The organism is Streptomyces sp. Edi2, assembly GCF_040253635.1.
Taxonomy (GTDB): Bacteria; Actinomycetota; Actinomycetes; order Streptomycetales; family Streptomycetaceae; genus Streptomyces.
In genome coordinates, this window is sequence record NZ_JBEJGX010000003.1 from 4,747,481 (window position 1) to 5,208,853 (window position 461,373).

At 70.9% G+C, this 461,373-nt stretch carries 372 protein-coding genes, 7 tRNA genes, 1 other RNA gene and 7 pseudogenes (2 of these 387 only partly in view); 194 read left to right on the top strand and 193 right to left on the bottom strand.

The genetic code is table 11. The features are described 5' to 3' along the window. Together ABR737_RS24350 and ABR737_RS24355 are read right to left on the bottom strand one after the other, a co-directional pair. Positions 1-1,554, bottom strand: the 5' portion of a protein-coding gene (locus ABR737_RS24350) for a response regulator (protein WP_350252262.1). The gene continues 3,060 nt to the left of window position 1, outside the view; 1,554 of the gene's 4,614 nt are visible here — the first part of the coding sequence; it begins with the start codon at positions 1,552-1,554; its stop codon lies beyond the left edge, outside the window. 192 nt (positions 1,555-1,746) lie between these two features. Beyond that, complete coding sequence (locus ABR737_RS24355; protein WP_350252264.1) at positions 1,747-2,823, bottom strand: SSI family serine proteinase inhibitor; 1,077 nt, start codon at positions 2,821-2,823, stop codon at positions 1,747-1,749. Between the two features lie 164 nt (positions 2,824-2,987). Here ABR737_RS24355 and ABR737_RS24360 point away from each other — a divergent pair. The 4 genes and pseudogenes from ABR737_RS24360 to ABR737_RS24375 form a co-directional block, all read left to right on the top strand. Next, positions 2,988-3,078 (top strand) — tRNA-Ser (locus ABR737_RS24360). A gap of 418 nt (positions 3,079-3,496) precedes the next feature. After that, on the top strand, positions 3,497-4,168 hold the full coding sequence (locus ABR737_RS24365) for an HD domain-containing protein (protein WP_350252265.1): 672 nt from the start codon (positions 3,497-3,499) through the stop codon (positions 4,166-4,168). 133 nt (positions 4,169-4,301) lie between these two features. After that, positions 4,302-4,374, top strand: a tRNA-Arg gene (locus tag ABR737_RS24370). 120 nt (positions 4,375-4,494) lie between these two features. Beyond that, a pseudogene (locus tag ABR737_RS24375) lies at positions 4,495-4,764 on the top strand (NUDIX hydrolase); the annotation flags it as partial. 255 nt (positions 4,765-5,019) lie between these two features. On the opposite strand, the gene ABR737_RS24380 reads toward ABR737_RS24375, so the two are convergent. The 5 genes from ABR737_RS24380 to ABR737_RS24400 form a co-directional block, all read right to left on the bottom strand. Next, positions 5,020-6,603, bottom strand: coding sequence for an nSTAND1 domain-containing NTPase (locus tag ABR737_RS24380; RefSeq protein ID WP_350252266.1), 1,584 nt, complete (start codon positions 6,601-6,603; stop codon positions 5,020-5,022). Between the two features lie 44 nt (positions 6,604-6,647). Next, complete coding sequence (locus ABR737_RS24385; RefSeq protein ID WP_350252268.1) at positions 6,648-7,433, bottom strand: serine protease; 786 nt, start codon at positions 7,431-7,433, stop codon at positions 6,648-6,650. 825 nt (positions 7,434-8,258) lie between these two features. Further along, entirely contained in the window at positions 8,259-8,465 is a 207-nt protein-coding gene (locus tag ABR737_RS24390; RefSeq protein ID WP_350252269.1) for a helix-turn-helix domain-containing protein, read from the bottom strand. Between the two features lie 147 nt (positions 8,466-8,612). Then, positions 8,613-9,494, bottom strand: a complete 882-nt coding sequence (locus ABR737_RS24395; protein ID WP_350252271.1) for a hypothetical protein — start codon at positions 9,492-9,494, stop codon at positions 8,613-8,615. Positions 9,495-10,403: 909 nt separating this feature from the next. Beyond that, the gene (locus ABR737_RS24400; RefSeq protein ID WP_350252273.1) at positions 10,404-11,141 is read right to left on the bottom strand and encodes a nucleoside/nucleotide kinase family protein; all 738 of its coding nucleotides are present in this window, start codon (positions 11,139-11,141) and stop codon (positions 10,404-10,406) included. A 159-nt stretch (positions 11,142-11,300) separates the two neighbouring features. On the opposite strand from ABR737_RS24400, the gene ABR737_RS24405 reads away from it, so the two are divergent. Further along, positions 11,301-11,374: transfer RNA gene (locus tag ABR737_RS24405), tRNA-Met, on the top strand. Between the two features lie 107 nt (positions 11,375-11,481). Here the strand turns inward: ABR737_RS24405 and ABR737_RS24410 are convergent. Continuing rightward, entirely contained in the window at positions 11,482-12,273 is a 792-nt protein-coding gene (locus ABR737_RS24410) for an NAD(P)H-dependent oxidoreductase (RefSeq protein WP_350252275.1), read from the bottom strand. A 268-nt stretch (positions 12,274-12,541) separates the two neighbouring features. Between ABR737_RS24410 and ABR737_RS24415 the strand changes: the two genes are divergently transcribed. From ABR737_RS24415 to ABR737_RS24425, 3 genes are all read left to right on the top strand, one after another. Then, a complete protein-coding gene (locus ABR737_RS24415) occupies positions 12,542-13,612 on the top strand; it encodes a GlxA family transcriptional regulator (RefSeq protein ID WP_502964500.1) in 1,071 nt (356 codons plus the stop codon). A gap of 266 nt (positions 13,613-13,878) precedes the next feature. After that, positions 13,879-14,775 carry a DUF2797 domain-containing protein gene (locus tag ABR737_RS24420; protein ID WP_502964364.1) on the top strand — a complete coding sequence of 299 codons (897 nt, stop codon included), beginning with the start codon at positions 13,879-13,881 and terminating at the stop codon, positions 14,773-14,775. 533 nt (positions 14,776-15,308) lie between these two features. Further along, a complete protein-coding gene (locus ABR737_RS24425) occupies positions 15,309-16,184 on the top strand; it encodes an amidohydrolase family protein (protein ID WP_350252278.1) in 876 nt (291 codons plus the stop codon). A 42-nt stretch (positions 16,185-16,226) separates the two neighbouring features. On the opposite strand, the gene ABR737_RS24430 is transcribed toward ABR737_RS24425, so the two are convergent. Beyond that, positions 16,227-16,814: an NADPH-dependent FMN reductase gene (locus tag ABR737_RS24430; RefSeq protein WP_350252280.1), complete on the bottom strand. Its 588-nt coding sequence runs from the start codon at positions 16,812-16,814 to the stop codon at positions 16,227-16,229. Positions 16,815-17,273: 459 nt separating this feature from the next. Between ABR737_RS24430 and ABR737_RS24435 the strand changes: the two genes are divergently transcribed. From ABR737_RS24435 to ABR737_RS24445, 3 genes are all read left to right on the top strand, one after another. Then, the gene (locus ABR737_RS24435) at positions 17,274-17,975 is read left to right on the top strand and encodes a response regulator transcription factor (protein ID WP_129298580.1); all 702 of its coding nucleotides are present in this window, start codon (positions 17,274-17,276) and stop codon (positions 17,973-17,975) included. A 283-nt stretch (positions 17,976-18,258) separates the two neighbouring features. Next, on the top strand, positions 18,259-19,962 hold the full coding sequence (locus ABR737_RS24440; protein ID WP_502964365.1) for a sensor histidine kinase: 1,704 nt from the start codon (positions 18,259-18,261) through the stop codon (positions 19,960-19,962). A gap of 26 nt (positions 19,963-19,988) precedes the next feature. Further along, positions 19,989-21,329, top strand: coding sequence for a bifunctional glycosyltransferase family 2/GtrA family protein (locus ABR737_RS24445; RefSeq protein WP_350252283.1), 1,341 nt, complete (start codon positions 19,989-19,991; stop codon positions 21,327-21,329). Between the two features lie 66 nt (positions 21,330-21,395). Here ABR737_RS24445 and ABR737_RS24450 read toward each other — a convergent pair whose 3' ends face one another. Next, on the bottom strand, positions 21,396-21,575 hold the full coding sequence (locus ABR737_RS24450; RefSeq protein ID WP_350252284.1) for a hypothetical protein: 180 nt from the start codon (positions 21,573-21,575) through the stop codon (positions 21,396-21,398). Between ABR737_RS24450 and ABR737_RS24455 the strand changes: the two genes are divergently transcribed. The 3 genes from ABR737_RS24455 (at position 21,565) to ABR737_RS24465 (ending at position 26,672) form a co-directional block, all read left to right on the top strand. Continuing rightward, positions 21,565-23,826 (top strand): ArnT family glycosyltransferase, encoded by a 2,262-nt coding sequence (locus ABR737_RS24455; protein ID WP_350252286.1) that lies wholly within the window; start codon positions 21,565-21,567, stop codon positions 23,824-23,826. The two genes, ABR737_RS24450 and ABR737_RS24455, sit on opposite strands and share 11 nt — an antisense overlap. 235 nt (positions 23,827-24,061) lie before the next feature. Beyond that, complete coding sequence (locus ABR737_RS24460; RefSeq protein ID WP_350252288.1) at positions 24,062-25,675, top strand: MFS transporter; 1,614 nt, start codon at positions 24,062-24,064, stop codon at positions 25,673-25,675. A 232-nt stretch (positions 25,676-25,907) separates the two neighbouring features. Then, positions 25,908-26,672 carry a TetR/AcrR family transcriptional regulator gene (locus tag ABR737_RS24465; RefSeq protein WP_350252290.1) on the top strand — a complete coding sequence of 255 codons (765 nt, stop codon included), beginning with the start codon at positions 25,908-25,910 and terminating at the stop codon, positions 26,670-26,672. A gap of 132 nt (positions 26,673-26,804) precedes the next feature. Here ABR737_RS24465 and ABR737_RS24470 read toward each other — a convergent pair whose 3' ends face one another. The 4 genes from ABR737_RS24470 to ABR737_RS24485 all read right to left on the bottom strand — a co-directional run bounded on the left by ABR737_RS24470 (position 26,805) and on the right by ABR737_RS24485 (position 31,600). After that, positions 26,805-27,248 carry a hypothetical protein gene (locus tag ABR737_RS24470; RefSeq protein ID WP_350252292.1) on the bottom strand — a complete coding sequence of 148 codons (444 nt, stop codon included), beginning with the start codon at positions 27,246-27,248 and terminating at the stop codon, positions 26,805-26,807. A 124-nt stretch (positions 27,249-27,372) separates the two neighbouring features. Further along, positions 27,373-28,215 carry a YceI family protein gene (locus ABR737_RS24475; protein WP_350252294.1) on the bottom strand — a complete coding sequence of 281 codons (843 nt, stop codon included), beginning with the start codon at positions 28,213-28,215 and terminating at the stop codon, positions 27,373-27,375. A gap of 248 nt (positions 28,216-28,463) precedes the next feature. Continuing rightward, the gene (locus ABR737_RS24480; RefSeq protein ID WP_502964366.1) at positions 28,464-31,034 is read right to left on the bottom strand and encodes an MFS transporter; all 2,571 of its coding nucleotides are present in this window, start codon (positions 31,032-31,034) and stop codon (positions 28,464-28,466) included. Positions 31,035-31,126: 92 nt separating this feature from the next. Beyond that, the gene (locus ABR737_RS24485) at positions 31,127-31,600 is read right to left on the bottom strand and encodes a MarR family winged helix-turn-helix transcriptional regulator (RefSeq protein ID WP_088802206.1); all 474 of its coding nucleotides are present in this window, start codon (positions 31,598-31,600) and stop codon (positions 31,127-31,129) included. 361 nt (positions 31,601-31,961) lie between these two features. On the opposite strand from ABR737_RS24485, the gene ABR737_RS24490 reads away from it, so the two are divergent. After that, a complete protein-coding gene (locus ABR737_RS24490) occupies positions 31,962-32,180 on the top strand; it encodes a hypothetical protein (RefSeq protein WP_350252298.1) in 219 nt (72 codons plus the stop codon). Positions 32,181-32,349: 169 nt separating this feature from the next. On the opposite strand, the gene ABR737_RS24495 is transcribed toward ABR737_RS24490, so the two are convergent. The 5 genes from ABR737_RS24495 to ABR737_RS24515 form a co-directional block, all read right to left on the bottom strand. After that, positions 32,350-32,640, bottom strand: coding sequence for a hypothetical protein (locus ABR737_RS24495; protein ID WP_350252299.1), 291 nt, complete (start codon positions 32,638-32,640; stop codon positions 32,350-32,352). A 421-nt stretch (positions 32,641-33,061) separates the two neighbouring features. Continuing rightward, positions 33,062-33,547 carry a hypothetical protein gene (locus tag ABR737_RS24500; RefSeq protein ID WP_350252301.1) on the bottom strand — a complete coding sequence of 162 codons (486 nt, stop codon included), beginning with the start codon at positions 33,545-33,547 and terminating at the stop codon, positions 33,062-33,064. A gap of 188 nt (positions 33,548-33,735) precedes the next feature. Next, positions 33,736-34,125: a hypothetical protein gene (locus ABR737_RS24505; protein ID WP_350252303.1), complete on the bottom strand. Its 390-nt coding sequence runs from the start codon at positions 34,123-34,125 to the stop codon at positions 33,736-33,738. A 123-nt stretch (positions 34,126-34,248) separates the two neighbouring features. After that, a complete protein-coding gene (locus ABR737_RS24510; RefSeq protein ID WP_350252304.1) occupies positions 34,249-34,683 on the bottom strand; it encodes a hypothetical protein in 435 nt (144 codons plus the stop codon). 5 nt (positions 34,684-34,688) lie between these two features. After that, a complete protein-coding gene (locus ABR737_RS24515) occupies positions 34,689-35,012 on the bottom strand; it encodes a hypothetical protein (RefSeq protein WP_502964367.1) in 324 nt (107 codons plus the stop codon). 106 nt (positions 35,013-35,118) lie between these two features. Here ABR737_RS24515 and ABR737_RS24520 point away from each other — a divergent pair, with 106 nt between their 5' ends. Continuing rightward, on the top strand, positions 35,119-36,012 hold the full coding sequence (locus ABR737_RS24520; RefSeq protein ID WP_350252308.1) for an SMI1/KNR4 family protein: 894 nt from the start codon (positions 35,119-35,121) through the stop codon (positions 36,010-36,012). 79 nt (positions 36,013-36,091) lie between these two features. Here the strand turns inward: ABR737_RS24520 and ABR737_RS24525 are convergent, their stop codons facing one another. Next, positions 36,092-36,742, bottom strand: a complete 651-nt coding sequence (locus tag ABR737_RS24525) for a class I SAM-dependent methyltransferase (protein WP_350252310.1) — start codon at positions 36,740-36,742, stop codon at positions 36,092-36,094. 140 nt (positions 36,743-36,882) lie between these two features. Beyond that, positions 36,883-38,226 (bottom strand): amidohydrolase family protein, encoded by a 1,344-nt coding sequence (locus tag ABR737_RS24530; protein ID WP_350252311.1) that lies wholly within the window; start codon positions 38,224-38,226, stop codon positions 36,883-36,885. Positions 38,227-38,278: 52 nt separating this feature from the next. Here ABR737_RS24530 and ABR737_RS24535 point away from each other — a divergent pair, with 52 nt between their 5' ends. Further along, positions 38,279-38,857 carry a MarR family winged helix-turn-helix transcriptional regulator gene (locus tag ABR737_RS24535; RefSeq protein ID WP_350252313.1) on the top strand — a complete coding sequence of 193 codons (579 nt, stop codon included), beginning with the start codon at positions 38,279-38,281 and terminating at the stop codon, positions 38,855-38,857. A gap of 142 nt (positions 38,858-38,999) precedes the next feature. On the opposite strand, the gene ABR737_RS24540 is transcribed toward ABR737_RS24535, so the two are convergent. From ABR737_RS24540 to ABR737_RS24565, 6 genes are all read right to left on the bottom strand, one after another. Continuing rightward, a complete protein-coding gene (locus ABR737_RS24540) occupies positions 39,000-39,473 on the bottom strand; it encodes a VOC family protein (RefSeq protein WP_350252315.1) in 474 nt (157 codons plus the stop codon). Positions 39,474-39,731: 258 nt separating this feature from the next. Continuing rightward, positions 39,732-40,622, bottom strand: a complete 891-nt coding sequence (locus ABR737_RS24545) for a hypothetical protein (protein ID WP_350252316.1) — start codon at positions 40,620-40,622, stop codon at positions 39,732-39,734. A 188-nt stretch (positions 40,623-40,810) separates the two neighbouring features. After that, entirely contained in the window at positions 40,811-41,647 is an 837-nt protein-coding gene (locus ABR737_RS24550; RefSeq protein ID WP_030415863.1) for an RNA polymerase sigma factor SigF, read from the bottom strand. A gap of 190 nt (positions 41,648-41,837) precedes the next feature. After that, positions 41,838-42,647, bottom strand: coding sequence for an RNA polymerase sigma factor SigF (locus ABR737_RS24555; RefSeq protein ID WP_026169670.1), 810 nt, complete (start codon positions 42,645-42,647; stop codon positions 41,838-41,840). Positions 42,648-42,870: 223 nt separating this feature from the next. Beyond that, positions 42,871-43,164: a Dabb family protein gene (locus tag ABR737_RS24560; RefSeq protein ID WP_350252318.1), complete on the bottom strand. Its 294-nt coding sequence runs from the start codon at positions 43,162-43,164 to the stop codon at positions 42,871-42,873. A 134-nt stretch (positions 43,165-43,298) separates the two neighbouring features. Continuing rightward, on the bottom strand, positions 43,299-43,463 hold the full coding sequence (locus ABR737_RS24565; RefSeq protein WP_164993001.1) for a hypothetical protein: 165 nt from the start codon (positions 43,461-43,463) through the stop codon (positions 43,299-43,301). 723 nt (positions 43,464-44,186) lie between these two features. Here ABR737_RS24565 and ABR737_RS24570 point away from each other — a divergent pair. Both ABR737_RS24570 and ABR737_RS24575 read left to right on the top strand, forming a co-directional pair. After that, complete coding sequence (locus tag ABR737_RS24570; protein WP_350252320.1) at positions 44,187-44,966, top strand: DUF2127 domain-containing protein; 780 nt, start codon at positions 44,187-44,189, stop codon at positions 44,964-44,966. A gap of 33 nt (positions 44,967-44,999) precedes the next feature. Next, on the top strand, positions 45,000-45,491 hold the full coding sequence (locus tag ABR737_RS24575) for a hypothetical protein (RefSeq protein WP_350252322.1): 492 nt from the start codon (positions 45,000-45,002) through the stop codon (positions 45,489-45,491). A gap of 158 nt (positions 45,492-45,649) precedes the next feature. Here ABR737_RS24575 and ABR737_RS24580 read toward each other — a convergent pair whose 3' ends face one another. Beyond that, positions 45,650-45,865, bottom strand: coding sequence for a hypothetical protein (locus ABR737_RS24580; RefSeq protein WP_143034551.1), 216 nt, complete (start codon positions 45,863-45,865; stop codon positions 45,650-45,652). A 296-nt stretch (positions 45,866-46,161) separates the two neighbouring features. On the opposite strand from ABR737_RS24580, the gene ABR737_RS24585 reads away from it, so the two are divergent. Then, positions 46,162-46,947: a hypothetical protein gene (locus ABR737_RS24585; protein WP_350252323.1), complete on the top strand. Its 786-nt coding sequence runs from the start codon at positions 46,162-46,164 to the stop codon at positions 46,945-46,947. Positions 46,948-46,966: 19 nt separating this feature from the next. Here ABR737_RS24585 and ABR737_RS24590 read toward each other — a convergent pair whose 3' ends face one another. Continuing rightward, complete coding sequence (locus ABR737_RS24590; protein ID WP_350252325.1) at positions 46,967-47,557, bottom strand: TetR family transcriptional regulator; 591 nt, start codon at positions 47,555-47,557, stop codon at positions 46,967-46,969. A gap of 120 nt (positions 47,558-47,677) precedes the next feature. Between ABR737_RS24590 and ABR737_RS24595 the strand changes: the two genes are divergently transcribed. Then, the gene (locus ABR737_RS24595) at positions 47,678-48,589 is read left to right on the top strand and encodes an SDR family oxidoreductase (protein WP_350252327.1); all 912 of its coding nucleotides are present in this window, start codon (positions 47,678-47,680) and stop codon (positions 48,587-48,589) included. A gap of 244 nt (positions 48,590-48,833) precedes the next feature. Here ABR737_RS24595 and ABR737_RS24600 read toward each other — a convergent pair. From ABR737_RS24600 to ABR737_RS24615, 4 genes are all read right to left on the bottom strand, one after another. Next, positions 48,834-48,920: transfer RNA gene (locus ABR737_RS24600), tRNA-Ser, on the bottom strand. 77 nt (positions 48,921-48,997) lie between these two features. Then, positions 48,998-49,579 carry a nucleoside deaminase gene (locus tag ABR737_RS24605; RefSeq protein WP_350252328.1) on the bottom strand — a complete coding sequence of 194 codons (582 nt, stop codon included), beginning with the start codon at positions 49,577-49,579 and terminating at the stop codon, positions 48,998-49,000. Positions 49,580-49,650: 71 nt separating this feature from the next. Then, complete coding sequence (locus tag ABR737_RS24610; RefSeq protein WP_350256910.1) at positions 49,651-50,199, bottom strand: tRNA adenosine deaminase-associated protein; 549 nt, start codon at positions 50,197-50,199, stop codon at positions 49,651-49,653. Between the two features lie 211 nt (positions 50,200-50,410). Beyond that, the gene (locus ABR737_RS24615) at positions 50,411-50,635 is read right to left on the bottom strand and encodes a hypothetical protein (RefSeq protein WP_502964501.1); all 225 of its coding nucleotides are present in this window, start codon (positions 50,633-50,635) and stop codon (positions 50,411-50,413) included. A 169-nt stretch (positions 50,636-50,804) separates the two neighbouring features. On the opposite strand from ABR737_RS24615, the gene upp reads away from it, so the two are divergent. After that, complete coding sequence (gene upp / locus ABR737_RS24620) at positions 50,805-51,440, top strand: uracil phosphoribosyltransferase (RefSeq protein ID WP_350252330.1); 636 nt, start codon at positions 50,805-50,807, stop codon at positions 51,438-51,440. A 76-nt stretch (positions 51,441-51,516) separates the two neighbouring features. On the opposite strand, the gene ABR737_RS24625 is transcribed toward upp, so the two are convergent. The 8 genes from ABR737_RS24625 to ABR737_RS24660 form a co-directional block, all read right to left on the bottom strand. After that, entirely contained in the window at positions 51,517-52,164 is a 648-nt protein-coding gene (locus ABR737_RS24625) for a LytR C-terminal domain-containing protein (protein WP_502964368.1), read from the bottom strand. Positions 52,165-52,326: 162 nt separating this feature from the next. Next, a complete protein-coding gene (locus ABR737_RS24630) occupies positions 52,327-52,623 on the bottom strand; it encodes a type II toxin-antitoxin system VapB family antitoxin (protein ID WP_030084955.1) in 297 nt (98 codons plus the stop codon). A 199-nt stretch (positions 52,624-52,822) separates the two neighbouring features. Further along, positions 52,823-53,455, bottom strand: coding sequence for a DUF4232 domain-containing protein (locus ABR737_RS24635; RefSeq protein ID WP_350252331.1), 633 nt, complete (start codon positions 53,453-53,455; stop codon positions 52,823-52,825). 437 nt (positions 53,456-53,892) lie between these two features. Continuing rightward, positions 53,893-54,504 (bottom strand): chromosomal replication initiator protein DnaA, encoded by a 612-nt coding sequence (locus ABR737_RS24640; protein WP_350252333.1) that lies wholly within the window; start codon positions 54,502-54,504, stop codon positions 53,893-53,895. Then, a complete protein-coding gene (locus ABR737_RS24645) occupies positions 54,501-55,205 on the bottom strand; it encodes an RNA polymerase sigma factor (RefSeq protein ID WP_350252335.1) in 705 nt (234 codons plus the stop codon). The genes ABR737_RS24640 and ABR737_RS24645 overlap by 4 nt, the downstream gene beginning before the upstream one ends. Before the next feature lie 40 nt (positions 55,206-55,245). Further along, positions 55,246-55,818: an LPXTG cell wall anchor domain-containing protein gene (locus tag ABR737_RS24650; protein ID WP_350252337.1), complete on the bottom strand. Its 573-nt coding sequence runs from the start codon at positions 55,816-55,818 to the stop codon at positions 55,246-55,248. Positions 55,819-55,976: 158 nt separating this feature from the next. Next, positions 55,977-56,213, bottom strand: a complete 237-nt coding sequence (locus tag ABR737_RS24655) for a hypothetical protein (RefSeq protein ID WP_350252338.1) — start codon at positions 56,211-56,213, stop codon at positions 55,977-55,979. Further along, positions 56,210-56,599, bottom strand: coding sequence for an ArsR/SmtB family transcription factor (locus ABR737_RS24660; protein ID WP_350252339.1), 390 nt, complete (start codon positions 56,597-56,599; stop codon positions 56,210-56,212). Before ABR737_RS24660 ends, ABR737_RS24655 begins: the two co-directional genes overlap by 4 nt. Before the next feature lie 186 nt (positions 56,600-56,785). Between ABR737_RS24660 and ABR737_RS24665 the strand changes: the two genes are divergently transcribed. Continuing rightward, positions 56,786-59,116: an MMPL family transporter gene (locus ABR737_RS24665; protein WP_350252341.1), complete on the top strand. Its 2,331-nt coding sequence runs from the start codon at positions 56,786-56,788 to the stop codon at positions 59,114-59,116. Between the two features lie 153 nt (positions 59,117-59,269). Here the strand turns inward: ABR737_RS24665 and ABR737_RS24670 are convergent, their stop codons facing one another. After that, positions 59,270-60,325 (bottom strand): NAD(P)-dependent alcohol dehydrogenase, encoded by a 1,056-nt coding sequence (locus ABR737_RS24670; RefSeq protein WP_350252343.1) that lies wholly within the window; start codon positions 60,323-60,325, stop codon positions 59,270-59,272. Between the two features lie 118 nt (positions 60,326-60,443). Here ABR737_RS24670 and ABR737_RS24675 point away from each other — a divergent pair, with 118 nt between their 5' ends. Beyond that, complete coding sequence (locus ABR737_RS24675) at positions 60,444-61,313, top strand: helix-turn-helix domain-containing protein (RefSeq protein WP_350252344.1); 870 nt, start codon at positions 60,444-60,446, stop codon at positions 61,311-61,313. Here the strand turns inward: ABR737_RS24675 and ABR737_RS24680 are convergent. Together ABR737_RS24680 and ABR737_RS24685 are read right to left on the bottom strand one after the other, a co-directional pair. Beyond that, positions 61,280-61,627 carry a hypothetical protein gene (locus ABR737_RS24680; protein WP_350252346.1) on the bottom strand — a complete coding sequence of 116 codons (348 nt, stop codon included), beginning with the start codon at positions 61,625-61,627 and terminating at the stop codon, positions 61,280-61,282. The two genes, ABR737_RS24675 and ABR737_RS24680, sit on opposite strands and share 34 nt — an antisense overlap. Positions 61,628-61,810: 183 nt before the next feature. Then, positions 61,811-62,380 carry a PadR family transcriptional regulator gene (locus tag ABR737_RS24685; RefSeq protein WP_350252348.1) on the bottom strand — a complete coding sequence of 190 codons (570 nt, stop codon included), beginning with the start codon at positions 62,378-62,380 and terminating at the stop codon, positions 61,811-61,813. Positions 62,381-62,510: 130 nt separating this feature from the next. Here ABR737_RS24685 and ABR737_RS24690 point away from each other — a divergent pair, with 130 nt between their 5' ends. Beyond that, the gene (locus ABR737_RS24690; protein WP_350252349.1) at positions 62,511-62,942 is read left to right on the top strand and encodes a nuclear transport factor 2 family protein; all 432 of its coding nucleotides are present in this window, start codon (positions 62,511-62,513) and stop codon (positions 62,940-62,942) included. 22 nt (positions 62,943-62,964) lie between these two features. Here the strand turns inward: ABR737_RS24690 and ABR737_RS24695 are convergent, their stop codons facing one another. From ABR737_RS24695 to ABR737_RS24710, 4 genes are all read right to left on the bottom strand, one after another. Then, positions 62,965-63,696, bottom strand: coding sequence for a TetR/AcrR family transcriptional regulator (locus tag ABR737_RS24695; RefSeq protein WP_350252350.1), 732 nt, complete (start codon positions 63,694-63,696; stop codon positions 62,965-62,967). Continuing rightward, positions 63,693-65,192: an MFS transporter gene (locus tag ABR737_RS24700; protein WP_350252352.1), complete on the bottom strand. Its 1,500-nt coding sequence runs from the start codon at positions 65,190-65,192 to the stop codon at positions 63,693-63,695. Before ABR737_RS24700 ends, ABR737_RS24695 begins: the two co-directional genes overlap by 4 nt. Before the next feature lie 220 nt (positions 65,193-65,412). Continuing rightward, the gene (locus ABR737_RS24705; RefSeq protein WP_088798993.1) at positions 65,413-65,628 is read right to left on the bottom strand and encodes a ferredoxin; all 216 of its coding nucleotides are present in this window, start codon (positions 65,626-65,628) and stop codon (positions 65,413-65,415) included. Positions 65,629-65,765: 137 nt separating this feature from the next. Beyond that, positions 65,766-67,004, bottom strand: a complete 1,239-nt coding sequence (locus tag ABR737_RS24710; protein WP_350252353.1) for a cytochrome P450 — start codon at positions 67,002-67,004, stop codon at positions 65,766-65,768. A gap of 349 nt (positions 67,005-67,353) precedes the next feature. Here ABR737_RS24710 and ABR737_RS24715 point away from each other — a divergent pair, with 349 nt between their 5' ends. Then, positions 67,354-67,884, top strand: a complete 531-nt coding sequence (locus tag ABR737_RS24715; protein WP_350252355.1) for a MarR family winged helix-turn-helix transcriptional regulator — start codon at positions 67,354-67,356, stop codon at positions 67,882-67,884. 172 nt (positions 67,885-68,056) lie between these two features. On the opposite strand, the gene ABR737_RS24720 is transcribed toward ABR737_RS24715, so the two are convergent. From ABR737_RS24720 to ABR737_RS24730, 3 genes are all read right to left on the bottom strand, one after another. Then, positions 68,057-69,217, bottom strand: coding sequence for a flotillin family protein (locus ABR737_RS24720; RefSeq protein ID WP_350252356.1), 1,161 nt, complete (start codon positions 69,215-69,217; stop codon positions 68,057-68,059). Positions 69,218-69,229: 12 nt separating this feature from the next. Further along, a complete protein-coding gene (locus tag ABR737_RS24725) occupies positions 69,230-69,481 on the bottom strand; it encodes an NfeD C-terminal domain-containing protein (RefSeq protein ID WP_350252357.1) in 252 nt (83 codons plus the stop codon). A 281-nt stretch (positions 69,482-69,762) separates the two neighbouring features. Further along, positions 69,763-70,584 carry a methyltransferase domain-containing protein gene (locus ABR737_RS24730; RefSeq protein WP_350252359.1) on the bottom strand — a complete coding sequence of 274 codons (822 nt, stop codon included), beginning with the start codon at positions 70,582-70,584 and terminating at the stop codon, positions 69,763-69,765. A 169-nt stretch (positions 70,585-70,753) separates the two neighbouring features. On the opposite strand from ABR737_RS24730, the gene pdxR reads away from it, so the two are divergent. Then, positions 70,754-72,211: a MocR-like pyridoxine biosynthesis transcription factor PdxR gene (pdxR, locus tag ABR737_RS24735; protein ID WP_502964502.1), complete on the top strand. Its 1,458-nt coding sequence runs from the start codon at positions 70,754-70,756 to the stop codon at positions 72,209-72,211. A 149-nt stretch (positions 72,212-72,360) separates the two neighbouring features. On the opposite strand, the gene ABR737_RS24740 is transcribed toward pdxR, so the two are convergent. After that, the gene (locus tag ABR737_RS24740; protein ID WP_350252363.1) at positions 72,361-72,822 is read right to left on the bottom strand and encodes a nuclear transport factor 2 family protein; all 462 of its coding nucleotides are present in this window, start codon (positions 72,820-72,822) and stop codon (positions 72,361-72,363) included. An 89-nt stretch (positions 72,823-72,911) separates the two neighbouring features. Further along, positions 72,912-73,808 carry a pyridoxamine 5'-phosphate oxidase family protein gene (locus ABR737_RS24745; protein WP_502964503.1) on the bottom strand — a complete coding sequence of 299 codons (897 nt, stop codon included), beginning with the start codon at positions 73,806-73,808 and terminating at the stop codon, positions 72,912-72,914. Positions 73,809-73,978: 170 nt separating this feature from the next. Here ABR737_RS24745 and ABR737_RS24750 point away from each other — a divergent pair, with 170 nt between their 5' ends. Both ABR737_RS24750 and ABR737_RS24755 read left to right on the top strand, forming a co-directional pair. Next, positions 73,979-74,524 (top strand): CGNR zinc finger domain-containing protein, encoded by a 546-nt coding sequence (locus tag ABR737_RS24750; protein WP_350252366.1) that lies wholly within the window; start codon positions 73,979-73,981, stop codon positions 74,522-74,524. Positions 74,525-74,704: 180 nt separating this feature from the next. Next, the gene (locus tag ABR737_RS24755; protein WP_350252367.1) at positions 74,705-75,106 is read left to right on the top strand and encodes a hypothetical protein; all 402 of its coding nucleotides are present in this window, start codon (positions 74,705-74,707) and stop codon (positions 75,104-75,106) included. A gap of 69 nt (positions 75,107-75,175) precedes the next feature. Here ABR737_RS24755 and rocD read toward each other — a convergent pair whose 3' ends face one another. From rocD to ABR737_RS24770, 3 genes are all read right to left on the bottom strand, one after another. Next, positions 75,176-76,411 carry an ornithine--oxo-acid transaminase gene (rocD, locus tag ABR737_RS24760; protein WP_350252369.1) on the bottom strand — a complete coding sequence of 412 codons (1,236 nt, stop codon included), beginning with the start codon at positions 76,409-76,411 and terminating at the stop codon, positions 75,176-75,178. Then, complete coding sequence (ddaH, locus tag ABR737_RS24765; protein WP_350252370.1) at positions 76,411-77,238, bottom strand: dimethylargininase; 828 nt, start codon at positions 77,236-77,238, stop codon at positions 76,411-76,413. Before ddaH ends, rocD begins: the two co-directional genes overlap by 1 nt. 217 nt (positions 77,239-77,455) lie before the next feature. Beyond that, a complete protein-coding gene (locus ABR737_RS24770) occupies positions 77,456-77,950 on the bottom strand; it encodes an Lrp/AsnC family transcriptional regulator (RefSeq protein ID WP_350252371.1) in 495 nt (164 codons plus the stop codon). A gap of 342 nt (positions 77,951-78,292) precedes the next feature. On the opposite strand from ABR737_RS24770, the gene ABR737_RS24775 reads away from it, so the two are divergent. From ABR737_RS24775 to ABR737_RS24790, 4 genes are all read left to right on the top strand, one after another. Further along, complete coding sequence (locus ABR737_RS24775; RefSeq protein WP_350252373.1) at positions 78,293-79,342, top strand: ATP-grasp domain-containing protein; 1,050 nt, start codon at positions 78,293-78,295, stop codon at positions 79,340-79,342. Then, positions 79,339-80,313, top strand: a complete 975-nt coding sequence (locus ABR737_RS24780; RefSeq protein ID WP_350252374.1) for an ATP-grasp domain-containing protein — start codon at positions 79,339-79,341, stop codon at positions 80,311-80,313. Before ABR737_RS24775 ends, ABR737_RS24780 begins: the two co-directional genes overlap by 4 nt. A gap of 154 nt (positions 80,314-80,467) precedes the next feature. Next, complete coding sequence (locus tag ABR737_RS24785; RefSeq protein ID WP_350252376.1) at positions 80,468-82,765, top strand: terpene synthase family protein; 2,298 nt, start codon at positions 80,468-80,470, stop codon at positions 82,763-82,765. Positions 82,766-83,075: 310 nt separating this feature from the next. Then, positions 83,076-84,212: a hypothetical protein gene (locus ABR737_RS24790; protein WP_350252378.1), complete on the top strand. Its 1,137-nt coding sequence runs from the start codon at positions 83,076-83,078 to the stop codon at positions 84,210-84,212. A 33-nt stretch (positions 84,213-84,245) separates the two neighbouring features. On the opposite strand, the gene ABR737_RS24795 is transcribed toward ABR737_RS24790, so the two are convergent. Beyond that, the gene (locus ABR737_RS24795) at positions 84,246-85,940 is read right to left on the bottom strand and encodes an FAD-dependent monooxygenase (protein ID WP_350252379.1); all 1,695 of its coding nucleotides are present in this window, start codon (positions 85,938-85,940) and stop codon (positions 84,246-84,248) included. A 76-nt stretch (positions 85,941-86,016) separates the two neighbouring features. Between ABR737_RS24795 and ABR737_RS24800 the strand changes: the two genes are divergently transcribed. From ABR737_RS24800 to ABR737_RS24810, 3 genes are all read left to right on the top strand, one after another. Then, on the top strand, positions 86,017-86,817 hold the full coding sequence (locus tag ABR737_RS24800) for a TetR/AcrR family transcriptional regulator (RefSeq protein WP_350252381.1): 801 nt from the start codon (positions 86,017-86,019) through the stop codon (positions 86,815-86,817). Between the two features lie 108 nt (positions 86,818-86,925). Then, positions 86,926-87,762: an ABC transporter ATP-binding protein gene (locus ABR737_RS24805; protein WP_502964504.1), complete on the top strand. Its 837-nt coding sequence runs from the start codon at positions 86,926-86,928 to the stop codon at positions 87,760-87,762. Continuing rightward, on the top strand, positions 87,759-90,329 hold the full coding sequence (locus tag ABR737_RS24810; protein ID WP_350252384.1) for an FtsX-like permease family protein: 2,571 nt from the start codon (positions 87,759-87,761) through the stop codon (positions 90,327-90,329). The genes ABR737_RS24805 and ABR737_RS24810 overlap by 4 nt, the downstream gene beginning before the upstream one ends. Positions 90,330-90,435: 106 nt before the next feature. On the opposite strand, the gene ABR737_RS24815 is transcribed toward ABR737_RS24810, so the two are convergent. Then, entirely contained in the window at positions 90,436-91,080 is a 645-nt protein-coding gene (locus ABR737_RS24815) for a LuxR C-terminal-related transcriptional regulator (RefSeq protein WP_350252385.1), read from the bottom strand. After that, positions 91,068-92,330 carry a sensor histidine kinase gene (locus tag ABR737_RS24820; protein WP_350252387.1) on the bottom strand — a complete coding sequence of 421 codons (1,263 nt, stop codon included), beginning with the start codon at positions 92,328-92,330 and terminating at the stop codon, positions 91,068-91,070. Before ABR737_RS24820 ends, ABR737_RS24815 begins: the two co-directional genes overlap by 13 nt. Before the next feature lie 187 nt (positions 92,331-92,517). Here ABR737_RS24820 and ABR737_RS24825 point away from each other — a divergent pair, with 187 nt between their 5' ends. Beyond that, a complete protein-coding gene (locus tag ABR737_RS24825; RefSeq protein ID WP_350252388.1) occupies positions 92,518-92,682 on the top strand; it encodes a hypothetical protein in 165 nt (54 codons plus the stop codon). Between the two features lie 146 nt (positions 92,683-92,828). Here ABR737_RS24825 and ABR737_RS24830 read toward each other — a convergent pair whose 3' ends face one another. Together ABR737_RS24830 and ABR737_RS24835 are read right to left on the bottom strand one after the other, a co-directional pair. Then, a complete protein-coding gene (locus ABR737_RS24830; RefSeq protein WP_502964369.1) occupies positions 92,829-93,251 on the bottom strand; it encodes an SLC13 family permease in 423 nt (140 codons plus the stop codon). Positions 93,252-93,332: 81 nt separating this feature from the next. Continuing rightward, complete coding sequence (locus ABR737_RS24835; protein ID WP_350252390.1) at positions 93,333-93,905, bottom strand: TetR/AcrR family transcriptional regulator; 573 nt, start codon at positions 93,903-93,905, stop codon at positions 93,333-93,335. A gap of 168 nt (positions 93,906-94,073) precedes the next feature. On the opposite strand from ABR737_RS24835, the gene ABR737_RS24840 reads away from it, so the two are divergent. The 4 genes from ABR737_RS24840 to ABR737_RS24855 all read left to right on the top strand — a co-directional run bounded on the left by ABR737_RS24840 (position 94,074) and on the right by ABR737_RS24855 (position 99,424). Next, positions 94,074-94,976 carry an MBL fold metallo-hydrolase gene (locus tag ABR737_RS24840; protein WP_350252392.1) on the top strand — a complete coding sequence of 301 codons (903 nt, stop codon included), beginning with the start codon at positions 94,074-94,076 and terminating at the stop codon, positions 94,974-94,976. Between the two features lie 267 nt (positions 94,977-95,243). Then, complete coding sequence (locus tag ABR737_RS24845; protein ID WP_350252393.1) at positions 95,244-95,381, top strand: hypothetical protein; 138 nt, start codon at positions 95,244-95,246, stop codon at positions 95,379-95,381. A gap of 187 nt (positions 95,382-95,568) precedes the next feature. Continuing rightward, positions 95,569-97,566 carry an ABC transporter ATP-binding protein gene (locus tag ABR737_RS24850; RefSeq protein WP_350252394.1) on the top strand — a complete coding sequence of 666 codons (1,998 nt, stop codon included), beginning with the start codon at positions 95,569-95,571 and terminating at the stop codon, positions 97,564-97,566. 202 nt (positions 97,567-97,768) lie between these two features. Beyond that, positions 97,769-99,424, top strand: coding sequence for an APC family permease (locus tag ABR737_RS24855; RefSeq protein ID WP_350252395.1), 1,656 nt, complete (start codon positions 97,769-97,771; stop codon positions 99,422-99,424). Between the two features lie 450 nt (positions 99,425-99,874). On the opposite strand, the gene ABR737_RS24860 is transcribed toward ABR737_RS24855, so the two are convergent. From ABR737_RS24860 to ABR737_RS24870, 3 genes are all read right to left on the bottom strand, one after another. Then, positions 99,875-100,402 (bottom strand): hypothetical protein, encoded by a 528-nt coding sequence (locus tag ABR737_RS24860; RefSeq protein WP_350252396.1) that lies wholly within the window; start codon positions 100,400-100,402, stop codon positions 99,875-99,877. A gap of 180 nt (positions 100,403-100,582) precedes the next feature. After that, positions 100,583-101,560, bottom strand: coding sequence for an AraC-like ligand-binding domain-containing protein (locus ABR737_RS24865; RefSeq protein ID WP_502964370.1), 978 nt, complete (start codon positions 101,558-101,560; stop codon positions 100,583-100,585). Positions 101,561-101,902: 342 nt separating this feature from the next. Beyond that, a tRNA-Ser gene (locus tag ABR737_RS24870) sits at positions 101,903-101,990 on the bottom strand. Between the two features lie 162 nt (positions 101,991-102,152). Here ABR737_RS24870 and ffs point away from each other — a divergent pair. From ffs to ABR737_RS24920, 10 genes are all read left to right on the top strand, one after another. Then, positions 102,153-102,251: signal recognition particle sRNA small type (gene ffs / locus ABR737_RS24875), an RNA gene on the top strand. Between the two features lie 45 nt (positions 102,252-102,296). Continuing rightward, positions 102,297-104,954: a DNA polymerase III subunit gamma and tau gene (locus ABR737_RS24880; RefSeq protein ID WP_350252398.1), complete on the top strand. Its 2,658-nt coding sequence runs from the start codon at positions 102,297-102,299 to the stop codon at positions 104,952-104,954. A gap of 338 nt (positions 104,955-105,292) precedes the next feature. Next, positions 105,293-105,643 carry a YbaB/EbfC family nucleoid-associated protein gene (locus ABR737_RS24885; RefSeq protein ID WP_093484352.1) on the top strand — a complete coding sequence of 117 codons (351 nt, stop codon included), beginning with the start codon at positions 105,293-105,295 and terminating at the stop codon, positions 105,641-105,643. A 51-nt stretch (positions 105,644-105,694) separates the two neighbouring features. After that, positions 105,695-106,294: a recombination mediator RecR gene (gene recR, locus ABR737_RS24890; protein WP_018089931.1), complete on the top strand. Its 600-nt coding sequence runs from the start codon at positions 105,695-105,697 to the stop codon at positions 106,292-106,294. Continuing rightward, positions 106,287-106,949: a DUF5063 domain-containing protein gene (locus ABR737_RS24895; RefSeq protein ID WP_350252399.1), complete on the top strand. Its 663-nt coding sequence runs from the start codon at positions 106,287-106,289 to the stop codon at positions 106,947-106,949. Before recR ends, ABR737_RS24895 begins: the two co-directional genes overlap by 8 nt. A 359-nt stretch (positions 106,950-107,308) precedes the next feature. Then, positions 107,309-108,580, top strand: coding sequence for an aspartate kinase (locus ABR737_RS24900; RefSeq protein ID WP_350252401.1), 1,272 nt, complete (start codon positions 107,309-107,311; stop codon positions 108,578-108,580). Continuing rightward, positions 108,577-109,692 (top strand): aspartate-semialdehyde dehydrogenase, encoded by a 1,116-nt coding sequence (locus ABR737_RS24905; RefSeq protein ID WP_350252403.1) that lies wholly within the window; start codon positions 108,577-108,579, stop codon positions 109,690-109,692. The genes ABR737_RS24900 and ABR737_RS24905 overlap by 4 nt, the downstream gene beginning before the upstream one ends. Positions 109,693-110,141: 449 nt before the next feature. Then, a complete protein-coding gene (locus ABR737_RS24910; RefSeq protein ID WP_350252404.1) occupies positions 110,142-110,804 on the top strand; it encodes a SigE family RNA polymerase sigma factor in 663 nt (220 codons plus the stop codon). Further along, positions 110,801-112,558: a hypothetical protein gene (locus ABR737_RS24915; RefSeq protein WP_350252406.1), complete on the top strand. Its 1,758-nt coding sequence runs from the start codon at positions 110,801-110,803 to the stop codon at positions 112,556-112,558. The genes ABR737_RS24910 and ABR737_RS24915 overlap by 4 nt, the downstream gene beginning before the upstream one ends. An 80-nt stretch (positions 112,559-112,638) precedes the next feature. Next, the gene (locus tag ABR737_RS24920; protein ID WP_350252407.1) at positions 112,639-113,595 is read left to right on the top strand and encodes an SURF1 family protein; all 957 of its coding nucleotides are present in this window, start codon (positions 112,639-112,641) and stop codon (positions 113,593-113,595) included. Positions 113,596-113,651: 56 nt separating this feature from the next. Here ABR737_RS24920 and ABR737_RS43960 read toward each other — a convergent pair whose 3' ends face one another. Continuing rightward, complete coding sequence (locus tag ABR737_RS43960; RefSeq protein ID WP_502964543.1) at positions 113,652-113,906, bottom strand: hypothetical protein; 255 nt, start codon at positions 113,904-113,906, stop codon at positions 113,652-113,654. Between the two features lie 60 nt (positions 113,907-113,966). On the opposite strand from ABR737_RS43960, the gene ABR737_RS24925 reads away from it, so the two are divergent. Continuing rightward, on the top strand, positions 113,967-114,929 hold the full coding sequence (locus ABR737_RS24925; protein WP_502964505.1) for a cation diffusion facilitator family transporter: 963 nt from the start codon (positions 113,967-113,969) through the stop codon (positions 114,927-114,929). Between the two features lie 321 nt (positions 114,930-115,250). Here the strand turns inward: ABR737_RS24925 and ABR737_RS24930 are convergent, their stop codons facing one another. Then, complete coding sequence (locus ABR737_RS24930; protein WP_350256914.1) at positions 115,251-117,080, bottom strand: S9 family peptidase; 1,830 nt, start codon at positions 117,078-117,080, stop codon at positions 115,251-115,253. A 288-nt stretch (positions 117,081-117,368) separates the two neighbouring features. Between ABR737_RS24930 and ABR737_RS24935 the strand changes: the two genes are divergently transcribed. Then, on the top strand, positions 117,369-118,202 hold the full coding sequence (locus tag ABR737_RS24935) for a methyltransferase domain-containing protein (RefSeq protein WP_350252410.1): 834 nt from the start codon (positions 117,369-117,371) through the stop codon (positions 118,200-118,202). Positions 118,203-118,260: 58 nt separating this feature from the next. Here ABR737_RS24935 and ABR737_RS24940 read toward each other — a convergent pair whose 3' ends face one another. Then, complete coding sequence (locus ABR737_RS24940; protein ID WP_350252412.1) at positions 118,261-119,553, bottom strand: cytochrome P450 family protein; 1,293 nt, start codon at positions 119,551-119,553, stop codon at positions 118,261-118,263. Positions 119,554-119,721: 168 nt separating this feature from the next. Beyond that, positions 119,722-120,408 (bottom strand): TetR/AcrR family transcriptional regulator, encoded by a 687-nt coding sequence (locus ABR737_RS24945; RefSeq protein ID WP_350252414.1) that lies wholly within the window; start codon positions 120,406-120,408, stop codon positions 119,722-119,724. Positions 120,409-121,220: 812 nt separating this feature from the next. Between ABR737_RS24945 and ABR737_RS24950 the strand changes: the two genes are divergently transcribed. Together ABR737_RS24950 and ABR737_RS24955 are read left to right on the top strand one after the other, a co-directional pair. Beyond that, complete coding sequence (locus ABR737_RS24950; RefSeq protein WP_350252415.1) at positions 121,221-123,317, top strand: bifunctional polysaccharide deacetylase/glycosyltransferase family 2 protein; 2,097 nt, start codon at positions 121,221-121,223, stop codon at positions 123,315-123,317. A 162-nt stretch (positions 123,318-123,479) separates the two neighbouring features. Continuing rightward, the gene (locus ABR737_RS24955) at positions 123,480-124,949 is read left to right on the top strand and encodes an LCP family protein (protein WP_350252417.1); all 1,470 of its coding nucleotides are present in this window, start codon (positions 123,480-123,482) and stop codon (positions 124,947-124,949) included. Between the two features lie 85 nt (positions 124,950-125,034). Here the strand turns inward: ABR737_RS24955 and ABR737_RS24960 are convergent, their stop codons facing one another. After that, complete coding sequence (locus ABR737_RS24960) at positions 125,035-125,484, bottom strand: DoxX family membrane protein (protein ID WP_350252418.1); 450 nt, start codon at positions 125,482-125,484, stop codon at positions 125,035-125,037. A gap of 188 nt (positions 125,485-125,672) precedes the next feature. Here ABR737_RS24960 and ABR737_RS24965 point away from each other — a divergent pair, with 188 nt between their 5' ends. After that, positions 125,673-126,899: an amidohydrolase family protein gene (locus ABR737_RS24965; protein ID WP_350256915.1), complete on the top strand. Its 1,227-nt coding sequence runs from the start codon at positions 125,673-125,675 to the stop codon at positions 126,897-126,899. Between the two features lie 19 nt (positions 126,900-126,918). Here ABR737_RS24965 and ABR737_RS24970 read toward each other — a convergent pair whose 3' ends face one another. From ABR737_RS24970 to ABR737_RS25000, 7 genes are all read right to left on the bottom strand, one after another. Further along, positions 126,919-127,707 (bottom strand): GntR family transcriptional regulator, encoded by a 789-nt coding sequence (locus ABR737_RS24970; RefSeq protein ID WP_350252419.1) that lies wholly within the window; start codon positions 127,705-127,707, stop codon positions 126,919-126,921. Between the two features lie 469 nt (positions 127,708-128,176). Continuing rightward, a complete protein-coding gene (locus ABR737_RS24975) occupies positions 128,177-132,208 on the bottom strand; it encodes an nSTAND1 domain-containing NTPase (protein WP_350252420.1) in 4,032 nt (1,343 codons plus the stop codon). 544 nt (positions 132,209-132,752) lie between these two features. Continuing rightward, positions 132,753-133,193, bottom strand: coding sequence for an AAA family ATPase (locus ABR737_RS24980; protein WP_350252422.1), 441 nt, complete (start codon positions 133,191-133,193; stop codon positions 132,753-132,755). Beyond that, a complete protein-coding gene (locus ABR737_RS24985) occupies positions 133,190-133,636 on the bottom strand; it encodes an ATP-binding cassette domain-containing protein (RefSeq protein WP_350252424.1) in 447 nt (148 codons plus the stop codon). Before ABR737_RS24985 ends, ABR737_RS24980 begins: the two co-directional genes overlap by 4 nt. Positions 133,637-134,095: 459 nt before the next feature. Next, positions 134,096-134,169 (bottom strand) — tRNA-Pro (locus tag ABR737_RS24990). A gap of 12 nt (positions 134,170-134,181) precedes the next feature. Further along, positions 134,182-134,910: an integral membrane regulator gene (locus ABR737_RS24995; RefSeq protein ID WP_350252426.1), complete on the bottom strand. Its 729-nt coding sequence runs from the start codon at positions 134,908-134,910 to the stop codon at positions 134,182-134,184. 306 nt (positions 134,911-135,216) lie between these two features. Beyond that, a complete protein-coding gene (locus ABR737_RS25000; RefSeq protein WP_350252427.1) occupies positions 135,217-136,143 on the bottom strand; it encodes a metallophosphoesterase in 927 nt (308 codons plus the stop codon). 128 nt (positions 136,144-136,271) lie between these two features. Here ABR737_RS25000 and ABR737_RS25005 point away from each other — a divergent pair, with 128 nt between their 5' ends. Then, complete coding sequence (locus ABR737_RS25005; protein ID WP_350252428.1) at positions 136,272-136,736, top strand: GatB/YqeY domain-containing protein; 465 nt, start codon at positions 136,272-136,274, stop codon at positions 136,734-136,736. Positions 136,737-136,914: 178 nt separating this feature from the next. Here ABR737_RS25005 and ABR737_RS25010 read toward each other — a convergent pair whose 3' ends face one another. After that, on the bottom strand, positions 136,915-139,119 hold the full coding sequence (locus ABR737_RS25010; protein WP_350252430.1) for a transglycosylase domain-containing protein: 2,205 nt from the start codon (positions 139,117-139,119) through the stop codon (positions 136,915-136,917). A gap of 382 nt (positions 139,120-139,501) precedes the next feature. Between ABR737_RS25010 and ABR737_RS25015 the strand changes: the two genes are divergently transcribed. Further along, on the top strand, positions 139,502-139,843 hold the full coding sequence (locus tag ABR737_RS25015; RefSeq protein ID WP_088799104.1) for a WhiB family transcriptional regulator: 342 nt from the start codon (positions 139,502-139,504) through the stop codon (positions 139,841-139,843). A 396-nt stretch (positions 139,844-140,239) separates the two neighbouring features. Here the strand turns inward: ABR737_RS25015 and bagB are convergent, their stop codons facing one another. Continuing rightward, on the bottom strand, positions 140,240-141,679 hold the full coding sequence (gene bagB / locus ABR737_RS25020; RefSeq protein ID WP_350252432.1) for an ATPase BagB: 1,440 nt from the start codon (positions 141,677-141,679) through the stop codon (positions 140,240-140,242). Further along, positions 141,676-142,734, bottom strand: a complete 1,059-nt coding sequence (gene bagA / locus ABR737_RS25025; protein ID WP_350252434.1) for an ATPase BagA — start codon at positions 142,732-142,734, stop codon at positions 141,676-141,678. Before bagA ends, bagB begins: the two co-directional genes overlap by 4 nt. A 210-nt stretch (positions 142,735-142,944) precedes the next feature. Between bagA and sp36 the strand changes: the two genes are divergently transcribed. From sp36 to ABR737_RS25045, 4 genes are all read left to right on the top strand, one after another. Next, a complete protein-coding gene (gene sp36, locus ABR737_RS25030) occupies positions 142,945-143,103 on the top strand; it encodes a Sp36 family protein (protein WP_003967454.1) in 159 nt (52 codons plus the stop codon). Beyond that, positions 143,100-143,564 carry a RidA family protein gene (locus ABR737_RS25035; RefSeq protein ID WP_350252436.1) on the top strand — a complete coding sequence of 155 codons (465 nt, stop codon included), beginning with the start codon at positions 143,100-143,102 and terminating at the stop codon, positions 143,562-143,564. Before sp36 ends, ABR737_RS25035 begins: the two co-directional genes overlap by 4 nt. A 190-nt stretch (positions 143,565-143,754) precedes the next feature. Further along, the gene (locus ABR737_RS25040) at positions 143,755-144,774 is read left to right on the top strand and encodes an NUDIX hydrolase (protein WP_350252437.1); all 1,020 of its coding nucleotides are present in this window, start codon (positions 143,755-143,757) and stop codon (positions 144,772-144,774) included. Beyond that, a complete protein-coding gene (locus ABR737_RS25045) occupies positions 144,771-145,607 on the top strand; it encodes an MBL fold metallo-hydrolase (protein WP_350252438.1) in 837 nt (278 codons plus the stop codon). Before ABR737_RS25040 ends, ABR737_RS25045 begins: the two co-directional genes overlap by 4 nt. 147 nt (positions 145,608-145,754) lie before the next feature. Here ABR737_RS25045 and ABR737_RS25050 read toward each other — a convergent pair whose 3' ends face one another. Both ABR737_RS25050 and ABR737_RS25055 read right to left on the bottom strand, forming a co-directional pair. Then, positions 145,755-146,573 carry a nucleotidyltransferase domain-containing protein gene (locus tag ABR737_RS25050; protein WP_350252439.1) on the bottom strand — a complete coding sequence of 273 codons (819 nt, stop codon included), beginning with the start codon at positions 146,571-146,573 and terminating at the stop codon, positions 145,755-145,757. 259 nt (positions 146,574-146,832) lie between these two features. Next, a complete protein-coding gene (locus ABR737_RS25055; protein WP_006604164.1) occupies positions 146,833-147,507 on the bottom strand; it encodes a Crp/Fnr family transcriptional regulator in 675 nt (224 codons plus the stop codon). A gap of 442 nt (positions 147,508-147,949) precedes the next feature. On the opposite strand from ABR737_RS25055, the gene nth reads away from it, so the two are divergent. From nth to ABR737_RS25070, 3 genes are read left to right on the top strand one after another with little or no spacing between them, the layout of a single operon-like run. Continuing rightward, complete coding sequence (gene nth / locus ABR737_RS25060) at positions 147,950-149,029, top strand: endonuclease III (protein WP_350252441.1); 1,080 nt, start codon at positions 147,950-147,952, stop codon at positions 149,027-149,029. A 51-nt stretch (positions 149,030-149,080) separates the two neighbouring features. Further along, positions 149,081-149,857, top strand: coding sequence for an NUDIX hydrolase (locus ABR737_RS25065; RefSeq protein ID WP_350252443.1), 777 nt, complete (start codon positions 149,081-149,083; stop codon positions 149,855-149,857). A gap of 13 nt (positions 149,858-149,870) precedes the next feature. Then, positions 149,871-151,070, top strand: coding sequence for a MarP family serine protease (locus ABR737_RS25070; protein ID WP_350252445.1), 1,200 nt, complete (start codon positions 149,871-149,873; stop codon positions 151,068-151,070). A gap of 148 nt (positions 151,071-151,218) precedes the next feature. Here ABR737_RS25070 and ABR737_RS25075 read toward each other — a convergent pair whose 3' ends face one another. From ABR737_RS25075 to ABR737_RS25105, 7 genes are all read right to left on the bottom strand, one after another. After that, on the bottom strand, positions 151,219-151,416 hold the full coding sequence (locus ABR737_RS25075; protein ID WP_350252447.1) for a hypothetical protein: 198 nt from the start codon (positions 151,414-151,416) through the stop codon (positions 151,219-151,221). A gap of 247 nt (positions 151,417-151,663) precedes the next feature. Further along, on the bottom strand, positions 151,664-152,602 hold the full coding sequence (locus ABR737_RS25080) for an alpha/beta fold hydrolase (protein WP_350252449.1): 939 nt from the start codon (positions 152,600-152,602) through the stop codon (positions 151,664-151,666). Then, on the bottom strand, positions 152,599-153,057 hold the full coding sequence (locus ABR737_RS25085) for a phage holin family protein (RefSeq protein ID WP_350252450.1): 459 nt from the start codon (positions 153,055-153,057) through the stop codon (positions 152,599-152,601). Before ABR737_RS25085 ends, ABR737_RS25080 begins: the two co-directional genes overlap by 4 nt. 44 nt (positions 153,058-153,101) lie before the next feature. After that, positions 153,102-154,454 carry a Na+/H+ antiporter NhaA gene (gene nhaA / locus ABR737_RS25090; protein WP_350256916.1) on the bottom strand — a complete coding sequence of 451 codons (1,353 nt, stop codon included), beginning with the start codon at positions 154,452-154,454 and terminating at the stop codon, positions 153,102-153,104. A 496-nt stretch (positions 154,455-154,950) separates the two neighbouring features. After that, a complete protein-coding gene (gene acs / locus ABR737_RS25095; RefSeq protein ID WP_350252452.1) occupies positions 154,951-156,921 on the bottom strand; it encodes an acetate--CoA ligase in 1,971 nt (656 codons plus the stop codon). 332 nt (positions 156,922-157,253) lie between these two features. After that, on the bottom strand, positions 157,254-157,424 hold the full coding sequence (locus ABR737_RS25100) for a hypothetical protein (protein WP_350252453.1): 171 nt from the start codon (positions 157,422-157,424) through the stop codon (positions 157,254-157,256). After that, positions 157,421-157,852 (bottom strand): hypothetical protein, encoded by a 432-nt coding sequence (locus ABR737_RS25105; protein WP_350252455.1) that lies wholly within the window; start codon positions 157,850-157,852, stop codon positions 157,421-157,423. The genes ABR737_RS25100 and ABR737_RS25105 overlap by 4 nt, the downstream gene beginning before the upstream one ends. Before the next feature lie 160 nt (positions 157,853-158,012). Between ABR737_RS25105 and ABR737_RS25110 the strand changes: the two genes are divergently transcribed. Further along, positions 158,013-158,291 carry a GntR family transcriptional regulator gene (locus tag ABR737_RS25110; RefSeq protein WP_350252457.1) on the top strand — a complete coding sequence of 93 codons (279 nt, stop codon included), beginning with the start codon at positions 158,013-158,015 and terminating at the stop codon, positions 158,289-158,291. Between the two features lie 224 nt (positions 158,292-158,515). On the opposite strand, the gene ABR737_RS25115 is transcribed toward ABR737_RS25110, so the two are convergent. From ABR737_RS25115 to tgmA, 4 genes are all read right to left on the bottom strand, one after another. Then, the gene (locus ABR737_RS25115; RefSeq protein WP_350252459.1) at positions 158,516-158,662 is read right to left on the bottom strand and encodes a hypothetical protein; all 147 of its coding nucleotides are present in this window, start codon (positions 158,660-158,662) and stop codon (positions 158,516-158,518) included. A 204-nt stretch (positions 158,663-158,866) separates the two neighbouring features. Continuing rightward, on the bottom strand, positions 158,867-160,051 hold the full coding sequence (locus ABR737_RS25120) for a methyltransferase domain-containing protein (RefSeq protein ID WP_350252460.1): 1,185 nt from the start codon (positions 160,049-160,051) through the stop codon (positions 158,867-158,869). Continuing rightward, on the bottom strand, positions 160,048-161,013 hold the full coding sequence (tgmB, locus tag ABR737_RS25125) for an ATP-grasp ribosomal peptide maturase (RefSeq protein WP_350252461.1): 966 nt from the start codon (positions 161,011-161,013) through the stop codon (positions 160,048-160,050). Before tgmB ends, ABR737_RS25120 begins: the two co-directional genes overlap by 4 nt. Positions 161,014-161,018: 5 nt before the next feature. Next, positions 161,019-161,324, bottom strand: a complete 306-nt coding sequence (gene tgmA / locus ABR737_RS25130) for a putative ATP-grasp-modified RiPP (protein WP_350252463.1) — start codon at positions 161,322-161,324, stop codon at positions 161,019-161,021. A gap of 237 nt (positions 161,325-161,561) precedes the next feature. Between tgmA and ABR737_RS25135 the strand changes: the two genes are divergently transcribed. Then, positions 161,562-161,771: a hypothetical protein gene (locus tag ABR737_RS25135; RefSeq protein ID WP_350252464.1), complete on the top strand. Its 210-nt coding sequence runs from the start codon at positions 161,562-161,564 to the stop codon at positions 161,769-161,771. A 657-nt stretch (positions 161,772-162,428) separates the two neighbouring features. Here ABR737_RS25135 and ABR737_RS25140 read toward each other — a convergent pair. Next, on the bottom strand, positions 162,429-162,836 hold the full coding sequence (locus ABR737_RS25140; protein WP_350252465.1) for a hypothetical protein: 408 nt from the start codon (positions 162,834-162,836) through the stop codon (positions 162,429-162,431). Between the two features lie 114 nt (positions 162,837-162,950). Between ABR737_RS25140 and ABR737_RS25145 the strand changes: the two are divergent. Together ABR737_RS25145 and ABR737_RS25150 are read left to right on the top strand one after the other, a co-directional pair. Further along, positions 162,951-163,694, top strand: a pseudogene (locus ABR737_RS25145) (helix-turn-helix domain-containing protein); the annotation flags it as partial. Positions 163,695-163,773: 79 nt separating this feature from the next. Further along, positions 163,774-163,992, top strand: a complete 219-nt coding sequence (locus ABR737_RS25150; protein WP_350252466.1) for a DUF397 domain-containing protein — start codon at positions 163,774-163,776, stop codon at positions 163,990-163,992. A 174-nt stretch (positions 163,993-164,166) separates the two neighbouring features. On the opposite strand, the gene ABR737_RS25155 is transcribed toward ABR737_RS25150, so the two are convergent. The 18 genes from ABR737_RS25155 to ABR737_RS25240 form a co-directional block, all read right to left on the bottom strand. Beyond that, positions 164,167-164,430 carry a hypothetical protein gene (locus ABR737_RS25155; protein WP_350252467.1) on the bottom strand — a complete coding sequence of 88 codons (264 nt, stop codon included), beginning with the start codon at positions 164,428-164,430 and terminating at the stop codon, positions 164,167-164,169. Continuing rightward, on the bottom strand, positions 164,427-164,711 hold the full coding sequence (locus tag ABR737_RS25160; protein ID WP_350252468.1) for a hypothetical protein: 285 nt from the start codon (positions 164,709-164,711) through the stop codon (positions 164,427-164,429). Before ABR737_RS25160 ends, ABR737_RS25155 begins: the two co-directional genes overlap by 4 nt. A gap of 24 nt (positions 164,712-164,735) precedes the next feature. Then, positions 164,736-165,566 (bottom strand): hypothetical protein, encoded by an 831-nt coding sequence (locus ABR737_RS25165; protein ID WP_350252470.1) that lies wholly within the window; start codon positions 165,564-165,566, stop codon positions 164,736-164,738. Beyond that, positions 165,566-166,669: a hypothetical protein gene (locus tag ABR737_RS25170; protein WP_350252471.1), complete on the bottom strand. Its 1,104-nt coding sequence runs from the start codon at positions 166,667-166,669 to the stop codon at positions 165,566-165,568. Before ABR737_RS25170 ends, ABR737_RS25165 begins: the two co-directional genes overlap by 1 nt. Positions 166,670-166,686: 17 nt before the next feature. Beyond that, positions 166,687-167,592: a phage distal tail protein gene (locus ABR737_RS25175; RefSeq protein WP_350252472.1), complete on the bottom strand. Its 906-nt coding sequence runs from the start codon at positions 167,590-167,592 to the stop codon at positions 166,687-166,689. A gap of 5 nt (positions 167,593-167,597) precedes the next feature. Beyond that, on the bottom strand, positions 167,598-169,952 hold the full coding sequence (locus ABR737_RS25180; protein ID WP_350252474.1) for a phage tail protein: 2,355 nt from the start codon (positions 169,950-169,952) through the stop codon (positions 167,598-167,600). Between the two features lie 291 nt (positions 169,953-170,243). Then, positions 170,244-170,681: a hypothetical protein gene (locus ABR737_RS25185; protein WP_350252476.1), complete on the bottom strand. Its 438-nt coding sequence runs from the start codon at positions 170,679-170,681 to the stop codon at positions 170,244-170,246. Then, complete coding sequence (locus tag ABR737_RS25190) at positions 170,678-171,163, bottom strand: phage tail tube protein (RefSeq protein WP_262039791.1); 486 nt, start codon at positions 171,161-171,163, stop codon at positions 170,678-170,680. The genes ABR737_RS25185 and ABR737_RS25190 overlap by 4 nt, the downstream gene beginning before the upstream one ends. A 24-nt stretch (positions 171,164-171,187) precedes the next feature. Then, positions 171,188-171,616, bottom strand: coding sequence for a minor capsid protein (locus ABR737_RS25195; RefSeq protein ID WP_350252478.1), 429 nt, complete (start codon positions 171,614-171,616; stop codon positions 171,188-171,190). Further along, positions 171,609-171,962 (bottom strand): hypothetical protein, encoded by a 354-nt coding sequence (locus tag ABR737_RS25200; protein WP_350252479.1) that lies wholly within the window; start codon positions 171,960-171,962, stop codon positions 171,609-171,611. The genes ABR737_RS25195 and ABR737_RS25200 overlap by 8 nt, the downstream gene beginning before the upstream one ends. Beyond that, complete coding sequence (locus tag ABR737_RS25205) at positions 171,959-172,276, bottom strand: hypothetical protein (protein WP_350252481.1); 318 nt, start codon at positions 172,274-172,276, stop codon at positions 171,959-171,961. Before ABR737_RS25205 ends, ABR737_RS25200 begins: the two co-directional genes overlap by 4 nt. Beyond that, positions 172,273-172,662 carry a head-tail connector protein gene (locus tag ABR737_RS25210; RefSeq protein ID WP_350252483.1) on the bottom strand — a complete coding sequence of 130 codons (390 nt, stop codon included), beginning with the start codon at positions 172,660-172,662 and terminating at the stop codon, positions 172,273-172,275. The genes ABR737_RS25205 and ABR737_RS25210 overlap by 4 nt, the downstream gene beginning before the upstream one ends. A 5-nt stretch (positions 172,663-172,667) precedes the next feature. Then, the gene (locus tag ABR737_RS25215) at positions 172,668-172,919 is read right to left on the bottom strand and encodes a hypothetical protein (protein ID WP_350252484.1); all 252 of its coding nucleotides are present in this window, start codon (positions 172,917-172,919) and stop codon (positions 172,668-172,670) included. A gap of 5 nt (positions 172,920-172,924) precedes the next feature. Beyond that, the gene (locus ABR737_RS25220) at positions 172,925-173,941 is read right to left on the bottom strand and encodes a major capsid protein (protein WP_350252486.1); all 1,017 of its coding nucleotides are present in this window, start codon (positions 173,939-173,941) and stop codon (positions 172,925-172,927) included. 20 nt (positions 173,942-173,961) lie between these two features. Then, the gene (locus tag ABR737_RS25225) at positions 173,962-174,612 is read right to left on the bottom strand and encodes a hypothetical protein (RefSeq protein WP_350252488.1); all 651 of its coding nucleotides are present in this window, start codon (positions 174,610-174,612) and stop codon (positions 173,962-173,964) included. Between the two features lie 462 nt (positions 174,613-175,074). Then, the gene (locus tag ABR737_RS25230) at positions 175,075-175,272 is read right to left on the bottom strand and encodes an Rmf/CrpP fold protein (RefSeq protein WP_350252490.1); all 198 of its coding nucleotides are present in this window, start codon (positions 175,270-175,272) and stop codon (positions 175,075-175,077) included. A gap of 11 nt (positions 175,273-175,283) precedes the next feature. Continuing rightward, a complete protein-coding gene (locus ABR737_RS25235; RefSeq protein WP_350252491.1) occupies positions 175,284-177,545 on the bottom strand; it encodes a phage minor capsid protein in 2,262 nt (753 codons plus the stop codon). Positions 177,546-178,000: 455 nt separating this feature from the next. After that, positions 178,001-179,419 (bottom strand): phage portal protein, encoded by a 1,419-nt coding sequence (locus ABR737_RS25240; RefSeq protein ID WP_350252492.1) that lies wholly within the window; start codon positions 179,417-179,419, stop codon positions 178,001-178,003. 111 nt (positions 179,420-179,530) lie between these two features. Here ABR737_RS25240 and ABR737_RS25245 point away from each other — a divergent pair, with 111 nt between their 5' ends. Next, on the top strand, positions 179,531-179,980 hold the full coding sequence (locus ABR737_RS25245) for a hypothetical protein (protein WP_350252493.1): 450 nt from the start codon (positions 179,531-179,533) through the stop codon (positions 179,978-179,980). 20 nt (positions 179,981-180,000) lie between these two features. Here ABR737_RS25245 and ABR737_RS25250 read toward each other — a convergent pair whose 3' ends face one another. Continuing rightward, positions 180,001-181,275 carry a PBSX family phage terminase large subunit gene (locus ABR737_RS25250; RefSeq protein WP_350252494.1) on the bottom strand — a complete coding sequence of 425 codons (1,275 nt, stop codon included), beginning with the start codon at positions 181,273-181,275 and terminating at the stop codon, positions 180,001-180,003. A 3-nt stretch (positions 181,276-181,278) separates the two neighbouring features. After that, a complete protein-coding gene (locus ABR737_RS25255; protein ID WP_350252496.1) occupies positions 181,279-181,797 on the bottom strand; it encodes a helix-turn-helix domain-containing protein in 519 nt (172 codons plus the stop codon). 66 nt (positions 181,798-181,863) lie between these two features. Here ABR737_RS25255 and ABR737_RS25260 point away from each other — a divergent pair, with 66 nt between their 5' ends. Further along, positions 181,864-182,454, top strand: coding sequence for a DUF4145 domain-containing protein (locus tag ABR737_RS25260; protein ID WP_350252497.1), 591 nt, complete (start codon positions 181,864-181,866; stop codon positions 182,452-182,454). A 128-nt stretch (positions 182,455-182,582) separates the two neighbouring features. Here ABR737_RS25260 and ABR737_RS25265 read toward each other — a convergent pair whose 3' ends face one another. From ABR737_RS25265 to ABR737_RS25315, 11 genes are all read right to left on the bottom strand, one after another. Beyond that, complete coding sequence (locus ABR737_RS25265) at positions 182,583-182,876, bottom strand: DUF6207 family protein (RefSeq protein WP_350252498.1); 294 nt, start codon at positions 182,874-182,876, stop codon at positions 182,583-182,585. Positions 182,877-182,989: 113 nt separating this feature from the next. Continuing rightward, a complete protein-coding gene (locus ABR737_RS25270; RefSeq protein ID WP_350252500.1) occupies positions 182,990-183,283 on the bottom strand; it encodes a hypothetical protein in 294 nt (97 codons plus the stop codon). Between the two features lie 80 nt (positions 183,284-183,363). Then, on the bottom strand, positions 183,364-183,861 hold the full coding sequence (locus ABR737_RS25275) for a hypothetical protein (RefSeq protein WP_350252501.1): 498 nt from the start codon (positions 183,859-183,861) through the stop codon (positions 183,364-183,366). 64 nt (positions 183,862-183,925) lie between these two features. Further along, entirely contained in the window at positions 183,926-185,062 is a 1,137-nt protein-coding gene (locus ABR737_RS25280) for a hypothetical protein (RefSeq protein ID WP_350252503.1), read from the bottom strand. A gap of 81 nt (positions 185,063-185,143) precedes the next feature. Further along, positions 185,144-185,296, bottom strand: a complete 153-nt coding sequence (locus tag ABR737_RS25285; RefSeq protein WP_350252504.1) for a hypothetical protein — start codon at positions 185,294-185,296, stop codon at positions 185,144-185,146. A gap of 154 nt (positions 185,297-185,450) precedes the next feature. After that, a complete protein-coding gene (locus ABR737_RS25290; RefSeq protein WP_350252505.1) occupies positions 185,451-186,278 on the bottom strand; it encodes a hypothetical protein in 828 nt (275 codons plus the stop codon). A 38-nt stretch (positions 186,279-186,316) separates the two neighbouring features. After that, the gene (locus ABR737_RS25295) at positions 186,317-186,610 is read right to left on the bottom strand and encodes a hypothetical protein (protein ID WP_350252507.1); all 294 of its coding nucleotides are present in this window, start codon (positions 186,608-186,610) and stop codon (positions 186,317-186,319) included. Further along, positions 186,607-186,822 (bottom strand): hypothetical protein, encoded by a 216-nt coding sequence (locus ABR737_RS25300; RefSeq protein WP_350252509.1) that lies wholly within the window; start codon positions 186,820-186,822, stop codon positions 186,607-186,609. The genes ABR737_RS25295 and ABR737_RS25300 overlap by 4 nt, the downstream gene beginning before the upstream one ends. Further along, the gene (locus ABR737_RS25305) at positions 186,819-187,211 is read right to left on the bottom strand and encodes a hypothetical protein (protein ID WP_350252510.1); all 393 of its coding nucleotides are present in this window, start codon (positions 187,209-187,211) and stop codon (positions 186,819-186,821) included. The genes ABR737_RS25300 and ABR737_RS25305 overlap by 4 nt, the downstream gene beginning before the upstream one ends. A 96-nt stretch (positions 187,212-187,307) precedes the next feature. After that, a complete protein-coding gene (locus ABR737_RS25310) occupies positions 187,308-187,784 on the bottom strand; it encodes a single-stranded DNA-binding protein (RefSeq protein WP_262039813.1) in 477 nt (158 codons plus the stop codon). Positions 187,785-187,787: 3 nt separating this feature from the next. Then, on the bottom strand, positions 187,788-188,366 hold the full coding sequence (locus ABR737_RS25315; RefSeq protein ID WP_350252512.1) for an HNH endonuclease signature motif containing protein: 579 nt from the start codon (positions 188,364-188,366) through the stop codon (positions 187,788-187,790). A gap of 80 nt (positions 188,367-188,446) precedes the next feature. On the opposite strand from ABR737_RS25315, the gene ABR737_RS25320 reads away from it, so the two are divergent. Next, positions 188,447-188,611 carry a hypothetical protein gene (locus ABR737_RS25320; RefSeq protein WP_350252514.1) on the top strand — a complete coding sequence of 55 codons (165 nt, stop codon included), beginning with the start codon at positions 188,447-188,449 and terminating at the stop codon, positions 188,609-188,611. Here the strand turns inward: ABR737_RS25320 and ABR737_RS25325 are convergent. The 7 genes from ABR737_RS25325 to ABR737_RS25355 form a co-directional block, all read right to left on the bottom strand. Beyond that, positions 188,584-189,282 (bottom strand): zinc finger domain-containing protein, encoded by a 699-nt coding sequence (locus tag ABR737_RS25325; protein ID WP_350252516.1) that lies wholly within the window; start codon positions 189,280-189,282, stop codon positions 188,584-188,586. The genes ABR737_RS25320 and ABR737_RS25325 overlap by 28 nt on opposite strands. After that, positions 189,279-189,596 (bottom strand): hypothetical protein, encoded by a 318-nt coding sequence (locus tag ABR737_RS25330; RefSeq protein WP_350252517.1) that lies wholly within the window; start codon positions 189,594-189,596, stop codon positions 189,279-189,281. The genes ABR737_RS25325 and ABR737_RS25330 overlap by 4 nt, the downstream gene beginning before the upstream one ends. Before the next feature lie 688 nt (positions 189,597-190,284). After that, on the bottom strand, positions 190,285-190,887 hold the full coding sequence (locus ABR737_RS25335) for a hypothetical protein (RefSeq protein WP_350252518.1): 603 nt from the start codon (positions 190,885-190,887) through the stop codon (positions 190,285-190,287). After that, positions 190,884-191,480 (bottom strand): hypothetical protein, encoded by a 597-nt coding sequence (locus ABR737_RS25340; protein WP_350252520.1) that lies wholly within the window; start codon positions 191,478-191,480, stop codon positions 190,884-190,886. Before ABR737_RS25340 ends, ABR737_RS25335 begins: the two co-directional genes overlap by 4 nt. Further along, on the bottom strand, positions 191,477-192,565 hold the full coding sequence (locus tag ABR737_RS25345; RefSeq protein WP_350252522.1) for an ERF family protein: 1,089 nt from the start codon (positions 192,563-192,565) through the stop codon (positions 191,477-191,479). Before ABR737_RS25345 ends, ABR737_RS25340 begins: the two co-directional genes overlap by 4 nt. Then, entirely contained in the window at positions 192,562-192,942 is a 381-nt protein-coding gene (locus ABR737_RS25350; RefSeq protein ID WP_350252524.1) for a hypothetical protein, read from the bottom strand. Before ABR737_RS25350 ends, ABR737_RS25345 begins: the two co-directional genes overlap by 4 nt. Before the next feature lie 56 nt (positions 192,943-192,998). Further along, complete coding sequence (locus ABR737_RS25355) at positions 192,999-193,205, bottom strand: hypothetical protein (protein ID WP_350252525.1); 207 nt, start codon at positions 193,203-193,205, stop codon at positions 192,999-193,001. Positions 193,206-193,687: 482 nt separating this feature from the next. Between ABR737_RS25355 and ABR737_RS25360 the strand changes: the two genes are divergently transcribed. The 3 genes from ABR737_RS25360 to ABR737_RS25370 are packed head-to-tail and all read left to right on the top strand — an operon-like array spanning position 193,688 to position 196,176. Beyond that, on the top strand, positions 193,688-194,116 hold the full coding sequence (locus tag ABR737_RS25360) for an XRE family transcriptional regulator (RefSeq protein ID WP_262039825.1): 429 nt from the start codon (positions 193,688-193,690) through the stop codon (positions 194,114-194,116). A 21-nt stretch (positions 194,117-194,137) separates the two neighbouring features. Continuing rightward, a complete protein-coding gene (locus ABR737_RS25365) occupies positions 194,138-194,506 on the top strand; it encodes a hypothetical protein (RefSeq protein WP_350252526.1) in 369 nt (122 codons plus the stop codon). Then, positions 194,503-196,176 (top strand): recombinase family protein, encoded by a 1,674-nt coding sequence (locus ABR737_RS25370; protein WP_350252527.1) that lies wholly within the window; start codon positions 194,503-194,505, stop codon positions 196,174-196,176. Before ABR737_RS25365 ends, ABR737_RS25370 begins: the two co-directional genes overlap by 4 nt. A gap of 218 nt (positions 196,177-196,394) precedes the next feature. Here ABR737_RS25370 and ABR737_RS25375 read toward each other — a convergent pair whose 3' ends face one another. Continuing rightward, positions 196,395-198,743 (bottom strand): SulP family inorganic anion transporter, encoded by a 2,349-nt coding sequence (locus tag ABR737_RS25375; protein WP_350252529.1) that lies wholly within the window; start codon positions 198,741-198,743, stop codon positions 196,395-196,397. Positions 198,744-199,186: 443 nt separating this feature from the next. Continuing rightward, positions 199,187-200,173 (bottom strand): ATP-binding protein, encoded by a 987-nt coding sequence (locus tag ABR737_RS25380; RefSeq protein ID WP_350252530.1) that lies wholly within the window; start codon positions 200,171-200,173, stop codon positions 199,187-199,189. Between the two features lie 101 nt (positions 200,174-200,274). Here ABR737_RS25380 and ABR737_RS25385 point away from each other — a divergent pair, with 101 nt between their 5' ends. Beyond that, on the top strand, positions 200,275-201,177 hold the full coding sequence (locus ABR737_RS25385) for a Fic family protein (RefSeq protein ID WP_350252532.1): 903 nt from the start codon (positions 200,275-200,277) through the stop codon (positions 201,175-201,177). Between the two features lie 354 nt (positions 201,178-201,531). On the opposite strand, the gene ABR737_RS25390 is transcribed toward ABR737_RS25385, so the two are convergent. Further along, positions 201,532-202,452, bottom strand: coding sequence for an HAD family hydrolase (locus ABR737_RS25390; protein ID WP_350256917.1), 921 nt, complete (start codon positions 202,450-202,452; stop codon positions 201,532-201,534). A 456-nt stretch (positions 202,453-202,908) separates the two neighbouring features. Here ABR737_RS25390 and ssd point away from each other — a divergent pair, with 456 nt between their 5' ends. Both ssd and ABR737_RS25400 read left to right on the top strand, forming a co-directional pair. Continuing rightward, positions 202,909-204,207 (top strand): septum site-determining protein Ssd, encoded by a 1,299-nt coding sequence (ssd, locus tag ABR737_RS25395; protein ID WP_350252534.1) that lies wholly within the window; start codon positions 202,909-202,911, stop codon positions 204,205-204,207. After that, positions 204,204-205,064: pseudogene (locus ABR737_RS25400) on the top strand (TadA family conjugal transfer-associated ATPase); the annotation flags it as partial. The gene ssd and the pseudogene ABR737_RS25400, both read left to right, overlap by 4 nt. Positions 205,065-205,147: 83 nt before the next feature. Here the strand turns inward: ABR737_RS25400 and ABR737_RS25405 are convergent. The 3 genes from ABR737_RS25405 to ABR737_RS25415 form a co-directional block, all read right to left on the bottom strand. Then, complete coding sequence (locus ABR737_RS25405; RefSeq protein ID WP_415740008.1) at positions 205,148-206,323, bottom strand: methyltransferase domain-containing protein; 1,176 nt, start codon at positions 206,321-206,323, stop codon at positions 205,148-205,150. A gap of 269 nt (positions 206,324-206,592) precedes the next feature. Next, on the bottom strand, positions 206,593-206,805 hold the full coding sequence (locus tag ABR737_RS25410; protein ID WP_350231133.1) for a hypothetical protein: 213 nt from the start codon (positions 206,803-206,805) through the stop codon (positions 206,593-206,595). A 474-nt stretch (positions 206,806-207,279) separates the two neighbouring features. Continuing rightward, on the bottom strand, positions 207,280-207,462 hold the full coding sequence (locus tag ABR737_RS25415) for a hypothetical protein (RefSeq protein WP_350252536.1): 183 nt from the start codon (positions 207,460-207,462) through the stop codon (positions 207,280-207,282). A gap of 127 nt (positions 207,463-207,589) precedes the next feature. On the opposite strand from ABR737_RS25415, the gene ABR737_RS25420 reads away from it, so the two are divergent. Beyond that, positions 207,590-208,420 carry a helix-turn-helix domain-containing protein gene (locus ABR737_RS25420; RefSeq protein ID WP_350231132.1) on the top strand — a complete coding sequence of 277 codons (831 nt, stop codon included), beginning with the start codon at positions 207,590-207,592 and terminating at the stop codon, positions 208,418-208,420. Next, entirely contained in the window at positions 208,417-208,629 is a 213-nt protein-coding gene (locus ABR737_RS25425) for a DUF397 domain-containing protein (protein ID WP_350231131.1), read from the top strand. Before ABR737_RS25420 ends, ABR737_RS25425 begins: the two co-directional genes overlap by 4 nt. Positions 208,630-209,045: 416 nt before the next feature. Here ABR737_RS25425 and ABR737_RS25430 read toward each other — a convergent pair whose 3' ends face one another. The 3 genes from ABR737_RS25430 to ABR737_RS25440 form a co-directional block, all read right to left on the bottom strand. Continuing rightward, a complete protein-coding gene (locus tag ABR737_RS25430; RefSeq protein ID WP_350231129.1) occupies positions 209,046-209,477 on the bottom strand; it encodes a hypothetical protein in 432 nt (143 codons plus the stop codon). A gap of 810 nt (positions 209,478-210,287) precedes the next feature. After that, positions 210,288-211,685, bottom strand: coding sequence for an HK97 family phage prohead protease (locus ABR737_RS25435; protein ID WP_350231128.1), 1,398 nt, complete (start codon positions 211,683-211,685; stop codon positions 210,288-210,290). A gap of 571 nt (positions 211,686-212,256) precedes the next feature. After that, positions 212,257-213,849 (bottom strand): recombinase family protein, encoded by a 1,593-nt coding sequence (locus tag ABR737_RS25440; protein ID WP_350252537.1) that lies wholly within the window; start codon positions 213,847-213,849, stop codon positions 212,257-212,259. Positions 213,850-213,898: 49 nt separating this feature from the next. Between ABR737_RS25440 and ABR737_RS25445 the strand changes: the two are divergent. The 6 genes and pseudogenes from ABR737_RS25445 to ABR737_RS43965 form a co-directional block, all read left to right on the top strand. Beyond that, positions 213,899-214,222 (top strand): annotated as a pseudogene (locus tag ABR737_RS25445) (ATPase, T2SS/T4P/T4SS family); the annotation flags it as partial. Beyond that, positions 214,219-215,139: a type II secretion system F family protein gene (locus tag ABR737_RS25450; RefSeq protein ID WP_350252539.1), complete on the top strand. Its 921-nt coding sequence runs from the start codon at positions 214,219-214,221 to the stop codon at positions 215,137-215,139. The pseudogene ABR737_RS25445 and the gene ABR737_RS25450, both read left to right, overlap by 4 nt. Before the next feature lie 319 nt (positions 215,140-215,458). After that, the gene (locus ABR737_RS25455; RefSeq protein WP_350252541.1) at positions 215,459-216,019 is read left to right on the top strand and encodes a type II secretion system F family protein; all 561 of its coding nucleotides are present in this window, start codon (positions 215,459-215,461) and stop codon (positions 216,017-216,019) included. Positions 216,020-216,354: 335 nt separating this feature from the next. Continuing rightward, positions 216,355-216,492 carry a DUF4244 domain-containing protein gene (locus tag ABR737_RS25460; RefSeq protein WP_381854467.1) on the top strand — a complete coding sequence of 46 codons (138 nt, stop codon included), beginning with the start codon at positions 216,355-216,357 and terminating at the stop codon, positions 216,490-216,492. Then, the gene (locus ABR737_RS25465) at positions 216,479-216,877 is read left to right on the top strand and encodes a TadE family type IV pilus minor pilin (protein WP_350252544.1); all 399 of its coding nucleotides are present in this window, start codon (positions 216,479-216,481) and stop codon (positions 216,875-216,877) included. Before ABR737_RS25460 ends, ABR737_RS25465 begins: the two co-directional genes overlap by 14 nt. Positions 216,878-216,932: 55 nt before the next feature. Continuing rightward, a pseudogene (locus ABR737_RS43965) lies at positions 216,933-217,124 on the top strand (Rv3654c family TadE-like protein); the annotation flags it as partial. Between the two features lie 117 nt (positions 217,125-217,241). Here the strand turns inward: ABR737_RS43965 and ABR737_RS25475 are convergent. Continuing rightward, positions 217,242-219,605: a DEAD/DEAH box helicase gene (locus ABR737_RS25475; RefSeq protein WP_350252546.1), complete on the bottom strand. Its 2,364-nt coding sequence runs from the start codon at positions 219,603-219,605 to the stop codon at positions 217,242-217,244. A 162-nt stretch (positions 219,606-219,767) separates the two neighbouring features. Here ABR737_RS25475 and bldG point away from each other — a divergent pair, with 162 nt between their 5' ends. The 7 genes from bldG (at position 219,768) to ABR737_RS25510 (ending at position 227,482) form a co-directional block, all read left to right on the top strand. Beyond that, positions 219,768-220,109 (top strand): anti-sigma factor antagonist BldG, encoded by a 342-nt coding sequence (bldG, locus tag ABR737_RS25480; RefSeq protein WP_004571875.1) that lies wholly within the window; start codon positions 219,768-219,770, stop codon positions 220,107-220,109. Between the two features lie 111 nt (positions 220,110-220,220). After that, positions 220,221-220,664, top strand: a complete 444-nt coding sequence (locus ABR737_RS25485; RefSeq protein WP_350252547.1) for an ATP-binding protein — start codon at positions 220,221-220,223, stop codon at positions 220,662-220,664. Between the two features lie 902 nt (positions 220,665-221,566). Further along, complete coding sequence (locus ABR737_RS25490) at positions 221,567-223,972, top strand: sodium-translocating pyrophosphatase (protein WP_350252548.1); 2,406 nt, start codon at positions 221,567-221,569, stop codon at positions 223,970-223,972. Between the two features lie 218 nt (positions 223,973-224,190). Further along, positions 224,191-224,775 carry a small secreted protein gene (locus ABR737_RS25495; protein WP_350252550.1) on the top strand — a complete coding sequence of 195 codons (585 nt, stop codon included), beginning with the start codon at positions 224,191-224,193 and terminating at the stop codon, positions 224,773-224,775. 149 nt (positions 224,776-224,924) lie between these two features. After that, the gene (locus ABR737_RS25500; RefSeq protein WP_502964371.1) at positions 224,925-226,472 is read left to right on the top strand and encodes a DUF7059 domain-containing protein; all 1,548 of its coding nucleotides are present in this window, start codon (positions 224,925-224,927) and stop codon (positions 226,470-226,472) included. Between the two features lie 127 nt (positions 226,473-226,599). Further along, a complete protein-coding gene (locus ABR737_RS25505) occupies positions 226,600-226,797 on the top strand; it encodes a hypothetical protein (RefSeq protein WP_350252553.1) in 198 nt (65 codons plus the stop codon). 280 nt (positions 226,798-227,077) lie between these two features. Continuing rightward, positions 227,078-227,482: a hypothetical protein gene (locus tag ABR737_RS25510; RefSeq protein ID WP_350252555.1), complete on the top strand. Its 405-nt coding sequence runs from the start codon at positions 227,078-227,080 to the stop codon at positions 227,480-227,482. A 147-nt stretch (positions 227,483-227,629) separates the two neighbouring features. Here ABR737_RS25510 and ABR737_RS25515 read toward each other — a convergent pair whose 3' ends face one another. Together ABR737_RS25515 and ABR737_RS25520 are read right to left on the bottom strand one after the other, a co-directional pair. Beyond that, positions 227,630-228,073 carry a DUF2752 domain-containing protein gene (locus tag ABR737_RS25515; protein WP_350252556.1) on the bottom strand — a complete coding sequence of 148 codons (444 nt, stop codon included), beginning with the start codon at positions 228,071-228,073 and terminating at the stop codon, positions 227,630-227,632. Next, a complete protein-coding gene (locus ABR737_RS25520; protein WP_350252558.1) occupies positions 228,070-228,774 on the bottom strand; it encodes a hypothetical protein in 705 nt (234 codons plus the stop codon). The genes ABR737_RS25515 and ABR737_RS25520 overlap by 4 nt, the downstream gene beginning before the upstream one ends. Positions 228,775-229,279: 505 nt before the next feature. On the opposite strand from ABR737_RS25520, the gene topA reads away from it, so the two are divergent. The 5 genes and pseudogenes from topA to ABR737_RS25545 all read left to right on the top strand — a co-directional run bounded on the left by topA (position 229,280) and on the right by ABR737_RS25545 (position 239,346). After that, positions 229,280-232,138, top strand: coding sequence for a type I DNA topoisomerase (gene topA, locus ABR737_RS25525; RefSeq protein ID WP_350252559.1), 2,859 nt, complete (start codon positions 229,280-229,282; stop codon positions 232,136-232,138). Positions 232,139-232,318: 180 nt separating this feature from the next. Then, positions 232,319-235,815, top strand: a pseudogene (gene tmk, locus ABR737_RS25530) (dTMP kinase). 257 nt (positions 235,816-236,072) lie between these two features. Beyond that, positions 236,073-237,368, top strand: coding sequence for a DNA polymerase III subunit delta' (locus ABR737_RS25535; protein WP_350252560.1), 1,296 nt, complete (start codon positions 236,073-236,075; stop codon positions 237,366-237,368). A 205-nt stretch (positions 237,369-237,573) separates the two neighbouring features. Beyond that, positions 237,574-239,169, top strand: coding sequence for an alpha/beta hydrolase (locus ABR737_RS25540; RefSeq protein ID WP_350252561.1), 1,596 nt, complete (start codon positions 237,574-237,576; stop codon positions 239,167-239,169). Positions 239,170-239,272: 103 nt separating this feature from the next. Then, positions 239,273-239,346 (top strand) — tRNA-Thr (locus ABR737_RS25545). Between the two features lie 129 nt (positions 239,347-239,475). Here the strand turns inward: ABR737_RS25545 and ABR737_RS25550 are convergent. Both ABR737_RS25550 and ABR737_RS25555 read right to left on the bottom strand, forming a co-directional pair. Further along, complete coding sequence (locus tag ABR737_RS25550; protein ID WP_350252563.1) at positions 239,476-241,134, bottom strand: tyrosine-type recombinase/integrase; 1,659 nt, start codon at positions 241,132-241,134, stop codon at positions 239,476-239,478. After that, a complete protein-coding gene (locus tag ABR737_RS25555) occupies positions 241,131-241,832 on the bottom strand; it encodes a helix-turn-helix domain-containing protein (RefSeq protein WP_350252565.1) in 702 nt (233 codons plus the stop codon). The genes ABR737_RS25550 and ABR737_RS25555 overlap by 4 nt, the downstream gene beginning before the upstream one ends. A 94-nt stretch (positions 241,833-241,926) precedes the next feature. Here ABR737_RS25555 and ABR737_RS25560 point away from each other — a divergent pair, with 94 nt between their 5' ends. The 8 genes from ABR737_RS25560 to ABR737_RS25595 all read left to right on the top strand — a co-directional run bounded on the left by ABR737_RS25560 (position 241,927) and on the right by ABR737_RS25595 (position 249,999). Beyond that, entirely contained in the window at positions 241,927-242,157 is a 231-nt protein-coding gene (locus ABR737_RS25560) for a hypothetical protein (protein ID WP_168480677.1), read from the top strand. A gap of 233 nt (positions 242,158-242,390) precedes the next feature. Then, entirely contained in the window at positions 242,391-243,701 is a 1,311-nt protein-coding gene (locus ABR737_RS25565) for a DUF3631 domain-containing protein (RefSeq protein WP_350252566.1), read from the top strand. A 389-nt stretch (positions 243,702-244,090) separates the two neighbouring features. After that, the gene (locus tag ABR737_RS25570; protein WP_502964372.1) at positions 244,091-244,945 is read left to right on the top strand and encodes a DUF2637 domain-containing protein; all 855 of its coding nucleotides are present in this window, start codon (positions 244,091-244,093) and stop codon (positions 244,943-244,945) included. 344 nt (positions 244,946-245,289) lie between these two features. After that, positions 245,290-245,850 (top strand): MobC family plasmid mobilization relaxosome protein, encoded by a 561-nt coding sequence (locus ABR737_RS25575; protein ID WP_350252569.1) that lies wholly within the window; start codon positions 245,290-245,292, stop codon positions 245,848-245,850. After that, complete coding sequence (locus tag ABR737_RS25580) at positions 245,847-247,562, top strand: relaxase/mobilization nuclease domain-containing protein (RefSeq protein ID WP_350252571.1); 1,716 nt, start codon at positions 245,847-245,849, stop codon at positions 247,560-247,562. The genes ABR737_RS25575 and ABR737_RS25580 overlap by 4 nt, the downstream gene beginning before the upstream one ends. Positions 247,563-247,915: 353 nt before the next feature. Beyond that, a complete protein-coding gene (locus tag ABR737_RS25585) occupies positions 247,916-248,155 on the top strand; it encodes a hypothetical protein (protein ID WP_350252572.1) in 240 nt (79 codons plus the stop codon). Continuing rightward, positions 248,155-249,462, top strand: a complete 1,308-nt coding sequence (locus ABR737_RS25590; protein WP_350252574.1) for a WXG100-like domain-containing protein — start codon at positions 248,155-248,157, stop codon at positions 249,460-249,462. Before ABR737_RS25585 ends, ABR737_RS25590 begins: the two co-directional genes overlap by 1 nt. A gap of 6 nt (positions 249,463-249,468) precedes the next feature. Further along, complete coding sequence (locus ABR737_RS25595) at positions 249,469-249,999, top strand: SMI1/KNR4 family protein (protein WP_350252576.1); 531 nt, start codon at positions 249,469-249,471, stop codon at positions 249,997-249,999. A gap of 552 nt (positions 250,000-250,551) precedes the next feature. Here the strand turns inward: ABR737_RS25595 and ABR737_RS25600 are convergent. Both ABR737_RS25600 and ABR737_RS25605 read right to left on the bottom strand, forming a co-directional pair. Continuing rightward, positions 250,552-251,124 (bottom strand): GNAT family N-acetyltransferase, encoded by a 573-nt coding sequence (locus tag ABR737_RS25600; protein ID WP_350252578.1) that lies wholly within the window; start codon positions 251,122-251,124, stop codon positions 250,552-250,554. A 26-nt stretch (positions 251,125-251,150) separates the two neighbouring features. After that, a complete protein-coding gene (locus tag ABR737_RS25605) occupies positions 251,151-252,560 on the bottom strand; it encodes an NsdA family TPR-like regulatory protein (RefSeq protein ID WP_350252579.1) in 1,410 nt (469 codons plus the stop codon). A 275-nt stretch (positions 252,561-252,835) separates the two neighbouring features. Here ABR737_RS25605 and ABR737_RS25610 point away from each other — a divergent pair, with 275 nt between their 5' ends. The 9 genes from ABR737_RS25610 to ABR737_RS25650 all read left to right on the top strand — a co-directional run bounded on the left by ABR737_RS25610 (position 252,836) and on the right by ABR737_RS25650 (position 262,048). Continuing rightward, positions 252,836-253,345, top strand: coding sequence for an ATP-binding protein (locus ABR737_RS25610; protein WP_350252580.1), 510 nt, complete (start codon positions 252,836-252,838; stop codon positions 253,343-253,345). A 58-nt stretch (positions 253,346-253,403) separates the two neighbouring features. Further along, positions 253,404-254,822, top strand: a complete 1,419-nt coding sequence (locus ABR737_RS25615; RefSeq protein WP_350252582.1) for a protoporphyrinogen/coproporphyrinogen oxidase — start codon at positions 253,404-253,406, stop codon at positions 254,820-254,822. Continuing rightward, complete coding sequence (locus tag ABR737_RS25620; protein WP_350252583.1) at positions 254,819-255,904, top strand: hypothetical protein; 1,086 nt, start codon at positions 254,819-254,821, stop codon at positions 255,902-255,904. The genes ABR737_RS25615 and ABR737_RS25620 overlap by 4 nt, the downstream gene beginning before the upstream one ends. 29 nt (positions 255,905-255,933) lie before the next feature. Then, positions 255,934-256,476 (top strand): P-loop NTPase family protein, encoded by a 543-nt coding sequence (locus ABR737_RS25625; RefSeq protein ID WP_350252585.1) that lies wholly within the window; start codon positions 255,934-255,936, stop codon positions 256,474-256,476. Then, on the top strand, positions 256,461-257,495 hold the full coding sequence (locus tag ABR737_RS25630; RefSeq protein WP_350252586.1) for a glycosyltransferase family 4 protein: 1,035 nt from the start codon (positions 256,461-256,463) through the stop codon (positions 257,493-257,495). The genes ABR737_RS25625 and ABR737_RS25630 overlap by 16 nt, the downstream gene beginning before the upstream one ends. Next, complete coding sequence (locus tag ABR737_RS25635; RefSeq protein ID WP_350252588.1) at positions 257,492-259,084, top strand: glycosyltransferase family protein; 1,593 nt, start codon at positions 257,492-257,494, stop codon at positions 259,082-259,084. The genes ABR737_RS25630 and ABR737_RS25635 overlap by 4 nt, the downstream gene beginning before the upstream one ends. A gap of 38 nt (positions 259,085-259,122) precedes the next feature. Continuing rightward, positions 259,123-259,605 (top strand): NUDIX domain-containing protein, encoded by a 483-nt coding sequence (locus ABR737_RS25640; protein ID WP_350252590.1) that lies wholly within the window; start codon positions 259,123-259,125, stop codon positions 259,603-259,605. Further along, on the top strand, positions 259,595-260,398 hold the full coding sequence (locus tag ABR737_RS25645) for a phosphotransferase family protein (RefSeq protein ID WP_350252592.1): 804 nt from the start codon (positions 259,595-259,597) through the stop codon (positions 260,396-260,398). Before ABR737_RS25640 ends, ABR737_RS25645 begins: the two co-directional genes overlap by 11 nt. A gap of 564 nt (positions 260,399-260,962) precedes the next feature. Further along, the gene (locus ABR737_RS25650; protein ID WP_350252593.1) at positions 260,963-262,048 is read left to right on the top strand and encodes a hypothetical protein; all 1,086 of its coding nucleotides are present in this window, start codon (positions 260,963-260,965) and stop codon (positions 262,046-262,048) included. Between the two features lie 132 nt (positions 262,049-262,180). On the opposite strand, the gene ABR737_RS25655 is transcribed toward ABR737_RS25650, so the two are convergent. From ABR737_RS25655 to ABR737_RS25665, 3 genes are all read right to left on the bottom strand, one after another. Then, on the bottom strand, positions 262,181-264,226 hold the full coding sequence (locus ABR737_RS25655) for a hypothetical protein (protein WP_350252595.1): 2,046 nt from the start codon (positions 264,224-264,226) through the stop codon (positions 262,181-262,183). A 1,030-nt stretch (positions 264,227-265,256) separates the two neighbouring features. Next, positions 265,257-266,708 (bottom strand): FtsX-like permease family protein, encoded by a 1,452-nt coding sequence (locus ABR737_RS25660; RefSeq protein WP_350252596.1) that lies wholly within the window; start codon positions 266,706-266,708, stop codon positions 265,257-265,259. Between the two features lie 2 nt (positions 266,709-266,710). After that, positions 266,711-267,490, bottom strand: coding sequence for an ABC transporter ATP-binding protein (locus ABR737_RS25665; RefSeq protein ID WP_350252598.1), 780 nt, complete (start codon positions 267,488-267,490; stop codon positions 266,711-266,713). Between the two features lie 136 nt (positions 267,491-267,626). Between ABR737_RS25665 and ABR737_RS25670 the strand changes: the two genes are divergently transcribed. The 5 genes from ABR737_RS25670 (at position 267,627) to ABR737_RS25690 (ending at position 271,996) form a co-directional block, all read left to right on the top strand. After that, positions 267,627-268,910, top strand: coding sequence for a sensor histidine kinase (locus ABR737_RS25670; protein ID WP_350252599.1), 1,284 nt, complete (start codon positions 267,627-267,629; stop codon positions 268,908-268,910). Beyond that, on the top strand, positions 268,898-269,542 hold the full coding sequence (locus ABR737_RS25675; RefSeq protein WP_350252601.1) for a response regulator transcription factor: 645 nt from the start codon (positions 268,898-268,900) through the stop codon (positions 269,540-269,542). The genes ABR737_RS25670 and ABR737_RS25675 overlap by 13 nt, the downstream gene beginning before the upstream one ends. Before the next feature lie 343 nt (positions 269,543-269,885). Then, positions 269,886-270,104, top strand: a complete 219-nt coding sequence (locus tag ABR737_RS25680) for a hypothetical protein (protein WP_350252602.1) — start codon at positions 269,886-269,888, stop codon at positions 270,102-270,104. Positions 270,105-270,261: 157 nt separating this feature from the next. Continuing rightward, positions 270,262-271,437, top strand: a complete 1,176-nt coding sequence (locus ABR737_RS25685) for a pyridoxal phosphate-dependent aminotransferase (protein ID WP_350252603.1) — start codon at positions 270,262-270,264, stop codon at positions 271,435-271,437. Next, positions 271,427-271,996 (top strand): response regulator transcription factor, encoded by a 570-nt coding sequence (locus tag ABR737_RS25690; RefSeq protein ID WP_350252604.1) that lies wholly within the window; start codon positions 271,427-271,429, stop codon positions 271,994-271,996. Before ABR737_RS25685 ends, ABR737_RS25690 begins: the two co-directional genes overlap by 11 nt. A 79-nt stretch (positions 271,997-272,075) precedes the next feature. Here the strand turns inward: ABR737_RS25690 and ABR737_RS25695 are convergent, their stop codons facing one another. The 10 genes from ABR737_RS25695 to ABR737_RS25740 all read right to left on the bottom strand — a co-directional run bounded on the left by ABR737_RS25695 (position 272,076) and on the right by ABR737_RS25740 (position 282,011). Beyond that, positions 272,076-272,558 (bottom strand): SAM-dependent methyltransferase, encoded by a 483-nt coding sequence (locus tag ABR737_RS25695; protein WP_350252605.1) that lies wholly within the window; start codon positions 272,556-272,558, stop codon positions 272,076-272,078. 46 nt (positions 272,559-272,604) lie between these two features. Continuing rightward, positions 272,605-273,945: an ATP-grasp domain-containing protein gene (locus ABR737_RS25700; RefSeq protein WP_350252606.1), complete on the bottom strand. Its 1,341-nt coding sequence runs from the start codon at positions 273,943-273,945 to the stop codon at positions 272,605-272,607. A gap of 11 nt (positions 273,946-273,956) precedes the next feature. Further along, positions 273,957-274,718 carry a class I SAM-dependent methyltransferase gene (locus ABR737_RS25705; RefSeq protein ID WP_350252608.1) on the bottom strand — a complete coding sequence of 254 codons (762 nt, stop codon included), beginning with the start codon at positions 274,716-274,718 and terminating at the stop codon, positions 273,957-273,959. Then, positions 274,708-275,763: a hypothetical protein gene (locus tag ABR737_RS25710; RefSeq protein WP_350252609.1), complete on the bottom strand. Its 1,056-nt coding sequence runs from the start codon at positions 275,761-275,763 to the stop codon at positions 274,708-274,710. Before ABR737_RS25710 ends, ABR737_RS25705 begins: the two co-directional genes overlap by 11 nt. Next, complete coding sequence (locus tag ABR737_RS25715; protein ID WP_350252611.1) at positions 275,763-276,812, bottom strand: PLP-dependent transferase; 1,050 nt, start codon at positions 276,810-276,812, stop codon at positions 275,763-275,765. The genes ABR737_RS25710 and ABR737_RS25715 overlap by 1 nt, the downstream gene beginning before the upstream one ends. After that, a complete protein-coding gene (locus tag ABR737_RS25720; RefSeq protein WP_350252613.1) occupies positions 276,809-278,278 on the bottom strand; it encodes a radical SAM protein in 1,470 nt (489 codons plus the stop codon). Before ABR737_RS25720 ends, ABR737_RS25715 begins: the two co-directional genes overlap by 4 nt. 81 nt (positions 278,279-278,359) lie before the next feature. Next, positions 278,360-278,854 carry an SAM-dependent methyltransferase gene (locus ABR737_RS25725; protein WP_350252615.1) on the bottom strand — a complete coding sequence of 165 codons (495 nt, stop codon included), beginning with the start codon at positions 278,852-278,854 and terminating at the stop codon, positions 278,360-278,362. A gap of 43 nt (positions 278,855-278,897) precedes the next feature. Then, positions 278,898-279,974, bottom strand: coding sequence for a thioesterase domain-containing protein (locus tag ABR737_RS25730; protein WP_350252617.1), 1,077 nt, complete (start codon positions 279,972-279,974; stop codon positions 278,898-278,900). A gap of 46 nt (positions 279,975-280,020) precedes the next feature. Further along, positions 280,021-281,250 carry an MFS transporter gene (locus tag ABR737_RS25735; protein WP_350252619.1) on the bottom strand — a complete coding sequence of 410 codons (1,230 nt, stop codon included), beginning with the start codon at positions 281,248-281,250 and terminating at the stop codon, positions 280,021-280,023. Beyond that, the gene (locus ABR737_RS25740) at positions 281,247-282,011 is read right to left on the bottom strand and encodes an alpha/beta fold hydrolase (RefSeq protein WP_350252621.1); all 765 of its coding nucleotides are present in this window, start codon (positions 282,009-282,011) and stop codon (positions 281,247-281,249) included. The genes ABR737_RS25735 and ABR737_RS25740 overlap by 4 nt, the downstream gene beginning before the upstream one ends. Before the next feature lie 204 nt (positions 282,012-282,215). On the opposite strand from ABR737_RS25740, the gene ABR737_RS25745 reads away from it, so the two are divergent. Together ABR737_RS25745 and ABR737_RS25750 are read left to right on the top strand one after the other, a co-directional pair. Then, complete coding sequence (locus ABR737_RS25745; protein WP_350252623.1) at positions 282,216-283,706, top strand: amino acid adenylation domain-containing protein; 1,491 nt, start codon at positions 282,216-282,218, stop codon at positions 283,704-283,706. 51 nt (positions 283,707-283,757) lie between these two features. Then, the gene (locus ABR737_RS25750) at positions 283,758-284,189 is read left to right on the top strand and encodes a hypothetical protein (protein WP_350252624.1); all 432 of its coding nucleotides are present in this window, start codon (positions 283,758-283,760) and stop codon (positions 284,187-284,189) included. A gap of 44 nt (positions 284,190-284,233) precedes the next feature. Here the strand turns inward: ABR737_RS25750 and ABR737_RS25755 are convergent, their stop codons facing one another. Next, on the bottom strand, positions 284,234-287,263 hold the full coding sequence (locus ABR737_RS25755; protein WP_350252625.1) for an AfsR/SARP family transcriptional regulator: 3,030 nt from the start codon (positions 287,261-287,263) through the stop codon (positions 284,234-284,236). A gap of 1,320 nt (positions 287,264-288,583) precedes the next feature. Here ABR737_RS25755 and ABR737_RS43970 point away from each other — a divergent pair. The 3 genes from ABR737_RS43970 to ABR737_RS25770 are packed head-to-tail and all read left to right on the top strand — an operon-like array spanning position 288,584 to position 291,276. Then, positions 288,584-289,087: a LuxR C-terminal-related transcriptional regulator gene (locus ABR737_RS43970; RefSeq protein ID WP_502964373.1), complete on the top strand. Its 504-nt coding sequence runs from the start codon at positions 288,584-288,586 to the stop codon at positions 289,085-289,087. Next, complete coding sequence (locus ABR737_RS25765) at positions 289,084-289,224, top strand: hypothetical protein (protein ID WP_350252626.1); 141 nt, start codon at positions 289,084-289,086, stop codon at positions 289,222-289,224. Before ABR737_RS43970 ends, ABR737_RS25765 begins: the two co-directional genes overlap by 4 nt. Before the next feature lie 3 nt (positions 289,225-289,227). After that, positions 289,228-291,276: an AAA family ATPase gene (locus tag ABR737_RS25770; RefSeq protein ID WP_350252627.1), complete on the top strand. Its 2,049-nt coding sequence runs from the start codon at positions 289,228-289,230 to the stop codon at positions 291,274-291,276. Between the two features lie 276 nt (positions 291,277-291,552). Here the strand turns inward: ABR737_RS25770 and ABR737_RS25775 are convergent, their stop codons facing one another. Further along, positions 291,553-294,867: a right-handed parallel beta-helix repeat-containing protein gene (locus tag ABR737_RS25775; RefSeq protein ID WP_350252629.1), complete on the bottom strand. Its 3,315-nt coding sequence runs from the start codon at positions 294,865-294,867 to the stop codon at positions 291,553-291,555. Positions 294,868-295,064: 197 nt separating this feature from the next. Here ABR737_RS25775 and ABR737_RS25780 point away from each other — a divergent pair, with 197 nt between their 5' ends. Continuing rightward, the gene (locus ABR737_RS25780) at positions 295,065-296,297 is read left to right on the top strand and encodes a S8 family serine peptidase (RefSeq protein ID WP_350252630.1); all 1,233 of its coding nucleotides are present in this window, start codon (positions 295,065-295,067) and stop codon (positions 296,295-296,297) included. Between the two features lie 304 nt (positions 296,298-296,601). Beyond that, positions 296,602-296,829 carry a hypothetical protein gene (locus tag ABR737_RS25785; RefSeq protein WP_328385418.1) on the top strand — a complete coding sequence of 76 codons (228 nt, stop codon included), beginning with the start codon at positions 296,602-296,604 and terminating at the stop codon, positions 296,827-296,829. 142 nt (positions 296,830-296,971) lie between these two features. Here ABR737_RS25785 and ABR737_RS25790 read toward each other — a convergent pair whose 3' ends face one another. Continuing rightward, on the bottom strand, positions 296,972-297,730 hold the full coding sequence (locus tag ABR737_RS25790; RefSeq protein ID WP_350252632.1) for a DUF3152 domain-containing protein: 759 nt from the start codon (positions 297,728-297,730) through the stop codon (positions 296,972-296,974). Between the two features lie 256 nt (positions 297,731-297,986). Further along, positions 297,987-301,949: a type VII secretion protein EccCa gene (gene eccCa / locus ABR737_RS25795; RefSeq protein ID WP_350256919.1), complete on the bottom strand. Its 3,963-nt coding sequence runs from the start codon at positions 301,947-301,949 to the stop codon at positions 297,987-297,989. A 325-nt stretch (positions 301,950-302,274) separates the two neighbouring features. Here eccCa and eccD point away from each other — a divergent pair, with 325 nt between their 5' ends. From eccD to ABR737_RS25865, 14 genes and pseudogenes are all read left to right on the top strand, one after another. Then, entirely contained in the window at positions 302,275-303,675 is a 1,401-nt protein-coding gene (gene eccD, locus ABR737_RS25800) for a type VII secretion integral membrane protein EccD (protein WP_350252634.1), read from the top strand. A gap of 17 nt (positions 303,676-303,692) precedes the next feature. Continuing rightward, complete coding sequence (eccB, locus tag ABR737_RS25805; RefSeq protein ID WP_350252636.1) at positions 303,693-305,153, top strand: type VII secretion protein EccB; 1,461 nt, start codon at positions 303,693-303,695, stop codon at positions 305,151-305,153. 241 nt (positions 305,154-305,394) lie between these two features. Beyond that, positions 305,395-305,724: a hypothetical protein gene (locus ABR737_RS25810; protein WP_129294973.1), complete on the top strand. Its 330-nt coding sequence runs from the start codon at positions 305,395-305,397 to the stop codon at positions 305,722-305,724. Positions 305,725-305,807: 83 nt separating this feature from the next. Continuing rightward, positions 305,808-306,140, top strand: a complete 333-nt coding sequence (locus tag ABR737_RS25815) for a WXG100 family type VII secretion target (RefSeq protein WP_129294972.1) — start codon at positions 305,808-305,810, stop codon at positions 306,138-306,140. Between the two features lie 127 nt (positions 306,141-306,267). Then, positions 306,268-306,795, top strand: coding sequence for a type VII secretion system-associated protein (locus ABR737_RS25820; protein WP_350252637.1), 528 nt, complete (start codon positions 306,268-306,270; stop codon positions 306,793-306,795). Positions 306,796-306,873: 78 nt separating this feature from the next. After that, the gene (locus tag ABR737_RS25825; RefSeq protein ID WP_350252639.1) at positions 306,874-310,179 is read left to right on the top strand and encodes an AAWKG family protein; all 3,306 of its coding nucleotides are present in this window, start codon (positions 306,874-306,876) and stop codon (positions 310,177-310,179) included. Between the two features lie 28 nt (positions 310,180-310,207). Next, positions 310,208-310,675 (top strand): YbaB/EbfC family nucleoid-associated protein, encoded by a 468-nt coding sequence (locus ABR737_RS25830; protein WP_350252641.1) that lies wholly within the window; start codon positions 310,208-310,210, stop codon positions 310,673-310,675. After that, positions 310,672-311,097: a hypothetical protein gene (locus tag ABR737_RS25835; protein ID WP_350252642.1), complete on the top strand. Its 426-nt coding sequence runs from the start codon at positions 310,672-310,674 to the stop codon at positions 311,095-311,097. Before ABR737_RS25830 ends, ABR737_RS25835 begins: the two co-directional genes overlap by 4 nt. Next, positions 311,098-363,330, top strand: coding sequence for a lonely Cys domain-containing protein (locus ABR737_RS25840; RefSeq protein ID WP_350252643.1), 52,233 nt, complete (start codon positions 311,098-311,100; stop codon positions 363,328-363,330). A 71-nt stretch (positions 363,331-363,401) separates the two neighbouring features. Next, positions 363,402-364,058 (top strand): annotated as a pseudogene (locus ABR737_RS25845) (type VII secretion system-associated protein); the annotation flags it as partial. Between the two features lie 637 nt (positions 364,059-364,695). Next, the gene (locus ABR737_RS25850) at positions 364,696-368,166 is read left to right on the top strand and encodes a hypothetical protein (protein WP_350252644.1); all 3,471 of its coding nucleotides are present in this window, start codon (positions 364,696-364,698) and stop codon (positions 368,164-368,166) included. Between the two features lie 28 nt (positions 368,167-368,194). Then, entirely contained in the window at positions 368,195-369,736 is a 1,542-nt protein-coding gene (locus tag ABR737_RS25855) for an RICIN domain-containing protein (RefSeq protein ID WP_350252646.1), read from the top strand. Positions 369,737-370,192: 456 nt separating this feature from the next. Beyond that, positions 370,193-371,077, top strand: coding sequence for a glycerophosphodiester phosphodiesterase (locus ABR737_RS25860; RefSeq protein ID WP_350252648.1), 885 nt, complete (start codon positions 370,193-370,195; stop codon positions 371,075-371,077). A gap of 314 nt (positions 371,078-371,391) precedes the next feature. After that, positions 371,392-372,720 (top strand): acyltransferase family protein, encoded by a 1,329-nt coding sequence (locus tag ABR737_RS25865; protein ID WP_502964374.1) that lies wholly within the window; start codon positions 371,392-371,394, stop codon positions 372,718-372,720. A gap of 220 nt (positions 372,721-372,940) precedes the next feature. Here ABR737_RS25865 and ABR737_RS25870 read toward each other — a convergent pair whose 3' ends face one another. Continuing rightward, complete coding sequence (locus ABR737_RS25870) at positions 372,941-373,417, bottom strand: RidA family protein (RefSeq protein WP_350256920.1); 477 nt, start codon at positions 373,415-373,417, stop codon at positions 372,941-372,943. 206 nt (positions 373,418-373,623) lie between these two features. Further along, positions 373,624-374,364, bottom strand: coding sequence for a spheroidene monooxygenase (locus ABR737_RS25875; protein WP_350252651.1), 741 nt, complete (start codon positions 374,362-374,364; stop codon positions 373,624-373,626). 166 nt (positions 374,365-374,530) lie between these two features. Between ABR737_RS25875 and ABR737_RS25880 the strand changes: the two genes are divergently transcribed. Continuing rightward, on the top strand, positions 374,531-375,232 hold the full coding sequence (locus ABR737_RS25880; protein ID WP_350252653.1) for a TetR/AcrR family transcriptional regulator: 702 nt from the start codon (positions 374,531-374,533) through the stop codon (positions 375,230-375,232). A 6-nt stretch (positions 375,233-375,238) separates the two neighbouring features. Here ABR737_RS25880 and ABR737_RS25885 read toward each other — a convergent pair whose 3' ends face one another. After that, positions 375,239-376,471 carry an alpha/beta hydrolase gene (locus ABR737_RS25885; RefSeq protein ID WP_350252655.1) on the bottom strand — a complete coding sequence of 411 codons (1,233 nt, stop codon included), beginning with the start codon at positions 376,469-376,471 and terminating at the stop codon, positions 375,239-375,241. A gap of 213 nt (positions 376,472-376,684) precedes the next feature. Continuing rightward, complete coding sequence (locus ABR737_RS25890; protein ID WP_350252656.1) at positions 376,685-378,367, bottom strand: bifunctional 3'-5' exonuclease/DNA polymerase; 1,683 nt, start codon at positions 378,365-378,367, stop codon at positions 376,685-376,687. A gap of 591 nt (positions 378,368-378,958) precedes the next feature. On the opposite strand from ABR737_RS25890, the gene ABR737_RS25895 reads away from it, so the two are divergent. The 7 genes from ABR737_RS25895 (at position 378,959) to ABR737_RS25925 (ending at position 384,337) form a co-directional block, all read left to right on the top strand. Then, a complete protein-coding gene (locus ABR737_RS25895; RefSeq protein WP_350252657.1) occupies positions 378,959-379,360 on the top strand; it encodes a rodlin in 402 nt (133 codons plus the stop codon). Positions 379,361-379,725: 365 nt separating this feature from the next. Beyond that, positions 379,726-379,959 (top strand): chaplin, encoded by a 234-nt coding sequence (locus ABR737_RS25900; RefSeq protein ID WP_350252658.1) that lies wholly within the window; start codon positions 379,726-379,728, stop codon positions 379,957-379,959. 290 nt (positions 379,960-380,249) lie between these two features. Continuing rightward, entirely contained in the window at positions 380,250-380,537 is a 288-nt protein-coding gene (locus ABR737_RS25905; RefSeq protein WP_350252660.1) for a hypothetical protein, read from the top strand. Between the two features lie 376 nt (positions 380,538-380,913). Next, complete coding sequence (locus tag ABR737_RS25910; RefSeq protein WP_350252661.1) at positions 380,914-381,312, top strand: rodlin; 399 nt, start codon at positions 380,914-380,916, stop codon at positions 381,310-381,312. Positions 381,313-381,842: 530 nt separating this feature from the next. After that, entirely contained in the window at positions 381,843-382,238 is a 396-nt protein-coding gene (locus ABR737_RS25915; RefSeq protein WP_350252663.1) for a rodlin, read from the top strand. Positions 382,239-382,434: 196 nt separating this feature from the next. Then, on the top strand, positions 382,435-383,052 hold the full coding sequence (locus ABR737_RS25920; protein WP_350252665.1) for a chaplin: 618 nt from the start codon (positions 382,435-382,437) through the stop codon (positions 383,050-383,052). Between the two features lie 439 nt (positions 383,053-383,491). Then, a complete protein-coding gene (locus ABR737_RS25925; protein WP_350252667.1) occupies positions 383,492-384,337 on the top strand; it encodes a nitrilase-related carbon-nitrogen hydrolase in 846 nt (281 codons plus the stop codon). A gap of 54 nt (positions 384,338-384,391) precedes the next feature. Here ABR737_RS25925 and tatA read toward each other — a convergent pair whose 3' ends face one another. After that, complete coding sequence (tatA, locus tag ABR737_RS25930; protein WP_350252669.1) at positions 384,392-384,625, bottom strand: Sec-independent protein translocase subunit TatA; 234 nt, start codon at positions 384,623-384,625, stop codon at positions 384,392-384,394. Positions 384,626-384,735: 110 nt separating this feature from the next. Next, complete coding sequence (locus ABR737_RS25935; protein ID WP_350256921.1) at positions 384,736-384,960, bottom strand: uS14 family ribosomal protein; 225 nt, start codon at positions 384,958-384,960, stop codon at positions 384,736-384,738. 430 nt (positions 384,961-385,390) lie between these two features. On the opposite strand from ABR737_RS25935, the gene ABR737_RS25940 reads away from it, so the two are divergent. Further along, positions 385,391-385,630 (top strand): DUF397 domain-containing protein, encoded by a 240-nt coding sequence (locus ABR737_RS25940; protein ID WP_086718280.1) that lies wholly within the window; start codon positions 385,391-385,393, stop codon positions 385,628-385,630. A 257-nt stretch (positions 385,631-385,887) separates the two neighbouring features. Here the strand turns inward: ABR737_RS25940 and ABR737_RS25945 are convergent, their stop codons facing one another. Beyond that, entirely contained in the window at positions 385,888-386,370 is a 483-nt protein-coding gene (locus ABR737_RS25945; protein WP_350252671.1) for an ATP-binding protein, read from the bottom strand. 313 nt (positions 386,371-386,683) lie between these two features. On the opposite strand from ABR737_RS25945, the gene ABR737_RS25950 reads away from it, so the two are divergent. The 6 genes from ABR737_RS25950 (at position 386,684) to ABR737_RS25975 (ending at position 392,583) form a co-directional block, all read left to right on the top strand. Then, positions 386,684-387,547 carry a Sco1979 family transcriptional regulator gene (locus ABR737_RS25950; protein WP_350252673.1) on the top strand — a complete coding sequence of 288 codons (864 nt, stop codon included), beginning with the start codon at positions 386,684-386,686 and terminating at the stop codon, positions 387,545-387,547. Positions 387,548-387,631: 84 nt separating this feature from the next. Then, entirely contained in the window at positions 387,632-389,089 is a 1,458-nt protein-coding gene (locus ABR737_RS25955) for an aldehyde dehydrogenase family protein (RefSeq protein ID WP_350252674.1), read from the top strand. Positions 389,090-389,242: 153 nt separating this feature from the next. Continuing rightward, a complete protein-coding gene (locus ABR737_RS25960) occupies positions 389,243-389,791 on the top strand; it encodes a DinB family protein (protein WP_350252676.1) in 549 nt (182 codons plus the stop codon). A 64-nt stretch (positions 389,792-389,855) separates the two neighbouring features. Then, positions 389,856-390,599 carry a PadR family transcriptional regulator gene (locus ABR737_RS25965; RefSeq protein WP_350252677.1) on the top strand — a complete coding sequence of 248 codons (744 nt, stop codon included), beginning with the start codon at positions 389,856-389,858 and terminating at the stop codon, positions 390,597-390,599. Positions 390,600-390,679: 80 nt separating this feature from the next. Next, positions 390,680-391,795, top strand: a complete 1,116-nt coding sequence (locus tag ABR737_RS25970; RefSeq protein ID WP_350252679.1) for an ATP-binding cassette domain-containing protein — start codon at positions 390,680-390,682, stop codon at positions 391,793-391,795. Next, positions 391,792-392,583: an ABC transporter permease gene (locus ABR737_RS25975; protein ID WP_350252681.1), complete on the top strand. Its 792-nt coding sequence runs from the start codon at positions 391,792-391,794 to the stop codon at positions 392,581-392,583. Before ABR737_RS25970 ends, ABR737_RS25975 begins: the two co-directional genes overlap by 4 nt. Positions 392,584-392,665: 82 nt before the next feature. On the opposite strand, the gene gad is transcribed toward ABR737_RS25975, so the two are convergent. The 3 genes from gad to leuE all read right to left on the bottom strand — a co-directional run bounded on the left by gad (position 392,666) and on the right by leuE (position 395,547). Further along, entirely contained in the window at positions 392,666-394,081 is a 1,416-nt protein-coding gene (gene gad, locus ABR737_RS25980; protein ID WP_350252683.1) for a glutamate decarboxylase, read from the bottom strand. A gap of 16 nt (positions 394,082-394,097) precedes the next feature. Further along, positions 394,098-394,721 (bottom strand): NAD(P)H:quinone oxidoreductase, encoded by a 624-nt coding sequence (wrbA, locus tag ABR737_RS25985; protein ID WP_350252684.1) that lies wholly within the window; start codon positions 394,719-394,721, stop codon positions 394,098-394,100. A gap of 160 nt (positions 394,722-394,881) precedes the next feature. Then, complete coding sequence (leuE, locus tag ABR737_RS25990; RefSeq protein WP_350252686.1) at positions 394,882-395,547, bottom strand: leucine efflux protein LeuE; 666 nt, start codon at positions 395,545-395,547, stop codon at positions 394,882-394,884. 115 nt (positions 395,548-395,662) lie between these two features. Between leuE and ABR737_RS25995 the strand changes: the two genes are divergently transcribed. Then, the gene (locus ABR737_RS25995; RefSeq protein WP_350252688.1) at positions 395,663-396,421 is read left to right on the top strand and encodes a MerR family transcriptional regulator; all 759 of its coding nucleotides are present in this window, start codon (positions 395,663-395,665) and stop codon (positions 396,419-396,421) included. Positions 396,422-396,461: 40 nt separating this feature from the next. Here the strand turns inward: ABR737_RS25995 and ABR737_RS26000 are convergent, their stop codons facing one another. Next, complete coding sequence (locus ABR737_RS26000) at positions 396,462-396,830, bottom strand: YbjQ family protein (protein WP_350252690.1); 369 nt, start codon at positions 396,828-396,830, stop codon at positions 396,462-396,464. Between the two features lie 208 nt (positions 396,831-397,038). On the opposite strand from ABR737_RS26000, the gene ABR737_RS26005 reads away from it, so the two are divergent. Both ABR737_RS26005 and ABR737_RS26010 read left to right on the top strand, forming a co-directional pair. Next, positions 397,039-397,734, top strand: a complete 696-nt coding sequence (locus ABR737_RS26005) for a DedA family protein (protein WP_350252692.1) — start codon at positions 397,039-397,041, stop codon at positions 397,732-397,734. A 297-nt stretch (positions 397,735-398,031) separates the two neighbouring features. Beyond that, the gene (locus tag ABR737_RS26010; RefSeq protein WP_350252694.1) at positions 398,032-399,780 is read left to right on the top strand and encodes a threonine/serine exporter family protein; all 1,749 of its coding nucleotides are present in this window, start codon (positions 398,032-398,034) and stop codon (positions 399,778-399,780) included. Between the two features lie 154 nt (positions 399,781-399,934). Here the strand turns inward: ABR737_RS26010 and ABR737_RS26015 are convergent, their stop codons facing one another. After that, entirely contained in the window at positions 399,935-400,429 is a 495-nt protein-coding gene (locus ABR737_RS26015; protein ID WP_018514302.1) for an inorganic diphosphatase, read from the bottom strand. 86 nt (positions 400,430-400,515) lie between these two features. Here ABR737_RS26015 and dacB point away from each other — a divergent pair, with 86 nt between their 5' ends. The 6 genes from dacB (at position 400,516) to folE (ending at position 408,403) form a co-directional block, all read left to right on the top strand. Next, the gene (dacB, locus tag ABR737_RS26020; protein ID WP_350252696.1) at positions 400,516-402,090 is read left to right on the top strand and encodes a D-alanyl-D-alanine carboxypeptidase/D-alanyl-D-alanine endopeptidase; all 1,575 of its coding nucleotides are present in this window, start codon (positions 400,516-400,518) and stop codon (positions 402,088-402,090) included. Positions 402,091-402,364: 274 nt separating this feature from the next. After that, a complete protein-coding gene (locus tag ABR737_RS26025; RefSeq protein ID WP_350252697.1) occupies positions 402,365-403,513 on the top strand; it encodes an Rv3626c family coenzyme F420 biosynthesis-associated protein in 1,149 nt (382 codons plus the stop codon). A gap of 188 nt (positions 403,514-403,701) precedes the next feature. Next, entirely contained in the window at positions 403,702-404,760 is a 1,059-nt protein-coding gene (gene tilS, locus ABR737_RS26030) for a tRNA lysidine(34) synthetase TilS (RefSeq protein ID WP_350252699.1), read from the top strand. A gap of 86 nt (positions 404,761-404,846) precedes the next feature. Further along, positions 404,847-405,386 (top strand): hypoxanthine phosphoribosyltransferase, encoded by a 540-nt coding sequence (gene hpt / locus ABR737_RS26035; protein WP_350256922.1) that lies wholly within the window; start codon positions 404,847-404,849, stop codon positions 405,384-405,386. A gap of 282 nt (positions 405,387-405,668) precedes the next feature. Continuing rightward, the gene (gene ftsH / locus ABR737_RS26040) at positions 405,669-407,681 is read left to right on the top strand and encodes an ATP-dependent zinc metalloprotease FtsH (protein WP_350252701.1); all 2,013 of its coding nucleotides are present in this window, start codon (positions 405,669-405,671) and stop codon (positions 407,679-407,681) included. Positions 407,682-407,797: 116 nt separating this feature from the next. Continuing rightward, positions 407,798-408,403 carry a GTP cyclohydrolase I FolE gene (folE, locus tag ABR737_RS26045; RefSeq protein ID WP_350252703.1) on the top strand — a complete coding sequence of 202 codons (606 nt, stop codon included), beginning with the start codon at positions 407,798-407,800 and terminating at the stop codon, positions 408,401-408,403. A gap of 486 nt (positions 408,404-408,889) precedes the next feature. On the opposite strand, the gene ABR737_RS26050 is transcribed toward folE, so the two are convergent. Next, entirely contained in the window at positions 408,890-410,005 is a 1,116-nt protein-coding gene (locus tag ABR737_RS26050; RefSeq protein WP_350252704.1) for an alpha/beta hydrolase, read from the bottom strand. A 141-nt stretch (positions 410,006-410,146) separates the two neighbouring features. On the opposite strand from ABR737_RS26050, the gene ABR737_RS26055 reads away from it, so the two are divergent. From ABR737_RS26055 to ABR737_RS26085, 7 genes are all read left to right on the top strand, one after another. Further along, positions 410,147-411,994, top strand: coding sequence for a phosphatidylglycerol lysyltransferase domain-containing protein (locus ABR737_RS26055; RefSeq protein WP_350252706.1), 1,848 nt, complete (start codon positions 410,147-410,149; stop codon positions 411,992-411,994). Between the two features lie 124 nt (positions 411,995-412,118). Then, positions 412,119-413,057, top strand: coding sequence for a dihydropteroate synthase (gene folP, locus ABR737_RS26060; protein WP_350252708.1), 939 nt, complete (start codon positions 412,119-412,121; stop codon positions 413,055-413,057). Between the two features lie 5 nt (positions 413,058-413,062). Continuing rightward, positions 413,063-413,542 carry a nuclear transport factor 2 family protein gene (locus tag ABR737_RS26065; protein WP_129294924.1) on the top strand — a complete coding sequence of 160 codons (480 nt, stop codon included), beginning with the start codon at positions 413,063-413,065 and terminating at the stop codon, positions 413,540-413,542. Between the two features lie 482 nt (positions 413,543-414,024). Beyond that, the gene (gene folB, locus ABR737_RS26070; RefSeq protein WP_350252710.1) at positions 414,025-414,384 is read left to right on the top strand and encodes a dihydroneopterin aldolase; all 360 of its coding nucleotides are present in this window, start codon (positions 414,025-414,027) and stop codon (positions 414,382-414,384) included. Next, a complete protein-coding gene (folK, locus tag ABR737_RS26075) occupies positions 414,381-415,028 on the top strand; it encodes a 2-amino-4-hydroxy-6-hydroxymethyldihydropteridine diphosphokinase (protein WP_350252712.1) in 648 nt (215 codons plus the stop codon). The genes folB and folK overlap by 4 nt, the downstream gene beginning before the upstream one ends. A gap of 123 nt (positions 415,029-415,151) precedes the next feature. Then, positions 415,152-415,643, top strand: a complete 492-nt coding sequence (locus ABR737_RS26080; RefSeq protein WP_350252714.1) for a DUF3180 domain-containing protein — start codon at positions 415,152-415,154, stop codon at positions 415,641-415,643. A 140-nt stretch (positions 415,644-415,783) separates the two neighbouring features. Continuing rightward, positions 415,784-417,136, top strand: coding sequence for a hypothetical protein (locus ABR737_RS26085; RefSeq protein WP_350252716.1), 1,353 nt, complete (start codon positions 415,784-415,786; stop codon positions 417,134-417,136). 112 nt (positions 417,137-417,248) lie between these two features. Here ABR737_RS26085 and ABR737_RS26090 read toward each other — a convergent pair whose 3' ends face one another. Further along, positions 417,249-418,391, bottom strand: coding sequence for an NADH-quinone oxidoreductase subunit D (locus ABR737_RS26090; protein ID WP_350252718.1), 1,143 nt, complete (start codon positions 418,389-418,391; stop codon positions 417,249-417,251). 53 nt (positions 418,392-418,444) lie between these two features. Then, positions 418,445-419,485, bottom strand: coding sequence for an SAM-dependent methyltransferase (locus ABR737_RS26095; RefSeq protein WP_350252720.1), 1,041 nt, complete (start codon positions 419,483-419,485; stop codon positions 418,445-418,447). A gap of 173 nt (positions 419,486-419,658) precedes the next feature. Between ABR737_RS26095 and ABR737_RS26100 the strand changes: the two genes are divergently transcribed. After that, complete coding sequence (locus tag ABR737_RS26100) at positions 419,659-420,864, top strand: sensor histidine kinase (protein ID WP_350252721.1); 1,206 nt, start codon at positions 419,659-419,661, stop codon at positions 420,862-420,864. A gap of 150 nt (positions 420,865-421,014) precedes the next feature. Then, the gene (locus ABR737_RS26105; RefSeq protein WP_350252722.1) at positions 421,015-421,698 is read left to right on the top strand and encodes a response regulator; all 684 of its coding nucleotides are present in this window, start codon (positions 421,015-421,017) and stop codon (positions 421,696-421,698) included. A gap of 82 nt (positions 421,699-421,780) precedes the next feature. On the opposite strand, the gene ABR737_RS26110 is transcribed toward ABR737_RS26105, so the two are convergent. Continuing rightward, positions 421,781-422,890 (bottom strand): DUF5937 family protein, encoded by a 1,110-nt coding sequence (locus ABR737_RS26110; protein ID WP_350252723.1) that lies wholly within the window; start codon positions 422,888-422,890, stop codon positions 421,781-421,783. Positions 422,891-423,204: 314 nt separating this feature from the next. Then, entirely contained in the window at positions 423,205-424,470 is a 1,266-nt protein-coding gene (locus ABR737_RS26115; protein WP_502964375.1) for a threonine aldolase family protein, read from the bottom strand. A 285-nt stretch (positions 424,471-424,755) separates the two neighbouring features. On the opposite strand from ABR737_RS26115, the gene ABR737_RS26120 reads away from it, so the two are divergent. The 10 genes from ABR737_RS26120 to ABR737_RS26165 all read left to right on the top strand — a co-directional run bounded on the left by ABR737_RS26120 (position 424,756) and on the right by ABR737_RS26165 (position 433,563). Continuing rightward, a complete protein-coding gene (locus tag ABR737_RS26120; protein WP_502964376.1) occupies positions 424,756-425,847 on the top strand; it encodes a Rossmann-like and DUF2520 domain-containing protein in 1,092 nt (363 codons plus the stop codon). Further along, complete coding sequence (panC, locus tag ABR737_RS26125) at positions 425,844-427,088, top strand: pantoate--beta-alanine ligase (RefSeq protein WP_350252724.1); 1,245 nt, start codon at positions 425,844-425,846, stop codon at positions 427,086-427,088. The genes ABR737_RS26120 and panC overlap by 4 nt, the downstream gene beginning before the upstream one ends. Continuing rightward, positions 427,085-428,887, top strand: coding sequence for an L-aspartate oxidase (locus tag ABR737_RS26130; RefSeq protein ID WP_350252726.1), 1,803 nt, complete (start codon positions 427,085-427,087; stop codon positions 428,885-428,887). The genes panC and ABR737_RS26130 overlap by 4 nt, the downstream gene beginning before the upstream one ends. Before the next feature lie 69 nt (positions 428,888-428,956). Next, positions 428,957-430,051 (top strand): carboxylating nicotinate-nucleotide diphosphorylase, encoded by a 1,095-nt coding sequence (gene nadC, locus ABR737_RS26135; protein WP_502964377.1) that lies wholly within the window; start codon positions 428,957-428,959, stop codon positions 430,049-430,051. Positions 430,052-430,056: 5 nt separating this feature from the next. Then, positions 430,057-430,854: a type III pantothenate kinase gene (locus ABR737_RS26140; protein WP_350252728.1), complete on the top strand. Its 798-nt coding sequence runs from the start codon at positions 430,057-430,059 to the stop codon at positions 430,852-430,854. 171 nt (positions 430,855-431,025) lie between these two features. Next, entirely contained in the window at positions 431,026-431,643 is a 618-nt protein-coding gene (locus ABR737_RS26145) for a hypothetical protein (RefSeq protein ID WP_350256925.1), read from the top strand. A gap of 45 nt (positions 431,644-431,688) precedes the next feature. After that, on the top strand, positions 431,689-431,868 hold the full coding sequence (locus tag ABR737_RS26150; protein ID WP_350252729.1) for a hypothetical protein: 180 nt from the start codon (positions 431,689-431,691) through the stop codon (positions 431,866-431,868). A 135-nt stretch (positions 431,869-432,003) separates the two neighbouring features. Then, positions 432,004-432,540, top strand: coding sequence for a BlaI/MecI/CopY family transcriptional regulator (locus ABR737_RS26155; RefSeq protein WP_350252731.1), 537 nt, complete (start codon positions 432,004-432,006; stop codon positions 432,538-432,540). Positions 432,541-432,549: 9 nt separating this feature from the next. Beyond that, positions 432,550-433,068, top strand: a complete 519-nt coding sequence (locus ABR737_RS26160) for an amino-acid N-acetyltransferase (protein ID WP_159471520.1) — start codon at positions 432,550-432,552, stop codon at positions 433,066-433,068. Positions 433,069-433,224: 156 nt separating this feature from the next. Continuing rightward, positions 433,225-433,563: a histone-like nucleoid-structuring protein Lsr2 gene (locus ABR737_RS26165; protein WP_328391183.1), complete on the top strand. Its 339-nt coding sequence runs from the start codon at positions 433,225-433,227 to the stop codon at positions 433,561-433,563. On the opposite strand, the gene ABR737_RS26170 is transcribed toward ABR737_RS26165, so the two are convergent. After that, positions 433,494-434,183 (bottom strand): SCO3374 family protein, encoded by a 690-nt coding sequence (locus ABR737_RS26170; protein WP_350252733.1) that lies wholly within the window; start codon positions 434,181-434,183, stop codon positions 433,494-433,496. The two genes, ABR737_RS26165 and ABR737_RS26170, sit on opposite strands and share 70 nt — an antisense overlap. 498 nt (positions 434,184-434,681) lie before the next feature. Between ABR737_RS26170 and ABR737_RS26175 the strand changes: the two genes are divergently transcribed. Then, entirely contained in the window at positions 434,682-437,207 is a 2,526-nt protein-coding gene (locus ABR737_RS26175) for an ATP-dependent Clp protease ATP-binding subunit (protein WP_350252734.1), read from the top strand. Positions 437,208-437,367: 160 nt separating this feature from the next. Here the strand turns inward: ABR737_RS26175 and ABR737_RS26180 are convergent, their stop codons facing one another. Both ABR737_RS26180 and ABR737_RS26185 read right to left on the bottom strand, forming a co-directional pair. Further along, a complete protein-coding gene (locus ABR737_RS26180) occupies positions 437,368-440,061 on the bottom strand; it encodes an NACHT domain-containing protein (RefSeq protein ID WP_350252736.1) in 2,694 nt (897 codons plus the stop codon). Between the two features lie 56 nt (positions 440,062-440,117). Continuing rightward, complete coding sequence (locus tag ABR737_RS26185; protein WP_350252737.1) at positions 440,118-440,510, bottom strand: hypothetical protein; 393 nt, start codon at positions 440,508-440,510, stop codon at positions 440,118-440,120. Between the two features lie 721 nt (positions 440,511-441,231). On the opposite strand from ABR737_RS26185, the gene ABR737_RS26190 reads away from it, so the two are divergent. Beyond that, positions 441,232-441,903: a M23 family metallopeptidase gene (locus ABR737_RS26190; RefSeq protein ID WP_350252738.1), complete on the top strand. Its 672-nt coding sequence runs from the start codon at positions 441,232-441,234 to the stop codon at positions 441,901-441,903. Here the strand turns inward: ABR737_RS26190 and ABR737_RS26195 are convergent. Further along, positions 441,885-442,496, bottom strand: coding sequence for a TetR/AcrR family transcriptional regulator (locus tag ABR737_RS26195; RefSeq protein WP_350252740.1), 612 nt, complete (start codon positions 442,494-442,496; stop codon positions 441,885-441,887). The genes ABR737_RS26190 and ABR737_RS26195 overlap by 19 nt on opposite strands. A gap of 141 nt (positions 442,497-442,637) precedes the next feature. On the opposite strand from ABR737_RS26195, the gene ABR737_RS26200 reads away from it, so the two are divergent. Beyond that, the gene (locus ABR737_RS26200; protein WP_502964378.1) at positions 442,638-444,272 is read left to right on the top strand and encodes an MDR family MFS transporter; all 1,635 of its coding nucleotides are present in this window, start codon (positions 442,638-442,640) and stop codon (positions 444,270-444,272) included. A 742-nt stretch (positions 444,273-445,014) separates the two neighbouring features. Here the strand turns inward: ABR737_RS26200 and cseC are convergent. From cseC to ABR737_RS26225, 5 genes are all read right to left on the bottom strand, one after another. Further along, positions 445,015-446,319 carry a two-component system sensor histidine kinase CseC gene (gene cseC / locus ABR737_RS26205; RefSeq protein WP_350252742.1) on the bottom strand — a complete coding sequence of 435 codons (1,305 nt, stop codon included), beginning with the start codon at positions 446,317-446,319 and terminating at the stop codon, positions 445,015-445,017. Between the two features lie 8 nt (positions 446,320-446,327). Next, entirely contained in the window at positions 446,328-447,038 is a 711-nt protein-coding gene (gene cseB, locus ABR737_RS26210; protein ID WP_350252744.1) for a two-component system response regulator CseB, read from the bottom strand. A gap of 9 nt (positions 447,039-447,047) precedes the next feature. Then, a complete protein-coding gene (locus tag ABR737_RS26215) occupies positions 447,048-447,608 on the bottom strand; it encodes a hypothetical protein (RefSeq protein WP_502964379.1) in 561 nt (186 codons plus the stop codon). A 309-nt stretch (positions 447,609-447,917) separates the two neighbouring features. Further along, complete coding sequence (locus tag ABR737_RS26220) at positions 447,918-448,523, bottom strand: SigE family RNA polymerase sigma factor (RefSeq protein ID WP_502964506.1); 606 nt, start codon at positions 448,521-448,523, stop codon at positions 447,918-447,920. A 371-nt stretch (positions 448,524-448,894) separates the two neighbouring features. Continuing rightward, the gene (locus tag ABR737_RS26225; protein WP_350252747.1) at positions 448,895-449,854 is read right to left on the bottom strand and encodes an iron-sulfur binding domain-containing protein; all 960 of its coding nucleotides are present in this window, start codon (positions 449,852-449,854) and stop codon (positions 448,895-448,897) included. 209 nt (positions 449,855-450,063) lie between these two features. On the opposite strand from ABR737_RS26225, the gene ABR737_RS26230 reads away from it, so the two are divergent. From ABR737_RS26230 to ABR737_RS26240, 3 genes are all read left to right on the top strand, one after another. After that, complete coding sequence (locus ABR737_RS26230; protein WP_350252749.1) at positions 450,064-450,585, top strand: pyridoxamine 5'-phosphate oxidase; 522 nt, start codon at positions 450,064-450,066, stop codon at positions 450,583-450,585. Between the two features lie 311 nt (positions 450,586-450,896). Next, positions 450,897-451,724 carry a hypothetical protein gene (locus ABR737_RS26235; RefSeq protein WP_350252750.1) on the top strand — a complete coding sequence of 276 codons (828 nt, stop codon included), beginning with the start codon at positions 450,897-450,899 and terminating at the stop codon, positions 451,722-451,724. 150 nt (positions 451,725-451,874) lie between these two features. Then, entirely contained in the window at positions 451,875-452,867 is a 993-nt protein-coding gene (locus ABR737_RS26240) for an NAD-dependent epimerase/dehydratase family protein (RefSeq protein ID WP_350252752.1), read from the top strand. Positions 452,868-452,988: 121 nt separating this feature from the next. Here the strand turns inward: ABR737_RS26240 and disA are convergent, their stop codons facing one another. Both disA and radA read right to left on the bottom strand, forming a co-directional pair. Next, positions 452,989-454,113 carry a DNA integrity scanning diadenylate cyclase DisA gene (gene disA, locus ABR737_RS26245; RefSeq protein ID WP_350252753.1) on the bottom strand — a complete coding sequence of 375 codons (1,125 nt, stop codon included), beginning with the start codon at positions 454,111-454,113 and terminating at the stop codon, positions 452,989-452,991. Between the two features lie 124 nt (positions 454,114-454,237). Then, entirely contained in the window at positions 454,238-455,650 is a 1,413-nt protein-coding gene (radA, locus tag ABR737_RS26250) for a DNA repair protein RadA (RefSeq protein WP_350252754.1), read from the bottom strand. A gap of 281 nt (positions 455,651-455,931) precedes the next feature. Here radA and ABR737_RS26255 point away from each other — a divergent pair, with 281 nt between their 5' ends. Next, positions 455,932-457,800, top strand: coding sequence for a sigma-70 family RNA polymerase sigma factor (locus tag ABR737_RS26255; protein WP_350252755.1), 1,869 nt, complete (start codon positions 455,932-455,934; stop codon positions 457,798-457,800). An 83-nt stretch (positions 457,801-457,883) separates the two neighbouring features. Here the strand turns inward: ABR737_RS26255 and ABR737_RS26260 are convergent, their stop codons facing one another. Further along, on the bottom strand, positions 457,884-458,795 hold the full coding sequence (locus tag ABR737_RS26260) for a DUF3109 family protein (RefSeq protein WP_350252757.1): 912 nt from the start codon (positions 458,793-458,795) through the stop codon (positions 457,884-457,886). A gap of 75 nt (positions 458,796-458,870) precedes the next feature. Between ABR737_RS26260 and ABR737_RS26265 the strand changes: the two genes are divergently transcribed. From ABR737_RS26265 to ABR737_RS26275, 3 genes are all read left to right on the top strand, one after another. Then, the gene (locus tag ABR737_RS26265) at positions 458,871-459,797 is read left to right on the top strand and encodes a Ppx/GppA family phosphatase (RefSeq protein WP_350252759.1); all 927 of its coding nucleotides are present in this window, start codon (positions 458,871-458,873) and stop codon (positions 459,795-459,797) included. Positions 459,798-460,027: 230 nt separating this feature from the next. After that, complete coding sequence (locus tag ABR737_RS26270) at positions 460,028-460,852, top strand: sugar phosphate isomerase/epimerase family protein (protein ID WP_350252761.1); 825 nt, start codon at positions 460,028-460,030, stop codon at positions 460,850-460,852. After that, positions 460,849-461,373: the 5' portion of a TetR/AcrR family transcriptional regulator gene (locus ABR737_RS26275; protein WP_350252763.1), read on the top strand. 132 nt of this gene lie beyond the right edge of the window; only the first 525 of its 657 coding nucleotides appear in the window; its start codon is at positions 460,849-460,851; its stop codon lies beyond the right edge, outside the window. The genes ABR737_RS26270 and ABR737_RS26275 overlap by 4 nt, the downstream gene beginning before the upstream one ends.

The following is a 461,373-nucleotide window of genomic DNA, read 5'->3' on the forward strand; positions in this document are numbered from 1 at the left end:
GTCCGCGCCGCCCGTCGCGCCGTCCACCGTCGTACCGTCCGCCACCACCGGCAGCTCCAGCACATAGGCACTGCCGCCCGCGCCGGGCCCGCCGCCGGGCACCTCGTGCGTCTGCACCAGCCCGCCGTGCTTCCGCACGATCCCGCGCACGATCGGCTCATGGACCGGGTCGCCGCCGTCAAACGGGCCGCGCACCTCGATCCGTACGACATCGCCGCGCTTGGCCGCCGCCACCACGATCGTCGAATCGCCGGGGATCGGCCCCGAACGCCCGCCGACGGCAGCCTCACCGGCCGGCATCCGGCCCGTCGAGTCCACCCCCGCGACATCCGCGATCAGGTGGGAGAGCGCCTGGGCGATCCGCTCCGCGTCGACCGTCGCCTCTATCGGCGGCGCATGCACCGCGAACTGCGCCCGGCCGGGACCGATCAGCTCGATCGCGCCCTCCACGCCGGCCGCGACCACACCGTCCAGCGAAACCTTCGTGCGGTTGAGCTTTTCCTTGCCGGAGTCCAGCCGCTGATAGCTCAGGACGTTGTCCACCAGCGTCGTCATCCGGGCGTGGCCGGCCGCGAGGTGGTGCAGGATCTGGTTCGCCTCGGGCCAGAGCTGGCCGGCCGGGTCGGAGGCGAGCGTGCCCAGCTCGCCCTTCAGCTCCTCCAGCGGCCCGCGCAGCGCCTGGTCGAGCACCGCCAGCAGCTGGGTGTGCCGGGCCGCCAGCGAGTCGAACGCACGGCGGTCGGTGAAGGTCATCACCGCGCCGACGAGCTGATCGCCGTCCCGCACCGGCGCCGTCGTCAGATCGACGGGCACCGCCCGCCCGTCCTTCGACCACAGCGCCTGCCCGCGCACCCGGTGCTTGCGCCCGGACTTGAGGGTGTCGGCCAGCGGGGTGTCCTCCCACGGCAGCGCCGAGCCGTCCGCCCGCGAGTGGTGGATCAGCGGGTGCAGCTCCTTGCCGCCCAGCTCGCTCGCCCGGAACCCCAGGATCTGCGCGGCGGACGGATTGACCAGGACGACCTTGCCCTCGGCGTCCACACCGACCACGCCCTCGGCCGCGGCCCGCAAGATCATCTCGGTCTGCCGCTGCTGGCGGGCCAGCTCGGTCTCGGTGTCCAGCGTCCCGGTCAGATCACGGACGACGAGCATCAGCAGCTCATTGCCCGTGTAGCCATTGCGGTGATCGGCGTACGCGGCCTCGAAGGCGGACTCGTACGGGGTGCGCCCGTCCTCCAGGTTGGCGCTGGTCACCTCGACCAGCAGCTCGGTCCCGTCCGTCCGCCGCGCGACCATGCGGGTCGGCTTCGTCCGGCCGCCCTCGGTGTCCTCGTCCCGGCGCCGCATGGAGCCGGGGATGCGCTTGGAGTCGAAGGACGGCAGCAGATCGAGCAGCCCGCGCCCCACCAGGGCCGTGCCCGGCGCCTCGAAGGTCTCCAGCGCGATGGAGTTGGCGTTGACGACCGTGCCGTTGCAGTTGACGAGCAACAGCGCGTCGGGGAGGGCATCGAGTATGGCTGCGAGGCGAGCAGCGCCTCGGGATGGCCTGCTGCTCACGACGACGCTTCCTCCCTGTTACCGCACCTTGCCGACCCACCGTGGCGGATCGCTGGAATGGAGTCTACGGGCACTTGCCCCAGGCGCGGAGGCGGATGACGAGGAGGTAATGCCACGGCCTTGTGCGACTCACCGCACGCCCGACATGTACCCCTCGTCCTGACCTGGCGCGCTACTAGGGCACGAACCGGGTCAGGAACTGGTCGAAGGGAGCAGGGGTTCGAACCGGCCCCAGCGGCTGATCTCACACCCATTGGTGCGCCGGAAATCCGCGTTGACGGGGCGCCCCGCCCAGGTCCCGGTGACATGCGCGGTGGCCGGGCCGCCGTACATCATCGTGCAGTTCACGCCCTGCGGTACGGGGGCGAACGGGTCTTTGCCCCACTTCGTCATCCCGTCCAGCTTGGCGCAGGCGCCCTTGATGTGACGGTGGTTGCCCCTGCCCGGATGGCAGTACAGCTCGAAGGTGCCATCGGTGGCCGCCGAACCGGAGCCGTGGACGGTGACGGTGAGGTGGTCGGCGGGGGTGCGGGGAGAGACCGGTGTGCCGGGGGAATCCGGTGTGCGGCGGGAAACCGGCGTGCCGTGGCCGACGGGCGTGCCATGGGTGACGGGCGTGTTGTGGCCGCCGGACGTGTCGCGGCCGAGGGGCGGGCGGTGGCCGAGGGGCGCGTCGTGACCGGCGGGGGTGCCGTGTCCGAGGGAGGCTCCGTGACCGGTGGTGGTGCTGTGGCCGAGGGGTACGTCGTGACGAGCGGGTGTGGGGATGCGGTGATCGACGGGTGCCTCGTGACCGACGGGGGTGCGGTGCTCGCGAGTCGCGCCGCCTGCAACGGGTCTGCCGTGATCAACGTGTCTGGCATGCCCGGTGCGACCGGTGCGGTCGGTGCGACCGGTGCGGCCGGGGTGAGCGGTGCGGCCGGGGTGAGCGGCGGTTGGGAGGTGGCCCGCGCCCGTGATGTCACTGATGCCGCTGATGCCGCCCCCGGACCAGTGGTGCCGCAGCGGGATCGGGGCGGCCGACGCGGCGGGCGCCGCCAGGACCAGCGCCGCGCTGACGGAGACGACGGACACGGCGGCGGTGGCGGAGACGCGGCCCGCGGCGGCCGTGGTGGCGGTCAGGCGGGTCGCGGCCGTGGTGGCGGCGCTGGCGGCCGCGGCGAAGAGGGACGACATCCGGCGGTGCGGCATCACAGGCTCCAGGGAGGCGAGTGCGGGGCGGTACGCGGCACGTACACGCCGGGGGCGCACGACGACGCGAGTCGCCACGGCCCCGACACTTCTAACGCGCTGCCGCCCCCGACGTTGCGCTGCAGGAACGTCTTTGCTCGCCGGCCCGCACGCCTAGTACCGTAGGGGGCGATTGGTGACAGCCCTGGGGGCTGTGCCATCATCTGGACACACCACAGCGTGCCTGCACGCGTGGGGTGTGTGGAGGCGTCGCCTAGTCCGGTCTATGGCGCCGCACTGCTAATGCGGTTTGGGGCTTACCCCCCATCGAGGGTTCAAATCCCTCCGCCTCCGCTCTTCTTCGTTCAGGCCCCGGTCCTCACAGACCGGGGCCTGAACGCTTTTCTGCCCTTCCAAAGCGATCTTCCGGGCCCTGCGGCAAGGCCACCTGCCCCCGCACAGGCAATCTGCTCCCTGCTCCCCCTGCTCCCCCTGCTCCCCCTGCTCCCCCTGCTCCCCCTGCTCCCGGAGCCCCGCCGGCGGCCCGCACCCGCGGAGTGATCTTGCCTTCCCCGCGGCCTCACGTCGCTCCCTCAGGCGGCTCCTTCAGGTGGCTCCCTCGCACGGCACCGGATTCACCCGCCCGGAGCGCCCCACGCCCCGCCATGCCATCCAGGCGACCCGCGCCCCGCCATGCCATCCACGGGCAACATCCAGGCCAACCGGATCCGCGTACGGGGCGAGGGTCACCCATCCACGCGACCCTGGACCCATGACACCTCAAGACCGCTCACCCTCGTCGGCCGCCGACTCCGCCATCGGGGGCATCCCGCTCCCCGACAGCCGGCTGGCCCGGGAAGCCACCGAGCTGATCCGCGATGTCACCGACGACCTCATCTACCACCACTCCCGCCGCGTCTACCTCTTCGGCGCCCATCACGGCCGCCGGCACGGCCTGGCCTTCGACCCGGAGCTGCTGTACGTAGGGGCGCTCTTCCATGACCTCGGCCTCACCGAGAAGTTCCGCACCTCCCAGCAGCGCTTCGAGCTCGACGGCGCCGACGAGGCCCGCGCCTTCCTGACCGCCCGCGGTATCCCCGCGGACCGCGCCCGCCTGGTCTGGGAGGGCATCGCCCTGCACACCACCCCGGAAATCCCGCACCACATGGCCCCGGAAGTGGCGCTCGTCACAGCCGGCGTCGAACTCGACGTCCTCGGCATCGGCTACGACACCCTTCCCCCGGAAACCCGCGAGGCCGTCGTCGCCGCGCACCCACGCCCCGACTTCAAGCGCCGCATCCTCCACGCCTTCCACGCCGGCCTGGCCCACCGCCCCCAGACCACCTTCGGCAACGTGAAGGCCGACGTCCTGGACCGCTTCGAAGAGGACTACACCCGCCCGAACTTCGTCCAGATCATCGAGGACTCCCCCTGGCCCGAATAGCCCCCCGAACCTCCCCAGAGGTGCGTTTCCGCAGGTCAGAGGTGCTGCGAGCAATGGATTTCGCCTCACGGCGCAGGTCATGTAATGTTGTTCCCGCAACGCCGACCGGCAAGAAAAACCGCCGGAAAGCCAAGCGCTCGTAGCTTAACGGATAGAGCATCTGACTACGGATCAGAAGGTTGCAGGTTCGAATCCTGCCGAGCGCACAGCAGATCAAAGCCCCCGCCGGGTAATCCGGACGGGGGCTTTGTCGTGCCGTACAGCAGCGAAGTACAGCAACCGGGTCAGCCGGCGCCACCCATCGCTTCGGAAAGCTTGCCCGCCGGCAAGAGACGGGCATCCACGTCGACGTCGACGAGCTCACCGGGGTCTACAAGAACACGACGCGAGGCATCGTCGCCCTGGTCTTCCGCTGCAAGCCGGTCGGCGGTGAGGAGCGCACCTCCAGCGAGTCGACGGCCGTTACCTGGCTCACGCCCGACGAGGTGGTCGAGTCCATGTCCGAGGTCTACGCGGTCCGGTTCCTGGATGCCCTGGATGGGGCAGGCCCTCACGTACGAAGCCACGACGGCAAGCGACTGACGCCCGTGCGATAGAACTTTCCCTACTTCATCAAGCCCCGGCTGCCCTCCGCTCCGCCGGGCGCGCTCCCGGCTCCGCGCCGGGGCGCCGCTCCTGCCTTCGGCCCGCTCCGCCCACGCTGCGCCGACGCGCGCCCTGGTAAGGATTGGCTGGCGGCGTGAGGTCAGAACTGTCGCTCTTTGCGAGATCGTCTACGAGATCCCCATCAGTCGTTAGTTGTGGTGGCGCATGACATTGGTGCCCTGCCACGGTCACCAGGGCGGACACGTTCAGGGTGCATCAGGTGCCCCACCAGACGGTGGAGGCTGACTAGGGTCAGGTTCGGCAGGCGACGTGGAGGCTGGTGAATCGCCGTTGGTGGAGGGGGCCGGCGGGAGCCCTGCGCGGGCTCTGGTGACATCGGCTTCCGCACGCATCATCTCGGCCCTTGCTCGGATGAGATCCGCCTCGGCTTGTCCCCGGGCCTGCACGTACTTGGCGTAAGCGGTCAGAGTGACGCCAATCAAAGTGCCGGTGGCAGTGCCCAGGGCGACGATCGCCGTCACCACCGCGGGGGTATCGGAGGGCCCCAGCCGTGCGTGCAGTCGGAAGGTTTCGAGCACTTCACGCACGCTGATCGACGCGGCAGCCAGCAAGACGGCGATCCACAATCCGACAACTGCCAATGCCTTCCAGTCCTGCCTGCCTTCCGAGCCCCTGCCCTGCCTCATCGACGTGGCTACCCTTCCGATCGCTCTGGATGCCCCCTGCACTGCCCTACCGGCGCGCCACCGGGAGCGGCGGCTGAGAAGGATGTAGCCGCGTTCGTCGGCTGAGACGTCCTCGGGGTGTTCGGCAAGTCTGTGCAAGGCCTCTTCCAGGTCGGATCCGCCCAACAAGTGAGCGGGCTCCCGGTGTCGTGCCTGCCAGCGACGGAGGTCGGCCCGCAGCTGCTCCTGCCAGACGCGGAAGCCCCGGTAGTCGACGAGCCATTGCCTTAGGCGCGGCCATAGCTGGATCAGCGACTCGTGCGGCAGGTCGACTATCTCCTCTCCGCCGGCACCACTCGGGGCGTGGGAGAGAACGACGAGCTTGCGGGTGGCCAGCTTCCGTGCCAGGTCGAGGAGGTCGGGGGCGAGGTCGGCGACGCGCATGGGCCTCCGGAAAAAGGTGTCACCGTCGCCGGGCCGGGCCAGCTGTACGAACAGCCGCCGGGCAGCATGCTGTTCGGCCTGTGTCAGCGTGACCAGGGTGAGGTCCGCGTACACCGCGATCGTGCCCGCGACGCCGCCCATGGCGTCGTAGGCGGCATGGGTGAGCGTCGAGCGGGTGCGGTGCTTCCAAAGCTCAGTCAGGGTGAGCTGGACCAGCGGCATCCGCCCGGGCTCATTGCCCGCATCCGTGACGATCCGCTCTGGCAGGCCCGGCTCGAACCACAGTCGTGGCACCGCTTCGACGGGCCCAGTCACCGTCAGCGCCAGTTCATCTCGGGTCAACGGCGCGAGGAAATGCACGGCCTCGCTGACGAGGTCGGAAGTGCTGGCGGTGACCAGCGCATCGAGGGATTCGGGCCGTACGGTGGTGACAACCCGCAGCGCGGCGGCGACGTCCTTGCCGGCCAATGAGGCGAGCAGCCCGAACAGGTCACGTGCGGCCCCCGGTTCGGCGCCCGCGTACTCCTCCAGTTGGTCGACGAAGAGGACGTGTCCGGCGCTGGCGCCACGAGCAAGGACCCTGGCCCGCAGTTCTTCTGTCACATAGTCGGTCTTCAGGAGCTCAGCCAGCCCGTCGGCCCTACTGTGGCGTTCTGCCTCGCCGAGCGCCGGCTCCAGGAAGTCCGTCAGCGCCCGGGCAAGTATGGCGGCCGCAGGCACCCCGGGCATGGCCCGCAGCTCGGAAATGCTCATGCCCTCAGCCCTCAGCCCTCAGCCCGCAGCCGGGGCAGCACCCCTGCCCGTACGAGGGACGACTTTCCGCAGCCCGCGGGCCCGACCACCACTGTCACCGGCTGCGTGCGCACGGCCGTGTGTAGGCGCGTGGTGTTGTTGTCGCGGCCGTAGAAGAACTCCGCGTCCTCCTCCGTGAACGCCGAGAGCCCCTGGAACGGGCAGCGCGGCTGGAGGATCGGTTCATTGACCAGCGCGTCCGACGGCAACAGATGTGCGGTGCTCTCGCCCAGGTTCGCGGCGACCATCATTCCGACGACGCCGTACAGCCTGCTGTCCCAGACCGGCGCTCCGCTGAACTCCTCCAGGCTGCGCGGCCCCGGCCCCTGTGTCTCCATCTGCACCCAGCCCAAGGCCTGCCCGGCGCCCAGTGTGCCCCAGACCCAGACGCCGTGGTCGGCCCCGGCCGGGTAGCCGAACGCCCTGAAATCGTTGCGCGGTGTGTCGGTCCTCTCGACGAACGGCACCGGTCGTCCGCCCTCGACGGCCGTGTCCAGGCGCAGCAGCGCGACATCCGCCCCGCCGAACCGCCAGGACACCACCGTCGTCCGTACCCGAGGGCGGCCGTCCAGCAGCGGAAAGTCGAGGTCCACCGGCTGGCTTGGTGCCTGCTCGGCGGTAGCCGACACCCCGAGCGCCCTGGCGACGACATGGGCGCAGGTGCACACCACATCGGTCCTTACGAGGAACCCGGCGCCGACCGCCTCACCCGTGGCCGAGCGGACCCGCACCTGCGACGCCTCCACGATGTCGCTCACCCATCCAGAGACCACGAGCCCCCCATTGCTCACACGTTGATCAGCACATGGCACATCAGCATCTTTTTGTGCAGCGGCATCGCACAACTAACCGTGCGCAGAACCTGATTGAGGCTGCGCACACTGCATGGTCCGTACACAGCACCCGCTCGGCCCCAGCTCAGACACAAGCAGCAGAGTAGCGGTCAGGACTTCGCGGCCACGGTCGTTCGATCAAGCTCTTTAACCGCTCGCCGCCGTCCCGAAGCAGCTCACGTTCGGGGATCTCGTCGAACCAACGTCATGAGGCGTCACGCAGGGCAGCGCGCAGGATCACCAACAGGAAGCGCACGGTCCGGTCAGACGGGAGCTGCTTGCAGCACTTCCCGAGGCACAGCAGCGCTGCTTGTGCTCCGGACGGCTCTTGTCCTTGCCCTGCACGCAGCACTGGCAGGTGGCAGCCGTCTTGGTGAGGAACGCGCGGATGACGCGGGCGGTGAGCCGCGCCAGCTTCTTCCTGCCGAAGTCCGCGGTGACGAGTTGCGGACCAGCGACTCGTAGTTGACGTAAGTCGTCCTGCGGACCTTGCCCTTCGCGACGTTCGACAGGCAGTACGTCAGGTACACGCTCAGCGTCATCTTGCTGGTCGCGACCGGGAGGCCGTTCAGGGAGCCGGCCTTGAGCCTGGTCGGCTTCTCGTGTGCGTCGTCCCAGGTCCTGCCGTAGACGCTGCGCCGCTTGTACGTGCCGTCGCTGGTGAGGACGTACGCGCTGCCCTCCCAGCGGCCGTCCTTGCGCTGGTAGATGGTCCCTCGTTGTTGGCATTCTTCTTCGGCTTGGCGGCCATCAGGCAGCTTCCTGTTCTGTGCGGAGGGATATGTAGGCGTCCAGGGCGGCATCGCTGATGCGACGGCAGCGGCCGATCGTGAAGAAGGCGAGCTCACGGGACCGGATCAGGTCGTGGACCTTCCAGCGGCTGATGCCGAGACGCCTGGCGACCTGGTCCGCAGGAGCTGTGCGAGCTGTTCCGGTGGTGCCGGAGACGGTGGTCATACGTCCGCAGGGCGGCAGGGGTAGCAGAGCCGGAGACGGTCAGTGCCTGGCAGACGGCTCTTCCCGTCTCCACTGCCTCAAGGTGTCAGAGGTGACGGCGGCCGGTGTCCGGCCGCCGTCGAGCTCTCGCGAGGGTGCGGTTGGGGGTCAGCCCAAGCAGCCAGGGACCGCGGTGGGGCTGCCGGCGCAGTTGGTGGGGTGGTTGTTGTGGACGGAGCTGAGGAGGAGTGCGACGCTTCCGGTGTCGTTGTAGATACCGCCGGGAGCGTTGGTGGCGGTGTTGTCGGACACGCTGCTCGCGATGAGAGTCGTCGTGGCTCCGGCACCGCCGAAGTTGGCGACTCCGCCCCCGACACCCGTCGGCCCGGATGCCGTGTTGTGGTTGATGTTGCTTTGAAGGATTTTCAGTGTCGCGTCGTTGGCCACTCCGCCGCCCTTTTCCTGCGCCGTGTTCTGGGTGATGGAACTCTGGGCGATGGTCATATCGCCGTCGTTGGCCAGACCGCCGCCGTTATGGATCACGGTGTTGCCTGAGATGATGCTCTGCGCGACGCGGGTGGTGGAACCGGTGTTGCCGCCGATTCCGCCGGAGAAGTCGGCGCGGTTGTTACGAATGACGGATTGCACGACGTTGAGGGTTCCGTCGTTGCGGATGCCGCCGCCGAAGTCTCCTGTCGCGTCACCGTTGCTGATGGTGGTGTGGGCCAAGCTCAGTTTTCCGGAGGCGTCCACCTTGAGGATGCGGAAGGCGGGGGCCGATCCTGCGCGGGTGATGGTGGCGCCGTTGCCCAGGATGTTGATCGTGTTCTGGACGGACGGCAGGGGGCTGGGCAGGGCGTAGACGCAGCCCGGTGCCAGGATGAGCGTGCCACCTGAGGTGTTTGCCGTGGTGATGGCGCTCGCCAGTGCGGCAGGGGAGCACGGGACCAACGTTTGTGCGGCTGCCGGTGTGATGGCGAGGCCGGTGGCCACGAGGGTTGCGCCGGCCACGGTGGCGAGTGCGCGGATTGCCGTTCGGCTGTGCTTCATTGCTGCTCCTAGGATGTGTGGAGACGGAGAGTTCACGGGCCTTTTCCGGTGAGCCTGGGAACGAATTGCGGTTTCGATTCGGCGCCTTGTATCGCTTGTCGAATTGCGGTCATGGCGCGTGGTCGGCGTCCGGCCAGATTTCGCCGGAGCGGAAGAGGGGCTATGAGGACCGCTAACGCCAGTCGAGCGAATTGACCGTCAGGTCGGCCGGATGGGCGTCACATTTCAGGTTCTCTTGCGCCTCTTGACCGGAGCGCCGTCCGACTGTTGAGAGGCGCGGCCCGGCAGTGCCAGGAGCCATGCTCGTCGGCGCGGGCTCGGAACTGCCGTTGGGCCTGTCAGACAGTGATGACGGCGCCGTGGGCGCCGACATCTCTCGTCCCGCGGGGCTCATCGGCGTCGCTTTCACCCCGGCCATGTGCACCGGGAGCGACTGCGCGGTGGTCCACATGCATGTCGTATCCATGACAGCCTCCTTGGAGTCAGGGGCCGTCAACCACCCTTCTGGGGCCGCCTCGTTCGCCACGGCTCAGCGGGTGGTGAAGTCTCCTCAGCGGGGGTGCCCACTCCGCAGCCATACCGAGGTCTCATGTTCTTCCTCGGCACGGCCGTCCACCCCCGGTGAGGGATGGGCGGCCCGCCGGATTTCCACTTCCAGCAGTAAGGCACCGCCGGCAAACCGCGTCTACGCAGCCGACTGAATTTGACCCGTATGGCGGAGCGTGCGGAGTCATCGCTGGGATGGTGTCCTGCATGGTCAGGAGAGCCCCCCGGCCGTCGTCGATGTCCTTGGATCCGGTCCCATACCAGGGCCCTGCTCCGCTGGACATCGGCGGTAGAACGTGGGCCAGGGCCGGGCAGGAACGGCTTGTCCCTGGGGCGTCGGCAGCGTCCGAGGACTGCGACCACTCAACGGAGGGCGAGTAGACGGCGGTGTGTTCTTGATCTTGCTGAGCCTGTCGTGTGATTGACGGCAGCCCTGACTGCAGCCCTGCCGGCAACCGCGGCACACATGGGCCAGGTGCCGACACCAATAGCGTCGAGGTTGGCGACGTCCACGGTGAGGACGGTCCATGGGGTGGTGGCCAGGAGGCGCTGGGTCAGGGTGGTCTCGTGGCGTAGGTGGGCGGCGGCCGAGGCGAGGTCGTGGACGGAGCGGGTGCCGGGGGAGGCGGCGAGTTTGGTGAGGTACCAGTGTTCCCAGTCGGGGCCCTCGCGGGTGATTGCGCGGTGGAGGGCGGTCGAGGGGTCGTCGTGTAGGTAGACCACGGTCACCTGGGTCGGTTCGACGGCGGTGGTCAACTCGTGCAGGACGCCGGCGATGGCGGGTTCGTCGTGGCCCCAGGCCACCAGGGAAGGGATGAAGGGGAGCAGCGCGTCGGTGACCAGGACGTCGATGCCCGCGGTGCGGGATTCCGCTAAGCAGGTGCGGGTGGATTCGATCAAGGTCTCGGGGTGGACGCTGTTGTTGCCGTCGGCGAACTCTTCGGCCACGCGGCGGAAGGCGGGGCGGGTGAGGATGTCGGCCTCTTGGAAGTGGTCGACCGTTGCTCCGGCGTCCCTCAGCCAGGCGGCCAGGGAGTGGCAGAGGGTCGACTTTCCGACGCCCGGGCTGTTGCCGATGACTGCTATCAGGTGTCTTGTCATGGCGGCAGCCTTGCAGAGGGGGGAGGGGAAGGGCGCCGTTTCTTGACTCAACTCGTGTGTTGTGGCGATGAGTTGAGCGGGGGCGGTGTGGGCCCGGGATGGCGGTGAGGGAAGCGATTAGGCATTGGCGGGGGAGTGGCGTAATGTTCAGTTCACCGACGCGGGGTGGAGCAGCTCGGTAGCTCGCTGGGCTCATAACCCAGAGGTCGCAGGTTCAAATCCTGTCCCCGCTACTGATAGCCGCAGGCCCAGTGGATTCGATTCCACTGGGCCTGCGGCTTTTGTGCGTCTGTGTTTGTTTCTGTGTCCGGGGGTGGGTGTCCGGGGGCGTGGCTGCGGTTCAGTCGTGGGTCGGTGGGGGCGGGGCTGTGTAGTGGGCGGCGGGGCCGGTGAGGGGGCGGGCCAGGTCGGGGTGGAGGAGCAGGTCGTCGTCGTAGTCGCCGTTGTTCTGGTGGCGGAAGGGCAGCGGCTCGGTGGTGGGGAGGGTGTGCAGGCGCCGGCGCAGGCGGGTGGCGGCGGTGGCGTAGGCGGTGGGGGTGGTGCGGTCCGCGCCGGGGATCAGGAGAGGCGGGACGACGGAGATCCCGGTGTACCAGAGGGTGCCGTGCTGGAGGGGGAAGAGGAGGTCGTTGAGGTCTCCGTTGACGCCGCGCGGGCCGAGGGTGGCGGCGCGGGCGCCGGCGGTGGTGATGACCATGGCGCGCTTGCCGGTGAGTCTGCCGTCGCCGTAGCGCAGGGGGCGGCCGGTGGCGGGGTCGGTGAGGCCGAAGGCGAAGCCCTTGACGAAGACGCGGTCGAACCAGCCCTTGAGGATGGCCGGCATGCCGTACCACCAGAGGGGGAACTGGATGATCAGTGTGTCCGCCCAGGTGAGTTTCTGCTGCTCGGCTTCGATGTCGGGGCTCAAGTGGCCGTTTGCGTAGGCGCGTTCCGAGGCCGTGCCGATGAGCAGGCGGTCGGTCGGGTCGTGGTCGTAGTCGGCGGCGTCGACCACCGGGTTCCACTTCATGGCGTAGAGGTCGGAGACGCGGTACTGGTGGCCGTGGGCGTCCAGGGTGCGCAGCCCCTCGGCCAGGAGGGCGCCGCTCAGGGAGCGCTGGTCGGGATGGGCGAACAGCCAGAGGACCTTCATGTCCTCCACTGTCCTGGGGGCGGTGGGTGGCATACGAGTGGCCCGATGGCCATTGTGTGCAAGGATCGGGCCATGGGGGCAGGTCATGGAGGGTCCGGTCATGGGTGTGGTGGAGAGCGGGAGCGGTAGCAGCGGGTACGGCCGTAGGGGTAGCGGCGGCGGTAGTGGCGGTGGCCCTCGTGAAGGTGGCCGTAGTGGGGGTGGGGAGGTGCGGGCCGTTCCGGGGGGTGGGCGGACGCACCGGGTGGTGGTGCTGGTGCGGGACGGGATGCTGCCGATCGAGGTGGGGATCGTGCACCGGATCTTCGGGGAGGCCCGTTCGGCGGGTGGGGAGCGGCTGTACGAGCTGGTGACCTGCGCCTTGGAGCCGGGGGAAGTGCGTACGGACACCGATTTCACGGTGAACGTCGCACACGGTCCGGAGGCGCTGGCTGCGGCCGACACCGTGGTCGTGCCGGCGTCCGGGGCGGATTACGGGTGGGGGGAGGGCGGAAACTCGGGGCGGCTGAGTCCGGCGATGGCCGCGGCGCTGGGCCGGATCCGGCCCGGGACCCGGATCGCGTCGATCTGTACGGGGGCGTTCGTGCTGGCCGCGGCCGGGTTGCTGGACGGGCGGCGGGCGACGACGCACTGGCGGTCGGTGGAGGACTTCCGGCAGTTGTTCCCGGCGGTCGAGCTGGATGCGGATGTGCTGTACACGGACGAGGGGGAGGTGCTGACCGCGGCGGGGGTCGCCTCGGGGATCGATCTGTGTCTGCACATGGTCCGGTGCGATCACGGAGCGGCGGTGGCCAACGATGTGGCGCGTCGGACGGTCGTGCCGCCGCACCGGGAGGGCGGGCAGGCGCAGTACATCCGGCGGCCGGTGCCGGAGCCTCAGGCGTCCTCCACGGGGGCGGCGAGGGCGTGGGCACTGGAGCATCTGGACCGGCCGTTGAGCCTGCGGGAGCTGGCGGCGCGGGAGTCGATGAGCGTACGGACCTTCACCCGGCGGTTCCGGGAGGAGGTCGGGATCTCGCCGCTCCAGTGGCTGACGCAGCAACGGATCGAGCGTGCACGGCAGTTGCTGGAGGAGACGGAGCTGACGGTGGACCGGATCGCGGCGGAGGCGGGCTTCGGGACGGCGGCCTCGCTGCGGATGCATCTGCAGGCGGTGCTGGGGGTGTCGCCGCGGGCCTATCGGAGCACGTTCCGGGGGGCGGGAGGCGGGGGTGGGGGCGATGAGGATGGAGATGGAGATGGGCATGGGCATGGGCATGGGCATGGGCATGGGAATGGGCATGGGAATGGGAATGGGAATGGGGATCGCGACGGGGGTGGGGGTGGGTTGGTGGCGTGAGGGCCGGCGGTGACGGTGTGCGGGGGGGGGGCCGGTGGTGTGAGGGCCGGTGGGGTGTGGGGCCGGTCCCGTGTGGGGCTCGGTGGGGTGTGGGCTGAAGCCCGTCGGTGACTGCGTGCGCGGGCGTTGTCAGTGGGTGGTCGTACGCTGGCGGTGTGTGGCGATGTACGGGACCGCGCTGGTCAGGTGGCGGGCCGGGGTCGGGGCCTGAGGGGCGGTTCGGGCAGCGGCTCGGCTGGTACTGCGCCGAGCGGAGTGAGGAGCGGGTGAGCATGCTCCCCGCGGGCAAGGTGCTGGCGTTTGCCGCGCAGGGGGAGCGGCGCTGTCTGGGGGTGTGGCGGGCCGCCCGCCGGATCGTGTGCCCGTACGGTGCGGGGATCGACGGTGCGAGCGCCAAGGACCAGTGCGCCCGGTGCGCCCAGTTGGACCGGTCGCGTTCGGTGGCCGCGGACACCATGGCCGATGATCCGCGCCCCTATGGCGTCTACCTCGCGTACTTCGGCCCCGGCCTGCTCAAAGTGGGGATCACGGCCGTCGAGCGCGGCCCGTCCCGGCTGGTGGAGCAGGGGGCGGTGGCGTACGCATGGCTGGGGCGCGGGCCCTTGATGGCGGCGCGGCGGGCGGAGGCGCTGCTGGGGAGCGCCCTGGCGGTGCCCGACCGGTTCGGGAAGGCGCCGAAGCGGGCAGCCCGTGGGGCGCTGCCCCCGGTGCCGGAACGGGCCGCCGAGCTGGCCCAACTGCACGGGGCGGCACGGAGGTTGCCGGGCTGGCCGGAGACGCTCCAGCCGGTGGAGTTCGCCTGTACGGACCATACGGAGCTGTTCGGGCTCGACCGCATTCCGGGGGAGGTGGCGGAGCTGGGCGGGATGACGTCCGGGACGGAGATCGTGGGGGAGGTGCTGACCGGGGTGGGGCCCGATGTGTATCTGCGGCTGGCGGGGGCTGGTAGCGCTGATGAGGCGAGTAAGGCCGGGGTGGCGAGTAGTGCCGGTGGGGCGAGTGACGCCGGCGGGGTGGTTGCGGTGATGGATGCGCGGTTGTTGTCGGGGTGGGTGCTGGGGGCGGCTGTGGGGCGCGTGACGACGGCGCCGGTGCGGGCCGGGGTATCAGGGGCGGGAGAGCGGGAGGGGGAGGAGAAGGGGCGCCAGGAGGGGTTGTTCTGACCTGAGGAGGCTGGGGGCCGGGGCTGGGGCCGGGGCCGGGGTGCGGCCGGCCGGGCCGGACCGTTGAGAGCGAGGCGAGGGCGAGGTGGAGGCTTCGGGGCTGGTGGCGGGCTGGGAGTGCGCGTCCTCCGGGCTTGCGGGGGCTCGTGGGGCTTGCGGAAAAGCGGCTGGTGGGGGTTGTTCCGGGCCGGGTGGGGGCGTTTAGATGCTGTGTGCAGGTAGGTCGGGGCGCGGCTAGCTGGGTGTGCCGGCTGGGTGCGTTGGGCCGGTTTGGCGGGTGCCGTCACATGGGCGGGGTGCCGTGGGCCGGGTGCGTTGGCGTGGGGTCGGCGCGGTTGACGTCGGCTGGGCGCGATTCGTGTTCGTGTGCGCAGTGATGTCGGCTGCGGCCGGCGTGTGGTGCCGGCTTGTGGAGGAGGGGACGGCTCGCGGACGGGGCGGGTGTCCTGGTTGTGGGCGTAGCGGCCGGAACCGCAGGCGGCCGTAGCAGGCGTAATGGGTAGTGGACGGAAGCGTATGGAGAGGGGCCCGGCGTGGTGGAGGGTGATGAGCGGGTCGGGGCGTTCTGGCGGGAGTTGGGGCTGCCGGGGCTGATCGATGTCCATACGCACTTCATGCCCGAGCGGATGATGGCGAAGGTCTGGGCGTACTTCGACGCGGCCGGGCCGCTGGTGGGGCGGGCGTGGCCGATCGCGTACCGGTTCGAGGAGGACGAGCGGCTGGCGGTGCTCCGTGGCTTCGGGGTCCGGGCGTTCACGTCGATGGTCTATCCGCACAAGCCGGGGATGGCGCAGTGGCTGAACGGCTGGGCGGCCGATTTCGCCTCCCGTACGCCGGACTGTCTGCGGACCGCGACCTTCTTCCCGGAGGACGGCGCGGCGGCGTACGTCCGAGACGAACTGGCCGGCGGGGCGCGGGTCTTCAAGGCGCATGTGCAAGTGGGCGGGTACGACCCGGCCGATGCGCTGCTCGACTCCGTATGGGGTGCTCTCGCGGAGGCGGGGGCGCCGGTGGTCGTCCACTGCGGGTCGAGTCCGGCGCCGGGCAAGCACACCGGGCCCGAGCCGATCGCGCGGCTGCTGGCCCGCCACCCCCGGCTGCGACTGATCATCGCGCACATGGGGATGCCGGAGTACGCCGACTTCCTCGACCTTGCGCAGCGCTATGCGGGCGTGCACCTCGATACGACGATGGTCTTCACGGACTTCTCCGAGCAGCGCGCGCCGTTCCCGCGGGCCGAACGCCGCCGGCTCGCGGACCTCGGCGACCGGGTGCTGTTCGGGAGCGACTTTCCCAACATCCCCTATGGCTACGCGCATGCGCTGGAGGCGCTTGACCGGCTGGAGCTGGGCGAGGAGTGGCTGCGGGGCGTCTGTTACGGGAATGCGGCCCGGTTGTTCGGGGTGTGAGGCCTGGCGGCGCGGCGGGTGTGTTGCGTGCTCTCGGCGCGTTCAGGGGCCTTCGGACTCGTGTGGGGTGGCGGCTGCTGCGGCGGCTGTGGCTGCGGGTGCTCGGGTGGCGGCCGCCAGGTGGGAGAGGGCCGCGTGTAGTTCGGAGAGGGTGGTCTCGTCCGTCACGCGTTCCGTAGTGGGGTCGATCTTCGGGCCGATGGCGGGGAGTTCGCGGCAGGCGGCCTCGATGACCTCGCCGGTCATCATGCGCAGGATCTCGCGGAGCTGGGCGTTGGCGTGGTCGCCGCCGGTGGGGAACGGCGAGGCGGTGATCACTGCGACCGGCTTCGAGACGCATTCACCGCTGCTGACCAGCCAGTCGAGGGCGTTCTTGAGGACGCCCGGGACGCCGTGCGCGTACTCGGGGCTGACGATGAGCAGGGCGTCGGCCGCCGCGACATGGGCGCGCAGGGCGGCGACGGGCGCGGAGGGGGTGGCGTCCTCGCCGTCCAGATCGGGGTTGAAGTGCGGGAGGGCGCCGATGTCCGCGGTGGCGGTCGGGCCGTTCCAGAAGGCGAGCGCGGAGCGCAGCACCGCGCCGTTGGAGGAGCGTGCACGCAGGCTGCCGGAGAGGGCGAGGAGTCTCATGGGGTGACGGTACAGAAGTTTTCGTCGGGGGCGTAGGGCGGTGAATGTGCTGGTCAGAGCGATTGTCAGTGGTGGGTGCGATGCTGAGGAAGTGGTGATCGACCTGGACCGCGCGGGGGGCGGCCCAGGTCGGTCAAGGTGTCTCGATCAGGTGTCTCGGCCAAGGTGCCCCGGTCAACGTGCTTGGGTCACGGGCGTCGGACGCGGGCTTCGATCATGGGCTTCGGCCAGAGTCTTTGATCACGGGCTTCCGTCAACGGCCGGGGACTCGGGGGAAGATGCCTCGGAGGGAGGAAGCACGGGGAATTCTCAGGAGATTCACAGAAAGGCGATAGGGAGCTCTCACGGGGGCGGGCCAGGCTCACGGGCATGACCGTGACTTCGTCGTCCTCAGCGTCGTTTCGTATCCCGGCTACGGCCTCGTCCGCCAGGGACGCGCCCGCGAAGCAGCCGGTGTTGTTGCGGCCCGACGGCAGTCCGCTGCGGGTGCTGGTCGTGGACGATGAGTCCTCGCTCGCCGACCTGCTGTCCCTCGCCCTGCGCTACGAGGGTTGGGACATCCGCTCGGAAGGGGACGGGGCGGGAGCGCTGCGCTGTGCCCGTAGTTGGCGGCCGGATGCGGTGCTGCTCGATGTGATGCTGCCGGACATGGACGGGCTGACGGTGCTCGGACGGTTGCGGCGGGAGCTGCCGGATGTGCCGGTGCTGTTCCTGACCGCCAAGGACGCGGTCGAGGACCGGATCGCCGGGCTGACAGCGGGCGGCGACGACTATGTCACCAAGCCGTTCAGCCTGGAAGAGGTGGTGGCCAGGCTGCGGGGGCTGCTCCGCCGGGCCGGGGCGGCCGCGGCCCGGAGTGAGTCGCGGCTGACGGTGGGCGATCTGGTGCTCGACGAGGACAGCCATGAGGTGTGGCGGGACGGCCAGGAGATCCATCTGACCGCCACCGAGTTCGAGTTGCTGCGCTACCTGATGCGCAATCCGCGGCGGGTGCTGAGCAAGACCCAGATCCTCGACCGGGTCTGGAGCTATGACTTCGGCGGCCAGGCCAACGTCGTGGAGCTGTATATCTCCTATCTGCGGCGGAAGATCGACGCGGGGCGGACGCCGATGATCCACACCCGGCGCGGCGCGGGCTATCTCATCAAGCCGGGCGGGTAGGGCGGTGCCGAGAAGACGAAACCTGGCGGGTACGGGGCAGGCTGGTCTGGGTGCTCCGGCCGGTCCGGGTGCGCCGACTGGCGCGGGTGCCCAGGCTGGTCCGGGTGGCCTGGCCGGTCCGGACTCCCCGGCCGGTCCCGAGGCCCCGGCACGACCGGCCCCTCCGGCCGCCCCGGCAAGGCCGGCCTCTCCGGAAGCCGCGGCCATCCCGCCCCTCCCGGCACGGCCGGCCACCCCTGCCCCCACCCCCCGCCGCCGCTGGTCGCTCCGGACCCGTCTCGTCGTGTCGGCGGTGGCGCTGATCGCTGTCGTCGGGGCCGTCATCGGCACGGTGACGACCATTGCGCTGCACGACTATCTGCAGCGGCAGCTGGACCGGCAGCTGCTGGATTCCGTCGCCCATGCCCAGGGGCCGCGCCCGCATGATCCGCGGCGTACGAAGGGCATGGACTTTGTGGCGATGGGCGGTCAGCCGCTGAAAGCGGTGGGGGTGCGGTTCGGGCCCGACGGCATGGCCGACAAGGGCGCCATGCTGAGCAATTCGACCAACCGGCTGCCCGAGGACCGGTTGTCGCCGCTGCCCCAGGCGCAGGTGGCGGCGCTGAACGCGGTGCCGCGGGACGGCAGGCCGCACACCGTCGAGCTGCCCGGCCTCGGTGATTACCGGGTGGCGACCACCGGGGACGGCTCGCTGGCGCTCGGTCTGCCGCTCGGCAAGGTGCAGGACACGGTCAGCCAACTGGTGGTCATCGAGGAATGTGTGACAGTCGCCGGGCTCATCGCGGCCGGTATCGCCGGTTCCACCATGGTCGGCATCGCCCTGCGGCCGTTGCGCCGGGTCGCCGCCACCGCCACCCATGTGTCCGAACTGCCGCTCCACCAGGGCGAGGTGGCGCTGCACGTCCGGGTGCCGGCCTCCGAATCGGACGGCCGGACGGAGGTGGGGCAGGTCGGTGCGGCGCTCAACCGGATGCTGGGGCACGTCGGCGCGGCGCTCTCGGCCCGCCAGGAGAGCGAGACGAGGGTGCGGCAGTTCGTCGCCGACGCCAGCCATGAGCTGCGTACGCCGCTCGCGTCGATCCGCGGCTATGCCGAGCTGACCCGGCGCGGGCGGGAGCAGCCGGGGCCGGAGACCCGGCACGCCCTGGGACGGATCGAGTCGGAGGCGGAGCGGATGACGGGGCTGGTGGAGGACCTGTTGCTGCTCGCCCGGCTCGATTCCGGGCGCCCGCTGTCGTACGGGACCACGGATCTGTCGCCGTTGGTGGTGGATGCCGTCAGTGATGCGCGGGTGGCGGGGCCCGGTCACCGGTGGCGGCTGGAGCTGCCCGATGAGCCCGCGTGGGTCTGCGGCGACGGCGGGCGGCTGCACCAGGTCTTGGTGAACCTGCTGGCCAACGCCCGTACGCATACGCCCGAGGGCACGACGGTGACGGCGAGGGTGCGCGCTGCCGGTCGTACGGCCGGTCTTCCCGCTGCCGGCCCCACGGCCGGTCTTTCCGCTGCAGGTCTCACCGCTGCCGGCTCCACGGCCGGTCCCTCCGCCGCTGGTCGTGCGGCCGCCCCCTTCACCGTCGGTGGTCCTGCCGGGCGCCGCGACGCCGTCGAGCTGGAGGTGCAGGACGACGGACCCGGTATTCCGGCCGCGCTCCTCCCGCATGTCTTCGAGCGGTTCGCGCGGGGCGATGCCTCGCGTTCGCGTGCCGCCGGGAGCACGGGGCTCGGTCTCGCCATCGTGCAGGCGGTGGTGGCCGCGCACGGAGGCACGGTCGGGGTGACCAGCGTGCCGGGACGGACGGTCTTCACCGTGACGCTGCCGACGGCGGCGGCTGCCCCGGAAGCGTCTCTCCCGGAGGCGCCTCTCCAGACACCGGCTGTCCCGAAAACGCCTCGCCCGACACCGGCTGCCCCGAACGCGGCGCCTGGTGCCCCGAAGACACCGCCTCCCCCCTCACAGCCAGGACACAGGCTCAGCACACCGCCGTGACAGTGCGGGCGGCGAATGTCGTAGGCATGACGACGACACAGCCGCCCCGCACACCGCTGGGCTCCCTGCCACCGCGCGAGCATCTGCGGCTCGGTCAGATCGCGACCGTCCTCGATGTGGTGATCCCGGTCCACAACGAGGAACGCGACCTGGAGCCCTGTGTACGGCGGCTGCACGAGCACTTGGCCCGCACCTTCCCGTACGGCTTCCGCATCACCATCGCCGACAACGCGAGCACGGACCGTACGCCGGAGGTCGCCGCCGTGCTCGACGACGCGATCGACGAGGTCACGGCGGTACGGCTGGAGCAGAAGGGGCGCGGGCGGGCGCTGCGCACCGTGTGGTCCCTCTCCGAGGCCCCGGTGCTGGCCTATATGGACGTCGATCTGTCCACCGATCTCAACGCGCTGCTGCCGCTGGTCGCACCGCTGATCTCCGGGCACTCGGATCTGGCGATCGGCTCCCGGCTCAGCCGCAGCGCGCGGGTGGTGCGCGGCCCGAAGCGGGAGTTCATCTCGCGGATGTACAACCTCATCCTGCGCGGCTCGCTCTCCGCACGCTTCTCCGATGCGCAGTGCGGTTTCAAGGCCATCCGCGGCGATGTCGCCGCGCGGCTGCTGCCGATGGTCGAGGACACCGGATGGTTCTTCGACACCGAGATGCTGGTGCTCGCGGAGCGGGCCGGGCTGCGGATCCACGAGGTGCCGGTGGACTGGGTCGACGACCCCGACAGCACCGTGCAGCTGGTGCGGACGGCCGCCGACGACCTCAAGGGCGTATGGCGGGTGGCGCGGGCGCTGGCGACCGGGGTGCTGCCGCTGGACCGGCTCGCCCGGCCGTTCGGGGACGACCCGCGGGACCGTGAGCTGTCCGGGGTGCCCGGCGGGCTGGCCCGTCAGCTCGTCGGGTTCTGTGTCGTCGGCGGGATCAGCACCCTGCTCTACCTCGGCCTGTACTCGGTCTTCCGGCTCGGTGTGGGGCCCCAGGCCGCCAATGCCGTGGCGCTGTTGCTGTCGGCGCTGGCCAATACGGCGGCCAACCGGCGGCTGACCTTCGGGGTGCGGGGCCGGGACCGGGCCGTGCGGCACCAGGCTCAGGGACTGGTGGTCTTCGCCATCGGGCTGGCGCTGACCAGCGGCTCCCTGGCTGCCCTGGCCGCCGCCGGCGGCGACGCCTCGCACGGCACCGAACTCACGGTGCTGGTGGCCGCCAACCTCGCGGCGACGGTGCTGCGGTTCCTGCTCTTCCGCGCCTGGGTGTTCCCGGACCGCGAGCGGCGCGACGTGGCCGGCGCACCGCAGCCACACCCCGCGCACGGCCATCACGACCACCACGGCCATCACGACTCCACCGGGAGCGCTCGTTGATCCCGCCGCCCCCGCACGATCACCACGCTTTTCCCTTCGCCTTGACCTTCACCTTGACCTTCATCTTCACCAGGAGCGCTCGATGACCCCGTCCTCGCCCGATACGCCGGCCCCACCGTCGTATCCGCCCCCCTTCACGTCACGGGAGAGCGCGAAGGCATCGGCCACGGCTCCCGGGGCGGCGTCGGGGCCCGCTGCCGGTCCGCGCTGGGCGCGACCCGCGCTGCTGGCGTTGTTGCTGGTCACGGCCGTGCTCTACCTCTGGAGCCTGTCGGCCTCCGGTTATGCCAACCAGTTCTACTCGGCCGCCGTCCAGGCCGGCAGCGAGAGCTGGAAGGCGTTCTTCTTCGGCTCCTCCGACGCGGCGAACTCCATCACCGTCGACAAGCCGCCGGCCGCGCTGTGGCCGATGGCGCTGTCCGTACGGCTCTTCGGGCTCAGTTCGTGGGCGATCCTGGTGCCCGAGGCGCTGATGGGTGTGGCGACGGTCGGGGTGCTCCACGGGGCCGTACGGCGTCGCTTCGGTGCCGGGGCGGGACTGCTCGCCGGCGGGGCGCTGGCCGTGACGCCGGTCGCGGCGCTGATGTTCCGGTTCAACAACCCCGATGCGCTGCTGTGCCTGCTGATGGTCTGTGCGATCGCCGCAGTGCTGCGGGCGCTCGCGGACGGCCGTACGAAGTGGCTGGTACTGGCCGGTGTCTGCTTCGGCATGGGGTTTCTCACCAAGACGCTGCAGGCGTGGCTGATCCTGCCGGCCCTCGCCGTCGTCTACGCCTGCTGTGCGCCGGTCGCGCTGCGCCGGCGGCTGGGGCAGTTGCTGCTCGCCGGGCTGGCGATCGTGGTGTCAGGCGGCTGGTGGGTGGCGATCGTCGAGCTGTGGCCGGCGTCCTCGCGCCCGTACATCGGCGGCTCGCAGCACAACAGCTTCCTGGAGCTGACCTTCGGCTACAACGGCCTCGGCCGGATCAGCGGCAATGAGACCGGCAGCGTCGGCGGGGGCGGTGGGCGTCCTGGCGGCGGGGGTGGCGGATGGGGAGAGACCGGGATCACCCGGCTGTTCTCGTCCGACATGGGCGGGCAGATCTCGTGGCTGCTGCCCGCGGCGCTGATCCTGCTGGTCGCGAGCGTGTGGGTGCTGTGGCGGGCCCGGCGTGCGACCGATGCCGAACAGGCCGGTCAGCGGGCGGAGTTCCTGGTGTGGGGCGGCGCGCTGCTGATGACCTTCGCGATCTTCAGCTTCATGTCCGGGATTTTCCATCAGTACTACAACATCGCGCTGGCCCCGTACATCGCGGCGCTGGTCGGGATGGGGGCGACGCTGTGGTGGCGGCGCGGCGGGCGGCGCGGTGCGCTCGTACTGGCCGGGACGGTCGCGGTGACCGCTGGATGGTCGTATGTGCTGCTGGACCGGTCGCCGGGCTGGCTGCCGTGGCTGCGCTGGACGGTGGTGGCCCTCGGAGTGCTGTCGGTGCTGGGGCTGTTGGTGCCGGTTGGGGCGGGAGCGTCGGCGCGGGACGGAGCGTCGGTGCGGGACGGTGAGCCGGTGGGGGACGGTGAGCCGGTGGGGGACGGTGAGCCGGCGAGGGGTGGAGAGTCGGCGGGGGATGGAGAGTCGGCGAGGCGCGGAGGGCAGGAACGCGCCCCGCGGCGGACCGGCCGGCGTCTCGCGGTGCTGGCGGCCGGGCTCGGAGTGGCGACGGCGCTGGCCGGTCCGGTCGCGTACACGCTCCAAACGGTCAACACCCCCAAGGGTGGGTCGATCATCACCGCAGGCCCCGCGGTGCGCGGCGGCATGGGCGGGCCCGGCGGCCGCTTCCACGGCGGCGGGCGGCCCGGAAAGTGGCGCGGCAACAACGGAGCCATGCCGGGTGGCCGGGGCATGGGTCAGGGCCAGGGGCAGGGGCAGGGTCTGGGTGGCCCCCGAGGCAACCAGCAGGGCAATCACCAAGGCGCCCGGCAGGGCACCCGTCCGGGCCGGTTGCCGGGGCAGGGCGCCGGTGGCCGTCTGCAAGGCGGTTGGCAGGGCTTCCCCGGCGGGCCGGGCGGAGCGGGCGGCTTCGGTGAGCGGGGCGCCGGGCGGATGCGCGGTATGGGCGGCATGGGTGGTCTGCTCAACGGCAGCAAGGTGAGCGCCCGGGCCAAGACGCTGCTGGAGAAGGGCGCCGGGGACTACACCTGGGTCGCCGCGGCGATCGGCTCGCAGAACGCCGCGAGCTATCAACTCGCCACCGAGAAGCCGGTGATGGCGATCGGCGGCTTCAACGGGAGCGACCCCTCGCCGACCCTCGACCAGTTCAAGAAGCAGGTAGCGGCGGGGAAGATCCACTACTTCATCGCGGGCGGGCAGGGCGGCCCCGGTGGTGGCCGTGGTGGCGGCAAGGGCGGCCCCGGTGGCGGCCGGGGCGGCTCGTCGAAGATCACTTCCTGGGTGGAGAAGACCTTCAAGAAGGTCACGGTCGGCAGTGCCACCTTCTACGACCTGACCCGGAAGGCGTGACCCGTAGGGGGGACCTGCAGGGGTGACCCGTAGGGGTGGCCCGCGACCCGTAGGGGTGCCGGGCGGGGCGCCCGGTGGGGCCCGGGGGTCAGGGGGCGTAGCCCGCGAGACCGGCCCGCTCCCCTCCCTCCCCCCAGCGGCCGACCCCTCCCCCCCGCAGTCGAAAACGAAATGTACGGCGTATAAGGCTCCCTGTACGGTGTAAGTCACCGCTCACTCCGTCCAGGGAGCCCGTATGCCCTCCGTGGCCTCCGACGCCACCACCGCCACTCTTGAGCCACCAGGCCGCCCGGCCGCCCGCTGGCTGATCCTCGCCGTCATCTGCCTCGCCCAGCTGACGGTCGTCCTCGACAACACCGTCCTGAACGTCGCGATCCCCTCCCTCACCGAGGAACTGGGCGCGACCACCGCCGACGTCCAGTGGATGATCAACGCCTATTCGCTGGTCCAGTCCGGCCTGCTGCTCACCGCGGGCAACTCCGCCGACCGTTACGGCCGCAAGAAGATGCTCATCGTCGGCCTGGCGCTGTTCGGGGCCGCCTCGCTCGGCGCCGCCCTCGCCCAGTCGCCCGGTCAGCTCATCGCCGCACGCGCCGGTATGGGCGTCGGCGGGGCCCTGCTGGTGACCACCACCCTCGCCGTCGTGATGCAGATCTTCGACGACGAGGAGCGCCCCCGGGCCATCGGCATCTGGAGCTCGGTCAACTCCCTCGGCTTCGCCGCAGGACCGCTGATCGGCGGTTCGCTGCTCGACCACTTCTGGTGGGGCTCGCTGTTCCTGGTCAATCTGCCCGTCGCGGTGATCGCGCTGGCGGCCGTCGTCGCCCTCGTCCCCGAATCGAGCAGCCGCAGCGGAGCCCTCTCCGCGGCCGGTACGCCCGCCGCCGGTACGCCTGCGTCCGCGCGACCCCCCCTCGACCTCCTGGGTGCCCTGCTGTCCATGATCGGCATGGTCGGGGTGGTCTTCGCGATCATCTCCGGGCCGATGTACGGCTGGCTGTCCGGCCGGGTGCTGATCTCCGCGGCCATCGGAGTCGCCGGGCTCGCCGTCTTCGCGCTGTGGGAGCTGCGCATCCCGCACCCGATGCTGGACATGCACTTCTTCCGCAACCGCCGGTTCATCGGCGCCGTCTCGGGCGGCATCCTCGTCGCCTTCGGGATGGGCGGCTCGATGTTCCTGCTCACCCAGCACCTGCAACTGGTCCTGGGTTACGGACCGTTGGATGCCGGACTGCGGATGGCGCCGCTCGCCGTCACCGTCATCCTGGTCAACTTCACCGGCCTGAGCGCCCGTCTGCTCCCCCGGCTCGGCACCCCCGGATTGATCGTTTCGGGGATGTCGCTGCTCGCGGCCGGCCTCGCCGCCATCTCGCTGTTCGGCGGCGCCGGCTACGGCGGCATGCTGTGCGGCCTGGTCGTGATGGGTGTCGGCGTCGCGTTCGCCATGCCGACGATGGCCAACGCCATCATGTCCGCGATCCCGCCGGCCAAGGCGGGCGTGGGGGCCGGTGTCAACGGCACCCTGATGGAATTCGGCCAGGGCCTCGGCGTCGCCGTCCTCGGCGCGGTCCTCAACTCCCGTTTCGCGGCGCTGCTTCCGCTGGCCGCCGCGGGCGCCGGGTCGCTGACCGCGGCGCTCGCCCGGACCCGTACGGCCGCCGAACGGACCGCCGTCCACGACGCCTTCGCGGCCGGCATCGGCACCAGCCAGCTGGTCGGCGCGGCCGCGGTGTTCCTCGGCGGGCTGCTCGCCGCCGTCCTGCTGCGCCGGGCGGAGCGTACCGGAGGGGACGCGGAGCAGGCGGCCACGGCTCCCGGTGCGCAACCGGCCACCGCCGCGGCGGAATAGCATCGGCTCGGCAGGTGCGCGTGAACAGCGCGTACCGGCGGCACGTATGCATCCATACGTGCCGTCACCGCCGACGACACCGACGACGACGTCACCGCATGACGTCACCGAGCGGTGTCAACGAATGACGACACCGACGACCACATCGACGACCACACCGACGACAACACCGAAGCCGACCGTGACGACGGCACCCACGACGTCGAAGGCGCTCGGGACAGGGAGGGGCGCCATGGCAGCGACGGACGACCGCACCGGAAAGCGGCCGAACAGCGTCTGGCTGACCGAACGGCCCCCGCTCAAACGGAAGGCGGAGCAGCCGGCCGGACTCGACCTCGACAAGATCGTCGCGGCGACGGTCCGGCTGCTGGACGCCGAGGGCCTGTCGAAGTTCTCGATGCGCCGGCTCGCCGCCGAACTCGGCGTCACCGCGATGTCCGTGTACTGGTACGTCGACACCAAGGACGACCTGCTGGAACTGGCCGTCGACGCGGTGGTCGGCGAGACGACCCTGCCCGACGCGTCGGACGCCGGTGCCGACTGGCGCGACCAGCTGCGCACGCTCGCCGTCGGCTACCGCGACATGCTGCTGGGCCACCCCTGGGCGGCCCGGCTGCTGGGCGAGTTCCTCAACATCGGCCCGCATGCGACGGCCTTCGCCCACGCCACCCAGCGGGTGATGCACCGCAGCGGCCTGGCCCCGGACCGCATGTCCGGCGCGCTGGCGTCCCTCTTCCACTTCGTCTACGGCTTCTCGACGATCCGGGCCACGCACGAGGCCCGCTGCCGTGCCGTGGGCATGAGCCTCGACGACTACTTCGAACAGGTCGTCGCCGCGCTCACCGACCGCCCGGAGTTCGCCGAGCTGCTGGAACCCTCCACCCGGGCCGACCACGTCCGCCGGGGCCGCAGCGCCGTGGACATGCTGGACCGGGACTTCGCCTTCGCCCTCGATCTCCAGATCGCGGGAATCGAGGCGATGCGGGACCGGCCTTAGGGGGAGACACCACCCTTAGGGGGAAACGCCACCCTTAAGGGGGCCTTCGCCCGGCGCTTGAGGGGGGCTCGTGCAAGAAGGGCCGCGGCGGACCTCGTGTCCCTTGAGGGGGATGGCCACGACGGAATTGCTTCACCGCAGGCCGCGGTGTCGGCGCACGCCCGCGAGGATTCCCATCACGAAGCCGAACACGAACAGCGCGAGCCCCAGGAAGATCACGGGATTCACCCAGCCCGGTACCAGCTCCGTCCCCACGCCGTCCGACGTGACGCACTGCGCGCTGACCGGCAGCGTCTCCCGCGTCACGATGCGGTCGCCCTGTACTCCCAGCGCCGCACACATCTGATCCGGGTCGAGGACGTAGAACCCCGACATCACGCCCCATGCGTACGCGCCGAGCGCCGCCGCACCGGCCATGACCGCGACCAGCGCGCACGTCGCGACGCTCGGCAGGTGCCACCCGCCGCCCGGTAAGCGTCGGTAGGCCCGTAAGGCGAGTGCCACAGAGGCGATCACGAACACGCAGGGCGCCCAGAACGGTGCAAAGGCCAGGATCAGGAACAGAAGCTTTGCCATGCCTGCCAGGACATCGCAGGGGGAAGGCCGGTTCCCGCCCCCGCCCCCGCCCCCCGCGAACGCCTGAGCGCTCTACTCGGCGATCCCCGCCAAGTAGAGCGCTCGGTCAGCCCGCCGGCGGGCCTCACCCCATCGGCAGGCTCTCGCCCTGCACCGCCTGGATGTCCAGTTCGACCTTCAGGGTCGTGCCGATCGCCGCGATGCCGGCCGCGACGACCTGGTTGTAGTTCATCTTGAAGTCCTCGCGGCGCAGCTCCGCGGTGGCGCGGAAGGCGGCGCGCACGCCGCCCCAGGGGTCGGGGCCGGTGCCGAGGTAGCTCAGGTCGAGGTCCACCGGGCGTACGACACCGTGCAGCGACAGCTCGCCGTGCACCGTCCAGCGGTCCGGCCCTGCCGGTGCCAGGCCCGTGCTGCGGTAGGTGATCTCCGGGAACTCCTCGACGTTCAGGAAGTCTTCGGAGCGCAGATGCCCGTCGCGCATCCCGTTGCCGGTGTCGATGGACGTGGCCTTGATGGCCGCCTCGACCCGCGAGGCGGCCAGGTCCTCGGCGATCTCGATCCGGCCGCTGAACTCGGTGAACCGGCCGTGCACGCTGGAGATCCCCAGGTGCTGGGCGACCGCGGCCACCGTCGAGTGCATCGGGTCGATGGTCCAGGCGCCGGGCGGCGGCAGCTCGGCCCCGCCCTGCCGCGCCAGGACGACGCTGCCGACGTCCATCCGGCCGCTCGCGGTCACGATCGCGCTGGAGGCGACCGGTGCATAGCCGACGGCCGTCACGATGACCGTGTACGGGCCGGCGGGCAGCGGCTGTGCGCTGCGGATGGCGCCCTCGTCGTCCGCCGCCGCGCGCAGCACCTGTGCGCCCGTCATATCGGTGACGGTCAGTACGGCGTGCTGGACCGCCCAGCCGTCGCGTGTGCGGACCTGAGCCCTCAGTCCCGCAGCTCCCGCGCCCGTCGAAGTCATTGCCTCTCCTGTTTCCTGCCTGGTCGGGGTCCCCCCGCTCCGGCGATGCCGGGAGCGCGGGGGAGTGTCGGGCTCCGGACGGCGGCGTGCAGGCCGTCCCCTGCCTGTGCGCAGCGCCGCCGCCGGAGCCCCGGGGCCGGGCCGGGACGCGCCTCCGCTCAACGCGCGCCCCGGCCCGGGGTATCGCTCCCGGGGAGAATCCCCGGGCCCGGGGTGTTTCAGCCCCAGGTGTTCGTTCCCCGGGTGCTTCAGCCCTCGGGGTGGGCGAGCTCGACGTCGTAGCTGTCGACTCCACGGGCACCGACCGCAAGGCCGGTGGCGACCGGCGGGTAGCCGCTCGCGATGACCGTGTAGTCGCCGGCGTCCAGGTCGGTGAAGGCGTAGGCGCCGTCCTCCCCGGTCGTCGAGGTGGCCACGACATTGCCCGCCGCGTCCACCAGCGTGACCCGGGCGTCGGGCAGCGGCCGGGATCCGTCCGGACCGCCGGCCCGCACGATGCCCTGCACCCGCGCGCCGGACAGCAGCTCGATCTCGATCCGGGTCGTGCCCTGGCCGCCGATCTCGACCGGCAGCGCGGCCGGGCGGTGGTTCGGGGCGTTCACGGCGACGGTGAAGGTCCCGGGTGCCAGCTCGTCGAAGGCGAAGGAGCCCTCGGCGCCGGTCATTCCGGTGGCCAGCACCTCTCCGCGGACATCGGTGACGACGACCATCGCGCCCTCGACCGGCCGGCCGGTGGCCGCGCTGCGGACCTGGCCGCCGAGGCCGCTGGTGCCGCTGAGCAGGATGTCGTAGCCGTGGGGCTGGTCGCCGACGACGACCGTGGACGCCTGCGGCTGGTGGCCGTCGGCCGCGGCGATCAGCACGTACGAGCCGGCGCCGGGGGCGTCGAGGACGTACGAGCCGTTGGCCTGGGCGACCGCGCGGCCCAGCTGACGCCCGCTGAGCGAGATCAGCGTCACCGCGGAGCGCGGTACGGGGTGGCCCTCCGCATTGCGGACGAAGCCATGGACCGCGGAACCGGTCGGGAGGGCGTCACCGCCGCCGGCCGAGGCGTACGCCGCCAGCGGCTGGGTGGCGGTGGCCGTGGTCGCGGCCGGCTGCGCCCAGGAGGGCGTGTGCACGTCGTCGGGGGCCACCGACGGGGCACCCACCAGAGCGGGCTCCCGCTCCTCGCCCGCCGCCGCGGCGGCGAGGTCGGGGACGACGGCATCCGCCGCCGGAACGGTCACCGGAACGGTCGCCGGCGTGGTCGCCGGGGCGGCCGCCGGGGTGCCCGCGGCCTGGGCGCTCTCCGCGCTCTGGGACAGTCCGCCACGCGTCTTCAACGCGACCTCCTTGATGAACAGGGTGAAGAGGAAGGCGAGCAGCGCGCAGGGCGCCGCGTAGAGGAACACATCGCCGACACCGTGACCGTAGGCGCTCTCCATGACGGTTCGCAGCGGCGCCGGGAGGGAATCCAGGTCCGGGATGCCGCCGCCGCTGTTGCCGGCGCCGTGGGCGGCGGCCTTGGCGGCCTTGGGGCCGAGGTCGGCCAGGCCGTCCTTGACGTAGTGGGTGACGCGGTTGGCGAGCACCGCACCGAGGGCCGAGACGCCCACCGCACCGCCGAGCGAGCGGAAGAAGGTCACGACGGACGAGGCGGAGCCGAGGTCTTCGGGGGCCACCTGGTTCTGCGTGGCGAGCACCAGGTTCTGCATCATCATGCCGATGCCCAGGCCCATCAGGGCCATGAAGATCGCGATGTGCCAGTACTCGGTGTCGTAGCGGATGGTGCCCAGCAGCCCGAGCCCCGCGGTCACCAGCACGCCACCGGCGACCAGCCAGGCCTTCCAGCGGCCTGTCTTGGTGATGACCTGGCCCGAGACGGTCGACGAGATGAACAGTCCGCCGATCATCGGGATCGTCATGACGCCGGACATCGTCGGCGACTTGTCGCGCGCCAGCTGGAAGTACTGGCTGAAGAAGACGGTGCCGGAGAACATCGCGACACCGACGAACAGCGAGGCCACCGACGCCAGGGTGATCGTCTTGTTGCGGAACAGCCGCAACGGGATGATCGGCTCCTTGGCCTTGGTCTCGACGAAGACGAAGACCGCGCCGAGCACGATCGCGCCCCCGACCATCGCGGCGGTCTGCCACGACATCCAGTCGTACTTGTCACCGGCCAGCGTCACCCACACCAGCAGCAGCGAGACCGCCGCGCTGATGAAGAAGGCGCCCGCCCAGTCGACCTTGACGCCTTCGCGCCGGACGACGGGCAGCTTCAGGGTCTTCTGCAGCACGATCAGCGCGATGATCGCGAACGGCACGCCGACGTAGAAGCACCAGCGCCAGCCGAGCCAGTCGGTGTCGGTGATGACGCCGCCGAGCAGCGGGCCGCCGACAGTGGCGACGGCGAAGGTGGCGCCGAGGTAGCCGCTGTAACGACCCCGCTCACGCGGCGAGATCATCGCGGCCATCACGATCTGGGCCAGGGCGGACAGGCCGCCCACGCCTATGCCCTGCACCACGCGGCAGGCGATCAGCATCCCGGTGTTCTGCGACAGGCCCGCGACGACCGACCCCGCGACGTAGATGATCAGCGCGAACTGCACCAGCAGCTTCTTGCTGAACAGGTCGGAGAGCTTGCCCCACAGCGGGGTGGTCGCGGTCATCGCGAGCAGCGAGGCGGTGACGACCCAGGTGTAGGCGCTCTGTCCGCCATCGAGGTCGTGAATGATCTCGGGCAGCGCGTTGGAGACGATCGTCGACGACAGAATGGCGACGAACATGCCGAGCAGTAGCCCGGACAGCGCCTCCATGATCTGACGGTGCGTCATAGGGGCTCCGTCGGAGGCATGGTGTCCGCCTCCGTGCCTGGCGTGGCCGCCCCGCACACCGGCTGGTGTGGTCGTAGCCATGTAGTTCCTTTTCATCCTGCGGGTGTACGGGTGGTGGAGTCGTGATGCGCCCGGGGGCGGCAGTCGCCGAAGCTCGTGCGGAGCCTGGCGAGCAGTTCGGTGAGGTGTCCGACGTCGGTGTCGGTCCAGTCGTCCAGGTACCGGGCGAGCGTTGCGGTGTAGCGCTCGGCGAGCTCTTCCAGGAGCTCCGTGCCGCTCGGGGTCAGGCGCAGCAGCCGCGACCGCTTGTCCGCCGGATCGGGCTTCCGCTCGATCCAGCCGCGCTCGGCGGCATGGGCGACATGCCTGCTGGTCACCGACATGTCGATGGCAAGCAGCTCGGCGAGCTGGCTCATCCGCATCTCACCGTGCCGGTCGAGAAGGGTGAGCACCCCGGCCGAAGCGGGCGGGCACTCCTGGGGCAGCATGCGCCCCATTTCGCGCTTGACGGCACCGATGGCGCTGAGTTGCCTGGCCAGTTCCTCGTACTGACTGTGGGCGGCCACGGGCTTCTCCACCATCCCTCGCACATCGCATGCATCCACATCTTTTGTTGCTTCGGGCAACCATAAGCAAAGTTGGTTGCTGAAGGCAAACGAAATCGTCCAGGGTTGAAGTAAAGGGGCTCAAAAGTCTGCGTAGGGAATTGGTCAAACAGAGTGATGTCACGCGCAAAAGTGCAGGTGGGGCGGTAGGTGTCGGCCCCTGGCCGATACCGGTCGGTAGCGGGACACCCCCAGACGACCCGCCCGCGCCCCCGTCCACACCCCGTACCCGGCCCGACCCCGCTCCGTAGGCAGCCTCCCGAGCGCCCCATACGCGCCCCAGGGGTGCCCCTCCGCCCCCGGTTCGCTAGGGTCCTTCCCCATGGCGACCAACCCGCAGAACCAGGCCGGCGGCAACTACGACCCGGCGGGCAGCACGCAGATGTTCCGGGCCTTCGTGGACGAGGGCGGCACCCCGCAGCCCGGCAGCCGCCGCGCCCCCGCCCCGCAGCAGTCCGCCGGCCCCCGCGTGGGCGTCATCGTCGGCGTGATCATCGCCCTCCTGGTCGTCGCGGGCGCGGCCTGGCTGGCGCTGGCGTAACGAGTCTCTTCGCGGTTGCCCTCGGGCGTACGGCTGTTGTTACGCGCCCGGCTGCTTTTGCGTGCACGCCTGTCCGCACACGCACGGCTGTCCCTGCGCGCCCGGCTGTCCTTACCTGCAAGGGCCCGGCATCACGATGATGCCGGGCCCTTGATCATTCCTCCGCCGGTTACGTCACGCGCCGGTGCCCGCCCCTGCTTTCGGCGACTCGCAGCGCATCCCGCAGCGCTTCACACAGCCTGTGGACACAAAAGCGGAGTTCCCTGGCGGTCGCCTCCGCCGGCCCGTTCAGCAGCTCGGCCGTGTGCCGCAGCAGCTCCTCGCCGGTCCGGAGTTGAGCCTCTTCCATCTCGTCGGCGAGCTGGGACAGGAACCCGCCGCCCTCGCTCTCATCGGCGGAGAGGTAGCAACGCTGCCCGTCCGGCCCACTCCAGGGCGGCCGCCGCATCCCGCCACTCATGAAGCGACCGCCATCGCCCACAGGAACGCCCCCTCGCGCCGCGCCATGCCGTACGCGCACGCCTCAGCGCCGACTCTCCGCTTGTCAGCACTAACCATCCGGGACCTGCGGCAGCACCTGCAGGTCGCCGAGTACGGTACGGGCTCCGGCTTCCATCGAGCTCATCGCCCGGCTGGTGGCCCTACCGGCGAGGTGACCAGCCTCGGCATCGACGCCTACCTGACGCTCTGGCCAACCTCATCCACCACCAGCGGGCCTGGAGAGCGTCCGGTTCGACACCGCCGACGGCACGGCCGGCTTCCGCGAGCGAGCACCGTAGGACCGGCGGGTGGCGTGGTGCACTCCGCCGCTTCGGGCGGAGGCATGGACAGCTCAGGTCGCCGACGACGGGCAGCTGACGGTGCGAACTCCTGCAAGCCGACTAAATGATGGTCCTGCTCCACTCGCAACCGTCGGGGTTCCATCGGATCAGCACCTTCCCGCCATCGGGAGAAGGCGCGGCAAGAGCCTCCAGATTGACCCGGGTCAGGGCTTCCAAAGCTTCGTCAGGAAGCCCGGGAGGAACCTCGAATGTCAGTCGTCCGTCGCCTTCGTCGATGACCCTGAGGATCTCCCCCTCGTCCATAACCGGCGGAGTACTCGATCCGGGATCGCGGACCCACCCCCTCACCAGGCGACGGGCAGCCTCGAACGCGCTGTTTCCGGCTTGGGTTGCAAGCGCCTGCATGAAGGGGAGTACGGCTGCCGTGCCCACAGCAGTGATGACGACCTCGGCAAACGCAGGACCAGGGGATCCGTAGCCAAGGGTCCCGACGTCTCCGTCTCCGGGTAAGTGTCTCTGTTCCTTCTTCGTCTCGGCTTCCGCTGAGTCGAGGAATGCGGTTGGCTCGACCGGCTCTACAGTCATCTTTCCCCCCATCAGCGGGTCCTGCTTCTATCGCAGCTTAACCAGCCCGCACGATGGCGTGACCTCTCCGTTCGGTGTGCCGTCCGTCAGAGGGCCCGTCTCCTCAGTGGTCGACAGGACGGAGGAGTTCGGCATCGCCACAACCACGAGCCAAAAGGTGCACCCGGGCTGCGTTCCGAGGGACTGAGCTAGACGCAGCTGATGGGTTCACCGGACGACGGCTGGTACAAGAACCAGACCACGAAGAACTCCAGCACCACCAGTGGGACGTCGACGACGACGGCGGCAATCGCGAACTTGCCCGGCCAGCCATCGCCTACCCATGCGTCGCGCCGCCGGGCGCGCCTGGCGAGCCACCAGAACAGCACGAGCGTGAGGAGCCCGCAGGCCGGCGCACCGTAGGCGCTGAGGTGCATCTGCCAGGTCAGCGGGAGGTCCCCGCAGTGTGCCCACTCCGCGGCGAGGTGCGCGTCGTCGGCCTTGCTGTACGCGGTGAGACCGCCCACGCCGAACAGCGCGAACAGCGGGATCAGGAGGGGGGTGCGCCGGGTGCTGCTGCTGGTTGAGGTGTCCGTCATCAGTACCAATCCGGGTGGGGGTGGACGATGCGCACCCGCTGCTGTCCCTCGCCCTTCTCCACCGCCGTGAGACGGCCTTGGTCTTGCAAGCTTGCGTTCTCATCCCAGGGCCGCGTCAGGCTTTCAGCCCTCACACAGAGGCTTTCCGATATTCGCGGCTGCCTCGGTTGCTTCTTTGTGGGTCAGGGCGACGGTCAGCGCGGTCAGGGGAATCATGAAACCGGCGATGACGACGAAGAGCGTGGGGACCCAGCTCTGCCAGCCGGAAGTGGGCTGGATTCCGCGTCGGCGCCTGGCGCGCGACATCAGCAGGTAGACGAGCGTCGCCGCTATGGCCGCGAGCAGGCCGCCGTAGGAAGATGCGAAGTGTGTCCACGGCACGACCATGTAGCGGCAGGCATCCGACTGGTGGTGGATGTGGGCGCTGGACAATGCCAGCGTGGTGGCGAAGCAGGCGACAGCGGCCGCCGAGAGCAACGGCACCAGAAGGGCCACCGCCCACGAGCGCCGGGACGGGCGATGGGGCAGCGCATCGTGCTGAGTAACTGCCTCGGCCATGCGTATCAGTACCAATCCGGGTGCGGGCGGACGATGCGGATCTTTTGCTGCCGTTCGGCCTTTTCCGTTGCCGGCAGCCGGCCTTGCAGGCTCACGTGCTGGTAAGGGCCCTGGTGCTCGGTGTACTTGATTTCACCATCCGGCGTTACGGACGTGACCACGGCGGCATGATGGGTATGGCCCTGCTCGTTTTCGGCGCCGGGCCCCTGCTGCTCGTAGTAGATGATGTCGCCGGGCCTGGCCTGCGACTGCGGGACTTCTTGTCCGCCGTGCTTGAGCATGAAGTTCTGCTGGTTCTCTGCCCCGGCCCAGGACTTGGAGTAGTACATGCTGGAGTCCCACCAATCATGCTGCGAGCATGTCCATCTCGACATGTGAGGACCACAGCGATCACGGCGAACGGCCCGCCCCGGACACCGGCCCTACGGTGTGTTCATGATCGATGCGCACAGCCCCCTCGCCCGCATCATCGAACGGGTGCCGCCGCCCGCCGAAGCGGTCAACGGGCGCGGCGACTGGGCCGATGCGGAGCGGGCGTTGGGCACCCGGCTTCCGGACGACTACAAGAGGTTGGTCGAGACGTACGGCCGCGGTGACTTCTGGGGTGCGCTGTGCCTGTGCACCCCGTTCGGCGACGACAATCCGGTCCGGCTCGAAGCACATCTGGTGGAGGACTTCGGCCCGCTGCGCGAGGACTGGCCGGAGCAGTACCCCTACCCCTTCTTCCCGGAACCGGGCGGACTGCTCACCTGGGCGATGACCGATGACGGGGCGCAAGTGTGCTGGCTGACCGAGGGGCCGCCCGAGTCCTGGCCGGTGGTGATCTGGTCACGCGACAGCGACTACGAACGATTCGACTGCGGGGCTGCCGCCTTTCTCGCCGGGTGGATCAGAGGCCGCCTCAGCTCCGAACTCCTGCACCACGAGAGGGAAACCGCCCCCTGGTTCGATGCGGCGATCGAACGCGATCACGTCTACGTCCGGCTGGAGGGACCGGCGGAACCGGCGAAAGGGGAAGGAGGCCTCCTCCCCTACCCCGAGCGCCTGCGGATCCTGCGCGACGCGCTCGCCCCCACCGCGGACCGTGGTGGCTACGAATACAACGGCAAACGGCAAGACCACTTCGTCGTCACCGACACCGGCTGGCAGCTGACCTACGAGACGGCCTACGGGCATCAACTCCGGGTCGCGTTCCCGCCTGCCGAAAGCGACGCGGCCCGCCGCGCCGTCCTCGCCGCCATCGACCGCATGGGGTGCGCCGTACAGTCCGTCGGCACCGTCCACGGCACGTCATCCTGGGACCCTTCTCCTGACCCGTCAGCCGCGTGACCCACGCGGCGAGCCGCTTCCGCCGGTGACCCACGCGCCACGCCGGAAACGGCCCCCGCCTACTGAACTTACGAAAAGATCAGTAGGCCTTGCGGGCGAGGAGGTGAACCTCCTGGAACTGCCGACGGTCGGTGGGCTGAGGCTCGCGCACCATCCGGGCCACCTCGGCCAGCCCGGACGTGCGGAGCAACGCGGCAAGGTGATCGGGCGACCACCGATAGGCGGGCGCGACGGTGTGATCGAAGACCTGCGTCGGGTGCGACGGATCCTCGCTTGCCGAAAAGCCGAGCAGAAGGTGGCCGCCGGGTGCCAGCACGCGGTGGAACTCCGCCAGGATGGCGGGGAGTTCTTGCGGTGGGGTGTGGATGATGGACCAACGGGAGAGGACGCCGCCCAGCGCGCCGTCGGCGATGTTCAACGCGGCCATCGAGCCCACGTCGAACCGCAGTCCCGGATAGGCCTGCCGAGCCAACGTGATCATCGCGGGCGAGGTGTCCACGCCGAACGCCGTCGGCCCCAACTCGTCAAGGTAGGCGGTGATGTGGCCTGGCCCGCACCCCAGGTCCGCGACCTGACCGTCCCCGCTCGCCCGTACGGCCTCGGCGAAGGCGCCCAGGATCGCACGGTCCAGGGGGCTGTCCCGTAGTGAGTCGCGGAACAACTGCGCATAGGTGGAGGCAGCGGCGTCGTAGGCCTCGCGGGTGGCGTGGAGGGCATCGTGTTCGACCATGCGCGCGACAGTAGTTCCTGGCACCGAGGCGGGCCGGGGGGAATCACGATCGCCGGGGTAATCACGATCGCCGGGGGGATCACGATTTCCGAGGGGATCACGATCTGCCCCGGCCGGTGCGCTCGCAGGGCCTTGAGCCGCTACGAGTTCGACGCCCCGAGGCGTTCGGCTGCGCGGTGGGCCTCGGTCAGGACGCCGCCGAGGTCGTCGTACAGCAGCCGCCCGTTGCGCTTGACCGGGCGCCCGCCCACCAGGACCGTGTCGACGTTCCCGGGGTGCGCGGAGGTCACCACTGCGCCGATCGGATCGTGCGCCACCGGGGCGAGGTTGAGCGCATCGGCGCGCAGCAGGACGAGGTCGGCGCGCTTGCCGATTCCCAGCGATCCCACCTCGTCGCCCAGGCCGAGGGCCGCGGCCCCCTCCGCGGTGGCCATGCGCAGCACATCGGCCGCCTTGATCGTGGACGTTCCGGAAGCCGCCTCGTCCTCGTCGAAGTGACTGCTCATCAAGGCGGCGCGCATCTGCGAGAACATATCGCCCGGCGCCGAGGTGACCGCGTCCGCGCCCAGCCCCGTGGTGATGCCCGCCCGGCGCAGCCGCCCCGCCATCGGCGCGCCGAACCGCATCGAGGCCTCGATCGCCGGCGTGATGGCCACCGCCCCGCCGGATTCGGCGATCAGCCGCAGCTCGGAGTCGGGCAGCGAGTTGCCGTGTACGTACAGGGTGCCGGCGGTGAGCAGCCCCTGTTCCTGAAGGGCGGCGATCGGCCGCTGCGCCACCGGTCCGGCCTGCACATGGACGGCGACGGGCAGGTCCAGCTCGCGGGCGAGCAGCCAGTCCTCGCGCACGGCCTCCGGGGGAGTGAAGGAGGGGCCGACTGGGGCCAGGGCCATGGTGACCCGCGCGTCGCGCGACGGGAAGTGGTCGGTGCGGGCCTTGCGCACCCAGTCGGCCTGGCGGGCGGCCTCGTCGAAGACGGGGTAGCCGTAGCCGAAGACGGCACGGATCCCCGCTTCCGCCAGCGCCTCGACGGCAGCCGCGGTGTGCTCCGGGGTGTGCTGGACGTGGGAGAAGTCCTGGACGGTGGTGACCCCGGAGTCCAGGCACTCCAGCGCGCCGAGGAGGTTGCCGGTGTACACCTCGGCGGGGGTGAAGCGGGCGCCGAGGTCACCGAGAATCCGGTGGAGGTAATGGTCAAGGCTCTCGTCGACCGCGGCGGACCGCAGCACCCCCTGCCACAGATGCCGGTGGGTGTCGACGAAGCCGGGCAGCACGACCATCGTGCGGGCGTCGATCACCTCCAGGCCGGCATCGGTGTCGTCCACCGGCAGACCGGGGCCCACGGCGGCGATCCGGCCGTCCTCGACCAGGACATCGGTGTGCGGGCGGGCGATGGGGTGGGGGGCGGTGTCGATGACCAGGCCACCGCGCAACAGCAGGCGCGGGGTGTGGCGGCGCTCGTTTCCCTGACGCTCGATTCCCATGGCACGTCTCCCTCTACACGTTCGGAGGAAAGCTTTATAGAAAGCTATCACGATGTCGATCTACTATCCTGCCGAGGTGACCGCAGGATCCGGGCCGCGCCCCGACCCCGTCGATGCGCTGCTGAGCGCCTGGCGCACCGAGCTGCCGGATGTGCTGCGCCCGACGACGGAGCTGTCGAAGCGGATAACTCAGCTCGCGGGCGCGCTGGACGCGGCCACCCGCGGTGTACTGCCCGAACTCGGTCTGACGATCGCTGAGTTCGACGTCCTGGTGGCCCTGCGCAGGGCCGGTGAGCCGTACCGTTTGAAGCCGAACGAGCTGGTCCGCGCCCTGCTGCTGTCCTCCGGCGGCATCAGCAACGTCGTCAACCACCTGGCCGGCCGCGGACTCGTCCTCCGCGAACCCTCACCGGACGACGGCCGGAGCACCATGATCCGGCTGACCCGGGACGGGGTGCGCACCGCCGAGCGCGCCGTCCGCGCCCATGCCGACGCCCATGAGGCGGTCTTCGCCGAGGCGTCCCCTACGGCAGTGGATGCGGCCGCCCGGGCGCTGCGCGAGGTGGGCGTGGGCCGCAGCCCCGCACCGCCGCGGCCGCTACGGACGGGGCGCCATCGCAGCCGGTCGTGAGACGGCCGTGGCCGGGGCAGGGGTGGTCCGCCGGGACTGGTGGTGGTCCTCCAGGCCTGATCGCTTGTGCCTGGCGCCCCGCTTACGTGCGGCGCCCCGTTTACGCCCTTACGCCCGTACGTCCTTACGCCCGGCGCCCGGCCTACGCCTGATCCGCCGCTGCCTGGAGGGCGGCGATATCGATCTTCTTCATGCCGAGCATGGCCTTCATGGCGCGGGTCGCGCGCTCCTGGTCCGGGTCGTTCAGCAGCTCCGCCATGCCGTCGGGCGCGACCTGCCAGGACAGGCCGTACTTGTCCTTCAGCCAGCCACAGGGGCCCTCCTCGCCGCCTTCGGAGAGCTTGGTCCAGTAGTAGTCGATCTCGTCCTGGTCGGCGCAGACGATCATCAGGGAGATCGCCTCGTTGAAGGTGAACACGGGGCCGCCGTTGATCGCGATGTACTGCTGGCCGTCGAGCTCGAACTCGACCGTCAGTACGGTCCCCGCAGGGCCCGGACCTGCCTCGTTGTAATAGGTGACGTTGTTGATCTTCGAGTTCGGGAACACCGAGCAGTAGAACTCCGCGGCTTCCTTGCCCTGGGTGTCGAACCAGAGGTTGGGGGTGATCTGGGGCATGGTCTTCTCCCTGGGACGGGGTCGCTGCCGGTGGCTGCGTCTGTGCCTCTTTAGACGGTCCCACCGGTCGGAACTCATCGCCCTTCGGGAAGGTCTTCCGCGTCGCCCGTCAGGGGCGCTTTTCGGCCAGGTCCGAGAGTCGGCCCTGGCTTCCCCCTGAACCGGCCCTCATTTCTCCCTGAGCCGGCCCTCACGTCCACTCCGGGGCGGCCCTCACGTCCACCCCGGACCGGCCCTGACTTCCACCCGGACCGGCCCTCACTTCCACCTGAAGGTGACGTCCTTGGTGTCGAGGTGCATCCCCAGCGGCACCCGCCAGCTGTCCACGCACACCCGCCAGGTGCCGGTCTGCCTCCTGCCCACGGCGAGCGGCAGCGGGAGGGGACGGCTGGAGGTGAGGGTGGCCCAGTCGATGCCGAGGCCGCCGATGATGTGGGTGCCGAAGATGACGCTGCCGGCGATGACGGGGCGGTCGCCGTTGTTGAGGAAGTCCACGCTGACCTTCTGGCACCAGCGGACATCGGTGCCGGCGAGGGCGGGCTTGCCTACCAGGAGGCCGGCGGGAGCGCCCGGACCGGCCGGGATGGTGGGAGAAGGGGGCTCGGGGGCCGGGGTGCCGTGCGGCGGGGTGGAACCTCCGGGGGAGTTGGGTGCGCCCGGCGAGGTGGGGGACGTCGCGCCCCCGCTGTGGCTGCCGTGGCCGCTGTGTGCGCCGGAAGGCGATGCGGAGGAGCCGGAAGGGGCGCCGTATGCGCCTGCGCCGCCTTGAGCCCCTGAGCTGCCGTGCGCTCCTGCGCCGTCGGCCTCGTCACCCTTGCCTGATCCGGCGGTGAACTCCGGCACGGGACGCCCGGTACGCGCCCGACCGCTGCCACTGCCGTTGCCGCTGTCACTGCCGCCGTTCCCGCCACCGCGGTCTCCGCCGCCACCGCGGCCGTCACCGTCCGCGCGGCTTCCGTCGCCGTCCAGCGGAGTCAGCTCGACACCGCCCTCGGGCGGTACGGCCCGGCTCGGCGCGCGATCATCGGCGGGGCCTGCCGCACCCACCGCGACATAGCCCTGATCGGCCGCGCTTCCGCAACCGGTGAGCAGGGAACCCAGACACAGCACGGCCGCCGAGGTGGCGGCCACAGTCGTCGTCCGTCGCATCGGCACAGTGTTGCTGACGGAGTGTCAGGTGTACAGGGGTCGGTCGCACGGCCGTCGTCCGGCCGGACCATGGCTCTCGCGGTCGGGCGGGCGCACCTCGCGCCACGCCCCCGCCATGCCTGACTGCGTCCTTGCAACTGTCCGCCGAGCGGCGCCAAGCGTCGTGCGGCCCCTCGGCGGACCGTTCCTCAGTCGGAGATCAGGCCCTCGCGCAGCTGCGCCAGGGTGCGGGTGAGCAGCCGGGAGACGTGCATCTGGGAGATGCCGACCTCCTCGCCGATCTGGGACTGCGTCATGTTGGCGAAGAAGCGCAGCATGATGATCTGGCGCTCGCGGGCCGGGAGTTTGGCCAGCAGGGGCTTGAGCGATTCGCGGTACTCCACGCCTTCCAGGGCGGAGTCCTCGTAGCCGAGGCGGTCCGCGAGGGAGCCCTCGCCGCCGTCGTCCTCGGGAGAGGGGGAGTCGAGCGAGGAGGCGGTGTACGCATTGCCGACGGCCAGGCCGTCGACGACGTCCTCCTCCGACACCCCCAGGCACAGGGCCAGTTCGGGGACGGTCGGGGAGCGGTCCAGCTTCTGGGAGAGCTCGTCGCTGGCCTTGGTGAGGGCGAGCCGGAGCTCCTGGAGCCGGCGCGGGACGCGTACCGACCACGACGTGTCACGGAAGAAGCGCTTGATCTCGCCAACGACGGTCGGCATCGCGAACGTCGGGAATTCCACGCCGCGTTCGCAATCGAAACGGTCGATCGCCTTGATCAGGCCGATGGTGCCGACCTGGACGATGTCCTCCATCGGCTCGTTGCGACTGCGGAAGCGAGCGGCCGCATAGCGGACGAGCGGGAGGTTCAGCTCGATGAGCGTGTCACGGACGTAGGTGCGTTCCGCGCAGTCCTTGTCGAGCGAGGCCAGCCGCAGGAACAGGGAGCGGGAGAGCGTGCGGGTGTTGATGGCGTCGTCGTCATGCACGTGTGGTGCGGGCGCGGGAATCGCGGCAAGCACCTTCGAGCTGCCCAGTTCTACGGACATGCCACCCCCTTGAGGTCGCGGTCGGGTCGCTGTGGCGTCCTCGGGCCGGGGCGGACCGAGGAGTGATACCTCCACCTGAATACCGGAGGCAGCGCTACGGCAAACGCGGTTCCTGCAGAATGTCACATGTCGGCAACACGCTGTAGCGCCTTGTCGACATATCTGTGCAGGATCGGGTCGCTCGTCCCGGCTACGCGTCGATCCTGTTTGCGGATCGCAGTCGGGCGAAGCTCCGCGACAGTAGCCGCGAGACATGCATCTGCGACACCCCTAGCTCCGCACTGATCTGTGACTGCGTCAGATTGCTGTAGTAACGCAGCAGAAGGATCCGCTGCTCGCGTTCGGGCAGCTGGACGAGAAGGTGCCGTACGAGGTCGCGGTGCTCGACGCCGGCCAGCTCCGGGTCCTCGTACCCGAGGCGGTCCAGCAGGCCGGGCAGGCCGTCGCCCTCCTGGGCGGCCTCCAGCGAGGTGGCGTGATACGAGCGGCCCGCCTCCAGGCAGGCCAGCACCTCGTCCTCGCCGATCTTGAGCCGTTCGGCGATCTCGGCGGTGGTGGGCGAGCGGCCGTGCAGCACCGTCAGATCCTCGGTCGCGCCGTTGACCTGCACCCAGAGCTCATGGAGGCGGCGCGGTACATGGACCGTACGGACATTGTCTCGAAAGTAGCGTTTGATCTCGCCGACAACGGTGGGCATGGCGAAGGTGGGGAACTGGACGCCCCGGTCCGGATCGAACCGGTCGATGGCGTTGATCAGGCCGATGGTGCCGACCTGGATGACGTCCTCCATCGGCTCATTACGGCTGCGGAAGCGCGCCGCGGCATAGCGGACCAGCGGCAGGTTGGCCTCGATCAGTGCGGCCCGGACCCGGGTGTGCTCGGGGGTGCCGGGCTCGAGGTCCGTCAACTCCGCGAACAGCACCTGCGTGAGCGCCCGCGTGTCCGCGCTTCGGCTCTCGCGGGATGGAGCCTTGGGCGCAGTACGGGCCGTCACGGTCACGCCACCCTTCACAGTGCATGTATCCGGCAAAAGCGGTCATAGCATCACAAGACATGTGCACTGTGTGCAAGCACCCCATAACGCCGTGTTGAACAGAGAGTTGGGGCGGGCGTGGGGCGGTCGGGAGGCCGGTGGGCGGTGGTGGGCGCCCGGGGGTACGGCGAAGCCCCCCGCCCGGAGGGTGCGGGGGGCTCGGCGAGATGAGGTGCGGGGGTGCCGGGGCTCAGAATTCGTAGTCGGCGATCACCCAGGTGGCGAATTCGCGCCACTGCGCGGCGGCCGCCTGGTGGGCCGGGTGCTCGATATAGCGCTTGAGGGCGTCCGTGTCGGCCACGGCGGAGTTGATCGCGAAGTCGTAGGCGATCGGGCGGTCGGTGATGTTCCAGGCGCACTCCCAGAACGTCAGTTCCGGAATCTCGCCCTCCAGCGCCTCGAAGGCGCGGACGCCGGCCTGCACCCGCTCCTCGTCGCGGGAGACACCTTCATTGAGCTTGAACAGGACCAGGTGGCGGATCACTGGGGGCCTCCGTACGGCGGGCGGGGCGCAGCCGGTCCGATGGGCCGGCTGGCCGGGGCGGGGGCGCCGGCCGATCGCGGGCCGGTCCGGTGCCTCGGGCGGCTCCAGGGTCTGCCGGCCGGACCGGGCGGCCCCTATTTGATCAGCTGCGTCATGAACTCGCCGACGCCCTGAGCGGCGGACGAGATGCCCTCGAAGCCTATCTGCACCATTTCGGCGGCCCGCTGAGGGGAGGTGATGATCGTGTACAGCACGAAGACGATGACCATGTACAACGCGATCTTCTTCGCCTGCGCCATCAGTCCCGTCTCCCCTACGCAGTCCCCTACGGCAGTACCTGCACTTCCCGGCAGTCGGGCGAGTGTAACCACACGTGTTCGATCGCGGGAGTCGAGCCCACGGGTCCTCTGCAAGGGGCCGCCGGCCGCACCCCCGCACTGCGGCACTGATCCGGACTTTATGGACCAAAGGCCTACCAAAGGAGGGCTTTTGTCTGCCTGTTGGGACAGGTCCCCCGCGGCACCATGAGGGAGGTGGCCCGGGGGATCTGGCAGGAATCCACGGGCCCGGGACCAGGGCCTCGCTGCGGGGTCCGCGCCCTCACCGCCCCCTTGGCGACGGCGCGGACTCGAGGTCCGGTCCGCACCGGGGGAGCGGTCATCCCTTACGCCGCTCCCGCCCGGACAGGAGCCCCGCCTCCGAGCCACCCCTGGATGCCACGGGGGGTCCCAGGACACGGCCCGGCGGCGGGGCTCCGTCGCGCGTCTGCAACCGCACGCACAGCCCCCGCGTCTCCCACCCCGTACGAGTCGTACGAGCCGTACAGGTGGGAGACGTAGGAGCCGTACGAGGCGTACGAGGTGTACGACCCGGATGCCCGCGGACGTCATACGGCCCGGAGCGCCTGGCCGGCACGCCGCATACGGCATGCATCATGTACGCGACACAACGGAGCGCGGCAGCGCGCCGCGAGCCGCGGCGTGCCGCCGTGTGGGACGACGAAAGGAACACAGGCTCCAACGATGAAGATCGACTGGGACCGGCGTACCTGCGCGCGCCGCGGGCACATCACCTACCTCCCGCACGAGGAATACCTCCGGAACAAACTGCGCGCACAGACCGCTCTCGGCGAGGCCTGGCGCTGTCTGCGCTGCGGCGACTTCGCCCTCGGCGACCCGCACGGCTCCGGGCCTGCCGCCGATGCCCCGCTGGTCCCGCGGGGCAAGGTGCTGCGGGATCTGTTCATCCTGCGGTTCCTGGCCGTCGAGCGTGCGGTGCGCGGCGTGTTCATCGTGCTGGCCGCGGTCGGCGTATGGCAGTTCAGCAACCGCAAGGATGCCGTCCGCCGGTTCTTCGACGAGTACATCGCCGTGCTCCGCCCGGTGGCCCGGCACTTCCACTACGACCTGGACCACTCACCGGTCGTCGGCACCATCCAGAAGACCTTCGGCTACCGCCACTCCACCTTGATGCTGGTGGCCGCGCTGCTGCTGCTGTACGCCCTGGTGGAGATCGTCGAGGGCGTCGGCCTGTGGCGCGCCAAGCGGTGGGCGGAGTACCTGACGGTGGTGGCGACGGCGGCCTTCCTGCCGCTGGAGATCTACGAGCTGACCGAGAAGGTCAGCTGGCTCAAGATCGCCACGCTGGTGATCAACATCCTGGCGGTGCTCTACATCCTGCTCACCAAGCGGCTCTTCGGGCTGCGCGGCGGCCGTGCGGCCTTCGACGAGGAGCGGCACAGCGCCTCTCTTCTGGAGGTCGAGACTTCCGCCGGGGTGTCCGTCACCGCCCATAATGGCTGAACGCTCGACCCAAGGGGGAAACGAAGAATGCCCATGAACTCCGTACCGCGCGAACCCGATTCGTCCTCCGCGGCCGCCCGTCCTGCTCCGGGGAACTCCCGGTCGCCCCTGACGCGGCGGCGGCCGGCCGTCGTGCTGGCGCTGCTGGTCGGCCTGCTGGCCGCGGCCGTCGCACCGGCCACGGCGGCGGGTCGCGGCGCGGTGGACGACACCCGAGCGGCGGCCACCGCGAGCGCCCCGGCCCGCAGCGCCGATGCCTCCCGGCTCGCCGCCGCGCCCGCGCGGTCCGCTGTCTACCGCCACCACAGCGCGCACCACGCGGCTCCGCTCAAGACCGTCTTCAAGGCCAAGAAGTCCAAGACGTCGAAGTGGAAGTCGAAGGCGAAGAAGAAGGGCGGCTTCTTCAAGAAGCTCGGCATCTTCCTGATCGTGCTGTTCGTTGTCTTCCTCGTCGTCGTGATCCTGGTGATCTGGCTGATCGTGCGCTTCTTCCGCCGTGCGGCGCGCAACCGGCGCAACGACTAGGCATTTCCCACGGGCCGACGAGGCCTCGCGGCGCGTCCGTTCCGACGGGCGCGCCGCTTTTTGCTGTGCGCCGGCTTGCCTCGGGCCGTCGGAGTTCCGGCGATGCCGGGTTCCGCCCTGGCCGACCGCAGCGCCGGCCGCCTACAGCCCCGGCTGTGTCACTTGCCGCGCAGAAGACCCAGGAATGTTTTCAGCGTCAGCCGAAGGGACTGGTTCTTCTGTTTGAGGATGCGGGCCTGTTCCTGCGCCAGGTCACCTGAACGCCATGCTCCGGCGCGCTGCTCCATATACGCAGCGGGATCTGCTTGAAACTCGCCGATACGCGGGTCTGTTTCTAAGGCCACGCCGTTCCAGACACCTGCAGTCGTACTCATGACGGAATCCCCCCAGGATTCTGCATCGCGTGTGCGTTTGTCGCGGCGGTCGGGCATAAGCTCCGTCCCTAACCCCCGAGGTGAACACCCGCCGTGAGCTGCCGATCTGTTTCACAGCGAGATCACTACCACAACTGGCCACTCGTCTTGCGATCATGAGCGGCCCCCATCCCGACGTGCACCCACCGTAACGTCGAGCACATCGCCCTTATCCGGCATCACACACTAGCCCAGGGGTACCCGAACCAACCCTGAGATAAACGAATTTCGCCCGATGAGACTACTCTGTGTGTATCGTGCGTGACAGCGCAAGCAGCCTGGGGTTGGGGACAGGGGAGGGGTTGCACATGGGGTGGGGTGCGTTTTCCGCCGGTGCGCTGGCGGTCCTGGCGTATGTGGCTCAAATGGTCATCGGGCTGGACATGGCCACGTGGTTGTTCTGGGTGATCACAGGGGTCGGGAGCGTGGCCACGGTGGCCACGGTCTGGCTGGCCAGCCGTCGGGTCACCACGGCAAACGAGGCCGCAAAGGCGGCGACGAAGAACCAGCGGCGGGCATTCGAAGATGTGCTCGTTCCACTTGCGTCCAACCTCGGTCAGATTGTTTCGAGTCCGACAAAGGCTGAACGAAATGCCCTGCAGCAGCAGACCAAGCAGGCGATCGTCTCGCTCACTGCTTCACTGATCGGCCCGCAGGACGTGCGGGCCTGTTTTCTGGAGCAGGTTCCTGGTACGCCGGCCGGGCAGCGCGAGGTGAAATGCCGTAACAGTCTCTGGTCGGGCCGGAATGTGGCACCCGTGACGACATTCCGGGAGACGGACCTCCGCGGCAAGGAGCTTTTGAAGCTGCTCGACGACGGCACCAGCACGTTCGTGGAAAATGTGGACCTCTTACCCGATGTGTTAAAGCCCGACAGCGACAGCTATAAGACCTATATCGCCTGTGCCGTGACGGCGGGAGATGAATCCTTCGGAGTTCTGGCCGTCGACGGTCTCCGGCCGGGGGACCTGCACCAGGACGATGTGACGATGGTCGGAGTATTCGCCCGCATGCTGGGCGTCGCCCTGGCAGTGAAGAAGTAACCGGCCTCGCGGCGCGGCATCAGCTTTCGGGGTGTGCCTTCGCCGGCAGGGTGGTCGCGAAGAGGGTGCGCAGATCGTCGAAGGCCCGGGAGAGGTGAGCGTCCAAGCTCTGTGAGGGGTCGTCGATCCAGGCTTGGGCTGCTTGATGAAAGGCGGCCCACCCGGTCTGAGCAGCCAGGCCGGCCAGCCGGTCGGCGACGTCCCGCTGCCGCAGCGCCTCCGCCACGGCTTCGGTCAGCGACGCGGCCTTGGTCAAATCGCGTTCGCGGAGCGCTGGTGTCCTGGCGATGACTTCTCGTCGTGGTGCGGAGAACGGGAGGTTCTCCTCAAGGGTCCGCCCGGCCTTCCGGAAGGCGCCAAGCAGGATGTCGAGCGGCTGCAAGCCATCGGGCGCCTCGGCCACCGCCTGTATCAGCGCGGCGCGCAGGGCGCCTTCGCCATCGAACAGCACCTCGCGCTTGTCCGGGAAGTGCCGGAAGAACGTGCGCTCGTTGACGCCGGCCCGGGCAGCGATCTCGGCCGTGGTGGTCTGATCGAACCCGCGCTCCCGGTATAGCTCCAGGGCCGCCTGCTGAAGGCGGCGGCGCGCTTCTGCTCCGCTCCGTGGCACCCCCCGAGGTTACCGCACATGTCAGTGACCGACACCACTTGACGCCAGTTACTGGCGCTACGTAGCGTCAGTCACTGGCGTCAAGTAACGCCAGTGACTGACAAAACGAGAGGGTGTTCCATGCATGTCTTCGTTACCGGTGGTTCCGGTCTGACCGGCCCCGCCGTTGTCGCTGAGCTCGTCGCGGCCGGCCACACCGTCACCGGCCTGGCGCGTTCGGATGCGGCCGCCGCTCGGCTGGAGTCCCTGGGTGCCACACCACACCGCGGCTCCCTGGACGACCTCGGCAGTCTGCGGAGCGGCGCTGAAGCCGCCGAGGGTGTCCTGCACATGGCCTTCGGCGGTGACTTCTCCGACCTCGACGACATGATGAGGCGCGACCGGACCGCGATCGAGACGCTCGGCCAGACGCTGGAAGGCTCGGGTAAGCCGTTCGTCAGCACCTCCGGCACGCTGGTCATGCCCGCCGGCCGGGAGAGCACCGAGGGGGACGAGCCCGACACAGCTGGTATCGCCGCCTTTCGCATCGCGGGCGAGCGGGCTTGTCTGGCATCGGCTGCCCGGGGAGTGCGCGCGAGCGTGGTCCGGCTCGCCCCTACGGTCCACGGCCCCGGGGACTACGGCTTCATCGGCATGCTCGTCGCCACCGCACGAAGGACCGGCAAGTCGGCCTACGTCGGCGACGGCACCAACCGGTGGCCCGCCGTACACCGGCTCGACGCGGCCGGACTGTTCCGCCTGGCATTGGAGAAGGCTCCTTCGGGCAGCGTGCTGCACGGAGTGGCCGAGAGCGGCGTCACCCTGAAGAGCATCGCGGAGACCATCGCGCGACGCCTCGATCTGCCCGCGGTCTCGTTGACCCCGGACGAGGCTGCCACGCACTTCCCGAGTCCGTTCATGGCCACTGCCTACGGCCTCGACGCGCCCGTCTCCAGCGTCTCCACGCAGGAGCTGCTGGGCTGGTCGCCAGTTCACCCGACACTGCTCGACGACCTGGAGCACGGCGATTACTTCGCCACGCCAGGCTCCTGACCACCTCGCACGGGTCATCAGCAGGATCGTCGTTCCGTTGTTCCGCGAGGCTGAGGGGCCGTGGCCCCACGGTGGGTTCTGCCATCGAGGGCTGTGTCAGCAGGCCAGTTGGGGCCGTGCGGGGCTCATGAGCCCGGGCGTATCCCTACGACGGGTGCGGACACGCCCCACGACGGGCGTGGACACGCCCCCACACAAAACACCCCTCTGCCCTGTGTTTCCACAGTTCAGAGGGGTGTGTGAGCGGTAGCGGTGGGATTTGAACCCACGGAGGAGTTGCCCCCTCACGCGCTTTCGAGGCGCGCTCCTTCGGCCGCTCGGACACGCTACCGAGAGAGAGCTTAGCTCAAGGGGGCCGTGCGCCGAAATCGGATTCCGGAGCGGGGCCGGCGCGGGGCGGGACGCCGGTCAGCGGGCGCGGAAGAAGTCGGTCAGCAGGGCCGCGCAATCGGCTTCGAGGACGCCGGTGATGACCTCGGGGCGGTGGTTGAGACGCCGGTCACGGATGACGTCCCAGAGGGAGCCGGCCGCGCCGGCCTTGGCGTCGCGTGCGCCGTAGACGACGCGGTCGACCCGGGAGAGCACGATCGCGCCGGCGCACATCGTGCACGGTTCCAGGGTGACGACGAGCGTGCAGTCCGTCAGCCGCCACTCGCCCGCCTGTCGCCCGCCGGGCTCCGCGGCGGCGCCATGTGCGAGGTCCGTCCGGCGGGCTCCCGGGCGCGATGCCTGCTCCCGCAGGGTCCGGGCCGCTGCCCGCAGCGCCAGGATCTCGGCGTGGGCGGTCGGATCGCCGGTGGCCTCCCGCTCGTTGCGGCCGGTGCCGAGGACCGTGCCGTCCGCGGACAGCACGACGGCGCCCACCGGGACATCACCGGTCCCGGTGGCGCGGGCGGCCTCGCCCAGCGCCTGCCGCATCGGTGCGTTCCACGGATCGCGCAGCGGGTCGGGTGCGGGGGAGGGGTGAGAAGCGGATGGGGGGACGGTCATGTCCCTAGTGTCGGGGACGTGACCGGGGCGGGGCCGCCGGGCCCCGGGGCGGGAGTCAGGCCGGGGCCGGCTCAGCGCACGGCTTCCAGGACTTCCGTGCAGCCCAGCGCGTCGGCGATGGTGCTGAGTGCGTCAGCGTCGAGGGCCAGCAGCTCCTTCTCGCCGATGCCCAGGTCGGCCAGCAGCCCGGCATCGCCGAGCGGGCCGTGCGGCGGGCCGTCCGTGCCGATCACCGCCTCCAGGGGGTCGTCGTCGTCCTCCGCGTCGTTGTCCGATTCGGGTTCGCCGTCCTCCGTGCCGTCCAGGTCGAGGCTGTCGAGGTCGTCGGCCGCGTCGTCCTCCTCGCGGCCCAGCAGCTCGTCGGTCAGCATCGCGCCGTACGAGCTTCGGGCGGCAGCGGCGGCGTTGGAGAGGAAGACCCGTGGGTCGTCCTCGCCGTCCACCCGGACGACGCCGAACCAGGCGTCCTCCTGCTCGATGAAGGCCACCACCGTGTCGTCGTCGACCGCCGCCTCTCGGGCCAGATCGGCCAGATCGTTCAGCGTCTCCACATCGTCGAGCTCCGTATCGCTCGCTTCCCACCCGTCTTCGGTGCGCGCGAGCAGTGCGGCGAAGTACACCGTGACTCTCCCACTGGTCATAGGCGTGCCGGGTCGGGCGGGGCGGCGCTGCACGCCGTTGGTCCCGCCCCTTTCGGAATCGTGGCAGAAACAACGCGTTCGCGCGGGGTCTTCGACGCTGCGTCGTGCGGAGGTTGTGAGAGATGTCGCTCACGTGCCGCAGTGCGGGCGGGGGCGAGGAGGTGGTTCGCTACCAGCGGAATGGGCTCCGCTACCAGCGGAATGTGCGCATCCGCAGGGCCTGGCGCATCCGTTCGGCCCGTACGCGGCGCGGCTGGACGCGGTTCCGCAGCTCCTTGGCCTCGTGCAGATCGCGCAGAAATTGTGCGCGGCGCCGTCGGCGCGCCGCCTGGGCCCCGGCGTCCGGGGCCGGGCCCTCGGCGCTGAGGACGGCGTCGTTCGGGTCATCGGTCCGCTTGTGGTCGGGCACGCGCACACCACCTCGGGCGAGGACTTCGCCCGACGGCAGGACGGCCGATCGGGCGTACGTGCCCACTTTCCCTCCTTTCGGTGGTTTGACGCCGATCACACTCCGATGCCGTGTGCGGCGGTCGGGTGCTGCACGGCGGGCGCCGCGGTCTTCCGGCTCGGTTAGTGTCGATGTCATGCGGATCCACGTCGTCGACCACCCGCTGGTGGCGCACAAACTCACCACTCTGCGCGACAAGCGCACCGACTCCCCCACCTTCCGGCGGCTCGCCGACGAGCTGGTCACCCTGCTCGCCTATGAGGCCACCCGTGATGTGCGCACCGAGCAGGTCGAGATCGAGACACCGGTGACGGCGACCACCGGTGTGCGGCTGTCGCACCCGCGCCCCCTGGTCGTCCCGATCCTGCGCGCCGGTCTGGGCATGCTGGACGGCATGGTGCGGCTGCTGCCCACCGCCGAGGTCGGCTTCATGGGCATGGTCCGTAACGAGGAGACGTACGAGGCGCACACGTACGCCACGCGGATGCCCGATGACCTCTCGGGCCGTCAGGTGTACGTCGTCGACCCGATGCTCGCCACGGGCGGTACGCTGGTCGCGGCGATCCGTGAGCTGATCAAGCGCGGCGCGGACGATGTCACCGCGATCTGCCTGCTGGCCGCGCCGGAGGGCGTCGCCGTGATGGAGAAGGAACTGGCCGGCACGCCGGTGACGGTGGTCACCGCGGCGGTCGACGAGCGGCTGAACGAGGACCGCTACATCGTGCCGGGCCTCGGCGACGCGGGGGACCGGATGTACGGCACGGCCGGCTGAACGCGCTACCGCTTCCCTGTCTGATCATTGGCCGGGCCCCGCACCACGGGTTGGTGCGGGGCCCGTGCGCATGCGGTCAGCACTTGGCGTCGGCGGCGGGGGACGGTGACGGGTGGGTCAGCAGGGCCAGGGACTTCGCGGCGTTCTGCTGGGTGGTCAGGTCCTTGAAGGCGTTACCGATGATCAGGTCGAGGTCGGTGCCCTTGCGGCCGTCGGTCTTCTGCTGAGCGCCGGTGAGCTGGGTGGCCAGGACCTTCAGCGGGCCGTCGGCCGCCTCGGGGCCGAGCAGTATCCCGGAGCCTTTGACCTTCTTGTCGTAGGCGGCGGGGGCGTTGCCCACCTCGCCGATTTTGAAGCCGCGCTTCCGGAGCTCGTCGGCGGTGCGCTTGGCGAGTCCGGAGCGCGGGGTGGCGTTGAAGACGTTGACGGTCAGCGAGCCGGGCGCGGGCAGTTTTTGTGCGGCGGTCCTGGCCTGCGGGGTGTCCGTCTTGCCGTGGTCGCGGCAGGGCGCCGTGCCCTGGGAGGCCTGGGCGGTACTGCCACGGCCGCCGAAGACGTCGATGAGCTGCAGGGTCCCCCAGCCGGCCAGACCGAGGGCGCAGGCCGTGGCGACGACGGTGAGGACGATCCGGCGGCGGTGGCGTGGACGGCGCATCCGCGGATACCTGTCGCCCGTGATGCGGTACTTCTTACCGCCCATCCCTGGGGGCGTCAGCATGCTCATGGGCGCAGCGTAGTGCGGGAGGCGCACCGTGCCTACTAGATGATCAACGCGTCGCGCGAGAGCCAACCCAAAAGGGTCAATACGGGCGGGGTGGGTTGGGCGGCGACGGGCGGTAAAGGGGGTTTTCCGGTCAGTTGGTCAGCCGGCCGGGGAGGCGGTGCGTCAGCCCAGTTCGAGCACGCGGGCGTGCAGTACCTGGCGCTGCTGAAGAGCCGCGCGTACCGCGCGGTGCAGCCCGTCCTCCAGATAGAGGTCGCCCTCCCACTTCACGACGTGCGCGAAGAGGTCGCCGTAGAACGTCGAGTCCTCGGCGAGCAGCGTCTCGAGGTCGAGCTGCTGCTTGGTCGTCACCAACTGGTCGAGGCGTACCGGGCGCGGGGCGACGTCCGCCCACTGGCGGGTGCTCTCCCGGCCGTGGTCCGGGTACGGCCGGCCGTTTCCGATGCGCTTGAAGATCACACGGAAAGCCTACCGGGCGAGCGGCACCGGGCGCAGCCATGCCGCAGCAACGCAAAAGGATCATTGGCGGCAAATTTGGATCATTGGGGAGGGGTGGGCCGGAGGATATGGCTGGATGCGACCCGAACGGGCTAGCCGCGCGGCGTGTCCCGGAGGGTGCGGGCTCTCCCTGCTCGCCGCGGTCCAGCCCTTTGGACCGTCACCACTTACGGGCGGCGGCCAGGCAGGGCTGCCAGTAGGTGACGCTGGCGGTGTGCGGGTCGACGTGGACGGGGGCGCGGCCGTCCAGGCCGACCTGAGTGGGCGTGGCGCGGGCGGCCAGCGCGACGCCGAACTGGGAGATTTTCCGGCCGCGGTGGCCTGTGCCGCCCGGCCCGCCGGGGGCGGAGGTGGTGATCGTGGCGTACGCCGTGTCGTTGGGCGCCAGGGAGACCACGTTGAGCGGCCGGCTCGCCCCGATCGGGGGAAGGGCGGGCTGCCGGTCGTTGCCGAACCGCAGCAGCGGATAGCGCTGGGCGGCGAAGTCGCAGGTCCGGTGGGAGAAGTTGGTGACCGTCAGCAGCATCCGGCGGTCGCGCCGCGGCAGTGCGCCGGCGTGGAATCTGAGCATCTCCGGGGTGCAGGCGACCCGGCCGCCCCGGCCCGATGGCGGGTTGCCGTCGTCCGGGGCGGGCGGGGCGGGGACCGGCGAGACGGCCGTGACGGAGCTGTCGCTCTCCTTGCCGGGGGCGCCGTGGCAGCCGGTGGCCAGGGTCAGCGCGGCGGCGACGAGGAGACCTGCGGCAGCGGCCCGGCAGGTGGTGGCCCGGCCTGTGGTGGCGGTGAACGGCATAGGGAGCTCCCCCGGGACGGTGGCGTGTGCACGACCTTCGGCGCGGGTGCTGGTGATCCGCTAACGCACGGCTAACGAAGGCCACTGGTTTCGGCCCCTTCGTCTGCCGGGGCCGGGGCGGGCGAGTCGGCAGGGCGGCCGGCCGGGGGCGTGCTGTCGGGTGCCACCTGTCGGGCGGTGGAGGGCCGGGCCGGGGCGGGTGCCGGTTCGCGGACTGCTGCCCGCGGGGCGTTGTGGGTGTACCGGTGTCCGCGGCCGTGGACCGCTGTTCCTGGGCTGGTGCCGACTGCTCGTGGGCCACTGCTCGTGGACTGGCGCCCGTGGACTGGTGCCCGCCGTCCGCCGACTGCTGTCCGTGGATCGCTGCCCGCTGCCCGCTGCTCGTGGACTGCTGTCCGTGGAACCCGTTCGTCGTGCGGTCACCTTTCGTCGTGCGGTCAATTGGGGCGCGGCGACGGGGAGATGCCGCCTGTGCCGGGTGCTGCGTGGGTGGCGCGCCGTGGGGTGGGGGTGGCCGACGGGGTGGCGGTGGGGGGCGTGACGGTGGTCCCCGAGGGGCCGCTGCCCGGCTCCTCCGTCTGCCGGGGGGTGGGGGTGCCCGAACGGGAGGGGCGCGGCGGCCGGTCCGGAATCCCGCTGGGCTCCCCCGAGCCGTAGGGGCCGGCCGTACGGGACGGGACCCGCGACGGGTGGCTCGCGGACGGGGCGGGGGACGGTCCCGTAGGGGACGGGGAGGGCGCCGGGCCGACGGGGCGCGGCGGGGTCGCGGGCAAGGGCCGGTCCGAGGCGCCGGGGGCGGTCGCGAGAAAGCCGATGACGACGGCGGCGGTTGCGGCGGCCGCGGCCAGCGGCAGCCCGTAACGGCGCAGACGGCGCAGCCAGGGCCGCAACGGACCGGGCAGCCGGCCGCGGCGGGTGTGCGGGCCCGGAGGCGCGGCCGGTCGCAGGTCCCTCAGGGTGATGCTCTCGGCGCGCGCGGCGAAGGCCCCGCGCAGCCGGTCTTCCACGGGGCGCCCGGACGCGGCGCCCTCGGGGCCGGGGCCGTTCATGACCGCTCCTCCAAGATCTTCTCCAGCGATTTCAGTGCGCGGCTGGCGATCGACTTCACCGCGCCGCGGCTGATGCCCAGCGTCGCCGCGATCTGTGCCTCTGTCAGATCGCCCCAGTAGCGCAGGACGAGCACTTCCCGGCGGCGGGCGGTCAGCCCGCTCAGCGCGGCGAACACCTCGCGGTGCTCCTCGTCCAGCACGATCCGCTCCTCGGCGGACGGCGCATCCGCCTCGTACGGCGGGGTGTAGCCGCGCGCGGTACGCCGGCGCCGCAGCACCGAGCGGGCGGCGTTGACGACCGCGGTGCGCAGATAGGCGAGCGCATTGTCGACCTCGCCGAGCTGTTCGCCGTGCCGCTTGTAGAGCGCGGCGAACGCGTCCTGGACGACGTCCTCCGCGGTGGCGCGGTCGTCGACGAGCAGGACGGCCAGGCGGACCATGGCCAGCCGGTGGGCGTGGTAGAGCTCGCTGATCGTCGGCTGTGGTTCGGGGGGCGCGGGGGCGGCCTCGTCCGGCAACCAGTCCCCGGAAGCTGCCGGTTGGCCGTACGCGGGATACCGGGCCGGGTGGCCCGGGCGCGGTGTTTCGCGGCGGGCGGCCGCCGGGCGGGCGGTGCGCAGCAGCCACCGCCACAGGGCAGGCCGGCGCCCCGGTACGGCGAACCGTACCGGGGCGTACTGCGGGCCGGCGGAGTACTCCATCGATTCCTCGGGGTGCGGCGGGGCGGCCTGGCGCCGTGGCTCAGCCGCGCCGGCGGCGGACCGCGTAGACGGTGCCGCCACCCACGGCGATCAGGCCCGCGGCGACGCCGCCGAGCGCCATGGTGGTCGTGGAGGAGGCCCCGGTGCGGGCGAGTTCCTTCTTGTTCCCGGATTCCTTGCCGGGGACGGGGCGGGGGGACGGGCCGTCGCTGCGGACGCCGGGCGAGGCGCTGGGGCGGGGCCCGACCTTGCCCTGCGGCGCCGGCCGGCTGGGTGAGTCGGAGGAGGGCGGCGTGCTGGGAGCGCTGGGCCGGGCGCTGGGCACCGAGGAGACGCCGCCGGCCGGTACGGGCGTGGGCCGGGTGCCGACGCCGGCCGGTCGCGGGGTGGGTGCCTGGGCCGCGGGGCCGGTGTGCGGACGCGGCTGCGGCGCCCGGTCGTCGGCCTGGGCGGTGCCGGCCACGGACAGCGCGGCCAGCGCGAGCGCAGCGACCAGCCCGGCGCCGACCGCACCGCGCGGACGGCGGAGGGGGCGGGGACGGGCCGCGGACGGCAGGAAACCGGCGGCGGTGGGGGAAGTGCGGGAGGTGCGGCTGAACTTCGGGGACTTCACGGTCGGCTGCTCCACGTTCGTCGACGGGGCGGCGCCTGAGGGCGCCCTCACCCGTGACGACGTGCGACGGGGACGGGGGTTGCCGGGCGGGGCGGAAAATTTTCCGCGGGCCGGCTTCCGTCCGCCGGATGGCCTCCGCCCGAGCCGGGCAGCCGCCCTCAGCCCACGCTGTGCAGCAGCTTCTCCACGGCCTTTACCCGGTCGCCCAGCTCCGCCAACTGCGCGCTCACCGTCTCCTGCTGGACGTTGATCCGCTCCGCGAGCTTGCGGTACTCGGCCATCGCGGCGGCATCCGCGCGATGCCGCTGCAGCTTGAAGTACGACACCACGATCGTGGCGACCGTACCGAAGATGATCACCAGGACGGCTATCGGGATGATGGTGCTGCCGTTCATGTACGGGTCCCCCTAGGGTCGTTCGGTCCCTTTGCGGCCGACGGCTCCACCGCGTCTTCCGCGTCCCCGGTCCCGTGCGGTGCGGGCGCCCCGGACCGGTCCTCCTGGAGGGCCGCGAGGACGGTGGCCAGGTTCAGCTTCAGCTCGAACGGTGTCAGTTCGAAGTACTTGAGCGCCTTGCCGTCCTCGGACAGCTCCAGCCGGCCCACCACCAGACCGGCTTTCTCCAGGCGGTCCAGGTGCATATAGAGCAGCGGCCGGGACATCTCCAGCCGGCGGGCCAGTTCGCTGACGTAGAGCCGGCCGCCGGCCAGCTCGGCGATCACTCGCAGCCGCTGCGCATGGCCCAGGGCGGACAGCAGGGCCAGCAGCTCCTCGCTGTTCATGGCCCACCTTCTTGCCGTTCCGGACGCCTGTCAGCGGAGGTTTTCGCATGACGCGACGGACTGTCAAACATGCCCGCGCCCTCCGGCCATCACCATCTTACGGTTGACGCTCTGCACCGACACCTGTAATTCTCGACTTACATGCGTACCAGTGGGGGCGCGATGTGATGCCGAGGGGGAAGGCAGATGAACGTGGCGGTACGAACGCGGCCGACGGAGCGCGGGCCGAAGGAGAGACGGCCGGTCACGGTGCGGTGCGCGACCTGGAGTGCGCGGCATCCGTGGCGCGCCCTCGCCGGATGGCTGGCCTTCGTGGTGCTGTGCCTGGGGGTGGGCATCTCGGCGGGTACCCACAACGCCACCGCGGAGGACTACCGCGTCGGGGAGGCCGGCCGGGCGGAGACCCTGGCCGCCCAGGCCCGTCTGGGACATGAACCGGTCGAGCAGGTGCTGATCACCGCCCGGTCCGGTCCGCTGGACGGGGCCGCGACCGGTGCGGCCGTCCGGGACCTCACTGCCCGGATGCGGGCGCTGCCCGAGGTGGCGCGGGTCGCGCCCCCGGTCCGCTCGGCCGACGGCCGCGCGCTCCGGGTCGCCGTGATCATGAAGGGGGCGGAGGCGGACGCCAAGGACCATGTCGCTCCGCTCGCCGGCCAGACCGCGGCGGTGCAGCGCAGCCACCCGGGGCTGCGGGTGGAGGAGACCGGAAGTCCGTCGGTCAGTGTCGGCGTCAACGCCCAGCGCAGCCAGGATCTGGCGCTCGCCGAAGCGATCACCCTGCCCGTCACCCTGCTGACCCTGCTGGCCGCCTTCGGGTCCGCGCTGATGGTGGCGGTGCCGCTGCTGCTGGCACTGACCTCGATCGCGGCCGCCGTGGGCCTGTCGATGGTGGTCTCCCATGTAATGCCGGACGCCGGGGTGGGCACCAACATCATCCTGCTGATCGGCATGGCGGTCGGCGTCGACTACACGCTCTTCTTCCTCAAGCGCGAACGCGAGGAGCGGGCCCGTGCGGGCGGCCGCCTCCGGCCCGAGGCGCTGGTGGAACTGGCCGCCGCCACCTCCGGCCGGGCGATCGTGGTCTCCGGCTTCGCGGTCATCGTCTCGACGACCACCCTCTACCTGGCCACCGACGTGGTCTTCTCCTCGCTCGCGACCAGCACCGTCATCGTCGTACTGGCCGCGGTCCTCAGTTCGCTGACGGCGCTGCCCGCACTCCTGGTCAAGATCGCCCAACGCGCTGAACGCCGCGCGGCACGCCGCGAACAGCGGACCGGCCGCCGTCCGGAGCCGCGCGTGCGGCCGGACGGTACCGGCCGCCTCTGGCGCGCCCTGCTGCGCCCGGCGCGCACCCATCCGGTCCGCGCCCTGTGCCTGTCCGTCCTGCTGCTGCTCGGTCTCGCGGCACCCGCCGTGGGCATGCAGCTGCGCGTCCTCAACAAGGACAGCCACTCACGCGAGATCCCCGCCCTGCAGGCCTATGACCGGCTGACCACGGCCTTCCCCGACCTGCGGGTCCAGCATCAGATCGTGGTCCGTGCCGCCGCCGCGCAGGCACCCGAAGTGGCTGCCGCGCTAAGGGAGTTGGGTGCACGCACCCGGCAGGACTCCCTCTATGCCAAGGACACCGCACCGGCCCTGCGCACCTCGCGGGACCGGCGCACCACCACCATGGACGTGTCGACGCCCCACAAGGTCAGTTCCCCGCAGGCGCTCGCCGCCCTCGACCGCCTGCGCAGGGACTATCTGCCGACCACCGTGGGCAAGGTGCCCGGTGCGGAGTTCGCGGTCAGCGGGGACGTCGCGCACGACACCGACTACCTCGCCCACCAGAACGAGAAACTGCCTCTGGTCGTCGGGGCGTTGCTGCTCGTGACGTTTCTCCTGACGGCCCTGGTCTTCCGCTCCGTCGTGATCGGCCTGATCGGAGTCGCGCTCAACCTGCTCTCCGCTGCCGCCGCGTTCGGCCTGGTCGTGCTCTTCTTCCAGCACGGCCTGGCCGGCACGCTCTTCGGCTTCGACCCGACGGCGACCAGCGCCATCGGATCCCGTGTCCCGCTGTTCCTGTTCGTGATCCTCTTCGGCCTGTCGATGGACTACCAGGTCTTCGTCGTCAGCCGCATACGGGAGGCGGCCCTGCGCGGCGTACCGACCCGGGAGGCGGTGCTGCACGGGGTCGGCGCCTCCGCCAAGGTCGTCACCAGCGCGGCGGTGGTCATGGTGACGGTCTTCGCCAGCTATATGTTCCTGCACCTCGCCGAGATGAAGCAGATCGGCTTCAGCCTCGCGGTGGCCGTCCTGCTGGACGCCTTCGTCATCCGCGTCGTGATCCTGCCGTCGGCACTGATCCTCCTGGGGCGGGCGACCTGGTGGCCGTCCCGGACGATGCGGCGGGCGCAGGACCGGGGAATGCTCCGGGAGGCGGGCGGCACGGGCAGCGGCGGAGAGTCCGGAGCCGCCGGTGCCTCGAGCGGCCGTTGGCAAGAGCACGGCGGCCGGCCGTCGGGAGTCCGCTGAGGTTCCCTGCGCTGCTGAGGTTCCCTGTGCTGTGGGGGCACCGCATGCGCACGCCCGGGGCGGTCTGTGGCAGACCGCCCCGGGCGTGGGTGTTCGTGCCCGGAACCGGGCCAAGGTGCTCGTGGATCAGATGGATCCGATGGTTCGGATGGCTCAGATCGTCGAGGTGTCGATCACGAAGCGGTAGCGGACATCGCTTGCCAGGACCCGCTCGTACGCCTCGTTGATCTGCTCGGCGCTGATCACCTCGATGTCCGAGGCCAGCCCGTGCTCACCGCAGAAGTCGAGCATTTCCTGCGTCTCCGGGATGCCGCCGATCAGCGAGCCGGCGATCGAGCGGCGCCGCGTGAGCAGGGCGAACGGCGCGACGGGCAGCGGGTTCTCCGGGGCGCCGAGCTGGACCAGGGTGCCGTCGGTGCGCAGCAGTCCGAGGTAGGCGTTCAGGTCCAGGTTGGCGGATACGGTGTTGACGATCAGGTCGAAGCTCTCGGCCAGCTCCTCGAAGGTGGCCGGGTCGGAGGTGGCGTAGTAGTGGTCGGCGCCCAGCCGCAGGCCGTCGTCCTTCTTGCGCAGCGACTGGCTCAGCACGGTGACCTCGGCGCCCATCGCATGCGCGATCTTCACGCCCATGTGGCCGAGGCCGCCCAGGCCGACGATGGCGACCTTCTTGCCGGGGCCGGCCTGCCAGTGGGCGAGCGGCGAGTAGAGGGTGATGCCGGCGCACAGCAGCGGGGCCGCGGCGTCCAGCGGGATGCTCTCGGGGATGCGCAGGGCGTAGTTCTCGTCGACGACGAGGTGGGTCGAGTAGCCGCCTTGCGTGATCTCGCCGTCCCGGCCGGTCGCGTTGTACGTGCCGACGTTGCCGAGCTCGCCGGTGCAGTACTGCTGCAGACCGGCCCGGCAGTTCTCGCACTCCCGGCAGGAGTCGACGAAGCAGCCGACGCCGACCCGGTCGCCCGCCTTGTAGCGGGTGACCTCGGTGCCGACCTCGGCGACCACACCGGCGATCTCATGGCCGGGGACGATCGGGAAGGCCCCGCCGTCGCCCCACTCGGCGCGCGCGGTGTGGATGTCGGAGTGGCAGATACCGGCGTACTTGATGTCGATCAGGATGTCGTGGGCACCCAGCTCGCGGCGCGGAATCGTGGTCCGCTCCAGCGGTGCTTTCGGGGCGGGTGCGGCATACGCGAAGACAGAGGTGTGGGTCATGCCACCGACGATGCGGTGTTCCGCCTGCCGTAACCAGTGCACTCTTGAACGTATGCATGGCGTGCCTAGTACTGACGGAACCACCCTCCGGCCCGGTCCGTGGCCGCAGAATGCGGTGATGGACCCACGGAAGGAATTGAGTGAGTTCCTGCGCTCCCGGCGCGCCCGGCTGCGGCCGCAGGACGTCGGGCTGCCGCAGTACGGCGGGCGGCGCCGGGTGCCGGGGCTGCGCCGGGAGGAGCTGGCGCAGCTCGCCGGGGTGAGTGTGGCGTACTACATCCGTCTCGAACAGGGCCGCGGCCGCAATGTCTCGTCCGCCGTACTGGACGCCATCGCCACCGCCCTGCGGCTGACCCCCACCGAGCGCGATCACCTCACCCATCTCGCCCGCCCGGTCGCCCGCCGGATCCGCCCGGCCGCCCTCCCGCAACGGGTGCGCCCGGCGCTGCAGCAGCTGATCGACACGATGGAGTGCGTCCCCGCCTATGTCATCGGCCGGCGGCTGGACATCATCGGCTGGAACCGGCTCGCCTGCGCGCTGCTCGGCGACTTCGCCGCATTGCCGCCCGAGCGCCGCAATCTGGGCTGGCTGGTGTTCCTGGACCCGGCAGCACGCGCGCTCTACGAGGACTGGGACGCCAAAGCCACCGCTGTGGTCGGCTATTTGCGACGCGATGCCGGCCGTTACCCGGACGACCCCGAAATGGCCTCGCTGATCGGCCGGCTCTCGCTCGGGAGCGCGGAATTCCGGCAGTTGTGGGCCGCCCACGAGGTGCAGGACAAGGGGTTCGGCAGCAAGGTCCTGCACCACCCGCTGGCCGGCCGGCTGACTCTGGCCTACGAGACCCTGACCCTGCCCGCCGACCCCGACCAGCAGGTGATCACCTACCACGCCGAACCGGGGTCGCGGTCGGCCGAAGCCCTCCGGATGCTGATGCCGGTGCTGACGTCGGATCAGGAGAAGACCACCGAACGGACCTTCAGCTGATCCGAGGCGTGACCGCCGTTCGGCCGGAGGCTGAAGTGGTCGCCGGTGCAGTCGGAGCCCGTGAAGGCCGTGGCGACGGATGAGGTGTAGTTCTTCGGGGTGTGGGCGGGCTGGACGGCGGGGTCGGTCACCTCGGGGAGGGCGAGGCACGCCCGGCTCGGCGGGTCGGCGAGCAGGCCCACGTGCGGGGTGCCGGTGGAGTCGGTGTACACGTAGGTGAAGGGGCCGGTGGCCGCTCCGGCCGAGGCGGTGGGCAGGGCCAGGGCGAGCGCGAGGGCGCCGACGGCGGTGGCGACGGTGTGGCAAAGACGCATGGGGATATTCCCTTTCATTCCTTTTCTTGTGGAATGTCTGTTTCCCGGGTGTGCGTCGGCTGATGTCCGTAGTCACACGAAGGAGTTCTGCGCGATCCGGATGAGCGGCGTCCCGGGGCCCGCCGGTCGCTGTCTTCCGGGGCCGGAGTTCGTCCGAGGCGGGCGGGGCCGGGGAGGCAGGTCCTACGGGTGCCGGCGTGCCCCGCTCCGCTCCTGCAGTACGCCGGCGATCCGCTCGCACCACGCGCGGGTCTCCCGTTCGAAGCCGAGGCCGCGCAGACAGGTCAGATACGGGCCGATCCGGTCGCCGCTGACCAGGAACTCCGCCTCGTCCCTGCCGCCGCGCAGCCGGGTCAGCAGCTGGTCGAAGATCTCGGCCTTGGCGGCGGCGACCCGTGCCCGCTCCCGCAGCTGCTCGATCACCGGCGCGGCGTCGATCCGGTCCACGGCCTGCACCTTGACCAGTAGATCGTCACGGATGAACGAGGGCTTGGACGCGGCCGCGGCGAACCGCTCCAGCTCGGCCAGGCCCTCGTCGGTGACGTGGAACAGCCGCTTGTTGGGCCGGGTCTCCTGGACCACCTGGCGGCCGGTGATCAGCCCCTGCGCCTCCAGCTTGGCCAGCTCCGTATAGAGCTGCTGCGGCAGCGCGTGCCAGAAGTTGGCGACACCGGCATCGAACGCCTTGGCCAGTTGATAGCCGCTGTACTCGCCGTCCAGCAGTGCTGCCAGCACCGCGTGCTTGAGCGCCATGTCCTCGGGCACCTCTTCCCATACTCAAGAATATGATTAATCATAGTCGTGACTAGCAGCGTGAACCAGGAGCCTGAGAGGCACCGGGCGGGCCGGGTGGTCTGCCCGGCCGGAGCGAGGAGGAAGAGCGATGGGGACGACGGCGGACCGCTTCAAGGCGGCGGTGGAGGCAGGGGATCTCGACGGGGTGGAGGAGCTGTTCACCGAGGATGTGCGCCTGTACAGCCCGGTGAAGTTCACGCCCTTCGAGGGGCGGCCGATGGTGCTCGGGCTGTTCGGGGTGCTGCTGCGGACGTTCCAGGACTTCCGTTACGTCGGCGAGCTCGAGGGCAGCGCCCAGACGGCGGCGGGGCCGGACGGCGGCTCCGCCGACTCGACGGTCCTGATCTTCCGGGCCACCGTGAACGGCAAGCAGATCCACGGCATCGATCTGCTGCAGTTCGACGAGGCGGGCCGGATCAAGGAGTTCACGGTGATGGTGCGGCCGCAGTCCGCGGTGCAGGCACTGGGGGAGGCCGTGCTGGCCGGGCTGGTCGAGGACGGGCTGGTGCCCCGGCCGTAGGCCGCCGGCTGACCGCCGTCGTTCAGCCTTCGATGAGCCGCTGGAGGGCGGGCGCGTAGAGGTCGGCGAGCCGTTCGGGCGGGGCCTGGGAGGCGGCGCCGGTGCGGTGGATGCTGAGGGTGGCGCCCAGGCCGATCAGCTGGGCGGCGATCAGCTCGGCCCGGAGGGCGGCGTCCGGGCCGGTGAGCAGGGTGGCGAGCCGGTCGGTGATCTGCTCCTGGAACCGGTCGCGCAGCAGCGAGCGTTCGTCGCTGATGCCCAGGGAGAAGACGACGCGCAGCAGCGGATCGCCCTGCTGGGCGCGGCGTTGGCCGACGAGGGTGTGCACCATGTGCCGGCCGAGCTCCGGAAGCGGTGCGGTGAACAGTGCATCGGCCGCCGGGCCGAAGTCGGCCACGGCGCCGAAGAGCTGTTCCTTGCTGCCGAACCGCTTGACGATCAGTGAGGCGCTCACCCCCGCGTCGGCCGCGATCCCGCGCAGCGTGACCTCGGCGTACGGGCGCAGGGCGAAGGCCCGCCGGGCGGCGCGCAGGATGGCAGCGCGGCCGGTGCCGGGGTCGGGGTCGGTGCCAGGGTCGGACATGGGGCTCGGTTCCGTGCCGGTGGCGGTCATGGCGCCCCGTTCCGTACCGGTGCCGTCGGCGGGGCTCGTCCCGGGGGCGTTCGCGGGTGTCGGGACGGTGGCCGGGCCCGGGCGTCCCGGGTGTCCCGTGCCTTCCGGTGCGGCTGCGGCGGCCTCGGCCTGAGCGGTCATGCGTCCTCCTGGGTGAGCGCCGTCCGCGCCGGCGGGGCCGGTCGCCGGACCTGCCCGACCGTACCGGCCGGCGGCGGTGTGCGGCCCCCCGGCAGGCACAGCGTGACGGCGAGGGCGAGCAGCGCGGCGGCGCCGGCGATGAGGAAGACCAGCAGGTACGCATGGAGGGTCGGGGCGGTCCGGCCGCCCGCCTGGAAGGTGACATTGGTCAGTACGGCGGCGACCGCCGCGCTGCAGAACGCCTGCCCCACCGAACGCATCAGCGTGTTGAGGCCGTTGGCCGCCCCGGTCTCACCGGCCGGCACCGCGCGCATCACGAGCGCGGGCAGCGCGGAGTAGCCGAGCGCGGTGCCCGCGGACACCACCGTCGCCCCCGCGATGATCATCCACAGCTGATGACTGGTGAAGAACCGCACCACATACCCCACCGCCATCAGCGCGGCGGCCAGCGCCAGGGTGACCTTCGGCCCGTGCTTCGCCGAGATCCGCGCGGACACCGGCGACAGCGCCACCATCGACAGCCCGCCCGGCAGCAGGCACAGACCGCTGACCACGAGGGAAGCGCCCAGCCCGTATCCGGTGCTCCGCGGCTCCTGCACCATCTGCGCCGTGGCCAGCGAGTTGGCGTAGAAAGCGAAGCCGATCAGCAGGGCGGCGAGGTTCGTCAGCAGCACCGCGGGCCGGGCCGAGACCCGCAGATCGACCATCGGCGACACGCAGCGCAGTTCGTAGGCGCCCCAGGCCAGGCCGGTCAGCACGGCCGCGACGAGCAGTCCGAGGGTGCGCGCGGAGGCCCAGCCCCAGCCGGCGCCCTGGGTCACGGCGAGCAGCAGGAAGCTCAGCGAAACGGTCAGGCCGAGCGTGCCCAGGACGTCGAAGCGGCCACGCGAGCGCAGCGGCGATTCGGGCACGCAGCTCAGCACCAGCACGACGTCCAGCAGCCCGAGGGCCGCCGAGACCCAGAACATGGTGTGCCAGTCGGAGTGCTCGATGACCAGCGCGGCGATCGGCAGTCCGACCGCGGCGCCGATGCCGAGCGTGGAACTCATCAGCGCGACCGAGGACAGCACCCGCGCCGGCGGCAGCTCGTCGCGCATGATGCTGATGCCGAGCGGCACCACCGCGAGCGCCGCGCCCTGCAGGGCCCGCCCCGCGATCAGCACCCCGATCTGTGAGCTGACGGCGCACAGCACGGAGCCGAGCACCAGGACTCCGAGGGAGGCCAGCAGCACCCGGCGTTTGCCGTACATGTCGCCGACCCTGCCGAGGACGGGGGTGCAGATCGCGCCGGTCAGCAGGGTGACGGTGACCAGCCAGCTCGCGGCGGCCGGGGTGGCGCCGGTGAGCTGGGGGATGTGCGGCAGCAGCGGTACGACGAGCGTCTGCATGACGGCCACGACGACACCGCAGAAGGCGAGGACGCCGACGAGTGCGCGCGGGTGGCCGGCGCCGCCGGGTGCGGCGGTCTCGACGGGCTCGGGTATCGCTGCGGGCATGGTTCTCCGTAGGGCGCGGCGGAACGGCGGACAGGGGTGCACGGGCGTTCACCCCCAAGGGTAAACGTCTGTGCACCCCTCTCGCATGCCGAACCGGGGCCGCCGGGTCCCCTCCGGCGAACCGGGTCCGCCAGGTCCCCTCCGGCGGATTCGGGCCGGGGCGGACCGGACCGGACCGGATCGGGTCCGGTCAGGCCGGACCGGTCCCGTGGCCCGTCGGCTAGACCCGCCCCGCCCGGTCCGCCTGCTCGACCGAGATCGCCGCGGCCGGGCAGATGGCCACTGCCTCATGGACCGCGTCATGGAGCCCGGCCGGCGGTTCGGCATCGAGGAGTACGACGATGCCGTCCTCCTCGCGCTGGTCGAACACCTCCGGTGCGGACAGCACACAGCTTCCGGCGCCGCAGCACTTCTCCTGGTCAATGTGTACGCGCATGGTTCTCCCCACGATGGGCCGCCGGGCTGCTGAGGGCCGTGGGCGGACGGGCTGGACAGGTTGGACGGGCCGGACGGGCTGGTCGGGATGACGGATGGTCCGAAAGGCCGGAGGGGGCCGGTGACGGAACGGAGGGCTCACCACGCGACCGGCAGAGCGTGCACCCCGTAGATCCCCATGTCGTGACGGAACCGGACGTCCTCGAAGGGGATGGCGAGCCGCAGGTCAGGCAGGCGGCGCAGCAGTGTCTCGACGGCGATCTGCAGTTCCACCCGGGCGAGCGGCTGGCCCAGGCACTGGTGGACGCCGAAGCCGAAGGCGACATGACGCCGGGCATCGCGGCCGACATCGAGTGCGTCGCCCCCGGGGAAGACGCCGTCGTCACGGTTGGCGGAGTTGAGGGTGCACAGCACGCCCTCGCCGGCCCGGATGGTGCGGCCGCCGACCGTGACCTCCTCGGTGGCGACCCGCGGGAGACCGTTGTGGACGATCGTCAGATAGCGCAGCAGCTCCTCGACGGCCCCCTTGATCAGCGAGGGGTCCGCGCGCAGCCGCTTCAGCTGGTCGGGGTTGCGCAGCAGGGCGAGGGTGGACAGCGCGGTCATGTTGGCGGTGGTCTCATGGCCCGCGATCAGCAACAGCCGCCCCATGGAGGCGATTTCCTCGTCGTCGAGGTCACCGCGGGCGACCAGCCGGCTGACGATGCCGTCGTCCGGCGCGCTCCTTTTGGACTCGGCGAGCCGGGTCAGATAGCGCCGCAGATCCTCCTGCGCGCCACGCACCTCCTCGGCTGTCGACCGGAGGCTGAGCAGCAGGCTGCTGCGTTCCTGGAAGAACTCGTGGTCGTCATACGGGACGCCGAGCAGCAGGCAGATCACCAGGGACGGCAGCGGCAGCGCGAATTCGGCCACCAGATCGGCCGAGTTGCGCCCCGTGGTCATCCGGTCGAGCAGGTCGTCGGTGAGGCGCTGCACCTCGGGGCGCATCGCCTCCACCTTCTTCACCATGAAGTCGGCGGTGAGCATCCGGCGCAGCCGCGCATGCTCGGGGTCGTCCTGGCGGATGAAGGTCGGTTTGACGGTGGCGAGTTCCCGGCCGCCCGCGGTGAGGAAGGGGAATCCCGGCCGGGTTGCGTCGGCGCTGAACCGCGGGTCGCCCAGCACCTCCCGTACGTCCTGATGCCGGGTCACCAGCCAACAGGCGGAGCCGTCCCAGAGCGTGGCCCGGGCGATCGGCTCCTCCCGGCGGGCCCGCTCTACGCCGGGCGCGGGATCGAAGGGGCAGCCTTCGGCCCGGGCGGCCGGGACGGCAAGGGGGGCGAGGCCTGCGTCCGGGCCGGTGCCGTGCTCCGCCTCGGTACGTTCTGCAGTCGTCATGCGGCTGGTCCTTCCACGATCGGGACACGGCACTGCCGTGGCGAACGGTGCGGGTAGCGCTTTTCCTCGACGGGCTCTGCGAACTCGGTCAACCACTCGCTCGGTAGCCACTCGGTAACCACCTCGGCAGCCACCGTGACCAGCAGGAATCACGGTCACCGAGGGGGCTCCCCTTCTAGTTACCTAACTTAAGCAAGTAAGTTGTTCACACGTTAACTCATCGCGAACGGGGGAGGAAAGAGGTGATCAAGGCGCCCCCGAGGTTGGCTCAAACCGAGCGGACGCGCGCCCTCGGAACGACGTGCCACAGGGCGGATCCGGGCACCCCAAGGGCAGCTAAAGTGCCTGCATGCCGGACCCCGGAAGAGACCAGGACCCCATCGCCGCACTGCAAAGAGTGCTGGCCACGCTGTCCTACCTGCTCACCCGCTCCCGGGCGCACGAACGCCAGGCGGCCGAGGCGGGAGTCACGGCGGCGCGCTCCGATCTCTGGCTGCTGATGGCTCTGGAGGACAGCGGCGGGGTCAGCAGGGTCGGCGACCTGGCCGCACTGCTGATGGTCGAGCCTCCTCATGTCACCCGCCAGATCAGCCAGTTGGAGTCCCAGGACCTGGTCGAACGGACCCCGGACTCCGCCGACCGCCGGGCCCGGAAGGTGGCGATCACGCCCCACGGCAAGGCTGTCCTGGGCCGACTCCAGGACACCAGCCAGGCCGGTCTCCACGAGGCGCTGGCCGGCTTCGACGACGCCGATGTCGCCACCACCGTCGCCGTGCTTAACCATCTGGTGTCCCACGCCCGCCACAAGCACATGGCGGAAGACCGGCCGCGGGGGCGGGGGTGCGAGCGGGACGGAAACGTCAGCGGGGCGGGGAGGTGAGCGGGGTGGAAACGTCAGCGGGGTGGAAACGTCAGCGGGGATCAAGCAGGGAGCGGGGAGAGGCGAACCGGGTGGGGCCCAGGGGTTTCCTCCCCCTGGGCCCCACCAAGCTCAGGAGCCGTTCCTCGCTCCCGGCTTGATCCCCGCTCGCTGCCGGCTCCCCGCTCGGTCGCTACTCGATCTCGACCCGGCCGTTGTGGCCCTGCTGCGCGGCGGTGCCGCCGTTCTTGTCGGTCTTGCCGTCCTGCCCCTCGGGGGTGCCGAGGTTGCGGCGGACCGAGTCGAGGATGGTCAGGCCCTGGCCGACCAGGCCGGCGGCGATCTCGCCCAGGCCGTCGGTGCCGTTGAGGACATTGACATTCGCGTTGGCCAGGCCCGCGGAGGCCTCCTTGACGATCTGCGGGAGCTGGTCGATCAGCATCCGGTCCAGGGCCACGCGGTCGTGCGACGCGGCGGCCTCGGCCTGGATCTTCATCCGCTCGGCCTCGGCCAGGGCCAGCAGCCGGATGCGCTCGGCCTCCGCCTCGGCGGGCTTGACGACCTCGGCCACCAGCTCCTGCTGACGCAGCTGCGCCGCGCGCTCGGCCAGCTCGGTCCGGGCGGCAAGCACCTCCTGCTGGGCGTGGGCCTGCGCCAGCGGACCGGCCTGCGCGGACCGGGCCTTGGCGCGGTCCACCTCGGCGGCGTACTCGGCCTGGACCACGGCGGTCTGCCGGGAGTACTCCGCCTGGTTGCGGACGGCCTCCTGCTCGGCCTCGGCCGAGGCCTGGGTGGCCTGCGCCTGGGCGATCTGTGCCTGCCGCTGGATGGCTGCCTTGTGCGGGGCGGACATGGCCTCGATGTAGCCGGTCTCGCCGTCGTCGATCGACTGGATCTGCAGCGAGTCGACGATCAGACCGATCTTCGCCATCTCGGTCTTGGAGGTCTCCAGGACCTCGGTGGCCAGCTTCTGGCGTTCGGTGACGATCTCCTCGACCGTCATCGAGCCGATGATGGACCGCAGATGACCGGCGAAGATCCGGCCGGTCAGCACCGACATCTGGTCCTGGTCGGACAGGAACCGCTGACCGGCGTTGACCACGCTCTCGGTGTCGTTGCCGACCTTGAACGCGATCACCGCGCGCACCGTCAGCGCGATGCCCTGCCGGGTCACACAGGTCTCCGAGACCTCCGCCTCGCACATGGCCAGCGTCAGAAAGCGGACCTTGCGGAAGACCGGCAACACGAATTTGCCGTGTCCGGTGACCACTCGGAACGGCGCGCCCCCCTGTCCACGCCTGCCTCCCGAGATCAGCATGGCTTGATCGGGGGCAGGAACGCGGTAACCGAACATCCTTATATCTCCTCAACCGGCGTCGCCGGCATTGCCGGACAACGCGTCCAACGGATCCGCCCACTCCATGACGTCGACCTGGCGACTGCCACGGGACTCGATCACGAGCACGGTGGCCCCTACCGGAAGGGGCTCGGCGGACCAGGCGAGAAAGGCCTCGCTACCGCCTCTGATCCGTACCAGGACCTCACCGGGACCGGCAGTCCCGCGCGTGCCGATGAGCAGCACTCCCGTACAGCCGATGACGGCATCGTCCTGTGCCATTCGCGGCTGACCTCCCCCGTTACGTTCCTGGAAATCCGACCATAGCGCTCCGGCACGCGGTGGCCTATGGGGGGTTGGCGGCGAGTTGGCGCAACCCGCCACAGCGGTCAATTTCCCGTGAAGACATCTGCAAAGGAAGTGCGGAATTCTCTTGATCGGGTGAATGGGCGACGGTGGTGACGAGGCGCTGGGGGCAATGCGTCGAGGGCCGCGGACCCCTACGGCCCTGATGACCCCTACGGCCCTGATGACCCCTACGGCCCTGATGCCCCCTGCGGCCCCTACGGCACCGGATTGACGGCCACGGCCTTGAAGAAGGTGTAGTGGAAGGTCCCGTCGCCTTCCGCGGTCCGCCGCAGATCGGTGATCCCGCGGTCCCAGTCGGCGGCGGTGGTCAGACCGAAGCCCAGGGCGTCGTCCCGGACCGCTTCGATCATGGCGATGAAGGTGTTCCGGGTGAAGCCTTCCACCAGGGCGGGCCGGGTCCGGTCGGCATAGACCGTACGGGGACGGATGACCACATCGCTGAATCCGGCGCCGGTGAGCAGCGGCTGCAGCTCCCGTCCCAGCAGCGCATTTCCGCCGGCTGCGGCCTGCAGGCGTACCTGATGCCCGATCACCTCATGGGCGTGCAGGCTGTCCGGATGGAAGACCACCGAGCCGTGGTCGCCCTCGATCACGGTGAGCGTCCCGCCGGGGCGCAGGAGCCGGCGCAGCATGGCCAGTGCCCGGTCGGGTTCCCAAAGGTGCTCCAGCACGAAGCAGGCGAAGATGTGGTCGAACTCGGCCGCTTGGAAGGGGAGATGGAACAGGTCGGCGGCCCGCCACGTCACGTCGGCCCGTGGCTCCTGCTCCGTCACGTAGGCGCAGGCCTGGGCCAGTGACTTCTCGGAACGGTCGACCGCGACGATCCGCGCCCGCGGACTGTTCCTGGCCAGATGTACGGTCTGCGCGCCCACCCCGCAGCCGACCTCCAGGACACAGCTGCCGGCGGGGTACGCCGTTCCGGCGTGCAGCAAGGGGGCCAGGGTGTCCGCCTGGTCGCAGAGGCGCCGGGCCTCGCGGGGCAAGTAACCGTGAACGTAAGCCGTGTTCATGTCCATGGCTTCACCGTGCCGGGACAATGGCCCGGTGCACAGGTCCAAAGAACGGCTCACCGGCAGGTCCATAACTTTCTCAAGTCCCTCACCTTCCGTGGAACCCTCGTCCGCCGCCTCGTCGCCCTCTGCCCGGGCCTCCGGCTCCTCCGACGCCTCCGGCTCCTCCGACTTCCTGCAGCTGAACATCGCGGAAGCGCGCGCGGGCGGCCGGACGGACTGGCTCGCCCGGGAGTTGCGGCGCGCGATCGCGGACGGGCGGCTACCGGTCGGGAGCAGGCTGCCCGCCACCCGGGTACTCGCCGCTGACCTGCGGGTATCGCGGGGGGTGGTCACCGAGGCGTATCAGCGGCTGACCGAGGACGGGCAGCTCGCCGGGCGGCGGAGAGGCGGGACCGTGGTCGTCGCCGCGCCCGTGACGGCCACGGCGGGGTCCACGGTGGCCACGGCGAAGACCACAGGGGCGGCGCCGTCCGTGCACCGAGCCGTCACTCCGTTCGCCGCGCCGCCCGGCCCGGAGATCTTCGACCAGCTCCGCACCGCGCCCGCACGGATCGATCTCGCACCCGGCGTACCCGACCTGTCCGCCTTCCCCCGCACCTCCTGGCTCCGCGCCGAACGCGCGGTGCTCGCCGGTCTTGCCTCCGCCGAGCTCGGTTACGGGGACCCCCGCGGCACTCCCGCACTACGGCGGGCCGTCGCCGACTGGCTGGCCCGTAACCGCGGGATCAGGGCGGACCCGGACGAGGTGCTGATCGTTTCCGGTACCGCGCAGGCCCTCGGCCTGATCGCCCAGGTGCTGCACCGTGACGGGATCCGGGAGATCGCGGTGGAGGACCCCGGCTCCCTCGGAGCGCAACAGCATCTGCGCCACTGGCAGCAGGGGACGCCGCCGGTGCCGGTCGACGAGTACGGGATACGGGTCGATGCGCTGCAAGCGAGCGGTGCGCGGGCCGTACTGCTCACCCCGGCACACCAGTTCCCGACCGGGGTGGTGCTCGACGGCGGCCGGCGCCGCGAGCTGATGCGCTGGGCGGCCGACGGCGGCCTGATCATCGAGGACGACTACGACGCCGAGCACCGCTACGACCGTGCGCCGGCCCCCGCGCTGCGCTCACTCCTGGCCGACCAGGTCTGCTACGCCGGCAGCGTCTCCAAGCTGCTCGCGCCCGCCCTGCGGGTGGGCTGGGTGCTGGCGCCGCCGCGGTATCGCACGGCGCTGGTCGACGCCAAACGGTTCGCAGACCTCGGCAACGCCGCACTGCCGCAGCTGGTGCTGGCCCGGCTGATGGAATCGGGCGAGCTGGAACGCCGGTTGCGGCTGCTGCGCCGGCGCCACCGGCAGCGCCGGGACGCCATGATCGCGGCGATCAGGGCCCATCTGCCGGGCGCGACCGTGCACGGCGCGGCGGCCGGCCTGCATCTGACGATCACCTTCGCGCCGGGCGCCTGCCGCGGCTCCGATACGGACCTGGCCGCGGCGGCCCTCGCCCGCGGCGTCAAGGTCCAGCCGCTGTCCTGGCACCGCCAACTCCCTGCCGCGCCGGGCCTGGTCCTCGGCTATGCCGCCCGCACTCCGGGCGAGATCACGGAGGGTGTGGCCGTCCTGGGGGAGGTGCTGACGGGCGGGTGAGCCGGGAGCGGGGCGGAGGGGAGCGGGGGCCTGCCGATTGCGCTGGTGGCGCCGGTCGTGTCGGTCGCGCCGGGGCCCTCGGTCGCGCCGGGCCCCTCGGTTGCGCCGCTCAGGGGCAGCCGGACGGCAGGCTCCCCGCCTGCGCCTGATCAGCGGAAGGGAAGCGGCCGCCCCTTCTCCTCCTCCGGGCGGGGCCCGAAGATGCGGCGTTCGTCGCCGGTGATCGCGACATCGTGGATGCCGGCCTCCCGGCGGCGCATCAGGCCTTCGTCGTCGAACTCCCACAGCTCGTTGCCGTAGCTGCGCCACCACTGGCCGGCCGCGTCATGGGACTCGTACTGGAAGCGCACCGCGATGCGGTTGCCGTGGTAGGACCAGAGCTCCTTGCGCAGTGCGTAGTCCAGTTCGCGGGTCCACTTCTGGTGCAGGAACGCGATGATCTCGTCGCGGCCGGTGAGGAAGGTGTCCCGGTTCCGCCAGACCGAGTCCTCGGTGTAGGCGAGGGCGACCCGCTCCGGATCGCGGGTGTTCCAGGCGTCCTCGGCCGCCTGGACCTTCTGCAGCGCGCTGGGCTCGTCGAACGGCGGGAAGGGTGGGCGTGCTGGTGCCATGGCGGGCTCCTTCTCTTGGCTGTGGGGGGAACCCGGGCGGGCTCTTCGGGCGGAGGCTTCGGGGCTCAGCGGAGGCGCCGGCCGGAGGTTCATGCGCTGTCCCGCACGGGTGGGTTGGCGGGCGAGTACTCGGGCGTGGACCAGCGCAGCGGGCTCGCGTGCGGGGTCTCCACGGTTTCGGCCACCGTGAAGTGCAGGGTGCGGCCGGCCGCGCCGAAGACGGTGGTCGCGGTGCCGGTGAGCTGGAGCGTGCTGCCGGTGCTCCAGTCGACGAACAGCAGTCCGGCGCGCGGATCGCCTTCGAGATTGCCCAGGGTCAGGAACATCGCGTTGCCCGGGTAGTCCTGCCAGGAGAGTTCGTTCGGCGAGGTCACCCGGACGAAGCCGGGGTTGCCGCCGCGGTGGCCGGCATCGGCGCCGTCGGCGGCCGCGGTGGCGAGGAAGAAGGTGTCGGCGGCGCGGATGAGCCGCTGCTGCCCGGGGGTGAGCTCCCGGCCCCGCCGCGTGGCACCGGCCGGGGCGGGGACAGGCGCCAGGAGCGTCCGCCGCTGCAGGTATTTCGGGCAGTTGGCGAAAACCTGCTCGGTCGCCACCACGAACCCGCGCGGCGTCGGTGCGGCCGTGCCGTTGAGGCGCAAACGGCGCCGGGTGCGGGGATCGAGAGCGAGGGTGCCGATGCCGGTTCCCTCGGTCGCGAGGGCCGTGGTGAGCGGGTCGCCGTCCGGCGGGCCGCCCGTGACCGCGATCCGCCGGGGGCCCGTGGCCCGTACGAATCCGGGAGCGCCGGTGAGCAGCGAGCCCCACATCCGGCCGGCCTCGTCCGCCGCGCCGATCACCAACATCGGCTGCAGCCCGAGGAAGGCCGCGGCCACCTCGCGGAGGCCCGGTCCGATGGAGCGGCCGATGTGATCGGCCACGGCGCGTAGGCCGAGCCGGTCCTGCACGGCGCGCGAGCCCTCGTGGTACGGATCCTCCACGGTCCTCAGCTCCTCGGATCGAGCCGCGCTCTAACTGGTGAAAATGATGTTAGGGGTTAGTGGTGTGGGCCGGCAACCTCTTACGTACTCTTGAATGGTTAGCCCAAGGGGGCCCGGACGTCAGAAGGCTGACGTCAGAAGGCCGACGTCAGCAGGATCAGAAGGAGGAGTCAGGGAAGATGCCCGCACTCGACCCCCGCCCTCTGACCGGAGAGCCCGTCTCGCTGGATCTGCTGAACACCCGCTGGATGTCCGACGGCGTACGCCAGGATCTGCTCACCGGCCCCGAAGGGCTGCGCATCTGGCTCGCGAGCAACGGTCTCGCCCGCCGCTTCCCCGCCGACGACGCCGCCGCACTGGAGCATGTGCTGCTCGCCCGCGAGGCCCTTGCCCTCGCCGTCGACGGCCCCGGCGGCACGGCCGGTACCGAGGGCGTCAACGCCGTACTCGGCCATGGCCGGATCCGCGCCACCCTGATGCCCGAGGGCCCCGGCGAGGTGGCGGAGTTCGAGGATCCGTCCTGGGGCGCAGCCTGGACCGCGACCCGTGACTACCTGGATCTGCTGCGCACCGCCCCCGACCGGATCCGCGGCTGCGCGCACGGGGCGTGCATCCTGCACTTCTTCGACACCTCGCGGAACGGCACCCGCCGCTGGTGCTCGATGGCCGCCTGCGGCAACCGTGCGAAGGCCTCCCGCCACTACGCGAAGACGCGCGCGGTCTGACCGCCGGTCCGCCCGGGCTGCTCACAGCCACGGTGGCCTGCGGCTTCTTTCCTTTTATGGCACGTGAGTTCGAAGATTCGACTAAGATCAACTACGTGACCGCGGTCCCTGCCACGCCCCATTCGTGGCGGGGCCGTTGTGTCTTCTGCCGGTACACCGAAGAGAGGATTCCCCCCACACATGACCCGTTCGAAGCTGCTCCGTACGCTGACCGTCGCCGGAACGATCGTGCTGAGCGCCGTCGCCGCCACCCCGGCCGCGCACGCCGCCGCATCCTCCTGCACCCACGACTGGTCGGGGCCGCAGATCTGCATCAAGGCCGACGGCAGGGACGGGACGCCCAACCCCGGTACCGTCACCGCCTCCTGGACCAACCCGTCCAAGAGCCGGAAGTCCGCGACCGTCTACATCTCCAATTCGGAGGGCATGAGCTACTCGTTCAAGGCGAAGCGGTCCGGTGGCGAGATCGTCGGCCACACCGTCCCGGGGCTGCAGCCGAGCGGCAGCACGCTCTGTGTCCGTTTCAAGGGCAGCTCGCACAAGGCCTGCCTGGAGATGATCAACCGCAACGGCTCCTTCTAGGGGCACCGCGCGGACACGAAGCGGCCGCAGCTCACCCGGGCTGCGGCCGCTTCGGCCTTCCGGCAGGGGTCAGACCAGCGCCCGCTCCAGGCTCCCCAGCGCCGCATCCAGTTCCTCACCGGTGATGGTCAGCGGCGGGGCCAGCCGGATCGTCGAGCCATGGGTGTCCTTGACCAGGATGCCTTCCTTCAGCAGGCGTTCGCTGATCTCCCGGCCGGTGCCGAGCGCGGGGTCGATGTCGACACCGGCCCACAGGCCGCGGGCGCGGAAGCCGGTCACGCCCTTGCCGGTCAGCGCGGCCAGACCGCTGCGCAGCCGCTCGCCCAGCTCGGCGGCGCGGCGCTGGAACTCCCCGGTGGAGAGCAGTTCCACGACGGCCGAACCGACCGCGGCCGCCAGGGGGTTGCCGCCGAAGGTCGAACCGTGCTGGCCGGGGCCCAGGACACCGAGCACGTCGCGGCGGGCGACGACCGCGGAGACCGGGACGATGCCGCCGCCGAGCGCCTTGCCGAGCAGCAGCACATCCGGCACCACGGACTCGTGCTCGACGGCCAGGGTGGTGCCGGTGCGGCCCAGCCCGGACTGGATCTCGTCGGCGATGAACAGGCACCCGGCCCGCCGGGTCAGTTCGCGTACGCCGGTGAGGTAGCCGTCGTCGGGGATCACGACACCCGCCTCGCCCTGGATGGGCTCGATCAGCACGGCGGCCGTCGTCTCGTCCACGGCCGCTTCGAGCGCGGCGAGATCGTTGTAGGGGACGGTGCGGAAGCCGGGGGCGAAGGGCCCGAAGCCGACGCGGGCCGTGTCGTCGTCGGAGAAGCCGACGATGGTCGTGGTCCGGCCGTGGAAGTTGCCGCCGGCCACCACGATCGTCGCCCGGTCCGCCGGGACACCCTTGACGTCGTACGCCCACTTGCGCGCGACCTTGATGCCGCTCTCCACCGCCTCGGCGCCGGTGTTCATCGGCAGGACCATGTCCTGGCCGGTCAGCTCGGCGAGGCCTTCGGCGAAACCGGCGAGCCGGTCGTTGTGGAAGGCGCGGGAGGTGAGGGTGAGCTGGTCGAGCTGGCGGTGCGCGGCCTCGATCAGGGCCGGGTGGCGGTGGCCGAAGTTGAGCGCCGAGTAGCCGGCCAGCATGTCGAGGTAGCGGCGCCCCTCGACGTCCTCGACCCAGACCCCTTCGGCGCGCGCGACCACCACGGGCAGCGGGTGGTAATTGTGCGCGAGGACCGGGCCCTCGGCCTGGATCAGCTCCGCGGACGAACGGGGAGCGTGCACGCGGGCGGTACGGGTGGGAGCGGTCATCAGCGAATCTCCTGGGTGCAGCACTTGATGCCGCCGCCGGCCTTGTGGAACTCCGAGAGGTCGACGGGGACGGGGACATAACCGTGCGCGCTGAGCTGGTCGATCAGGCCGGTCGCCTGCGGGGCGACGAAGACATGGCGGCCGTCGGAGACGGAGTTGAGGCCGAAGGCCAGGGCGTCGTCCCGAGTGGCGAGCACCGCCTCGGGGAAGAGCCGGCGCAGCACCTCACGGCTGCCGGTCGAGAACGCCCCGGGGTAGTAGGCGACATTCGCCTCGCCCGTCTCCGCCGTCTCCTCCAGGACGAACAGCGCGGTGTCCAGGTGGTAGAAGTACGGGTCCACCAGCTGCAGGCCGATGGTCGGTACGCCGAAGAACTCCTGGACCTCGCGATGCGCGGCCGGCGTGGTGCGAAAGCCCGTACCCGCCAGGATGTAGCGGCCGGCCGGTACGAGATCGCCCTCGCCCTCGCACGGCGACTCGGGCCGGTAGACGTCGTACCCGGCCGCCTTGAACCAGGTCTCGTACTCCACGGACTCCGGCCGCCGCTGCGGCGCATGGAAGGACGAGCCGAAGACCCGGCCGCCCACGACGAGCGCGGAGTTCGCCGCGAACACCATGTCGGGCAGCGTGGCCACCGGGGGCACGCTCTCCACCGTGTGCCCGTGGTCGCGGTAGGCGCCCATCAGCGTCTCCCACTGGCGCCCCGCGAGGGCGGTGTCCACCGGGATCTCCGCACTCATCCACGGATTGATCGTGTAACGCACATCGAAGTGTCTGGGCTCGCAGACCAGATAGCGCCGGGGGCGCGACACACGACTCTTCGGCACGGGACGATCCCTTCGCTTCCTTACGGGGCTTGCGGGCAATGCGTGGCACTGCGGGGCGACCGGCTGTCACTGAGGGTCACCCGTGGTGCTTCCACGGTAAGGAGCGACGGATTCGGGTCACAAGCAACAAATGCTGCTCATCAGCGCAGGAATGCTGCGTGGAAATGCCGGTGAGCGCCGGATCGGTGCGCGCGCTGATTGGTGCGCGCGCGTCGCGTCAGGGCGCGGAGTCGCCGGAGAACTGGCCGGCGCCCGCCTCCGGGCTGTCCGGCAGGAGATGGGACAGCACCATGTAACTGATCGTCTTGCGGATGAACGGCTCGGCCCTGATCCGTTCCAGCACCTCCTCGAAGTGCTCGACATCCTTCGCCCGTACGTGCAGCAGTGCATCGGCGCCACCGGTCACGGTCATCGCCGCGGCGATCTCCGGATGGTTGCGCACCACCTCGGCGAGCCGCCGGGGCGGCGCCGCGCCGTCGCAGTACACCTCGACATACGCCTCGGTCAGCCACCCCAGCGCGGCCGGCCGGACGGTAGCGGTGAACCCCGTGATCACGTTGTTCTCCCGCATCCGGTCCACCCGCCGCTTCACCGCGGTGGACGACAGCCCGATCGCCGCACCGATCTCCGCAAAACTCGCCCGGCTGTTGTCGATCAGCGCCGTAACGATCTTGCGGTCGAGGTCGTCGAAGGGCGCGGCCTTGTTGGTCATCGGGCCTCCCGAATGCTGCGGGTCCGTACGAGTCCGCACTGGTCCGGACTGGTCCGTACCGGTGCGTGCCGTTCCCTCTCCGTCGTGGTCGCCTCACGGTAGCGGGGCGCGGGGAATCGGGAGAGCGGGCAAGCGGGCGGGTCGGAGGGGGAATGCGAGCGGGCCAGGAGGAGGCCGCAAAGGCCGGGTTGGCGGAGGAGGTGGTGTGGGCTCGTCGGAAGGCGGGCCGGAGCCGGGTGCGTGGGCCCGCGGTCTCTGCCGGGAGCCGCATGGGATCCTGGTACGTCATGGTTCTGCCGGACGGACGGTGGACGGACGTGCGGCGATGATGAGGGTGCCCCGATGAGACTCTGCTTCCTGGTGGAGGAGCAGTACCGCCACGACGGCATGCCGTTGGACGTCATCCGCCAACTCGGCTCCTGGGGGCACCAGGTGGATGTGCTGTGGCCGGGCCGTTCGCTGATCCCCATATCCGAGGCGATTCAGGCCGGCAGCCATGATGCCTGGGTCCTCAAGACCGTGTCCGGCGGGCCGGGGCTGACGCTGCTGGAAGCCGCCGCTTCCGTCGGGCTGACGACGGTGAACGATGTCCGGGCGATCCGCGGCGTACGCGACAAGGCGCTGGCCGCGGTGATCGCCCGCCGCAGCGGTCTGCCCGTCCCGGTGACGTATGCGGCGGCCCGTCCCGAGGAGTTCGCGGAGATCCCGGAGGCGGAGTTCCCCCTCGTGGTGAAGCCCGCTGACGGCAGTTCCGGGCGTGCCGTGCGGCTGGTGGCGACGCCGGACCGGCTGCTGGATCCCGTGGCGGAGGCCGGCGCAGGGGACCCGGGCGCGCCGGACGGGGGGCTGCTCATCGCCCAGCCCTATGTGCCCAACTCCGGTACGGATCTGAAGGTGTACAGCGTCGCCGGCGAGTTGTACGCGACCGAGCGGTGCTCTCCGCTGCACCCCGCGCACGCCGTACGCGAACGTCAGGTTCCGCTCACCCCCGACCTCGCCCGGATCACCGCCGAGATCGGCGCGGTGTTCGGCCTCGATCTGTACGGGGTCGACATTCTGCTCGGACCGGACGGCCCGGTGGTCGTGGACATCAACGACTTCCCGAGCTTCCGTCAGGTACCGGACGCGGTCGCCCGGGTGTCCGCCGCGATCCTGGACCTCGCCCGTCATGGCACGGCAGGGCAGGCGGCCGGGCCGGCCCTCGGGCAGTCGGCGAGCGGGCAGCCGGGCAGTGAGCCGCTGACGACCGGGCAGCTTGCGGGCGAGCAGCCCTCGGCGGCGCCTGCCACGGCGAAGCCGGGTGCCGCTGCGGCCCCCGCGGCACCCCCGTTCACCGCTCCGTCCCTGCCCCGCCCCACCCGGCCCGCAGCCTCGATCGGTGGTGGCCGGTGAGGATCGGGCTGGTCACCGCGGATCCCGGGCATCCGCTCCTTGCCGCGGTCACCGAGCTGCTGACCCCGGAGCACCAGGTCGTATGGCTGGATCCGGGCGGCGAGGGGCAGGGCCCGGATCCGGACCTTTCCTCGTCCGGCTCTTCGTCGCTCGACTCTTCCTCGCTCGACTCTTCCTCGTTCGACTCCTCCTCGTTCGGCTCTGTGCCGCTCGATCTCTCCTCGCTCGCCGATGTCTACCTCCTCAAGGCGCGTACGCCCCGGGCGCTGGCGCTTGCCGCCCTGCTGGAGGAGCACGGCGCCCCGGTGCTCAACTCCGCGGCGGCGACGGCGCGATGCCAGGACCGGGTCGAGATGGCGGCGGTGGCCCGCGCTGCCGGGCTGCCGTTCGCCGGTACCGCCGTCGTGGCCACGGTCGGGGAGCTGGCCGCGGCCGGCGAACCGGACGGGCCCCTGGTGATCAAGAGCCGGTTCAGCCGGCGCCATGACCTCGTGGCCCGTGCCGACAGCGCCGTACGGCTGCGGGAGCTGGCCGCCGACTGGGCCGATGAGCCGGTGGTGGTCCAGGAGTTCACCGCGAACAGCGGCTGGGACCACAAGCTGTGGGTGGTCGACGGGCGGCTCTTCGCCGGGTTGCGCCGGTCGGAGCTGTCTCCGGACGGCCGCGGGCCGACGTTGCCGCTGCCGGTGGGCGAGCTGCCCGAGAGCTGGACCGGCGCTGCGCTCCGGGCCGGCGAGATCTTCGGCCTGGACGTCTACGGGGTGGACGTTCTCGACGCCGGTGGCGGTGCGCCCCTCATCGTGGACATCAATGCCTTCCCCGGCATCCGCGGCCAGGCCGGCGCCCCGGAGGCACTGGCACAGCTCGCCCTGCGCACAGCCGCAAGAGGGCGGGGCCTCGACGCCGGGGAACGAGGCGCCGGGGAACGAGGCGTCGGCGAAAGAAAAGCGGCAGAAGTCGGCGAGAAGTAACCCCGTTCGGCAGGCCCCGAACTGAAGCGGACCGGTGGCGGAAGCTCTTCCTCCGTAAGGCCTAAGGCGTTGACCCCTGGGGTAGCGCTGCCCCGTCCGGAGGGCGTGGTTCCCCGCGCCTTCCTTCCGTACGTAAGGGGAGAGGCCGGCAACGGTGACACAGCCATTCGAACTGCCTGACTTCTATACGCCCTACCCGGCGCGGTTGAACCCGCATCTGGAGACGGCGCGTACGCACTCCAAGAAGTGGGCCCGCGACATGGGGATGCTGGAGGGCTCGAACATCTGGGAGGAGAAGGATCTCGACGCCCACGACTATGCCCTGCTGTGTTCCTACACCCACCCGGACTGCGACGCGGACGCGCTCTCGCTGGTGACCGACTGGTACGTCTGGGTCTTCTTCTTCGACGACCACTTCCTGGAGGAGTTCAAGCGGACGCTCGACCGGGAGGGCGGCAAGAAGTACCTCGACCGGCTGCCCGCCTTCATGCCGATGGAGCTGACCGCGGCCGTTCCCGAACCGGCCAACCCCGTCGAGGCGGGGCTCGCCGATCTCTGGGCGCGCACGGTGCCGCACATGTCCCTGGCGTGGCGGAAGCGGTTCGCCGAGAGCACCGAGCATCTGCTCAACGAGTCGCTGTGGGAACTGTCCAATATCAACATCCACCGGGTGCCCAACCCCGTCGAGTACATCGAGATGCGCCGCAAGGTCGGTGGCGCGCCCTGGTCGGCGGGCCTGGTGGAGTACGCGACCGGTGCCGAGGTGCCCGCGGCCGTCGCCGGCTCCCGTCCGCTGCGGGTTTTGCGCGACACCTTCTCCGACGGGGTGCATCTGCGCAACGACCTCTTCTCCTACCAGCGGGAGACGGAGGAGGAGGGTGAGCTGAGCAATGGTGTCCTGGTGCTGGAGACCTTCTTGAACTGCACCACCCAGGAGGCCGCGGACGCCGTCAACGACCTGATCACCTCGCGGCTGCAGCAGTTCGAGAACACCGTGGTCACCGAACTCCCGGCGCTCTTCCTGGAACAGGGCCTGGACCCCGAGTCCTGTGCGGAGGTGCTGGCGTACGCCAAGGGGCTCCAGGACTGGCAGTCGGGCGGCCACGAATGGCATATGCGCTCCAGCCGCTATATGAACGGTGGCGGCTCCGCGGTCCAGAGCCCGCGACCCTGGTCGCCCTTCTCCCTGGGCGGATTCGGCACCTCGGCGGCGGATCTGAGGACCGCGCTGACCACGGGCGAGGGGCTGCCGACCACGGCCGGTGGGCAGCTGCCCGTGGCTGGTGGTCAGGCCATGGCCGGTGCGCGCCGTCTCCGCAGCTCCAGCCATGTCCCGCACCAGAAGGTCGGCCCCTCACGCATCCCCGACCTCTTCATGCCATTCACCACCACCCTCAGCCCGCACCTGGAGGGCGCCCGCCGCCGCGTCCTGGCATGGGCGCGCCGGATGGGCATCTTCGGTCCGCAGCCCGGGGTGCCGCTCTCCGACATCTGGGACGAGCCCGCGATGGTGCGCTACGACCTGGCGCTGTGCGCGGCCGGCCTCCACCCGGACGCCACTCCGGAACAACTGGACCTGGACGCCGCCTGGCTGGCCTGGGGCACCTACGCCGACGACTACTACCCCCAGGTCTTCGGCCGGACCCGCGATATCGCCTCGGCCAAGGTGTGCACCGAGCGGCTGTCGGCCTTGATGCCGCTCGACCCCTCGGCCGCCGTGCCCGAGCCGGTCAACGCGATGGAACGCGGGCTGGCCGACCTGTGGACACGTACGGCGGGACCGATGCCCCCCGAGGCGCGCCGGATGTTCCGTGAAGCCGTCGACACGATGACGGCCAGCTGGCTCTGGGAGCTCGACAACCAGCTCCACCACCGCATCCCCGACCCCGTCGACTACATCGAGATGCGCCGCGCGACCTTCGGTTCCGACCTCACCATGAGCCTGTGCCGCATCGGCCACGGCCGGCGGATCCCGCCGGAGATCTACCGCACCCGCACCCTGCTCTCCCTGCAGAACGCCGCGGCCGACTACGCCTGCCTGCTGAACGACGTCTTCTCCTACCAGAAGGAGATCGAGTACGAGGGCGAGGTCCACAACGGCATCCTGGTCGTCCAGAACTTCTTCGACTGCGACTACCCGACCGCGCTGAACATCATCAATGACCTCATGACCTCGCGTATGCACGAGTTCCAGCACGTTGCGGCCCATGAACTCCCGGTCGTCTGTGATGACTTCGACCTCTCGCCCGAGGCCCGCAAGGCCCTCGGCGGCTACGTCCACGAGCTGGAGAACTGGCTGGCCGGCATCCTCACCTGGCACCGGGGCTGCCTGCGCTACACCGCGGCCGAGCTGCGTCATCCCATGGGTTCGCCGGGGTGGCGGGCAGCGCCGACCGGGCTGGGGATGTCGGCGGCCCGCCTCTTCAGGGGGGCGGTCGCGGGGGTGGGGTAGGCGGACCGGGCGGGGCGGGCGGGCGGGGCGGGCCGGCTAGGCCAGGTGGGCCGGGCGGACCAGGTGGACCGGGTGGACCGGGTGGACGAGCACGGGTGCCGGTTCACGGGCGGCGTCCGGCCCGTCCCTCGAACAGCGGCCTCAGGCCCCCGCAATGCCTCCCGCGGGCTCCTGCTGGCTGGTGAACTTCCCCTCCGAGGTGAATATCCCGATATGTCATCGGGAACCCCACATGGCGAAATCCCGCACGGGTGTGACCGAGGGCCGGACCGCTGCCCATGGCTGACGAGGAGTTCCGACTGTGCGACGCATGATCGCTTTGCTTGGCGCTGTGGCCTTCACGGGGGCGTCCGCCGCGTTCGGCCCCACCGACGCCGAGGCCGTCAGCGGCGTCATCACCTACCACATCCGCCAGGGCAACCGGATGTACCGGATCGAGGACCCCGGCGACGACCACTGCTACGGAGTGGGCGACGGGTACGGCGTGGTGGACAACGACACCCCCACCGACCTGGTCCTCTACAACGGCCGCGACTGCACCGGATCCGTGGTGACCACGGTGCGCGCCGGATCCTGGCTCAACGCACGGTTCGGGAGCCTGCGGCTGAGCGCGAACGGCCCGCGGTATCCGCAGGATCCGGATGACCGGGACACCACGGCGCGTGCGGACGACCCGGGTGACTCGGACGGGCCGTCGCGTACGGGTGACCCGGGTGACTCGGACGGCGCGTCGCGTTCGGATGACCCGTCGCGTTCGGATGACCCGCCGCGTTCGGATGACCCGTCGCGCTCGGACGACCCGCCGCGTTCGGATGACCCGGGAGACATGGACGGCCCGTCGTCTTCGGGCGGCCCGGAGGACGCGGACGGGCCCGGGAACTCGGACGGCCCCGGGAACTCGGACGGCCCCGGGAACTCGGATGGTCCAGGGGACTCGGACGGCCCCGGGAACGCTGACGAACCCGGGAACTCCGACAGTGCGGATCAGCCTGCCGACACGGAGCGTCCCGCCGATCCGGTGAATGCCGCGCAGCCGGTGAGCGCGAAGCATCGGGTGAACGCGGCGCATCCGGCGGGTGCCAAGCATCGGGAGAGCGCCGGGCATCGGGAGAGCGCCGGGCATCGGGAGAGCGCCGGGCATCGGGTGAACACCGGACACCCGGTGAACACCGGGCACCCGGTGAACGCCGGACATCGAACGAACGCTCCGCACCGAACGAACGCTCCGCACCGGGTGAAGCCTGCGCACCGGGGGAATTCCGCACACAGGGAGAACGCCGCACACCGGGTGCGCCCGGGGAATCAGGGGAGCCCCGTGCGTCCTGGGAGCCCCGTGCGTCCGGGGAGTCCCGTCTACCCGGTTAGCCCCGTCTACCCGGAGAGTCTGCTCAACCCGGGAAGCCCCGTGTACCCCGGAATCCTCCTGTACCCGGGGTTCGCCGGCTGACCTGCACGGTCGGGTCGCCGCTACGGTCGCCTCTCAGTCCGCTGCGGGGCGGCCGGCCCAGCGGGTCAGCGCGTGGAGCCGTTCGGTGCGGCGGGTCTGCACCTCTGAACTGCGGGTGGCCCAGGCGATATGGCCGTCGGGGCGGACGAGGATCTCGCGTACCCCGTCCAGATCGGTGCGGGAGGCGTGGCCGGTGACGCCGAGTGCGGTCACCCGCTTCCCCCATCCGGTCTCGACGGACCGCCGCATCTCCTTGTCCCCCGCGAGGTCGAGCAGGACGAACCGGCCGTGCGGGAGGAGTTCGTGGACGCGTAGTGCCGCCGTGCCGGGTGCCGTCAGCGCGATATCGGGCATCCGCCGTCCCGCCAACGGGTCGGCATCCGGGCCGGCGGGGGGATAGGCGGTGTCGAGCGCGGAGACCCGCCCGGCCAGACGGCGGTTGACCTCCTCGATGCCCAGGAGTTCGGTCAGCAGCGCGCGCAGTGCGGCGGCCGGCCGCTGGTACGACGGGAGCAGCGTCAGCTCCGCCAGCAGCGTCTGGACCTCGGTGTTCTCCGTGACCGCCTGCCCGACCGGATGCCGCTCGGCGTGGTAGCTGTCGAGCAGGCCGGGCGGGGCCCAGCCGTTGATCTCGGCGGCGAGCTTCCAGCCCAGGTTCATCGCGTCCTGGAGCCCGGTATTGAGGCCCTGGCCGGCCGCCGGGAAATGGATATGGGCGGCATCGCCCGCCAGCAGGACGCGCCCGGCACGGTAAGAGGCCGCGAGACGGGTGGCGTTGCCGAACCGCGACAGCCAGCGGGGGCGCGCCACCCCGCAGTCGGTTCCGCAGATCCGTCGCAGGGAGTCCCGGAACTCGTCGAGCGTCAGTGGTTCGGCGGACGGGGTCCGCATCCGCTGTGGATCCAGGAGGACCATCCGGGTGGCGCCTCCCGTCCGCCCGCCCTCAGGGCCGGACCCGGCCAGGGGGTCAGGATCCAGCGGTACGGCCAGTACGCCATGGGCCCGGGCGCGGTCGAGGGCTGCCGGGTCGACGGTCGCGAAATCCCCCAGCGCTCCGCTCAGCGTCTCGTCGGTGCCGGGAAAGCCGATCCCGGCGGCCCGCCGCACCACGCTCCGACCGCCGTCGCACCCGACCACATACCGGGCGCGTACGGTCTCCAGGGCTCCGTCGGGGCCGCGGACGTCCACCTCCACGCCGTCGCCGGCCCCGTCCGATTCCCCGCCGCCTCCGCCGCCTCCGCCGCCTCCGCCGCCCGTGCCGCCCGCGCCCGTGCCGTTGCCGCCGGCGTTCTGACGCAGGCCGACCAACTCGTATCCGCGCCGGACCGGCACGTCGAGTTCGCTCGCGCGCTCCGCCAGCAGCTGTTCGGTGCGGGCCTGGGCGAGGAACAGGGTGTAGCCGTGCCGGGTGTCCAGCGCGCTGAAGTCCAGCCGGGTGTCCAGCCCCGCGAAGTGCCACCCCGGTACCCGGCGACCACGTGCCAGGAACCGTTCCACCAGGCCCCGTTGGTCCATCAGCTCGATACTGCGCGGATGCAGTGTCAGTGCCCGTGAATCCCGCTGTGCCGTGGCCCGCCGTTCGAGGATCTGCACCCGTACGCCGCCCAGCGCCAGTTCGGCGCCGAGCAGTAACCCGGTCGGCCCCGCGCCCACCACGATCACATCGGTGTCGGTGTCGGTGCCGGCACCGGCGTGGGGAGTGGCGGCGAGATCCCTGGCGGCATGCATGGCTGGCCTCCGGTCGAGGTGTGCCCAGATTTAGTGAACAGTGTTCACGTGAACGTTGTTCACTATAGTGAGATCCATGAGTGCCGCGTCAACCCCCAGCTCGCCCGCCGCCCGTGCCGCTGTCACGACACGCGGCCGGCCCCCGAAACTCGACCAGGCACGCACCGTCGACGTCGCCCTGGCGCTGCTGGACGAGGTCGGCCTCGACGCACTCACCATGCGGCGGCTGGCCGAGGCCATGGACGTACGGGCCGGTGCGCTGTACCGCTACTTCGCGACCAAGCACGAGCTGCTGACCGCCATGGCCGAATCGCTGCTGGCCGGCTGCCTCGAACGGCCGCTCCCGTCAGCGGACTGGAGCGAGGACCTGGCCGAACTGGCCCGCCGGATGCGTGCGGCGCTCCTCGGCCGCCGGGACGGGGCCCGCGTCTACGCCGGTACGCACTCCACCGGCAGCCACACCCTCGGCTTCGCCGACACCCTCATCGGCGTGCTGCGGGAAGCCGGCTTCGCCCCCGACGACGCCGCCCGTGCCGCCCTCGCGGTCGTTCACTTCACCATCGGCCACACCCTGGAGGAGCAGGCCGCCCTCCAGGTCGCGGGCGACGGCCCGGCGGAGCCCGACCGGCTGCGCGCCGCGGTGACGCCGGCGCGGTATCCCCATCTCGCCCCCGCACTGCCGGTGTTCACCAGCACGGACTTCGCCGCGCACTTCACCTTCGGGCTGCGACTGCTCATCGAAGGACTGCGAGCCACCGGGCCCGGGCCCACGCCCCCGTCCTCGTCCCCGCCCTCGCCCACGCCCTCGTCGCCTCTGCCGGCAGCTGACCGCCGGCCGGGGCCACCGGTGCCGGGCGGTTCCCCCTCCCTGGTGTAGCGGGCTCCACCAGGGAAACGGGGCCGTGCTCTCTCCTCTCCGCCCCGGTTCGTTTCTAGCGTTTCTCAGTGGCTGGTGATCCATTCGACCCACTGAGAGGGCGTGCGCATGTTCGGGCGGCGGCGCGATCCGGCGACGGCTACCGCGGGGCGGGCTCCGGCGAAAGCCACCGCGAGGCGGCGGGACCCGGGGGCCGATGCGCTCACGCTGGAGGGGGTCGGCCGGGAGTACCGGCCCGGCGTGGTGGCCCTGCACCCCGTCGACCTCGTGGTGCCACGGGGGCGCTTCCTCGCGGTGATGGGGCCGTCCGGGTCGGGGAAGTCGACGCTGCTGCAGTGCGCCGCGGGGCTCGACCGGCCGACGGCGGGGACGGTACGCATCGGCGGTACGGAGCTGTCCTCGCTCAAGGAGGCGGCCCTGACCCGGTTGCGGCGGGAGCGCGTCGGGTTCGTGTTCCAGGCCCACAACCTCGTGCCGTCGTTGAGCGTCGCGGAGAATGTCGCCCTGCCGTTGCTGCTCGGGGACGCGCCCGTGGGCGAGCGGGCCCGGCGGGGGCTTGCGGCCGTCGGTCTGGAAGAGCGGAGCGAGGACGCGCCGTCGGAGCTGTCCGGCGGGCAGCGTCAGCGCGTGGCGGTCGCCCGGGCGCTGGTCACCGATCCGGACATCGTCTTCGCCGATGAGCCCACGGGATCGCTCGACCCGGCCACCGCGCACGACGTCCTCGCCCTGCTGCGGGGCGCCGTCGACCGTGACGGCCACACCATCGTCATGGTGACGCACGATCCGGTCGCCGCCGCCTGGACGGATGAGGCTCTTTTTCTTGCCCGGGGGCGGGTCGTCGCGCGTCTGAACCGGCCGGACGCCCGTCAAGTCAGCTCCCTCATGAGGGACTTGGGCGGCGGGTGGGAAGCGGCGGCCGGGCCCGACGGGGGGCGGGCGGCATGAAGGTGACCGGACTCCTCGCCTCCCGCGCCGCCCGTATGCACCGCAAGGCCTGGGCCGCCGTCTTCGCTGCCCTCGCCCTCACCTCGCTGCTTCTCGGCACCTTCGGTCTCGCGCTCGTCTCCGTCGGGGCCGGGCATCCGCGAGTGGAGCGGTATGCGGGGGCCGCTCTGGTGGTCGCCGGGGACCAGGACACCCGCTTCACCGCGAAGCCCTGGGGCAGCGCACCCAGGACCGCCCGGGCAGGGCTCACCGAGCGGGTGCGGGTCCCGTGGGCGGCCCTCGGTGTGGTGCGGAAGGTGCCCGGGGTGCGGGCGGCCGTCGCCGACCAGGTTTTCCGGGTGGGCATCGCGGGACGGGCCGCACTCGGAAGGCCCTGGGAGGCGGCCCGGCTGGCGCCCCGCGTCGTACGGCAGGGGCATCCCCCGCGGCGGGCGGGCGAGGTCGCGGTGGTCGGCGGTGCCCGGGCCGGCGCGCGGGTGGGGGCACGGCTGGGGGCACGTGTGGTGCTGCGAGTGGGCGGCAGGGACGCGGCGTACACCGTCGTGGGGGTCGCCGACGGGCCGTCCGCCACCGTCTGCTTCACGGAGGACGAAGCCCGCCGGCTGTCCGGGCACCCGGGGTCGCTGGACGCCCTGGGGGCGGTCGCCCGGCCCGGTGTGGACACGGGGGCGCTGGCTGCGCGGGTACGGCACGCCCTGGATGCGGCAGGCCTCAGGAGCGTCGGGCGGCGTGCGGACGGTGACGCGGCTGCTCTGCGGGTGCTGACCGGGAACGGGCGCGGCGGTGCCGAGTTCCTCGATGCCGGCCCGGCCCGGACGGGGCTGCTGGAGCTGCTGGGCTCGGTGACCGCCACCGTCGTACTGATCGCCCTGCTCGTGGTGTCGTCGACGGTGGTGCAGGCGCTGCACCAACGCGAGCGTGAACTGGGCCTGTTGCGTGCCGTCGGGGCGACGCCGCGGCAGTTGCGTGGTGCGGTGGGGAAGGAAGTGGGGCGGGTCGCCGGCTGTGCGGCGCTGGCGGGGGCGGTGGGAGCGGTCCCCGGGTACGCCGTGCTGCGGGCGCTGCTGGAAGCGCACGGCGCGCTCCCGCCCGGCCTCGAACTGCCCTTTCCGCCCTGGCTGTGGCCTGCGCCGCTGATCACGGCAGGGATCACCGTCGCGGTGGCCCGTATCGCGGCGGTGCTCGCCTGTGCCCGGACCGCGAAGGTGCGCCCGGCGGAAGCGCTGCGCGAGGCGGCCCCCGGCACGGCGCGCAAGGTCACCGGGCTGGTGCTGCTGCTCGCGGGCGTCAGCTCGGCGGGGACGGCGGTCTTGCAGCAGGGGGCGGCCGCCGGGGCCGCGGCCGGGGCGGCGGCGGTGACGATGGTGAGCGCCTGTGCGCTGCTCGGGCCGTGGATCGCGGAGGGCGCGATGCGGGTGCTGGGTGTGCCGCTGCGACGGTTCGGCGGGCCGGGTGGATATCTCGCCGCCGCCAACTGCCGTGCGGCGGCGCGCCGTTCGGGGGCCGCGCTCACCACCGTCATCCTGGTCGTCGCCTTCGTCTGCGTACAGCTCTCGGCGGGGGCGACGCTCGCCCACGAGGGGGCGGCGCAGGCCCGCGGGGCGCTACGGGCCGGCCTTGCGGTGCGGGCGGACGGCGGGCTGCCGGCCGGTGCGGTGGAGCGGATCCGTGCGGTGCCGGGGGTGTGGGCGGCGACGGAGGTGGTGCGCAGCACCGTGGTGGTGGCGCGGCGGGAGGCCGGCGAACCCCGGCTGGACCGGCTGCCGGTGCTCGGCGTCACACCGCAGCGGCTGACGCGGACGCTCGACCCGGGGGTGCGCGAGGGGACCGTGGAAGAGCTGCGGCCCGGCACGGTCGCGGTCGGTGCCGACCGGGCGCGGTCGCTCGACGCCCGGCCCGGATCCCTGGTGACGCTGCGCTTCGGGGACGGGGTGCAGGCGCGGCTGCGGGTCGTCGCGACCTTCGAACGGTCCCTGGCCCTGGGGGACTTCCTCCTCTCCCGGGACGAGCTGCTGCGGCATCTGTCGCTGCCGGGCCCGGGACAGGTGCTGGTCACGGCCGCACCGGGCGGTGACCACGAGGCGGCCGTCCGGGCCCTGACGGCTGCGGCGCCGGGCGCACGGGTGGAGCGGGGCGCCGCCGCTCCCGTGCGGGTCGTGGCACAGGACCAGGCGCGGGGCGAGGTGCTGACGGTGGCGGCGGTGTCGGCGATCGGGGGCTTCACCGTGATCGCGCTGCTGAGCACGCTGTCGCTGATCGCTCTCGGCCGGCGACCCGAACTGCGGCTGCTGCGCCTGGCGGGGGCGGGGCGCCGCCAACTGCGGTGGATGCTGCGGCTGGAGGCGGCGGCCCTGGCCGTGACCGGCCTCGTCGTGGGGGCCGTGGTGGCCTCGGTGCCGCTGCTGGCCTTCAGCCTGGCGATGGCGGGGACGGTGCCGTCGCTGCCGCTGGGGCACGCGGTGTTGGTCGTCGCCGTGGTGGCGGTGGTGACGGAGGCGGGGACGATGCTGCCGTTGCGGGGGATGCTGCGGGGGCGGTATCCGGGCACCGGTCCGGCGGGGTGGTGAGGAGGGGGCGGAGGGCCTTCGCCCTGGCGAGGCAGGCCCCGTCGTACGGTCGTGGGCCGCTCCTCCCACGGTCGTGGGCTGCTCCTCCCCCCGTCGTCAGCCGCGCCTACCGCCCGTTCAGGTACGCCAGCACCGCCAGCACCCGTCGATGCCCGCTGTCGCTCGGCGGCAGCCCCAGCTTCGCGAAGATATTTCCGATGTGCTTGCTCACCGCGCGGTCCGACACCACTAGCAACTGCGCGATCGTCGCATTGTCCCGGCCCTGGGCCATGAGCTGCAGCACCTCACGCTCGCGCGGCGTCAGGGCGTCGAGCGGATCGTCGCGGCGCCGGTTCAGCAGCTCCGTGACCACCTCCGGGTCCAGCGCGGTGCCGCCCGCCGCGACGCGTTCCAGCGCGCTCAGGAACTCGTCGACCCGCCCCACCCGGTCCTTCAGCAGATAGCCGACCCCGCCGGCGCCGCCGCCCAGCAACTCCGCGGCGTAGGTCTCCTCCACGTACTGCGACAGCACCAGAACCGGCAGGCCGGGTATCTCCTCCCGCGCCGCCAGCGCCGCGCGCAGGCCCTCGTCACGGAAGGAGGGGGGCATCCGGACATCCAGCACCGCGGCATCCGGGCGGTGGGCGAGCAGTGCGGGCAGCACCTCGGGCCCGCTCGCCGCGACCGCCACCACCTCGTGCCCGGCGGAGGTCAGCAGCAGCACCAGGCCCTCCCTCAGCAGGGTGTTGTCCTCACCGATCACCACACGCACGGCAACTCCACTTCGATCACGGTCGGGCCCCCGACGGGGCTGGTCACTTCCACGGTCCCGTCGAGCGCCGCGACCCGCCGCCGGATGCCGAGCAGCCCGCTGCCGTGCGGCGCTCCGGCGGAGCTTTGCCGGCCGGTCCCGGAGCCTTCTCCGGTAGAGCCGGTCCCGGAGCCTTCCCCGGCGGAGCCGGCCCCGCCGCCGACCCCGACCCCGGCGCCGCCGCGGCCCTCGTCGCGGACCGACACCGTCAACAGGCCGTTCCCCCGCACCAGTTCCACCGTGGCGCGATCCGCCCCGCTGTGCTTCGCGGCGTTGGTCAGCGCCTCGGCGACGACGAAGTACGCGGCCGCCTCGACCGCCGCCGGGGCGCGCGGGCCCTCCTCCACCGCGTCCTCGCGCACCGCCACATCGAGCCCGCTGCTTGCCGCCAGTGCCCGCACCGCCCCCACCAGACCCCGGTCGGTGAGGATCGGCGGATGGATGCCGCGTACGACATGGCGCAGCTCGGTCAGGGCCTCTTCGACCTGGTCCTGTGCGTCGTCGAGGAGCCTGCGCGCCAGCTCGGGGTCGTTCTCGTACGCGCGCCTGGCCATCCCCACCCGCATGGACAGCGCCACCAGCCGGGCCTGGGTGCCGTCGTGCAGATCCCGTTCGATACGCCGCAGTTCGGCGCCGTGCGCGGCGACGGCGCCGGCCCGGGTGACGGTCAGTTCCTCGACGCGCTCGGCGAGCAGGGCGGTGCGCCGGTGGTCAGGGGACGGCAGCAGCAGCGCACGTGACCAGGCCGCGTCGAGGTCGGCGAGGCGCCGGATCAGCGGCAGGACAACGGCCGGGCGCCGCAGCAGTCCGCACCACACCCCGTCGATGAGGAGGCCGAGGGGCCAGAGCGGCAGCGACAGGTAGGCCAGCAGCAAGCCGTAGCCGAAGTGGGCGGCGAGCCAGCGCAGGTCCCGGTAGGTGCCCGGATCCGCGGTCGCCGTACGTACCCGCTCGAACAGCTCCCCGGTGAGCGGCAGATACGCCTCGGGGACCGCTTCGCCCGTCCAGGCCGCCACCCGCCGCCGCTTGAACCCGGCCATCCTGCGCAGCATCAGGACCGTCTCGGGCAGCACCCCCGCACCGACCACGAGGAGCGTCGCGACAGCGGTGAACAGCAGCACCGCGAGGAAGAGATACGAGACCAGGGCCAGTCCGGCCGACACCAGCAACGAAGCCGCGGCCCGCCCCGCCCGCCGCACCGTCTCCCCCATGGGCACAGGCTAGGCGACCCGCTTCGGCCACCGCGCGGGAGCGGCGCCCCCGGCCGGGGGTGTAGTGGGCTCCACCCCGCATTCGGGAGGACGCTCCCTCGAACCGGCGGCCCGGCCACGGCATCGTCGGTCCCACAGATCTTCACCTCTTTTCACCTCTGTTCACCTCCCTGCGGAAGGAACTCCCATGAAGGCCCTGCTCTGGTGTGTGCTCTGCCTCGCCGTCCTCGTCAATGTCTCCACCAGCTTCGCCTTCGACGGGGTGCAGCAGGTGCTGATCAGCGTCGGCACGGGCGTGGTGGTGATCGGGTCGGGGGTGGGGCTGTTCCTGATGCGCACCAAGCGGACGTGATCGTGAGGTGGGCCAGGGGGTAGCGGTTGCGGTTGCGGTTCCTGAGGTGCACCCGAGCGGCACCGACGCTGGATGCCCGTTGCCCGTTGCCCGTTGCCCGTTGCCCGTTGCCCGATGCCCAGAGGGGCCGGGGTCGGCGGCCCGGCTCAGCTGCCGATGATCTGCAGCGAGCCCCACAGCGCCACCGTGGCCAGGCCCAGGGCGGCGGGCACCGCACCCAGCAGACGGCTGGGCCGCCCCGCTGACCAGCGCGCCATCCAAGTGCCACAGGCGTGGGAAAGCCCCTCGTCGTCGCAGAGCCTGGCGAGGATCAGCACCGCGGCGAGGAAGCCGATCACCGGTCCCAGCCGCTCCGCCTCGTCGCGGACATGGGACAGCGGGATCGCCCCGGTCACGATCACCACGGCGGCGGCCGGCACCGCGAAGACCGCCTCGGGCAGCCGGAACGGCCGGCTCACGGCACACACCAGCACCACCAGCAGCATGGCCAGGGACAGGGATTCGGCGAGCACCATGCGCTGGTTGATCCCTTCCGCGCAGCGGACCGTGACGTGCGGGTGAGGCCTCACCCGGGGCTCATGGGCCATGCCCTCCGGCGCGCCGCGACGGGCGCCGCACGCCTCACGGGCGGGCGGGCAGGACGAACGGGGTCAGTGCCTCGGCATCAGCCCGGAGAGGGTCGCCTCCACGAGGCCGCGCGCATATGCCGCGTCCGTCGGGCCCGGCCGGAAGACCAGCCGGTACATCATGGGGGCAACGATGTGGTCCATCACGAGTTCGGTGTCCGGGGCCGGCTCCCCGCGCTCGGCGGCGCGGGCGAGGATGACGTCCACCTGCTCGGCGGCGTAGGCCGAGCACTGGCCCGCATGGCTGCCGTCCGGGTCGCCGGCGAGCGCGTCGCGGAGGTAGGCCCGCCCCGGGGGCGAGGCCATCTCCTCCAGGAACTGTTCGGCCCATGCCTCCAGGTCCGTGCGCAGCGTTCCGTGATCGGCGGGGGGCGCCTCCGGACGCAGGCGCTCGACCGCCACGTCGGACAGCAGTTCCTGGAGGTCGCCCCACCGGCGGTAGATCGTCGACGGCGTGACCCCGGCGCGGGCGGCGACGAGGGGAACCGTCAGCGCCGCACGGCCCTCTTCGGCTTCGAGGGCGCGCACGGCTGCGTGCACCGATTCCTGGACGCGGGCACTGCGTCCCCCGGGGCGGGTCATCGGCCTGGGGCTCATGGCTCCATCTTAAGGGCTCGGAGCCTCACTGGTCCACATAAAAGCAATCTGTTTGCGTTAGCGTCGCGAGCGCGGTAGCGTGACTTAACGCAAAGAAATTGCCTTTGGTTCGTGGATTCACGGATTCGTGGAGTCGTGGATGCACGGATTCGCGGAGAGGACACCCTCATGCCTGTCGCCAGTGACGCGGTACCCGCCTGGACGGTGGGCGAGATCACCGTCCGCCGTATCGACGAAACCGCGCTCCCCGCACCGACCGGCCGGTGGCTGCTGCCCGACGCCACCCGGGAGGTGGTGGCCCGAGCGCCGTGGCTGCGGCCTGATTTCACCGACCAAGACGGCGCCCTCCGCCTGGCCACGCACAGTTTCGCGATAGAGGTGCAAGGGCTGCGCCTGCTCGTCGACACCGGAATCGGCAACGGCAAACCCCGCACCAACCCCGCCTGGGACCACCTGGACAGCGATTACCTCCCGCGTCTGACGGCAGCCGGCTTCGCCCCGGACGCGGTGGACCTGGTCCTCCTCACTCACCTGCACACCGATCACGTCGGCTGGAACACCCGTGCAGACAAGGGCGATTGGGTCCCCACCTTCCCCCGCGCCCGCTATCTGACGGCCCGTGCGGAGTGGGATCACTGGGCGGGCCAGGATCTGGACGACGCGCGCCGCCAGATGTTCCGGGACTCCGTCCACCCCGTCCGCGATGCCGGGCTGCTCGACCTGGTCGAGGTGCCCGCCGAGGGCGCCACGGTCGCTCCCGGCGTCCGCCTCCTGCCCACCCCCGGGCACACGCCCGGCCAGTTCGCCGTGGAGCTGCGCAGTGCCGGGCAGACGGCCCTGATCACCGGCGACTGCATCCACCACCCGGTCCAGCTGCCGCGCCCCGACATCTGCAGCTGCGCGGACGTCGACCCCGCACAGGCCGCCAGGACCCGCAGCAGCCTCCTCGCCTCGCTCGCCGGTACCGACACCCTGCTCCTGGGTAGCCACTTCCCGCCGCCCACAGCAGGCCGCGTCACCGCCGAGGGCGACGCCTACCGGCTCTCACCCGTCGCCCCGGACCGCCCCTGACCCCCTCGCCCGCTCGCGGCCCCCGGCTGCCCCGCCGGCGTTGCCGCCGGCACGCCCCCTCCCGTCCCACCAGTGCCATCTCCCGTCCCACGAAATGCCATCCGGAGAGTTATGCCTCGCCACCCTCAGCCACGTTTTATAAGAAAAACGGCTTTTGTCTGAATTTTCACGCATTTCGCCTTGTTGGGGGCAGTTGGGCGTCGTAGCTTGGGAGTTGTCGGAGCCGGTAACGGTCCGACAACAAGGAAAAGCAACGAGGAGGCGAGTATGAGCTTCCGCAAGGTCTTCCCCAGAAGGCGCCGGCGCGACTATGACGACTGGCACGACCACGACCGCGACCGCCGCCGCAGGCGTCGCAGGAGGTTCCGTCGAGGCCGCGGGCGCGGTTACGGCTACGGCTACTGACGCACACCTCTGAGTTCGAGGCAGGCTCGCGTACGGCGCGAGTTTGCCTCTTCATTTAGGGGGCGGTGCCTCGTGGTTCCGCTCAACCACCCCACCAGCGACGAGATGACGTAGCGATATGAACCTGCGTAGCTCACGCCGGCGCGGAGAGCGCCCCGCAGCATCGTCCCAACGAGGCACGGAATCAATGCCCGTTGGCGAGAACTCTTCCCTGCCGCACGATGCCGGCGACCCCGACCACTCCACGGACCCCGACCACCTCACCGACCCCGACCACTCCACCGCCACCAGCGAACCCGTCGGTGGTGTGCGGTCCCGGCCCCAGCCGGACCCGGACCCCGCCATGGACCGGGTGTTCCGTGCGCTCGTCGCGGACACCTCCATCCGCACCAGACGGGTGGGCTTCAAAGAAGCGGTACGGCGCTTCTGGCCGCTGACCCGCGGCGACCGGCGCTGGATCGTCCTGGTCTGCCTGAGTGCCGTCGTCGCCGCGCTCGCGGAGACCGTGGCCATCCTCGTCTTCGCCAAACTCACCGACAACGCACTCCAGAAGGGCTCGATCAGCGCCTTCTGGGGCCCCGCAGGCCTCTGGCTCACCGTGGCCGTCGCCGGCGCGATCGTGGGATACCTGGGCAACTCCCTCGCCGCCTGGACGGCGGAACGCTTCGTGATGCGGCTACGTGCCCGCGTCTTCGCCCATCTCCAGACGCTCCCGCCGCACTTCTTCCAGCGCAACCGCCGCGGTGACCTGGTCGAGCGGCTGACCGGCGACGTCGACGCCATCGAACAACTCGTGGTCTCCGGCCTCGTCCAGGCGGCCACGGCCGTCTTCGGCGTCATCTTCTACGCCGGAGCCGCGCTCTGGCTGCGCTGGGACCTGGCGCTCGCCACCTTCGCCCTGGCCCCGCTGTTCCTGGTCGCCACCACCCGCTTCACCCGCCGGGTCAAGGAGGTCTCCCGCCGGGAACGTGCGGCGGACGGCGCCATCACCTCGGTGGTCGAGGAAGGGCTGGTCAACGTCATCCTCACCCAGGCCTACAACCGGCAGCGGGACGAACAGGAGCGGCTGCGCCGCGAGGCCCGCAAGTGGCTGCGGGCCTCGGTGACCAGCGCCCGCATCAACGAGCTGTACGGACAACTGGTCGAGGTCCTGGAAACGCTCTGCGTCCTGGCGATCATCGGCCTGGGCGTGTGGGAGATCTCCGCGGGGCGGATGTCACTGGGGGAGCTGCTGGCCTTCGCCGCATTCGTCGGCTACCTCTACCCGCCGATCCGCGACCTCGGCCAGCTCGGCCTGACGGTCACCGAGGCGACCGCCGGAGCCGAACGCCTGCTGGAGATCCTCGACGCCCCGCCCGCCGTCACCGACCCGGACCCCGCGGACGTCATCCCGGCACCGGACCGTGCCGTCGGCGCGGTGGAGGTGTGCCAGGTCGGCTTCAGCTACCCGGGCGGCAAGGAAGAGGTGCTCCATGACTTCTCGTTCACCGCGGTGCCAGGGGAACTGGTGGTCATCACCGGCCCCAGCGGTGCGGGCAAGTCGACCCTGGCCGCCCTGCTGCTGAGGTTCTACGACCCCGACACCGGCAGCGTCCGGCTGGACGGCATCCCTGTGAACCGGCTGCCGCTCGCCCAGCTCCGCCGGAACATCACGCTGCTGCCCCAGGACACCCTCGTCCTGCACGACACGGTGGAGGAGAACATCGCCTGCGGACGCGACGGCGTGACCCACTCCGACGTGGTGGGCGCCGCCCGGGCCGCCGACGCCGACGAGTTCATCTCCGCCCTCCCCGACGGCTACGACACGGTCATCGCGCCGGGCACCTCCCGGCTCTCCGGCGGCCAGCTGCAGCGCATCGCGATCGCCCGCGCCATGCTGCGCAACGCCCCCGTCCTCATCCTCGACGAGCCCACCACCGGCCTGGACACCCTGGCCACCCAACGCATCCTCGAGCCGCTGCGGCGCCTCGCCGAAGGACGCACCACCCTCGTGATCACCCACGACCTGGACCTCGCCACGGATGCCGACCGCATCCTGGTCCTGGACGAGGGACGCCTGGTGGAGTCGGGACAGCACGCCCAGCTCCTCGCCGACCACGGCCTGTACGCCACCCTCTTCCACGTCCACCCGCCACCCCGCAACGGCTCCACACACCCCGTCGCCGGGCCGTCGAGCAGCCACTAGCCACGGGCGGTGACCGCCGCGGTCGCCGCCCCGGCAGCCCGGCCGCGAGCAGGTCCGTACGCCGTACCGCCCGCTCACCCCCCCCGCTCAGCTCCCCCGTCCCACCCTCCACTCACTCTCCGTACGCACGGCGACACGCAAGGCGCATACCCGCCTGGTCCGCCTCCCGGGACCAAGATGGTCCCGTGAACCAGGAGCGCGCGTGACCAGGCCATCCGCAGCGGGGAGTGACAGCGCCACCGGAGCCCGCCACCTCCACCGGGCGGTCGGGTTCTGGGGGCTGATGTTCATCTCCCTGGGATCGATCATCGGCTCCGGCTGGCTGCTCGGCGCCCTGACCACCGCCGTCATCGCCGGACCGGCATCGCTGATCTCCTGGGTCCTCGCGTCCACGATGCTCGCCGTGCTCGCGCTGGCCCACGCGGAGCTGGGCGCCACCTACCCGATCGCGGGCGGCACCGCGCGGTTCCCCTTCTTCGCCTTCGGCCCCCTGGTCGGCTTCACCGCGGGCTGGATGTCCTGGCTGCGCTCGGTCCTGATCTCACCGATCGAGGTCGAGGCCACGCTCTCGTACCTGGACCGCATCGGCTGGATCCACGACCGGGTCCGCGTCCTGCACCCCAACGGGACCCTCACCGCGGCCGGCCTGCTGATCGCCAGCGTCTTCATGCTGATCTTCACGCTCATCAACGTCCTCGGCGTGCGTCTGCTGTCCGGGATCAACTCGGTCACCGCGGTGGTGAAGACGGCCGTACCGCTGCTGACCGTGGTGGTCTTGATGACCCTGTCCTTCCACGGCTCGAACTTCACCGCGGGCGGCGGCTTCGCACCGCACGGCGCGCACGGGGTCTTCGCCGCCCTGCCCGCCGGCGTGGTGTTCGCGCTGCTGGGCTTCGAGCAGGCCATCCAGCTGGCCGGTGAGGCGCGCGACCCGCAGCGCGATGTCTCCCGGGCGGTGATCGTGGCCATGGTGGTCGGTACCGCGCTCTACCTCCTGCTGCAGATCGCCTTCATCGCCGCCCTGAACCCCGACGCCGTCAGCCACAGCTGGGACAACCCCGTGGGCAAGGGCAACTTCGGCCCCTACGCCACGCTCGCCACCGTCGTCGGGGCCGGCTGGCTGGCGACCATCCTGTACGTCGACGCCGTCATCTCCCCGGCCGGCACCGGCCTGGTCTACATGGCCGGTGCCGCGCGCCTCTCCTACGCCATGGGACGCGAGCGGGTCCTGCCCCGCCCCCTCACCCAGGTCGGCCGCAGCCGGGTGCCCGTCGTCTCGATCCTCCTCGCCTTCGTGGTCGGCGAGATCGCGTTCCTGCCGTTCCCCAGCTGGCAGGCGCTGGTCAGTGTGGTCACCTCGGCGGCGGCGATCATGTATGCCTTCGCCCCTGTGTCGCTGTACGCCCTCCGCCTCCAGGACGGCGGCCGGAACCGCCCCTACCGGCTCCCCGCCGGGCCCGTACTGGCCCCCGCCGGCTTCGTCTTCGCCAACTTGATCTTCTACTGGTCCGGCTACGAGGCGGACTGGAAGCTCGGTATCGCCGCCCTGCTCGGCTTCGTCGTTCTGGCACTCACCCGCCGCGGCATCCCGGCCGCCGAACGCAGCGGACTGCGCGCACAATCAGCCGCCTGGGTGTGGCCCTGGCTCGGCGGCATGATCCTCATCGGCCACTTCGGCCGCTACGGCGGTACCCGCGCACTCCCCGCCTGGTGGGACCTGATCATCGTGATCGTCTTCAGCCTCGCCATCTTCTACACCGCCGTACGCATGGCCATGCCCCCCGAGTCGGTGAACGCCGCCGTCCAACACGAAGAAGAGGGCGAATCCGTGCCACCCCCCGCCGCCTCATCGAACTGATCTCCTGGGCCCTCTGATCCTCGGGGCCTCTGCACCCTTGGGCCCCTCGCCCCTCGGCCTCTCCGCTGCTCAACTCCTCCACGACGGTCGGTACAGCCAGACACCGAAACCACCGCGGCGACGTCCGTAGCGGCGACGAGGTCGGAGAGGAAGCCGGTGAAGGCGGACAGCGCGACGGGCGACAGAGGCCGCCTGGACCGCGGAAACAGCGCCGCGCCATTCGCCACCGGTCCCTCCCCTCGTGGGGGCCGGTGCCGAATGGCGCAGGTGGAGGTGGTGCGCCGGGCGTTCGTGGTGGAGCCTTGGACGAACGATCAAGGCGGACGAATACCTGGTCCGGTCAGTGACGTGCGGTAGGCGACCGAGTCGGACGCCGTCGCGACCGCACCTGCCCAACGGACCTGTTGGCGACAAAGGAAGTCACCGACAGGCCCAGCCCCGCTCGGTCGTTCAGTTCTCCGCGTCCGCCGTGCTGCTCTTGTACTTAGGGATGTTGCCCTTCCACGCCATGGCGATGAAGTTGATTCCCCGGCCTTCCCTCATCTCGCTGGAGAAATCGCAAGCCGTCCAGCCCTTGGCACCGCCGAGGTAATCCCTGCACTCGAAGACGGTTTGCGTGTTGCCGCGGTACAGGGCGCGCATCGAGATGCTCATTCCGTCGGCCAGCGAGTCCTTGACGTAGAACGTGTCGCCGTCCGGGTCGAAACACACTTCGCCGTGAGTCTTCGCACCACCGCCCGACATGACCCAGTTGCAGACGACCGACCTACCCGGCTTCGGCACGCCGGCATCGGCGACATTCTTCGCGTTCTTGATGTGCCAGCCCCCGCCGGCGAGCCGCGCCGCGGCCGGGGAGGCGGAGGCAGAGGCGGCGGTGGGCGCGGCGGCGGTGGGCGCCGCGAAGGCCGGTGCGGCCGTCAGGCCGAGGGTGAGGCCGCCGGCGGCAACGAGTGCTCCGGCTGATGTGAGAGTGCGCATGAATTCCCCCTGTGGATAAGACGATTGCGGATCACTGCCCGGTTGGTCGTTCGGGGCAGTTCGCCCTCGCGACAGGCCCCCGACCCGTGCACAGGCAGTGATCGAACCAGCGCCTCCATGATGTCGGTACGCCGCTGGTGAGTCGTTGGCTCAGAGTGCACAACCGTGTTGGCAATGAGTTCACTTGTGGCCGTTGAGGGCCTGATGCCGGTGATCCTTGGGCGTGGTGCCGTAGGCGGCGCGGTAGGCGCGGCTGAAGTCGGTTGCGCGGGGGAAGCCCCAGCGGGTGGCGATGGAGTGGATGGGGAGGGCATGGAGCGCCGGGTCGGTGAGGTCGCGGCGGGCCGCCTCCAGGCGAAGGCGGCGGATCCTGGCGGCGACTGTGGCGTCCTCGTCCCGGAAAAGGCGGTGCAGGTAGCTGGTGGAGATGTGGTGCGCGGCGGCGATGGTGGCCGGGGCGAGGTGCGGGTCGTGCAGGTGCTCCCGGATGAACGCCTGGATGCGCAGGATGAGGGTTCGCCGGTGGGTCTCCGGAGGGAGGCCGTCGCCGGCTTCGAGCAGGTGGGCGAAGAGCGCGGCGACCAGATCATTCAAGACCGTGCCCAGCCGGGGGCCGTCGGAGGGCTGGTACGCGCTCGTGTCCACGGTCAGCTGGGTGAGAAACCGTGCCAGGAGGGCACCCATGCCCTCCCGGCCCGACACCGGCGCCCCGACCAGCCGCGGGGCCATGTTGCGAGGCAGCGGCAGCAGGGCCTTGGGAGTCTCCAGCGCAAGGATCGTGACCGGGCCCCCGGTGCTGCTGCGGATGTCGTTCGGCAGTGAGGTGGAGGTGACGAACAGGTCGTGAGGCTTGTACTCGGTCTCCCGGTTCCTCCACTCGCCTGTCCCGGTCCCCTGTACGACGAGGGAAAGATGGTAGGCCTCCGGGTCGGATTGCCGGATCAACTTCGGTGTGCGCCGGAAGACCAGGGGCTGGTAGGTGGCAGACCACACCGTGACACCACCGAGGTCCAGTACGCGTTGGGAAGCGCGGAAATCGTCGGTGTAGTCGCTGCGCAGCTCCATGGGGGCGTGGGTGCGGCCCAGTAGCTCGACCCAGTAGTCGAACCGGTCCGCCGCAGGCAGAGCATCGGTCCGGAACACCATCTCGTCCAACAACAGTCTTTCCCCGTTTCAGAGGGCGCGGCTCAAAGGGCTCCCGTCGGTTGTACACGGTGTGCTGGACGCCCCGGTTCCACGCCGTGGCAGCCGGGAGTGCGGACGCCCATGGTCACGTGCGGGCAGGCGCATCATCGGTCTGCCTGACCCTCTGATCAAGATCCTCCGGCAGCATCGGGAGATCCAGGATCGGGAGCGGGGCGGGCGGCTGGTGCTCCGCGGGATCCCGCAGTAGATCGAGACGCGCTTCGGACACCCACCGAGACGAGAGCGGAGCCGGAGAACCGTGAAGGGCCCCACCGCAAGCGGTGGGGCCCTTCACGTTGTGCCCGGTGAGAGCACTGGCGGAGGATACGAGATTCGAACTCGTGAGGGGTTGCCCCCAACACGCTTTCCAAGCGTGCGCCCTAGGCCACTAGGCGAATCCTCCGCCGCAAACAATACAAGACGTTGAGGAGTGCTCGCGACCATGATCCCGAGGAGCGGTGGGTGAGGGTGGGTGAGGAGTGGACGAGAGGTGGATGAGGGGGCGGCCCGGGCCCGGGGTGGGGTGTGGGTTCGTTTCCGGGGCGGGGGATCCGCTACTGTGGTGCGCAGCCCCTCACGTGGCGCTATCTGACTGAACTCCCCCAGGGCCGGAAGGCAGCAAGGGTAGGTTGGCTCTGGCGGGTGCGTGGGGGGCGCTTGCGTTTACGGGACCCGCCGGTTGTCAGTGCGGCCCGATATCGTCGTATGCGTGTCGTCCCTTGCGCTGTACCGCCGCTACCGCCCCGAGACCTTCGCCGAGGTCATCGGGCAAGAGCACGTGACCGATCCGCTGCAGCAGGCACTGCGGAACAACCGGGTCAATCACGCTTATTTGTTCAGTGGGCCGCGAGGCTGCGGTAAGACGACCAGTGCGCGGATCCTGGCGCGCTGCCTCAACTGTGAGGAAGGTCCCACCCCCACGCCCTGCGGGAAGTGCCAGTCCTGTCTGGACCTGGCCAGGAACGGCCGGGGCTCGATCGATGTGATCGAGATCGACGCGGCATCGCACGGTGGCGTGGACGACGCCCGTGAGCTGCGCGAGAAGGCCTTCTTCGGGCCGGCCGGCAGCCGGTACAAGATCTACATCATCGACGAGGCGCACATGGTGACCTCGGCGGGCTTCAACGCCCTGCTGAAGGTCGTCGAGGAGCCGCCGGAGCATCTGAAGTTCATCTTCGCGACGACCGAGCCCGAGAAGGTCATCGGGACGATCCGCTCGCGAACGCATCACTACCCGTTCCGGCTGGTGCCGCCGGGGACCCTGCGGGAGTACCTGGCCGAGGTGTGCGGGCGGGAGGACAGCCGGGTCGAGGACGGGGTGCTGCCGCTGGTGGTGCGGGCCGGGGCCGGGTCGGTGCGTGACTCGATGTCCGTGATGGACCAGCTGCTCGCCGGTGCCGGTGCGGACGGTGTGACGTATGCCATGGCGACGGCGTTGCTGGGATACACCGACGGCTCGCTGCTGGATTCGATCGTGGAGGCGTTCGCCGCGGGGGACGGCGCGGCGGCCTTCGAGGTCGTGGACCGGGTCATCGAGGGCGGCAACGACCCGCGGCGCTTCGTCGCGGACCTGCTGGAGCGGCTGCGGGACCTGGTGATCCTGGCGGCCGTGCCGGACGCGGGGGAGAAGGGGCTGATCGACGCCCCCGTGGATGTGGTGGAGCGGATGACGGCGCAGGCGTCCGTCTTCGGGGCGGCCGAGCTGAGCCGGGCCGCCGACCTGGTCAATACGGGCCTGACGGAGATGCGCGGGGCCACCTCGCCGCGGCTGCAGCTGGAGCTGATCTGTGCGCGGGTGCTGCTGCCCGCGGCGTACGACGACGAGCGGTCGGTGCAGGCGCGGCTCGACCGTCTGGAGCGCGGCGCGAGCGCGGCGCTCCTGGGCGGCGGCGGGGCCGGTGGCATGAGCGGCGGTGCGGGCTCCGGGGGAGACCTCGGGGCCGGGCCGGCACCCGTGGTGGCGTCCGGTGGCGGGCCGGCGGCCGGATATGTGCCGGGGCCGGAGGCTCATCCGGCGATGCCGGCGGCCGGGGCGTCCGGGCCGGCAGGACCCTCCGGGCCGGCCGCTGCGCGGGCCGCCGTGCGGGGCGCGGCGAGCGGTGGCGCGGGGGGCGGCGGTACGGCGGGCGGTGCGGGGGCTTCCCCTGCTCAGGCTCCGTCCGCGCCGGCCCCGGCTGCTCCGGCGGCTCCCGCTCCGGGTGCGCCCACGGCCGGCGCGGCGGCGTCCGGCGGAGGAGAGCAGCAGTGGGGTGGCGGCGGAGGCGCGGCGGCGCCACAGGGCGGCCCGGCGTCCGCTTCGCAGGCCGGGGCTCAGGGCGAGGCGCAGGGCGCCGGCGGCGGTGAAGGCGCGGCCGCTCGTCCCGGAGCCTGGCCCGGGAGCACCGGCCGCGGGAATGGCGGCGGCGGAACCGCCGGCGGCGCCGGAGCCAATGGGGGCGGCAACGGCCCCGGCGGCGGGCGGCAGCCCGGTGGGTGGCCCACGGCCGTGGCACCGGGGCAGGGCGGCCAGGCGCCGCAGGGCGGGGCGCCTGCTCCTTCGCCTTCGCCTTCGCCTTCGCCTTCGCCTTCGCCTTCACCCGAGCCGGCGGCCGGTCCGCCCGCGCCCGCAGCCCAGCCGCCGCAGGCCGGGGCGGCCCCGGGGGCGGCGCAGGGTGCCGCTCAGGTGCGGCAGATGTGGCCGGACATCCTGGAGGCGGTGAAGGACCGCCGGCGTTTCACGTGGATCCTGCTGAGCCAGAACGCCCAGGTCTCCGGCTTCGACGGCACGACGCTCCAGATCGGCTTCCCCAATGCCGGTGCCCGCGACAGCTTCGCCAACGGGGGAAGCGAGGACGTTCTCAAGGACGTGCTGGCCGAGCGGTTCCAGGTGCAGTGGCGGGTCGAGGCGATCGTCGACCCGTCGGGCGGGGCCAATCCGCCGGCCGGCGGCGCTCCCCGTAGCGGCGGTGGCGGCTTCGGTGGCGGAGGAGGCGGTGGCTTCGGCGGCGGGGCGCCCGCCGCGCCGCAGCAGGGGGGGCCGCAGTCCCCGCCCCAGCAGAGCGGCCCGTCGGCGCCCCCGTCATCCGGGAGCCAGTACGGGCAGGGCGGCGGCGCAGCCGGCGGTGGCAGCGGCAGTGGCAGCACCGGCGGCAGCCAGGGCGCCCGGTTGGCGCGGGAGGCCGTCTCTCCGTCGGCGTCCGCGGGCGGCGGACAGCCGGCGTCCGGGGCGGAGGCTTCGTACTCGCCGCCGGAGCCCCCGCCGACGTCGATCGAGTACGACATGCCGGCCGAGGACGATGCCGACCTCGTCGACTCCGCGCTCAGCGGCCACGACCTGATCGTGCGCGAACTCGGCGCGACCGTGGTGGAAGAGTTCAACAACGAGTAGAAGAACAACCACGCCGAGCAAGCCCGAGAACAACAACCGAGCACAAGAACGACAACGACGAGCAGAAGAACAACAACAACGACGAGCAGAGACCAACAACCAGTGGGCGTCTTCAACAACGCGTAGAAGACTTCCACGTTGCGTAGCCGGGGCGGCAGCACCGCGTAGGCAGCGCGCCGGTGCGCGGGCAAGTCCGGGGCTCGGGGCCGGAGAACGGGTAAGCGGGCGTACACCAGGCGTACACCCGTGCTCCTCCCTACGGCATAGGGCGCGGGGCTCGTGAAACACGTAGGCTCGGGCTACCCGCACAATCGTTGTCGTATGGCAGGAGTCACGTCGTGATCCCCGGTGGTCAGCCCAATATGCAGCAGCTGCTTCAGCAGGCCCAGAAGATGCAGCAGGATCTCGCGGCCGCGCAGCAGGAGCTCGCGGAGACACCCGTCGAGGGCTCCGCGGGCGGCGGCCTGGTCAAGGCCACGGTGACCGGCTCCGGTGAACTCACGGGCCTGGTCATCGACCCCAAGGCGGTCGACACCGACTCCGCCGAGGAGACGGCCGAGACGATCGCCGACCTCGTGCTGGCGGCGGTCCGCGACGCCAACGCCAGCGCCCAGCAGCTCCAGCAGCAGAAGCTCGGTCCGCTCGCCCAGGGTCTGGGCGGTGGCGGAATCCCGGGTCTCCCCTTCTGAGGAGTAGCCAACTAGCGTACGCATCACGGCAGAAGAGAAAGAAGACGTTCCGTGTATGAAGGCGTGGTCCAGGACCTGATCGATGAGTTGGGCAGGCTGCCCGGCGTCGGTCCCAAGAGCGCGCAGCGGATCGCCTTCCACATTCTTCAGGCCGAGCCCACCGATGTCCGCCGGCTCGCGAACGCGCTGATGGAGGTCAAGGCGAAGGTCCGGTTCTGCGGCACCTGCGGCAATGTGGCGCAGGAGGAGCAGTGCCGGGTCTGCCTGGACCCGAGGCGTGATCCGGCGGTCATCTGCGTCGTGGAGGAGCCCAAGGACGTCGTGGCGATCGAGCGGACGCGTGAGTTCCGCGGTCGCTACCACGTCCTCGGCGGGGCGATCAGCCCGATCGAGGGCGTGGGTCCCGACGACCTGCGGATCAGGGAACTGCTGGCCAGGCTCGCGGACGGCACCGTCACCGAGCTGATTCTGGCCACCGACCCGAATCTCGAGGGCGAGGCCACGGCCACGTATCTGGCCCGCATGATCAAACCCATGGGCCTGCGGGTGACGCGGCTGGCGAGCGGTCTGCCGGTCGGAGGCGATCTGGAGTACGCGGACGAGGTCACGCTGGGGCGGGCCTTCGAAGGGAGGAGACTTCTCGATGTCTGATGCCACGCTGCACAACGCGACACAGGACCCGGACGACTTCGCCGTATCGATCTCCGACTCGGTCGAGAGTTTCATCGTCGCGGTGACGGAGGTCGCCAAGGGGGACGAACCGGACAGCGCGGTGCCCTTCCTGCTGCTGGAGGTCTCCCAGCTGCTGCTCACCGGCGGCCGTCTGGGCGCCCACGAGGACTTCGTACCCGACGAACGGTACGAGCCGGACACCGGACCGGAGCCGGACGTCGACGACCTGCGCGAGCGCTTCGCGACCCTGCTCGACCCGGTGGACGTCTACTCCGAGGTCTTCGACCCGTATGTGCCGCGCAGCGAGCCGGTCGCCAGCCGGATCTCCGACGACCTGGCCGACATCGTCACCGACCTGCGGCACGGCCTGGCGCACTACCGGGCGGGCCGGGTCAGTGAAGCCCTGTGGTGGTGGCAGTTCTCCTACCTGTCCAACTGGGGCCCGACCGCCTCGGCCGCCCTGCGCGCGCTGCAGTCGCTGGTCGCCCACGTACGCCTCGACCAGCCGCTGGTCGAGCTGGACGGTCTGGACACCGACAGCAGCGTCACCGGCGACGAGGAGCGGCTCGCCGAGGAGGCCGGAAAGGTCATGGTGGCGGAGATCGCCGGGCCGCTGGGGCTGCGCGGGGTGTGAGGCGGGGTGTGCGGGGGCGTGAGCCGGGGGCGGTCATGCCCGGGCCGTCCGCCCCCTGGGCCTCTTCGCCGCGACCGGACCTTGTGACCTGGGTTACGTTTTCGTGTGTACTGCCCAGAAGCGGGCATGTGCTCGCCGAGCGGGCGCGACGGTGCGCCTTGTGGAGCCGCCTCGGGACGTGGAACTCACGGGACAGGTGATCACGGTGAAAATCCGTGATCAACCAGTGAGTCGCATGTCTCACGATGTGGTATCAGCAGGGCGGATTCCGCTTGCTCGTTAGACTGAGCCGACCGCAGTACCCCCATTTCCGGGGGTCCGGGAGGAAACTCCCGATGAGACAGTTGCGAGGAGCGCACGTGGGCCTTGTCGTGCAGAAGTACGGCGGCTCATCCGTTGCGGATGCCGAGGGCATCAAGCGCGTTGCCAAGCGAGTCGTCGAAGCCAAGAAGAACGGCAACCAGGTTGTCGTGGTGGTTTCGGCGATGGGCGACACGACGGACGAGCTGATCGATCTCGCGCAGGAAGTGTCCCCGATTCCGTCGGGGCGCGAGTTCGACATGCTGCTGACCGCCGGAGAGCGGATCTCCATGGCCCTGCTGGCCATGGCGATCAAAAACCTCGGCCATGAGGCGCAGTCCTTCACGGGCAGCCAGGCAGGTGTCATCACCGATTCCGTGCACAACAAGGCACGGATCATCGACGTCACGCCGGGCCGCATCAAGACCTCCGTCGACGAGGGCAATATCGCCATCGTCGCCGGGTTCCAGGGCGTGTCCCAGGACAAGAAGGACATCACGACGCTGGGGCGCGGTGGGTCGGACACGACCGCCGTCGCGCTGGCAGCCGCCCTGAACGCCGATGTCTGTGAGATCTACACCGATGTGGACGGTGTCTTCACCGCCGACCCCCGGGTCGTGAAGAAGGCCCGGAAGATCGACTGGATCTCCTTCGAGGACATGCTGGAGCTGGCGAGCTCCGGATCCAAGGTGCTGCTGCACCGTTGCGTCGAGTACGCACGCCGTTACAACATCCCGATCCACGTCCGCTCCTCGTTCTCGGGGCTGAAGGGCACGTGGGTCAGCAACGAACCGCAAGGGGACCAGCCGATGGAGCAGGCAATCATCTCGGGCGTCGCACATGACACCTCCGAGGCGAAGGTCACGGTCGTCGGAGTCCCGGACAAGCCGGGCGAGGCCGCGCGCATCTTCCGTGCGATCGCGGACTCCGAGGTCAACATCGACATGGTGGTGCAGAACGTCTCCGCCGCGTCGACCGGTCTGACCGACATCTCCTTCACGCTGCCCAAGGCCGAGGGCCGCAAGGCCGTCGCGGCCCTGGAGCGGACCCGTACGGCGGTGGGCTTCGACTCGCTGCGCTACGACGACCAGATCGCCAAGATCTCGCTGGTCGGCGCGGGGATGAAGACCAACCCCGGCGTCACGGCGACGTTCTTCGAGGCGCTGTCGAACGCGGGCGTGAACATCGAGCTCATCTCGACCTCCGAGATCCGCATCTCGGTGGTCACCCGTGCCGATGACGTCAACGAGGCCGTACGGGCCGTGCACACCGCCTTCGGTCTCGACACCGACAGTGACGAGGCCGTGGTCTATGGCGGCACCGGCCGATGATTCCGGCCGAGGCGGGCCGTCCGTCCCTCGCCGATACGGCGTGGGCGGGCGCCCGTAAGGCCGCCAAGCCGCATCTCGCCGTCGTCGGCGCCACCGGCGCCGTCGGCTCGGTCCTGCTCGGCATCCTGTCCGAGCGGGCCGATATCTGGGGCGAGATCCGGCTGCTCGCCTCTCCCCACTCGGCCGGCCGCAAGCTGACCGTGCGGGGCGAACAGGTCGAGGTCGTCGCGCTGAGCGAGGAAGCCTTCGACGGTATCGATGTCGCGATGTTCGACGTCCCCGACGAGGTCTCCGCGCAGTGGGCACCGGTCGCCGTGTCCAAGGGTGCGGTGGTCGTGGACAACTCCGGCGCGTTCCGGATGGACCCGGACGTGCCGCTGGTCGTGCCCGAGGTCAATGCGCACACGGCGCGGGTGCGTCCGCGCGGCATCATCGCCAACCCGAACTGCACGACGCTCTCGATGATCGTCGCGCTGGGGGCGCTGCATGCCGAGTACGGGTTGAGCGAGCTGATCGTCTCCTCGTACCAAGCCGTTTCCGGGACGGGCAAGGCCGGCGTCGACACCTTGCGCGCGCAGCTGTCCGCGGTGTCCGGTACGGAGCTGGGCACCGCGCCCGGCGATGTGCGCCGGGCCGTCGGGGACACGCTGGGGCCGTTCCCGGCGCCGATCGCCCTCAACGTCGTGCCCTGGGCCGGCACGCTCCAGGAGGACGGCTGGTCCTCCGAAGAGCTCAAGATCCGTAACGAGTCCCGCAAGATCCTGGGGCTGCCGGATCTGCCGGTCACCGCGACCTGTGTGCGGGTGCCGGTGATCACCACCCACTCCCTGACCGTGCACGCCCGGTTCGAGAACGAGGTCTCGGTCGGCGGTGCGCACGAGATCCTGGCCGCGGCCCCCGGGGTCGTCCTCAGCGACGACCCGGCCGAGGACGAGTACCCGACCCCTGCCGATGTCGTCGGTACGGATCCGACCTGGGTCGGAAGGGTGCGGCGCTCGCTGGATGACCCGCGGGCGCTGGAGCTGTTCGTGTGCGGGGACAACCTGCGCAAGGGGGCTGCCCTGAACACGGCACAGGTCGGTGAGCTGGTGGCGGGGGAGCTCCGGGGGTAGGGGCGGGTGCCCCATGGGGCCGGCGGTTTGCCGGCCCGGTCCCTTATGGGTTTCGTGACCTGCCGGTGCGGGCTTCTGCCATGGTGGGGAGCCGAGTTGGCGGGATCGGCCGTCGTGCGCCTACCGCCTGAGGGATACTTTGCGGAGCGTGTGAAGATTCTGTGAGCGGATTACTGGTCCGAACCTCTTGATCTGGGCTGACGGCCTGTTCGACCATTCGCTCCCCGCCAGACTGCAACCGGCAGTTGGGCGGGGAGCGTCTTTGTGGCCGCCCGCAGGGGTGGCCCGGGATGTCCGCGGGTCGCAGGGGGAGGCCCCGGTGTCGGGGAATTCGCGTCGGGCAATTAGGGCATTCAGGAAGAGCTGGTACGCATGAGGGCATTTGATGCATCGTCAAAAGCGGTGCCTTGCGCGTACAACCCTTATAGGGGGAAGCGTGTCCAACAGGCGTGGCAGAGGTACTCGGATTCACCATCGCCCCGGCGGGGGCAGCGGGCGCAACGGTGCGCCCGCCGCGGCCCCTTGCGTCCGGGGGCATGCCAGTGATCGCTCCCTGGCCCACCACGCGTCCCGCGCAGATTCCTCCGCAGCGTGGGGACACTGACGACGCGATGGCAGCGGGCACCACAGTCGACCACCTCACCGAGACCTACCGCGCGCACTACCGCTCCCTGCTCGGTCTCGCCGCGCTGCTCCTCGACGACACCGCCTCCTGCGAGGACGTCGTCCAGGAAGCCTTCATCCGGGTGCACTCCGCGCGTGGACGGGTGCGCGAACCCGAGAAGACCCTCGCCTACCTCCGTCAGACGGTCGTCAACCTCTCGCGCTCCGCGCTGCGCCGCCGCATCCTCGGGCTCAAGCTGCTGTCCAAGCCGATGCCCGACATGGCGAGCGCCGAGGAGGGCGCCTACGACCTGCTGGAGCGGGACCAGTTGATCCAGGCGATGCGCGGTCTGCAGCGTCGGCAGCGCGAGGTGCTGGTGCTGCGCTACTTCGCCGATATGACCGAGGCGCAGGTGGCCCAGACGCTGGGCATATCGCTCGGTTCCGTCAAGGCCTACGGGTCGCGGGGCATCGCGGCGCTCCGCGTCGCGATGGAGGCTCCCGCATGAGTGGCACCACGCGTGGCCGGTACGACCCGTTCGACCCGTTCGACCCGTCCGGCTCGTTTGACTCGTGTGGCCCGTCCGGCGCGACCCGGTCGGGCGACCCGGTCACGTCGGGTCGGTCGGGCGACCCGGTCACGTCGGGTCGGTCGTTCGACCCGGTCGCGTCGGGCCGGCTGCTCGACCCGGTACGTGAGCTGTATGCGGCGCGTGAGGCGCAGGGGCAGCCTGGAGGCGGACGGGGTGCGGGACACCCGGGCGACGAGCCGGGTGCGGGCCGTCCGGGCCACGAACTGGATACGGACCGTCCGGGCCACGAGCCGGGTGCGGGCCGTCCGGGCTACGAGCCAGGTGCGGGCCGCCGACGGGGTGACACGGTCTGGCAGGGCGCGAAATCCGGCCAAAATTCCGGCAGCGGCGAGGACATCGGTGTCGCGGGGCAGGCATCTGCCGGTACCCACGAGGCGGTGGCTCACGCCGAGCAGGCCCACGGCGGTACGGACGGCGCAGCGGCGCGCGCCGGTAGGGACGACACAGCGGCCCGAGCCCAGGGAGCGCCCGCGGGCATGGCGGGAGTCGCGCTCGGTGCCCGGGGCGGGGCAGACGCCGGTGAGGGGCCCGAGAGCCATGCGTACGGCAGCGACGCCCAGGAGCACACCGGCACCGCCTTCGGCGGCGCCGGTGGCGACGGCCACGGCCGCAGCCACCCCACCGGCGGCTTCGGCGGCGAGGACGACCTGAGGCGGCTGCTGCAGTCCCGCGTGGGCGGCCTCGAACCTGCGCCGGACGCGCTGGAACAGCTGCGCCGCGCGGTACCCGCCCGCCGTCAGCGCCGTCGGCATGCCGTCCTGGGCGCGGCCGCCGCGCTGCTCCTCGGTGGTACGTCCATCCCCGCCATGGTCCACGTGGTGAACCTCGCCGACGGCTCCGAGGAACGGGCTGCCAATGCGGCCGGCAACCAGCACGCCCAGGGCAGTACCGGCGGCACACACGGCGAAGGCACCGAGCAGGCCGGCCCGCGGCCGACCCAAGGGGGCGGCGAGACGCCGGGCGGCGGCGAGCCGCAGGGCGAGGGCAAGGCCAAGGGCAAGGAGGGCGCGGGCCCCGGCGCGGGTGCCGGAACCCCCGGCCCGGACGAGACGATGGACGTCACCTCGCCGGTCTGCGGGCGCGACCAGCTCGGCAACGGCAGCAGCACGGTCGGTCCTGCGGACTCCACGGGCCGTATCTACGGCACGTTCCGGGTGGTCAACACCTCCGGTGCCGCATGCTCCGTCGAGGGCGGCGGCACCGTCGGCCTGGCCGCACACGGCTCCACGAACCCTGACCGCATCCATGTCGTCGACCACACCTCGGGTGATGAGGCCACCGGCCTTCCCGACCCGGCCACCACTCCTGACCAGCTGGTTCTCAAGCCGGGGGAGGCGTACGAGGTCAAGTTCGCCTGGATCCCGCAGTCCGGCGGCGGCGCCACCGGATGCGTCAATCCCGGGCCCTCGCCCACCCCCGCACCCTCCAAGGACCCGGGGCAGTCCCCGGACGCCGGGGCCACGGCAACGGGCGACGGCGGTGGCGGCAGCGGTGCCGGCGGCGGTGGCGGCCAGGCGGGCGGCGACGAGGGATCCGGGGGCGGCGGCGCGTCCGGTGGAATCGTTCTCACCCATACGCCGGAGGCCGGCGAACCCTCCGCGGCCGACGCCAAGGTCACGGACGCCTGCGCCGGAACGGTGTACCGCACCGAGGCGCTGGCCGCCCCGTAGGGGGCGACGGCAGGGGCATGGCCGGAGGAGGCCGGAGGGGGCGGTGCGGGCCCGCCGCACGGGCCCCGTACCGTTGTGGTGTGTACCGGTTCCTGCTGACCCCGCGGTGGTGGGGAATCAACGTGTTCGCCGTACTGGCGATTCCGCTGTGCATTTTCATGGGCAGCTGGCAGCTGAGCCGCTTCGAGGACCGCGTCAACACCCATCAGCAGCAAGAGGACCGCTCCGCCCGGGCCAAGACGGCGGCGGCCCGTCCGCTGGCCGGTCTGCTGCCCGTCGACACGGTCACCTCAGGACGGCAGGCCAGCGCCCGCGGGCACTACGACACCGGGCACCAACTGCTCGTGCCGGACCGCACCTTGAAGGACAAGCACGGCCGGCAGCAGCAGGGCTTCTACGTCCTCGATCTGCTGCGTACGGACGGCGGCAAGGCGCTGCCGGTCGTACGGGGCTGGCTGCCCGGCGACGCCGGTTCGAAGGCCGACACGGCGAAGGTGCCCGCGCCGCCCAAGGGTGAGTTGACGGTCACCGGCGCGCTGCAGGCCTCCGAGAACCAGGGCACCGACGGTGTACAGGCCGGCGGCGGGCTGCCGCAGGGGCAGCTCGGCATGATCAGCGCGGCCTCGCTGGTCAACATCGTGCCGTACGAGGTGTACGACGCCTGGATCACGCTCACCGACGCCCAGGCGCCGCTGCGCGCTGTCCCCCCGGCCGCCGCCGAGGGCAGCGGCCTCGACCTGAAGGCCTTCCAGAACCTCGGCTACACCGGCGAGTGGTTCGTCTTCGCCGGCTTCGTGGTCTTCATGTGGTTCCGGCTCTTCCGCCGTGACGCCGAAGCCGCCAAGGACGCGGCGCTGGGCATCGTGACGGAGGAGGGCCCGGTGTCGGGGGGAGGCCCGAAACCTGAGGGAGGCCCGGGGCCGGAGGGAGATCTGGAGGACGGCGGGGGCGCTACTCAGAGCGAGGAGCGGGGCGTCGGCCAGGGTGAGGAGCAGGGCTCCGAACAGGCTGAGGCGGCCCCGGCCCAGCGGGCCTGAAGCCGGTCGCCGGGACCCCGCTACTGCGACCATGTTGCACCTGGTCAGAGGCCGTATCACGGCAGTAGCCGCAATGGGTTCGGCGTGCCACGGTAGGCCATATGGCAGGCAAGAGCACCCACCCGCATGGCCATGATCACGCCCGTCACCCCCAGCGCCCCCAGCACCCCCCTTACGTCCAGGCGCACCACCTCCATCCCTCCGATCATGGCCGTCATCACGACCGCGATGACGGCCGTGAGGGCTGTGACGGTCATGACGGCCGTGACAGCCATGACGGCCGTGACAGTCATGACAGCCGTGACAGTCATGACAGCCATGGGCACGGTGGCCACCACGATTCCGGCCGTTGGTCACGGATCCGGCATCGGATCGTCCACCTCGTCACCCCGCACAGCCATGACGCCATGGACAAGATCGACGGTGCGATGGAGACCTCCCGCGAGGGCCTGCGCACTCTGTGGCTCTCGCTCGGCATCCTGGGCCTGACCAGCGCGATCCAGTTGGTGGTCGTGGTGCTGTCGGGGTCGGTGGCGCTGCTCGGCGACACCATCCACAACGCTGCCGACGCCCTGACCGCCGTTCCGCTGGGCATCGCCTTCGTCCTCGGGCGCCGGGCCGCGAACCGCCGCTACACCTACGGCTACGGCCGGGCCGAGGACCTTGCGGGTATCGCCATCGTGCTGACGATCGCCGTCTCCTCGGGGCTGGCCGCCTACGAGGCAGTGGACCGGCTGCTGAACCCCCGCGACATCACCCACCTGTGGGCGGTGGCAGCGGCCGCCGTGGTCGGGTTCATCGGCAACGAATGGGTGGCTCGCTACCGCATCCGCACCGGGCGCAAGATCGGGTCGGCCGCGCTGGTGGCCGACGGCCTGCATGCCCGTACCGACGGCTTCACCTCCCTCGCCGTCCTCTTCGGCGCGGGCGGCGCGGCCCTCGGCTGGCGGGCGGCCGACCCGCTCATCGGCCTGCTGATCACCGCCGCCATCCTCATGGTGCTGCGCGACGCCGCCAGGGAGGTCTACCGGCGGCTGATGGACTGCGTCGACCCCGGACTCATCGACGCCGCCGAAACGGCCCTGCGCACGGTGGACGGTGTCCGCGGCATCGGCCAGGTCCGCATGCGCTGGATCGGCCATACCCTGCGGGCCGAGGCCGATATCGTCGTGGACTCCCGTCTCACCGTGGTGCAGGCCCATGCGCTGGCCGTCGCCGCGGAACACGCCCTGATCCACGCCGTCCCCCGGCTCACCGCCGCGACCGTGCACACCGACCACACCAGCGAGGGCACAGACCCCCATGCGGCGCTGGCGCATCACACCACTACTTGACCGGGCCCCGCCCCGCTCCCCCCCGCTCCCCCGCCCCCTGGGCCCCGCCCCGCCCCCTCCCCACCCCTCCATCGACTTTCGGCCCTCGGCGGCAGCTGTCACATCGACCGGCCTCCGGCCCTCGGCGGCAGCTGCCGCATCGGCCTCCGGGCCTCGGCGACAGATGTCACATCGGCCTCCGGACCTCGGAGGCTGCCACCAGGGGCGCTTCGCGCTGGCGGCAGATGCCCGAGCCCCGGGGAGCCCCCGGTGGGACGCGCCCCCGGTGCTTCTCGCCCCTCTCCGGCTCCTTCCCGGCTCCTCCCCGGCTCCTCTCCCGTTCTAGTTCTTCTCGATCACATGCCGCTGGGCGAAGTCGAGCTCCAGGCGGACCTGCTTGATGCGCTCCTCCACGACCAGGGAGCCGTGGCCGGCGTCGTAGCGGTAGACCTCGTGCGGATGGCCGCGGTCCTCCAGCCGCTGGACGTAGTTCTCCACCTGCTGGATCGGGCAGCGTGGGTCGTTGACGCCCGCGGAGATGTAGACCGGTGCCCGCACCGCGTCCACATAGGTCAGCGGCGAGGACGCCTCGAAGCGTTCCGGGACCTCCTCGGGGGTGCCGCCCAGCAGGGTCCGGTCCATCGCCTTGAGGGCTTCCATCTCGTCGTTGTACGCCGTGACGTAGTCCGCGACGGGGACCGCCGCCAGGCCCACTGCCCAGGCTTCCGGCTGGGTGCCGAGTCCCAGCAGGGTCAGGTAGCCGCCCCATGAGCCGCCCGAGAGCACCAGCCGCTCCGGATCCGCCAGGCCGGACGAGACCGCCCACTCGCGGACCGCGGCGATGTCCTCCAGCTCGATCAGCCCGACGCGATGCTTGAGCGCATCGGTCCAGGCGCGGCCGTAGCCGGTCGAGCCGCGGTAATTGACGCGCACGACCGCGAAGCCGTGGTCCACCCAGGCCGCGGGGGACGAGGCGAAGGCGTCGCTGTCGTGCCAGGTCGGGCCGCCGTGTATGTCGAAGACCGTCGGGAAGGGGCCTTCGCCCGCCGGCTGCTGTACCAGCGCATGGATACGGCCACCGGGGCCCTCCACCCATACGTCCTGCACGGGAACCGACGCGGGTGCCTTCCTACCGGGCGGGTCCAGCACGACCTTGCCGCTCGTCGAACGCACCTCTGGGGGCTGCGCCGCCGACGACCACAGGAACTCCACCGTTCCGTCCGGCCGCGCCGTCGCACCCGAGACCGAGCCGGCCGGGGTCTCGACCCGCGTCAGCCGGGGACGGCCGGGCGCGGCAGCCGCGTCGGTGGCGTCGGCCGGAGCGCCGGTGCCGGCCGGCCGGACCAGCTCGTAGCGCCACAGCTCGCTGCGTGCCTGGTACTCGTGCTCCACCAGCAGCGCCGACCCGTCGGGATACCAGTCGGCACCCACGTCTCCGGGCAGGTCGATCTCCAGGGCGGTCTCCGTCCCGGTCAGCGGATCCCAGATCATCGGCTCCCAGCGGCCCCGCCGCTGGTGCCCCACCAGCAGCCGGGCATCCCCGTCCACCGGTGCGAAACCCATCACCGACAGGCCCAGCTCCTCGGTCCCGCCCTTGGTGTCGTCCAGCTCCGCGACCGTGGACCCGTCGGGCCGTACGACGCGGATCGCGGAGTGCATCGCATCGCCGTGTTCGGTGTGCTCGAGGGCGATCAGCGAGCCGTCGTGCGAGAGATCGCCGACGCCCGCCGACTCGCGGTGCCGGTAGATCTCCACCGGCGCCTCACCCGGCCGTACGACGTGGACCGTCGAGCCCTCCTCGTCCGTGGAGCACCCGATGACCGCCGTTCCGTCCCGGCCGATCGCCAGCCCTCCCGGATACGAGGCGGCGAGTCCCGGGGTGGCCGGCTCATCCGGGCCGCCGGCGAACGGCTGCCGCATCCAGACGCCGAACTCGTCCCCGTCGGTGTCCGAGAACCACCAGATCCACTGGCCGTCCGGCGACAGCGTCCCGTCGGTCGTGCCGTTCGGCCGGTCCGTGGCCTGCCGTTGGCTGCCGGTTGCCCGGTCCCAGGCGTACAGCTCGAAGGTGCCGGTGGCGTTCGAGACGAACAGGGAGCGGTCCGGGGCGTCCTCGGCCCAGTCCGGCAGCCCGATCCGCGGCGCACGGAAGCGCTTCTCCCAGTCCGGCATCGCGGCATCCGCGCCCCGGGTATCCGCCGCGCCCGACGGGCCCGCCGCGCTCACCGAGTCATTCGAGTCCTTCGGCGCACCGTCCGTCACCGCTATCGCGTCGGACGAGGCCGTCCCCGTCACGGCTGTGGGGTGGGTGGCAGCCGTTGGCGCGTGTGAAGAGTGCGAAGGGTCCGGAGCGGTGGCGTGGCCTGGATCTGCGGTCGTCTCGTCAGTCATGGGCCCATTCTGCGCCCGGCGCCGGAAATCCGTTGGCGAGGGCCACAAGCCTGTGGATAACTTCGCTATATGCGAAGAAACGCCGGTCCCGACGACTGGTGGGAGGCCAACCGCGCGATGTGGGACGAGCGCGTCGCCCTCCACACCGTGAGCGATTTTTACGACCAGGACGGATTCCGCAGGGCGCGCGACGTGCTCCGTGATTTCGAGGTTGCGGAGGTCGGGGACGTCAACGGGCGGTCCCTCCTGCACCTCCAGTGCCATTTCGGCCAGGACACCCTCTCCTGGGCCCATCGTGGTGCGGCCCGGGTCGTCGGCCTGGACTTCTCCGAACCCGCCATCGACGCCGCCCGTGAGCTGGCCGCAGAGCTCGGCTACGGCCCGGACCGTGCCGCGTTCGTCGCCGCCGACGTCTATGACGCCGCCGAGGCCGTCCCCGACACCGCGTACGACATCGTCTACACCGGCATCGGCGCCCTGAACTGGCTTCCTGACCTGGAGCGCTGGGCCGACACCGCCGCCTCCCTCGTCGCTCCCGGCGGCTTCCTCTACCTTGCCGAATTCCACCCGCTGTGCGACGCCCTGGACGACGAGACCGGATCGCGCCTCGTCCACGACTACTTCAGCCGCGATGCATGGGTGGACGAAACCCCCGGTACCTACGTGGATTTCGGCGCACCGACGGTCAATAACCGCAGCGTCGAATGGCAGCACCCGCTCGGCGACGTCGTCTCGGCCCTGGCCGGCACGGGCCTGCGCATCGACTTCCTGCACGAGCACGACATGACGATGTTCCAGCGCTTCGCCGCCCTGCGACGTGACGGCGACGGCTATCACCGGTTCCCCGGCGACCGCCCCCGCGTCCCCCTCATGTACTCGCTGAAGGCAAGCCGTACGCGCTGACGGCAGCCGGCCGGCCAGGCCCCGCGGCAGGCCCAGCGGCCTGCCGCGAGAGCTGTGCTCACCCCAGCCGCACCGGCAGCGCGTTCAGCCGCCAGTTGCCCGGCAGGGGCGTCCGCTCCAGGTGTTCCGGTGCGACGCCCAGCGACAGCTTCGGGTAGTGCGCGAGCAGTTTGCCGAAGGCGACTTCGCCCTCCTGTTTGGCGAGTGTGGCGCCCAGGCAGTAGTGCGCTCCGTGGCCGAAGCCCACATGGTTCTCGGCATGGCCCGCGGGGTGGCGGGTCAGGTCGAGGCGGTCGGGGTCGGTGTAGTGGCGCGGGTCGAAGTTCGCCGACACCAGGATGAGTTGGACGGCCTCGCCCCGGCGGATCGTGGTGCCGGCCAGGTCGACGTCGGCGCCGGCGTAGCGCAGCTGGGTCATCTGCACCGGCCCGCACCAGCGCATCAGCTCGTGCACGGCGCGGGGGAGCAGGGCCGGGTCGTCCTGGAGCAGGCGCCGCTGGTCGGGATGGGTGAGCAGCGCCGCCGTGCCGTTGCTGATGAGGTGGGCGGTGGTCTCGTGACCGGCGAGGACGAGCGTGAGGATCAGGGTGACCATCTCGACGTCGCTGAGCCGGCCCCCGTCGTCGTCATGAGTGCGGATCAGCTCGCTGAGCAGATCGTCGGTGAGCGCGCCGCGCCGCTCCCTGACCATCTGGTGGATGTGCTCGATCATCGGCGGGAACGAGGTGCTGAGCCGGTCGGGCTCCATCGAGACGAGGTCGGTACCCCACTTCCGCCACTGCGGGCGGTCCGCCTCGGGTATGCCGACCAGTTCGCAGATGACGGTGATCGGCAGCGGGTAGGCGAAGTGCTGGATGAGATCGACGACGCCGTCCTCGGCGTGCTCGGGCAGCCGGGCCAGCAGTGCGTCGGCGATCTGCTCGACCCGCGGCCGCAGGTCGGTGATCTTGCGGGCCGTGAAGGCCCGCGACACCAGGCGGCGCAGCCGGGTGTGATCGGGGGCGTCGTAGTTGAGGATCGATCCGAGCAGGTAGGGGCGGAGGTGTTCGGGGAGGCCCAGCATGTCGATCAGCCTGGTCAGCGGGTTGTCCTCGGCCGCGTGCCCCAGGGACGGCGCGGCCGGGTTGTTCACGAACCGCTGGTCGCGCAGGACTTGGCGGACCTCCTCGAACCGCGTCACCAACCAGACGGGTGAGTCGTCCATGAAGCGGCCGCGTACGACCGGGCCCTGCTCACGCAGCGCGCCGTAGCCGGCGAACGGGTCGGTGATCAGCGCCGGGTCCATCACATTCGGCTCGCCCGGGTGTTTCCCGACGTGTGCGGCGAACGGTGAGGTGGGTAATGCCGACATCTTTCGTTCTCCTCCGGGTTGGGAGTCGGTCTGGGAGTCGGTCTGGCCGGGGGTCGGTCTGGCCGGGGGTTCGCTCGGGTGGTGAGGGGGCGGCCATGGGGCACGCCCCGAAACGGACCGGCGGACCGGCCGCGCTTCGGCCCTGCCCGCGCCGCCGTGGCAGCCGGATCAGTCGCGTACCTGCCGGCGGATCTCGCGCAGGGTGAGTTCCCCGAACTGTTCGTAGAGCGCGATGATCTCCGGCGCCGCTGCGGCCGCGGCCTTCTGCCCGCCGGGGGTCTCCAGCGCGCCGCGGACCGTTCGGGCGAGTATGTCGGCGCGTACCTCTGGGGCGACGGGGGCCCTGCCGGCGAGCAGGGCCTCGCCCGTGAAGAAGCCGGTGGCCATGGCCATCAGGGCGTACTGCTGGTGGTGCACCTCGAGGTCGTCGTGCACCAGGCCGTGTCCGCGCAGCACTTCGAGATGACGGCACAGCATCCGGTCGCCTTCGGCTATCAGCTCGGTGAGTTCCTTCTTCGCGGTGTCGTTGAGCCGGCCGAGGATGTCGGCATCGTCGGTGTATACGGCCCGCAGCACCGGATCGTTCAGGGAGTCGCAGAAGAGCCCGCGCAGCATCCGGCTCGGCAGGATCTCCAGCGGATCGGCGCGCATGCGCTCCAACTGCCGGTGATGGTTGCGGAACTGGCTCTGCAGGACGACGGCGAGGAACAGCGCGTCCTTGGTCTTCCAGTGGAGGTAGACCGTGCCCTTGCCGACCTTGGCGCGCCGGGCGATCTCGTCGATCGTCACCCGCTCGTAGCCCCAGGCGAGGAGCAGGCCCCCGGCCACGTCGAGGATGCGTGTACGACGCTCCACCCGGTCCACGGTCAGTCCCCCTCTGACTCCGTGACCAGATTTCATATCTGGTCACGGAGTCAACGCTAGATTCGCCGGATCGGCGGGAAAAGCCCTATTCCGGCCAGGAGTTGGCCGGATGGGTCTTCGTGTGTGCCGGGGTGAGGTGACGTCAGGTGTTAGAACACTCTCAAAACGGGGTGGCCCGACGCTGTGGGGCGCAGTGCGCCAGGCCGCGCGAGGTGTGCCCGAGAACGGCTGTGACCTGGTCATATGCGCGCGGATCGCGGGAGTGTGGGCGGTGGCGTGCGGCCCTGTCAAGGTGACGAGAGATGTTCGAAGTTACCCACTGCTGAGGGTGACTGGTGAGTACACTCGCCGACCATGTGTGAGGCCAGCCGGAACACAAAACGGCAAAATATACCCCTTTCTCAGCCATGTGCCGACGCTTCGGTCTGGCAGGGAAAGGCCGTGCGGAACCCGGCCGCCGCTGTCGGATGCGCTCCCCGGTGGGCGTTCGCCGCCGGCGACGGGCGGGTTCCGACCGGGCGAGTGGCCGTGACGGGCAGATCGGCCAAGGCCTCGGCCTCCGAGGGCCGCACGCCGTTTCCTGTCCCCGTCACGGCGGCCGCCCCGACGGTCACCGCCGGCACCCGCAGCGCCTGCACTACCCCCACATCCCCCACCCCCACACCCCCCATGACCCCCACATTTGGCATCACCCCCCACATTCCCCCACACCCCCACACCCCCACACTCCCCAACACCCCCACCGCCGCCCCGCTCTCAAGACACCCCACCCCGGCCGCGCCCGAGACCGTCACGGGCGCGACATGAGGGGCCGGGCCAACCGGCGCAGGCATGCCCAGTCCCGGGATCCGCGCGGCCATTGGCTGCTGCTGAGCCTTGTGCTGCCCCTGGTGTTCGGTGCCCTGCTCTTCGAGGGCTGGACCACCCATGAGGTGGACGCCGCCAAGGTCCGCAGCGACTGCACCCAGCCGGTGCCGCCGGCGGTGGAGAAGGGCGGCCCGGTGGTGGATCTTCGCGGCGGCACCGTGAAGACCGCCGGGATGCCGGCCCGTACGGTGGCGCTCACCTACGACGGCGGACCCGACCCGGTGTGGACGCCGCGGCTGCTCGACCTGCTGCGCGAGCACCATGTCCACGCCACCTTCTTCCTGTACGGCGCCAAGGCCGCCCAACACCCGGACCTGGTACGGCGGATCAGGGACGAGGGCCATGAGATCGGCTCGAACACCTACACCGGCGCGGTCATGGGCGAGGCATCGCCCCTGCGTGCCCGGATGGAGCTCTCGCTCACGCAGAAGGCGCTGGCCGGCACGGCGGGCATCCACACCAGGCTGCTGCGGCTGCCGCAGACCACCGCGGCGGACACCATGTGCGGCGCGGAGTGGAAGGCGGCCAAGAAGGCGAGCGCGGAGGGCTACACACTGGTCGCCGCCGACCGGTGGTACCGCAAGCCGGCGCAGGGCCTCATCCGGCAGTTCAGCCAGAACGACACCGCCTACAAGGACACCGAGCGGCTGCTCGCCAACCGGAACGTCGACAAATTCACCACCGTGACGGCCGGGGCCAGGCTGCCCCCGGCCGAGAAGACGGTCTCCGGTACCGAACGAGCGGTGGGCACGGCCCTGGTCTGGGTCAAGGTCGCCGGCTACACCTTCGTGCACGGCATGACCTGGGTGCTGGGCATCGCCGGCACCCTGGGTGTGCTGCGGCTGGTGTCCCTCGTCGTCTTCGCCCGGACGCACGTCCGGCGGCTGACCCGCTTCCGTCCAGGATCCCCCTGGCTAAGGGAGGTCGCCGATCCGGTGACGGTGCTCGTGCCCGCGTACAACGAAGAGGCGGGCATCGAGTCCACCGTCCGTTCGCTGCTCGCCTCCACCTACGTGGAGATGCAGATCATCGTGATCGACGACGGGTCGACGGACGACACGGCGGAGATCGCCGTCCGGATCGGAGACCCCCGCGTGGAGGTGATCCGCCAGTACAACGCGGGCAAGGCGGCAGCCCTCAACACCGGCCTGGCGCATGCCCGGTACGAGATCGTGGTCATGGTCGACGCCGACACGGTCTTCGAGCCCGATGCCGTCTACCGGCTGATCCAGCCGCTCGCGCACCCGGCGGTGGGTGCGGTCAGCGGCAACACCAAGGTCGGCAACCGCGGCCGGCTGCTGGGCCAGTGGCAGCACCTGGAGTACGTCTTCGGGTTCAACCTCGACCGGCGGATGTTCGAGGTCCTGGAGTGCATGCCGACCGTCCCCGGCGCCATCGGGGCCTTCCGCCGGGATGCACTGATGGGCGTCGGCGGCGTCAGCGAGGACACCCTCGCCGAGGACACCGACCTGACGATGGCCCTGTGGCAGGCGGGCTGGCGGGTGGTCTACGAGGAGTCCGCGATCGCCTGGACCGAGGTGCCCACCTCGCTGCGGCAGCTGTGGCGGCAGCGCTACCGCTGGTGCTACGGCACGATCCAGGCGATGTGGAAGCACCGCCGTGCCGTCATCGAAGTGGGCCCGTCGGGGCGCTTCGGACGGCGCGGGCTGAGCTACCTCGCGCTCTTCCAGGTCGCCCTGCCGCTGCTCGCGCCGGTCGTCGACGTCTTCGCCCTGTACGCGGCGCTGTTCCGCGGCCCGGTGCTCGCGGCCACCGTGTGGTTCGGCTTCCTCGGGATCCAACTGGCCTGCGCCTGGTACGCGTTGAAGCTCGACCGGGAGCCGGTGAAGTCGCTGTGGACGATGCCGTTGCAGCTCTTCGTCTACCGGCAGCTGATGTACCTGGTGGTCATCCAGTCCGTGGTGGCCTTCCTGCTCGGCACCCGCCTGAAGTGGCAGCGCATGCAGCGTTCCGGCACCGCGGCCCAGCAGATCGGCCAACCGGTCGCGTACCAGGGCCTGACGTCGAGATGACCCCGTAACGGGCCCTTAGGGGCGTCCGTACGGCCGTGTGCCGTGCGGACGCCCCGGGCGCCGGCAACAGCCGGCTGCCGGCCCGGTCCCGCACCTCCCGCTCGTTTGTGCAGATCCGAGCCCTCTGTGGTGAAGAGGACATGACATTGGAGACTTCCGCGCATGACTGACTGGCTGGACAGGCCGCCCGAAACCTGGCGCGGCGGCGAAACGGAGACGACGTACCCCGGCCACGGGCAGGTGTGGCTCCCGGAGGAGCAGCACCCGCCCCAGATGTATCCGCCCCAGGAGCCTCTGTTCCAGGAGCCTGTGCCCCAGGGGCCTACGCCCCAGATGTATCCGCCGCAGGGGCCTACGCCCCAGATGTATCCGCCGCAGGGGCCTACGCCCCAGATGCACCCCCCGCAGGAGCCTCCGCCGCAGATGCACTGGCCCCGGATGGACCCGGCAGGCCCCGTGAACAGCCCGCTGCCCGACGTCCGGGCGCCCGCACCGGCGCCGGTGCCCCCGGTCCGGCGCGACGCACGCGGCGGGAACGAGGGGCGCGCGGTCCGGCCCGGCCGCGTGGGCCCCGGCGCCGGCCCCCCGGGCCCCGAAGCCGGGCGTGCGGGCCGCGGCCGGCGCGCCGCCCGCCGTTCCCCGCGCCGCCGCCGGGTCAGGCGGACGGCGATCCTGTTGGTGACCGTGCTGCTCTCCGGCTCCCTCGGCACCTACGTCTGGGCCGACACGCAGCTCAACCGCGAGGTCGACCTGGACAAGATCGCGGACCGGATGCCGCCGGGCCGGGGGACCAACTACCTGATCGTGGGCTCCGACAGCCGGGTGGGCCTTTCCGACCGGGCCAAGAAGGACCTGCACACCGGCGGTTCGGCCGACGCGGGCCGCCGCACCGACTCGATGATCCTGCTGCACACCGGCGCCCACGGCACCACGATGGTGAGCCTGCCGCGCGACTCGTGGGTGACCATCCCGCCGTACATCCGCCCCGACACCGGCAAGCACTACCGCGCGGCGAAGAACAAGCTCAACGCGGCGTTCTCGTTCGGCGGCCCCGATCTGCTCGTCCAGACCATCGAGCGCAACACGGGCGTGCACATCGACCACTACACGGAGATCGGGTTCGCCGGTTTCGTGGGCATCGTCAACGCCATCGGCGGTGTGCCGATCTGCCTGGACCGCGACGTCAGGGACAAGAAGTCGGGCGCGAACCTCAAGAAGGGCTGCCAGACCCTCGACGGCCGTACGGCACTGGCATTCGTCCGCCAGCGCCACCAGGAGGCCCAGGGCGACCTCGGCCGGAGCCAGAACCAGCAGAAGTTCCTGGCCGCCCTCGCCCGCAAGGCCGCCACGCCCGGCATCCTGCTCGACCCGGCCAAGGTCTATCCGACCATGAGCGCGGGCCTGGGCACGCTCATCGTCGACAAGGACACCGGCCTGACCAACCTCACCTCGCTGTTCAAGGCGATGAAGGGCGTCACGGCGGGCGACGGCAAGCGGCTCAACGTCCCCGTGTCGAACCTCAACCTCCGCACCTCCAAGGGCAGCGCCGTGCAGTGGAACGAGGCGAAGGCGAAGGAGCTCTTCACCGAGATGAACGACGACCGTCCGGTGACGGTCGGGGAGAAGGGCTGAGCCACCGCGAACGGGCCTTCGGCCGGTCGGCCCCGCGGTCGGTCCCGCGGGGCCTCGGCCCGCCGGAGGCCCGTTCGCCGCGCGGCTAGCGGAACAGGCCCAGCGCGCCGTCGAGCGACCAGCACTGCCAGCTCATGGCGAGCAGCCCCGTGAGGGAGATCAGCGCCATCATCAGGTTCTGCCCCTGCTCCGCCCAGTCGTGGATCATCAGCACGAGATAGATCAGGTTGAGCACCGCCCCGCAGACCAGGGCCACCGGCGTCAGGAAGCCCACGACGAGCCCGAGGCCGAGAGCCAGCTCCGCGTAGGCGACGAGGTACGCCATCGGCCGGGGGCGGGGCTTCACCCAGCGGTCGAAGCCCGTACGGACCGCGGACCACCGGTGCTTGGCCGCGATGCCGGCCGCCCAGGTGATGCCGCCGCCGGTGAACCAGGTCTTCTTGTCCTTGTGGCGCCAGCTCTCCAGCCACCACAGCCCGAGGCCGATACGGAGGACGGCGAACCACTCGGCACCGCTGAGCCAGATCGTTTGCATGCTGTCCCCTCGCTGCTCATCCGCTGAACTGACGATGTGTCAGTTCAGCGGACGGGACGCCACCGCGCAAGGGGGTGGAGTTTGCCCTCTCGCCTTGTCGCCGCACCGGGGAGCCCATAACCTCGAAACTGATGGATCGTCAGATATGGGTCCGGCATGAGCCACCGGCGGGCAGTTGGGGGTACAGCGTGATCAGCAACGAGAGCGGCACGGCGGAGCTTCCCAGGGTCATCAGCGTGGACGATCACGTGATCGAGCCCGCGCACCTCTTCGAGACCTGGCTTCCGAAGAAGTACCAGGACAGGGGGCCGAAGCCGTTCACCGCCGGCATCGGCGGGCTGGAGTACGTCGGCGGGAAGTACCGGTTCACCACGGACCCGGAGGGCCAGCTCACCGACTGGTGGGAGTACGAGGGCCTGATCTTCCCGTACAAGCGCATCATCGCCGCCGTGGGCTTCTCCCGCGACGAGATGACGCTGGACGGGATCACCCGGGAGCAGATGCGGCGCGGGTGCTGGGACCCGAAGGCGCGGCTGGCGGACATGGACGTCAACCATGTCGAGGCGTCGCTCTGCTTCCCGACCTTCCCGCGCTTTTGCGGGCAGACCTTCGCCGAGGCCGGGGACAAGGAGGTCGGGCTCGCGTGCGTCCGGGCGTACAACGACTGGATGGTGGAGGAGTGGTGCGGGGACAGCGGCGGGCGGCTGATTCCGCTGTGCCTGATCCCGCTGTGGGACGTCGGGCTGGCCGTCGCCGAGATCCGGCGCAACGCCGCCCGCGGGGTGCGGGCGGTGACCTTCAGCGAGATCCCCACCTACCTGGGGCTGCCGTCCATCCACTGTGGGTACTGGGACCCGTTCTTCGCCGCGTGCGAGGAGACCGGAACCGTCGTGAACATGCACATCGGCTCGTCGTCGCAGATGCCGGCCGCCTCACCGGACGCACCGCCCGCCGTGCAGGCCTCCCTGAGCTTCAACAACGCGATGGCCTCGATGATGGACTTCCTGTTCAGCGGCGTCCTCGTGAAGTTCCCCCGGCTGAAGCTGGCCTACAGCGAGGGCCAGATGGGGTGGATCCCGTACGCCCTGGAGCGCGCCGATGACGTCTGGGAGGAGCACCGGGCGTGGGGCGGGGTCAAGGACCTGATCCCCGAGCCGCCGTCGTCGTACTACTACCGGCAGATCTTCTGCTGTTTCTTCCGCGACCGGCACGGCATCGAGGCGATCGAGACGGTGGGGGTCGACAACGCGACCTTCGAGACCGACTACCCGCACGTCGACTCGACCTGGCCGCATACGAAGGAGGTGGCCGCCGAGCACGTGGCGGGGCTGCCGGCGGAGGTGACGTACAAGATCCTGAGGGGGAACGCCATCCGGATGCTGGACCTCCCGTTCGACCGGGAGCAACGGGCCTGAGGGGAAGGCCGGGCGGCACTCACCACCTTTCCAGGGGCGTGACGAACAGCATTTCCGTGCGGTCGCCGGGCAGGATGACGTCGGCGACGCCCACGATCCGGTCGTTGACGTCGATCGAGGTCTTCCGGAGTACGAGCACCGAGGTCCCGGGCGGCAGTTCCAGCTCCGCCGCCTCTTCGGGGGCCGGCGGGCGGGCGGTGACGTGCTCCTCGACCCGGCCCAGCTCGATGCCGAGGGTGTAGAGCTGGGCCTGCGACCCGCCCGGCCAGGGCTCCTTGGTCTCGTCCAGCAGGTCGGGATTCTTCGCGATCATGTCGCGGACGAGGTACGAGGTCATCAGGCTGAAGGGCGCGCTCTCGGCGACGTACCGCGTTCGGTAACGGCGTTCGAGGAGGGGAGTGCCTTCCGGCAGGTCGAAGGCCCGCGCCAGCTCCTCGTCCGCCTCCCGCTCGCGGTACGACGCGTGAAAGACCAGGTCCTCGACGTGCAGACCGGTGTCCCGCTCGGTGGCGCCGGTCCGGGCCCGTTCCGCCAGCGGCTCGCGCGCCCGGCTCTTCTCCCACTGGTGGCTGAGGTTCGTGCGCACGGCAACGGTGCGCGGGCGCCGGACGACGTTGCCGCGCCCGCGCTGCTTCTCGATGAGGCCTTCGTCGCAAAGGAACCGGAGAGCGGCCCGGACGGCCGGCACGCTGCGCCCGAACTCCTCGGCGAGCTCCGCCTCCGGGGGCAGATGGTCGCCGGGCTTCCACCGGCCCGCCCGGACGGCCTGCCGGAGCTGGTCCGTGATCCGCTCGTACGCCACTGCCATGCGTGCTCACCGTTCCGTCGCTCGGCGCCCGGCCGGGCCGGCCGTCCCGACGGCGCCACCTTATGACTCGGCATGAGCCGTTGACGTGCCGGAAGCGTCCGCATGGCCGAAGCCCGCGCTCGCTGCCGGCGACGTCTTCCGGGGCGGCGCGGCGGCAACGGCGAACCCGGCTCAGGGACGGCGCGGAGGCGCGAAGAAGGGGGAAGGGCATGTCCGCGTTTCACACCGGACATGAAAATGCCCGACCGCTGGCGACGGGGGATGCACCAGCGGTCGGACTGTAGTCAAGATTAACAAGGCTCCTTGCACGGCGGAGCGAATTACCCTGACACAATGCGGGGGTGTGATCGGGATCACGTTCCCCGGTCCGTCGCGGGGGCGGAACGTCAGGGGGCCCAGGGTGGTCCGGAGGCTTCCCGTCCGGCGCCCGGACGAGAGGCCCGGGTGGGCCGTTGGCTGTGATGCCCGGTCACTCGTCGCACGAGGGCGTGTACGAGAGGCGGGGCAGATACTCCTGCCACTTCTGCGGGGTCAGAACGCCCCGGGTGGTTGCGCAGATGCGGCGTATCGCCGCATGGGCGTCCAGATCCCACAGCCGGACCGTATCGGCGCCGCTCGACACTCCGAGGATGTGGCTTCTGGGCCGGAAGGCAAGGAAATTGCCCGTCTTGGCGTGGGGGCTGATGGACTCCCCGATGGGAGTGGCCCTGGAAGGGTGGGTGACGTTCCAGAGCCGGACCATGTCGTCGTTGCCGCCGCTCGCCAGGATGCGGCCGTCCTGGCTGAAGGTCACCGACGCGATCGCTTCGGTGTGGCCGGTGAGGGTGGAGAGATGGGTGGCTTTGCGGGGGTCGGTGACGTTCCAGAGCCGGACGGTATTGTCGTCGCTGCCGCTGGCCAGGGTATGGCCGTCCGGGCTGTAGGCGAGCCTGTTGACGGGCCCCAGGTGTCCCCGGAGAGGCGCCCCGAGCGGGGTGACATGACGAGGGTCGGTCACGTTCCAGAGCCGTATGGTGCCGTCGGCGCTGCCGCTGGCGAGAGTACGGCCGTCCGGGCTGACGACGAGGGAGTTGACGTAGCCCTTGTGGCCGGAGAGCGGCCGGCCGAGTGGATGAAGGCGGGACGGGTCGCTGACGCTCCACAGCTGAATGGTGCGGTCGTCGTAGGCGGTTGCCAGAGTGTGCCCGTCCGGGCTGAAGGCCAGCGAGTCCACGTACCGTGTCCGCAGCATGACGGGCGGCCCGTAGGGGACGGGCCGCTTCGGGTCGGTCACGTTCCACAGCCGCAGCGCGCGACGGCCGGTCCGCACCGCGAGTATGCGGCCGTCGGGGGAGAACACCATCGACCGCGCGTCACCCTCCCCGGGCTTGAACGGTTTGCCCAGCAACGCGGTCCGGTGGGGAGCCTGCACGCTCCACAGCCGGACCCGTTGGTCGTCCGCGGCCGTGGCCAGCACCTGTCCGTCCGGGCGGAACGCCCCGGTGCGGCCGATCATGTCCGTCGCCGGCATCGACCACAGGCGGACCGTGTTGTCGCCGCTCCCGGTGGCGAGGCTTCGACCGTCCGGGCTGAAGCCCACGGCGTACATCTCGTCACGGCTGCCGGCGAGGGGCTGACCGACCTGCGAGGGATATGCCGGATTGCTGACGTTCCACAGGCTCGCCGTCCTGTCCGCGCTGCCGGCGGCGAGCATGGTCCCGTCGGGGCTGAAGGCCACGGACCACACCGGGCCGGTGTGGCCGGTGAGCGGCACGCCGAGCGGTGTGGCGTGACGTGGAGTGGCCGCGTTCCAGAGCCGGATGGTGTCGTCGTCGCTGCCGCTGGCGAGAGTGCGGCCGTCCGGGCTGAAGGCCAGGGAGTGCACCGTGCCCCTGTGGCCGGTCAGCGGCCTGCCGACCGGCCGCGGATGACGCCGGTCGGCCATGTCCCACAGCCTGATCGTGTTGTCGTCGCCACCGGCCGCCAGTGTCCGCCCGTCGGGGCTGAACGCCACGGAGCGTACGGCGGCGGTGTGGCCGGTCAGGACACCGAGCCGCCTCGGCCGGCGCACGTCGCCCACGTCCCACAGGCGGACGGTGTGTTTTTCGTCGGCGGCTGCCAGCGTGCGTCCGTCCGGGCTGAAAGCGAGCAGGAAGAGGGTGCCGTCGTGGCCGGTCAAGGGCGCACCGATCGGGTGCGGGTGACGGGGGTCCCGCACGTCCCAGAGCCGGACCGTGCCGTCGTCCGAAGCGCTGGCCAGGGTGTGTCCGTCCGGGCTGAAGACGGCGGTGCTCACCCAGCTCTTGTGTCCGGTGAGGGGCTTGCCCAGGGGCTTGGGGTGCGTCGGGTCCGCCACGTCCCACAGCCGCACGGTGCGGTCGTAGCTCGCGGTGGCCAGGATCCGTCCGTTCGGGCTGAACGTGGTGAGGTAGACGGCGCCGGTGTGGCCGAGGAGCGGCGTGGCCAGTGGCGCGTTCACGGTCGAGAGCAACCGGTTGTTCGTGCCGTCGTCGTCCGGCCGCAGACGGTGTGCCACCAGGTCGAGCTGAGCGGACAACGACGGATCCGTCAACTGGACGCGGTCGGCCTCGGCGAGCACCTGCGAGAACACGGCGTCGTCCCGCTGCTGCCAGGCGACCCACGCCGAACCGATGGCCACGACCGTCAGGACGGCAAGGGCTGACACCGCACCGCGGCTGATCAGGGCCGTGCGCTTGCGCAGCTTGACCGAAGCGGCCAGGAATTCCACCGCGCTCCGGGTCAGAAAGGTGTCACCGGCGGACTGCGCCCAGGTGCGGGCCTGTTCCAGACGCGAACCCCGGTAGAGCAGCGAGGTGTCACGATGGGCGCCCTCCCAGGCCCTGCTGTCCTCCTCCAGCCGCTGGCGCAGCAGGTTGCCTGTCCGGTCCTCGTCGATCCAGTCGCGCAGGCGCGGCCAGGCGTGGAGCAGCGCTTCATGGGTGATCTCCACGGCCTCCGCGTCGAGCGTCACCAGCCGGGCGTGCACCAGCGCTTCCAGCGACTCCTCCGTCTTGTGGGGGTCCGCCGACTCGTCCGCCAGCTGGCGCCGGATCCCCCGCCTACGGGTGGCCTGGGTGTCCTCGCCCAGGCGGACCAGCCGGAGCAGGAGCAGCCGCGCGGCCGTGCGTGCCGTCGGGTCGAGACCGGACCAGGCCCGCTCGGCGGTGGCCGCCACCGCTCCCTGGATGCCGCCCGCCGCGCGGTAGCCGGCCAGGGTCAGCCGTCCCGCCTTCCGCCGCTGCCAGGTCGCGAGCAGGGCGTGGGAGAGGAGGGGCAGCACCCCCGCGTCGTGCGTGCCGCCGGTGCCGTCGGCGCTCACCTCCCGGACGATCAGCTCCGCCAGTCCCGGTTCGAGTTCCAGGCCCACGGCCTTGGCCGGTCCGGTCACCGCTTCGCGCAGCTCCGCGGTGGTCAGCGGCCCGAGCACCATGTGCCGGTGCTGCAGCGCGTCGGCCAGTGCGGGGTACCCGAGGCACCGGTCGTAGAAGTCGGCGCGTACGCCGAGGATGACGCGTACGGGGGCCGGGGCATCCGGATCGCCGTGTGTGCAGGCGGCGTGGAGGAGCTGGAGGAAGGTGCGCCGGTCCGCTTCGTCGGAGCAGAGGGTGAACGCCTCCTCGAACTGGTCCACGATGACGACCGGACGCGCGGTGGCGGACGTCTCGCGCCCCGCCCAGGCCCTGACGGCCTCCCGTACCGCGTGCGCGAAGTGCACCGTGCCGGGCTCCTGCGCCGATTCTTCCGCGGCGGAGAGCACGGGTGCCAGCTCGGGTATCCGGGAGGTCAGCTCCGCGAGCGGATCGCCTCCCGGCACCAGCTGCAGGACCGTCCCCTCCCGGCTCTTCTCATCCTGGCTCTTCCCGTCGCCCGGGGCGCCGTTCTGCACCGTGCCGTTCTGCAGTGCGCCGTTCTGCAACGCGGGCACCAGCCCGGCGTTCAGCAGGGAGGACTTTCCGGCCCCCGAGGCGCCCACGAGCATGACCAGGCCCCCCGTCTTCTCCGCTGCGCGGAGCTGGGCGACGAGGGCGTCCGTGCACCGCTCCCGGCCGAAGAACCACCGGGCGTCCTGCTGACGATACGAAGCCAGCCCCCGGTAGGGGCACACACCGGGGACGGGTCCGGCCGGGGCCTCGGCCGCGGGGCGCCCCTCCTCTTCCTCGGCCGCCGACGCACGGTCGCCGACCGCGCGCTCCCACAGACGCTGCCACTCGACCGGGTCGTACAGGCCCGTGGACACCGCCGTGGGCCGCTGGCGTCGTGCCTGGGGTATCAGGATGTGCAGCACCGCGGCGAGCGCGGCGAACTGCGCGGGTACGTTCTTGGCCCGCCGCCAGTCGCTGATCCGCTGCACGGACACCCGCACGGGCCGCCCTCGTTCGTCGACCCGCTGGAGCCGGACGACCGCCTCGGCCACCTTCTTGAGCGGAGGGTTGCCGGCCTCCTTGTACAGCAGCGCGAGACGTTCCGCGAAGGCGGTGCGTGCCCCTGCGTCGGAACTCACAGCCTCCCCCCTTCCTTCCCCCGCCTCTGGACATCCGGACCGGAAAACTCACCTTAGCGGCCTGACCTGCGGCGAAGCCTGCGGCCCGATACCGGAACCTCCTCAGCGGGGAACCTCACCTGGCAGGATCACTTCCCAGCGGCGCACCAAGGGGGCCCTACCCCGGCAAGCCACCGACACCGCCTTGGAGAGGGACTTCTTGATGCCTGTTACCGGTGACCAACTGCCGGACTCACGAGCCATGTGACGGTCCCGGCTCATGAGTCCGGGGAATCCGTGGAGCCGGTCCCTCCGGACCGCTCGCACGGTGACCTCGGGACCCGGCACCCCCCACGCTCCGCGCCACCCGGCGCGGACCGCCCCCACCTGCGCCATTCGGCACCGGTCCCCACGAGGGGAGGGACCGGTGACGAATGGCGCGGTGCCGTTTCGGGGCGCGGCCCGGCCCGCTTCCTCAGCAGGCCGTCAGCAGGCCGTCAGTAGGCCGTTTTGGCCATGCGCTTCTGCTCGCGCTCCGAAAGCCGGCTGCCGGACTCACGGCTTGTCATCCGGCGCAGCAGACGCGGCGCCAGCAGAAAGCCCATGCTATCGGGCTGTTGAACTGCTGGTGCAGCTCCCAGAGGGTCTGCGACGGGTCTGCGGTCTGCAGCCGTTGCGCCACTCCGTCCTTGTCCGTCCACCGGACCTCGGACCGTGCCCTGGCCGCCGAGGCGAGTTCGTCGAGCGTGCCGACCGCGGTGACTCGGCCGGTCTGCAGGATGCCGATGCGGTCCGCGAGCTGCTGGGCCTCGGTCATATCGTGCGTGGTGAGCACGATGGTCATGCCGCGTTCGGCGCGCAGTTCCGTGATCAGCTCGTGGAAGTCGCGGCGCGCCTCGGGGTCGAAGCCCGTCGTCGGCTCGTCCAGGAACACCAACTCGGGGCGGCCGATGATGCCCATGGCGACGTCGAGCCGCCGGCGCTGGCCACCGGAGAGCGTGCTCAAGGTCTGAGAGGCCTGCGCCGTGAGACCCACCGCTCCATCAGCTCTGCCGCATCGAAGGGGTCGGCGTAATGCCGGGCGAAGTGGTCGAGCATGTCCCCGACCTGCCAGCGGCCGTGGTCCCGACTGGACTGGAGCACGATGCCGATCCGTGCCCGCCAGGCAGGGACATCCCGCTCGGGGTCCGTCCCGAGCACCTCGACGGAGCCTTGGGAACGGCGTCGGTAGCCCTCGAGGATCTCGATCGTGGTGCTCTTCCCGGCCCCGTTGGGGCCGAGTAACGCGAAGAGCTCGCCCCGGCGGACCTCAAGGTCCAGCCCGTCGAGAACGTCCCGCTGTCCGTACCGCATCCGCAGTCCGGTGGTGCGTATCGCGAGGTCGTACGTCGTGCCCTCGGTCATCGGAACGGCGTCCGAGGCCGCCGCTATGTCCTGTCCCCCGGTCACCGGTCTGCCCTCGGTTGCGTTCCCTTGCCTAACTCGTAGAACACGGGCGTCTCCCCCCTCTTTTTTGTTGTGGTCCGCCGTGCCGGCACGGCGGACCCTGTGATGTCCCCAGATCTTCCCCCGGGGAGCGTTCAGGTTCCTTGCCGATTCCGGGAGTTGGGACCCGAGGGTTACGGCCGTGCCGGGTATCTCCGGTTCGGCGCAGACCAGAGCGGGGCCGGGGGCGGAGCTGAAGCCGGGGCCGGCCGGCTCGTTCCGGTCCGGGGCCGGGGCCGGGGCCGGGGGCATGGGCGTGGCGGCAGGCCGCCCAAGTGCCGTTCGGCCAGGAGAAGCGCTCCTGGGGGCGGCGGCTGTAGACCGCGTGAGCTACGCCACAGCGTGGTCACGCAGTTGGTCACCCACAACGCAGGAGAGCCACCTACCAAAGCTGGTAGGTGGCTCTTACCTGTGTTCCTTCAGTCGGGGTGGCGGGATTTGAACCCACGACCTCTTCGTCCCGAACGAAGCGCGCTGCCAAGCTGCGCTACACCCCGAAGCAACGAGCTCTACTTTAGCGGACTGATCCCCGTGTGCGAAATCCGGTTGTTGTGGAGCCGGGGAGCGGGCCTGACCTGGTCGATCCCGATGGTGATCAAGGGGAGGGCGCAGATGGCCACGCCGAGGGTGAGGGCAGAGGTGACGGTGGGGGAGGGGGCGCCGGTGGTGGCGGGGAGGGCAACGGCGAAGGCGAGGTAGAGCAGGGGGTAGGCCGGCCACTGCCAGGCGTAGGAGGGGCGGAACCCGCGGGGGGCGGTGAGCAGGAGCCAGTCGGCGAGGGTGGCGAGCGGGGTGACGGCGTAGAGGAGCTGAGGGGAGAGGGCTTGGGCGACGCCGGGGGCGCCGGCGGCCGGCAAGGTGAAAGCGGTGGTGTCGGCGGCCGGGAGGACGTAGTGGAGGAGGGCGGGGAGGGAGAGGAAGGGGACGAGCGCGCCGGCGATGCGGGGGCTTACGGGGCGGCGACCGGTCCAGGCGCGGTGCGCGGCGCAGGCGGAGACCAGCGCTGCGGCGAGGTTGGCCTGCACGGTGAAGCGGGTGAGGAGCTGGGCAGGGTCGGCGGCGCCGAGGGCCGCCAGGACGAGACCCGTCAGGGCCGCCGCGGTGATGAGGAGGCGGAAGGCGGCTGCCAGGGGGTGGCGGCTGGTGGGGGCGACGGCTGCTGCCGGGGTGCGGGCGGCGGCACCGGCCGGGCCGGTGGCGTGGCGCGTGGACTGCGAGGTCCGGGTGGGGTCGGACATCCCTCCACGGTAGAGGGATGATCAACGGGTGCGGGAGACCCCGGCGGGCAAAACGCCCATTCGGATAGTCGGCAGCGGGTCCGGACGGCCCCGGGCAAGACAGAGGCCGGGCAAGGCGGCCGCACGGTAAGGGGACCGCTCGCCGGTAAGAGACGGCCGCCCGTCTGTCAGGACCACGGCCCCGGCCCCGCCCCCGGCCCGGGAACCTGTCCGGGGTCCCGTACCACCTCACCCCACCCCGTAAGGGTCAGCCCCGCGCCATCCGGGTCAGCCCCACCCGGTCCAGCCCCCGGCCCGGTGTCCGGGTCAGTCCCGCGCCGTAAGGGTCAGCAGGGTCGCCTCCGGGGGGCAGGCGAAGCGGACCGGGGTGTAGCGGTTGGTGCCGCAGCCGGCGGAGACGTGGAGGTAGGAGGTGTGGCCCGCGGCGGTGTGGGTGGACAGGCCCTTCACGCGGTCGGTGTCGATGTCGCAGTTGGTGACCAGGGCACCGTAGAAGGGGATGCACAGCTGGCCGCCGTGGGTGTGGCCGGCCAGGATCAGCGGATAGCCGTCGGCGGTGAAGGCGTCCAGGGAGCGCAGGTAGGGCGCGTGGACGACGGCCAGCGAGAGGTCGGCGCCGGATTCCGGGCCGCCGGCGACCTCTGCGTAGCGGTCACGCTTGATGTGCGGGTCGTCCAGACCGGTCAGGGCGATCTCGATGCCCTCCAGCTTGAGGCGGCCGCGGGAATTGGACAGGCCGACCCAGCCGGCCGCGTCGAAGGCGTCGCGCAGCTCTTCCCACGGGTTGTGGACGACGCCCACGGCGGGTGCATTGCCGTTGAGGCCGTGCCGGCCCTGGGTCCGCTCGATGAGGTAGCGGGCGGGGTTGCGCAGCTTGGGGCCGTAGTAGTCGTTGGAGCCGAAGACGTAGGCGCCGGGGAATTCCATCAGCGGGCCGAGCGCGTCCAGCGCCTCGGGGACTCCCTCGGTGTCGGAGAGGTTGTCGCCGGTGTTGATGACGAAGTCGGGGCGCAGCCCGGCGAGCGACTGCAGCCAGCGCTGCTTCTTGCGCTGTCCGCTGACCATGTGGATGTCGGAGACCTGCAGGACGCGCAACGGCCGCATGCCGCGGGGCAGTACGGGCACGGTGACGCGCCGGAGGCGGAAGGAGCGGACTTCGAAGCCCGCGGCGTAGGCCAGGCCGGCCGCGCCGGCTGCGGTCAGGGTCAGGGGTACTCCGTATCGCGCGCGCATGGTCCCCATCGTCGCAGAGTGCGGGGGGTAAGTGCAGCGGGCGGGAGCCGCCCCGCCGGGAGGCGGGCGCGGTGGGCCGGGAGGGAAAGGCGCGGTGGTTGTCGGCGGGTGGGGGCATACTCAACGGCATGACCACGCTCAAGTCCAAGCTGCAGGACGACCTCACCACCGCGATCAAGGCGCGCGACGAACTGCGTTCCTCCACCCTCCGTCTCACGCTGACCGCGATCCAGAAGGAGGAGGTCGCGGGCACCGAGGCGCGCGAGCTGTCCGACGGCGAGGTCGAGAAGATCATCGCGCGGGAGGCGAAGAAGCGCCGGGAGGCCGCGGACGCCTTCGAGAAGGGCGGCCGGGGCGATTCGGCCGAGCGGGAGCGCGCCGAGGGCGAGGTGCTCGCCGACTACCTGCCCAAGCAGCTGACCGACGAGGAGCTGGAGCAGCTGGTCGCGGCGGCCGTGGCGGAGGCCAAGGGCGCCGGTGCCGAGGGGCCGCGGGCGATGGGCGCCGTCATGAAGATCGTCAACCCGCAGGTGGCGGGCCGCGCCGAGGGCGGCCGGGTGGCCGCGGTGGTGAAGAAGCTGCTCGCCGGCTGAGCGGCCGGACGGAGCTTTTCAGGGAAAGAGGAGGGGCGCCCCCACACCATGGGGGCGCCCCTCCTCTTTCGTCATACGGGTCGGCGACTTTCGCCGTACGGGCCGGCATCCGCCGCCGTACGGGCCAATCGGCCCTTCACCGGCCGCCGTTCACCAGCGGCCCTTCACCGGCGCCCGTTCACCAGCCGCCGTTGCCGCCGCCCAGGATGTCGGGGAAGCCGGGGATGTGCCAGCCGCCGCCCGGCTTGTTGCCGCCGTGGCCGCCCCGGCCGGGCTTGTGCTTGCCGCGGCCCTTGTCGCCCTCGTCGCCCTGGGGCTTGTCCTTCGGGGGATCGTCGATCGCGACGGTGGGCAGGGTGGGCGCGGGCCGGTCGGCCAGCGCGCCGGACATGGCGTCGCGCCAGATGGGGCCGGGGGTGTCGGCGCCGTAGACCTTGTCGTGGGGCACGCCGCCGATGGTGATGTCGTACATCTTGCGCTTGTGCTGCGGGTCGCCGACCCAGACCGCGCCGGCCGCGTTGGGCGTGTAGCCGACGAACCAGGCGGCGTAGCGGCTGTCGGTGGTGCCGGTCTTGCCGGCGCTGTCGCGGCCCTTGAGCCCGGCCTCCTTGCCGGTGCCGTCCTCGACCACGCCCTTGAGCAGCGTGTTGATCGTGTCCGCGGTCTTCTTCGACATGGCGGTGCGGCAGCTGGTCTGCGGGACCTTCAGCGCCCGGCCGCGCGCGTCGGTGATCGACTCGATGGCCACCGGTGAGCAGTACCGGCCACCGCCGGCGAACGCCGCGTAGCCGGCCGCCATGGTGAGCGGCGACATCTCCTGGGTGCCGAGTGTCATCGACGGGACCTGCTGCAGCGGCTTGCCGTCCGCCCGCTCGATGCCCATCTTCTGCGCCATACCGACCACAGGGCAGACGCCGATGTCGCTGATCAGCTGCACGAAGTAGGTGTTGACCGACTTCGCGGTCGCCTCCTTCATGGCGTACGGGCCGACCTCTTCCTTGTTCTCGTTCTCGACGTTCTCGGAGCCGCTGCCCCGCCATTCGCCGTCACAGGTCTGGACGGGGCTGGGGTACGGCATCCGGTACGGCGACGGGTACTCCTGCTCCGGATTCGTCCCCTGCTCCAGCGCGGCCGCCGCGACCACCGGCTTGAAGGTCGACCCGGGCAGATAACCGGCGCCCCCGCCCATGTCGTGGTTGACCGAGAGGTTGATCACGGTCTGGTTCTCACCGAAGCCGTACGGGCGCGACTGGCCCATGCCGAGGATCTTGCCGGTGCCCGGTTCGACGATGGTGGCGGCCGAGGCGACCGGGTCGTCCTCGTAGACATGGTCCTTGAGTGACGCCTGCACCGACTTCTGGGTCTGCGGGTCGAGGGTGGTGCGGATGGTCATGCCGCCCTCGTTCCAGCGCTGCAGACGGACCTTCCGGCTCTTGCCGAACGACTTGTCGCGGAGGAAGACCGTGCGGATGTAGTCGCAGAAGAAGCCGGCGCCATGGGTGGCTGTGATGCAGCCGTTCTTGGGGCGGCTGACCGCCAGCTTGATCGGCTTCTTGGCGGCCGCGTCGGCCTCCGCCTGGGTGACGTCCTTCATATCGGCCATCCGCTGCAGCACGGTGTTGCGCCGCCGGGTGGCCTCCTGCGGGTCATTGACCGGGTCATAGCGGCTGGGCGACTGGACGATGCCCGCCAGCAGCGCCGATTCCCCGAGATCCAGGTCCTTTGCGTGCTTGCTGAAGTAGCGCTGGGCGGCCGCCTCGATGCCGTAGGCCTGCTGCCCGAAGAACGTGATGTTGAGGTAGTTCTGCAGGATCTTGCGCTTGCCGAGCTCTTTCTCGACCTGGATCGCGTACTTGAGCTCCTTGACCTTCCGGCCGAGGGTCTGCTGGGTGGCCTGCGCGACCTTGTCCGGGTTGTCGCCCGCTTCCTCGATGAAGACGTTCTTCACATACTGCTGGGTCAGCGTCGAGGCGCCCTGGGAGACGGCGCCGGACTGGGCGTTCTTGTTGAGCGCCCGCAGGATGCCCTTCACGTCCACGGCACCGTGCTGGTAGAAGCGCGCGTCCTCGATCGCGACGATCGCCTTCTGGATGTACGGCGACATGTCCTTGAGGCCGACGACCGTACGGTCACGGGAGTAGACCTTGGCGATCTCGCCGCCCTTGGCGTCCAGAATCCGGGTCCGCTGGCTGAGCGGCGGCGTCTTGAGGTTCGCCGGGATGTCGTCGAAGCCCTCGACCGATCCCTTGGCGGTCAGGCCCAGCGCCCCGGCCGCCGGGAGCGCGAGCCCGGCGAGCACCGCTCCGGCCAGGACGCTGACACCGAGGAACTTGGCGGCCTGCTGAGTCTTGGGCAGACCCCTGCCATCGCGCTTCTTAGGCATGAGGGCACCCTACGTTCTCAATCGCCGGACAGGGGCGCACCTGTTCGTTTAGCCTGGTGTCAGCTACCACAGCTGAACGGTTACGCATCGGTTCGTCAACCCCCTCCTCCCGCGGGCCGCGCCCCCACGTGCCCCTGTGTGTCGAGAGAAACCCCGTGTCAGGACGGTGAACTGTCCCGTCTTGTGCGCAACGTGACGTATGCCGTTCGGTCACTCCGTTGGGTGATCTGCCGCGTACGCATAGTCCGTTCGGGCCATTCAAGATTGGGCCCGAAGGGGGTGTTGCGCCCTGCCTGCCTTCCGTAACGTCCTCAACTGGCAACGGTGAATATGCCGATTGCCGCCGTGGGGGAGCCTCGATTCGGGAGAGGACGGCGCCAGCATGAGCTGGGTAACCGACTGGAGTGCACAGGCAGCCTGCCGCACTACCGATCCGGATGAACTGTTCGTACAAGGGGCGGCGCAGAACCGCGCCAAGGCAGTGTGCACCGGGTGTCCGGTACGCACGGAATGCCTGGCCGATGCCCTGGACAACCGGGTGGAGTTCGGCGTGTGGGGCGGGATGACCGAGCGCGAGCGGAGGGCGCTGCTGCGTCGCCGCCCGACGGTGACGTCATGGCGTCGGCTGTTGGAGACAGCGCGCACGGAGTACGAGCGCAGCACGGGCATTCTGCCGTTGGACTGCGAGGACGAGATCTTCGACGAGTTCGCTGCGGTCGGGTAGGCGGGCAACTGCGGGCTGGGGCCCGTAGCCCGCAGACTGCGGCCGGGAGATTTGGCCGAGAAGTTTTGGCTGGTGGCGCGTTCTGAGTGCTGTGTAGTGACGTGCCATCAGTGTTGTTACGGCGCCTGGTAGTTAGCCGCTCAAGGAGTTGCGTGCTCCGTGAGTGGGGCGTCCGGTAGGTGGGCTGCCAGGTATGAGGTGCCCAGGGTGCCCAGGGCGTGCGCGGGTGGTGCGGTGTGACACTTGGCTGTGTGTGACATGCGCCTGCGGGCGGACGTGCCGGTGCGCGTGTGCCTACCTGTTGTGCGCGCTGGCGAGAGGCGTTTCGTGCGGGGTGTCGGGCGCTGTGGGTGAGTGGCGCTGTGGGTGAGTGGTTGAGTCGGCCGTGCGTACGGCTCAACTGTTGTGGTCCGTGGAGCCTTCGGTGTCCGTGGGGTTCAGCGTCAGGCGGTCGCCGATGGCGCGCAGCCCTGCGAGGTCATGAACATCGCCGGGCAGCGCGGCGACCTCGGTCACCGGAACCTCGGGATGCAGCGCGGTGAAGCGGTCCCGCGTGCGACGTTCGCGCGCGAGGACCTGCATACGTTCCGCGTGCAGCCGTAGCAGCCGGGCGGCCAGTTGCGCCGCCGGGACCGACGTGGGTGCCACCTGATCCGCCGCGGCAGCGGGGGAGAGGCTGCCGGCGGTACGTGATCCAGCCTTCCCGCCGTCGAGATCCACAATGCCGGTGGTTTCAAGATTATTTTCTGCGCGGCCGGGAGCCGGGCCGGCCGTGGCGGTGTCCGACGGCGTTTCCGCGTCCGTGCCCGACATCGCGTCCGGGGCCGCTTCCGAAGCCGTTTCCGGCGTCGTGTCCGCGTGGGTGTCCTCCGCCATGCGGTCGGTCAGGGCCTCCGCGGCGGCCAGGGCGCGCTCTGCGCTCAGTTGGGCGGCGCCGCTGCCGTGCACCCGGTTCAGCACGAGGCCGGCCAGCGGCATCTGCTCGGCGGCCAGCCGCTCGACGAAGTACGCCGCCTCGCGCAGCGCGTCCCGCTCCGGCGCGGCCACCACGAGGAACGCCGTGCCGGGCGCCTGCAGCAGGCGGTAGGTGGCGTCCGCGCGGGTGCGGAAGCCGCCGAACATGGTGTCCATGGCGGCCACGAAGGTCTGCACATCGCGCAGCAGTTGGCCGCCCATGAGCTTGCTGAGGGTGCCGGTCATCATCGACATGCCGACGTTGAGGAACTTCATGCCGGCCCGGCCGCCGACCTTCGCCGGCGCCATCAGCACCCGGATGAACTTGCCGTCCAGGAAGGAGCCGAGACGCTTGGGCGCGTCCAGGAAGTCCAGTGCGGAGCGGCTCGGCGGGGTGTCGACGATGATCAGGTCCCACTCGTCGTTCGCGCGGAGCTGGCCGAGCTTCTCCATGGCCATGTACTCCTGCGTGCCCGCGAAGCCGGCCGACAGGGACTGGTAGAAGGGGTTCTCCAGGATGGCGCGGGCCCGGTCGGCATCCGCATGGCCCTCGACGATCTCGTCGAAGGTGCGCTTCATGTCCAGCATCATCGCGTGCAGTTCGCCGCCCGCGCTCTCGTCGACGTCCTTGACCTGGCGCGGGACGTTGTCGAGCTCGGAGATGCCCATGGACTGGGCCAGCCGTCTGGCCGGGTCGATGGTCAGCACGACGACCCTGCGGCCGCGCTCGGCGGCGCGTACGCCCAGGGCCGCGGCGGTCGTGGTCTTGCCGACGCCGCCGGAGCCGCAGCACACCACGATCCGGGTGTGCGGGTCGTCGATCAGCGCATCGACCTCGAGCCGCGGGGCCGAGGCATCCAGCGTCGTGGTGTCCGAGGTCATATGGGCCCCTGTTTCCGCAGGTCTCTCGCCAGGCGGTAGAGCCCGGCGAGGTCCACTCCCTCGGGGAGCAGCTCCAACTCGTAGGTGGGCAGGCCGATTGCGGTCAGTTCGGCGTGTTCGGCGCGCTCCAGCTCGACCCGCTCGGCGTGTTCGCGCGCCTGCTCCAGCAGGGGGTCGATCAGCCGGTCCGCCAGGCCGCCGCGGCGGGCGCCGCCCAGACCGGCCTCGGAGAGCGCCTTGGCGACGCCCGTACGGGCCCCGCGGGCGGCGCTGTCGAGGGCGCCGTTGTCCAGCAGCGCCGGGCGGGTCATGTTGATGACGACGCCGCCCACGGGGATGCCGGCGGCACGCAGCTCGGCGACGCCGTCCGCGGTCTCCTGGACCGGCATCTCCTCCAGGAGCGTCACCAGATGCACCGCGGTCTCGGGCGACTTCAGGACCCGCATCACGGCCTGTGCCTGATTGTGGATCGGGCCGATCTTCGCGAGTCCCGCGACCTCGTCGTTGACGTTCAGGAAGCGGGTGATCCGGCCGGTCGGCGGGGCGTCCATCACGACCGCGTCGTAGACGAACTTGCCGCTCTTGTCCTTGCGGCGCACCGCTTCGCACGCCTTGCCGGTCAGCAGGACGTCCCGCAGGCCCGGCGCGATGGTCGTGGCGAAGTCGATCGCGCCGAGTTTCTTCAGCGCCCGGCCCGCGCTGCCGAGCTTGTAGAACATCTGGAGGTAGTCCAGAAGGGCGCGTTCGGCGTCGATGGCAAGGGCGTGGACCTCCCCGCCCGACCGTCTTCCGCCGCCGCCCCGGGAGGGCTCTCCCGCAGGCTCCGTCCGGGGGGAGCCCCACGGCGACGCACCGTCCGATGCCGGACCCACCGCGATCTTGCGTTCCTCGTAAGGAAGCGCTTCTGTTTCGAACAACTGGGCAATGCCCTGCCGGCCCTCGACCTCGACCAGGAGGGTTCGCCGTCCCTCGGTGGCCAGGGCGAGGGCGAGGGCAGCGGCGACCGTGGTCTTGCCGGTACCGCCCTTGCCGCTGACGACATGGAGCCTGCTCACGCAAAGGAGCCTAACCAGTCCGCGTCCCGGCTACGCACGGGATACACCTGGGAAGCCCCGGAGAATCTTCCCGCGGCTTCTCCGGGAAGGGTCCGGGATGCTCCGTAGGGGCCGGGCGGCCGCGCCGCCGGAACGCCGCACGGGAGGGGTGCGGGCGGCCCGCGGCGGACGGCGTCCACCGCGTTCGTGGACAGGTATTACGCTCGCCCCATGACCAAGTGGGAATACGCGACCGTGCCGCTCCTCGTGCACGCAACGAAGCAGATTCTGGACACCTGGGGCGAGGACGGCTGGGAGCTCGTCCAGGTCGTGCCCGGCCCGAACAACCCCGAGCAGCTGGTGGCATACCTGAAGCGGGAGAAGGCGTGAGCGCGGCGGAGGACAAGATCGCGGCGCTCGGGTTCAAGCTGCCGCAGGTCGTGCCGCCGCTGGCCACCTACCAGCCCGCGGTGCGCTCCGGCGCCTATGTGTACACCTCGGGCCAGCTGCCGATGGTGGACGGCGCGCTGCCGCTCACCGGCAAGGTCGGTGCCGAGGTCAGCGCCGAGCAGGCCAAGGAACTCGCCGCGACCTGCGCACTCAACGCGCTGGCCGCCGTGAAGTCCGTCATCGGCGACCTCGACAAGATCCAGCGGGTCGTGAAGGTCGTCGGTTTTGTGGCCTCCGCGCCGGACTTCACCGGCCAGCCGGGTGTCCTCAACGGCGCCAGCGAGCTGCTGGGCGAGATCCTCGGCGACAAGGGCGTGCACGCCCGGTCCGCGGTGGGTGTGGCGGTGCTCCCACTGGACGCCCCGGTCGAGGTCGAGATCCAGGTCGAGATCGCCGAGTAGACACCCTGTAACGGCGCCGGGAAGACATCCCGTAGGGCGCCGGCCAAGACCCGTACGGGCGCCGGGCAGGACCCGTAAGGGCTCTGAGCCCGAGGCGTGCGCCGTGTGCCGGAGGGCCCCTCGTCAGCAGGGGCCCTCCGGCGCGAAAGACGCCCTCGAACATCCGCGCGCGAGCGCATAGCATCCGGCCATGTCGTCCACGACCAACGGCCAGTGGTACCCACCGGAGTGGCCGGACCGCATCCGGGCACTCGCGAACGGCGAGCTGACCCCCGCCGAGCCCCGGCGGGCCGCCACCGTCCTGCTGCTGCGGGACTCCGCCACCGGCGGCCCCACCGTCCACATGCTGCGCAGACGTACCTCCATGGCCTTCGCCGGAGGCGCGTACGCCTATCCGGGCGGCTCCGTCGATCCACGTGACGAGCGACCGGTGGCCTGGGCAGGACCGTCGCGCGCCCAGTGGGCGGTCCGTATGGGCGTCGACCCGGCGACCGCGCAGGCCATCGTCTGCGCGGCGGTCCGCGAGACGTTCGAGGAGGCGGGCGTGCTGCTCGCGGGTGCCTCGGCCGACACGGTCGTCGCGGACACCACCGGCGAGGACTGGGAGGCCGACCGCGCCGCCCTCGTCGCCCATGAGCTGTCCTTCGCCGACTTCCTGGGCCGCCGCGGCCTGGTCCTGCGCTCCGATCTGCTCGGTGCCTGGGCCCGCTGGATCACCCCCGAGTTCGAGCCGCGGCGCTACGACACCTGGTTCTTCGTCGCGGCGCTCCCCGAGGGCCAGCGCACCTGGAACGCCTCCACGGAGGCGGACCGTACGGTGTGGATCCGGCCCCAGGAGGCGGCGGCCGGCTACGACCGCGGTGAGCTGCTGATGATGCCGCCGACCATCGCGACCCTGCGCTCGCTCCAGCCGTACGCCGCCTCCGCGGACGTGCTGGCCGTGGCGGAGGCCCAGAACCTGACGCCGGTGCTGGCGCGGGCCCGCCTGGTGGGCGGTGAGATCGAGTTGAGCTGGCCGGGGCACGACGAGTTCACCAAGCACATCGCACAGACCGATGTCCGGGCCGATGCCGATGCCGATGCCGATGCCGGTGCCGGTGCTGATTCCGGTGCCCCTGCCGGCACCCGTGCCCCGGGGGACGACGACGGTCCTTCGGACAGCCCCGGCCCCTCGGACAGCCCCAGCCCCTCGGGAGGGACCCCCGCATGACCGAAGCATCCGCCCTCCCCGGTCAGCCCCGTGGCGGTGTGATCGCCGGACAGGCGACCGCGCGGGCCCGGTGCGTACTGGCCCCGAACCCGTCGCCGATGACGCTGGACGGCACCAACACCTGGATCGTCGCCGAGCCGGACTCCGATCTCGCCGTCGTCATCGACCCCGGGCCGCTCGACGAGAGCCATCTGCGGGCCGTCATCGACACCGCGGAGCGGGCCGGCAAGCGCATCGCGCTGACCCTGCTGACCCACGGTCACCCGGACCACTCCGATGGCGCCGCCCGTTTCGCCGAGCTGACCCGTTCGGCCGTACGGGCGCTGGACCCGGCGCTGCGCCTGGGCGACGAGGGGCTGGACGCGGGCGATGTCATCACCACCGGTGGCCTGGAACTGCGCGTGGTGCCCACACCGGGCCACACCGCGGACTCGCTCTCCTTCCACCTCCCGGCCGACCGCGCGGTCCTCACCGGCGACACGATCCTGGGGCGCGGCACCACTGTGGTGGCGCACCCCGACGGGCGGCTGGGCGACTACCTGGACTCGCTGCGCCGGCTGCGTTCCCTGACGGTCGACGACGGGGTGGCGACCGTCCTCCCGGGGCACGGGCCGGTGCTGAACGATGCCCAGGGGGCGGTGGAGTTCTATCTGGCGCACCGCGCGCACCGGCTCGCCCAGGTGGAGACCGCGGTCGAGGCCGGCCACCGCTCACCCGCCGAGGTCGTCGCGAACGTCTATGCCGATGTCGACCGCTCGCTGTGGCCGGCCGCCGAGCTGTCCGTGCGGGCACAGCTGGACTACCTGGGAGAACACGGGCTGATCGAGAGCTGACGGCGGCCGGCGGACGGCGGGGACGAGGGCCGGCGGCCGGGGAACCCCGGGCGGGGCAGGCCTTTGGCTGGGGCCGGGGCGGGGCCGACGGCGAGGTGGTCCCGGCCCGGACCCGACCCCGGACCCGAGCCCGGCCGAGAGGCGCCGTCATCCCGCCCGGGGCGGGGGCGTCTTCGCCCCGTGGACGGCCAGGTATTCCGCGGCCAGCCAGGGGGCGAGGCCGGTGAGCAGTTCGTCCAGCAGCCCCGGGTATGCGGCGGGCGCCCGGGCGGCGCGTGCCGCGGCGTGCATCTGCTCGGCGTGCGCCGGGTAGTAGCGGCCGAACACCTCGGCCGACTCGGTGAGATCGCTCGTCCAGCCGCCCCAGCGCGGCATGACCAGGGTGAATCCGGTGCGCACCAGCCGGCGCGTCACACCCCGGGTCAGCCGGGTGCGCTCGGCCTCCGTAGTGGCCGCCGCGGCCTTCTCGCGCAGACCGGGCAGGCTGCGGAAGAGGTCGCCGTTGGTTTCGCGGGCGAGGAGCGAGGTGGGACGGTAGCGGGGCAGCTCCGCGGCGAGATCCGGGCCGCTGACCGGGGTGCACAGGCAGGCCACGAACCACGCGAGGTCGTACCGCTCCCGCTCGCTGCGCAGTCGGCGCACGCTGAACAGCAGGATTCCCACGCCGTTGATCTGCGGAAACGCGGCATCCAGGCTGTGCTCGACGGCACGGACGGCAGCGCGGTCGGCGTCGGTGGGCTCGTCTCGCAGGGCGATCAGCGCGTCGAGGTCGGAGACCCCGGGGACGGCGGTGCCGCGCGGGACGCTGCCGAAGAGATAGCTGCTGTGCAGGCGGCCGCGGCCGAAGTACGCGCCGATCCGGGCGCCGAGCTCCGCCACGACGGGCGCGAACGGCGCGGAGACGCGGTCCAGGGAGCCTTCCCGCAGGAAGTAGCCGTCCTGGTCCAGCCCCGTGCCGTTGGTCATGGCGCCCACTATGGCCAGGAGGGCGGAGGCGCTGCGACCTGATTACCGGGAGCGCACCACGGGACGACGGCGTGGGGTGAGCCCTGTGAGTCCGGTGGGTGGTGCGTCATGGGGACGACGGCGGTGGGCCCGGTGGGCCACGGGGCCGATGGCCGAAGGAGGCGGCGGCCGAAGGAAGCGGCGGCCGAGGAGGCGGCGGCCCGTGACCCCACGACGAAGGGCCCCGCCGGAGCGGGGCCCTTCCAAGATGTCTGCGGGGTCAGCGCGAGCGCTTGGCCAGCCGCTCGACGTCCAGCAGGATCACGGCGCGCGCCTCCAGACGCAGCCAGCCGCGGCCCGCAAAGTCCGCGAGGGCCTTGTTGACCGTCTCGCGGGAGGCGCCGACCAACTGGGCCAGCTCCTCCTGCGTGAGGTCGTGGACGACGTGGATGCCCTCCTCGGACTGCACGCCGAAGCGGCGCGACAGGTCGAGCAGGGCGCGGGCCACCCGGCCCGGTACGTCCGAGAAGACCAGATCGGACATCTGGTCGTTGGTCTTGCGCAGTCGGCGGGCAACCGCACGCAGCAGGGCCGTGGCCACCTCGGGGCGGGCGTTCAGCCAGGGCTGAAGGTCGCCATGACCCAGGCCGAGGAGCTTGACCTCGGTGAGGGCGGAGGCCGTGGCCGTACGCGGGCCCGGGTCGAAGAGCGAAAGCTCCCCGATCAGCTCCCCGGGGCCGAGAACGGCGAGCATATTCTCCCGGCCGTCCGGGGAAGTGCGGTGCAGCTTCACCTTGCCCTCGGTGACCACGTACAGGCGGTCGCCGGGGTCCCCTTCGTGGAACAGGGCGTCGCCGCGGGCGAGCGTGACCTCTCCCATTGAGGCGCGCAGCTCGGCCGCCTGCTCATCATCGAGCGCCGCGAAGAGCGGTGCGCGCCGCAGAACGTCGTCCACGAGATCTCTCCTTGTCGACATGCTCCGGGGGACTGTGGTCCCCATCATGCCGGAATGCAAAACAGTGCGATCAATCACAAGTTTGCCGGACCGGTGCCCCGAGCCATAAGGCAGGGGGCCGATTGGGGTCAGGAATCACAGCGATCAAGCCGGATGTCAGTGGCTGGCCTTAGTCTGGCCGAGTGTCCAATACGCCTGTGAGAGCAGAGGAGTGGGGGCCGGAAGAGTGAGCGCAGGGCGTGATTCCGCTGTGGGCGAACAGCCGTCCGGCCGCACATCGAATTCCGATAAAAGTAACAAATCGCCCTCCGGGGTGACGTCCGGCAGGGCACCGGGCACCCACAAGCCTGGCGCGTCGCGACCGGCGGCGCAGGACACCACCGTGCAGACCTCCGTGAAGAAGACCCCGGTAGGCAGGACCTCGGCAGGGAAGAAGGCCGCCGTGAACGAAACCCCAGACCAGCCGGCGGCGGCCACGAAGGCCGCGGCGAAGAAGGCCGTCACGAAGAAGGCCACCGCGCAGAAGGCCGTCGCCAGGAAGGCCGCCACGAAGAAGACGGCAGCCAAGGAGACGGCCCCGGCAAAGCGGACGGCCGCGGCAAAGAAGACGGTGGCGGCCACCAAAACGGCGGCGGCCACCAAGACCGCCGCAAAGAAGACGGCGGCCAAGAAGACCACCGCCGAGAAGACCGCCCCGAAGACCGCAGCCAAGAAGGCCCCCGCCAAGAAGACCCCCGCGCGCAAGCCCGAGTCGCGGGTCGCCATGGTGCGGCGGGCCCGCCGGATCAACCGCGAGCTCGCCGAGCTGTATCCGTACGCCCACCCCGAGCTGGATTTCACCAACCCCTTCGAGCTGCTGGTCGCCACGGTCCTGTCCGCGCAGACCACCGACCTGAGGGTCAACCAGACCACCCCGCGCCTCTTCGCGGTCTGCCCGACGCCCGAGGACATGGCCGCCATGGACCCGGAGCGGCTGGAGGAGCTGATCCGGCCGACCGGCTTCTTCCGGGCCAAGACGAAGTCGCTGATCGGTCTGTCGGCCGCGCTGCGCGACCGCTTCGGCGGTGAGGTGCCGGGCCGCCTGGAGGACCTCGTCACCCTCCCCGGGGTCGGCCGCAAGACCGCCAACGTGGTGCTGGGCAACGCCTTCGGCGTCCCGGGCATCACCGTCGACACCCATTTCGGCCGCCTCGCCCGCCGTTTCGGCTGGACCACCGCCGAGGACGCCGAGAAGGTCGAGGCGGATGTCGCCGAGATCTTCCCCAAGAGCGAGTGGACGATGCTCTCGCACCGGGTGGTCTTCCACGGCCGCCGCGTCTGCCACTCCCGCAAGCCCGCCTGCGGCGCCTGCCCCATCGCCCCGCTGTGCCCCGCGTACGGCGAGGGCGAGACGGACCCGGAGAAGGCGAAGAAGCTGCTGAAGTACGAGCTCGGCGGTCAGCCGGGTCAGCGGCTGAAGCCACCGGCCGGCTATCCGGGGCAGCCCGCGCCTCCGATGGCGCCCCCTGTGGCGGCCTCATGAGGCGCCCGCCAGAGGTGACCGACGATCGACGCCAGGCCTGAGGGGGCGCGTATGAGGAGCGCACGGGAGCAGCGGTACGAGGAGGAGGCGGACGTCCGCGCGGCATCGTCCGGCGCGGCGTCCGAGGCGGTGCCCGGCGTAGGGCCCGACGTGGCGTCCGGCCGGGACGCCACGGTCACCGCCGACGGCCTGCCCGAGTGGCTGGCCCCGGTGGCCCGCGCGGCCGCCACGATCGAGCCACGCCAGCTCAGCCGCTTCCTGCCGCCCGAGAGCGGAGGCCGGCAGTCCGCGGTGCTCATCCTCTTCGGTCACGGCGCCCGCGGCCCCGAACTGCTCCTGATGGAGCGCGCCGGGACCCTGCGCTCGCATGCCGGCCAGCCCTCCTTCCCCGGTGGCGCCCTCGACCCGGAGGACGGCGACCCCGACGGCCCCGGCCCCGTGCGGGCGGCGCTGCGCGAGGCCCAGGAGGAGACCGGCCTCGATCCCTCCGGTGTGCAGGTCTTCGGCGTGCTGCCGCGGCTCTACATCCCCGTCAGCGGCTTCGTGGTGACGCCGGTCCTGGGGTGGTGGCGCCGGCCGAGCCCGGTCGGTGCGGTCGACCAGGCGGAGACCGCCCGGGTCTTCACGGTTCCCGTGGCGGATCTCACGGACCCGGCCCATCGGGTGACAACCCGCCATCCCAGTGGTCACACCGGCGCTGCCTTCCTTGTCGAGAATGCCCTGGTCTGGGGTTTTACGGCCGGAGTGATCGACCGGATCCTGCACTACGCCGGCTGGGAGATTCCGTGGGACCGTGACAAGGCGGTCCCACTGGACTGGCGCTCATGAGACGGTGTCCGGCGTGAACGTCCTGGACATCTTGCTACTGGTCGCTGCCGTGTGGTTCGCGATCATCGGCTATCGGCAAGGCTTTGTCGTCGGCATCCTGTCCGTGATCGGCTTCCTCGGAGGCGGTCTGATCGCGGTCTACCTGCTGCCCGTGATCTGGAACGAGATCACCGGAGATGCGACACCCGGCAGCTTCGCGGCCATCGCTGCGGTTGCCATCGTGATCGTGTGCGCATCCGTGGGCCAGGCGCTCACCACCCACTGGGGCAACAAGCTGCGCCGGCACATCACCTGGTCACCGGCGAGAGCCCTGGACGCGACCGGCGGCGCGCTGGTCAACGTCCTGGCGATGCTGCTGGTCGCCTGGCTGATCGGCTCGGCGCTGGCCGGTACGTCCCTGCCGACGCTCGGCAAGGAGGTCCGCAACTCCAAGGTGCTGCTCGGTGTGTCCCGGGTGATGCCCCAGCAGGCCGGCACCTGGTTCGCGGACTTCTCCTCGGTCCTCGCGCAGAACGGCTTCCCGCAGGTCTTCACGCCGTTCTCCAACGAGCCGATCCACAACGTGCCGGCGCCCGACCCCCGGCTGGCCTCCAGCCCGGTGGCGGCGCAGGCCAGGCGCAGCATCGTCAAGGTCGTCGGCACGGCCCCCGGCTGCGGCAAGGTCCTCGAAGGCAGCGGCTTCGTCTTCGGCCGGCACCGTGTGATGACCAACGCCCATGTGGTCGGCGGGGTGCGCGAGCCGACCGTCCAGGTGGGCGGCGAAGGCCGTACGTACGACGCCAAGGTCGTGATCTACGACTGGCGGCGCGACATCGCCGTCCTGGAAGTGCCCTCCCTGGAGGCGCCGGCGCTGCAGTTCGCCGACGGGGACGCGAACAGTGGCAACAGCGCCATCGTCGCCGGCTTCCCGGAGAACGGCGGCTACGACGTCCGCTCCGCCCGCATCCGCGGCCGCATTCAGGCCAACGGCCCGGACATCTACCACCGCGGCACGGTCGGCCGCGATGTCTACTCCCTCTTCGCCACGGTCCGGCAGGGCAACTCCGGCGGCCCGCTGCTCACCCCGCAGGGCAAGGTCTACGGCGTCGTCTTCGCGAAGTCGCTGGACGACTCGCACACCGGCTATGCGCTGACCTCCGACGAGGTCCGCCAGGACGTCCTCAAAGGACGTTCGGCCCGGCAACAGGTCGACAGCCAGGGCTGCGCGATCTAGGGGGTGTCTCTCCTGGGCCCTGCCCGCAAAGCCCCAGGGTGTGCCCGGCGGTGACGGCCGGCCAGGCGCCTTGGGGCGCGTCGGGCGCGGGAAGAGTGCTTCGCGCGCCCTGGCGGCGGCCGTGGGGCGGCCACGGAGGGCCGGGGGTTCAGGTACGGGGATGGCGTAGCCGCGCGCTCATCCAGCGCGCTCTGCGGCGCAGGATGCGAGGGATGCCCATGGGGTGCGCCGGATCGGGGGAGGCGCCGGACCCGAGGTCCGGGGTTCCCCTGTCCTGAGTACCCACTACAGCGGCACTGCTGCGGCGGTTGCGTGCCACGTCACGGTAGTCGTGCGTCCAGCCCATACCTTCGACTCTGCCCCTGGCCCAAGGTCCGTAACCGCGCTGGGGACCGCCAATTGGCCTATGCGCCAGGCAAGTGGCTGTTCGTCATACGCGCGTTCGAGCTCCGGGCGGGGCAGGCCCGCACGGCGGTTCGGACCGTCCGCTCAGCGGTGTACGGACGCACCAGGGGGCCGGTGCGCACGCTTCCCCGCCAACGGCCCCGACCGGGGCTCTCGTTGTCCCGGCCCACTACTGCGCGCCCGGCCGTTCAGCGATCCGGTTCCGGGTCCTTGAGCCAGTTGATCAGCTCCGTGGAGAACGCCACCGGGTCCTCCTCGTGCGGGAAGTGGCCCAGACCGTCGAACAGCCGCCAGCGGTACGGGGCCTCGACGTACTGACCGGAGCCGGCCGCGCTGCGGGTGCGCATCACAGGGTCGAGCGAGCCGTGCAGATGCAGCGTGGGGACCCGTACGGGCATCTTCATCCGGCGGTTGAACTGGAGCCCGTCGGGGCGCGCCATCGACCGCACCATCCAGCGGTACGGCTCGATCGAGCAGTGCGCCGTCGACGGGATGCTCATCGCCCGCCGGTAGGCCGCGATCGCCTCGTCCTCCGGCTGCCGGGGTCCGGACCAGTCGCGGATCATTTGGCCCACCAACGCCGCACCGTCCGCCGTCAGCGCGCGTTCGGGCAGCCAGGGCCGCTGGAAGTTCCAGATGTGCGAACTCCGGGCGCTCTGCCGGACGTCGGCGAGCATCGCCGAGCGCCAGCGCCGCGGGTGCGGCATCGAGGACACGGCCAGCCGGCGCACCAGCTTGGGCCGCATCACCGCCGCCGTCCAGGCGAGGTAGCCGCCCAGGTCGTGCCCGACGAGCGCGGCGTCCGGCTCGCCCAGGGACCGTATGACGCCCGTGACGTCCAGCGCGAGGTTCGCCGGGTCGTAGCCGCGGGGGGTGCGGTCGCTGCCGCCGACGCCCCGCAGGTCCATCGCCACCGCGCGGAAGCCCGCGTCGGCCAGGGCGGTGAGCTGGTGCCGCCAGGTCCACCAGAACTGCGGAAAGCCGTGCAGCAGCAGCACCAGCGGGCCCTCGCCCAGCTCCGCGATGTGGAAGCGGGCGCCGTTGGCCGCGACGTCGCGGTGCGACACCTCTCTCCCGCCGGGGATGCCGAGCCGTACGACCGAGGCGGTGCTGTCAGGGGCTGTCATACCGATGAGCGTGTCACAGACTCCAGCGCCGGGTGTTCCACTGGGGCCAGGCGCGGGTGCGGCTTGGCCTTCTGGAGCACGGCCGCGGTCTCCTTGGCCGAGTTGATGGACTTCTCCGGCTTCTTGATCTTCTTCATCTTGGCCATCGCGATGAGGGCCAGCAGACCGGCGAGGACCAGGAAGGCGCCGCCGACGATCAGGAAGGACCAGGCGAGCCCGAGTCCGAGGTTGTGGATGCCGTAGGCCGCCGCGAAACTCAGCACCGGCAGCGCGAACAGCGCCAGCGCGCCCGCGACCATGAACGCGGCACTGCCGATGCCCGCCCGCTTGGCGTCCTGGCGGAACTCCGCCTTGGCCAGCGCGATCTCGTCGTGCACCAGCGCGGACATCTCGGCCGTGGCCGAGGCCACCAGCTGTCCGAGGCTGCGGTCCGTGCCGTCGTCGGCTGCGCTCATCGCCGTCTCCCTCTTTTCTTCACCCGGATGCAAAGCCTCTCAGATCATGCCGGACCATCGTCTCCGGCATGCCTGCCGGAGGCCACTTCGGCAAGCCGCCGGTGCTCCGCGGCCTTGGCTTCGTGGATTGCCGCCATCCGCAGGTGGTATTCCGGCTTGTCGAGTTCGTAGATGTCGGGGATGCCGTCCTGGTCCTCGTCCCGCTCCTCTTCCTCGCACAGTTTCTTGTACTTGGTGTTACGGAGCTTGAGGAGGATGCCGGCGAAGAGGGCCGCCAGCAGCGAGCCGATCAGTACCGATGCCTTGATCTCGTCGGTCAGTACCGGGTTCCCGGAGAACGCGAGTTCGCCGATGAGCAGCGAGACGGTGAAGCCGATACCGGCCAGGGAGGCGAGGGCGAAGACATCCGGCCATTTGAGGTCGGGGTTGAGCGTGGCCTTGGTGAAGCGGGCGGTCAGCCAGGTCCCGCCGAATATGCCGAGCGTCTTGCCCACCACCAGGCCGAGCACGACGCCCAGCGTCTCCGGCCGGGTGAAGACGTCGTGGACCGCGCCGCCGGATATGGAGACACCCGCGGAGAACAGGGCGAACAGCGGCACGGCGAGGCCGGCCGAGAGCGGGCGGACCAGATGCTCGATGTGCTCGCCCGGGGACCGTGTCTCGCCGTCGCGCCGGGTGCAGCGCAGCATCAGGCCCATGGCGACGCCGGCGATGGTGGCGTGCACCCCGCTGTTCTCCATCAGGCCCCAGATGACCAGGGCGAGCGGGACGTAGACGTACCAGCCCCGGACGCCCTTGCGCAGCAGCAGATAGAAGATCACCAGGCCGGCGACGGCCAGGCCGAGCGCCAGAAAGTTGAGCGTCGAGGTGAAGAAGACCGCGATGATCAGGATGGCGAAGAGGTCGTCGACGACGGCGAGGGTGAGCAGGAAGGCGCGCAGCGCGGCGGGCAGGGACGTGCCGATGACGGCGAGTACGGCGAGGGCGAAGGCGATATCGGTGGCGGTGGGGACCGCCCAGCCCTGCAGTGAGCCGCCGCCGATGCTGTTGACGGCGAAATAGACCACCGCCGGCGCCGCCATGCCGCAGAGTGCGGCGATCACGGGCAGCGCGGCGGCCTTCGGGTCGCGCAGCTCGCCGGCCACCAGTTCGCGCTTGAGCTCGATGCCGGCGACGAAGAAGAAGACCGCGAGCAGCCCGTTGGCGGCCCAGTGCTGAACGGACAGGTCCAGGCCCAGTGCGGCCGGTCCCAGGTGGAAGCCGCGGACCGCTTCATAGCTCCCGCCAAGGGTGTTTGCCCAGATCAGAGCCGCAACGGCGGCGGCGAGCAGAAGGACGCCGCCGACGGTTTCGGCGCGCAGCGCGTCCGCGACGAAGTTCCGCTCGGGCAGCGGCATCCGCCCCAGGAAGGGGGAGCGGCGGTGGGTGGGGGTGCTCACGCGGTGACCTCCGGGCCTCGGTAGCTGCGTACGGCTGTTGCAGTTGCCGACCAGACTTCCCGGCGCACCCTGAGTTTCTTGACGCGTCATTGACGCGGTTCCCACTGTACCGGGGAGGGGCAAGCGGCTATCCGGTGGCCTCACTTTACGGGCAATTCGGGCCTCGGGCCGCTGGGGGAGGGCCGGGCGCCGCGCCGGGTTGCGGGGCTGGACTGCCGGGCCGGGCGGACCGGAGGGGCCGGGCTGGGGAGGAGACGGGGTGGCCGTGCCGGGGAGGCCGGGGCGCCGGGGAGGCCGAGCTGACCGGCGGAGGCGACGGATCTCCGGGGAAACCGGAGTGCCGGAGGGGCTGGGCGCTGGAGGTCTGGGGACAGGGGAGGGGCCGGAGCGCCGGAGACGACCGAGGGGCACCCGGCCGCGCCGGCCGGGTGCCCCTTATGCCATTCGTTCCCGCTCAGTCCTCGGAGGCTGCGCTCGGCAGCTTCGCCTGGATCAGGTCCATGACCGAGGAATCGGTGAGGGTCGTGACATCGCCGAGGTCACGGTTCTCGGCCACATCGCGCAGCAGCCGCCGCATGATCTTGCCGGAGCGGGTCTTGGGCAGCTCCGCGACCGGCAGGATCCGCCGGGGCTTGGCGATCGGGCCGAGCTGCTGGGCGACATGGGCGCGCAGCTCCTCGACCAGCCCCTCGTCCTCGGCGGTGGCGCCGCCGCGCAGGATGACGAAGGCGCTGATGGCCTGGGTGGTCTGCGGGTCGGCGGCGCCGACGACCGCGGCCTCGGCCACCTTCGGGTGCGAGACCAGCGCCGACTCGACCTCGGTCGTGGAGATGTTGTGGCCGGAGACCAGCATCACGTCGTCCACCCGGCCGAGCAGCCAGATGTCGCCGTCGTCGTCCTTCTTGGCGCCGTCGCCGGCGAAGTACTTGCCCTCGAAGCGCGACCAGTACGTGTCGAGATAGCGCTGGTCGTCGCCCCAGATCGTGCGGAGCATGGACGGCCAGGGCTCGGTCAGCACGAGGTAGCCACCCGCGCCGTCGGGAACCTCGCGGGCCTCGTCGTCCACGACGGTCGCGGCGATACCGGGCAGCGCCACCTGGGCCGAGCCGGGCTTGGTGGCCGTGACACCCGGCAGCGGGCTGAGCATCATCGCGCCGGTCTCGGTCTGCCACCAGGTGTCGACGATCGGCGTCGCATCGGCCCCGATGTGCTTGCGGTACCACATCCATGCCTCGGGGTTGATCGGTTCGCCCACCGACCCGAGGACCCGCAGCGACGACAGGTCGAACTTCGCCGGGATGTCGTCGCCCCACTTCATGCAGGCACGGATCGCGGTCGGCGCGGTGTAGAGGATCGTCACGCCGTACTTCTGCACGATCTCCCACCAGCGGCCCTGGTGCGGGGTGTCCGGCGTGCCTTCGTAGAGCACCTGGGTCGCGCCGTTGGAGAGCGGGCCGTAGGTGATGTACGAGTGGCCGGTCACCCAGCCGACGTCGGCGGTGCACCAGAAGACGTCGGTCTCCGGCTTGAGGTCGAAGACCGCGTGGTGGGTGTACGAGACCTGGGTGAGGTAGCCGCCGGTGGTGTGCAGGATGCCCTTGGGCTTACCCGTCGTGCCGGAGGTGTAGAGGATGAACAGCGGGTGCTCGGCGTCGAAGGCCTCGGGCGTGTGCCCGTCGCTCTGCCGCCCGACGATCTCGTGCCACCACACGTCCCGGCCCTCGTGCCAGGCGACGTCCTCCTGGCCGGTGCGGCGCACGACCAGGACGCTGCGGACGTTCTCCGTGCCGGGCCGGGTCAGGGCCTCGTCGACCGCGGGCTTGAGGGCGGACGGCTTGCCGCGGCGGTAGCCGCCGTCGGCGGTGATCACCACCCGGGCGTCCGCGTCGTTGATGCGGGTGGCCAGTGCGTCCGCGGAGAAGCCGCCGAAGACGACGGAGTGCGGGGCGCCCAGGCGGGCGCAGGCCAGCATGGCGATGACCGCTTCCGGGATCATCGGCATGTAGACGGCGACCCGGTCGCCGCTGCGCACGCCCAGCTCGGTCAGTGCGTTGGCGGCCTTGGAGACCTCGCGCTGCAGCTGGGCGTAGGTGATCGCGCGGGTGTCACCCGGCTCGCCCTCGAAGTGGATGGCGACCCGGTCGCCCAGGCCGTTCTCCACATGACGGTCCACGCAGTTGTACGCCACGTTGAGCTTGCCGTCGGCGAACCACTTCGCGAAGGGCGCGTTGGACCAGTCGAGGGTCTCGGTGGGAGGGGTCTCCCAGGACAGGCGTTCGGCCTGCTCGGCCCAGAAGCCCAGCCGGTCCGCCGCTGCCTGTTCGTACGCGGCGGCCGTGACGTTGGCGTTCGCGGCCAGATCGGCGGGCGGCGCGAACCGCCGCTCCTCCTTGAGCAGGTTGGAGAGGGAAGGATGCTCGTTCACTGGCCCATCTCCTTGAGCTTGTTGGAGATGGAAGGACGCTTGTCCATGTCTCGGCTCCCCGGGTAAGTCGGCAGTGGTGTAGACCAATCGAATGCTCAATGATCAAGAGCAGGTTGGTCAACCCCTTCTGATCCTGGCACTAACGGCGCGACGGGTACAGCGCCCCTCTGCGACCTGGAACGCGTCGGTCATTGCGCCATTGACTACGCCCCCGTGGAGGGGTGGCGGGGTGCTGCCGATTGGCGGCGGCGCCGCAGCTGGGCGCAGGGCCGGGATACGACGAAGCCCCGCCCGGAGCATCCGGGCGGGGCGGGCGGGGTGTCGGTGGCGGGTCAGTCGCGCCGGGGTGGCGCTACCTCGGTGGGGAGGGGGCCAACGATGAAGAGGGGCGCGTGGTCGGGGCAGGCGTACAGCGTCACTCCGGGGCCGCTTACTCGCTCGATGTACCCCACCGCCACAGGGGCGACCGTCTCGCGGTGGCAGTGCAGGCACGCGGCGGTCATGCCGGCACCGCCACGCGCAGCGTGCGGCTACCGGGGCGGACGTGTACGCCATGAATGGTGGTCGGGCCTACGTCGATGCCGCGTAGTGCCATGTCGAGCGCCCAGCGTCGTACGGCCTGCGCTTCGCGCACCGGGTCATCCGGCCGCTTCTTGGGTGCGCTGAGGATGTAGGGGCGTACCGGGTTGAGGGTGTCCAGGAACGGCCGCTTCTCGGCCGCGTCTCGGGCGTAGGGGCTCTTGTGCTCGGGAAGCGGGCGGAGGGGCTGCGGGGAAGGGTTGGGCTTCGGTGCGGGGGTGGGGGTGGCGCGGTGCTTGCCGCGGGCGGGGTAGAGCCGCTCAGCCCACTTCAGCAGGGATGTGCGGGGGTTTGGTCCGGGGATGAGTGCTAAGGCGATTCGCCCGAAGAAGCGCACGGTAAAGTCACGCATGTTGTCAGCTCCTTGATAGCTGTCAGCCATGCCCCCGGACCCGGCCAGGTCGCGGGGGTCTTTTCGTGGCCGACCCTAGCCCTACCTGTAAAAGCCTGTAAAGGGCTGCGTGAGCCTGTCAGGGGGTGTCAGGGGGTGTTCGGCCGGATACCTTCGGCCTATGGAGTACGGGCCGGATGACCAGGTGGAGCGCGATGCGCCGGCGTCGCCGTTTCAGCAGCTTGCAGGGATCTTGCGCGCACGGGTGGCGCGTGGGGACTGGAAACCCAATCGGGCCATCCCGAGCGAGAACGCGCTCGCCGAGCACTACGGCCTTTCGCGCCCGACGGTGCGACGGGCGATTGCCGCTCTTGCCGATGACGGGCTCGTGTATGCCGTGTCGGGGCGCGGTACGTACGTGGCCGAGCGGAAGACGGAAGAACCTGTCTCCGACGAGTGAAGTCGCCGCCGAGTAGCAGTTGCCCGCCGCGCTCAGGTGCGCGGCGGGCGGTTCGTGCGGTTGCTGTTGGATGGGCTCACTTGGTGGTCTGGTAGCCGCTTCCTTGACAGTCGCGGCACCGAATGACGACGACCTTGCCTCTTTGCATGGTCTGAATCTGCTTCTGTCCCTTGCAGGTGGAGCAGATTTTGACGGTGGTCATGTGCTCTGTTCTGTGGCGTGGCTTACCCGGTGGTTGCTGCGGTGAGGTTCGCCTCGTGTTCGCGGTAGTAGGCGGGTACGAGTTCGAGCGCATCGCCGTCGATGAACTGCCGTGGGTCGCCGAGGTGGGATCGAGGGTCGCGGCGGTAGGCGAGGGCCGGCCGGATCACGGGGGCCTGTGGTGATGGCCGAGTTGGGGTGTGCCAGTCGTGCGCGCGCAGGTACGTGGCGCTTAGGGCACGGCGGAGCGGACCCCCTAACCAGATCCACAGGCAGGGGATAAGGTCACGCATTGTGTTGGTCCTCGAATCAGCTGGGGACGTACAGCCCCGACGGCCGGTGCAACGGTCGTCGGGGCGACACAGCCTGTGGGACTACTGGGCGCCGATGTTCCAGCGGCGGCCGTCCGGGATGTGCCATACGGAGGCGTGTCCGTCAGCCTCGCGCGCGTAGCCGAATTGGTCCTGAGCCGGGCGCCCGGCGTCGTTCCACCACGTCCACGCTGCCTCGACCTGTTCCCAAATCTCCAACGCGCCGCCGTACGTGACGGTGTCGACGCGCTCGCCGGTCAGGGGCACGCGGGCCCATGAGCCGTCGGAGTGCTGGAGCTGGACAGACATGGTGCCGGTGGCTTCGTCGGAGTGGTAGACCAATTCGACGCCGGGCAGATGGAAGGCCAGCACCAGACGGAACGGGTAGTGCTGCCGAATGTCTGCCGCGGTGACCTTCGTGGGTCGGGTGCCGGCCTCGGGCGCGTACGGTGCGCGCTCGCGCCGCGGGTAGGTCTGGGCGTCGCCGCGAGCGGCCATGAATCGGCCGCTCGTGCCCGTGAACTGCCCTTCGGTGCGCTGCTTGGCGTCGACAGTGAGGCGTACGAGGCCGCCCTCGATCCCGAGGGCCACGTCGGCGAGGATCGCGCCGCCGGGGCGGGTCTGCTCGATCCACCGCGCGGGAATGCTTGGCACTGAACATGTGGCGATGACCCGGTCGAACTGGTCCCCGGTGGGGTAGCCGTCGCGGCCGTCGGCGGGGGCGAGTTGCGGCTCGTAGCCGATGGAGGAGAGCCGGCGTTGCGCGGCGTCAACGAGGGTCGCGTCGACGTCGACTGAGTACACGAACTGTTCGCCGAGTCGGGCGCACAGCAAGGCGGCGTTGTAGCCGGTGCCGGTGCCGATTTCGAGGACGCGGTTCCCGTCCTGGACGGCGAGGTCTTCCAGCATTCCGGCCATGAGGCTGGGCAGGGTGCTGGATGACGTGGGGATGCCCGTCCATGCGTCCTCTTCGACCTGCTCGGCGGTGTCCGGGTCGAGGGCGGTTACGAGGGTGGTGTCGCGGTAGACGCGTGCGAGTCGGCCCTCGTGGAGGGCGTGTTGCAGGCGCCAGACCGTGATGCCTTTGTCGTTGGTCTCCTGCTCGTACCAGCGGGGTACGAAGGTGTGCCGAGGGACGGTGGCGAACGCCGCGGCCCATGCGGGCGTCCGGATGGCGCCGGCTGTTGACAGTTCATCGACCAAAGCAGCCACGTACGGGCGTGCAGCGTCGATGGCGGATTCGGTCACGCGGTTACTCCTTGTAGCTCGTCGGCGATGGCGTCGGCGATGGGTAGACCGGTGGCGTGTTCGATCCAGTCCCATTGCCCACAGGGGTTGGCTTCCAGGAACGTCCACGTACCCGACGGTGAGACGACGAAATCGAGGGCGGCGAAGCTTAGGCCGAGGTCTTCCATGAGCCCTCGCACCTTGTATTTGATGTCTACCGGGACCTCGGTAGACGTGTATTTGAGCGACTTGTAGTCGCTGCGCCAGTCGTCGTGTGCCTTTTGGCTGGTGGCGTGAACCTCGGCGGCGAACATGCGCTCGCCGACCACGGTCAGGCGCACCTCATGCGCCTTGTCCGCCCATGCCTGAAACAGGTGGGCCGTCGTTTCGATGCCTCCTAGGTCGTCGAGGTCGTGTTCAGTGAGGCGCCGGGTGTAGACGGTCTTGAGTTCGTCGGCCTCGATGAAGACGGGCGATGCGACCGGCTTGCAGATGATCGGGCCGGGGATGTCGCGTGCGAACGCCCGTACTTCATCGGGGTTGTTGGTGATCAGGGTTGGTGGGATGGAGAGGCCGGCCTGTCGCGCCGCGGCGAGTTGCACGGGCTTGTACTCGGCGCGTGACATGGCTGACGGGTGGTTGACCCATCGGCAGCTGAGCGCTGTGAGGATGCCGCCGAAGCCGGCGCGTGCCTGTGCGGCGGCGAACCGGCGCTCGGGCTCGGACATGTCGGGCGAGAGACGGAACGGGTTGGGCGCGCGGAAGTAGCAGGCCGAGACGTCGAGGAGGTCTAATTCCCGCTGTGAGGTCCGCAGTCGGCCACCCCAGCCGTGCGCGTTGCCGATGTATCCGGCGAGCGTGACCTCTTGCGGGAAGTCCGCGGCATCGATGCGGAAGACGGTCGCCCCTCGATCGGTCAGTGTCTTGACGACGCGATCGGTTGGCCAGTCTTCGCGTGCGGCAACAACGAGGATGCTGGGCACGGTGGTCAGTCCTTCGGGCCCTCGTCGAGGGGCGGGGGGTTGGTGGTGCTGCCATCCGGAATGGTCGGGTTGTGCGTCTGCATGAACGGCAGGAGGTCGGTGTCGACGCCGACGGAGAGTTGCAGTTCCTCGTCATAGAGGGCAGCGGGGAGCGGGGTGGCCTGTGTGGCGTCGGGCGTCTGGGCGTAGCGGAGGATCCACGGGCGGCTTGTCGGCCCGGATGGGTGCTCAGCACTGTGGGGGACGCGCCCACCTTCGGGTGCCAGGGGGAACGCCTCGCGGGGGTGGGCCAGGGTCTGTGTGGTGCTCATGGGTAAGTCCCTTCGTTTGAGGCTGACTGACTTGGTGTGGCTCAGTTCTTGCTCCCCATCGGGCTGCCACTGTCCAGGGAAGGCAGCCCGATGGGGCCTATCCCGCCCCTGCCGGGGCTTGCGGTGGTGGGGTGGCCGGAAAGCCAGCAGGGGGCGGAGTCTTGGAGATGGCTAGCACGCTGGGTCTTCGGTTGCTGACTCCTTGAGCGGGCCGTATAGCTTTCGATACTGGGCGAGTTGATCCATTGCCCGGTTGACTTTCTCGGCGAATTCGGCAGCGTCGGGTACGGAAATCTCGCCGACCTTGATTCTGTGATCATTGCGCCGGATTTGGCAATCGTCGCACGGATCTTCGATTTCGATATCGGGAAAGTCAATGCCGAGGCGCCGGAGTGCGTTAACGAACTCGCTGGCGTTATCTTCGGCCTGTTCCCTATCGCTGTTTGACCAGTAATCACGGCCGACCGGTCCTAGAGCCATCTGTTGTGCGCTTCCGTGAGAGAGAGGGGGTGCGGCTGGGTGGAGCCCGCCCCCTGCCTTGGGAAGCCGTGCCGGGGGGAAGGACACGACCAGTCGACCAAGACAGGGGGCGGGGGCTTGCGTGCACCGCGCCGAGGTGACGGCGCAGCAGCACATAGGGGTTAGGACTTCTTGGAGCAGGAGAGACAGGGAGTTCGGCCGTCTCGCTCCGCCTTGCTTCGGGACACGACGACCACCTCCGGCGAGGTGTTGCATCTGCCGATGGTGTAACAGCTGTCAATTTCGTGGTAGCGCTCTCCCTTGCCTCTGGCGATATACACCGGGCCATCAGGGGTAGGGCGCTGCCCCGCCCCGTTCCCAGGACCGCGAAGGGGGGAGCCTCGCATGTCGGACTGGGGTCGGGGCGAGAATTCAAGGGGCGGGCTGCTGTGGAGCACGACGGTCACGCCGTGCTCCTCGCAGTGGTACGACCACCTGCTCAGCCGCTGCATTTCGTGAGTGGCCATGATGGGACAGCGCACAGCCTTCATCACTTCCGACCGGTGTTCTTGCCCGCATCAGAGCCGCTGGAAGATTCCTTGTTCCTCTGGCGGTTCTTCTCGCTCACGTCGTCGGTGCTGCCGCTCACTGGTGAGCCTCCAGGATCTTCGCGACGCGGATAACTTGACCAATGGACAGAGAAGGGGGGATGAGCCGGTTTTCCCGACGGCTGGAAGAGGTGGTCACGACGACAGTCGACGGCTGCACGATCACGCCGGCCACCCGCAGAGCCCCGTCAAGCTCCTTCCGAACGGCACTCGCCGTCGGCTGGTCGCTCCTCGTCACCTGGCCTCCCAGCTTCCCGGCGAGCCACTGGGCCTGTGAGAGCGACAACGCCGGGAAGCGAACCCGGTTGACCTTGACGCCCTCCACCTCGTCCCTCGTCACCATCGACGGCGCGGCGTCGAATCCAGCTCGGCGCAAAGCGTCGTCCAGACGGAGACGTACGTCGTTGGTGGCCTGATGAGGTGTCCGAATCATCGGGGCAGCCATGGCCGGTCTCTCCTTCGTCCTCTTCCGGGGGTGGTCCCACACTGCTCGTCCGGGAGTACGCTGACCAGGGATCTAGCCATTCCAAACCAGGCTGGAATATTGGGAGTTGAACGCATGAGCGAAGCGCCCGAGTCACCTGAGTCACCTCAGTCGCCCGCCGAGGCGTTCGGCCTAGAGATCAAGTACGCGCGTGAGGCGCGCGGCTGGTCGCAAGTCGTGCTTGCTCACAAGCTCTGTTGCCAACAGCCCTATGTGAGCAAGGTGGAGAGAGGGCAACAACTAGCTAGCGCTCAGTTTGCCGAGCAGTGCGACAAGGTTTTCGGCACGCCAGGGACCTATGCGCGGATGCGCGAGCGTGCGGCGGACGCTGGCAACCCGGTGTGGTTCATCCCGTACCTTCAGCTTGAGCGGGAGGCTCGGTCCATCTGCGACTACTCCGCCACACGCGTGATGGGCATATTGCAAACGCCGGAGTACGCGGAAGCTGTCTTCCGATCCGCCCGCCCGCACGAGTCGGAAGTCGAGATTAAGCGGCGTGTAGAAGATCGCATGCGCCGACGAGAGCTGTTCGACAGCCCCACCCCACCATCACTGTGGGTCATCCTGTACGAAGCGGTCCTATGGTCCAGGGTGGGTAGCGCAGACACCATGCGTGGTCAGCTTCAGCACCTGTTAGCTGCGTCTGAGTCTCCGCACATCGCCATCCAGGTTTTCCCCTTCAGCGCGGGCACCGCGGCACGAGGAGTGCCGTTTAATGTGCTGACACGACAGGACGGAACAGATGTCCTGTACGAGGAGACTTACGAGCAAGGGCGGGTAGACGACTCAGCGGATGCGGTCGCCGAAGCACGGGCGGCGTACGAGCGGCTGCGCGCCGATGCACTGTCGCGTGCTGACTCTCTCTCCCTTATCCAGCACGTTATGGAGGCGTACAACCATGAGGACCACCCTGGACCTGTCCCACGTGGAATGGGTCAAGAGCAGCTACAGCGAAGGGAACGGCGGCCAGTGCGTCGAATGGGCCCCCGCGTTCGCAGCCGCCGGCGTCGTCCCCATTCGTGACAGCAAGGCTCCGCACGGCCCTGCGCTCACGTTCGAGACTGCCGCTTGGTCGTCGTTCGTCGCCGGCGTCAAGGACGGAGAGTTCCCTACCTGATCCCCGCCCGCCCTCGTCGAGGAACCGGCCCTCGCTGCGCGGCGAGGGCCGCTGTCGTCTCGCCCCTCGGGGCGGCCCGCCTGTCACCAGTGCGGCGCGGTGTGTGCGTCGGCATCAACGCAAGAACGCGCCCCCGCACGCGGCCGTGAGTGGCCGGGTGCGGGGGCGCGTTGGTCAGTGGGTGATTTCCCATGCGGATAGGGCGAGGGCGGTGACGGCGACCAGTGCGGCGATGCTGGGCAGGGGCCAACGGCGTTGCTCGACCTGGTCGAGGCGGGTGTCGTGTTCGTCGAGGCGGCGCTCGGCCTGGTCGTTGCGCTGGGCGAGCAGGTCGTATCGGCCGTCGAGGCGGGCGTCGAGGCGGGCGAATCCTGCCTCGACGGTGCCGCGAAGTTGGGCGAGTTCGAGGGCGATATCGGTTGGGTCTGGTCCGGTCACATACTGCCTCCGTCGTTCGCGGCCGGCGGGGTCGACGGCTGCTCGTCGCCATTGCCGGGGGCGGTGTCCGGCGAGGTGGTGCGCAGCCACTTGGGCAGCAGCTTCTGCACGGCGGGGAGTGCCATCACGCGTGTAAGGCCGGCGGCGACGGCGAGGGCCACACCGACCCCGGCGGCGGTGCGCGGGACGCCGGATGCGTTGATGATCAGGGGGAGCGCGGCGGCGAGGCCGAGAACCGTCTGTACGACGGTGCGGGCCGTGCGGCGGGCGGCGTCAGACATGGGCGGGGTTCCCTTTCGGTGGGGCTACTTGGCGGCCTGGTCGTCGTCGGTCTCGACGGCGAGGCGGGGGTCGGGCTTGCTGCTGGCGTCGGCGGCCTCGCCTGCGGGGGCGTCGGGCGCCTCGGCGGCGGCGAACGTGTTGCGGCCGTGGGCGGCGAACAGGCGCGTCTCGATCGGCTTGCGTGCCTTAGCGCTGCGGTGCTCGATCTGCCATCCGAGGTGGTCGAGGAATCCGACCCCGTGTAGCGGGCGCTGGATGGTGCGCGCGGTCCACTTGCCCGCGGGTACCTCCCACTCGTCGACGGTGACGGGCTTCCCGCCCTCGGGCAGCATCCGGACGCGGACCGTGCCCCCGGCCTCGGCGAGGGTGGATAGCTTCAGGACGGCGACGGCGTTGTGTGCGGGGGCGCCGCCGACCCACGCATAACGCCACTGGTCCGAGGTGCTGCTCTGGTCGGCGGTCGGGTGCAGGCCGAGGGGGAGCCACGGGCGGCCGAGGAATCGGTCGCTGTGCCGGTCGTCCATCACGAGAATGCGGTCGGGCGAGGCGAGGTCACGCGACCACAGGCGCCATGTGCCGCGGTCTTCCTTCTCGCCCTCGACGGTCAGGGCGAACGTGCCGTCAAAGCGACGCAGCACGGTGCCGTAACTCCCGTCGGGCCACTCGCCGACGGTGAACGTCGAAAACGTCTTGCCGGGCGGGGTGACAACCAGCTGGCCGCCCTCGGTGATCCGTACGTCGCCCTCGCGGATCTCGTCCATCGCGGGGCGGGTCTGCGCGCGGCCGGCAAGCTCGCGCACCTTTCGCTCAAGATCGCGGATGCGGTCGAGCAGGTCGTTAGGAACGGTAGCCATCAGGCGGCAGCCTCCAGAGTGAGGGTTGCGGTTTCGCCCTTGTCGCGGGTGGGCGGTGTGACGGTGATGCCGACGACGCGGTGTCGGGTGTCGTAGCCGTCGGGGTGCAGCAGGTCGCGGGCACGCAGGCGCACCGTGCGGCCGATCAGATCGGGGGTGACGCCCAGGTCGAGGCGGCACGTCACGGCGGGAATCACCTGCGGCCGGCGCAAGGCGGCGGCCTCGGCGCGGGCGTACTCGCCCAAGGTGCCGGCGTCGTCCACGCTGCTGTGATCGCTGGCGCCATCCAGACGCGGCCATCCGTCGGCGAGGGCCTGCTCGTCGACCAGCAGCTCGGAGAGCAGGGGCTTACTCTCGGCGGCCTGGTTGCTGTTGTTCGAGGCGCCGCGGGCCTGCCAGACGTTGGCGACGGTGGTCGCGTCCTCGGGGTGCTCGTAGGTGAGCACGGGCCCGGGGTGGTTGAGCACGATGTCGGCCTCGCCGCGGGCGATGCGCGGGTATCCGAGTTCGAGCAGCTTGCGGCGCCGGCCGGTGTCCGCGGCGCGGTCGCACCGGATGCGCCACTCGAACCCGTCCTCGACGGCGGCGAGCTTGTCGAGCAGTTCGCGTATGGGGGTCTGGTCGTGCTTGCTGTAGCTGCGGGTGCGCTTGATGCCGGATAGGTGGGTGTCGTACTCGATGCCGATGTCGCCGCCGGGCAAGCCTTGCGCGTAGTCGACGAAGTTCCGGGCGATGTCGAGTTGATCGATGTTCTCGGCGCGCAGCGACTCGAACAGGCGGCGGTGATCGAGGTAGGTGTCGAAGGTGCCGGCCTGGATCTCGTAGGAGGCGTAGCCGCGTTCGTCGATCTTGGGGACCGCTGACCACAGGATGCCGCCCCACCAGATGTCGCGGTCGCGCTCGACCCACAGGGCCGTACGGCCGCCTCGCAGGATGGGGCGCACACGGTCGGCGATCTCTCGGTTCGGCACGGGCACGGTGGCCCGGAGCGACCCGGCTTTGCCGATGTAGTCCTCGACGCTGACCTCGGTCACGGGCAGCACGTCGAGCAGGGCGTCGGTGCGCAGATCACACACCAGGACGCGGTACGCGGGGGTTGTCATGGATGTGTTCCCCCCTTTCACCAGTGGGCCGAGCGCCAGCGCAGGGTGACGGCGGCGCGCGGGTCGGCGGGGACGGATGCGGCGCCTCGGAATGCGAGCTGGTTGTCGCCGGGGGCGAGGGTGAACGCCTGCTCGGGCCAGCTGGCGACGCTGGCCTCGCTGAGCAGGCTTTCGCCGGTCGGCAGGGTGGTGGTGCCGGCGAAGGTGTCGATAGTGAGTTCTTCCCCCGGGGCGAGGGCGACGCGGTATTCGAGCCGCTTGCCGGTCGTGTGGTTGATCAGGGCCGGGGAGTCGACCGGGCCGCGGAACAGGATGGTTGGGTGCGTGGGCGCGGTGCCGAGGTTGTACGCGGTCACGTCGCCCGTGCTCGCCGGGGTGCCGCGCGGTTCGCCGGTGACGGGGTCGGTGTGCCAGGACAGGCACGGTTCCGGTAGTCCGGTCTCGACGCACTGCACGGCGGGGGTGTACCGGCGGGGGTCGGTCGCCTCCCACTCCAGCGCGCCGCCGGTCACCGTGCCGACGGAGTAACCGAGTTCTACCGGCACGTTCCGATTGGTGATCCGTGCCCATGCCAGCAGGGGGCCGCGGTCGTCGAGGTGAACCAGTAGCGGTATCTCGTCCAGCGCGAGCGGGGTACCCGCATTGAGCGCGTCGACGACCGCGCCGAACCGGTACGCCTCGGCGCGAACGATCACCTCCTCAAGGCCGACGGTGCGCACCTGGGCGAGCAGGCGCCCCAGGTACGCACCGTGGTCCCCGGAGCGCGGCACGTTGCCGGAGTCCTGTGGGGGCAATTCCTCCCAGCCGGTCAGCTTGCGCCACCGGTAGGGGGTGCCGGCGCCGAGCAGCAACTCGCCGTAACGGAGTTGTCCGGGCACCATCCCCTCAGCCATACCGGCGGCATCGATCGTTGTGCGGTCCATCCTGGTTAACCCCTCGCTTTCATGCGCCAATTGAGGGCCGCGGCAGTCTGGTCCGGGCTGTGGCCGGCGGCGTTGTGGAAGTTCTCGATATGCAGCAGCGGGCCCGTACGCCCGTATGCGCTGCTGCCGTATCCGGCCGCGCCCGCGGCGGCTGCTGCGGGCATTGTGGGGATGGCAGGGACGGGGACGAGTCGGCGCATGGCGCCCTCGACCGCGCCTTGCTCGGAGGTGATTCCGGCGGCGACGCCGGCAGGAATCCAACGGCCGACATCGCGCGCCATGACCTTGGATGGCGACGCGATCCCGAGGGCCTTTGCGATGGGGCCGGGGATGAGGTTTTTCGCCCACGAGGTGAGGGTCGAGCGCAGCCAACTGCCCATTGACTGGATGCCGTTCCACAAGCCGCGCACTACGTCCCGGCCCGCGTTGACCAGCAACGACCCGAGGTTGCCGAGTGCCGACACCATGCGGCCGGGCAGCCCGCGCAGCCACGCGAGAGCCTGACCGGCCTTCGCGATGATCGCGAGATAGAAGCGGTTGAACGCGTTCGTTGCCGAGGTCCACAGTTGGCCGGCGAGCGGGGCGAGTGCGCTCACGGCCCGCCCTGGCAATCCCTTAATCCAGGCGACGGCCTTGTTGATGCCGATCATCGCCCACGCGCCCAGTTTCAGAAACAGGGAGTGCAAGAATTCGCCGACGTTCCCAACGAGCGCTTTTGCTTGGTTCCATGCTCCGGAGAAGTCGCCCCGCAACAGGCTCGTGAGGATTTTGAGTGTGGGCACGACGATGCCTGTTACGTATTTGGCGAGGACGTTCGCGAGGATGCTCGCGAGCTTGCCGATCAGGCCGATGATGGGTGTCAAAATCGGCATGATGGCCTTGAGGACGCTGCCCACGAGTTGTCCGAGCGCGGTGAGTACCGGACTGAGCGCGACCATGATTTGAGCGAACGCGCCGCCGAGGGTTCCCAGCGCGGGAGCGAGCGCCCTGACCAGCTGGGCGAGGACCGGGAAAACGCCCTTTGCCAGCGTGGTGAAGATCCCCACGATTGGACGGACGATCACGGGCAGTTGGGCAAGGATCGGGGCGAGCAGCGTCATCAGGGCGCCGCCGAGTTGCTTCACCACGGGGGCGAGCTGCGCGAAAATCGCGCCGACCGCGGACAAAATCGGGGTGAGCGCCGGCAGCAGCGCGGCGGCGAGCTGCCCGATCATCGGGAGCAGGGGCGAGACCGCCGTCACCAGCTGTCCGAGCGCGCCGGCCGCGGCCGACAGAACAGGACCGAGGGCGGCGACGATCGGCCGCAACCCGGCACCGAGGGCCCGAATCAGCGTTTGCAGGGGCGGGCCGAGCAGCGCCAACGCGGGGCCGAGTGCCCCGGCGAGCTGGGAGACAAGCGGCGCTATCGCCCCCATGAGAGTCGAGAGCACAGGGCCGCCCGCCTGGGCGAGCTGGCCGATCAACGTCCCGAGCGCGGGCAGGATTTGCGAGACGCCGGCGAAGAGACCCGAAAGCCCCTGGGCGGCTCCGGCCGCGCCGGTCGAGATCCCTTGGAAGAATCCGGCCAGACCCGTACCGAGTGAGGACAGGCCACCGGCTATCGCCGTGATCACGGGCGCCGCGGAGCCGACGGCATTCGCGAGCGCGGGCGCGAGCTTTTGCACCATGCTGAGCACGCCGTCGGCGAGCGTGCCGATCTGCGGGGCGACCGCGGAGAATGCTTTCTGCAAGCTCGGGGCGATCTGGTCGAACGCCGTGCGTGCCTTGCCCGCGATGGACACGAGCTGACTCTCGATCGGCCCGACCATGGCTTGTACTTGCTTGACGGCGTGGTCTTTGAGGCCGGTAAAAGCGCTCTTGACCTGGTCGGATGCTGCGGCGGCCTTGATGCCGATGCCGGCGAACAGGATCGGGACCGCGGCGAGGGCGCCACCGGCGGCGAGCGCGCCGCCCGACAGGGCGATCGTGGAAGTGCGCAGTACGGCGAGGGCCGGGCCGAGCGCGCCGAGCGCGCTACGTGCCCGCTCGGCGCCGCCCCCGATCTCGTTGCCGACCTGGTCGCCGAGACCGGCGGCGCTGGCGCGTGCCTGGTCGGCGCCAGCAGCAACCCCTGTAGCGAGGGCGTCGCCAAGTTCGTCGATCGCCCCGCGGGCCTGGTTCGTGCCGTTGGCGATGCCGTTGCCGACTGCCGCGCCGAGGGCGGCGGAGCCGCTGACGAACCGCCCGCGCACGTCGCGTAGGCGGCCGTCTGCGGACCGCTGTAGACCCTGGAGGGCGCGGTTGGCCTGCGCGACGCCACGATCGGCGCCGGAAGCGTCGAGGTCGATGGTTCCGACCAGCTCGCCAATGTTGAGCGCCATGCGCAGGCCACCCCACTTATTCAGTTATGTGTGCAGTTGTGTGGTGCTGTTGTTGTTCTGTTGTGTATGCAGTTGTGGGCGCGCCCGTCGTCAGACGGGCGCCGGTCAGTGCGGCGATCTCTCGCGGGTTGGTCACTGCGCGCGGGGTGCGCCCCCACGCGCGGCGGAATGCCGCCTCGGCCGACAATCCGCCGACCAGTACGAGAAACCGCCGCGTGCTCGTCTGCGCGAGGTCGGCGGCGGTGAGGTGGTATTCGCGGGCGAGGTCAGCCTCGACCGCGCTCCAGTTGGCTAGGACGGCTTGCCAGAAGCGGCCTTGATCGTCGCCGGGGTCGGGCGAGGGGCTTTTCCCTGCTCGCCCTCCTGGTCGGCCTCGCGCTCGTAATACAGCTCGGCCGCCTCGCGCATCGACAAGCATCCGGGTTCGCGGCTGTTGGCGGCGGACCAGATAAGGACGATGCCAAGCTGATCGTCCTGCATGCCGTTCTCGGCCCACTCATCCAGCGCACGCGGGCCGAACAGGGAAGAGAGCAGACGGCGGATGTCGTCCGGGTCGCTGCTGTGCTTGACGCGTTCCATCTGGAGCGTGAAAAGGAGCGGGAGCGACGTAGGGAGCACGTATTCGCGCCCGTACAGCCGCAGTACCGCACCGAACCGCGGCTCGGTGGCCTGCTCCTCGGCAAAGAACTCGTCGAAGTCGGAGACCTGGCGGGTGTGCTGGTCGGTCACGCTGCCTCCTCGGCGCAGATGGTGAACACGGGGGCGTAGCGCGGCCGGCCGCACTGCGTGAACGATGCCGTCCAACTGGTCTTGTCGTTGACCTCGCCCTCGGACTTGTCCGGCGTGACGGTGGCCTCCCAAATGACCCATGTGTCTTGGGAGTCGTGGCGCCACCGGATGAGGTTGCGCGAGTCGATGCCGAGGCGCTGCCCCCAATAGCGGTCGACGTACGCCTGTCCTTCGGCCTGGCGGCCTGTGGCCGGGTCGAGGGCCCATTGCCCTTCGACTTCGATCTGTCCGCCACGCTGCATGACGTCCTGCTCGTACCAGCCGGCCGAGTCGAAAGAGGTCGTCTCGGCGGTCTCCTCGTTTTCGCTCGCGTTGTGCGACCAGCTCGTCAGGTTCTCGATCGGTAGCCATCGCTTGTGGTGGGCGTGCGACTGGTCGAGGACTTCGAAACGCCATCCGCGGGCGTCAATCGGTCGTCCCATGCTGGAACTCTCCTTCTGTTGTTGTCAGTTGGCGCGGTGTGTGGTCGGCGCCCCGATGTCGAGGTCGAAATTCACGACGTGTTCGTGTCGGCCGCAGGAATCGGGGGCCATGGGGGCCGGGGTGGCGCGTGCGGCGGCGAGGACAAGCCACGTGCCGTCGGGTAGTTCTCGCCCGGCGAGGCCGTGAAGTGCGCTGTAGATCGCGTGAGCGCGGCGGCGAGAGATACGCGGGTCGGGCCCGCCGCGTACGCGCACCTGTAGGCGCGGGGTGTCGTAGGCGTTGCGGGCATCGGGCGCGGCGCCGTCGTACAGCCACAGGGCGACCGCGGCATCGGGGGCCGGCGGCATGATCTCGACGAACAGATCGCCGGCCGTACCGGTCGGGTCGTAGGTGACCAGTCCGCGGCCGTCGAGCAGGCGGGCGACGCCGTCGAGCGGGTCGAGGTCAGCCACGCAACGACCTCCGCAGTTGCGCGGCGATGATCTCGGCGACCGTGCCGGCCTGCTCGGTGAGTGGCCGTTCGAGGTACTTCGCTGTTCGGCCGGCGTCGTGCCGGTAGCTGAGTTCTTCGTGCTGCCTGATCGCGTACGGGGTGTCGTAGGAAACGCCTGCCTTGAGCTGCGACTCGTCGACGCTTGCGGCGCCGGAGCGTTCGAGGGTGGCCTCTTCAAGCGGAACGACTCGACGGGACTCGGCGAGGACGTGTTCGGCGGCGATGCGTAGTCCTCGCACGGCCCCGGCATGGGTGCCGGCGAGGGCCTGCTCGCCGTGCCATCGCAGGCGGGCGCGCTGCGTCATTCGGCGCTCACCTCCGTTGACTGCGGTACCGGGAGCCCTGGCGCGGTGTGGTGGGCGACGCTGATTGCCCGGGTGGTGCGGCCGTCGGGGAGGGTGATCCGTGACTCGGCCGGACAGTCGAGGCCCGGCTCGGCGATGATCTGCGCGGTACTGGTGACCTCGCGTCCCTCGCGATCACGCACGGTCCGGACCGTCTCCGCGACCAGGGCGGGCACGTCCTCGACGGGCGGACCGTACTGCTGGCCGTACGCGCTGTCGCCGAGGTAGGGCTCGACCGTGATCCGGTGCCGCAGAAGCCACCGGGGGACGTTCACCAGATCACCCCCGGCAGCAGGCCGGCGCAGGACAGGGCGCGGTGTGCGCGGGGGGCGAGGTCGACCTCGCCGGGCGCGGTGGGGGCGTCCTTGCGCCCGGACAGGCTTACGGGGCCGATGCTGACGGAGTCCCATCGACTGGCCGTGCCTGTGCCGTCGTCGCCGATGGCGAGCTGGTACTCGACCTGTGCACAGGTGGCGTCGGCGAGAGCGTCGGCGACCTCGGGTTCGGTCGGCATGCCGGCGCCGTCGGTGGCGTATACGGCCGTGAGTAGGGCGTCGTCCACGTCCTCACTGGCGCGGGCGAGAAGCCGCTCGGCGTCCGCCGGGGCCGGCTGGCCAGTCCACGCCGAGAGACGTTCGGGGGTGGCGTAGGTCCGGCCCATGGCGGCTACTCCTCCTTGCTGCTGCGCTGCTTGCCGCGCGGGCGCGGGGCAGGCTTGGCCGGGGCGGCGCTCTCGCTTGCCGCGAATCCGATGGGGATGGAGTCGGGTACGTCGGGGCGGGTGACGGTGTAGCCGTGGCGCCGGAAGTACAGCAGCGCCCCCGGTGAGGGGTCCTCGGTGACGGCGCGGCCGGCGGTGAATGCGACGCCCGCGACGATGCCCTCGCGCTCGTCCGGCGCGGTGATCTCGTAGCGCAACTAGCTCACCGAACCTTGATGTTCCGCAGCACTGCGGCGGCCTTGGTTGCCTTGAGTGCGACGGCGACGGGGCCGAGTTCGACCTCGCCGCGCTTGACGGCGTAGGCGGTCGAGAAGTCCGGCAGCCACTGCTGCACCAGGTTGCCCGCGGTGGTGGTCACGCCGTGGAAGCCATCGAGGCCGAGACGCACGGCGTACAGGTCGGACAGGCCGGCGACCGGGGCGGCCTCGCCGTCCTCCCCTGCGGCGATCGGCCGAACATCCGCGGGGATCACGGGGTCGCTCGTGCCTGCCTTGGCGCCGAGGTCGATAAGCGGGATGCCGTCGTATCCATCGATGGTGCGGCCGAACGCATCCTCGCTTCGGGTGTAGTAACCCGCCCTGCGGGCGAGGGACTTCACGCGCGCGATGGTCTGCTTATTGCCGAGGATCGCGGACGGGGTGCCGTCGAGCAGGCCGAGGAATTCGTCGATCAGGTCGAGGGCGTCGTTAGCTCGCGCGCGGTCGTCGCCGAGGGCTTCGCCGGTCCAGTCGTGCACGGTCTCGGCGCCTATCTCGGTCGCGCTACCGGCGAGGGCAACGTCGAGGCCGTCGAAACCGGTCTCGCCGTTCGGGGTCGGAACACGCTCGCCGTTGATCACCTGGTCGGAGAAGAACGCGTTCGCGCTCTTGATGGTCTGCCCCATCTGAAGCGTGACCTCGTTGGTAGCGGCCGGGCCGAGGTTGGCGAGGACACGGTCAATCTCGAATGCGCCGCCGAGCGGCACCAGGTCGACGGAGTAGCGGGCGCGCCGGGCCTGGGCGATGTCGTACTCGGTGTTGTAGGGACGGAACGCGGCGCCGCGCTCGGCGACCAGCCGCGTGTACCCATAGGTGAGTGTCGCGCCGCCCCCCGCGGGGTTGACGGCCTGGTCAAAGGTGAGATTGTCGAGCAGCCAAGACGACTTACGAAACTCGTCGATGACCGTGAGGTCGATGTCGTCGAGGGTGTTGAGCTTGGCTTCGGCGAGGGTGATTGCCATAGGTGAGGGCTCCTATCAGGTCAGCCGCTGAGGCGGGCGGCGATGGCGTCGTACAGCGTCTTGGGGCGCTGTTCGGCGGCGGGCGGGCTGGTGAACTCCGCCCCTCCGCGGGCGGGGCCGGTCGCCGCGGCGGCGAGCTTCGGGTTTGCGGTGACGGCGGCCTCGATGGCGGCCTGTATGGCGGCGGTGTCGTTCGGGTCGAGGCCGTCGAGGGATGCGGCGAACGTCCGGGAGTCGAGCAGCGCGTCGGCGTCGCCCCCCGCTGCGGCGGCGTGCCGGTAGACGGCGAGTTCGACGGCGGTCTGTCGTGCCTGCGCCTGTGCGGCGGTGAGCTGCTGCGTCAGCTGCTCCGGGGTGGCCTGCTCGTCGTCGGTGATCAGGCCGAGAGCCTTGCCGATGTTCTGCGTGAGCTGCTGTACGGCCTCGTCGGCGGCCTTCTGCTTGGCCGTTACGCGCTGCTTTCCGGCCTCGGCGCGAGCGGCGGCGAGGTCGGATTCGAGGCGGGCAATGGTCGTGGCGGTGTCCTCACCCTGTGCCGCGGCGGGTGCTGCGGGTGCGGCCTGGGCAGGCGTCGGGGTCGGCGCGGTGCCGGTTGGGGCCTGCCCGGTCGGCGCCGTTGCCGGGTCGCCCTGCGGCGCGGCGGGGGCGCTGGTCGTCGAGGTGTCGCTCATGGGTGCACTCCTGGTGCGGGTGGTCGCCGGCTCCTGGCAGGCGCTTGCGGACATGCGAAAGGGACCCGCTTCTGGCGGGCCTAAGAAATTGCTGGTGAGCTGGAGTGGTCAGCCGGCTTACGCCTCGGGTGCTGCTTCCGGATGCGGCTGAGCATCGGTTGGCTCAAGGTAGAGGCATGGTGAATGTCGTCATGCTCACCACGAACACCTTCCCCGGCCTCGATGTCACAGAGGTGCATGGTTTGGTGTGGGTCCGGCATTGCTGGGATGAGAATTGCCAGGACCCTGCAAACGAGGCAGGGGAACGCCTAGCGGAACATGCCGGGGAGCTGGGCGCCAATGCCGTGCTTGGACTTCGCATTGCCCCTATTCCTCGGGTGTCTGGTGGGACATCCCCCACGGGGATGGGATCATCCGGGCGGACATGGACGGTAGTGGACTACTTCATGTATGGGACGGCGGTCACCGTTGCCCGTCGTGCTGCCCGTTGAGTCCTGAGGTAGCTGTGCCGGAACTCTTCGCGCTCTGCGCATAGCCTTTGATCCACGCCCGGCGCAGCAGTGATGCGCGGGGGTAGGGGCACACGGTCACCGGTTGGCCAGTCTCGCCGGCCTCGGCGCCCTTGAGGATCGCCTCGACGGCCTGCTCTTTCGGCCCCATGCGCGCCCCCCTTACCGCTTGCTCTGCTGGTCAGATTCATTCTTGCGCGCGCCCTCGGCCCATCGCTGGCGCTGGCCGGTGGCGGCCTCGATGAACTCGGCCTGAGTCAACCGTCCATGCTTGGCCCACCACTCCTTGAGTTCGTCTGAGGCGCGCGCGTACGCGATACGCGCGGGCCCACGAAACAGGCCGACAGGGTCAATGCCGGCGGCGCGGGCCTTCTTGTTGAGTAGATAGCCGCGGCAGTCCTGTTCGGCCTTGAGGAACTGGTCATAGACGTACTCGTCGTACATGGCGCGGGCCTGCGCGCGGGTGATGCGCGGGCCGTCCTCGTGCTGCTCCTCCTCGCTGCCCGGCGCCGCGACTGTCTCGTCGCCTGCGACCACTTCGGCCCAAACGGCGTCATCGGCGAGGCGTCCCCAGTCGTCCGGGGGCGGGGCGGGGTCGAGCAGTTGGGCGAGCTGGTTGCGGTCGGCGAGCAGGTCGTCGACGGGGTCGCCCGTGTCGGCCGGCGGGGGGATCGGCGGCGGGCCTTCCGGTACGGCGGGGGCGCCGGGCGGGGGCTCGTCGCGGCGGTCCATCTCCGCGGCGATCCTGAGAAGTTCCTCGTTCGTGGCGTACTGCATGGACCATGCGAGTTCGTCGTCGGATACCTGCGTGAGGTCGTCGAGCAGGCGCCCGCCGGGGAACAGGCGGGCGAGCAGGTCGCGGCGGGCGGCCTCGGCGGCGATCTGGGCGAGCGTTGCCGGGTCGGCGCCGCGGGCGCGGGCGGCGAGGTCGTGGTCGGACAAGCCGACCAGCTCGGGCGACACGCCTGGTAGGTGGGCGGCGCGGTCGCGCCGGTCCAACTCCGCCATGACTCGCAGTGCGTCGCCGTCGTCGAGGTGCTGGTAAGCGCGCGCGAGTTCGCCGTCGCTGAACTGCGTCAGATCGTCCGCGAGGGTGCCGCGGGACGCGATGCGGCCGAGCAGGTCGTCGAGGTCGCGTCGATCGGCCTCGACCTCGATGCGGTTGCGGGCGCGGTCGTCGAGCAGGCCGGAACCTTCGGCGGCGGCGAGCTGGTCGTCGCCCATCTCCCGTACGGTCTGCTCGTCGCCCGACCACACACGTGCGGCGTCGGCCTGCTCGGGCGTCGCCTCGCGGCGCTGCTCGGGAAGGTTCGATGCGCCCGGCTGCTCGCGGTGCCGCAACCGACGTAGGTCCGGGTGCGCGGCGAGGTGGTCGCGCATGGCGCCTTGCCACTGGCGCACTCTGAGTCGTGCGGCGCGTGTCGCTTCGGGGGTGACGGCGGCGGCCTCGCGTCGCTTGTACTGCCTGATCTTGCGCTCGATCGCGCGCTGTCGCTGCCCTGCTTCGTATCCGGCGGGGTCGCTCTGGGCGTCCTCGACGCGGGTAAGTCCTGGGGTATACGCGCTCACGCTGTGTCGGCAGTTGGGATGTTGCAGCCCTGCGAGGCGCGCCTCGTCGAGGTTGCCGGCGACGCGCACGGGGATCATGCGGCCGTCGTCGATGGCGTGCTCCACCTCGACCGTGCGCTCGCCGGTCGGCCCGTCAATGGTCAGTACGCGGCCCTCCCACGGGCGGCACAGCGGGCATTCGCGCGGGGAGTCGGACACGATGACCAGCTCGATACCGGCGTCGGACAGGGTGCGCATGTGCGCTTCGGTCGCGGCGCGGGCGACGGATGTCCGTACGGCCATTTCGGCGTACGAGGTGAGTTGCCAACGGCGGCCGGCCTTGTCGACGAACGCGCGTATGCCGGCGTCGGCGAACCTCCGCATGGCGTCCTGCGTGGCTTGCCTGCGGGTGCCGGTGCCCAGTAGAGGCGTGGCGGTGACCTCGGCGACGACCGCCCGGAAGATGTCGAGGACGGCCCGCAGAATCGAGCGGTGCGTCGAGGTGACGCGGTCGACGGTTTCCTGTGCGAGGCGGTCGACGGCCTGTGCGTTGGGCGTCACGTCGTCGACCAGGGCGCGCGCCTGATCGGACAGGGCGCCGATTTCGGCGACCGCGGCCCGGTGCCCTTCGTTGTATGCCTCGGCCACCACATCGAAAACTTCGAGGGTTACGGCCTTGCCCAACTCGTCGACGATGCCCTGTGAGGCTCGGCGTAGCTGCTGGATGGCGGCGAGCTTGCGCTCGGCCCACCCCGGGGCATCGAGACCGTCGGCGAACTGGCGAGCGATGATGCCAAGTAGGCGTTCCTCGGCCGCGGCGTACAGGTCGCGGGTGCGATCGGCGAGCGGTTCAACCATGCCCGGATCGATTGGCACGTTCCCCCTCCCCGAAATATGCCTCGCGCCGCATACTTCAATACCCGACGTGCCCGTATTTTCCCGGAGGCGGCTAACGAAGAATAATTTTCACCTGGCCCCCCTTGAGGGAAGGAGATGTTCTGTGTGACCGTGAGATAGCTGGTTGGTGATCTTGGTGGAAGGCTGGGAGACAAGACATGAGGAATTCTTCGAATCGCGGAAAGTCGCGCAAGCATCGTTCCTGGTGGACGCGCGTCAAGCTGGTGGCGCCTGGGATAGCAATTTGCTGCGGGCTAACGACCGGGTTATTCACTGTCGATCGGGCATGTGCCGCCCCTGTTCACTCAATCCAGCTCGCGCAGTCACTCTGTGATCGGTTCGACTTCGCCCCGATACCGGTCGTTCCGCCCGCCACTCCTAAGTGAAGGTGAGGAATTACCGCGGTTGCATATATGCGGCACGCGAGACGGAAATTACCCATTCATAGGAAACGTGCCTACTGGGTCGGGCGCGGCTGCTCCGGTCTCGGCGAGGATCGCCGCTACCTCGGCCTGTACCGCGGTGTCGTCCCAATCGGGATGAACAATCTTGACCTTCGTCGCGGTACTGACAGCGCCGGCGCGGGCGAGCAGGTCGAGCGTGGTCGCGGTGGCCTGCTCGGATTCCGCGACCCCGTCGCCGAACTCGACGCGCGGGCGCGCGGGCGTGATTCGCCTGCCGAACTGGGCGGCGTCAAGCTGCAACATCACATGCAGCATGTCGGCGACCCCATGTCGCCAGTACCCGGCCTTCTTCCGGCGGGTCACCATCGACCGTTGGTCGCGGCTGTCGACCTCGGTCGCGGTGACGGGCTGACCGTCGCCATCGAGGCCGAACGACTGCGGCGAGTATCCGGCGGCCTGTGCTGCTTGCCGAGTGATCGCCTCGGCCGTGGCGCGGTGCTCCTCGACCCTGATGTCGAACTGACTCAAGGTGATGCCGGCGCCTTCGTTGGGCGGCATCTTCAGGGAGTGCCATACCTCGCGGTCGTCGTCGAACGATGCCCCATTACCGGGGCCTTCGTTGCGTAGGTAGCCGTCCGGGACGATCAGGCGGGCGCGGGCGAGGCGGATGTCGCGCATCCAACTCGACCACGTCTCGTCGAGCGCGTCGAACAGGTCACGAATCGGGGCGTCGTAATCGCTGCGCCCAATCTCCGAACCGCGGTGCAACCTGTTCGGCAGCATGTTGGGGATGTAAGCGGCGGTGAGGTCGCGTATCCCGGTGGGAATGCTGACCCCGTCGTCGCTGAGGGAGTCGGCGAGGTCGGCCGTTTCGGGGTGCTCGGCGAGCGGGACGGCGCGGCCGACGTTGTCGACGGTGCCCTCGTACAGGGCGTGCAGGATGCGCCCCGATTCGTGGCGCTCGATGTGGCGCCATACGGTCGCCTCGGCGCTGCCTGGGAGTTCACGCCAGAAGTTGACGGCGCGCAGCATCCCGAACCGGAACTCGGGCAACGCTCCGTCCGGCTGCATGACGGTCAACAGGGGCCGATCGACCAGCTCTCGATCCCACGTGGCACGTAGGAAGACCCCGGACAGGGCGGCGGCCTGTTCGGCGGCGCCGAGAAACGTCTGTTGTGCGCGGCCCTCGTCGAGCAGCTGTTCCAGGCGGGCCTGTGTCGCGGTGTCCTCGACGGTGATCGCTGGCATGTCCGCGAACAGCAGATCGGCACTCGTCGACGCGATGTCGCCGGCGAGTGGGACATGTAGCCGGTTGTCGCGCCGGTCGACTTGGTACTCGACCGAGGTGCGCCCCCACAGGCGGCGACGCTCGGTGGGGCGCGACGCATTGGCGTATACGCAGATGAGGCGGCGAGGGTCGCCGCTGTACCACGCGTCGTTGACGCGCATCTCGTTGTAGTACGGAGCCCACTGCGGCGGGGGCCACGGGGCGCCAATGTCGGGCAGGGGCATGGGACCTCCAATGGCGATCTTTCGAGTCCCTGGCGTATCTTCCGACGCATGGGTGAACAGCCGTATACACGCAATGAGTTGAGCGGCAGTGTTGAGGGGCACGTAGTGCAGGCGGGGGCCGTCCACGGTGACGTGGTCTTCCACTCGCCCGCACAGGGCCCGACTCCGAAGTACGTAGAGACTTTCGAGCGCTTGGCGGCCAGGACTGAAGCCCAGATGCGTGCTGAGGACGTGGCGGCGGCAGCAGCGGCGGACGCAAGGTCCAAGCGGCTAAGGAAGGTGCTGCGACGGAAAAGGGTCTTCTTTTGGTTGCTCTGGTCGTGCATCGCCTTTGGGGCAGCATGGGTGAAACTGGGGCAGGGCCAGGAGCACGGGAAAGCAACAATCGAAACGGTCTTCATCGGCTTTATCGTCACACTGCTCATGCTTCTGGGCTATGCGGGCGCTAAATACGAAATCCAATACGGCCGCCCATACCCGTGGGGCTCGCGTCGCTGAGAGCCTGTGATTGCAGCCCGTCATGTCTGAACGTGGTGGGTGTTTCGACGCCATTCGTGCGCGGTGGAGTGCACGACGTAGCGCAGTGCGTCGGCACTGTGGTCGTCGACCTTCAGTGGGGCGTCCTCGCCGCGCTCGGTGGCCTTCGAGTCCCAGCTGTAACCGGGCAGTTCGTCGAGCAGGCCGACGCACGACTCATGTACGAGCAGGCGGTCGGCGGCGAGCAGCGCGGCCACAGACCGGATGCCGTCGGCGACCTCGTTCGAGGCGCGGGCGATGCCCGGGTATCCGTCGGCCCACAGTTGTGTACTGAACGACGCGGCCGAGGGGTCCACGAATGTCCACTCGGGCGCGATGCCCGGCGGGGTGTCGGGGCCGGCGGCCGGGTGGCGCCAGTTGGCGAGCCACTTCCGTAGGGCGGCGCTGTACTGGGCGTCGGTCATGCTGCGGTGCGTGGCGCGGGAGTCGTGGCGCCACTCTGAGCACACGTACAGGCGGCCGTCGACGCCCTCGCCGAGTAGCAGTGCGGCAAACGGGTTGGTCGTGCCGTAGTCCAGCCCCACCCAGTAGCGGCATATCTCGGGCAGGGTGTCGATGACGTGCCGTGCCTCGTCCCACATGTCATAGATGGCGCCCTCGGCGACGCACCACGCGCCGTCGATCATGCGTCGGCGCCACAGCCCGACGTACTCGGCGGCGAGGTCGGCGACGTACTCGGGCGACAGGCTCGGGTTATCGGACAGCTTGAAGTGCCACGACCTGAGATTCAGCTCGCCCGCGCGGTCGAGATACGTCGTCTTGAGCCAGTGCCGCGGGCTGTCCGGGTTCGTCGTCGCGTACAGGCGCGCGCCGGGAACACTGAGGCGGGCGAGTAGCTGAGTCCAAAAGCCCTCGGGTACGAGGGTTGCCTCGTCGACGTACGCGAGTTGCGCGGTGAGGCCCCGTAGGCGGCCCTCGGCGCGGGTGTCCGCGGCGCCGATCAGGTGGACGGTGCGGCCAAGGATCGTGGCCGTGGTCGCGCCGCGGGTGTGCTGCACATGCCGGGCGAGGGGACCGAACAGGGCGGCGTCTTGCAGGGGTTCAAGGCAATTGCGTTCGATCGTTTGCAGGCTGCGCCCACAGATCACGATCAGTCCGGACGGGCCCGCGTTGGCAACGGCGATGACGAGCGCCAACAATGAGGCGATCGTCTTGCCGGACCGAACGGACCCGTGCCAAACGTTGATACGGGCCGTAGCGCGGCCGATGCTGCGCAACTGCTTACGAGACAGGGGCAGACGGTCGAGGTCGAGCAACGCTCACCCCCCGTCGGCGCCCCCGTCGTCGGTGTCGTCGGCGGCGGCCTGCGTCAGTGCCTCGCCGAGGGCGCCGAGCATCGAACGGACCTGGGCGGCGTCCTCGCCGCCCTCGGCCGGCGAGAGCTTGAGTGACTTCTCGATTGCTGTGCCGGCCGCGGCGAGGATTTGCCGTTGATCGCCGAACGTGGGTCGGTCGAGGCGGGTCTTAGACCAAACGTTGTCCTTGCCGCCGAACGCCCCGACGGTGCACGGCTCCCAGAGCTGCGCCCGCAAGTGCTCGGCGTCGGTGTGCAGCTGCTCGGCGAGCAGGGCGCGGCGGCCGGCGAGGTCGATGCGGCGCGCCTCGGTGGCGGCGACGACCTCGGGGCCACGCTCGAAAGTGAGACCGAGGGCGGCGGCGATCTTCGACACGGTCGAGGGCGAGCGGTTGATCGCTCGCGCGATGTCGTTCCGGGACCTCCCCGCGGTGTGCAGCCGGTGGACCTGCTCACGGTCGCGGTCGTCGATGGGGCGGGCCATGTCTCACCTCGATCACGATCCACTCTGCGACACCTGGCCAGGGGGCATGACCGTCAACATGGCGGGGTGGAAGTTGCAAAGCTGGTCTTGAAGTACATAGAGGCGCTGGTCTGGCCTCTCGTGACGGTCGTTCTCGTGTGGGCCTTGCGCGGCCATATTCAAGGGGCTTTGGCGCGCATGACGAGACTCGAAACCCCAGCGGGGGCAGTCGAGTTCGCAACGAATGCTCGCGAGATGCGGCAAGAGGCGGAAGGACTAGCTCAGGGGGAGGCCACGTCGAGGCAAGAGCCGCGCCCGACGGAGGATGACGGCCCGAGGTTCGGTGCCTTTCAAGAGGCGTGGGACGTAGCCACGGCCTCACCCATTGGGGCAGTCATCTCGGCTTGGCTTGTGCTGGAAGAGATTTGCCGGGAGACGCTTCAGCAGAAGAACGCCATGCCCGAGAGCAGATATAAGAATGGTGCCCCTCCCCTGCCCACTGAGCTGATTCGTGCGCTGGAAAGCATTGGCCTCTCGCCGCGCGGTGTCTCGCTCTTTCACGACCTGCGGCATCTGAGGAATGCATCGGTGCATGGCGATGTGGTGACCCCGGCGGCGGCGCGTGACTTCGTAGAGACCTGTCGATTCGTGGGTCGCGAGGTCTATGGGCTGCGCTAAACACCATCGCCTCGGGTGTGATCGCTGGTCACCTCTCGGCGACATATGAACGCCCCGCCGCACGGGGGGAGCGGTGGGGCGTTCGAGGGGTCGGCGTCCGTTTCTGGGCACGCCGAAGACGGGGCCCATTAGATCACGGAACGGTAACGGTTCGCAATGTGCATCCTGACGTGCGGGCGGCGGACTGCCAGCGTTCGGCGCGGTGTTGGCCGTCGGGTGATGTCGGCGTACAGGCTCGCGCGGGTGTCCTGCTCGGCGAGCTGTCCGCGTTCGCCTCCTGTCGACTCCCACAGGGTTGCGATGCGTGCGGCGGCAGCGCGGGCCGTGGCGAGGTCGTCGGCGGTGAAGTCAATGCGGACGATGCCGGGGCCCTGTGGCGCGGTGTCGGTCATGTCGTCGGGCACGCGCGCGCCGGCCGCCATGGTTCGCCAGACAGTGCGGATTCACGCGACCGGGTGTCGCGCACGCCTGTACGACGGGCCCGTGTCCGGTTGGGTGGTGCGCCCCGCTGTGTCGTACAGCGGGGCGCGGTTCGTCATACGGCCTGGTAAACCTGTCGGACGGGCCGGTACGGCTCGATGTTCGCTGAGGTGATCACGGGCGCGATGCCGGTCGGGTAGTGCCCGCGGTTCCACGCTTCGTAGTACACGTTCGCGGCGATCAACAGGGCCTGTCGGACGGCGGCGGATGCGTCGCATCCGGTCTGCATGATCACGCGCAGATCGTCGTACATGCCGTCGTCGAGGATGCGCACGGACAGAGATCGCCCGGTGGCGGGTGGGAGGTTCGAAGGGGTCGGCGGCTGCTGGGTAGGGTTGGTGTCGGCCATGGTGGGGGTTGCTCCCATCGTGGTTAGTCGGGCCCGTACGGCGGTGAGGTCGCCGGACCGGGCCCGCGCTGCTGTCTGGGCTACTGGGCGCCGCTCTCGGGGTCGGTCTGCCTCTGGCGCTCTTCGCGCAAGATGGTGTAAACGCGCGAGGTCGTGAGGCCGATCTCTTCGGCGATCCGCGGCACCTGCATGCGGTCGGCGGCGCGCACGACGATTCGGGGAGTCGCGGCGACGGCGGCCTCGGCCGCGACACGGAGTACGCGCGCGTCATTCAGCGTGAGGTCTTCGGCGAGGGTGTCGGTGAGCTGGTCGAGCATGCGGTCGCCTTCGGCCTGTTCGCCTTGCTCGGTGGCGCGGCGGGCGCGGGCGTAGCTCTTGGCCACCCATCGCAGGTAGTCGCGGCTGAGTGGGTCCTCGCCCTCTTCTGTGAGGTCTACTTCGGGGCTGTCGCTGGCTGCGATGATCTCGGCGCGCCGGGTGCGCTCGTACCGCTCGAACTCCGCGAGGATGCTCGCCTTCAGCTGCTCAATGGCGCTCCCCTCCTCGTTGGGGCCGGTCGGCCGGTTACTGGTGCTCATGCTGTGCAGCTCCTGTTAGGCGAGGACGGGGCCCGCCCTCGGTCGAGGGCGGGCCGATCGGTGGTCAGTCGGTCGACGGCCGGTGCGCGAAAGCGCATTGCGACGACTTGAGCATCTTCTCGACCTTCCAGCCGCGACGGCGCAGACGATCGGCGAGGCAGTCCAGTGCGGGGCCGTGCCACGGGGTGTCGCGCCGGATGATGCGCCCACCCTCCAGCCAGTACACGGCGACGCGGTCGCCTTCGCGGGGGTCGATCAGGTACCCGCGTACTTCCTGCTCGGCCTCGGTCGGCTCGGTCACGTCGTGGTGGTCGGTCATGCGCGCGACGGCGAGGCCGTCGAGGGCGGCGCGGGCCGCGATCACGTTGGGGTGTGTGGCGTTGGCTGGCGTGCTGCCCTCCGCAGTGCCCGCGTGCTCGACGACCACGCCCTCGACCGCTCGGGGCGCCGGGGTGTGGCGTGCGGCCTCGGCGGCGCGGCGGGCGTCGAACTCGGCCCGGTGCGTGGCACGGTCGGCGTCGGCCTTGTCGCGGATGCGGTCGAGGTTGCCGCGGCGGAAGCTGGCGCGCACAACGATGGGGGCGCGTCGCTCCTCGACGGCGGTCGGCGCGGTGGTGTCGGTCGCGCTGTTGTCGAACAACGCACCCTGCTCCGCGGGGAGTTCAACGGGGAACAGGCCGTCGTCGGCCTGCTGGCCGATCCACTCGCCCCGCCACGTGCCGTCGGCGGACTCGGCCTCGGCGACCTCGGCGACGGCCTGCTCGACCTCGACCTCGGCAGCGGCGAGGGCGCGGTCGCGGGCGCGCTTCTCGGCGGCCTTAATACAAGGGGTGCACAGCTCGCGGCCCCTGTTGAGCAGGTCAAGCAGGTCGAGCGGGTCGCTATCGCTGACGTACTCGGTGATCTCGCGCCCACACAGAGTGTCATCATTGGGCGAGTAGTGGATACGGCGGCCTGTGCCGACGATGGCGTACCGGACGCCTGCGCGCTCGGCGAGGGTCGGGCCGTCGGTGGCGCGGTCGGCGGCGACCTGTCCGGCCTCGACGCGGTCGCGCTTCTCGGCCTTGGCGCACGGGGTGCAGATCCGGACCGCAATGCCGGTGTTGGGGGCGTGCTGGAGTTCGCGCCCGCAGTAGCTCACGTAGGTGCCGGGCTTGGGGTAGTGGCCGGTGAGGCCGTAGCCGTGTGCGTAGGTGTCCATGGGGGTTGCTCCCTTGGTCGTTGGCGTGCCGGGTGAGGTCCGGCGGGGCCCGCCCCGATGCAGGGCGGGCCGGTGGTGGCCTTAAGCGGCCTTCAGGGACCGGAGGCGGTCGACCCACCACGCGCGCTCGCGAGACTGCTCTTCGTACAAGTCCCACGCATTGATCGCCTCGTAGCCACTCAGGGCGTGGTCGAACTCGGCGATCATCTGCTCGGCGAACGCGATCTCGTTCATTGGGGGTTGCTCCCTTCGGTTGGCCGGGTGAGGTCCGGCACTGATGTCACTGTAGCCACTTGTGAAGCGATTACACAAGTGCTTTGACAAGTGGCATCACAAAGGCGGTGTCGCTCAACGTCGTTGCCCCTGTGGGCCGTTGGGACGATCCGGGCTACGCCCCGGCGCCCCGCCGACGCGCGGAGAGGGCAACCCACAGGCCGACCAGATCGGCGCCCCGCCACGCCCGGCGCCGGCGCTCGTCGAGCAGGACGGGCGCGCCGCATGCCTCGCCGGTCGAGCAGGCGACCACAGGCTCGCCCCCGGGGTGGGTGTGGGCGGTGAGGTGTCCGTCGCACCAGGGGCACGGTTTGGCGAGGTCGGTTGTGCGTCCGTCGCGGCCGAGGGCGCGCTCGATTGTGCGGCGGGCCTCGCGCGCGGTCGCGGCGACCTCGTCGAGCAGGCGGGCGGGCACCGGCGCGAACAGGTCGTCGCCGTCGTCCTCGCCGAGGGCGCGGCCGGCTATCCACACGGCGGCCCAATGAAGTCCGTACGCGCGTGATCCGGGCGCGGTGGGCGCCTGGTAGTGCCACCGTGCGGGATCGGCCGCGTCTGCCTGGTCAGTGGTGAATCGGCCGCGGGCGTCGCGCGCGGTGCGGATGGGGCGTTGTACCTGCTCGGCGACGCGGTCGGCGAGGCTGAACAGGTCCCGTTCGACGGCGAGGGCGGCGTCGAGGGCGTCGAGGTTGAGCGGGGCGGGGTGCTCGCGGATGGTCAAGGGGAGTCGGCCGACGATGGGCTCGGTGACCTGCTCGTCGTCCTCGGTGTGATCGTCGGCGGCGAGCTGGTCGAGAAATCCGCGGCGCTCACGCGGGGGCCACTCCGCGGCCGGCCGCTGTCCGATGGCGGCGAGCAGGTCGCCCCACTGCTCACGTACGGCGGCGAGGTCGGCCTCGACACGGCGGGCGAGGGGCGAGGGGGCGTGGTCGAGGGGGGTCGTCATGGCGGGCGGCTCCCTTCCTGGAGTGCGGTTGGTGACTGTCAGGGCCGGGCGTCGCGCAGCGCGGCGAGGGCGCGGTCGCGGTCCTGCTCGGCCTCGGTGATGGCGGCCTCGGCGGCGCGGGTGCGCTGCTGCTCGCGGCGGACGGCGGCGGCCTGTCCGGCGGCCGATCGGCGGGCTTGGTCGCCCTCGGCGAGTTCGGCCTCGACGTGGGCGCGCAGTAAGTCGGACTCGGCCGCGGTGAGCGGTACGCCCCGCTGTACGCGGGCGAGCAGGACGACCAGGGACTCGCGGCGGGCGTCGCGCTCGGCGGCGCGCTGGGTGCGGCGGCTCACGGGTTGCTCTCCTTGGTGCATTCGGTCAGTGCGCGGCATGTGGTGCAGCTGCTCGGGCAATCGCCCTCGCCGCGGGCGAGGCGCAACAGGGCGCGGTCGGCATGGGCGCGGGTACGGCGGTCACCGAGGGGGCCGGGGCGGAATGCCAACAGGCCGAGGAACACGCCGGATGCGACGACCAGGGCGAGGGTTGCCCACGCTGCGCCGCTCACTTGCTGGCCCGGTCGTCAAGGCTGGTCGCGTGACGGTCGAGCACCTTGCGAATGCTGCCCATGCCGGTCAGCAGGCCCCGCGAGCTGCGGGTTACGCCATGTTGCTCGCGGGTCTCCGCGGTGTGCTGCTCGGCGAGGTGGGCGAGTTCGCGGGTGTGCGCGGCGAGCAGGACGTACGCGGTCGTGAGGGCGGCGGCCGGTGTGTACTCGGCCGGGTCGAGCAGGGCGTCGCGCAGTGCGGCGAGGGCCGGCGACTGCTCGTCGGCGCTGAAAGCGAGCGATGCCCGGGTATCAGCGACGGCCTGCTCGGCGGGCAACTGGGCGGCGACGCGGTCGAGCAGGGCGTCGAGGCCGGCCGGGCGGCGCGGGGCGGCGGGAACGCGGGTCATGGGGCATAGCTCCTGTCTCGGTTCGAGGCGGCGAGGCGCTGCTCGCGCGCGCGGGCGGGCCCGCGACCGGTCGCGCGGACCGGTCGCGGGGCCTTCTCAGAACGGGGGCTCGTCGGCGTGGTTCTGGGTCGCCCACGGGTCGTCGGCGGGCTGCTGGGCGTAGCTCTGGGGCTGCTGGCCGTACGGTTGCTGGGCGCCCTGGGTATTTCCGGTTGCCTTGGTGACGACGGCAGTTGCGCGGAGCAGGCTCGCGGCGACCTCGTCGGCCTGAATCTCGTAGCTGCTGCGCCTGGTCCCGTCGTTGGCGTCGTACTGGCGCTGGGTGAGGCGGCCGACGACGATCACGCGCATGCCGCGGGTGATGGATTCGGCGACGTTCTCGGCCTGCTGGCGCCACACAGCTACGCCGAGGAACAGAGGCTCGCCGTCCTCCCATTCGTTGGACTGGCGGTTGAACCTTCTCGGGGTGCTGGCAATGCGGAAGTTGGCGACGGCGGCGCCTCCGGGCGTGAACCTGAGTTCGGGGTCGTTCACGACGTTGCCGGTCATGGTGAATGTGGTCTCGCCACTCATGGGTTACGCGGCCCTTTCGAGGGTGTGGTCGGTGCAGGGGCGTATGGGCTCGACGGGGGCGAGCTGGGGGGCGCGCTTGGCGGCGCGGGCGGCGCGGCTGTGGGCGTTCTTGCACGCGCGGCACTTCCGGGTTCCGTTGGGCGCCCGGTAGGTGTTGGCGTCGTCGTAGGGGTGGCCCGCGGGGCAGTGCGTGACGGCGGCGCGGGCGGCGACGTGGTTCGTCGAGCGGAGGATGTTCACGCGGTGAGTGACGGCGTCGAGGTGGCCGGGGGCGACACAGTCTCGGCGCCGGCATCGGTGGTCGACTTCGAGGCCATCGGGTATGGGGCCGTTGGCCTGTTCGTAGGCGTAGCGGTGGGCTTTGACGGTGCGTCCGTAGGCCCAAAAGGTGCCGTAGCCCTTGTCATTGAGACTTCCGGTCCACAGGTGGCAGGGGCCGAGGACTCCGCGGATGAGCGGGAGGGGTCCGGCCGTGTCGACCTTCGCGGCGAACCGCTGGTCGGGCGAGGTCCGGTCCATAGTGCGTACCTCCTGCGGGATGTAGTCGGCCTGAATGTCCTTCCAGCGATGGTCAGTAACCATCCATGGATGGAAGATAGCGCGCATGCGTGGACCTTGGCCCAGAGATTTCGCCCCCTGTGGCGGCTGCTGGGCGGGGGCTCGTGCTCGGCGTCGACGATCGACCAGCCATGGGCGGACAGTTCGCTGACGACCTGTTCGGCGAGGTCTTCGGGGGGCTGTTCGGCGCGTTGGGCGTTCTCGACGGCGGCTCGGATGACGGCGATGGCGGCGGCCGGGATCATGCGGCCGGCTCCTGGGGCGTGTAGTGGTGTGCGGCGGCGAGGTCGAGGCGCGAGGGGTGCGCGGTGCGGCGCGGGTTGCGGCGGTGGTTCATGCACGGGGCGCCTGCCTCGGCGCGGCACTGCTGGTACGGGCACGCCACGTCGAGCGGGTCGGGTAGCCCCTCGGCGGCGAGGCGTTCGCGCTCGGCGCGGCGTGGGCGGAACTCGGCGAGGGCGTTCGCGACGGTGCGTGGGACGTAGTCGCCGAGGGCGGCGAGGCGCTGCTCGGCGAACTGGTCGCGCTCGTCACGTGTGCGCCCGCCGGTCAGTTCCTTGACGGTTGAGGCGGTCGCGGCGCCGGTGGCGACGGCGGTCCGGTCGGCGACCAGGGCGGCGCGGTAGGCGGCCGGGTCGTCCGGGTCGGCCGCGGGCAACGGGTCGTGGTGCCGGTCGACTACGTCGCGGCGGAAGTCGTGCCACTTGCGCGACACGTCGCTCGGCTTGATCGGGTAGGGGCTGGTCGCTATGTGGTGGCGCACGACCTGTGAGGCGTCCCAGTGGCGGCCGGCTGGGTGGGGCGCGGTCGGGGGTACGTCGGCGAGCAGGTCGGCCCACTGGTCGAGAACTTCCATGGCGGCGGCCTGGTCGGTGGGTGCGCTGCGGGGGTCGAGTTTGACGGCGTAGGCGAGCAGGGCGGCGACTTGTTCGCGGATCACTGGGCCGTCTCCTCCGGGGTGTTGGCGAGGGCGGCGGCGAACAGGTGGGCGGCTTGGGCGACTCGGCCGCGGCGCGGTCCGGCGGCGAGGGGGATCACGTCGGCGCCGGCCGCGGGGGTCTTGCGGATGTCGGCGAGGGCGAATTGCAGCGTTCCGCCAGTGACGGGCTTCGACGTGGTTCCGAGGCGGTCGAGGGCGGCCCACAACTCGCGCGGGGCGATGCCGTTGCCGAGGGCTTCCTCGATGGCGCGGCGAACGCTGGTCTTTCCCTGGGCGGTGGCGCGGCCGTAGCGCGTCCACCAGGCGGTGAACATCTCGGCCGCGGGCGCCTGCTCCCCCTGGGGGTAGGGGGGTTACTACCTCCGTAGGAGGTAGTAGGGGACGGGTCGGGTCGGGGGGACCGTGACGGGTCCATACCGTCACGTTGTGACAGGGCGCCCTGACCTGCGATGTCGCCGGGGAACTCGATCCGATTCGCGCGGCTTTCGAGATTTTCCGTCGACGGATCGTCGCTGATTCGCGGACGATTCGCCGATGAATCAGCGGGATTACATTCCTGGTTCCGCTGCTGGGCTGCCTTCTCGCGGGCCCGCTGCTGGCGCTCGGCGGCGGCGGCGCGATCGGTTTCGACCTTGGCGCGGGTCGGGTTGTAGATCAAGAAATCGTGCATGTAGTAGTCGCCCGGTGGCGGCTGCTTGCACTTGGGGTGTGGGCAGGTGTGGCCGTGCTCGTGCCACAGGCCGGCGGCGACCAGCTTTCGGGCCTGTGGGGCGGTGCCGTACAGCTGGGCGACCACAGCGGGGATGGCGCCCTCGGTGAGGTGCTGGGCGGCGTACGCGCCTGCACGGACCCACAGACCGAGCGCGGCATTACCCGCGCGCAGCAACTTGGGGTGCGCGTGCGTGGTGTCGTCGACCTTGAACCAAGACAAGGCGGGTGCTCCTTACAGGGTGCGGCGCCCGGGGCGAGGGGCCGGTCGGCTCGTCCTCGCCCCGGGGCCCGTCATGCGGCGGCGTAGTACGGGCGGGTTCGGGCGGGCTGGTGCTCCTCGCACCGCGAACCGCACGGGTAGGGGCGGGCCGGCTGGGCGCCGCACGTGGGGTTGCCGTGCCCGCAACTCGGCGGCTCGGAACTGGGGTTGTTGCACGCGTTGCAGTACCGCTTACCGTCGGCACGGTGGCGGCCGTGAACGGCTTGTTCGTGGTTGCACGACGGTGGCCGGTGCTCCATGCCCTTGACGGCGGCGAGGGCGGCGCGGTCGCGCTGGCGGGCGGCCTGGTCGTCGACGTGGGCAGGGTCGCAGCACTTCGGCCGGCCGCATACGGGGCGCACGGTGCCGACGGGCTCGCGTCCGGTCCGCAGGATGAACGCGGCCCGCGCGGCGGTGTAGTCGCGGCCCTGGTGGCGAAACCTTCCTCCCCCGGACGCGGGGCGGCCGGTCCACTCGCGGTGTCCGCCCTCGACGGCCCGCGTACGGGCGGCGAACGCCTTCGCGAGGCCGTCCGGGACATGGCGGGCAGGGGCGCCGTCGAACGTGACCTGTCCGGGCACGGGCGCGGGCGTCGGGAGGCTGAGCAGGCGCGCGGCGTCGTCGAGGGTCGTCATGCTGCTGTCCCTTCCTCGCGGGCGGTGAGGGCGGCGAGCTGACCGGCGAGGGCGCCCGTGCGCCATGCCTCGGCGGTCGCGTCCTTCCCGCCCTTGCGCCACGTGACGGCGTGCGTGCGGGCGCGGGTGGGCTTGATGGCGACCCCGGGCACGTCGTGAACGGCGTCGGCGACTACCTCGCCGGTCTTTTCGTCTACCTGCTCGGCGACGACCACGCGGGCGGCGCCGGCAGCGGCCATCTCGGCGAGCAGTTCGGCGGCCTTCCACGGCCGTACCCGGCGCACGATCGCCGTTTCGGTCCACTGCTCGTCGGGGAACGTCTGCCGGACCCATCGGGCGAACGCGTCCTCGTCGACGACAACGGGCCCGGTCTCGCCCTTGCGCAGACTGATCGTGGCGACGGTCTCGCCGCCGGGGAGGGTGGCGGCGACGCGCTCGACTCCGTCGCGCTCGGCGGCGGCGTCGAGTGCGCGCTGTGTGCGGGCCTGTACGTCCTTGCGGGCGACGACGACGCGCTCGGCGAGCAGCTTCAACGCGGCGGCCTCGACGGCGAGGTCGCGCAGCGACTCGGCGCTCTGCTCGGGGGCGGTCACTGGGCACCCCCGGCGCGGGCGTGTTCGAGCAGGTCGTCGCGCATGTCGCGCAGCTGGTCGACGCTGGCCTCGGTGGGCGGGCGCCCGTAACGGTTGGCGAACGTCTGGTCGGCCTCGGCGTTGTCAACCAGTCCGGCCGAGCGTGCAGCGTCATACATCTCGCCGAGCGCGGCGGCGTGCTCCTGATCGGCTGCGGCCGGCGCGCTGCGGCGCTGGGGCTGGCTGGCTGCGGTCCGCTTCTGGGCGGCGACGGCGTCAAGGCGCGCGAGGTAGTCCGCGGGGGCGCCGGCCCCGACGGCGGCGGCGCGCACCGCGGCGAACGCCTCGGGGCTCGGGGCCGCGGTCGCCTCGGCGAGATAGTCGCGCGACGGGTTCGCGGTGGCCTGCTGGGGCTGCTGCTCCCACGGGCCGGCCTCGGCACGGTTGCTGCGGCGCGGCTGCTGCCCGCGCTGCTGGCGCCGGTCCTGCTGTCGCCGCTGTCGCTGCTGCTGCTCGGCGCGGTGCTCGGGCGTCGGCTCCGCGGTCGGGTGCTGGCGGTCGGCGTCATCGATGCTGCGGCCGTCCACGGGCAGCATGAATAGGGTGAACAACAGGTACTTGAGGGCGGCGGACTGAGCTTTGTTGGTGCTCTTGTCGGCGTAGTCGAACGCCTCGCCCGGCACGTCGGCGAGCAGGCAGTCACCTGCGGGCCCGTAGACGCGATATCGCATGGTGATCACGGTCCGCGTCATCTTCCCGTCGCGCTGCTGCTGGTGCTCGGCGATCGTCGGCAGGATGAAAACGCCGTGCGTACGGAGCGGGCCGGCCATCGCCGACATCACGTCGTCGATGCCGCGAAAGGCGTAGTTCTGCTGTTCGTTGCGCTGGTTCTTCCCGACGGGCATCGCGTCGCGCATCACGGCACTTACCGCAGCGAACACGCGGGGCGCGTCGGCGGGGGCGCCGTCCGGCGCGGGTATGTAGACCACTTCCGGCGTGCGGGACGGGCCTGCGGCGGGGCCGGTGACAGCCTCGACCAGGCGCGCGAACAGCTCCGGGGTGACGCGCGGATCGGTAAGGGCGGTGGGCAGGGTGGTGACGGTCACGGGTGCGGGCTCCTGTTCTGTGCGGTGCAGGGGCGGATGTGGCGGGCAAGGCGGGTGATCCGGCGGGCAAGGGTGATCGCGTCTTCGGGGCCGAGCAGGTCGTCGAGGCCGACGGCGCTTGGGCACTGGTCGACCAGGGCCTCGCGCGAGGCGTCGGCCTCGGCGGCGCGCATGGCGCGCTCGTACTCGGCCATGTCCTCGCTCACGACGGCGTGATCAAGGCGGACGACGCTCGCCGCGTGGCGGGCGAGCATCCGGCCGAGGTCGTCAGGGTCCTCGGCGTACGCGAGGGCGAGGTCATCGAGCAGCTGCTCGACGCGGGCAGCGATGGGCAAGCGGACGGCGAGGCCGTCGGCGGACAGCTGAGGGAGAAACATCGGGCGCCTTCCTTGTGGTGGTGGCGTCGTGGGCGCTGCCGGGTGTCCTGCGTGGTTCAGGCGGCGGCGCGGTGCAGCAGTGCGCGCGCGACGCGGTCGGCGCGTATGGCCGCTTCGAGTTCGGCCAGTGAGGGGCCGTCGGGGACGTAGCAGGCGCGAGCTGCGGCCGGAGGAGTCATGCGGTCCATGGCGGCGCATCCGCTCTGCCATGCGAGGGCGGCGGCACGCATGGCCTGTCGACGGGTCAGGCTCGGCGCCGTCATGCGGCGCTCCGTGTCGGCTTGATCAACTGCCGGGCGGATACGCCGTAGTGGTGTTCAACTGCGGCGGCCAGTGCGGCAGATGGCGCGGTGTGTCCGTTCCACAGGCGCCATGCCGTGTTTCGTGCCACCTGCAAGCGTCTCGCCGTGTCTGAGGGGGAGCGGTCCCCTGCATCCTGGGCGGCTGCGATGAAGGTGGCGCGGTCGTACACAGTAAATGTCCTTCCAGGCGTGGATCGCTTTCTTCCAGGGCTGGAACGCTAGCACGGTGATCGAATCTGCGATCGAATTTTCAGCGGGGGCATGCGGGTTGAAATTCATACCGCGCGGCCGGTTTCTTATGCGTTGACATCGAGGTGACGGACGTTCAGAATCAGTCACAGATCGGCTAAGAGGAGGGGGAATCCGGCCATGGGGCGAACGTCGGCCACGCGTGGCCAGAACCTGGCGTGCCCGCAATTATCCGCGCGCGGTATGTTCCATCCATGGAACGAACAAACAGAACGCCCGAGCAGTTCGCCAAGTGGCTCCGAGACCAACTCACAAGCCGCGGGTACGACCTCGGCTCCCGCGGTGGCGGGCAAGGCAAGTTCGCCAAAGACTCAAAGATCAGCGGCGCAACCGTTAGCCGCATGCTGGGCGGCCACGGCGCTACAGACACACGCGTCCTCGCCCTACTCGCCGAGGCTCTACACCTGCCGCTTAGCGACGTACTCGTACGCGCCGGCATCCTCGACGAGGACGAACTTAAGGCCGTACGCCAGCCAGAGCTAGGCGCCCGCCGCATCACACCCGAGCAGGCCGCGACCGAACTCGGCATCGAAGACGACCAGGCGCGACGCGTCTTCATCTCGATGACCCAAACCCTGCAACGCCAGCCACCCCCCGGCAATGACGAGGGCCGCCTCGCATAGAACCAACGCCACGGAGGCACAGTGATCAGCCGACTCCTGCCCGCACTCACCCTCGCTCTACTCGGCGCAGGAATCGTGATAGGCGCCTTCGGCCTGCTCGGCGGAAGCGACAGCCTGATGCGGCGAGGGATCTTCCTAACCCTCATCGGCATGCCGCCGCTCATCGCTCACACCGTGCACAACGCGCACCGCGTCACCGCCGACCAGCTCGCCGAAGCAGACAACGCCGGCTACCGCCGTGCCCTCGACCATGTCGCCCGTGGCCTGCTTGACCAACACACCGCGCCGCCCCCTCGCGGCGGCGACTACGCCACCCCCGAGCACACCGCGGACAACGTGATCCACATCTGTCCGCTCCCTCACAAAAGAGAGGAAAAGAAGGCATTGTGACGCTGACGGAGACACCTGCAACGTTCCATGGCTCGCAGCGCAACTGTGAGCCATGGGTCGGTTACATCAGGGTCAGCACCTACTACGAAGACAAAATCAGCCCAGACATCCAGCGCGCCGCGATCAAGGCATGGGCCAAGCGCAACAACCGACACATCGTCGAGTGGATCGAAGACCTCGACATCTCCGGCCGCACCTTCAAACGCAAAGTCATGGGCGCACTCAAGATCGTCGAGGAGAAGCGGGCACGAGGCATAGCCGTCTGGCGCTACTCCCGATTCGGCCGCTCCCGCCACGGAAACGCCCTCAACCTCGCAAGACTCGAAAACGTCGGCGGCCGACTGGAGTCCGCAACAGAAGCAGCCGACACCACCACCGCATTCGGCCGCCTGCAAATGGGCATGGCGTTCAAGTTCGCCGAGTTCGAAAGCGACCGCATCGGCGAGCAGTGGGCAGAGACACGCGAACACCGCCGCGCACACGGCCTACCGTCCACCGGGGGACAACGATGGGGGTACATCTGGCATCGCCGCCGCCTCGACGAGAAGGGAGCCATCCATCCCGAGGCGTACCAGCCAGACGAGGAGCTGGGCTTACTCGCACTCGACCTGTACGAGCGGGCCGCCGACGGCCAACCCATGGGGTCGCTCACCAAATGGCTTGGCCGCAAGGGCTACGTAGGCACCCGCGGCACCCCATGGCAACAGACCGGACTCACCCGCTACATGGACTCCGGATTTCCCGCGGGATGGCTGCGCTACCACCCCGCCGACTGCGACTGTCCCCCAGCAGACCCAGACGGCAGCACTCACCGCGCCGCCCTGTGCAAAAAGAGAATCTTCATTCCGGGCGCGCAAGAACTCATCGTGAAAGAAGACGTATGGGAGGAGTACCAGCGCAGACGAAAGCTCGCCAGGGACAAGCCCTCGAACAACCGCGCCCCCTCCTACCCAACATCGGGACTGGTCGTGTGCGCACGCTGCGGCGGCGCGACGGCAGCCGGCGGAGGTGCCACCTACGGCGCCGGAAAGGTGCTCATCCGCAAGAACGGGTACGTCTTCCGATGCTCGGCCCGGAAGGACAACGCCACATGTGACGGCGTATACATCCTTCGCACGGTCGTCGAAGAAGCCGTACGCAAGCGCCTACGAGAGTGGGACGCGGAGATCGAGGTCGAGGCCGCCAAACTCGCCGCCGAGGCCGCGAACGACCCGGAGAACAAGCAGGAGGCACCCACCACAGCAGCCGGACGGATCGAAGCAGCCCGCAAGCGACACCGGGACAAGCTCAAAGAGATACAGGCCGAACTCGACAAACAAACGAGCCTGGTCTCGCGCGGCATCATCCCCGAAGACAGCTACATCCGGGAGCGCGACCGTCTCACGGAGGAACAGACCGGAGTCACTGCCGAGCTTGCTGAACTCGACGCAGCCACAGCCGACCCCGACCCGATCAAGGCCGACTATCTGCCGGTCATCCGCGGACTGGTCGACCGCTGGGAGATCACCCCGGTAGACACCCGCCGCGCCATGCTGCGCACGCTGCTGCGTGGAGTGTGGGCGTACCCGAAGATGACCGGACCGGACGGCGAGGAAACCGCGCCGTACGCGGTACCGGTGGCCGTGTGGGAAGAAGCCCCGGCCCCAATCGGACGGCGCGCTGCGGCATAACCGCAGGTCAGTGCGCGAGCGTCCTTCCCTCTCCTACTTGAGCAGGTTGGCCAGGCTTTCGTTGCTCACAACTTCTTCCAATCCCAGGGCGTCCGATGTGTCCCCAGGTCATAGCTCATCAGCCCGCGCCTGGCCCTGACAAGGCCTGTGGACAAATATTGGTGTAGACCTGTCGATTTGGGCGCTGTTCCAAGGGTGTTGTGAGGCGGCCGTGCAGGTCAGACCGTTACCGGTGCCGGTTCACCGCGGACCGGGCAGAACCGCCCGGTCGCCTCGTCGAGCACGTAGGTCTGGGCCTCGCCGACATGGAAATACATGCCGTGCAACGTGAGCGTGCCCTCGGCCACCCGGCGGGCCACACAGGCGTGCTCCCTGAGGTGGTCGAGTTGCTGCATGACGTTGACGAGCGCCAGCCGCTCGTGGTCGTCGCTCACCGGCCGTCCGCTCAGCGAGACTTCGCCCCGCCCCTGCCGTCCGATGCGTTCCATACGGGCCAGGCTCGGCCGGCCGTGGCGCAGCCAGCGGGTGAGCGAGGTCGGCTCGGCCTCTTCCGGCGCGGCGGCGCCCAGCAGCGCCCCCATGGCACCGCACCCCGAATGGCCGCACACCGTGATCGAGCCGACCCGCAGCACCTCCACGGCGTACTCGATCGCCGCCCCCACGGAGTCGCAGGAAGCATCCGAGCCGGGCGGCGGCATCAGGTTGCCGACGTTGCGCACGGTGAACAGATCACCCGGCCCACTTGATGTGATCATGCTCGTGACCAGCCGGGAGTCCGCACAGGTCAGAAATAGCTGACGGGGCCGCTGGCCCTCGCGCGCCAGCCGGGCCAGCTCCTCGCGCACGAGCGGAGCCGTATGGCGCTGGAACGCGCTGACCCCGCCCAGCAGTTGGCTGCCGCTGCTCTCCGGGGCCGCTGCCGGGTCCGCGGCGGGCCGGGTGCAGTGATGGTTGCGCCACGGCGTCCACGGACGGCAGGAGTGCGCACTGGCCGGCTCGGCGATCGGCCGGCCCGAGCGGCCCCCGAGGGTCACCCAGCCGCCGTGCGCCCGATGGGCGCCGGACCAGGACTGCAGCGCCTCGTAGGCGGCGTGATCCATGAACGAGCCGCCCAGCTCGACGACGACATCGGTGTGCGCGGGCACCTGCCCCAGCGCCCGGGTCAGCCGTGGCACCGCCAGAAACGTCAACTGCCCGCTGACGCGTACCCGGTAGCCGTCGGCCTCCGCCGTCACGGTGATACGGGTGTGCGTCAGCCGGCGCAGTGCCAGGAAAAGCGCGACCGCGATGCCCGTCACTACTCCCTGGAGCACGCCGAGGAGCACGACGCCGCCCAGCGTGGCGGCGTACACCGGGAATTCGCGGTGGCGCTGGACGTGCCGGATGTGCGCAAAGCTCACCATCCGCACGCCGACGACCATCACCAGCGCGGCGAGCGCGGCCAACGGGATCATCTCCAGTACCGCGGCCAGCAGGCCCGCGCACACCAGCACCCATACGCCGTGCAGCACGGTGGCGCGACGGGTGGCCGCACCGGCCCGCACATTGGCCGAGCCGCGCATCGCGCCTCCGGAGACCGGCAGTCCGCCCAGCAGCCCGGAGACGGTATTGGCCACGCCCTGCCCGGCCAGCTCGCGGTTGAGCCGCGTCGGCCCGGTGGGAGCGCCCGGCCGCTCGGCGGCCAGCCGGTCCACGGCCACCGCCGACAGCAGCGACTCCATACTGGCGACGAGGGTGACGGTCAGTACCGCGGCGGCCAGGGCCGGAAGCGACGCGTCCGGCAGCGCGGGCAGCTCGGGCAGCCGCCAGGACGGCAGTTCCACGCGCGATACCGCCGCTCCCGTGCTGACGGCCGTCGCGGCGAGCACGGCGGCCAGCGGGGCGGGGAGCACGCGCGCCCACCGCCCGGCGCGGCCCGGCAGCCGGCCCCAGCCGATGAGGACGGCGACGGTGACGGCGCCGATCAGCAGCGCGGTGGCGTGCGGATGCGCCACCTGGCCGGGCAGCGCGGTCGCGTTGTCGAGCGCCGAGCCGTCGGGGCGGCCGCCGAGCACCACATGGAGCTGCCCGAGGGCGATGGTGACCCCGATGCCGGCCAGCATGCCGTGCACGATCGCCGGGCTGACGGCCAGCGTCGCCCGCGCCACGCGCAGTGCGCCCAGGGCGAGTTGGGTGAGCCCGGCCAGGACCGTGATGGCGCAGGTGGCGCGCCAGCCGTAGCGGTGGACCAGGTCGGCGGTGACCACCAGGAGGCCGGTTGCCGCGCCGCTCACCTGGAGCGGGGCGCCGCCCAGCAGGCCGGCGACGATGCCGCCGACGACCGCGGCGACCAGTCCGGCCTGGAGCGGGGCGCCGGTGGCCAGGGCGATGCCCAGTGACAGCGGGACGGCGAGGAGGAAGACGACGGCCGAGGCGGAGAGGTCCCCCAGGAAAGCGGCTCGGCGGGCCTTCTTGGTGCGAGGTCCGGGCCCGCGGGGCGCAGGACGCTCGGGAGGGGCACCGGAAGGGATCTCGGTGGGGTGCGAGGTGCGCGGCGGCTGCGGCGGTGACTTCTCGATCTGCGGCATTCCCGTCTCCTCCGGGGCGACGCGGTCGCGCGGGGCGCGATCGTGGGGCGGCGGTGTACTGCGGCGGGACGTGAGCCGGCCGGCGGTCATCGCTGTGGGGCGATGGTCCGGCGACTCCCAAGCATCGGTAAATGAACCGTAATGACAGGTAAAGGAAAGGGGAATCTTTTACCGGCATTTGCCGTCATCCTCCCCCCTATCGGATGAATCCGGCGGTTTTTGGCTTGCCCTTTCTTCCCTGCTCCTTCTTTGCGTATGAACCATGAAGGTGGTGGTGCGCGGTTATTTCGGTGCGTCACTCGGAAGGTGAGCGTCGATGCCCGGAGCGGGAAAAGCGTCGTCCGAAAGGGCGCCCTGCGGTCCCGGCCTCCTCCATGGCGGCGCCCTCCGTGCCGGCGGACAACCGGCCTGGCCGGCCGCGCCCGCCGGCGCCCGCGTGCAGGTCAGGCGGGCTGTGGGGCAGCCGTTCCCTCGAAGAGCACGAAGGACGGGTCGACCTGGGCCGCGAGGTCGACGCCGGTCTTCGCATTGCCCCAGCTCTCCGCGTTCTTGAGGTGGAAGTGCACCATCTGGCGTGTGTAGCGCTCCCAGTCACGGCGCCCGTAAGCGGCGTCGGCCGTGCGGTGCAGCGTCTGCAGGGCGTGGCGGTTGCCCTCTTCCAGGCGCCTGAAGGGGGCCGGACGGCCCTTCTCCATGGCCCGCACCCAGTCGGAGTGGCCGACGGTCACCAACAGGTCGTCGCCCACCTCGTCGCGCAGGAACGCCAGGTCCTCGGGGCCCTGCACCTTGTTGCCCACGACCTTCAGGGGCACGCCGAAGTCACGTGCGTACTCCTTGTACTGGCGGTAGACGGCGATGCCCTTACGGGTCGGCTCGGCGACCAGGAAGGTCATGTCGAAGCGGGTGAACATCCCGGAAGCGAAGGAGTCGGAGCCGGCCGTCATGTCGACGACGACATACTCCTCGCGGCCGTCCACGAGGTGGTTCAGGCACAGCTCCACCGCGCCGACCTTGGAGTGGTAGCAGGCCACGCCCAGGTCGGACTCGGTGAACGGCCCGGTCGCCATCAGCCGTACGGCGGAGTCGTCGAGCTTCACCGTCCTGGCGCAGGCCTGGTAGACGGGATTGTCCTCGCCGACCCGCAGCAGCCGTGACCCCTCGCCGGGCGGGGTGGTCTTGATCATTGATTCGGCGGACGGGATCCGCGGGTTGCTGCCGCGCAAGTAGTCCTTGATCAGCGGGAGGTGGGCGCCCATCGCGGGAAGCGCCGCGTCCTCCGTCTCGTCGAGGCCGAGGGCGGCGCCCAGGTGTTGGTTGATGTCCGCATCCACGGCGATCACGGGGAGCCGGGCCGCGGCGAGATGCCGGATGAACAGGGAGGACAGGGTGGTTTTGCCGCTGCCGCCCTTGCCTACGAAAGCGATCTTCATGTTCACCAAGGGTAAGCGAAATATCGCTCTGAGTGAGAGCTCCGCGTGAGGAAGACCACTCCTTCGAGGGGTCGGGCTCCGTGGTGCGTAGGGTCGTACCCATGGCTGGAAACACCCGGGGGACGTCCCCCGCACCCCCGAAAGCGAGCGACGACCCGCTCGCGACCCTGGCCTCGCTCCCGGGAGTCGCCGACTCCGTGGACTCCGTACGCAAGGGCGTCGACCGGGTATACGGGCACCGGGTCATGCGACGCCGCAGCAATGAGGTGACATCCGAGGCGGCGCTGCGCGGCGCGCGCGGTTCCGCGGCCCTTTCGGGGGCCGACTGGGCGCTCGAAGAGGTGCGGCGACGCACCGACTTCGGTGTCGAGGGCGAACCGCGGACGGTCGGCGCGGCCCTGCGGCTGACGGCCGAGGCCGGACAGCTGCTCAGCGTGTGGCGGCAGTCGCCGCTGCGGGTGCTGGCGCGGCTCCATCTGGTGGCGGCATCCGGAGGCGGGCGGAGCTCCGACGGGGCCGACGGGCCGCGAGAGTCGGGCGGGACGGCGGACGAGACCGTGGGGCGGCCCCGGCTGGCCGCCGAGCCGGTGGACGAACCGCTCATCGAGCTGCCGCTCCCGGATGCCGACGAGGTCGCCGGGCGGCTGGACGGGCTGTCGCGGCTGCTGCTCACCGGAACCGAGGCCCCGGCCCTGGTCACCGCGGCGGTGGTACACGGCGAGCTGCTTGCCCTGCGGCCGTTCGCCACCTGTAACGGGCTGGTCGCGCGGGCCGCGGAGCGGATCGTGCTGATCGGCAGCGGGCTGGACCCGAAGTCGATCTGCCCTGCCGAGGTCGGGCACGCCGAACTGGGGCGCGCGGCCTATGTCGCGGCCCTGGACGGCTATGTGTCCGGCACCCCGGAGGGTGTCGCGGCGTGGATCGCACACTGCGGACGCGCGGTGGAACTGGGCGTACGGGAGAGCACCGCAGTCTGTGAGGCGCTGCAGCGCGGCGCGGCATAAGAGGAGCCGCAGCGAAAGCTTCGGTCGGGGCGCAAGAATTCCGGAAGCATTGCTTCATTCACCCCTGAACAGGGTTGCGGCGGTACCAATGGGTGGTACCGCCGCTGGCATGTCCGCCTAGTTACCATGCGTGCTGACATATATGCCCATCAGGTCGGAATCTTCGTCCGGTTACCTGGTGCGGCTGGCCCGTAATCGACGGGTCGGCGTCGCGTGGGTGCTTGGCATTCATGCATCGGTCCGTGGGCCACTTCCTGCGTTAAAGGTGTTCCTCTCGGATGTCCTTGGTCTCGCGGGCCGTTAAGTCCTTTGTACTACTCGGGCAGGACAAGCGGAACCCCCACCTGCAGATCTTTACGTTTGACTCCAAACGCGGGCATTGCGGGCAGCGCGGCCGGTCCGGCCGATAAGGCCAAGCTGTGGCTTTGTGGATTTCCGCCGGCTCGTGTACCAGACCAGCGTCGCCGTGGCCATGGCCGCACCCACCGCCGCCACGGCGGCGAGCACCGGCCGGGAGGGCAGCGTCAGCACCGGGAGCCGCTGCTTGAGCGGGACCGGACGATTGAAGGAGAGAACCGGCCAATCGCGCGCGGTCGCCTCACGGCGCAGTGCCCGGTCCGGATTGACCGCGTACGGATGACCGACCGCCGAGAGCATCGGGACATCGGTCGCCGAATCGCTGTACGCATAGCAGCGCTCGAGGTCGTAGCCCTCGGATGCGGCGAGTTCCCGGACGGCCTCCGCCTTGGTCGGCCCGTACGCGTAATACTCCACCTCACCGGTGAAGCGCCCGTCCTCGCCGACGACCATACGGGTGGCCACCACCCGGTCCGCGCCCAGGAGTTCACCGATCGGTTCGACGACTTCGGCGCCCGAGGTGGAAACGATCACGACGTCCCGTCCGGCGGCGTGATGTTCCTCGATGAGCGAGGCCGCCTCGTCGTAAATGATGGGGTCGATCAGATCGTGCAGCGTCTCGGCGACGATCTCCCGCACCTGCGCGACGTCCCAGCCGCGGCACAGTGAGGAGAGGTATTCCCGCATACGCTCCATCTGATCGTGGTCGGCGCCGCCCGCCAGGAACACGAACTGGGCGTACGCAGTGCGCAGTACGGCCCGCCGATTGATCAGGCCGCCTTGGTAGAAGGACTTGCTGAAGGTCAGCGTGCTCGACTTTGCAATGACGGTCTTGTCCAAGTCGAAGAACGCGGCAGTACGGGGAGTCGAGTGAGGCACGGAGTGGTTTTCCACGGGGCGAGCATAGGCGCCCACCATTCGGCGTAAGGTGTGGCGCGTGGGTTTGCCTGAGAAGGCTCTCGGGTACACCATGGAAGTCACGGATCGTTCGCGACCGTGCTAACCCGGTCCGGCTCCTCCCCCCCGAGTCGGCCGTGGGGACGACCCCCGCTCTCCCCCCCGGCGGGGGTCGTCGCATGTCCGGACGCATTTTCCGCCGCCGGACGCCGATCCGCTCCAGCCCTTGCCTGCGGGCCGTTGGCGCCCTCGGCGCAAGCATCCCATTACACGCTGTAGTCGGCGCGCTGCTCTGAGGGGGAGTCCCATGAGCCCCAGAAGTGGCCGTTCGTCGCTGGAATAGGTGACAGGGATATTCACAGCCCTGGAGTTGTCCACAATTTCGGCTCAAGATCCACAAGATTTTCCCGATCGCTGCATCGTAAAAAGCCGCGAGTTCGCGGATGTGCGAGGTGCGTAGCGACAGGGGGACGGAACGTGGCCGAAACCACGCCATCGAAAGGATTGGTCCGGACCGGCGAAGAGCGGGGCGGACCGCTGATCATCACCGAGGACGAACGACTCCTCGACGATCTTCTGCGGCTGTGTGCCGCGGCCGGTGCGCTGCCCGAAGTGGCACATGGCCTGCCGGCCCGCAGAGCGGACTGGGAAGCACCGCCTCTGGTGATCGTCGGCGGTGACTGCGCGCCCCGGTTGCTCGGCTGCGCACGGCGCGCGGGGGTCATCCTCACGGGTGGGGATGCGGACGACCCGGGTCTCTGGCGCCAAGCCGTCGCGCTCGGCGCCGAGCGCGTCCTGGCTCTCCCCGACGGTGAGCGCTGGCTCGCCGACCGGATCGCCGACGCCGTCGAAGGCGTGGGGCCCCCGGCCCTGACGGTCGGCGTCATCGGCGGCTGCGGCGGCGCCGGAGCCAGCACCCTGGCCGGCGCGCTGGCCGTCACCGCGGCCCGGACGGGGCGGCGCACCCTGCTCGTCGACGGAGATCCCCTGGGTGGCGGGCTGGACGTCCTGCTGGGCGGGGAGAAGGAAAAGGGCCTGCGCTGGCCCGCCTTCGCCGAATCGCGCGGCCGGGTGGCCTGCGGCGCGCTGGCGGAGTCGCTGCCGCGGCTGCACGCCTTGCGGGTCCTCAGCTGGGACCGGGGAGCCGATGTCACCATCCCGCCCCCGGCCATGCGCGCGGTCATGGCCGCTGCCCGGCGTCGTGGCGGCGTCGTGGTGGTGGACCTGCCGCGCAGGGTCGACGAGGCGGCCGCGGAAGCTCTCGGGCAGGTGGACATGGGCCTGCTGCTCATCCCTACGGAACTGCGCGCGGTGGCGGCGGCCCAACGGGTGGTGTCGGGGGTGCAGAAGGTTCTCGGAGATCTGCGGGTGGTGGCGCGCGGGACCCCCGGACGCCATGGGCACGGACTGCCGCCGGACGAGATCGCCCGCCTCATGGAGCTGCCGCTCGCGGGCGAAGTGCCCTGGGAGGCAAGCCTGGTGACGGATCTGGCGCGTGGTGTGCCGCCGGGGGCGCAGGTGCGCGGCCCGCTGGCGCGATTCTGCGCGGGGTTCTGGGGGTGCGTGGCGGAGAGCGGCAGCGAGGGCGGCGGGGCGGGAGTCGCAGACCCGCCGGGTGCCTGGCCCGGCAGCCGTCCGGGGCCGGAGCCGGAGCCGGATCCGGAACCGGGTGGCGGTCCGGGGCTCAGGGCGGGGCCGAGTCCCGGTGCGATGCCGTGGCCGGTGGCCGACCCGATGGGTTCCCGTACAGCCGGCCGGGACGGCGGATGGTCATGAGCCAGGGCCAGGACTTGCTGGAGGTGGTGCGCAGACGGCTCGCCGAGGCCGGGGCGGAGCCCACGCCCGCCCGGGTGGCGGTGGCGCTGCGCGAGCAGGGGCGGCTCCTGGGGGATGCCGAAGTGCTGGGTGTGGTGGCCGCGCTGCGGTCCGAAATGGTGGGCAGCGGGCCGCTGGAACCCCTGCTGGCCGCGCCCGATGTCACGGACGTCCTGGTCACCGCACCGGACGAGGTATGGGTGGACCGCGGCGGCGGGCTGGAGCGTACCGGTGTCCGTTTCCGGGACGCGGCAGAGGTGCGCAGGCTCGCCCAGCGGCTGGCGGCGGTGGCCGGGCGGCGGCTGGACGATGCCCGGCCCTGGGTGGACGCCCGGCTGCCGGACGGCACCCGGCTGCATGCGGTGCTGCCCCCGGTGGCGGTCGCCGGGACCTGTCTGTCGTTACGGGTGCTGCGGCCGCGGGCCTTCTCCCTCGCGGAACTGGTGTCGGCGGGCACCGTCCCGCCCGGCGGCGACCGGCTGCTCGCGGCGGTGCTGGCGGCCCGGCTGTCCTTTCTCATCAGCGGCGGTACGGGCTCGGGTAAGACCACGTTGCTCAGCACGCTGCTCGGACTGGTCGGCCCGGCCGAGCGGATCGTCCTGGCCGAGGATTCGGCGGAGCTGCGGCCGGACCACCCCCATGTGGTGCGGCTGGAGAGCCGGCCGGCCAATCAGGAGGGCGTCGGGCGGGTGACGCTGCGCGACCTCGTACGGCAGGCGCTGCGGATGCGTCCGGATCGGCTGGTGGTGGGGGAGGTGCGGGGCGCCGAGGTCACGGACTTGCTGGCGGCGCTCAATACGGGCCATGAAGGCGAGTGCCTGGCGTAACCATACATAGACGCCAAGGGCCCCGCCCATGCGCCACAAGGGCGAAGCACAGACGGGGCCGCTGGTTCAGCGGTTCAGACTGGCCAGGACTCGGCGGGATCGTCCAGCCACGCGCGCTGACCATCCCCCGAGACCGTGAGCCCGAAGCGCTTGTGTCCCGGCTTGCCCTTCTCCATCCACCATCGGTAAGCCGCTTCGGCTTCGTCCCATAGTCGGCGGGGGCCGGATTGCCACACCTGCGCTTCGTCGCCGTCACGGAACATGACGCACGCCCATGATCGGTCCGTGAGTCCGTAGAACCACACGGGCCGTTCCCCGTCGCGCTTGTCGGCCACGACGTGAACGCAGTTGCGGACCTTGAGGCCCATTGCGAACCGCTGGGGGCTGAACTGGGCCCCCATGAAGGCGTCTTCCGTGATCGTGGTGGACGACTTGTCACGGTCGGCCACGCTGCCGCTGACGTACTCAGCGTGCACGACAGTCGAAAGGCGTTGGGCTCGCGCCTTCATGAACTCCACCGGCCCCGTAAACGACCCCGTGGCGCTCTGTCCGTCGTCCGCGACGACCAACCGGGCCACGGCGTCACCGTTGCCGTAATGAGTCCCCCACGGGGCGACAATGACCGCGCCGGGTCTGCTCTGCTCAACCCATGTGAACGGGATGGACCGGAAACCGCACGTGGCAATGATCCGGTCGTACGGCCCCCCTTCCGGGTAGCCCTTGAGGCCATCGCGATTGATGACCAGAACACCAAGCCCGAACGCGTTCAGGGCCGTGCGTGCGTCGGCGGCAACGACCGGATCAAGTTCCACGGTGACGACGTTCTCAGACCTCAACCGGTGCGCCAGCAATGCGGCGTTCCATCCGGTGCCCGTGCCGATTTCCAAGACACGGTTACCGGGCTTCACGTCTAGATCACTGAGCATCCGGAACACGACGGACGGCATAGAAGCCGAAGACGTGGATACTTCCCCAGGTTCAGTACCGGTGTGCTTGCCGTCGTCCCATTGGGTCACAACGGGAACGTCAGAGTCTGCGTACCCGAACCAGAGATCCGGATCTTCCGACCGTGACACGGGAACGCTCTGCCCCGTCTTCATGTCGAACGGCCAAATGAGGTCCGGCAGGAATGAGGCACGGGGGACCGCAGCGAACGAGGGGGCCCAATCCGAAGTGAGCGCGCCCCCAGACATGAGGACGCGCCCCAGCTCAGTACGGCTGGGGCGCTCCTGGTGTGCGTTGGTGGTCACTGGTTAGGCGGCCTTCGGCGGGTTGGGAACGCCGGGGCCACCGTCCGGGGTGGGAGGCGGGGGCGGCGGGGCAGGCTCGCCGGGCAATCCGTCTCCGCCGTTGGCCTCATAGATCCTGATCATTGGCTTCCCTTTCGTAGTGCTTCTCTTGAACCATTCGGTTGCCGACCGTCACGCGAGCAACCAAACGGGCTTAGCCCCACCCCTGCCAGGAATCCGACCCGAGTACGGGGGAGCCTCGAATTCGGCACGTCCGGCAGGGGCGGGAGTCATGTGGTGGCGAGGCAGCGCGGGCAGTTCACGGCGCGAGCCCATACGTCTTTCTCGTCGCTGGCCTTACCGGCGCCGCATACCGCTTTCAACTCCCGCGTGCGGCGGGCGTCTTGCAGCGGTCCGGTGAGCTTGTGCACGGTCATAACATCCTCTCCAACCGTGCCCGCTGCCCATTCCGTGGCTGCTTCGGGTCGCGTCTTCGTGCTCATGCCCTGCCCTTCCTCCGTTGCCTGTGAAGCCTGCCGACCGCTACCAGTTGCCGTTGCTCCCACTCAGTCGCCGGGCGGAGCCTGCGGTAATGGACGCGCCACGCGAGACCAGTCGGACGAATCATTTCGATGAAAGGTGCGTCCACACCCCGGACCGTGCCGGGCATTTCATAGTCGCGATCGAAGATGACCATGCCGACTTTGATTGCTTCCGGCCCAGGGAATGCAGGCTCACGCTTCACGCTTCGTGGCGGCTTCGCGACGGGGTTCTTAGCCCTCATTCCCTGTCGGCCCTTCGGTGCGGGTGGTTCGCAATCTCCTCGTTGCAGCTCCTGACCGTGACGGGGCTTCCCATGGTTCGGGCCGTCTCGCGCTGCCGGGCAAGGGCCGCGCACACGTCGCAGCCGTCCACGGGTACGGGCTCAAGGTCGGGGCCGCGAAGCGCTGCCGCTGCCGTCGTCGTGGTCTGAGCGCTCACCGTTCCAACCGCCTTCGTAGTCCGGCCTCAACATCCTTGAGAACGCCCCGAGTTGGCGACGCGTAGCCGGTACGCGGTACCCACTCCGGAACCAGCCGCCAGAACCCACCCGCCTCTATGAGCGCGGCCAGCTCGTCCACCTCGTCCGTGGGCTGGGGGGTCTGCGGTGCCTGGTCCATTGCTGGGGTCCTTCGTGCCGTCGTAGTGCGGTGCAACCGGAACTACACCCACAGTGACCCGGCAGGCGTACGCTCAAAAGGTCTGGAGCCTTTCCAACGCATTTGGAAAGAGTGGGGAGTTGGACACATGACCGAACTGCCACCCGATCAGCGCAGCGAGCCCGCCAACGGCCTTGAGTGGTTCGGGCGGGAGCTAGAGGCAGCCCTGATCCACAAGGAAGCTAGCCAGCGCGAACTAGCCGACTTCACCGGCTACAAAGAGCCCTACGTCAGCAAGGTCAAGAACGGCAAGGCCATGCCGTCCCCAGCCTTCGCCGAAGGCTGTGACCGCTTCTTCAACACCTCGGGGTACTTCGCCCGGCTTCTCGTCCGGATCAGCGAAAACGGTCACCCTGGCTGGTTCGTCCCGTACATCAACTTGGAGAAGCAGGCCAGCCAGATTGAGGACTACTCCAACGGTCTGATCATGGGCATGTTGCAGACGTGGGAGTACGCCGAGGCCACGTTCCGGGCGACTTTCCCGTACGAGACTGGCGACCAGATCAAGACCAGGGTGGAAGCCCGGTTGGCCCGGCGTGAAGTCTTGGAGCGGGAGGCGCCGCCTCTGCTCTGGGTGATCCTTCACGAAGCGACCTTGCGCACGGTGGTCGGGAGTCGAGCCGTCATGGCTACCCAACTCCGCCAGCTTGCCGCCGACGCAGGAAAACCCCACGTCACGCTTCAAGTTCTTCGCTCCCGGACGGGTGCCCCCGCGTCAGGTACACCCTTTACGCTGCTTACACCAGACGACGGGGCAACAGTCCTGTACACAGAGGCCATGGGGCAGGGGCACGTGACGGACTCCGCGCAATCGGTGAACCACGGACGTGCAACGTTTGAGCGTCTGCGGGCATCCGCACGTGACCCCGAAGAGTCCGTGGCTCTGATTCGTGAGATCGCGGAGGAGTACGACAGATGAGCAACACGCACGGCCCCCGGCCTGACCAGTGGGTCAAGAGCACGTACAGCGACGGAAACGGCGGCCAGTGCATCGAGTGGGCCCCGGAGTACGCGGCCGTCACGGGTGAGTTCCTGGTCCGTGACTCCAAGGACCCGAACGGGCCCCACCTGAACCTGAGCCGCGAAGGCTTCGCCGGACTGGTCGCCTTCGCCAAGTCCCACGGCTGACCAGCCGACCCGCGCCACCGACCTGAGCCCCGCCACTCCACCCCCTTCGGAGCGGCGGGGCTCTTCGATTGGCTCGATCACGGAACGTAGCCGCCATTTCAGCCGGCTGGGCCCCAGGAAATATGGACATTACAGGCTCAATCCATCGCCTTGCCGACTGGTCCACAACTTAGCGTTATGAAACGCAAGAAAGCCCGGCACCGACCCGCAGCGATGCGAGTAGGTACCGGGCAGGGGTCAGAAGTGGCACGGGCAGACCATGCAGGCGAACAGGTCCGTAGGCAGTGGAGCCCGACCCAGCTCCGCCGCGAAGAGCGCCGCGAACGGGACCCACAGGGGATGCGTCGGCGGGTCGGTCGTATCGCCCAACCGGCAAGCCAGCAAGGCGAGTTCGGGACTCACGGGGTGTTGAACGATCACGTGGTGTGCTCCGCGTCGTAGTCGTCCAGAGCTTGCCGGGCAAGGCGCTGCATCTGTTCGAGCGGGCTTTCCGCGCTGCCGGACTCCGTGCCCGTCTCAAGGTCGCGCATCGCAGAGTGCAGCGCAGAGAAGTACCTCAGCGCCGGATGCGCGACCGGAAGCCCGCTGGCACCGATGACCATGAAGCCGTCAGCGGCCACCTGGCGTATCAGAGCGCCCCAGAGCGCCCGTACGTCATCGAACCGTTCCGGGGCGCTCTCAGGGGCGCTCAGGGCCGTCACGGTGGCAAGCCTGCCGATCGGTGCCGTTGCCTTGCGGGCGCGTGACGCGGCGACTCGACAGGCAGCGCCGCAGTAGCGCTGTCTCGCGTCGGCGTTCTTGCCGAACGGCTTTCCGCACGGCTTGTGTTGGCAGGTGGTTACCTTCAAGGGGTTACCTCCTTTCGGGGAAGACGAACAACGGCGAAGGGCGTGTTTGTTACGCAGAGAGGTTTCGAGCTTGGGCCGGGATCGCCAGCGGGTACGCGCCGGGAACTTCCGACGCGCCCCGCCCTCCCGTGACCACTAAAGGCAGGCGATTGCGTCCCTCGTATGAGGACTGGCCTTGCGAGCAATTGCAGCGCCGTGAGGAACGCTCAGGCCGTCATGCCTGCCGATCTCTCGCCAGCAACCGCCGCACGCCATACGAATGTTGTGACGCTCGCGCTTCCCACCCGACCGAATGGGCAGCGCCCAAGCCAACACCACTGCCGACGCTGGCCCGTTGCCGTCGCAGTAGTCGCACCGCAGAGGTATCCCGCGCCTTCCTATACCAGCCATGCGCGCTGCCGTCTCGACTAGTAGGGGCTCAAGCTCAGCGGGTACGGGCCGGATGATCGCCGCCCACCGAATCAGTCGCTCACGGGTTCGGTCGCTAATCAACCAGGAACACCCCCGCCCAGTGAAGTGCGCTTTGGCACTCCTTGCACGCAATGGATAGGCCCGACTTCTTAGCGGTCGGAATCCTCACGCCGCACCGTTCGCGGACCAATTGCGGGTCCACAACGTCCACATCTTCCGGCGCGTGATACCGGATGGCGTCACCAGTGCGGCACTCGCCAACGAGACAGGGCAGAAGTCCGGGAAAGCCCGCAGCCGTCGCCTTGTCGGCCACGCGCTCCAAGAAGCTGGATTCCCGTTCCCTGCGGGATTCCGCCTCTTCCCGACGTAGACGCAAACATGATGCGCACTGACAGGCCACTACTTGCCGACCTTGAGGACCTGAACACGGGCAGCGTCAGCCAAGGTGACAGAGGAAATGCGGGAACGACCCGCAATGAAAGCGCGGTCCCGTTCAAAGGCTTCCGGCGCTGTCTCAGTCTTGAATATCTCAAGGTTCTTTCGCAGTGCCACGGCGACGGAGGAGAGATCAGCGACCAGGACCGTACCGGCAGGAATGCCAACTGTGCCGTCCGCCAGATCAGGAATGCTGATCAGTTCAGGGAGCTTGTCCAGCTTGTTGCCGTCCACCTTCTTCTTGACCCCGGCAATATCGGTAGGACGACCGATAATCGCAGTCGCCACGCCGCCGGAATCCTCGATTCGGGCAATGGCATCGGCCAGCGAGTCAAAGTCGATCGCCGTAACGGTGGTGGCCTTCCCGTCCGCGAGCATTCCGGTAACGGTCACGTCGCCGTCTGTCCCACCATTGATGAGTACGTGATCCATCCGCTGACCAATTGCGGCAGCAAGAGCGGTATTCGTAGCCGCCTCAGTCGGAGGGATATCGACAAGGGTGTCTTTGTCAATGCTCACCATGGCCGACACCTTGACCGCCGCAAAATCCGGGGCCGTAACCTCGTTTTGAATGAAGGTTGCCGCCTCATTTCGCGGCTGGATAACGGCCGTCACCCTGGGAGCGATCGGCACATAGCCGCGCTGGCGATTGAATGGGAAAGAGGTAACCTTGTCGATGAGCTTTGATCCCTTGCCCGCAGCAACGAGGATTTCCGGCGCATATGCCGTTGCCTCTGCCTTGATCCAATCGCCGTCCCGCAGCTCAGAAAGAGCCCGACCAAAGAGCTTGACATCATCACGGGAACGCTTGGCGTCATCATCGGTGATAATGCCAATCGCGCCGGTCGGGAAAGTGTCGGTCATGGAATCACTCTTTTCGGCGGTGAAGGCAGCGCGGGAAATTCCTGCGTTACGCATGGAGCGCACGGCAACGCTGGTGTCGGGATAGGCGGGATTGAGGACGGGTCCCAGTTCGAGCACGCGCATTCGCGTGACAGTCCGCAGGGGTGTTCCGTCCGGAGCTTTCGACCATTCGTCATCGTCGGCACGGAACGTGAACGAGCAACCTGGGATGTCGCCACGCTGAACCAGGGCGAACACGTCCCGCCCGGCAGCGGTATCGGGCAGGTCGCATTCAAACCAAATGCCGGTCTGGTCAGCGCCAAGCCGTAGCGTCCCCGAGGAACGGCGACCCAGGTAATTCCTTGTGTCATGGTCGAACGTACACAGAACGTCCGTCGCATCATGTTCTGGTGACCAGGCAGCGGGGCTGATCTGCTCAATGAACGGCGGATTCCCCAACGGTGCAGATGGAGAATTGAATACGATGCCGTAACCGCGAATCGTGAGGGTCGCGCCCAAGCTTCGCGCTGATAGGGCGCGTACGAGTGCGCGTGTCTCGGTGGCGCTATGCATGGGTGCCCCCTAGTTAGAATGAAGATCATCACCGACTCACGTGAGTCGGTGATGGGTATGAGAAAAGCCCGGATTCCTTGCTCAACCGTGGCAGCGGTCGCTCAGCAAGGAATCCGGGCTTTGAATCAGGGGAACGCACTGCCATGCGTTCTTGGGAGTTGCGCGGGCGACCGGCACCGGAGTTCTCCTCAACGGCTGGCCGGTCGCCCCGCGCTTCCATCCCGCAATTACTAGAGCGCAAGGGTTGCCTGAACTTCGCGTGGTGGCGCTGACTGGGCTTGCTGCGGTGAAACGGTGGTTTGAGGGTTGTTTCTGTTTTCCTTGTGACTTTCTCAAGGGATATCGAAAACAAGGTAAGAACCACCGTTCCACCGCACTGCGCTGGTTGAAACGCTGTTCCGCAGGGGCGGGGGCTCTGGTATCTACGACTCAGCGCCCCTCTGTGCCCCGCAGGCACGCGAACGGCCCGCCAGCGGGGGGAATCCAGTGGCGGGCCGTCAGCGGCGTTCAGGCGGGCTTACGAAGCTTTCTGGTGTTCTCTCTCAACGTTGGCGAGAGCGGCAAGTTCCGCTGCCGCCGGATCGTCGCGGAACCATGCCGGGCCTTCGAACTCAACCGACACTCGTGACGGGTCGAACCGTCGCGGCGCTCCGGGCGTTGCGGGCCGGACCGTAACGCGCGCCCCCAGGTCAGCCAACAGGCTCCGTCGGCCTTCATCAGTGCGTCGCTGCCATTCGTCCGCCACGGTGCCCCCGGCGTCTACCCAGCGGCCTTCGGAGTGGTCGGCTTCCGCGCGCAATTCAGCTTGCCGGTTTTCCAGGGCCGCAATTTGCGTAATGGCTACCCGCGCTGCCGTTCCGTTCGGGTCGAGTTGTGACAGATTCCCGGCAAGGCGTTCAATCTGCGTTGTCACTTCGGAGAGTTGTAGTACGGCGCTGCCGTCAGGCTCCATCCAGCGCATGAGCGTGAATGAGCCGAAGCGCTTCAAGTAGTCGGCGGAAACGAGTTCATCTAGGTAGTGCGCCGTGATGACGTTGGGGCGGTGAATTCCCTGCTTACCGACCCCGGCTCGGCATACGTACGTGCTGTAATCCTTGCCGCTGACTTCACGGCGCTGCCGGTAAAGGGGCCCGTCGCATTCGGAGCACAGCGCGACGTGTAGCAGAAGAGCCTTGCCGCTGCGCTCCACTCCGCGCCCCTTGGACTTACCGTCAATGATTGCGCGTACTGCTGCCCAGGTTTCACCATTGAGGATTTCGGGCCCAGTTGAAATGGGCCGCCCTTCTGCGTCAAGGACGGGTTGGTTATGGATCGCTCCGCGCTTCTTGCCAGGTACAGACTGCACCAGCCAGCCGCGAAGGGCAGGCGTGTAAAGAACATCCCGCAAGGTCGTGGTGTACCAACGCTGGGGTTCCTTCTTACGTCCGCCGCGTCCCTCTTGCTCGTGGGCTAGTTTGCGTCCGTCTCGCTGTCGTGCGTGATCCGCAGGGGGAAGGATTCCACGCTCATTCAGTTCGCGCGCAAGGCCCGTGAGCGTTGCGCCGTGGTTGATGAGCTTGTCGGCACAGTCGCGGAGAACCGCAGCGGCAGTTTCGTCAATGATCCAGCGCTTGTCATTGATTGGACCGGTGACCGCGTATCCGTAAGGGGCGAGTCCACCCAGGTGGTTGCCACGTGAACGGAAGTGCTTCTTGCTGTCCGTGATTCGCGCCGTAATCATGTCTCGCTCGTACTCTGCGAAAGCAGCAAGAACGTTGATGATGATGCTTGCGTTTTCCGGGCTTACAACGCCGTCCGCTGTGATGACCGTCGTTCGGGTCGATTTCGCAGCATCGAGAAGCCGTTGGAATTCCAGAACGCTTCGCGCATAACGATCCAGCTTCGCGGCAATGACGTAGTCAACTCGCGGAAGCCAAGAGAGCACTTCTCGCATACCGGGCCGGTCTTCGAGCTTGCTTGCTCCGCTGACGTTCGTGTCAGTGGCGACGTGCACCACCTTCCAACCACGCTGTTCGGCGTACGCACGACACGCGGCAATGCGGTGGTCGGGGGCTTCCTCGGCGAAGAGGCGGGACAGGCGGTCATAGATCACGCAGGTGGGCTGTTGCATGGGAGTCCCTAGAGCGCGCCGGTTCCCTGAACCCATGGAGGGTTAGGGAGGGCACTCGGGCGGCTGCGGCACGGTCCATGCCAATGCGGCATGCGACGTCCCCGCGCGCCTGGAGGCCCTGGGTTCGACAGCGGGCCTGGACCGCGCCGCGCTGCACAGCCAATTGGCGGCCGCGCTCTCGGTCGTCCTGCATCTGGTGCGCGACCGGACCGGCCGCCGCCGGATCGCCGAGCTGCATGTCCTGGAGCGGGACCGCGACGGATTCGTGGTGACCGTGCCGGCTGCCGTCTGGGGTCCGGACGGCTTCGAAGAGGCGCGGGGCTGGGGGCGGTTGATGCGGTTGTGCGAGCGGAGCGAGGGCGGAGCCCGATGAGCGCGGTCGGTATCACGCCGGCGGCCGCGGTGCTCTGCGCGGTGGTCGCGGTCCGGCTGGCCGGCGGCCGTCGGGACGACGTACGGCGGCGGGCCCGGGCGCTGTTCGGGGGCGTGGGAGAGGCGGACCCGGCAGCGGGGTGGCGGGCCTGGCTGCGGGGCGAGGGGGTGCGGAAGTGGTGTGCGGGGCGGATGGTCGACGGGGAAGCGGGGCGGTGCTGGAGCTTCGGTCGCTGGGGGGACTGCGGGCGGGAGATCTGGTGCCTGCCGGTAGGGCTGGTGCCGGCGGTGATGGGCAGATCCGTGCTCCCGGTACTCGCTTCCGTGGCCGCCTTCTTCCTCGTCCGCCGGTGGCTGGCCGCCCGGGGAGCGGTGCATGCCCGCGAAGGGCGCTCTGCCGCGGTGATCGGGCTGTGTGCGGCGGTGGCCGGCGAGCTGCGGGCCGGGCGGCAGCCCGCCCAGGCCCTGCTCGCCGCGGGGGCTCCGGGGCTCGGCGCGGTCGGTTCGGCGGTGATGGCGGCCGCGCGATACGGCGGGGACGTGCCCCGGGAGCTGCGGGCGGCGGCCCGGCTGCCGGGGGCCCGGGGACTGACCGGAATGGCCGCGTGCTGGCAGGTGGCGGTGGAGGGCGGCGCAGGACTGGCCTCGGGCCTGGAGCGGATCGCGGCAGGACTCAGAGCCCAGAGGGATCAACGCGACGAACTGCGAGCGCAGTTGGCGGGCCCGCGGGCCACCGCGCTGATGCTCGCCCTGCTGCCGGTGGGCGGGCTTCTGATGGGCAGCGCACTCGGCGCCGACCCGCTCCGGGTGCTGCTGCACACCCCGGCCGGGTGGGGCTGCCTGGCGGTCGGCGGGCTCCTGGAGTGGTGCGGAGTGGCCTGGACGGCCCGGATCGTCGTGACCGCGGAAGACGCGTAGGGAGGGAATCGGAGTGAGTACGGAAGTTATCCACAGGGTGGGGATGGCGGTTGCCGCCATGACGGCGGTGCTGTGCGCCGTCGCTCTGGTGCGGGAGGCGCGCCGCGGGCGTGCCGTACGGAGGCGGGCGTCGGAGATGTGGGCCGCCGGGCCCGGCCGATACGGCGGGCCCCGCCACCCGCATTGCCGGCTCACCCGGCCTCGGCTCCGGCTCTGGTTCCGGTTCTGGCACCGCAGTCGGACGCCGAGCGTGGAGGGCGGCACCGCACGAAGCGGCCGGCTGAAGGAGTGGGCCGGGCCTCTCGGAGCGGCCGCATTCATGGTCATTCTCATCGGTGGTGTCACGGGTGTCCTGGCGGGACTCGCCGTGGGATACGGGGCGCATCGTCGGCTGGTGCACCAACGGGGCGCGGAGGCCGCACGGTCGGCGGACGCGGAGGTACGAGCGGAGCTGGCACCGGCGGGCGACCTGCTGGCGGCCTGCCTCGCGGCGGGGGCCGGGCCGCGGGAGTCGGCCGAGGCGGTGGGCAGGTCGCTCGACGGGCCGGTCGCCGAGCGGCTGCGCCAGGTGGCGGCGGAACTGCGCCTGGGCGGTGAACCCGCCGTCGTATGGCCCCGACTGGCCGCTCTTCCCGGTGCCGAAGGGCTGGCGCGCTGTATGGAGCGCGCCGGGATATCCGGGGTGCCGGCCGTCGAGTCGGCATCCCGGGTCGCCGCCGAACTCCGTGCGGATCAGGCCCGAGCGGCGACCGCACGGGCCCGGCGGGCCGGGGTGCTGGTCACGCTGCCGTTGTCGGCGTGCTTCCTGCCCGCGTTTCTGGCACTCGGAGTCGCGCCGGTGCTGATCGGTCTGGCCGGCGGCCTGCTGGGACGTAACTGACCTGCAGGAGAAGCGAGTTCCGACGAGATGAGCGGGAGGAGGGCGGCGGCCGAAGGGGCGGTCCGGCGGACGAAGGGCCGGCCGAGACCGGATCACCGGTGGCGGAGCCCGTCTCACCGGCCATGCCGGAGGCCGCACATCAGAGGCCGCACATCAGAAGCGGCGCAGCAGAGGTCGCACATCAGAGGCGGCACTCAGCCGCCACGCATCAAAGGCCATTCATTCAGAGGCCGTGCAAATCAGAGGCCATGCAAAGGGGGATTGGAATGTTCCGGGGTGGAAGTTTTCGACGGTGGTGGGCGGGGCTGCGTGCGCTCGGGGCCGACGACCGGGGGATGACCACGGCGGAGTACGCCGTGGGGACGCTCGCGGCGTGCGCGCTGGCGGCGGTGCTCTACAAGGTCGTGACGAGCGGGCCGGTGAAGGCGCTGCTCCAGTCGGTGCTGGAGCGGGCGATCAATGTCCAGTTCTGACAGCCGGGCCCCGGGCCCGCGGGCCCGGGCAGCCCCGTACGGCGCTCGTGACGCCGGATTTGTGACGGCGGAGACCGCCGTGGTCATTCCCGTGCTGGTGGCGGTGGTGGCCGCGCTTCTCTGGGGGCTGATGGCGGTCTGTGCCCGTATCGAGTGTGTGGATGCCGCGCGGGCCGGGGCGCGGGCCGCTGCGCGGTCGGAACCGCGGGCGGCAGTGCTCTCGGCGGCGCGGGGCGCGGCGCCGAGGGGCGCGCGGGTCGCGCTGGCGCGGGAGGGCGACCTGGTGCGCGTACGCGTCGAGGCCGAGCTGCCCGGCGTGGGGCAACTGACGGTGCGGGTCGGTGGGGAGGCGGTGGCTCTTGCGGAGGAAACGGTGCGGCGATGAGGGCTCGGCGACGGTCTGGACGGTGTTCGCGACGGCGGCGCTGTGCGCGGTTTTCGTGGCCCTGATCGGAGTGGGCCAGGCGGTCACGGCGCGGCACCGAGCGGGTGGTGCCGCGGACCTTGCGGCGCTGGCCGCCGCGGATCACGCCCGGCTGGGGCTCGCCGATGCCTGTGCTGCGGCTCGCCGGGTGGCGGCCGCGCAGCACACCCGCCTGGTGCGCTGTGCGCTGGCCGGGCCGGTCGCCGATGTCATTGCCGAGGCGGGCCGCAGCCCGTTCACCTCCCGGGTACGGGCCCGAGCCGGCCCGCCGGGGCGCAGTGACCCGGCGCGGGACCGAACCGAGGCCACTGCCCGAGTCCGCCCGCTAGGCCTGCTCCGGCACGCCCCGCAACAGCTCGCCCAGCAACCGGATGGCTCCCCGTTTGTGGAGCGGGTCGTTGCCGTTGCCGCACTTGGGGGACTGGATGCAGGAAGGGCAGCCGGCCTCGCATTCGCAGGAGGCGATGGCATCGCGGGTGGCGGTGAGCCAGTCGGCGGCCGTGTGGAAGGCGCGCTCGGCGAATCCGGCGCCGCCGGGATGGCCGTCGTAGACGAAAACGGTCGGAAGCAGGGTGTCCGGGTGAAGCGGCACGGAGACGCCGCCGATGTCCCAGCGGTCGCAGGTGGCGAAGAGCGGCAGCATGCCGATGGAGGCGTGTTCCGCGGCGTGCAGCGCGCCGCCCAGCTGCTCGGGATTGACGCGGGCGGCGTCGAGCTGGTCCTCGGTGACCGTCCACCACACCGCACGGGTGCGCAGCGTACGGGGTGGCAGATCGAGCTTGGTCTCGCCCAGGACCTCCCCGGTGATCAGTTTGCGGCGCAGGAAGGAGACGACCTGATTGGTGACCTCCACGGATCCGAAGCACAGCCGGCCGTCCCCCCACGGGATCTCGGTGTCGGTCTCGAGGACGGCGATGGCGGTGGTGTCGCGGGCGGTCGTGGAATAGGGCGGGTGGGCCTCTTCGACGAGCGCCACGTTGTCGGCCAGGTCGAGGTGCCGGACGAGATAGGTACGGCCCTGGTGAAGGTGGACCGCGCCGTCGTGGACGGCGGTGTGCGCGGCGGCGGCGTCCACGGTGCCCAGCAGCCGTCCGGTGCCCTCCTCCACGACCTGCACCGGCGAGCCGCCCTGGCCGCGGATGTCGGTGAGGTCGACGGCCCGCTCGCGGCGCGTCCAGTGCCAGGCCCTGGCACGCCGCCGCAGCAGGTTCGCGGCCTCCAGCTGCGGCATCAGGCCGGCGGCCGCGGGTCCGAAGAGCGCGAAGTCCTCTTCGGTGAGGGGGAGTTCGGAGGCGGCCGCGCACAGATGCGGGGCGAGCACGTACGGGTTGTCGGGGTCGAGCACGGTGGACTCGACGGGCTGGTCGAAAAGCGCCTCGGGGTGGTGCACGAGGTAGGTGTCCAGCGGGTCGTCGCGCGCCACGAGCACGGCGAGCGCGCCCTGCCCCGAGCGGCCCGCCCGGCCGGCCTGCTGCCACAGGGACGCCCGGGTCCCCGGATAGCCGGCGATGACCACGGCATCCAGCCCGGAGACGTCCACGCCCAGTTCGAGCGCGGTGGTGGCGGCCAGACCGAGGAGGTCACCACTGTGCAGTGCGCGTTCCAGGGCGCGGCGTTCCTCGGGCAGATAGCCGCCCCGGTACGCGGCGACCCGCCCGGGCAGCGAGCGGTCCACCTCCGCGAGCCGTTCCTGGGCGATCAGCGCGATCAGCTCGGCGCCGCGCCTGGAGCGGACGAAGGCGACGGTGCGTACGCCCTGGACGGCGAGGTCGGTGAGCAGGTCCGCGGTCTCCGCGGTGGCCGTCCGGCGGACCGGGGCGCCCTGCTCGCCATGGAGTTCGGTGAGCGGCGGCTCCCACAGCGCGAAGACCAACTCACCGCGCGGCGAGGTGTCCTCGGTGATCTCCACCACGGGCAGACCGGTGAGCCGGGTCGCGGCCTGCGCCGGCTCCGCGGCCGTGGCGGAGGCGAGCAGAAAGACCGGATCGGAGCCGTACCGGGCACAGACGCGGCGCAGCCGGCGGATGACCTGCGCGACGTGGGAGCCGAAGACACCGCGGTAGCTGTGGCATTCATCGATGACGACATAGCGCAGCGCGCGCAGGAAGGAGGACCAGCGGGCGTGGGCCGGCAGGATGCCGCGATGCAGCATGTCGGGGTTGGTCAGGACGTAATTGCCGTACTGGCGGACCCATTCGCGCTCCTCGACGGGGGTGTCGCCGTCGTAGACCGCGGGCCGCACGGCCGTGCCCAGGGGAGCGGCCAGCTCGCGCACGGCACGCCGCTGATCGGCCGCCAGCGCCTTCGTGGGGGCCAGATACAGGGCCGTGGCGCCCCTTCCGTTCGGCGCCTCGGAGCCGTCCAGGAGCGTGGAGAGGACCGGCGCGAGATACGCCAGGGACTTCCCCGAGGCGGTGCCGGTGGCGACGACGACCGACTCGCCGCGTAGTGCGTGTTCGGATGTCCGTGCCTGGTGGGCCCAGGGGCGATCGATTCCGGCCGAACGGATGGCAGCGATCACTTCCGGCCGGATCTGTTCCGGCCAGTCGGCATGGCTGCCAATGCGCGGGGGCAAGTGCTCCGTATGAGTGATGCGCGCAGCGCGGGTCGCGCCCCGGGCGAGACGTTCGAGAATCATGCCTGGGGAAGGGCGCGCGCCCGCATCCGGCGGGACTGGATTGGAGGCCATCGGCACCGAGTGTGTCACCGGAGTGACGGACAATGCTCAAAGGGCGTCGTGCACGCCTGCCGGTAAGTGATTGAATGCCATCGCGGCTGCCAGATCCGCCCCTACCGTCGGTGGGGAGGCCCCAGGGGGGCGACCGCTCGATAGCAAGGTGCTGGAGGATCCGTGGACCTGTCCCTGTCGACCCGGACCGTTGGCGACCGTACGGTCGTCGAGGTCGGTGGCGAGATTGATGTATACACCGCGCCCAAGCTGCGGGAGCAGCTGGTCGAGCTTGTGAACGACGGAAGCTACCACCTCGTGGTGGACATGGAACGTGTCGACTTCCTCGACTCCACTGGGCTCGGCGTGCTGGTCGGCGGACTGAAGCGGGTGCGTGCCCATGAGGGCTCGCTGCGCCTGGTCTGCAACCAGGAGCGCATTCTCAAGATCTTCCGAATCACCGGACTGACCAAGGTGTTTCCCATTCACACCTCGGTCGACGAAGCCGTCGCAGCCACTGACTGACGGTTTTGCCGGTCCCCCGCGCCATCAGGCGCGGGGGGAGGAAGCAGTGGGGGGTTCCGGACACGGTGTCCGGCCCCCTACGTCGCACGCCCGCAAAACGAGGGGGATGGCATGGCCACCGTCGAACTTCGCTTCAGCGCCCTTCCCGAGCATGTCCGCACCGCGCGTCTGGTCGCGGCTGCCGTGGCACGGCGCGCCGGGGTGGACGAGGCCGTGCTGGACGAGGTGCGGCTCGCCGTCGGTGAGGCCTGCAGCCGGGCGGTGGGGCTGCACGAGAGCCATGACATCGCGGATCCCGTCCGCGTCCTGCTGATCGAGGACGAGAAGAAGTTCTCGATCGAGGTCGGCGACGGTGTCTCCGGCGACTCCGGTACGGCCGGGGCGCGCGGCGGAGACGAGAGCGCGGGCGCCGTGGAGAGCGACGCCGAGGGCGAGGACGAAATGGGCCTCGCGGTGATCAGCGGGCTGGTCGACGATGTCGAGGTGACCGCCGGCAAGGACGGCGGGCTGATCCGGATGACCTGGCCCACCACGGCAGCCGTGGTGGTGCCGTAGCGCCCGGGCCCGGTGCCCGGCGAATGCCCTGCCCCTGACCCTGACCCCGGACTCCGTCCGTAACCGGTGCGGGCACCCATCGTTGCTGCCTGCTGCCTGCTGCCTGCTGCCTGCTGCCTGCTGCCTGCTGCCTGCTGCCTGCTGCCTGCTGCCTGCTGCCTGCTGCCTGCTGCCTGGGCTCGCCCTGTCGCCTTTGCGCCCCCTGCAGAGCCCGCGCATCGCCCTGCTGCCTTGTGCATCCTCTGCCGCCTGCGCCTCCTCTGCCGGCCCTCCGTGGTCGGTCGTGCGCGGTCGGCCCCTCGCGGTCCCTCGTGCGCTGAGCGGGCGTGCCTGACCGGGCTCCCGTTCGCCACGCCCGGCTCGTCCCTCCGGCCCCCTACCCGCAGCAGCCCCTCGCTCCAGCCCGTCACCCTGCCGGCGCGCCCACCCGTCACCTCGCCATCCCGCCCCTCCGGCCTCTCGCCGTGACCTCTCGATCAAGCCTCGTGCGTTGCGATCCGGACTCGATCTGACGCGGCATCACCGGGTGCCGGGACGCGTGCCGAGCGCCGTGGGTCACCCGTTCGGGCGCAGCCGGGCGGATCAATTCTCACCGGGGTCACGCGGGTCTCCGTCGTCCCGGGTTCCGGGGCGGCGTCCGTGAGCAGCGACGATCAGTTTGCGGTCCATGGACGATCAATACGACAGAGAGATCATCGGGTGGTGGTCAGTGAATTTGCTCCTTTCCTTCGTCCGGGCGAATTCCGTGTGGCGTCGGCCTTTTGATCTTCGCTGCTATCGGCGAATTCCCTTTGACGCGTACTGTTTTGATCAACCGTGGCTCCCTACAATCCGTCCACATCTTGCTCAGGACGCCTGAGCGTGCTTCCGCGCGCCCATGTGCCAAACGTCAAGGAGGACGAATGGCGGGGCCTTACACCCCTCAGTTGCTTGACACCCCCACTTTTCTGGCCGGGCCCTCGCTCACGGCGGGCAACCGCGGCATCGTGCTGGCGATCGCCGTGGTCGCCCTGGCGGCGCTGGCTGTCGCGGCGGTGCTGGTCCGCCAAGTGCTCGCGGCCGGTGAGGGAACCGACAGTATGAAGAAGATCGCGGCGGCGGTGCAGGAAGGCGCAAATGCCTACCTGGCACGGCAGTTGCGGACTCTCGGCGTTTTTGCCGTCGTGGTGTTCTTCCTGCTCATGCTGCTGCCCGCGGAAAATTGGACGCAGCGCGCCGGACGCAGCGCCTTCTTCTTGATCGGCGCCGGATTCTCCGCGGCCACCGGCTATATCGGGATGTGGCTCGCCGTGCGCAGCAATGTGCGCGTCGCCGCGGCCGCGCGGGAAGCCACTCCGGCCGAGGGTGACACCCAGAAAAAGGATCTTACGGCGGTCTCCCACAAGGCGATGAAGATCGCTTTCCGTACCGGTGGCGTCGTCGGCATGTTCACCGTGGGGCTGGGCCTGCTCGGCGCGTCCTGCGTGGTGCTCGTGTACGCGGTCGACGCGCCCAAGGTGCTGGAGGGCTTCGGTCTCGGCGCCGCGCTGATCGCGATGTTCATGAGGGTCGGCGGCGGCATCTTCACCAAGGCCGCGGACGTCGGTGCCGACCTGGTCGGCAAGGTCGAGCACGGCATCCCGGAGGACGACCCGCGCAACGCCGCGACCATCGCGGACAACGTGGGCGACAACGTCGGTGACTGCGCCGGTATGGCCGCCGACCTCTTCGAGTCGTACGCCGTGACCCTGGTCGCCGCCCTCATCCTGGGCATGGCGGCCTTCGGCGACGCCGGGCTCGCGTTCCCGCTGCTGGTCCCGGCCATCGGTGTGCTCACCGCGATGGTCGGCATCTTCGTCGTCGCGCCCCGGCGCAGCGACCGCAGCGGTATGACGGCGATCAACCGCGGTTTCTTCATCTCCGCGGGCATCTCGCTGGTGCTGGTGGCCGTCGCGGTGTTCGCCTACCTGCCGTCCAGCTACTCGGACCTGACCGGTGTCACCGACACCGAGATCCTGGGCCGCAGCGGCGACCCGCGGATGCTGGCGCTGGTGGCGGTCGCCATCGGCATCGTGCTGGCCGCGCTGATCCAGCAGCTGACCGGCTACTTCACCGAGACCACCCGGCGGCCCGTCCGGGACATCGGCAAGACCTCGCTGACCGGCCCGGCCACGGTCGTGCTCTCGGGCATCGCGATCGGCCTGGAGTCGGCGGTCTACTCGGCGGTGCTGATCGGCCTGGCCGTCTACGGGGCGTACCTGCTGGGCGGTGCCTCCATCATGCTGGCGCTGTTCGCGGTGGCGCTGGCCGGCACCGGTCTGCTGACCACCGTCGGCGTGATCGTGGCGATGGACACCTTCGGGCCGGTCTCCGACAACGCGCAGGGCATCGCCGAGATGTCCGGCGACGTCACCGGTGACGGCGCGCAGGTGCTGACCGACCTGGACGCGGTGGGCAACACCACCAAGGCCATCACCAAGGGCATCGCCATCGCGACCGCCGTACTGGCCGCGGCCGCGCTCTTCGGCTCGTACCGGGACGCGATCGCGACCGCTGTACGGGACATCGGCAACGCCGCGGGCGGGATGGGCCTCAGCCTGGACATCTCGCAGCCCAACAACCTGGTCGGGCTGATCCTCGGCGCCTCGGTCGTCTTCCTGTTCTCCGGGCTGGCGATCAACGCGGTGTCGCGGTCGGCGGGAGCGGTGGTCTTCGAGGTGCGGCGGCAGTTCCGCGAGCACCCCGGGATCATGGACTACACCGAGCAGCCCGAGTACGGGCGGGTTGTCGACATCTGCACCAAGGACGCGCTCCGTGAGCTGGCCACCCCCGGGCTGCTGGCCGTGCTCACCCCGATCGCGGTCGGCTTCTCGCTCGGCGTCGGCGCGCTCGGCTCGTTCCTGGCGGGTGCGATCGGCACCGGCACGCTGATGGCGGTCTTCCTCGCCAACTCCGGTGGCGCGTGGGACAACGCCAAGAAGCTCGTCGAGGACGGCCACCACGGCGGCAAGGGCAGTGAGGCGCATGCCGCGACGGTCATCGGCGACACCGTGGGTGACCCGTTCAAGGACACCGCGGGCCCGGCGATCAACCCGCTGCTGAAGGTCATGAACCTGGTGGCGCTGCTGATCGCGCCCGCTGTGGTGAAGTTCTCATACGGCCAGGACAAGAGCATCGGCGTTCGCCTCGTCGTCTCCGTACTGGCCATCGCCGTCATCGTCGGTGCGGTGTACGTCTCCAAGCGGCGCGGAATCGCCGTGGGTGACGAAGACAACTCCGAAGACCCGGAAAGCATCGCCAAGTCGGCCGAGACGGCGGTGGCGTCCTAGCCGGAAAGCACCTCCGGAAGGGCCTGCGGACCGCTCAACTGGGCGGGTGGACGGCGTATTTTGCAGACGCCGGCCACCCGCCTTCCGCGTGCTCGGGTGGCCCTGCGGTCCTTGGTGCAAATGGCTGCAATGAGGGCAGGGCGGGATGCCCGACCGGTCGCCCAGGCCGTTTGGACGTGTATGTTCCGGGGCCGAGAGCCATGGAAGGGACCAATCCGGTGAACAAGAAGCTTGTGGCTGCACTGTCCGGCGGTGCGGCACTGGTGCTCGCGCTGACCGGCTGCAGCGACGACAGCAGCAAGAAGCTCAATGACTGGGCGAAGAGTTTCTGCGACCCTGCGCAGGCTCAGTTCAAGCAGATCCAGGACGCCAACGGCGCCATGCAGACGGCCGACAACGGCAGCACCGACTCCAAGAAGGTCCAGCAGACCGACTCGGCGGCCTTCCAGAAGATTTCCCAGGCCTACTCCTCGCTGGCCAAGTCCCTGGAGAAGGCCGGGCCGCCGCCCACCGACCAGGGCAAGCAGGCACAGCAGAGCGCCGTCAAGGAGCTCAACTCGCTCTCCAAGGGCTATGCGGACCTGCAGAAGCAGGTCAACAAACTCGACACCTCGGACAAGCTGAAGTTCGCGGACGGTCTGCGCAACCTCTCCAGCGGTATCAACAAGCTGAACAAGCAGAGCGAGGCGGCCTTCAAGAACCTGGAGTCCGGCGAGGTCGGCACGGCGATGGCCGCCCAGAAGGGCTGCCAGAACCCGGCCGCGTCCGGCTCCCCGGCACCCACGGGATCCAAGAAGTCCTAGGGGACGCCTCCCCCCCGCGGTCCGGAGCCGGACGCGCGCGGGGAAGCCCGCGGGGCAACGTGCACGGCAACGGCTCCGTACGGCCCGGCGACGCGCCCGAGAAGGGTGTGGCGCCGGGCCGTCGCCGATTGTCAGTGGCAGGGCCGACAATGGGGGATGTGAGTACGCACCTCCCCACCGCCGATGTCCAGGACCCCGAGAGCAACACCCGCACCGCCCGGCTGCGCGAGGCGTTGCTGGCCGCCGCCTTCACCGCCGACGGGCTGCTGGAACTGCTCGGCGCGCCGGCCTATGCCGCGCTGGCGCGCAGCGAGACCGTCCCCGCCCTGCGGGCGACGCGCGGTGACAGCCCGTTGGAGACCCTGGTGCGGCTGTTCCTGCTGCAGCGTCCGGTGGAGCTGCGGCGGGCGCAGGCCGCGCTGCCGGTCGCGGACTGCCTCGCGGACGGCTGGCTGGTGCAGGACGGCGACGAGCTGCGCGCCAGTGTGGACGTGCGCCCCTACGGCGGCCCCGAGGGACAGGACTGGTGGGTCGTCTCCGACCTGGGCTGCGCGGTCGGCGGCGCCGGCGGTATCCGGGGCGCCGGGGAAGCGGACCGCTCGCAGCTGGTGCTCGGTGTCGGCGGTGCCTCCACGACCCTCGCGGGGATCACGGTGCGCAGGCCGGTCGCCAAGGCCCTCGATCTCGGTACGGGCTCCGGCATCCAGGCGCTGCACGCCGCTCAGCACACCACCCGCGTCACGGGCACCGACCTCAACCCCCGGGCGCTGCGGATCGCCGCGCTGACCCTGGCGCTCTCCGGGGCGGAGCCGGCGGATCTGCGGGAGGGCTCGCTGTTCGAGCCCGTGGGCGACGAGACGTACGACCTGATCGTTTCCAACCCGCCGTTCGTGATCTCGCCGGGTGCCCGGCTCACCTACCGCGACGGCGGCATGGGCGGCGACGACCTGTGCCGGACGCTCGTCCAGCAGTCCGCCGCGCATCTCAACGACGGCGGGTACTGCCAGCTGCTGGCCAATTGGCAGCATGTGGCGGGCGAGGAGTGGTACGACAGGGTGCGCTCCTGGGTGCCGGCCGGCTGCGACGCCTGGATCGTGCAGCGCGAGGTGCAGGACGTCACCCAGTACGCCGAGCTGTGGCTGCGTGACGCGGGCGACCACCGCGCCGGGGACGAGGCGTACGCCGCGCGGTACGACGCCTGGCTCGACGAGTTCGAGGCACGCAAGACCAAGGCCATCGGCTTCGGCTGGATCACGCTGCGCAAGTCCGGGTCGGCTTCCCCGTCCGTCACGGTCGAGGAATGGCCGCATCCGGTGGAACAGCCGCTGGGGGAGTCGGTCGTACGGCACTTCGACCGCCAGGACTATCTGCGGGCCACGGACGACGCGGCGCTGCTCGCCGGCCGCTTCCGGCTTGCCGACGAGGTGGTGCAGGAGCAGGTCGGGCTGCCCGGGGCGGAGGACCCCGAGCATGTGGTGTTGCGTCAGAACCGCGGTATGCGGCGGGCGACGAAGGTGGACACGGTCGGCGCGGGCTTCGCCGGGGTGTGCGACGGCTCCCTCCCGGCCGGGCGGATTCTGGACGCCATCGCCCAACTCGTCGGAGAGGATCCGGTTCTGCTGCGGGACCGTACGCTGGCCTCGATCCGGATGCTGGTCGAGCAGGGGTTCCTGGAGCCGGTGGCCGCGGGCGGCTGACCGCGGAGGGGCGGGGGAAGGGGACGGGAGAAGGGGCAGGGGCCCGGGCCGGGGGAGGGCAGGACGCGGCGGGTGTCGTTCATCCGGCGTTCGCCGGAATGCCGCCCTGAGGTGCCAAGCTGCCCGCATGGAGAGTGGACCCGAGGCTTTCGCCGGGGCGGCGTTCGCGCTGTTCGGTGCCGGACTGCTGGTGTGGACGGGTGTCTGCCTGCGGACCGGTGCGCCGGTCGCCGATGGCGTCAGCCGTCCGGTCGCCACCGTGACGGCGCTGCTGTCCGGGGTGGTGTTCCTGGCCACGGGCTGCTGGCTGCTGGCAGCGTTGTAGCCGTGAGCGGCGAGTGGCACGACACCTGCCGTGAGCCGCGAGACGCCTGCTGTGAGTCGTGAGCCATGAGTCGCGAGACACCTGCTGTGAGCCGTGAGTCGTGAAAGCGGCGAGCCCGCTCCAACTTCCCTTGCGTGGCGCTACGTTCACTTCACGCCAGTTCTGCAACAGATGGCCGATGTGTGGTGGTACGCGGGAACTTTTCCGGGTCGTTGGCCATGTTCCTCAGTGAAGGTCGGCAACGACCGGCAGGCTCACGACCCTTCAGTGAGGAACCCAAATGAACCGTGCATTCCGCTACGTCGCCGTCGGCACCATCGCCGTCTCCCTGCTCGCCGGTGGCTCGGCCGCGGCCTTCGCCGCCCCGCAGGACCTCCACTCGCCCAAGCCGGTCGTGGCCACCGCCCCGGCCGCCGCGGCACTGACTGCCAAGGCCAGCGCGTCCACCGTTAACGCCTGGCAGGAGTTCCGGATCTCCGGCACCGCCAAGGGCATCAAGGCCGGCACCAAGGTCACCGTCCAGCAGAAGCAGGGCACGAAGTGGGTCTCGCTGCCCGCGCAGACGCCGGTGAACGCCAGTGGCACGTACTCGGTACGGGTCAAGCTCGGCATCAAGGGCGTCAACCAGCTCCGTATGGGTGCCGGCAGCACCGTCTCCCCGGTGGTCAAGGTCACCGTCCGCTGACACCGGATGATCCCCTTGGCCGCCGGACGGTCCGCTGATGCCGGACGGTCCGCTGGCACTGGACGGGCCGCTGACGCCGGACGGTTCGCTGACCCCGGGCGGTCGGGACTGCGCCCGGATCATCCGTGATGTCCCTGGACGAAACCCCTAACCGACAAGGTTGCGGGCGACCATCCAGACCGCGGCAATGCCGAGCACCACGGCGTTGCCGCGGGCCGGGAGGCGTGGCCGGTACACCCGCCCGCCGATTCCGGCGATCAGCCAGCGTCCGACGGCGTACGCGACGGCCGGGCCGGCCAGGGTGAGCAGCACGGCGTTGTCATGGAAGGCCCTCACGACATCGCCGTGCATCAGGTCGTACGCCATCCGCGTCCCGCCGCACAGCGGGCACAGCAGCCCGGTGGCCCATTTGAACGGGCAGGGGAGCAGCAGCTGCCCCGGTTGGTGCGGATCGGTGTGCCAGAGGTAGACGGCGGCCGCCGCCCCGGCGCCGAGGGCGACCGACGCCCGGCGGACGGTACGTGTCCGGACCGATTTCCCGCTGCCGGGGCCCGCCGGCTCGGCAGGGCCCCACGACGTGCCGGAGCTCACACGCTCAGCGACCTGGCGTAGTTGACCTGGTTGAGGACGAACATCACCTGCTCGCGGGACTGCACCGGGATCATCGTGGAGTGGTGCCGGCCTCCGCTGTTCACCGTGACCTGCACGAACCCGGTGGTCACCCGCTCCTTCATCAGGAGGAAGAGCAGCCCGAGCAGGCAGAAGAAGAAGAAAACGACGGCGAGCACGACCGCGTGCGACGGTATTTTCTCCTCCGTGCGCGACATATCGGTCGCCGTCCAGACCGCGCCCCTGAGCGGCATCGGCCCGGCCGGCGTCATGATCGTGTCGCCGGTCACCGCGATATCGCCCAGCGACAGCGCCATCCCGCCGGGCTGGGGTCCGGCCTGGAACCCGCCGGGGTCGGCCTGGAACCCGCCGGGCCCTGTCGGGAACCCGCCGGGCACCGGCTGCGGCGGAGTGCCCGGCGGGAACCCGGGCGCGGGCGAACCCGGGGCGCCGTTCGGGTACCCGTAACCGGGCTGGGGCTGGGGCGGCTGCGGGCCGGCCTGCGGATACCCGTATCCGGGCTCCCCGGGGCGGCCGCCCTGCGGGCTGCCGTAACCGGCGTCGGCGGGCTGAGCACCGTCCGGCTTGGCGTAAGGGTTCTGGCCGGACTGACCCGACTGGCCGGACTGACCAGGCTGACCGGGCGGCTGGTCCGGCGGCGGTCCGGGGTACTGGTTCGCCATGGGTGAGGTCCCCCCGAGAGTGCGTGATGACGGCAGTACTCGACTCGAACGGCGAGCCGTGCCGTTTCCATCCTGCCAGCCCGCTCACGTGCTGTATCAAGGCAATGACGGCAACCGGCGCCGCTCTGTGACAGTCGTCGGTCCGCGGACGGTGCGGCGTGCGCCTGCGGGCGGGTGGCGGACCGCCGGGATCCGTCACTGTGTGACATCACCGAGGGTGCCGCAGCGGTGCCGCGCGGGGAACGTCCGAGGTGGGCGCCGGGGAACCGTACGGCGCTGCCGTGATCCACAAGACGCGCTCCGGGCCCGTGGCGAGCGCCTGGCGCGGTCCGGGCGGCATGAAGGCATGTAGTCGGGTTACCGTTCGAGTGGCGTTGCGGGGTTTTTCCGTTTGACACGGGGCCGGGAGGTACCGTCACACTCCGCAGCGTCAAGCGTCACCGCATTGCGTCCCCGGCGTCCGGCCGGGGGGCATTTCCAGCGTCGACCGGAGAGAAGAGCGAAGTTGTCCCCGACCAGCGAGACCACAGACGGCGGCGGCCGCCGACTCGTCATCGTCGAGTCGCCTGCCAAGGCGAAGACGATCAAGGGCTACCTCGGCCCTGGCTACGTGGTCGAGGCGAGCGTCGGACACATCCGCGACCTGCCCAACGGCGCCGCAGAGGTCCCGGCGAAGTACAAGGGCGAGCCCTGGGCCCGCCTCGGCGTGAACGTCGACGCCGACTTCCAGCCGATCTACGTCGTCAACAGTGACAAGAAGGACCAGGTCAAGAAGCTCAAGGAGCTGCTGGCCGAGTCCGACGAGCTCTACCTCGCCACAGATGAGGACCGCGAGGGCGAGGCCATCGCCTGGCACCTCCAGGAGATCCTCAAGCCCAAGGTCCCCGTCCACCGGATGGTCTTCCACGAGATCACCAAGGACGCGATCCGCGAGGCCGTCGCCAATCCGCGCGACCTGAACCAGAAGCTGGTCGACGCCCAGGAGACCCGCCGGATCCTCGACCGCCTCTACGGCTACGAGGTCTCGCCGGTCCTGTGGAAGAAGGTCATGCCCCGGCTGTCGGCCGGCCGGGTGCAGTCCGTCGCGACCCGGCTCGTCGTCGAGCGGGAGCGCGAGCGCATCGCCTTCCGCTCCGCCGAGTACTGGGACCTGACCGGCACTTTTTCCACGGGCCGGGCGGGCGACGCCAGCGACCCGGCGGTGCTGACCGCCCGCCTGAACACCGTCGACGGCCGCCGTATTGCCCAGGGCCGTGACTTCGGTCCCAACGGGCAGCTCAAGAACGACGTCCTCCATCTGGACGAGGCGAACGCCCGTGCGCTCGCCACCGCCTTGGAGAACACCGACTTCGCGGTGCGCTCGGTCGAGTCCAAGCCCTACCGCCGCTCGCCGTACGCCCCGTTCCGGACGACCACCCTCCAGCAGGAGGCCAGCCGCAAGCTCGGCTTCGGCGCCAAGGCGACGATGCAGGTCGCGCAGAAGCTGTACGAGAACGGCTTCATCACCTATATGCGTACGGACTCCACCACGCTCTCGGACACCGCGGTCGCCGCGGCCCGGGCGCAGGTGACGCACCTGTACGGCGCGAACTACCTGCCGGACAAGCCGCGCACCTACGCCGGCAAGGTCAAGAACGCCCAGGAGGCGCACGAGGCGATCCGCCCCTCCGGCGACCGCTTCCGCACCCCGGCCGAGACCGGTCTGAGCGGCGACCAGTTCAGGCTCTACGAGCTGATCTGGAAGCGGACCGTCGCCTCCCAGATGAAGGACGCGACCGGTAACTCCGTCACCGTCAAGATCGGCGGCCGGGCCGCCGACGGCCGGGACGCCGAGTTCAGCGCGTCCGGCAAGACGATCACCTTCCACGGCTTCCTCAAGGCCTACGTGGAAGGCGCCGACGACCCCAACGCCGAGCTCGACGACCGCGAGCGCCGGCTGCCGCAGGTCGCCGAGGGCGACGCGCTGGCCGCGCAGGAGATGACCGCCGACGGGCACGCGACCAAGCCGCCCGCCCGTTACACCGAGGCCACGCTGGTCAAGGAGCTGGAAGAGCGCGAGATCGGCCGCCCGTCGACGTACGCCTCGATCATCGGCACCATCCTCGACCGCGGCTATGTCTTCAAGAAGGGCACCGCGCTCGTCCCGTCCTTCCTCTCCTTCGCGGTGGTCAACCTCCTGGAGAAGCACTTCGGCCGGCTGGTCGACTACAGCTTCACCGCCAAGATGGAGGACGACCTCGACCGCATCGCCCGCGGCGAGGCGCAGGCCGTGCCGTGGCTGCGGCGCTTCTACTTCGGCGAGGGCGATGCCGAGGGAGCCGCCTCGGAGGCCGGAAACGGCGACGGCGATCACCTCGGCGGCCTGAAGGAGCTGGTCGAGGACCTGGGCGCCATCGACGCCCGGGAGATCTCGTCCTTCCCCGTCAGCGACGACATCAAGCTGCGGGTCGGCCGCTACGGCCCGTACGTCGAGCGCGGCGAGAAGGATGCCGAGGGCCATCAGCGCGCCGATGTCCCCGACGACCTGGCGCCCGATGAGCTGACCGTGGAGTACGCGGAGGAGCTGCTCGCCAAGCCGAGCGGCGACTTCGAGCTGGGCATGGACCCGGAGTCCGGCCGCCAGATCGTCGCCAAGGACGGCCGCTACGGTCCGTACGTCACCGAGATCCTGCCCGAGGGCACCCCGAAGACCGGCAAGAACGCGGTCAAGCCGCGCACGGCCTCGCTCTTCAAGTCGATGTCCCTGGACACCGTGACGCTGGCGGACGCGCTCAAGCTGATGTCGCTGCCGCGCGTCGTCGGCAAGGACCCCGAGGGCGTGGAGATCACCGCGCAGAACGGCCGCTACGGCCCGTATCTGAAGAAGGGCACCGACTCGCGCTCCCTGGAGACCGAGGAACAGCTCTTCACGATCACGACCGACGAGGCGCTGGCGATCTACGCACAGCCCAAGCAGCGTGGGCGGGCCGCCGCCAAGCCGCCGCTGAAGGAGCTGGGCACGGACCCGGTGAGCGGCAAGCCGGTGGTGGTCAAGGACGGCCGGTTCGGTGCGTATGTCACCGACGGCGAGACCAATGCGACGCTGCGGCGGGATGACGACGTCGAGACGGTCACCGCAGAGCGGGGCTACGAGCTGCTGGCGGAGAAGCGCGCCAAGGGGCCAGCGAAGAAGACCGCGAAGAAGGCGGCCAAGAAGGCGCCGGCCAAGAAGACGGCCGCGAAGAAGACGGCCGCCAAGAAGACCGCGGCGAAGAAGACCACCGCGGCGAAGACCACCGCGGCGAAGAAGACGACCGCTAAGAAGGCCACCGCCAAGACTGCGGCGGCGAAGAAGACGGCAGCGGCGCCGGCGGCGGAGGACTGAGGCCGGCGCCGGCCCCGGCCGCGCCGGTAAAGCGGAGGGCTGAGGCCTACGCCGCTTCCGGCACGGCCGCGCCGGTAAAAGCGCAGGACATGGGCGGGCACAACGGATGCGTTCCGTTGTGCCCGCCCATTTGTTCGGGTGGGCGCTCGACGGCGTGCCCCGTCCCGCTAGGCTGGCGGGATGACGCGTGCCGAGCAGCCAACGGTCGTGACCCCCACATCAGGCGCCCTAGCGGCGGATTCCCGCGAGCGCGCCGTGCGAGCCCTGCTCCGCTTCCCCCCACTGAAGCGATTGTGGAGCGCCCAGTTTGTCGGGGGCATCGGCGATGCCCTGTCCATGCTTGTCCTCGTACTCCTCGCCCTGCAGGCGGCGTTGTACGTCCCGTTGGGCGGCGAACCCGTCTTCGGCGGCGGCTATCGGGGGGCAGCCCTTGCGGTCACCGTGGTCTTCGCGGCCCGGATGCTGGCGATGCTGCTCTTCGGGGCCGTCCTGCTGGGCCCGCTGTCGGCGATGACGTCCCCCGCCGCCGCGCGCGCGGGGGAGGCTCGTCCGGCGGGCCGCTGGACCGGCGCTGGACGATGATCGGTGCGGATGTGCTGCGGCTCGCGCTGCTGGTCATCGCCCCGCTCTGGATCGACTGGACGCCGGGCGACGCACTGGCCTGGCTCTTGGTCACGGTCTTCGTCACCGGTGTCGCCGAACGCTTCTGGACCGTCGCCCGGGAGAGCGCCGCACCGGGGCTGCTGCCCACCCCGCCCCCTGAGGGCGCCGCGGTGCGGCCCCTGCCGGACAACATGGACGCCCTGCGCCGCCTCTCGCTGCGCACCGGCTTCGTCGCGCTGCCGATCGCGGCCGCCGCCCTGGTGGTCGTCACGCTCATCAGCAAGCTGCTGGGCACCGGCATCGACTGGTTCCACCTGCACCAGGCCGCGCTCGGCTCGTATGTCGCCGCCGGTCTGTTCGCCGCCTCCGTATCGATCCTCTACTTCATCGAGCTCCCCGGAGTGCCGACGCCGCGGCCGCGCTCCCCCCTGGAGGGGCTGCGCCGCCCGAAGGCCGCGGGTGCGAAGGCCGGAGCGGCGACGGGTACGAAGGCCGGAGCGACGGGCCCGGGCGACACGCCGGAGAACGGCACCGCACAGGCGGGCGCCGACCGGGGCCGTACGGGCGCGCTCCCGCTGCTGGTGGCGTCCTGCGCCGCGGTGGCCGGGGCGATCGCCGCGGCCGTCTCGCTCGCCGTCCTGCACGGCTACGACCTGGCCGGCGGTCCGGCCGCCTTCGCGCTGCTGGTGCTCGCGCTGACCGGCGGTACGGCCGTCGGCATCCGTTGTGCTCACCGGGTGCTGCCCGGCCTCCCCCGGCGCCGCCTGCTCGCCCTTGCGGTGGCCGCCACCGGCCTGGGGCTGCTGGCCATGGGGCTGGTCCCGGACGCGACGTCGGTGCTGGTGCTCGCGCTGCTGTCCGGCGTCAGCGCCGGTATCGCCGCCAATACGGGCCATGTGCTGCTGGAGCAGGAGACCGAGGAATCCCGCAGTGCCCGCACGACCGAGCATCTGCACGCCGTCGTACGGCTGACGGTCGCGCTGGCCGCCATCCTCGCGCCGCTGCTCGCGGCGGTCATCGGCCCGCACCACCTCGGCAGCGGCACCTTCAACTTCGCCTACGGCGGCGCCGCCTACACCCTGATGCTGGTCGGCGCACTGCTGCTGCCGGTCGCCGCCCTGGTGCTGGGCAAGGTCGACGACCGGCAGGGCGTACCGCTGCGGCGTGATCTGCGCGAGGCGCTGCGCGGCGGCGACCCGGCCCAGGCGCCCGCCACCACCGGCTTCTTCCTCGCCCTGGAAGGCGGCGACGGGGCCGGCAAGTCCACCCAGGTCGAGGCGCTCGCGGAGTGGATCCGCAACAAGGGCCACGAGGTCGTGGTGACCCGTGAGCCGGGCGCCACCGCCATCGGCAAGCGACTGCGCTCGATCATTCTCGACGTCTCGACCTCCGGGCTCTCGGACCGTGCGGAGGCGCTGATGTTCGCCGCCGACCGGGCCGAGCACGTCGACAGCGTCGTCCGCCCCGCTCTGGAGCGCGGCGCGATCGTCATCACCGACCGGTACATCGACTCCTCGGTCGCCTACCAGGGCGCCGGACGCAACCTCGCGCCCACGGAGATCGCCCGGATCTCGCGCTGGGCCACCGACGGCCTCGTCCCGCACCTGACGGTCCTGCTCGACGTCTCCCCGGAGACCGCACGGGAACGCTTCACCGAGGCACCGGACCGGCTGGAGTCCGAGCCCGCCGAATTCCACCAGCGGGTGCGGGCCGGCTTCCTGACACTGGCCGCCGCCGACCCCGCGCGCTACCTGGTCGTCGACGCCGGGCAGGAGCCCGAAGCCGTCACCACCGTCGTACGGCACCGCCTCGACCAGGTGCTCCCGCTGTCCGAGGCCGAGATCACGGCGCAGGCCGAGGCCCGTAAAGCGGCCGAGGAAGAGGCCCGCCGCAAGGCCGAGGAGGAGGCCGCGCGCAAGGCGGAGGAGGAGCGCCTGGAGCGCGAGCGCCAGGAGCAGCTTGCCAAGCTGCGCGCCGAGGAAGAGGAGCGCAAGCGCCGCGAGGCCGAGGAGGCCAGGGCGCGCGAGGAGGCCCGGCAGGCCGAGGAGGCCCGCAAGCGCGCCGAGGAGGCCCGCCAGGCCGCGGAGACGGAGCGGCAGCGGCGCGAGGCCGAGGAGCGCGCCCGCGAAGCCGAGCAGGAGCGGCTGCGCAAGCAGCACGAGGAAGAGGCGCGGCTGCGCAAGGAGGCCGAGGAGCGCCGCCTGGAGAAGCAGCGCAAGGCCGAAGACGCCCTGCTGCGCGCCGAGAAGGCCCGGATCGCGGCAGCCGAGGCGGCGGCCGCGGCGGAGGCCAGGGCGGCGGCCGAGGAGGCCGAGGCAGCCGAGGCGCCCACCGCGGAGACGTATGTCGCGGATCTGCGGAAGCGGCTGGGGGAGGATGCGGCCGATGGCTCCGGATCGTCGGGTTCCGCCTCCTCGGGTTCCGCCTCGTCCGGTTCTGGCTCGTCCGGTTCCGGATCGGGTGCTTCCGGATCGGACGGTGAGCGGACCGAGGAGTCGCTGCGGCAGCCCGGGGCGCATCAGGGTGGGACGCAGCAGAGCGGTGCGGCGGACGAGACGGCCGTGCTGCCGTCGGTGCGCGACACGCACGACGCCTGGAGCGGCCGTGGCGCCGTTTCGGACGCGGAGGAGACCGCCGTGCTGCCGCCTGTACGGGGCGAAGGGCCCGTACGGGGCGGAGGCGCGCGCGGCGAGGACGGCCGGGGCGACGCCCCTGCGGACCGCGTCCCGCCGTGGATGTTCCGCAAGGAGACGCCCCACGGCGCGAACGGCGGGAGCACCGGGAGTGGTGCGCACGGCGGGCAGGGTGCGGCCTCGGGCCACCCCGCCGCCCCCGCCGAGTCGCGCGTCGAGCGCACCCGCGAACTCCCGCAGATCGACCCGGCGACCGGCCGCCCCGTGGAAGCCCCGCAACGTAGCCGCCCCCGCCCCGAATGGGCGGAGGAGACCCCGTTGGACGATCTGCCGACGCTCGCCGACGAACTGCTCGGCCCGCGCGGTGACGACGAGGCGGACGACGGTGCGGACGACAACGGCCGTCGTGGCGGCCGCGGCGACCGGGGGCGGCGCAGCTAGCCCCCTCGCATAGCCCGGGCGAAGCCCGGACGAACCGGCCGTGGCCGCAGCGCAACAGCTGCGGCCACGGCCGGTTCCAGGTTCCGGACGGCCCCCTTCGGCCCTCCTTCGGCCGAGCGGCCCCGCCTTCCGGATTCGTTTGTCAGTGGGTTGCACCACAATGGGTCAGGCATGGAGCAATGCGCGGTGTGCGGCCGGGCAAGCACCCACCTCGCACGGCACGAGCAGGACGGCACGGACAGGAACGGCGGACAGCGATGGCGGTATGGGACGACGTGGTCGGCCAGGACCGGTTGACGGCACAGCTGGCCGCGGCCGCGCGCGATGCGGACGCCTTCATCACCGCGGAGCATGCGGGAGCGGGGGCCGGGGCCGGGGACGGGCCCGGTGATCAGCCGCAGCCGCAGCCGGGGCTGGAGTCGGGGCCGGAGCCACAGCCGTCCGCCGACCGCGGCAGCGCCTCCCAGATGACCCACGCCTGGCTGTTCACGGGCCCGCCCGGTTCCGGCCGCTCCACCGCCGCCCGCGCCTTCGCGGCCGCCCTGCAGTGCGTCAGCCCGGACCGCGCCCTGGGGGGCGCCCCCGGCTGCGGTTTCTGCGACGGCTGCCACACCTCCCTGGTCGGCACGCACGCCGACGTCGAGATCGTCCGTACGGACCTGCTCTCCATCGGCGTCAAGGAGACCCGCGACCTGGTCCGCCGGTCCTCCCTCTCCCCGGCCGGCGGCCGCTGGCAGGTGATCGTCCTGGAGGACGCCGACCGCCTCACCGAAGGCGCCGGCAACGTCCTGCTCAAGGCCGTCGAGGAGCCCGCGCCCCGTACGGTCTGGCTGCTGTGCGCCCCCTCCGTGGAGGACGTCCTCCCCACCATCCGTTCGCGCTGCCGCCACCTCTCCCTGCGGACCCCGCCGGTCAGCGCGGTCGCCGACGTCCTCGTCCGGCGGGACGGCATCGAGCCGGAGGCCGCCGACCGCGCCGCCCGCGCCACCCAGGGCCACATCGGCCGGGCCCGCCGCCTCGCCACCGACGAGCGCGCCCGGGCCCGCCGGACGGCCGTACTCAAACTCCCCCTCCGCGTCGACGACATCGGCGGCTGCCTCAAGGCCGCGCAGGAGCTGATCGACGCCGCGGGGGAGGACGCCAAACAGGTCGCCGAGGACGTCGACACCAAGGAGACCGAGGAGCTGCGCGCCGCGCTCGGCGCCGCCGCCGGCACGGGCGGACGCCTGCCGCGCGGCACGGCCGGCGCCATGAAGGAGCTCCAGGACAAGCAGAAGCGCCGCTCGACCCGTACCCAGCGCGACAGCCTCGACCTGGCCCTGGTCGACCTCACCGGCTTCTACCGCGACGTCCTCGCCCTCCAGATGGGCGCCTCGGTACCCCTCGCCAACGACGAGGTGCGCGACAGCATCCACCGCATCGCCACCGCCTCGTCCCCCGAACGCACCCTCCGCCGCATAGAAGCGGTGATCGCCTGCCGCGAGGCCCTGGACCGCAATGTGGCCCCCCTCCTCGCGGTCGAGGCCATGACCGCGGCCCTCCGCGCCGGCTGACCACCACCCACCGCAGCCCACCCGCCCCCGCCACTCACCCGGCCCGCCCCTTCAAGGACACGCACACACAACGTCCCCATCTGGATACTCTCCGTCCGGGCCACCATCACTGCTCTCCCGCCCCGACATCCGTCACACCATCTCAGGGACCGACACCGCACTCACGTCACTCCATACCGCAGGGACCGAGACCAAGGGACCGTCCATGGCCACCAGCCGACTGCTCCGCACCTCCGCCGCTCTCCTCGCGGCCACCGCTCTGCTGATCTCCGGCTGCTCCTCGGGGGCTTCTTCCCCCGACGACGAGGCGTCCCCGGGCCGCACCACGGAGGCCGGCGCCGCCCAGCGCCCCGCCGAGGAGCCGACCCTCGCGCCCCTCCCGGCCTCGACCCCGGCCAGCCTCCGGTCGTACTACGACCAGAAGCTGAGCTGGCATTCCTGTGCGAGCGGCGGCTTCGAATGCGCCACGATGAAGGCGCCTCTGGACTACTCCCACCCCGGCGGCGGCGACATCAAGCTCGCGGTCGCCCGCAAGAAGGCCACCGGCGCCGGTTCCGGCAGCAGGCTCGGCTCGCTCCTGGTCAATCCGGGCGGCCCCGGCGGTGCGGCGATCGAATACCTCGAGCGGTACGCGCCACAGCCCGCCGCGGTCCGTGCGCGCTACGACATGGTGGCGATGGACCCGCGCGGCGTGGCCCACAGCCAGCCGGTCGAGTGCCTGAGCAACAAACAGATGGACCGCTACACCCAGATCGACCAGACCCCGGACTCACCGGCCGAGGTCAACAAGCTCACCACCGCCTACCGCGACTTCGCCAAGGGCTGTGTGTCCCGCTCCGGCAAGCTGCTCTCGCACATCTCCACCGTCGAGGCCGCCCGCGACATGGACGTACTGCGCGCCGTACTGGGCGACAAGAAACTCAACTACGTCGGTGCGTCCTACGGCACCTTCCTCGGCGCGACCTACGCCGGCCTCTACCCCTCCCGCGTCGGCCGGATGGTCCTCGACGGCGCGATGAACCCGGAGCTCGACTCCCGCGCCACCAACGTCCAGCAGACCGCCGGCTTCAACACCGCCTTCACGGCGTTCGCCGAGGAATGCACCAAGCACAAGGACTGCCCCCTCGGCACCAAGAGCACCGAGGACGCAGCCAAGCAGCTCTCCGCCCTCTTCAAAAAGCTGGACGCCCACCCGGCGGCCACAGGCGAGGACCGGAAGCTCACCGAATCCCTCGCCACCACCGGCGTCATCGCCGCCATGTACGACCAGCGCGCCTGGCCCCTCCTGCGCGAATATCTCGCCCAGGCCAAGGCCGGCAACGGCCGGGGGCTGCTCGCCTTCTCCGACAGCTACTACGAGCGCAAGCCGAACGGCTTCTACAGCAACCAGATGTACGCCAACCCCGCTGTCAACTGCCTCGACCTCGCGCCTGCCTTCGCCGGCCCCGCCCAGGTCCGCGCCGCCCTGCCCAGCTTCCGCAAGGCCTCCCCGGTCTTCGGCGACGCCTTCGCCTGGGCCGCCCTGAACTGCGCCTACTGGCCGGTCAAGCCCACCGGCACAGCCCACCGCATCGAGGCCAAGGGCGCCGCCCCGATCCTCGTCGTCGGCACCACCCGCGACCCGGCCACCCCCTACAGCTGGGCCCAGGCCCTCGCCTCCCAGCTCTCCAGCGCCACCCTCCTCACCTACGACGGCGACGGCCACACCGCCTACGGTCGCGGCAGCAAGTGCATCGACTCCACGATCGACGCCTACCTCCTCCACGGCACCGTCCCCCCGAAGAACAAGCACTGCAAGTGACCCACCTCACACCTCTCCACCCCTCTCCCCGCCCACCCCTGACCAGCTCCTAAACCGGTTACAGAGCACCCCTCCGCCATGTGTAGACTGGACCGCGCACCACGCCGCCTTAGCTCAGTTGGCCAGAGCAACGCACTCGTAATGCGTAGGTCTCGGGTTCGAATCCCGAAGGCGGCTCAGTAAAAAGGCCAGGTCGCACAGCCCGTGACCTGGCCTTTTGCGTTGCTCGGGGCATGACGTGTCGCGCCGCCGCAGTGTCGCGAGATGGCTTGCGTGAGCGATGCGTGAGCGGGGGCGCTCAGAGACCTACTTCTTGGGCTTCCGGAGCTCGGCCTTCTTGTCGGCCTTGGGCCGGGCTTTCGCCTTGTTCTTCCGCTTGCCGCCCTTGCCCTTGCCGGGGGTCTTCGCCGCGGCGTTCTTGGCCTTCTCCTTCTTCGCGGCCTTGCGGGCCGCCTTCTTCGCCTCGGCCTTGCGTTGAAGCGGGACCAGCCTCGCCGTCGCCTCGGCGGCGCTCTTGCCGACCTGGGGCAGGACGCTCTGGTAGATGTCCCGCGTGATGCGGGTGTCGCTGTGTCCGAGCGTGTCCGACACGATCTTGATGTCGATGTCGGCGGCCAGCATGAGGGTGGCCGCGCCATGACGCAGATCGTGCAGCCGGATCGGTGGGAGGCCGGAGGCGGCGACGAGGCGCTCGAAGAGGTCGGTCACCTTGCCCGGGTGGAGCCAGGAGCCGTCTTCCTGAGTGAAGACGTGGCCGGTCTCGACCCAGGCCGAGCCCCACTCCGCGCGGTCCGCTTCCTGCCGCTCGCGGTGCCGCTTGAGGACGTTGACGGTGTCGTCGTCGAGTGCGACCACGCGATAGCCGCTGTCCGTCTTGGGATCGGACGCCTCGATCTCCCATCCGTCCTGCACGAGTTGGGAGGAGACGGTGAGGGAGTGGGTGTCGAGGCTCGTCTCCGACCACGGCTGCCCGCATGCCTCGCCACGGCGCAGGCCGCGGAAGGCGATCAGATGCCACATCGCGTACAGCCGGTCCTCGGCGACGAAGTCGAGGAAGGTGCCGGTCTGCTGGGGCGTCCAGACCATCACCGGCGACGGCTTCTCGCCCGTCTGCTCCCACTTGGCAACCCGCTCGTCCGTCCACACGAGCGCCTTCGGCTTGCGTACGGGATCGATCTCGACGTGTGCGGCCGGGTTGAACGTGATGATCTGCTGCCCGATCGCGTCGTTCAGGGCCGCGCGAAGAGTGGCCTTGACGTGCTGACGCGTGGCGGGGCCAGTGATGCGACGGAAGCGCGGCATCTCGTCGATCGCGGCCTTCATCGCCTTGCGACGGGCACGGTTCTCCACGCCCTTCCACGGTACGGTCGCCAGCTCCTCGATCGCGGCTCGCCGCTGGGCGTTGTCCTCCAGGATCTGGGCGTTGGCGTCGCGGATGTCCGTGAACATCTCGCTGAGGTGGCTGACGCGCAGCCGGTCCAGCCGCCGGTTTCCGATGCGCGGCTTCAAGTGCACGCGAATGTCGGTCTCGTAGCGGTTGAGGCCGGACTTGCGTATGCGCTTACCGGCCAGCCACCGGTCGAGCCACTCGCTCACCGTCAGGCTGCCGATGAGGTCCTGGCCGGCGTTCAGGCGCCGCCTCGTCTCCTCGACCTCAGGCAGAGGCGACCGCTCGCGGCTGACCTCGGCCAGCATCTCGGCGATGAGTTCTGTGCCCTCGGGGTCGTCCGACTCGGCCAGCCCGAGGAGAGCGCGGACGTGGTCGAGGTCGGCCTGGGCCGACTTGAGGCTGCCGTACCCGCCACGGGCGAACGAGCGTCGACTGCCGTCCTCACGGGTCGAGAGCTCCTGGCGTATGGAGTAGGTGCAGTGGTTCCTGCTGTTGCGCTTGGGGCAGGAGGTGCCGAGTTCCTTGCCGGTCTTCGGGTCGCGGCAGGAGCAGCGGCGATAGGTGGAGCCCTTCAAAGATCATTCTCCTCGGTGATATCGGGATCGCTCCCGGGGGAATCGATTGCGGCGGCAACGTCGGGCCACAGGAAGGGAGGCGTGACGCCCTCTTCCCGGATGAAGGCGCGGATCCTGCGCAGACGGTTCGCGGCGCCGTCGGCCGCCTCGGCGGCACGAGCCTGAGCGCGGAGGCCCTCGGCCTTTCGGTCGGCGTTCGGGGCGGTCTCGGCGTGGTAGCGCGCGTACTCCTCATCGCGTCGCGCGCTCTGCAGTTGCTCCTCGGCGGCGTGGTGGGCGCGGAAGTAGCGGAGCATGTCGTCGTCCACGCCGAGGTCCGTCTCCTCCCCGGTGAACCAGCGCAGGGCGTTCACGGGGGAGGTGGGGTGCTGAAGCGGGAGCCGCTGCACACCGTCGACGTAGCCGACGGGATAGATGAGGCAGATGGGCGGGGTGTTCAGCACCTCGGCCAACACCATGACGTCGACCAAGGGCAGGTTGGAGCGGCGTCCGGACTCCATGTTGGCGATCACGTTGCGGGGGATCGAGTGGCCGATCTCCTCGCACTTGTCGGCCAAGTCCTGCGCGCTCCACCCCAGTTCCTTCCGCCGTCTGCGGACCTCGTCGGCCACGGTGGCCATGACCTGGTCCACCCACTCAAGGACGTCGTCCTCGTCGTCGGCCTTCTCGTATCCATGGTCGCTACGGCGTTGTGTCATGCAGACACATTAGCTCGCCTAACGTTGATTTCGTGACCTGGAGACGGGCGCGATGGTCGCGTTCGCCGAGGGCTCAGTCGTGGATGGAGCGCGCATGCGCGAGAACGAAGCTGGTGGGCGAGCGAAGGGGATGAGCCGCGAGGAGCTTCTGGAGCTTCCCGCCGCCGTTGACCTGGAGACAGGCAACCGAGCTTTGGGGCTGGGGCGGAGCAAGGGATACGAGCTCGCCAAGCGTGATCAGTACCCGTGCAAGGTGCTGCGACTCGGCAATGCCTACCGGGTGGTGACGGCGGACCTGTTGGCCCTGCTGGGACTGGCAGCGTGAAGCAGCTGGTGCGTAGCAGGCGCTTCTGCGCTGAGCTGACACAGAAGCGCTGGACTGTGGCATGGCGTGGACGTACTGTCCGTGGTCGCTCGCGGTGCCGAGACGCCCGCGAGAAGGGGGAGAGCCTCCGGCGGTGCAACGCCGGAGGCCCCAAGGCTCCCCAGCAATCCCATGAGAACCGACCCGGCGACAGGGGCGTGCAAGCCCGACACCGCCAGACGAGGAGCCGCCCAGTGCAACCCGAGAACCCCGAGTCCTATTCCGCCTCCGCCCGAGCGGCCTGGCCCGCGACGGCCATCCCCGGCCAGCCCGGCGCCCACGTACGTGCCGCGCAGGCTGAAAGCGCCGCGGCGGACCCGAGCGAGGGTGCGGTCGGACGCAGCGCCGACGAGGCGGATGCGGCGAGCGGGCTGGAGGCCATACCCGATGCGGAGCCGACGTCCGGCTCGAAGCTACTGGATGAACTGCACTCCCAAATCGCCCAGTTCGTGATCCTGCCCTCGTCGGAGGCGCTGGACGCGATCACTTTGTGGGTAGCGGCGACGCATCTCCAGCCCGCGTGGCAGCACGCCCCGCGTCTGGCGGTGGTGGGGCCGGCCAAGCGCTGCGGCAAGTCGCGGCTGCTGGACGTGCTGACCGAGACGGTCCACGAGCCGATGTTGACCATCAACACCACACCGGCGGCCATCTTCCGCTCGATCAATGAGGAGGAGCCGCCGACGCTGCTGGTGGACGAGGCCGACACCATCTTCGGCCCGAAGGTGGCGGAGAAGAACGAGGAGACGCGTGGCCTGCTCAACGCCGGTCATCAGCGCGGCCGGTACGTCACCCGGGTCGTCGGCAACGACCACACCCCGCACAAGTTCGCTACCTTCGCCATGGCGGCCATCGCGGGAATCGGTGACCTGCCTGACACGGTCATGGACCGTTCGGTGGTGATCCGCATGCGGCGGCGGGCCGAGGGCGAGAAGGTCCGGCCCTTCCGCTCCCGCCGCGATATCCCCGCCCTGCACGAGATACGCGACCGCATCCACGCGTGGGCCAGGCCGCTGCTGGAGGAGGCCGCGAACCTGGAGCCGGACATGCCGGTTGAAGACCGCGCCGCCGACACGTGGGAGCCCCTGGTGATCGTCGCCGATCTGGCAGGCGGTCGCTGGCCCCGGCTGGCGCGGGTCGCCTGCGTGCGGATGGTCAATGCCGAAGTGGCGGCCGAGGAGGACCACCCCAGTGGTGCACGAATCCTCGCCGACATCCGCCGGGTCTTCTTCGCCCAGCGTGAGGTGGACAGCCTGTCCACAGGGGACCTCCTCCACCACCTGCGCCAAGACGCCGAAGCCCCGTGGGCGGAGCGGGGACGTGACGGCCTAACGGCCCGAGAGCTCAGCAGGATGCTGCGCGACTTCGACATTCGGCCCGGCAACGTGCGCATGGCCGACGGAAGGCAGCTCAAGGGCTACATGCGCAACAAGTTCCTCGACGCGTGGCGGCGCTACTGCCCCACCGTGCACCCGGTCGACGCCGGTCCTACGCCCAGCTCGGGCTGAGCCCCGCCCCTCCGGTTGCCGTCCTTGCCGTCCCTGCCGTGATCCCGCAGGTCAAACGGCATGTCGGTAAGACGGCAGCCGGGCTCAAGACGGCAACGCGATCACCAATGGCGCGGTGACCGCCAGGACGTCTCCCACATCCGTCTCGTGCCGTCCTAAGCGTCCCCGCCGTATCGCCGCAGGTCACAGGAGCTTCGGCCAAGACGGAAGACGGATCCGCCCCGTCCACCGCCACCCGCATGCTCCAACCCGAGGGCGGCGGTGCCGCAATACGTCGGCACCGCCGCCGAGACGGAACGCCAGCACCTGTGCCGCACCTGCTCTGACCTGCGGTTTCAACGGCCAAGACGGCCAAGACGGACCACGCCACCACCACAGGAGAACCCCGCTTGACCACCCTCGCACCACCCGCCGACCGCACCGATCAGGAGACCGGTGGGAGCCGCACTCCTAAGCCAGGAGGGCAGCAGGTGATGACCAAACAGACCGCCGAGCAGTATGCGCTCGTCGCGGCGGGAACCGTCATCGTCGCCCTGACCGCCGGTGGGTTCTGGCTCTCCTACGCGCACCTCGCCGAGGTCGCCGGGCAGCACGGGCTCAAGAGTTCCCCCGTACGCCAATGGGCCTGGCCCGCGACGTTGGATGCGTTCATCGTCGCGGGGGAGTTGCTGATGCTCCGCGCGGGCCTGCGGCGGCTCACCGATGGGTGGGCCATCGCCCTCACGGCCACTGGGTCGGTCGGTTCCATCGCGCTGAACGTAGCCGGGGTCAGCGGAGCCGGCGGGCCCGGAGCGAAGCCCCTGCTCGACTATGTGGTCGCTGCCGTGCCCCCGACCGCCGCGCTGCTGGCGTTCGGCGTCCTGATGCGGCAGATCCACCAGCTGGTCGACCGGCCGATCGGCCGAATGGGGCCGGCGTTGGTTGAGGGGCCGGAGTCAGCGACCAATGCTGCTGTCCGCGCTACGGAGTCACCGGCTGGCAGTTCCGCGCGGTCGCCGAAACCTCAGCTCCGCGAACCGGACAGCAAACCACGTGGGGGCCGCCCAGCTGGGGCCACGGTCGACGAACTCGTGGAGATCGGTCGGATCGCCGCTGCAGAGCAGGGCAAAGCCACCCGAGACATTGTCCAAAAGGCCATACGGGCCAAGGGACTGACGGTCAGCGGGGAACGGCTGACCGAGGTGATGGAAGTCCTTCGACGCGAGCTCGAAGCCGCTTCCGGCACCGGTCCCGATAGGGACTGACCGCTCGCCCCATGGGGTGGCCGGAACCCTTCCGGTCACCCCGCCACCGGTCACCGCCCCCTCACCGCCTGGTCATCCACACCTGTGGAGGGGGCAGTGGACCGCCTGGACTCTGCCTGCCCTTCCTCGTCAGCCCGCCTGCCCCACTCGCATCTTCCGGAGAACCACCCATGACGCACGACCCACACCACGCCGAGGCCACTCACAACGAGCCACGGCTGCTGACGAAGTCCCCTGGAGCGATGGGCCTTTTGCGGCGGGCATTCGGATGGATTGCCCCTGGCGGAGCCAGTAGTACCCCGAGTCCGACTCAAGGCCGGCCTTCGGGGATCTCCGCCCCAGGGGTGGCGGAGACGGCCCAGCGCCAGGGGGCGCCGGGCCAGGAGGGTGGGGCCGAGGGCGGCCCCGACCCGGACACACTCCACGCAGTCCAACGTGAGACCCTTCGCTCCGCCCGTGCCGCCGAGACCGCCATCGGCGAGCCCGTCGTGAAGAGCGCCCAGCCCACGATCCGTCGCTTCGGCGGCAACAAGCGCACCGTCCGCGTCGGCCCGCTGCGGTTCACCGACGACGAGCACGCCGGCCTTCAGGAGGCTGCTGCCGAGCACGGCTACAAGGGCGAGTCCGGCTTCGCCGCCGATGTCGTCCTGGCCTTCATCGCAGGCCGGTTCACCGCCAACCTGCCCCTGTCCGAGGATCGCCGCCGCACGCACATGTTCCGCGCCCAGGTCCTGCGTCAGCTCAACCGCATCGGCGTCAACGTCAACCAGATCGCCCGTGCCCTCAACAGTGACCTCACCCCACCCGACATACGCCACCGCCTCGACGAACTCCACCACCTGCTGGAACTGATAGCCGAGGCCCTGCGCCAGCCAGCCGACCCGGGGGAGGGCCTTGCCGCATGATCGCCGCCATCAAAGCGCCCGGCGCCAACACCCGTGGCCTGCTTGCCTACCTCTACGGCCGGGGGACCCACGACGAACACTTCGATCCGCACATCGTGGCGGGCTTCGCGATGCTCGGCATGCCCGATCCCGGCCGCGATGAGATGGCCACCCTCACCGAACTCGCCCGCCACCTCGACGAGCCCGTACGCCTGCGCAACAGCGAGTTCGGCAAGCCTGTCACCGACCACGTCTGGCACTGCCCCGTCCGTGCCGCACCCGAAGACCGCTACCTCTCCGATGCCGAATGGGGCGAGATCGCCCAGCGCATCGTCGCCGCGGCCGGCATCGCCCCTGCCGGTGATGACCTGGCCTGCCGCTGGATCGCCGTACGCCACGCAGACGACCACATCCACATCCTCGCCACCGCCGTCCGCGAAGACGGCCGCCGCCCCAAACTCCACGACAGCGGCATCCGCGTCGGCGACGCATGCCGCGAGATCGAGAAGGACTACGGTCTGCGCCGCCTGGAGAAGGGCGACCGCACCAACACCCGACGCCCCACCCAGGCCGAAATGCACAAAGCCCAGCGCCTCGGCTGGGAACAGACCAGCAAGGACTGGCTCCAGGACCGCATCCGCGCCGCTATCCCCCACGCCACAAGCGCCGAGGAACTCCTCGCCTACCTCGAAGCCGAGGGCATCCGAGTCAAGGCCAAGCGGGGACCGTCTGGCGACCTCCTCGGCTACGCAGTCGGACGCCCCGGCGATCTCAATAAGGACGACGAACAGATCTTCCACCCCGGCGGAAAGATCGCCCCTGACCTCTCCCTTCCCAAGATCAAGGCCCGCCTCGAATCCAGCCAGCCCGAAGAGCACCCCACCGCCCGCCGCACCCAGCCCAGCACCCCCTGGCACCAGGCCACCGACGCCCTCGACGCCCTCCACACCGACCTCGCCGACGACACGCGAGCCCAGGCACACATCACCGCCCTCGGTGAACTGATCGAAGCCACCGCCCAGACAGCGCCCACCGACCTGCGCGCTGAACTTCAAGCCGCCTCGAAGGCGTTCGCACGGGCCCAGCGCTCCCAGATCCGGGCAGAAGACCGAGCCGCCCACACTCTGCGCAACGCGGCCCGCGACATCGCCCACACCGCCACCGGCCCCGACGGCAGCGCCCTCGCCGTCCTGGTCGCAGCCCTCGTCTGGGCCGCAATCGTCGCGGGACGCTGGCACGAGGCCAAGGGCCACGCCCACCAAGCCGACGCCGCTCGCCAAGCCCTCCAGCACCTTCAGAGCGCCGCCGACCACGCCCTCAGCCCGGAACTCACAGACCTCGCGCAACGCCAGCCGAAGGAGGAGACCCGCCGCACCCTGGCCAGCGACGTGCGAGCCGCCATCCCCGAGCACGCCGAGCGGATCCTCGCCGACACCGGCTGGCCGGCCCTCGCCACCGTCCTCGCCGACACCGAAGCCCGCGGCCACAAACCCCACCAACTCCTCAAGGAAGCAGCCGCCCAACGCGAACTGGCCACCGCTCGCCAACCCGCCCGAGTCCTGATCACTCGCATCCAGCACAGCGGACGCAACCCCACCCCCAACCGCCGCGCCGCAGCAGCCCGCCTCCGCACCACCACCGCGGTCCCGCACCCGCCCCTCGGGCCCGACTTCGCCCAGCCAACGGCGGCAACTACAGCACCGGCCGAGCAGCATCGCCGCCCGCGCCGGTAACTGCCCAACACGCCGCTGCGCGACCGTGGCTCCACTACGGTCGCGCAGCGAACGGTTGGACGTGCGCTCGGTGAATCGCTCCCTGCTGGGATCGGGGCGGTAGGGGCTGTGGTCTTCCCCTGGGCCCACTGGCCGGGCAGCGTCGTGCCGTGGCTGAAATGCGCTCCCACCAGGGCGATTGTCAGTGCCGTATGCGAGGGTCGCTATCTGTGAGCCGACGCATCGTCGGCGGCTCGCGACGAGTTACGAGTACACGGCCAAGGGGGAGGCACAGCATGGCTGGCGACGGCTTCGACGTAGACACCGACCAACTCAAGTCCGCCGCTCCAACGTTCCACCGGGAGTCTGTTGCCATGGAACGGGCGACGGCCAAGCTTCGCCATGCGCTCGACGGGCTGGGGGAGCCCTGGGGTGGTGACGAGCAGGGCAAGAAGTTCGAGCACGTCTACGCCCCGCACCGGGCGCAGATCGCGAAGGCAGCCGGGGCCCTGGGCAAGGGCTTGTCCAGCATCACCAAGGCCATGAACGACATGGCCGCCAACCACGAAGACGCCGACCACTCGGCCAAGTCCGGCTTTGAGGGTGGTAAGTGATGGGCGCTGCCGACAAGGCCAAGGAGGTCGTCCAGGACCTGACCGGCATGTGGTGGCCGGAGGGCGACGAGGACGAACTCCGGGAGGCCGCCCGGGCTTGGCGCACCTTCGCCGACGACGTCGAGGACTGTACGGCCGCCTGCCACAAGAAGGCCCAGGACGTCATCGACAACAACAAGGGCAAGTCGATCGAGGCGTTCGGGGAGTTCTGGCGCAAATACCACGGCGGCGGCAAGGGCTACCTCGACGACGTGGCCACCGCCGCCCGCGACATGGCCAAGGCCCTGGACAAGTACGCCGACCAGGTAGCCGAGGCCAAAAAGAAGATCGAGCACGAGCTGGAGATCGCCGGCGCGGTCCTGGTCGCGGGAGCCGCGCTGGCCGTCTTCACAGGCGGCATCAGCGGAGCCGCGGCGGCCGGTGCCAGCGAGGCGATCGTCGCCGCAGCGAGTACGGCGGGCATCGCCGTCTCCGCCACCGTCGCCGAGATCGCCGGAACGGTCCTCGCCACCGCCGCCATCGGCGGCATCGAAGCCATCACCGTCGACGTGGTCGTCGCCCAGGGCGGCCGCAACCTCCTCGGCGACCAGAAAGGCATCAACCTGGCTGAGATCAAGGACGCCGGAGTCAGCGGGGTCTTGCTGGGGGGCGCCCTGGGCGGCGCAGGCCGCGCGGCGAAGGCTGCCGGCGACGCCGGTGGCTTCAAGAACGCCTTCGGCAAGATGAAGCTGGATGGCTTGGGCAACTTCAAGAACCCGCTGCGCGACTTCGAGATATCGCTGCCCAACTTGGGGGGCCCGCGCTTTGCGATGGCCGGCGAGGGGCCTGTCGGTCCGACCGGCCAGCCGCTGATGCGCAGCGCCGAGCGCGGCGGAGGGGGAGGCCGGGCACCTCAAAAGCCAATTCCGCCGTATGCCAAGCCGCTGGACAGCATGGGCCGAGCCACCGGCGTCGAAACGAGGATCACGCAAGACATGCTCGACACCGGCACCAAGGCATCCCGGCGGATGCAGCCCCCGGGCTGGGGAGGCGAACCGGCTGGTCACACGCGCGGACACCTCCTGGCCCGATCACTCGGGGGAGACGGCCGCTCTGAGGCCAACATCGTGATCATGCACAAGACGGCGAACAACGAGGTGATGGAAAAGCTCGAAGAGCAAATCTATGAAACCGTGAAGCAGCGCGGGAGCGTGGAATATTCAGCGGCACCTGCCTACGCCAATCCAGGCGACATAATTCCTACGGGCGTGCACGTCAGGGCCATTGGGCCTGGCCTGCACATCGACCAGACCATCATCAACAAGTAGGCGGCCATGACTGATCTCGAACTCTTGGCATCGTTTCGCGCAACTGGTGAAGCGGGGCCGGTCATCAATGACTGGAAGGCCGCCGAGGAGGCCCTGAGCACCGCCTTTCCGCCTGCGTTCAAAACGTTTCTCGAAGCATTTGGCGGCGCGAAGTTCGACGACTTTCTGCGTGTGTATCGGGCAGGTGCCGAGAACGAGTACGCCGACCTGGTGGCGAACACGGTCACGGCGCGGCACACCATGGAGGTGACGCGGGACACGATCCGGGAACTGCTGGCAGAGCGGGGTGTGAAACCCGCGCAGCTGATCTGCTGGGGCGGCACGGACAACGCGGACATGTGCTTCCTGATCCCGCACGAGGACCCCGAGCAGTGGGCCGTCCTCACCGTCATCGGCCGTGGCAGGGAGTACGACCTGTACGAAGGTCCGGTGGAGAGCTATCTGCTGCGGATCCTCCGGGGCGACATCGTGAGCGAGGTCTTCCCGGACGACTTCCCCGACGAGGAACCGGGCTACGAGCGCAACCCGTGGATCTAGCGGGTGCAGCAACGCGCCTCCGATCCGGGCACGTGCCCGGATCGGAGGCGTCGTGGTCTTCGCCGCAACCCGCGACGAGCGCAACCGCTTCGCGGTCAAGCACCGAACGGCATCCGAACCGCCGTCCTCCTCGGCGGAGAAGTGGGCCGGCTGGCCCAATTTCTTGCGAATTTCAGTCCGTTGCCAAGGAGGTCCAGTGGAGTCTTGCTGGGGGGTGCCCTGGGCGGCGCGGGCCGCACGGCGAAGGCTGTAGGCGACGCCGGTGGCTTCAAGAACGCCTTCGGCAAGATGAAGCTGGATGGCTTGGGCAACTTCAAGAACCCGCTCGCGACTTCGAGATATCACCGCCCAACTTGGGGGTTCGGCACAGAAGGCATGATGGTGGTACCGCCGCCCCGAGCCCATGCCCTGGTTTAAGGGATGAGGCCGAGCGCCTCCGTGGATCTGACCGGGTAGGGGGCGGACCGAATGCAGTGCTGATGCACCGGCCATGACCGCATGCCGCGGTCATGGCTGGTGGGCGCTCTGCGATTGGTCACTGTGTGGCGGGAGTCATCCGTTGGCCGTCGCGGATCCGTCTGACTCCCGCCATTCATGATCCAGGACCGAGTACGTGATCGAGTCCCTCCAGGCTCCTCGTACGAACACGTGCTCCCGAATGCGGCCTTCCTCCGTCATGCCAGCGCGTAGCAGGGTCTTGGCAGAGGCGGGGTTCAGCGGTGCGCGAGCGGCCCAGATGCGGTGCAGGCCAAGGTGGTTGAAGCCGAGGGCGCACATCAGGTGAACGGTTTCGGTGCCCAGGCCCGCCCCCCATGTGTGGGGGCGCAGGGCAAAGCCGATGGTGGCGGCTTTCTGGGCGTGCGGGTCGAGCGCCAGGCGGGCGAAGCCCACCAGGTCCCTTTCCTCCTGGCGGACCACACCGAGGGCGTATTCGGTGCGGGGGTCCTCCCCGGAGGAGGCGATGGAGCGGGCGACGATCTCCCCGACCTGTTCACGGGTTCGGGGTTCGAAGCTCAGGTGGCGGGTGGCCTCGGCGTCGCCGTAGATGGCGTGTACGGCGTCCACGTCGTCGCTGGTGAGTTCGCGCAACTGGAGCCGGGGGCCTGCGATGTCGACCGGGTGCATGGTGGGGACCCTACTCGCGGGCAGTGTTATCTGGGCAGGGCGGCGACGGGGGCCGCGGTGAACGCCTCGATTTCCTCCCGTGTCGTGCGAGCCTCGGGTGCGGTGAGCCACCGGGGATCACGCAGCGCGGTGTGGACCTGCCGCACCGAGGCAACGATGCCGTTGATGCGCTGACCGGCGGACAGGTCGAGAACGGGCCGCATGGCCTCGTCGACACCGTCGAGGCTTCCGGCGTGGATGCGGGCGAGGGCAAGGTCGGTGTGGGCGCCGGCCTGGTCGCCGAAAGCCCACTCTTCAGGTTCCGCTTGGCGGTAGGCGGCGACGGCCGCTTCGGCCTGTTGTTGTGCCTCGGGGGCGTCTGGGAGCCAAGCGGTGGCGTCGGCGGCGTAGTAGAGCTGGCGTGGTACGGGGAAGGTCATGATGCCGCCGAACTCGTCCAGGTCGTCGGAGGACGCCGCGTCGCGGGCCCGTTCAGCTTCTGCGAGGGATTCCCGTACGGCTGCCACATCGCCGAGTGCGGCTCCGGCACGGGCTTGCAAGCAAGACAGCCATACGGCGCTGGTGCCGGTTACGCCTGCCACCTGGGAGATGCCGAGGGCAGCGTATTTGGAGGCTTCCTGGTGTCGGCCGTCCCAGTAGGCGATCAGGGATTGCAGGCCGCGGACCCAGGCGCGCATGGCGTGGTGGTCGGCGTTGTCCGCACAGACGTAGGCGGTCCGGGCCTGTGTCATCGCGGATCGCGGATCGCCGAGGTCGTGGCTGGCCTTGGCGAGCATGCCGGAGGTGATGGCGGAGAGCAGGTACAAATCGCGGGCCTGGGCGGGTCGGACGCGCCCGTGTTCGAGGAAGTGGAAGGATAGGTCCTGGACTTCGACGAGGTCGCCGAGGAGGGGGGCCAGCGGCAGCCGCGGATAAGCGGCGGCTAGACGACGTACCTCCTGGTGGAGCTCGTCCAGGGTCTCGGGGCCTACGGCGCTGCCTTCTGCCATCGCGCTGAAGCGGAATGCACGACGAGCTGCCATGGCGACCTGCCTCTCTAACGTGTCCCGGCCGACGCTGTCGCCTGGAACGGGTCTGCTGGTGAACTCGATGCCGTCGAAGCCGCTGTCCCCTTCACGGGGGTCGAGCGAGGATGAGGGCGGCTGTGTCGGCATGACGAGCCGAAGCCGCTGGCCGGCCTCGATTGTGGCGCCGCTCTCGTCGGCCGGGCCGAGCAGGACATCGACGGGGTATCGGAACATCGCCTCCAGAACCCGGCACAGAGCCGGGTAGGGGCGGGTCTTCACCTCGCCCCCGTACCACCGCTCAAACTGCCGCTTCGACAGCGTCAGGCCGACAAGCGTCGGATCACGATCCTGTTCGGCGAGTTCGTTGGCCGTGCGCTCGAAGTGAAGCTTGAAGGTCTCGAACACCTGCCAGTGGCGTCTGGTGATCAATGTCCGTAGAAGAGTGGGCCTTTGAGCCATCAATCCCCCGATGGGTTCCGGTCGGCTCGTCAGGTCGACGGTAGCCCCGCAACGCCGCCATCGGGAGTGAGAGCTGCTGTGTGCGAGGAGATGACGGTGGAGACGGCGGCATCGTGACGGTACCCATGTCGTCGACCTTGCCAAGACCGAATCAGACGTCGGCGCTCATGTCGTGGTGAGGCGTGCCGCTTGGCCGTCAGGCTCGATGCCCGCCCTGAACGCGAGCGACGAGGTGGTGTTCCACCGTGCCAGCAGCAGGAGACAGCACGACGCAGCGACAGGCAGATCCCCGTACCGAAACCCCGAGCGCGGAGGCGACATGGAGCAGCAGTGGCCTGCCGCTGTGGCACGAGCGGACCTTCCCTCACCGTGACTCGTCCGTGAGTGAGGCGCGGAAGTTCGCCGTCGAAGCTCTGTCGGCCTGGGGAGTCTGGGACCGACTGGAGGACGTGTGTCTGTGCCTGTCAGAGGTCGCCGCCAACGCGCTCGTACATGCGAGTCCGCCCCGCTTCGGGTTCCGGGCACGGCTGACCATCAGTGGCCCGGTGGTTCGGCTGGAGGTTCACGACCAGGGGGCGGGCCGGCCGCATCGAAAGCATCCGAGCCTCGACGACACCTCGGGCCGCGGCCTGCTCCTGGTGGACGAGCTGTCCGACGAGTGGGGCGTGGACGACCAGCCCGGCAACGGCAAGACCGTCTGGCTCACCTTCAAGATCACTGCGCCTGGCCCTCGCACGCCCAAACGCCAGCTCTGACCAGGGTGCCACCACCCGCCAACGCCGTGCTCGAACTCCCCTACAGAAAGAGGAATTCATGCCCAAGTCCCGATATCCCTTACATTCCGGCCGCATCGTCATCCTCGGTGCCGGCCCCTGCGGACTGGCGTGCGCGAGCGAGCTGGACCGGCTCGGCCACCGCAACTGGACCCTGCTGGAGGCGTCGCCCACCGTCGGAGGGCTGGCGTCATCCGTGGTCGATCGTGCCGGCTTCACCTGGGACCTGGGCGGCCATGTGGTCTTCTCCCACTTTGGGGAGTTCGACCGACTCCTGGGCGAGCTCTTCGCTCCGCATGAGCTGCTGCACCACGACCGGTCGTCATACATCCGATTCCGCGACCGCTGGGTGCCCTACCCCTTCCAGCAGCACCTCCACTGCTTGCCGCAGGCCGACGCCGAAGCGTGCCTGGTGTCGCTGACCCACGCCTGCCAACAGCGCGAACAGACCCTGCCAACCGACACGGACTTCGCGACGTGGCTACAGGCCCAGTACGGAAGCGGCCTCGTCGAGCGCTTCTTCGCCCCGTACAACACCAAGGTCTGGGCGATCTCACCGGAGAAGATGAGCGCGGGCTGGGTCGCGGAGCGAGTGGCACCGGTCGACCTCGACGAGATCCTGGCAGCCTTCTACGGCGTCAAAGCCCCCGCACCGAAGTGGGGGCCGAACTCCACGTTCGCCTTCCCCTCCATCGGGGGAACTGGAGAGATCTGGCGACGACTGGGCGCCCGCCTGGGCAACCGGGTCCGCACCCGAGCCCCAGCCACGTCGATCGATCCGGGCGCCTGCCTCGTGCGACTGGAGAGCGGTGAGGCGGTGCCTTTCGACCAGGTCGTGGCAACCCTGCCCCTGGACCGGCTCGCCGCCATGACGACGACGAGCCCACCCGACGTACGGGAGGCGGCCCGCCGGCTGAAGCACACCACCGTCGCCATGGTCGGCCTCGGATACCGAGCCCCCACCCTGGACGAGCGGTCATGGTTCTACTTCCCAGAGGACGATGTGCCCTTCTACCGCGCCACCAACTTCAGCAAGTACGCGCCTGCCAACGTTTCCGGCGCCGACACCACCGCCTTCAGCTCATGGATGACGGAGATCTCCGTGATGCCCGGGACTCGGGTCAACCAGCGCGCCCTGGTGAAAGCCGCCGATGCTGCGCTGCGGCGACATCGCCTGGTTCCCGGGCTGGCCGAGCTGGCCACCGCCCATGTGGAGATGATCCCGTACGCCTACCCGATCCCCACTCTGGACCGGGACGAGGCGCTGGCGTTGACGGTGCCGTGGCTGGAAGACCAAGCGATCTACCCTCGCGGCAGGTTCGGCACCTGGCGGTACGAGATCGGCAATATGGACCACGCGGTGAAGATGGGCGTCGATATCGCCCGCCGTCTGGTCACGGGGGCCACTGAGGAGCTTCTCAGCAGCCAGGACGCGGTTCCTGCCGGGAGCCGCTCATGACCCCCACCACGACGACGTCCGTCGCCTTCGCCGGACACGTCTTCGATGTCGAGGTGGACCAGGACTTCGCCGTCGAACAGCGCACCCACCTGCACAGCTTCATCCCCGAGGCCGCTCTGGCCCCACCCTGTGGTCGGCTGACCAGCATCCGTATCCGCCACAACCGTGAGCTGTTCGCAGACCGGACAGCCCGCCTCAAGACGGTGCAAAGCCGGTGCGTCGAGCCATTCCGCGGTGAGCCGTACCTGCGGTCGCGGGTGGGTGACGTGGACTGGTGGCGCCCTCATCCCCGCTCGCACCTGCCCCAGGACCATCTCTACGCCCACGACTCCACCGGGCGCCTGCACATCGTTCTCCACCCTGATGCACATCGCGGAGAGCGCTATCTGCTGCGCATCATCCGGGAAGTCGCGATGCGGTGCGGCGAAGACCGGGGCTGGACCGCGTTCCATGCCGCCGCGGCGTCCATCGACGGAAACGGGGTGCTCATCGCCGGACCGACCACAGCCGGCAAGACCACCGTGCTCGCCGCTCTCGCCTGCCACCGCCGAGCGGACCTGGTGGCCTCCGATCGTGCGATGCTCACGCAGAACGCGGCCGACGTCATCGGTGTCCCACTGTCCATCCGCATCGCGGGAGGCACACTGTCGGCTCTGACGCCGCGCGAGGCCCTGCCACCGCACCGGGTGCTCCCTCGCACGTTCGGTACGGATCAGAAGGCGAGCTGCACCCCGCGGGATTTCGCCGCCGCCTTCGCGGCCCAGGTCCGCGAGGGTGCTCCACTGCGGCTCGTGCTTCTGCCCCGGCTTCGCGACGATGACTCCCCGCTCAGCATCCAGGGGCTGCACGGCGAAACCGCCCGTGCCGAGTTGGCCGCCGCGTGCTGCACCCCGGATGACGAGGACTGGCTCCATCCGTGGCTCGCGTGCCAGAGCCGGTCGGTGGAGGGACTGCGCGCTCAGGCCGATCAGGTACTGGACGAGTTGGCGGCGAAAGTCCCGGTGTTCAGGGTCACCGCCGGCGTGCGTACTCCCCACTTGCTGGAACGCCTCGCCGACACCATCGCCAGGAGGCTCTCGTGATACCGAAACGCATCGCCGTTGTAGGTCCCGTGGCCTCTGGAAAATCGACCATCGCCGCCGAGATCGCCGGTCACACGGGACTGCCTCACCTGGACCTCGACAACCTGTTCTGGGGAGCCGGCTGGACGCCCGTCAACGCCGTGACCTTCCAGAAGCGGGCCAGGGACACACTCAGCGCAGAGACCTGGATCGCCGACGGCAACTACGGCGGCCCTGTCGGCGAGATGCTGCTGGGCCATGCCGAGCTGGCGATCTGGCTCGACCTCCCCCTGCGCACCTGCCTGCCCCGGCTGCTCAAGCGCTCATTACGGCGAGCCGCCCGTGGCGAGGAGCTGTTCGCCGGCAACCGGGAGACCTTCCGGCATCTGCTCGCCCGTGACTCGATTCTCCTCTGGGGCCCGGCCCATCATCGCCAGCACCGCCGTCGCTGGCACCATCACCTCGGCCCCAACAAGCCCCATGAGCTGCCCGTGCTGCACCTCACCAGATCCACGGCAGTTGCACCCGCACTCCGAGCCATGAGTCTGCTGCCCGCAGCTGCGAGGGTGGTGGCACCGTGCCGCACACCGTGATCGCCTCAGCCGTCCGCGTCCCCTGGCACAGCCACCATGGGGGCTACGACCGGCTCCTTGACTACCTGCCGGAAGCCGAGCGCATCACCGCGCCACGGGGAATCACCGGCCAGAAGATCGCCACTGCCGCCCATCACTGGCTTCGCCGCCGCTGCCCCCTGCCGTTCTACCCGGCCGAACACTTCGCCACGGATGCACGTGTCCTCGCCAGACGCGGGCCTGCCCACATCCTCTACGGCGACGAGCAGTTCTGGCTCTCCCGCCACCGACCGGGCCCCACCGCCGTCACCTATCACCAGCCACCCGCACACCTGGCCTGCTTCATGCAGGCCACGAACTGGCGGCGGCTCGCCGCTCACGCAAGCCAGATCATCGCCCTCGCCCCCGACCAGTTGGCGTTCTTTGCCAGCCACCTGTCCGAGGAGCGCGTGCACCTGATCCCGCACGGCATCGACACCGTTGCCTTTACGTCGGCAGGAGTCCCGGAGCCCAGTGCCCGGCCACTGCTCCTGACCGTGGGCTGGTGGCTGCGCGATTGGGACGTCCTGGACACGGTCCACGACCAGCTCCATCGACGGCACGGCAACGACATTGAGCTCGCCGTCGTCACCCGTCAGGCCGACCGGCGCACCTGGCACCCGGCCGTGCGCGTGCTGGAAGGAATCAGCGAACTCACCCTCACCCAGCTCTACCGCCAGGCCACGGCCGTCTTCCTCCCCCTGACGGACGCAACCGCCAACAATGCCCTCCTGGAAGCCCTGGCCTGCGGAACCCCGGTAGTCGCCACCGACACCGGCGGCATCTCGTACTACACGGGCCACGGCTCGGCCGCCTTGCTCACACCGCCCGGTGACGCAGCTGCCGCCGCCGAAGCCGTCGAAACCCTCCTCGGCGAACTCGGAACCGCCGCCCACGCTGCACGACGTGCCGCAGCCCGGGAGCGCGCCGAGCTCTTCGCCTGGCCGCGCATCGCCGATCAAGTTCGCTCCGTCTACCGCCTGCTGGAGCACGAACGATGATGCTGGCCGAACTGTGGCTCCACTACGCCGTTCCCGTCCTGCTCGCGCTCCTGCTGGCCCGCGGGCTCTGGGCACTCGTCGCAGTCGAACTCTGTGCCCGTTGGCTGCTGGACAACGCACGCCGAGACCCCGTCTCGGCCGACGAGGACCGGCCCTGGCTGGTGGTCCTGCTGCCCATGCTCCGCGAACAAACCCTTGCCCCCGAGACGATCGCCGCCTTCACGGCCCTCGACTACCCACGAGAACGTGCAGTGGTCGTCGCCATCACCACCGAACGAGAAGAGAACGCCCGTCGGCGCGACCGTGGTCGCCTTCGGGCACTGGCGGACACCAGCTGCCTCACCGAGGTGCAACTGCGCGGGATGTTCCCCCGCGCCCGCTGCGGCGACGTCGCCCGGGAGGTCAATGCCGCTCCCAGAGAGAAGCGCCTCCCCCTTCTCGCCGAGCTGTACGACGCAGAGCCCACGACACACGAAACCGTCGCCTCCCTTGCCGAAGACCAGCGAGCCGTCGGACTGCGTCTGGTACACCTGCACCAACCTGATACCGGCGGGCGCAAGGCCGGACAGCTCAACCACGCGGTCGATTGCCTCGACGAGATCCTCAGCCCCCTCGGCTGGCACGACGAGCACGACGCAGATGACACCTTCTGCTGCATCTACGACGCCGACGCCACCCCGGACGTCCGTACGCTGACCGCCTTCGCCGAGACAGCTACTCGCCACAGAGCCCTCACCGGCCGGCCACCGGCCCTGATCCAACAGCAGCGCCTGCCACTGCTCGGCCGACGCCCCTTTCCGTCTGGCGCCACCGGCCTGTTCCTGGCGGGGGAATGGCTGTACCAGCTCCGCCGCTCACTCGGCATCGAACTCGCACGAGTCCGCCTGACGCACTGGCTCACCACCACCCAAGTCCCACGCCTCGTAAGGATGCTGCTGCGGCCCATGATCTACGGCGTCGGCTGTGGCATGACCGTCCACCTGCCGACCGTACGAACCCTCGGTGGCTTCCCCGAACCGATGGAGGATCTCGGCACCGGCCACCGCCTCTCCCTCCTCGGAGCCGACATCGCACCCGCCACCGTCGCCGTCCTGGATGAGCCCTATACCGAGCCACGCGGCCTGACCAACCTCCACGCCCTCGCCTTCCACACGTCAGCCCGACCGGACCGCCATGCGAAGGCCGTCGCTCACCTGCCGAGCGCTCCCACCCGCATCGGCAAGGCGCTCCTGGTACTCCGGGAATGGGCCGACGAAGCCGCCTGGGTCGCCGGCGCCCCGCTGATCGCGGCCGCAATCGTCTCCGCCTGGTGGGCCGGTCCGCTGTGGTCCGCGCTTGCCCTCACGGGTGTCCTGCTGCATGGCCCTGTCCTGACCGCCCGACTCATCGGGCTGGCCCCTGCCCTCCATGCCGCGGTCGTATCCCCAACCGGCCGCATCGCTGCTGCCCCATGCCCTACACCTGGCCGCCGAGCAGGCTTGATCGCAAGCAGCCCCGCCCAACCGTTCATCCGTCTCGTCGGCCCCTGGCGGATGATCTTCCGCCGCATCACCGGACACGCGACCACCTTCGGCAAGACTGAGCGCTGAAGCACCACCCAATCCACCTCAGGAAGTTGGACCAGCAAGTGACTGAATCCGCCACCCCCGCAATTCGCACCTCCGCCAAAGCCGTTGTCCTCCACGACGACCAGATCCTCCTCATGCGTGCCGTCTGGGAGGACCAGGAGTGCTACTTCCTCCCTGGAGGCGGCCAACACCCCGGAGAGAGTCTCGGCGACGCCGTCGCCCGCGAAGTCGACGAGGAAACCGGCCTGACCGTCACCGTCGAGCGGCTGCTGTGGCTCCGTGAATACATCGGCGCCAACCACGACCACCCCGAAAGCGAAGCCGACACCCACCGCATTGAAGCGATCTTCCTGTGCACCCCCACCAGCGATCCCGGCCAGCTCGGCGGCCATGCCCAGGACGAGGTGCAGACCGGCCTGGAATGGGTACCGCTGGGCAAAGTCCCTGCCCTCAACCTGCTGCCACGGGCCATCCGCCAGCCAATCGCCTCCCTCCCGGAGGCGCCTAAGCCCCCCGGCACCTACCTCGGCGATGTCGCCTGACAGCGCTATGGACGGTATCGACGGCCGCGTCCCACCCAGCGCCCGCGAGATCACCACCGGCCAGGCCAACCGCGTCTGGTCGGTGGAAGGACCGACGCCGTACATCCTCAAGCACTACGGCGACCCGAGCCGTGCTGCCAATGAAGCCGCCGCTCTCCGGCTCCTGACCAGCCACCGTGCCCCATGCCCACAGCTGCTCGCCGCGTCCAGCGGCAGCAGCACCCCTCCATGGACCGCACAGGCCGCACTACACGCGAAGCCTGTGCCCATCGACCGGTTCCTGGCAGACCTCGCCGAACCGCTGGCCGCCATCCACCGCATCCCCGGCACACACTTCGGCCGCCTCGTCGGCGCTCGTCAACACCACAGCTGGACCGACTACCTCCACGATCGCCTGCGCACGTACGCGGCTGCTACCCCAGCCCTACGCGCCGTGGCCCGACACCTCCACCAAGTAGTCGACGCCAGCGATAACGCGATCCAGCCAGTGCTGCTCCATCACGACCTGCAGCCGAGCCACCTCCTGCGCGAACCCGCTGGCCCCCCACTGCTCATCGACTGGGAGCTGGCTATTTTCGGGGACCATCGGTCCGATCTCGCTCGCCTCGCCGTACGCCTCGACCTCGACGACCCCACACCCGTGCTCGCTCTTGTCAGCCGGCCCGACGCCACAGCCGAAGGCCGACTCCATCTGTACTGGCGCATCCACCTGCTCGCCGACGCTGCGCTGAGCACGGACCGCGCCGTATGGGAACGGGCAGCCGGGAGGTTACTTGGATTGAGCGTCACGTAGCTGCTGGCGACTGCCGAGCCTCTAGTGCTGCTGGTGAACTCTGGGGCGATGAGCTACAAGAGCAGATCACTGGCGGGCGCCCGGGGGCAGGTCGCGGGGAACGGCTTCGCAACGGGACCAACTCGGGGAGACGGACACGGTCTCAACCCCTGCGGATCTTCGCTATGAAGTGGGTGGACTCGCGGAAGCGAGTGTGTGCCTCGGGGCGGTCGTTTGTGAAGGGCACTTCACCCCGATCCGTACTGCAGGCCGCATCTCCCATGGTCAAGACACCGGACCTTAGCCTCTTGGCACGCCCGCTCTGCAATCCCCAGGCTCGCGTCCCGTACAGCGTCTCCCCCTCGCGCTGTCAGTGGCGGGGAATACGGTTTCGGTACGAGCGTTCGATCTGCGGGGGAGGGCTACATGGCGACAGAACGAAAGTGCCCTGAGTGCAGGGTCAGGGACAGTGCCAATCGGATGGGGAAGCCTGGCAGATGTTTCGACTGTGTTGACAATCGATACCGGCAACTTGGCTGGAACCCCAGTGAGCCGTACGTCTCCCCGGAGCAGGCGCGTCAGTGCGTGTGCATCGAATGTGGTCAGCCCGATCTGATCACCTACGCCGAGATCCGCAGCAAGAACAGCCGCTACTGCGCCTGGTGCTCGTGCCGTCAGATGTACGAACACGGCCTTGTGAGCGAGCCTTCGAAGTGGGACATCACAGTAGAGCAAGCGGTGCAGATCGTCCTGGGGAACGACTTCCTCGCCCGTGGCCCGGCGGGTGAGGTGTTGGATGTCGTTGGGCTCACTTGTCAGATGGAGCACGTGTGGTCGCTTGTCGCAGTGGAGTGCATTGTGTGCGGCACGCCCACCAGGCGGAGCGTATCCATGAGTCTGAGCAGCCGTAGCGAGCCCCGATTTAGTCGGTGTTCGCACTGCTTCGCGCTGCCCCTGGCCCCATGGCAAGACGAGTTCTTTGAGGCTCACGGGCTCGTGCGTGACCACGACGGGTATGCCCGTCTCGGTGAGCGAGTTGCAGCCCGTTGCATGGACTGCGGGACTGAGCGCAGGATCTCGATCTCCGAACTCAAGAGCGGTGTTGCTCCTTGCCTCAACTGCGCTGAAGCAACCGATCCGGATGCCGTACACATCGTCTACGTGATGCGCTTTCCAGGATTCAGTGCCCGCAAGGTTGGCATCACCAGCACCGAAGTGCGGCACGACAGGATTGCCTCTCACCTGGCACAGGGCGGGATTCTGCTTGATCAGCATGAGGTACCGAACAGGGAAGCCGCCCGGACGGTGGAGGACTTCGTACTGCGTGCCGTGCGGGACTTTCCGAGCGGCTGCACAGCCCGGGATTTCCCTCAGGGAGGCTTCACGGAGACGTGGAGTGATGACGGCCCCGACATAGATCTCGGCAACGTCATCGGGAAGCTAACCGCGAAAGCGGCACCTGGCTTCGATCGGCTGAGGAAGCTCACAGCCTACTTCGAGAGCGAGCCGGCGACCATCGAGGAACTGGTTGAATTCCGGCATATCGAGACCATTGAGGTCGATGGGGCCGAGGTGCACCAGCTCGGTTTCAGCGAGCCCTTGGAACAGGTCCTGCGTAAGATTCGAGCCCGCAGGGCAGCGCGAGCTGCTGAAGCGACCGAAGCCGAGTAAGGGTGCGGTGCCTGCAGATGCGGCGCAGACGAGTTCGTCATCGTCGGCGGCCGTGATGGCGGGTTCGACGCGTTACGGGCACGGAGCTTGGCCGAGATGGCGTGCGGTGGTCTGGACTGCGAGCGCCCAGCCTCAGACCGCAGAGTCGTCAAATCTTGTGATCCATGGCAGGCGAGCTGGCGCATGCCTCCGCAGGGTCCGATCCGCCGGCACGAACCCGTGGACGAGTTCGAAGGGGGGAGCGCTCTTCAAACGGTGGCAGTCTCCAGCGAGAACTTCGGCGAAAGCAAGCAACTTGCGACGGGCTGGGCCCTCAAGCTGGTGAGCTGCGACCTTGGCGCCGTCGCTGATCAGCTTCGTGGTGTTGAGCAACTCGTTCTTGGCAGCTGGATCACCGTGTGCGAGGGCAGGCGACAAGCGGTCCCGTTCTCCGACTACGTGGGCGGCAGCCAAGCAGAGAACGGTTGAAGCTGCTGCCTCGGAGGGCTCTCCCGCGTTGGTCATGGCATTTGCCAGCAGAGGGAGAGCAGAGGAGGGGAGGGGATCGACTATCTCCCCGAGGGATTCCTCGACTTGGAGCCCTGCATCTGTTCCCATACGGTCCACGCACAGCGGTGGCTGGTCAGAAGAGGTCTGACGTAGTTCCCAGCGCTCTACGCTGGGGTCCGCTACAGCGGCCCTGAGAATGGCGCGGCATGCCTCTCTCAGTGTCTCAATGGAGATGTCGGGCACGTCCAACTGCACGAGATTGCCCTGGCGTCGGATGTCCAGCACCGGGAATCTGGCTTCTCCAGCTGCCTGGAGTATGGAGAGGTCTCGGCCGACGTAGTTCGAGTCTTCCGCACCCCAAATGATGAGTGGTGCGTTCTGCGCGTACGCCACGGCGACTCCGTGCTCGAACCCGTGGCAGATGGTGCGAGCGCGGATTGCTGCGTCCAGTACCTGCTCCAGATCGGCTGGGTGTCCGCCTAGGAGGAGCGTGCTGTTGACGGGGTCCCAGCGGAAGTCCTCGTGGGCGTTCGCGTTGCGCCATTCGGGGCGGATTGTCGAAGCCAGGAGCTGGCACAGCGGATGACCGTCTTCAGCTGCCAGCAGGTCCCGTACGGTCGCGAGTGAGGCCCCTTGCGGAGCCGCCCTGCCCAGCAGTTCCAAGACCACAATGGCCGTGCGCTTGACATCACTTTCCAGCACAGCCCGGTGCAGGTCCATGACCGCACGTGCCCTCTCTTCCTGGTGCTCCGCACGGTTGTAGGCATCGTGGTAGGCGATCTGTCCGCGATGGGAGGACAGCATCTCTGGCTCACGATCGACGTGCCGTGCCATCACCGAACATGTCCGTTCCGGTTCTGACTTCAGATGGGACGCCACCAGATCACGTGCCAGGAGGGCGGCGCGGTGGGCCACCAAGGGACGGTCGGACAGCGCAAGGACGGCGAGGTGATGGAGCAGTTTCACCGTCAGCGGTAGCGAGTCATCGATCAGATGCCTCATGCTCTGGCGTAGCCGACGATCGAGTGTTTTTGGGGCCTTTGCCCAAGCGGCCAGCAAACGGGCCCGTGACGCCACACCCGAGCCGGGACTCAGTTGCTCGGCCGATACCCCCAGCGATCGCTGATAGACGTCCTCGTCGGGAAGGCTGGCGTGATCAGTACTGGCGGCAGCCTCCAGAGCCTGTCCAGTTGCTTGGGCACCGAGAGAATGCCTCCGTACTGCAGACCAAGCGGACTCCGCCCATCCCTCCTCCAGACAGGCGAACAGTGCTTGGGCCTCGCTCCGATTCGCTCGCGCCAGGTCAGCCGCCAACCGTCGCTCGACCGCGCTGGTGCGGGACGGACTGAACCGGGAGACCTCATCTGCCACAGTGCCCAAGGCGACTACCGACGCGCGGAGCCGCCCCAACAATTCTGGAAGCTGTTTCCCGACGCTCCGGCCAGAAGCGGTTCGCAGGCGCAGGATCTCGGCAACTATCTCGTCGGTCTCCCGCTGAAGCCTCGGCAGGTCAGCGTCCCTCAACACTGACTTCCACTGCGCGCGGGTCACCGCCACGAAGGCAACATCCTGCTGTCCCGTGGTCTGCTCAGGAGGCGCGGAGAGACTCAGTTTTCGGATCACTGCTTGCGCAGCGGCACATGACTCTCGCTCGACCGTGCCCAGTTGGTCGGGAAGAGATACGTCCACCGGCACAGGATGACACCGGCGCCCTGCCTGAAGCCTGTTGTTTTCCTCGCGCCCATTTATGCCCGCACATGTCGACGATGCTGGAACCTGGTGCGGGGCCGCCGACCGTGCTGGTCAGGTCCACGGTCTGCGTGCGCGATGCGTGAGCGGATGGCATGGCACAGGCCGCCACGGGATGGACTGCTCATCGAGCTGTACGCCGCTGATCAGGCGAAATCGAACCGCTGAGCATAGTTCGGCACCCCCCGTCACGATCCCGCACCCCCTCGTAATGCGTAGGTCTCGGGTTCGAATCCCGAAGGCGGCTCCGTAAAAAGGCCAGGTCAGATTCCGTCTGACCTGGCCTTTTGTGCTGGGCTTCTGGTGGGGCCTCGGGTTGGGGTCCGGCGTTGGGGCCTGGGGGGTGTGAGGGGGTGCCTGAAGCCAGGTGTTCCGCTGTCCTGGGCCCCAGTCTTCAGGCCTCTCTGAACTGCGGAAATGTGGTTGAAGGGTTTCGCCGGTTTCCTGCTGATGCCGAATCTCTGGCTCAGGTGACCAGGTGACCAGGTCACCAGGTGACGCCGAGCAGATGGTGGCCCTGGTGGGACGTCGATGCCCTGAACTGTGCGGTGACCAGGTCCGCAACGTCGCAGTGTGAACTCCGCCGTTGAGGTGCGTGGCCACCAAGTGGCACGTGTTGATGCGAGCTGACCGGGGCCGCCCGTCCCACCCGGCGTGCCAGGCCTGACCAACCTGGTGAGACGCGCAACCAGGCCCCGGCACGCCTGGTGGGACGGGCGCGTGTCTGCTGCGCGAAAGCGGTCCTGATGTCCACTTCGACGTCACGGAGGTGCCGGGGACGTCGGCACGGAGAGGTACGCCTACGGCACGGCGGTGGTGATCGCCCCGAAGCAGTGATGCCTGGCGCGGTTGGGCAGCAGGACGATCACACGCGTCACACGCTGCTCAGCCGTGCCGCATGGCGCTGGTCGGAATCGCACTCCCAAGGTGGAACCCCTTCTCATTCTCGCGGGCAGTGCCCCGGAGAGCCTCACTCGGAGCGGGCCACCTGCGAGGGGTGTACGCGCATGACGAGCAGTCCGGGGACGATGACTCCCAGCAGCCCCAGGCCGGCGCAGCCGAGGGCCACCTGTGCCAATACGCCCCACGGCAGGAGGGTCAGTAGATCCGCCGTCGGCAGGGCCAGTCGTGTGGCGAGCCCGGCGAGGGACACGGCCACCACTACGGCTGCGGCGCTGAGCCCGCTGAGCACGACGACCGCGGACTCCCAGCCGAGCATGCGCAGCAGCTGGCCGCGCGTGCTTCCGGTGAGCCGCAGGACCGCGAACTCCTGCCGGCGTCGTCGCGTTGCGAGCAGCAAGGTGTTCAGTATGCCGATTCCGGAGAACGCAATGAGGGGGACCATCAGGATGCGCAGGCCCACAGCATTGCGCTCTTGCCGCTTGTCGGCTCGCGCATGCTGCAGCCGCGTTTCTTTGACGGCAGGTTCCTTCGCTGTGGTCAGGGCTGCCGGCCCTGTGCTCCGGCTCGGCACCGACACCACATTCGGCCTGGAATCCATCTCCTGCGACACGGAGTTGCCGCACAGCAGCATCGCGCTGAGGCCTGCTGCGATGAGCACCGGGCCGGCCATGGCGGCCACGCGGCGTGTGGCCGCTGCACTGTTCGCCGCCGCCAGCGTGCCTGTGTAACGGGAGAACAACCGCCCGGGTACGGCGCTCAGCGCGGCGATGGGGCGCACGAGGAGCGGGATGAGCAGCCATATGGACAGGATCAGCAGCAGGCACAGCGCCATGGCGCCGTTGATCGCCTCGTGCGGGCCGTTCCGGCGCCCGTACCAGTCCCAGGACGCCCAGGCGAGCCCGATCACGACGAGCGCGCCGATGGCGCGCCCGGTCGGCATCGCGCGCCGCTCCACCTCGGCCTCGCGCAGGGCGGCGATCGGCGAGATCCGCATCGGGCCGTTCGTTGCGGCCCACGCGGCCAGTACGGCGATGCCCGTTGTACACAACACGCCTGCGGTGAAGCCCGGCAGGGACAGGCCACCTGAGGGACCGGGCTCCAAAATGTCGTTGCGGATGAGCCAGGACAGCGCGGGTCCGGCCGCGGCCAGGCCGATGCCCGCGCCTGCCGTAGCTCCGCCGAGAGAGATCACCAAGGCCTCGCCCACGATCTCCAGCCGCAGTTGCCGGGACGTGGCCCCGATGGTCCGCAGGGCCCCGATCTCACGGCGGCGCTGCTGCACCACCAGGGACATCGTGTTGACGACCAGCAGCCAGGCGGTCAGCCCGGACGTGCCGCCCACAAGGCCCAGCAACGACCCGGCCGACTTCTCGGCACCGCTGTCGGCGCTCACTTGGTGCACCCGGTCCAGTACCGTCGTCAGAGTGGTGACCAGCGCCGAACTCATCACTACCACCACGAGCACTCCGGCGTACTGCCACAGCCGGGTGCGCAGGGAACCCATCAGGAGGGAGAACACCGTCAGACCTCCAGAGCGGCCATGCGAGCCGCGATGGTCTCGGCGGTGACCTCGGCTCCGGTGAGGCGGTCCACGAGCCGGCCGTCGGCGAGTACCAGCACCTCGTCCGCCCAGGCAGCCGCCTGCGGGTCGTGCGTCACCATGACCACGGTGGTGCCCCGGGCGTCGACCGCTTTCCGCAGCAGGTTGAGCACTTCACGGCCCGAGGCCCGGTCCAGGGCGCCGGTCGGCTCGTCCGCGAAGACCACCTCAGGGTGGGTGACCAGCGCCCGGGCCAAGGCGGCGCGCTGCTGCTGACCGCCCGATAACTCGGCCGGTCTGCGATGGTGCTTGTCCAACAAGCTCACATCGGCGAGGAGTTCCTCCAGTTGGTGCGGTTCCGGCCGGCGGCCCGCCAGCCGCAGCGGCAGCGCCACGTTGGCGGCGACGGTCAGAGCAGGGACCAGGTGGAAGTCCTGGAAGACGAACCCGATGCGGTCCCGCCGCAGTAGCGTCAACTGCCGCTCGGAGAGCCCGGCGAGCTCCTGCCCGGCCAGCGTCACCGAGCCGGAGGACGGCCGCTCCAGGCCCGCTGCACAGTGCAGCAGCGTGGACTTCCCGGAGCCCGACGGGCCCATCACGGCCGTGAAAGAGCCGCCGGGGATGGTGTGGTTGATGCCGTGCAGGGCGGTGACCGTGTGCCGGCCCCGTCCGTGCGCTTTCTGCAGGGACCGCAGGGCGACGGCGGGATTCCTGCCGGGCCCGTGCTTGTGGACGGCGTGGGGCGGCTGCATTGTCTTCATGGGTCGAGTCAAGCTTTCCCGGGGCACGATGTCGGTGGAGCGAGCTGGACGGCCGGGGTAGAGCGCGGTCTACCTTTGCTCCGCTCTTCTGCCGGTGCAGGGTGAAGAGACGGCCGCGAGGGCGGGTGGGGGACGGATGGATGTCCGGCAGCAGTACGAGGCGGCATGCGGACGATTACGCATCGCGAGCGCGCGGCTGGCCCGGTCGGTGCTCTATCTGGTGGGCGGCTTCCCCGTGGGGCTGTTGTGGCTGATCTGCTGCGCGGTTCTGCTGGGGCTGGGTGTGGCGACAGCGCTGTTCCTCGTGGGCATCCCGCTGATCGCCGCCGGGCTGCTGTCGGGCATCCCGCTGGGTGCGGTCGAGCGGGCCCGGCTGCGGATGTTCACCGGCACCGCCGTTCCCTCACCACACGCCCCGGCCTCCGGCCGCAGGCCGCGCGCCTGGCTCCGGCAGCGGTCGACCGAGCCCGCGACCTGGTGGGAGCTGGCCTACGCGGTGGCCCACTGCGCGCTGTCGATCTGCGACTTCGTCCTGGTGACGGGAAGCCTGACGCTGTCCCTGGCACTGCTCGCCGCACCGCTTCTGCGCCGCTTCACCCCGGACGGTCAGGTGCACATGGCGGTCTTCCAGGCGTACTCGGATGCTCAGGCCTTCGTGTTGGTGCTGTGCGGCACCGTCCTGCTCACCCTGACATATCTGACGCTGACCAGGTACGCAGCCGTCCGTGCCCGACTGGCCACGAGTGTGCTGACGAAACGCCGCAATGCTGCCGGAGCCGATCAGGACGAACGCATCGGCCACCTTGTCCGGTCCAGGGCCCGCATCCTGGACGCCTACGACGCGGAGCGCCGCCGGATCGAGCGCGATCTGCACGACGGTGCCCAGCAGCGTCTCACCGGCCTGATCATGACGCTCGGTCTCGCGCGGCTGGAGCTCCCCGGGGGCGACAGCGCCGTCCGTGAACTCGTCGACAAGGCTGCCGAGGAGGCGCGGACGACCCTCCAGGAACTCCGGGAACTCGTCCACGGCATCTATCCCGCGACGCTCACCGACCGGGGCCTGTCCGCCGCTCTGGTCGAACTCGCCGAAGATGCCGTCCTGCCGGTGGAGACCGATGTCGCGCTGGCCGAGCGTCCGCCGGAGGCCGTGGAGGCAGCGACGTACTTCGTGGCCTGCGAGGCGATGGCCAACGTCACCAAGCACAGCGCTGCCACCGAAGGCCGGCTGTCGCTGCGCCGCACGGGCACCGGGCTCGTTCTGGAGGTGCGCGACAATGGCGTCGGTGGCGCCGACGCAGAGTCCGGGACCGGTCTGCTGGGGCTCGCGGACCGGGTCGCGGTCTTCGGCGGAACCGTTCATCTGTCGAGCCCGGTCGGTGGACCGACCCTCTTGCATGTGGAGATTCCATGCGGATCGTGATGGCGGAGGATTCCTCCCTGCTCAGGGAGGGCCTGGTACAGATCCTCAGCAAATTCGGCCATCACGTCGTCGCCGCGGTCGACAATGCGCCTTCCCTCATCGCCGCGGTGCGGGAACACCGTCCCGATCTCGCCCTGGTGGACGTGCGACTGCCGCCGGGCTTCAAGGACGAAGGCCTGCGCGCGGCCATCGCCCTGCGCGCGGAGAGCCCCGGCCTCGGCGTGCTGGTGCTCTCGCAGTACCTGAACGCGGACTACGCGGCGGAATTGCTGGAGAAGAATTCCTCCGGAGTGGGATACCTGCTCAAGGACCGGGTCGGCGATATCCCGGAATTCCTCGGCTCGGTGCAGCGGGTGGCCGACGGCGAGACCGTCATTGACACGGAAATCGTCCGCCGGCTGCTGGGTCGTCGCAGGGGACAGTCCTCGGTGCAGAGCCTGACGCGGCGGGAGAAGGAGGTCCTTGCGCTGATGGCGGAAGGCCGTTCCAACGCCTCCATCGCGAACTCCCTGTCCGTCAGCCAGGCAGCGGTGTCGAAACACATCGGGAACATCTTCCACAAGCTCGGCCTGCCCGAGAGCGGCACCGACCACCGGCGCGTCCTGGCAGTTCTGGCCTACCTGCGGCAGTGACATCAGCGCGGACCGGTGCCAACCGTGGCCGTCGGCTCCGGCCCGCCCTCCCCGAGCTGTGCACGGCGGAGTGCCGCGTACAGACCGGCCCGTCAGGCAGGAACCGAAGCCGTACGCAGTGACGGGCCGTCGGGCGGTGTTGTGCGTCGTCGTTCCGGAACCTGGCCGTCGGGGCTGTGACCAGCATGCATATGCAGGCTTGCGGGCAATCCTTCTCGTTTCCTTCTGATCGGCTTTCGGCTCAGGACGTGTGGGCGCTGAGCCGACGGAAGGGCGTTCGAAAGCGGCTGGGGCTGAACTGTTCTCGTCTCGGGGGCAACCCTGGCGAAGCGAAGAGCCGCGGATGAAGGAGAGAGCGATGATGAAGGCCCGGATCGTGACCCGCTCGGTGCTCGGCCTGGCCGCCGGGGCGGTGGCGGTGCTGACGGCGGTCGTGCCGGCCGGGGCCGCCGTCTCAGCTCCCGGTGACACCCACGGGGACGTGGCCCTGACCGTCACGGGCACGGGCACGGGTGACATCCACGGGGGCACGACCGTCTCCTCGGACGACACCCACTGGTGAGACAGGGAATCGGTGAGGGGCGGCAACGGGCCCTGTGGGGCCCGGCCTCGCCCTCCCACTGGGCCGTCGCAGGGCGGAGTCAGGCGTCACGCACGTTCACCGCCGAAGCGTCACGCACGTTCACCCCGAAGGTTTCCTCCAGCAGGAGCACCCCGCCATGCCGTCTCACGCCCGAGCTCTCGGTGAAGTTCCTGGCTCCTCCTCCCCTTTCGACCGTGTGGAAGAGCTGTTGCGCGGCTCCGGGCACGCGGCTCCGATCGGCTTGCACCGGGGCAGGACCGTCTTCGGGCCCTGCGCCCGGGCCCGCACCCGGGGCAGCGGGGAGTTCGGGTTCGCCGCCGACGCGCACGCTCCGCCCGGCGGCGTTCCTGCGCTGCGGGCGGCACTCGCCCAAGCTGCTACTGCCCGGCGGCAGAGTGCCGTACGCCCCGAACAGGTTCTGGTCACCAGGGGTGCCACGCACGCCCTCGCCGCCGCGCTGCACGCGATCCTGCGGGAGGGCGATGAGGTCCTGGTGCTCTCACCGCAGTGGCTGTTCGCCAACGGACTGATCCGGGCGGCCGGCGGAGTGCCCCGCGAGGTGCCGGTCTTCCTGGAGCTCGGCGCGGCCCGCGGATTCGACTTCGCCGGGGTCGTCGAGAGGGCAGTGGCACCCGGGACCCGCGCGATCTACTTCAACAGCCCCAACAACCCGACCGGTTACCGGCTCGACGGCGGCCGGCTCGGTGCGCTCGCGGATCTGGCCGAGCGGCACGACCTGTGGCTGATCGCCGACAACACCTACGAGAGCTACGACTTCACCAGGGAGGGCTTCCTCGACATCGGGGCCGTCGGTGCGACGGCGGCGCGCGCCTTCTCCCTGCACAGCTTCAGCACGACGTATGCGATGCCGGGCGCCGGGGTGGGCTGCCTGATCTCCCCGCCGGGGCTGACGGAGCCGCCGGCCAAGTGGTCGCAGTGCGCGCTCCGTTCCGTCTCCACCCCGGCGCAGCTGGCCGTGTACGAGGCGCTGCGTACGCCGCGCGAAGAGCTCGACCGGCGCCGGGACCACGCTGCCGCGGCCGGGTGGCTTGCCGATTCGACGCTGGAGGTACCGCACACGAAGCCGTCCGGCGGGCTGTACACCTTCCTCGATCTGAGCGCCTGGGGGGACGGCGAGCGGTTCGTTCACCGGTGCGCCGAGCTCGGTGTCGGCCTGGCCCCGGGCCGGGGCTTCGGGGCGCACTGCGGCAAGGGGGCCCGTCTCTGCTTCACCGCCGAGCCACCGCAGCGGGTGGCCGAGGCGATCGAACGCATCAACAAGATCTACGGGGAAGGCTTCGATGAGCACTGAGACGATCACCCTCGAACGCCCGGGAACCGGTGCGCCGGCCTTTCGCGCCGGCGTTCACGCGATGCGCACGGCGATCTGTGACGGCCGGCCACTCGTCTTGATGGGTCTGACGCACCTGCTGACCACCCAGTCCCCCTGCGAGGTCGTCTTCACCTCGGCCGATTCCTTTCCCGGCCCCGGGGCCGGGATCGACGTGCTGCTCGTGGAGGACACCTTGGCCCAGGCCGTGCCGGCGGGGCCGGCGTGGTGCGGGAGCGCGCCGGAAGTCGTCGTGGTGCGGGCCGAGGCGACCCCGGACCAGGTGCTGCGGCAGGTGTGCGAGGCCGTGGACCGCCGCACGCCGGTGCCCGGGGCCGGCCGTTCGGCGCCCGGGCTGTCGCCGCGCGAGCAGCAGGTGCTCCGGTTCATCGCCTCCGGGATGACCCACGGCCAGGTGGCCCGGCGGATAGGAATCAGCCCGCACACCGTCGACACGTACGTCAAGCGGGTGCGGTCCAAGTTCGGCATCGGCAACAAGGCGGAACTCACCCGCGTCGCGCTCGGCCTCCACCCCCTGTGAAGCCCCGTCCCGTACCCCGCCCCGGCACGACATCGTCCGGGGCGGCCCACGGCTGCCCGCACAAGGGCCAAGGGGTCGGTCAGTGGTAGTGGCGCATGATGTCGGTGGCCCAGTCGGGCTGGGTGGTGGGGCCCTGGGGGCCGAACTCGGCCATGTAGGGCTTGATGTCGAGGACGGGGGTGCCGTCGACGGCGTCCAGGCCCTGGACGTGCAGGTCGAGGCCGTCGGCCTTGAGGAGGCGGCAGCGGGAGACGCCGATCCGGTTGGGGCGGTTCTTGCCGCGCTGGGCGAAGATGCCGACCAGGGGCCAGTCGGTGTTGCCGCGCGGGTGCCGGGCCCCGGTCTGGATCTTGTCGGTGGGGACGCGGTCGAAGTGGTAGACGACTTCCAGGTGGGAGAAGGTGTCCAGGCCCGCCACCGCCTCCGGGCCGTACTGGCCGGCGTCCAGGCGGATGATCGCCGTCTCCTTGCCCCAGTCGTCGTCGCGGACCTCCGTCCGGCCGCCGACCACCCGGCCCACCGGCACCGAAACCACCGTGGCAGGAGTGCTGTTCTCGGGCATGTGCAGTGCCTTTCGTTCAAAGGGTCGGTCAGTCAGTCGAGTTGGCCTACCGTACCGATGGCCTGGGGGGCGTCGGTATGCGTACGTCGGTATGCGGTACGCCGGAATGCGGCATGGCGGCCTGCGGTACGTCCGTGCCGTGCCAGAAGCGGTCCAGCCGCTCGCGGAGCCGGTCCAGCAACGCCCTCAACTCGGTGTGATCGGCGGCGGAGCCGTAGACCGTGCCGATCGCCCCGGTCGTGCCCCGGCGCCAGTCGGTGTGCCAGTGGGCGGGAGGGGAGACGTCGACAAGGTCGACGCCGGGCAGTTCCCCGAGGTCGTCGAGGAGCGCGGGCGGGCCGGGCCGGAGCGGGCCGACGGGCGGGACGAGCAGGTACTGGAAGGTCACCCGGTCCCCGTACAACCGGGCGGGGTCCGGGGAGGTGACGGGCAGGCCCAGAGCCAGGCGGAGAGCAGCCGCCACCATGTCGTAGCCGGTGCGGCGCTGCACGATCTCGGCGACGAATCCGCCCAGCCGCCCGTTGACCTCGATGATCCTCGGCCCGTCCGGGGTGAGCTTGACCTCGGTGTGGGTGATGCCGTGCCGGATGCCGAGGGCCCGCACCGCCGCCTGTTCCAGGCGCACGATCTCGGCGGCGAGGGCAGGGGGGACGGGGGCCGGCAGCACATGGCCGGTCTCCCGGAACGGCGGGACCAGCGGCGGCTTTCCGTTGATTGCCGCGGTCTGCGGCTCGCCGTCGACGACCAGCGACTCCACCGAGACGTAGTCGGCCCAGCCGGGGCCGGTCCGCGCGGGGTCGCCGGGCAGGAACTCCTCCAGAACGAAGTCACGGTTGCCACCCTCGGCGAACTCCGCCAGCCGCGCGCGGCACTCGTCGGCCGAGGTGACCAGGCAGGTGTCCACGCTGCCCGCGCTGTGCCGGGGCTTGAGCACGGCCGGCGCCCCGACCCGGGCGAGCGCGGCGGCGGCCTCGTCCGGGTGGCGCAGCGGGACGCAACCGGTGCGCTGGACGCCGGCTTCCCCCAGCGCCCGTCGTTGCACGTACTTGTCCGTCAGGGCCTCCGCGGTGGCGCGGGAGTGGAAAGGCACCCCGCAGTGCGCGGCCACCGCCGCTGTGAGGCGCAGCCGGTACTCGCTGAAGGTGAGGACGCCCGCGGGGTCCAGGCGCCCGGCGAGGCGGCACACCTCCGCCTCGCCGAGTCCGGTGATGTCGACGACCTCGGCGTGCCCCGCGACCTGCGCCAACTCGGCCGCCGACGCCGGGTTTTCCGCCTCGGACAGGAAGATCACCCGGCACAGACCGCGCGCCGCCGAGAGGATGCGCAGCGGACCGGCGGAGCCCCGGTCATGGACGACCAGGAGGGCAGGCAGGGCGGAGTGTGCCATGGCAGCCTCCGTCAGGCCCGGCGGGCGGTGATGTTGAGCCGTACGTAGTCGACGACCGGCTCGGGGAGGCGGGCGGCGACCTCGCGGACGAAGTGATCGTGGTCGGACTCGGGGAGCTTGTCGAGGTGGGAGCCGAGGACCACGGTCGCCAGGTAGCTCCACAGCTGCTCGCCGGGCTCCAGCCGGGCCGGGTCGGGCAGCAGATTGACCTCGATGCCGGTGAACCCGGCGTCCTTCAGGCGCTCGGTGGTCTCCTCGACACCTGCGAAGTACCAGACCCGGTCCTGGTCATCGGTCTCGTCCGACTTCTTGCCCAGTACCTCATCCACGGCTGCGTTGATCCGCGCGACATTGCCCTGGCCGCCGCACTCGGCAACGAACTGGCCGCCCGGTCGCAGGTGCCGGGCCAGGTTGGTGAAGAGCGCCGCGTGATCGGTGATCCAGTGGAAGGTGGCCACGCTGGTGATGGCGTCGACCTGGCCGGATACCGGCAGGGGCTTGGTCAGGTCGGCCTGGACGACCTCGACCCGGTCGGACCGGTCGGCCAGCTTGGTGCGCAGCTGGTCGAGCATGCGACGGGAGCCGTCGACGCCGATCACCCGGCCGTCCGGCACCAGGTCGAGCAACGCGGCCGTGTCGCGGCCCGTGCCGCAGCCGGCGTCCAGGACGGTTTCGCCACCCTTCAGACGCAGCCGGCCCAGGGTGCGCTTGCCCCACTGCTGGTGCGGCAGGGGAAGCGCGTCGTATGTCTTGGCGTCCCATTCACGAGGCACGGCACTGCTCCTTCGTATTGTTCATGCGGTCGTTCTCGGTGTGCGGTACGGGAACCGGGGTGCCGTCCAGGACCAGCCGGATCTCGATCGGGTGTGCGTCCCTGACCAGCCGCAGGGCATCCCCTTCGGCAAACCAGCGGCGTATGGTGCCGGCCGCCGCATCGCCCGCCTGTGCCGGGTCGGCGGGCAGCAACTGGACGAGGATGTTGCGCAACCCTGCGGGTACGTCAGGGGCGGCGGAGTACGGGCCGCGCAGGTCGATACGGCCGGAGGCGTGCACGGACGCCGACGCCTCACCGGCGGTGGCGGCCCGCGGGTCGGCGAAGCTCAGGGCCTCCGCCGCCAACGCGGCCAGGAAGTACTCCTGGGCACTCGGCGCGAGGTCGGCGCCGAACAGCTGCTTGGGCTGGTCGGACTCGGCGTGCACGCCGTCGGCCTCGGCGAGGACGTGGGTGCCGACCTCCCACCTCACATGGGCGGTACGCCGCCTGACGGCCGTGAACCGCTCCGCGCCGGCCGGGGCGGGACGGCTGAGGAGGTGCACGTCCTGGGCGGTCTGCACGACGGCCTTGATGTCGCCCGGTTCTTCCAGGGTGTGATGCGCGCTGTCCCGTGCCCGGGCCGCCGCGACCGACCGCCGGGCCTGCCCGGTCAAGACACCACCGTCGAGACGTATCCCGTACGAGAGCCTGACGGAGCCGTCCGCTGCGAACTCGGCGCAGGGCAGCACCTCCAGGAGCTCCGGGCCGCACCCCTCACGGGACAGCTCGGTGACCACGCTGTCCGCCACGGAAGCCCCCAGGGCCACCAGCAGCGACCCGACCGGATCGAGGAAGTCGCCGGTGCCGGACCCGTACCGCTGGTCGATACCGAAGGCCCGGGCCACTCGGGTGGATCCGAGCCGCATCGGTTCGGTGCGCACCCGGCAGTGGCCGGCCGCCACGGTCCTGGCCGCCACGCCGACGCTCAGCTGTGCCTCCCAGGAGTCCTCCCCGATCTGCTCGGCCAGGGTCTGCCGGGCTCGTAGATCGACGCCGTTCAGCATCACGTGTCACCTCCGTTGCTCTGCTCGAGGGCTGCGTCCAGGGCCCGCCTGAGCCGGCCGGCCAGGGCGTCACTGCCGGTGATGCCCACCGACAGGCGCACCAGTTGCCGGGTGATGCCCGCTTCCCGGCGGACCCGCTCGCTCAGGTGGGCGTGGCTGGTGTGGGCGGGCAGCCGGGCGGTGCCGGCGAGCGGTGTACCGTCGCCGTTGCAGGCGGCCAGGATGCCGGACAGGTCGCGGATCTCCGGTACGACCTCGAAGGACAGCAGTCCGCCGAAGCCCTGGTGGGTTTCCAGGGCCCACGGCGCCTCGTCGAATGACGGCCGGTGCACTGCCCGTACGGCAGGGTGCGCGCGCAGGGTCCCGGCTACTCGCTCGGCGCCTTCCCGCTGGGCGGACAGCCGCAGTTGCAGCGTGGCCAGGGAGCGTTCCAGCAGGTGGGCGGCCCAGTCGTGCACCTCGCCGCCGAGCCGCGCGCACTGTTCGGCGATGCGTGGCAGATACCGGTCCAGGCCGGTGACCAGGGCGGCGCCGACGTCCCCCCAGCCGTCGAGACAGGGCGCCGTGTCCTCGATGACGATCACGGCGCCGGACTCCAGGGGCCGCAGTTCGGCGGGGGACAGCGCGGTGTTGTCCACGACCAGCAGCAGGTCGTTCATCTGGGCGTGGGTGGCGATCTCGTTGAGCGGGGCGGGCCGCATCAGCGGGTCGCTCAGGGACGGTGTGTACACGACCTGGGTTTCGGGCCGTACGGAGGCGATGACGGCGTCCGGGTCGGTGCAGTCGACGAAGGTCACCGTGCGTCCCAGGCCGGTGAGTTCCCGGGTCAGGACGCCGCGCAGCGGGTCGCAGACCTGGTCGGAGGCGATGAGGTGACCGCCCGGGTTGGTCAGGGCGAGCAGCGTGCCCGTGGTGGCGGCCACGGCTCCGGGCACGAGCAGCGCGGAGTCGGCGCCGTGCAGGGCGGCGAAGGCGTCCTCGACCCGGCGGACCGGACCGTGGGCCGGGGACGCGGGGGCGGTCGCGGGTGCGGTCTGCAGCACGGTCACCGCCGGCACACGGGCGCGTCGGACAGGCCGATGCGCTGGTGGAAGTAGTGGAAGATGATCTCCTCGTGCAGGGCCTCGCCGTCCAGGGTCGGACTGAGGGCGGTGCCGTCGTGGACCTTCTCGACCAGTCCGCGCTCCAGCAGCTCGGCGAACGCGGAGGCGAAGGGCTCCGTCTCCAGCAGGTCGGCGCCGAAGCGCTCCTGGTAGCGGGCCAGGACGATCGGCTGGTTGGCCTTGAAGTTGAAGCCGAGGGCGGTGCCGATGGCCTTGTGGCCACTGAGCCGGCGGCCGAAGTTGAGCGGCAGGCCCTCGTTGTTCTGCATGAACGACACGTACTTGCTGATGTCGGTGATGTTGTGCGTCTGAAGGAACTCCTCCTGGTCCCCGGTGAGCCAGCCGTAGGCCCCGGGGCCGTAGGCGATCATGGTGTTGTAGTGCTCCCACTTGTTCTTCGAGGTCTGCGGGATGTTGCCGCCCTCGTAGGTGTCCGGGCGGCTCCACCAGCCGCAGGGGCTGGGGTAGTAGCCCTGTTCCAGCAGGACCTCGACGGCCTCCTGGCGCATCGCGTACGTGGAGTCCAGGCCCGGGAAGCGGCCCTCGTTGATGAGCCGTTCGCGCACCGCGGGGTTGTTCCAGACCGCGCGGTTGCCGATGCCCATCTCCTCCCGGTCGGCGTTGCGCAGCCGGTAGATGGTGATGGTGGGAACGCCGAGGCCGGTGAGGATTTCCATGTCGCGGCGTACCGACTCCGGGGTCTGGTACGGCAGGCCGAACATCATGTCGACGTTGAAGGGGCAGCCGGTGGCGAGCAGGTTCTCGACGGCCTCGATCGACTGGGCCGCGGAGTGACGGCGCTTGGTGAAGTCGTTCACCTCGTCCTGCAGTGACTGCACACCGAGGCTGAACCGGTTGAAGCCCAGCTCACGTGCGGTCTCCAGGTGGTGGCGCTGGAAGTTCTCCGGGTTGCCCTCGATGTTGAACTCGATGCCGTCGGCCAGTTCGTAGTTCTCCCTGACGTGCTCGACCAGCGGCTTGATGAAGTCGGGGCTGTTGAGCAGCAGGGCCGCGGTGCCGCCGCCGATGTAGAAGGACTCGATGCGGGCCCGGGGTATCCAGTCGTAGCGGTCCAGGTAGCGGCGGGACTCCTCGATCAGCAGGTCGGACCACAGGCGCAGAGCGCCGTCCTCCTTGCCGCGGGGCACGAGCCGTTTGACGTAGTTGCAGAAATGACAGATGTAGTTGCAGAGCGGCAGGTGAAAGTACAGGTGCGCCGGGTGGCCCGCGCCCGGGAACGCGCCGTACTCTGCGGCGAGTTCGTCACTGCCGAGCCGGTCACCCTCGTTCGAGGTGACGTTGATGTTGTACTCGTCGCGGGGGATCTGAAGCTGCGGGTTGCGGTCGAGAAGGCGGCCGAGGTTGAGTTCGAGATCGGCCGTGGTGCCGCCGGTGCTGGTGGGGAGGGACATGTGACTCCTTGATGGTGGAGGGCCCGGGGTGGCTTGTGGCCGGACCGGGTGTGAGGAGTGGCACGAGGACTGTGTGCGTCGTCAGAGGCTGTAGTAGCGGGACATCGCCGCGTGCAGCCAGGCCGGCTCGCGGACCGTTTCCGCCTCCGGGCGGAAGAGCCGCTGGTACGGCTTGATGTCGAGGACCGGCGTGCCGTCCAGCGCGTCAAGTGCCCGTACGTGCAGGGTCATGCCGTCGACGCGGACCAGTTCGCAGCGCGAGACGCCGAGCCGGTTGGGGCGTTCCTTGAGCCGTTGGGCGAGGATGCCGAGCCGGGGCAGGTCGGTGCGGCCCCGGGGGTGGCAGTCGCCGGTGACGGCCGCGGTCTCGGGGACCAGATGGAAGTGAAAGACGATTTCGAGGTGTGAGAACTGCTCCAGGCCGGTCACGGCCTCGGGCCGCAGCCGCTCGGGGTCCAGCTCGATGACCGAGCTGACACCGCCCCAGCGGTCGTGTTCGGGCACGCTGCGGGGCGAGCGGACGACGCCGATGGGGTGGACGACGTACGAGGGTGAGGTCCCGCGGGTCTCCTGCATGGGTACTCCGTTCCGGTGGCGGCGGTCATCCATGGGGCGGCCGTCAGGGGGTCAGGGCGGCCGCAGACCTCGCGTCGAGCTGTTCGCGCAGCCGGCGGCCCAGGACCTCGACCTGGCCGGGCTCGACCATCGTGAAGTGGTCGCCCGGGACGTCGACGACGGCGGCTTGCTCCGCCACCTCGCTCCAGCCCAGGTCGTCGGGGAGCGTGCCGCCGTCCAGGGAGCGGTCGGTGACACGGAAGACGGTGACGGGGCCGTCGTAGGGCTTGATCTCGTAGGCCGCCAGGGCGTCCAGGTTGTACTGATACATGTCGATCATGCGGAGCAGCCGGTCGGCGTCGAAGTCGGCGGGCATGGTGCCGGCCTTGACGGCCCGTTCCACCAGGACCTGCGCCCGGGTGCCGGGGTCCAGCCCGCGCAGCCAGTCGACGTCCAGCTCCAGTTTGAGCCCGCGCCACAGCAGGGCGCGCAGCGCGAAGTCCGGATCCCCGCTGGGCTCGACCGTGATGCGGGTGTCCAGCAGGCCGACGAGTCCGACACGCTCACCGCGCTCTTCGAGACGGCGGGCGATCTCGTAGGCAAGCAGCCCGCCCATCGAGTAGCCGATCAGGTTCCATGCGGCACCCTCGGGGTGGACGGTCCGCAGCTGCTCGATGAAGTGCTCGGAGATCTCCTCGAGCGAGGAGAGAGGTTCCTCCCCGGGCAGCAGACCGAGCGACTGTACGGCCCAGAAGGGCTGGTCGAGGCCCATGGCACGGGCGATGGGCGGGTAGAGCAGCACGGTTCCTGACACCGGCGGCAGGGCGTACACCGGGCTGCCGCCCGCGCCCTGCTGGACGCGGACCAACTGGCCCTGCCGGTCGGCCACGCCACCGCGGATGATCTCGGCGAGTTCGGCGACCGTGGCCGCGGAGAGCAGGTCCGCGGCGGTCAGGTCGACCTGGAAGAGCCTGCGCACCTCCACCGTCAGTTTGATGGCGAGCAGCGAGTGGCCGCCGAGCGAAAAGAAGTCGTCGTGGATGCCGACGTCGTCACGGCCCAGCAACCGGCGCCACAGGTCCGCCAGTTGGAGTTCCACGCCGTCGCGGCCGAGGACGCTGGTGTTTTCGGGGTGGGTCATCGTCTCCCTCGTCTGACATGTCGTAGGGGATGTGCGCACGGACCGTTCAGGTGGCGGTCGCGGCGGCTGCCCGGGCCCCGGCCATGCGGCCCTCGGCCCAGCGCACCGCCGGTGCCATCGCCAGCCCTCCGGCCAGGAACACCGCGCCCAGGACCAGCCAGCCGGACGTGCCCCAGTCGATGAGGAGCAGGGTCAGCGAGACCGGGCCGAACATCTGGACAGCCGCGATCCCGGTGTTGAACAGGCCCTGGTACTGGCCCTGTTTGTCCGCCGGGGCAAGCTCGTAGCCGATCACCCAGGAACCGGCGGACTGGATCATCTCGCCGTACACATGGAGTGCCGCGGCCACCGCCAGCGCAGCCGTCGCCGCCACCGGGCCACGCCCGGCCGACAGGGCGAAGGCCGCGCAGCACCCGAGCAGCGCCAGTCCGGCGATGCGGAAGGCGCGGACGGCGGAGCGCAGTCCGTCGATCTTCTTGGTGAGGGGGACCTGCAGGCCGACGACGGCGAGGGTGTTGAGGAGCAGCAGGACAGCGGTGAGCGCGGGCGGCGCTCCGGTGTGGAGCGCGATCCACAGCGGGAGGATCACTTCCAGGATCGGGATGTGCAACAGCATCACCATGTTCAGCGCGGCGAGCAGCGCGTACGGGGTGTCGCGCAGCACCGCGAGCCGCGGTTCGCCCGGCGTGCGACGGGACGCGGGCGGTGCGGCCGGCAGCCGCAGGAACAGCAGACCGCAGCCCACGAAGCTCAACGCGTTGAGAAGAAAGGTGAGCCGGTAGGCCGTTCCGGTGTCCCATAGCAGGGCCAGACCGCCGAGCCCGGCGCCGGCCGAGACGCCCACATTGGTGACGACGCGGATCTTGGCACGTACGCGGACGAGATTGTCGGCGTTCAGCACGGCCGGGATCAGCGCCTGCCGGGCCGCGTGGGCGCCGCGTTCGAACAGGGCGTACAGGAAGGCGATCACGACGAACCCGGGGAAGGAGCCGGTCGTCAGGTACGCGCTGGTGGCGAGACCCGCGAGGGCGAGGAGCGCCGCCGCGGTGCCGCGCGGGCCCCTGCGGTCGGCGAGGTGGCCGAAGGGGACGCCCGCGAACAGGCCCGCGATGCCGGCGATGGTCAGGCCGAGGCCGAGCTGGGACGGGCTGAAGCCCACGATCCGGGTGAAGTAGAGGGCGGAACAGGTCAGGAAGGCGCCATTTCCCAGGGAATTGACGAGTGTGCCGAGAATGAGGGTGCGGCCGGGGCCGTCTTCGATGAGGCGGGACGTCATGCGGATTTTTCCTTCGCACCGTTTCCGTTTCCGGAAAGCCCGGCGAACTGGTCCCGATAGAATTCGCGCATCACGGACGCGATCTCCTCCGTATTGCGGTAGCAGTCGGCATGCGATCCCCGGACGGTTTCCAGCCGGAGCATTCCGCCGCTCCGGCCGGAGAGGCGTTCGCGTTCACCGGCCAGGATGTTGCCGCTGTCGGCGCCGGCCAGCACCAGCACCGGGATGCCGAGCCGTTCCAGCAGGTCCGGCAGGTGCCCGAAGTCGTAGGTCCAGCGCAGCAGACTGCCCTCGGCCCACTCGTCGGCCACGTGCAGCGCGGGGTGCGCGTCGAAGGACTGGTCGATCACCACCAGGCTCCGTACCCGGGACGCGCCCCAGGTGACCGCGGAGACCGCCACCACCAGCCCGCCGTACGAGTACCCGACGAGGTGCAGCTCGTCCGGGAGGATGTCGGCGATGCGATGGACGTCGGCGGAGAAGTCGAGTACCGAGTAGCCCCAGTCCGGCCGGTGGCTGTCGCCGTGGGCACGCAGCGAGGGGTGGACGGCGACGGAACCGGCCGGGCACAGGGCGTCGCCGACGGGCCGCAGCTGGCTTTTGTCGCCGCCGAACCCGTGGAGCAGGAGCATGCTGCCCGGAGCGCCGCCGGCCCGGGGGAGCCCGGGAACGGCGTCGTAGTCAAGCAGTTCGACGCCGCTGCCGTGTCCCGCCAGGGCCGGTGCGGGCAGAACGCGGTCTTCCGGTCCGGCAAAGCTCATTGACATCAACCCCCTTGAGGAAAGCCGAGGTCGCTGCCCGGCCACACCAGATTCCAATTCGGTCGTGGGAAAGGTCAATGCCGGTCACTGTCCCCGGATTCTGGTACGTGACATCAGGAGTGAAGGGGAGTGAATATCTGTGGTGGGTGCCGGAATTCCGGTCGGCCCGGTCTTCGGTCCGCCGGCAGAACTGGAGGGATTTCCATGGGAGTCGGACTCATCCACCAGGCCGTCGCGCACCGGGCCCGGACGGCGCCGGAAGCTCCGGCGGTGGTGGACGGCACCGTACGGCTCGACTACGCCACCCTCGACGCGGCGGCGGACGCCTGGGCGGCCCGGCTGGCAGCGGCCGGGGCAGCGCCGGGCACACTGGTCCCCGTCCTGCTCCCGCGCTCGGCCCGCTTGTACGTCGCGCTGCTCGCGGTCCTCAAGTGCGGTGCCGGGTATGCCGCCCTGGACCCCAGGTGGCCGCAGGAGCGGATCGACTCCGTGCTCCGGCAGCTGGGCGGCCCCGTGCTGGTGACCGACCTCGACAGCCTGCCCGGGTGGCCCGTGTGGCAGCCCCCGGGCGACTTCGCCGCCCCGGGCGGCCCGGGTGCGTTCCACGCGTACGACGGGCCGTCCGACGCTCCGGCCACGGTCTTCTTCACGTCCGGCACCAGCGGCACACCCAAAGGCGTGGTGTCCCCGCACGCGGCCACCACACGGCTGTTCACCGCGGACGGGCCCCTCGCCTTCGGCCCCGGCACCGTCATGATGCAGGCGGCCCCGTCGGCCTGGGATGCCTTCTCCCTGGAGCTGTGGGGGATGCTCACCACCGGCGGTACCTGTGTCACCGCCTCGGAGGACTACCTCCTCCCGGACACCCTGCGGGAACTGATCGACACCTGTGCGGTCGACAGTGCCTGGCTCACCGCCTCCCTGTTCAATCTGTTCACCGAGATCGACCTGGACTGCTTCCGGGGCCTGCACAGCCTCTACATCGGCGGGGAGCGGCTGTCGACCGCGCATGTGGACCGGTTCCTCGCCGCCCACCCCGACGTCCGGCTGGTCAACGGCTACGGCCCGGTGGAGAGCTGCGTGTTCGCCACCGTGCACCCCGTCACCGCGCAGGACTGCCGGGCGGAGCTCGGCGTCCCCATCGGCCGTCCGGTACCCGGCACCGGAGTGCACATCCTGGACGAGGACGGGCGGGAGTGCCCGCCCGGAGGCGTGGGCGAGCTGTGCGTCAGCGGCGCCGGCCTGGCACACGGCTACCTCGGCGATCCGGCCCTGACAGCCGCTCGCTTCCACGAGAGCCGGCCGGGCGGCACCCGCCTCTACCGGACCGGCGACCAGGGCCTGAGGGACACCGACGGCGTCTTCCACTTCACCGGGCGAACCGACCGCCAGGTCAAGATCCGCGGCTATCGCATCGAGCCGGAGGAGATCGAGGCCCACGCGGCCCGGCTCCCCGGGATCACGCACTGTGTGGCCGTCCCCGTGCCCGGCCAGCTGGGCAACTACGACCGCCTCGCGCTGTTCTACACCTCCTCCGACGAGGCCCCCGAGGACCCCGCGCTGCTGCGCCGTTCCCTGGGCCAACAGCTGCCCGCGCACGCGGTGCCGGACGTCGTACGGCGCGTGCACCGGCTGCCGGTGACGGCCAACGGAAAGGTCGACCGATCCGAGCTGCTGGCCACGCTCACCGGCTGACCGCCGCGCCGGTCCCCCGTATCCAAGCCGAGCCGAGAAAGGCACCCTTCCATGCCCGTCATCACCCTGCTGTCCCCCGACCCGAGCCCCGGCAGCCCCGTCCTGGCACAGATCGCCGGGGCAGTCACCGGGCTGCTGGGCATTCCCCCGCAGCACTGCTGGCTGACCTGGCAGCAGCTCGACGCCGATGCGGCGCACCGCCCCGAATGGGAGCGCGCCACCCTCCCGACCACGCCAGGGCGGCACGACACCGCCGCCCGCCCGTGTGCCCCGATCGGCTTCGTCACCTGCAAGGAAACCTACTCACGGGAGACGGTGGGCCGGCTTCTGCGGCTGCTGCGCGACGAGCTGGCAACCGTGCTGGGAGTGCCGGGGGACGAGGTCTATCTCGCGGTGCGTCGGGCTGTGCCGGGTGAACTGCTGGTCAGGGGGGAGGTGTGGGCCGGGGACGAGCCGGCCTCCGTCCTGCGCCACCACCCCTGACTGATCCCCTCCCTGCGGGCCCCGTGTCCCGCCGCAGTCGCTGTTCAGCAGCGGTTCGGCTGAGGACCGTCGCTCCAAGCGGCGCTCGGGCCCCCGGCCTCCACCATCAGGTCCTCGGTGCGTTCCAGCCATGACGTGGAGCCGAGCTCGGCGAACAGGTCGTGTGCCGCTTCCAGATGTGTGGCGGTCAGCTCGTAGTCGCTGCGTGTCAGGGCGATTTCGGCCAGCGCGTAACGCGATTTGGCCTCGATGACCCGCTCGCCCACCTGCCGCGACAGGTTCAGCGCACGGGCCAGCGTGTCGGCGGCGCTGTCCAGCCGCTTCTCCTGCCGGCGGACCGAGCCGAGCCCGTACAGCGCATACGCCTCGCCGATCCGGTCCCCGCTGCCCCGTACGATCCGCAGAACCTCCTGCAGCGCCTCCTGGGCCTGTCGCGGCTGCTCGACCGCGAGGTGGAGCTCGGCGAACCGCTGCAGTACCTGGGCCTGGACGCGACGGCAGTTCTCCTCCCGGGAGATGGTGAGGGCCTGTTCCAGGAGGGTGCGTGCCCGCTCGACGTTTCCCGAGGCCAGCCAGCAGCCGGCCAGGCTGCGCATGATGTGGGCTTCGCCGATCCGGTCGCCGACCAGCCTGGTGATCGCCAGTGCCTCGTCGTACTTCTCCCGCATGGCGGTGTCATCGCCGCGCACACTGTCCAGGTGGGCGGCATTGCGCAGCACCAGCGCGCGCCCGTGATCGTGCCCTTCCGCCTCGAACAGCTGCTGCGCCTTGCCGAAGCACTCGTCCGCCTGCTCCATGCGGGTCTGGAACATGTGCAGGGTCCCCAGGGAGTAGAGCATCGCGGCCTGGCCGATGCGGTTACCGGCCCGGGCCGATGCCTCGTGTGCCAGGCGCGTGGTCTCCTCCCAGTCGTCGAAATACCCCTTCGCCTCGAAGAGCGTGACGGAGGAGAGGGCAAGGTCCCAGCACAACTCGTCCATCCCGGCGGCGGCCGCCTGCCGGACAGCCGTCACCAGCGCCTGCCGTTCGCCGCTCAGCCAGGTCATCGGCTGCGGGACGGGTTCCACGTCCGTGGTCTCGGGCAGCCTCCAGCGCTTCGCGCTGCCGTGGATGACGGTGTAATCCCCGCCGTACTCCTCCCGGTGGGCCTCCTCGACCAGCGAGAGCCATCCGCCCAGCACCCTTGCCAGGGCAGCATCCTGTTCCTCCGGTGATTCGGTCGCGCACAGCTCCTCGCGCGCATAGGCACGCACCAGATCGTGGAAGCGGTAGCACGGCCGAAGCGAGCCGGGGTACTGAACGGTGTCCATGACCTGGGCCTCGACCAGGAGGTCAAGGATGTCCTCCGCCGAGGCGAAGTCGGTGTCCAACAGGGCTGCCGCGACCCAGGCCGGTGAGGCGGGCGCCTGGACCAGGGAGAACAACCGGAACAGCCGCTGCGCCGACGGCGGAAGCGCCCGGTACGTCAGGCTGATGGTGGAGCGCAGTTCCAGGCCGCGGTAGCTCAGCTCGTCCAGGCGCCGACGCTCGTCCCGCAGGCGCTGGACCAGCCACTCGACCCGCCAGTGAGGGTGGGAGGCCAGCCGGGCGCCGGCGATCCGCAGCGCCAGCGGCAGTGCGTCGCACAGGTTCACCAGTTCAACAGCCGTGCCGAGTTCTGCCTGCACCCGCTCACGGCCGATGATGCCGGCCAGCAGCTCAAGGGCGTTGGCCATGTCGAACACCGTGAGATCAATGCTGCGGACGCCGGGTACGCCCGCCAGCCGGGCCCGGCTCGTGATGATCACCGCACAGGTCGCACTTCCTGGCAGGAGCGGTGTCACCTGCTCCGCGCTGGTCACTCCGTCCAGGACCACCAGCACGCGGCTCTCCGCCAGCCTGCTGCGATACATCTCGGCCCGTTCCTGGGCATCGTCGGGAACCGCCTTGGCCGGTATCGTCAGCGCGCGGAGGAACCGGGCCAGCAGTGCCGCGATCTGTCCGTCGCCGGACGCGGTGTGCAGGTCGGCGTAGAGGTGGCCGTCGGGAAAGTGTTTGCTCACCTCGTAGGCTGCGCGTACGGCCAGGGCCGACTTGCCCACGCCCCCGGGGCCGGAGATGTCCACGATCGGAACGGCGTAACCCGGGGTCTCCGTCCGGAAGCAGGACTCCAGCAGATCCTTGATCTTGTCGAGTTCCGTGTGCCGCCCGGTGAAGTCTCCGATGCTCGCCGGTAGTTGACGTGGGATGAGGCGAAACCCGCTCTCCGGAACGTCCGGGGCGTCGGGCCGGGCCGAGGGGCGGAGGGGGACGCCTCTGTCCGGGGGAGGGGCAGGAAGATCGAGTGCCGGAGACTGCTTGAGAACCGCTTGCTCCAGGTCGCGGAGCTCCTGCCCCGGCTCGATGCCCATCTCCTCGGCGAGGGCCTTGCGCGCACGCCGGCACGCCTCCAGTGCCTCGGCCTGCCGCCCCGAGCGGTACAGCGCCAGAATGAGAAGCTCATAAAGGCGTTCGCGAAGGGGATGCTGACCGATCAGAGCCGTCAGTTCGGCACAGACCTCCTGGTGCCTGGCGAGCAGGAGGTCGAGGCGGACCCGCTCCTCGAGAACGGTCAGGCGCGTGACATCGAGATGGGTGGCCGCATGCCGTAAATGGTCGTTGGGCACGCCGTCCAGGGCGGGGCCGCGCCAGAGCTCCAGGGCCTTGTGCAGGGTTGCGGCCGCCTCCGTGATCCGGTCCGCCCGGGTGTCTTCCCGTGCTCTGGCGACCAGCCTGTCGAACTCCAGGCTGTCCACGCTGCCGGTGTCCATGTCGAGTACGTAGCCGGGGGCACGGGTCTTGATGGCTCCGGGCAGTCCGGCCCGGGCGAACTGCTTGCGGAGCGTCGAGACGGCGACCTGGATCTGGCCGCGTGCGGTGGTGGGAGGCGAGTCGCCCCACACTGCGTCGATCAGCTGCTCCGTGGATGCGGTGCGGTTGATGTTCAGTCCCAGCACCGCCAGGACCACTCGCTGACGCGGCCCGCCGAGGTCGAGCGAACGGCCTTCGTGGACCAGCTCAACCGGCCCCAGTAGCCGAAGGATTATGTCGTCCACTTTTCCCCATCCCCGTACATGCATCGCGATCAAGGATCGGCACCGTAGCCCTCGGCCGGAGCTGGCCTCCGGATGATTGCCAGGAGTTTCCCGGTAAATGGCACACGGGTGGCCCGGTACCCGTATTTTCCCCGGCCGGGCGGTACAAGCTGCGTCGCGACAGGATCGACTCAGCGCATCAGGTTCTCAGGGCGGTGATCAGAACCCATGAGGGGTCGCCCGCCCGGCCCTTCAGGCCGGCTTCGGACAAGCCCCGTCGAAGCGCCGTCGGGCGGCAGGACGAACAGGTACCTCCGCAAGTGGGGGCATCGTCATGCCGGGCGGCGCCGGGCGACACCGCCCGGGGAGGCCGACGGATCCGGGTGCGAGGTGGCCGGATATGGGGCTCGATTGTGCCCCGAACTGCAACTTCCCATGTCTGCCCCCGTTCCAGCGCGGGCGATGCCGCGCAGATACGCACACTCAAGCGCACGCCGGCCGGCGCGTGTGGTCAGGAAATGCCAGCCGGACCGAACGCGCGTCCATAATTGCACAGACGCGCAACGGGTGTGCATGGCGCAAAAACTCCCCCGACGCCCCCCACGCACGCACATGAACCGCGACCGCACGACGGAAGCACGCCGTCCGGCAGGCAAGCGCCGCGGGCCCGCACGGCCCGGCCCTGCCGACGGGCGCCCGCTGTATGCGGGAGGGGTACTTGACGAAAAGCAGACGGCATCGTGGGAGCGTGATGGATACGGATCATTCGGTCGGTGCATCGCCGCGCCAACGCCTGCGTGAGGCGCTGTTGCGCATCGGGGAGAGGGGAGACGTGCCCGAGGCCGGCCTCGGCGACGCGGTCGGAACCGCTTTGCGTGAGCCGGCCTTGGAGGTGCTGGGGGAGCGCTCCCGTGTCGAGCTGGTCACGGTCGGCGCTGAGGAGCACTCCTGGGGGCGGAGCGTCGGTCTTCGCCTCGCGGACTATGACGCAGGGCTGCCGGACCTGCTCTGGCGGGCAGGCGAGAGCGATCTTCCGTCTCAGGTGCAGGAGAGCGGTCCGACGCTGAGCCAGGAGGAGTGGGAGGCCGGACTGCTGGTCGCCAAGCTCGTGCTTATGGTGCTTGAGTCGGAGCCCGGGCCTGTGCCCGGATACTCGCCTGCGGCTGCGTGTTCCCGACCAGGCGGCCGCCGCCTGGTTCTTCGGGTTCTCCTTGGTGTCCGTGCTGCTCACGCCCTCGTTAACCGGACGTTAGCAGTGCGGCAGCCGTGCGATAGCGGTCCCGGTCAGGGTGGGTGACGTACCGAGGAGACTGCGACACCGAACTGCCCCGGGGACCCGAAATGAGCTCCAGCACCACTGTCCCAACGCTCGTCGCCGCACCCTGCGCGCTGTCGGCACGCGGAGCCCTTGAGGCAGTGTTCGGCCGGCTCATCAACGCGACTCCAACTGGTCCCGGTTCGCGAGTGGGGTGTGAAGATCAGGCGTTGTGGGGTGGCTCCGGGAGACGGCTTGATCCGGGACCGCCGGGCCCCGGGAACGGCAAGCGGGACGGGCGTCGGCTCGTCGCCGGGAAGGCCACCGCCGGGGCGTCGTCCGAGGAAGTGGCGACGGTGCTGTTCCTCAGCCCGCGCACGGTCGGCGCACAGCTGCGCAACGTCTACCGCAAACCGGGCCTTTCCTCGCGCCGCCGGCTGCGGGAGATGTCCCTGTATCCATCGGGCGCCATAGTGCGCAACCGTCCGGGCTCCGTAGTTTTCGGCGATGTGCCGGTGCCCTTCGGTGCGGCAACGTCGGTACCCGCCATCAGGGCGTCTGCCCCCGAGCAGGAAACACAGGCTCAATGATCACACTTGCGGCTGCTCCACCGGGCAGCACGGAACTCGTGGCCGGGCAGGCGCGGGCGCGTGGGGCGGCGACCGGCTGCGACATCGCCGGCGTCCTCGGCGCGCACGCCGACGGCAACCAGCGGTTCAGCGGGTAGACGATGCGGACACCTCCCCCACCCCTGCCGGTCGACTCGCACGGGGACGCGCTGGCGGCCCTGCGGAAAAGGGTGTTCACCGGCAGAACCGCCGAACTGCGGCTGCTGCGGGAGCTGCTGCTCAGCGACCGCCGGGGCTGCTTCGTGGTGTGGCTGCACGGCATGGGTGGCATGGGCAAGAGCACCCTGCTGCGCCGGTTCGCGGACGAGGCGACGGCGCACGGCAGGACCGCCCGCTGGGTCGACATGCGGGGTACGGATCCGACGCCGGAGGCGTTCTTGGCCGCGCTGGAGGCGCAGGGCCCGCTGGAGGAGGCGCAGGTGCTGCTGGTCGACTCGGCGGAGTCGCTGGGCGCGCTGGAGCATTGGCTGCGCGACGAGTTCCTGCCGCGCATGCCCGCGCATGTGCTGGTCGCGGTCGGCGGCCGGCGGCCCCCGTCGGCCGAGTGGCGCACCGACGCGCAGTGGTGGCACGCGCTGCGCAGTGTGGAGCTGGACGGCATGGACGACGCCGAGGCCGCGCAGCTGCTGCACCACCGGGACGTGGCCGGGCCGGCCGTCCCGGACCTCGTACGGGCCGCACACGGAATGCCGTTGGCCCTGGCGCTCTTCGCCGATGCGCGGGAGCGTGCCATGCGGGCCGGGGAGCCGTACCGCGGCTGGGAGTTGGGCGACTCTCCCGACGTGGTGCGCGAGCTCCTGCGACTGCTGCTGCGGGAGAGCCCCTCGCCGGACCGGGCCGACGCGCTCCGCGTGCTGGCGCTGGCCCGGGTGACCACCGAGGAACTGGTGCGGCACACGCTGGAAGTTCCGGTGGCCGAGGCCCGGGCGCTGTGCGCCTGGCTGAGCGGACTGTCGTTCGTGCACAGCACCGCTGACGGCCTGGTCCCGCACGAACTGGTGCGGGAAGCGCTGGTGGCCGATCTGCGCTGGCGCAGCATGGAGACGTACGAGCGCCTCTTACGCCGGCTGCACGCGCACCTGGCCGAGCGGCTGGCGGAGCGCGGGGGCGGCCGCTGGGTATTCGGTGCGGGGCTGGCCTACCTGGGCCGGACGAACCGGATCGCACGGGAGGCGGTGGACTGGCACGGCGCGGACCGTCTGCAGCTGCGGGCTGCCCGTCCGGCGGACCTGGACGAGGTGCTGGCCGCGATCGAGAAGGAGCACGGCTGGGCGGCCGGCCGCCTGGCCCGCCAGTGGTGGAACCACCAGCCGGCGGCCTTCATCGTCGCGGAGGACGGCCGCCGCCGGATCACCGGCGTGCTCGTCGCGCCCTGCCTTGAGGCCGGTGCCACCGGGCTGCCCGACGATCCGGTGGCGCACGCCGCGCTGGAGCACGCGGCCGACCGGTCGCCGCTGCGGCGCGGTGAGCGGCTGCTGCTGGGGCGTTGGAGCACCGGCGGCGCGGCGGTGGCCTGCGGCGCGTTGACCACACTGTGGGCGACCACGCCCGGCCTGGTGATGAGCTGGACGTGCACGGCGCAGGACCAGCGTGCGCTGTCGTCGCTGCTGGAGCTGTACGGGCAGCAGCGCACGACCCCGGTCGACGGCCCGGACGGCGAGCGGGTGTCGCCGTTCGTGCAGGACTGGCGCAGCGCACCCTTCGACCGCTGGGCCGCGGCGCTGCGTACCCGGCTGCTGGCCGACGAGCCCTCGGCGATCCCCGCGCCGGTCACCGACGGGGCGGCTCCCGTCATGCCGTGGCCGCAGTTCGCGGATGCCGTCAAGCACGCCTACCGCAGCGCGCTGAACCCGCGGCAGCTCGCGGAGAGTACGCTGCTGGGGACCCGGCTGGTGGCACCCGGCGCGGACGCGGCGGCGCTGCGCACGGTGCTGACCGAGACCGTGACGCAGTTGCGTGCGCTGCCCGGACAGCGGCAGTTGGGCGACGTTCTGGAGATCACCTATCTGAACGGGCCGCGCAGCCAGCAGGCCGCGGCGAGCCGGGCGTCACTGTCCTTCAGCACCTACCGGCGCCGGCTGTCCGCCGCGCTGACGAGGGCGGCGGAACTGCTGCGCGAGCGCGAGCTGTACGGGTCGGTACCGCGGTGAGGCCGCACCCGGCCCGGGGCGGGGCTGCGCGAACCGGTGAGCAGCGGCTGAACCGGCGCTGAGCAGGTTCGTCATCGGTCGGCGCGAACAGCAGGTCTCCGCGCACGGTCGGGCGGTCGACGATGCCGTCCCCTGGCGTGTGGCACCACCGCGAACGCGGGCCCGCCGGACGAAGGCCGCGTTCACGTCCCCAAAATCCTCGTACGTGCGATCGCGGCCGGGGAATCGTTCCGGGGTCAGACGGCTCGGGGGCGCCCGTCAGGGGCCGGCCGGTGGTCACCCCGTCGTCAGCCGGGTCTCCTGGGGCAGGTCCGAGGGCAGCAGCAGCCGCAGGTCGTCCAGGCTGGGTGCGGCGATCGCCCCGATCCGGCGGGCCTGGCGCGTCATCATCGCCTCCAGCGTCTGCCGGGAGGTGCGGGCGTTGCCGAACGAGCGGTCGCGCGGCAGCCGGTCGAGGTAGGCGCGCAGCGCCTCCAGGGTCTCGGGCGCGCAGTCGTAGCCGGAGCCCGTCGCGTAGCGGCTCATGATCTCCACCAGCTCGTCGGTGGAGTAGTTCCCGAACTCCACCGTGCGCGCGAAGCGGGAGGCCAGGCCCGGGTTGGAGGCCAGGAAGCGGTGCATCTCCTCGGTGTATCCGGCGACGATGACGACGATCTCGTCGCGGTGGTCCTCCATCAGCTTCAGCAGCGTGTCCACCGCCTCCCGGCCGAAGTCGGAGCCGGCGTTCTCCGGCGTGAGGGTGTAGGCCTCGTCGATGAACAGCACGCCGCCCAGGGCGCTGTCGAACGCCTCCTTGGTGAGCTGCGCGGTGTGGCCCACATAGCGGCCCACCAGATCGGCGCGGGCCACCTCCACGAGCCGGCCGGAGCTCAGCACCCCGAGGGAGTGCAGCAGGTCCGCGTAGAGCCGGGCGATGGTGGTCTTGCCGGTACCGGGCGGGCCGGAGAAGACCAGATGGTGGCTGATCTTCGGGACGGGCAGGCCCACGGCCTGCCGCTGCCGGGTGGCCGAGAGCAGGTTGACCAGGTCGGTGACCTCCTGCTTGACGGCGTGCAGGCCGATCATGGCGTCGAGTTCGGCCAGCAGCTCGGCGGAGCCGCGCCCGTCCGCGGCCTGGGCGGCCGCCGCCTGGTCCGCGACGTCCTCGGGCAGCAGGAGCGACAGGTCGGCCTCGGCCGGGTTGTCCAGCGAGCCGAGCCGGTACGCCTGCCGGTCCACCATCTCCTCGAACACCTGGCGTGCCGCACGGCCGTTGCCGAACCCGGCGTCGCGCGGCATCCGCTCGTAGTGCCGGGCGAGCGCGTCCAGGGTGCCCGGGTCCAGTGCGTAGCGGTGCGCCTCGCACATGCTCTCGGTGATGGTCACCAGCTCGGCGACGGAGTAGTTGGCGAACTCGATGGTGCGGGTGAAGCGGGAGGCCAGACCGGGGTTGGAGGTCAGGAACGAAGCGATCTCCTCGGTGTATCCGGCGACGATGACCACGACGTCCTCCCGGTGGTCCTCCATCAGCTTCAGCAGCGTGTCGATGGCCTCCCGGCCGAAGTCGGCACCGGAGCCCTTGCCGTCGGACAAGAGGGTGTACGCCTCGTCGACGAACAGCACGCCGCCGATGGCCTCGTTGAACGCCTCGGTGGTCTTGATGGCCGTACCGCCGATGACCTGGGCGACCAGATCGGCCCGGGAGACCTCCACCAGATGGCCGGAGGGCAGCACGCCCAGCTCGGCCAGGATGCCGCCGTAGAGCCGGGCCACGGTGGTCTTGCCGGTGCCGGGCGGGCCGGAGAAGACCAGGTGGCGGCTCATCGGCGGGGCCGGCATGCCGAGGCTGGCACGGCGCTGCGCGAGCTGGTTGAGGTTGATCAGGGTGCGCACCTGGTGCTTGACGTCGCCCAGCCCGATGAGCGACTCCAGCTCCGCCAACGGGCCCTGCGCCCGCTGCTGCCCCGACCCGCTGCCGGCCCCCTCGGCGGCGAGGTCGCCCGCGCTCTCGCCCCAGGAGTCCGGGGCGGTGTTGCCGCTGCTGTTGAGCCCCTCGACGGTGAGCCGCTCGGTGGCGCGGGTCTGCTTGAGCCCGGCGCCGCGGTTGTCCCGGACGGCGCAGTCGGTGAGGGTGACCTGCTCGGAGCTGTCGATCCGGGCGCCGTCGCCGGTGCTGCCGCTCAGCTGGCAGCCGTCGAGCGCCGCCCGGCCGCCGTTGGCGACCAGCAGGCCGTGCGCCCCGGAGCCGGTCACATGGGTGCGGCTCGCGGTCAACTCGCCGCCGCTGTCCACATGCAGGCCGGCCGCGTGGACGGCGTCGATCTCGCAGTCGCGTACCGTGCCCCGCCCCCCGGATCCGATGTGCACGCCGGCCTGGCCGGTGGAGCGCAGCACGGTGTCGGCCAGCTCCGGCGCGCCGCCGCCCGCGATGTGCACGCCGGCGCCCTCGGAGCGCTCGACCGTGCAGCCGTGCAGCCGGCCGCGGCCGTCCTCCAGGACCTCCACTCCGTGGCCGCCGGCGCCGGTGATCCGGGCCTTGCTCAGCAGGGGGTTGGCGCCGGTGCGGATGGAGACGCCGACGCCGGACGCGTCCAGCACCTCCAGGCGGTCGAACTCCGCCGAGGAGTCCTCGGCCAGCAGGACGGCGGCCGTCTTGTCGGCGCACTCGCGCACGGTGGTGCCGGTGAGCAGCGGGGCGCTGGACCCGGTCACCCGGATCGCGGCGACGGCGGCGGTGTCGAACCTGCAGCCTTCCAGGACGCCCCGGGAGCGCTCCGTCACCGCCAGCCCGTTGCCCTTGGTCCGCGCGGTACCGCAGCGCAGCAGCTCCGGGTCGGCGCCCTGGGCCAGCACGATGCCGGGGCCGCTGGTGTCGGTGACCGTGACCTCTTCCAGGATGGGCCGGGAGCCGCTGGTCACGTAGACGCCCACCGAGGTGTCGTGCGCGGTGGTGCGCACCACGCGGGTGGCGGACCGGCCCTCCAGGGCGATGGCCGGCTTCTCGGTGCCGGAGATATCGCAGTTCTCCACCCGGCCCTGCGCCTCGCCGTTGGCCAGCACGCCGTTGCCCTGCGCGCCCCGGATCCGGCAGTCGCGCACCGTGGTACGGGCCTGTTCGCCGAGGACGACGCCGGAGGTGCCCAGGTGCTCGATCAGGCAGTCGGCGACGACGCTGTCGGTGGGCGCGGTGTCCACCACGCCGGCGCCCTCCGGGTTGGAGACCCGGCAGTCGCGCATCGCCAGCGAGCCGGTCTCCCGGGCCAGGACCGCGGTCCAGCCCGAACCCACCACGGTGCAGCCGTCCATGGCGACCTGGCCGCGCGGCGCGTCCACCACCGGCAGGTCCTCGCTGCCGCCGCGCAGCATCAGGTCGGTGAGCATCACGGCGTCGGCCACCAGCACGACGGCGGTGCCGCGCGCCGGGCAGATCTCCACGCTGCCGCGCTCGCCGTCGGCGACGATGGTCACCCGGGTCTTGACGGTGAGGTTCTCCCGGTAGCGGCCGGGCTTGACGCGGATGACGGCTCCGGTGCGCGCCTGCGCCAGGGCCTCGCCGATCGTCCGGAAACCGTCCGTCCCGTCCGGGTCGACCCTGAGCAACTGCCGTGACACGCTGGGACCTCCTCGTTGTGGTGCTTGCCGGCCCCGGTGACCCGAGAATGTGGGGGCTGTGGTTGCGGTCAGAGGGACGCGCACGTGAGCAGGCTACGGGAACCCGGCCGCCATCAGCCAGGAATGACCGCGGAGTTGACGTCCTGCCGGGCCTCCCGCGCTGTCGAAGGCGGGTATGCGCCACGTACCATGCGCGCATGCGACGCGCACTCTCTCACCGTCATCCGGTGGCACGGGCGGTGGCCGCCGCACTGCTGGCCGCGCTCTCGCTGGCCGCCGCGGCGGCGCCGGCCGCCGCCGGCGACATCCAACTGCCCACTGTCACCCCGGTGCTGCCCGCCGACGCGCCGTGCGCCAAGGCGTCGACCGACAAGGCCGAGAAGCAGCCATGGACCCGCCGGCCGCTCGGGCTGTCCCAGGCCTGGAAGCTCAGCGAGGGCGCCGGGGTGACCGTCGCGGTGGTGGACACCGGCGTCGGGACCGGCATCCCCGCGCTGTCCGGCCGGGTCGAGGCGGTCGGTGACGCGGGCGAGGACTGCGTGGGCCACGGCAGCTTCGCGGCGGGCCTGATCGCCGCCGCGCCCGGTGCGGGCGTGGGGGTGGCCGGGCTCGCGCCGCAGGCCCGGATCCTGGCGGTGCGCGGCACGGACACCCGGGGCGAGACGACGGCCGGCCGGCTCGCCGACGGCATCCGCACGGCGGCCGACCGGGGAGCCGGTGTCATCTACGTCGGGCAGGCGGTGGCCACCGGCAAGGACGAGCTGACCGCCGCCGTCGCGCACGCGGCCGAGCGGGGCGCCCTCGTCGTCGCCCCGGTCGTCCCGGACACCCTCCCGAAGGACAGCAACACCGGCAAGCCGGTGCAGCCCGCGCCCTGGTACTGGCCCGCGTCCGCGCCCGGAGTGCTCTCCGTCATGGACTACGGCCCCGACGGGCAGCGTCCGCAGGACGCCCCGCGGGCGCTCAACGCGGACCTGGCGGCCCCGGGCGACGCGGTGGTCAGTGTCGGGCCCAAGGGGGACGGCCACTACTTCGGCTCCGGCTCCTCGCTGGCAGCCGCGCATGTGGCAGGTGCCGCGGCCCTCGTCCGCGCCCGGCACCCGAAGATGACGGCCCAGGAGGTCGCCCGTCAGCTCACGGTGGCCGGCTACCCGGACGACCCGCCGCGGCTCGACCCGTACGCGGCACTCACGACGCTGCTCACCGACAAGCAGGGCACCGCACCCCGGCAGGCCGCGGCGCACGTCCCGGCGGCGGCGCCGAGCGGGCCGCAGAACCGTGCGCTGCTCATCGCCGGAGCGTGCGGCGGGCTGGTGCTGCTGGTGGCCGGCGGCGCCGTGGTGATCCCGCGGGGCCGGGCCAGGGGCTGGCGGCCGGCCGGGGCGCCCGAGGCCGGGCATCCGGCCCCCGCAAGCGCCGAGGGCCTGTAGGTACGCCGCCCCGGCGGGCCGGTGAGGTGGCCGGCCGGTCTCCCGGCCGGCCCGCGGCAACCGGCCATGGCCCGCTCGGCCGTTGTTGTGCTCGCGCCTCGTTCCCCTTCGCTCCCGGCTCGTCGTCGTGGGCGCGCGCTGACCTCGTGCTGGATATGTCCTGACCTTGTGGTGAGCATCGTGATGTTCCAGCATTGCGCCCATCACGCCAGTGATGGCGCGCTTGCGCGCAGATCCTCCGTAGGACCGGGCGGTGCTTGTCCCGTCATGGTCGCTACGTTGTGACCGATACGGGAGAGAAGTCATGTTCAAGACCGCACTGGCCGCAAAGGCCGGTCTCGGCGTCCTCGCCACGGGAGCCCTGGTCCTCGCCATGGCGGGTCCGGCTTCCGCTGAGACCCGTCTCCTGCCCCACCACACGGCATCCCTCCAGGAGTGCCAGACGCTCGGTAACCAGGCTGCCCAGCAGGGTTTGCTGACGGGGTTCGACTGTGTCGACAACGGTTTTGAGGTCATCATGTACCCCTGGTGACCGGTTCGTTTCCTCACGACCGGTAAGACCGTGTCTTCCTCTGCCCCGGTGTCACGCCGGGGCAGAGGTCTTTCCTGGATGGGTCGGTCACGAGCCGGCGACCGAGGAAGCCGTGGGTTCTCGACCCGGCGGTTCCCGCCGGTCAGGCGACCGGCGGCCCCGTGAGATAGGTGCCGTGGCGGTCGTACGGCCACGGGTTCGGTACGCAGCCGTGCAGCCCCTTGATCTGCTGCATCATCACGGGAGCGGGCCGGCCCGGCGCGGGGCACGACGCGTGCCCGTGCCCGAGGAAGTGTCCCACTTCGTGGTTGATCGTCAGCGCGTGGTAGTCGGGCAGGCTGTGCTGGTAGTACGGGTTGGCCAGCAGCCAGCGCTTGATGTTGACCACCACGTTCTTGCCGACGCGGCAGTTGACCTCACCCCCGGTGTCGAGGCCGCCTTGCCCGCAGATGCGGTCCACGGTGCCGGGCGTGGCGACGACCACGGTGAAGTCGTGTGCACCGCTGGTGACTTGCTGGAAGGAGGCCTCGCCACCGGCCGTCCAGCCGCGAGGATCGGCCAGGATCCGGTGCACCTCGTCCGAGAGCGCCTTCGGGGTCTGGGCCAGGTTGTTCTCCACCTTGACCTCGTAGTGGAAGAACCGGCCCGTGGCGCCGATCCGCTGTCCTGAGGCGGTCGCCATGCGGAATTCCCCGGGGCCGTTCGCCGGGTAGCGCGCGTCGGAGTCACCCGGCCCGGAATGGTGCTTTGAGACGAACCCGACGCCCAGGACCGCGGCGGCCAGCGTGATACCGCACACCGCGAGCAACACGGAGCGCGACCGCGAACGCCGGCGCCCGTTGCCCTGCGACGGCGGGGCGGGTGACATCGATGACGTCCCGTCGGACCGCGGCTTGCTCATCGGTTGCGTCCGGTGTCCGGTGTGCGGGCACTGCCGGCGTGCCAGGCCATGCGTCCGGGCGCCCCGTTGGTGCGGGTGACGCCGGTGTTGCCGTATTGCTCATTCATCGTGCTCTGCCCCATCCGCAGAGGCCGCTTGAGCCTCCTGCGGTAAGTCAGATGCAGGCACAGCAGGAAAAGTTCACGGGGAACCGCACCGGATCGTCGTGGCGCGTGGCCCGCGGCCCGGCGGGCGGCCCTCCCGCCGGGCGCGGCACTCACTCCCCGTCGTCCACGAGTGCCGTCTGCACCTGGGTCGCCTTCCGGCGGACGACGTGGGTGGCACGTCCCGGCGCCATGGTGCGGCCCTTGATGTTGCCGATGAGGTAGCCCTCGGTCGGCGGGCAGGACAGCAGCAGGGCCGGGGTGTTGACCTCCTGGAGGCGCCGCATCAGATGCTCGGTCAGACCGCGGCTGGCGCCGGCCGCCGAGCGGGCGACCACCATGTGCAGCCCGACCTCGTAGCCGAGCGCGAGGTGCGAGAGCAGCGGGTCGAAGGGTGCGTTGCCGATGCCGGTGCCCAGCATGTCGTAGTCGTCGACGAGGATGAACAGCCGCGGCCCCGTCCACCAGTCGCACAGCCGCATCCGGGCCGGGGTGATCTCCTCCCCCGGCAGCCGGGTGCGGACCGCGCGGGCGGCGCCGTCGACCAGGTCCTTGAGCGCGTCGATGGAGACGGCGTGCCCGAGGCGGTACTCGTCCGGGATCGCCTCGACCAGGTCGCGGCGGTAGTCGACCACCATGATCCGGGCCTCGGCCGGGGTATAGCGGTCCATGATGGCCTTGGCGGTCAGCCGCAGCATGTTCGTCTTGCCGCTCTCGGTGTCGCCCACCACGAACAGGTGGGGATTTTCGGCGAAGTCGTGCCAGACCACGGAGAGTTCGTTCTCCTCCAGGCCGATCGGCATCCGCATGTCGCCCTCCGGCGCGGGCAGCTGCCCGGCCGGCAGCCGGGTCGGCAGCATCCGCACCTGCGGGGTCTGCTGACCGGGCCAGCTCTCCTTGATGGCGGACACCAGGCCGGCCACCCCGTCGGCCAGGTCCTCGGCGCTCTCCATGCCGTCGATGCGGGGCAGCGCGCCCAGGTAGTGCAGCTTGCCCTCCCGGGTCAGTCCTCGGCCGGCCAGCCTCGGGACGGTCGAGGCGCGCCGGGTGTCGATCTCGGAGTCCATCGCGTCGCCCATCCGCAGCTCCAGGTGGGTGGCCGCCTGATCGCGCACGCCCGCGGAGAGTTCGACCCAGCGGGCCGTGGTGACGATGAGGTGCACGCCGTAGTTGAGGCCGCGGGCCGCGATTCCGTTGAACGTCTGGATGTAGCGGTCGAAGTCCGCCCGCACCGTGGACCAGCCGTCGATGACCAGGAACACGTCGCCGTAGTGCTGCTCGGGGAACTCCCCGGCGGCCCGGCGCCGGCGGAAGGTCGGCATCGAGTCGATGCCGTGCTCCAGGAAGAACCGCTCCCGCGCGCTCAGCAGCGAGGTGATCTCGGCGATCGTACGACCCACCCGCTCGCTCTCCAGCCGCGCCGCGACGCCGGCCGTGTGCGGCAGTCCGGACAGCGAGGCCAGCGTGCCGCCACCGAAGTCGAGGCAGAAGAACTGCACCTCGCGCGGGGTGTGGGTGACGGCGAGGGCGGTGAGGATGGTGCGCACCAGGGTGCTCTTGCCGCTCTGCGGGCCGCCCGCGATGGCCACATGGCCGCCGGCCCCGGACAGGTCGACCGTCAGCAGGTCGCGCATCTGCTCGAAGGGCTTGTCGACGATGCCGATGGGCACGGTCAGCCGGCCGCGGCGCGGCCAGCCCACGGTCGTCAGCCCCAGCTCGGGGTCGGGGGTGAGCGGCGGCAGGATCTGGTCGAGGGTGGCGGGCCGGTCCAGCGGCGGCAGCCACACCTGGTGGGCGGGCGGGCCGGCGTCACGCAGCCGGTCCACGGCGACGGACAGCAGGGTGTCACCGCTCTCTTCGTCCGGCTCCGGCTCGGGTTCCGGAAGGTCGGGCAGCTGGCGCGGCACCACGTAGCCGGAGGTCCACGGCACGGTCTGGCTGGCCACCCGGGCCTGGTTGGCGCTGGAGTGGCGCTCCTGGTACGGGCCGGAGACATAGGCGGCGCGGAAGCGGGTCAGCGCCTCCACCCCGGACTTGAGGTAGCCGCTGCCCGGCTGCGGCGGCAGCTGGTAGGCGTCCGGCACACCGAGCACGCCGCGGCTCTCCATGGCGGAGAAGGTGCGCAGCCCGATCCGGTAGGACAGATGGCTCTCCAGCTGGTGCATCCGGCCCTCGTCCAGCCGCTGCGAGGCGAGCAGCAGATGGACGCCGAGGCTGCGCCCGAGCCGCCCGATCATCACGAACAGCTCCATGAACTCCCGGTGCGCGGCCAGCAGCTCGCTGAACTCGTCGACAACGACGAACAGGCTGGGCAGCGGCTCCAGCGGGACGCCGGAGGCGCGCGCCTTCTCGTAGTCGAGCGCCGAGGTGTAGTTGCCCGCCGAGCGCAGCAACTCCTGGCGCCGCATCAATTCGCCGTGCAGCGCGTCCTGCATCCGGCCCACCAGCGCGGCCTCGCCGGCCAGGTTGGTGATGACGGCCGAGGTGTGCGGCAGCTCGTCCAGGCCGAGGAAGGTGGCGCCGCCCTTGAAGTCGACGAGGACGAAGTTGAGTGTCTCGGAAGAGTTGTTGAGCGCCAGCGCCAGCACCAGAGTCCGCAGCAGCTCGCTCTTGCCGGAGCCGGTGGCCCCGATGAGCATGCCGTGCGGCCCGGTGCCGCCCTGCGCCGACTCCTTGATGTCCAGCTCCACCGGGGCGCCGTCGGCGCTCACCGCGATCGGCACCCGCAGCCGGGCGGGGCCGGTGCTGCGCTGCCAATGGGCCTGCGGTTCATGGCGGGACAGGTCGGATATGCCCAGCAGCGTGGTCAACTCCAAGGTGGTGGACAGCGGTGCGGAGGTGTCGGCGCCCACCCCCATCCGGTACGGCGCGATCCGCTTGGCCAGTGCGGTGGAGCCGGTCGGCCCGAACCGGTCGGGACGGCCGAGCCGGGTGGTCTGCTCCTTGCGCTCGCGGTCGGTCCGCACCAGCGAGAAGTCGTCCTCGGACACGTCGAAGCGCAGCGTGACCCGGCCCGGCCGCCAGGTCAGCGCCCCGCTCAGGTCGAGGACCACGGTGTTGCGGAAGCCGGAGCTGTCCAGCCGGTGTCCGGAGGGGACGCTCCCGCCGTCCACCACGATCACGGTGAAGGGCTCCTCGCGCCCGGCGACCGCGTCGGGGTCGAACGGCGGGCGCTCCAGGAACTCCGCGCCGAGCAGGTCCTCCAGCTCGTTGAAGGCGGAGACGAACATCCGGGCCGGGCCGGCGCCGTCGCTCTCCTGCGGGTGCAGGTTGTGCGGGAGCCACTTGACCCACTCCCACTCGGCGCGCCGCTCATCCGACACGCACAGCGCCACCCACACGTCGTCCGGCGCGTGGAAGGCCGCCAGCTGGGCGATCATGGCGCGGGCCAGGGAGCGCGTGCGCTCCTCGTCACCGCGCAGCAGCACCCGGGCCCAGGCGCGCAGATAGATGGCGATGGGCTGCTCGGGCACGGTGGCGTAGGCCCGGATGAAGCTGCGCAGGGCATGCGCGGACAGCGGCTCCAGGTCCTCCACGGGGGTGGTGGCGTTCGGCGTCAGCCGCAGACCCAGCTGCTGGTCGCCCACGGCCACCCGGACCTCGCCGAAGTCCTCGTCCTGGGGGCGGCGTTCCCACAGCCGGGTGGTGCCCACCATCGACCACAGCGCGGCCGGTTCGGGGTGCCGCCAGGCCAGTGCCTTCTGCTGGTCGGACACCGCGGCCCGCACCTTGCGCCGGGTCTGGGTGAGGTAGCGCAGGTAGTCCCGGCGCTCGCCCTTGAGCCGCTGTTTGCGCTCACTGGACTTGCGCATCATCTGGCCGACCAGCATCGCGCCGGACGCCAGCACCATCATGCCGATGGCCAGGTACATGAAGTGGCCCCCGGAGGAACCGGTCATGCCCGGCCGCATGAACATCAGCATCATGGAGACCGACATCATCGCCATGGGCAGATAGGTCCACACGGCGGAGCTGTCCGGCACCACTTCGGGCAGTGTCGGCGGCTCCTGGAGGGTCAACTCCCCCTCGGGCATGTCCGGGCCGCGGCGGCGGGCCGGCCTGCGGAACAGAACCACACTCAACGGACGCTCTCCTCACGGGCAATGCTGCGCGGCACAAGGGCATCTTCGATGGCGGGAAAGGCCGTTGCCAGAATTGGCGTGCTCATTCTTGTGTCAATGAGTGGCCAACATGCCCTTTCTTCTGCCCACTCTGCCCAATGGGTCTATCGGCTCGCTCTTTTCCCCCGTACGGTCGAAAAGCACCGTACGGCGAATGCCCGACAACACCATGTGTGGAAGGGAGTTCACCTTCGCCCGCACCAAAACCGATCGATCCAGCCACCCTCATACGGGTCCGGAGCACTTTCCGAATCCGTCCGGAGAAGCGTGAGCCAGCCCCATGAGTGATATCCAGACGGCCGGGCTGTGCCGTCTGACGGTCCGCGCGCCCGGCAAGAGCGTCGACCTCGCGGTACCTTCCGACGTGCCCGTGGCCGACCTGCTCCCCGCCGTCGTCGGTTATGGCGGTGACGACCTCGAAGAGGCGGGGATCGACCACGGCGGCTGGGTCCTGCAACGGCTGGGCGCCGAGCCGATGGACGAGGAACGCACCCTCGACTCGTACGACCTGCGCGACGGCGAGACCCTCTACCTCAGGCCGCGCACCGAGGCGCTCCCCGAGGTCCACCTCGACGACCTGGTGGACGGTATCTCCACCACCATGGCCGCGAGTCCCTACGGCTGGACCCCGCAAGCCGGCCGCCGGCTGCTGCGCGGCCTCGCGGCCCTCGCCCTCGCCGGCGGACTGGTCGTCCTCGCGCTGCCCGGCGGATCGGTGGGGCTGCGCGCGGTGTGCGCGGCGGTGGCCGGTCTGCTGCTGATCGCCGGCGCGGGCTCGGCCAGCCGCGCCGTCGGCGACGCCGGAGCGGGCGCGGCACTGGGCGCGATGGCCGCGCCCTACCTCGCGTGCGCCGGCTGGCTGCTGCCCGGCGGCGAGCTGACCGGCCCGGACGCCCACGCGATGGTGGGCTTCCGGCTGCTGGCCGGCTGTGCGGCGGGCGCCGGCGGCGCGATCGTCGTCCTCGCGGCGGTCTCCGCCTTCGCCTCGCTGTTTCTCGGTATCGCCGTCGTCGCGGCGTTCGGCGCGCTCGCCGGGGCCCTGATGCTCACCGTGGACCTCGCACCGCACCAGGTCGCCGGGGTCGTCGCCCTGGTGGCGGTGATCCTCGGCGCGTTCGTCCCCTCGTTGTCCTTCCGGATGTCCGGGCTGCGGATGCCGCCCCTGCCCACCAACGCCCAGCAGCTGCAAGTGGGCATCGAGCCGCACTCGCCCAGCGGCGTCGCCGCTCGCGCGGTGCTCGCGGACGGCTGGATGAGTTCGCTGTACGGGGCCGTGGGCGCGGTCTGCGCCGGCTGCCTGGGCGTGCTCGCGTGGTACGCGGACCCGGCCGCCTCGGTCATGGTCGTGGCGCTGTCGCTGCTCCTGCTGCTGCACGGCCGCGGCCTGGGCAACGCCTGGCAGCGGCTCTCGCTGATCATTCCGGGCGCGGTGGGCCCGCTCCTGCTGATCCTCGCCTGCGCCGTCTCCTTCGCACCCGACCGGCGTCCGCTGGTGGTGGTCGCGCTGCTGGCCCTGGCCGCCGTCGTGGCCATCGCCTCCTGGACGGTGCCGGGCCGCAGGCTCGTGCCCTACTGGGGCCGGGCGGCGGAGATCCTGCACACCCTGGCTGCGGTCAGCCTGCTGCCGCTGGCGCTGTGGGTGCTCGGTGTGTACGGCGCCCTGCGCGGGCTGCTGGCCTGAGACGGGAGGTGTGAGCGATGCAGGACAGAAGAGACCAGGTCCAGGCGCACCTGTTCATCATGGGGCGGCTGACCTCCGGCATGCTGCGCGCCGACCCCGACGCCCCGGAGAGCCCGCAGGGCCGCACCAACCGCGGTATCGCGATCAGCGTGCTGATCGCGATACTGCTGTGCGCCGGAGCCTTCGTCTTCGGACTGCTCAAGCCCGGTACCAAGGAGTCCTGGCGGGCCCCGGGCACACTGGTCGTCAACAAGGACACCGGCGCCCGTTACCTCTTCCTCGGCGGCAGGCTGCGGCCGGTGCGCAACTTCACCTCGGCGCGGCTGCTGGTCGGCGACAAGATGAAGGTCATGCCGATCGGCGGCCAGTCGCTGGACGGCACCCCGCACGGCGCACCCGTCGGCATACCGGGTGCCCCGGACGAGCCGCCCGGCACCGGCAACCTGGACAGCGGCCCGTGGCAGGTGTGTTCGGGATCCGGCACCGGCTCGACCGCCACCACGGTCGCCGTGGGCACCGAGCCCGGCGGGCCGGGCCTCAAGGAGGGGCAGGGACTGCTGGTCACCGGCCCCGACAAGGGCAACTACCTGGTGTGGCAGGGCCGCAAGCTGCGTCTGGACAGCGCGGCGCACGCCTCCGAGGCGCTCGGCTACGGCGCGGACAAGCCGCTGCGGGTCTCCGCCGCATTCCTCAACTCGCTGCCTGCCGGCCCCGATCTGGCCCCGCCCGACGTGCCGGGCATGGGTGACGCCGGACCGGCGCTGGGCGGCCAACAGACCCGGGTCGGCGAGATCTTCAAGGTCGCCGCCTCCGGTGCGCGGGCCCGCTACTACCAGCTGCGCAAGGAGGGCCTGGCCCCGGTCACCGCCACCGGCGCGGCGCTGGTGCTCGGCGACCCGGAGACCAAGCAGAAGACGTACGAGGGCCGTTCGGCCGCCGCCCGGAGCCTGGGTACCGATGCGCTGAACGGACATCTGGCACCGGCCTCGGGGCTGTCCGACCCCGCCGCGGGTATGCCCGAGGCGCCGCCGGAGCCGGTCGACCCCGGCCTGGGGCAGACGCCGTGCGTGGGCGTGCGATCGGCCGACGACGGTACGCGGGTGAGCGTGACCCTGGCCGACCCCCGGGAGCTGGGTCCCACCGCGCAGGCGTCGACGGAGGGGATGGTCCCCGCGTGTGTGACCGTCAACCGGATCGCCGTGCGACCGGGCCGCGGTGCCCTGGTGCACGCGCTCGGCGCCGACGGCAGCGATGTCGGCAGCACGCTGTATCTGGTGACCGACACCGGAATGAAGTACCGGCTGCCGTCGCAGGACACGCTGAAGGCGTTCGGCTATACCGGGGCCCGCGCGCAGGGCCTGCCTTCCTCGCTGCTTTCCATGATTCCGACCGGGCCGGATCTGACGCCGCAGGCGGCGAGTGCCGGGAATGGGAAATCGACGGCACCGAAGTGCGAGAACCAGCGGAAGACGACTTAGCCCTGGCAAGGGGCGGAATGGAGTCGGGGCGGCGCGAGTTCGCGCCGCAGCGATCTGCCCACGGCCGTATCGGAAAATGCGGTACATCACGCAGATTCTCGGTAGATAGTGTTGCAAAGGAGGTTTAAGGACTTCTAGTATCACTTTGTATGGGCCAATTGGAGGACGGCCCAACGCAATTGAGGGCACCGGCTGCCAGCGCGCCTCGCCTGGCGGCGAATTACAGCCGAAGGGCACGCGCATGGGACAGCTGGCACAGCAACAAGAGCAGGCCACGCGGAACGGCATCAACGCCTTGGAGCAGGCGTTCACCGGTGTGCAGCGCAGCCGTCAGGAACTGGAGAACACGAAGAACAACGTGGGTCTCGGCGGCGATGTCGGCGGTAGCTTCCGTTCACTGCTGGACAAGTGGGATGAACAGGCTCAGATCATCGAGAAGAACCTGCACGACATGGTCAACGAGCTGAACACCACGTTGCAGCAGAGCGGTCTGACCCGGGGTTCCGCGAACGACGACGTGAATCAGGCGTACCAGAAGGCTGACGCCGTTTTCGACACGCTCGCGGGCTGATCGGATTGCGGGCTCGCCTATCGAGGCCGCGACTCGAATCAGCATCTCCCTGAACGTACACACCGACCGAAACGAGGTTCGCCATGCCCGGTGGCGCGAATGACTTCACAGACGGCAATATCTACGTCGACTTCAATCGCTCCAACAACGCGATCGAAGACCTGCGCGTGCAGACGAATCAGATCCAGGCCTGGCTCCAGCAGTTGAACCAGGAACTGCAGGCGCTCAAGGCGAGCTGGGTCGGCGACGACGCGGACGTCTACCAGAAGAAGCAGGACGCGTGGAACCGCGCAGCCGATGCCATGGGCAAGCTGCTGACCAGCCACGCAGGGGTGCTGAACGACGTGTCCCAGGCCTTCGATCAGAACCAGAAGCGTTCGGCGCAGGGCTGGGAAGGCGTGCGGATCGGCGCCTGACCGGCGGCGGATTCGGTAACGGGCGGCTGTCGGCGTCGAGGGTGAGCGTGGGTGGCCGCCCGTGCTGGTTCATGGGCGCGCGAGAGCTGCGCCGAGGGCGGGCTACGGACGGAGAAGGAGCGGCACCATGGCAGACGAGAACAAGGGCGGCGGACCGCTCGTCCTCAACAAAGAGTGGATCAAAAAGTTCATCGATGTGGACCTCCATGAATTCCGGGGGGCGATCGAGAAGATTCTCGTTGACGCGCCCGCGGAGCGGTTCGCGGGTGGTCGGAACGACATCATGGTGCAGAGCATCACCAACCTGATGGACATTCCGAAGAACGTCCATTACTCCCAGAAGCGGCCGCTGACGCTGGGCAAGATGGGCCAGGACGGCATCGCTGGGGATCTGGTGAAAAGCATCGCCGGCTCGGCCAAAAAGCTCGGCGATTTCGTCGGGGATCAGAAGAAACTGTTCGACCACATCGAGAGCAACCTGCGTGACGCGATGGAGACGCTGCTCAAGACCGAAGGCGAAAGCCTGGACAAGATCGATGGCGAGAAGTTCTACAACGTCTTCGAGGACGTGGCGGACGACATTTCCGAGTCCATGGGCAGCGGCGGCGGTAACGGCGGCGGCGGGGGCGGCGGTGGCGGCGGTGGCAAAAATTAACCTGAACTGTCACCGGTGATCCGCGCCGTGTGATCCCGCCCCGAGTCCCGTTCGAATTTCTTCCGTTGGAGCCCCGTGATGGCAATCGACCGAGTGCCGATGAGTCCGGACAATGACGACTGGCACAACGTCGTCGAGACCTTCACCGGTTACAAGGCGCCGACGGTCGAACAGATCTTCTCGTCGCTGACGAGCAGCGACGGCATTCCCCTGATGCACGTCACGATCGGGGAGCCGGACGACGGCAAAATACCCGACGTCGCGGATACCGACTGGACGCTCAAGAACCTCGGAAACCAGATCCAGGTCCTGGAATTTGTCCTGCCGTTCTACATCAATGACGGCGGGGCCAAAAAACGCCAGGCCAAGATTCAACTGCTCGGTGACCGGACGCACGATGCCGGCGGCAAGCTGACCCCCGATGTCAAAAACAACGGGGGGACCACCGGGGAGTTCCCTGGTAAGGATGACACCGATAAAAAAACCTGGGACACCCGGGATCTCGATCGGTACTCCTTCGGCACGGGGCATGCGCTGAATTGGCTGCTCGAGAAGGAGAGTGGCACGCGCGACTTCGATTGGTCCCCGGCCATTCCGGAGTCGAATTACGTTGACCTGTCCTCCTTTGAGGCGACGGCCAAGTCGTTCGACCGCGTGCAGAATTTCGTCGGCGAACGGAAGGCGCAGCTCGACGGCTGGGAGAAGGTCCTCGGCGCGGTCGAGAACGACAACTGGAAGGGGGAGGCAGCCGGAGTCTGGTGGAATCTGGTCCATTTTCTGGTGCGGCGGTACGAGCGCATCGTCGAGGACATGGAGAACACCGCCGGCAAGTCCTACGGATCGCGGCAGGGCGCCGCGGTCCGCGCTGCGGGTGAGGTGCTCCGCAAAGAAGCCCAGCAGTTGTACGACGCCTGGGAATTGTGGTCGACCGGGCGCAGGAGCAACCCGCTGTTCCTGCTCAGCGAAATCCTCTCCGATGTCATGGACAATGTCTGGAACAAAAACATTTTCATGCTCAAGGAGCACAGCAGTAGCAGCAGCAACGGCTACAACTCCGTCAGTGGCGGCTACAAGCCGGACACCAAGAGCCTCGTGACGATGTCGGGATTCGAGAACCAGGCCGAGGACGGGTACGGGCACAAATACGGCGCGCTGGACAGTGTGGCGACGTGGAAAGCCATTGGTGAGGAGGCGCGGAATCGCTGGTGGGACGGTGTCCGTGAGTATTTGGGCAAGCCGGCCGAAGCCGCGATGCGGAACGTTACCAATGCATGGAATGCGCATAACTTTGATATTGGCGACATTCGTCCGCCGCGAGGTGAGGACCTCAAGTCCACCCTCCGGGAGGACCAGGCATTCAAGGACAAGAGTGACGCCAAGAAGGATAAAGATGAGCAGAACAGACTGAACAAGGAAAACCAGGCAAAGATGGATGCCTGGAACAAGAAGCAGGAAGAGCAGAGGGAGAAGGACAAGGCGGAAGCGGACCGTATCCGGGAGGAGGAGCGCAAGCACCAGAAGGAGCAGGAGGACAAGGCGGACCGCCAGCGCGAGGAGGATCGCCGGCGTCAGGACGAGCAGCAGCACAAGCAGGAGGAGCTGCAGAAGGAGCAGGAGGAGAAGCAGGCCGAGCAGGAAAAGAAGCAGGAGGCCAAGCAGGAGGAGCAGGAGAAGAAGCAGGAGGAGCAGCAGAAGGAGCAGGAGGCCAAGCAGGAGGAGCAGCAGCACAAGCAGGAGGAGAAGCAGGCCGAGCAGGAGAAGAAGCAGGAGGAGCTGCAGAAGAAGCAGGAGGCCAAGCAGGAGGAGCAGCAGCGCCACCAGGAGCAGCGGCAGGACGAGCAGGCGCTCCAGCAGCGGATCATGCAGGAGCAGCAGAGGAAGGATCAGGAGAAGAAGGAGAAGGAGCAGGAGGCGAAGCAGGCCGAGCAGCAGCGCAAGCAGGAGGAGCTGCAGAAGGAGCAGGAGGCCAAGCAGGAGGAGCAGCAGCACAAGCAGGAGGAGAAGCAGGCCGAGCAGGAGAAGAAGCAGGAGGAGCAGCAGAAGAAGCAGGAGGAGAAGCAGGCCGAGCAGGAAAAGAAGCAGGAGGCCAAGCAGGAGGAGCAGGAGAAGAAGCAGGAGGAGCAGCAGAAGGAGCAGGAGGCCAAGCAGGAGGAGCAGCAGCACAAGCAGGAGGAGGAGCAGGCCGAGCAGGAGAAGAAGCAGGAGGAGCTGCAGAAGAAGCAGGAGGCCAAGCAGGAGGAGCAGCAGCGCCACCAGGAGCAGCGGCAGGACGAGCAGCAAAACAAGCAGGAAGAGCTGCGCAAGGAACAGGAGAAGAAGCAGGAGGAGCTGCAGAACAAGCAGCAGCAGCGGCAGGAGGAGCTGCAGAACAAGCAGCAGCAGCGGCAGGACGAGCTGCAGCACAAGCAGGAGCAGTACCGGAACCAGGCCGGCGACATTCTGGGCCGCCAGCACGACGGCTCCTCGTACGGCGACCACCAGAGCCATCTGCCGGACAGCATCACCGGCCCGGTCAACGGCGACGACTCGCTGACGAACCCGGGCGGCAGCCACTCGCATGTGGACTCGCACGGGCGCGTGGTCACCGAGTACCCGGACCACAGCCGGACCATGATCGACCCGCAGACACAGACTTCGACCGTCACGGGCCCCGACGGCTCGGTCCACTCCGGACCGCTGAACGCGGGTGATGTGCTCACCAACCCCGACGGCAGCGTTTCCCACCTGGATTCTCAGGGGCAGGTGGTGACCGAGTACCCGGACGGGAGCAGGAGCACGGTGGATCCGCACACCGGCGCCACCTCCCTGATGAGCCCGGACGGCACGACGAACTCCGGCTATCTGAACGGCGGTTCAGGGCCCGACACGCCGCATGCGGGCCCTGGTGGCTCGCGCTCGCACGTCGGTCAGCAGCCGGATTACGAGCAGGAGTTGTACGACCCCCAGCCCGGCGGGCAGAGCGGCGCGGGGAGCGCCGCCGCCGGCCTTGGCGGGCCTTCCTCCGGTGCGGGCGGTGCCCCCGGTGGCATGCCGATGAGCCCGGGAATGATGGGCGGCGGTATGGGCGGTATGGGGGGTGGCGGCCGTGGCAGCGAGGGCGGCCCCTCGGAGCGCACCCGGACCGTGATCGACGGCGGCGACGTGGTCAGCAACCGCCGCCGGCCTGCGAACTCCCGTGCAGGCAACGGGCGTTACGGTGAGGGCGAAGCAGTGGTCAACACCAGCAGCGGCAGCCCCTTCTCGACACCGATGGGCGGCGGGCACGGCGGTCCGGACCGGCAGCAGACGCAGAGCGGTGACCGGGAGCGCGAGGCGTGGATGCCGGAGGACGAGGACGTCTGGGGCTCCGACGAGGGCGGCGCACCAGCGGTGATCGGGCGATGAGCGACGGGCAGGAAGCGAGGAGGCCGCGATGACGGAATCGATGCAGGAGCGGATGGCCCGGGCACGGGCCCATCTGGAAGAGACCCGGGCGGCCATCGCCCGCGCCGAGCAGGATCTGCGGAACACCTCGGAGACGGTGCGCTCGCGCGACCGCGCAGTGGAGGTCACCGTCGGGCCGCAGGGAGAACTGACCGGGCTCACGTTCCCCGACAACAAGTTCGCCGGCATGGCCGGTCCGCAGCTGGCGGCCTCGGTGATGGAGGCGGTCGGCGAGGGCCGGCGGCGGATCGCCGAGCGGGTCATGGAGACCTTCGCGCCGCTGACCGCGCCCAACCCGCATGTGCCGGAGGGCCGCGGTGCCGACGTGGACTGGGAGCGGATCTTCGGCTCTGCCCTCTCCGGCGGACGGCGCACGGGCGGCGGGCGGACCAGGGACCGGCTGCGGGACGAGATCCACGAGGACGACACCGATGCGGCTCCGGGAGGCCGGGCGTGAGCGGTGACGGTACGTTCCACCCCGATCTCCCCGCGATGCGCAAGGCTGCGGAAGCCCTCCACGACCTGGGGGCATTTCCGCAGAAAATGCACGAGGAATTCGTGGCGCACGCCGCGGACTACGACGGGTGGAACGGCCAGCCCGGCAGTGAGGATACGGACCAGTTCTATGAGCAGACGCAACCGGAATGGCAGAAGGCGAAGAAGCAGCCCATCGGACTCCTGACCTCATTCGAGCAGGTTTTCCCGGCAGCGGCCGCCGCCGTACTGGAGACCGTCAACAGCATTCAGGGAACCAAGGGGTTCGCCGACGACCTCATCAACGACGCGAAGAGCAGGACGAAGGTGCACGGTAACCCCGACGACGGTTACGACAGCGGCGACGGCAGCGGTGACGAACACACCGGTGGCGGGAAGCACTAGATGCTGGAGAAGTACCAGGGTCAGATCTGGAGCGGCGAAGAGCGCGGGTGGATGTTTGCGCTGACCGGTGATTTCCCGCCCACCGGCGTGCCGGATCTCGGCTTCGACAGCCAAGCTCTGTTCGATGACCTCTCGGGGAGGGTCACCGAATTCGAGACGAAGATCCAGGACACCGTCCGCCTGACCTCCGAGGCGTTCCCTTCGGAGGTGGCCGACTCCTTCAAGCAGGCCATGGGGCTGCTGACCGGTGCCGGTGCCGGCGCGAACGTCTTCGACCAGTTCAGGGGCCAACTGCGGAAGATGAGCGGCCAGCAGGTCACGCTCTCCCAGAAGCTCCAGTCGGCGCAGTGGGAGATCTGGGCCGAGCTGGCCACCATGCTTCTCGAGTTGGCGATCGACGCCGCGATGGCCTTCTTCACCGGCGGTCTCTCCATGGGCGAGGCGGCGTTGGCCAGGGCACGGGCGGCGTACAACATCCTGATGGCGATGCACCGGCTGCTGAGCTATCTGCCACTCGGGCCGAGCGTCTTCGAGATGTTCGAGGAGATGGTTCAGTCCCTCGCCGTCAACCTGGCCCAGCTGACGATCAATCCGCCCGAGAAGCGGCCGTCCGGGATCGACTGGAAGAACGTCGGAGAGAGTGGACTGTTCGGTCTGGCGGCCGGCGGTTTCATTCATGGGTTCTCGTCCCTGGGTAACCTCTTCAAAAACAAGTTCTCGGACTTCTTCAAGAAGAACTTCGACAAGGATCTGTTCAACAAGTTCGACAAGAGCAAGTTCCCGGGTCTCGACAAGAACTTTTTCAACAAGAAGGACTTCTTCAACAACCCGGATCTCGTCGCTCACTTCAAGAAGCGCGACCCCCTCGCGAACGCCATCTATCACGTTCCCGAGACCTTCGTGACCCACGGGCTCGGCGAAACCCTGTCCGAGATCCTCGTCAGCGGAGCGCTGTACGGCCAGTGGCAGTTCAATTGGTCGACCCTCGTGGGCGCCGGTGCCAGCGACAACATCCACGGCGGCCTGCACTCCGCGCTCACGGGCCCCGGCAACTGGTTGCACAAGAAGGTGTTCCCGAACGGGAATCTCTTCACCGGCTTCTACAACCGCACTTTCTCCCCGAACACCACGAACTCCCACGACTCGGGCGGCGCCGGAGGAGACGTGAACGGAGGTACCGACTCCCTGCCGGGTTCCCGTACCCCCCCGGTCACGCCTCCCCCCGCACTGCCCGCGCCGTCCGGCCCGCTGCCGCTGTCCTCGACTCCGAAGACCGCCCCCACCGGCAACGCCCCCTTGCCAGGCACCCCTGCCGGCAGTCCGCGCACCACCCCGCTGGGAACACCGCCCGCCACCCCGCCGGTCCGTACGCCGTCGAGCATCTCCGCCGACTCCGGGTACGACTCCGACTCGACCGACTACGAGAGCATCTTCGACGGCGGATCGGACACCGGCTCCGACTTCGGCTCCACCACCTCGGAGATCCCGCCGGCGATGCCGCCCGGCACGAACACCACCACCGGCCTCGACCTGCCTCCGAACAGCCTGCCGCAGGGGTCGAACCTCAACCCGCCCCTCACCAAGGGCTTCGGCGGCACCCCGGGCCACGGCGACGGACTCGATTCGGACGGCGCCCGCAACCCGCTGCCGGACGGCGAGGGCGCCGACGGCGGTCCGCTGTCCACCCCCGGCGCCCACCCCGACGCCACGGGCCTGAACACTGGCAACAGCCTCCTGGGGCCGGGCCTCGGGGCCGGTCCTGGCACGGTCGGCGCGTCGCCGCTGCCGGGTGGCGGGCTGCCGGGGTCCGCCGTGGGCCCGGCAGGCCAGTCCACCACCTCCGGCCCGGACCCGGCGCTCCACCCGGAGAGGAGCGGCCCGCCCCCTGCCGCGTCCGCCCCGCAGCCGCCGGGCACGCCCGGTGGCCAGCAGCCGTCGGGCCAGCAGCCGTCGGGACAGCACCAGGGGAGCGGGCAGCCCGGCGGCCAGGGGACCCGTGGCCCCGGTGCCCGGGATGTTTCCGGGACGACGGGCTCCGAGACGTCGCGGCCGGACGCCGACCCCCGCCCGGACGCGGTGACGGCCGGGGACCCGCAGGCGGACCCGGACCACGAGGCGGGAACACACCGCGCCCCGGCCTCCGACCCCGGGCAGCGCGACGAACCGGGTGCCCCCACGCCCCCGACGCCCCTGCCCACCCAGACCGCCGGCACGCCGGGCGCCGGCACCGTGCCAGGCACCACGCCCGGCACGGGGACCGCCGCCGACCAGGCGCCCCGCGTCCAGCGGAGCGACGCCCAACGACAGTGGATAGCAAAGCAGTTGGTGGCCGCCGACCTGGCCGGCGGCCCCTCGCCGCTCGGTCCGGACGAGCGGGTGAGCATCGCCGAACTGGAGGCGGCGGGCTTCACCCCGGACCTCGTTCAGCGCACCGCCGCCGAGCTGAACGAGGGCAAGCTGTCCGTGCGCGACAGCGGGCTCACGCCGCTGGAGCAGGCGCGGCTGCTCATGGTGCGGTCCGGCGCCTGGCCGGACCGGCTCGACACCGTCGCGGCCCAGGCGTCCCGCCGGATCTGGGAGTCGGCGTACCAGGACTTCGCCGGCACGGCCCCCGAGAGCACCGCGCCCCAGGACGTCGCCCGCGCCTGGGACACGGCCCTCTCGCTGGTGCTGCCGCCCGGTCCGCACCCGGCGTCGGCCGACTCCCGGTTCGCGGGCGTCGACTTCCGCGGCGCGGTACGGAAGGTCGCCGGCCACCTGCTGACCCACGGACCGGACGCGGAGTCCGGCGTCGCGCGCGCCGACGAGGCCCGCAGCGAGCTGGGCCTGCCGCCCCTCGTGCGCGCGGCCACCACGTCCACCGGTTCCGGTTCCCCGGACCCCGCAACCCCGCTTCCGTCGACCGCCACGGCCACCGCCACCGTCACCACGTCCAGCGACCTGGCGGACGCCGCCGCCCCCGCTTCACCCGACCGCGACGTCACCACTGCGGCGCTCCCCGCCCCCGCCGTGGCGGGGCGGCGCGAGGACGACGAGGAGAGCGTCAACGAGGAGGCCACCGGCGAGGCGATCGCTCTCCCGCCCCGCCCCCGGGGCGCCCGGCAGTCGGTGCCGCAGGACGGCAACGGGATGCTGTCCGCCGTCCTGGCGAGCGACCCGACGCTGCTGCGCGACCGCCTTCCGGGCCTGGCCGAGCGCGACCCGGACGCCCACGAGTGGCTGTCCGACCCGGCCCGGGTCCGGCGCGATCTGGCCGGACCCGCCGACGCACTGGCGGACACCCCGCATGCCGCCGTGCTCGCCGCCGCCCGCGGGCTGGTCGCGGACGAGCTGCTGGCACGCCGCGGCCGGGGCGCCACCGAGGCACTGTGGCAGTACCGTCTCAGCGCCCTCGGGGACGACTCGTTCGCGGCCCGCGTCGCCGGTATGGACCTGCCCACCCTGGTCACCAGGCTGACCGAACTCGACGTTCAGCTGCCGGCGGAGGGCCGCTTCGCGACCGATGAGGGGCTGCGCGGCGAACTGGCCGACCTGCTGCTCCGTCACGAGCCGCTCAATGACGAGGAGCTGACCGCCCTCACCGCCGCGGTCCTGGACTGGGCGGACCACTGGAACTCCGCCGGGGGCGAGGCGTTCCTGCCGCTGCTGGCGCACGTCCTCGACGTCCGAGTCGACGTCTTCCGGGCCGGCCGGTACGGCGAGGCCGGGCCGCTCGACTTCCGGACGCACCAGCCCGTCGGCCCGGCGGACGCCACCCGCACCATCGAGCTGTTCCACAGCACGTCCTACGCGCGGCGGACGGTCACCGAGAACGGCGTCAGCACCACCCGCTGGGTTCCGGCCGGGGAGGAGCACTACGAGGGCAGCGATGCGCTTGACGCACTGCGTCCGTTGCAGCCGACCACCCCGGACGGGTCGGTACAGCCGGACGAACCGCTCGCGACCGACGCCGACCCGGACCCCGGCCTCCCTCCGCTCCGGGCAACCGAGTCGGCCCCCGCCGCCCTGCCGCCGAGGCCGGTGTTCACGCGCCCGGTGTCGGAGGTGGGGGACCGGCCCGGCAGCTCCCGCACGCCGGGGGCGGCCCCCGGGGCACCGGCAGGCCCCGGCCGGCGGGGCGCCCGGCCCGAGGAGAGGATCCTCTCCTCGCGGCCCCACGCGTCGCGGCCCGGCCCGGTGCCGACCTCCCCCGTCACGTCGGAGTCCGGTGGCTCGGACATGTCTCTGGACAGTTCCGAGGATGAGCAGGGGCAGCTCGTTCCTGAGGCTCGGCTGCGTGCCATGGAGCGGCTGTTCGCGTCGTTGGATCCGGTGGCGGCGGCTCAGGACGGGGCGTTGGCCGGGGTGTTGGAGCGGTTGGACGGGTTGCGCAGGGGGCATCCGGGCCTGTCGCGGGGCCGGTTCGATCTGGCGAGGCTGGCCCGTGGCGTGCTGCACCTCGATCGGGAGGAGCAGCTGTCGGATGAGTCGATCTCCGAGTTGCTGCGGGTGGTGGTGCGGCGTCCGCAGGCGCAGAGCCTTGCGGAGCTGTCGGCGTACCACTTGTCGTCTTTCGGGGAGGGGTTGTTCGCCGGCCGGTACCGTCTTCCGGCCGGTGCGCAGGGTCGTCCTGGAGGGTGGAACTGGAACCCGGAGGGTGTGCCGGCCGACGCCGATCTCAGTATCGCGGCGGAGGTCATCGAACGGGAGGACGGGACGCGCGACGAGAAGCTGGTCGCCACTCCGTGGGAGGACGCGTATCTCTACTCCGCGGCCGGCGGAGCGTCCTGGATCACGCTGCCCGGCTTCGGGGGCCGGATGCGGCGCGTGCCGTTCGAGGTGTGCATCGAGCTGCCCGCGTTCGACCCGGACGCCGCCCGGGTCCCGGAGGGTACGGACCTCCTGCTGGCGATGTCCGCGGTCAGCTCCCGGGGGATCCACCTCGCCGACGGGCTCGTGGCCAAGTACGGCATGAACGTGCTGTCCACCAGCGGCAGGTTGGCGTGGACGCGGCCGGCCGGGGACCCGCACCGCTCCGTGCTCGCGATCACCGCGCGAGAGCAGCGAGATCCCCTGGGCGGCTGGCTGCGGCGCGATCCGCAGACGGTGAGCGCCGCCGCTGCCCGGGGCCTGGGCGACGCGGCCTACTGGAGCCGGCGCCTGTCCTACTGGCCCGTCATCGGCTCCGATCACCGCCTCACCGGCTACATCTCGATGGACTTCGCCGAGGAGGGCGACGGGGGCTGGAAGGTCACCTCGTTCTACGCCCGGTTCACCGCCGGTACGCCGGTCGAGAAGTACGTCATCCGCTACCCCGATGCCGAGCGGCTGGCAGCGCGCCCGGTGCCGTGGGTCGCGCAGAACCTGCCGTCTCCCGTCTTCGGGGTCAACCACGGTGAAGTGGGCGCCACCGCCTGGTACACCCCGCACGGGACGGAGACCACCTCCGGGCGGGAGGGCGCCCGGAGGACCGCTGCTCTGGTGGCGCTGACCGGGCTGTCCGATGACCACCCCTTCGTGATGGACCAGTGCTACGGCGCCACGTCCAGGGAGGGGGGAAGCCCCTGGGAGGAAGGCGGCTCGGTCCACGACACCGATCCGCGCGGGGCCGATCCGCTGGTGGACCCGTCGGAGAGCCAGTACCGGGCGGACGACCTCGGCAAAACGGTGTTCCCCTTCCGCTACCTCGCCACCGTCGGCGTCACGCGCGTGCCCATGCCGGGGATCGGCGCGGACGAGGGCGTGTTCGAGGTGCACCCCGACCAGCGGTTCAAGGAGATCACCCCGGAGGACGCGTGGGCCGTCGCCCGGCCGAGGCCGAAGGCCGAGTGGCTGGACGTGCTCGCGCGCGGCGCGGGTCTGCACCAGGGCTCCGGACCGGCGTCCGACGAGGTCCGGGCGCGGACCCTGCTTCTGGTGATGGCGCTGCGCCGGGTCTTCCCGCCTTTCAAGGACCGGAACGGGAACTTCCGTTCCGTGGACGAGCATGCGCTGCAGCTGCGGGACCCCGACGACCCGAGGGGGAAGATGTGCCGGGTGCTGCTGCGGGGCATCGGTGCGCTGGAGCTGATGCGGCAGCGGGACGTCCAGCTGAACCGGCCGAATGCCCCGCTGTTCACCATGGAGCTGCTGGAGCTGCTGGGGGAGAAGCACCGGGCCTTGAGCGGGCAGCCCGGCGCTGCGGCGGCGCTGTCGTCGGCGGACCGGCAGCGGAGTTTCGTCCGTCTGCTGGAGGATGCGGTCAGGGCATGGGCCGAGCAGCCGGAACGTGGCCTGAGCGAGTGGATTGCGTTGCCGGAGGTGTCCGGGGCGCTGGAGATGCTGGGGCGCGCGAGCGACCTGCAGGCTCTGGCGCGGGAGGCGTTGGGGCTGCCGGATGACGCGCCGGTGCGGGAGCGGGAGTGGTCGCGTCTGCTGTGGGCGGAGGTCAAGGCCGCGCGGATCGTCGGCTGGGACGCCGACGCGGCGGCCAAGGGGGCGTTCGCGGCGGCGGTTCTGCGCCTGGACCGGCCGGGCTCCGGACTGTTCCCGAAGGCTCATCTCGCGGCGGTCCGGGCGATCGCCGCCGGCCGCGATCCGGGCGACCTCGACGCGCTGGCCTCGCACGGCCTGGAGCTGGAGGACGTGCTCTCCTCGGACGCGCTGCTCTCCGACTCCGACGACAACCTGTGGGCCAGGGACTTCACCGGCGAGTTCGAGGACGGGGACCTCGACCACACGGTCATCACGCTGATGAAGCGGTTGCCCGATGGTTCGATCGTGCCGGACCGGCAGGTTGCCGCCCCCTGGTACGACGAGGACGATCCGGACAACCCGGTTCCGTTCGTGTATGCCGCGGACGAGGGCTACGCACCGACCGGCGCGTTCGCCGATCTCACCTCCCGCGACCCGGTGTTGCGGGGGCTGGACAAGGGAACCCCGGGCATCCTGGTGGTCGGCCGGGCCATGCCGCCGGGCGACGACCTCGAGGTGGACAGTCTTCCGGCGCAGGTCGCCCTCCACACGTCCAAGGACTGGTACGCCTGCACGCACCCGGTGAAGTTGTACCGGGGCGAGGACGGCACCTTCACCGTCGCCGTGTATCCGGAGGAGCACAGCGCGCGGGTTCCGGAAGACATCTGGGGCTATGTGCCCTACGAGGGTGTCCGGGAGGAGCTCGCGGCTGCCTCCGGCACGGCAGCAACCTCCGCCGCAGCGCTCCTCGACTCGGCATCCCCTCATGTCCGTCGATCCGGCCGGTCCTCCGCCGCCCGGCCGCCGAGGCCGGTGTTCACGCGCCCGGTGTTCACGCGCCCGGTGTCGGAGGTGGGGGACCGGCCCGGCGCCTCCCGCACGCCGGGGGCGGCCTCCGGGGCACCGGCTCCCCGCGGCCGGCGCAGCGGCCGGATCCAGGAGCCGGTCCGTTCCCCGCGGACGCCGGGTTCGGTGTCCGCGAGTTCGCCCCGGTCCCTGTTCGGATCGGCGGGCCAGGGGTCGCCCGAGCCGGTCGACCGGGAGCTTCTGGAGGACCTCTACGGCCCGCGGGACGCACAGGGGGAGGCTTCCTGGCGGGAGCGCGCCGAGGCGCTGGCCCGGTTGGCCCGGCTGTACCGTACGGACCCGATCCCGGACCCGAACTCGGATTCCGACCCGGACCCGGACTCGGACTTCGACTCCGACTCGGACCTCGGCTCGGACACTCGCTCCGACGCGTCTTCGGGTCCGCGGAACGGCCCGCTCGACCGGTACGACATGGAGGAGACCGCCCGCCATGTGATGCGCCTTGAGGTGGACGAGGCGACCGAGGACTCGGACGCCGGGCTCAAGGAACTGGTGCGGCTGGCGGTGGAGCGGCCCGGGGCGACGTCCTGGACGGAGCTGTCGGTCCACCACCTGTGGACCTATGGGGACGGGCTGTTCGCCGACCGGCACCGCCTGTCGCCCGATGGCCAGGGCCGTCCCCGGGGCTGGCGCTGGGGCACGGCGGACGTGCCGGCCGATATGGATCTGAGCCGGGTGCTGGATGTCGTCGAGCGGGCGGACGGGACACGCGAGGAGGTGCTCTCCCCCGCTCCCTGGTGGAACGGCGACGTGCCGCCGCACCTGTACTCCGCTGACGGCGACGCGGAGGAGGTCTCGCTGCCGGGCTATGCCGGGCGCATGCGGCAGTGGCCGTTCGAGGTGCTCATCAAAGTGGTGGCGCTCGACCCGGACCTGGCCCGGGTTCCGGAGGACGCGCACGTTCTGCTGGTGATGCCGGAGATCAGCGCGCAGGGCATCCACGCGGCCGACGGGCTCGTCACCCAGCTCAACCGCACGGTGTGGTCCACCAGCGGCAGGCCGGGTTGGGAGGTGCCCGGCTCCGACCTGGCCCAGATCCGGCCCGTGCTGACGCTCACGGCCCGGATGGACCGGGGACCCCGGGGCGGCTGGCTGCGGCGGGATCCGGACACGGTGCGCACCGTGGCCGAGCTGGGGCTGGGCGACGCCGCCCACTGGAGCCGGAAGGTGATCTTCTGGCCGGTGATCGGCGCGGACCACCGCCTTCAGGGCTACTCGTCGGAGGACTTCTCCGACGCGGCGGACAAGGGCTGGTGGACCACCGCGTTCTTCGCCGAGTTCACCTTCGGCCGCCCCGCCCGGTCGTACGTCATCGAGGACCCTGACGAGAGCCGGTGGGAAGCGCTCCAGCTGCCCTGGGTGCAGCTGGCGCAGCCGGCTCCCCTCATCGCGGACAACCACGGGAGGCCCGGCTTCACCATCTGGCACACCCCGCACGGGGAGATGCGCACCTCCGGGCGCAGGTCCGGCCGGATGGTCCAGGCCCTGCTGGCGCTGACCGGGCCGTCCGGGGCCTACTCCGTCTTCAAGAGCCAGTGCTTCGGTGCGATGCCCAGTACGCGAACGCGCCGCGGTACGACGGAGCCCGGTCTCCTCAGGCGGCAGCCGCGCGGGGCCGATCCGCTCGTGGACGTGCCGGAGATCCAGCACATGGCGGACGCCCCCGGCGCGACCGTGTACTCCCTCGGCTACTACGTGAGCGGCGTCTCCCTGTTGGAGAAGGACATCCCCGGCGCTCGCGCCGAGGAGGCCGTCTTCCAGGCGTACCCGGACGCGCGGGGCCAGGGAGTGACCCCGCAGAACGCGGTGCACACGGCCAGGCCGAGGCCGGCCGGGGCGGCGCTCGACGAGATCGCGCGCATCGCCGGTCTGCACACCGGGCCGGGGCAGGCGGACGAGCCGGTGCGCGAGCGGATGCTGCGCCTGGTGATGCTGCTGCGAGACGTCTTCACCCCCGTCACGGACGCGGACGGGGTGCTGCGCGCCGTGGACGAGCACGCGCTGCTGCTCCCGGACCGGCGCGACCCGTTGGGCGAGGAGAGCCGACAGCTGCTGCAGGGCGTGGGCACGCTGGACCGGATGCGCCAGGCCGATCCGGCGCTGGACCACCCGGCCGTCGGTCATTTCACCGTCGAGCTGTTCGGAACGCTGGCGTGGGCGCACGGGCTTCGCCGGCAGGCGGCCGTCGTCCAGGGCACCGCCGCGCTCGGTCTGCCGCCGGTCATTCCGGAGACCTTCCGTCTCCTGCTGATGGACGCGGCGAAGGTGGGGCCGGGGGCCGAGCCGCCCGCGCTCACCGCCTGGCTGCCGCTGCCGCAGGTGACCGACGCGGTACGGACGCTGGCCGCTGTGCAGAATCCCGAGCGACTGGTCCGGGACGTACTGGGCCTGACGGACGCCGAGGAGGTCGGGGCAGCGGACTGGTCCCGGGCGCTGTGGGCGGGGATCTGGACCGAGCAGCTCACGAGCCCGATCCGCAGCGACGCCGAAAAGGGCGCGTTCGCCGCCAGGATTCTGCGCCTGGACGAGCACGATCCGCAGCTGTTCCGCCAGGCCCGTACGGCGGTCGTCAAGGCGGTGGCCGCAGGCCGTGACCTCGGGCGCCTGGACTCGCTGGCCTCGCACGGCCTGGAACTGGAGGGAGCGCTGTCCGCCGACCGGCTGCTCCGGAGCCGCGGCGGCAGGATGTGGGGCCGGCAACCCGACCGCAAGAATCCCCCGCGCGGAACCCTCAACCGCAGTGTTGTCACGCTGATGGAACGCAAGGACGGCTCCTTCCGGCCGTACGCCACGGAGACCGCTCCGTGGAAGAAGGGCGAGGACGCGGCGCCGGAGGACGTGTTCGTGTATGCCGCGGGCGAGGACTTCGCGCCCCCCGGCCCCTTCGCCGACTTGCTCCACCACGACCCTTCCTCGGACTCCGACGAGGGCTGGATCCTGGTGGTCGACCGCGCCGGGCAGCCGAAGGGACTGGCGGCCCGGGCCGCCCTCGGCACGACCGGTGGGACGTGGGGCTCCGACCATCCGGTCGCGCTCCACTTCGACGAGGACAGCGGCGTCTACACGATCGCCGTGTATCCGGAGGACGGCCACGCGCAAGCGCCGGAGGGCACCTGGCACGCGTTCGAGCACCCGGGCAAGGAACAGGCCGCCCCCGGCGGCCGGTCGGCGGCTGCCGTCCCGTCCGCTCGCCGCGGGCCGCGAGACGGCTCGGTGGCCACCTCGCCGGCCGCAGCGACCGCGCCCCGGCAGTCGGCCGGCCCCGCGCCCGCGCCCGGCGGGGTGCTCACCCGCGCCGAGCTGACGGCCCGGGTGGACGCGGTCGCCGACCGGGGCCCGGTGGGTGAGCCGCGGCTGGGCGAATGCGCGGCCCTGGTGCGGGGCCTGGCCGCCGCGGTGTTCCCCGGCTCCGGGGTGCTCGCGGGCGGGGCGCGGGCGGCGTTCGCGCTGGACGACCTGGTGGTGGGCCGGACGACGACCGAGCACGCGCTCGCGGCGGGGCCGGGCTGGGGTTCGGTGGAGTCGTGGGCGCAGGTGGAGCGCGGACTCCGGAGGTCTGGTGCGGGGGCGCTGGCGCTCGTGCTGGGGCGGCGGCAGGACGGCGGACAGCTGCGGGCGGGCCGGCCGGGCCACGCGTGGGCGGCGTACCTCCTGGCGAACGACCAGGTGGCATGGATCAACCTGACGGGTGAGCCGGGCGGCCGGCTCTCGGCGACGCAGGAGGGGCAGCCGCCGGCGGAGCTGCTGCGGCGGCAGGGGCAGGGGCTCTCACCGCTGGAGCTGCCGCCGCTGGCCGGGCGGGCGGTGATCGTCGGCGCTTCGGGCCAGGTGGAGCCGGACGCGCTGGAGCCGTTCGCGGAGTCCGGCTCCACCGGGCAGGCGCTGGTGGACCGGCCCACGGGGCGCGGCTACGCCGGGGAGGACCGCGCGCTGTCGGAGCCGCCGCCGCGGCAGATCTTCACGCGCCCGGTGGCTGAGTTCGGATCCGGCCTCACAGCGCCGTGGGCGGAGGCGGACGGTGCGTCGCAGCTGTCGGACAGGACAGTCCTCCATCCGGCGCCGGCCGAGTGGGGGGCCGGCCGGACGTGGGGTCCGCCGGCCGGCTCCGCCGGTCCGGTGTCCGCGCCCCCTGCTGCCGGCGGGACGTCTGCGGTGGTGCCCTCGGCGCAGCAGGCGGCGCCGCAGCATCACGACGCGCTGCTCGCATACGTGTACGGCCCTCGGTCCGCAGGTCAGAGTTACCCGCCCGGTGTGCGTGACGCCCTGGTCGTGCTGGACCGGCTGTGGGCGCAGGAGGCGGGCCCGACGGGCGGGCCGTTCGGTCCGACCCAGCTGGATCAGCTGGCCCGGAACATGATCATGAAGCCGGGTGGGCGGTTCACGTCCAAGATGCGTGCCGACTTGCTGAAGGTGGCGTCGGAACATCCGGGGGTGCAGAGGACGGCGCAGCTGTTCGCGCTCTATGTGAAGAGCCGGGGGGTGTTCGGCGACAAGTGGCGCCTGACCGACCCCTCGGGCAACCACCTGGGTTGGGACTGGACCGAGAAGGTGCCGGGCGACATCAACCTGGAAAAGACAGGAGAGTCGCTGTTCGACAAGAACGGCAACCTGGCGTTCAAGATGACCGGTCGCAGTCCGTGGAGCACGTCACCCAAGCCGAACCTCAAACTCTACGCCGCGGACGGTGATCCGGCGACGGTCACCGTGCGGGGCCCCAACCGCTTCGAGCGGCGCATGACGTTCGAAGCGTTCATCGAACTGGTGGCGCTCGACCCGATGGGGCCGCTGCCCTCGGCGAATTCCCGCTTCCTGCTGGCGATGTCCGGGGTCACCGAGCGGAACCTCTTCCTCCCGGACGGGCTGGCCCTCCGGTTCAACCAGCCTGTCTGGGTCTCCGGCGCCACGGTGCGGGTCATGCAGGACGAGAACGGGCCTGCGCCTGTGCTCGGGCTGACCTCCCAGGAGGGGAAGACACCCCCGGGGAGCTGGATAGAGCGGGACCCTGCCACGGCACGTATCGCAGCCGGGCCCGGTCCCGGACGCGACGATCTGTCCTACCTGAACGGGGAGATGATCGCCTGGCCGATCGCCGGCCCGGACCACCACGTCAACATGCTCCTTGCGGCCGACTTGAACAAGGACCACGACAAGGGCTGGGCCCGCGTCAACGGGGCCCTGGGTATCGGATCGGCCAGGTATTACGTCCTCGCTCAACCAGGGCGCCCGATCTCACCGGCAGATGTGTATCAGGTGGTCTGGCCCGCCGATAGGCCCACGGTCAAGGTGGGCGTGCACGGCCTCCCCGCGGTGGGCATATGGCCCACCCCGGACGGGGCCAAATACCTCGAACCGGAGGAGAGTGCCCGCAGAGTCTCGTACCTGATACGGCAGACCGGGCTGTCCCCTGAGTACCCCCTCGTCCTGGTGTGCTGTTACGGCGCGATGCCCAAGAGCCCGAGGCATCGCAGGGCGGCGAACGTGCCGTCTTCCGGTGGGTGGCCGGCCGGGGTCGATCCGCTCAGGGATCTGTCCATCGCCGACCGGGTGGCGAAGAGGGAACGGCGGCTGGTGCTGTCCTCCAACTACACGATCTCCACCGCGTGGATGAAGGATCTGTTCCCGTGGATGAACTCCGACGAATCGGTGTTCATCATGCACACCGACGAGCGCGACCGCCGAGCCGGCTGGGTCGCGTCCTGGCCCGAACCGGAGGGGACGGACCTCGACGCGTACGGGCGCCAGGCTCTTCTGCCCGTCGGCCAGGCAAAGACCCCGGAGCGGACGCTGGAGCTGCTCCGGGCACTGAAGCTGATCTTCGGTAGCTCCGTGCAAGTCGACCCGGAGTTCCCGGTGCTGCTGAGCGGTATCGGCGCGCTGGAGCGGATGCGGGAGGCCGACAGCGCGTCGAACCGTCCGTTGGACCACGACGGTGCCCGCCAGTTCACCCTCGATCTGTTCGAGTTTCTCGCCATGGGCTACCACATCGGGCTGCACGGCCCGCCTGCCCGGAACGGGCAGCCGGTCCCTGTCGAGAGCTACCGCGCGCTGCTGAAGGAAGCGGCGGCCAGGTGGATTCAGCGGCCGGGGAGTTACCTGGTCGACTGGCTGCCGTTGCAGCCCGTCATCCACACACTTGCGGGTATGGCCTCCCGGCCGTCCCGGGAGAACTGGCTCAGGGATCTCCTGGGGCTCGACGCCAACGACCCGGTCGAGGAGAGGGAGTGGTCACAGGCGCTGTGGGCGCAGGTCAAGGGCAACTTGTTCGTCCTCAACGAGGTCACTGACCAGGGCGCGTTCGCCCAGGCCATGCTGCACCTGGACCACCCGGACCCGTCGCGTTACGGCGATGCGGTCACCGCGGTCCACAGGGCGGTGGCGGCCGGCCGCAGCATCAGGCGGCCGCACGAGCTGGCTTCCCACGGCTTCGAGCGGGCCGGAGCGCTGTCACCGACCACGCTGCTGACGGACGGCAACGGGTGGACATGGGGCAGGAACTTCACCGCTCGGCCGCTCAGCGCCGGAAGCATCGACACCTCCGACATCACGGTGTTCAGGAAGCAGCCCGACGGCAGCGTCCTCGAAACCACGGAACCCGCTCCCTGGCGCGAGGGCAAGCGACCCTTCGTGTATGTCGCGGACAGCGACTTCGCGCACCCGGAGCAGTTCGGTGATCTGGCCTACCGTGACCCGGCGTTGCGGAGGCTGGACCCCGAGATTCCCGTGCTCGGGGTCATCTCCCATGCCATGCCGTACGACCCTCTCCTGCCGCCTGCCCCTGGGCTCCTCCGGGGCAGCTTGGCGGGTGAACTCGCCCGCAATACGGGCAGGAGGCAGTTCGTCCCCTGGTGCGCGGTCGAACTGCGCCGTGGGGCCGACGGGGTCTACCGGATCGCGATGTACCTGGACCAGGGAAGTCCGGCGAGCCTGGTCGGCGTGTGGGGGGCCATCAATCCCGCGCAGGGCGACCCGCCGGCCCCGACGCCCCCGGTCGTGGCACCGCCCGTGGGCCCGGCGGCCGTCGGCCCGCCGCGCCCTGCCCCGGTAGGGGTGCCGGGGCTGCTGCCGGGGTCGATACCGGCGGGCATGCGGATGCCCCTCCCGGTGGGTGTGCCGGTCGCTCCGCCGACCAGCATGCCGGTCGGTCCGCTGCCCGGCACGCTGGTCGGCCTGCCGGCCCCCATGCCGCCCGGCCGGCCGCTCCCTCTGCCCCCCGGACTGGCGAACTACCGCGGTGCGGCGCCGGCGGCGGAGTCGCCCGCCGGGCCCACGCCGCGTATCCCGATCCTGCCGGTGGCGGACACGATGCGGGACGCCAACAGCGGGCGGGCAGAGGACCGAAGGACGTCGCGCAGAAGGCGGGACGCCGCCCTGGCCGACCGGCCGAGGGTGGTGACCCACGCCCCGCGGTCCGGTGCCCCGGCGCCGTCGGCCGGCTCCGCGTCCCACGGTTCGCCGATGGAGCTGGACAGCCCGCAGGAGGCGCCGTCGGCCGAGGAGCGCTACCAGGAGATCCTCGACGAGCTGTACGCCGGGCAGGGCAAGGGCCGAGGCTCCGAAGAGTGGGCGGCGCTGGCCCGGTTGGACGGGTTGCGGCAGCTGGAGCCGGAGCCGGCGGGCGGACCGCTCGACATCGCCGCGCTCACCCGCCATGTGCTGATGCTCGGGCAGGGAGAGCCGACACCCGAGCTGCGCAGGGAGCTGCTCGCCCTGGCCCTGAACGCCAGGACACTGGAGGCCCGCGGACTGAAGGTGGACAGCCTGGCCGTGCTCTCCGCCGGTTACCTGGCGCGCAATGGGGCGTTCGACTCGACGTTCCGCCTCGCGCCCGGCGCCGGCGACCGCCCCCGGGGCTGGGACTGGACCGGGCAGATGCCCAAGGACTTCACCCTGGGGCAGTCGGCGACGGTCATCGTCGGCCGGAACGGCACGCCGTCCGTGAACGTGGACCGCAGTGCGTGGCTCAGGGACGGCAAGCCCGAGCCGTACGTGTACTCCGCGCCGAGCAGCCCGACGGAGATGAGGATCGCCGGGCGGGGCGATTTCTGGCGGCGCGTACCGCACCGGGTCTTCGTCGAGCTGCCGGCGTTCGACCCGGATCTCGGGCAGGTCCCGGCGGATGCCGACTTCCTGCTGACGATGGGCCGGATCCGCGAGCGGGGCCTCGTGCTGCCGAACGGGCTGGCGGCCAAGTACGGGCGGGAGACCTGGAGCACCGATACCGTCCCGAAGTGGGTGCAGCCTCGCGGCACCTCGGATCCGTTCATGCTCACGCTGTTCGCCAGGGAGCACGAGGACGCGTGGGGGAACTGGCTGCGGGTGGATCCGGTCACGGCCCGGGAAGCGGTGGCCGCGGGGACGGGCGTCGCGGCCCGCTGGAGCCGGGAGCTGGCCTTCAGGACGTTCGGCGGTCCGGACCGCCGTCCCAGCGTGGTCGCGGCGATGGACTACACAGCCATGTCCGGGCCCGAGCGCTGGCGCCGCAGTGTGCGGGACACCTTGCTGACGGGGCTCTCGTGGTCCGTCCTGATGCGCTTCGGTCGCAAGGTGCGCCCTGCGGACCTGCGACAGGTGCCGTGGGTGGAGTTCGATCTCCCGTCACCGGTCTACCTCGACATCCACGGGGTACGGGGCGGCACGATCCTGCCCACGTCCAGCGGGACGAGGACCACCTCCGGGGCGGAGTCCGTCGCCTGGATGAGCGCGGCGATCGACCAGCTGGGCCGCTCCAGGCGGCACCCCATCGTGGCGCAGAACTGCTTCGGGGCGTCCGGGCGAGAGCGGCACCGTCCCCGGATGAGCGGGTCGGTCTACGGCCGCGAAGCACGCGGCACCGATCCGCTCGCGGACATGTCGGAACTCGAACTGCTGGCGGACGGCCGGGGGCAGACGGTGTTCGCGCTGCCGGCCGAGGGCTATCTCGGCGTCGGCTCGGAGCTCCCGCAGCTGGGTCTGCACCCCCAGCAGCCGGTTCTCGGGACGGGCACGGACCCCCGGGGCAAGGGGGTGACCGTCGAGACCGGCATCGTCGCCCTCCGGCCGTTGCCGAAGAACGAGGCGCTGGACGAGTGCGCGCGCCTCACCGGTCTGCACGCGGGCCCCGGCCCGGCGTCCGACGACGTGCGGGCGCGGACGACGCGGCTGGTGCGGGCGCTGCGGCGGATCGCCCCTCCCTTCAAGGACATGAACGGGCGGTACCTGGCCGTCGACGAGCACGCGCTGCCGCTGCCTCACGCCCGGCTGGTACCGGATCCGCGGCACGACCGGGCGCGGTTGCTGCTGCGGGGCATGGGCGCGCTGGAGCTGATGCGGGCGGCCGATCCCGCGCTGAACGACCCGCAGCGGCGGGGCGCCCGGCTGTTCACCGTCGACCTGTTCGAGGCGCTGGTCGACAAGCACCGCGAGCTGTACGGGCAGGCGCCGGCGGCCCGGAGCGGAGCGGTGGGCGCGGTGCCGCCGCTCGTCGAGGAGCACTTCGGCCGACTGCTGGAGGACGCCGGGAACCGGTGGAACGAGCGCGCGCGGCCTGCGCTGACGGACTGGCTCGGACTGCCGAAGACGATCGGGGTCCTCGGGCAGTTGGCCTCCCTCCCGGACCCGGAGCCGGTGATCAGGGACGTGCTGGACCTGGAGGACAGCGCGCCGGTCGGGGAGTGGGAGTGGTCCCGGACGCTGTGGGCGGGGGTCAAGGCCCAGCTGCTCACCGACGGGATGACCAGCGCGGCCGACCGGGGTACCTTCGCGGCGACGATCCTGCGCCTGGGCGCGCCGGATGCGGCGGCGCGGTTCGGGGATGCCCGCATGGCGGCCACCCGGGCGATCGCGGCCGGCCGTGACCCGGGCAGCCTCGACGAGTTGGCCTCGCACGGGCTGGAGCGGGACGGTGCGCTGTCTCCGGACCGGCTGCTGAAGGACCGTCAGGGCGGTACGTGGGCCAGGATCCTGAACGGCGAGTCGTACCCGCCGCGGAACATCGACCTCAGAGTGGTCACGCTGATGCAGCGGACGGCCGACGGCCGCTCCTTCGAGCCGTACGGCACCGAACCGGCCCCCTGGTTCGGCAAGGACGCCGCCGCCCCCATCGTCTACGTGGCGGACGAGGACTTCGCGCCGGCCGGGCAGTTCGGTGACCTGGCCTCCCACGACCCCTTCCTGAGCGCGCTGACCACGCAGCACCACGTGGTGCAGGCCATCCGCCGGACCGGCCCGGCCGGACCGCCCGTGGCGGGCAGCCTGCCGGTGGAGCTGGCCCGCAACACCGGTAGGGGGCAGCACTTCTCCACGCTCTCGGTCGGCGTGCACTTCGACCAGGAGAAGCAGGTCTACACGGTTGCGGTGTTCCCGCTGGAGGGCATGACACAGGCGCCGCCCGGCACATGGAACAAGATCGGTCCCGACGAGGCCGACGTGCTCTCCCAGGGGATCCCCGGTGCGGCCCCCGCGCCGGCGCCGGATCCGCCGGCGGCCCCCTGGTACGGCGACTCGAACTCGCAGCAGGCCCCGACGACGTCGATCCCGACCAACGCCTCGGGCACCCCCGGGCGGATCTTCGCGCGGCCGGTGGAGGAGCCGGCCGACGACGCGGACGCGGAGTGGGAGTCGGGGTCCGAGCCCGACTCCGAGTCCGGTTCGGACTCCGGCACCGCGTCCGACTCCGACTCCGCATCGGAGTCCGGCTCGGCATCAGGGTCCGACTCCAGCTCCAACTCCAACTCCGAATCCGGTGACGAGTCGGGGTCCGAGTCCAGTTCGAGTTCGAGTTCCAGTTCCAGTTCCGGGTCGAGCGTGGACTACGGGTCCGACCCCGGTGAGGACACCGTCACCAGCTCCAGTTCGAGTTCCAGCTCCGACCCCGACTCGGGCTTCGAGTCCGGCTCGGGCTCCGACTCGGACTCGAACTCTGGCTCCGACTCGGACAGCGGCTCCGAGACCGGGCCCCAGGCCGGGCCGGCGCCCAAGCCCGGCCCGGGAGCGCCTCCGAGGGGGCCGGCGCCGGTGAACGCGGCGTCCAGGCTGCGGGCGCACCCGACGAACGCCCCGTCGCCGGGCACCGGACAGCCGGCCCCCGTCCGGTCCGCGTCCCGGGTCGTGCCGGTGCCGGCGGCGAAGCCGGTGCCGCTCCCGAAGGCGGTGGGACCGGGCTACGACGCGGTGCTCCACGAGCTGTTCGGGGCGTCGGCCGGTGGGGATCACGAGCGGACGCGCGTACGTGCGGCGCTGGAGCGGCTGGACGCGCTGAGCGCGGGCGACCCGCGGCTTCGGCCGGACGGTTCGCTCGATCTGGAGGCGCTGGTCCGCCGGGTGCTGATGCTGGAGCGGACCGAGCCCGCGACACCGGCGGACCTGCGCGACCTGCTGAAGGCGGCGGTGGATCCGCGTGCCGGGGGGCCGCGCAGCCTGGACCGGCTGTCCGCGGTCCACCTGGTGCGCAAGGGCGTGTTCGACGCCCGGTTCCGCATTCTCGACGACCAGGGGAACCCGAGGGGCTGGGACTGGGGCTCCGGTGTTCCGTCACAGGCGGACCTGAGCACGTCGGGAATGGTGACGACGGATCAGGGCGGCGCGACGGCCGTCACGAACATCGGCACCGCCCCGTGGGGTGACACGGCGCACCTCTACGCCGCCAACAGCACCGCGCGCTCGGTGCGGGTGCACGGGTCGAAGGGCTTCTCCCGCCGGGCCCCCCACCGGGTATTCGCCGAACTGGTGGATCTCGACCCGGTGCTGCCCGGGGTCCCGGCCGAGGTCCCGCTGCTGCTGTGGACGCCGAACGCCCTGGCGCGGAACCTGAACCTCCCCGACGCCCTGGCGCACCAGCAGAACCGGTCCGTCTTCGCCACCGGCGGCAACCTGGTCTGGGCCCCGCTGTCCGGGCCGCAGCCCCGGTTCGTGCCCGCGCTGGACAACCGGGGCTCCGAGGGCGTCTGGGCGAGCTGGCTGCGTCGGGACCCGGCCGAGGTGCGGGACGGGGCGGTCGACTGGAACCAGGAAGAGATCACCTGGTCCTTGCCGGGCCCGGACCACCGCATGTGGGGCTTCTCCTCGTTCGACTTCGCGGCCGAGCCGGACAAGGGCCGCAGCCGCACCAGGAACTACGCCCGAGCCGCTGCCGTCAGGCGCTACGTCGTGCTCGGGAAGGGCCGCGAGCGGGCCACCGAACCGCCCAAGGAGGTGCGCTGGAAGGTACCGCCGTTCCACGCGGGCCTGCACAGCTGGCCGGGGGTCGGCGTCTGGCAGACCGTGGCCGGACAGACGCATGTCGATGCCCGGGAGTCCGCGGACATCGTCGCCCGCGAGGTGGACCGGTCCGGGCCGGCCCCCGGGGTGCCCGTCCTGCTGGGCTCCTGCTACGGCGCGACGCCGCGCCGGTCCCGGCGCCTGCCGTACTGGCCCGAATCCGGGCCGCGGCCCGCCGTCTTCGACCTGCTCGCGTACCTACCCGCCGGCCAGTACGTGGCGAACAAGGCAAGGCGCGGGGCGTACGCCGCCCCGTACGAGATATCCCTGGAGCCCGAGCGCGACGTGGTGGAGGGCAGCACCTCCGACGAGCTGGTGTGGGTCCTCTTCACGGACGAGCGGGGCGACCCGGCGGACTGGGTGCTCTTTCTGCCCGAGCCGGAGGGCGCGGAGCTGGACGAGGTGGCGCGCCTGGCGCATCTGCACGACGGCAGCGGGCCGGTGTGGGAGGTGAACCGCTTCCGGGCGCTGCGGCTGGTGCGGGCGCTACGGCTGGTCTTCGGTGCGGAGGTGGCCGACCGGCCGGACTACGGGCAACTGCTGAGCGGTGCCGGGGCGCTGGAGTCGCGCCGCCGGGCCGACGGCGCGCTGCACCGCCGTGGTGGCCTGCTGTTCACCATGCAGCTGTTCGAGGCGCTGGCCTGGGAGCACGCGGGCGGCGGGACGGGCATCCCGACGGTGACCGCCGACCACTACGCAGCGCTGCTGACGGACTCGGCGCAGCGGTGGGAGGCGGGCGAACGCGGCGCGCTGACGGGCTGGCTGGAGCTGCCGGAGGTCACCAGGGCGCTGGAGTGGGCGGCGACGGCGCCTGACTGGGAGCGCATGGCCAGGGACATCCTGAGCCTGCCCGCCGAGGTGCCGCTCCAGGAGGAGGAGCGGTCGCGGGCGGTGTGGGCGCTGGCCAGGACCGAGCAGCTCGCCGCCGAAGCGGGCGACCAGGGCGAGTTGGCGCGGCGGGTGCTGGGCCTCGACCGGCCGGACCCGGACCGCTACCTGGAGGCGCTGTCCGTGGCCCGCCGGGCGCTGGCGGCCGGCCGGAACGCGCGGAATCTCGACGAGCTGGCCTCGCACCGCCTGGAGCTGGCCGGCATGCTCTCGCCGACCGGGCTCCTGAAGGCGCCCGGCGTCGAACAGCCGTGGGGCAGGGGCCTGGTCCAGGGGCGCCTCGATCCCCAGGAGCCGGCGCCGTTCGACCCGACGGAGATCACGCTGATGCGGCGGCTTCCGGACGGCACGTTCGTGCCCAGCGGTGCCACCGACAGCGTCCAGTGGAGCGAGCAGGGGCTGCATCCCTTCGTCTACGCCGCCTTCGGTCCGCTTCCGCCCAACGGCCCGCTCACCGACCTGGCCTACCGCGATCCGGAGCTGCTGGCGCTGTCGGTGGACGTCCCGTTGGTCACGACTGCCGTCCGGGCCCCCGCGCCGGGCTACCCCGTCGAGGGCAGCTACCTGGCCCAACTCGCGGCCGGCGCAGGCAAGGAGTGGTGGGCCTCCACCCACGCGACCGCTCTGCACGTCGACCCGAAGACCAAGGTGCGCACCCTCGCGGTGTACCCGGAGCCGTGGGAGACGGTGGCCCCGGCAGGCACCTGGCGGTGGGCGCAGCCCGTTCACGGTGACCAGCGGCCGCCGGGGGCCCCGGCTGTGCCGGAGTCCGCGGACCGGCCGTCCCCCGGCCTGCCCGCCCACCCGGCCCACCGCGCCCCGGTGGACCGGGCGGACCGGCCCGCCGCGACCCGGCCGGTGTACACCCAGCCGGTGGACGACCCGAAGTCCCCGCTGCGTTCGCCCGCCCCCGGGTGGGAGAGCGCCGCACCGCTGCTCGCGGCGTACGCGGACCGCCCGGAGCCGCGGACGAACATGCCCCGGTCCGGGGCCGGGACGGCGCCTTCGAGCAAGCGCGGCAAGTCCTCCGGCGGGCGTACGAAGTCCTCGACCGGGCCCGGCCCGCCCCCGGCCGGCAGCAGCAGGCCCCCGGCCGGGCCCCGCACCGCCACCACCGCGCCCGGCACGCCTGCGGCGGCCCCTGCCACGCGGCCGTCGCCCCTCGCGGACCTCCACGAGCAGCTCCTCACCGAGCTGTACGGTCCGCCGGGCGGCGACCCGGCCGGCCGGTCGAACGCGCGGATGGCCCTGGCCCGGTTGGACGCGCTGCGGAAGAAGAAGCCGGCTCTCCACGGCGGCCCGCTCGACCTGGACACGCTGGCCCGTCATGTGCTGCTGCTGGAGCCCGCGGCAGCGGTGACGAAGGAGCAGCGCCGCGAGCTGCTGAACGTGGCGATGGACCCGCGGGCCGAGGACGCCCCGAATCTGGTGGTCCTGACCGCGGTCCACCTGGTGCGCCGGGGCGTGTTCCATGACGCTTTCCGCCGTTACGGCAAGAACGGCGAGCCGAGGGGCTGGGACTGGAGCCCGACGGGCACGCGGGTGCCGCTCAACGCCGATCTGGGCAGGACGGCACTGGAGGTGACCGACGCGCAGGGCGGAGTCTCCTTCCAGGAGGAGGGTTTTGCGCCGTGGGGCGCCGACCCGTACCTGCTGGCTGCGGATTCCGACCAGGCGGGGATCCTGCTGCGGGGCGACAAGGGCTTCCAGCAGGTGGTGACCCCTGAGGTGTTCGCCGCGCTGATGGCGTTCAACGAGGACCTGGCTCCGGCGGCTCCGGCGGCTCCGGCGGACCCGAAGCCGGCCGAGCCCAAGGTGGGCCCGGACGTCCCCCTCCTGCTGGCGATGTCCGAGGCCAGCGCCTGGAACCTCAACCTCCAGGACGTGCTGGTCGCTCAGCACGGCCACGACGTGTGGGCCTCCAACGGCCTGTTGCGATGGGTCCCGCAGGGGAAGTCGACCCCGGCCATGCTCGTGCGGCAGGTCCAGGAGGACAAGGGGTTCCACGGGCAGTGGCTGCTGCGGGAACCGGCGACGGTGGCCGCGGCGGCCAAGCTGCCGCACGGCGGCCCGGTCGACTGGAGCAGGCGCGAGATCGCCATCCCGATCGCGGGCCCGGACCACCGCTTCAACACCTACATCTCGATGGACTTCCGCGGGGAGCCGGACGGCGGAAACTACCGCAGCCGGATCTACAGCCGGCTTGCCCAGAGCGCCCGGTGGGTCCTCTTTCGTCCTGGCCGCGAGGAACTGCGCAGCGCGCGTCTCGTGCCGTGGGTCGAGGAGAAGTGGCCCACCCCGTTCTTCGCGAACATGCACGGGGGAGCCGGGTGGTCCGACTGGTTCACCCAGGACGGGCAGGAGAGAGTCGACGCGCGCGAGACCGGGCGCCGGGTCGCGCGCCAGGTGGCACTGTCCGGTCTGCCGCTCGACCACCCCGTCGTGCTGCTGTCCTGCTTCGGCGCCATGCCCGGTGGGAAGTTCCGCGACGCACCGAATCCGCCGGTCGCCGACGGCCGCCGCTCGGCGACCTCTCGTGCGCGGATGCCGGCCGGGGCCGATCTGCTCTCCGAACCGCCGACCGCCCAGTACTCGTCGAACGAGGCCGACCGGACCGTCTTCACCACCACCTTCACGAACGCCGTCGATTACGCGAAGAAGTATGCCCCGCACCTCCCTCCCGACGAGGCCCTGATGATCGTCGTCGGGGACCTGCGGGGCGACGAGGCGGGGTGGGAGAAGTTCCGTCCGGAGCCGGAGGGCGCGGAGCTCGACGCGGTGGCGCGCCTGGCGCATCTGCACGACGGCAGCGGGCCGGCGTCGGAGGCGAACCGCTTCCGGGCGCTGCGGCTGGTGCGGGCGCTGCGGCAGGTCTTCGGCGCGGACGTGGGCGACCGGCCTGACTACGGGCAACTGATCGGCGGCATCGGGGCGTTGGAGGCGCGCCGGGCGGCCGATCCGGCGCTGCACCGTCCCGGTGGCGAGCAGTTCACCATGGACCTGTTCGAAGCGCTGGCCTGGGAGCACGTCGGCGGCGGGCAGGACATGCCGGACGTGACCGTCGACGACTACGCCGATCTGCTGAGGGATTCGGTACGTCGCTGGCACGCGGGCGAACAGGGGCCGTTGACCGGATGGCTGCCCCTGCCGGACGTGACGGACGCACTGCAGTGGCTGTCGTCCCTGGCCGACCCGGAGCCGGTGATCCGGGACGTGCTGGGGATGTACGCCGGCGCGCCGGTCGCCGAGCGCCAGTGGGCGCAGACCGTGTGGGCCGACGTCGAAACAGCCCGCTTCTCGGGCGGCGTCCAGGACCGGGGCGAGCTGGCGCGCAGGATGCTGCTCCTGCCCGGCCCCGACCCGACGCGCTGGTCGGAGGCATTGGACGCGGTACGCAGAGCGGTGGCCGACGGTCGCGACAGCAGGAACCTCGACGAGTTGGCCTCCCACTTCAAGGAACGGGGCGGTGCCTTCACCCCTGCCACGTGGGCGCACGACTCCCAGCGGACTGTGTGGGCCCGTTCTCTCGGCAGGGGACTTCAGCGTTTCCGCAGCTTCGACCCCGACCACATCACGCTGCTGAGGAAGGCGGCCGACGGCTCGGACATGGTCGTGGGCCGGGTCCGGTCCCCCTGGTCCCTGCAGGGCAAGCCGGTTCCGTTCATCTACGACGTGGCCGGCGACCATGCCACGGATGGCGAGATCGGCGACCTGGCTTACCGCGATCACTGGGTGCGGGAGGCTCCGAGCCACGGCATGCTGCTGCTGACGAGTGACCGGGCCGTACCGGACGGTGCGGATCCCGCTCTCCACGGGCCGGGCGCCCTGGCGCGCAACACCGGCAGGGTGGCGTTGGGCTGGAGCGTCCCGAGCAAGCTGTTCATCAATCCGAAAACCGACGTCTGCACGGTCGCGTTGTACCCGGAGCCCGGGGACCCCCAGGCCCAGTTGGCCTTTCGAGCGGTCGTCCCGGAGGACGCCGACCTGCCGGTTTCCCCGCCCCTCGGGTCGGCTTCGTCCAGCAGCTCGTCGAGTTCTGCCGGGACCCCGCTTCAGGTGCCGTCCGCTCCCGCTTCCCCGGTTCCAGGGGCTCCGGTGCCCGCGTCTTCGGCGTCTGCGGCCTCGACGTCTCCGGTAACCGGGCCCCCGCCCGCTCCCCGCCCGGCCCCCGCCCGGTTGCACCAGCCACAAACCAACTTCCGGGCCCCGGCCCCCGCGGCACTGCCGGTGTACACCCGGCCGGTGAGCGCCCGCATGGCGGACGTGGCCCGGACCGACGCCGATACCGAGATGGCGGACCTGGTCCGGACCGACTCCGATACCGAGATGCCGGACCCGTCGCCCGGCCCCTCGGCCGGGACGGAGGCCCCCGGTGCCGTGGCCGTGGTCCCGGTACCGCAGGCGGTGGCACAGCACTACGAGGGCATCCTCACGGAGCTGTACGGCCGGAAGCCCACCCGTGCCGCCCTCTGGACCAAGCGGAGGGACGCGCTGGCCCTGCTGGACCGGCTGCGGGCGAAGATTCCGGAGCTGAGCGGCGGGCTGCTCGACCTGGACGAGCTCATCCCCCGGGTTCTGATGTTTGAGCAGGGCCGGGTGGTGATGTCCGAGGACGAGCACGACCTGATGAAGGCGGCGATGGCCGACGAGGTGCGGGACGCGCGCCTGGAGACGGTGTCCGCCTTCCACATGGTGCGCAAGGGGGCGTTCCACCCCAAGTACCGCATCCCCGCGACCCCCGGTAACCCGCGCGGCTGGAACTGGGGTTCGCTGCTGATGCCCGAGCTCGACCTGACCCGGACGCGGTCGACGACCACGGGGAGAAGGGGGACCGCGTACGTCTTCGACGAGGAGGGGCGCGCCCCCTGGACCGAAGGACGGTCGGCCGACTACCAGCCGTACGTCTACTCCGCCCCGGGCGACAAGCAGTCCGTCACCGTACGGGGCATCGGGGGCTACCAGGAGACGATTCCCTTCGAGGTCTTCGTCGAACTGGTCACGTTCGATCCGCAGCGACTCACCGTGATGGGACCGGACGACGCCTTCCTGCTGGTGATGCCGGGCATCAACCTGTGGAACAGCTACCTCCAGGACGAGCTCGTGCGCCGGTACGGGCACGACACCTGGGCCGCGACCGGCCCGACCCGCTGGGGGCGACGCGAGGACAACCTCAGGTACCAGCTCGAACTGGACAACAACAACCGCACGCATGTCGCGCCCCGCTCGCGCTGGCTGGTGCGGGACCGGGAGACCCTGGCCGCGGCGGCTGCCCTGCCGGGCGGGGACCTCGTGTGGAACCGGGACATCATGGCCCTGCCCGTCAGCGGAAGGGACTACCGCGGCCGGCCGCACCGCATGACGGGCTTCGTGTCGATGGAGTTCTCCAAGGCAATGAGCGCCTGGAATGTCACCCTGTGGGCCACCAACCTCCACAAGATCGAGGACTTCTACTTCACGCGCCCCCGTCGGTCCAAGCCCCTCGCGGGTCCGCTCCAGGTGCCGTGGCGCGGCCGGCCCGTCATCAGCGTCGACCTGCATGGTCTGCCGGGGCGGTGCGCCTTCAACACCCCGAGCGGGCAGGTGGCGGTGCAGGTCGGGGAAAGCGGGCGGCGAATCGTCCACCAACTGGCCCTGACGGGGGCCCCGCTGGACGTTCCCTTCCTGCTGGTCAACTGCTACGGCGCGGCTCCCGGTGGGCGGGACGCGACGTTGCCGTCCTGGTTCGCTTCCGGTGCGCAGATGGGAGTGTCGAATGCCCTCGTCGACCGCTCCACCCTCCGCGAGGTGGCGAACCGGTCGGAAAGGTCGGGATTTGCTGTCCTCAATACGTTCGGCAGCCATACCCAGCTGATCCCCGGCAGCAACCCTCCCGCGCACCGGCATTCGATCATGATGTACACGGATGAGCGCGGCGAAGGCGCGCTCAAGTGGTACGTCCAGCATCCCGAACCGAAGGGCGCCGCGCTCGACCCGTGGGTGAGCGCGGCGGGTCTCGCGCCGCGCCCCGGGGCCTCGGAGCAGGAGCGCTCCGAGGCCCGGGAGCGGACCCTGGCCCTGGCACGCGTGCTGGTCCACTGGATGGACGGCGATGTGGTGAAGGCCGCCGACTTCCCGCAGCTCTTGCGCGGCATGGGGCAGTTGGAGCGGATGCGGGCGGCCGACCGGAGTCTGGACCTTCCCGGCGGTCGTGAGTTCACCCTTGAGCTGAGCGGGGCTCTGCTGGACGCCTATGCCAACCAGCTGCGGGCACAAGGGCGAGCCGTGCCGTCGGATGTGCCGACCCTCCTCCGCGCCTACCTCTCGGAGGCGAACCGGGTATGGCAGGCGCAGCCAGGGACGCCGCTGACCCGCTTCGCACCCGTGCGGTTCCTGTCCAACGCGCTGAGCTACCTGGCCACTCCGGACGGCGGCAGCGACGCCCGGATGGCCCTGAGCTACCCCGCGTCGCAGGCAATGGAGGAGTCGGACTGGTCCCGAGCGGTGTGGACCGTGATCAAGTACCGGCAGCACAAAGCGAAGCTGACCGAGGCGGGATGGGCGGAGCTCGCCGGGTTCGTCCTGGACCGGCCCGCGGCGCAGGCGTCCACCGACCTGGAGGCTTTGAGGGTGGTGCTCCAGGCGATCGCCGCCGGTCGCAACTACCTCCAGCGTGCCGAGCTGGCGTCCTTCCGGCTGGAGCTGAAGGGGGTGCTGTCGAGCTCGCGTGTGCTGGGCAGGTCCGACGCCGCCTGGGGACGGCAGTTCCACGACGTACTCCGCCCGCGCGGGCAGTCCTTCGACCCCCATTGGCTCACCCGGCTGCGACAGAACGCCGACGGCACGTTCGAGGCGTGCGGGAGGGAGGTGGCCCCGTGGTCCGGGGACACCGGCCCGGCCTTCGTGTACGACGTGCCCGTCCACTGGCTGCACCGGGTCGAGGCGCTGGCCGACCTGGCCTACCGTGACCCGCGCGTGCGGGCTTCCATGTGGCGTGGCCCGCTGATCCTGACCCTGCCCGCCGGCCCCATGCCCGCCGGCTCCCGGCCCGTGGGCGGCGGACTGCTGGGAGCGTTCGCCGCCGGCACCGCCCGGACCACATACGCCTCCACCAACGGCATGGTGCTCTGGCCCGATCCGGGCACCGGGGTCCTCACCCTCGCCGTGGTCCCGCTCCCCGGCGAGACCGAGGCCCCGGAGAACTCCATCCGGAAGGCCGACCCCGACCTGGGCGACGGGCCGGCCCACCTCGACCCGATGGGGCTGCCGGCCCCCTCGCCGAAGCCGGCGGCGAACGCGGCACCTTCCGCACCCGCCGCCCCGGGATCCGCTGCCGGGACCGGGACCTTCGCGGCGCCGGGCACCAACGGGCCCGACCACCACGCGCTGCCCGCCCCGGCGTTCGAAGGCGACGAGGTCCGGTCCGCCGCCGCCGAGGGCCTCCCGGCGCAGCCCGTGCCCCCGGCCGTCCTTCCCGCGCCGGAGGCCGCGTCCGCGCCGGACCCGCTCGACTCGGCGTGGAGCGCGCACGCGCGGGCGCTGGCGGAGATGCGGGAGGCGGTCGCCGCCGCCGAGGCGGACGCGCGGTCCGGTGCCGCCACCGTTGCCGAGCCGACCGCGGAGCCCTGGACCCGGGTCGCCGAGGCCCGCGCGGAGTGGGAGGACGCCGAGTCCCGGCTGCGGAGCCTGGGCGTCCCGCTGCCGGACCTGACCGCGGCCCGCACGGCGCCGACCGCCGGCACCGGGACCGACGACGCCGACTCCGACGCGGACTCCGACGCCGACGGCCCGCCCCCCGCCCCCCTCGTGCCCAGGGACTCGGACCACCGCACGTGGCTGGCCCGCGCGATGACCGGCGAGGACCTGCCCGCCGGCCTGCGGGGCGCTGCCCCGGACGAGCGCGTCCGCCCTGCGGACGTCGAGGCTGCGGGCCTCGATCTGACCGGCGACCAGCGGATGGAGCTGGTACTGAACGGCGGCGAGTGGGTGTCGTGGGACGGCTTCAAGCAGCCGCTGTCGCAGGCGAAGCTGCAAACGCTGCTGCCCCATGGCTGGACGCCGGAGCTGCACACGGCGGCGGCCAACACCGCCCGCCGGCTGTGGAGCGAGGCGGAGCAGGAGTTCGCGAGCGCCGTGGACGCGCAGTTCACGAGCACCGCTCCCGACAGTGCCATGGAGACGGACGCCGAGCGCGCCTGGGCAGCCGCCGTCTCCTTGGTGCTGCCGCTGGAGCTGCACGACGTGCTCGCCGACTCCCGCTACGCCGAGCCCCTCTTCCGGAGCGCGGTCCGGCAGGTCGCGCTGCACCTGATGTCCCTCGGCCGGACGGACGCGGCCTCGGCCGCCGAACTGGCCGACGCGCTGCGGCAGGACGAACTGGGGCTGCGCAAGCGCCGGCAGCCGCCCGGGGCGCCCGTCCCGGAGCCCGACGATGCCGCCGGGCCCCCGCACTCCGCCGAGCCGCCCGTGGCCAACGCGGCGGCACCCACCCCGGTGGCCACGGACGCCGGGCCGGTGTTCGTGGCGCCCGTCGCCAGGCCGGACACCGCCGCTGCCACGCTCGTTGCGCCGCCCGCCGGCCCCCGGGCCGAGAGCGCGAAGAAGAAGCTGGCGGCGCTGGACGGTCTGGAGTCACGACGGTTCGAGCGGCCGAAAACGAGCAGCGAGGATCAGGCGCGCCGGATACTGCACCTGCCGGCGGGCGCCGTGGTGGACGGCCCGGTCCTCGATGCGCTCCACGCCCTGGTCGGGCGGGCCGAAGCCGCAGGCCGCGCCCGGACCATGGGCGAGCTGGCCGCCTTCCACCTCCGGCAGCCGGGTGTGCTGGAGGGCCTGGGCGTGATCGCCGCGGACCGGGAGCGCCACTTCACCCGGGACGGCAACCGGATCCCGGGCCTGAACGGGTGGACACGGCAGGTCGCCGAGCTGGACACCTCCCAGGCCGACATCCTGCGGCTGGCGGCCGACGGCCGGCTGCAGAGCATCGACCTCCACCAGGAGGTCCCCTGGCAGGGGGACGCCTACGTCGTGCTGCCCGGCGAGCGGTCCGGCGCGATGACGCTGCGGCTGCCGGACGAGTCGGTCTGGGAGCTGAGCGTCGAGGAACTGGCGGAGGTGGTGGCCCGGGACCTGGAACGGGAGGGCCTGGCCAAGGACGTGCCGATCGTGCTGCCCCGCTCCGTCCCGGGCGGGCAGATCATGGTGCTGGCCGCGTTGCTGGAACACCGCACGGGCCACCGGGTGTGGATACACGCCGCCCAGGCGGGCTTGCACACCCGTTCCGGCGTGCTCCAACTGATCCAGCAGGACGGGCGGGACAAGGGCGACTGGAAGGAGCTCCCGCCCGGGGCGCCGGCCTGGTACGCGGACGTGGACCTCCGGCCGACCTTCAGCGAGCGGACGGGCCGGCAGAACGGCGTCATGAGCTTCACCCCCGAAGACCTGGCCGGCCTGCGGCAGCCCTTCAGCCGCCGGCTGGACCAGGTACGGACGTTCGTCCACTTCAACCCCGCGACGAACGAGTGGTCCGAGGAGCAGCCGTTGCCGGGCCCCGGTCCGGAAGACGAAGCGGACCACGCGTACCTGCACGGCGTGCCGGGCCAGGTGGTCGTGGCGATGCGGGACGGGAGCCAACGCGCCATCGGTGGGGAGGAACTGGACCGCTGGGCCGGCTGGCTCGGCCGCCTGCTCCCCAACCTGAAGCGCCCCGTGTCCTGCTATGCGGGTACCCCCGTCGACGCCGGCGCGTCGGCAGGCAACCGGGGCCTGGGGGAGGCCGCCGCGCCGCCGTTCGTCGTGGACCCGCTGCGGGACCTCTCCGCGGGGCAGCGATGGGCCAACGCGACGCGGAATGAGCAGCACATCTCCGAACGCAGCAACGGCGGGATCGCGAAGGACGGCAGGCCCGTACACGTCCTGTACACCGACGCGCAGGGGCGGCTCACCCGCTGGCAGAGCCTGCGCCCGGAGCCGCCGGCCGATCAGCTGGATACGTGGGCGAGGGACCTGGGGCTGCACACGGGGACCGGTGAGGCGGCGCCCGAGGTGCACGAGCGGGTGCTGGTCCTGCTGCGGGCGCTGAAGCTGACGTTCGGCCGGGATGTGGAGGACTTCCGCCGGGACGTGGGGGACACGGCGGACTTCCTCGACCTGCTGCACGGCGTGGCCGCCCTGGAGCGGATGTGGCACCAGGACCCGGTGCTCGGCACGCTGGGCGGCTTCACCCTGGACGCGTTCCGCCGGGCGGTCGCCGCGCACCCGCTCGGCCGGCAGGGCGTGGACCAGGTGGGCTACCGCGAGGTGCTGGCCGACGCGCGGCAGCGGGGCGACATCGCGCTGACCGATTTCGTGACGATGCCGGCGGTACAGGACGCCCTCGACTGGCTGGACGAGGCCGGCGTGGACGAGCTGACAGCCGAGGCGCCGGTGTCGCCACTGTCCGGGGACCGGGACCGGCTGCGGTCCTGGATGTTCTGGGCGCGGGTCGCGATGTACGACAGCACGCGCGAACTCAACGAGGACGAACTGACGGCGCTCACCCGTAAGGTGCTGAACCCGGTCCCGGCGGAGACCGTGGACGAGGCGCGCCACGACCAGCTGCGCCGGACGCTGACCCGGGCATTCGCCGAGGGCCGCGACGCCGCCGACCCGGACGTGGCCGCCGCCTCCTACCTGGAGCACGCCGGGCTGCTGGGCGAGGCCACCGCGCTGCGCACCCGGTACGCCGGTGACACGGCCGGGGAGGGCCGGGACTTCACGGGAGCCACTGACCGCCCGACCGTGGACCTGTCGCGGATCGAGGGCGAGCGCGGGGTGGGAGCCGCTCCCTGGGTGGGCAAGGACCCCTGGGGCAAGGACAAGCCGGCGCCCTACCTGGTGCGGGCCGGGCTGGACCCGGCCGACCCGGATGTCTTCCTCCTCACCAGCGGGGGCATGACCCGGCGGGCGACGCACGGCGAGTTCCTCGAACTCCTCGCCGCCGACCCCGCCCTGCGGGTCAAGGGCCTGGTCACCGCCGTCGTGCTGGACATCCCCGAACTGGACGAGCGGGCACCCGGGTTCTCCGACGCCGCCTCCCAGCGGCTCGGGCGGCACGTGGCCTCGGCGGCCGTGCGGACCGAGCTGTCCCCGACCGGCCAGGACGGCGTCGCGGTGCTCAAGATGCTGCCCTCGTCCGTCAGGCCGTCCGCGCCCCTGGCCTGGAGCGAGCGCGTCCCCCGCTGGGCGCACCGGCCGGGCCGGGCCCCGAGTCCGATCCCGGACCCGGTGCCGGAGCACGCGCCGCTGCCCGGCGAGGCGACCGCGGCCCCGGCGGCCCCCGGTTTCCCGGCCGGGGTCGTCGGCCGGACGCCGGCCGCCACTGTGGTGGCGAGTACCGCCGGCGACTCCGGGGCCTCGGACGCCGGCGACTCCGGGTCGTCGACCGCCTACGACTCCGATTCGTCGACCCTCGTCGAGGGCAGCGAGTCGGACGAGGACGACAGGTCGTTGGCGGGCGTCGACGTGGACTCCCTCACCGGGGGAGAGGGCGACTCGTCGGACTTTGACGAGTCGGAGTCCGACGACGCGCCGGACGCGAACGGCGGGCCGCCGGACCGGCGCCAGGACGGGCCGGCGGCCTGGACCCTGGTGCCGTTCGACCGGGCGTCCTCGGCCCTGTCGCGGGAGCAGGAGGCGCCGGTCGCGGAGTTGGCGCGGCAGGTGGCGGCGCTCGCCTCGAACGATCAGCTGAAGGTGGTCATCACCGGTTACGGCAACGGCTCGCGCAGGTCGAGGGGCCGGTCGGCGGAGACCCGGGGCCGTGAGCGGGCGGGGCGCGTGCTCAGCGTCTTCGACGAGGCGCTGAAGCGGGAGCTGGCGGTTCGGCACCCGGAGTGGACGGGCGAGCGGATCGCGCAGCGGGCACGGGAGATCGTGTCCGTGCGCAACGGCGTCTCGCGCCTGGTGGCCGTGCCGCCGGCCATGGCCGACCGCGAGCAGCGGCGAGTGGCCCTGATCCAGGTGACCACGGTCCATCCCACCGTCGCGACGCGGAAGCTGGCGGCGCTGGTGAGGCAGGACCCGCGCACGGGCAACCCGCGGGACAAGGCACGCCGGGTGCTGCAACTGGACGAGTCCGTGGACATGGGTGAGGACTTGATACCGGCGCTGCTGGCCCTCTTCGGGGAGGCGGAGGCGGCCGGGCAGGCCCGGACCCTGGGCGAGCTGGGCGCCTACTTCCTGCGCAAGCCAGGGGTGCTGGACCGGCTCGGCTGGAACGAGCCGGACCCCGAGCGCTACTTCACCGACGCGCGGGGCCGCCGGATGCCCGGCCTGAACTGGGGCCGCCCCACGGTGAACATCGGCGAGTCGATGGCGGAGGGGCGGACCGACCGGCCGACGGTCCGGCTCGACACGACCCGTATCGGGCTCAAGCAGCTGGACGAGGACGGCGTCCAGCTGGGGGTCCAGATGCCCGGCCCGGCCGGCGCGGAACTCCCGTGGCGGGGCCGGGACGCCTACTTCTGGGTGGCCAACGGACAGCGCGGTGTGATCGAGTGGCGCAGGCCGGACGGGTCATGCCGGGAGCTGAGTGCCGAAGAGGCCGCCGTGGTGGTGGCGGCGGACGTGGCACGGGTGCGCCTGGACAGGAACATCCCGATCGTGGCGATCGTCCCGTCCCCGGCCGAGAACGACCTCAAGCTGCTGCGGCTGCTGGAGCGGTACACCGGCCACAAGGCGTTCGGGCACTCCGGGGTGGTGACGTTCTCCTACGACACCGGCCGGGCCGTGCTGGTCAGCCGGTTCGGGCGGGTGACCGGGGAGTGGGTCTCCCCCCGCCCCGACGACACGCCACCGCGGCAGGCCGCCCTCCCGGGCCCGGCCGGCCCGGGTGCGCCCGGTGCCGGGGCCCGTCCCGGGCCGGCCGCACCGTCCGGACGGGTACCCGCGAGGTCCGGCCCGGCGGCCCCCCGGCCGGTGGCGCCTTCCGAACTGCCGTCCCTCGCCGAGGGAAGCACCGCCGACGTCACCTCCCGCCCCCGGCCCGCCGGCGCCGCGTCGGCGCACCGGCCGCCCACCCCGCCGGCGACCTCCGCGGGCCCGGTGTACGCCACGCCCGCCACCGGACCGGACGCACCGGCCGGCCCGGCCGCGCGGAGGGTCGCGGCCACCCCGCGCTCGGCGACGCTGGTGCCGTTCTCCGGCGGGGGCGTCGAACTGTGCGACGAGGAGCGGAAGTCGGTCGAGAGGCTGGCCCGGAAGGCGGCGGCCGGCGCCCTGCCGCGCTGGAACCTGGGTGTGGTGCCCGAGGAGATCCGGATCGTCGGGCGCGGCAACGGGCTGCCGGACGCCGGCCGTTCGCGAGCTGCCGAGCTCGGCCGGCAGCGGGCGGAGGCGGTGGCCACCGTGTTCCGGCAGGAGCTGGAACGGGAGCTTGCCGCGCTCCGCAAACAGCTCGCGAAGAGCCGGCGGCCCCTGACGGCAGGCCACTTCACGCTGACCGTGCGGGGCGACGACGCACCCGCGGGCCCCGGCTCGCCGCAGGCGGCGGATGCCCGGTGGCAGACGATGATCGACGTCGCCGGCCCGCCGAACAAGAAGGCGAAGGAGACGCTGGCCGCGCTGGACGAGCGGGACGTGCGCCGGTTCGGCGGCGATCGGATGAGCGTGGAGGAGCAGGCGCAGTGGATCCTGCACCTGCGCTCGGACGCGACGGTGGACGGTGCGGTCCTCAACGCGCTGTACGCCCTGGTGAGCCAGGCCGAGGCGGCGGGGCAGGCGAAGACCCTGGGGCAGGTGGCGGCCTTCCACCTCCGGCAGCCGGGGGTGGCGGAGGATCTGGGTCTGCTCGCGTCGGACTCCGGGCGCCACTTCACCGACTCCAAGGGGCGCCGGATTCCGGGGCTGAACTGGACGGCGCAGGGGAAGGCCGAGCTGCACAGGACCAGCTTCGGCCTGGTGCGCCGCGACGGCGCGGGCAAGCGGCGGGGCAAGACCGTGACCACGTCCGGCCCCTGGAAGCACAAGGCGTTCATGGTGCTGGACGACGGCCCGTCCAGCATGATGCTGCCGCTGCCCGGCGGGGAGCGGCCGGCGAGCCACGAGGAGGCCGCCGAGCTGGTGGCCCTGGAGCTGGAACGGGAGGGCCTGGACAAGGGCGTCCCCCTCGTGGTGCGCGCGGCCCCCGCGCATCTCCACCACGAACTGCTGCTGCGGATGATCGCCCGCCGCACCGGCCGCGTGGTGTGGTCGCACAACGGCGAGACCGCCTTCGATCCGCGCACCGGCATGATCGTGGTGACCCACCGGGAGGGGCAGCCCGAGGGCGACTGGGTTCGCATCGACCCCGGTCTGCCGCTGGGTGAGGACATGCCGGACTGGCTCTGGCGGGTCGACACCCGGACCGCGGTCAGCGAGACCTCGCGCCGGCCGATCGGCAGCGTGAGCTTCGACGCCGACGACCTGGCGGGGCTGCGGGAGCGGTTCAGCCGCAGGCTGGACGTGACCGCGACGTTCGTCCACCGCAACCCGGCAACGAACACCGTGTCCCGGGAGTATGCGGCGCCGACGCCCCCCGGCGAGACGGAAGCCGGGGCCATCCACGACTACGGGCACGGCAGCGCCGAGGGCGACATGAGCGTCCCGTTGCTGGACGGCACCCTTCACCGGCTCAACGCGGCGGAGCAGGACCAGTGGATCGACCATCTGGTGCGCTCGTTCCACGGCACCTGGCTCAGCATCGCGCGCTGCTGGCGGGGCACCACGCCCGGACGCGCCCGGGGGGCGGAGGACTCCGTGTCCGCGCCGCACGTCGTCGACCCGCTCCGGCAGCTCCCGCCGGGTCAGCGCACGGCCAACAGGGCACAGATATGGGTGCGGGTCATCGAGCGGATCCACCTGACGCGGGAGGAATCCGACGGCAAGCTCACGCATGGCCTGCGGACGGATGCCCAGGGGCGGCGTAACCGGTGGGTGCTCTACCGTCCGGAGCCGTCGGCAACCGACCTTGGCCAGTGGGCGGCCGAGCTGGGTATGCGCACCGACACCGAGATGTGGCGGGCTCATTCGCAGGAGCGGGTGCTGATTCTGGTGCGGGCGCTGAAGCTGACGTTCGGCCGGGACGTGGAGGATGCCGGGGACTTCGCGGAGCTGCTGCGCGGGGCCGCGGCGCTGGAGCGGATGTGGCGCGACGATCCGAGGCTCCACGGGGCGGGGCTCTTCACGCTGGACGTCTTCCAGCGGGCGGTCGCCGCGCACCCGGACGGGCGCCAGGGTGTGGACCTGGCCGGGTACCGCGCCGCGCTGGCCGCCGCCGAACAGGCCCCCGCCGGCACCGGACTGACCGCTTTCGTGACGATGCCGGCGGTGGAGGCGGCTCTGCGGTGGCTGGACAGCAGGGACCCGGACGAGGTGATCCGGGAGGTGCTGGAGAAGGACCGGCCCGGCGAGACCCAGTTGCTGCGGGTGTTCTGGGCGCGGGTCAAGGCGTACGACGTGCTGGGCCGGGACGGTACGGACGCGGTGGCACTGGCCCGGAGGGTGCTCCACCTGGAGTCCGCCGAGACCGTGGACGAGGCGCGGCTGGAGCAGCTGCGCTGGATGCTGACCCGGGCGTTCGCCGAGGGCCGCGACGCGGCCGATCCCGATGTGGCGGCCGCGTACCACCTCCAGTACGCCAAGCTGCTGGGTTCCGACACCTCCTTGAGCACGCTGGACCTCGTGCGGGCACCACGGAAGGGCCGGGACTTCACCGGCGAGTCGCCCGGCCCGGTGGTGGATCTCGCCACCATCAGGGCCGACGGTCAGCAGTCGGAGGCGCCGTGGCTGACCGCGGGCGTGCAGAGCTTGCGCCCGGACCCCTACCTGGTGCGGGCGAAGCTGGATCCGGCCGACCCGAACCACCTGCTGCTCGTCGCCCGGGGCCGTACCTGGCGGGTGACGCAGCGGGAGTTCATCGAACTGCTCGCCGAGGACACGGTGCTGCAGAACCTGAAGGACGTCGTTGCCCGGCGGTCCTCCCTGCGCGTCGACGTCGTCCTGGACATCCCGGAGCTGGACCGGCTGGCGCCCGGCATGGCGCAGCGCCTCGCCCAGCGGCTCGGCCGGCACGTGTGGTCGACGGCCCGGCGGACCAAGCTGCGCACGGGGGGCCGGCAGGGCAGCTCGGTGCTCGGCGTGCGGGGCCGGGCCGCCGCCTCGGGCACGTCGTCCGGCGTCACGTGGACCGAGAGCCTGCCCGAAGACCCGGCCGAGCCGGTGGATTCCCCGCGGTCCCTACCGGACCCGGTGCCGGAGCATGCGCCGCTGCCGGGCGAGGCGGCTCCCTCCGCTCCGGCAGCAGCCGGGACGAGTGGCCAGGGGTCGGGCATGCGCCCGGCCGGCGACGCCGACTTCACCAGCGAGGCCGACCCGGAGACCGGGGCCGACCCGGACACCGAGTCCGAGACGGACACCGAGTCCGGCACGGACACCGAGCTGACGCCGACCGCGCCGACGCGCCTGGCGGACCGCGGCCGCACGGACTCGGCCTGGTCCGGCACCGCGTCCATCGCGTCGGGTTCCTCGGCCTCGTCCCGCTGGTCCCGTTCGCCGTCCGTGTCGTCGTCGGCATCCGTGTCGTCGATGTCCTCCGTGTCCTCCGTGTCCTCCGTGTCTTCCGTGTCCACCGCGTCCTCCCGGCCGGACCCCGGAGTTCTGGATGCCGCCCGGAAGGATGCCGCCCGGAAGTGGGCCATGGCGCGGTCCGGGACCGGCCAGTCGATGCCGGGCCTGGAGATGACCGGCACCGCCGCGCGCCCGGCCTCCGCGCCGCACACCGAGCCGGTGGCCGCCAAGCCGGTGCAGCCGCTGCCGGAGGTGACACTGGTGCCGTTCGCCGCGGGGTCGGACACCCCCGAGCTCTCGCTGGACCTCCAGCGGCTGATCGTCCGGGTGGCCGAGACCGGGTTGCGCAACCGCGCGCTGGGAGTGTCCCTGCCGGACCTCGACTTCACCGGATACGGGGCCGACGCGCCGCGCGACAGCGACCGGAACCGGATGCGGAGCGCGCTCCGGCTCGGCACCGAGCGTGCGGAGGCCGCGCGGGACGAATTCCTGGATGAGCTCGACGACGAGCTGGCGGACCGGCAGTCCGGTGTGCCCCAGGAGCTGCGCCTGCGCGCCTCCGACTTCGTGGCGCAGGCCACCGGCCAGGTGCGGCTGCCGGAGGGCGACCCGGTGATCGCCGCGCTGGCGGGCACGGCCGGGGCGGCGGACATCGAGCGGCAGGCGACGCTGGAGTTCCTGTACGACCCGGAAACGGCGGCGGTGGAAACGCTGGACAAGCTGCGCGGGCAGGACCGGCGGCTGGACGGCAAGCCGCTGGACCTGGACGCGGCGACGCGGAGCATCCTGCACCTGCCCGAGGGCGCGGAGGTGAGCGCGGAACAGCGCGCCGAGATGTACGCGCTGTGCTGGAGCGCCCGGGAAGAGGGGCGGGCGACGAGCATGGCGGCGCTGGCCGTCTTCCACCTGGAGCGCACGCTGGGCGTTCTGGCGTCCGATCGGAAGCGGCACTTCACCCAGGGGATGAGCACGAACCGGACCTACGGCCTGAACTGGAGCGAAAAGTCCGTCACCGGCCTGGACACCACCCGGTTGCGGACGCGCGACCTGGACGGCACCACCACCTACACGGAGCACTGGTCGGATGTCCCGTGGCGGAAGACCCCGCAGGCCTACGTCGTGGCGGGCGACATGCGCGACGGCAAGTACGTGGTGCGGCCGGACGACGACCGCGAAGTGCTCATCGACTTGGAGGAGTTCGCCGAGCTGGTGGCGCTCGACGTGCGGCGCCAGAAGCCGCGGCGGGGCACTCCGATCGTGCTGGCGATCCCGTTCGCCGGCGACGGGCTGCTGGACGGGCCGCGCCTGCTGGCGCACCGGACCGGGATGACGGTGTTCGCCCACAGCGCCGAGGTGGGGCTGGCCCAGCCGGACGGCAAGGAGTCCACGGTGCTCGTCATCCGCCGGAAGGGGGAGCGGAAGGGCGAGTGGATCCCCAGCCGGCCGGGTCTGGCGCGCGACCCGCTGCAGGGAGACCCGATGGCCGAGTTCCGGGACGTGCAGACCCAGGCCATCATCAGCGACCGGACGGGCGAGCAGATCGGGCGCCGCTCCTTCCACCGCAAGGACCTCGTCGACAACGGCTTCGAGGAGGCGAGCCGCCACCTCGACACGATCACGGAGGCAGTGCACTACAACCCCGTCACCAACACGTACTCGGCACCGTTCACCATGCCGGCGCCCGGCCCGCTGAGCGACGCGTTCTTCGAGGACTTCCACGCTGATCCGTGGGGGCCGCACCTCGCGCTGCGCAACGGTCTTTCGCGGGCACTCTTCAGGCGCGAGCCCCAGAAGCGGTGGCACCGGCGCAAGAGCGTGCTGGAGCGGCCCCGTCCCTGGACGGACATCCAGGGATGCGCGACGGGTGACTACCGGGACGTCTCCGTGCCGAGCACGGCCGATTCCCACACGAACGAGGGAAAGTTCACCGCGGACCCACTCGCACAAGTCCCCTACGGGCAGGGTGTCGCGAACGACATCGAACAGCCGATACGTGCCACCACCTGCATGGACACCCTCGACACGGTGAACGGCCGCCGCGTCCGGGTGCTGTTCACCGACTTCTGGGGCCGGGAGGGCCGGATCGTCATCTTTCTGCCGGAGCCCAAGGGCGCCGAGTTGGACCGGTTGGCCGAGGCGGTCGGGTGGCACGACGGTTCGGGTGAGGCGTCGGCAGAGGTCCGGTTGCGGGTGTTGCGCGGGGTGCGGGCGCTGCGACTGGTGTTCGGCTGGAACGTCAAGGCGCAGGCCGAGGCAGCGCGGCAGGGCGGCTACGAGGAGCTGCTGCGGGGCTTCGCCGCGCTGGACGACATGTGGCGGGCCGACCCGCGGTTCAAGTATCTGGGCCGGTTCACGATGGACATGTTCCACCGGGTGGTGGCGGCCCGGCCGGAGGGCGGCACGGAGCCGGACCAGAGTGCGTACCAGGCGGTGCTGGCGGCGGCCGGGCGGCAGCGGGCGGGCACGTCGCTGCGGGACTTCGCGCCAGGGCTCCCGGACGCGGTGGACCGGGCGGTCGCCTGGGCCCAGCACAAGGACGTGGACCTGTGGGAGGAGGCCGCCGCCGCTCTGCGGATGAACGCGGACCGCGTGGGCACTCCCCACCACTCGCGGATGTTCTGGGCGCGGGTCAAGGCCGAGGAGACGCTGGCGACGCTCGATGCCGACGCGCTGATGGCGAAGGTGCTCGGCATCGACCCGGACATCGACCCGAATGACGCGCTGCGCGCGCAGGTGACGACGGCCTTCACCTACGCGTACGCGGCCGGCTGGGACGCGTCCGACCCCGACGTGGTCGCCGCCCACCGCCTGGAGCGGCTCGGCGCCCAGAGCGAGGACACCCTGCTGAGGGCGACCTACACGGCCGAGACCCTGACGGCGCTGAAGAAGGAGCGGGAGGACAACGAGCAGTCGGGAGTGCCTCAGGCCCCGCTCTCCACCGACCTGTACGACAGCCCGGGGCGGGACTTCGGGCCGGGTCCCAAGCCCGACCGCGTCGACCTGTCCCAGGTCCACACGCCGTGGGGGCTCGGCAAGGTGAGATGGACCAGCCCGAAGGACCACGCGGCATCGTCCCCGAGCCCTCTTCTGGTGCGGGGGGCCGTGGATCCGCGGGATCCGGCCGTCGTCCGGGCACGGCTGAACGGGACGGACCACGACGTACCGCTCGACGTCTTCCTCGAACTGCTCGCGGCCGACCGCGAGTTCATGAAGCAGGGGCCGCAGGTTCCCCTCGTGCTGTGCCTGAACGGGCTGGGGCCGGACGCCAAGAAGGTGGCGCGGCGGTTCGCCGACCGGCTCGCCCGGACGGTGTGGTGGACGGAATACGAGGTGGACCTGTCCGAGAAGGGCGACAGCGGACTGCCGGTGCTCACCGTGCACGCCCCGCCCGGCTCGTCCGTGCCGCCGGACGGGGGCTGGCGGCGGAGGCTGCCCCGATCCGTTGGGCAGACGGGTCCCTCGCTCGCGGTACCGCCCCCCGTGCCGCACTTCGGCGACCGTGCCGCCGACCCCGCCCCCACGCCGGACCCGTCCCCGGACCCGTCCGCCGCGGCGCGCGCCGCCGTGCGCGCCGCCCTGGGGGGCGTGTCCGCGGCGGATGCGTACGCGACGGACGTCTTCGACGCGGACCCGGACTTCGAGGCGGGCATCGACTCGGCCGGCGGGACGGACACCGATTCGGCCGGCGAGACGGACGCCGAGACGGCGGACGACGGACGCTCCGTCGCGTCCGACGCGGAGACCGATGCCACCTCCGACACCACCTCCGACACCGCATCCGAGGCGCCGGAGGAGGCGCAGTCCCTCCCTCCGGACGAGAAGCCGCACGCCGCGTCGACCGGCGTCTCCGGGGCCCGGAACCGGGCCTTGTCCCTGTCGCGTTCGGGGGCCGGGCAGCCGATGCCCGGAGTGGGGACGCCCGGTTCGCCCGCGTTGTCGCCGGTGGCGGCAGCACCCGTGCCGTCCTCGCCGGTCGAGGCGCCGCTGCCGGCTCTGCCGTACACGACGCTGGTGCCGTTCGCTCCCTTCACCGCGGTGTTCACCGATGGCGACGAGGACACGGTGGGGCGGTTGGCGGAGCAGGTGGCTCGGGCCGGGCTGCGCAACCGGCGGCTGGGTGTGTCGCTGCCGGAGATCGACATCAGCGGCTACGGCGCCGACACCGTGCGCGGCGGTCCGGGCCAGGACTGGGAGGCGGACGCTCGGCAGTCCGGTGAGCAGCGTGCCCAGCGGACCTTCCGGACGTTCATGCGGCGCCTCGTCCTGGAGCTGCGGGATCTCCAGCAGGACCTGCCGGCCGAGGACCGGCTGAAGGCCGTGCACTTCAGGGTCAGGACGCTGGGCGAGGTGAGTGTCCCGGACCGCACTTGGGCGGATACGGCGCCGAAGCGGGCGGATCTGCGGGCGGCGAAGGACCGGCACGCCTGCCTTGAGGTCTGGCAGGAGGCGGACGCGGAGGCGGTGGAGCTCCTGGACGTGCTGCGCGGGGAGGACCGGCGGTGGGACGGCAAGCCGCTGGACATCCCGGCGCTGGCCCGCCGGGTGCTGCACCTGGGCGAGGGCGCGGTCGTGGACGCGGCAGTGCGCGAGAGGTTCTTCGCGCTGGTCCTCCGGGCCCGGAAGGCGGGCATGACCCGGGGTTTCGCGGCGCTGGCGGCCTTCGACCTGGTGGAGCGCGGCACGGTGGCGGGCGACCGGGCCCGGCACTTCACCAAGGACAAGGTCCGGGTTCCCGGCCTGAACTGGGCCCCGGCGTCCGAGGCCCTGGAGCTGGACACCACCCGCCAGTTCGTCCACCGGCAGTCGGCGGACGGCAAGGACTCGTGGGAGGAGCTGCCGGGGCGGACCGTTCCGTGGGGGAGCGAGTCCCGGCAGCGGCCCTATGTGGTGACGGGTGCCGGCTCGTCCGACGGGATCCAGGCGCGGCTGCCGGACGGGTCGTCGCATCAGCTGGACATCGAGGAGTTCGCCGAGCTGGTGGCGGCCGATCCGGCGCTGGCGGAGCTGCCCGCCGCCAACCCGATCGTGCTCGCCTTCGCCGGGGCCGCTGACGGGCTGATGGATCTGCCCAGGCTGCTGGCGGAGCGGACCGGGCGGACGGTCTGGGCGCACAGCGGCGAGGTGGAGCTGCGGGTGCGGCCCGGCGCCGCGGGCACCGTGGACGTGGTGCACCGGTGGAAGAAGCGAACGGGCGACTGGACAGCGAGCCGGCCGGGTATGGCGTGGGACCCGCGGGACGGCGACCCGCTGGCCGCATTCCGCGACGTACTGACCCAGCCCCTCATCAGCGAGCGGACCGGCTTGCAGATCGGCCGCTCCGCGCACTCCGCCCGGGACTTGGCCGATGGGTTCGAGGATGACGGCCGTCATCTGGACCAGATCACGACGTTCGTTCACCGCAACCCCGTGACCGGGGAACTCTCGGCCGAGTTGCCGCTGCCGGGGCCCGGCAAGGAGAGTGACGCCACCCACGAGGACACCCATGCCTCCCCCGAGGGACAAGCTCTGCCGCGGACCGGTGGCGGCGAACTGCTGCTGAGCGAGGACCAGTTGCTACGGGCCTGGTACCGGCGCAAGAGCATCAACGGCACCTGGTTGTCGATCGGGGGGTGCACGACCGGTGTCTTCCAGGACTCGTCCATGCCGCCGATACGCGACATCACCCACCACGTTGAGGGGACCTTCGTCCCGGATCCGCTGGCAGAGGTCCCGCACGGACAGCGCATCGCGAACGTCACCCGCCTCGGGGTGCGCGGCGCCAACCGCTCCCAGGGGGTGATAAGGGTCAACGGCAAGTACGTCCGGTACGTGAACACGGATGCCTGGGGGCGGCGCGGAGAGTGGACGATCTTCCTGCCGGAGCCCGAGGACGCCGAGCTGGACCGCTTGGCCGCCGAGGTGGGGTGGCTCACCGACACGGACGAGGCGCAGACCGAGGCGCGGGTCCGGACCCTGCGCGCGGTGCGGGCGCTGCGGCTGACGTTCGGCTGGGACATCGAGCGGACGTCCACGGAGCCGGAGTACCTCGGCCTGCTGCGCGGCATCGCGGCGCTGGACGACATGTGGCGGGCGGACGACCGGTTCGACGGCCTGGGCCCGTTCACGATGGACCTGCTGCGGCGCGTGGTGGCGGCCCGCCCCGAGGGCGGCCCCGACGCGAAGCAGGCCGCGTACCGTGCGGTACTGGCCCAGGCCGCGGCGGCCGGGCCCGGCACGACGCTCGTCGGCTTCGTGACCCTTCCGGCGGTGGACGCCACCGTGGCGTGGCGGGCGGGGGCGAACCTGGACGAGGACGCGGCCTGCGCCCTGGCCATGGATGAGACCGAGGTGGGTGCCCCCGAGCGCTCGCGGATGTTCTGGGCTCGGGTCAAGGCGGCGGAGACGCTGCGCGCGCCCGGAGTGGACCCGGACGCTCTGATCGCTGACGTGCTCCACCTCGACCCACCGCCGGTACCCGACGACTTCCTGCGCGAAGAGCTGTGGTTTGCCTTCGCCGTCGCCTACGTCACCGGACGCGATGCCTCCAACCCCGCCGTGGTGGGCGCGCACGAGCTGGAGATCGACGGCGCGATGAGCCGGGACACCCTGCAGGACACCGTCCTGGGAACCGCCCCCGGCGACGGGCGGAACCTCGGGCCGTCCGATGAGCACCGGGACGTGGATCTGTCCTGGATCCGGACTCCGGGCGGCGAGGAGCGCGCCGTGTGGCAGCCCATGGATCCGAGCGTCCGGGCACCGTGCCCCCACCTGGTCGTGGCCACCCCGGACCCGCACGACCCCGACCGCATCAAGGTGCACGTGGGTGGGAAGGAGCGGCGGATCACGCTCGACACGTTCGTCGAGCTGGTGGCCGCCGACCGCCTCCTGAAGGAGCGTCCGAAGAACGTCGAGGTCGTGCTGGCCGTGTCGGAGCTGGGCTGGTTCGCTCCCGCACTCGCGCAGCGGCTGGCCGACCGGCTGGGCCGGTTGGTGTGGTGGACGAACCTGCCGGTGGAACTGGTCAAGGGGGGACCGGGCGGACGCTCGCTGCTCGAACTGAAGCAGGGCCGGCCCGGAACGCCCGCGCCGACCGCCGGCGCCTGGGGATGGACGGAGCCCCGACGCCCCAACTCTCCGGCGGCGTACTCCGTTTCCGTCCCGCCGCCGGTGTCCCGCTCCGCCGACCGCGCCGCGGTGCGCGCGGCGCTGGGGTCCGATGTCTCCGCGTCGGACGTCTTCGCCGCGGACGTCTTCGAAACGGACGCCTTTGACGGCTCCGACGGCCCCCACGGCTCTGCCGTCGCTGACGTCTCCGGCCCCTCGGCCTCGGACGACTCGGCCTCGGTCACCTCGGAGGGGGCGTACTCGGACTCCGGGTACGCCCCCTCCGAGGCGACCGAGTACTCCGAGGCGACCGAGGACTCGGGGTACGCCGGCTCCGAGCCGGGCTCCGAGGCGATTTCCGAGGCGGACTCCGAGCCGGAGCCGGAGCCGATGGACACCGAGCCGGAAACGCCCGCTCCGGCGGACAGTGACCCGGACGACGACCCGGATGGCTTCCCGGATGGCGGCCCGGACGACGACCCGGACAGTGACCCGGATGGCGGCCCGGACGGTGACCCGGATGACGACCCGGACAGTGACCCGGACAGCGACCCTGAGTCCGTCGTCGACGCCGAGCCCGACGTGACCGGCCCGGACGCGTCGTCGTCCGAACCCGACGCCCCCTCCGCCCTCGTCGCGGACCTCGGCCACGGGCACCGCGGGCTTCTGGGCTCGGTGCACGTCATGCCGTTCCCGGACGAGACGCTTCAGTGGCTGCACGCCGGCATCGGCGCCGCCGTCCGCGCCCGGCACCAGGCGGTCGAGGGCGCGACGGCCGAGCGCCTGGAGGCGCAGGACCAGCGCGGCAGCGCGGCGCTGGAGAAGGAGGTGGTCGCGGAGTACACCCAGGACGCGGTGCTGGAGGCGCTGCCGTATGTGCTGAGCGCCAAGGGCATGGTCCGGATCGTCACCTACCGCGGCCGCCGGTACCGGGTGGCGTGGCGGCTCGATCTCGGGGACGCCCGGCCCGCGCCCGCGATGGCCCCCGACGTGCCCGAGGGGCAGCGGATCCAGATCGAGGAGCGGAACAAGACCACCGTCACGTCCAGTGACACCAGCGGACGGCAGACGGTGCGGAGTATCCCGCTCTCCTACGGCCGCACCTGGGCGGTCAACGGCTCGGGGATCCCCGGGCCGGCCTCCCTGGCCTCCCTGGGATTCACCCCGAAGCTGACGTTCACGCACAACCAGGAAGCCACCTCGGTGACGGTCGTGCGGGACTACATGGCGATGTCCGCGCTGGCCTTCGCCGCCGAACCGTCGTCCGTCTACGACTACGGCATGGCGTCGCAGATCAAGGTCGAGCCGCTCGACGGCGCGCCCCCTACCCCTGCCTCTGCCTCTGCCTCTGCCCCCGCCCCTACCCCCGCTCCCGAGACCGACGAGGCGGCCGAAGACGACGGCTGGGGCGACATCGTGCCCGTGCCCGCCCCCGGCCGGCTCGCCGCGTGGTTCCCGGACTACCTCACCCAGGACCCGGAGCCGCGCCCGTTCGGCCCGCTCTTCGCGTCGGCGGAGGAGTTGCCGGCCGATCCGCAGACCCTCACCGGCGGGGTGCTGCCGATGCGCACGGACACCGTGCGCGACCCGGCCGCGCTGCACGACGAGATCGTCGCGGCCGATGAACTGCGCCCGCATCTGCGCCGGATGTCGCCGGAGTCGGCGGAGGAGCTGAGCGAGTTCCTTTCGGAGAACAACCAGCGTGCCGGGCTGCCGCTGATGCTGGCCAACGCCTACCCGTCACCGGTGCTGCAGGACCGCGCCGGAGACCCGCTGGGCTTCATGGAGGTCAGGGCGCGGCTGACGTGGCTGAACCCCGATGTGCTGGCCAGGTCGAAGAACGTGATGCTGGAGAACAGCATGTTCTACACGGTGGGCGCCAAGAACTCCCACACGGTGTCCAATGCCGTGAAGCCGGGCTTCTCCCTCGCCCCCGCCTTCGCGGACCCCGGCGGCTCGGGCGTCGGCGGCGGCCCGGCCTTCTCCGGCACCTACCAGTACCAGCGCGACCGCGCCTTCCACTCGGGCGGGACGGCGTACGACTGGTTCGGTCTCGTCAGCGAGAACCCGCAGCTCCTGGTGGAGGCGGACATCGAGTTCGAGGTCGTACTGGTCTTCCCCGAGGGCGGCCGCACCGATCCGTTCACCTTCAGCCGGTCCGCGAACCATCTCCTGCGGGTGCCGAGCCGGGCCGAGGCCGACGGCGTCCCCGTCCTGCCGGGCCAGGAGCGGCACCTGCCGCCGGAGATGCTGGAGCTGCGCTCGTTCGGGGTGTTCGCCACGCCGTTGGAGATCACCGGTACCGAGGAGCAGTTCAAGGAGCTGGAGGACCAGCTGCGCACCTTCAGTCTGCTGCCCCCGGCCGAACGCCGGTCGCTGTCCTGGATGGACGAGGTGGGCCGCAAGAAGATTCTCCAGGCCTGGGCGGCCAACCAGCGCGCGCTGTCCCTCGCCCGCTCGCAGGTCGGGTTGCGCTGCGCGTCGCGGGACATGGTGGGCGCGGGTCACGCGATCTACTTTGATCTGCCCTTCGCGTACGACAGCTGGCGGGCCTGCGCGGTGGTGCGGGCCAAGCCGCAGGAGGGCACCTACCCCCGCCACCGCAGGAACTTCCCGAACTGGTCCTCGCTGACCGGCAACGGCATGTCGACGGCGAGCGGCGAGTCGGTCACCTCCACGCACACACTGTCCGGTGACTTCTCCGGTGAGGCGCACGGCCCGGTCTCCGACGACACGACGATGAAGGGCGGCATCCCCTCCAGCGCCTCGCTCAGCGGGCAGCGCGCGAACACGGCCGGCTCCTCCTCCGCCTTCGGCCTGGACATGCTCTTGTACCCCCAGATCGGCCTCGCCCAGTTCGACATCCCGGTCACCCACTCCGCGGCGCTCTACTTCGGACGGGGCACCGAGCCCGTGTGGACGTCCGCCCCGCGGAACGGGAACCTCGCGGTGACCCTCCCGCTGGCCCGCACCCTTGCCGAGCGGCCGGCCCCGCTCCCCGCGCCCACCAGCCGGCCCGCCACCGACGAGGACTACCAGCTGGCCCGGATGCAGCCGGACGAAGAGGGCAACCGGCCGCAGGAGGCGCTGCTGCTCCCGGCCGCCGCGCACGTCAACGTGGCGTTCGGCAGCGCCGAGCTGATCGCGGCGTTCCAGCGGCACCTGGCGGGCGGCCACCCCGAGGGCAACGCCGAGCCCGGGGCGCTGGCCCGGATCGTGAACTGGACCGCCGAGCACGGCAGCCAGGTGGGCCGGATGCTGCCGTCGTTCGTCACCCGGCCCGCCCAGTGGCTGAAGGACGTCACGCTCGGCGAGTCCCTGACGCACCCGGAGAGCCCTGCCCAGGAGGCCGGCCGGGCCGCCCTGTCCAGCACCGTCGTCCTCGCCCGCTCCCACCAGATCCTGCGCGGTGTCTACGCCTTCGACGCCGGGGCGGCCGGCTCCCTGCTGGGCACCGACACTCAGGGGGAGGTGCGCGGCTACCTGCACGACGTGGTCTACGAGGGGCCCGGCCTCCCGCCGGGGGAGGACTTCGGGGGCAACCAGGACTGGATGGAGAGCGACGTCACCGCCACCGACTCGGCCTGGCGGGGCAGGAGCGGAAAGCGCACCGTGCAGCTCGGGTTCAGCGGTTCGGGCACCCGCACCGTCGGGGACACTTCGGGCACGGTCACAGGCAGCGGGACCCAGAGCTTCTCGGTGTCGTGGAGCGAAACGGACACCGACGGCGTGTTCACCGACCGGATCAACGCCGACGCCAGGGAACCGCTGCACGCCTTCCGCGCCGACATCACCTATGTCTTCGCGCTGGCTCAGGGCTACCGCAACGCCCCGGCCAACGTTGTCGGATTCGGCCCGCGCGGTGTCCGGACCAGCGCGGAGCGGGTGCCGGGCGGCGTCGTCTTCTGGGTCTCCGAGACCGACGTCCGGGAGAACCCGCGGCTGGCGGCGTTGGCCGGGCTCCCCCACGCGGTACCGACCCCGGACCGGCTCCTCCCGCCCTACTTCGTCCGCTCGAAGGGCCGGGCCCTGGGCCCCGCCACCGTGCCGGAAGCCCTGCCGGCCGGCCCGCTGGACGCGTTCGTCGAGGCGCTCCGCGCCGAGGCGACGCGGGAGGCCCCCGGTTCGCTCACCCCGGGCAGCGGTACGCAGGTCGGCGGCCTGGACGCCTGTATCGCGGAGGTCGGTTCGGTCATCGGCATGCGGGCGCTGGCCGGCACCGGCACCGAGAAGTGGCAGCGGCCGATCGCCTTCGTGTACAAGGGCTGGGGGGGCCTGTACCTGGTGAAGCTGGCGGTCAACGCCCGCCCGGCGCCGCACCGCGAACTGGGTGACGTGCGCGGCGCGCTGCGCCCGAAGTCGGGTGTAGAGGTCATCTACTCCTCGGCACCCAGCTCGGTGACGCGCACGGCCTCCAGGTCGGGCACCTTCACCCTCGGCCTCAGCCCGTCGGCCGGCTACACGGTCGCGACCGGAACGGGCAACACGGGCAGCGCCGGGGCCTCGGCGTCCTTCTCCTCGAACAGCTCCCGCTCCACCTCCCTCACCCTCTCCCGCAACCGCCAGCAGTGGCTGCGCACCTACGCGCCGTCGGCGCAGTTCGAGGTGGAGTACGAGTACCGGGTGGCCGCCTCCTCGCAGCGGCTGCCCGACACGGTGCCGGGCTTCCTGGTCAACCAGGTCGTCTCGCTCGGGCAGTTGGCCGAGGTGCTGGGGGAGGGCGCGCTGTCGGTGAGCGAGACCACCGGGCTGCGCCGGCTGATCAGCGCCTTGGCCGACGGCATGACGAGCGAACTGCCGCGCCGTCTGGGACGGGCCCTCGGCCGGGCATCGAGCACCCCGGCGGAGGAGGGGACACTGCCCGCGCCGACCACCGCCTCCGGCGACGGGATCCCCCTCGGCCTGCTGACCGCCTCCGGCGAGCGGCCGGTCGTCGCCGGGGAGGGCGAGACCGCCGAACCGGCCACGACCGCCGAACCGGCCACGACCGCCGAACCGGCCACGACCGCCGAACCGGCCACGACCGCCGAACCGGCCACGACCGCCGAGACCGCCGTGCCGGACTGGGAGCCCCCGTCCGGCACCCCCGTCTCCAGCACGCCCGTCACCGTCAAGCTGCGCTTCCCCGCGAGCGAGACGCCGTACGAGCGCGAGGACGGCACCGTGGAGTGGTCCGCCGCGCCCGAGCTGCTGGCCCCGCAGATCCACGAGAGCGACCCGCGCGAGATCCGGCCCCTCCCGCGCCCGGAGCCGGCCGCGGACCCGACGGCAGCTCCGGCTCCGGATCCGCTGGCAGGCACGGCCCGCTGGACGCCCGGGCAGACGCTGATCGTCGGCGACTTCGACGCGGTGGACCAACTCGCCGACGCGCTGCGCACCGTCGACCCCGCCCTGCGCGGCGAGGGCCTGCCGAGCTCCTCGGAGTCCCACGAGGCCACCATGCTCCGCATCGGCAACCTCGTCAGCTCCGGCAAGGTCACGCTGACCCCGGCGCAGGCTTCCCGCTTCACCGGCAAGCTGCCGTCCGGCGGCTCCGCGTCGCTCCAGCTGACCCTCTACCGTCCGCAGACCGAGTCCGCCGGCCGCGCCATCACCCTGATGGGGATGCGCACCACCATCCGCAGCGCCTCGTCCACCGGCAGCCAGACGTACTCACCGGGCGTGAACGTGCCGGTGAGCGGCGGGCTTACCGAGGGAAACGCGGACACCTTCAGCGGCTCGTTCCCGGTCGCGGGCGAGAACATCACGACGGGGCAGTCCACCGGCGTCACCAGCTTCCGCCGCGAGATCATCAAGTACGGCACGGGCCTGTCGCAGAACGCCGACGAGGAACAGGACGAGAGCGGCGTGCTCGGATTCACGGTGACCGCGCACGTGCTCTTGGAGGTCACCGGCCCCGAGGGCACCCGGTGGGTGACCGGCAACGCCGTGGTGCGGGCCACCTTGGAGGACGTCCTCGGCCTCGGCCTCGCCTCCATGCCGCCCCGGCCGTCCCCCAACGTCTACGACGCCCCGGCCGTCCTCGCCGCGCACGACGCCTCCGACCGGGTGCGGGACGCCGAGTCCTTCGGGGAACAACTCGCCGCCGAGTTCACCGACGAGGACATGGCCCCGCAGGTCTGGTTCGACCCCGGCGACGTCCCGACGGCGGCACGGCGGGCACTGCTCGGCGCGCGTACCGCCCTGCTGGCCGGTGGCACGCTCGCCGACGCGCGGGAGGCCGCGGGCGCCGAACTCCCCGAAGGCCTCTCGGCTGTCATGGGCGCCGCGGCCCACGCCGCCGGACTCGCACGCCGCCCCGTCACCCTGGTCCTGCGCACCCCCGCCGGCCCGGTCCACCTGCCCTTCACCCCGCCTGAGCCCGAGCCCGAGCCCGAGCCTGAGCCTGAGCCCGAGCCTGAGCCTGAGCCCGAGCCTGAGCCGGAGCCGGAGCCGGAGCCGGAGCCCGAGTCCGAGTCCGAGCCCGAGCCCGTGTCCGTGTCCGTGCCCGTGCCCGTGCCCGTGCCCGTGCCCGTGCCCGTGCCGGAGATCGTGGTGACGCCGCCGGAGGAGGACGTCCGCGCCGCGGAGGAGCTGGGCCGCGCGGCGCTGCACCTCGCCCCGGACACCGTGTGGGACGCGGAGAAGTACGCCGAATGGGCGGAACTCCGGGAACAGGCCGTCGCCACCGGGCAGGACCCGGCCGACCCGGCGGTGCCGGCGCTCCTGCACCTGGGCAGGCTCGGCGCGTTCTCGGACGCCACCCGGCTCCTGGACTCCGAGGGGAACCACCAGGGCCGCAACTACGGCAGCACGCGCACGCCCGGCGGGCTGGAGCCGCTGCGGATGTACACGGTCCGGCCCGGGCCCCACGGGAACACCACCGAGCTGGAGTTCGCCCAGTGGGCCGGACACGGCGGACCGCCGCCGTACTTCGTGCATACCGACACCGACGAAGCGACCGGCGCCAACGTCCTTTGCCTGCCGGGCGGCACGGTGCCGCTCTCCGACGCGGAGCTGTTCGCGCTGTTGGCCGCCGACCCGGAGCTGTGCCGGGCCGACCCGGACCGGTGGGTCGCGCTGCTGTCCTCCGGCCCGGGCACGGAGTCCCGGCGCTCGGAGCAGCGGGCGTACTCCGAGCGGGAGAACCGGACCGCGGTCAGCTACAGCGGCACGGTCCTGCTGTCCGAGGGCGACCCGGCCGAGCCGAGTTGGCTTACCGCCCTCCCGGACCGGGCAACCGGGTCGGCGGGCGGCTGGTACCGCACCCGGCCCGCCGGGCCGGCCGCGCGGGCCGCGCAGATCCCGCGGGGCGTGCCGTACTCGGTCGACGGCTGGTTCGACGAGAGCTTCGCGGGCACCCGGGAGCAGTTCCCGTCCCCGCTCGTCATCTCCACGGAGCGCAGCACGGTGTGGGGCCAGGGACACCACGATCCGGACCTGCACATGTTCGTGGCCGAGCTGCCCGGGCTCGGGCTGCGCGGCGAGTACAACCCGGCCGGGCCGTCCGCCGGCCGGGTGACGGATGCGGAGGGGCGGCTGTACAGTGAAGGCCCCGCCTGGGACTGGTACTTGGCGGGCCGCGGCCTGGTCGCCTCCTCCCGGCTGCGGATGATCCTCCTGGCACAAGACGCCGAGGGCGACCCGAACGACTCGGGTGTCCTGCCGGTGCCGGCCGCCTGGCCGGCCACCGGTCCCGTCAGCGCGACGCCGCCGGTCGACCCGGCCACCGTTGCGGCGGTGCCGCTTCTCCTGCTCCCGCCGGACGACCTGCTTGCCGCCGCCCAGTGGCGCGATCACGCGGGTCCCTTGTACACCTTCAGCTCCTGGCCGGCCCGACAGGTCTTCGAGGAGGGGCTGCGGCCGGGCGGAGACGAATGGATCCACCCGATCGACCACGTATACGGCGATGACCGGTCCACCTCGGCATGGGTCAGTGCGACGGCGAACCTGTCCACCGGCCTCTCCCGGGGCAGTGGTTGGCGCTTCGACATCGAGGCTCCCGGCGGAATCGATGTGAACGCCACTCTGGGCCTCGCTTCCCCCTTCCCCGACCAGTGGGAAGTGCTGTTCCCCGGGGGCGTCCACCGCCGCTTCATCCAGGGCGCGCAACGGCTGGAGAACGGGGTGCCGGTCGGCGACTACCTCCCCAACCCGCACTTCGGGGAGGACGCCGACGACAAGCGGTGAGAGACCGGAAACAGCGGGAACTTGACGACATGTGAACAGCACGACCGGGAAAACCAGTAAGTGAGGACACAATGAGTGAGACCAGCGGCGAGGCCCGTGCCGCCATCGACCCCGCGGCGGCGGCACCGGACGGCGGCACCGCCACCACGACGGTGGACCCCACCCCGCCCGAGGAGTTCATCGAGGCGGCCAAGCTCGCGCCCGACCACTGGCTGTACTTGATCGACCCGACCTGGTCCGACGAGGGCCCGCCGCCGGAGTGGGCCGTGGTGGGCCAGTGGCGCTCCGACGCCGAGGGCGAGATCGTCGAGTGGCAGGACAACGAGGACTACCGGCCCTCTCCGTCGGCGATGGGCTGGCCGGAGCCCGCCGACGACGTGGACGCCGCCATCCAGCTCGCCACCACCGGTTACGGCCCCGCCGACGATGTCACCAAGGCCCTGGCCAAGGCCGAAGTGGCGGTACTGGTGACGGCGGACGGCGACCCGGTGCGCGCGGCGGCGCCCGACAGTACCCCGGTGGTCCTGGTCTACAGCTCCCCGAAGTACCTCCACCTGGCCGGCCGGCTGGCCTTCGAGACGACGCGGGTGCCGGAGTTCCTGGAGCGGATCCCCGAGGGGCACAGCCTGTGCATCAACAGCTCGGGTCCGGTCAGCATGGTGATGACCACCGACGGCCTGGCGGACATCATGAAGGCGGCCGAAGAGGCGCCCGAGGGGGACGGGGCACCGTCCGGGTCCGCCGCCGGGCCCGTCTGGCCGCCGACGATGAGCACCGAGGGCGCGTCCTGGTCGGAGGCGTCCGGCCAGGAGGCGAACGAGCCGGAAGTGAACGAGCCGGAAGTGAACGGCTCGGCGAACGGCGTGGTCAAGGGCGCGGTCAGGCGCGGCCGGTCCCGCGCTGCCGAGGCTGACGGGAGCAGCCGCCTGGAGGACGTCCTCCTGCCGGAGCCGGAGCAGGCGTCCGCCCCGGAGCCGGCTGACGGGTCCGCCCCCGACTCCGGTGCGGAGAACGGGCGTTGAGACCGCTTCGGGGTCCGGCGGCGGGGGCGTCGTCGGACCCGGGGTGCGAGATTTTCCGTGCGAAAGTGAACTTTTCGGGCCGTACGCGCATCCCACATGCCAGGGCGGAGTTTTCCTGAACCTCCCTGAACGTCGGCTGCGTTGCCGCCGCTTCACCGAAACGTCAGGGAACTGCACCGGCCCCCCTTGGCTCCACCGCCGCACCATGACTCTCTCCACCGCTAGAACCACGGAATCAGGACATGTCGACTCCACCAGGTGACAACGGTATGTGTCAGAACCCGAGTTGCCGTGCGACCCCGGCCGGCCCGTCCGGGCCGGCTCCCGACCGAGGAGAAGAGGCGTGAGCCGTTCCGACAGCGGCCGGGCGCGGTGGTTCGGCAAAAGGGGAGGCCGCCCCGCCCCGGCCGGGCCGGCGGCGGCAGGCGGGCACCGTCCCGGGGGCGAGGGCGCTGACGAGGGGCGCCCGAAGCGGTTGCTCATCGAGGAGTACGACGGCATCAGGCTGCTGCGTACGCCCTCCGATGACACGCTCAGCAACTCCGATGTCCTCGACCTGGCCCGTGCCCTCGCCGCCGACGCGCACACCGTCACGGTGGTGGCCGGGGTCGACGCGCCGCAGTCCGCCGACCTGTGGCCCCGTCTCGGCGGCCTGCTCGACGAGCTGCGGGAAGACGGTATCCGCACGGTCCGGCTCGTCATGACCGCCGCCGGGGACGACCGGCCCGGAGCGCCCGCGCTGGCCCGCCGGATTGCCGACGCCTGGGAGTTGGAGGTCATCGCCCCCGACGGGCTCGCCCTCGTGGTGCCCGGCGGCGGGCTGTTCGTGCCGGTCCGGCAGGCCGAGCCCGGTGCCATGGTCGGCGTGGGTGTGCCGGAACGCGGCAGCTGGTGGCGTTTCCGGCCGGGTGCGGAGCCGCAGCGGATCGGCCCCCGGCAGCCTGCCCCCGGCTGGCAGCCGGCCGTTGACCAGCTGCCCGACCAGGTCGCCGGCGGCTGTGTGATCGAGCAGATCCCTGCCGGAGTGCTGACCCGTTCCCGGGACGCCGCCCCGCCCCGCCTCGACGATCTGTGCTACTCCGTACCCGCCGACCCCGGGGGCCCCACCGTGCTGGTGGGCGTCCCGGAGGGCGAGGACGTCTCGGCGGGCGACCTCGTGGAGGTGCTCAGCGCCCTGCCGGAGGCCGTGCGGAAGCAGGTCCGGCTCGCCCCGGGCAGCCCCCGTGACATTTTGCGTACCGGTCAATGGGTTTCCGACGCGTTGGGGACCCAGGTCGTGGTGTACACCGGTATGCCGCTGCTGTCCCACGGCACGCCCACCCACCCCGGGACGGTCCGCTCGGTACTCGTCGGCGCCGACGGCGCGCCCCGCTGGCAGGCGTTCGTGGACGCGGTGATGTGCCTGCCGGCCGGGGAGAACGCACCGGCACAGGCCCCCCGGCTGCTGCGCTGGGGCCGGCTCCCCGCGATCCACGGCACCGCGGGCCGGGAGCTGTCCGAACACGGCGTCGTCTCCCTCTCCGAAGGGTGGCAGGCCGGCGTGACCCGGGCGGGCCTGTGGATCACCGATGCCGCGGAGGGGCGTCCCCCGGCGGCGGCCCGGCCGGCGGACGCGGAGGGCCCGGCAATCGAGGTGGGCCGGCCCGGCCAGTCCCTTGAGGCGTCGCTGTACCCCGCGCTCGGCACGCTCTTGGGCAGCCTCGGCGTCGACGTTCGCAGCAGGGCACGGCTGTTCGTGCACGGTACGAGCGTGGACGGCGGACGCGAACTGCGCCGTATCGCCGCCGAACACGGCCTGCGCGCCATCCGCTTCGGCAGCGCCCTCGCCCCGCCGCAGGCAGCCTCCCCCCACACGCAGGCCGCCCCGGCTGGCCTGCCCGCCCCGTCCGCCCCGGCTGCTCTGCCCACCCCGCCCGCGCTCCCGGCGAACCCGGCGAACCCGGCCGGGAAGCCGGAGTCGCCGCCCCTGCCGGGTCCCCCGCCCACGCTGCCGACGACATCGGCCTCGAACGCCCGCCCCGCCGCCTCGGCGCCCGCCGGTGCTCCCGCTCCGGAGGCGGCTGCCGTCGGCTCGGCCGAGCGCTCCGGGCGCCCTTCCGCTCCGAGCCGCCCCCGGCCCCCGGCGGACCCCGAGCCTCCGGTACCCGAACCCGCCTCGATCTCCCGGGCCTTGACGGGAGCCCCGGACCCGGCCCCCGAGCCGCGACGCGCCGGCCCCCGCCCGGAGGGTGCCGCCCCGCACCCGGAGCCCCCCGCCCCCCGGAGCACCGAGCCCGCCGGGTCCGCGGCGGCTCCCGGCCCTTCGCCGGAGCCGGAGCGCGCACCGGAGCCCGCGCACGAACCGGAGCCCGCGCACGAACCGGAGCCCGAGCACGCACCGGAGCCCTCCGCGCGAGCGCTCGGCGCCGGACCGTCGAACCGGTCCCGTGCACAGCCGCCTTCGCGGAGCGTTCCAGGTCCCGGTCCCCGAGGCCCGGGATCCACCGGGGCCGCTCCGGAGCGCGGGGTCATGCCGGACCCGATCACGCCGTTACCCGGTGAAAGGTCGGGCGAGCCGCCTGCCCGGGAGGCGCCCGGCTCCGGCCGGCCACCGGAGGCCCCCGCCCCGCCCACCCGGCCGTCCCGTTCCGAGCCCCCCACAGCGCCGGGGCCACCCGAGGTTCCCCCGTTGCCCGAGGCGCCCTTGTCGCCCACGGCACCCGAGGCACCGGCTCGCAGTACGGCACCGCCGCGGCCTACGACGCCCGAGGCGCCCGCAGCGTTCATGGAGGTCGAGGCGCCCACGCCGCCCACGGCACCGACGCGGCCCATGGCGCCCACGGCATCGACGGCGCCCCCCATGCCCGGGGCACCCACACCACCCACACCACCCACGCCACCCACACCCCCCACAAAGCCCGAGGCACCTACGGCACCCGAGACGCCGGCGCCACCTACGACACCTACGGCACCGCGCGCGGTCGCCCCGTCCGGAGCGCGGCGGCCCGCCGCCGTGGCTGCCGACCCGCTGCCGCCGGTCCCGTTCCTGCCGGGGTACGTCAGTAGCCCGGCGGAGCGCACCTCCTTCCGCGGGCTGGCGGAGGACAGGTGGGAGCGGCACAGTTCCGCCGTCATGCGGGCGCTCACCAGGATGCCCGCGCTGCGCGGGCCGGAGCAGGAGGATGCCCGCGACGACCTGATCGCCCTGCACATGTACCTGCATGACACCGAAGGCCCGTTGAGTTACGGCGAGTTGGCCCAAAGCCTGCGGGCGGGCGAGGCGCGGCTGCTGCCCTACGGCGCGTGCGTGGCCTCCGCCCTGCGCCGGCTCCCCTCGTACCGCGGGCTCGCCTTCCGGGGCACCGACACGGCGGACGCCGCCCTCGCGCCGGGGAACCTGCTGCGCGAGGCGGCCCCGGTGAGCGCGCTGCCGGTCGGGGTGGGCGCGCCGCGGCCGGGCGGTCCGCAGTACGCGATCTGGTCGGCGACCGGACGCCGGGTACGCGAGCTGGCGGGCGGGCCGGGCGCCGCCGGCCGCGACGAGGTCGTCTTCGCGCCGGGCTCGCTGCTGCGGGTGCTCGACGTACGCGAGAGCGACGGCGCCCCGCTGGTGCTGCTGCGCGAGGTGCCCGCCACCCCCGCCACCGCGACCACCTCAGCGGTGCCGCAGAGCACGGAACTCGACGACCACGACCGTGCGGCGCTGGACAGGCTGGACCAAGCCCTGCGCCGCCACCCTCTCGCACCGGGGCTGTTTCGCTGGCCGGAGTTGTGCGAGGGGCCATTGGGGCGGCGCGGGGACGCGGTCGGTACCGCGTCCGGCGCCGCCCGCTGACCGACCCGCGAACCGAAACGGAGTCACGATGCCCAACAAGGAACCGACGGGCCTGAGGGGACCAGCGGTGCGCCGCGCCGTGCCGCTGCCCGGGTCCGCAGGCCAACCCGAGCCGGACGCGCCGCTGGACAAGAGCGGTGACGTGAGCGGCCCGTCGAGCACGCCGGCGCCGGGCGGACCGTCCGCGCCGCCCACTCCGCCGGCCTCCTTCGAACCGGCCTCGTCGGCCCGCGCGAAGGGCCCGGCCGGGTCCGCGGCGTCCGGGCCGACCGCGGCGTTCGGCTTCACGGCGCCGAAGCCGCCCAAGTCGTTCGGAACTGCGGCGTCCGGGCCCACCGCGTCCGCCGACTCCGCGGCGCCCGAGTCCGCGGCGCCCGAGTCCGCGGCGTCCGAGCCTGCCGAGTCCGAGTCCGCCGCGTCGTCCGGGCCGAGCTCCGCCCCGGCCCCGGCGGCGGGATCCGAGGCGGCGTCGGGCGGCGAGGAAGGCACGTCCGAAGCGAAGGCTCCGACGACGCCCGCCAGGGCCAAGGCCCTGGCGGGCTCGTCCGCGTCGGCCACCGGATCGACGGCCGCCACGGCGTCCTCCTCGTCGGAGCACGGCGGAGGGCGCGGCGCGGGTGCCGCCGGTGGCACGGCGGCCGCGGCCGGCGGCAAGCCGCCGGAGGCGTCCACCGGGACGGGCGGGGGCGAGGAACCCCCCTCGGGCCGGCCCACCAAGGCGCTGCGCGCCGCCGCGGCCATCGCGGGCGCGCTCTTGATTGCCGTGCCGCTGCTGGCCCTCACGATGGGGGATGACGACAAGAAGGACAAGACGGCCGAGGCTGCCGCGGAGATCACCGTTCCGAAGGGCGACGATCAGCGGGCGCCCGGCTCGTACACGGGCAAGTCGCCCCTGGTCCCGCCGAAGGCCGACAAGGGCAGTAAGGGCACCAAGGGCGGGGAGAAGGCGGAGGGCTCCGAGTCCGGTCCGGACGGCAAAGGCCAGTCCGGGGCGCCCGCCCCCGGAAAGGACAAGAAGGGCGGGGAGAAGGGGAAGTCCGCCTCGCCGCCGGGCAAGATCGGATTGTTCGGGGGGCCCGGCCCCGCTCTCCTCGGCACGAAGCAGCTGCAACTGCGGAACGTCATGACCGGAATGTGCGCCGACATTCCGGGCTACGGAGGAAAGGGCAAAATCAACGGGGAGGTGGACCAGTTCACGTGCGTCGACCCCAGGACCGCGGACAACGAGATGTGGGACATCGATGTGAAGCTCAAGGGCAAGGCCCCCGGCGGCGGTGACCTGTTCGTGGTCCGCAACAGCACGGACGGGCTGTGCATGGACCTGCCCGGTTACGGCGCCGTGCCCGGGGCGACGGCGGTCTCCGAGTACACCTGCGACGGCACCCTGGGGGACAACCAGCTCTGGTGGAAGGACGACCGGGGCAACGGGAAGTTCTGGCTGCGCAACTACTCCAGCAACAACATGTGCCTGGACGTCTGGGGCAAGGAGTTCGGCACCGGTGGCCGCGCCGCCCGGCTCGGCGTCGCGAACTGCTACCCGGCCGACGACCACGAGTGGCGGCTCAGCTGATCCTTCGCCGGGGGCCCACCCTGTGATCCCCCGGCCCTGACCGGCTCCGCCTGGCCGGGCTGACCGCCCGACCCGGCCCCCGTGGACCCTCACACGTCCGCGGGGGCCTCGTCATGCGTCCGGCCACCGCCCCGGATGCCGCCCGGTGCGGGAACACCGCTCACCGCACCCACGGCGCTTCGGCGACGGCGTACACACGGATGGCGGGCGGTCCGGAAGCCGCAGCTCACCTGCTCCACCACCTCGTCCGACCCTGCTGGCCTGGGAAATGGCGACCAGCGGGGCGGGTGGTGCACCGCCGTCGCAGGGCTGCCCGCGTGGCGGGTGACGGGGGATGCGGGCATGTTGAGAAGGCAGCCGCATTGCTGGACGGAATGGCACGGAAGGAAGGACCCCAGGGGGCATGCCTGACGCGGACGCGGCCGTCCGCGGGTGAACGGACCAGGAGGCTCCCGGATGCTTCGGAGATCGCTGCGGATCCCCGCCGCCGGGGTCGCCTACCTGGTGGCGGCCGCGGTGTCGTCGTCCGCGATGGCGTCCGGCCCCGAGGAGTACGCGGATGTCGCGGTGACCAGCGGGGCACGGGCCGGCCCCGGCACCGCGGCCACCCTGCTGATCGCCCACCGCGGCGCCTCCCGTTACGCGCCCGAGAACACCCTCGCCGCCGTCGATGCCGCGCACCGCCGCGGGCTCATATGGGTCGAGAACGATGTGCAGCGCAGCAAGGACGGCCGCCTGGTGGTGATGCATGACGCCACCCTGCGGCGGACCACCGACGCCGCGAAGGTGTTTCCCGGTCGGGCGCCGTGGCGGGTCGGGGACTTCACGGCCGCCGAGCTCGCGCGGCTGGATGCCGGCAGCTGGTTCGGCAGGCGGTTCACCGGGGTGCGGGTGCCGACGCTCGCTGACTATCTACGCCGTCTGGACCACAACGGGCAGCGCCTGTTGCTGGAGATCAAGGCCCCGGAGAAGTATCCCGGAATCGAGGCGCAGGTCATCCGCGAACTGCGGGCGCGGGGGTGGCTGGACCGGGACCATGTCCGCAGCCGGCTGGTCGTCCAGAGCTTCTCCGTGCCGTGCGTCAAGGCCGTGCACGAGAGGGCGCCGGAGATCCGTACGGGGATACTCGGGGCGCCCGGGACGGACAAATTGGCGCGCTATGCGCGGTTCGCCGACCAGATCAACCCCCGTGCGTCCGCGCTCAGTTCAGGCTGGCTGGCGGCCGTGCACCGGCTGCGCGGGCCGCACGGGCGCCGGCTGCAGGTCTACGTGTGGGACGTGGCGAAGAACACCAGCGCCCGGTCGGTGAGAGCGCGAGGGGTCGAAGGTGTTATTGAATAATGGGCAACGGCCGGGGATTCGCGGGGCATTGTCCAGATCCCGGTCCGGTTCTCGTGGCGCGCCGGACGGTGGTCCGGGCCGCGCTGCCGTCCGCGGTGCGTGAAGGAGCTGTGGAGGGCGGATGCGGCGCGTGCGGCCGCCGCAGTCGGGGATTTACGTGATTCCCGCCGCGGGGCTAAGGTGCCTGAGATGTTCGACGCCGCCACACTCCCCGTAAAAGAACTAAGACGCAGGATTTGGCTTTTGGGTTCCGATTTGCGGCCCGGTGCGGGCCAGCGTCCAGCTCCTCCTCTGGGAACGTTCCGGGAGGCTCCTTGAAAGACAATTTTCCGGCGTACGGCGAACGGCGGGTTCCGCTTCCCCCGCCTCGGCAGATGCCGCATGACGAGATGAGTCCGGCGGGCGCAGCCGCGGCCGGCGGTGCGACGGCAACGATGGCTACGGCGACGACGACCGCGAGGGCGACCGCCTCCGGGACTGCCACGGCGACCGCCCCCGGTTCGGCGACGGATCGTCAATCCGCGTCCACCGCCGGTACTTCACCTGCCGGACCCCGCAGTCATGCCAAGCGTCGGGCCGCGGGCCGCGGCAAGAGCGCCGACGCGGCGGATGCCAAGGCGAAGCCGCGCGACGCCTTCTTCGACAATGCGAAGTACCTGGCCATCGTGCTCGTGGCGATGGGCCACTCCTGGGAACCGCTGCGCGACGGCAGCCGGACGGCGGCGGCGCTCTACATCACCGTCTACGCCTTCCATATGCCGGCGTTCATCATCATCTCCGGCTATTTCTCGCGCAGTTTCGATATGCGCAAGGACCGGCTGCAGCGGCTGATTACCGGGGTCGCGGTTCCCTACATCCTCTTCGAAGTCGCCTACACGCTCTTCAAGAGGTGGGCGGATGACGATCCGGGTTATCCGATCAGCCTGATGGACCCCTGGTATCTGACGTGGTTCCTGGCCGCCCTGTTCATCTGGCGGCTGACCACTCCGCTGTGGAAGATCGTGCGCTGGCCGGTCCCGCTCGCCCTGGCCGTTGCCGTTCTCGCGTCCCTCTCCCCGGACATCGGCGATGACCTGGACCTTCAGCGGGTGCTGCAGTTCCTGCCGTTCTTCGTGATCGGGCTGTCGCTGCGGCCGGAGCACTTCAGGCTCGTACGCCGCAGGAAGGCGCGGATCCTGGCCGTACCGGTCTTCGCGGCCGCGCTGGTCTTCGCGTACTGGGCGGCGCCGCGGATGAACGCCGCGTGGTTCTACCACCGCGACGCCGCGCAGGAGCTGGCCGCCCCGTGGTGGAGCGGCGCGGTGATGACGCTGGCGATGTTCGGCTGCTCACTCGTTCTGGTGGCCTGCTTCTTCGCCTGGATTCCGGGGCGCACGATGTGGTGCACGGCGCTGGGCGCGGGCACTCTCTACGGCTACCTGCTGCACGGCTTCCTCGCCAAGGGGTCGCGCTTCTGGAACTGGTACGACGCGGCCTGGATGCACACCCCGTGGGGCGCGGTACTGCTGACGCTCATCGCGGGCACCGTCATCACGCTGCTGTGCACACCACCTGTGCAGCGGACCTTCCGCTTCGCCATGGAGCCCAAGATGACCTGGGCCTTCAAGAAGGACCCGGTGGGGATGGCCCGCGGCCGGAACTGAGCGGTCGTGCGCGGTGCGCGGTGCTCGCTGCGCGGTGATGCGTCAGCGGGTGGGTGAGGGCGCGACGGAAGCGTACGTCCGTGAAGCAGCGCAAGGGCGCTCGTTCCGCCGGGAGACCGGCGGGGCGGGCGCCCCTCGCGCGTAAGGGGGCGCAGCGGCCGGGCGTCGGGTTGGCATTGGTGCCGGTGCCGGTGCGGTCGTCGGCGTCGGTGTCGTGCCGTCAGCGGACGACGGCGATGCCTTCGATCTCGACCAGGGCCGTCTCGTCCCACAGACGGGTGGCGCCGATCACGGCCATCGCCGGGTAGTCGCTGCCGACCAGACGCTTCCACACCGCGCCGAGATCACGGGCATGGCGGCGGTAGTCGGCGACATCGACGGCGAAGACGGTGAGCTTGGCGAGGTCGGACGGGCGGGCGCCGGAGGCCGCCGCGACGTCCAGGAGGTTCGTCAGCGCCCGCTCGAACTGCTCGACGATGCCGTCCCCGACGATCCGGCCCGAACCGTCGAGAGCGGTCTGCCCGGCGAGGAAGACCATGGTTCCCGGGGCCGCGCGCACGGCATGGCTGAATCCGGTCGGCGGCGCGAGATGCGGTGGATTGATGCGCTCCAGCTCCCCGCCGCGCGCGCCTGAGGCAGCACCGTGGTCACCGCGCGCGCCCGCGGCAGCACCGTTGTCACCGCTCCCGGCACTCATGTCCGCTCCCGCGTCCATCCCGCTCTCGTCACTCATCCTCACCGGTTCCCCTTCGCCGTCAACGCGTCTCACACACCCGGGAATTGAAGCGCGTTCCGTTCCGCCCGGGTAGCCCTTCACCGTTCACCCGGCCTTCGGCGTTCACCCGGCCCTCGGCTTTCACCTGCCCCTCGGCCGGGGCACACCTGGCCAGGGGTTCGCGTCGGCTAGGGGTTCCGCCCCGCCTTCGCGGCCACTGCCATCGGCTCATGGCCGTCCAGTGTGCCCTGGGCGCCATAGGGCCGGCAGCGCAGAAACGCTGCCTCGTGGTGAAAGGGCTCCGCCTCGTGCGCCCTGACCGCTTCCTTGTGTGCCGGCCGGTCGGCGCCGTAGGCGTAGTGGCACATCGCCGACATGCTCTGCCAGAGGGAGAACGTGCCGACGAAGCGGGGCGGTCTGGCCAGGGCTGCCGAAGCGATCAGCGAAGGGTCGGCCGCGGCCCGGCCTGCGGCCCGGGAATTGGCCCGCAGGAACGGCAGTGCGCGACGCAGCCGCAGCTGCCCGAGGGTGAGCACGACGACCGGCCCGTCCTCCGCTTCCGGCCCGGCGCCCGGGTCGGTCTCGACCGGCATCGCGGGCCAGGAACCGGATATCCGCAGCGGCTGCAGCCGCACATGCCAGCCTCCGGCCAGCCGCCGCGGCAGCGGGTCCTCGGCGAGGAACCGGTCGAGCGCGGCATCGTCCTCCCACGCGGCGAGCAGCGCGGCCCGGCCGGGGCGCAGCACGGGCGGACCGGACGAGATGGCGCCGGTGAGCGTGGTCTGTGCGTACCGGAGGCCGGGGGTGGCGTCCGGCCGTGGACGCTCGCGGAGGACGGCGCGGACGTTGCGGACACCGATGTCGGCGAGATGAAGGGAAACGATCACGACGAGCCCCCGTACCTGGTCCGGTGGGGACGGTCCTGCCACGGCAGTTCCACTGAATCCTGATCCTGCTGGTGACGGCCGACCGCCGACCCCACTGATCCTACTGATGCGTATACCAAGTGGTACACGCATCAGTATCCTTCATCGAAGCGGCCATGGCGAGCCGAAAACACCAGCCGGAACAAGCCAGATCGCAGGGTGGGAGCGCATGAGCGAGATCGACCGGAACCGCGCCGCGCGTGCCGAGGCCAGGACGCGTATCGAGGACACGGCGGCCCGGCTGTTCGCGGAGCGCGGCTTCGCCGGCACGACCATCGGGGAGATCGCCGCCGAGGCGGGCCTGAGCAAGCCGATGCTCTACCGGCACTTCGACTCCAAGCAGGAGTTGCACCTCGCCCTGCTGGAGCGGCACCGCGATGAACTGGCGGCCGCCCCGGTCCGCGAACTCCTCCACGGCGAGGGCGATCTGGCCACGAGGATGACGGCGATGTACGAGGCCTGGTTCGGCTATGTGCAGAGCCATCCGTACACCTGGCGCATGATGTTCCGGGACACCACGGGCGACGCGGAGGTGGCGGCGTTCCACCGTGAGCTGCAGCGCAGACAGCGGGAGACGGACATGGCGCTGCTGCGCGAGTTCGTGCCCGGGATCCCCGAAGCCGAGCTGGAACCCCTCGGCGAGGCGATCCGCAGTGCGCTGTACGGGCTCGCGCTGTGGTGGCTGGAGCGTCCCGACCACCCGCGCGAGCTGCTGGTCGCGACGATGGTTCGGATCACCCGTGGCCTGATCTCCACCGTCGGGGCCCCGAGCGGCGGGCACGGGGGCGACGTCCAGGGCGCCGAGGCCGCCGATGCTGCCGGGGCATCGGCGGGGGAGGACCCTCCCGGCCCGCCGGGAGGGACGGACTGAGCGGTCTCACACCACCGCCGGGGAGGCCGGGTGGAGCGCCGCCCGCAACTGTCCCGTCCAGTGGGCCGTCATTTCCTTCGCCACCCGGGTGTCCGGCGCGTACAGCTCGAAGCCGTGCCAGGCACCGGGGACATTGCGGACCGTGACCGGCACCCCCGCGTCCATCAGACGCCGGGCGTAGGCCAGTCCCGCCTCGCGCATCGGATCGAGATCGCAGACCAGGACATGGGCCGGTGGCAGCCCCGACAGCTCGGTGGCGCGAGCGGGCGCGGCATACGCCTCCGCCTCCGTCGTCCCTTCCGGAAGGTAGTGCTTCCACGATGACTGGACACCGCGCCCGTTGAGCACCCGCGCGTCCAGGGCCCGCTCGGTGTCCGCCGCCGTGTCCACAGCCGCGTCCGCGGTCCGGTCCGCCGCCGCGTCCGCTCCGACCCGGTCATCCAGATCCGGGACGCACAGCGACTGAAAGGCGAGCTTCGGCCCGCCACGGTCGCGGGCCATCAGCGCGACCGCGGCGCCGAGACCACCGCCCGCGGACTTGCCGGCCACCGCGATCCGCGCGGGATCGATGCCCAGCTCGGCGGCCCGCCCCGCCACCCATTCCAGCGCGAGATAGCAGTCCTCCACCGCGGCCGGATAGCGGTGCTCCGGGGCGAGGCGGTATTCGACGGCGACGACGACAGCGGGCAGTGTGCGGCAGAGTTCGATGGCCACCCGGTCCTGTCCCGGCAGCGCCCGGCCGAGGGCGAACCCGCCCCCGTGGAAATGCAGTACGGCGGGCAGCAGCACGTTGCCGGCTCTTCCGGCTCTTCCGGTGCTTCCAGTGCTACTGGCGTTCCTGGGACTCCCGGCGCTCCCGGCGTTCCCGGTGCCCTCGGCGGCATCACCGTGCCCGCCCTCTCCCGCACCGGCCCCCTGCGCGGCCCCCTGACCGGCCCCCGGCTCGGTGCTGCCCACCGCCCCCTCCGGACGGTAGACCTCGACCGTCAGCGTGCCGTCACCCACCCGCGTGCCGTCACCCACCCGCGTGCCGCCGCCCGTTCGTGGGATGCCGAACCGGTCGCTGCACACGCCCGTACGGTCCGCCGGGAAGGCGGCCAGCATCTCGTGGAATCCGGCGCGCGCGGCCTCGATGTCCTCATACGGATCGGGGATCCGCGGCAACGCCTCAAATGCCGGGACGAGTTCGGGGTGCACCCGCATCGCGGTCCGGTCATTCGGCTCGGGCTGGACGCTCATACGGAGTGCTCCTCGTTCAGGACGGACATGCCACAGCTTCTGCTCACGATCTCCGCCCCCACGCGCACTCGCCCCGCCCGCAGGCGGTACGCGCACGCCCACAGCCTGCCCCGACCCGTTGCACGGTGTCCCCGCCGCACCGGCCCCGACGCCGCCACCCGCCTGCCATGCCCGCCGCCTGCCCTGCCCGCCCCACCACACCCGCCTCCCCGCTCACTTCGCCTCGGCATAGCACTCCACCACCGCCGTGGTGAACGGGAAGCGGACCGGAGTCTCCCCGAACGCGATCCGCCCGGCCGCCGCGGCAGCCGCCGTGATCGCCTCGGCGACCGTCGCCGCCTCCTGTGCGGGGCAGTGCACGATCACCTCGTCATGCTGGAAGAAGACCAGTTCGGCGCGGAGCCCGCCCTCCGACAACGAGCGGCGCAGCGCGGCCAGGAGCAGCAGGGCCCAGTCGGCGGCGCTGCCCTGCACGACGAAGTTGCGGGTGAACCGGCCGCGCGCGCGGGCGGCCGCCGAGCCGGTGCCGTAGGCCGGTGAGGGTTCCTCCTCCTGGGGCAGGCCCGCCTCGTCGGGGGGTGCCATGGAAACGGGCGGGCAGGTGCGGCCCATCCAGGTGCGCACCAGCCGCCCTTCCTCGCCCGCGCGCGCCGCCTCGTCGACATACGCCACCGCGGCCGGATAACGGCGGCGCAGATCGGCCATGTGCTTGAGGGCGTCGCCGGACGTCTGGCCGTAAATGGCGCCCAGCAGACCGAGCTTGGCCCGGGCACGGTCGCCGCCGAACGCGCGGGCGGCCAGATCCGCATACAGATCCTCGCCGCTGCCGGCCAGCTCCATCAGGCCCCGGTCGCGGGAGACGGCCGCCAGCACCCGGGGCTCCATCTGGGCGGCGTCGGCGACCACCAGGCGCCACCCCGGGTCGGCGCGTACGGCCTGCCGGATCACCTTGGGGATCTGCAGCGCACCCCCGCCGTTGGTGGTCCAGCGGCCGGAGACCGTGCCACCGGGCAGATACTCGGGGCGGAAGCGGCCGTCGTGCACCCACTGCTGGAGCCATGCCCACCCATGGGCGGTGTAGAGGCGGTAGAGCGTCTTGTACTCCAGCAGCGGTGCCACCGCGGGGTGATCGATCTGCTGCAGCTCCCATTTACGGGTCGAGGTGAGGGGAATCCCGGCGCGGGCAAAGGCCTTGATGATGTCGTTCGGCAGATCCGGGCGGACCCGCCGGCCCGCCCCGAAGGCACGGGACACCTCGTCGGCCAGCTCCGCCATGCGGCGCGGCTCGCCGCCGCCCGGATAGCGCTCTCCCAGCAGCTCGTCGAGCAGCTTGCGGTGCACATCGGCGCGCCAGGGCACCCCGGCCCGCCCCATTTCCGTGGCGACCAGCATGCCCGCGGATTCGGCGGCGAGCAGCAGCCGCATCCGGTCCGGGTGTTCCGCCCGCTCCGTACGTGCCACATGGCCGGCGTAGACCTCCAGCAGCGCCGTGAGCTCGTCCGTGCCGGGCGGCAGCGGCACCGGGCCCGGCTCGAACAGGGACGGCTGGGCCTGAGCCGTACGGACCGGCGCGTCCTGCGGGACGGGCCGGCCGTGGAGCCGCGCCCAGGCGGCGGCCAGCGAATGCGGCTGGCCCGACTGGCCTTCCTCGTGGCCGATCAGCAGCGCCTCCGCGGCCTCCACGTCATAGCACCGCTCGACCCGCACCTCTGCCGCCAGCAGCCGCCGGTAGATCTCCGCGGTGGAGCGCCACACCCACCGTTCGACCTCGGGCCGGCTACGCACGGCCTCGGCGAGCGAGGGCTCCCGCAGCACCGGTCCGGCGGGCCGGCCGTCCCGGTCGAGCGGGCAGAGACGAGCACCCCCGTCGCCCGTCTCCACCATCGCCCATCTCATGCCTCCGAGTCTTCCACCAGGGTCTGACATTCGCCCTGACCAGCGCAGACGACACGACCCCGCAACCCTCACGGCAGCCTTCACGGCAACCCTCACGGCAGTCTTCACGGCAGCGGAACCGCCGCGGCCCGCCACTCCGGCGGGACGGGCTGCCGCCACCCCCGCAGAACCTCCACGCCAGGACGCCATTTCCCGGACATCCCCTTGCCCACGACGCTCTTTCCTCCCCAACCGGATGTGATCACGGGCAGATTGGCGCTTCGTGCACCGTGCGGTGTGCGCAACACCCGCAACATCGTCGCCCCGGCCGAACCCGGCGGACGGCAACACCGCCCCTCAACCCGCCTTCTCCGTATAGCACTTGAGCCCGGCAATGGGCAGGTGAGCCGCCCGCCGGCAAAGGGCGATACGAATTCTTCGTACCGGCCTTTGAAATGCCAAAACGGCATCCGGAAGGCGAACTCGGCCCGGGTGCAGTGATATGTATCTATGGTTTCGTGGCATTCGAGTGAAACGGCGAAACCGCACCCCCAGAAGCGAGTTGACCAGTGCGCTCCGGAAACGGGCACTCCGCTTCGAGAAGGGTAAATCGTGATCAAGAAGGTCCTGGCCACGACGGCTGTAGCCGCGTCCGTCGTCGGCATCTCGGCAACGGTCGCCCCCCAGGCAATGGCGATCGGTAACCACAACGGCACGTCGACGGTCAACGGCAACGGTGCCAAGAGCGCGTTCGGAAACTCCACCACCGTGGGCAAGATGAGCCCGCAGTTGGAGCTCGTCCAGGGCTCGCTGAACAAGCCGTGCCTCGCCCTGGGCAAGGTGAACGCTCAGGTCTGGGCATGGCTGGCCAACGTGCAGGACATCAATGTCCTGGCCTCGCCGCAGAACCAGCAGTGCACGGAGAACTCCACCCAGGCCAAGGGTGACGAGGCACTGTCGCACATCCTCAGCGACCTCCCGATCCTGTCCGGGAACGGCGTCGGCAACCACTGAGCCGGCCATCGGCTGCAGGTCCGGACCGCCGGCTCTCGCTTTCAGAGCGGTCCGGGACCTGTGGCACCCCGTTGGGAACCGTAGGGACGGAATTCCTCGATCCCCCTTTCGGTAGGAATTCGTATTCGGCGGCTACCTCGCCTGTTCGAACTCCGGTGTTTTTTCCGCGTCGTATGCGCGGTGACAATCTCCTGAAGCGGTGCTGCATCGTTCGGGCGATTCCTCCGAAAACCTCCCGGCAAGAGTTTCGTGCCAGAGGGGAAATCGTTACCAATATCGGCAGCGGTGTTACGGGCGAGCAGAAAACCGCCCGTGCGACACGACGGTCGTGTTCGCCACGGACCCGCTGCAAGGAAGGGCTGAAAGTGAAGTACGCAAAGGTCGCAGCGATCACTGCCGGTACGATCATGGCGGTGGGTGCGGCGTCGCCGGCCTTCGCCGACGCAGGGGTCGCGGGTGGCGCCAAGAACTCGCCCGGTGTGCTCTCCGGCAACGCCATCCAGGTGCCGGTGCACATCCCGGTCAACCTCTGCGGCAACACCGTCAACATCGTTGCGCTGCTGAACCCGGCGTTCGGCAACACCTGCGTGAACGCCTGACTCGAAGGAATTCGAGCCATGTCGATGTGACCTGGCCCCGGTGCGCGGTCACCTGCGCACCGGGGCCGGTCGCCATTCGCCTTGTGCGGGTGGACGTATAACGCCCGCAATTTCCGGGCGGCTCGTCCGAGAAGAGTGAACTCGTCCGAGAAGAGTGAAACTTCAGGGTTTCTCAGGACGTAAGCATTCGTTAGGCACGCTGAAATCGGTCATCCGAGCAGCGAAGTGATTGCTCATGTGGCGTTGCTGCCGCCGGACCGTCAAGCACCGCCCGAGAAAGGACAGTTGAAGTGAAGTACGCAAAGTCTGCCGCGGTTGTTGCCGGTTCCGTCATGGCACTGGGGGTCGCCGCACCCGCATTTGCCGCCCAGCCCGGAGCCCCGACCATGAGCCTCAACGGCGGGCTGACGGACGCGCTGAGCAGCAAGCAGCTGGACGGCCACCAGCTCACGCCGCTGGTCCACACGGTCAAGACCGCGGAGGGCAAGGTCAGGTCGACCAACGCGAAGAAGCTGCTCCGTGGTGTCACCGGAACGGCCAAGAAGACTCCGCTGCTCGGTGGCCTGCCGCTCAAGTAATTCCCGGGCGCCCGGCGTGGGCCGCCGCGGGATGAACGGCGGAGCTGTCTGTCCCGGACGCGCGACGCGGGCCCGGATTTCACTGTCCTTCGGCTGTGTCCGGTGAGCGCGACGCGGTAGCGGAATGCGCGTTACCCGACTGCTGACATGCGCGCCCGAAGCCCTACCACCCCTCGCGCTTTCTCGCCCCGGGCACCGGCCCGGTCCGGAACCGGAGCGCCGGCACGATGCCGGTCCGTAAAAGTGACTCCGGAAAGCGGCTCGGGAAGTCGCTTCGGTGGCCAGCTCATTTGAGTGAATGAGAACAACCAAAAACATCCCTGTGAGTTGGGCAGTTTGCCCGGCCCAAGGGCATCCCGAAACACGAAGGATCAAAATGATCAAGAAGGCTTTGGCCACCGCAGCCGCGGCTGCGTCCATTGTCGGCGTGGCCGCCGCTGCCGCCCCCCAGGCGATGGCGATCGGTAACCAGCACGGAACCTCTTCCGTCAACGGCAACGGCGCGCAGCAGTATTTCGGAAACTCCACCACGTACGGCTACATGAGCCCGCAGATCGGCCTGATCCAGGGCTCGTTCAACAAGCCCTGCCTGGCTCTGGGCAAGCTGAACCTCCAGGGTGTGCACGGCTTGGCGCTGCAGGATCTCAACATCCTGTCGTCGCCGCAGAACCAGCAGTGCACCGAGAATTCCACCCAGGCCAAGGGCGACGAGCCGCTGTCGCACATCCTGGACAACATCCCGGTCCTTTCCGGCAACGGAGCCGGCAACCGCTGATCGGCTGATGAGCACCCGGGCCGCCCGGTCCTCCTTCTTCCGGGCGGTCCGGGTTTCCGCTGTCCGGCGTCGGGTCGGAAATGTTATTCGCTCGTGACTGAACTCCGGTGCACCGGGTCGTTAGGAATGATGTGTGGAGGGAAGCATGCCAATGCCCTTGCGAGATTGATGGGGCCGCGAGGGTATTGGCATGCTGTCCGTAACGAGCGCAGGGCCCGCGAACCCGTTCACCGGTTTCGCGGGCCTGCGTCGCGCAAAGGCATAAGGTCATTGCTCTCGGGGGTGTTCCGGGAACGCTCGGGGGCGGTCTGTAAACGCTCCGGACCGCCCCGCGGGCGACAAGTCGCATTGTCGGTGCGCGAATTAGGGCGAGGGTTTCAGGCGGTAGCGGCAGCTGAAGCCTTATACGGAAGACCTGGTGCCTGCTATTCGGGTGATGGTAACCCACCGGCCAGAACTCAAGTCCGTATGGCGGGTTGTTCAAACAGGGCTCCCGTGTCGGGAGTTTCTTCTCCTGAAGGGTTTGCGTGATGAAGAAGATGATGGCGGGCGCGGCTGTGGCGGCGTCGCTGATCGGTATGTCCGCTGCGGCCGCTCCCGACGCCATGGCGATCGGTGACCAGAGGGGCACCAGCACGGTCAACGGAAACGGGGCGGCGTCGGTCTACGGCAACTCCACCACGCGCGGCAATCTGAGCACCCAGCTCGGGCTCGTCCAGGGCTCGCTGAACGACCTGTGCCTCGGTCTGGGCAAGGCGAACGTCCAGGCCTTCTCCTGGATCCAGGCTCAGGACATCAACATCCTGTCGTCGCCGCAGAACCAGCAGTGCACCCACAACTCGACGCAGGCCAAGGGCGACGAGGCGCTGTCGCACATCCTCGACAGCATCCCGGTCCTCTCCGGGAACGGTGTCGGCAACCGCTGACCGCGAACGGCCTGGGCCGTTCCCCCGCTTGTGTCCCGGGCGGCCGGCGCCGCGTATGTGCTGCCGGCCGCCCGGTCGTGCGAGCGGAACGCGGAGTGCGCGCAGCACGCGAGGTGCGGGCGGAATACGTGGTGCGGGCGGAACACGTGATGCGGGCGACGGTCCGTGGGCAACGACTGAAGAGGAGGGACGAGAGGTGCGACAGAGCCTGAAGACGTGTGTGTTCGTGGCGGCGGCGTCGGGTGTGCTGGGCGCGGGCGGCGGTGTGGCGTACGCGGATGCCGGCGCCGGGGGCGGTGCGACGAACTCTCCCGGGGTGCTGTCCGGGAACAGCATCCAGGTGACCGTGGACACCCCGGTCAATGCGTGTGGCAACTCGGTGGACGGGGGCGCGGCGCTCAACCCGGCCATGGGTGCCTCGTGCGGGAACGGCGCGCTACCCGGAGCGGCAGCCCGCCGGCCCCTGAACGCCGCCCCACCGCCCCCGGTGGCGCAGCGGCCTGCACCTGAGCAGGTCCGGCGGCACACGGCCCCGGAAGGGACGCCCCACCGGGAGCGGCCGCCCAAGGCACAACCGGCGAAGGCGGCACCGAAGCACGCCCGGAAGTCCGCGGAGGACGCCGGTGCGGTGCCTGCGCAGCGGTCCGCACGGGATGCACGGGTGGGAGCTCAGGCGCGGGCCGGGGACTCGGCGGGCTCCGCGCTGCTGGCGTCCACGGGGCCCGGCGAGCTGGGCGTGGTGGCCGGTATGGGCGGCGGGCTGCTGGTGGGAGGGGCACTGCTGCTGCGCCGGTCCCGTACGCGTCGCAGATGAGCGCGAGGGCCGTAGGTGCGGGACGGGCCTCTGGGGATCAGGGGCTCGACTGCCGACCGAGCGACCGGCTGAGCGGCCGCCGAGCGGGCCCGGCGGGCCACTGCGCCCGGTCCGCCCACTCCGCCCGGTCGGTCCGCCCGGTCGAGCCGCCCGTCGGCATCGCCGGACGGCTCGACCGCGGGCCGTCGTGCCACGCTGCCCGGAGCGGCGCTGCGGCTGGAAGCGCCCCTACGGGTCGTACGACGGATCGTGTGGATCAACGCGTGAAGGCCGTGTCCGGCACGGGAAGGATCGTTCTTTCGCTCATTGGTGGGGACCCGGTCTCCGGGTGTTTGAAGCCGGGCGGCACCGGAAGCGCAGCGGGGCCGTGCCGCGCGCTGCTCCCTCTGGCAAAATTGGGGTGAAGGCCGCAAAGGTGATGGGTCGATGAGGTGGGGCCATGCTCGTTGCGCTGGCGCAGACGGACTGTGTGCTGGGCGGGGTGGCGGAGAACCTCGATATCGCCCGTGAGCAGATCGAGCAGGCGGCGGCGCAGGGTGCGGATCTTGTGGTCTTTCCCGAACTGAGCCTGCACGGCTACCACTTGGGCGCGCTGGAGCGCGATGAGTCGCTCGCGGCGAGCGATCCGAGGCTGCTGGAGCTGAGCACCCTCGGCCCCGATGTGCTGGTCGGCTTCCACGAGCACACCAGTCTGCGGGCCTACAACACCGCGGCCCACTACGCGGCCGGTGAACTGGTGCATGCCCACCGCAAGCTGTATCTCCCCAACTACCTGGCCTGGGAGGAGCGCAAGCACGTCAGTCCTGGGCAGTCACTGCGTGCGTACGAGCTGAAGCGGGACAAGAGCGGGGGCCGGGGCGCGACGCTGGTGTGCAATGACGCCTGGCAGCCGACCCTGCCGTGGCTGGCGGTGCAGGACGGTGCCGAGGTGCTGTTCATCCCGACGAACAGCGCGGCGAGCCTGGATCCGGAGGCGATGGACACCGGGCTCTACTGGGACACCCTGCTGTCCTATACGGCGAAGATGCTGCAGTGCTGGGTGGTCTTCGTGAACCGGGTGGGCAATGAGCACGGCGCGGCGTTCTGGGGCGGCTCGCGGGTGGTGGACCCACGGGGCGCGGTGGTGGCGCAGGCGCCCAAGTGGGAGCCCTCGCTGGTCACCGTCGAGATCGATCTCGCCGAGGCGCGGCGGCAGCGCCGGGCGGTGCCGCTGGTCGCCGAGGCCCGGCTGGGGCTGATCGACCGCGAGGTGCGGCGGCTGATCGATGAGGGCGGCGATCACTGAGCGGCCGGCGATCGCTGAAAGGCCGGAGCCGGCTGAGCGGCCGGCGGCTCGGCCTCAGTGGCGGGCGGTGGCCTCGGGGCGGGGCGTCGCTTCCGAGCGGGGTGTGGCGTCCGGGCGGGAGGTCGCGTCGGGCTCGTCGGTCTTGAGCGTCTTGGCCTCGGCCTTGAGGATGCGCATCGAGCGGCCCAGGCCGCGTGCCATGTCGGGCAGCTTCTTCGAGCCGAAGAGCAGCACGAGTACCGCGAGGATCAGAATCAGGTGCCAGGGCTCGAAGGCGTTGCGGAGCATGCGCGCGCTCGCTTTCTTCGGGAGGGGTAGCGGACGTTCTGTCCAGTATTACCCCAACGGTCCGGCCGCCCGGTCCAGGGGTCGCCCAGACCGGACGGCCCGCGGTGCGGCTACCGGCTCGACTTGCGGACCCCCGGCAGGTAGCCCGCGGGCGTCTGTTCGCGCAGCCGTACGCGGGACAGGCCGAAGGCGCGGAGGTAGCCGCGCGGGCGCCCGTCGGTGCCGTCGCGGTTGCGCACCCGGGGCGCGCCGCAGTCCCGGGTCCGGCGGGAGGGCGGACGGCGGATGACGGCCTTGAGGGCCGCGCGCCGGACCGCGTACCGGGCGACGGTCATACGGCGGGAGACGGATTTGCCGAAGCCCGGCGTGCGACGGGTCAGCCGGCAGTGGGCGGACACGGTGCGATCTCTTCGGGCGGGGTCCCGGTGCTTATTGAAAACGGAAACCATTTTCACACTCTATCTCGTGGCCCGCGGAGGGCAGGGGGCGCCCTCGCTACCCCCGGCCCCGGAACCCACAGGACGTGGCGCACGTCTCTCCCAAGGTCGTGAGGGCATCGAGCCCGCGGTCCGTACCAAGTGCAGGGTGCACCTGAGCAGGGGCGACGAGTGGAAGCCGCTCGCGGAAGAGCGGCGGACTCGGGTGCTCGACGAGCTGTGACCGCCTCTGCACCGGCTGTCGTGCACGTGCATCTGCGCATGCATCCGCATGAGAACGCGGCTATGCTCCCGGGCAGTTGACACCATTTATCACCGGGAGACCCCTGTGCTCCACGCATACAACGGCATGGCCGCCACAGATCTCCGTGATGTGGCATGGCAGAAGAGCAGGCACAGTAACTCCCAGGGATCCTGTGTGGAGTTCGCCAAGCTGCCCGGGGGTGACATCGCGGTACGCAACTCCCGCTTCCCGGACGGCCCCGCGCTCGTCTACACGCCGGCCGAGGTCCGGGCGATGCTGCTCGGCATCAAGGACGGGGAGTTCGACCATCTCGTACGGGACTGAGTGTCCTGTGCCCCGTGGGGAGTGCCCGGGCGTCGGTGTCCGGGCGGCGGGCCGGAGGGGCGTGCGGCGGCCGGAGGGGTGTGCGGGTGCGTCGCGCAGCGTGCGCAGTGGTCGCACGGGTGAAGCAGCCGCACCGGTGAAGTAGCCGCAATCTGCGCGGTGTTCACGCCCCGCGCAGTGCTCGCGCCCGGCCGGTGTCCGCGCCCTGCAACCGGGCGCCCGTGGGTGAGACGGTGCGCCCGGTGTGAGGGAAGCGGCTACGGCAGCCGGAAGAGGGCCCACACGATCTTGCCGTGTGCGGCACCGGCCAGCGGATGCCAGCCCCAGCTGTCGCTGAAGGAGTCCACGAGATACAGCCCGCGACCCGACTCCGCGGCGGAATCCGCCTCCCCGGCGACCGGTGAATCGTCGCTCGGGTCCCGTACGGCGCAGATCAGCCGGGAGGACCAGCGCATCAGGTGCAGCCGGGCGGGCGGGGTGGCGTCGTGGTGCTCCGGGGCGGCCAGGATCGCGTGCCGCAGGGCATTGGTGACGAGTTCGGAGACCACCAGGGCGACCGAGTCGAAGAGATCGTCCAGATCCCAGCCCTGCAGGGTCTCGCGAGTGAACGCACGTGCACTGCGTACCGATTCATAGCGCGCCGGGAGTGTGCGGGACGCCGATCCGGAGACAGCCAAGGGGTCGACGGGAGGAAAGCCCTGCCATAACGGCTCGAGCATGGTCAAAACCTTGGTCCCCATGCGAGGCACTCCTGGCGTTCGCGGACGTCATGACCCTGGCCGGTCAGCTGGATCTGGCGGATCTTTCACGAGCGTGCATGCGTGCGACGCCTATGGTTCCCAATGCGCGGGACAGATGCAAGGGCAGATGCACGTGCACGTGCCGTGATTGCACCAGGCCGGACGGTTTTCCTCCGGATTCTTCCTGCTGGTTCGTGTGGAGGGGTTGCGGGGGCCTCACGTATCCGTAACCGGATGAGCACTCAACGAAGCCCGAACGTGGCAGACTGCGGCCCACTGTTGGACGGGGTGGGGTCACAGGAGGGTCTGAGAGGTGTCCGCAAGTGAGTCGAGCGGGTCGGTGGTGCGGCGGATCCTGCTCGGGTCGCAGCTCCGCCGGCTGCGTGAATCGCGCGGGATAACCCGTGAGGCGGCCGGCTACTCGATCCGTGCGTCCGAATCGAAGATCAGCCGCATGGAGTTGGGCCGCGTGAGCTTCAAGGCACGTGATGTGGAGGACCTGCTCACGCTGTACGGGGTCGGTGACGCCCAGGAGCGCGAGGCGCTGCTGTCCCTGGCGCGCGAGGCGAATGTGGCCGGCTGGTGGCACAGCTACACCGATGTGCTGCCCGGCTGGTTCCAGACGTATGTGGGTCTGGAAGGCGCCACTTCTCTCCTCCGGGTCTATGAAGTCCAGTTCGTGCACGGGCTGTTGCAGACGGAGGGCTATGCGCAGGCCGTCGTCAGACGGGGCATGCCGGATGCCGGGCCCGCCGAGATCGAGCGCCGCGTCGCGCTGCGCATGGAGCGCCAGAAGCTGCTGGTGACCGAGCGGTCGGCACAGTTCCACTGTGTACTGGACGAGGCCGCGCTGCGCCGCCCCTACGGCGACCGGTCCGTGATGCGCGAGCAGGTGAAGCATCTGATCGAGGTGTCCGAGAGACCGAATGTGCGGCTACAGGTGATGCCCTTCAGCCTGGGAGGGCACGCGGGCGAGAGCGGAGCCTTCACGATGCTCGGCTTCCAGGAGTCCGGACTGCCGGACGTCGTCTACCTGGAGCAGCTGACGAGTGCCCTCTATGTGGACAAGCCCGAAGAGGTGGCGCAATACGCCCGGGTGATGGACCGCCTCCAGGAAGAGGGGCCGAATCCGGCCGAGACCAGGGACCTGCTGCGCGGGCTTCTCCAACTGATGTGACGCGTCGGTAGGATGGCGCACCATCAGGAGTCAGCACCCCCCAATGCGGCGCCCTGAGCGCCCTGTTCTCCAGATCGGGATGGCATGTCCTACTTCGACGAGTTGGCGTATCAGTTCATCGACGGCGAGTGGCGGGCCGGCAGCGGTTCGTGGGACATCGTCGATTTCAATCCCTATAACGGGGAGAAGCTGACCTCCATACCCGTCGCCACGGTCGAGGAGATCGACCAGGCCTACCGTGCCGCCGAGCGCGCACAGCGGGAGTGGGGCGCCACCAATCCGTACACCCGGCGGACCGTCTTCGAGCGGGTGCTGCGGATCATCGACGACCGTGAGGCGGAGCTGGCCGAGGCGATCGCCGCTGAGGTCGGCGGCACGCTCGTCAAGGTGGGCTTCGAGCTGCATCTGGCCAGGGAGTTCCTGCGCGAGGCGATCCAGCTGGCGCTGCGCGCCGAGGGCCGCATTCTGGCCTCTCCCATCGACGGCAAGGAGAACCGTCTCTACCGGCTGCCGGTCGGTGTCGTCGGCGTCATCAGCCCCTTCAACTTCCCCTTCCTGCTGTCACTCAAGTCCGTGGCGCCGGCCCTTGCGCTCGGCAATGCGGTCGTCCTCAAGCCGCACCAGAACACCCCGGTGTGCGGCGGCGGTCTGGTCGCCAAGATCTTCGAGGAGGCGGGGCTGCCGGCGGGGGTGCTCAACGTCGTGGTCACCGATATCGCCGAGATCGGTGATGCGCTCATCGAGCACCCGGTGCCCAAGACCATCTCCTTCACCGGCTCCGAGAACGTCGGCCGGCATGTCGCCACGGTCGCCGCGGCCCACTTCAAGCACTCCGTGCTGGAGCTGGGCGGCAACAGCGCGCTGGTCGTCCTCGACGACGCCGACATCGACTACGCCGTGGACGCGGCCGTCTTCAGCCGCTTCGTCCACCAGGGCCAGGTCTGTATGGCCGCCAACCGGATCCTCGTGGACCGCGCCGTGGAGCAGGAGTTCACCGAGAAGTTCGTCGCCAGGGTCGCGGCCCTGAAGGTGGGCGACCCCACCGACCCGCAGACCCATATCGGCCCGCTGATCAACGAGGGCCAGGCCGAGGCGATCACCTCGCTGGTGGACCGCGCGGTCGCCGACGGCGCCTCGGCGCTCCTGCACGGTGAGACCCGGGGCACGCTGGTGGCGCCCAGTGTGCTGAGCGGGCTGCCGGAGGACTCCCCGCTGCTGCAGCAGGAGATTTTCGGGCCGGTGGTGGTGCTGGTGCCGTTCGACGGTGACGACGAGGCGGTGCGGCTCACCAACACCACGCCGTACGGGCTCAGCGGCGCCGTGCACAGCGCCGACATCGAGCGCGGTGTGCGGTTCGCCAAGCGGATCGAGACCGGGATGTTCCACGTCAACGACGCGACGGTGCACGACGAGCCGATCGTGCCGTTCGGCGGCGCGAAGAGCTCCGGCGTGGGGCGGCTGAACGGCGATGCGATGGTGGAGGCCTTCACCACCACCAAGTGGATCTCCATCCAGCACGGGCGGTCGCAGTTCCCGTTCTGAGGCGCGGGGCGGTCCGGGGGCATTCACCGCGCGTTGCGGACAGAAGCTGACCGCATGGGTTCCTACCTTGAGTGATGTCGAAGGCGGACGGCGACGAGCCGGCCGCCGGGGGATGTCACGAGACGTCACGAGGCGTCAGGAAAGGCGGATCTCATGCCCACTCACGTTCTTGCCGAGGCCCACGGCGACGAGGCCGGCGCACTGCTGGCCTTCCTGGAGGCCCAGCGCGGCGGGCTGCGGCGGGCGGTCCTGGGGCTGACCGACGCCGAGGCGGCCCGGCGGCCGAGCGCCAGTGAGCTGTCGCTGGCCGGCCTGGTCAAGCATGTCGCGGAGACCGAGCAGGGCTGGATCGAGACCGCCCAGGAGCAGCCGCACTCCATCAAGCGGACCGCCGAGACCTGGCACCTGAGCTTCCGGCTCGAGGACGGCGAGAGCCTGGCGGAGATGCTGGCGTTCTGGGACAAGGTCGCGGGGCGTACGGAGGAGTTCATCCGCTCCGTGCCCAGCCTGAACGACACCTTCCCGCTGCCCGAGGCGCCGTGGTTCCCGCCGCAGGCCCGGCAGTCGATGCGCTGGCTGCTGCTCCACCTGATCGAGGAGACGGCCCGGCACGCCGGTCACGCCGACATCCTCCGTGAGTCCCTGGACGGGAAGACGGCCTTTGCGCTGGTGGACGAGGAGCGCACGGCGCGGCAGGGGTGAACGCGGGGCCCTGCCGGGGCGCTCTAGGCTGACGGCAGGGGCGCGTTCAGGGATAGAGGAGACGATGTCGGCGATCCGGCTGTTGGTATTGGGCGCCGTGCGGCAGCACGGCCGGGCGCACGGCTATATGGTGCGCAACGACCTGGAGTACTGGGGCGCCCATGAGTGGTCCAACGCCAAGCCGGGATCGATCTACCACGCGCTCAAGCAGATGGCCAAGCAAGGGCTGCTGCACGCCCATGACATCGCGCCCAGCACCGCCGGCGGCCCGCCGCGTACCGAGTACGAGCTCACCGCGGCGGGCGAGGCGGAGTACTTCGCGCTGCTGCGCGCCGCGCTCGCCCAGCACGACCAGAAGGTCGACATGCTCAGCGCGGGCATCGGCTTCGTCGTCGACCTGCCGAGGGCCGAGGCGGTGGCACTGCTCAAGGAGCGGGTGCGGGCACTGGAGGAGTGGCGCAGCGCGGTCACCGGCCACTACACGCCGGAGGAAGGGCCCGAAGCCCTCGGCCATATCGGCGAGATCATGCATATGTGGGTGCACTCCGCGGACAGTGGCGCGGTGTGGACGCGCGGGCTGATCGAGCGGATCGAGGGCGGGGCGTATGTCTTCGCCGGCGAGGGGGAACCGTTCGTCGGCGTGCTCGCCGAGGGGCAGGAGAACCCGTACGCGACGAAGGACACGCGCTCCGAGGGCGAGGCGCGCTCCGAGGAGGACGCGGCGGCCGAGGGCGACGGGGCTGCGGGGCACCAGGACGGCGGCGACGGAGATGTCGACGGCGACGGCGTCGACACGGAAGCCGGTTAATCAAGTTTGACTAAACGCGAAGCGGGAATTACCTTTCTGGCGCACGTAGTCAAACTTGACTATTGTCGGGAGGGGATGTCGTGACGGACCACGATCAGGCGATCGTCGTCGAAGCGCTGCACAAGCACTACGGCACCAAAGCGGCCCTGGACGGGCTGGATCTCACCGTTGCGCGCGGAGTGGTGCACGGTGTCCTGGGACCCAACGGCGCAGGCAAGACCACGCTCGTACGGATCCTGTCCACGCTGCTGCGGCACGACGGCGGCCGGGCCGAGGTCGCCGGCTTCGATGTGCTGCGGCAGCCGGACGAGGTGCGGCTGCGGATCGGACTGCTCGGCCAGCAGGCGGCGGTCGACGAGGAGCTCGGCGGGCGGCAGAACCTGGAGATGTTCGGGCGGCTCTGCCGCCTCGGGGCGCGGAGGGCGGGCGAGCGCGCGGACGAGCTGCTGGCGCGGTTCGGGCTCGCCGATACCGGCCGTAAGGCGGTGCGCCACTACAGCGGGGGGATGCGGCGCCGGCTCGATCTGGCGGCAAGTCTGGTGCGGGCGCCGCGGATCCTGTTCCTGGACGAGCCCACGACCGGGCTCGATCCGCGGGGACGTGCCGAGGTGTGGCAGGCGGTGCGCTCGCTGGTGGACGGCGGTACGACGGTGCTGCTGACCACGCAGTATCTGGAGGAGGCCGACCAGCTCGCGGACCGGATCTCGGTGGTGGACGGCGGCCGGGTGGTCGCGGACGGCACTCCCGACGAGCTGAAGTCCGCGACCGGCGGTGACCGGATCGATGTCGTCCTGCACGACGCCGGGCAACTGGGCCGGGCGACCGGGCTGTTGGAGGAGGCGCTGGGAAGCACGGCGGGCGGCGGTGCGGTCGCCGCGGACGAGGAAGCCCGGCGGCTGAGCGTGCCCGTCGCCGACCGTATGGCGGGGCTGGCGGAGGCGGTACGGGTGCTGGCCGCGGCGGGGATCGAGGCGGCGGACCTCGCGGTGCGGCGGCCGACGCTGGACGAGGTGTTTCTGCACCTGACGGGGGACGGGGCGGCCGGCGGTACGGGCGGTACGGGCAGCAGGGGCCGGACGGGTGGGGCGGGCGATACGGGCGGTGCGGCCGGTGCGGCCGGTGCGGCCGGTGCGGCCGGTGCAGGCCCGTCGGCCGGCGCGGCGGCCGGCGCGGACAAGGAGGGCACGACGGTATGAGCGGTATGGCGTGGGCGGTCACCGATTCCTGGACGATGACCCGGCGCGGTCTTGCGCACTGGGCGCGACAGCCTGTGCAGGCCGTCGTGCAACTGGTCTTTCCGGTACTGCTGCTGTTGATGTTCGGGTACTTCCTGGGCGGTGGGATGGCCGTGCCGGGCGGCGGCGATTACAAGGAGTACCTGGTCCCGGGGATGTTCGCGCTCACCATGGCGTTCGGGCTCGAATCGACGATGGTCGCGGTGACCCAGGACCTCGGCAAGGGGGTGCTCGACCGCTTCCGGTCGATGCCGATGGCGCCGTCCGCGGTGCTGGTCGGACGCAGCGTCCTGGACATGCTGCAGTCGGCGCTGAGTCTGCTGGTGATGATCGGCGTCGGGCTGGCGATGGGCTGGCGCTGGCACGGCACCGCGGCCGACGCGTTGGCCGCGGTGGGGCTGCTGCTTCTGCTGCGGTTCGCGATGCTGTGGATCGGCATCCATCTCGGCCTGCTCGCGGGCAGGCCGGAGCTGGTGCAGGCGGTACAGATCCTGGTCTGGCCGGTGGGCTTCCTCTCCAACGCCTTTGTCTCCGCCGCGTCGATGCCCGGCTGGCTGGGCGCGGTCGCCGAGTGGAACCCGATGTCGGCGACCGCGAGCGCGGTGCGTGAGCTGTTCGCCAACCCGCGGTGGTCCGGGGACACCTGGGCGTCGGGCCACGCCGGACTGCTGGCCGTGCTGTGGCCGCTGGTGCTGCTCGCGGTGTTCTTCCCGGCAGCGGTGCGGAGGTACCGGGGGCTGGGGCGTTAGGGCGCCGGGGCGTCCGGGGCGCTGCTGCCGGCCCCGGCAGCGGCCGCCGGACGCCCCGGGCACCTGGCCAGGGGAGACCCCCTTAGTGGTGGAACGCCGTAGCGACGTTCTCCGGGCGTTGTAGTGGCCCGGGCTGTTGCCGGAGTTCGGTCAGCAGGTCTTCCAGGTCCGCGATGAACAGGTCGGCGAGATCCAGGGAGAAGCCGTTGCGGCAGACCACCCGCAGGACGGACAGGTCCTCGCGCTTCGGGGGGAAGGTGTAGGCGGGGAGCAGCCAGCCGCGTTCCTTCATCCGCCGGGAGACGTCGAAGACGTCGAAGGCGGTGACGTCGTCCGCGGTGGTGAAGGCGAAGACCGGCAGCTGGTCGCCCTGGGTGAGCAGTCTGAAGTCGCCCAGTGCGCCGATCCGTTCGGCCATCGACCGGGCCACGTCGCGGGTCGCCTGCTGGACGGCGCGGTAGCCGGCCCGGCCGAGCCGGAGGAAGGTGTAGTACTGCGCGGCGACCTGGGCGCCGGGCCGGGAGAAGTTGAGCGCGAAGGTCGGCATGTCGCCGCCCAGGTAGTTGACGCGGAAGACCAGCTCCTCGGGCAGCGCCTCCGTATTGCGCCACAGCGCCCAGCCGACGCCCGGGTAGACCAGGCCGTATTTGTGTCCCGAGGTGTTGATGGAGGCGACCCGCGGCAGCCGGAAGTCCCAGACCACGTCCGGGTCGAGGAACGGCGCGATCATGGCGCCGGATGCTCCGTCCACATGGACCGGGATGTCCCAGCCCTTCTCCTTCTGGACCGCATCGAGCGCCGCGCAGATCTCGGCCACCGGCTCGTACGACCCGTCGAAGGTCGATCCGAGGATGGCGACCACGCCGATGGTGTTCTCGTCGCACAGTCCGGCGGCGGAGTCCGCGTCCAGATGGAAGCGGTCGCCCTCCATCGGGACCATGCGCGCCTCGACCTCCCAGAAGTTGCAGAACTTCTCCCAGCAGACCTGGACGTTGGCTCCCATCACGAGGTTGGGCCGGGCCTGGCCCGGATACCGGTCCTTGTTGCGCTGCATCCAGCGCCGCTTGAGGGCCATGCCGGCGAGCATGCAGGCCTCGCTCGACCCGGTGGTGGAGCAGCCGACGGCCTCGGACGGCACGGGGGCGTGCCACAGGTCGGCGAGCATCGCCACACACCGCTTCTCCAGTTCGGCGGTGCGCGGGTACTCGTCCTTGTCGATCATGTTCTTGTCCCGGCACTCCGCCATCAGCACGCCGGCCTGCGGCTCCATCCAGGTCGTGACGAACGTCGCCAGATTCAGCCGGGAGTTGCCGTCCAGCATCAGCTCGTCGTGCACGAACTGGTAGGCGGTGCGCGGGGAGACCGGGCCGTCGGGCAGGGTGTGCCGCGGTGGGGCGGACTCCATGCCGGCGACCGGGTCGGCCTCCCCGTAGAACGGGTTGACCGGGTGTCCGAGGTGCTTGCGGTCGGAGGCCGATGCGCCTTTGTGCAGAGTCATCTCTCGCCCCTACCCGTCAACTCGCCAAGGAAAGGCCGTGTTTGACGGCCTTGGTGAACTTCACTACGCGCTCCGCCTGGATGCGGGCGGCGGTGTGCGCGTCGTCGTCGGGCGGGGTGTCCGGGCCGCCGACGTGGGAGGTGCCGTAGGGATTGCCGTCGGTGAACTTCGCCGGGTCGGTGTAGCCCGGCGTCACGAGGATGCCGCCGAAATGGTGGACGGTGTGGTAGAGCGCGAGCAGAGTGGACTCCTGGCCGCCGTGTTTGGTGGCGCTCGCGGTGAAGCCGCTGTAGATCTTGTCCGCCAGTCTGCCCTGCTGCCAGAGGCCGCCCAGGGTGTCGAGGTACTGCTTGAGCTGCGAGGACACATTCCCGAAGCGGGTGGGGGTCCCGAAGATCACCGCGTCCGCCCAGAGCATGTCCTCGTGGGTGGCCTCCATGATGTCGGCGGTGGCCGCGGCGTTCGCCGCCCATGCCGGGTTGGCGTCGATCGCGGTCTGCGGCGCGAGTTCCGCGGTCCGGCGCAGCCGTACGTCGGCCCCCGCGTGCTCGGCGGCGTCCGCGATCCGCTGGGCGAGCTCGGCGATGGTGCCGGTCGACGAGTAGTAGATGACGGCGACCTTCACCTCGTGCACGGGCATCGGCGTACCTCCTGGAACCCGACAATAAGGGCATAGGGGGTAAGTGGCCTCCAGGGTTCACCCAGTGGAAGCGCAACGGGCGGGTGGCCGTCCCGGGGGACCGCCACCCGCCCGTATCCGTGTGACGGGACGCAGCCGGGCCCGCCCGCCCGGCGCCGGCTCAGCTCGCGCTGGCCAGCGACAGCTTCGCGGCGAAGCCGAGGAACGCCGCACCCGCACCCGCGGACAGCCCGGCCGTCAGCCGCTTGCGGCGGCGGAAGGTCGCCGCCAGGAACGTCCCGCTGAAGATCAGGACGGACAGGTACGTGAGGCTGAACAGCTGCGCCCAGGCCCCCAGCGTCAGGAACGACAGCACCGGATGGGCATAGGACGGGTCGACGAACTGCACGAAGAAGGAGATGAAGAACAGGATCGCCTTCGGGTTGAGCAGGCTGACCACCAGCGCCCTGCGGTACGGCCGCTCCGCGGTCTCCTTCGGCGTCTCGGGGGCCTCGCCCCGCCGCTCGGCCCGGCGGGTCTCCCGGCCGCGCCACAGCGCCCAGGCGCCGCGCAGCATCCCGACCGCCAGCCAGGTCAGATAGCCCGCGCCGGCGAACTTCACGACGGCGAACAGCACCGGGCTGGTCTGCAGCAGCGAGGCCACCCCGCCGGCCGACAGCGTCATCAGCACCGTGTCACCGCACAGCACACCGGCCGCCGCCCGGTAGGCCACCCGCGGGCCGCGCCGGGCCGCCACCGAAACGACGTACAGCGAATTCGGCCCCGGCAGCAGAATGATCAGTGCGAGACCCACCAGATACGTGGACAGATCCGTTATCCCCAGCATGTGCGGCAGGATCTCATCCCCCTGTGCGCCGCCTCACCGGCTTTTCATGATGCGGACTTGCGCCTCACGCGACGTGAGGACACATCGTGGAGCGCGTACCGAGAAGGGAGCGGAAATGAGCTATTCGGTAGGGCAGGTCGCCGCCTTCGCCGGCGTCACGGTGCGCACCCTGCACCACTACGACACGATCGGGCTGCTGCACCCCGGCGCACGCAACCACGCAGGTCACCGGCGCTACGTCGAGGACGATCTGGACCGGCTGCAGCAGATCCTGTTCTACCGGGAGCTCGGGTTTCCGCTCGACGAGGTCGCGGCCCTCCTGGACGACCCGCACGCGGACCCGCAGGAACATCTGCGGCGCCAGCACGACCTGCTGGCCGGGCGGATCGCCAGACTCCAGGAGATGGCCGCGGCCGTCGAACACGCAATGGAGGCACGCAGGATGAACGTACGGCTCACACCGGAGGAGAAGTTCGAGGTCTTCGGGGACTTCGACCCCGAGGAGTACGCCGCGGAGGCCGAGGAACGCTGGGGCGGCACGGACGCCTACAAGGAGTCGCAGCGCAGGGCGGCCGCGTACACCAAGGACGACTGGCAGCGGCTGACCGCGGAGTTCGACGCCCTGCACCGCAGGATGGCGGACCTGCTCGCGCGGGACGTGCCGGCGGACTCCGAGGAGGCCATGGAGGTCGCGGAGGAGCACCGGCGGTTCATCGGCGGTGCGTACTACGACTGCACCTACGAGATGCACAGCGGACTCGGCGAGATGTATGTCGCGGACGAGCGCTTCACCGCCACCTACGAGGCCATCAGGCCCGGCCTCGCCGTCTATATGCGGGACGCGATGCTGGCCAACGCCGTCCGCCACCTGTGACCCGTGCGGGCCGGGAGCGCGCCCCGGCCCGCACAGGCGCTCAACCCTGCGGAGAGACCACCACAGCCGTTCCGTAGGCGCACACCTCGGTGCCCACGTCCGCGGCCTCCGTGACATCGAAGCGGAACATCAGCACCGCATTCGCACCGCGCGAGCGGGCCTGCTCCACCAGCCGGTCCATCGCCTGGTTACGGGTCTCGACCAGCGTCTTGGTCAGGCCCCGCAGCTCGCCGCCGATCATCGACTTCAGGCCCGCGCCGATCTGGCTGCCGAGGTGACGCGACCGCACGGTCAGGCCGAAGACCTCGCCGATGACACGTTCCACGTGAAACCCCGGAACGTCGTTGGTCGTCACCACCAGCACATCGGACTGCGCATGCTGCCCGCCGCCGTACTCCTCGATGCCCATGGCACGTACCTCCTTGTGGCCAGCATCACCCGGCCACCTGGACGCGGCCAGCGCTCGGGGGCGCTCGGGTGGGGCCCCCGGGGCCCGCCTGGAACCAAGGAGGGCCACGTGGCGTTGATAGTTTTGGGCCGCACACGCGCCTGCACCCTCGTCGCTTCGCTCATCGCACCGCACGATCCGGCGCCCTCGACCCAGGAGCCTTCACCCCGTGAATACTCTCGCGCTCGGCCCCCAGTGGCTGGACCCGGACTATCTGATCGCGACCTTCGGCCTGATCGGCGTCCTGGTCATCGTCTTCGCGGAGTCCGGCCTGCTGATCGGCTTCTTCCTGCCGGGCGACTCGCTGCTGTTCACCACCGGCCTGCTGGTGACGACGAACAAGCTGGACAAGCCGCTGTGGCTGGTGTGCTCCCTGGTCGTGCTGGCCGCCGTCCTCGGTGACCAGGCGGGCTATCTCTTCGGCCGCAAGGTCGGCCCCTCGCTCTTCAAGCGCCCCGACTCCCGCCTCTTCAAGCAGGAGAACGTCGAGAAGGCGCACGAGTTCTTCGAGAAGCACGGCCCCAAGTCGCTGATCCTGGCCCGCTTCGTGCCGATCGTGCGCACCTTCACGCCGATCATCGCCGGTGTGAGCCGGATGAACTACCGCTCCTTCCTCACCTTCAACTTGATCGGCGGCGCCCTGTGGGGCGCCGGCGTCACGCTGCTCGGCGCCTCGCTGGGGAACATCCCGTTCGTCCACAAGCACATCGAACTGATCCTGGTCGCGATCGTGCTGGTCTCCGTCGTACCGATCGCCATCGAATACCTCCGCGCCCGCGGCAAGGCCAAGAACGAGCAGCCCGCCCCGCCCCACCCGGCGGACCGCGCCCCCGACACCCGCCGCGGCCGCCACGCCAAGCGCTGACCACCAGCCACGAGCCACCGGCCGCAACACCCACCACCTCATTTCCCACCCACAACGGGAGGCGCACCCAAGCCCCGCGCAGCGGCAAACTGCCCGCCGCTGGGGGTACCTCCCACGCCCTTCAGGCAGTGGGGGAACCACGGCGGGACAGCCGAAAACGTTCCCCGCCGGCAAAGCGCAGCGGACCGGCAGCGGAACCGATAGCCAAAACGTTGCCCCCGTGCACGCACCGTCCACCCCTATCAGGCATCGTGTCCTTGGTATCCGTCAGGAGGCTTACGAGGAGAGCGAAGAACCGTGGCGTCGGACCCACAACGCGGCCAGCGCGGCGCGAGCGGAAGTGGCAGCAGCAGCGGCAGCGGCGGCGCCTCGGACCAGGCAGATTCCGAGGAGCGCAAGCCCCAGCCGGACGAGGTGCACAGCGCCTTCACCCCGCCGCTGGGCGTGCCGTATCCGCCGCTGCCCGAGGACGAGCACCCCACCTCCGAGTTCGCGCTGCCCACCGGCCTGCGTCCGGAAGGCCCCGCAGAGCAGGAGGGCTCGGCGTTCGCGCCGCCCAGCGGCACCACAGGCCAGACCCCGATGCCCGCGGGCTCGACCGCCCTGAGCTACGCCTTCACCCCGCCGCACGGCATCCCCGCCGTCCGCCTCACCAAGGAGGCTCCCTGGCAGGACCGGATGCGCACGATGCTCCGGATGCCGGTGGGGGAGCGGCCGGTCCCCGAGCGCGCGGAGCGGGCCGACGACGAGACCGGCCCGGCCGTACCCCGCGTGCTCGACCTGACGCTGCGTATCGGGGAGATCCTGCTGGCCGGCGGCGAGGGCGCCGAGGACGTCGAGGCCGCGATGTTCGGTGTGGCACACGCCTACGGGCTGGAGCGCGTCGAGCCGACCGTCACCTTCACCCTGCTGTCGATCTCCTACCAGCCGTCGCTGGTCGACGACCCGGTCACCGCGAGCCGGACGGTGCGGCGCCGCGGTGTCGACTACAACCGGCTGTCCGCGGTCTTCCGGCTCGTCGACGAGATTGCATCCGAGGGCATCACCCTCGAAGAGGCCTACCGCGGCCTCGCCGAGATCCGCCGTAACCGCCACCCCTACCCGAGCTGGGCGCTGACGGTGGCCTCCGGGCTGCTGTCCGGTGCCGCCTCCATGCTGGTCGGCGGCACGATGCTGGTGTTCGTCGCGGCCGCGGTGGGCTCCATGCTCGGCGACCGGCTGGCCTGGCTCGCGTCCGGGCGCGGGCTGCCGGAGTTCTACCAGTTCGTGGTCGCCGCGATGCCGCCCGCGGCGGTGGGCGTCGCCTTCGGTCTGGCCCACCTCAATGTGCAGGCGTCCGCGGTGATCACCGGTGGACTGTTCGCGCTGATCCCGGGGCGGGCCCTGGTGGCCGGCGTCCACGACGGGCTGACCGGCTACTACATCACCGCCGCCGCCCGTCTGCTGGAGGTCGGCTACCTCATCGTCGGCATCGTCGTCGGCGTGCTCAGCGTGCTCTACATCGGTCTTCAGCTGAACCCCGGCCTGCGGCGGCTCAATCCCGAGGAGTCGCTGGGGGTGTACAACGAGCCGCTGGTACAGATCGTGGCCGCCATGCTGCTGGCGCTGGCGTTCTGTGTGCTGCTCCAGCAGGAACGCAACACCGTGGCGTTTGCGACCCTGAACGGTGGCGTCGCCTGGGTCGTGTACGGCGCGCTCGCCTACGTCGCCGGGATAAACGCCGTGCCCGCCACCGCGATCGCGGCCGGACTGGTCGGCCTCTTCGGCCAGTTGCTCTCCCGCTACCGCTATGCGTCCGCGCTGCCGTACGTCACCGCGGCCATCGGCCCGCTGCTGCCCGGTAGCGCCACGTACTTCGGCCTGCTCAACTTCGCCCAGGGGCATCTGCCGCAGGGCCTGACGTCGCTGGTCCAGGCCGTGTCGCTGGCGCTGGCCATCGCGGTGGGGGTCAACCTCGGCGCCGAGGTCGCCCGCCTGTTCCTGCGGGCGCCCGGCCTCGAGGAGGCCGGCGGCCGCCGCGCCGCCAAGCGCACCCGCGGCTTCTAGCCGGCGGCCTCAGCGGGCGGCACACCGCCGCCGACACGCACAACGGGCGGCCACCCAACCGGGTGCCGCCCGTTCGCGTAAGAAAATCAGCCCGCCAATCCCGGCGCGTCGCGGTCACGAAAACCCCGCCGCACGCCGGGACGGTACGGCTGTGTCAGTGCTTGCCGCCCTGCGCCTCGAGGCGCTTGTACGAGGCCTCGATCTCGGCCTCGGCCTCGGTGCGGCCGACCCAGTCGGCGCCCTCGACGGACTTGCCGGGCTCCAGGTCCTTGTAGACCTCGAAGAAGTGCTGGATCTCCAGGCGGTCGAACTCCGACACGTGGTGGATGTCCCGCAGGTGCTCCACCCGCGGGTCGGACGCGGGCACGCACAGCAGCTTGTCGTCGCCGCCGGCCTCGTCCGTCATCCGGAACATGCCGATGGCGCGGCACTTGATGAGACAGCCGGGGAAGGTCGGCTCGTCCAGGATGACCAGCGCGTCCAGCGGGTCGCCGTCCTCGCCCAGGGTGTTCTCGACAAAGCCGTAGTCGGCCGGGTAGCTGGTCGAGGTGAAGAGTCGACGGTCCAGGCGGATCCGACCGGTCTCGTGGTCCACCTCGTACTTGTTCCGCGAACCCTTCGGGATCTCGATGGTGACGTCGAACTCCACGGGTGGCTCCTCCATGATCAACACATACGTCTGGTGATTAAGTGTCCCCCACGCAGGTGTGTGGTGGCGAAAGGGGCTGGTCCGAGGTGCCGGAGACCGGAAAGTGGCAGGTCAGATGGCAGTCGGCGCAGCGGTCCGGGCGGGCGGCGACGCACGCGGCGGTCCGCGCGGCGCAGAGCGGGGTCGACGCCGCGCGGCAGGCCTGGGAGGCCACACCGCGCCAAACCCGGCAAACCTGGCGGCTGACGGCGGTCTCCGCAGCCACCGGCCTGGCGGTCGCGCTCGCCGCGGTGGCAGCGGCAGGGCCGTGGGACTCGGGTCAGCGTACGGCCGAGCGCGCACAGGCGGGCTCCATGGACGGTGCCAGTGGTGAGCATCACGCCGCCGACCCCGGGCGGGCGCCCAGCGCCCCGCCCGTCCTGCCCGCCCTCGGCGACGTGGCGCCCGGTTCGGCAGGCCGTGGCGCGGCCCCCGTGCCCACCGACGCGGGGCTGGCCGACGCGCTCTCACCGCTGCTGAAGGACCCCGCACTCGGCCCGCTGCGTACCGCCTCCGTCCTGGACGTCGCCGCGGGCCGCGAGGTCTTCGGCGAGGGCCAGGGCAAGGCCGCCACCCCCGCCTCCACCGTCAAGCTCGCCACCGCCGTCGCCGCGCTCTCCGCGCTCGGCCCCGACCACCGCATCGACACCACCGTCGTCATGGGCGGCAAGAACCGCATCGTCCTGGTCGGCGGCGGCGACCCCACGCTGACGGCCCGCGCCCCGCGGCACGGCGCCGAGGAACAGCCCGCGAATCTGCGCACCCTCGCCGACGCCACCGCCCGCGCCCTCAAGAAGCGCCACACCACCAAGGTCGGCCTCGGCTACGACACCGGCGCGTACACCGGCCCCGCCCTGCACCCCATCGGCCCGAACGAGAACATCGCCCCCGTCACCGCCCTGATGACCGACGAGGGGCGCCTCGACGACAGCGACCACGGCACCGCCCCCCGCAGCACCGACCCGGCCCGCGACGCGGCCCGCACCTTCGCCGGACTGCTCCACGAGCGCGGCATCACGGTCGACGGCGGCCCGGCCGAAGCCGAGGCCCCCAAGAAGCCCGACCGGATCGCCACCGTCCGCTCGCTGCCGCTGTCCGCGCTCGTCGAGCGGATGCTCACCTACAGCGACAACGACATCGCCGAGGCCCTGGCCCGCCAGACCGCCCTCGCCCTGCGGCAGCCGCCCGGCTTCGCCGGCGCCGGAAAGGCCGTACGCACCGCGCTCGCCCGGCAGCATCTGCCCCTGTCCGGCGCGGTCTTCGAGGACGGCAGCGGCCTGGACCGCGACGACAAGGTCACCGCCGCCCTGCTCTCCCACCTCCTGCTGGAGGCCTCGTCGCCCGACCGGCCCGCGCTGCGCCCCGTCGTCACCGGCCTTCCGGTGGCCGCCTTCACCGGCACCCTCAGCAACCGCTACCGGGGCGAGAGCGCCGGCGCTGGTGCCGTACGCGCCAAGACCGGCACCCTCACCGGCGTGAACACCCTGGCCGGCACCGTCGTCGACGCCGACGGCCGCCTCCTGGTCTTCTCCTTCATGACCACCGGCACGAGTGACCCCCAGGGGGCCCAGAACGCCCTCGACAAACTCGCCTCGGCGGTGGCGAATTGCGGCTGCCGCTAGGGCCGGAGAGGGCCTCGGCTCACCACGAGGTCAACTGGCCCACCGAGGGGTCCCACCGCCACGCTTTTCCCCACCCACCACGGGAGGGGACGGGCCTCCGGACACCCTGCCTTGGAGGCCCGTCACCGCACCCCGGCAGCCCCGCGCAGCGGCCCGGCCCGCCGTAGGCGCGACGGCGGACAACCCCGCGGCGGGAAAGCCGAGCATGTGGGGGCAAAGGCAAAGCGCAGCGAACCGGCTACCCCCACGGCATGCGCCCACGTACGGTGAACTCATGACGAGCATCGGTGGGACCGAGATGGTCGACTGGAACCTCGCGGTCGCGACCGCGACCCGGTTCGTACGGCCGGGGCCAGAGGTGAGCCGGGACGAGGCGCGCGCGATCGTCGCCGAGCTGCGCAAGCACGCCAAGTCCTCCGAGGCGCACGTCCGGGCCTTTACGCGGATGGCGCAGCCGGACGCGACGGGCGAGGCGCCGCATGACACGCCGGTCCTCGTCGTGGACCGGCCCGGCTGGATCAAAGCGAACGTCGCCGGTTTCCGGGCCGTGCTCAAGCCGCTGCTGGCCAAGATGGAGGACCGCCGCTCGGCGGTCCCCGGCGGCGCGGTGCTCGGCGCGGTGGGCGGCAAGGTGACCGGCGTGGAGCTGGGCATGCTGCTGTCGTTCCTGGCCTCGCGGGTCCTCGGCCAGTACGAGACCTTCGCCCCGGCCTCCCGGGACCTGCCGGCGGGGGCACAGGGCGGGCGGCTGCTGCTCGTCGCGCCCAACATCGTGCACGTGGAGCGCGAGCTCGAGGTGGAGCCGCACGACTTCCGGCTGTGGGTGTGCCTCCACGAGGAGACCCACCGCACCCAGTTCACCGCCGTTCCCTGGCTGCGGGACCACATCGAGGGCGAGATCCAGGCGTTCCTCGGTGAAACGGACATCGATCCGGGCACCCTCCTGGAGCGGCTGCGCGAGGCCGCCCAGTCGCTGGCCGGCGCCAAGCCCGAGGGCGAGGAGGGCGAGGAGGAGAGCAGCCGCTCCCTCGTCGATCTCGTCCAGACGCCCGCGCAGCGCGAGATCCTGGGCCGGCTGACGGCGGTGATGTCCCTGCTGGAGGGCCACGCCGACTACGTGATGGACGGCGTGGGACCCGATGTCGTGCCGTCGGTCGCCGAGATCCGCGAGAAGTTCCAAAAGCGCCGGGCCAGCGGCGCCGGGCGGCTGGACCAGGCGCTGCGCAAGCTGCTCGGCCTGGACGCCAAGCTGCGGCAGTACCGCGACGGCGAGCGGTTCGTCAGCGCGGTCGTCGAGGAGGTCGGGATGGACGGCTTCAACCGCGTCTGGACGTCGCCGAACACCCTCCCGACCAAACAAGAGATCGCCAAACCGGCGGACTGGGTCGCGCGGGTGCACCGCAAAGCGGACGGGGCACCGTAATCGAACGGCGTGAGCTGGGCACGCCGGGTGGCAGTAGCGCGCCCCTTCAATCACCCGTCTGAGGGACCGTTACGGATGGATAGGCGTGCAATGCTCGGGGAACCGCTCGCCTCTGTCACCATCTAGGCACTCTGTGTGACGAAGATGCCCTCACCGGCGGGCTCCCAGCTGAACGATTGGAAACGGACATGGGTCCCCATCCAGCGGTCGCCGCGATACGCCTGGCGGTCCGCCGCGTACTCCACGACGTCCTCACCCACCACTGCGCGCAGGACCGGCACGAGACCCCGCTCGTGCTCGTCGCCTGCTCCGGCGGCGCCGATTCGATGGCGCTCGCCTCCGCTCTTGCCTTCGAGGCCCCCAAGCTCGGGGTCCGCGCCGGGGGCGTCACCATCGACCACGGCCTCCAGGAGGGCTCGGACCTCCGCGCCGCCGAGGTCGCCCTGCGGCTGCGGGGCCTGCGACTGGACCCCGTCGAGGTGGTCGCCGTCGATGTGGACCAGCCGAACCGGGTGGCGCACAGCACCTCGTACCGGGGTGGCGGGGGGCGAGGGGCGGGCGGGCCGGAAGCCGCCGCCCGTGACGCCCGTTACGCCGCCCTGGATGCCACCGCCGAGCGCCACGGCGCCACCGCGGTCCTCCTCGGCCACACCCGCGACGACCAGGCGGAGACGGTGCTGCTCGGTCTCGCCCGCGGCTCCGGGACCCGTTCGCTCTCCGGCATGGCGGCGACCAGCGGCAGGGACGGCCGCTACCGCCGCCCCTTCCTGGACGTGGACCGCCAGACCGCCCGCAAGGCCTGCCTGATCCAGTCGCTGCCCGTCTGGGACGACCCGCACAACACCGACCCCGCCTACACGCGCTCCCGCCTCCGCCACGAGGGCCTGCCCGCCCTGGAGAAGGCCCTCGGCAAGGGCGTCGTCGAGGCGCTGGCCCGTACCGCCCAGCTCTCCCGTGACGATGCCGACGCCCTGGACGACTGGGCCGCCGAGGCGGAGGGCACGGTCCTCGACGACACCGGCACCCTCGACATCGCCGCGCTCTTCACCCTGCCCCCCGCGGTGCGCCGCCGGGTGCTGCGCCGGGCCGTCATCGCCGCCGGGGCACCGGCCGGTTCGCTCTTCGCCCGCCACATCGAAGAAGTGGACCGGCTGATCACGGCCTGGCGGGGGCAGGGGGCCATCAACCTCCCCGGGCGAGTGGGTGTGCGACGGCAGGGTGGCAGACTGGTGATCCGGCAGGGCTGAGCCGCAGACGCTGCCCCGCATCCGAAGTCTCACGACTGACGTGAACACCGAACAGAGCGAGAGTGGCACGGGTGGACGACAAGGACATGGGCTCCGACCTCGAGTCGGTACTCATCAGCAAGGAAGAGATCGACGCAAAGCTGGCTGAGCTGGCCGCGAAGATCGACGCGGAGTACGCGGGCAGGGACCTGCTCATCGTCGGCGTCCTCAAGGGCGCCGTGATGGTCATGGCGGACCTGGCGCGCGCGCTGTCCACCCCCGTCACGATGGACTGGATGGCCGTGTCGTCGTACGGCGCGGGCACCCAGTCCTCCGGTGTGGTCCGCATCCTCAAGGACCTCGACACCGACATCAAGGGCAAGCACGTCCTGATCGTCGAGGACATCATCGATTCCGGTCTGACGCTGTCCTGGCTGCTGTCGAACCTCGGCTCGCGGGAGCCGGCCTCGCTGGAGGTCTGCACCCTGCTGCGCAAGCCGGACGCGGCCAAGGTCGCCATCGACGTGAAGTGGATCGGCTTCGACATCCCCAACGAGTTCGTGGTGGGGTATGGCCTCGACTTCGCGGAGAAGTACCGCAATCTGCCGTTCGTCGGTACTCTCGCGCCGCACGTCTACGGCGGCTGAGGGCGCTCTGTGTGCCCGTCCGGCCGTCGCGGCCGGGCGGCGCCCGGACCGGCCGTCGCGGGGCGGCGGGAACCCTTCGGGGCCTTCCGCCGTTGGAGCAGGGAGAACGGAATCCTCGGCTTCGTGTTCACCCTCGGCGCAGGCGCCGGGTGACAATGCTGGGGTACCGTCCGAAGGCAATTCTTTTTCGGGCCAGTAATACACCGTACGCACGACCAGCCCTCCCCAGGGCGTTGTGCCTCACTGTGGCAGGAGGGACGGGGCCTCAGCGGCTCCGTATGGATGGACGTGAAGCGATACTTCCGTGGGCCGGTCATGTGGATCGTGCTGGCCGTCCTCGCCGTGGTCGTGTTGATGCAGGTCGTCGGCTCGTCCGGCGGCTACAAGACGGTGGACACCGGTCAGGTCGTCAAGGCGATCGCTGACAACAAGGTGAAATCCGCCGAGCTGACGACCGGTGACGAGAACAAGATCAAGATCGAGCTGTCGGGCTCCAACAAGATCGACGGCTCCAACAAGCTCCAAGCGAGCTACATCGGCGACCAGGGCGTCGACGTGGCCAAGAACCTGCAGGCCAAGTACCAGACCGGCGAGATCAAGGACGGGTACACCGTCTCCCCGTCGAAGCAGAACCCGTTCGTCTCGGTGCTGCTTTCGCTGCTCCCCTTCGTCCTCATCGTGGTCGTCTTCCTGTTCCTGATGAACCAGATGCAGGGCGGCGGCTCCCGGGTGATGAACTTCGGGAAGTCGAAGGCGAAGCTGATCACCAAGGACACCCCCAAGACGACGTTCTCGGACGTCGCGGGGTCGGACGAGGCGGTCGAGGAGCTCCACGAGATCAAGGAGTTCCTGCAGGAGCCGGCGAAGTTCCAGGCCGTCGGCGCCAAGATCCCCAAGGGTGTGCTGCTGTACGGCCCGCCCGGAACGGGCAAGACGCTGCTGGCGCGCGCCGTCGCCGGCGAGGCGGGCGTCCCGTTCTACTCGATCTCCGGCTCCGACTTCGTCGAGATGTTCGTCGGTGTCGGTGCCTCCCGTGTCCGTGACCTCTTCGAGCAGGCCAAGACGAACGCCCCGGCGATCGTCTTCGTCGACGAGATCGACGCCGTCGGCCGGCACCGCGGTGCGGGCCTGGGCGGTGGCCACGACGAGCGCGAGCAGACCCTCAACCAGCTCCTGGTCGAGATGGACGGCTTCGACGTGAAGGGCGGCGTGATCCTGATCGCCGCCACGAACCGTCCGGACATCCTCGACCCGGCACTGCTGCGCCCCGGCCGTTTCGACCGGCAGATCGCCGTCGACCGCCCGGACCTGCAGGGCCGTCTGGAAATCCTCAAGGTCCACCAGAAGGGCAAGCCGGTCGCGCCGGACGTCGACCTCTCGGCCGTCGCCAAGCGCACCCCCGGCTTCACCGGTGCCGATCTGTCGAACGTCCTCAACGAGGCCGCGCTGCTGACGGCCCGGGGCGACGCGAAGCTGATCAACAACCACTTCCTGGACGAGGCGATCGACCGCGTCGTGGCCGGCCCGCAGAAGCGGACCCGGATCATGTCCGAGAAGGAGAAGAAGATCACCGCGTACCACGAGGGCGGACACGCCCTGGTCGCGGCGGCCTCACCGAACTCCGACCCGGTTCACAAGATCACGATCCTGTCCCGCGGCCGGGCCCTGGGCTACACCATGGTCCTGCCCGACGAGGACAAGTACTCCACGACCCGCAACGAGATGCTCGACCAGCTCGCGTACATGCTGGGCGGCCGCGCGGCCGAGGAACTGGTCTTCCACGACCCGACCACGGGTGCCGCCAACGACATCGAGAAGGCCACCGCAACGGCCCGCGCGATGGTCACGCAGTACGGCATGACCGAGCGGCTCGGCGCGATCAAGTTCGGTACCGACAACTCCGAGCCCTTCCTGGGCCGTGAGATGGGTCACCAGCGCGACTACTCGGAAGAGGTCGCCGCGCTGGTCGATGAGGAAGTCAAGAGGCTCATCGAGACCGCGCACAACGAGGCGTGGGAGATCCTGGTCGAGAACCGCGATGTGCTGGACAACCTGGTGCTGACGCTGCTGGAGAAGGAGACCCTCAACAAGGAGGAGATCGCCGAGCTCTTCAAGCACGTGGTCAAGCGCCCGGCCCGCCCGGCCTGGACCGGCTCCTCGCGCCGTACGCCCTCCAGCCGCCCGCCGGTGCTCTCGCCGCGGGAGCTGGCCCCGGCCAACGGCTCGGTGACCACGACCGCCACCGTCTCCACGGAGAAGGCGGAAGCCCCCGAGGACCAGCGTCCCGAGAGCTGATTCCCGGGGCCACGGCCCCGGAATACATGCCGCGCCCCCCAGGCTTAATCTGGGGGGCGCGGCATTTCGCGAATCCACCGCGATAACCAGCGGTCGCAGAAGGAACGAGGCACCACATGACCGACCCTGTGACGCGGGGCGTCGACGGCAAGATCGGCACATTCGACGAGAAGCGCGCCGAGAACGCCGTCCGCGAGCTGCTCATCGCGGTGGGCGAGGACCCGGACCGGGAAGGTCTGCTGGAGACGCCGGCCCGGGTGGCACGGGCGTACAAGGAGATCCTGGCGGGGCTCTGGCAGAAGCCGGAGGAGGTGCTGACGACTACGTTCGACCTGGGACACGACGAGATGGTTCTGGTGAAGGACATCGAGATCATGTCGTTGTGCGAACACCATCTCCTGCCCTTTCACGGTGTGGCGCACGTCGGGTACATCCCGGCTGACAACGGAAAGATCACGGGGTTGTCCAAGCTCGCCCGCCTTGTCGATGTATTTGCCCGCCGCCCCCAGGTGCAGGAGCGGCTGACCACGCAGATCGCCGATTCGTTGATGAGCATTCTCGAGGCGCGGGGTGCCATCGTGGTGGTTGAGGCCGAGCACATGTGCATGTCTGTGCGTGGTATCCGCAAGCCCGGCGCGAAGACGACGACCTCTGCGGTGCGAGGGCAGCTGCGTGATGCCTCGACCCGGGCCGAGGCAATGAGCCTGATAATGGCGCGGTAGATCCCGTCAAGCACAGCTGGCCGGGCTGATTGTCAGTGCCTCCCCGTACTCTCCGTGGTGATTCGGTCGCGGATGGGGAGCCGGTGTGGGGAGCGGTGGACTGCCGAGCAGGCAGACGGTGAATGCGTTAGGCGGGCGCAAGCGAGCCAAAGATGTGCGGGAGGGAGACCGGCTCTGGACGCTGGTCGATAGGCGAGCTGCCACAACGGTGGTGACCGAGGTGATGGCTGTGAAAACCCATCGCCTGGTCCAGGTCATCACCGATCATGCGACCATCGCAGCCGATGAGAGCTTGCTTCTCGCGAGCCCGGATGGCTGGGCGCATGCCACTGATGCCGTGGACGAAACCGTTCACCCTCTACAGCTTCCGTCTCGCACCGCACCCGGGCTTCCTGTCACACGGGCATCTGGTGAGAACGGGCTGGTGAGGCCCGGGTCCCGCAGGTGAGGCATGGACCCGGGCCTCTTCAGGGTCGCGCAGGTGGGTCAGGCCTTGAGGTGGTTGCCCAGCCACGCCAGGGCTGCCGGGATCTCCCGGCGCCAGGTGTTGAAGTTGTGGCCGCCGCTGTCGAGGATGATCGACGAGACCCGGCTCGGTGACTTCGTCTGCTGGATGAACCGCAGCGTCTGGTGGTAATTCGCCTCACCCTGCTTGCTGCTGGTGACCAGTAGGTTCACCTCGGGCGCGGGCAGGTGCTGCTGACGCCACAGCAGGTTGTTCTCGCGCTGCAGCTGCGCGTTGCCGCCGAAGAGGTCCCCGGTGGTGGCGTCGAGGGGAGCCTTGTAGACACCGGAGAGGGCGACGGCGCTGGAGTACGCGTCGGGGTGGCGCATGGTCATCTTCAGCGCGCAGTAGCCGCCGGTGGAGTCCCCGATGACCCCCCAGCTCTTGGCCTCGCGCCCTATTCGGTAGTGCCCGGCGATATCCGCACGCAGGTCCTTGGTGAAGAAGGTCTCGGTCTGCGGGCCGCGCGGTATGTCCATGCACTCGGTGTCGCGGGGCGGCGCGACCGTCGGGCGCATCATCACCAGGACGGTCGGCTGCATCTTGTGCTTCTTGAGCAGTTGGTGCTGGGTCTGCGGGAAATGCAGCTTTTTGTACAGCGCCTGGGCGGTGCCCGGATAGCCGGTGAGCACCAGGGCCGCCGGGAATTTCTTGTGCGCGTATTCCTTCTGGAAGTACTGCGGCGGCAGATAGACAAAGGCGGGGCTGGCGATCCCGGAGTGCTCGCCGTTGACCACCACCTTGTCGATGCGGCCGCCGACCGCCGGGCGCGACCCGTTCCGGACGCTGACCCGCTCGGTCCCCAGCATCTGCAGCTTGGTGCCGTTCGGCCCGGTCTGGTAATTGGTGACCACCCCCGGCCCCTGCTCCTGGCCGAAGAGGTCGGCCCAGGACGCGTAGAAGCCGAACGAGTTATTGGCGTACAGGCCGATCACGGCGAAGAGGGAAAGCTGGGTCGCCATCAGGAGTCCGACACGGCCGAGAACGGCGCGCCAGTTCCCCTTGGACAGGCGGGGCCAGAGCCAAACGGTGAGGACGAACAGTGCCACCGCGACGAGGACGGCAAGAAGCAGCACTTTCTTGCTGGTGAGACCCATGTGGTGCTTTCTTCCGGGCGGCCGGGCCATCCGTACCGCTAGTGGAACCCCGAGCCCTGAAACGCCGTCATACAGGGCGCATAAAGTCCAGATGCTGCGACAAGGCTCGCACGTTCTCTCGACCGGGGCGACGGGAAAGTGATGTCTGACAGGCTAGATGGCGAAAAGTCGGAGAAGGTTGCGTGGCGTCCGCCACGCTGGCTCCGCGGTCCGCGGCCCGAAGCGGTGCCGGGGTGCGTCGGTACGGCCGGTGTGGTCGTCGGCCTGTTGAACCTGGCCGCCGGGATGTTCCCGCGGTTCCGGCACAGCCGGGTGCACGCCCTCGCGGAGGTGCTTCCGGGCGCGGTGAGCCCGCTGGCGGCCGCCGCGTCCCTCGTCGTGGGCATCCTGCTGCTCCTTCTGTCCCACGGGCTCAAGCGGCGTAAGCGGCGGGCCTGGGGAGCGGCCGTGGCGCTGCTGCCGGTGGGGATCGCCGCCCAGTTGGTCTACCGCCACTCCGTGTTCGGCGCGGTGCTCTCGCTGGCTCTGCTGGCGTTCCTGGTGTGGCACCGCAGGGAGTTCGCGGCGCTGCCCGACCCGCGCAGCCGCTGGAAGGCGCTGGCCAACTTCGTCGTGCTCGGCGGCGCCGGCTTCGGCATCGGCATGATCATCGTCAGCTCCCACCCCAACAAGATCATTGGCTCGCCGTCCGTCTGGGACCGTGTCCAGCACGTCCTGTGGGGCCTGTGCGGCTTCGAGGGCCCGATCGGCTACACCCAGCAGGTGGACTACACCGTCGGCTACTCCCTCGGCGCGCTCGGCCTGCTCACCGTCGCTACCACCGCGTACCTCGCCTTCCGCCCCGAGCACCCGGCGGCCCGGCTGACCGACGAGGACGAGCAGCAGCTGCGCGAACTGCTCGCCCGGCACGGCGCCCGTGACTCGCTCGGCTACTTCGCGCTGCGGCGCGACAAGGGCGCGGTCTTCTCCCCGACCGGCAAGGCCGCGGTCTGCTACCGGGTGATCTCCGGTGTGATGCTCGCCAGCGGCGACCCGATAGGCGATGTCGAGGCCTGGCCGGGCGCCATCGAGCGCTTCATGGCGGAGGCCAAGGCGCACTCCTGGACCCCGGCGGTCACCGGCTGCAGCGAGACCGGCGGCCAGGTGTGGACCCGGGAGACCGGGATGGACGCGCTGGAGCTCGGCGACGAGGCGATCGTGGAGGTGGCCGACTTCACCCTCGCCGGCCGCGCGATGCGCAACGTACGGCAGATGGTCAAGCGCATCGAGCGCAACGGTTACGAGACCCGGGTGCGCCGGGTGCGCGATCTGGACCCGGCCGAGCTGGCGCAGATACAGAAGGCCGCGGACGCCTGGCGGGACACCGACACCGAGCGCGGCTTCTCCATGGCGCTGGGCCGGATCGATGCGGTGGCCGACGGCGACGCGGTGATCGCCACCGCGCATCTGCCGGCCGGCGAGGGCGAGGAGCCCGGCCCGTACGGGGACCTGAAGGCGATGCAGCACTACGTGCCGTGGGGCGACAGCGGCATCTCGCTGGAGCTGATGCGGCGCGACCGCAGCGCCGACCCGGGCATGAACGAGCTGCTGATCGTCGCTGCGCTGCAGGCCGCCCCGGGCCTGGTGATCAAGCAGGTGTCGCTGAACTTCGCGGTCTTCCGCTCCTCCCTGGAGCGCGGCGAGAAGCTGGGCGCGGGGCCCGTCATCCGGATCTGGCGCGGGATGCTGGTCTTCCTGTCCCGCTGGTACCAGATCGAGTCGCTGTACAAGTTCAACGACAAGTTCCGGCCACGCTGGGAGCCTCGCTTCGTGGTCTTCCGCAACAGCCGCGACATCCCCCGGATCGGCCTGGCGGCGCTGCAGGCCGAGGGCTATCTGGAGCTGGGCCTGCCGCGCGTACTGCGGCGCCGGAAGCCCGCCGAGCCGCGGCCGTGCGTGCATACGGCGGAGCCGGTCAAGGCGGCGGGTGCGGTCGAGCGGGCGGCCTGACCGGCTGCCGGGCCGGGCGCCGGAGGGAGTCGTTCCGCATCCTCCTGAAGGGTGCCGACGTCCGGGCGGCCCCGCAGCCGACGGCAGCAATCCGGCCGGTCGGCACACGGCCTAGGCTGGTGCCATGAGTACCTTGCGTGGCCGGGTGGCCGGACTGCCGGACTGGGAACGCTGCGCGGTGATGGGCGTCGTCAATGTGACGCCCGATTCGTTCTCCGACGGCGGTGACTGGTTCGATACCGAACTCGCCGTCAAACACGGTCTCGACCTGGTGGCGCAGGGCGCCGACATGGTGGACGTGGGCGGCGAGTCGACCCGGCCGGGCGCGGCGCGGGTGGACGAGGCCGAGGAGCTGCGCCGGGTCGTCCCGGTCGTCCGGGAGCTTGCCGCCGCCGGTGTCGTGGTCTCCGTCGACACCATGCGCGCTTCGGTCGCCGAACAGGCCGTGGAGGCCGGGGCACGCCTGGTCAACGACGTCAGCGGGGGCGCCGCCGACCCGGCGATGGTGCCCGTGGTGGCCACCCACCACGTCCCGTTCGTGGTGATGCACTGGCGGGGCCGGTCCATCGACATGAACAACCGCGCCGTCTACGGGGACGTGGTCGCTGAGGTCGTCGGCGAACTCGCCCGGAGCATGGAGCGCGCGGTGACCGGCGGGATCGATCCGGACCGGATCGTCATCGACCCCGGCCTGGGCTTCGCCAAGAACGCGGAGCACGATCTCGCGCTGGTCGCCGGGCTCGCGCGGCTGCGGGCGCTGGGCCGTCCGCTGCTGGTGGCGGCATCGAGGAAACGGTTCCTGGGCAGGGTCCTGGCAGGGGACGAGGGAGCTGCCCCACCGCCGGCCCGGGAGCGGGACGCCGCGACGGCGGCGGTGTCGGCGATCGTGGCGCGAGAGGGGGCCTGGGCGGTGCGGGTGCACGAGGTCAGGGCGAGCGCGGACGCGGTACGGGTGGCCCGTGCCGTGGAGGACGCGGCGGCGGCCGGGCGTGGCGAAACGGCCGGTGCGGCCGGTGCGGGTGAGATGAGCGACACGACGGCGAACACGACGGGAACGGTGTGAGCGGCTTGGGCCCACGGACGGACATCGAGCTGGTCGAGCAGGCGAACACCACGCTGTACGAGACCATCGAGCGCGGCGATCACGAGGCGCTGTCCGAGCTGTGGCTGGACGGTCAGGTGAGTGTGGTCCACCCCGGGTGGCCGGTGCTGCGGGGGCGCGGCGAGGTGCTGCGCTCGTACGCCCTGATCATGGCGAACACCGAGTACATCCAGTTCTTCCTCACCGATGTGGAGATCGATGTCGTTGGTGACACCGCGCTGGTGACCTGCACCGAGAACATCCTCAGCGGCGGGCCCGCCGAGGACGACGGCTCGGTGGGGCCGCTGATCGGCCAGCTGGTCGTGGCGACCAATGTCTTCCGGCGGACGGAGGACGGCTGGCGGGTGTGGTCGCACCACGGCTCGCCGGTGCTGGCCGACCGCGACGAGGAGGACGAGGACGACGAGGCCGGAGGAGCCGGCGACGGGGACGAGGACGCCCTCTGAGGCTGCTGCCAGGGGCGCGCCGGGGGCTCCGGGTGGTGCGCCCGGGTGTCCCCTTGGATGGTGCGTCCCGGTGTCCGGTCGGTGCGCCCGGGGGGACGCGATCCGGGAGCGGACGGGGTGTGAGCCTCGCCATGCCGCCCGCCCTTGCGTCCCGGGCGGCGGCCTGCCCGTCGTCATCGGTGGGGGTCAGCCATCTGGGCGAGGGCGCACCCGTTCGAGCCAAGTGCGGCACGGGTAGGGGTGGGGCGTGGGCAGGGGGGTAAGAGGCCGCGCGGACGATCTCCCGGTTTGCCGGATGCTGTCCCGATGGGCGGCTTCTAGCAGCAGGGCCGGGTCTTGTCCATAGCCCCCGTAGGCGAGGACTGTCGTTCCTCGAAGGTAGATTCGACGCCGGGGCAGTGTTGCCGGATCGCTCCGGCGGCTGCCCGGAATCCGACGAACAGTGGCGCCAGAGGTGCCGTGGACCAGTGGGAGTGATTCGCGTGGATCGTGTCGCGCTGCGTGGGCTGAAGGCCCGGGGCCACCACGGGGTGTTCCCCCGGGAGCGCGAGGAAGGGCAGACCTTCATCGTCGATGTGGTGCTCGGCCTGGACACCCGCCCGGCAGCGGCCAGTGACGATCTCGCGAAGACCGTGCACTACGGCGTTGTGGCCGAGGAGGTGGTGGCCGTCGTGCAGGGCGAGCCCGTTGACCTCATCGAGACCCTGGCGGAGCGCATCGCCGGCCAGTGCCTCAAGCACGAGGGCGTGCAGGAGGTGGAGGTGGTGGTGCACAAGCCGGACGCGCCCATCACCGTCCCCTTCGATGACGTGACCATCACCATCACTCGGAGCCGAGTATGAATTCCGCCCGTCAGCCGACCACCACCTCTGATGGCACCGCCGTGCGGCGCCCCCAGCCCGGTGACCCGACCGTACAGCCGGTGCCCGCCTCCGTCGTGGAGCAGGTGGACGCCGCGGATGTGACGCTCTCCAACCCCAAACGCGCCGTGATCTCGCTCGGCAGCAACCTCGGCAACCGCCTGGAGACGCTGCAGGGCGCCGTCGACGCGCTGGAGGACACCCCTGGCCTGCGGGTCAAGGCGGTCTCCCCGGTCTACGAGACCGAGCCGTGGGGGGTGGCCCCGGGCTCCCAGCCGACGTACTTCAACGCGGTGGTGCTGATCAAGACGACGCTGCCACCGGCCTCCCTCCTGGAGCGCGGGCATGCGATCGAGGAGGCCTTCGAGCGGGTCCGCGATGAGCAGTGGGGCCCGCGCACGATCGACGTCGACATCGTGGCGTACCAGGATGTGCTCTCCGACGACCCGCGGCTGACGCTGCCGCACCCGCGCGCCCATGAGCGGGCGTTCGTGCTGGCGCCCTGGCACGACATCGAACCGGAGGCGGAGGTTCCGGGGCATGGTGCGGTGGCCGCGCTGCTGTCGGCCGTCGGCCGTGACGGGGTGGCGCCGCGGGCGGACCTGGAACTGCGGCTGCCGGAGTAGCCGTTAGGGTTGCGGGTCGGTTCCCTGCGGGATGCATGCGTACGGGACGGACAAGGCGGCCATAGTGGCAGGAATGGTCGCCTCGGCAGGGATGGTCATGACGGCGCGAGGGGCGATCGCTCGGTGAAGCAGCTACACATCAAGGTGCTGGTCGGGCTGTTTCTGGCGGCCGGGGTGCTGGCATGGGGAGGCGCCCGGCTGTGGGACTCCCTCGGCACCCTCCCCAGCGTTCCGGTGGCCGCGCCGATCGTGCTGGCGCTGATCGCCGCGGTGCTCGCCGCCACCGCGCTCGCGCTCCGGGCCCGGCTGCGCGCACAGCGCGAGCGCCGGCCGGGCGCCAAGGGCGTCGATCCGCTGGTGGCCGCCCGCGCGGTGGTCTTCGGCCAGGCGAGTGCGCTGGTGGCGTCGCTGGTCGCGGGGCTGTACGGCGGCGTGGGCGTCTTCTTGCTGACCACCGGCCTCGATGCCGCGGCGCGCAGGGACCAGGCGATCTACGCCGGCCTGTCGGTGGCCGCCGGGGTGGCGGTGGTCGCCGCGGCGATCTTCCTGGAGCGGGTGTGCAAGCTGCCGGAGGACGACGGCAACGGCAACGGCGGGGCCGATGCGTCGGTGTGAGGCCGGCGGCTGACAGCTCAAGACCGCGGATGTTGCACAGACTTATGGGGAGTCCGGCGGTCTGGTCAGGAAGTAACCAGCGGGAAACGGATTCGTGTGCGGGGCCCCATACGTCCCGCACGCACGGTAAGTTTCTGGCCATGCCACGAGGACGCCACCGCCAATCACCACCCCTCCACCGGCTGCTTCCTCCCGCGACGGTCGCCGGTGCGTCAATAGCCTGCGCCGCGGGCGCGTGGTTTGCCGGCGACGATCTGGTGCAACGGGTGCTCGCCGCGGGCGCGGCCGCCGCCGCCCTCACCGGCGCCGTCCTTATGCGGACCTGGGACCGTAAGGCCGGCCGACGGGTCGCCGAACTGGACCGCGCCCGGGTGCGCGACGAGTGGCGCACCGAGGAGCGGATCGCCGAGCTCGAAACGGATGTGGAGGAATCCCGCGAGCTCCGCGCTGCCATGGACGCCAAACTCCGTGCCAAGCGTGCCGAGTTGGCCCGGCTGCGCAGCGAACACGCCGCCCTGCTGCGCCGTTACGCCACCGCCGAGACCGAGCGGGCCAGCGCGCTGGAGGGCCGTCGGCTGCTCGCCATCGAGGCCGCCGCCCCGGCCAAGGAGCTGCCGGCCGCCGGTCTGCCCCGCGCTCTCGACTTCGTCCGCACCGGGCAGACCCCCACGGTTTCCGTCCCGGTCCGGCGCGAGCCCGCCGCGAACGGGGACGGCCAGGCCCCGGCCGCATCCCCGGCCCCGGCTCGGGCCACCGCGACCTTCGCCCAGGCCGACCGGGCGCTGCGTCAACTGGCCCGTAACGCTGCCCGGCAGCGCACCGCCCAGCAGGCCGCGCGCCTGGCGCGGGACGGCGCGGGTGCCGGTTCCGGTTCCGGTTCCGAAGGGGCCACCCGGCCCGGGCCGCCCGCGGCCCGCGATGCCGGGGACGGCCAGGACGGTGAGAGCGGCCGGGGGAACCCGTCGGCGGCCGCCGCACAGCGCACGGGCGACGCACCAGCCCGTACGGCCGCCGCCTCCGGACCCGCGCTCCGCCCGGTCCCGGCCACCGCCGCCGCCCTCGCCCCGTCCCGCCCCGCCGTATCGCGCGCGCAGGGCGGCTTCGACTTCTTCGGCAACGCGACCGCTTCCGGCCCCCGGGAGCTGACCGCGCCGCTGGAGGACGATCTGGCGGATGTCGTCGGCGACGAGGCCCTGGCCGAACAGTCGGCCCGTGCGCGGGCGCGCACGGCCCGCGCGGCCCGTACGGACGCCCGTCCGCAGCCGTCCGCGGAGGGCGCCGCGGCCGACGGCGAGCACCCCCGTGACGGCCGCACCGGCGACGGGCACCCCCGCGACGGGCGCTCCCGCGACGAGCGGCAGGCGGACGGCGAGCGCGCGGACGAGCGGACCGACGGCGCCACGACCGCGGGCACCGGCGAGGTCATCGACCTGACCGCGCACGACGAGACCGAGCAGTTCGACTTCGGCGCACTGCGCAGCGCCATCTCCTGACCCTGAGCCGGCCACCGCCCGGCCCCGGAGCCTTCACCGGCTCCGGGGCCGGGCGTTTTCCGGCAGGCCCGAGCCGGCCGTGACGAGCGGGGCGCAGGGGCGGCCGTCCCGCCTACTTGTCGATGTCCCCGACCACGAAGAAGAACGAGCCGAGAATGGCGACCATATCGGCGACCAGGGTGCCCGGCAGCAGCTCCACCAGCGCCTGGATGTTGTTGAACGACGCCGAGCGCAGCTTGAGGCGGTAGGGGGTCTTGTCGCCCTTGGAGACGAGGTAGTAGCCGTTGATGCCCAGGGGGTTCTCGGTCCAGGCGTAGGTCGCGCCCTCGGGAGCCTTCAGCACCTTCGGCAGCCGCTGATTGACCGGCCCCGGCGCCAGTTCCGCGATCCGGTCCAGGCAGGCATCGGCGAGATCGAGCGCGTTGTGGCTCTGCTCCAGCAGGCACTCGAAGCGGGCCAGGCAGTCGCCCTCCTCACGGGTGACGACCTTGAGCGTGGACTGCAGCTCCCCGTACGCCAGATACGGCTCGTCGCGCCGCAGGTCGAAGTCCACACCGGAGGCCCGGGCGATCGGCCCGGAGACGCCGTACCCGTGCACGATCTCCGGCGCGAGCACACCGACCCCGCGGGTGCGGCCACGGAAGATCTCGTTGCCCAGGACCAGGTTGTCGAAGACGTCCATCCGGGAGCGCACCTCGGCGACGGCGTGCCGGGCCCGGCCGAGCCAGCCCGCCGGCATGTCCTCCTTGAGGCCGCCGACGCGGTTGAACATGTAGTGCATCCGGCCGCCGGAGATCTCCTCCATGACGGTCTGGAGCTCCTCCCGCTCACGGAAGGCGTGGAAGACGGGGGTGATGCCGCCGAGCTCCAGGGGGTACGAGCCCAGGAACATCAGATGGTTCAGCACCCGGTTCAGCTCGGCGAGCAGCGTCCGCAGCCAGACGGCGCGCTCCGGCACCTCCATGCCCAGCATCCGCTCGACGGCCAGCACCACGCCCAGCTCGTTGGAGAACGCCGACAGCCAGTCGTGCCGGTTGGCGAGCATGATGATCTGGCGGTAGTCGCGCGCCTCGAAGAGCTTTTCGGCGCCGCGGTGCATATAGCCGATCACCGGCTCGGCGTGCTGGATGCGCTCGCCGTCCAGGACGAGGCGCAGCCGCAGCACGCCGTGCGTCGAGGGGTGCTGCGGGCCGATGTTCAGCACCATGTCGGTGCTCTCCGCCGCGCCGCCGATGCCGACCGTCGTCTCCGTCATGGGAACAGTCTTGCAGCACCCCGTCGCGGGAGCCGCCCTGGCCCTCGGGGCCCTCAGGCGGCGTCCGGCACCCCGAGCAGGCCCGCGCACGCCTCGCCCACCGGCTCCAGGAGCCATCCGAAGCCGCCGAGGCCCGCCGGATCGGTCAGCTCCGCCGCTGCCCCGGCCGCGCTCAGGGCCCGTACGTAGCCGGAGGGGTCGGTGGCGGCCAGGGCGAGCGGGGGACGCCGGCCGTCCACCCCCAGGGCGCCCAGCGCCGCGCGCTGGGTCAGCCGCTGCGCCGACGGCCCGGCGCAGGCGTCCAGCGCCACATGTGCCGTGATGTCGCAGCTCCCGTCCGGTACGGGCGCCACCTCGCGGCCGTCGCGGAAGCCGGTGAGCGTCCCGAAGAGCGGTCGGTCGCCCCTCTCGTGTGCATAGTCGACGGCGACGGCGAGCCCGGCGTGCAGCGTACGGACGGCCTGCGCCCAGGCCTCGTCCCGGGGCCGGCCGATCTCGGCACGCAGCCCGGGGGAGGCGGCGGCATCCGGGGCGGGCGGGGGCGGCAGGGGCGGCCACCACCGGCCCAGCCACTCCGCGTCCGCGCCGTCCACCGGCTCGCCCAGCCGCTCCGTGCCGTCGGCGCGGACGAGCACCCGGCGCGGCACCCCGTCCGCATCCGTCTCGACGACATCCACCGGCACATTGTCGAGCCATTCGTTCGCGAACAGCAGGCCGGTGACCGAGCCGGGGGCGGGCAGCTCGCTGCGCCAGACGATCCGCGGATCGAGGCCCGGGGGGCGCGCGGCGCGCTCGACGGCGCACGGGCGCACCCGCGCGGCCACTTCGTCGGGCAGCGCGGCGAGCACACCGGTCAGCAGCTCGCCGCGCCCCGCGCCCACATCGACCAGAGCCAGCTCGTCCGGACGGCCCAGCGCGGCGTCCACCCGGCGCAGGAGGGTGGCGACGGCGCCGGCGTACAGGGGAGAGGCGTGCACGGAGGTACGGAAATGGCCGGCCGGACCGGGGCCCCCGGGGCGCGTGTAGAAGCCGTCGCCGGGGCCGTACAGCGCCCGTTCCGTGGCCTCGCGCCACCCGCACCACTCGTTCGTCACCCGCCCCACGGTACGGGCGGGCGCCGCCCCGCGCGGACGGGGTGGTACGCGGCCTGTCCCCCCTTCCCACACATTTGGCGCATGGAGTCTCCACCTTGGGGAGTAGGCCCGGCGCACAGGATCGCTCCTCCGGTTGACTCGTACACGTATGCGTGGTGCCTACGCTGGGTTACGTGCAGCGCCTCTATGACTTCCTCCGCAGGCACCCGACGGGAGTGGACACCTTCTGGGCCGTCCTCCTGCTCGGGTTCAGCAGCCTGACGGTCTTGGGCGGGCCCACAAGGGGCGCGCAGATTCCCATGGCGATCTTCACGGTCGGCCTGTGCCTCGTCGTCGCGCTGCGCCGCAAGATCCCCGTGAAAATGCTGCTGCTGACGGCAGCCATCGGCGTCGGCCAACTGATCTTCGGCGTCCCGTTCCTGCCCGCCGACTTCGCGATGTTCGTGATCGCCTACACCGTCGCGTCCGCACCCGCCGTCCCGCGCTGGGCCTCCCGCTGCGCCCTCACCGGTGCCCTGCTCGGCCCCGCTCTCTCCGCCGTGCGCTTCAATCAAATGCTCGGCAGCCATACGATCAAGCAGGACCTGCTCGCCACCGCGCTGCTCACCGTGCCCTTTGTCCTCGCCTGGGTGCTGGGCGATTCCATGCGCACCCGCCGCGCCTACTGGGCGCAACTGGAGGAGAAGGCCGCCCGGCTGGAGAAGGAGCGCGAGGCACAGTCCCGGATCGCGGTCGCGGCCGAGCGCGCCCGGATCGCCCGGGAGCTCCACGATGTCGTCGCCCACAACGTCTCGGTGATGGTCGTCCAGGCCGACGGCGCCGCTTACGTCCTCGATGCCGCGCCGGAGCAGACCCGGCAGGCCCTGGAGACGATCTCCGGCACCGGGCGCCAGGCGCTGTCCGAGATGCGCCGGCTGCTGGGCGTGCTGCGCACCGGCGAAAAGTCCGAGGGCGGCGAATACGGCCCCCAGCCGGGCGTGGACCAGCTCAGCGACCTCATGGAGCAGGTGCGGGGCGCAGGGCTGCCGGTCGACTTCCAGGTCGAGGGCGAGCCGCGCGAGCTGCCCAGCAGCGTCGAACTCACCGCGTACCGCATCGTCCAGGAAGCGCTCACCAACACCCGCAAACACGGCGGCCCCGCCGTCGGCGCGACCGTCCGCCTCTCCTACCAGGACGACGATCTCGATCTGCTCATCGAGGACGACGGACGGGGCGCCCAGCGCGAGCTCTACGAAGAAGGCGGGGAGGACGGCCTCGGCCACGGCCTGATCGGGATGCGCGAGCGGGTCGGCATGGTCGGCGGCACCCTGGCTGCCGGACCGCGGCCGGGGGGCGGCTTCCGGGTCAGCGCCGTCCTGCCGCTCAAGCCGGTGCGGTGAGCGGGGTGACCGGAAGCGGTGCGGTGAGCGGGGTGACCGGGCCGCTGCCGCGGCCGGCCCGCCGGCCCGGCGAACTCACCCGGGAATCCGGCCCGCTGCACTTCACCCCGTACGCTCGGCCCCACTCCTGTACGAAAGGACCCCCTGCACATGACCATCCGTGTGATGCTCGTCGATGACCAGGTGCTGCTGCGCACCGGGTTCCGGATGGTGCTGGCCGCACAGCCCGACATGGAGGTCGTCGCGGAGGCGGGCAACGGCGTGGAAGCCCTGGAGGTGCTGCGCGCCACCCAGGTCGACGTGATCCTCATGGACGTACGGATGCCGCATCTGGACGGGGTGGAGGCCACCCGCCGGATCTGCGAGGGCGGGCAGAAGGAGGGGGCTCCGAAGGTCCTCATCCTGACCACCTTCGACCTCGACGAATATGCCTTCTCCGCGCTGAAGGCCGGCGCCAGCGGCTTCATGCTCAAGGACGTCCCGCCCGCTGACCTGCTCGCCGCGATCCGGGCGGTGGAGAGCGGCGACGCGGTCGTCGCCCCGTCCACCACCCGCCGGCTCCTCGACCGCTTCACCCCCATGCTGCCCGCCACGTCCGCAGAGCCCGTCCGGCCCGAGCTGGAGCGGCTGACGGAGCGCGAGCGGGAGGTGCTGCTGCTGGTCGCCCAGGGACTGTCCAACGGAGAGATCGCGGCACGGCTGGTGCTCTCGGAGGCCACGGTCAAAACCCATGTGGGCCGCATCCTCGCCAAGTTGGGCCTGCGGGACCGGGTCCAGGCGGTGGTACTCGCCTATGAGACGGGGCTGGTACGGGCGGGGGGAACGGGGGCGTAGCAGGGCGTGGCGGGGGAGTAGGGGCGCGTGAGGGCGGAGGAGGAGCCCCAGCGCGCTCGGGCCTCCTCCGGCCGGACCGCCGTCAACGCAGCACGCCCTCAAGGAAGTCGCTGCCCAGCCGGGCCACCACCTGGAGGTCCAGCTGGTGCAGCACATAGCGCCCGCGACGCCGCGTCTGGATCAGCCCGGCCTTCTTCAGTGTGGCGATATGCCGCGAGACCTCCGGCGAGGTGATCCCGAAGGCGTGCGCCAGCTCTCCCGTCGTATGCGGCCCCCGTGACAGCGTCCGGCACAGCTGCATCCGCATCGGGTGGCCCAGTGCCTCCAGCCGCTGCTGGACGAGTTCCAGCGCGGCCGGCGCCGGCAACTCCGGGTCGGCGACCGGGTACTGGAGCACGGGGCGCCAGCCCGGGGCGTGGCCGAACACCAGATGCGGCCAGCCGAACGACGTCGGCAGGAAGGTGACGCCCGGGTCAGCGGGACGGGCGAAGGCCGTCGTACGCCCCCGGGCCAGCTTGTCGACCAGGATGCGGGTGCCGCCGCTGCCGTCCTGCGCACTCTCCAGGGACAACGCCTGCGACGTCGCGGACAGCGTCTCGGCCAGGCCCTTGTGGCGCAGCAGCTCGGTCTTGTGCCGGGCATCCGCCGCCAACTGGATGCCCACCCGCCGCCAGATGTCCCCGAAGAACGCCTCCTCGCAGTCCTCGAACAGACGGCGCAGCCACACCCGCAGGCCGTCGGGGTCGGTGAGCATCCGGTCGGTGAAGGCCGCCTGCCGCGGGCCGCGTGCGGCGACCATCTCCCGTACCCGCACCCGTTCGTCCGCATCGACGAGGGGCGAGGGCGTGGGGCGGGTGTAGCGCGCCGAGCAGGTGATCTCGAACGCGGCGGCCACGAACCGCTCGTCGTCGATGGCGTCCAGCTCGTCCAGCTCCGCGGCCAGGGTGGCCCCGGGACGGGCCGGCAGCAGGATGTCGGCACGGGAGGACCGCCACAGGAAGTCCGCCTCGCACAGCCGGTCGGCCAGGTCGGGCTTCAGCGCCGCGTTGGTGGCGGTGACCCAGCCGTGCAGCCCGGGGTGGTGACCCGGCTCGGAGAGCGCATGCAGCGCGGCGCCCAGCTCCGCCAGCGGCGAAGGGGAGAAGACGACGCGCTCCGGCGGCAGCCCGGTGATGTCGATGACGTTGGCCATGCGCCCATCATGCGCGAGGCCACCACCTGCACGGACGTCGATTGACGGCTCCCGTCAATCGACGGGCCACCGGCCACCGGACCGCCCCACAGTGAGGGACATGAACGCCGCTCAGCAGCACCTCCTCGACACCTACCGCGCCGCCCGGCGAGGCGAAGCAGCCCCGCCCGCCCCGGGCACCCACACCGTCCGCACCGCACGCGAGATCCAGCAGTGGCGCCGCTTCCAAGCCGTCGTCACGGACCCCGGCAGCCGTCTTCGCGGACGTGTGAGGCGGGGCGGGTGGTCGGGCCTCACCGCCTTGCTGCGCCGCCTCACCCCCCGACCCGGCTCACGAACGCCACGAACTCCCTGACTGCCGCCCGCACCTCGTCCGCCGTCCAGCCCAGGGCGGAGGCGGAGGCGGTCACCTCGGTCACCGCCACCCCGGGCGGCCCTGCCGGGGCGGGCTCGAACCACCTCTGGAACAGCACCGTCCCGGTCTCCTCCGCCTGGCGTAGGCCGGCCTCGTCGAGCAGCGCGGGCGGGTGCGGCAGCCACACCTGGAACTGATGGGTGTGCGGCACCTCCGGGTGCACCCTGAACCACGGGACACCGGCCCCGTCCAGGCCCTCGCCCAGCGCGCGGGCCACGATCCGGGCCTGGGCCACGTACTCCGGCAGCCGTGGCAGCTCACGCTCCAGGCCGGTCAGGGCGGCCAGCGCGGCAGGCCACTGCTGGAAGAGATTGCCGCCGTACCGGTGCCGCCAGGTCCGTGCCTCCTCGATGAAGTCCTCGCTGCCCGCGAGCGCCGCGCCCGATATGCCGCCCAGCGTCTTGTAGAAGGAGACATACACGCTGTCCGCGAGGTCCGTGATCTCCGGGAGCGTACGTCCGAAGTGCGGGCCGCACTCCCACAGCCGCGCGCCGTCGAAGTGCACCACCGAATCCCGCTCCCGTGCCGCCGCCACCACCGCGGTCAGCTCGTCCCAGGACGGCAGTACGAAACCGGCATCGCGGAGCGGGAGTTCCAGCGCAAGGGTTCCGAAGGGCTCCGCCAGATCGGACACCTCCGCGGCGGTCGGCAGCCGCGGCGCGTCCGTCGGATGCACCATGCGCAGCCCGCTGACCACCGCACAGGCGTCGCGCTCATGCATCTCCAGATGCGACAGACGATGTCCGGCGACCGTGGCATTGCCCGTACGCCCCGCCCAGCAGCGCAGCGCCACCTGCTGGGCCATCGTGCCGGTCGGGAAGAAGGCGGCGGCCTCGGTGCCCAGGGTCTCGGCCGTCCGGCGTTCCAGCTCGCCGACGATGCTGCCGTCGTCGCCGTAGATATCGGGCCGGCTGTCCAGGTCGTAGACGGCCGGAGCCTCGGCCACCAGGCGGTCCAGCCGCTCGCGGACCGTCTCCAGGAAAGCGTTCCCCGTCAGCATCCGCTCCGCGCCGCGGTAGGCGGCCAGCCGCCGCGCGAGCGCGGCTGACGCGGTCGCGGTCCCCTCCTCCGCTGGAGGGCCGCCCGTGACGCTTGCGTCCGTGCCGCCCGCGCCTGGGACGCCTGCGTCCGTGACGCCTGAGCCTGCTTCCCCTGTGTGCCTCATGTGTTGCATGTGCCCCCCTGGCTGCTGCTTCTCTTGGCTGCTGTTTCTCTCGCGGCCCGCGGCCACGCAGCCGCCACGCCTCTGCCGCGCTTCTGCCACTCCTCCGCGCGGCACTGCACCGAGCATCACTCAGACCCGCGCGAAGCCGCGACCCCTGTGGATAACCTCGTGAGAGACCCCCGTCTCACCTTCCGTACAGCTCTGAAGGCCGCCGGAAACACTCGCGTAGCATGGCGAGGAATCGTCCGGTACCCCCCGCGGACTGGAACGGAAGGCCATCGCCGCGTGAATGCAATGCCACCCACCGAGGCCCAGGACCGCCCCGCCCGGCTGACCGTCGGAGTCGTCGGCGCGGGCCGTGTCGGGCCCGCCCTCGCCGCTTCACTGCAGCTCGCAGGGCATCGTCCGGTTGCCGTGTCGGGCGTCTCCGACGCCTCCGTACGCCGCGCCGCCGAGCTGCTGCCCGATGTCCCGCTGGTCACCCCCGCCGAGGTGCTGGCCCGCGCCGACCTCGTGCTGCTGACCGTCCCCGACGACGCCCTGGCCGACCTGGTGAGCGGCCTCGCCGAGACCGGCGCCGTACGGCCCGGCCAGCTGCTGGTGCACACCTCGGGCCGGTACGGAACCGCGGTGCTGGACCCGGCCACCCGGGCCGGCGCCCTTCCCCTGGCCCTGCATCCGGCCATGACGTTCACCGGAACGTCCGTGGACGTCCAGCGGCTGGCCGGCTGCTCGTTCGGGGTGACCTCGCCCGACGAGCTGCGGATGGCCGCCGAAGCGCTGGTCATCGAGATGGGCGGGGAACCCGAGTGGATTGCGGAATCGGCGCGTCCGCTCTATCACGCGGCGCTTGCCATCGGCGCGAACCACCTGGTCACGCTCGTGGCCCAGTCGATGGAGCTGCTGCACGACGCGGGTGTGCAGGCCCCGGACCGGATGCTGGGGCCCCTGCTCGGCGCCGCCCTGGACAATGCGCTGCGCTCCGGTGACGCGGCGCTGACCGGCCCCGTCGCCCGGGGGGACGCGGGCACGGTCGCCGCCCATATCGCGGAGCTGCGCCGGCATGCGCCGCAGAGCGTTGCCGGGTACGTCGCCATGGCCCGTACGACCGCGGACCGGGCCCTGGACCACGGCCTGCTGAAGCCGGAACTGGCCGCTGACCTCCTCGATGTGCTCGCCGACTCCGGCGACGGCACCGGGCGGGCACGGGGCAGCTCCGCAGCACCGGGCACCTCCGCTTCCGACGCAACCGGCCCGGAAGCCGCCGAGGGGCCCGGCCCGGACCCTGACGGCCCCGACGCCCCCGACCACGGCCCCGGCACCCCCGACCACGGCCCCGATGCCCCCGACCACGGCCCCGAGGGGGACGACCGATGACCTCCGCGCCGCAGATTCCGGACCCGGACCAGCCCATGGACGCAAGCCAGGACCGCTCCGCCGACGCGCGCCACCCCGCCGCCCCGCCCGTGGACGCGCGCCACCCCGTCCACCTCGTCCACACCGCCGCCGCCCTCCGCGACGTGCCCCGCCGCGCCGGCGCGCGCGCCGTCGTCATGACCATGGGCGCACTGCACGAGGGCCACGCCACCTTGATCCGCGCCGCCCGCCGCCGGGTCGGTCCGCGGGGCCAGGTCGTCGTCACGGTCTTCGTCAACCCGCTGCAGTTCGGCGCCGGGGAGGACCTGGACCGCTATCCGCGCACTCTCGACGCGGATGCCGAACTGGCCGCCGCGGCGGGCGCGGACGCGGTCTTCGCCCCGTCCGTCGACGAGGTCTACCCCGGCGGAGAACCGGAGATCCGGATCGCTGCGGGCCCCATGGGCACCCTCCTGGAGGGCGCCAGCCGCCCGGGCCACTTCGACGGCGTACTGACCGTGGTCGCCAAGCTGCTGCACCTGACCGCGCCGGACCTCGCCTTCTACGGTCAGAAGGACGCCCAGCAGCTCGCGGTCATCACCCGGATGGCCGCCGACCTCAACTTCCCTGTGGAGATCGTCGGCGTCCCCACGGTGCGCGAGGAGGACGGCCTCGCCCTCTCCAGCCGCAACCGTTACCTCTCGGCCCCGGAGCGGAGCACCGCGCTCGCGCTGTCGGCGGCGCTGTTCGCGGCCCGCGACCGGCTCGCCGCCGAGGAGGCGCTGCGCGCCCGCGCCGCCTCCGTGGGCCACGCGGCCCAGCACCGTTCTGCCGCCCTGGCCGCCCTCGGCGAGGACCGGGCAGCCGCCGACGCGCACGCCGTCGCCTACGCCGCCGCCGGCCCCCTGCATGGCCCCTCCGTGGCGCGCGCAGCGGCCCGCGCGGTGCTGGACGACGCTGCCCGGCTCGACCCACCGCTCACGCTGGACTACCTGGCCCTGGTCGACCCGTCCGATTTCACCGAGATCCCGGATGCGTACGAGGGCGAGGCGATCCTCGCGGTCGCCGCCAAGGTCGGCAGCACCCGGCTCATCGACAACATCCGTCTCGTCTTCCGAGCCGGACGACCGGAGGCAACGGCCGCCCACCACGGCGGCGCGACGCGGGACGCCACCACCACGGACGCGACCACGTCCACCGCACCCGTCGAAGCCGCCGCACCCCCCACCACCCCCCAAGGCCCCCTCGGAGCGACCCGATGACCGCCACCGGAACAGGCACCGGCACTGACAGCGGAGCAGGCACCGGCCCCGGCCGCGGCCCCGTACCGGGCACCGGCATACGTCTGAAGGCCCCCGCTCCCGGCTGGTCCATCGAAGCGGATGTCGTGGTCGTGGGCTCGGGAGTGGCGGGGCTGACCGCCGCGCTCCGCTGCGCCGCGGCCGGCCGCCGCACCGTCGTCGTCACCAAGGCCCGCCTGGACGACGGCTCCACGCGCTGGGCGCAGGGCGGTATCGCGGCGGCTCTGGGCGACGGCGACACCCCGGAGCAGCACCTGGCCGACACCCTCGTGGCAGGCGCCGGACTGTGCGACGAGGCGGCCGTACGGACCCTGGTCACCGAGGGCCCGGACGCCGTCCACCGGCTGATCCGCACCGGCGCCCGCTTCGACACCGCACCGGACAGCGACGAGATAGCGCTCACCCGCGAAGGCGGCCACCACCGCCGCCGTATCGCGCACGCCGGCGGTGACGCCACCGGGGCCGAGATCTCCCGCGCGCTCGTCGGGGCGGTCCGTGCCGCCGGACTGCGGACCATCGAGAACGCACTCGTCCTCGACCTGCTCACGGACGCCGACGGCCACACGTCAGGCGTCACCCTGCACGTCATGGGGGAGGGCCAGCACGACGGCGTCGGCGCCGTACACGCCCCGGCGGTGGTACTCGCCACCGGGGGCATGGGGCAGGTCTTCTCCGCGACCACCAACCCGGCGGTCTCCACCGGCGACGGGGTGGCCCTGGCGCTCCGCGCCGGCGCGGAGGTCTCCGACCTGGAATTCGTCCAATTCCACCCCACCCCCCTGTATTTGGGCCCGGATGCGGAAGGCCAGCAGCCGCTGATCTCCGAGGCCGTACGGGGCGAGGGCGCACACCTCGTCGACGCCGACGGCACCCGCTTCATGGTCGGCCAGCATGAACTCGCCGAGCTGGCGCCGCGCGACATCGTCGCCAAGGCGATCATGCGCCGGACGCACGAACAGGGCGTCGAGCACATGTATTTGGACGGCCGGCACTTCGGCGCGCAGATGTGGGAGACGCGTTTCCCGACCATCCTCGCGGCCTGCCGCAGCCACGGCATCGACCCGGTCACCGAGCCGATACCGGTCGCCCCGGCCGCGCATTACGCCTCCGGCGGCGTACGCACCGACCTGCGCGGGCGCACCACGGTCCCGGGCCTCTACGCCTGCGGCGAGGTCGCCTGCACCGGCGTGCACGGCGCCAACCGGCTCGCCTCCAACTCCCTTCTGGAGGGCCTGGTCTTCGCGGAACGGATCGCCGCCGACATCGCCGAAGGCCCCGCGACGGCGCGCGCCTCGGATCCCGCCCCGGCGCCCGCCACGGATCTCACACCGGCATCCACCCCGGCATCCGCGCCGCGCACCACCCTCCCCCTCCTCGCCCCCGAGACCCGTACCGCCGTGCAGCGGATCATGACCGCCGGAGCCGGCGTGCTGCGCAGCGCCGGGAGCCTCGCCCGCGCCGCCGCCGAACTGGACCGCCTGCACCGCGAGGCGGCGGAGGCGAGCGCCGACACCACCCACAAGTCCCCCGAGCCCGGCGTGGAGGCCTGGGAGGCCACCAACCTCCTGTGCGTCGCCCGGGTGCTGGTCGCCGCGGCACAGCGCCGTACGGAGACCCGCGGCTGCCATTGGCGCGAGGACCACCCGGACCGGGACGATGCCTCCTGGCGCCGGCACTTCCGCATCACCCTGGATGAGGACCGCGCGCTGACCCTCCATACGACGGCAACCGCCGCCTTCCCGCCGACCACGGCCCCCTGACCACCGCTCCACGATCCACAGCTCGACAGCTTCACCGATCCATCGCTCCACCGATCCACCGACTCGCTGATGACTTTCCACGAAGACGGAGCCCAGCCCGTGAGCAGCACCCGCGACGACCTCCCCCTCCTCCAGATCGGCGGGCCCACCGGCGGCGCCTCGGCCGGTGGCTGCGGCGACGCCTGCGGCTGCGGCGGTGACGAGGGCGCGTACGAGCTCGACCCGCTGACCTGCGGCCTCGACCCCGACCTGGCCGCCCTCCTGGTGGCCGCCGGGCTCGACCCCGTACAGGTCGAAGACCTCGCGCACCTCGCCATCGAGGAAGACCTCGACCAGGGCGTGGACGTCACGACCGTGGCCACCGTCCCCGAGGACGCGGTCGCCACCGGCGACTTCACGGCCCGCGAGGCCGGTACGGTCGCCGGACTGCGGATCGCCGAGGCGGTGCTGTCCATCGTGTGCACCGACGAGTTCGCGGTCGAGCGGCACGTCGAGGACGGCGACCGGGTCGCGGCCGGCACCCCGCTGCTGAGCGTCACCACCCGCACCCGCGATCTGCTCACCGCCGAGCGCAGTGCGCTGAACATCCTGTGCCGTCTGTCGGGCATCGCGACCACGACCCGGGCCTGGGCCGATGTGCTCGAAGGGACCAGGACGAAGGTCCGCGACACCCGTAAGACGACGCCGGGGCTGCGTGCCCTGGAGAAGTTCGCGGTGCGCTGCGGTGGCGGCGTCAACCACCGGATGTCGCTGTCGGACGCGGCGCTGATCAAGGACAACCACGTGGTCGCGGCGGGCGGCGTCGCCGCGGCGTTCACGGCCGTACGGGACGGGTTCCCGGGTGTGCCGATCGAGGTGGAGGTCGACCGGATCGACCAGATCCCGCCGATCCTCGCCGAGGGCGCCGACCTGATCCTGCTGGACAACTTCACTCCGGAGCAGACCCGGGAGGCCGTGGAGCTGGTCGCCGGGCGCGCCCTGCTGGAGGCGTCGGGCCGGCTGACCCTGGACAACGCCCGCACCTACGCCGAGACCGGCGTCGACTACCTGGCGGTGGGTGCGCTCACGCACTCCTCCCCGATCCTCGACATCGGCCTCGACCTGCGCGAGGACGACGGGCAGGGTGCCGAGGGCGCGGACGACGACGCACCTGAGAGCAGCTGACGGCCATGCTCCTGACCATCGACGTAGGAAACACCCACACCGTTCTCGGCCTCTTCGACGGCGAGGAGATCGTCGAGCACTGGCGGATCTCCACCGACGCCCGGCGCACCGCCGACGAGCTCGCCGTCCTCCTCCAGGGCCTGATGGGCATGCACCCGCTGCTCGGCGACGAGCTGGGCGACGGCATCGAGGGCATCTCCATCTGCTCCACGGTCCCCTCGGTGCTGCACGAGCTGCGCGAGGTGACCCGCCGCTACTACGGCGACGTACCCGCCGTCCTGGTGGAGCCGGGCGTCAAGACGGGCGTGCCGATCCTGATGGACAACCCGAAGGAGGTCGGCGCCGACCGGATCATCAACGCCCTGGCGGCCGTCGAGCTCTACGGTGGCCCGGCGGTGGTCGTCGACTTCGGCACGGCCACCACCTTCGACGCGGTCAGCGCCCGCGGCGAGTACGTCGGCGGCGTGATCGCTCCGGGCATCGAGATCTCCGTGGACGCGCTGGGCGTCAAGGGCGCCCAGCTCCGCAAGATCGAACTGGCCCGCCCGCGCAGCGTCATCGGCAAGAACACCGTCGAGGCCATGCAGTCCGGCATCCTCTACGGCTTCACCGGCCAGGTCGACGGTGTGGTGCAGCGGATGGCGCGCGAGCTGGCCGAGGACCCGGACGAGGTGACCGTGATCGCCACCGGCGGGCTGGCGCCGATGGTGCTCGGTGAGTCGTCGGTGATCGACGCGCACGAGCCGTGGCTCACCCTCATCGGCCTCCGGCTGGTCTACGAGCGGAACATCGCCCGGTCGTAGCCGCGCCGGGCCCGGTGGTGGACGCGCCTCGCCCGGCCCGCGGACCCCTCCCCGGTGCCGGGTGCGCGATGGTGCGGCTCGCTGCCGCGCCACCGTTCACGAATAAGCGGCTTTTGTCGAAATCGGTCGTAAAGTCGCCACATGCCAATGCCAAACGGAACCCGCGGCGGCATGGCGTTCAGCGCCGATGAGTTGCGTGTGCTCCGTCGCGCCCTCGCCCATGCCCTGCAGACGACGTCCCACCCCGCTCCGCTCGGCGCCCCCGGCACCGAGTGGTCACAGGACATCCAGGAATATCTCCGGCTGGCCGAGGCGGTCGACGAGGCGGTCCGCGAAGGCGGCCGGCTGCGTGCCTTCCTGCTCGCCGACCTCGCCCGGTACCGCGAAGCCCTGCCCGGCTCGGCCGTCGGCTACCTCGCGCAGCTGACCGAGGCGCTGGCAGCCGGCCATGTCCCCGGTCCCGACGACCTCGCCGCACTGCGCTCGCTGGCCGCACGCCCCGTCGGCCGGGCCGAGCGCGAACGCCGCGGGGTCCTCCTGCGGCACTGCGAGCGGCTGGCCGAACAGTCCGTGCGCACCCGGCTCCGTGCACTGCCGGGCGGCCGGTCGGCGGCCCGCTGCGGACGGGAGCCGGAGCCCGAGCGGGAGCCCGAGCCGGAGCGCAAACCGGAGCCCGCGCCGCCGCCGCAGCCGAAGACTCCGCAGCGGGACCGGCCGATCCCCACACCGGGCGAGGTGTTCCCGCCCCGCCGCAGGCCCGCCCCGCCCCCCGAGAGCCGCACCGCCTGAGCGCTGCGTACTCTGGACTCCCCGCCCCAAAGGAGGCCGAAAGCCATGGATTACGTCGCAGCGCTGCTCCCGCCCGTAGTGATGGCCGTGGCCTTCACCGCCCTGATCGTGACGATCGTCAAGAGCCAGGGCGGGGAGAACAAGGCCAAGGAGGACGCCGCCGTGGACGCCGTGCTGTCCCGCGCCGAGTCCGCCGGCCAGCAGCCCACGGCGCACGGCGCCTGAGCCGCCCGCCGCCCTTGCGGCGGCCCGCACGCACCGCACGGCCCGGGAGGGATTCTCCCGGGCCGTGCCCCCATTTCCGGCCCAAACGCAACAAGATCAACGGGCATTCGCGACATCTCCCACTATTGTTCTTGTGTGCCGAGACGCTTGGGTGATCTGGAAGACGCGGTCATGACGCGGGTCTGGGAGTGGAACCGCCCGGTCACCGTTCGAGAAGTCCTGGAAGATCTGCAGAAGGAACGGTCGATCGCCTACACCACGGTCATGACCGTATTGGACAACCTCCACCAGAAGGGCTGGGTGCGCCGCGAAGCCGAAGGCCGCGCCTATCGATATGAGGCGGTCTCCACTCGCGCCGCCTACGCGGCCGCACTGATGAACGAAGCATGGTCCGCCAGTGACAACCCCGCAGCCGCTCTTGTGGCCTTCTTCGGCATGATGTCCCCGGAACAGCGGCACGCCCTGCGGGATGCCGTACGGATGGTGCAAGTCGACGCACCGGCGGAAGACGCGGAACAACAGGCACAACAGCCGGAAGAGACCGCGCCCGCGGAAGAGCCCGCGGAAGAAGGCGGAGCACAAGGAGCTCAAGCGGCACCGGAAGGCGCCGGCGAAGCCGGACCGGCCGAAGGGGATGAACCCGGGGCGAGTGCCACCGGCAACGGGCGATAGCGTCCCCGCATGCCTCCGCATTCAAAAGGCCTCACCGTCCGCCGTGCCAGGACCGCCGATGTGCCGGCCGTACGCCGCCTCATCGACAGCTACTCACGTGACGGGATCCTGCTCGACAAAGCCACCGTCACGCTTTACGAGGACATCCAGGAGTTCTGGGTGGCGGAGCGCGACGAAGACGCCGAGGTCGTCGGCTGCGGAGCGCTCCACGTCATGTGGGAAGACCTCGCGGAGGTCCGTACCCTGGCCGTGGATCCGCGGCTGAAGGGATCGGGCGTCGGCCACCAAGTGCTGGACAAGCTGCTGCGCACGGCGAGCTGGCTCGGAGTGCGGCGCATTTTCTGTCTCACCTTCGAAGTCGACTTCTTCACCAAGCACGGCTTCGTGGAGATCGGCGAAGCTCCGGTAGACGGTGATGTCTACAGTGAGCTGCTGCGTTCCTATGACGAGGGCGTTGCGGAGTTCCTGGGTCTCGAACGAGTGAAGCCCAACACCCTGGGTAACAGCCGGATGCTTCTGCACCTGTGATGGGTGTTCTATGTCCGAATCGCTCCCCTATCTCATGGCTGCGGAAGCATGCGTTCCCCGGTCTGCGGGCAAGTGAACCCTACCCAAGGGTTTGTGTTTTTCCCGGAAAAGCGGTTTGCTTTCCGTCGTAATCCGCATTCGATGAAAGGGAAACCGGTGGCACAGAAGGTTCAGGTTCTTCTTGTCGATGACCTCAACGGTGGCGAGGCGGACGAGACGGTGACGTTCGCTCTCGACGGCAAGTCCTACGAGATCGACCTCTCCGACAGCAACGCCCAGAAGCTGCGCGACTCGCTTGCCGACTTCGTGAAGGCAGGGCGCCGTACCGGTGGCCGCGCTTCTTCGGGCCGTGGCAAGTCGCGTGCGGCGGCTTCCGGTGGCAGCCAGGACACTGCGAAGATCCGCGCCTGGGCCAAGGAGAACGGCTACAACGTCAATGACCGTGGCCGCGTCCCCGCCGACATTCGTGAGGCATTTGAGAAGGCCAACGGCTGATCGCCGCACTCGCGGTCCGATTGGGCATTACCAGCACGCCACAACCGGGCACGGTGGCACTCGGTCGCTGCCGCGCTCACGAGCCGTACGAGGTCGGGGGCGCTTCCACCGTCCCCGATTCCTGCTCCCGACCCCGTGGTGGGCAGGGAATTCTCCGCCTCGTACCCGGGCCGGGGAGGCCGCACCCACGTCGCGGCCTCCCAAGAGCCAAATCCGTATGACGGTGCCGTGCCGCCCGGGAACGCCGGCGCGGGCATCCGGTCGCCCGTCCCGCGGGTCGTGAGATCCGCTGCGAGTGTGCCCCACTCCAGCCATTCCAGGATTCCCGGAAGTTCTTCCGCGCCACCGGCCGCGATGAGCATGAGCAATTTCGGCCGATCACCCGGGGGTTTCCCGCCGCATCGGGCCCGGAGGAGCGCCACGGGGCCGGTGCGCGGTAGCCGCCGCAATACGGCACTTCCCGCATCGGCCGGCATCTCCAGGACATCGAAGCGCAGCCCCGTCAGCAGTTCCACCGGCTCCGTGCCGGTGGTCGGCCAGCCCAGCTCCTCCTCGTACCGGCGGTGAGCCGAGGCGCGGGGGGCGAGGGGAGTGCGGGGGCGTGGAAGCACGCGAGCCATGCCCGGTGCAACTCCCGTGGACCCGGGAAGTTACGCTGAGTGGAGGTGTGGATACACAACGTGCCCAGGTGAGGGGCGCGAGGGGGTGTCCGGTGGCGTGCGGATGTTCGCCCGTAGCGGATGGAAGACCCCCGCGCCGCATGGAGTGTCCGTGCCTGCGGGTAAGACAGTCTCAGTGGGAAGAGACGGTGTGACCGGCGCCCGAGGCGCTTCTCCCCGGCTGACGGCCGGCGGCGGACGGCGTGTCGGTACAGGGCGCGTTCGCCACGGGCGTAGTAGCAGAGGGCGTATATGCCTGGCCTGCGGGAACATCGTCTCGCACCATCGAGTTGGAGCAGATGTCAGCTGTTCGGCAGTAAATTTCCCCGCCGGAGCGGGGGTGATCCGGACGGGTGTCGGCAGTTGGAATGAGCTGTCCCGCCCCGCGGGACTAGCATGCGGAAGGACAGGGAGGGGACCGACCCCTAACTGCCTGACCGCTCTGAGGAGCGATTAACGATGTTCGAGAGGTTCACCGACCGTGCGCGGCGGGTTGTCGTCCTGGCTCAGGAAGAAGCCCGGATGCTCAACCACAACTACATCGGCACCGAGCACATCCTCCTGGGCCTGATCCATGAGGGTGAGGGTGTCGCCGCTAAGGCCCTGGAGAGCCTCGGGATTTCGCTCGAGGCGGTCCGCCAGCAGGTGGAGGAGATCATCGGGCAGGGCCAGCAGGCTCCGTCCGGGCACATCCCCTTCACCCCCCGTGCCAAGAAGGTCCTGGAGCTCTCGCTCCGCGAGGCCCTCCAGCTCGGCCACAATTACATCGGTACGGAGCACATCCTGCTCGGCCTGATCCGCGAGGGCGAGGGCGTCGCCGCCCAGGTCCTGGTGAAGCTGGGCGCCGATCTGAACCGGGTGCGGCAGCAGGTCATCCAGCTGCTCTCCGGATACCAGGGCAAGGAAGCCGCCACGGCCGGCGGCCCCGCCGAGGGCACGCCCTCGACGTCCCTCGTCCTGGACCAGTTCGGCCGCAACCTGACGCAGGCCGCTCGCGAGACCAAGCTCGACCCGGTCATCGGGCGCGAGAAGGAAATCGAGCGGGTCATGCAGGTCCTGTCCCGCCGTACCAAGAACAACCCGGTCCTCATCGGCGAGCCCGGCGTCGGCAAGACGGCGGTCGTCGAGGGCCTGGCGCAGGCCATCGTCAAGGGCGAGGTGCCCGAGACCCTCAAGGACAAGCACCTCTACACCCTTGACCTCGGTGCCCTGGTCGCCGGCTCCCGCTACCGCGGTGACTTCGAAGAGCGCCTGAAGAAGGTGCTCAAGGAGATCCGCACCCGCGGCGACATCATCCTGTTCATCGACGAGCTCCACACCCTGGTGGGTGCGGGCGCCGCCGAGGGCGCGATCGACGCCGCGAGCATCCTCAAGCCCATGCTGGCGCGAGGCGAGCTGCAGACCATCGGTGCCACCACGCTCGACGAGTACCGCAAGCACCTGGAGAAGGACGCGGCCCTGGAGCGCCGCTTCCAGCCGATCCAGGTCGCGGAGCCGTCGCTGCCCCACACCATCGAGATCCTCAAGGGGCTGCGGGACCGCTACGAAGCGCACCACCGCGTGTCCATCACGGACTCCGCGCTGGTCGCGGCGGCCACCCTCGCCGACCGCTACATCTCCGACCGCTTCCTGCCGGACAAGGCGATCGACCTGATCGACGAGGCCGGCTCCCGGATGCGGATCCGCCGGATGACCGCGCCGCCGGACCTGCGCGAATTCGACGAGAAGATCGCCGATGTGCGCCGGGAGAAGGAGTCCGCGATCGACTCGCAGGACTTCGAGATGGCCGCGGGCCTGCGCGACAAGGAGAAGCAGCTCCTGGCCGCGAAGGCGAAGCGGGAGAAGGAGTGGAAGGCCGGCGACATGGACGTCGTCGCCGAGGTGGACGAGGAGCTGATCGCCGAGGTCCTGGCGACGGCCACCGGCATCCCGGTCTTCAAGCTCACCGAGGAGGAGTCCTCCCGGCTGCTGCGGATGGAAGACGAGCTGCACAAGCGCGTCATCGGCCAGAAGGACGCCATCAAGGCGCTCTCCCAGGCCATCCGCCGTACCCGTGCCGGCCTGAAGGACCCCAAGCGTCCCGGCGGCTCGTTCATCTTCGCCGGTCCGTCCGGTGTGGGTAAGACGGAGCTGTCCAAGACGCTGGCGGAGTTCCTGTTCGGCGACGAGGACGCGCTGATCTCCCTCGACATGTCGGAGTTCAGCGAGAAGCACACGGTCTCGCGGCTGTTCGGTTCGCCTCCCGGCTACGTCGGCTACGAAGAGGGCGGTCAGCTCACCGAGAAGGTGCGCCGCAAGCCGTTCTCCGTGGTGCTCTTCGACGAGGTCGAGAAGGCCCACCCGGACATCTTCAACTCGCTGCTGCAGATCCTGGAGGACGGTCGCCTGACCGACTCCCAGGGCCGGGTCGTGGACTTCAAGAACACGGTCATCATCATGACGACCAACCTCGGCACCCGGGACATCTCCAAGGGCTTCAACCTCGGCTTCGCGGCCCAGGGCGACTCCAAGTCCAGCTACGAGCGGATGAAGAACAAGGTCAACGAAGAGCTCAAGCAGCACTTCCGCCCCGAGTTCCTCAACCGTGTGGACGACACGGTCGTCTTCCACCAGCTCACCGAGGAAGACATCATCCAGATCGTCGACCTCATGATCGCCAAGGTGGACGAGCGGCTCAAGGACCGCGACATGGGCATCGAGCTCAGCAGCGAGGCCAAGTCGCTGCTGGCCAAGCGCGGGTACGACCCGGTGCTCGGCGCCCGTCCGCTGCGCCGCACGATCCAGCGCGAGATCGAGGACGCCCTCTCGGAGAAGATCCTCTTCAGCGAGCTGCGTCCGGGCCACATCGTGGTCGTCGACACCGAGGGCGAGGGTGACACCGTCAAGTTCACCTTCCGCGGCGAGGAGAAGTCGGCACTGCCCGACGCCCCGCCGATCGAGTCCGCGACCGGCGGTTCGGGTCCGAACCTCAGCAAGGACGCCTGAGCGGCACCGCGGATATCCCGCATACGGCACTGCCCCGGAATCGTTTCTTACGGTTCCGGGGCAGTGCCGTATGTGGCGCCGTATGCAGCGGAGGAATTCAGCTCCGTAATTGCTAGGTCATTTTCGGCCGTTTCTGGACAACGTCACCGGCGCCCGCCCCTTACATCTGGACGACGCGGATTCCTTCGGGAACACCTCGCACCGGCGGAATACGACGGCCGATGCGCAGGGTGTCCAGTTTCGGAAAAGCGGACAGCCACTCCATCGATACGCCGAGGTCATAAGCGAGCCACAACCGGGTCAGGCCGTCGGCCGGGGTGATGCCCTCGATGAGCCGGCCGGGGGTGAAAGGCCCGGCGATCCGTAGCTGCGGGCGCCCGCCCATCCGGCGTAGCGCATCCAGCTCCGCCAGATCACAGACCGGAAAGTACAGCTCGGCCGGTTCGAGGTGGGCGATGATCTCCTGGGCGTAGCGGGCGGTGTCATGGCGCCGCCACGCCCCGGCGAGCTGCGCCCGCACCTCGTGATGCGCCCGGTCGCGCAGGCCCGTCAGATAGTCGATCGCCATGTCGTCGCCGATCGAGGTGGCCGTGATCGCGAGGAGACAGGCCTCGCGGTCGGAGACCTGGGCGGGGTCGGGCAACATCTCCAGCACGATCGGCCCTATCCAGCCCAGGGCACGGGCCGCGGACGGGGTGCCGGGCCGCACCATGTCGCGGGTGAAGCGCTGCACCCGCGCCCGTACCGCCGGGTCCAGCTCGGTGGCGTGTTCCAGACAGGCCGCGGCGAGCAGCTTGCGGTGCCGGGCCTCGGCGGCCCGTACGCCGGGGTGCGGGGCGAGCAGCCCGTCCAGGAGGGCCGCGCACTCATCGGGACGGGCCAGGGCCACGGCCATCCGGATGACGTCCTCCCAGTCGTCGTGGTGGGCATGGTCGAGCAGCAGCCGGAAATCGTGCCGCTGCACCGTCGCCCGGGCGGCGAGGTAGTCCTGGAAGGTGCGGTGCACGAAGTCGACGGTGCCGGGGGTGGGCTCGCGCAGCAGCCCTGTGCGGTTGAGCAGATGCCGGAAGACCTCCTCCGGGCCGCCCTGGCGGGCCGCGTCCGGGATCGCGGGCAGATGCCGGGCGAGGGTGCCGACCGCGGTCGCCCGGTCCATCTCCGAGCGGCCGTTGACCAGCATCCAGTGGGCGAGTTTCTGCAGCAGCTGGATCTTGGGCTGCCGGGTCAGCTCGATCCCGTCGGTGGCCGCCATGGCCCGCTCCCGGTCCCGGCGCTCCAGCAGCATCGACAGCGCCGCGTCGTAGAGCTCCTTGCGGCCGTTGGGCAGATAGCCCCGGCGGTCGCGGTGCAGCGCGCACAGCAGCCCGCACATCAGCGGATTGGTCGCCAGCCGCCCCAGATCCCGGGTGATCCGTACGGCATGGAGGAGGGTGCGTTCGTAATGGCCGAGCCGGTCCAGGTCGGCCGGGTTCTGCTGGGCCGCGGCCCGGTGCCAGCGCTGGATGAACGCGGCGACGTCCTCGCGGTTCATCGGGGCCAGCGACACCTCGCCGAACCCCTCGTCGGCCAGCCAGCCCCCGGGGACGGCGGACGGCCGGGAGGTGACGATCCAGACGTTGCCGGGATAGCGCAGGGTCCACTCCCGGAGCTTGCGGCGCACCTGTTCGCGGTCGCTCTCGGGGGCCTCGTCGATCCCGTCGATCAGCAGCAGCGCGCGGCCCGCGCCGAGCACCCGCTCCGTCCAGCCGTCCGGGGCCGCCCCGGCCTCCTGATAGCCCACGGCGCGCAGGAAGGTGGCGGGAGAGGGCAGCCCCTCCCGGGCGAAGCGGCGTACGGGCAGCAGGAACGGCACCCGGCCGCGCAGCCCCGCCAGCGCCTCCGGCAGATCGCCGCGGGCGGCGGCGACCGCCAGCCACTGCAGCAGCGTCGTCTTGCCCGACCCGGCCACCCCGCGCACCAGCACCCGGTCGCGGCCCGACAGCGCCTGCTCGGCGGGCAGCGGGGGATCGTCCTGCCCCGCGGCGTCGGCCTCCTGCGGTCCGGGCTCGCACTCCAGCCCCAGATAGGCGGCGTCGAGCGGCCAGCTGTCGGGGGAGTGCGCAAGATCGATACCGAAGATCGTGAGGTGGTTGTGGAGGGCGGCGGTGGCCTGCGCGTAGCGGGCCGCGAAGGCGTCGTCCTGGGGCGGGGTGGCGACGGGGGCGGGGTCGGGGTCAGGGGCGGGGGTGGAGGGGTCCTGGGCGGTGTGAGGCGGCGGTAAGGCGGTGGCGGGGGCTTCGTCAGCTGGCGGGGTACCTGCACCGGCGTAAGTACTGGCACCGGCATTGGCACCGGCCTGCGGGCCGTGGAGCAGCTTGGCGAGGGTGCGGGTCTGCTCGACGAGCGTTGCGGCGACGTAGGGCGACCTCCGGGTGAGGAAGTACAGGACGTGCCGGGCCACGACGTCCATCAGCAGGCTGTGCAGCCGGACGTCGTCGCGGTCCAGGTGCTCGGTGGCACCGGGCGCCGCCGCGCTCAGACGGCGGGCGAACGCGGCGGGCAGCAGCCGGGCCGCGTCCAGGTCATCCATGCCGGTGTCGGCGAGTGCGCGGAGCGTACGGGCGACGGCTGTGACCAGCGCTTGCTGCTCGCCGCCCGCCGCCCTGCCGGTGGCCTGTTCGACGAGGGCGGTGGCGACGCCGGACAACTCCGCCTCGCTCAGGGCGGGCTGCTCACCGGTGAAGGACACCAGGCGGGCCAGCGGCACCGGACGGTCGTCCGGGGCGGCGGCCGGCCCGGCGGTCTGGAAAAGCCTGCGGATCAGCGGGTCGACGTTCTGCGGGGTGAGGCGGGCGGCAAGGGTCGTGGGATCCATGGGCGCTTCCCGTAACTGCGGTTCCTGGCAGGGGCGTTGACGGCGTATGAGCCAGCCTATGTGCGGGGGCGGGGGAAGCGGGTGAGTTCGACGTGCGGCGGGAGTTCGGGGGCGGGCTCGGGGCGCAGGTAGGAGAGGAAGACCTCCCGCAGCTCGGGCAGGCCGGTCAGTGGCGGCAGCGCGACGGTGCCGCCGGTGAGGCCGTAGAGCTGGAGTCTGCGGAGGGCGGGGAACGCCGGGAGGGCGGCGCGTAGGGAACGGCTCAGGTCGGCGAGTGGGCCGTGCGCGGTGTTGATGACGCTCAGCTGCGTCGCCTGCGGCAGCCGGAGGGATATCCGTACCGGCCCGTCCAGCAGGCCGGCGCCTGGCCCCTCCTTGACGAAGAGCTTCTTGACGAGCGGGGCGACCACGCCGGAGGCGAGTCGGATGCCCACTGCTGACGGGTCCATCGTGGGTCCGCCCTCCCCCCGTGGCCGGTGTTGCCGTCGGGCCAGGCTAGAGCGGCCGGAGGGGCGGCGGGCGGGGATCGGCCAGGTTCGCACGAAGGGGGAGCGGCGTGGCGGCGGTCACGGAAACCGCCCTCCCCATTTCCCTTCAATTCGGGCATTTGGTGAGTGTGGGTAACTCAGGTCACCAATGCCGCGTAACCCGGGTCACAAAGGCCGGGTAATCCGGGTCACATATTCCGGGTAACCGGCGTCACAAAGGGCCGGGCGGCGCGGTTCGTAAAGGTTCCAGGGAATGAATCGGGGGTCCGGCAGGGGCGCGAAAAGGGATTGGATCTTGGTTATCGGTGACATGGCGCACAGCCGATTTGAGGCCTACTAAAAGAATTAGGGGAAGTGGGCGGCGGAGTGGCAGGGGTGAAGGTGCCGGGAAGGGCGGGGTACGGGGAACGGGTGGGGCGGGGCGTGCGTCGCCCGTGCGACATATGGCGAAAATACCTGTTCAAGGGGTGCGTGGCGGGCCCGTGAAGCGCTGCGAGATGTCCGGATTTGGGGGTTTCGCGCAGAGTTCGGGAGGGCAGGCAAGGGCCTCGCTCACTCGGCTCCTGGTACGGGCCGGGTTAGTAGAAAGGCCCCTTGGCGGGGCGGCGAAGGCGGGTTACCAAGGAATGGCGATCCCGGTCCGCAGCCGGGTAACCAATCAATTCACTGGAGGAAAACCCGCATGTCCAAGTTTGCTGCTCTCCGCAATGCGAAGAAGTCCGCTCTGCGCAATCGCGTCGCCGTTGTCGCCGCCGGTGTCGGTGTGACCGCCGCACTGGGTGCCGGTATTGCGACCGCCGCCGACGCGGGTCTGCAGAACCTCACCTCGGGTGTCGGTTCGGCCGTGACCGCGCAGGCCGACGCGCAGGCGAAGTCCGCGGCCACCGCGAAGGCCGCCGCCGTCAAGGCCAAGCAGGACGCGGCCAAGGCCGCCGACGCCTGGGTCAAGCCGGTCGACAATTACACCCTGGGCGAGCCCTTCGGCATCGCCGGCAGCCACTGGTCGCACAAGCACAGTGGTCAGGACTTCGTCGTGCCGACCGGCACCGCGGTCAAGGCCGTCCACAAGGGCACCGTCGTCAAGGCCGGCCCCTGGGGTGGCGGCGACGGCCCGGCCTACGGCAACGCCATCGTGATCCAGCACGACGACGGTACGTACACCCAGTACGCGCACCTGTCACAGATACAGGTCCGGGTCGGCCAGCAGGTCGGCGCCGGCCAGCAGATCGGCCTGTCCGGCAGCACCGGTAACTCCACCGGTCCCCACCTGCACTTCGAGGTCCGCACCGGCCCCAACTACGGGACGGGCATCGAGCCGACCGGATTCCTGCGGGCTCACGGCGATGCCGTCTGAGCTGAGTCCGGCCGGGCTGGCCGGCGGTTCGGCGGGTTGGCCGCCGTGACCAGTTCTGTGGCGACCTCGAGGACGGCCTTGCGCTTCTCCTCGGGGTCGCCCTCCACATGCTGCATCGCGAACATGCCCGCATGCATGGAGAACAGTGCCGTGATGCAGCGCACCTGATCCGTCAGCTCCGATTCGGGCTCCTTGAGCAGCCCGAAGAGGGCCAGCATGCGTGATTTGAACGTCTCGCCGATGCTCAGATCGCGCACCGCCGCCTGGTTCTCCTGCATGAACCGGAACAGGGGCTCGCCCGAGCGCAGCGACTCGCTGTAGCGCCGGATCAGCTCCTGTTTGGTCTCCAGGGTGCGCGGCTGCTCCTCGGCCCAGGCGATCACCTCGTCGATGGGCCTGCCCAGGTCCTGGAACAGGCTGATGACGATGTCTTCCTTGGTCTTGAAGTGGTAGTAGAGCGCCGCCTTCGTGACGTCCAGCTTTTCGGCGATCTCGCGCAGTGAGGTCTTGTCGTAGCCCTGTTCGGAGAACAGCTCCAGAGCGACCTTCTGGATGCGCTGGCGGGTGTTTCCCCTGCGCGCCTGTGTGCTCATGCTGCTCTCCTGCATCGTCGGTACTGGTCAGAGGGCTGCCCCGTGGGGTGCCAGGGAAACTTACTTGACGCCCGGCTAGTTGGCCGCCTACCTTCCTCACTGTACTGAACTAGCCGGGCGGCAAGTAAGTAGGAGTGAGTGATGGGGAAGTCGCAGCATGCGACCCCGACGGGGGACGGACGGATAGCGGACCGGTCGGGGAGACCGGACGCGCCGCAGGAGACCGGCTCGGGCAAGAAGCCCGCCGGCGTACGGATGGTGCTCTTCGCACTGATGATCGCGATGCTGCTCGCGATGCTGGACAACATGATCGTCGGCACCGCGATGCCGACCATCGTCGGTGAACTGGGCGGGATGGACCACCTGTCCTGGGTCGTCACCGCCTACACGCTCGCCACCGCGGCCTCGACGCCGATCTGGGGCAAGCTCGGCGACATGTACGGACGCAAGGGCGTCTTCCTGTCGTCCATCGTGCTCTTCCTGATCGGCTCCGCGCTGTCCGGCATGGCACAGGACATGGGGCAGCTGATCGGCTTCCGCGCCGTGCAGGGCCTGGGCGCGGGCGGTCTGATGGTCGGCGTCATGGCGATCATCGGCGATCTGATTCCGCCGCGGGAGCGCGGCAAGTACCAGGGCATGATGGCCGGTGTCATGGCCGTCGCCATGGTCGGCGGGCCGCTGGTCGGCGGCAGCATCACCGACCACCTCGGCTGGCGCTGGAGCTTCTACATCAACCTGCCGCTCGGTGCGATCGCGCTGGTCATGGTGACCGCGGTGCTGCATCTGCCGAAGAAGCGGTCGCAGACCCGGATCGACTACGTCGGCGCCGCGCTGCTCACCCTCGGCATCACCTCGCTGGTGCTGATCACCACCTGGGGCGGCACCGAGTACGACTGGCTGTCCGGCCAGATCATCGGCCTCGGGATCCTCGGTGTGGTCGCGCTCGCCCTCTTCCTGGTGGTGGAGCGCAGGGTCAAGGAGCCGGTGCTGCCGCTGCACATCTTCCGCAACGGCAACTTCTCGCTGATCACGCTGATCGGCTTCCTGGTCGGCTTCGTGATGTTCGGGTCGATGACCTTCCTGCCGCTGTTCCAGCAGACCGTGCAGGGCGCCTCGGCCACCAACTCCGGTCTCCTGCTGCTGCCGCTGATGGGCGGGCTGCTGGTCGTCTCGCTGATCGCGGGCCGGGTCACCACCCAGACCGGCAAGTACAAGATCTTCGTGGTCGGCGGCAGCGCGCTGCTCACCGTGGGCCTGGTGCTGCTGTCCCTGATGGACGTCGCAACGACCCGCTTCACCTCCAGCCTCTTCATGGTCGTGCTCGGCGCCGGTATGGGCTTCCTGATGCAGACCACGATGCTGATCGCGCAGAACAGCGTCGAGATGAAGGACATGGGCGTCGGCTCGTCCTCGGCCACCCTCTTCCGCACGATCGGCGGCTCCTTCGGCGTCGCGATCTTCGGTGCGATCTTCACCCACCAGGTGCAGACGACGATGGCCGAGCGGATCGGCAAGGCCGGCGAGAAGATGACCAGCGGCGGCGCCCAGATGGACCCGAAGGGACTCGCCAAGCTCCCTCCGGTGATCAAGGACGCCTACGCGCACGCGGTGGCCTCCGGCACGCATCACGTTTTCCTGTGGGGCGCGGCGATCAGCATCGTGGGGTTTGCGGCGGCGTGGTTCCTCAAGGAGGTTCCGCTGCGCGGTGGGCCGGCCAAGCCGGCCGAGTCCACGACGCCGGCGGTCGACCGCGTGCCGGTCGTTGAGGCCGTGTAATTCCCACGTTTTCGGCTGGCCCGCCGTGGGGGTTTCTCTTGTTCCGCCTGCGGCGGGCCGGTCCGCTGCGCTTTGCCTCGCCCCTGTTTTTGGCTTTCCCGCCGTTTCGCCTGCGGCGCCGGGTCCGCTGCGCGGGGCTGTGGGTGCGGTGACGGACCTCCGGGGCCTGGTGTGTGGACTGCTTCGCTTTACGCTCCGCTGCGCTCCGCCTTTGCTCTTTCTTGGAGCCTTCGGAAGCAAAGCCCACACACCAGGCCCCTCCGGCCCGTCCCCTCCCGTGAGTGAGTAAGTAAACGGGGGTGGGGGCGGGCCATTGTCATGGCCGTACGGCGCCCTCCCGGTCCTTCCGGGGTGAAGCGTTTCAGTGTGACCAACGAGGCGCACCGGACCAGCCACGTCCACCCCCACCGGCCTTCTTTCCACCCACCCAACGGGAGGGGACGGGCCGGAGCGGGTGGGTGTCCGGACGTAAAGCGAAGCAGTCCGGACACCCACCCGCGCAGGCCCGTCACCGCACCCCGACAGCCCCGCGCAGCGGACCCCGCCCGCCGCAGGCGAAACGGCGGGACAGCCGACAACGTGGGCGGGGACAAAGCGCAGCGAACCGGCCCGCCGCAGGCGAAACGGCGGGACAGTCGACAACGTGGGCAGGGGCAAAGCGCAGCGAACCGGCCCGCCGCCAGGCGCAACGGCGGCAAACCCCCACGGCGGGAAAGCCAAAACGTGGGCCAGAGGAAAACCGCTACCGCTCCGGCAGGTGTAGCACCGGGAAGCTCCCCGTACTCGTCGGCGCGTTCTCCGGTAGCCAGAGGAGGGAGACGGCGCCCGTCGAGCCGTCGGTGAGTTCATCCGCGTTGCGGAAGGTGAGACGGGCGCCCAGGACGCGGGCCTGGCCGGCCGCGATGGTCAGGCCCAGGCCGTGGCCGCGGCCGGCCCGGTCGCTGCTGCCGGTGCGGAAGCGGCTGGGGCCCTCGCGCAGCAGCGCCTCGGGGAAGCCCGTGCCGTGATCGCGGACCCGCAGGACCCGCCCCTCGACGGTGACCTCGACCGGCGGCTTGCCGTGGCGGGCGGCGTTGGCGATCAGGTTGCCGAGGATCCGCTCCAGGCGGCGCGGGTCGGTGGTGACCTCGGCTTCGCGTACGACCTCGACGGTGATCCCCGGGTCGAGGGCACGCACCCGGCGGGTGACGAACTCGCCGAGCACGACGTCCTGCAGTTCGGCGCGCTCCGCATGGCCGTCGAGCCGGGCCACTTCCAGGACGTCCTCGACGAGGGTGCGCAGCGCCTGCGCCCGGTCGCGGACGAGTTCCGAGGGGCGGCCCGGCGGCAGCAGTTCGGCGGCGGTCAGCAGGCCGGTGACCGGGGTGCGCAACTCGTGGGCGATATCGGCGGTGACCCGTCGCTCGGCCTCGATGCGCTCCTGGAGGGCGTCCGACATGGCGTCCACGGCGAAGGCCAGATCGTCGGTCTCGTCGCGTACCCGTCCGCTGCCGACCTCGTCGCGGATCCGGACCGCGGTGTCGCCGTCGGCGAGCTTGCCGGCCGCCGCGGCCGCCTTGCGCAGCCGCTTGGAGAGCCGCCCGCCGACCAGCACTCCGAGCGCACAGCCGCCGACCACCACCGCGGTCGACCCGATGACCAGGGCCTGGTCGAGGTCGTCGAGGACGGCGAAGCGGTCGGGGAAACGGTCGTGCATGGAGAGGACCCGGTTGTTGCTGAGCGGTGAGGCCGCCCACACATCGGGGGCGGTCTGCCCGGTGTCCTGGAGGTAGGTGGCGCGCTTGTTCTTGGCGACCTCGTCGCGCAGCGCCTCCGGCAGCTCGGGGTCGTCGATCTTCGCGCCGAACTGCAGCCGGTTGGTGGAGAGGAAGATCTTCTGCGTGAAGTTGAGCCGCTCGATCTGCACATCCCGGCTGTTGTCGAGCATGGAATGGCGGGCGGCGTTGTGCACGACAAGGCTCAGCGCGATCGCGACCAGCGCTCCCACGAGCGCGATCGCGGCGCTGAGCTTCCATCTCAGCCCCGTGCGCAGGGCAAGCCTGACCACCGGCGGTGTCAGCCTCTCAGCTTGTATCCGAAGCCGCGGACCGTCTCGATCCGGTCCTGACCGATCTTGCCGCGCAACCGCTGGACATGGACGTCCACCACCCGGGTGTCACCACCCCAGCCGTAGTCCCAGACCCGCTCCAGCAGCCGGTCACGCGAGAGGACCGTACCCGGCGCGTTGGAGAACTCCAGCAGCAGACGCATCTCGGTCGGCGTGAGCGCGACGTTCTCGCCGCCCTTGCGCACCTCCATGCCCTCGGTGTCGATCTCCAGATCACCGAAGCGCAGCACCGCCTCGGCGGCGTCGGCCGGCTCGGCCGTCCCGGAGCCGGGCCCGTTCGGGCCGCTGGCGTGGCCGAAGCGGCGCAGGACGGCGCGGATCCGGGCGACCAGCACCGCACCGTCGAACGGCTTGGTGACGTAGTCGTCCGCACCGGCCTCCAGGCCGAGCACCACATCGATCGAGTCGGCGCGTGCCGACAGCATGATCACGGGGACCGTCGACTCGTCGCGGATCCGCCGGCACAGGCTGACGCCGTCGAGTCCCGGCACCATCACATCGAGCAGGGCGATATCGGGGCGGTCGGCGCGGAACGCCTCCAGGCCCGCCAGCCCGTCGGGCATCGCGGTGACCACGAAGCCGTCCCGCTCCAGGGCGAGCTGGGTGGCCTCGCGGATCACGTCGTCGTCCTCGACGAAGAGCACATGGGTCTCGGCCATGCGGTTGTCTCAACCCTCCGTTCCCTTGCCGTCGTCCGGCGTGCCGGCGTCGGCGGTGGTCTTGCTGTAGTCGGTGTGATACGGACGGCCCCGCTCGCGGAAGCGCCCGTCCTTCCAGTGGTAGGTCAACACGTCCTCACCGGAGGGGCAGCACACCTTGTCGCCCGCGGCGTAGGTCTGCTTGGAGACCTCCAGGTCGCCCTTGTTCACCCCGGCGTAGACCGACGGCTGTTCATTGCTGTACACGGTGTCATACCCGTCCGGCGCGCCGGCGCGCTTGTGGAAAACATACGCGCCGATGCCGACGGAGTCCGCGCAGGTCATGACATTGACGATGACATCGGGGGAGGTGCCGCCGGTGAGCGTCGCATAGGTCACCTCGACCGGGTACTCGTCCCCGGCGCACGGCTTGGCCAGCGACCTCTTCACGTCCGGGCCGACCTTCGGGGCGTCCTTGAGCAGCCTGACGGCGTTGACCTTCTTGTAGCGGGCGGTCGGGGAAGCGCTGGGAGTGGCGTGCACGGCGCCCTTGGGCGCAGGGGTGGTGCCGGCCGACCCCTCGCTGCGCACGCCTTCGCCCCCCGGATTGCATCCGGCCAGCAAAAGGCCGACGGCGGCCACTCCCGCCGTGGCCGCGCCGCCTTTGGTCAACCCGACCCTGGTCAACCTGTTCCTGGTCAATCCGCTCCCGCTCACCGTGCTGCTCGCACAGCTGCCGATGCCGCTGCTGTTCCTGAGGTGATTGTCGCGCGTCGCGCTGTGAGCCGTAAGGCGGCCGGCGTTGTGTCCGTATTCATCGGTAAACACACACTTCGTCTTGTGCGTGGGGGGATGTCGGGTCTGCTGCTCGGGGGCCCGCGGTGTGCCGTGTGCCGCCGTTCAGGCCGCGCACCGCTCCCGCCTCCGCTCGCCACGCTCCAGCATCCGCGCGTCGATGTCACGCATCTGCAGCTCCTGGCGCAGCCGGGCCAGCGCACGGTGCAGCGTGCTCTTGACCGTTCCCGTGGACATGCCGAGCGCCGCCGCGGTCTCCTCGGTGCTCATCTGCTCCCAGTGCCGCAGCACGACGACGCTGCGCTGCTTGGGAGCCAGCACCCCGAGGATGTCCATCAGCAGGGCGCGGTCGGCGCGCTGCTCGGTGCCGTCGTCCACGCTCGCGTCCGGAAGCTGCTCGGTGGGCACCTCTTCCAGCTTGCGGGCCCGCCACCACTCGGTCCGCGTGTTGATCATGACGCGGCGGAGGTAGGCGTCGGCCAGCGACTTGTCCGCGATGCCGTCCCAGCGGCCGTAGGTGCGCACCAGTGCGGTCTGCAGCAGGTCCTGTGCGTCGACCGGGTCGGGCACCAGGCGCCGGGCGCTCCGCAGCAGGGCCTCCTGCCGCGTACGAACGTACTCTTCGAAGTCCAGTACCTTGCCGCCGCTGGTCGCCATTCCGACGCCTCCGATCCGCTTGCGTTTCCCCACGTTGACCGTGCTGGCGGTCATCTCCAGCACGAGGAAGACGCTACGGAGGGGGTGTTGCGGCGTAATGTGCGTGGGCCCCACAGCGAGTGCACGGAAAACACTCGGTTGTGTAACAGCCCGCCAGGGGTCATACCTCGGACGGACGGCGGCCCCCTGCACGTCATACTCCTGGGGGAGAAGCACCCCCGCCGGAAGGCCTACCGGCTGTGACGCGACGGAAATCGAGGAGGCGGCGCATCTCCTTCCGGTCGTATCAGGGGCACTTTCCGGTCATCCGGCGCGAAAGATGACACGGGGTCAGGTGACGCCACCGGATGCGGAAGGGCGCGGCCGCCGAAGTGACCGCGCCCTCCTCTTCTCTTACAGGTTCTCCCGTACGGATGACGCCCGCGCTACGTGAGCGGCAACCGATAGCGGCCACCGCCCAGCGGCTCCACCAAACCGTCCGAGACCAGGCCGTCCAGTGCCCGGGCCCGCTGCACCGGCTCGTCCCACACCGCGTCCAGCGCCTGCTGTGGCACCGGCGCGACCGCCTCGCGCAGGACGGCGAGCAGCTTGCCGCGCACCTGGCGGTCGGTACCGGCGTACGTCTGGGTGCGACGTGCCGGGCCGTCGTGCGCCGGGGACCCGGCCAGCCGCCAGGCGCACCGCGCGGCGATCGGGCAGCGCCCGCACTCCGGAGCGCGCGCCGTGCACAGCAGCGCCCCCAGCTCCATCGTGGCCGCCGCCCAGCGCGCCGCCAGGTTCTCGTCCTCGGGCAGCAACTGGCGGGCGAGTTTGCGCTCCGCCGCGGTGGTGGCGTTCGGCGGGAACTGGCGGCCGGCCACCGCGCGGGCGAACACCCGGCGCACATTGGTGTCCAGCACGGCGTGGCGCTGTCCGTACGCGAACGAGGCGACCGCGGCGGCGGTGTACTCGCCGACACCGGGCAGCGCCAGCAACTGGCTGTGCTCGCGCGGTACGTCGCCGCCGTGCCGCTCCTGTATGGCGGAGGCGGCGGCATGGAGCCGCAGGGCGCGGCGCGGGTAGCCGAGCCGGCCCCAGGCCCGGACCGCCTCGCCCGGCGCCTCTGCGGCCAGGTCGGCGGGGCGCGGCCAGCGGGCCAGCCACTGCTCGTAGACCGGCAGCACTCTGCTGACCGGGGTCTGCTGCAGCATGAACTCGCTCACCATCACGCCCCAGGCGCCCGCCTCGGGGCGGCGCCAGGGCAGATCGCGGGCGTGCTCGTCGAACCAGTCGGTGACCGGGCCGTGCAGCGCGGTCCCGTCGGCGGCTCCCGCGGCCGCGTCGGCGGCGGAAGCGTTCTCGGTGGCGGCGGTCGTGGCAGTGGTGGTGACAGGCGTCGAAGTCATGGCACTGCCGATCCTGGCACGTCCGGGGTCGCCCGGGAAACGCACCGGGCCCGCCCCGCCGCGCGCCCACCCGCACGCAGGACGGCCGGGGGCGTACGGGTGGCGGTTACCGGCGGTATGACGACAGTCCGGCGGCGGCCGGAGTCAGGCGGCGCCCGGAGCGGGGGCCCGGCGCGCGCCGGCCGGACGGGGCGGGTGAGGATGCGGTCATGGCGGAGACGAGTGGTGCACAGGACAGCGGCGGTACGGGCGGGTCGCCCTGCCCGGAGACGATCCGGCGGGCGCTCGCGGCGCACACGACGATGACGCTGGCGTACGGGGACGAGGACGGGCCGGGTGCCTGCGCGGTGCTCTATGCGACGGACCCGGAGGGCGGCGGAGCGGGCGGCGCCGGGCCCGTGCTGTATTTCGTCACCGCGACCACGACGCGGCACGGACGGGCGCTGGCGGTGCCCGGCGCCCGGGCCGCCTTCACGGCACAGCGGGACGGCCAGGAGTGGAGCGGGCTGACGGGGCTTCAGGGCCGGGGCGACTGCCGCCCGCTGACCGGCGCCGAGCGGGCCGCGGGCTGGCAGGTCTACCTGGCTCGCTTCCCCTTCGTCGCCGGGAGTGAACGGCTGCGCGACGCCCTGGAGCGCACCACCCTGTGGGAGCTGCGCCCCGACTGGCTGCGGCTGATCGACAACGGGCAGGGCTTCGGGCACAAGGAGGAGTGGCGGCCGGGTTCCTGAGGCCGGGGTGCCGGCCTTGTGCCACCTCTGCTCCGCGGGCCCGCCCGAACACGCATCTGACGGACGACGGGAACGCGCATCTGACGGACCACGGGAAGGCGCATCTGACGGACCACGGGAACGCGCATCTGACGGACGACGGACGGCGAGGCGGATCGACCGTGGCGGCCGGTCAGGAGCCGCCTCCGGGCCGGTCCCGAGCTCTCTCCGGGGTGACCGGGAGGCACCTCCGGGCCGATCATGCGAAAAGTTGCAGCGGGAAGCGGCGGGTACTGGCCTGTGCGGCGGCCGATCTCTCGTAGAGTTTCCGCGTGGGATCACTGCGCAATCCGATCGGGCCGCTTCCGTCCTCCATCTACTGGCGACGGAGGGCTGTTGCGCTGGCCATCGTCGTACTGCTCGCCTTGCTTGTCGTGTGGGCCCTCAACTGGGGCGGCATCGGCGGCAAAGGCGACGACGAGGGCAAGGGGCCCCATGGAAACGGGCCCGCGACGTCCATCACCCCGGGACCCTCCCACAGCGGGCCGGTGAACGGCCAAAAGCCGGGCGGGCGCGATGAGTCGGGCAGCGGCGGGGGCTCGGACTCCGGTTCCGGCGGTGGCTCGGGTTCCGCGGGCGGCGACCAAGACGCGTCCAACGGTGACTCCGGTGCCGGCTCCGGCGGTTCGGGTTCCGTGCCCGACGGGCCGATCGGCCAGGGATCCGGCAAGAACGCCGTCGAGGCCGGCTCCTCGCTCCCCAACTGCGTATCCGACAAGGCCGAGTTGGTGCTGCGCAGTGTCAAGAAGTCCTACGGTCCGGACGCCAAGCCGAAGTTCGAGCTGACGGTCAAGAACGCGGCCGGTGCCGCGTGCAAGGTGGATCTCGGGCAGAAGGCCGCGGTGCTCACCATCACCGACACCGCGGGCGACGACCGCGTGTGGGCCTCGAACGACTGCCCCTCGGGCACCCGGCCCGCGCTGCTGCAGGTTCCGGCCAAGGGTTCGGTGAAGCGCACCATCGTGTGGGACCGCCGGGCCAGCGGTCCGCAGTGCAAAACGCTGAGCCCGGCCACGGTGCCGGCCGGCAAGTACCTGATCGAGGCCAAGGTGCCGGGGCTGGAAACGGTCCATACGTCGTTCGTGCTGGCCGAGGACTGAGCCCGCGGAGCCGGCGCGGAGGGCCGGGGGAGCGGACCCCGGCACCTCCGTAGTTCTTCCCGTACGCGCCTTTGTGCCTTCCGCCCGTAGCGTTTTCGCCGGTAGCGAGAGTCGGTGCCCCGGACGGTGCCGTCCGGGATAGTCACCGTCATGAAGCTACTGATGCTGGGCGGGACGGAGTTCGTGGGGCGGGCTGTCGCCGAGGCGGCGCTGGCGCGTGGCTGGGAGGTCACGGTGTTCCACCGGGGGAATCACGCGCCGCCGGAGGGGACGACGGCGCTGCACGGTGACCGTGCGGACGCGGCAGGGCTCGCGGCCCTGGAAAAGGGCGAGTGGGACGCCGTCGTCGATACCTGGAGTGGTGCGCCGTCGGCCGTCCGGGACAGTGCGCGGCTGCTGGCCGGGCGGGCGGGGACGTATGCCTACATCTCCAGCACCTCGGTGTACGCCTTCCCGCCCACGGGCCGGCCCGATGAGCGGGCGCCGCTGGTGACGGGCTCCGCCGATGCCACCGGTGCCGAGGACTATGCACAGGCCAAGCGGGGCGGTGAGCTGGCCGCGGCCGAGGCGTTCGGGGACCGGGCGCTGCTGGTGCGTGCGGGGCTGATTCTCGGGCCGTACGAGAACGTGGGGCGGCTGCCGTGGTGGCTGGGGCGGATCGCCCGCGGCGGCCCGGTCCTGGCGCCGGGGCCGCGGGGGATGGCGCTGCAGTACATCGACGTCCGTGACCTGGCCGAGTGGACGGCCGACGCCCTGCAGGCCGGGCTCGGCGGGCCGTACAACCTGGTGAGCGAGTCCGGGCACGCCACCATGGGCGAGCTGCTGGAGAGCTGCGCGAAGGTCACCGGCTCGGACGCGGAGCTGCGCTGGACCGCTCCGGAGGACGTCCTCGCCGCCGGTGTCGAGCCCTGGACCGAGCTGCCGGTCTGGCAACCGCCCGGTGAGCTGAGGGACGCGGTCTTCGGCCGCGAGGTGTCCAAGGCCCTGGCGTCCGGACTGCGTTGCCGTCCCGTCGCGGAAACCGTGGCCGACACCTGGGCCTGGCTGCAGGCCATCGGCGGGGTGGCACCGCAGCGCCCGGACCGCCCCGCACTCGGCCTGGACCCGGCGAAGGAGGCGGTGGCGCTGCGGCGGGCCGGCTGACCCCTGCCGGTGCAGGACGGCGGAGACCGGCCCGGTGCGGGGCAGCCCTGAGAGGTGCCGCCCTTGGGACGCCTCCGCCCTCAGGCGTACTCAGACGTGCTGCCCTTCAGGCGTACCGCCCTTAGACGTACCGCTCCAGGATCGACGACTCCGCCAGTCGGGACAGGCCCTCGCGGACCGAGCGGGCGCGGGCCTCCCCGACGCCGTCGACCGCCTGAAGGTCGTCGACGCTGGCGGCGAGCAGCTTCTGCAGACCGCCGAAGTGGTCGACGAGGCGGTCGATGACCGTGCCGGGCAGCCGGGGGACCTTCGCCAGCAGGCGGAAACCGCGCGGGGAGACCGCGGAGTCCAGTGTCTCGGGGGCTCCGCTGTAGCCCAGTGCGCGGGCCACGGTGGGGAGTTCGAGCAGTTCGGTGTGGCTGAGCGCGTCCAGCTCGGCGAGCGCTTCGACGACCGTGCGGGAGCGCTTGGCGGTCGGCTGGGGGACGTAGTCGCGGACGACGAGCTCCCGCTCCGGCTCCACGCCGGCGATCAGTTCCTCCAGCTGGAGGGCGAGCAGCCGGCCGTCCGTGCCGAGCTCGACGACGTACTCGGCGATTTCGGTGGCGATCCGGCGGACCATCTCCAGGCGCTGGGCGACCGCGGTGACATCGCGGACCGTCACCAAGTCCTCGATCTCCAGGGCGGAGAGGGTGCCGGCGACCTCGTCCAGGCGGAGCTTGTAGCGCTCCAGGGTCGCCAGTGCCTGATTGGCGCGGGAGAGGATCGCGGCCGACTCCTCCAGGACGCGGCGCTCGCCGTCCACGTAGAGCGCGATCAGACGCATCGACTGGCTGACGGAGACGACCGGGAAGCCGGCCTGGATCGAGACGCGCTGGGCGGTGCGGTGGCGGGTGCCGGTCTCCTCCGTGGGGATGGAAGCGTCCGGGACCAGCTGGACGCCGGCCCGCAGGATTTTGGAGATGTCCTTGTCGAGGACCAGTGCCCCGTCGAGCTTGCACAGTTCGCGCAGCCGCGTGGCGGTGAACTCGACATCCAGGACAAATCCGCCGGTACACATGGATTCGACGGTCTTGTCGAAGCCCAGCACGATCAGCCCGCCCGTATTGCCGCGGAGGATGCGCTCCAGGCCGTCGCGCAGGGCGGTACCGGGAGCGACGGCGCTCAGCGTGGCGCGCATCAGGCTCTCGGTGCCGGAGCTTCCACCGGACCTGCCGGAAGTCGATGCCCGGTCGTTGGCTGCCACTGCACTCCTCCGTCGCAAGGTCTGTCGGTCCGCAGGCCGCCCGGCCCATGCTGTGTTGACGTACCAGCGGAGCGTACGTGGCCGACAGGCAATTCTGCGGTGACGGGCGAGACCAGGGCAAAGTCTACCGGCGTGCGCCCTCTTCCTGTGGGGCCTCCCGGCGCACTCGCTTGGGCAGGACGCTGAGGGCCGCTCCGACGTCGGCGACCTCCAGCACCCGCATTCCGTCGGGGATCTTGCCGGGGTCGGAGGGGACCAGGGCGTGGGTGAAGCCGAGGCGGGCCGCTTCGGACAGCCGCCGCTGGACGCCGGTGACCCGCCTGACCTCGCCCGCGAGGCCCACCTCGCCGATGGCGACGAGGTTCTTGGGGAGGGGGGTGTCGCTGGCGGCGCTGGCGAGGGCGAGGGCGACGGCGAGGTCGGCGGCGGGCTCGGTCAGCTTCACCCCGCCGACCGTCGCGCTGTAGATGTCGCGCTTGCCCAGGGCGCTGATCCGGCCGCGCTGTTCCAGTACGGCGAGCATCATCGAGACCCGGGAGGTCTCCAGGCCGGAGGTGGTGCGCCGGGGGGAGGGGATCTGGGAGTCGACGGTGAGCGCCTGGACCTCGGCGACCAGGGGGCGGCGGCCCTCCAGGGTCACCGTCAGGCACGTACCGGGCACGGGTTCGGTGCGGCGGGTGAGGAAGAGGCCGGAGGGGTCGGCGAGACCGGTGATGCCCTCGTCGTGCAGCTCGAAGCAGCCGACCTCGTCGGTGGTGCCGTAGCGGTTCTTGACGCCGCGGACCAGGCGCAGCCGGGCATGCCGGTCGCCCTCGAAGTGCAGGACGACATCGACGAGATGTTCCAGCAGGCGCGGCCCGGCGATGGCGCCGTCCTTGGTGACATGGCCGACCAGGAGGGTGGACATACCGCGGTCCTTGGACGCCCGGATCAGTGCGCCGGCCACCTCGCGGACCTGGGCCATGCCGCCGGGGGCGCCCTCGATCTCGGGGGAGGCGACGGTCTGCACGGAGTCGAGGATCAGCAGCGAGGGCTTGACCGTGTCGAGGTGGCCGAGGACGGCGGAGAGGTCGGTTTCGGCCGCCAGATACAGATGGTCGTCGAGGGCGCCGATGCGGTCGGCGCGCAGCCGTACCTGGCTGGCGGACTCCTCGCCCGTCACATACAGGGTGCGGTGGGCGTCGGAGGCGGCCTTGGCGGCGACGTCCAGCAGCAGGGTGGACTTGCCGACCCCGGGCTCGCCGGCCAGCAGCGCGACCGCGCCGGGGACCAGCCCGCCGCCCAGGACACGGTCCAGCTCGGGCACTCCCGTCGAGCGGGCGGTGGCCTGCGTGCCGTCGATCTGGCCGATGGGCAGGGCCGCGGTGGTGACCCGGCCGGGCGCGGTCGTGCGCACCGCGGGGGCGCCGCCGAACTCCTCGACCGTGCCCCACGCCTGGCATTCGGGGCAGCGCCCGAGCCACTTCGCGGTGGTCCAGCCGCACTCCGTACAGCGGTAGGAGGGGCGCTCCTTGCCCGAGGATTTACGCGTTGCCATGGGGTCACCGTAGCGGCGGGGTCTGACAACGCCCGCCTGAGCCCTCGCCCGGCCCCTCGCCCGAGCCCTTCAGGAGTGGGGTCTTCGGGCCGGAGGCGCCGGTTGCGGCAGGGGCGGCTCCCTCACCGGCGGTTGCGCCGCACGGGTGGCGCAGACGGAGCGCGCCCGCGGTGTAAAGGGCCATTCGTGTCCTCTTTTGAGGGAGATGGTCACCCGTAAGGGTTAAAAGTGTCCAACGCGAGCAAGGCCGGCTGCATCATCCGCCTACCGTCGCCGGGGTGATGAGCAGCAGGCCCGAGCACCCCACGCACTCCACCGGCGCACACCGGTCGCGCGGCGACGGCCGGCGCCGGAGCCGTCCGGAGCCGTCCGAGCGGCCCGGCCCGGATGTCGCACGCCCCCCGGACAAGCGGCCCGACGGCTACGAGCCTTATCTGGACGGGCTGTTCACCTACTGCCTGTCGGTGCTGTGCGAGCACGACGCGGCGACCGCGGTGCTCGGCGAGATGCTTGCGCTCGCCGAGCGGCACCACGGCAGGCGGCCCGCCGACCGGGACCGGTACCGCTCCTGGCTCTATGCGCTGGCCCGCTGGGCCTGTCTGCGCCGGCTCGCCGAACGGACCGGCCCGGCCGCCAAGGCACCGGCCCCGACGGCCGCCGCCACCGGCACGACCGCGACCGCCTCCACCGCCACAGCCACCGGCCCGGGCGCAGCCACCGGCCCGGGCGCAGCCACCGGCCCGGCCGCCGCCGAAGCCGACCGCCGGCAGCGTGAACTCGCCGCGCTGGCCTGGCCGGAGGCCGCCGGCACCACCCCCGGGCAGCGCGAGGCGCTGGAGCTCTCGGTACGCCATCAGCTGTCCGCCGACGAGGTCGCCGCGGTGCTCGGCGCCGACCCGGTCGCCACCCGCGCGCTGCTGGCCACCGCCTCCTGCGAGGTGGAGCGGACCCGGGCGGCCCTGGCCGTCGTCGAGTCCGGCCGCTGCCGCGAGGTGGCACAGCTGGCGGGGGACACCCAGATGCTGCTGGGCGCGGCCCTGAGCCGGGAGCTGGTGCGCCATGTCGACGACTGCGCCGAGTGCCGGCGGACCGCCGAGCGCGCCACCGCCCCGGGGACCTGGCCGGGCACCGCGCCGGTGCCCCCGGGGGCGCTGCCGCTGGTCGCCGCGCCGCGCGAGTCCGTGCTCGGTGCGCTGGCGGCGGCCCGGCGCGCCAAATCGGGCCGCGCGGAGGGCGTGGCCGGTGCGGGACACGGCGGCCGGACCGGTGGGGCAAACGGTTCTCCTCGCTATGACCGCAACGGATTTCCCGTCGGCCCCCCGACCGACCGGGTGGCCCGCCGGCGCCGGCTCCGCGGCCGCGCGCTGACCACCACCGTGGTCGCCACGGTGGTGGCGGCACCGGTGCTGGCCCTGTGGGCGGCGTACCACGGCAGCCTCGCCACCGATGAGGCGGCGGACGCCTCGCCCTCGGTGACGGCCAGCGAGACGGAGACCGGGGAACGGCTGAGCGGCCGCCCGTACGAGAACGCCGGCAATGCCCGGACGACGCCCGATCCCGGCTTCCGGTCCGGCGACGGGACGCCCGATGTGTCCGTCGAGGTGACCAGCGCGGACGGCACCCCGCAGCGGCCGGGCGAGCCGGGCAGCCGAGCGGAGTCGGGCCCCGGCCGGCTGACGGTCGCCGCGCAGCCCAGCGGCCGGACCACGGTGATCACGCTCACCGCCGCGGGCCGGGCTCCGGTGCGCTGGCGCGCTTCGGCGGGCGCGGCCTGGCTGCAGCTGAGTCACACGGCGGGCTCGCTGCGGCCGGGCGAGACCACCACGATCACGGTCGATATCGACCACGATCGGGAGCCCGCGGGCCACTGGCGCGCCAGGATCGCCATCGAGCCGGGCGGCACCGCCGTGACGATGAAGGGCCATGGCGTGACCGGTCCCGTCCCTGGCCCGCAGCGTCCGACGCCGGCGAAGCCGAGGCCCAGGCCGACACCGCGCCCTTCGCATCCGGCGCCGACACCCACGCCGACCCCGACCTCCCCGGCGCCCACCCCCACGCCTCCGTCGCCGACCCCCAAGCCCACCGGCCCCGACCCGTCCTCGACTCCGTCGAACACGACCCGTCCCGCCCGCGGCGCGCCCGGGCGCTGAGCGCACCGGGCCCGAGCGCACCGGGACATGAACGCACCGGGACCGCGTCGGCCCGGACGGCCCCGACGCGCGCCTACTACTGCCTACTGCTTCCCCTTCTCCTTCTCCTTTGGCTTCTGCGACTTCTGCGACTTCTGGGAGGCCTTCGGGGGCTTCGGGTCCGCCGGGTGCGGCGCCATCGGCAGCGTCGCCGCCAGCCGCTCCTCGCACAGTGCGGCGAGCTTGGCGTAGCCCTTCTTGCCCATCAGCTCGGTCAGCTCCGGCTTGTACGAGACGTACACCGGGTCGCCCGCGCCGTGCGCCGAGGTCGCGGAGGTGCACCACCAGTGCAGGTCGTGGCCGCCGGGGCCCCAGCCGCGCCGGTCGTACTCGCCGATCGTCACCTGCAGGACGCGGGTGTCGTCCGGCCGGTCGATCCAGTCGTAGGTGCGCCGGACCGGCAGCTGCCAGCAGACGTCCGGCTTGGTCTCCAGGGGCTCGCGGCCCTCGCGCAGCGCGAGGATGTGCAGGGAGCAGCCCGCGCCGGCCGGGAAGCCGGGGCGGTTCTGGAAGATGCAGGAGCCCTCCCAGCGCCGGGTCTGCCGGTCGCCGTCCTCGTCCTCCTGGACCCAGCCGGTCTGGGTGCCGACGTCGTGGTGCTGCCACACATCGGGCGTGAGCCGTGCCACGTGCTCGGCCACCCGCTTCTCGTCGTCCTCGTCCGAGAAGTGCGCGCCGAGCGTGCAGCAGCCGTCGTCCGCCCGGCCGGCCTGGATGCCCTGGCAGCCGCTGCCGAAGATGCAGGTCCAGCGGGAGGTCAGCCAGGTCAGGTCGCAGCGGAAGATTTGTTCGTCGTCGGCCGGGTCCGGGAAGGTGACCCAGGCGCGGGCGAAGTCGAGGCCGACCTCGTCGGCCGGGGCCTGCTTCGGGGACCGCGCCCCCTCAGTCGCCTGAGAGCGCCGCTTTTCTTCCTTGGTGAGCGCTTTTTCGTGCTTCGCCTTTTTCGTCTTTGCCACGACTCCAGCCTAAGGCGCATCACGGTGCGGACCGTGCCGACAGGAGTGGGCGGTGCGCGCAGTAGGTTTCCCCGTATGAGACTCGGTGTCCTCGATGTGGGTTCGAATACGGTCCATCTGCTCGTGGTGGACGCACACCCGGGCGCGCGCCCGCTGCCCGCCTATTCGCACAAGGCGGAGCTGCGCCTTGCCGAACTCCTGGACGAGGCGGGCGCGATAAGCGATGCGGGGGTGGAGCGGCTGGTGGCCACCGTGCACGAAGCGCTCCAGGTGGCCGAGGACAAGGGCGTCGAGAGCGTGCTGCCGTTCGCCACCTCGGCGGTCCGCGAGGCCACCAACGGTGAGGACGTCCTGCGCCGGGTCGCCCTGGAGACCGAGGTCGAGCTGCAGGTGCTGTCCGGCGAGGACGAGGCGCGGCTCACCTTTCTCGCCGCCCGCAGGTGGCTGGGCTGGTCGGCCGGCCGGCTGCTGGTGCTGGACATCGGCGGCGGCTCGCTGGAGGTCGCCTACGGCCTGGACGAGGACCCGGACGTGGCGGTGTCGCTGCCGCTGGGCGCCGGCCGGCTGACCGCGGGCGACCTGCCCGGCGACCCGCCGGAGGCCGACGACGTGCGGACGCTGCGCCGCCGGGTGCGCGCCGAGATCGCCAAGGTGGTGAGCGAATTCAGCCGCCACGGCACTCCCGACCGGGTCGTCGGCACGTCCAAGACCTTCCGGCAGCTGGCCCGGATCGCGGGCGCCGCGCGCTCGGCGGAGGGCCTGTACGTCCAGCGGGAGCTGACCCGGAAGAAGCTGGAGGAGTGGGTGCCGCGGCTGGCCGGGATGTCGGCGGAGGAGCGGGTCACGCTGCCCGGGGTGTCCGAGGGGCGCTCGCGCCAGCTGCTCGCCGGGGCGCTGGTCGCCGAGGCGGCGATGGACCTGTTCGGGGTCGAAACGCTGGAGATCTGCCCGTGGGCGCTGCGCGAGGGGGTCATCCTGCGGCGGCTGGACCACTTGCCGTAGGGGCTGTCGCAGGGCCGTCTCGCCGGTTCTCCCCGGTGCCCACGGGCGGAGACCGGGGCGGCACCGCGGCCGCCGGCCGACCGCTGCGGCCTCGTGAGACTCGTCACGCCCCGGCGGGGCCCGCCACACCCATCGCCCCCTGTCGCACCGTCCCCCGCCTCCTCCGACAGGGGGCCGTGGTCGCCGGACCTCCTGCCCCGCGCCCTGCCTTGGCCCGTACGCTGTCCCTCGTGACAGAGCCAGTGGTGCGCATCCCGGATGCGAAGGTCGCGCTGTCCACGGCCTCGGTGTATCCGGAGTCGACGGCGACGGCCTTCGAGATCGCCGCGCGCCTCGGCTACGACGGCGTCGAGGTCATGGTGTGGACCGACCCGGTCAGCCAGGACATCGAGGCCCTGCGCCGGCTCTCGGACTACCACGGCGTGCCGGTGCTGGCCGTCCACGCCCCGTGTCTGCTGATCACCCAGCGGGTCTGGTCCACCGATCCCTGGGTCAAGCTCCAGCGCGCCCGCACCGCCGCGGAGAAGCTGGGCGCCTCGACGGTGGTCGTGCACCCGCCGTTCCGCTGGCAGCGCAGCTATGCGCGGGAGTTCGTCCGCGGGGTGTGGCGGATGGAGCACGAGACGGATGTGAAGTTCGCCGTCGAGAATATGTACCCGTGGCGCTACCGGGACCGCGAAATGCTCGCGTACGCCCCCGACTGGGACCCCACCAACGACGACTACCGGCACTTCACGGTCGACCTGTCGCACACCGCCACCGCCCGCAGTGACGCCCTGGAGATGGTGGGGCGGATGGGCGACCGGCTGGCGCACGTCCATCTCGCCGACGGCAACGGCTCCGCCAAGGACGAGCACCTGGTGCCCGGGCGCGGCAGCCAGCCCTGCGCCGCGATGCTGGAGCGGCTGGCGGCCACCGGCTTCGAGGGCCATGTGGTCGTCGAGGTCAACACCCGGCGGGCGATGTCCGCAGCCGAACGCGAGGCCGACCTCGCCGAGGCGCTGGCCTTCACCCGGCTCCATCTCGCCTCGCCGACCTGGGTCCCGGGCTCGTGAGCGGCAGCGGGCAGGGGTCGGACGACGCCCCCGCGCCCGGTACGCCGTCCGCACCGGCCCGCCGCCGGGGACGCCCGGCCCGCGCCGCCGCCGAGGCCGGCCCCGGTGCCCGGGAACGGATTCTGGCCGCGGCCCGTACGGAGTTCGCCGAGCGCGGCTACGACAAGACCTCGGTCCGGGGTATCGCCAAGGCGGCCGGGGTGGACGCAGCGCTGGTGCATCACTACTTCGGCACCAAGGAGCAGGTCTTCGAGGCCGCCATCGAGCTGACCTTCGCGCCCGCGCTGACCATGCCGGAGGCGATCGCGGGCGGCGGTGAAGGGGTGGGCGAGCGGATGGCCCGCTTCATGTTCGGCGTCTGGGAGAACCCGGTCAGCCGGCCGACGCTGCTGGCGATCATGCGCTCGGCGCTGACCAACGACACCGCGGCGGCGGTGCTGCGCGGGCTCATCGAGCGGCGGATGCTGCAGCGGGTGGCGGGCGAACTGCACGTACCCGACCCGCAGTTCCGGGTGCAGCTG

What these genes read in the sequence shown, in the direction of transcription:
- ABR737_RS24365 (WP_350252265.1), top strand. Translation starts at nt 3,497, where the DNA reads ATGACACCTCAAGACCGCTCACCCTCGTCGGCCGCCGACTCCGCCATC.
- ABR737_RS24390 (WP_350252269.1), bottom strand. Translation starts at nt 8,465, where the DNA reads ATGACCACCGTCTCCGGCACCACCGGAACAGCTCGCACAGCTCCTGCG.
- ABR737_RS24395 (WP_350252271.1), bottom strand. Translation starts at nt 9,494, where the DNA reads ATGAAGCACAGCCGAACGGCAATCCGCGCACTCGCCACCGTGGCCGGC.
- ABR737_RS24400 (WP_350252273.1), bottom strand. Translation starts at nt 11,141, where the DNA reads ATGACAAGACACCTGATAGCAGTCATCGGCAACAGCCCGGGCGTCGGA.
- ABR737_RS24410 (WP_350252275.1), bottom strand. Translation starts at nt 12,273, where the DNA reads ATGAAGGTCCTCTGGCTGTTCGCCCATCCCGACCAGCGCTCCCTGAGC.
- ABR737_RS24415 (WP_502964500.1), top strand. Translation starts at nt 12,542, where the DNA reads ATGCTGCCGATCGAGGTGGGGATCGTGCACCGGATCTTCGGGGAGGCC.
- ABR737_RS24430 (WP_350252280.1), bottom strand. Translation starts at nt 16,814, where the DNA reads ATGAGACTCCTCGCCCTCTCCGGCAGCCTGCGTGCACGCTCCTCCAAC.
- ABR737_RS24445 (WP_350252283.1), top strand. Translation starts at nt 19,989, where the DNA reads ATGACGACGACACAGCCGCCCCGCACACCGCTGGGCTCCCTGCCACCG.
- ABR737_RS24460 (WP_350252288.1), top strand. Translation starts at nt 24,062, where the DNA reads ATGCCCTCCGTGGCCTCCGACGCCACCACCGCCACTCTTGAGCCACCA.
- ABR737_RS24465 (WP_350252290.1), top strand. Translation starts at nt 25,908, where the DNA reads ATGGCAGCGACGGACGACCGCACCGGAAAGCGGCCGAACAGCGTCTGG.
- ABR737_RS24470 (WP_350252292.1), bottom strand. Translation starts at nt 27,248, where the DNA reads ATGGCAAAGCTTCTGTTCCTGATCCTGGCCTTTGCACCGTTCTGGGCG.
- ABR737_RS24475 (WP_350252294.1), bottom strand. Translation starts at nt 28,215, where the DNA reads ATGACTTCGACGGGCGCGGGAGCTGCGGGACTGAGGGCTCAGGTCCGC.
- ABR737_RS24480 (WP_502964366.1), bottom strand. Translation starts at nt 31,034, where the DNA reads ATGACGCACCGTCAGATCATGGAGGCGCTGTCCGGGCTACTGCTCGGC.
- ABR737_RS24490 (WP_350252298.1), top strand. Translation starts at nt 31,962, where the DNA reads ATGGCGACCAACCCGCAGAACCAGGCCGGCGGCAACTACGACCCGGCG.
- ABR737_RS24495 (WP_350252299.1), bottom strand. Translation starts at nt 32,640, where the DNA reads ATGAGTGGCGGGATGCGGCGGCCGCCCTGGAGTGGGCCGGACGGGCAG.
- ABR737_RS24500 (WP_350252301.1), bottom strand. Translation starts at nt 33,547, where the DNA reads ATGACTGTAGAGCCGGTCGAGCCAACCGCATTCCTCGACTCAGCGGAA.
- ABR737_RS24505 (WP_350252303.1), bottom strand. Translation starts at nt 34,125, where the DNA reads ATGACGGACACCTCAACCAGCAGCAGCACCCGGCGCACCCCCCTCCTG.
- ABR737_RS24510 (WP_350252304.1), bottom strand. Translation starts at nt 34,683, where the DNA reads ATGGCCGAGGCAGTTACTCAGCACGATGCGCTGCCCCATCGCCCGTCC.
- ABR737_RS24515 (WP_502964367.1), bottom strand. Translation starts at nt 35,012, where the DNA reads ATGTACTACTCCAAGTCCTGGGCCGGGGCAGAGAACCAGCAGAACTTC.
- ABR737_RS24520 (WP_350252308.1), top strand. Translation starts at nt 35,119, where the DNA reads ATGATCGATGCGCACAGCCCCCTCGCCCGCATCATCGAACGGGTGCCG.
- ABR737_RS24525 (WP_350252310.1), bottom strand. Translation starts at nt 36,742, where the DNA reads ATGGTCGAACACGATGCCCTCCACGCCACCCGCGAGGCCTACGACGCC.
- ABR737_RS24530 (WP_350252311.1), bottom strand. Translation starts at nt 38,226, where the DNA reads ATGGGAATCGAGCGTCAGGGAAACGAGCGCCGCCACACCCCGCGCCTG.
- ABR737_RS24535 (WP_350252313.1), top strand. Translation starts at nt 38,279, where the DNA reads ATGTCGATCTACTATCCTGCCGAGGTGACCGCAGGATCCGGGCCGCGC.
- ABR737_RS24540 (WP_350252315.1), bottom strand. Translation starts at nt 39,473, where the DNA reads ATGCCCCAGATCACCCCCAACCTCTGGTTCGACACCCAGGGCAAGGAA.
- ABR737_RS24545 (WP_350252316.1), bottom strand. Translation starts at nt 40,622, where the DNA reads ATGCGACGGACGACGACTGTGGCCGCCACCTCGGCGGCCGTGCTGTGT.
- ABR737_RS24550 (WP_030415863.1), bottom strand. Translation starts at nt 41,647, where the DNA reads ATGTCCGTAGAACTGGGCAGCTCGAAGGTGCTTGCCGCGATTCCCGCG.
- ABR737_RS24565 (WP_164993001.1), bottom strand. Translation starts at nt 43,463, where the DNA reads ATGGCGCAGGCGAAGAAGATCGCGTTGTACATGGTCATCGTCTTCGTG.
- ABR737_RS24570 (WP_350252320.1), top strand. Translation starts at nt 44,187, where the DNA reads ATGAAGATCGACTGGGACCGGCGTACCTGCGCGCGCCGCGGGCACATC.
- ABR737_RS24575 (WP_350252322.1), top strand. Translation starts at nt 45,000, where the DNA reads ATGAACTCCGTACCGCGCGAACCCGATTCGTCCTCCGCGGCCGCCCGT.
- ABR737_RS24580 (WP_143034551.1), bottom strand. Translation starts at nt 45,865, where the DNA reads ATGAGTACGACTGCAGGTGTCTGGAACGGCGTGGCCTTAGAAACAGAC.
- ABR737_RS24595 (WP_350252327.1), top strand. Translation starts at nt 47,678, where the DNA reads ATGCATGTCTTCGTTACCGGTGGTTCCGGTCTGACCGGCCCCGCCGTT.
- ABR737_RS24605 (WP_350252328.1), bottom strand. Translation starts at nt 49,579, where the DNA reads ATGACCGTCCCCCCATCCGCTTCTCACCCCTCCCCCGCACCCGACCCG.
- upp (WP_350252330.1), top strand. Translation starts at nt 50,805, where the DNA reads ATGCGGATCCACGTCGTCGACCACCCGCTGGTGGCGCACAAACTCACC.
- ABR737_RS24625 (WP_502964368.1), bottom strand. Translation starts at nt 52,164, where the DNA reads ATGAGCATGCTGACGCCCCCAGGGATGGGCGGTAAGAAGTACCGCATC.
- ABR737_RS24635 (WP_350252331.1), bottom strand. Translation starts at nt 53,455, where the DNA reads ATGCCGTTCACCGCCACCACAGGCCGGGCCACCACCTGCCGGGCCGCT.
- ABR737_RS24640 (WP_350252333.1), bottom strand. Translation starts at nt 54,504, where the DNA reads ATGAACGGCCCCGGCCCCGAGGGCGCCGCGTCCGGGCGCCCCGTGGAA.
- ABR737_RS24645 (WP_350252335.1), bottom strand. Translation starts at nt 55,205, where the DNA reads ATGGAGTACTCCGCCGGCCCGCAGTACGCCCCGGTACGGTTCGCCGTA.
- ABR737_RS24655 (WP_350252338.1), bottom strand. Translation starts at nt 56,213, where the DNA reads ATGAACGGCAGCACCATCATCCCGATAGCCGTCCTGGTGATCATCTTC.
- ABR737_RS24660 (WP_350252339.1), bottom strand. Translation starts at nt 56,599, where the DNA reads ATGAACAGCGAGGAGCTGCTGGCCCTGCTGTCCGCCCTGGGCCATGCG.
- ABR737_RS24665 (WP_350252341.1), top strand. Translation starts at nt 56,786, where the DNA reads ATGAACGTGGCGGTACGAACGCGGCCGACGGAGCGCGGGCCGAAGGAG.
- ABR737_RS24670 (WP_350252343.1), bottom strand. Translation starts at nt 60,325, where the DNA reads ATGACCCACACCTCTGTCTTCGCGTATGCCGCACCCGCCCCGAAAGCA.
- ABR737_RS24675 (WP_350252344.1), top strand. Translation starts at nt 60,444, where the DNA reads ATGGACCCACGGAAGGAATTGAGTGAGTTCCTGCGCTCCCGGCGCGCC.
- ABR737_RS24680 (WP_350252346.1), bottom strand. Translation starts at nt 61,627, where the DNA reads ATGCGTCTTTGCCACACCGTCGCCACCGCCGTCGGCGCCCTCGCGCTC.
- ABR737_RS24685 (WP_350252348.1), bottom strand. Translation starts at nt 62,380, where the DNA reads ATGGCGCTCAAGCACGCGGTGCTGGCAGCACTGCTGGACGGCGAGTAC.
- ABR737_RS24690 (WP_350252349.1), top strand. Translation starts at nt 62,511, where the DNA reads ATGGGGACGACGGCGGACCGCTTCAAGGCGGCGGTGGAGGCAGGGGAT.
- ABR737_RS24695 (WP_350252350.1), bottom strand. Translation starts at nt 63,696, where the DNA reads ATGACCGCTCAGGCCGAGGCCGCCGCAGCCGCACCGGAAGGCACGGGA.
- ABR737_RS24700 (WP_350252352.1), bottom strand. Translation starts at nt 65,192, where the DNA reads ATGCCCGCAGCGATACCCGAGCCCGTCGAGACCGCCGCACCCGGCGGC.
- ABR737_RS24705 (WP_088798993.1), bottom strand. Translation starts at nt 65,628, where the DNA reads ATGCGCGTACACATTGACCAGGAGAAGTGCTGCGGCGCCGGAAGCTGT.
- ABR737_RS24710 (WP_350252353.1), bottom strand. Translation starts at nt 67,004, where the DNA reads ATGACGACTGCAGAACGTACCGAGGCGGAGCACGGCACCGGCCCGGAC.
- ABR737_RS24715 (WP_350252355.1), top strand. Translation starts at nt 67,354, where the DNA reads ATGCCGGACCCCGGAAGAGACCAGGACCCCATCGCCGCACTGCAAAGA.
- ABR737_RS24720 (WP_350252356.1), bottom strand. Translation starts at nt 69,217, where the DNA reads ATGTTCGGTTACCGCGTTCCTGCCCCCGATCAAGCCATGCTGATCTCG.
- ABR737_RS24725 (WP_350252357.1), bottom strand. Translation starts at nt 69,481, where the DNA reads ATGGCACAGGACGATGCCGTCATCGGCTGTACGGGAGTGCTGCTCATC.
- ABR737_RS24730 (WP_350252359.1), bottom strand. Translation starts at nt 70,584, where the DNA reads ATGGACATGAACACGGCTTACGTTCACGGTTACTTGCCCCGCGAGGCC.
- ABR737_RS24740 (WP_350252363.1), bottom strand. Translation starts at nt 72,822, where the DNA reads ATGGCACCAGCACGCCCACCCTTCCCGCCGTTCGACGAGCCCAGCGCG.
- ABR737_RS24750 (WP_350252366.1), top strand. Translation starts at nt 73,979, where the DNA reads ATGCCCGCACTCGACCCCCGCCCTCTGACCGGAGAGCCCGTCTCGCTG.
- ABR737_RS24755 (WP_350252367.1), top strand. Translation starts at nt 74,705, where the DNA reads ATGACCCGTTCGAAGCTGCTCCGTACGCTGACCGTCGCCGGAACGATC.
- rocD (WP_350252369.1), bottom strand. Translation starts at nt 76,411, where the DNA reads ATGACCGCTCCCACCCGTACCGCCCGCGTGCACGCTCCCCGTTCGTCC.
- ABR737_RS24770 (WP_350252371.1), bottom strand. Translation starts at nt 77,950, where the DNA reads ATGACCAACAAGGCCGCGCCCTTCGACGACCTCGACCGCAAGATCGTT.
- ABR737_RS24775 (WP_350252373.1), top strand. Translation starts at nt 78,293, where the DNA reads ATGAGACTCTGCTTCCTGGTGGAGGAGCAGTACCGCCACGACGGCATG.
- ABR737_RS24790 (WP_350252378.1), top strand. Translation starts at nt 83,076, where the DNA reads ATGATCGCTTTGCTTGGCGCTGTGGCCTTCACGGGGGCGTCCGCCGCG.
- ABR737_RS24795 (WP_350252379.1), bottom strand. Translation starts at nt 85,940, where the DNA reads ATGCATGCCGCCAGGGATCTCGCCGCCACTCCCCACGCCGGTGCCGGC.
- ABR737_RS24800 (WP_350252381.1), top strand. Translation starts at nt 86,017, where the DNA reads ATGAGTGCCGCGTCAACCCCCAGCTCGCCCGCCGCCCGTGCCGCTGTC.
- ABR737_RS24805 (WP_502964504.1), top strand. Translation starts at nt 86,926, where the DNA reads ATGTTCGGGCGGCGGCGCGATCCGGCGACGGCTACCGCGGGGCGGGCT.
- ABR737_RS24810 (WP_350252384.1), top strand. Translation starts at nt 87,759, where the DNA reads ATGAAGGTGACCGGACTCCTCGCCTCCCGCGCCGCCCGTATGCACCGC.
- ABR737_RS24820 (WP_350252387.1), bottom strand. Translation starts at nt 92,330, where the DNA reads ATGGGGGAGACGGTGCGGCGGGCGGGGCGGGCCGCGGCTTCGTTGCTG.
- ABR737_RS24825 (WP_350252388.1), top strand. Translation starts at nt 92,518, where the DNA reads ATGAAGGCCCTGCTCTGGTGTGTGCTCTGCCTCGCCGTCCTCGTCAAT.
- ABR737_RS24835 (WP_350252390.1), bottom strand. Translation starts at nt 93,905, where the DNA reads ATGAGCCCCAGGCCGATGACCCGCCCCGGGGGACGCAGTGCCCGCGTC.
- ABR737_RS24840 (WP_350252392.1), top strand. Translation starts at nt 94,074, where the DNA reads ATGCCTGTCGCCAGTGACGCGGTACCCGCCTGGACGGTGGGCGAGATC.
- ABR737_RS24845 (WP_350252393.1), top strand. Translation starts at nt 95,244, where the DNA reads ATGAGCTTCCGCAAGGTCTTCCCCAGAAGGCGCCGGCGCGACTATGAC.
- ABR737_RS24850 (WP_350252394.1), top strand. Translation starts at nt 95,569, where the DNA reads ATGCCCGTTGGCGAGAACTCTTCCCTGCCGCACGATGCCGGCGACCCC.
- ABR737_RS24860 (WP_350252396.1), bottom strand. Translation starts at nt 100,402, where the DNA reads ATGCGCACTCTCACATCAGCCGGAGCACTCGTTGCCGCCGGCGGCCTC.
- ABR737_RS24895 (WP_350252399.1), top strand. Translation starts at nt 106,287, where the DNA reads ATGTCTGATGCCACGCTGCACAACGCGACACAGGACCCGGACGACTTC.
- ABR737_RS24905 (WP_350252403.1), top strand. Translation starts at nt 108,577, where the DNA reads ATGATTCCGGCCGAGGCGGGCCGTCCGTCCCTCGCCGATACGGCGTGG.
- ABR737_RS24915 (WP_350252406.1), top strand. Translation starts at nt 110,801, where the DNA reads ATGAGTGGCACCACGCGTGGCCGGTACGACCCGTTCGACCCGTTCGAC.
- ABR737_RS43960 (WP_502964543.1), bottom strand. Translation starts at nt 113,906, where the DNA reads ATGACTGTCACGGCTGTCATGACTGTCACGGCCGTCATGGCTGTCACG.
- ABR737_RS24930 (WP_350256914.1), bottom strand. Translation starts at nt 117,080, where the DNA reads ATGCCGGACTGGGAGAAGCGCTTCCGTGCGCCGCGGATCGGGCTGCCG.
- ABR737_RS24935 (WP_350252410.1), top strand. Translation starts at nt 117,369, where the DNA reads ATGCGAAGAAACGCCGGTCCCGACGACTGGTGGGAGGCCAACCGCGCG.
- ABR737_RS24940 (WP_350252412.1), bottom strand. Translation starts at nt 119,553, where the DNA reads ATGTCGGCATTACCCACCTCACCGTTCGCCGCACACGTCGGGAAACAC.
- ABR737_RS24950 (WP_350252415.1), top strand. Translation starts at nt 121,221, where the DNA reads ATGAGGGGCCGGGCCAACCGGCGCAGGCATGCCCAGTCCCGGGATCCG.
- ABR737_RS24955 (WP_350252417.1), top strand. Translation starts at nt 123,480, where the DNA reads ATGACTGACTGGCTGGACAGGCCGCCCGAAACCTGGCGCGGCGGCGAA.
- ABR737_RS24960 (WP_350252418.1), bottom strand. Translation starts at nt 125,484, where the DNA reads ATGCAAACGATCTGGCTCAGCGGTGCCGAGTGGTTCGCCGTCCTCCGT.
- ABR737_RS24970 (WP_350252419.1), bottom strand. Translation starts at nt 127,707, where the DNA reads ATGGCAGTGGCGTACGAGCGGATCACGGACCAGCTCCGGCAGGCCGTC.
- ABR737_RS24995 (WP_350252426.1), bottom strand. Translation starts at nt 134,910, where the DNA reads ATGTCCGACCCCACCCGGACCTCGCAGTCCACGCGCCACGCCACCGGC.
- ABR737_RS25000 (WP_350252427.1), bottom strand. Translation starts at nt 136,143, where the DNA reads ATGCGCGCGCGATACGGAGTACCCCTGACCCTGACCGCAGCCGGCGCG.
- ABR737_RS25005 (WP_350252428.1), top strand. Translation starts at nt 136,272, where the DNA reads ATGACCACGCTCAAGTCCAAGCTGCAGGACGACCTCACCACCGCGATC.
- ABR737_RS25010 (WP_350252430.1), bottom strand. Translation starts at nt 139,119, where the DNA reads ATGCCTAAGAAGCGCGATGGCAGGGGTCTGCCCAAGACTCAGCAGGCC.
- ABR737_RS25015 (WP_088799104.1), top strand. Translation starts at nt 139,502, where the DNA reads ATGAGCTGGGTAACCGACTGGAGTGCACAGGCAGCCTGCCGCACTACC.
- bagB (WP_350252432.1), bottom strand. Translation starts at nt 141,679, where the DNA reads ATGACCTCGGACACCACGACGCTGGATGCCTCGGCCCCGCGGCTCGAG.
- sp36 (WP_003967454.1), top strand. Translation starts at nt 142,945, where the DNA reads ATGACCAAGTGGGAATACGCGACCGTGCCGCTCCTCGTGCACGCAACG.
- ABR737_RS25040 (WP_350252437.1), top strand. Translation starts at nt 143,755, where the DNA reads ATGTCGTCCACGACCAACGGCCAGTGGTACCCACCGGAGTGGCCGGAC.
- ABR737_RS25045 (WP_350252438.1), top strand. Translation starts at nt 144,771, where the DNA reads ATGACCGAAGCATCCGCCCTCCCCGGTCAGCCCCGTGGCGGTGTGATC.
- ABR737_RS25050 (WP_350252439.1), bottom strand. Translation starts at nt 146,573, where the DNA reads ATGACCAACGGCACGGGGCTGGACCAGGACGGCTACTTCCTGCGGGAA.
- ABR737_RS25065 (WP_350252443.1), top strand. Translation starts at nt 149,081, where the DNA reads ATGAGGAGCGCACGGGAGCAGCGGTACGAGGAGGAGGCGGACGTCCGC.
- ABR737_RS25075 (WP_350252447.1), bottom strand. Translation starts at nt 151,416, where the DNA reads ATGGGCTGGACGCACGACTACCGTGACGTGGCACGCAACCGCCGCAGC.
- ABR737_RS25080 (WP_350252449.1), bottom strand. Translation starts at nt 152,602, where the DNA reads ATGACAGCCCCTGACAGCACCGCCTCGGTCGTACGGCTCGGCATCCCC.
- ABR737_RS25085 (WP_350252450.1), bottom strand. Translation starts at nt 153,057, where the DNA reads ATGAGCGCAGCCGACGACGGCACGGACCGCAGCCTCGGACAGCTGGTG.
- nhaA (WP_350256916.1), bottom strand. Translation starts at nt 154,454, where the DNA reads ATGCCGCTGCCCGAGCGGAACTTCGTCGCGGACGCGCTGCGCGCCGAA.
- ABR737_RS25100 (WP_350252453.1), bottom strand. Translation starts at nt 157,424, where the DNA reads ATGACCGCCGCGTGCCTGCACTGCCACCGCGAGACGGTCGCCCCTGTG.
- ABR737_RS25105 (WP_350252455.1), bottom strand. Translation starts at nt 157,852, where the DNA reads ATGCGTGACTTTACCGTGCGCTTCTTCGGGCGAATCGCCTTAGCACTC.
- ABR737_RS25110 (WP_350252457.1), top strand. Translation starts at nt 158,013, where the DNA reads ATGGAGTACGGGCCGGATGACCAGGTGGAGCGCGATGCGCCGGCGTCG.
- tgmA (WP_350252463.1), bottom strand. Translation starts at nt 161,324, where the DNA reads ATGAGCACCACACAGACCCTGGCCCACCCCCGCGAGGCGTTCCCCCTG.
- ABR737_RS25140 (WP_350252465.1), bottom strand. Translation starts at nt 162,836, where the DNA reads ATGGCTGCCCCGATGATTCGGACACCTCATCAGGCCACCAACGACGTA.
- ABR737_RS25150 (WP_350252466.1), top strand. Translation starts at nt 163,774, where the DNA reads ATGAGGACCACCCTGGACCTGTCCCACGTGGAATGGGTCAAGAGCAGC.
- ABR737_RS25160 (WP_350252468.1), bottom strand. Translation starts at nt 164,711, where the DNA reads ATGTCTGACGCCGCCCGCCGCACGGCCCGCACCGTCGTACAGACGGTT.
- ABR737_RS25165 (WP_350252470.1), bottom strand. Translation starts at nt 165,566, where the DNA reads ATGGCTACCGTTCCTAACGACCTGCTCGACCGCATCCGCGATCTTGAG.
- ABR737_RS25170 (WP_350252471.1), bottom strand. Translation starts at nt 166,669, where the DNA reads ATGACAACCCCCGCGTACCGCGTCCTGGTGTGTGATCTGCGCACCGAC.
- ABR737_RS25175 (WP_350252472.1), bottom strand. Translation starts at nt 167,592, where the DNA reads ATGGACCGCACAACGATCGATGCCGCCGGTATGGCTGAGGGGATGGTG.
- ABR737_RS25180 (WP_350252474.1), bottom strand. Translation starts at nt 169,952, where the DNA reads ATGGCGCTCAACATTGGCGAGCTGGTCGGAACCATCGACCTCGACGCT.
- ABR737_RS25190 (WP_262039791.1), bottom strand. Translation starts at nt 171,163, where the DNA reads ATGGGACGACCGATTGACGCCCGCGGATGGCGTTTCGAAGTCCTCGAC.
- ABR737_RS25200 (WP_350252479.1), bottom strand. Translation starts at nt 171,962, where the DNA reads ATGACGCAGCGCGCCCGCCTGCGATGGCACGGCGAGCAGGCCCTCGCC.
- ABR737_RS25210 (WP_350252483.1), bottom strand. Translation starts at nt 172,662, where the DNA reads ATGGGCCGGACCTACGCCACCCCCGAACGTCTCTCGGCGTGGACTGGC.
- ABR737_RS25220 (WP_350252486.1), bottom strand. Translation starts at nt 173,941, where the DNA reads ATGGCAATCACCCTCGCCGAAGCCAAGCTCAACACCCTCGACGACATC.
- ABR737_RS25225 (WP_350252488.1), bottom strand. Translation starts at nt 174,612, where the DNA reads ATGAGCGACACCTCGACGACCAGCGCCCCCGCCGCGCCGCAGGGCGAC.
- ABR737_RS25230 (WP_350252490.1), bottom strand. Translation starts at nt 175,272, where the DNA reads ATGGGGCCGAAAGAGCAGGCCGTCGAGGCGATCCTCAAGGGCGCCGAG.
- ABR737_RS25240 (WP_350252492.1), bottom strand. Translation starts at nt 179,419, where the DNA reads ATGCGCGTCAACGACGCGTGGTACAGCGGCGACCCTCGCCGCCTCATC.
- ABR737_RS25245 (WP_350252493.1), top strand. Translation starts at nt 179,531, where the DNA reads ATGGGTGAACAGCCGTATACACGCAATGAGTTGAGCGGCAGTGTTGAG.
- ABR737_RS25255 (WP_350252496.1), bottom strand. Translation starts at nt 181,797, where the DNA reads ATGGCCCGCCCCATCGACGACCGCGACCGTGAGCAGGTCCACCGGCTG.
- ABR737_RS25265 (WP_350252498.1), bottom strand. Translation starts at nt 182,876, where the DNA reads ATGGCGGCCGGCGCGCGCGTGCCCGACGACATGACCGACACCGCGCCA.
- ABR737_RS25270 (WP_350252500.1), bottom strand. Translation starts at nt 183,283, where the DNA reads ATGGCCGACACCAACCCTACCCAGCAGCCGCCGACCCCTTCGAACCTC.
- ABR737_RS25275 (WP_350252501.1), bottom strand. Translation starts at nt 183,861, where the DNA reads ATGAGCACCAGTAACCGGCCGACCGGCCCCAACGAGGAGGGGAGCGCC.
- ABR737_RS25280 (WP_350252503.1), bottom strand. Translation starts at nt 185,062, where the DNA reads ATGGACACCTACGCACACGGCTACGGCCTCACCGGCCACTACCCCAAG.
- ABR737_RS25285 (WP_350252504.1), bottom strand. Translation starts at nt 185,296, where the DNA reads ATGAACGAGATCGCGTTCGCCGAGCAGATGATCGCCGAGTTCGACCAC.
- ABR737_RS25290 (WP_350252505.1), bottom strand. Translation starts at nt 186,278, where the DNA reads ATGACGACCCCCCTCGACCACGCCCCCTCGCCCCTCGCCCGCCGTGTC.
- ABR737_RS25305 (WP_350252510.1), bottom strand. Translation starts at nt 187,211, where the DNA reads ATGACCCGCGTTCCCGCCGCCCCGCGCCGCCCGGCCGGCCTCGACGCC.
- ABR737_RS25310 (WP_262039813.1), bottom strand. Translation starts at nt 187,784, where the DNA reads ATGAGTGGCGAGACCACATTCACCATGACCGGCAACGTCGTGAACGAC.
- ABR737_RS25315 (WP_350252512.1), bottom strand. Translation starts at nt 188,366, where the DNA reads ATGGTTACTGACCATCGCTGGAAGGACATTCAGGCCGACTACATCCCG.
- ABR737_RS25330 (WP_350252517.1), bottom strand. Translation starts at nt 189,596, where the DNA reads ATGTTCACCGCCTGGTGGACGCGCTACGGCCGCGCCACCGCCCAGGGA.
- ABR737_RS25335 (WP_350252518.1), bottom strand. Translation starts at nt 190,887, where the DNA reads ATGACGACCCTCGACGACGCCGCGCGCCTGCTCAGCCTCCCGACGCCC.
- ABR737_RS25350 (WP_350252524.1), bottom strand. Translation starts at nt 192,942, where the DNA reads ATGTTTCTCCCTCAGCTGTCCGCCGACGGCCTCGCCGTCCGCTTGCCC.
- ABR737_RS25355 (WP_350252525.1), bottom strand. Translation starts at nt 193,205, where the DNA reads ATGACGGCGCCGAGCCTGACCCGTCGACAGGCCATGCGTGCCGCCGCC.
- ABR737_RS25360 (WP_262039825.1), top strand. Translation starts at nt 193,688, where the DNA reads ATGGAACGAACAAACAGAACGCCCGAGCAGTTCGCCAAGTGGCTCCGA.
- ABR737_RS25375 (WP_350252529.1), bottom strand. Translation starts at nt 198,743, where the DNA reads ATGCCGCAGATCGAGAAGTCACCGCCGCAGCCGCCGCGCACCTCGCAC.
- ABR737_RS25380 (WP_350252530.1), bottom strand. Translation starts at nt 200,173, where the DNA reads ATGAAGATCGCTTTCGTAGGCAAGGGCGGCAGCGGCAAAACCACCCTG.
- ABR737_RS25385 (WP_350252532.1), top strand. Translation starts at nt 200,275, where the DNA reads ATGGCTGGAAACACCCGGGGGACGTCCCCCGCACCCCCGAAAGCGAGC.
- ABR737_RS25390 (WP_350256917.1), bottom strand. Translation starts at nt 202,452, where the DNA reads ATGGTGGGCGCCTATGCTCGCCCCGTGGAAAACCACTCCGTGCCTCAC.
- ABR737_RS25410 (WP_350231133.1), bottom strand. Translation starts at nt 206,805, where the DNA reads ATGAGCACGAAGACGCGACCCGAAGCAGCCACGGAATGGGCAGCGGGC.
- ABR737_RS25415 (WP_350252536.1), bottom strand. Translation starts at nt 207,462, where the DNA reads ATGGACCAGGCACCGCAGACCCCCCAGCCCACGGACGAGGTGGACGAG.
- ABR737_RS25420 (WP_350231132.1), top strand. Translation starts at nt 207,590, where the DNA reads ATGACCGAACTGCCACCCGATCAGCGCAGCGAGCCCGCCAACGGCCTT.
- ABR737_RS25425 (WP_350231131.1), top strand. Translation starts at nt 208,417, where the DNA reads ATGAGCAACACGCACGGCCCCCGGCCTGACCAGTGGGTCAAGAGCACG.
- ABR737_RS25440 (WP_350252537.1), bottom strand. Translation starts at nt 213,849, where the DNA reads ATGCAACAGCCCACCTGCGTGATCTATGACCGCCTGTCCCGCCTCTTC.
- ABR737_RS25450 (WP_350252539.1), top strand. Translation starts at nt 214,219, where the DNA reads ATGAGCGCGGTCGGTATCACGCCGGCGGCCGCGGTGCTCTGCGCGGTG.
- ABR737_RS25455 (WP_350252541.1), top strand. Translation starts at nt 215,459, where the DNA reads ATGGTCATTCTCATCGGTGGTGTCACGGGTGTCCTGGCGGGACTCGCC.
- ABR737_RS25460 (WP_381854467.1), top strand. Translation starts at nt 216,355, where the DNA reads ATGACCACGGCGGAGTACGCCGTGGGGACGCTCGCGGCGTGCGCGCTG.
- ABR737_RS25465 (WP_350252544.1), top strand. Translation starts at nt 216,479, where the DNA reads ATGTCCAGTTCTGACAGCCGGGCCCCGGGCCCGCGGGCCCGGGCAGCC.
- ABR737_RS25475 (WP_350252546.1), bottom strand. Translation starts at nt 219,605, where the DNA reads ATGGCCTCCAATCCAGTCCCGCCGGATGCGGGCGCGCGCCCTTCCCCA.
- ABR737_RS25485 (WP_350252547.1), top strand. Translation starts at nt 220,221, where the DNA reads ATGGCCACCGTCGAACTTCGCTTCAGCGCCCTTCCCGAGCATGTCCGC.
- ABR737_RS25490 (WP_350252548.1), top strand. Translation starts at nt 221,567, where the DNA reads ATGGCGGGGCCTTACACCCCTCAGTTGCTTGACACCCCCACTTTTCTG.
- ABR737_RS25500 (WP_502964371.1), top strand. Translation starts at nt 224,925, where the DNA reads ATGGGGGATGTGAGTACGCACCTCCCCACCGCCGATGTCCAGGACCCC.
- ABR737_RS25505 (WP_350252553.1), top strand. Translation starts at nt 226,600, where the DNA reads ATGGAGAGTGGACCCGAGGCTTTCGCCGGGGCGGCGTTCGCGCTGTTC.
- ABR737_RS25510 (WP_350252555.1), top strand. Translation starts at nt 227,078, where the DNA reads ATGAACCGTGCATTCCGCTACGTCGCCGTCGGCACCATCGCCGTCTCC.
- ABR737_RS25520 (WP_350252558.1), bottom strand. Translation starts at nt 228,774, where the DNA reads ATGGCGAACCAGTACCCCGGACCGCCGCCGGACCAGCCGCCCGGTCAG.
- ABR737_RS25535 (WP_350252560.1), top strand. Translation starts at nt 236,073, where the DNA reads ATGGCGGTATGGGACGACGTGGTCGGCCAGGACCGGTTGACGGCACAG.
- ABR737_RS25540 (WP_350252561.1), top strand. Translation starts at nt 237,574, where the DNA reads ATGGCCACCAGCCGACTGCTCCGCACCTCCGCCGCTCTCCTCGCGGCC.
- ABR737_RS25555 (WP_350252565.1), bottom strand. Translation starts at nt 241,832, where the DNA reads ATGACACAACGCCGTAGCGACCATGGATACGAGAAGGCCGACGACGAG.
- ABR737_RS25560 (WP_168480677.1), top strand. Translation starts at nt 241,927, where the DNA reads ATGCGCGAGAACGAAGCTGGTGGGCGAGCGAAGGGGATGAGCCGCGAG.
- ABR737_RS25580 (WP_350252571.1), top strand. Translation starts at nt 245,847, where the DNA reads ATGATCGCCGCCATCAAAGCGCCCGGCGCCAACACCCGTGGCCTGCTT.
- ABR737_RS25585 (WP_350252572.1), top strand. Translation starts at nt 247,916, where the DNA reads ATGGAACGGGCGACGGCCAAGCTTCGCCATGCGCTCGACGGGCTGGGG.
- ABR737_RS25590 (WP_350252574.1), top strand. Translation starts at nt 248,155, where the DNA reads ATGGGCGCTGCCGACAAGGCCAAGGAGGTCGTCCAGGACCTGACCGGC.
- ABR737_RS25595 (WP_350252576.1), top strand. Translation starts at nt 249,469, where the DNA reads ATGACTGATCTCGAACTCTTGGCATCGTTTCGCGCAACTGGTGAAGCG.
- ABR737_RS25600 (WP_350252578.1), bottom strand. Translation starts at nt 251,124, where the DNA reads ATGCACCCGGTCGACATCGCAGGCCCCCGGCTCCAGTTGCGCGAACTC.
- ABR737_RS25615 (WP_350252582.1), top strand. Translation starts at nt 253,404, where the DNA reads ATGCCCAAGTCCCGATATCCCTTACATTCCGGCCGCATCGTCATCCTC.
- ABR737_RS25620 (WP_350252583.1), top strand. Translation starts at nt 254,819, where the DNA reads ATGACCCCCACCACGACGACGTCCGTCGCCTTCGCCGGACACGTCTTC.
- ABR737_RS25635 (WP_350252588.1), top strand. Translation starts at nt 257,492, where the DNA reads ATGATGCTGGCCGAACTGTGGCTCCACTACGCCGTTCCCGTCCTGCTC.
- ABR737_RS25645 (WP_350252592.1), top strand. Translation starts at nt 259,595, where the DNA reads ATGTCGCCTGACAGCGCTATGGACGGTATCGACGGCCGCGTCCCACCC.
- ABR737_RS25665 (WP_350252598.1), bottom strand. Translation starts at nt 267,490, where the DNA reads ATGAAGACAATGCAGCCGCCCCACGCCGTCCACAAGCACGGGCCCGGC.
- ABR737_RS25670 (WP_350252599.1), top strand. Translation starts at nt 267,627, where the DNA reads ATGGATGTCCGGCAGCAGTACGAGGCGGCATGCGGACGATTACGCATC.
- ABR737_RS25675 (WP_350252601.1), top strand. Translation starts at nt 268,898, where the DNA reads ATGCGGATCGTGATGGCGGAGGATTCCTCCCTGCTCAGGGAGGGCCTG.
- ABR737_RS25680 (WP_350252602.1), top strand. Translation starts at nt 269,886, where the DNA reads ATGAAGGAGAGAGCGATGATGAAGGCCCGGATCGTGACCCGCTCGGTG.
- ABR737_RS25685 (WP_350252603.1), top strand. Translation starts at nt 270,262, where the DNA reads ATGCCGTCTCACGCCCGAGCTCTCGGTGAAGTTCCTGGCTCCTCCTCC.
- ABR737_RS25690 (WP_350252604.1), top strand. Translation starts at nt 271,427, where the DNA reads ATGAGCACTGAGACGATCACCCTCGAACGCCCGGGAACCGGTGCGCCG.
- ABR737_RS25695 (WP_350252605.1), bottom strand. Translation starts at nt 272,558, where the DNA reads ATGCCCGAGAACAGCACTCCTGCCACGGTGGTTTCGGTGCCGGTGGGC.
- ABR737_RS25700 (WP_350252606.1), bottom strand. Translation starts at nt 273,945, where the DNA reads ATGGCACACTCCGCCCTGCCTGCCCTCCTGGTCGTCCATGACCGGGGC.
- ABR737_RS25710 (WP_350252609.1), bottom strand. Translation starts at nt 275,763, where the DNA reads ATGCTGAACGGCGTCGATCTACGAGCCCGGCAGACCCTGGCCGAGCAG.
- ABR737_RS25720 (WP_350252613.1), bottom strand. Translation starts at nt 278,278, where the DNA reads ATGTCCCTCCCCACCAGCACCGGCGGCACCACGGCCGATCTCGAACTC.
- ABR737_RS25725 (WP_350252615.1), bottom strand. Translation starts at nt 278,854, where the DNA reads ATGCAGGAGACCCGCGGGACCTCACCCTCGTACGTCGTCCACCCCATC.
- ABR737_RS25730 (WP_350252617.1), bottom strand. Translation starts at nt 279,974, where the DNA reads ATGACCCACCCCGAAAACACCAGCGTCCTCGGCCGCGACGGCGTGGAA.
- ABR737_RS25735 (WP_350252619.1), bottom strand. Translation starts at nt 281,250, where the DNA reads ATGACGTCCCGCCTCATCGAAGACGGCCCCGGCCGCACCCTCATTCTC.
- ABR737_RS25740 (WP_350252621.1), bottom strand. Translation starts at nt 282,011, where the DNA reads ATGAGCTTTGCCGGACCGGAAGACCGCGTTCTGCCCGCACCGGCCCTG.
- ABR737_RS25745 (WP_350252623.1), top strand. Translation starts at nt 282,216, where the DNA reads ATGGGAGTCGGACTCATCCACCAGGCCGTCGCGCACCGGGCCCGGACG.
- ABR737_RS25750 (WP_350252624.1), top strand. Translation starts at nt 283,758, where the DNA reads ATGCCCGTCATCACCCTGCTGTCCCCCGACCCGAGCCCCGGCAGCCCC.
- ABR737_RS43970 (WP_502964373.1), top strand. Translation starts at nt 288,584, where the DNA reads ATGAGCTCCAGCACCACTGTCCCAACGCTCGTCGCCGCACCCTGCGCG.
- ABR737_RS25765 (WP_350252626.1), top strand. Translation starts at nt 289,084, where the DNA reads ATGATCACACTTGCGGCTGCTCCACCGGGCAGCACGGAACTCGTGGCC.
- ABR737_RS25770 (WP_350252627.1), top strand. Translation starts at nt 289,228, where the DNA reads ATGCGGACACCTCCCCCACCCCTGCCGGTCGACTCGCACGGGGACGCG.
- ABR737_RS25780 (WP_350252630.1), top strand. Translation starts at nt 295,065, where the DNA reads ATGCGACGCGCACTCTCTCACCGTCATCCGGTGGCACGGGCGGTGGCC.
- ABR737_RS25785 (WP_328385418.1), top strand. Translation starts at nt 296,602, where the DNA reads ATGTTCAAGACCGCACTGGCCGCAAAGGCCGGTCTCGGCGTCCTCGCC.
- ABR737_RS25790 (WP_350252632.1), bottom strand. Translation starts at nt 297,730, where the DNA reads ATGAGCAAGCCGCGGTCCGACGGGACGTCATCGATGTCACCCGCCCCG.
- eccD (WP_350252634.1), top strand. Translation starts at nt 302,275, where the DNA reads ATGAGTGATATCCAGACGGCCGGGCTGTGCCGTCTGACGGTCCGCGCG.
- eccB (WP_350252636.1), top strand. Translation starts at nt 303,693, where the DNA reads ATGCAGGACAGAAGAGACCAGGTCCAGGCGCACCTGTTCATCATGGGG.
- ABR737_RS25810 (WP_129294973.1), top strand. Translation starts at nt 305,395, where the DNA reads ATGGGACAGCTGGCACAGCAACAAGAGCAGGCCACGCGGAACGGCATC.
- ABR737_RS25815 (WP_129294972.1), top strand. Translation starts at nt 305,808, where the DNA reads ATGCCCGGTGGCGCGAATGACTTCACAGACGGCAATATCTACGTCGAC.
- ABR737_RS25820 (WP_350252637.1), top strand. Translation starts at nt 306,268, where the DNA reads ATGGCAGACGAGAACAAGGGCGGCGGACCGCTCGTCCTCAACAAAGAG.
- ABR737_RS25825 (WP_350252639.1), top strand. Translation starts at nt 306,874, where the DNA reads ATGGCAATCGACCGAGTGCCGATGAGTCCGGACAATGACGACTGGCAC.
- ABR737_RS25830 (WP_350252641.1), top strand. Translation starts at nt 310,208, where the DNA reads ATGACGGAATCGATGCAGGAGCGGATGGCCCGGGCACGGGCCCATCTG.
- ABR737_RS25840 (WP_350252643.1), top strand. Translation starts at nt 311,098, where the DNA reads ATGCTGGAGAAGTACCAGGGTCAGATCTGGAGCGGCGAAGAGCGCGGG.
- ABR737_RS25855 (WP_350252646.1), top strand. Translation starts at nt 368,195, where the DNA reads ATGCCCAACAAGGAACCGACGGGCCTGAGGGGACCAGCGGTGCGCCGC.
- ABR737_RS25860 (WP_350252648.1), top strand. Translation starts at nt 370,193, where the DNA reads ATGCTTCGGAGATCGCTGCGGATCCCCGCCGCCGGGGTCGCCTACCTG.
- ABR737_RS25870 (WP_350256920.1), bottom strand. Translation starts at nt 373,417, where the DNA reads ATGAGTGCCGGGAGCGGTGACAACGGTGCTGCCGCGGGCGCGCGCGGT.
- ABR737_RS25880 (WP_350252653.1), top strand. Translation starts at nt 374,531, where the DNA reads ATGAGCGAGATCGACCGGAACCGCGCCGCGCGTGCCGAGGCCAGGACG.
- ABR737_RS25885 (WP_350252655.1), bottom strand. Translation starts at nt 376,471, where the DNA reads ATGAGCGTCCAGCCCGAGCCGAATGACCGGACCGCGATGCGGGTGCAC.
- ABR737_RS25890 (WP_350252656.1), bottom strand. Translation starts at nt 378,367, where the DNA reads ATGAGATGGGCGATGGTGGAGACGGGCGACGGGGGTGCTCGTCTCTGC.
- ABR737_RS25910 (WP_350252661.1), top strand. Translation starts at nt 380,914, where the DNA reads ATGATCAAGAAGGCTTTGGCCACCGCAGCCGCGGCTGCGTCCATTGTC.
- ABR737_RS25915 (WP_350252663.1), top strand. Translation starts at nt 381,843, where the DNA reads ATGAAGAAGATGATGGCGGGCGCGGCTGTGGCGGCGTCGCTGATCGGT.
- ABR737_RS25925 (WP_350252667.1), top strand. Translation starts at nt 383,492, where the DNA reads ATGCTCGTTGCGCTGGCGCAGACGGACTGTGTGCTGGGCGGGGTGGCG.
- tatA (WP_350252669.1), bottom strand. Translation starts at nt 384,625, where the DNA reads ATGCTCCGCAACGCCTTCGAGCCCTGGCACCTGATTCTGATCCTCGCG.
- ABR737_RS25935 (WP_350256921.1), bottom strand. Translation starts at nt 384,960, where the DNA reads ATGACCGTCGCCCGGTACGCGGTCCGGCGCGCGGCCCTCAAGGCCGTC.
- ABR737_RS25945 (WP_350252671.1), bottom strand. Translation starts at nt 386,370, where the DNA reads ATGGGGACCAAGGTTTTGACCATGCTCGAGCCGTTATGGCAGGGCTTT.
- ABR737_RS25955 (WP_350252674.1), top strand. Translation starts at nt 387,632, where the DNA reads ATGTCCTACTTCGACGAGTTGGCGTATCAGTTCATCGACGGCGAGTGG.
- ABR737_RS25960 (WP_350252676.1), top strand. Translation starts at nt 389,243, where the DNA reads ATGCCCACTCACGTTCTTGCCGAGGCCCACGGCGACGAGGCCGGCGCA.
- ABR737_RS25965 (WP_350252677.1), top strand. Translation starts at nt 389,856, where the DNA reads ATGTCGGCGATCCGGCTGTTGGTATTGGGCGCCGTGCGGCAGCACGGC.
- ABR737_RS25975 (WP_350252681.1), top strand. Translation starts at nt 391,792, where the DNA reads ATGAGCGGTATGGCGTGGGCGGTCACCGATTCCTGGACGATGACCCGG.
- gad (WP_350252683.1), bottom strand. Translation starts at nt 394,081, where the DNA reads ATGACTCTGCACAAAGGCGCATCGGCCTCCGACCGCAAGCACCTCGGA.
- wrbA (WP_350252684.1), bottom strand. Translation starts at nt 394,721, where the DNA reads ATGCCCGTGCACGAGGTGAAGGTCGCCGTCATCTACTACTCGTCGACC.
- leuE (WP_350252686.1), bottom strand. Translation starts at nt 395,547, where the DNA reads ATGCTGGGGATAACGGATCTGTCCACGTATCTGGTGGGTCTCGCACTG.
- ABR737_RS25995 (WP_350252688.1), top strand. Translation starts at nt 395,663, where the DNA reads ATGAGCTATTCGGTAGGGCAGGTCGCCGCCTTCGCCGGCGTCACGGTG.
- ABR737_RS26000 (WP_350252690.1), bottom strand. Translation starts at nt 396,830, where the DNA reads ATGGGCATCGAGGAGTACGGCGGCGGGCAGCATGCGCAGTCCGATGTG.
- ABR737_RS26025 (WP_350252697.1), top strand. Translation starts at nt 402,365, where the DNA reads ATGACGAGCATCGGTGGGACCGAGATGGTCGACTGGAACCTCGCGGTC.
- tilS (WP_350252699.1), top strand. Translation starts at nt 403,702, where the DNA reads ATGGGTCCCCATCCAGCGGTCGCCGCGATACGCCTGGCGGTCCGCCGC.
- hpt (WP_350256922.1), top strand. Translation starts at nt 404,847, where the DNA reads ATGGGCTCCGACCTCGAGTCGGTACTCATCAGCAAGGAAGAGATCGAC.
- ftsH (WP_350252701.1), top strand. Translation starts at nt 405,669, where the DNA reads ATGGACGTGAAGCGATACTTCCGTGGGCCGGTCATGTGGATCGTGCTG.
- folE (WP_350252703.1), top strand. Translation starts at nt 407,798, where the DNA reads ATGACCGACCCTGTGACGCGGGGCGTCGACGGCAAGATCGGCACATTC.
- ABR737_RS26050 (WP_350252704.1), bottom strand. Translation starts at nt 410,005, where the DNA reads ATGGGTCTCACCAGCAAGAAAGTGCTGCTTCTTGCCGTCCTCGTCGCG.
- ABR737_RS26055 (WP_350252706.1), top strand. Translation starts at nt 410,147, where the DNA reads ATGTCTGACAGGCTAGATGGCGAAAAGTCGGAGAAGGTTGCGTGGCGT.
- folP (WP_350252708.1), top strand. Translation starts at nt 412,119, where the DNA reads ATGAGTACCTTGCGTGGCCGGGTGGCCGGACTGCCGGACTGGGAACGC.
- folK (WP_350252712.1), top strand. Translation starts at nt 414,381, where the DNA reads ATGAATTCCGCCCGTCAGCCGACCACCACCTCTGATGGCACCGCCGTG.
- ABR737_RS26085 (WP_350252716.1), top strand. Translation starts at nt 415,784, where the DNA reads ATGCCACGAGGACGCCACCGCCAATCACCACCCCTCCACCGGCTGCTT.
- ABR737_RS26090 (WP_350252718.1), bottom strand. Translation starts at nt 418,391, where the DNA reads ATGACGGAGACGACGGTCGGCATCGGCGGCGCGGCGGAGAGCACCGAC.
- ABR737_RS26105 (WP_350252722.1), top strand. Translation starts at nt 421,015, where the DNA reads ATGACCATCCGTGTGATGCTCGTCGATGACCAGGTGCTGCTGCGCACC.
- ABR737_RS26110 (WP_350252723.1), bottom strand. Translation starts at nt 422,890, where the DNA reads ATGGCCAACGTCATCGACATCACCGGGCTGCCGCCGGAGCGCGTCGTC.
- ABR737_RS26115 (WP_502964375.1), bottom strand. Translation starts at nt 424,470, where the DNA reads ATGAGGCACACAGGGGAAGCAGGCTCAGGCGTCACGGACGCAGGCGTC.
- panC (WP_350252724.1), top strand. Translation starts at nt 425,844, where the DNA reads ATGACCTCCGCGCCGCAGATTCCGGACCCGGACCAGCCCATGGACGCA.
- ABR737_RS26130 (WP_350252726.1), top strand. Translation starts at nt 427,085, where the DNA reads ATGACCGCCACCGGAACAGGCACCGGCACTGACAGCGGAGCAGGCACC.
- nadC (WP_502964377.1), top strand. Translation starts at nt 428,957, where the DNA reads ATGACTTTCCACGAAGACGGAGCCCAGCCCGTGAGCAGCACCCGCGAC.
- ABR737_RS26140 (WP_350252728.1), top strand. Translation starts at nt 430,057, where the DNA reads ATGCTCCTGACCATCGACGTAGGAAACACCCACACCGTTCTCGGCCTC.
- ABR737_RS26145 (WP_350256925.1), top strand. Translation starts at nt 431,026, where the DNA reads ATGGCGTTCAGCGCCGATGAGTTGCGTGTGCTCCGTCGCGCCCTCGCC.
- ABR737_RS26150 (WP_350252729.1), top strand. Translation starts at nt 431,689, where the DNA reads ATGGATTACGTCGCAGCGCTGCTCCCGCCCGTAGTGATGGCCGTGGCC.
- ABR737_RS26160 (WP_159471520.1), top strand. Translation starts at nt 432,550, where the DNA reads ATGCCTCCGCATTCAAAAGGCCTCACCGTCCGCCGTGCCAGGACCGCC.
- ABR737_RS26170 (WP_350252733.1), bottom strand. Translation starts at nt 434,183, where the DNA reads ATGGCTCGCGTGCTTCCACGCCCCCGCACTCCCCTCGCCCCCCGCGCC.
- ABR737_RS26175 (WP_350252734.1), top strand. Translation starts at nt 434,682, where the DNA reads ATGTTCGAGAGGTTCACCGACCGTGCGCGGCGGGTTGTCGTCCTGGCT.
- ABR737_RS26180 (WP_350252736.1), bottom strand. Translation starts at nt 440,061, where the DNA reads ATGGATCCCACGACCCTTGCCGCCCGCCTCACCCCGCAGAACGTCGAC.
- ABR737_RS26185 (WP_350252737.1), bottom strand. Translation starts at nt 440,510, where the DNA reads ATGGACCCGTCAGCAGTGGGCATCCGACTCGCCTCCGGCGTGGTCGCC.
- ABR737_RS26190 (WP_350252738.1), top strand. Translation starts at nt 441,232, where the DNA reads ATGTCCAAGTTTGCTGCTCTCCGCAATGCGAAGAAGTCCGCTCTGCGC.
- ABR737_RS26195 (WP_350252740.1), bottom strand. Translation starts at nt 442,496, where the DNA reads ATGAGCACACAGGCGCGCAGGGGAAACACCCGCCAGCGCATCCAGAAG.
- ABR737_RS26200 (WP_502964378.1), top strand. Translation starts at nt 442,638, where the DNA reads ATGGGGAAGTCGCAGCATGCGACCCCGACGGGGGACGGACGGATAGCG.
- cseB (WP_350252744.1), bottom strand. Translation starts at nt 447,038, where the DNA reads ATGGCCGAGACCCATGTGCTCTTCGTCGAGGACGACGACGTGATCCGC.
- ABR737_RS26220 (WP_502964506.1), bottom strand. Translation starts at nt 448,523, where the DNA reads ATGACCGCCAGCACGGTCAACGTGGGGAAACGCAAGCGGATCGGAGGC.
- ABR737_RS26225 (WP_350252747.1), bottom strand. Translation starts at nt 449,854, where the DNA reads ATGACTTCGACGCCTGTCACCACCACTGCCACGACCGCCGCCACCGAG.
- ABR737_RS26230 (WP_350252749.1), top strand. Translation starts at nt 450,064, where the DNA reads ATGGCGGAGACGAGTGGTGCACAGGACAGCGGCGGTACGGGCGGGTCG.
- ABR737_RS26240 (WP_350252752.1), top strand. Translation starts at nt 451,875, where the DNA reads ATGAAGCTACTGATGCTGGGCGGGACGGAGTTCGTGGGGCGGGCTGTC.
- radA (WP_350252754.1), bottom strand. Translation starts at nt 455,650, where the DNA reads ATGGCAACGCGTAAATCCTCGGGCAAGGAGCGCCCCTCCTACCGCTGT.
- ABR737_RS26255 (WP_350252755.1), top strand. Translation starts at nt 455,932, where the DNA reads ATGAGCAGCAGGCCCGAGCACCCCACGCACTCCACCGGCGCACACCGG.
- ABR737_RS26265 (WP_350252759.1), top strand. Translation starts at nt 458,871, where the DNA reads ATGAGACTCGGTGTCCTCGATGTGGGTTCGAATACGGTCCATCTGCTC.